Source organism: Bradyrhizobium sp. SEMIA, from assembly GCF_014844175.1.
In the GTDB taxonomy this organism is placed as follows: Bacteria; Pseudomonadota; Alphaproteobacteria; order Rhizobiales; family Xanthobacteraceae; genus Bradyrhizobium; species Bradyrhizobium arachidis.
In genome coordinates this window covers 5,226,119-5,679,330 of record NZ_CP046601.1, presented here as the reverse complement: position 1 = coordinate 5,679,330, position 453,212 = coordinate 5,226,119, and the positions used below count along the sequence as shown (strand labels likewise).

Here is a 453,212-nt window from a genome sequence, read left to right as displayed (position 1 = left end):
CCGCTGCACGACCGCCAGCATCGCGGCGAGATAGCCGTATGGGCCAAGGCCGCAAATGACCGCCGTGGAGGCACTCGAGGTGATCGAATGGCGGTGCAGCTCGTCGCGCGCATGGATGTTCGAGATGTGAACCTCGATCTTGACGCCCTCGAAGATCTTCAGCGCATCGATCAGCGCGATCGACGTGAAGGAATAGCCCGCCGGGTTCATGATGATCGCATCCGCCTTGCCATGGGCGGACTGGATCAGGCCGACGAGCTCGCCTTCCATGTTGGACTGGTGGAACGAGATCGACACGCCGAGCTGGCCGGCCAGCGCCTGGCAGCTGTCCTCGATCTCCTTCAGCGTCGTCGAGCCGTAGATATGGGGCTCGCGGATGCCGAGGAAATTGAGATTCGGTCCATTGAGGATCATGATCCGTGCGGCCATCTTCCTTGCCTCCTTTGCCAACGCTGCCCGATTAGCCGCCGAACCATTTCGCCGGAACCGTCACCAGTCCCGGGAACAGCACCATCGCGAACAGGACGATCAGCTGCGCGATCATGAACGGCCAGACGCCCTTGATGATGTCCTCCATGCTGATCCTGGAGACGCCGCAGACGACGTTGAGCACGATGCCGACCGGCGGCGTGATCAGGCCGATGGAATTGTTGATGATGAACAGCACGCCGAAATAGACGGGGTCGATATGCGCCGCCTTGATGATCGGCATCAGGATCGGCGTCAGGATCAGGATCGTCGGCGTCATGTCGAGCGCGGTGCCTACGATCACCACGACCACCATGATCGCCAGCATCAGGATCGTGTTGTTGCCCATGAACGGCTTCAGAAGATCGACGACCTGGGCGGAGATCTCGGACACCGTGATGAGCCAGGACGACACCAAAGCCGCGGCGACCAGGAACATGACGACACTCGTGGTCACGGCTGACGAGACCAGGACCGCGTAGACCTCCGACCATTTCAGCTCGCGATAGACGCAGGTCGCGACGAACAGCGAATAGACCGCGACGACAACGCCGGCCTCGGTCGGCGTGAAGATGCCGAAGCGCAGGCCGACGATGATGATGCCGGGCAGCATCAGCGCCCAGAAGCCGTCGATGATGGCGTGCAGGATCTCGCGCAGCGAGGCCCGCGGCGGCGGTGACAGGTTCTCCTTGCGCACGACCCAGTACCAGGCGGCGCAGAGGCCCAATCCCAGCAGCAGCCCGGGCACGATGCCGGCGAGAAACAGCTTTGAGATCGAGACGTTGGCGGCAACGCCGAAGATCACGAAGCCGATGCTGGGCGGAATGACCGGGCCGATGACGCCGCCGGCGGCCACGAGACCGGCCGCGTAGGTCTTCTTGTGTCCTGCCGCCACCATCATCGGCACCAGCAGCGCCGCGAGCGCAGCAGCGTCGGCGGCGGCGGACCCCGAGAGCGACGACAGGATGCAGGCCGCCAGAATCGTAACGTAGCCGAGGCCGCCCCTGAAGTGCCCGACCGCAACGAGGGCGACATTGACGATGCGCTTGGCCAGCCCGCCCTTGTTCATGATCTCGCCGGCGAGCATGAAGAACGGGATCGCCATCAGCGGAAAGCTGTCCGCGCCGTTGATGACGTTCTGCGCCACGATCTGGGAATCGAACATGTCGATCGTGCTCATCAGCGCGACGCCGCAGATGAGGAGCGCAAACGCGATCGGCATCCCCAGCGCCATGGCGCCGAGCAGCGAGATGGTGAAGATGGCGATCGTCATGGCATGATCCCAGTGACGCGAACGGGATGAGCGAATGCGAGGGCAATGGATGACATCACTGCTCCTCCGATTCCCGGACGGCCACCATGTCCTCCTCGCTCGCCTGCCCGCTGATCACCCGGTAGAGGTCGTAGAGAAGGATCACCGCGGCCGACACGCCGAAGATCACGCCGACGGCGTAGAAGATCGCCATCGACAGGCCGGTGGCCGGCGCGCGGTCGTCGATGTTGATGAGGGTCTGGCGCCAGCTGCCGGAGAGCAGCAGCCAGTCGGCAAACAGCATCAGGCCATAATTGATGACGAAGCAGATCCGCTTGCCCGCGGCCGGCAGCATCCGGACCAGGGTGTCGACGCCGAGATGGGCGTGCTCGCGCAGTGCGACGATGGCGCCGAGGAAGGTCAGCCACACCAGCAGCCAGCGCGACAGCTCCTCGGAGAGGGTGATGCCGGAGTTGAAGCCGTAACGCAGCACCACATTGCCGAACACCAGCACCACCATGACCGCAAGACACGCCGCAATGACGGCCTTGAGGAACGAGCAATAGAGGTCGAGAAAGCGCGCCATGCGTGACGTCCAGGCAAATGGGAGATGTGAGCCGCCCGACGGCCGGCTCCGCCGCCTTCCGCGATGGAGCGACCTGTTACTTCACGTCCTTGCGGATGCGCTCGACTTCGTCGTTGAAGAGCTTCACCGTCTCGGCGCGAAGATTGGCGGAAATCTTGTCCACGACCGGCTGTACCGTCTTGCGCATGCGGTCGGTCTCCTCTGGGGCGATCGCGTTGTACTGCATGCCCTTGGCCTGCAATTCCGCCAGCGCCTTTTCGGTCTGCAGCCGCGTCTGCTCCTTCTGGTAGCCGCGGCTTTCCTCATAGGCCTCGCGCATCAGGCGCTGCTCGGTCGGCGACAGCTTGTCCCAGAACGCCTTGCTCACCAGGATGATGTTGAGGGTGAAGGTGTGGTTGGTGGCGGAAACGTATTTCTGCACTTCGTAGAACTTGTTGGAGAGGATGACCGTGTACGGATTCTCCTGGCCGTCGACGGTGCGGGTCTCCAGCGCCGAATACAATTCGCCGAAGGCCATCGGAACCGGATTGGCCTTAAAGGCGCTGAAGCTTTCGAGATAGACCGGGTTCGGAATCACGCGAAGCTTGAGGCCGCTGAAGTCCTCGACCTTGGTGATGGGTCGCGTGCTGTTGGTGACGTTGCGAAAGCCCAGGCCCCAATAGCCGAGACCGATCAGATTCTTGGACGGCAAGGTCTCGAGCATCGCCTTGCCGAATTTGCCGGTCGCGAGCGCGTCGGCCTGCTCGGTGGTGTTGAACAGGAACGGGAAATCGATCAGGCCGAACTCCGGAACGACGGTCGCAAGCGACGTCGTCGAGGCCGACAGCATCTCCTGGGTGCCGCCGCGCAGCGCGGATTGTTGCTGCAACTCGTTGCCGAGCTGTGAGGCCGCGAACTCGCGGACCTTCATCTTGCCCCCGCTCTTGGCCAGCAGGATCTCGGCAAACTTCTGCACGCCGAAGCTGACGGGGTGATCGGTGTTGTTGAGGTGCCCCCACCGGATCGTCCGCTCCTGGATGTCATCGGCGGCGGATGCGCCGACCGTCAGCGCCACGCAGATCGCCGTCGCAGACAGCGCCCGTACCAACAAGCTCATCGTGTCCTCCCTGTTCTCTCGGGCACGACCGGCGGCTTACGCGCTTATTTCCCGCACCCTCAGCTCATTTACACATCATACATATATTTCGATGTCAAAGGAGATTATACATTTCATATGATATTCCTGTAGACGTCAGACATCGAACTTCTGCTATAGTGCTGGGAACATTGATGGTTCGGTGCCTTGCGGGAGGGCGAACGAGCCGGACAAGCGGGATCAGACGGCATGACGGCACTCGAGGAACGGGCCTTGTCGGCGGGCGACAGCGGCTATCAGCGCATCCGGTCCGACATCATTTTCGGCGTGCTTACGCCATCCGGGCGCCTCAAGCTCGATGCCATGAAGGAGGATTACGGCGTCAGCATCTCGACCCTGCGCGAGATCCTCAATCGCCTGACATCGGAAGGTTTCGTGGTCGCCGAAGGCCAGCGCGGCTTCGAGGTGGCGCCGGTCTCGATCCAGAATCTGCGCGAGCTCGCCGAGCTGCGCATCCTCCTGGAGCATCATGCGATGGCCGAGTCGTTTCGGGCCGGCGACGTCGAGTGGGAAGCCCGCGTGGTGTCAGCACATCACAAGCTGGCGGCCACCGAGCGCACTGTCCTCAAGGAGGGCGACGATCCCGAGCTGCGCAAGCGCTATGACGGCGAATTTCACCAGGCGCTGATCTCGGCTTGCGGGTCGCGCGAACTGATGCATACCCATTCGATCGTGTTCGACAAATACTTTCGCTATGCGCTGCGCTATCGCGGCACCGAGACCATCAACCAGCACAAGGCCTTGCTGGATTGCGCCCTGAAGCGGGACATCAAGCGCGCCCGCACCGTTCTCAGCGAGCACATCAACGGCTGCGTCGCGCATGCGCTGTCCTCCTGGAAGGGCAGCTGACGGCGCTTCCGGCATGACCGTGACTTCCATTTCCCCTGCCAGGGTCGAGACCGCGGTCGCCAGCGCGGATATTCTCGGCGAGACGCCGCTGTGGTGCGACCGGACCGGCAAGCTGTGGTGGGTCGATATCGACGGCCGCCTGCATCAATCCTTCGATCCGGCGACGGGCGCGCATCAGGTTTCCTCCTACGATTGCCAATTCCTCGGCAGTCAGGCCCTGACGGCGGACGGCTCGCATCTGCTCGCGCAAGATCTGACCCTCCACCGCCGCTCGGCCGATGCTGAGGGGCCGGTCATCAAGGTCGAAAGCGGCCTCGACAACCGCCTCAACGACGGCCGCGTGGACGCGCGCGGCCGGCTGTGGATCGGCACCATGGACAATCAGCTGCATCGTCCGAACGGCTCGCTGTATCGCGTGACCGCGGACGGTGAGGTCACGCGCATCTTCGGCGACGTCATCGTGACCAACGGGATCGCGTTCTCGCCGGACAATCGCACGCTCTATTTCACGGACACGCGGCGATATTGCACCTGGATGTTCGACTTCGATCTCGACGACGGCGTCGTCCGCAACCGGCGCCTGTTCGCGGACTACAGCGCCTCGCAGGAAAGACCTGATGGCGCCTGCGTCGATGTCGCGGGCGGGCTCTGGACGGCCTTCTTCTCGGGCGGCCGCCTGGTGCGCTATCGGCCGGACGGGCAGATCGACACCGTCGTCCCGTTGCCGGTGACCAATCCGACCTGCCTGTGCTTTGGAGGCAGCGATCTCAAAACGCTGTTCGTGACGACGGCCAGGAAGTTCTTGGATCGGCAGCAGCTGCGCGTCGAGCCACAGGCCGGGCACGTGCTTGCCATTCATGGCCTCGCGCAGGGGCTGCCCGAGCATCGGTTCGGATAGTTCGGGCCCTACTCCGCCGGCGCGAGCTGCTCCCGGCTCTGGCGTATCGCTGCCGTCTCCCGCACGCGAATGCGGGCGCGGCGCTTGCGCCACCAGATCACGACGCCGGTGACCGAGAGCGCGGCCACGACCAAGCCCATGATCGAGATCAGGATGCGGCCGAACAGTCCGACGATGCGGCCCGAATGCAGCGGAAACTGCGCCTGCACGAAGACGTCGGCGGCGGTGCCGACCCAGGGCAGCCGCTCGCCGATCGGACGGCCGTCCTCGCTGTCGTAATAGAGCTGCGCCGGGCCGACGCCGCCGGCGCCGTGATCGTCGCCGGGATGGAAGAAGGCGGCGGCATAGACGCCGTGGGCGGGGCCGTAGCTTAGCGAGCCGACCGGGACGGTCCAGCCGCGCGCCTTGCCGTCGGCGGCCGCGCGCGCGGCGATCTGGGCGAACGTCATCTTGGGCTCGATGGGATCGTCGAGACCGCGGTACGGCCGCTGCTCATAGGGCGTCGGCGTATAGTTCGACACCATCTTCATCAGCGGCGAGAACACCTCGAAATAAAGGTTCAGCGAGAACGCCGTGAAGGCGATGATGAACAGCACGCCCCAGGTCCACAGGCTGAAGGCGCGGTGGATGTCGAAATTGATCCGGTAGGCGCTGCCTGATGTCTTGATCATCCAGGCCGGCGCCCAGCGCGCCCAGAAGCCGCGTTCGAGCTGACGCGCTACCTGCGGCGCCCGCGCGGCCTTGGCGCGTCGCCGCGAGGGCAGCGTCAGATAGAAGCCGACGAAACAGTCGATGGTCCAGATGATGGCGATCACGCCGAGCACGCGCATGCCCCAGCGATCGCTGCCCCAGAATTCCGGGATGTGCATGGTGTAGTGCAGCTTGTAGAGGAACGAGACGAAGTTCTCCCGCGTCACCGGCCACACCGCGCCCCAATAGCGGCGGCCGAGCTCGACCCCCGTGTTGGGGTCGAGGAAAACCTGGTTGTAATCGAGCACGTAGCGCTTGCCGGTCGAAGGATCGATCCGCGGCATGATGAAGAACCAGAGTGAGTGCCCCTCCTCCGGCGTCATGAAGAGATAGACCACGCGCGACCGGGGATCGCGCTGCTCGATCATCCTGGCGAGCTCGATCGAGGGAATCGCCGGACCCTTGCTGGTGACGTCGAACAGATGGCTGTTGAGGACGTCGTCGATCTCGTGGTCCCAGGAGATGATCGCGCCGGTGATGCCGGAGAAGAACAGGAAGCCGGCTGTGAGCAGTCCCGCCCACCGATGCAATCGGCCGAATATCGCTCTCATCGAGGTTTCACAGTTGCCGGCTTCACCGGTACGATTTTTGATGCCTCGCCCTAACCCAAGCGTTTTCGGAGCGCGATAGGAACGATCGTAGAATCCCTCCAGACGCGTGCACGGCATGTGCGGCGAAAGCGCCCATCCGTCAGAGATGGCGGGTTTCGCTCACGGCCAGTCGGCAAAGTTCAGGGCCGGCCTTGCGCGGCCGGATCTTGCGCGCGCGGCGAGGCGTCGCCGCCAGGCGCCGGGCGCCTCGCCGGTGTGCTTGCGGAAGAAGCGGCTGAAATAGGCGGTATCCTTGAAGCCCAGCGCGAAGGCGATCTGCTTCACCGTGCCCGTGCCCGCCTCGAGCCGGGTCGCGGCCTCCCTGACCACGCGCTGCTGGATCAGCGCGCTCGGCGATCGCTGCAGTTCGCGGCTGCACAGCGCGTGCAGGCGATCCGGAGTCATGCCGAGCAGTTTGGCATAATCGGCCACGCGCAATTGCTGATGATAGCGCTCCTCGAGCAGCCTGCGAAAACGGCCGAGGATGTCGGCGCTGCTGCCCTCCTCGTCCGGGCCGCGGTCGGCCGCAAAGAGGCGCCAGAATCGCAGCACGCACAGCGTTAGCTCCGCCGACATGATCGAGGCCGCGCCGCTGCGCGCGGGTGCGGCGATCTCGGCCGCGATCGCCTCGATCGAGCGTGAGACCGTCGTGACGAGATCTGGCTCGACCGGCAACGCCATGATGCCGCCGGCGCCGTCGAGCGCGAGATAGGCCGCCTCCGCCGAGGGTGGCAGGTAACGATGCCACATGCCCGACCGCAGCCGCAGCAGGCCGGCGGCCGTGCCGGCCGATATCTCCAGATGCTCGGCACATCCCGCGGGCAGCCAGATGAGGCCCGGACCGTGCAGTTCGAGCGTCTCCCCTTCGCTCAGCACGGCAGCGCGGCCGCCGCCCTGGAGGCTGAGCAGATGGATGAAGGGCCCGGCGGCCATGGAGCCCAGCATCCAGCGGCGTGCAACGTAATGCGAGCCGATCAGCTCGGCGCTGATCGTCGCCGTCCCCGCCGCGGCCATGATGGCGGGGGCTGCGGCCGGGTCCGCGACCCCTCGACGCAGGTCATGGGGGCGACCAGAAACGTGCAATCTTTCGCCGGATTTATCCATTGAGGGAAAAAAGCCGAAGGTGCTTGCTAGGTCAAGTCCCAGCCGCGGCGGCGCACGACGCCACCGGAAAAGAGCCGGGACGCACAGGAAACGATCCAGTCACATCACTTGCGAACGATCGCTTGAGTGAAACACGAGGGAGGCTCGACATGATTTCGGCGAACCGTCGAACGTTGCTGCGCGTCACTGGCTTTGCCGCTTTGGCTACAGCGCTGGGGACCTTTGCGTCGCCAGCCGATGCGCAGGAGAAGATCCGGATCGGCTATGCCATCTCCAAGACCGGTCCCTATGCCGGCGGCGCCGGCATCACCACCCTGCCCAATTACGAGCTGTGGGTGAAGGACGTGAACGCCGCCGGCGGCATCAAGCTCGGCGACAAGAAACTGCCGATCGAGATCGTCGAATACGACGACCGCAGCAGCTCGGAGGAAGCCGTCAAGGCGATCGAGCGCCTCGCCAACCAGGACAAGGTCGATTTCATCCTGCCGCCCTGGAGCACGGGCCTCAACCTTGCGGTCGGGCCTACGCTGAACCGTCTCGGCTATCCCCACCTCGCGGTGACCTCGGTAACCGACAAGGCGCCGGACCTTGCAAAGCGCTGGTCGAACGCGACGTTCTGGCTCGGCACCTCCGCGCAGATCTCCGAAGCGCTGGCCGATCTGATGGGCAAGCTGAAGAGCGAGGGCAAGATCGGTCCGAACATCGCGATGGTCAGCATTGCCGATCAGTTCGGCATCGAGCTCTCCGCCGCGGGGCGCGAAGCCTTCAAGAAGCACGGCTTTACACTGACCTATGACAAGACCTATCCGATGGGCGCGCAGGATCTTCAGCCGCTGCTGAAGGATGCGATCGCCTCCAACCCGGATGCGTTCATCGCCTTCAGCTATCCGCCGGATACGATCGCGCTGACCGAGCAGGCGCAGCTGCTCAAGTTCAACCCAAAGATCTTCTATGTCGGCGTCGGCACCGCCTTCCCGCTCTACAAGGGCAAGTTCGGCGCGGGCAGCGACGGCGTGATGGGGATCGGCGGCTGGAACGCGGACTCGCCGCAGCTGAAGGACTATCTCGCGCGCCACAAGGCGGCGACCGGCAAGGAGCCGGATCGCTGGGCGAGCTCGATCACCTATGCAAGCCTCCAGGTGCTCCAGCAGGCCATCGAGAAGGTCGGCAAGCTCGATCGCGCCGCGGTCGCCGCCGAAATCCGTTCCGGCACGTTCGACACCATCATCGGCAAGATCAAGCTGAAGGACGGGCTGCTCCAGGAGGTCTGGAGCGTCGGCCAGTGGCAGAACGGCGAGTTCTACGCCCTCGCCCCCGCCTCGCTTCCAGGCGCCCGTGCGCCGGTCGTGCCTAAAGCGCAGTGGCAATAACGCTGGCTGGCAGGTCTCGCCTGGTGAGGCCTGCCATCCGTCCGCTCTAAGGGACTCCGTTTGATGCTGCTTGTCGACATCATCCTGCCGGGCCTCGTGCTCGGCGGCATGTACGCGCTGATCGCGCTTGGGCTGACGCTGCAATATGGCGTGGCGCGGATCATGAACCTGTCCTATGGCGAGTCGCTGGTTGCGGCCGCGTTCGGCGCGTTCTCGCTTTACAGCGGTCTCGGCCTCAGCCCGCTCGCCGCGCTGTTGCTGGCGGTCCCGGTGGCAATGCTGCTGAACTGGCTGCTCTATCGCTTCCTGCTCGAACGGCTGATGCGGCGGGGCAAGGACCGCGGCGCGCAGGAGATCGACAGCATCCTCGTCACCTTCGGCATCCTGTTCGTGATCCAGGGCGCCATGCTGGTCGCTTTCGGCGGCCAGTATTACAGCTACAGCTATCTTTCCATTCCCGTCGTCGTGCTGGGATCGACGCTCGCCGTCAATCGGCTTGTCGCGCTGCTGTTCGCAGCCCTGGTGGGGGGCGCAGTTTATCTGGCCCTGACGCGGACGCGGATCGGCACCGCCGTCCGCGCCATCGCGGTGGATGCCAATGCCGCGCGCCCTGTCGGGATCGATGTGGCCGCGCTATCGGGCCTGGCGTTTGCCTTCGGTGGTGGCCTCGTCGCCGTCGGCGGCGTGCTTGTCAGCATGTTTCTGACCTTCAATGCCGCGATGGGCGTGGTCTTCACCATGAAGGCGCTGGTCGTCGTCATCATGGGCGGCGTCGGCAATGTGATGGGCGCGCTGGTTGCGGGCCTGCTGCTCGGCGTCGTCGAGACGGCCGTAGCGCGGCTGGTCGATCCCGGCCTGACGCTGGCTGCGACCTACGCGCTATTTCTCGGCGTGCTCCTGATCAAGCCCACCGGCCTGTTCGGGAGAGCCGCGCCATGACCGCGGCCATGCGCGCATTGTTGTGGTGTGCCGGCGCTGCGCTGGCTGCGGCGATCGTCGCCTATCCGCTGTATGCCAACGGCTACCATCTCGCGCTCGGCATCAGCGTTCTCTATTTCACGATCCTGGCGACCGCCTGGGCGATGTTCTCGGGGCCGACGCGCTACATTTCGCTGGCAACGGTCGCCTTCTTCGGCCTCGGCGCCTACACCGCCGCGGCTCTTGGCGAGACCATGCCCTGGCCGGTCGTGCTGCTGGCCGCGGCCGGCGTCGGCGCACTCACCGCCGCTATCACCGGGCTTTCGACGCTGCGGCTGTCCGGCATCTATTTCGTGATCTTCTCGTTCGGGCTCGCCGAGCTGATCCGGCAGCTCGTGATCTGGTACGAAGTCAACATCCACAAATCGGTCGGCCGCTATCTCTTCAGCGCGGTGACGCAGGACATTCTCTACTGGCAGCTCCTTGCCCTTGCCGCGCTGGTCTTCCTGACTGGCTGGCTGCTCGGGCGCTCGCGCTACGGGCTCGCGCTGCGTGCCATCGGCGCCGATGAGACCGCGGCCAGCCATTCCGGCATCGATGCGACGCGGGTCAAGCTCGGCGTGTTCATTCTTAGCGCGACCTTCATGGCGGTGACGGGCGCGGTGATGGCGCCGCGCTGGACCTATATCGATCCGGCGATCGCCTTCAATCCGACGATCTCGTTCCAGGTCGTGATCATGGCCTTGCTGGGCGGCGCCGGCTCCTTGTTCGGTCCCGTGCTGGGGGTCATTCCACTTGTGCTGCTGTTCGAGGTCCTGACTGCGACGCTGCCCAACCATTTCAGCATCGTGCTCGGCATCATCTTCATCCTCATCGTCATGGTGCTGCCGAATGGCGTGATCGGACTGATCGGGACGGCGCGACGTCACATTCCCGCAGGGAGCGCCGCCACGATCCGCAAGGTGGACACGCCGCTCCTCGCCGCCGAAGGCGTCAGCAAGTTGTTCAGCGGGCTCCGCGCGGTCGATGGCGTGAGTTTTGCGGTCACGCCGGGCGAGATCCTCGGCATCATCGGCCCCAACGGCTCCGGCAAGACGACATTGCTGAACACGCTGTCCGGCGCCCTGGCGCCGTCGTCGGGCACGATCCGGCTCGGCGATACCGTCCTCAACGGCCTCCGCCCCTACCAGATCGCGCGCCTTGGCCTGGCGCGGACCTTCCAGCTGGTGCGAGTGATGCCGGATTTGACGGTCGCCGAGAATGTCGCGGCGGCGCGGCTGTTCCGGGGTGCGCCTGCCTCGATGCCTGGTTCTGCCGAGTCTGCCGGCGATTTACTCGATCTCGTTGGCCTCGGCGCCATGCAGGAGGCGCCGGCGGGCGATCTGACCTATATCGACCAGAAGCGGCTCGAGCTGGCGCGCGCGCTGGCGCTTGAGCCGCGCCTCGTGCTGCTCGACGAATGGCTGGCGGGGCTCAATCCCAGCGAGCTAGAGACCGGCATTGCGTTGATCGCGACCCTGCGCGACCGCGGCCTCACCATCATCATGGTCGAGCATGTCATGGACGCAATCCGCGCACTGTGCGGCCATTGCATCGTGATGAACGCCGGCAGCGTGATCGCCCGCGGTGCGCCGGACGAGGTATTGGCCGATCCGAAGGTCATCGCCGCCTATCTCGGAGGCGACGATGCTTGAGGTCGCCGCCCTCTCCCACTTCTACGGCAAGCACCAGGCGCTGGCTGAAATCGCGCTCGGCATCAAGCAGGGCGAGATCGTCGCGATCCTCGGCGCCAACGGCGCCGGCAAGTCGACCCTGCTCAAGAGCATCGCTGGTCTCGTCAGGCCCGCGCCGGGTGCGCGCATCACGTTCGAAGGACAAAGCATCGGCGAGCTGCCGCCCCATCTGATCGTGGAACGCGGCATCGCCCTGGTGCCGGAAGGACGGGGCGTGTTCGGCGATCTCACCGTTGCCGAGAATTTGCAGCTCGGCGCCTATCCCGCCCGGGCGCGCGCGGGCGAAGCGAACCGGCTCGCAAAAATCCTGCAACTGTTCCCGCGCCTTGCTGAGCGCATGAGTCAGGCCGTCCGCACCATGAGCGGCGGCGAGCAGCAGATGGTCGCGATTGGCCGCGCGCTGATGTCGAACCCGCTGCTGCTCCTGCTCGACGAGCCCTCGCTCGGCCTGTCGCCTCTGCTCAGCCGCGAAGTGTTTCGTGCGCTGACCCAGATCCGCAGCAGTGGCGTCGGCGTGCTGCTGGTCGAGCAAAATGCGCGCGCCAGCCTCGACATCGCCGACCGTGTCTATCTGATCGAGTCCGGCCGCAATGCCGGCAGCGGACCAGCCGATGCGATGAAGAACGACCCCGAGATCCAGCGCGCTTATCTCGGCAAGGCGCGCAAAGCCTCACCTCCACCAACGTCCCCCTCGCATTCCAAGGAGAGCCCCATGAACGCCATCGACCTTCTCATCGGCGGCAAGGACCAGTCGGCCAGCAACCAGCGCACCTTCCAGCGCCACAACCCGATCTCCGGTGAGGTGGCGACCATCGTCGCCGCGGCCTCGATCGACGATGCGATGCGCGCTGCCGACGCAGCGGCCGCCGCCTTTCCGGCCTGGTCGCAGCTCGGCCCGTCCGAGCGCCGCAAGCGGCTCAGCGCCGCCGCCGACATCCTCGCGCGCCGCGCGCCGGAGTTCACTGCGCTGATGGTCGCCGAGACCGGCGCCACGGCCGGCTGGGCTGGCTTCAACGTGCATCTTGCCGAAGGCATGCTGCGTGAAGCCGCCGCCATGACCACGCAGATTTCCGGCGAGGTCATTCCGACCGACAAGCCCGACAATCTCGCCATGGCGTTCCGCCAGCCGGTCGGTGTCGTGCTCGGCATCGCGCCGTGGAACGCGCCGGTGATCCTGGGCGTGCGCTCGGTTGCGATGCCGCTGGCCTGCGGCAACACGGTGGTGCTGAAAGCCTCCGAGATGAGCCCGGGCGTGCACCGGCTGATCGGAAGCTGCCTGACGGAAGCTGGCCTCGGCGATGGCGTCGTCAACGTCGTGACCAATGCTCCCGAGGATGCACAGGCCGTGGTCGAGGCGCTGATCGCCCATCCCGCCATTCGCCGCGTCAACTTCACCGGCTCGACCCGGGTCGGCCGCCTCATTGCGCTGGCCTGCGCAAAACACCTCAAGCGCGCGCTGCTGGAGCTCGGCGGCAAGGCGCCGCTCGTCATCCTCGACGACGCCGATCTCGACGCCGCCGTGAATGCGGCTGCCTTCGGCGCCTTCATGAACCAGGGCCAGATCTGCATGTCGACGGAGCGGATCGTGGTGGATGACAAGGTTGCCGACGCCTTCATCGAAAAGTTCGCCGCCAAGGCGAAGGGCCTTCCCTTCGGTGATCCCCGCAAGGGCAATGTCGTGCTGGGATCGCTGGTCAGCGGCGCGGCCTGCGACCGCGTCAGGGGTCTGATCGACGATGCCGTCGCCAAGGGAGCCGTGCTCGCGGCGGGCGGCCACGGCAGCGGCACCATCATGCCGGCCACGATCGTCGACCACGTCACGCCGGCGATGCGCATCTATGGCGAGGAGAGCTTTGGCCCGGTCGTAACCGTGGTTCGTGTCAGTGGTGTCGACGAGGCCGTGCGCGTCGCCAACGACACCGAATATGGACTCTCCTCCGCCGTGTTCGGCCGCGATATCGCGCGCGCCCTCGGCGTTGCCAAGCGGATCGAGGCCGGCATCTGCCACGTCAACGCGCCGACCGTGCATGACGAGCCGCAGATGCCGTTCGGCGGCACCAAGGCCTCAGGCTACGGCCGCTTCGGCGGCAAGGCCGCGATCGACGAGTTCACCGAGCTGCGCTGGATCACCGTGCAGACCGGGCCAAGGCACTATCCGTTCTGAGCGTGGGTGATCGCATCTGATCATTCACAAGAGGTCGTCATGCCCGGGACAAGCCCGGCCATGACGATGTGGAGACTGCCGTGAACCTCATATGCGACTGCGCTGCGTTCTGAGCGGGATCGGATGGGAAACGCCGCCCCCCTGCTATAGACTCGATCCCGAGTCAGCTTGGGAGGTATGGAATGGCGGAGCCCGGCTTCGGTCGGTTCATGAAGGACCACCGGGAGTTTTTCAACGCGCTGGCCGCGGATGGCTGGCGCGCCGTCCCCGGCTATGTCGGTGTCGAGGAGAAGATCCTGTCCGGCCGCTTCGATCATCCGAACAAGACGGGCGCGGTGACGCGGCTGTCGCGCTGGGCGGCGGGCGCGTCCGTGGAGCATCCGGTCTCGCACGATTGGTGTGAGGAGGTGTTTCTGGTTTCGGGCACGCTGTCGATCGGCACTGTGTCGGAGGAGACGCAGCTGCTGGAGGCCGGCACCTATGCCGTGCGGCCGGCCCATGTCGAGCATGGGCCGTTCTTTACCCGCGATGGCTGCCTGATGATCGAGTTTCTCTACTATCCGCCCGCGGTCTAGCAGTCGGCCCGATAATCGAACGCGTCAGCGATGCCGCAGCCGGCGGTTGACCCGGCGCGCGAGATAATCGCCCGCGCTCTGCACGAGCTGCACCAACGCGATCAGCACAACGACGACGGCGAGCATCATCTCCGGCATGAAGCGCTGGTAGCCGTAGCGGATGCCGAGATCGCCAAGTCCGCCGCCGCCGACCGCGCCGACCATGGCGGAGTAGCCGAGCAGGCTGACCACAGCCAGGGTCAGCGCCAGCAGCAGGCCCGGCAGCGCTTCGGGGATCAGCACCTTGAACACGATCTGCAGCGGCGATGCGCCGAACGAGGCTGCGGTCTCGATCAGGCCGCCATCGACCTCGCGGATCGCGCCTTCCACGAGGCGCGCGATGAACGGCGCCGAGGCAATCGTCAGCGGCACGATGGCCGCGGTCGAGCCGATCGAGGTGCCGGCAACGAGGCGTGTGAACGGGATGATGGCGACGACCAGGATGATGAAGGGCGTCGAGCGCGTGGCATTGACGATGATGCCCAGCACGCGGTTGACGAGCGGGGCGGCGAACAGCTCGCCTTTCCGGCTGGTCGCGAGAAACACGCCGAGCGGCAGGCCGAAGACGGTGCCGAGCAGCGCCGCGATGCCGACCATGTACAGGCTTTCGAAGGTGGCCTGGAGGATCAGGTTGAGGAGTTCAGGCGACATAGCCGAGACGCTCCGCTGCGAATTGGTGTTGAGAGAGCCAGGCGAGCGTCCGCGTCACCGCGTCCTCGCTGCCGGGAATTCCTAATGTCAGCGCGCCCACATGCTGGCCGCCGATCTCGTCGATGCGGGCCGAGAGCAGCGCGACGTCGAGACCGAGCTCGCGCAAGCCGCGCCACCAGCGTGTCGCCGGCCCCTGCCCCGCGCACCTGGACGCGGATCACAGCCTGCCCGCCGGCAGACGGCTCAGCCACGATCCGGCTCGCCAGCGAGACCGGCAGGCTGTCGCCGATCACCTCGGCCAAGAAGGACTGCGTGATCGGATGTTTGGGATGGGTGAAGATGTCGGCGACATGGCCGCGCTCGACGACATGGCCGGCATCGAGCACCACGACTTCCTTGGCGAGCTGGCGCACCACCGACATCTCGTGAGTGATGAGCACGATGGTCACGCCCAGCTCGCGGTTGATGTTCGCAAGCAGGTCGAGGATCGCGCGCGTGGTCTGCGGATCGAGCGCCGAGGTCGCCTCGTCCGACAAGAGCACGCTCGGCCGCGTCGCCAGCGCGCGGGCGATGCCGACGCGCTGCTTCTGGCCGCCGGAAAGCTCTGACGGATAGCGGTCGTGCTTGTCGGCGATGCCGACGAGGGCAAGCAATTCAGTGACGCGGGCCTTGATGTCGGCCTTGGCCCAGCCGGCGATCTCGAGCGGCAGCGCGATGTTGTCGGCCGCGGTGCGCGAGGACAGCAGGTTGAAGTGCTGGAAGATCATGCCGATCGAGCGCTGCGCCAGCCGCAGCTCGCGGCCGGCCAGCGCGGAGATATCGCGGCCGTCCACGATCACGCGGCCCGTGGTCGGCTTCTCCAGCCCGTTGATCAACCGGACCAGGCTCGACTTGCCCGCACCGGAGCGGCCGATCACGCCGGTGATGGAGCCGCGCGGGATCGCGAAATCGATGTTCTGCAGCGCGTTGACGCCGGGCTTGCCGCGATAGGCCGGATAGGTCTTCGAGATGCCTTCGAAGCGGACCATCGCGTCCGGCTCGGCGGCGGATGAAATCGCTTCAGGCGGCGCGATCGGTTGTCCGATCGCAAGCGATTGGTGGGCGTTCATGGAAGCGGCCTTCATGCACAATAATTCGCTTGCCCGCATGCCGTTCAGATGTGCGGCAAGCCGGATCTCAGCGAGCGACGAGAAATGGAACCGCGAGCGAGCGCTGGGATGGAACGCGCTGCGCCGCAGCACGCACCATCGCCCGTTCGCCTCCTGCTTGCAATGTCAGATATTTGCGGGGAATTGGAGGAAGTTTTCCAAAACCCTCCCCGGAGGAGAAAATTCATCTGCCGGGGCCGCGGCCTCCAGCCCGGCTCGTCAGACCTGCAACCACGGCAGCACGATCAGCAGGAGGCCTGCGAAATAGAGCAGCCCGAAGATCAGGCCAAAGCCCCAGAACTGGCCCTTCCCGATATAGCCGCTGCCGAAATACATCGGCGCCGGCCCGGTCGCATAAGGCGAGATCACGCCCATCAGGCCGAGCGAATACATGCAGAGCATGGCGAGCGTCACGACCGGCAGGCCGGGAATGCCGGAGCCGACCGCGAGCACCACCGGCAGCACGGCCGCCGCATGCGAGGTGATGCTCGAGAAGAAATAGTGGATCCAGAAGAACAGCGCGACCAGCAGGAGCATTGCGGTCGACGGCGAGAGCCCGGCGAGCGGTTTTGCGTATTCGGTCGCGAACCATTTTATGAAGCCGATCTCGTTGAGCCCCGAGGCGAGCGTCAAGAGCGAGGTGAAGTAGAAAAACACCTCCCAGGCGCTCTTCTCGCTGACGATGTCGGCAAACTCGATCACGCCCGTCACCAGCATCAGGGAGATCACGATGAACACGACGGTGGTGGCGTTGACGAAATTCGAGCCGATCCCGGGAACGTGGATGTCGGGGCTCGAGCCTGCGATCCACAGGAACATCGCGAGCACGATCAGCGCCAGCATGATCCATTCGTTGCGCGACATCGGGCCCATCTCGGCGATCTCCTTCGCCGCCCATTCGGAAATCTCCGGGCTGCGCTTCACTTCGGGACGGCACACCACGTAGCTGAGCAGCGGCACCACGATCATCAGCAGGAGGCCGAGCGGCGCAAAGCCCATGAACCACTGCGCCCAGCTCACCTCGACCCCGGCGGTTTTCCTGGCGATGGCGAGCGCGGCCGCATTGGGCGCGAGCGCGGTGAAGAACAGCGAGCTGGTGATCGCGGTTGCCGCGAACGCGGTCCACATCACATAGGTGCCGATCTTGCCGGCGGTCGGCCCGGGCTCGGAGCCATAGATGCGCGGGATGTTGCTGATGATGGGATAGACGATGCCGCCGCTGCGCGCGGTATTCGACGGCGTCGCCGGCGCGAGCAGGAAGTCCGACATCGCGACCGCGTAGCCGAGGCCCAGCGTGTTGCGGCCGAGCTTCTGCACCAGCACCAGCGCGATGCGCCGGCCGAGCTGGCTCTTGCGATAGCCGATCGAGAATACGAAGGCGCCGACGATCAGCCACACCGTGCTCTCGGCGAAGCCCGCCAGCATCCAGCGCAGCGACTTGCCGGGATCGGGATCGATATAGCCTGCAACGCCTGCCACCGTGAGACCGATGAAGCCGACTGCGCCGACCGGCATCGATTCCAGGATGAGCCCGGTGATCACAGCCGCGAACACGGCGAAATAATGCCACTGATTGGCGTTGAGCCCTGGCGGCACCGGCCACAGATAGATCGCCAGCCACACCGCCAGCGGCGCGACCAGCCTCCAGCGAAACCCTTTTGCCTCAGGCGCCTGCGAACCAGCGGCCATGGGCCCTCCCCTCGATTGTCGTTGCATCGTGCAGCCCGTTGGCCGGGCCTGCTTTTGTCCCAGTTCGGCGTATACGGACTGTCCGCCACGCTAGCAATGGCCTGGCTTGGTTCTACCGCCCCTTGAACCGCGGCTTGCGCCGCGTCAGGAACGCCTCGACGCCCTCCCTGTGGTCCTCGCTGAGGCTTGCCAGTGCGAACTGGTCGACGTCCATGTGGCTGGCGAGGTCGTCAAGCGCATGCGCGAGCCGGTTGACCGTCAGCTTTGTCATCGCGACCGAGAGCGGCGGCTGCGCGGCGACCTTGCGGGCGAGCTCCATGGCGGCGTCGAACGCATGGCCGGGATCGACCACCTGCTCCACCAGGCCCCATTCATAGGCCTCATCCGCGCTGATGCGCTCATCTGCCAAAATCACCGCCTGCTTGGTACGGGCCGGGCCCATGAGATGCAGCATGCGCGGGATGCTCTGCCAGCTCATGTTCATGCCGAGCCCGATCTCGGGCACGCGCAGATGTGCATCACGGCCCATGATGCGGAAGTCGAGCGCTACGGCAAGCGCCACGCCGCCGCCGACACAGAAGCCCTCGATCGCCGCGATCGTGATCTGCTCCATCTCCTGCCAGGCATGGGTCAGGCGCGGCCCGAGCTTGAGGTGCCGGCGCAGCGTGCCGAGGTCCATGTCCTTGCGTGCGCGTCCTTCGGCGTCCTTCAGGTCGAAGCCCGCACTGAAGGCGCCCGTGCTGCCGGTCAGCACCACGACGGACGTCGCAGCATCGTCCTCGAAGCTGCGTGCGGCCGCGGTGAGCTGGCGCAGCGCCTCGGGCGAGAGCGCGTTGATGCCGTCGCTACGGTCGAATCGCACGACCGCGATCCGCCCCTCGGGGCCGAGGCCTTTCTCGATTTTCACGTAATTCGTCACCGGCGCCTCCAGTCTGCTTCCGGCGATGCTAGCCTACCTCGGGCCTCACGAATATGGGACCCGGCTGCACCGCAACGCATACTCGACAGGCGGGGACCATTGCGCCTATCCTTCGTCCCATGAGCCACGATCACGACCATCATCATCACCACGATCACGATCATTCGGAGCTGTCCGAGACCGAGCTGCGCGTGCGCGCGCTCGAGACGATCCTGACCGAAAAAGGCTATGTCGAGCCGGCTGCGCTCGATGCGATCATCCAGGCCTATGAGACCAAGATTGGCCCGCATAATGGCGCGCGCGTCGTCGCCAAGGCCTGGACCGATCCGGCGTTCAAGCAGGCGCTGCTGGAGGACGGTAGCAAGGCGATCGGCACGCTCGGCCATGTCAGCCGCGTCGGCGACCATCTCGTCGTGGTCGAGAACACGCCCGTGCGCCACAACATGGTCGTGTGCACGCTGTGCTCCTGCTACCCCTGGGAAATGCTGGGGCTGCCGCCGGTCTGGTACAAGGCCGCGCCCTATCGCTCGCGCGCGGTGAAGGATCCGCGCGGCGTGCTCGCCGATTTCGGTGTCAGCCTGCCGAAGGACATCGAGCTCCGTGTCTGGGACTCCACTGCCGAGACGCGCTTCCTGGTGCTGCCGATGCGCCCCGAAGGCACCGAAGGCTGGAGCGAGGAGCAGCTCGCCGAGCTCGTCACGCGCGACTCCATGATCGGCACCGGCTTTCCGGCCAAGCCTGGAGCGCCGTCGTGAACGGCGTCCACGACATGGGCGGCATGGACGGCTTCGGCAAGGTCGAGCCCGAGCCGAACGAGCCGATGTTTCATGAGGAGTGGGAGTCGCGCGTGCTGGCCATGGTGCGCGCGATGGGCGCGGCCGGCGCCTTCAACATCGACACCTCGCGCTTCTACCGCGAGACGCTGCCGCCGCATGTGTATCTGTCGAGCTCCTACTACAAGAAATGGTTCCTCGGGCTCGAGGAGATGCTGATCGAGAAGGGCTACCTCACGCGTGAGGAAGTCGCGGCCGGCCACGCCATGCAGCCCGGAAAGGCGCTCAAGCACGGCAAGTTCGATCTCGCCAATGTCGAGCGCGTGATGGTGCGCGGCAAGTTTGCCCGCCCTGCTCCGGCGCCGGCAAGATTCAAGATCGGCGATCGCGTCCGCGCCAAGAACATCCATCCGACCACGCACACACGGCTGCCGCGCTATGTCCGCGGCCATGTCGGTGTCGTCGAGCTCAACCACGGCTGCCACGTGTTTCCGGACTCGGCGGCGATGGAGCTCGGCGAGAATCCGCAATGGCTCTACACCGTGGTGTTCGAAGGCAGCGATCTCTGGGGCGAAGATGGCGATCCGACGCTGAAGGTCTCGATCGACGCGTTCGAGCCCTATCTGGACCCGGCTTGATGAGCAGCACGGCTGCCGCGGCCGCGACGGCGGCCATCCCGAGCATTCCGCGCGATGACGACGGCCCGGTGTTCCGCGCGCCCTGGGAGGCGCATGCCTTCGCGATGGCCTTGAGCCTGCACGAGCGCGGCGTGTTCACTTGGCCCGAATGGGCGGCGGCGCTGGCCGACGAGATCAAGCGCGCACAGGCCGCCGGCGATCCTGATACGGGCGAGACGTATTATTTGCACTGGCTCGCCACACTGGAAGGCCTCGTCGCGCGGAAAGGCGTCGCCTCGATGGAGACCCTGCACCGCTACCGCGACGCTTGGGACCATGCTGCGGATCGTACGCCGCATGGCAAGCCGATCGAGCTGCGGGACGAGGATTTTGCGGGGTAGTCTAGCGCCGCGTCGTGTTGCGGACGCTGTTGCTCCAACCAATACTGTCATTCCCCGCGAAGGCGGGGAATCCAGTACGCCGCGGTCCCTCGGCCCAAACACGGCCTCTGGGATACTGGATCACCCGCTTTCGCGGGTGATGACACCGAAAATGTGGGCTCAGCGCCCCGCCACGAACTCCCGCCACCCCTTCGCCCGCAGGCTGCACGCCGGACACTCGCCACAGCCGTAGCCCCAGTCGTGCTGCGCGCCGCGTTCGCCGAGATAGCAGGTGTGGGACTGCTCGCGGATGAGGTCGACTAGCCCGTCGCCACCGAGATCATGCGCCAGCTTCCAGGTCGCGGCCTTGTCGATCCACATCAGTGGCGTGTGCAGCTCGAATTTGCGGGCCATGCCCAGAGACAGTGCGGCCTGCATGGCGCGGATGGTGTCGTCGCGGCAATCGGGATAGCCGGAATAGTCGGTCTCGCACATGCCGCCGACGATGTCCGTGATACCGCGCCGATAGGCCAGCGCTGCTGCAAAGGTCAGGAACACCAGGTTGCGGCCGGGCACGAACGTATTGGGCAGGCCGTCGGCGCCCATGGCGATCGCGACGTCGCGCGTCAGCGCCGTCTCGGACACGGCGGCCAGCGTCGGGATCGACAGCGTATGGCTCTCGCCGAGCCTTAGAGCCCAGTCCTCGCGCAGGCCCTTGATGCCGTCGAGCAGACGGTCGCGGCAGGCGAGCTCAATGGCATGGCGCTGGCCATACTCGAACCCCAGCGTCTCCACGCGCGCGAAGCGGCTCAGCGCCCAGGCGAGACAGGTGGTGGAATCCTGGCCGCCCGAAAACAGCACGAGCGCGGTTTGTGATGAAAATGCGTCACTCATGGCCCGCGCTTTAGCATTGCGGGCGCGGCCCGCCAATCGGTGGAAATCGGTCCGTTCCGCCGCGCCGCGCTGGGAACGGCGGCCCGCTTTTGGCATAAGTCTCTGGACCCAGGAGACGGCCCCGCAATGACCCCTTCCCGCGACATTTCCCGCCTGATCGAGATCATGGCGGCGCTGCGCACGCCGGTGACCGGCTGCCCCTGGGACCTCGAGCAGGACTTTTCGACGATCGCGCCCTACACGATCGAGGAGGCCTACGAGGTGGTCGATGCCATCACCCGCGGCGATCTCGACGATCTCAGAGAGGAGCTTGGCGATCTCCTGCTCCAGGTCGTGTTCCACGCCCAGATGGCGTCGGAGCAGAACGCCTTTGCGTTCGGTGATGTCGTTGAGGCCATCACGCGAAAGATGATCCGGCGCCATCCGCATGTCTTCGCCGACAAGGACGGCAATCTCGCCTCCCACCACGTCAAGGAAGTCTGGGACCGCATCAAGGCCGAGGAGAAGGCCGAGCGTGCCGCGCGCCGGCCGCCGGAGCAAATGCCCGCGCACAAATCGTTGCTGTCCGGCGTGAAGGCCGGCCAGCCGGCGCTGACGCGCGCGATGGAGCTGCAGCGCAAGGCTTCCACCGTCGGCTTCGACTGGAACGACCCGCGCGCGGTCCTGCAAAAGATCCGCGAGGAAGCCGACGAGATCGAGGCCGCGCTCGACCGCAACGACAGGCAGGAGATTGCCGAAGAGACCGGCGATTTGATGTTCGCCCTCGTCAACCTCGCCCGTCACGTCGATGCCGATCCGGAAGCCGCACTGCGCGCGACCAATGCGAAGTTCGAGCGGCGCTTTGCGTTCATCGAGCGTACGCTGGAGGCGCAGGGCCGCACGCTGGACCAGGCGTCGCTGGAAGAGATGGACGCGCTGTGGAATGCAGCGAAGGTCGTGGAGAAACCGGAGACTCGCCAGGAGGCTCGCCGCTAGCCTTACGGCATTGCCCTGATGTGGCATCGGCGGGCTGACGTGATTTCCGGATAGGTCAGCAGTTTTTCCTGAATGCGGCCGAGACGATGAAGCCATGAAACCGTCACGACCCGCAGTCTAAAGTTGAATAACGAAGCCCGCGCAGCCGAAACACAGGTGAGTGCGATGCCACTGAAGCACTATTCGGTCCTCAAGGGACGCCCGATCGCGATGCGTTTCGGCACTGGCCAATCGCCGCACTATCAAGTCCATATCGTGGCCGACAACGCGGATTTCCGCATCGCCGTCAATGTGCAGTCGGCCGACGGCAGCGAAGTCGAGTTCCTGGTGCGATCGCGCTTTGTCCATCCGATCACGGACCAGCTCGCGGCGCTGCCGCCGGGACTGCACGCGCAACCGCCGAGACCGGGCGGTCTCGCGCTCGACTTCATTCGTGGAAATCTGATGCAGCCGCAGGAGATGGTGCCGCTCCCGCTGTCCTTGCCCGGACCGGACAATGACCTCAACGAGAAACTCGACCAGTTCGTCCAGCGTGCTCTCTCGAACGAAAACGCGATGATGTACGCGTTCGGCGAGACATGGGGACCCGAGCCGAAAGCGGACAATTATTTCGGTTTCCGCCCCGGACGCGGCATTCACGATATCCATATGAATCAGGGAAATCCGAGCGGAAAATTCTCCGGCGACAACGGACCGTGGCAGGACGGAGGGCTGGTGTTCGAATTCCCGGATCAGAACCTATGGACCGCGATCTTCCTCAAATTCCAGACGCAGGCCTGGCACACCGACGACAAGACCGGTGATCCCATCGATCTCGGCGGCGGCACGCCGACACCGCGGCCGGATCCGACGATCCCTCCGACCGGGCAGATGCCCGACGGCCTCGTGCGCATCATTGCGGCACTCGTCAACGCTGTGAAGACGCCCGAGCGGGAAGTCGTGACGCTGCTCAACACGGCCGATCGCGACATCGATCTCACCGGCTGGATGCTGGCCGACAAGCAGAAGAACAAGATGGTGCTGTCAGGGACGATCGCGGCCGGCGGCACGCTGGCCGTTGTCGTTCAGAAGCCGATGGAACTGTCGAACCAAGGCGGCATCATTTCGCTGCTGGACGATCATGGGATCAAGATCCACGGCGTCGCCTATACCAGGGCGCAAGCGAAAACTCCGGGCCTGACCATTCCGTTCTAGTGTCCTGAGTCACAAGGCTTACGCAGAAAGTCCGTAGCCCGGATGGAGCGAAGCGCAATCCGGGGCGCGTCGCGTTGTGACATCCCGGATTTCGCTTCGCTCCATCCGGGCTACAAAGTGGGGCTGGATTACGCCGACAGACGCGGCACGGCGTCGAACCTGTTCACCACGATATCCCGCTTGGTCTCGTCGACCCGCACGGTCATGTCGAAGCGGCCGTCGTGCAGCTCTTTCGCCAGCACCTCGGAATTGCGATGCAGCCAGCTGATGCCGGCGCCGTCGGCGGCGTCGATGGAGAGATCGAGCGTGGTGCGCTTGGCCGCTAACCGCTCTTCGATCGCGGCGAGCAGTGCGTCGATCCCCTCGCCCGACACGGCGGAGACCAGCATCGCCGGATGATCCTCCGGCCTGCGCGCGGCGATGTTCAAGAGCTCTTCGCGCTGCTCGGGATCGTAACGATCGATCTTGTTCCAGACCTCGATGATGCGGCCAGAGTCATCGGGGTTGATGCCGAGCTGGCGCAGCACGGCGTCGACGTCGCTCTGCTGGGCCTCGGCGTCCTCATGCGAGATGTCACGGACGTGCAGGATGACGTCGGCCTCCAGCACCTCCTCCAGCGTGGCGCGGAAGGCGGCGACCAGCTGCGTCGGCAGGTTCGAGATGAAGCCGACGGTGTCGGACAGCATCGCCTTGCCGCCATGCGGCAGGTTGAGCGCGCGCAAGGTCGGGTCGAGCGTTGCGAACAGCATGTCGGCGGCCTGCACGTCGGCGCGGGTCAGGCGGTTGAACAGCGTCGACTTGCCGGCGTTGGTGTAGCCGACCAGCGCGACCACGCGGTACGGCACGCGCTGGCGGCCGGCGCGATGCAGCCGCCGCGTCGCCTGCACCTTCTTCAGCTCGCCCTCGAGCTTGGTGATGCGCTCCTGGATCAGGCGGCGGTCGGCCTCGATCTGGGTCTCGCCGGGACCGCCCATGAATCCGAAACCGCCGCGCTGGCGCTCCAGATGGGTCCAGGACCGCACCAGGCGCGAACGCTGGTAGTTGAGATGCGCCAGCTCGACCTGGAGCGAGCCCTCCTTGGTCTTGGCGCGGCGGCCGAAGATTTCGAGGATGAGGCCGGTGCGGTCGAGCACCTTGGCGTGCAATTCCTTTTCGAGATTGCGCTGCTGGATCGGCGCCAGCGCGCAATCCATCACCACGAGCTCGACGTCGAGGCTCTTGGCCAGCGCGGCGATCTCCTCGACCTTGCCCTTGCCGATATAGGTCGCGGGCCGGATCTGGCTGATCGGCGCGATGATGGCGTCGGCAATGACGAGGTCGATCGCGCGCGCGAGGCCAGCGGCTTCGTCGAGCCGGGCCTCGGCGTCACGCCGAACATGGCTCTCCGATTGCGCGTCGGCACTTCCCGCGCGCGCTCGCAAGTAGGGGCCGATGACAAGCACCCGCCCCGTCTGCTTAGCCCCAGCCGACCGCGGACGGTCGGCATCCCCGTCGAAATTCCGGGGTTCCAATCAGATCACTCTCAAGCCGGCTGATCCTCGCCGCCTTCGAACAACTGGATCGGAGCGCCCGGCATGATGGTCGAGATCGCATGCTTGTAGACGAGCTGCGAATGACCGTCGCGCCGAAGCAGCAAACAGAAATTGTCGAACCAGGTCACGATGCCCTGGAGCTTCACTCCGTTGACCAGAAAGATCGTCAGTGGCGTCTTGGTTTTGCGAACGTGATTAAGGAAGGTGTCCTGTAGGTTTTGTGCGCGGTCTGCCGCCATTGTTTTTTTCTCGCTTTGAGTTTCTTTTTATTGCGCCGGTTGCGCCCCGCTTTTCAAAATATGGGGTCTCATCCGGTTGCCGCTCCTCATGAGATCCCCCTCGGAGGAACAGCAGTTCGATTAGAGGGCAGGACGGGTTATTAGGCAAGCCGCTTCACACGGCAGACCACGTCCGTTTTCTCCGAAAAACTACGGAAATAGATGATTTTCCTCGCCAATCCCTAAAGGTGTGGCCGCAACGTCGCGGCGCCAGAGCCATTTCCGACGGTAACTGTACGGAGGCTCTGGATTCCCGCTTTTGACGCGTCCTCTGTATGCTGACCAGTATCCCGCATCGTCACCCGACCCCGAGCGCCTTCAACTTCCGGTGCAAGGCCGACCGTTCCATGCCAACGAACTCGGCCGTACGAGAAATATTTCCTGAAAAACGGCTGATCTGTGCAATCAAATAGTCGCGCTCGAACACTTCGCGCGCCTCGCGCAGCGGCAGGCCCATGATGTGCTCGCCATTGTTGCTGGTCGGCATCGCCGGCACCATCGAGCCGACGTCCTGCGGCAGCATGTCGGCGGTGATGATCACCTCCGGGCCGCCCGCTGCCAGAATCATGACCCTCTCAACGTTGTTGCGGAGCTGGCGCACATTGCCGGGCCAGACATGCGATTGCAGAACCGCCATCGCGTCCTGCCCGATCTGCCGCTTGGGCAGGCCACTGCCGGCCGAGATCTGCTCCATGAAATAGTCGATCAATTCCGGGATGTCCTCGCGCCGCTCCGACAGCGCGGGCACGCGGATCGGCACCACCGAGAGGCGATGATAGAGGTCCTCGCGGAAATGGCCGGCCGCGATCTCCTCCTCGAGATTGCGTGCAGTCGAGGAGATGATGCGCACGTCGACCTGCACCTTGGCGGTGCCGCCGACGCGCTGGAACGACTGCTCGACCAGGACGCGCAGGATCTTGTTCTGGGTCTCGCGCGGCATGTCCGCGATCTCGTCGATGAACAGCGTGCCGCCATGCGCCTCTTCCAGCGCGCCGGGCTTGCGCGGCTGCTCGCCATTGGACTGCTCGACGCCGAACAGCTCGTGCTCCATGCGCTCGGGCGTGATCGCGGCGGCGTTGATGACGACGAAGGGGCCGTCGGCGCGGCCCGAAGCCGTGTGCAGCGTGCGCGCGGTCAGCTCCTTGCCGGCACCGGCGGGGCCGACGATCAGGATGCGGCTATTGGCCTTGGCCGCGCGCTCGATGGTCTGGCGCAGCTGGTTCATGCTCGGCGAGCGGCCGACGAGCTGGCTTGCGCTCGGCGCCAGCTGCTTCAGCTCCTTGACCTCGCGCTTGAGCCGCGAGTTTTCCAACGCTCGGGTTGCGACCAGGATCAGCCGGTCGGCCTTGAACGGCTTCTCGATGAAGTCGTAGGCGCCGCGCTTGATCGCGGCGACCGCGGTCTCGATGTTGCCGTGGCCGGAAATCATCACGACCGGCAGATCGGCATTGTCCTTCTTGACCTGCTCCAGCAGCTGCAAGCCGTCGAGCTTGGAGCCCTGCAGCCAGATGTCGAGAAACACCAGATGCGGCCTGCGGTTGGCGATCTCGGCGAGTGCCGTATCGCTGTCGCGTGCAGTCCTTGTGACAAAGCCCTCGTCTTCGAGAATGCCCGCAACGAGATCCCGAATATCGGCCTCATCATCGACAATCAGAATTTCACTAGCCATGGGTCGCGCCTGTCTTCTCAGCTGCCTGTTGAGGCTTCGATTTTCGTTGAATCATTGGTCTTTTCTGCCGGCTCTTTGGTTTCGGCCGACGGTCGTTTTGTTTCTTGCGCCTGGTCCTTGACAGCGGCGCTGGCCGCGTCCTTGGCCGGCGGTGCTGCATCGGCTACCTCGGACTTCGCGGGCTGGCCGGAGATCGCAAAGCGCAGGCGCATCCAGGCGCCACGCTGGCCCTCGCGGAAGTCGGAGGCGTCCTTCAATTCGATGCGCCCGCCATGGTCCTCCAGCACGCGGCCGACGATGGCAAGGCCAAGCCCGGTGCCCTTGGCGCGCGTGGTCACGTAGGGTTCAAGCAGCCGCGAGCGCGCGACCTTGGGCAGGCCGATGCCGTTGTCGATGACGTCGATCAGCACGTCCGTGCCTTCGCGCGAGACCACGACGTCGATACGCCCCTTGCCGCCGTCCTTGCCGAGCTCCTCGGGCGGGACCTGCTCGATCGCCTCGGTGGCGTTCTTGACGATATTGGTGACCGCCTGCGAGATCAGCCGCCGGTCGAACTGGGCGCGCAGCGGGTCTTCCTTGAACTCGGCCTCGATATCGAGCTCGGGATGGGCGACCTTCATCAGGAACACGGCCTGCCGCACGGTGTCGGCGACGTCCTCGCCTTCCATCACCGGCTTCGGCATCCGCGCAAAGCGCGAGAACTCGTCGACCATGCGCCTGATGTCGTCGACCTGGCGCACGATGGTGTCGGTGCACTGGTCGAAGATCTGCTTGTCCTTGTCCTCGGTGATGGTCTTGCCGAACTTGCGGCGGATGCGCTCGGCCGACAGCTGGATCGGCGTCAGCGGGTTCTTGATCTCGTGGGCGATGCGGCGCGCCACGTCGCCCCAGGCTGAGGTGCGCTGCGCCGAGACCAGCTCGGTGATATCGTCGAGCGTGATGATGTAGCTGTCGTGCGGCTGGTTCTTCTCGGCGCTGACGCGGACCGACAGATTGCGCTCGGCGCCGTCGCGGGTGATCGTGATCTGGCCCTGCACCAGGCGCTGGGTCCCTTCCCGCGCCGTCTTCATCATCTCGTCGAGCTCGGGCAGCACGTCGGACAGCGGATGGCCGAGCGTCTCCGCTTCGGAGTGCCCGATCAGCTTTTCGGCGGAGCGGTTGAGGATGCCGACGCTACCCGAAGTATCGACGCCGATGATGCCGGCGCTCGCCGAGGACAGCACGGCCTCGATGAAGCGGCGGCGGCTGTCGATGAGATCGCTGGCGTTGACGAGCTCGTCGCGCTGGCTGCGCAATTCCTGCGTCATCTTGTTGAAGGTCTCGCCCAGCTGCGCGAGATCGCCCTCGGACTGGTGCACGGGCACCTGGACATGCAGATCGCCGGTCGAGACCGTGTGCGCCGCGTTCATCAGCCGCCGGATCGGCGAGACCAGCGAGTTGGCGAAGTTGAGGCCGATCAGCACCGAGGCCATCAAAATCGTCAGCGCGATCACTGCGAACATCAGCGCAAAGGCGACCTGGATGCCGAGCCGCCGTGACTCGATCTGGGCGTATTCGGCGACGCTGACCTCGGTCTGCTTGAGCTGGGCGACCACGTTGGGATCAAGCGGCCGCGCGACGTAGAGGAAGGTGTCGTTGAAGGCGCGCAGGCGGATCACCGCCGCGACGAAGCTCGCATCCGGTAGCACCGCGATTTCGGGCTCGGATTCGTTGACGTTGCTGAGGAAGTCCGGGGCCGGCGGCGAATAGGCCAGCCGCATGCCGGTGTCGGCGGATTCCAGGATGTTGGTGTTCTTGTCGATGATCATCGCGCCCGGCAGATTGCGGGAGCCGGCGCTCGCGGTCAGCAGCTCGCGGAACGAGCGGCGATCCTGGTCGTAGAGCGGCCTCGCATGGGCGATGTCGTTGGCCATGCCGAGAATGTCGCCGCGGATCAGTTGCGCGTGGTCCTGCATGTAGGCCCGCGCGATCGTCAGCGAATTCTGGATCACTTCCTTGGTTGGGCCCGAGAACAGCCGGTCGAGACCGCGCTCGATCGTGACGTTGGCGACGACGGCGACCAGCACCGCCGGCAGCACCGCCACGATCGAGAACAGGCTGACGATCTGGACATGAAGGCGCGCCGCCGCCCGTCCGCGGCGGCGGGCCAGGATCAGCTGCCAGAGTTCCCGAACGATGATGCCGACGAGGAGCAGGATGGTGGCGGCGTTGATCAGGTAGAACGAGCGGACCACCTCCGGCGTCGGCTCGATCTGGGTCAGGCCAGTCAGGACCAGGAACGTCAGGAGCGCCGACAGCAGCGCCATGGCCACGGCCAGCGGAGCCAGCCAGCGCCGCACCGACCAACGGCGCGGCTCTTCCGGTGGGGCCGTGTCGAAGTGTGCGGCCGAGGTATCTGCGCTGGTCATTCCGGCAATGGTGCTGAAAACGAGGGTCCGCGGCGGGCGGATACTGATGTATTCGTACCACATTGTTGCCGAATTGCGACAATTCCGCGGCGTCTGTCCCGCGGCGGACCGGCGCATCCACAGGCCTATGTCCGGCCGGCCGGAACGGATTGCCGCCCTTCCGGCTTGACCGGCATGGACAGGTTCTTTCTCGCAATGATGGTTTCGGCCGTACTGCTGCTGATCGTAGCTTCCGACCTGCTGGTCAATGGCCCGAGCAGACAGGACCAGACGGCGCAGATGGCCAACATGCAGCCGGTCGTGGCGCGCTTGATCAGATAGCGCCGACACTGCGCTCAGCGGTCGCATGACTATTCGAATGTTCCTGAGGAACATTCCAGCCCGGTCCGGACTTCTGCTCACCGCGTCAGCCACAACGGCCAACGCGATCCGGACAGGCTCAGCTCCGCTCTGGTAGGGGGCGCCGCCGCGCCAAATTACTGAAAATTTTACAAGCTATTCAATGCGTTACTTGCCGGCAAAATCGGCTGATACACAGCGTGATACACACTTTCGATCGCGCCTTTGTTCTCTCTGCGTTCGCATGCCTTAAGGGCGCCATGCCCGACGATCTCGCATTACGCAAAACGGTCATCGGAGGCGAAGGCGCCCCGGCGACTACACCGTGATTTGGGACGATCTGGCGATCGGCCGCATCCACAAAACCATCGCCGTCGGCGGACGCCTGGTCGTGGTCGTGCGCCCTGCCGAACGTACCCCAGCGAAGCGATCATCGTGGCCGCGCCATTAGCCTTGATGGGCGCGCCAAGGTGCAGTTCCGGACCGCATGGGCCGACCTGCAGTCCCAGATCAGCTATGCCCAGATCCGGGAAGCCCGCGCGATCGAGGCGGACCGCTCCCGGCCTTGGCACAAGCGCTGACGTCCCGATTTCGCAGTCCCGGCCTTCCGCGATGTGGGCGTACCCAGGGCAACCGTGATCCGGCGGGTACTGTCCTAATTAAAATGAAAGAGGCCGCCAACTGAGCGGCCTCTCGGCAAGCTGGCCGTCGCCAGCCCAAACACTGCAAAAGTTAAAGTCTCTCGACTAAAATCTCTCGCCTTGCGGCTCCATCGCTTGGGGTCCCGTTGGGGAACCCGCGCAACACCGTGTTTGGATCGATCCACATTTGCCTCGAACTCACGTTTGCCGGACGTGATAGCCGCGAGATGTGGTTATCCCTTCAAGCTTCGCTCACGACTGAACTCTGCCAAAAGGGTTATTCGGCTCAGGAAGAACCATCTTAAGCATGGCACCGCCTAATCTACCCCGGACCGATCCGGGCTGCACTGTAACGTAAGTAGGACACTTCGAAATTCAAGTTAGACACTAGGCGGACAGTACCATTCGGCGCCTGCGCCGGTCGAGGCGCGTTGGCACCGGCCTATCGCACGCCGGCAAAGCGCCTCGCGGATTTCTGTATGATTTCTGAAACTCGCGTGCGCGCTCTGTTCTCTACTCGCGCCCATCGGTAGCATTTCCGGCGCAGGTCGGCACATTCTCGCAGCTTTTACCCCGGACACGCAGGTCGAGCCCCGGGTAGCGGCAGGGAGGCCCTGACATGCCGCAGCTGCCTAAGCGGTACTATCTGGCAAGCTTGTGGGTGGAGCTCACCCGCCAATTGCACAGAACGCTCGCGCCGGACCAGCAATCCAGATTCGGTTCGCGAGCCGGCATTCTTCTGATCGACACCGCTGTCTTTGTCGCCACGATTGAGGGGCGCCCCATGACGGCGACCAGGCTATCCACCTCTATCGGGATTCCGCGCCCAACAGTCGACCGACACCTGCGCATCCTCTGCCGCAACGGCACAATCGAAAGAGCGGGCCAAGTCTACGTCACGTCGGCCAAACAATTGGATCGTATCGCCCGGCAGAACTATCGAACGCTCACTGCACGGGTGCGAACGACCAGCAAGAATCTGTCGCGCTAGATCTGGCAGTTTTGATTCAATCCGCCGTTGTTAACCTTTAACCGCCCCCCGCGTCCATTTTGGACGCCGACGCGTGCCCGCGCTGGCAAGCGCCACGTGTGCGTGCTTTCATTCTCCACATTCACGAGAACAAAAATGACATTGAAACGGGGAGGAAGACCAAGGATGGGGACTTCCAGAAATGCCACACGATCCGCGCAGCTATCCCGAAACCGAAGCCAGAATCATCGCCGAGAATGAGACCCACACACTCATCGCTCTACGCGCAGAGAAGGCTATCCTCAGACGCAATCTACCGTTGATCGCCGCGCTCGCGGTGCCACCCACTGCATCAGCATCCGCCGCGGCCGCGATCGCGATCGAGCGGCTGATCAGCTTCGTCGACGAGCTCGACGGCGATGCAGATCTCGAGGAGAGTGGCGATCTGGAAGAGGCCGGCGATGCCGAGCCTTGGCTTGGCGCCGCCAATGAGGGCGCGCAAGTTTGCTGGGCTAGAGGCCCACGCGATGATCGCGAGGACGAGCACGACGGGTGCGAGCCCGATGTCGACGACGAGCTCTCCGGCGATGAGGACGAACCCTCGCTCGGCAGCTTCGACCGCCTGACGAACCAGGATCACGGCTGGCGCCAGACGCAGGGGTGCAACTGGGTCGCCCACCAGAATTCCGACCTCGAGGCCGAGCCTCACGGCACGTGAGCTGGTTTTCGGATTCGCAAATGGCGGGCGCAGGACCTATCTGTCGATCATGTCGCCCGCGTTCGAGTTCTGCCTGCCAACGGCCGCCAAGGCCGTCCCTGATGGCCCCGACTGGTTCCATGAGATCAAGTACGACGGCTATCGCGTCCGTGTGGAGCGCAATGGCCGCACCGTCCGCCTGATCACCAGGAACGGGCATAACTGGACCGACCGCTTCCCGTGGATAGTCCAAGCCGCTCTGCGCAACCGCGAGCAGCAATTCGTCATCGATGGCGAGGCCGTGGTTCTCGGCGTCGACGGCATCTCCGACTTCGACGCGCTGCACTCGCGCCGCCACAACGAGGAGGTGCAGCTCTATGCCTTCGATCTCCTCGCGCTCGGGGGCGAGGATCTGCGCCAGCTGCCGCTGGAAATGCGCAAGACCAGCCTCGCCCGGCTCCTGCGCGGCCGTCCCGACGGCATGTTCATCGCGCCCTTCGAGAGCGGCGCGATCGGGCCTGACCTGTTTCGTGCTGCCTGCGACCTCCGCCTCGAGGGCCTCGTCTCGAAACGGCGCGATCGGCGATACAGCGGCGGCCGCTCGAAAGACTGGATCAAGGTCAAGAACCGCAAGCACCCGGCTTTCAGCCGCGTGGCAGACCAGTTCTGGTCAACGACTAGTTGAGGCTGTCACGGGGCTGCCGCAAAGTGAGGTGACTATCGCGACACATCGCAACCACCACGAGAATTCAGATGCCGCCGCTTGAGAAGCCTCGCCTCGCCGATCTTGCACCCTCTGGCCCTGAACTCACCGCGTACGATGAAGCCCACTGGGTAACGTATTTGCGATTGATGGACGCGGATGCCGAAGATGCCGACTGGCGCGAAGTTGTACGCATCGTGCTGCGCATCGATCCTGACGCCGAGCCAGATCGCTCACGGCGCGTCTTCGACAGTCATCTTGCTCGGGCGAGATGGATGTCAGATCACGGATACAAGCAGCTGCTTCGACGTGGATGGCCCTCGGGCGCGCGTTGAGTCATCTTAGGTTGACGAAAAAAGCCCGCGCCGCCGGGCATGGCGACGCGGGCTAACCTGGAGGAACTCAACGCGACGCGACTGATCAGGCGGTAGCCTTGGCTCGGACCGTCGCGCTCACGCCGACGGACGCACCCGTGAACGCGTCGGCCGCTTCATGCTGCCAGCTGAGCGAACCGTGGATGCTGACGTGGATCTCCTCGCCGTCGGCCGGATCCTTCAGCACATCGACCATCCCGCCGGCGCCAGCGATCGCGGCATCGCGGTCGGCCGCGTGGCTCGGCTGGTTGGTGACGACATTGGCAAAACTGTCGGCAATCTTCTGCTTGACATCGGCTTTGCTCGAGCCGACGACCGAAAACGAATAGCTCATTGGATCTCACCTCTAGAATTTGCCGGGAATCCGCCCGGCACGGATCGCTCTCAGCGGCGCCCGTAATCGGGCCCGATGTTTGGGACCGGCCAAGTCTTGCCGTCGATATCAGCCGTGAACTCGCCGTTGCGCAGCCAGCCGTGATAATCGCCGGCAATAATCGAAGGCTGGCACGTGATGTTTGGCCACTCCCCCGTTACCTGCCAGCCATTGCCGTTCGACGACATGCGGTCGATGCACCAGATCTCGCCGTTCGGGCACACCAGCTCGATCGGCGGTCGCTTGCCAGCCCAGTCGAGGTAGTAGTGCGGCGACAGGAAATCTCGGCCGAGATCTCGATCGAGATACCAGTCGTTGAACCAGCCCATGCCGGGCAGGAACACGCGCTTGTCATTGCGCCACATGCCATCGGCGACGGCCTTGTCGCTGAGCGCCTTGTATTCAGCGAAGGTGAGCAGGCTGGATGCGAGTCTCATATCATTCCCCTATGTTCATCCACGCCTCGACGTGCGGCGCGATGTCGGATGCTTCCGGCTTGCTCTCACCAGGACGCCACAGCAGCTTTCCGTCGCGATCACCGGCATCCCAATCCCTCGCGATCTCGTCCGCGAGATCGTCTGCGTCGAGACCGCAGAATATTCCGGAGACGAGGAAGGCGCCGCGCTCGCGCGCTGCATCGAGATAACCAAACACCCGCCTGCGGATCTTGGACGTCACTCGATCACCTCCGCCTCGACCCGCGCGACGCCGGGCCCGGCAAGGCCAAGCTGCATTGCGGGCCCGCGCGCCAGGTCGAGCACGCGACCATGGATGAAGGGGCCGCGATCGTTGACGGTGACGATGACGGACCGCCCTGCCCGGCTGACGCGCAACCTGGTGCCGAACGGCAGGCAGCGGTGCGCCGCGGTCGGCAGGCGATCATCGAACCGCGCGCCGGAGGCGGTGCGCGGGCCGCTCTCGCCGTTGGAATAGTAGGAGGCGAGGCCAGCAAAGCGGCGCTCGCAGGCGTAGGCACCAATCGAATGCCAGATCAGCAGGCCTGCGACGATCGCGGCCATCAGTAAGCATCCGGCGAGCCACCCGACCACCGCGCTCGACCGCCGTTCGCGCGCCTCGAGGACGGCCGCGTCGGCACTGTTTCGCATCTTTTCCATCTCGCTTATGAATTTGCCAGGAAACCGCCTGACGCGGGGTCTCAGTCGCAAAAGCGTTTTGCGAGACTAATCGCCATCCGACTATGGCCGCGGCCACGGGCAAGCTTCTCAGCGGCGCGTCGATCGCCGCCGGCCTCGCTGAGCAGCGCGTGGGCCCCGGCGCAGAACGCCGGCAGATCGGAACAGCGGAAGCCCTCGCCCATCGCGACATACCGAGCCCAGCCGAAACAGGCATAGGGGTCGACATCGGCCGCACGTGCCGGCAAGGCGCCGGCGAGAGCCAGCGCCACGATGGTTCGCAGCAGCATTGGGATAGCCCCTATTCCCCGGGCGGATATTGCCGGTCGATTCCGCGGCGCCCCTGCACGAAGCCATCGCCGTGACGCAGCTCGCGGATGTCCTGTTCGGCGCCGGTCAAGCGGGTATCGAGCACCTTGATCTCGCCGCGGATGTCGGCCAGCGAGATCAGGACATCGGACAGCTTCTTCAGCTCGGCCTGCATCGCCGCGATGTCGGCCTTCAGCCCCCTGGCTCCGCTCTTCAAGGCGCTGACGTCCGTCTTGAGCGTCATCAGCACCAGCACGCCGCCGCCGACGATCGACAGGATCTCGATGATGTTGCCAATTGTGATCGTGTAGTCGATCGCCGGTCCCGGCATTCCCATTCCCTTACCGCTTGAGGATCCGCGCGATCTTTTCGGCCGAGCGACCACCGAACCAAAGCGCCATCAGCCAGCCGGCCCACACCGAGAGATCGCCTTCAAGCGGATCCGTGGTGCCGAGGCCGAGCACCTTGTCCCAGACCACGCATTTGACGATGAAGATCGCGAACGACCAGCACGCGATCGCGCGCGGCGCGGCCGTCCACCAGCGCCCCTCATCCGAGATGTTTTGCTGAACCGCGAGCTCGCGCTCGCGGATCTCGACCTGGAGCTCGCGTGCGGCGAGATCCGCCGCGAGCTTCTCCGAGGTGTTGCCGGCGGCAAGCTTGGCTTTGTAGCCATCGACCACGCCCTGAACGAGCGGGCCGGTCAGCGCCGTCTTGACGGCATCGCCGATCCAGCCACCCGGGCCGGCGATCCAGGAGAGCAGGCCCATCGGTTCAAGCCTTCGGCGCCGGATCGATCGCGACAACAAACGGCGTGCCCTGCGCGTCCTTCTGCACGATCACGTGTGGAGAATTTTCGGTGATCTTGCGCAGATAATCGAACAGCCATGCGAGCAGCACCATGCCGACCGGCAGCGACCAGGACGGCAGCTTGGATGTGAGAGCGGTCCAGTCTTGACCGGTGATGTAGGGCAGCAACTGGTCATAGCAGCCCACCAGCACGCCGGCGATGGCGAGCAGTCGCGCGGTCAGTTTGGTCCGGAAGCCCGTCAGCTTTGCCTGGATCTGCTCCCAGATCGAAGCCTCGGCCTTGAAGGCGGCCGACAGGATTGGCTGCTGTTTGAGGATCGGCCGGACGATCCAGATGTAGAGCAACAGAAACGCGATAACTCCGAGCACGACTAGCCAAAGCATGATGGTCTCCTATGCTGCCTTTTTGAAGAAAGAAGCGATCCAGGCCCCGACCGAACCAGGCGCGGGGTTCGTGATCGACGGTTTTGCCGGAACGCTATCGGGATGCGCGGGAACAACCGGCTGACCGGTCTTGCGCACAAAGGGAGCGACGTTGGATGCGGACGCCTCGCCGAACTTGATCGAGGCATCGATCGCGGCCATGGCTAGCAAGAGGCCGGCGCAGCCCAGCTGCTGGTCGACGGCGTTCGGGTCATAGACGCCGTCACGGACATACTTGCCCGAGACATACTGGTCAGTGCCGGACCAGATGTAGGGTGACGGCCGCCCCTTCGAGGCGTAGCCGAGCCCGTTGTACTGCTCGAGCAACGTGAGTGTCCCGCCGATCGAGCAGTCCTTGTTGCGGGCGGCATAGGGCGGGCAATTGACCAGCGCGTCGACGGCGCAGTCTTCCCAGGACGCGAATGGGCCGCGGCCGGCGGGCACATGCACGCTCTTCCGGTCCCAAGGGTCGCCCTGTGCCAGCGAGCCGCGCCAGCTTTGCGAGCACTCCCGCTCATGGATGACAGCAATGACGAACCAAGGCACGCCGGTGCGCGCAGCCACCGTCTGATAGCGCGACTTGGCCTGCGTGCCGACCAGACGCCGGGCCACGGGCTTGAAGTCAGCGGCGCGCGTCAACTTCGCATGCGCAAAGCGGCTCGCGTTCGCCGCGCGGAGTGCGGAGAGATCGACCATGGGGATGGTTCCTTTCTCGATGATGGCGGAGGGTTAGATCGGCGCGCTGGTGCCTTTGGTCGCGACGAGGAGATCGAAGGTCGCGCGTCCGGGATCAAAAGCAGGGGAGTTGTGGAGAAGTTGAAGCTTCTACCTTAGTGTGGCGCTCGCGCATGGCACGCGCCGCAAACGGCCGTCGCCTTGGCTCTGCATACCGAAATCGTAGCCGATGCCACCGGTCGGGCCGCTCTGCTCACCGGGATATTCGAGGACGTGGCGATATTTGTGCTCATAGACGGCCTGGCTCGTCACCTCCTCGGCGATGACGAGATCGAACGCGGCACGCGAAATGCCATGCAGGTCGGGCATGTGGTTAGCCTCTTGTAAAATGGGTGGGAAACGGCGCGGCCGGCGCTGGCGGCGTGGTTGCCTGCGCAAGCGCTAGGGTGGTAAACGTCAGACGGGAACTACCGGAGCAAATGCAGTCAAACCCAGGGACCCATGCGAACGGTTTATCTTGCAGTTTTGACGCTGGTCGGAGCCTATTTGGGAACTACAGGCATAGGCGCGGCACTCTTTCCAACCGCATTCGGTCAGGCTCGGTTGCAGGAATTCATGGGCGGCGCGAGCAATCCCGTCCCGCTGTCTTGGATGACCACGCTCGGTTCGCCGCTTTACTGGTCGCTTCTCGCAAGCATGGTTGTCATCACGCCAGCCGTCGCCATAGCCTCTGCTAGAACATGGAAAGGCATATCCCCACCCAACGTCGACATTCCCGTCTGGATACCCATCGCTCTCGCATCGGCCATGGTGGCGTATTGTGCGTTCAAATTGGCTCTGGCCGGAGGTCTGACGGCCCACGAGATGTTCGACCGAACCGTCTGCTACGAAGGAAAGATTGAGCGACGCGCTGAGCTGATCAACCTACTCGGCAATCGATATTACTCTTTCGCGTACTCCAGCCTTCCGATCATCGCTTGCTACTTACTGGCGAGACTCATCCTGTTAAGAGACCGCATTGCCGGTGCGGCATTTTTCTTTCTCAGCCTCATCATCGTGTGGCTTGATCTCGCCATGATGATGAAAGCGCCGATCCTGATCTATGTGGGGTTTGTAAGCCTTACCCTGATGCTATGCGGGTTTGGCCTGATTAGAACCCTCGCCCTCGCAGCTACGACAGCCGTCGGCCTGTTCCTCGTTATGAGCAATCAACAATATTGCGATCAGGAACGGGCCCTCTGGCAAAAAAATAATAAGCGAGCGGGCCCCTTGAATGATTCGCCATCTACGACAGGCTCGGCCCCAGCGATCAAACAACCTACGCAGACCAGCACCGCACAAGGCCCGGGCTTCTTACTAAGCATACCGCTCCGGATGGCCTCTGTTTTCCCATACTATGTGCAGGAATTCTCGGACCCGACGCAGCGCTGCGGGATAGAGATTCCGAAGATCGAAGCGAAGTGCTACGCGCCAATCAAGGTTTTCAAACTGATGTACCCATCGGTGTCATTCGTCACTGGGTACGCCCCGGCCCCCGCCCAAGTCGCGGCCTTTGCAGAGAGCGGCATGATCTGGTCAACCATTGTTCTGATCATCGGCGGCGCCATCATTGGTACCGGGGCGAGCCTTCTGGCCCGTGGACGCGATCCGCTTTCATGCGCCTCGGCGGTTGCCATCTGCGTATTTTGCTACTATTTCACGCAATCGTCGCTAACAGGCTCCCTCGTGCATTCTTACGGCCTGTTCTGGCTTCTCCTGCCCATCGTGGCGATTACGGCGGCAGCTCATTTAAGGAACGAGGCGCCTAAATGGTTCTACAAAAGCTAGCGACGTTCATTTCGGTCTGCGCCATTGCAGCGATTATCCTCTTCGGAATTGAGTTTGCGCTGCACGCAACATGCGATGCACCAAACGTGTACCTTTGCTCATTTTAGACCAAGTGCGCATGATCTCTTGTCGATCCGTCGCAATCTCGGGTGGGTTCGATCATGTCGAGGTTCGGAATGTTCGTTGAGCTGATCGGATACGGAGTGGCTCGTATCGTCCTGCCATTCCTGTCGTTGGGGTCGGTTTATGTAGAGGCGTTCAGCGCAACCCCGGAGCCCTTGCGGTGGCCTGGCTACCGCCGCGATGCAACAGGCCGGATCGAATTGCGGCAAGCCGCGGGCGCATGGATCGGGCTCGGGATGTGCCTTTTGGTGCTGCTCGCAATCATAGCTATGTTTCACCGGACCTTATTCTCGTGACCATCGACTCTTATGGGAAGATGCTTGGGTTAGTGGTCCTGTCGGTCGCGTGGCACACGTGGCTTTTCGGTTGGACCACTGGCAACTTTGGTCTTTCCGGTCTCTTGGTAATAACCCTCTGGGGGATACCCGCAGTCATCGTGATTGCGCTGTACCGGCGTTTTGATAAGCCCGACGGTCACACTAGGTGACGTAAGCCGAATTGGTCCAGTTGGTTTGCGCAGTTCCTACGATGCTGCCCGCCATGATCTTCACTGAGTCTGTCGCCGATGTATTTTGAACGCCAGCCAGAACTTTTCCAGTCGTAATCACGCCAAAGGCAGCGTTATCGAGAATAATGTCGTTGATGGCGCCACCAGACCAGATGAAGTTTTGACTCTTTTGGGTGGCGGTACCTGTAATAATCAGCGAGCCCGATGCGCCCCCCGCCAGAATACAATCCGAATTTGTCACGCTGACTCCGTCGGCGCAGTTCAACAAAACCGATGCATAATGTCCGCCGAAGAAAGAGCAGTTAGAGATACTTACGTCGCGGATGCCGATCGGATTAACATCTCCGCGGGTGCCGTCCAGCAGAAGGGGATATGACCAGCCGTTCGCAGACGTGATAACCAGGGCATCAAGCGTGATGAAGCCGGTAGTAAACTGTCCGAGCACGGTGCGGGTCAGCGTCGTTGTGCCAGTCGTACCGGTGGTGACCGTTGCCGGCGAACTCGCCTTAGAGATGACAGACACGTTTCCGTTGATTGGGAACGCGATGACGCCAGCAGTAGCAATCGTTACGTTAGCATTGATCGCACTCGCAACGCCGTTCGCGATGCTCTTCGCGGTGTCTCCCCCACCCACCGTGTAGGTGACCGCCGTACCATTAACCGTAGCAGTGAGCGCGTTTCCGGCGGTGATGGTGCCGCCGACGACCAATTTTTGCACGTGACCGTCGTGAGAAGCGATGGCCGCACCGCACGAAAAATCCGTCTTCTGGCTGGTAATCTGCAAGTCGCGAACGATCAACCCGGCTCCACCACCCTGCGCCAGCAAGTGAATAAAGCCGCGGTAATCCGGAACCGAGTAATTCGTATACAGGATGGTACTGACGCGACCGGCACCGCGGATCGTGCGCCCCCATGGAATCCCAGGCGTCCAGATCGGACGAGGAACGGTTGTGAAAGTCCAATTGCTAGCACCGATGTCGAGAGTCGAACAGTTGGTGTTGGCGTCGCAGTAGTCATTCCACATGTCCAGATACGGCGTGTTGTCCGCGTTCGCGGGCCTGGCGCCGAACATTCTGAAGTTGGGAAAAGTCTCGGCGAGGATCGCGTATTTGCCATTCGCCGAGGTGTGATAGGCGCCATGCGATGGCGGCGAAGACGCGATCTTGCACCAATGCCCACCGCCGGGCTCGGATGCGTAATAGTTGGCAATATAGACGTTCGTGCCATCTGCCAGGGAAACGGTCGCCGCGGCATAGGCCGCTACGGTGGGATAAACCACCATGCCGATCGTGGCGATTGCGATATCGCGTGCGTCCTCCGCGGCGTCGCGCGCGGCCTCCGCATCATCCTTGGCCTGAACGACGTCGGCAAGCACGGCGTCGCCATCGGGTGGAATGGCCACCAGCAGTTGATAGTGGTCTGTCATCCAGAACATCAGAACGCCGTTGCCGATCAGCAGCGAGCCCGCCGCTAGGTTGGCGTTCAGCGCATTTTTGATGGCGACTGCACCCGTTCCGTTGACATTGATCGTGCTCGCGCCGGTATTGTTTGCGGTCGGCGTCAGCAGATAGAGATGACGGCCAGGCGCCATTGGGGTCGACGGCGCGGTCGCGACGATGGCGTCACCTGTGCCTCCTGTCACCGTCAGCGGAATAATCGCGTCCGGCAGGTCGCCGATGCGCGACCAAGATCCAGCGCCAGAGGCGCCCGACTTGACGTAAATTCCGTTATTGGCCGCGGTCGCATCCGCATAAACCATGGCGAGGGTGTTGGCACCATGAGCTAGGTCGGCATCAAGAGCAGCCTTGGTGGCATAGCCGAGGCCGAGTTGCGCCAACAGCGACTCCAGCATCGACCCCCATTGCCGAACGTCGCGCTTTACGGGCTCATGGGGTCCGCTCGCCGGCACGCCGTCGGTCTCATAGTCGCGCCAGATCTCTACTGAACTTTGAACGGTCATGATTTAACCATCCCTCCCGCGGCGGTCGACCCACCCGAATGTGTTGATGTTGAGTTGAATATTTGCGTTCGATATCTGACAGCGCGACCTAATCTGCGCTGACGTATTGGTCATTACGCGCACGGGAGCCGCCAGTTGCCCGATTGCTGCCCCCGAATTCGGTGTGTAGACACTCAGGGTGCAAAATGCCGCGATCGCAGGCGCATTATCGGCGATGGCGAGATCCGAGATGTAAATTGCACCCGGCCCTGGATCACCAGCCAACCCGGCGCCGGCTACGCTCAATTTGGCTTCCATCTTCACGCCTGTCGGGACAGATACCGTCCGCGTGACAGCAGCCGTCCCGGGGTTTGTTGCACTGACGTCACTAACGGGAGCATCCCAAGTGAAATCGTCCCCGTTCTGAACGAACTTTATCCACTGCGCCGACCCATTGGTTTTCATCGCGCCGATGCGACGCTTGCGATCGTAGCTGGTCGGCATCGTCGGCGCGGTTGCCGACAGAGAGATCAGAACATCCACAATCCCGGTATCCGACCGCTGAATCAGCCAGACGTGATACCAGGTGCTGTTGGCAATCGCGCCAGTATCGAGCGCACCGTTTCCGGTGCCAACCGCCCACGGCGCTGTTGTCTTGGTGTAGGCACCCGCTAGCGTCATCATGGCGGCGTTGGTGTCGCCCGCCGCCTGGCCAAGGGCAACGCTGAAGCTCGCAGAAGCGCCCGCAGTCGATAGCGTCAAGCCACTGAGATAGTTCTGCATCAGGCTTGCGACCACGTAGGCCTTGACGGCCTTCTGCGTTGCGATCCGCGCGTTGCTGTTCGCCGCCAGTGCGACGTCCGTATCGATGACGTTCGCAGCGAACGTCGCGGTGGTCAGATTGCTGATGGTATTCGACGCGGCATCGATGGTCTTGCCGATCAGGGTCTGGGTCAAGGACGCCAGCCAGGCCGCGATCGTCGACAGCAGAATGCCGTAATTGCTGCCGCCGGCCGCGCCCGCAAGCTTCTCGCTGCCATCGAGCGACGGCTTGTCTGCATCGTCCGAAATCTTGCCGGTCATGCGTCTTCCCTCAGATAGAACGAGCCATCTTCACGCACCAGGTCCGTGCTGCCGTCCTCACGGCCGAGCCCGTCAATCACGACGCCGTCGATCGCGGCGAGCGCGACGGGATCGATCTTGATCCAGTTGAAGGTGACGCGCGCGTTGAGCAGGTCGATCTGCCCCTTGTCCTGGATCTCGATGACGCAATCTTCCATGCCCTTGATGCGCGGCTCCTGCACCTTGATCCAGCGCTTACCCATGTAGCGCAGGGCATAGAGATTGCAGACGAAGGTGCCGGCGATTTCCGGATTGAGGCGAAGCAGCGCGCGCTTGCCGAGCATCGTTGCTTGGTCGGCATTCTGGACCCAGGATAGGTCGAGCGGCTTGGCGCGGACGATGCCCGCCGCGCTGATGGCGTCCTCGTCGCGGACCGCATCGACGGGATCGGAGACATAGCCGAGCGCCGGATTGGTAAAGGTGACGTCGAGTTGGTTGATCTGCGTTTCGTCCGCCTCGCCCTTGCGCCACGTCAAGTTGCGAATATGCGCCGAGGTCAGCGGCGGATCGGTCGGCTCGCGATAGACCCCGACCGTCAACGCCAGCGTGCCGTCGCCGGCCTCGACCAGCCAGCCGTCGCAGCTCGCCAGCAGCTTGCCGATCACGCTCTCCGGCGAATTGTCGAAATCATAGAAGCCGGAGGACGCATAGCGCGGCCGCCCGCCGATGTCCGCATCGCAGAGATCCGCCTCGGTCATCCACTGCGCCAGCCGCGCCGGCGGCAGCAGGATCGCGAGGTCATCCTCGCCCATGCCGCCGTCCGGCTCGGTCAGATAATCGATCAGCTGCAGCACCGGAGTGGCCTTGGCATGGGTGGTGGTGCCGTCGCGCGGGTCCCAGATCGGCGCGCATTTCGCCACGATCGACGGCAGCGGCAACCCTTGTGGATAGATCTTCGTGAACACCGAGGGGTCAGTCGCGTGACCGCAAGTCATGGCGATGCAAGCGATGCCCTTGGCTGCGTGTGCGCTTGTCCAGATCCCGGACGTGTTGCCGGCGTTGACCGCAGCGTCGCAAACGTTCTGCGTGTCGGTGCCATAGAACACCTGCACAGCGACGAACTCGTAAGCGATATCGAACGGCGGCACCACCGTGGCATACTGGCCGTGCAGTAACGAGCCGGTCGTGCTGACGGGATTATCGTGCAGATAGAGCTGCAGGGCCTGCTCGATCGGCCCGCTGTGGAACGCCAGGACGTCCTGCGAGTCCCCACCGGCGGCGAGGAACAGCAGATAATATCCGGACAGGCGATTGATGCCGTACCCCCGCCGCCGCGGCGGGATAGCCTGCTTGAGCGGCACGGCGCCATTCTCCGGCTTGGGCACCTCCGGATTGCTGAGCGCATATTGCAACCCGATCGATGCGCCGATGATCGTCGCGGTGCCGACGATGGTCGCCGCGGTCGAGATCGATACCGAAACACCCGCGACCGACAACGCGCTAGCCGTGCCGATGCCGATGAAAGAATCAGTCACGCCCGCAGCGCTCAGGATGGCAAGGCCGATGGTTTCAGCCACGAGAGAGGCTCCAGGCCGCGGCGATCGGCAGCTGCGCGCAGACGACGCCGCGCGGCCAGGACAGCAGCGCGACCAGACCAGCGCCGCGAGCGATGGCCCCGACGTGGAACGCGCGCCCATGCATCGGCGCCAGCACGACTGCGGGATCGCCCTCCACAGGGTCGGCCGTCTCGCGCAAGCCGAGGGAAGCGAAGCGGCGCCGGCAGGATGCAAGCATGCCGCCCTCGCTGCGCAGCGCCGCGCGATATTCGCGCTCGCTGACATAGGTGCCGCGCCGATCCGACATCGCATCGGGCCAGCCATTGCGCATCAGCCAGTCCGCCATCAGCGTCGCACAATCCAGCGCGCCATAAGCGCAGGTACGGCCGGCGATCTCGTCGAGATAATCGGAGAGAGCCGGCATCAGAACACGGGCCAGATTTTGTTGAACCCATGCGCGTAGTTCGGCACCAGGCTACAGCTCTTGTCGCCGGGATGGCGTGCCTGCTGGTCCTTGTCGGAAAAATAGGCATAGGACGGCCGGCGGCGGCCGGTGAAACGCGTTCCGCACGAGAGCGTGATGACGTTGACGATCTGCGAGGTCTCGTCGTCGACGGTCTGCGAGCCCGCGAGATAGTCGGCGACATAGTAGGCGCACCAGTGCACCGGGCCGAGCATCGCCCAATCCGGCCCGAACAGACCAAAGCCGACCGTGACCGGCCGCCCCTTGACGCTATCAGCATCATCGCCAGAGGCGATTTCCTGCACCGGGCCCGACACGCCCGACAGCGAAAACTCGACGCGCTCGGCGGCCCCGTTGATCAGCTGGTTGATCGCCGGCACGTCCTGCAAGACCCCCAAGCCCTGATAGAGAGCGCCAGCATCGTCGAAGACGTTGATGCCGGGCTTGATATCGCCAAAGCCCAGCCACAGCCGCACCGGCTCCGGTTCGAGGTCGAGCCGAAAGAACACGCCGATGCACGGCAGGCCCGCAGCCAGCGCGGCAAGTTCCGCATCGTTGAAATCCATCAGGGCGCCTCGACGAAATCGACGCTAGCCGCGTTGAAGGTCCACGGCTGCACGGTGAGATTCATGGACGCCGGCTGCGCAAGCCGCATCAGGCAGCGCGGCCGGTCGAATTCGAGTGGCGTCTCAGCGTCGACGGCCTCTCGCAACGGCGGATTGAAGGTGATGGTCGCCTCGGTGTCCGAAGCCATCGTCACCGTCTTGATCTCGTAGAGGCGCCAGCCCTTGGTCGAGTGCTCGATCGAGAAGGCCTCGCCGCCCATCAGATCGTCAGCAAGCGCGATGTTGATATCTAACGACGTCGCACGCAGGTCCGCGGCAGCGGCGGCCGCGATATCGATCGTCGGCTGGTAGTAGCCAACGCCATCCGAGAACAGCGCGCCGTCGCCGTGCGTGACATCGCCATACTCGTTTCGCGCGAGGCCGGACGGCCAGGGCACGAAAAGCGCATCATTGCGCGGAACGACGATCGGAGTAACGCCGCCGTTGCAGATTTGCCTGACGGCGCGCCAGAGCAGCGTCGCGTTGCGCTGCCGCTGGCGGCCGGTATCGGCAATACCCTTGCGGCCCGACAGCGACACATCCGTCATCGCGCAGGTCCAGAAGCCGCCGCCATCGGTCCGGACCAGGGAGGCGAAGCCGGCGCCGGTCTGGCCGCCCGACACGGCCACGCCAGCCAGGTTCCAGGCGTGCGATTTTTCGCGCAGCAGGGCGCGCGGGAATTCGACCGTCATCAGCCCACCCCCGACGACTGCATGCGCTGCGTCGAGACCAGCAGCTTGTCGATCTGCGCAAACTTGCGCTGCGTCGCGATCTGCGAGCGCTGCAGGTTCGCAATCGTCGCCGGGCTGACATCGCCCGCGACATAGTTGGTGATATGCAGGCTGGAGCCGCCCGTCATCTGGCGCGAGATATCACTCGGCAGGATCTGGGCGCCCTTCGGCACGTTCATCAGCTCCGGGCCGTGCTCGCCGACCCACGACAGCCCGCCAGGCGCATTGTCGGTGCCGCCGGCAAAGCCGGGAATGACGCCCTTCAGAAGCGAGGCAAAGGGCGACAACCCGCCGGATGCCGGGGCCGTGAAAAACGACGAAAAGACCGAATTGATCGCAGCCTTCTCCAAGGTCTTGATCAGGCTCGACATCACCTCATTGAGGTTCTTGCCTTCGACAACGGCATCGGCGAAGGCGGTCGAGAGCGCCGAGCCGACTTGCGACGACGCGCTGTTCAATTCCGTCAGTTTCTTGCTGGCCTCGTCATAGGCCGCGGTCGCGCGCTTGATGCCCTCGGATGAGGCGATGAACTTTTCCTTCTGCTGCTCACTTAGGCTGATCTCGGCTGCGGCCAGCGCCTGTTCGGCCGTCATCGTCTTGCGCAGCTCCTCGTAGCGCTCGATCTTCTCCTGGGTGATGTCGCTGTTGTCCTTCGCCGCCGCAGTCAATTCTTGAAACTCAGCGCGAAGCTGGGCCTGCACCGCATTGTTCTGAAACAACGCCGCGGTATCTGCCTTGATAGTTGCCGTGCGGCGCTCGACGCCCTGAACCGAGGTGTCGAACGCATCAGCCTCTTTCGGCGTGACCCGCAGCCGTACCGGCGCACCCTCACCGCGCGACGGCTTTGCAGGCGCGTCCGGGCCCTCCGGCTTATTCAGCAAGGCGCGCTCGGCCGAATCGATTTCACCCTGCAGACGATCAGCGCGTTTGCGCAGATCTGCGCGCGGCGTCAGCCCCAGGAAACCCTCCGGCACCTGCGGAACGCCGAGCAGGCCGGTGCCGTTCTTAATCGCTTCGTTGACCGCCTTCAGCTCCTCGCGCTTCTGGCTCAGCTCCCACCTGGCGATGCCGGTCCCGAGAGCGTTTGCCAACTCGACGCCCTTCGCAATCAGGTCGATGACATCGGCCCAATAGCCCTTGATGGTCAGAATGACCGAAGCCAGCTCATTCCAGGACGGCTTTAGCGACCGCGACAACCTGTCCTCGGAAAGCTTGAGCTGCTCGTCGACCTGCTTCGCACGCGACACCAGCTCATCTGGGAAAATGCCGTCCCCGGACTTTTTCAGATTGTCCATCGTAGACAGAATGCTTTCCGCGGAGGTCTTGCCCTGCCGGATGCGATCGACGAACGCGGCACCGAACATTTTCTCACCCACGTCGAGCGACGCCGCATGCTGCCCGATTTTGTCGAGCTCGATCATGGCAGTGAGCACCGCCGTAATCTTACCCTCCTGACTGTCGGCATCACGAAAAAGCACAACGCCCTGCAGCTGCGTACCCGCGGCCTTGGCAAGCTCCTGATTGTAGACGCGTAGCGCAAGCTCCACGTCGGTTATACGCTCCTTCCCTGCCTCCCATTTGCCAAGATCGATCGGCGATTTTTCCTTGGTCGCGTTGAACGCGGCGGCAAGCGCTGTATCAAGCTCTTCGGTGGTGACCTTGAGCTTACGCGCCTCCCCCTCAAACAGCTGCAGGTAGCCGGCGCTGACCTGAAAGTTCTGCGCCTTATCGGCTAGCGCGACCATCTCAGAGATCTGATTGCGGGCCGCGTTCACCGCCTCGGCCACCAAATGGAACGCCTCGTAAACCGCGATGGCGCGCAGCGCGAGCGGCGCCATCGCCTGCGCCAGACCCGCCGCCGCCGGCACCCCGACAGCCGTAAAGGCTTGGAACGAGCCCTTGAGCGCTGGCGACGCGAAGACGTTGGCGACCTTCAGCCCGGCTTCCGTGGTTTCCTTGACGGCCGTTTGCGTAAAACTCTGCAGCTGCGGCTTGATCTTATCGAACTGCTCGCCGGCAAAGCGGGTCGCATCCTGGATTGCCGGCTTAAACCCGTCGCTATTCACAAGCAGCTTCAACTGCTGCTTGGCGAACGCCTTCACCATGAAGTCGGAGACCTCGCGGGTCGCCGACTTCGCGCTCTCGATGTTCTTATTGAACTCGTCCATGTTGACGGATAAGGGGATGCGGAGTGCGGGAGGCGGCATCAGTTCAACAGTCCGTTGGTTTCGAGCAGCTCGTCGAAAATATCGTCGCTCATCGGCTCGACAGCCTCTTCACCGCCATTGGCGCGGTTGTGGCCGTCGACATAGGCGATCAATTCCCAGAGGCTCTGATCTTCGGTGACGCGCGGCGGCCAGCCGAAGGCGGCGCCGATCGCGATTATTTCGGAGCGTCGGAGGCGTCCGTCGTCGTGGAAGAGCCGGTTCCCTTGGCCTCCGCCGGCGATTCTTTTCCCACGGGGTCATCTGGCACACCGAAGATCGCCGCCTTGACGATCTCGTAAGCCAAGAGGACATGGACGCCGAGCGGCGTTTCGTCGACATGCCGCTTGACTGCGACCATCGCCTTTTCCGGCGTCATGCCACCGCCGATCAGACCGAGGCGGATCGTCTCGCGGACATCGTTGAGGTGCCACGCCCCGCCTTCCAACCGGCCCATCACCGTGGCGATGCCGCATTTGCACTTCTCCTCGAGATCGAGGATGAGCCCAACCTTGGCGATGCAAAATACATCCTCGCCATTGGCCCATATGATCGACCGCGTTCCGTTCGCGCTCACGTGATTTTTCTCCGCCTTTTTTCAAAAAAGCCCTTGATGCACTAGGTCTAATGGACCTATGTTTAGATCATAGAGAAAACGGAGTTCACCAATGTCCGACATCGCCAAGACGATCACACAACTCGAAGCCCTGATCGCCAAGAACGGCTCGACCCCGCTCCTTCAGTTCCTGCTCGAACGCGCCAAGTCCGGCGAGCTCATCAAGCCCAAGCGGATGATCTGATGACCGGTCCTGCGCTAGACGCGGATGGCGTCAAGGCTGCACGCTCGGCACTCGGACTTTCTGCCGCACAAGCCGCAACGCTCGTGGGGCTCAACGACGGAGCCGCTTGGCGCAAGTGGGAGCGCAACGGCGTTACAGGACCGGCTGCAGTGCTCATTCGAGCCTTGGTCGAGAGCGCCAACGTGCGGCGACATTTCGGCCTCAAACTCATCGCGCCACAGCATTCATGAATTGATCGCCTCCTCGACAGCATCCTCGATGGCCTGCCGGATCTCGTCCCTCATCTGCCGGTAGGTCGAGTAGAAGAAGGGTTGCGCCTCTTCCTTCGACGTCCCGAATTCGGTGGCGAGCGCATAATCATAGCCGACACCAGAGCCCGTGCGGACGTCTTTGGTGGTGTCGTCGCCGCCCGCGGTAACCTCGAGATCGAGTTCATTGCGCCGGCGGCGCACCTGCACGGAATCTCGCAGCTTGCCGGTTTGCACGGGCGCGGCGTCCTTGATGGCCGACGCAAGCCCGTCCGCCTGTTCCTTGATCGTCGCGGCCAGCTTGCGCTTGGCCTTATAGGACAGGCCCGAAAACCAGCCCTGTAACTGATCGTCGGGCGCGCCCATTACTGCAGGACCGTCTCGCCATCGCTGTCGAGGGTCGCGTCGAAGGTGGTCCGGCTACCGCGCTGACCGGTGACGTTCAGCTTGGTCAGCTTGTAGGGACCGACCCAGACGCGCGTCGTGCCAAGTTTGATCTGCACGTTCTTGCTGTCGCCGCTTTCGAACCATGCGTTCCAGATATCGAAATCCTCGTCGGCAACGACGCCGGCGCCGGAGATCGACGCCGACAGCGAGACGATGTCGCGCTCCAACCAGGACGGCGCGTCCGGATCATCGCAATCCGGCACATTGGTATCGTTGGTCGCCGCCGCGCGGTTGAAGCTGCGCGAGTTCAAGCCGCACGGCGCGGCAAAGACCTCCGGCACAGCGCCGTTGCCGAGCAGCACCAGGAACTTGGAAAACGGGAGAGTTTGGGCCTTCGCCATCGAAGCTTTCCTTTCGTCGATCAGGCAGAAAACGTTGCGGGGCGGCGACCGACTTACGACGACGCCGCGATGACCTTCAGGTTGTAATTGACGCTTCCGCCGGCGCCGTTGGCGACCTTGAGCAGGTCTCCGGTGCCCGCGGTGACGACCCAACCGGTACGGCTGACTGCGACGAACTTGTCGCCGGGCGCGAGCACGATGGTGTGGGTGGCGCCGCCGAGGGGACCGTTGAAGGTGTTGGAGGCGGCCGCGCCGATGGTCAGCGTCGACAGCGAGGCCTCCGGATTCTCAATCTCGATCGCCTTGACCTTGGCGGCGTTGATGGTTTGGCCGAAAGCGTCCGTGAGCACGCCGGCAAGGTCGAGGCTTTCGTTCGTGGAGGCCGCGAGCGTGCGCGTATCCATGAACGCAATGTCGGCGTTGCCGTAACCAACGCCGGAACCGAGATGGATCTCGGCGGAATCGGGCATGCGGTCGACGACATCGCGGCCATCGAGCGACTTGGTGTTGACGGCAGAAATCGAGGCACGCACAACGGATTTAAGGGCAGTCATGGGAAGGCTCCTGGTTTGATGGGAACGCGAGAGAACAAAATTGCACAGGGCGAGAGTGAAGCAGCGCGCCGGCTCGACCCGGACCCTACGCTGACCCGCCGGCGGCCGCCAAAAAACCCCTCGGCGCCCCTCACTCTCGGCCGATGCAATCAGAGCACGTTGGCGTCCGTCAGGATCTGGAAGGTGTAAACGCCATGCTTGGTGACCCCATCCGGATCCGGAATAGTGCGAGACGACTCGAGCAGGATGGACAGCACTGCGCCGCCTTCGATCTGCAGCTCCTCGTCGTGCAACGCAGCGATGAGGTACTTGCCGCCGGAACGCAGGGCATCGGAGCCCGTGAAACGGGTCCAGCTATTGAGGGTCAGAAACACTTCCGCGGCGTCGATCCCTTCGCCCAGTTCGGGAAGGACCTGCACTGCACCCAATGAAATATACGGGAAGGTCGGCGTGTTCTGGATCTTGTCATAGACGCGATCGGCGAAGACCGATGCGATATCGGGATCGCTGAGCAGGCGCGCCTTGACGGCATCCCAGATCGCTGAGGTCGGATCGGTTAGCATGGATTGCCTTTAGGCAACGACCTTGAGATTGAGACGGACGAGCTCGCCGCCCACGATCTTCGGATCACAAAAGGTGATCACCCGCGGCTGCTGACCACGGATGATGACATCGTCGGTATCATTCACGCGGGGAATCCGCGGATCGAGATCGAACGGCGGCGGCACCGGAATCGAGCCACCCGGCCACTGCGCCTCATTGATCTGCGTCGGCGACATGACGATCGAGAATTCCGACAGGCGAATGCCCGCCGGGTTCTGCATGGAATCGATCCCATCGACACTTGCCAGGCATTTGACCTGGACGAAAGTCTGGTTCGGTCCCTCCCCGACGCGCCGACGAAGCCAGATCCATTCGCTCTTGCCAACCTTGAGCGCCTGGTCGAGCGCGGCAATGAGGCCGGAGGGCATCAGACCTGCACGCCGTTGATGGTGAGCTGCTGGTCGGCCGCTGCCGCGGTCGTGCCCTGCTCGGAGGAAGTTCCGGGCAGTTTCGGCGTCATGATGGTCCCCTGTCCGAATTTCCAAAGATCGGGATGAAGGCTCAGGCGTTGCAGCCTGACCTTGAGGTGATTGGAGGCAACGAAGAACGTCAGGCGATCCATGTCACCTGACAGCGGCGCGGATCGAGAGCGAGGCGTTGCTGTAGCTGCCGCTGGTCAGGATCTTGACCGCGAGCTGATCGCCCAGCATGCCGTCATTGACGCCTTCAGAGGCGAGATCGGCATAGGCCGTCACTGCCTTGACGCCGCTCGCCTGGATGTTGGCAAGCTTAGTCGCCGATGACGTCGTAAAATCGAAGCGCGCGACGTGGCGCCAGGACTGGCCATCGTCGAAAGTGGTCATCACGATCGCCGACAAGGTCGCGCCACCTGAACCCTGCTTGAACGCGGCCTCGAGCGAGACAGAGGACATGCCGTCGAGACCGGTAATGGCAGAGAGGATGCCGCTCGCGGGAAAGGCGCTCGAGTCCAGGACAGCGAGATCATAGGTGCCGGCGTTGTCCATTGTCTCAGGCCCCTTCGCGCTTGTCCGAAAGCTTCTTCGCCTCGCTACGCGAAACAACCGCCAGCTCTACGGCCGGATCGACGATCAGGACGCGGGCCTGAAGATCGAGCCGGCGCTCGAGCTGCGCGCGCAGCTCAGCGGCCATGACTGACGTCAGCGGGCGCTCCGTTCGAACAACCAGCACGTCACGGCGGCCAAGCTCTAGCTTGGCCACCTGAAATTCCACGTCATCAAGCATGTTCATGATCAACCCTCAGGCGACCGCCGCGATAAAGCGGCGAAATTGGACGAGCGAGGCAAGTATCCGCGGCGGCAGCAGCTCGGGATCTCCAACCGCCCCGACCCAGTAATCGCGCCGGATCACGCCGGGGATCTCCTCGGAGCGCAATGTCGTGTCCCGGCCTTTGCTCGCCCAATACGAGGAGACCAGCGCCACGACGGCCCCTTCGATGCCATAAGGCAGATCCCGACCGGAGCTGCCGGGTAGGACGTAGCCGGCCGTCATGGTCACTATGACCGATTTGCAGAAGCGCCACACGCAGGGACACCCGTTGGAATCCAGCCGATCCAGGAGGCCTGCATCCCCATCAACCCGGTATTCCGAGGGATCCAGCGTCTCATCATCGACAACGACGCTCGCGATCGTCCTCACCTTTTTGCGTGACAGGAACAAGGTGGTCTCGGGCGGCGTTCCGAGGCCAGTACGCGAGATCGGCGCCGCCGGCAGACTTACTGTGTCGTGCCAGAACGTCTCTTTGACGTCTTCCTTCGGCACCCTGAATCCAAGGGCCGCCTCGATATCGGAGCTCGCCTCATTGATCTTGGCAAGCAGCACCTCGTCGTCATCCTTAATCTTGATGTCGAGCTCGCCCTTGACGCGGGCAAGCGTCGTCAGCGCCGAGGACGGCGCCGGCGTCAGGATCTCGACGAGAGAGCGCATGCCATAGATCTCCGGAGCGGCCGTTTAGCTGCCGAACGCCCACCAGTTGACCTTCTTGGTAAAGGTCGTGGCGGCGAGCGGCGTCGGATCCGTGCCGCCGGTGTTCTTCCAGGTCTTGACGATGATCGAGCCGGCGGCCGGCGATCCGGCCTGGTCGCCGATGGTGGCAGAGACCAACATCGGATCATCGCCGGGATCGGAATCAAACGTTGCGCCACAAGCAACCACTGTCGCGAGCCCGGTGATGACCGTATCCGCCGCGGTCGCGGTGCTGATCTGACCACCCACGAATTTGTTACCGCCCGCCGGCGACGCCATGGCCTTGGCGAGCTGCGCGGTGACATCGGTACCGGCGATCTTCAGTGCGCCACCACTCTCAATATCAAAGGCGCCGCCGTTCTTGACGAAGCCCCGCGCCCCACCCTGCTCGATGCCGACCAATACGTTCTGACTTGCCGACTGCGTCGTCATGGCCGCGACCTCCTGATTTCAGATGAAAAGGGAATGAGGCGCCGGACGCGCCGGCACCTCGGTTCGATGTGGGTGAATGCGAAGACTAAGAGGTACCCTGTACCGTCGGACGAAGGCCCGCGCGGCTCTGAAGGCAGATTGCCCCGATGTCAGCATTGCCGGTGTTATTTGCCGGTGTGATGGTCAGGCGGATGTAGCGCTTGCCGCCGATATAACCGATCGTGCGGACCTGGTTGTCGCTATCGAACTGGAAGCCGGCCGCCGTCATCGCGGCGGCCGAGGACATGCTGATCATGTCCTTCGCTGCAACCGCGCCGTTGTCCGAGAGATTGGCCTGGTCGCCCTCCTCGAGCAGAACCGCGAAGGTCGCGTCAGCATCGGCAAGGGTGCCGGTGTTGATCACGAACATCGCGGCCTCAAAACCCTGCATGTCGATGATCTGCGACACCTGGGCGGTGTTGTCGGTCACGCGGGTCGAGGAAATCGCCCGCTTGGCAACAACGGAGTGAAGAAAATCGCGCATGGCGAATTGGTCTCCGAAATGGGTTGATGGGAGCATCGCCGGATGCGCAAATTTGCGCACCCGGATTGGAGAGCGATCTCGGCTTACGTCGCCAGCAGCTTGATGGCCTCGAAGTTGGTGACGTCGCCACCGACGCGCTTGCGGCTGTAGAACTGCACGAAGGGCTTGGCCGTGTAAGGATCGCGCAAGGTCGAGATGCCGATGCGGTCGACGATGGTGTAGCCCATCTTGAAGTTGCCGAACGCCACCGGCAGCGCCGAGGCGGCGACCGCAGCCATGTCGGCCGCCTGCCGTACCTCGTGACCGAGCAGGATCGACGGCTTGCCGGCCTGCTGGTTCTGCAGCCAGATGTACTTGCCGTCGCCGTCCTTGAGCAGCATCGCCTTGCCGACGGTGGCACGCTGCATCATCCAGATCGCGCCGCCCAGATAGAACTCCTTCAGCGCCGTCATGACGTTGATGAAATCGTCCCAGGAGACCACGCCCGCGGCGCCAGCGGCGATCTGCTCGATCTTACCGGAGCCGCCGGCGGCATAGGTGCCGCTGGCATAAGTGGTGAAGCCGCGCGGCTTTTTGATGCCGTTGCCGGTGACGAAGCCCGTCGCTTCGGTCCGACCGAACTTGTCGCCGATCTTGTTGCCGAGCCAGGCTTCGACGTTCCAGGCGGAGTCCTCGAGCAGCTTCTGCGTCACCTTGGGGTTGGCGTAGAGCTCGTGGACAGGAATCCGCTGCATGCCGCCCTTGGGCGTGCCCGTCTCGGTGCGGTCTTCCTGCTCGCCGACCCAGCCGCAGGAGGCTTCGTCGTCGTCGCGCGGATATTCGATCGCATCCGAGGAGATGGTCTCGATATTGGCCACCGCGCGCATCGGCGAGGTCTCGAACTGCACACCCTGGATGATCTGGCCGATGGTCGGCGTGACCATGTAGCCGCCGTCCGGATCCGAGCCGATGCTCATGGCCTTTACTTCGGCGCCCTGCAGTCCCTTGTCGTCCTTGCGCAGGTAGACCGGGAAGGCCTTGCAATAGGACTTGATCTCCTCGAGGTCGACGGCCTCCGGATCGAAATCGGCGCGTAGCTCGCCCTTGCGGGCCTTGGCATCGCGGGCGAAGGCCTGCGCGGCCTTGGTGCCGGCGTCGCTGTCGCCCCAGCCGCCGAGTTTGGAGCGATTGAGCTTCTTCTCGATCTCGTCGGTTCGATCGGTGACGGCCTTCAGCGCCGTTTCGGTTAGCGTCTTGACCTGCTTGGTCAGAGCGTCGTTCTTTTCGAGAACACCGGCCGTGATGTTCTCGACGTCCTTCTTGAACTGGTCGGAATTGGCCAGCGATTTCGGGGCGTCGTCGACGATCTTGCGGATCTCCGCAATCGCTTTGTCGGTGGAGTCCTTCAGGCCCTTGACGTTGTCGCCAATGGACTTGATCTCGCGCTGGGCGTCCGCCAGCACGTCTTCGAGTTCGGGCATCTTAGCCTCTCTAGGATGAAGTGGGTTGCGAAATGGCCCGAAGCGCCTTGAGGCTCTCGAGCAGCTTGTTCGCGCCGTCCTCATCCCGAGGCTCCGACGCACATGACGCATCGAGCGTCCCTCATCCCAAGGGCGCCGCTCACTGCGAAACTCGTTGAAAACTGTTAGTCCTGAGATTTCAATTCGCGGCGATAGACTTCGTTTTCTGCGTAAAGTGGTCGCGATGACGCCCACTAGCGCGCTTTTCCTTGCCGACATAGATCGCGATCGCCGACCGCGGATCATAGAAGACATAGGTGTAATACAAACGCGCCTCCAAGGCTCAGAAGGTACCGTTCACCTCTCGCAAGGATCGAACGAAGCTGTCAAGCCCAGCCTCCGTCGAATCCATTGTTTTGAAGCCGCGCTGCGCGATAGCCTTGGCAGCCGCGTTGGAAAAACCGAGCACGTCTCGCAAGGCATCCTCGAATTCCCTGATCGTATTGATCGATTTCACCGCATTGGTGCGCGCCATGTCGTTCATCGGGAACGTCACCAGCGACACTTCAGGCAGGCTCTTGATGGTCTTGATGGTGCGGCGCGGCTCGTTCGGCTTGGTGCCGCGCACGTAGTCGCCGACGCTGTAGCCGATCGAGAGGCCGTCGAGCGCCTTCTCCTTCATCGCGCCATAGATGCGTTTGCCGGATTCCGTGTCGAGATTGATCAGCCGACCCTTGCATTGCAGGCCGTGCGTATCCTCGCTCATGGTGTCCCAGCAGCCGATCGGCAGATCCGCCATCGGATCGTTGCCGCCAAAAAAGCCGGCCCCCATGCTGCCGTGGTTGAGCAGCATTTTCGGCATCGTGCCTTTGGCCTGGTGGCGCTGGATCACGCCGGCAAACGCACCGGGCTGGATCAGATCGCCGCCGTCATCCTCATTGTTGAAGACGGAGCCATAGCCCTCGAAGGTGCCGGGCGACGCCTTGTCGTCGAGAAACTTGAATGCGAAGGCGACGGCCTTGCGCTGAGGGCGAGACGCGGCGGATTTGAATTCGATCATCAATTCTCTCCCGGAATGGGCCCGACGCCCAGCATGATCGGCGAATAGACGGTGTCGAGGATCCCGACAGGTACGGCCGCGCCGGTGGCCATGCGGTCGTCATCGCCGACGTCCCCTCGCGGTTAACGGGGCACTCGATCGCCTCGTCACGATGTGGCAGTCCGAGAGAGCCTCGGGGTTTGCCGATGACGCCGCGTCGCGTTTTCGATGCGGCGATGAGCATGGATGCGACCCTTCAGAGTCCTTCCCGGTCTGCCGCGCTTCCTCACTCTTGCTCGCAGCACCGCAGACGTCCGGACCAGCTCCTCGCCGCGGTTATAGCCTTGCGTCGTGGCGAGCTCGCTGTGCGTCGCCGCCGCGCGGATGAAGTCAGGCTCGGCGCCGGCGTCGAAGGCCTCGGTAATGCCGCCGTGACGGCTGTGCATATTGCAGACATTGTCGGGAATGCCTTCGCTGCGCGCGATCGCGCGCCAGCGTCGGCGGAATTCGTATGCCTGATACGGCAGATCCGTCCTCTCGTCGGTGATAATTGGCCCATCGCGCCGGCCGATCAGCCGTACCCGCCCTCGCCGCGCAACCACGCCCATCCGCCGCAGATCCTCGAGCACCATCGGCGCGAGCTTGAGGTCCACGACAACCAGCTTACCGGTCTTGGACGTCTGGTGCCGCAGGATCAGCTGATCGTCGACCTCCGACCAAAGGAGACCACGCACCCACTTCTCGTCGCCGACGACTAGGCCCACACCACCCTCTTTCAGCCCAACCGGCACATGCTCGCCAATGACGTCCTTCTGCCGCAACAGCACGTCGAATTGGAGCGCCTGCGCCAGGGCCACCGAGCCCCACCCACAAGCCCACGCGCGCTGGCGGACGGCGATGGCCTGCTCGGCCGTGATGCGCTGGGTGCCTTTCGGCGAGCCCGGGAAGCGCAGTGCCGACATGACCTGCCGGAGCCGCGCGCACTGGCGATCCTCGCGGATCGTCAAGCCGTAACCGAACAGCACGCGGATCTTCTTGATGAAGGAACGGGCCGCCGAGTACTTGGTGCCGTCCAGCCACTGCGCATGCCATTTCAGCAGCGTGCGGCCCTTGATCCTTTTCAGCTTGACGTGGCCATGGCGGCGGTCGATCTGCCGCAGCAGGTTGGTGTGGGTTTTTTGCGTCGCGTAACGAAGCTGATGCCAGCGCGACAACGGGTCTTTTTGGTAGAGCTCAATGAGCTTGCGTAATTTCACTGTTGATCCCTCCTGCGAAGAGGGAATCAGCGCGGAGTCGCGAGGTCAACGCTCGGCGTCTAGCAGGTGATTCAGAACGAAACAGGCGGCGATCAAAACCTGAAGAGATGGTAAACGTCGGCGTCGCGGACGTTCGCACCCCCTGAGGGAGAGGACCTAGGCGGTCGCCACAGCCCGCCGCGAAGCCCACCACTTCGTCAGACGCGACGTGACCGGCAGCTCCATCCACTGATAGATGATCCATGCGATTACAACAGATGCGACGGTTGCGAGCACATAGATGGCGACCGACGTGAAAACGTTCAGAGGCACCACCTTGGTCGATACTGACCACACGGCGCCTATGACAAGCGCATGGATCAAGTAGAGACTGTAGGACGCATCGCCCAGCTTAACGAGAGGCCGGATGTTGCGACCTCTCAGCGGCGCCTCCAGCGAGACGACGGCCGCGAGCACGATGGCGCTAGGCATGCCCCAGACCCAGAGCCGGTGCTGATAGAGCGCCGCGGAGTCGACCAAGTTGCTGAGACAGAGCGCCCCCAGCGACGCCAGCAAGATCGCGACAGAGATCGGCGCGGGCATGAACTTTCCGCGGACCGTTGCGAGACCGATCAACATGCCGAAAACGAACTCGATCAACATTGGATTTGCGAGGATCGAAAATGCACCCCAGTTTCTACCGAACAGGGCGCCGACCAGCACCATCGCAGTGAGGCCACCCGAGAGCAACCAGACAGGACGGCTGGTGAAGACCAACCCAGCAGCGAACAGCAGATAGAACAGCATCTCGAAAGAAAGCGTCCAGCCGACCTGCAAAATCGGGAACTGGTAGAGGCCCGGGATGAACAGCAGTGAGGTCGTCAAATGCGCGATGCTCAATTCTGTGTTCATGATCAGCGCCGGCAACAGCAGCATCAGGAAACACTTCAGCAGGGTTACGGCCCAATAGAGCGGCACGATCCTGATGATCCTTCTCGCAAGGAAGCTACCAGCAATATGCGGCTTGCCCCATGTGCCGGCCGTCACCACGACCATTACAAATCCGCTGATGGCGAAGAAGAGATCGACGCCGCTTTCGCCGGCCGTCAGTTCCAAGCGATAGCCCGTTCGCTGCGCGAACACTTGCGCGCCATGGGCGACAACAACAGCCAGAGCTGCAAACCCGCGCAGGACCTGCACTCCGAAATATACCTTTGGCGGACTACCGCGATTGTCGGGATTTGTGGAAATGAGACACCAACCGAAATATTTAGAAACACGGCGCTACCTTTAGATGCGATGTGTCTTGGGATCAAGCCTAGGGGTCTGGAATCAGCCGCAACACCGGAGCATAGAGCGTCAAATCCATTCCGATGGTCCCCGATGAGGCAAACATGTTTTGGGCCAACATCGACAAGGGGGCCGCGCCGTCAGCGGCGAACGGAGCAAAGCAGTAGGTGCGGAACACGCCATCGATCTCCCCGATGCCGTCCATCAGCTCGGTCCGGTTCTGGTCCAAGCTCAGCATGTTGCCCGACCCGAAGTTGGTTCGGATGGTTTGCAGCCCAGTGCAGCCTGCCGCGAGATTGAACGCCACCCACATGTCATATTGCTGGCCCGCGAGCACGTTGAACGGAAATGCGGTCCTGTTGTACTCGCGCACGTAGTTTCCTGCGGAAACACCGGTTCCGTTCACGAGGATGCGCTGCGCGTCAACCTGAAGATTGGTTGCGATCGACGCCAACGACTGCGAGTTATTGACCTGATAGGTGCCGTCGCGCCCGGTCGTGCCCGAGATCTGCTGCACAATCGAAGTATTAGCGCTGGCCGCTGAGAGGTACTGCCCGACCTGGATCGGCGGCCCAGAATAACCGCTGATGGTCGCGGTGGTCCCGGTAATCTGCACCGTACCGGCACCCATGGTCTTCTTGACCTTGGAGAACACACCGCCCATGCCGCTGCTGATGGCTCCTGCCTGCCATCCCGTTGCGACAGATCCGGTAGTCAGATTGTTCGCCCCGCCAGTGCCAAGCATCTGTGGGTTGTTCGAATAGGTGTTCAGCAGGTTTGATGCGTCGTTGTAGAGAGCCAAGTGATCGAGCGACGATGTGATAAGTGGCGTAAGTGCGCGCACCAAAGATTGGGTGGCAATGTAGGTAGCGCCGGGCCAGTTAGGATGGCGCTTGTCGCCGATCATCATCGCCGTAGTGTCATACCCGGCATCCACAGACGGGGCGGCGATGATATTTCCGGAACGGAAATACTGACCGACGACAGGATCGGAAGCGCCGTTCTGAATATAGCTGTTCAAGTCTCGGCGCGTTGTGTCGGTGCCGTTCGTGAATGAGTTGTCGCTGTCATCCGGGATGCACGGCATGATCACGACGTACATTGCCCCACCCAGCAAGTAAGCCAGCGCGCACGTCCGCAGGTCAATCCAGCCTTGCAGACCCTTAAAGCCGTTCGTTCCACCCATGATGACGACCAGATCCGGCCGCTTCGAAATCACGTTCGGGATATTCGCAACCATCTGCGTGGTGTTGCGACCTGCTTTCGCCTGCATGAATTGATAGGGCATATAGAACCGCCCCATCGTCTTCCACATCGCGACATTGAAAAACGAAGGGCCGGAAGCACCTTCCATGATGCTATCTCCCTCGGGCACGATCCGGGCGTTGAACGGAAGAATCCCGGGCGTTCGAACTCTCGGTCCCCCAAGGCCTCTGAGCAGCATAGTCCGGGTGGTGTTGGGGTTAGTGGACAAGGCTTCAGACCAGGAAACCGTAGAGGAAGACCTGGCGCGCGACGGCCGCGGCGACGAAAGTGCCGGCGTTGACCAGCTCGAGGAACAGGCTGTTGCCGATCACCTCGAAATCCTGCACATCGGAGAACTGCGTCTTGACGTAGCAGGTGCCGCCCGCGGCGACGGGCGTGCCTAGCGCGATCGAGCCACGATAAGCCGACAGATCCCCGCTCGCGCGGGCCCAGGCCGTGTTGTCGGCCCGCGCGCTCGGCGGCGTGACGCTGTAGGCATGCGCCGTATAGGCGCCCTCGCCCGAAATCAGCGCGCTGGCGGCGACCTTCATCACCGAGCTCATCAGGCGGATCAGCGAGCCTGGTGGAACTGTGCGGCCCTTGGCATCGGTGAAGACGAACTCCTGCGCCACGCTGATGATATTGCCGGCGGTGTAGGAGGCGGCTGCCGGCGTGAAGCTGCCGCTCGCCTTCACCATCGTGCCGTTGATGAACATGGTCTCGGGCATCGTGTAGCTCCTGCTCCCCTACTTCTGCTCGGGCGTGGCGGGCTTCGCCTGCGGCGCGATCGGCACGCCGTCCGGACCGACCGGGCCGGCATTGATCGGCGCATATGTGTGATTGCCGCCCTCGATCTCATCCATGTCGTCCCAGCCGCGGACGTCGTTGATGCGGGCCCAGCCGACATTGCCGGCGCCGCCGAGCGCGACCTTGTTGTATTCGGCGCGGTCCTTCGCGGTGGCGCGCAGGAACTCGCCGTCGATGAACTTGGTGTAGTAGCCTTCCTTGCGCTCCGCGCGCGTCAGGCACTGGCGGTCGAAGGCCTTCTCGAAACGGCGATGCCAGGGCCTGATGGTATGCACTAGGTGCATCGAGATCAGCGTCTCAGCCGCGGCCCGGGCCGCCATCTCGGCCGGATAGCCGATCGCGATCGGCAGCACGCCCATGCCGTGGCAGATCGTCTCGATCTCGAACTTGCGCAGCTCGATGTGCTGGGCGTCGACGCCCTTCATGTCGAAGGGCGTGAACTTCGCGTCATTGTCGAGGATCATGACGCGGGAGACGTTGTCGAGGCCGGTGTAGTGCTTTTTCACCCAGGCGGCGAGACGGATCAGCTCTTTCTCGTCGAGGTTCTTGGTCACCGAGACGATGCCGGAGGGACGGGCACCATGCGCATGCAGCATCGCGTGGGTCTGTTCCGCGGCGAGCGCGAGGCCGAGTGGCTCCTGCAGCAGTGCGACAGCGTCCATGCCTTTGAGGCCGTCCCATGACAGGCCGCGGATGTGCAGGATCTCGTCGGTCGTGAACTTCTCCTGCGAGCCGTCCGGCGCGGTGACGATGTAGTACGGCGTGCGGTCGGCCGTCCATTTCGGCTGGACGTGGGTCGGGATGATCGGGATCAGCTCGACCAGCTTGCCCCGGACGATGTTCTTGAACGCATAGGCGTTGTTGGTGACGGCGCAATGGACCGCCAGCGTCTCCTTGAATTGCAGTGGATCCTGCCACTCGTTCGGCTCGGAATCCAATATCTCATAGAACGGGTGGTCGACCGCGAGTTGCCGGGTCTGCCCTTCCCGCTTGAGATAGAGCTTGGTCGGGACCGTCGACACTGCTTCCGCAATGCGGCGGGTACAGGCGAGAAAGGTCGTGGCGCGCAGCGCGCTTTTCCAGCCGACGGCCGGACCCGACTTCGACTGATAACCGCCGCCGAGCAGGCCGGACCAGAGATCGTTGATCTGGCCCCAGGTGAGGCCGTCCGTCCCCTTAAACTCGCGCGCTATCGCGCCAAACAGGCTCATCAATCGCGCTCGAGCTTGCGGCCGAACAGCACCGACAGCAGCATCAGCAGCGTGCCGCCGACAAGAAAACCAGCCGGCACGAAGATCAGCCACGCGCCATAGGCGATCAGGCCGGCGCCTGCGAAGCCCGCGATATCGTTCATGACGTGCGGGACGCGGCGCAAGGCGGCCGCGAGCGCCTTACGCAGGTTTGCCGATGCCATGGACCACCTGCTTGCCACTGTCCTCGTCTCCTTCAAGTGCCAGGCCTTCCGCGGCGGCGTCGATCTTCGCCATCAGCGCGTCGAGATCATCGGTGTTCCAGCCGGATTCGCCGGTCTGAGTCTCGCCCTTGCCCGCGATGCCGAGCGCGTTGACAAAGGCCGCGATGCCGTCGATGCGTCCCGTCTTCTGCGACTTGACCGGCTTGATGTTTTCGGCCGCGTCTTGGACGATCGACACGACCTGCGCATGCCGACGAAGCAGCGGATGTCCGCCGTGATGAAAGCCGTTGCTCATCACTAGCCGCTCGAGCTCTTTCGATGGCGCCGACAGCGACACCATGCCTTGCCCGTAAAGCACGACCGGAATGCCTTCCTGCTGCAGGCGAACTGCAGTGCCGGTTGCGTTGAAACGGTCGATCGCAAGACCACCTTCATGTGCCTCGCGATTGTCGTTGCCGTAATGCGCGACGCGAAACTGCTGCGCATCGTCGAGGACCTGCTTCTCGATGAAACCATAGTCGACGACATTGCCTGGCGTCTCAAACAACGCTCTTTCCTTGATCAACCGATCATAGGGAACACGATCACGGCGGCTGTGTTCTCTGACCAGATCGGCCGGCTTCCAGAACCGCGGCAGCACGACCGGCACATCGAGGCCGGCCTGAGCCGGAAACCACCACGCGAGTGCCGACAAGTCCGTGGTCGACGACAGGTCAAGGCCGCCGTAGCAGGTCTTGCCCTTCAGTCGCTCGACAAATTCAGGGGCGTTCCAAGCAACCGGACCGATGCAATGATCCCAACCGAACCGCCGGCCCTCGTCATCGACCGAGTTGATCGGCAGCCACTTCACCGCCTGATCCGTCCATATGTTCAAGCGATATCGCTTGAAGTCGTTTTCCAAACGCGGCAACTGACGAGCGCGACGGAAGTCCGCCATAAAAGGTTCGAGCTTGACCGAGTTGCCAAAGTTCGGGTTGCCCTTCCGCCAGGTCTCTTCCTTGGTCCAGTCGTCATCCTCGCTGGGCGAGTAGATGACGACCATCGTTTCCGGGTCCTCGACATCGCCAGACTGGATCGCCTGGCATTCCCTGAAGACCTCTTCGCCGTGCGTGCCTTTCTGGCCCGCCGTCGAGATCAGGAATTCCAACGGCTGGCGCCGTGCGGCCGAACTGTCGTGGACGAACGTGTAGAGGTCGCCCGACGGCCACTCGTGAATCTCGTCGCCGACAAGGCCCGACATGTTCAGGCCGTGCTTGCCTTTCGGCTTGCCACTGAGCGGGCGGAATGATCCGTTCAGCTCCGGGCAGTAGATCACCTTGCCGAGGCATTCCAGCTTCTGCGCAAGCACCGGCGTTCGAACCGCCATGTTGCTCGCCTTGGTGAACACGATTTTGGCTTGCGCCTCTTCCGAGGCGATCGAGAACACCTGCCCGCCCATCTCGGCATCGCCGACCAGGATCAGGAGCGCGACGCCGGCGGCGAGCTCGGTCTTGCCGTTCTTGCGCGCGATCCAGACGAAGCAACGGCGGAATCGCCTGGTGCCGTCGGCGCGCTTCCAGCCGAACAGCGGCCGGATGATATCGTGTTCCTGCCACGGTTCGAGCACGAAGGGTCGGCCAGCCCACTCGCCCTCGGTGAAGACCAGGTGATTGGGGAAAAACGACGCCGCCTTGTCAGCGGCTCGCTCGTGATACCAGAACTCACCCTCGCACCATGCGCCGACGATCCAGAAACCCGCGACCGCGACGTTGCCCTGACCATCCTTCTTCGGGTGAACCCAGAACCGGAAGTCCGGATTCCATTCCGCCTTCGGGAAGGACTTGAGCGCCGCTGGTTTCTCGGGCCTGACAGCTTCGAGCTGCGCCGTCATGCGATTAGTTCAGTAGGCCAATCGGCCCCTCGCTCGGCTCAACTGGCGGCGCGGCGTCCGCGGCGGGATCGCCCTCCCGAGGCTCGGACTCCTTCGCCGTCGGCGCGGCTGCACCAAACAGATCGTGGGCGCCGGTGTTGGCGCGCGCCATCATGATGCGCTGACGCTCTGCCGGGTTGAGGCCGAAGCGATCCTCGAAGGCAAGCATCATGCGGTCGAGCCGATCGGCCATCGTGAATGCGGGATGGGCCCGCAAGACCTTCCCCGACGCGGTTTCGATCTCATAGATATCGCCGCCCTTCTTCAATCGCTTCTGAAGGTCGAGCCAGCGAGCGTAGTGCGTGCAGTAGCGCGCGAAGGCGGGCACGTCGGCATCGGTCAGAAGCTTCATGCCGCGCAGCATCGGCGCCATGCGCTGGAAGATCTTGAGGCCGTCGCCTTTCAACCACTTCGGCGCATCACTCGCGCCGGGAATCGGCGCGACAGGCTGCGCGGCGGCCAGGGTCTTGTGCTGCCGCGAACGAACCGGCGCTTTCTGATCCTTGACGCCCGCCGGCTGCGGCTTTGGTCCTCGACGGCCCATAAAAAAATCTCTCCAGAAACCCGCGAAAAATTGCGGGTTGTTGACCAACCGGTCCGGGAAGGCGAGCCCTCAGGGATTTTGGACCCCCGGGGGGTGTCGCAGCTCAGGCACCAAATCGCGCGTCAATTCGACGGCAATCGCGCTGTTGAGGTGTAGATCGGCGGCACTGACGTCGCCTTGGGCGAACATGACCTCGAGTTTCTGCTTCACGACGTCATGATGGAAGCGGCAAGCAGGTTGCCAATTCTGCTCGTCCCACATCAGTTTTTGATCCCCTTTATGGGGGATGATGTGGTCGACCACCTCGCTCGCAACCAGCCTCCCGACCGCCTTGCACCCTACGCAGAACGGATGCAGGCCCTTGTAGACATAGGCTGCCTTGTCCCACCTCGGACTATAGCCACGTTGCCTGGCACTGCCGCGCTTGGCATCGTACTCGACATTGGCTTGCCGACGGCTGCGTTGGCCTTGAGGCCTGAAGGTGGGCGGCTTGACGGGCATCCTGCCTACTGAAGAAAGATCGGGCCGCTTACGATGAAGCAAGCGGCCCAAGTCTAGGGAGGAAACGCCCAAGGAGGGCAGCGGCAACGCACAGGCGCGCAACCGCACAACCTATGCAAACACGAAAGCCCCGGGCGTTTCCGCCTCGGGGCTTCAGTGGCCTGGCATAGCTTCGCTTTTCCCGCGCGATCCCGGTTTTACCGAGCATTCTGCGCTTCATCCACCATCTCCGTTCCACACCTCCGTTGCCGGCAGGTACTAGGAGAGGCCCAAGGCTTTCCGCAATGTCTGATTCCGCTTCTCAGAGTCAAGATCTAGTAGCCGGTCTGGAAACGCAGACCACGAGTATGTTGCGACGACTTCGTCGTCCTGTTGCCGCTTGCCGCGCGTCCGCTTCTTTGCAGGCAGCCGACACTCACCATTCTCGACCGCGCGGATTTGGTCGATAAGGTCATCGCCGACAACGATCGCACGCCCTCGTGCGGCGAAATGAGCGCGCCGCTGCAGTAGGGCCGCGCGCTCACGCGACACACCAATCCCGACGGCAATTTCGTCAACAGTTCGTCCGCAAAGCTGCAACAGCGCCATATCCGGCTTGGACGCCATGATCTGCGACACGCCCGGGATTTCCGCGATGCGTGACCAATGCCGGTCGATATCCCACACGAATACGAAAATATAACCTGGGAAAATCAGCGATCGCTGCGTCACCTTACGACCACGCCTCACCTCCACAACTTCGCTCTCGGGCACGAAGATCCCGAAGCGGCGCTCGATCATCACCTTCTGCACATCGCGTTGAGCAGGTTCGTATACCTCGACCAGATGCCAGCGTGGCCTAGCTCCCTCAACGATCTCCGCATTGCGTGGGTCATAGGTCTGCACAGGCCGCAGCAGTTCAGCACGCACATCAGGCGACAGGTTTTCGAACGCTTGCGCGATCGGTTTCATTCGATAGCTCCAACATCTCGATTTTCCCTGTCGATTTGCTGGCCGTCTGACGTCCGGAAACTGTACCGATCGAGTACAGTTTCTCCGGGAGGATCATCGGGAGCTTGCCCAGAGCCCCGCTAAATCCTCCCGGCCATTCTTAAATTATTGGTGTCATGAGGTTTTTGCTTTCATTTTGGGAGGATGGGAGGATTGGGAGGATCACCACGCATACATAGAGACATCGGTGCTTGTCTTTTGGCCCGCCTCGCGCGCGCACGCCTGCACGCGTGTATGCGTGGAAACGCTCCCGATTTACCCGCATCCTCCCATCTTCAACAAATCCAACATCTTAGGGCCGAATCAAATCTTCCCGTTTCGGGAGGGTGGGAGGATCAGATTTCAACATCGCCAGCGTTTTCGTTGTCATCATCACCACCTGACACTCGAATTGGGTTGCCTTGCGCATCGACGAAGTCGTTCACGGACTTGGTCATCTTGATGTCGAGCCACCACATGACGTCGCTCTGCTTGCGCTCATAGCCGCGCTCCTCCATCGCCATGGAGAAACCTTTGTTCTTCCACGACGTCTCGCCGGATGATTTGCACCACGCTTCATAGAGCTGGTGCAGCACCGACGACTGGACGCGATGACCCGGCTCTCTGCTGGTGCAATTTTCGAGAAAGCGTCCGAGGACATCCGACGTGGCGAAGTACTTGGCCGTCGCAGTCGTCACCTCTTCCGGCTCGGTCAGGCCGTTATCGAGCCATGACCGCAGCCCATCGAGCATCCAGTTCAGAATGCCGCTTGCCTCGGCCTTGAGCTTCTCGGCAAGCTTGGTGTCGCGCTCTTCCTTTGGAATGGTGACGTTGAATGGGACGAGCAGCAATCGGCTCTTGATGCCCTCGTCAGTTCCGGACAGCACGGGCTTGTAGTTGCCCTGGATGGTAAGTTTGAACTCCGGCACGAAGGTAAACATGTCCCCCTGCAGGTGCCGCGCGTCCATTGGTTCGCCGCCGGTGACGAGCTTGATCAGTGCCTCAGCAAGTCTGGCGTTTTTCTCGGGCTCTGACGTCCGCAGCAAACGAACACCCGGCAACTTTGCAAGGTCGGGTGTCGCCTGGCCGCCATTGCGTGGTTTGCCGGCGTCGAGAAAGCTCTCGATCGGAACGCTTTGCGCGTAATCCCCGGCCACGTGCGAGACTGCATTGACCAGCACGGATTTGCCGTTGCGGCCCTTGCCATACAGGAATGCGAGCTTGTGCGCTGAGGTGTCCCCGGTGAGCGACAGCCCGAACCACTGTTGCAGGAACAGCCGCATTTCGGGCTTTGGCTGTACGCGCGCCAGGAACTTCTGGAATTCGGGTGCCGTCGCGGACGGATCGAAATCGACCGGCGATACCTTCGTTATCATGTCAGCTGGATTGTGAGGCGCAAACTGGATGTAGTCGCCGTCATCGCGCTTGCGGACGATCAACGTGCCGTTGTTGACGTTGATCTTCATCCGGTCGGCATCTAGCTGGCCGATGCCGACAGACAGGTACGGAGAGCCGCGCTTGGACAGCGCGCCGAGCTTCTGCGCCGATTCCGACGTTCGACCCCATTTCGCGATCTTTTCGGAGTAGAGCACGACGCTATCGTCGCGCTTGACCTCAACCACAAAGTCGCAGGCGCCCTCCTCCGGATCAGTGACGTCCCTGCGACCGCTATCCGCCACGCATTCGGCCTCCAGTTGGATGGCTCGAACGGTTTCGTGTTCGGCGATCATGACGCGCTCGGCGCCGCTTTCGCTCGACCAGCGCCTGTTATCCCATGCAAGCCAACCGCGCTGACGTCCCGGCGACGTCGTGGCGAGGGCAGTGTTGAAGAGCAGCTTGCCGCGCTGCCGATCGCGAAACCGTTCGGCATTGCCGAGATCCGTCAGGGGATAGAACGCTAGGCGCTGGTGCAGTGCATCAGGATCCGCGTCGGGCTCGCGCGTCCCCGCTCCCCCATCAGGCGTAGCAGCCTCCGGCCAATCTCCCATCTGGGAGGGTTCGTCTTCGTCGCCCTCTGCGGGGGGCGCGGGGGCGGCCGGCGACGACGGCAGCGAGGCGGCCGGGGAAGATGGCGGGGGCGGCTCCGGAGGCGGCGGCAGGGTCGTTCGGTCGCCCGCCTCTCGCGGGCGCCCATTGATGTGAGGTGCTCCAAGCGCCGCTGAAGCGGCGCGTCGCACCTCAGTCAGATCTCGGGGAGACTTCTTGCCAAACTTCAGGCCGGAGGCGATCGCGCTCTTGACCGCCCTCGCGCCGATATCACCGATCAGGCCAATGCTGTTGGCAGCGTCCTTGAGAGATGCCTCGACGAGTCTCGCGTCGATCGCGCCGGCGGCCGCGAGCGCGCCGAGCTGCTCGGCGACTGCCGACAGCGCCGGCAGTCGATCGGCGCCGCCGGCAGTCGATCGGCGCCCTCCGCAGCGCGGATCTGCGCCAGGCCGGCGTTCAGCTGTTCGAGTCCGAACTTGCGCTCGGCCTGCGCGAGGGTTGCGGGATCAACGTCGACGAACGCGGGGGCGTTGTCGACCAGGTCGAGGACGGCCTCGAGGGTCATGCAGCAGCGGCCTTAAGCAAATCGTTGAAATCCAGCCCCACCGGCGCGAACGCAATCCGGATTGCGCGCCCTGCCCGCGCGTATCGGCGCGCGGCACGTTCCATGGCGTTCTCGGTCAGCACCTTTTCGCTGTCGCCGTCGCCGAGCAGGATCAGCTCCTCGATAGAATCAGGGACCGACAGGCCGGGGTCATCGAGATCCGGGAAGCGATCGGGTACCTTCTGAGGCTGACCGTTGGGCCGCCTCAAGGTCGGGTGGCTGACCGTCTTGTTCGCCCGGCCGGCGAGATTGCCGAGATCGCCGGCGGCCCAGAAGGCCATATCGCCGAGCTCGCGGCCGGCCTGGTGCATCGCGGTCCAGACCGAGAGCACAGTTTCGATTCCTTCGCCGATCACCAGGCGCCGCGGCGCGGCGTGCATCACAATAGCGATATAGGCGCCCGTCTTTGAGCCACGCATCTTCTTGGAGTTGAGGACCTCGCCGGTGTCGGGATCGAGGATCTCGGCCTTCACAGGCGCCGCCGGCGTTACGTCATCCAGTGACGTCATGACGTTGAGCCAGGTCAGATGCAGCCCGCCGAACTTCCCGTCCGGCCTGATGAAAGCGCCGACCATCGCCGGGCCTTCGTGGATCTTACGCGGACCCGCCTTGCGGCCGTGATCGTCGACGGTCTCGCCGTGCCAGTACGGCATGGCCGGCGCAAACCGAAGGCCCGGGCAATGCTCCGGCAGCTGCAGGCCACGTCCCTCGAGGTACCACGCCGCCGTCGTGCCATGGATGGGCTGGGTCTGTTTCCATGTGCGGTGCAGCCGCTTGCGCTCGGCCTCGCGGTAGTCGGCCGAGGTCTTCTCACGCGCCAGGCGCTTGCGCTCGCGCTCCTCGAACAGCTCCTTGGCGCGGGCCGCGTCGATCGCCGTGCGGCCGCCGAGCTTCTCGATCGCAGCGCGGAAGTCGCAGCCCTCGACCTGCTGCACCAGACTGATTACATCGCCGCCGGTGTTGCAGTAGGCATAGCACGCCCAGCTATTGTCTTTCTCGAAGACCTCGAATCGACCCGACGTCGTCTTGCCGCCGCACATGGGGCACGGGCCGAGCAACTTCCCGCCCGATCGACGCAGCTTGGTGTAGCCCATCGCGATGTCCGCGATCGGGTTTCGGGCGCGGATGTCGTCGAGCTCGTCGTCGGTGATGCGCGCCATCAGTAGGACCTCTCCTGCACCACTTCCACGTCGGTATCGGTCGCAAGGATGGTCTGGGCACTCATCCGATCCTTCAGCCGGTCAATGATGACCTTGTCGGACAGGATGGCGTCGATCAGCCGGACGATGCCGACAAAATCGTCGCGCTTGAGCGCCTGATCGGGCATTGGCTGCTTGAGTTCGCCATCGCGCACCCGCGCATCCTGGGCGATCTCGATGGTTTCGGCCGCCAGCTGGGCGGTCTGCTGCATCCGGAAGAGCGTGGATTTTGCCGGCGGCTTCACATCGGCTCCCATTGAATCAGGACCCCGATGAAAGGCCCAAGGTGCTTGCCGTCGTGCTCCTCGAGCCAGAACGCACGCATGCCGGCCCAGTCGTCGAAGCCGTCATCGCGAGCGAACGTATCGAGTTCGGAAGGCTTGCGATATTCGATCAGGTTGCTGATGTGGTTGATCAGAACGCGTTCGCCGTGAACCCAAAGGCTGATCTTGCTAACCGCGCTGCAGCTGGCGTCGCCGATCTTGAAGCACTTCGGCGTGCGCATGCCGTTATAGTGCTGTAGCGTCTCACCAGGTCGCGCGTGCCGGCGCTTGCCGTTGGCACGGATGGTCTGGCGCTTCGGCCGGATGATCTGGCCGGGCTGGTAGCCGCCGAGCTCTCGGTGCTCATCCTGGACGGGCAGACCGAGGCCAACGCGGATCGGGGCGACGAAGCGGCCTTTGTAGGAATAGGCGACCATCAGGATCCGCCCTGAGGCAAAGTGAGCTCGCGCCAGGCAGCATCAGCGCCCTTCACGGCAGTCGTCCGGACGAGCTTTAGTATCTCGTCTACAATCACTTCTGTCTTGGCATCCTTCCCGTCTCTCTCGATCATCCCACGCATGAAGCCGGCCGCCTGTCCGATGCACACGCCTGCAGCCAGGATCGATATCCGCATCATCTCGCTGGGGTCATCGGTGAGCTGGTGGACGTCATCAAGCGCGCGGCGGACTTTGTTCGCGGCGTGCTGCGGCAGATCATTGTTCATGCTTCACCTCTGGCGTTTGCGCCGTCGATGTGAGCGACAGCCAGTCGGCGGGTAGCGGCTTCCACTCCAGCGTGGTTTTCAGGGGATGGTCGTCGTCCTCGTTTTGGCCGAAATAGATCGGCTCTAACTCGTTGTCGGACGTGTAGAACTCGCCATCGATGCGCTGAACGATAGTCGGGTGAAACGGCTTGCCCTTTGCCGGATGAAGACAGCGCGGCCTCACCAAGAAGAACTCGTAAGCCTCACTCGGCGCATTCTCAAAGTCGGTGCGCCATGCCGATCCCTCGACCAATAAGCGGGCCTGCTCCAGCTCGGCTTGGAGCCTGCGGTTGTCCTCGATCATCATGCCAAGCGTGATCGTGGTCTGATCCGAGCATCCTGCCGGGGTGAGTGAGGCTAAGAGTACAAAGCCGCAGTCCTCCGCAAACTCTTCAGCGGTGGCATACCCGTCTGGTAGAACGATCGTTGCGGTTCTGGTCAGAATTTCATTCATGACTTCGGCTCGCCGTAGAATCTCGCCATTGAGGCTTTTAGCCTCTCAGCCCGCGCCTTCCATCCGCACCACATCGCATCAACGTGAGAGTGCTTGAACTTTGGGCGGCCCCAAGCGTCCTTGTCCTCACTGCAATCCAAATGCGGGTGGGCCGCGACAAAACCAGCTCGCTCCGGGTCCACCTCCGGGTCGTTTACTTCAACGATCTTGAAGCCGAGCTTGGCGAGGTTTTCGCGGACAGCCCCGGCTTCTCCGAAGGGAGAGGCCGTATTGATCGCGAAATTGATGCGTTCTTCGGTAGTGTATTGCTTGTTCACTTTTCCCTCCGAGTTGCTGATGCGGCGAGCGCGCGGATCGCGTTGATCACGATCCATTCCGAACGTCATGACGGCGCGGCTAAGTTCCTTGGCGAATAGCCAGCCTGCGTCGCTCATTTCGGCCTCACTTCGAATTTTTGGAGGATGGCGGTGTGGAAATTCCTCGCGTCTTCATTGAGCGGTCCTCGGACCCTCCGCCGGCGCGCTGTCTTGCTCAAACCGGACATAGCGACCGATGATCTCGACCTTGACGACTGGATCCGGCCACCCTTCGGCCTTGAGCGACGTCACGCCGCTGATCATCCTCCCGTCGACGAAAACGCGCATTCTGCCTTTTGCGTCGATGCGAACCGTTGTGTTGGGCTGGGGCTTGGTCGTCATGACCTGGGGATGGTCACCTCCGACAGACGGATTAACTGTCGATGGGTGAGACAGGCTGCGCCAATGCCCGCACCAATCGTGGCGATGCACGGCGGGCCATCCCCAGATCAAGGTTTCGTCGCGCACGCGATTGCCAGCGGTAGCTTCCGGCTCAAACTTGCGGGGCAATCGCACCGGCGGATTGGCGCGACAGGTTCCATCGCTGACTTCGTAAAGCGCGCATCGACAGCAGCTTGCGTCGCTCATTTGCGCCTCACATCAAAGAATTTGAGGAAGTGCTCGGCGCGCCCGGCTGGGATTGCGAGAAGGTGCGCCAATTCCTCGATGCTCGGACTGGCAGCCGCACCCTCGACCGGGCGCGAACGCATGACCTGCAAGGCATTGGCGACGCGCTCAGATGCAATCAGGCTTTCCTTTCGCAGGGCAGCCTCGACCGCGCGCAACGTTTCTCTTAGGGGCGAGACCTGAGAAGCGCAGGCTGAAAGTTTCTCGACCTGTGCGCGGGTCTGCTGCAACTCGATCTGAAGGGCCATGTAGCTGCCGATGTAATGGGTCAGCTTCTCCTCAACGTCCTTACCGGGCACGTCGGCCAGCATGTCCCGGCATCGCTCATACTGTTGAACAGGACTGCTCATTTCGGCCTCACGTCGAATTTCTGGAGGATGGCGGTCATGACGTCGCGACCCAACCAATGCGAACGATAGACGTCCATCAGATCGTCAACGGTGACTGGGCTTGCGGTCGCTGCCGGGAGCGGCGGGTTGACCTCTGTTACGGTCAGAGTTGGCTCCATCGCCGTGCTACCTGGCTTCAGCTTCGACCAGTCAGCTGTCACCACGTATTGCGGCTGCCTGTCGCTCGCTGCCGCTGTGCGCGGGGCTGTTGCCCAGCCGTGGTGCCACATGAAAGCGCAATAGGCCGCAACGTCGCGCGGATCGCCCTTCTCGACGTGGTGAAGCAAGCCTTGTCGGCACTGCGTCTCCCAATCGTCGCGCTCCCAGCCGCTTCGGCCGTTCGCCTCGGCAAGCTTTAGCTTCGCGAGAAGGGCCTTCGCAAATCGTGCCACTAGCGCGTTCAACGGGTCATTGCAGGCCGGACAATTTGGGTCTGGCAATTCCCGCATGATGTATTGCGAGGAGCATGTGTGCCCGATGTGGTCTCGGCTTCGCGCATCTTGGGCAGGTGTTTTGTTCTGTCCACCCGGGCTGTCCGTCGATGCGAGCGCGGCCCCGATCTGCTCAGCCAAGAAATGGGCAAATGAGCCGTATTCGCAGAGCAATAGCAGCTCCCGCTTAGACTTTTCCAACAAGGGCTGCCATCTCTCGAGCTGTGCTTCTAACTGTTTGCCCCAATCGCGGAGCGGATAGATGTGGCCGCCGCCCTTACAAGTGACGGCGCCGGCTTCCATCGCGACGCGATGCCGCTTGTCTCGCTCGACTCCGACCTCGGCCAGCCTGATCGCAAGCGGGACGGTTAGATCGTCCGCCGGATCTGAGACGTTCTCATGCGCTTCACGCTCGATAACGTCTGCGGCGGCAAGCCTTGCCGGTGACTGCAAAGGCAAACCCTCGATCATGTGGCGCACCATCGCTTCAGCCTGCGTGGCGTCGAACAGGTTTGTCCCGCTCGGCATCGGATAGAGCGGTGACGCCTCGGGATGGCGGTGGCGATTTTCCAGCCGCTTGAAGGTGATGCCGCCGTCAGGGCTGAAATCCTCGGGCAGCCGCCAGCCCAAAAAGCGGTCCACCATGTGTTTAATCTGATCTTCAGACAGGCTCGCGGTCGCTGTCGAAGCGAGAGTGGCCGCCGCCTGCTTCAGGAATTTTTCAAGCTCAGACTTAGGAAACGTGGCTCTCGCCTCTGCCCCTGGAGTGCAGTCGGCCTTTTCGTCTCCGCGAAGCGTCACGATGACATTCAGACCGTCAGAGGTGCGCAGATTGATGAACGGAGGATAATATTTGTAGCCTGCACCAACTGGTGTAAGGGCTATCTGCAGCTCGGTCATTTGCATTCTCCGCTAGGTAGGTCCGTCTGCTTCCAGGTGCTGCAGCCGAACAATTGATCCGCTGTTGGCTTGCGCCCGCCCCACACGCGAAGCGGGCCGCGGCCGTCGTCACTCGGCACGATGTACCAAGTCAGCCCACCAAGACCGGCGCCAACGGCGAGGATGATCGCTATTTCAACGATGGTTCTCCGGCGCTTGGCCGGGCTGTCGTTTGGTGCGCTCATTGGTTATCTGGTCCAGGGCCAGGTCACGGCTATGACCGGGCCAAACACCAGCGAGACATGCGCTCTGTCCCATGGCGCCGGCCAGGTTTCTGTTCTCTTGAGCCAGACAAAATGCCAGTCAGCCCATGTGAGCAGGCCGACCACGGCGTAAGCGAAAGCGGCGCGTCTCATCATTTTCAAAATCGATGTCACATCACCCTCCCGCCGGCACCAGGCCGGCCGCTTGTATCCAGTCATCAATCTTGATCGCGACCAGCCGCCGCGCGGCCGAAATGTCGGCCACAGGCCACCAGGCGATGCTTGCACTCGCATCGGGCAAGGTCAGGCGGAAGCAGGCCTGGTACCGGCTGCCATCAAGTGGAATGATCTCACCCACCCTCACCTTCCCGAGCAGCACGGCCTCGCGGCCGAGCGCCAGCGGCTCGAACGACACGACGCCCTCATGTGCCTCGCTCGCCACGCTAGTCCTGCTCCGGAATGTCGCCGGTATAGATCGTCACCGGCGGATGCTGGTTGCCCAGAATGCGCAGAAGCACCGGCGCGCCGGCGACGATGGCGGCGATCTCCTCAGGGGTCGGCAGCCACGCCGTTTCCATGGCCGGCGTGTCCGGTCCATTGACGGTGCAGTTGATCGTGATGTCTCGCAGCGGCAGGCCCATATAGCCCTGCCGTTGGCCGATCACGCGCGTGGCGTCCTTGATGCGTCCGATGTGCATCACGCGGCCTTGCGCTTCTTAGCCGAGGTCTTCGCGGCCTTCTTGGCTGGTTTCTTCGCCGCCGCCCTGGCCGGCTTCTTCCCTTTCGCCGGTGCCGGCGCCGCGCTCGCCTTGAGCTTCGCAGGCGGCCCGTCATAGCCCTTTATGCGAAGCTGCGGCGGCAGCCATCCCGTCGACGGCAGGTTGGCGATTGCAAAGGTCGCGATCTCCGCACCCTTCTTGCCCTCCTGCTGGCGGGCGACGTCGGCGCCGATGGCCTCCTTGATCGCAGCAAGACACAACGCCTTCGGAATGCTGGCGAAGTAGTCCTTGGCGTCGAACGCGCCACGCAGCGCCGCGTTCATCGAGGCAGGCTTGATTGCGTCGCAGATCAGGCCGGGGTTGCCCTTCAGGAGATTGTCGTCATTGGTCGAGAACCGCTGGAAGTCCAGCGCGGCCCCGGCGACCAGCACCAGCAATTCGATGCGCTCGGCCGGCTTGAGCGCCCGTGCGAGATCGAGACAGTCGGCGAACTTCTTCGCGCCAAGCAGGTCGAGCTTGTTCGCTCCCATCCCGGTCACGTTGATCCGGATGCCGTCGCAGTTCATGTTCGAGGCCAGCTTCGCCAGAAGTACGGAAATGGCGAGATCCTGATCCTGGATCAGCGCGGTCTCAGCCGCGGATGTCAGCTGAATCGAAAGCCGCTGGATCAGCGCTTGCGATAGGTCAGGCTCAGCCGCCTTGCCCGTTTTCTTCGCGGCAGTCTTGATCTCCGGCGCTTCGCCGGACGTCGGCGGGCGTGCCGCAGCCTCCGATGCCGTCGCCGCCGGCGGCCGCTTGATGCCGTACTGGATCTCGAGCCGCCCATCATCATCAACGGAGACCATGCAGCCGAGCTTTGCCTTTTGCTTGTCAGTAAAGGCGCGCGGCATCACCGAAGCCTCAAACTGCTCGAGCTGATCGCGGGCCGCCTGCTCCGCCTCCCAATCGTAGTCCTCGGCCTGCTCCAGATCATCCGCGAGCTTGTTAAGGCGCTTGGCCTCAGCGGCCTCCTCCGGAGTGAATACCTTGGTTACGTCGACGCGTTCCGTCGGCCAGCTGCGCCAGGACTTCGGAAGATCATCCTCGACCGCTGCCCATTGCCATCCTTGCTCGACGACCAGTCGGTCGCATTCCTTTGTTAGCCGCTCGCCGACCATGGCCTTGAGCAGCACGTCGTCGGAGACGATGTGCTCCTCTCGGAAGAGATCCTCGGTCACGGCACCACCCCGCGCTCGATAGGCATCGACGCCGACGAAGTTCACCAGCGAGCCGACATCTTCATTGCCCTTGACACCGAGCTCCGCCCGAATGCTGTGACGATCAAGGTCGTTCTGCTTAGATAGCTTTTTGAAGAGTCGATCCTGGTTCTTGTGATCACCAGCCATGGTGAACGTCTGGGCCACGTCCGCCTTGATCTCGCCCTTGCGCCAGCCGTCACGGATGATCGGCGACAACCGCCCAAGCGCAAGCGCCTGGCGCACCTGCTTGTCGGTCAGCCCGTATTGCTGTGCAATCTCCTCCTCGCTCTTGCCGTGCTCCTCGAGGCGCGCGAACGCTTCGTATTGGTCGACGGGGTGGAGCTGCTCGGCGGTGATCGCGGTCGTCAGCGAATATTCGAAGGCCTTGGTCTCGTCGACCTGGTGCATAGTGCACGGGATCGGCAGCTCCGAGCCTTCCGCCTCGATCATGCGCAGCGCCGCGAGACGACGGTTGCCGTTGGCGACTGAATAGAAGCCTTCGCCGGCGTCCTTGACGACCAGGTTCTCGATCAGGCCTGACGGGTTGTCGGCGGAGCGGTTGGCGAAGATGTTGGCCGCAAGCGCGGCGATGCCGTCTTCCCGGCCGGCGACGCGGGCGTTGATCCCCTCGCCGTCTTCATGGCCGAACTTGAGCATCTTCAGCGGGACCTTGATATCCATGGCGGTGGGCTCCCTTAGGTCTTGTTGGGTGAATATTGGCGGACGAGCTCGGCAGTCTCTCGGTAGCGTTGACGCAGGATATCGACGGTCGAGCCTGGGCCCCGCGAGATAGGTGCCGCCTGCGCGATCATCGCCTCGAGGATGGCGATGTGATTGAGCAGTATCTGGCGCTCGACGTCGTTCATTGATCGCCCTCGACCAGGTAAGCCGCGGCGCGCCCCAGCGGCGACGCCGGCGTGCCGTCCGGATTGCTCTTCATGGCGTGGGCGATGACGTCGGGCGGGCAGCCGAACTGCAGCGCGAGCGACATCAGTATGGCTCCATCCTTTGCTAGCACGTCGGCCTGGGTGTTGACCTTCTGCGCGCTGATGAAGACCTCAGCGATCGGGCCGAAGCGCACCGAACCGCCGCAGCTGCCGTTGCAGAGCATTTCCCGGCCTAGCCCGACCTTGTAGCGCTGGCCTTCGTGCTCGATCGCGATGGTTTCGTGGCGCCGGCGGGTGGCGAGGCGGTGGCGTCGGGTCATTGCTGATCCTCGCTCGCAAGCTTCACCAGTGCGAAGCGGATCAACTCGCGCAAAGCCATTTCCTCATCAACGATCACCTTGACGAGGTCAGCATCATCACCGGGACCGCCGATCACGTTGACGGCTTTCATGAGAGCTGCCGCCCCGCGACAAGCCGCCGCGCGATCAAGCTTGGGCGCGAAGTCAGGTACTCGCCTCATGCCGCCACCCCCGTCCATTCGAGCTCATCCCCCCAGGAAACCCATCCCTTTCGCGGCCGCCTTGCTTGAAGCTCAAGATAATCGCCCTCGGTGAGACGCTCGATGCGGTCGAGCCATTCGTCGGGCTTGCGGGAGTGCTCCATCACGGGCGCGACGATCAACTGGCGCACGTCGGCATAGAGGCGCTTGGGGTTGCCCTTGGTGGCGAGCCAGCATTGCTCAGGGTTGGCGCGGGTCCAGTAGCCCTGCCCCATGTGCCAGCCCTCGCCCGACGCGTTCTGCTTGACCCAGGTGAAGGCCGTGGTGACGTGCTTCAGGCCCCAGTGCGCCAGCAGATCGAGCGCGTCCTGAGGGCACCAGTCGACCATCCACATATAGAAGGCGCCGTCGTCGGCGAGCAGCTGGCCGACCGGGAGGTCCTTGATCTTGTCGACCTCTTCAGTCTTGTAGTGGATGTTCGCCGACCGGCCCTCGCCGGCCGCTGAGCGCGTCAGGAATTTCCACTGCGGGTCCGAGCCGATCGAACCGAAGCGCTTGCCAGTCAGCGCCAGCGCGCCGAGATCGGCGATGCAGCCGCCCTTCTCGGTCCGCGCCGCATGCGCCGCGCGACGGCCGGCGATCTCGGCATCCTTGGCCGCAGCTTGAATCGGATCGACCAGGATGGCGCCGCCACTCTTTATCTTATCGCGGGCGGATTCGGTGAGCTGCTCGAAGACATCATCATCCAGAGCCGCCGCCTTCTGCGCCTTGGCGGACAGCTTGCGATCGACGCCGATGTCCGGCAGCGTAATACGTTCGCCGGCGCCATCCTTGCGCTTGCGTCCCTCGGCGATCTGCCCCGCCTCCTTGGCCGCGGCGAGCAGGACGCCCAGGCGCCGCTCGGCCCGCATCTGGAACACGGTCGCATCGGCGAGCAGCGCGCGGTCCTGGATCTGACGCGCGTAGAGCTTGACGTGCTCGAGCTCGTCGCGGACGGCCATCACCTGGTCCACCTTGGCGGCCTCGGCAAGGGCGACGCGGGCGCGATCGTATGCGGCGAGCATGGTCATGCCAGCTCCACCAGCTGACGGCCGACACCGCGCTGCGTCCGCACCTCGAGGCCGATCTGCTTGAGGCTCTTCAGGTCGTGAACGAGCGCGTCGAGCATCTCGACCGCATTGCCCGGTCGCGCGCTCCAGATCCGCGCGATGATGAATTCATCACCGACGCAATTCGGCATGGCCTTTGCGAGCACGCCTACCAGCGAGGCCGCGCGCGGAACCACGCGGACCTTCCGACCATTGAACGAGATCTCTTGGCTGCCGATACAAAGGGGCCCCCGCGCAGCAACGGTGGCTATTGGCGGCGCCGCTGGTACAATGGCGGACGCAGGTGACTTCGCGGCCGCCGGGGCTGGCGTAGCGGCCGCGGGCAGCTCCGGCTCGACCTTGCCGTCGAGATGGGCTGCAATGGCCTCGACCAGTGCACCCGAAACCGTGTCTGCGGACTCGATCGACTTGGCAGAGGCTGCCGTGAACTGGGCAGCAAAATCAAACGTCTGCATGGCGAAGATAAGCCGCGCGCGATCGGCGAGCCATTGCGGCTCGGCCTCGAGCACGGTGCATAGCGCCTGGACGATCGCCTTCCGGATCATGCCGGTATTGCCGCGGCGGGTCTTGGTGATGCAGCAGAGCGCCGCGACCAGGACGCCGCGGCCGAACTTCTCCAGTGCCGCTTGCAGCATGGCAACCGCCAGCGTCTCGCCCGGTTGCATCTTGTTCGCTGGGACCGGGTAACGGCAGATCTTGACGCCGGCCTCAGCGCACGCCTCGGTAAGTTCGGCAGCAGCTTTGCTGCCGGCGGCAAGGCGGGCGGCGTGCAGCTGCAGCGGTGATATCGCCGTGACGTTGGCGTTGATGGCGACGAAGGCGTCCGCCTGGTCGGCCTGGTCGACCTGGATGATCACGCAAGGCACGGCTTCGAAGCCGCTCGCGGCCGCCGCCGTCGTGCGGTGCTGGCCGTCGATAATGGCGAACAGCCCCTCGCCGATCGGCGCCACCACCACGGGCGTAAACTTCGCCCATCTGAACTGCGGCACGATAGCGACAATGTTGTCGGCGCCGCGCCGGCCGATCTCCCGCTGGTAGCGCGGGTCGATTCGCAGCTTGGCGATCTTGAGCCACTGCAGCTCGGGACGCTCGCCAGCATCCGACTTGGGACCGCGCGGAATACGCTGCAGGAACGGCTTCGGATCGATGGTGCGGAGCCTGCTCATGCCGGCACCCGCGGGAATTCGTTGTGCTCGACGCCGTCAAGGAGCCGGCCCGCGGCCTTCTTGCCGATCCGCGAAACCGTCTGGGCTTCGTCGTAGTTGCCGTCTTGGAAATCACACCACATTGGGCGGAAGACTTCGCTCCAGCGGCCATCTTCCCATTCGCGATGATCGAACCGGCTGATCTCCGGATTGTCGGCTATCGACCATCCATCGCCGGCGCCAATTTGTGGAGCCCACTCGCCCCACTGCTTGAAGAGGAACGCAACCTTGGCAGAAGCGCACTGATCGCGCAGAGCCCTCGCCCAATCGGGATGCATTGGGCGCGCCGATCGGCCGCTTTCGCCTCCAACGATCACCCAGTCCAGCTTGGCTGTGTTGGCCTGATCGCCGCGGAAGCCGGCGAGCGCGTCATGCACGATGGTTAGAGAATCTTGCGCCCAGGTACGGCCGCCCACGGAATAGAGCGTGATCGGCCCGAGCATCGGCTCAATCGAGACAAACCGCACCACCGCGGGCGTCGCGAGCAAGTCCGGAATCCGCTCATCGGCCTCAGGCTGCCGCTCTGCCGAGACACCCAGCCAGACGTTCGGGAGCGAGCCGCTAACAATGTTGATCTTACCGAACGCGAAACCCGGAAGCGCCTTCGCTATGCCGTAGGAACGATGAGCCCAATCGCCGCAGAGATACTCCCGCATCCGCTTCGCGCGCTTCGTCAGCACCTGGAACGTGTGTTGCGTCGCCAGCGCCATCACGGCGAACATCCTGTCGAGCATCTCGTCGGTGACGAAGTCCGCAAAGGCGTCCGTCATCGAGCATACAAAAATCCTGCGCGGCTTCTTCCAGCGCAGCGGCTGGGTCAGCATCTCTTCGTCGAGGAATACCTCGATGTCTTTGCGGTGGCCGGGCTTGAACGGAAGGCCAGTGCCGAGGCGTTTGTTGAAGCCCTCGGAATAGCAGTGCTCGCATCCGGTAGTGGCGTGCTCACAGTGCCAGCCGACCCTGCCGGTCTTGAGGTTGCGCGCGCGGATCGGATTCCAACTCGCATCCGTCCATTCGATCGCGGATCTGTCCGCCATCACCGCTTATCCCACTGTTGAGGCAATCCGAGGCTTTTGATCAGATTGCCGCTGTCGGCCCAGCTGGCATGGCCGAGCCATGCCGCGAGGAATTCGTGCAGCCGCTCGTCATCGCCGCGGGCTCGCAGCGCCGCGATGGTCCGCCTGGCGCGGATCACGCTGTCGCGGCGCAGTAGCTTGTGGCTGGCCCAGATGCGATAGCCGAGGAAGTTGACGCCTCGGGAGACGCTCGCGACCTGCCATTTCGAGAAGCGCAAGCCGAGCTCGCGGGCAGCGTAGGTCTCGATCTCGTCCTTGAGGGCGCGCAGATGCTCTGAGGAGCGGCCGAGCACGACGAGATCATCCATGTAGCGATACCAGAGCCGCTCGCCGAGATCCTGCTGCAGGTGACGATCGATCGTGGCACCGGCATAGACGTTGGCGAAGATCTGCGAGGTCAGACTGCCGATCGGCAGGCCAATGCCGGATCGTGGCACCATCGCCTGGATCAGCGTCAGCGTGGCCTTGCACGAGATCTTCGCCTCGATCAGCCGCCACAACACGCTGCGCTCGATCGAGGCGAAATAGCGCGAGAAGTCGGTCTTGAGGAAATAGAGGTCCCCAGCGCGGGCCTCGCGCCTGAGGTCGCTCTGCAGCTGGATCACACCGGCATGGGTGCCCTTACCCGGCCGACAGGCATAGGCTCGCGGCAGCATCGCAGAATCGAAGATCGGACCGATCACTAGGCAGAGTGCCTGCTGTGCGATCCGGTCACGGAACGGCAGCGCCTGGATCAGGCGCCGCTTGGGATCCAGGATGAAGAATTCGTGGGGCTCACCTGCCTGGTAGCGGCCGGTGGCCATATCTCTGGCGAGGTCTGCGAGATTGAGCGCTGAAAATTCCTTGAACTCGAGATAGCCCGGCGTCAGCCGCTTACCGGCTGCGGTAAGACGCAGGGCGGCTTCCATGTTGCTGAGCGAGGTGACCTTGCCGATGAGGTTGCGGTAGCGTCGCGCCATTGCGCGGCTCCCTATCATTCCAATTCCAATGGGCGGGCACGATGGAGAAGCCGGCCGCGGGTCTCGACGACACCTTATGGTGCCGCTACGCCCCGCTCTGCCGGACCGCGCAGTGTGTTTGCCGAAGCAGGAGAAGCGGGCTGACCACAGTTTTGATGTGACCGGCCGGCGAGGCCATGGCCCGCGCCGAGCGATAATCACGGATCCGTCGTCACTGCGGCCGCGAGCGCCGATGTTCTCGTTCGAGTTCTCCGCCCAGTTGTCGAGGTTTGCGTAGCGCGAGCCCGCGTTGCCCTCGTTCCACCAGGACCCGCCGAGGATCGAAGCGCGCGGCGACATCATTGCCCCGTCTCCCCCATCCGCGGGCCGAAGGTCCGCGAATTCTTGCTTGCTAACGACGCCGCCACCAGCTTCTTCTGCCATGCGTTCAGCATGCCGCCCGGCTGCGCCAGGAGGGCCAGAGCGGTGACATGCTGTTTCGGCGTCAGGATCTTGATCTCGCCGCGCGCCAGAAAGCGCAGAAAGGCACGCAGCGTTGCAAACTCAGCATCGATCGCATAGAGCCTCGAGATCTGCCGAGACTTTGCCGCATGATAGAGCCCACCGATTGGCGTGAACAATGCGGCAAGCACGGCGTCCCGGAGGACGCCATGCTTGCGCGGACTATTCTGCAGGATCGGATAGAGATAAGTCACGAAGGCCTCGTATTTTTCGACGATCGCCAGGGCTTCCGTTGCCGAACTGTCGTCCTTGACGATCATCGAAGGTGCATCACTCAAGGGCGTCGCTGCCGCTCCGCCTAGCCGAGTTGCAGGTGATCACTGCGGCCGCGAGCGCCGACGTCCTCGCGCGAGTTCTCCGCCCAGTGGTCGAGGTGTGCGAAGCGCGAGCCCGCGTCGCCCCCGCTCCACCAGGACCCGCCGAGGATCGAAGCGCGCGGCTCGTCGGGATCGCCATCGTGACCCCAGATCCACAGATTGCCGGTCGCCTGCATCAGCCCAAAACGGCTGGTGCGAGGCGCATCGAGATTGGTGCGCTCAGGGTCGCTGCCGATGGCGGTGCGCTCGGTAACGCCGATCGTCGCGGCCGCGAACTCATCGAACGACAAAAGCTGCTTGCCGTGATGCTGCGCCACCGCGCAGGCCGTGGCATAGTCGAACCGCTTGAACGCCTTCCCGGTCGCGGGGTCGAGCGGGCAATCATCGCCATCGGCGATCAACACATCGAAGGCGCTGGTGCCGTTCTCGAGATGATTGACGCCTGTCAGATAGATATCGCACCAGAACTGACGACCCGGCGCCGTTACAAGCGCCATGCCGCGCGGATCGGCGCATGCGGGCCGGAAATTGCGGTCCCATAGCGAAGACGGGTTGATCGCGGACGCGTCGTCGCCCCCACTGCGCGCAGCTGCATTGCCGCCAGGGGCGAAGTGGAAGCCGCCGAGACAGAGACCGCCGCCGCCATCGGCAAATTTCACCGCGACCAGCTCGCCATCGTTGATCTCGACCAGATAATCATTGCCCGGCTCGAGTGAGGTGATCTTCACCTCGGTATCGGCCGCGAAGCTCACACCGGCGAAGTGCGTGCCAGCCTTGACCAGAACGGTCGATAGACCTTCAACTTTCAATGCCGGCGAAGCCGGGTCGGCCTTAACGAGAAGCGGCGCTGCGCTCTCGGTCTTTACAGTCACACTCATGTGTCATGCTCCATGTTCACCGGCTCGCGGCCGGAATTTCGGAATTGATCATCACGGGCGAAGCTCTTCCGTCAGCACCAGCGCGAGGCCGGCGCGATCGAGCATGGCCTTGAAGGTGTCGACGGAGCCGGGCATGCCGAGTGCGCTATTGGCGACCTGGCGAAGCGCGGCGCCGAGGCGGCGATCGACCTCGCCGAGGATCTCTTCAGGTGGAAGATCACGCTGGCCTTTCATCAACCGACCTCCGCGATCGCCGCGTCGCGCGCGGCGTTGAGCTCGGACATCTTCTCGATCGAGCCGCCTTCGCGGTCAGGATGAAACTCCTGCGCCAGGCGCTTGTAGTTGGCCTCGATCACCGCCCTGGTCGCGTTGCCCCCGACCTGCAGGATGTCGCGCCAGTGCTTGCCTTGCGGCGCCGGCAACGCCTGAAAGCCGGAGAAGGTGGCGCGCACCAGCGCGAGCGTGCCGTGGCGAAGCTCGACGCGGCGCGCCTCGATGATGTGATGGATCGCCTGCAGGTTGGCCGCCGGCGTGTCGTAGCGATCGACGGGGATGCAGACCTGCAGGCCGTCCCAGGAGAACCAGACGGCGACACCGGGATCGGCCGGGCGTGTGCCGGTATTGATCGTCAGCGGGTTGAAGTCGATGTTGCTCGACAACACCGGGTCTTCGATCTTCTTGCCGCTGTCCTTGGCGAAGAGCTCGAGGCTCTTCTTGACGTTGCGCAAGGCTGTCTCGAAGTTGGTCTTGAACGAGCCCGGACCGCGGCCGTGCTTCCAGCGCGGGAAGCCGGATGGCCACTGCAACGGATAGGCTTGCGCCTGCGGGAGCGAGCGATCGGCCATCAGTGCGCCCTCGCCTCGCCAGGGTAAACCGACGCGCCCAGCTTGCGGAGCGCGTCAACGATTTCCTGCTCGCGAAGCTGCAGACGATCGAGGGCGACCCGGTTGCGCATCTCGTCTCGCGACAGGTCGAGGACCTCACGGTGCAGCTCGGCGTATTCGGCGCGGAGCCGGAGAACTTCGGTCATCGCCGCATCTCCTCCGACACCGCGCGTTCATTGCGGAGCGCCTGCCAGGCAGCGCGGCGGAGCAGCGGCAGCGTCGCGCCGATCAGCATCTGCCAGTAAGCTTGCGAATCCGGCTCCGCGAAGAAGGCCTCGATCGCCGTGCACATCACGACACCGGCGCGCGTGGAGCGGATGCCGTCGCAAGGCGAGTTGTCTGCATGCTTGACGGCCGCGGCGACCTCTGAGAAGCCGGCCGGCAAGTGCGTCGGCATCTGATGCAAGGGGCGCCGCATCATGTCTTCGGCGGTCGCGATCAGCACTGTCAGGTGCTCGGAGAGTGGCTTCATCTGCGATCCTTATTGAGCTGCCGGCTTTGTTGCATCACGAGTTCGACCAGGGCGGCCATGACGGCGTGCCAGCGATCTTCATGCGATGGCCAGCGCGAGACGTCGCGCACCACCCGTGCAGTGCGCATCATGGTGATGACGAGCAGTTTCACCGGGATCAGGAAAGACGTGGTCTCCGGATCTTCGATCACCATGAGATCGAGAAAGAGCCGATCTGCATTGTCCGCGAGCTGCTGCACGGAATGGCGATCGTCGAGGAACGCCGTGGCATAAGACACAGCGTGGCCCGCAATCAGGTTGGCCTGCTCGAGGCGGGTTAGGTGCTGCTGCATCACACATCCCTCTTCGGGGCGCCACCGAATACGCGCGCAATCTCTTCGGTCTGAAACTGCCGCGCCTTAACGAGATCGAGATCCCGCGGCGTCAGCGGCCCTCGGAAGGTGAGAACGACGGCCGTCCCCGACAGGGATGCAGGACGGCCGCCGCTCTCGTTCCGCCGGAGGGCGACCGGGGACCGTGTGTACGTGTCTGGGATGCCCCATGCGCGGAAGTCGCTGGCGTCGCGCTTGCGCCCGCCGCGACCATACTTGAGCGAGACGCTCTCGCCCGGAACGAGCGGCAACAAGAAGCGCTCGCGCGGAACGGTCTGGATCTCGCCGAAGGGATAGAAGAACGGATCGCCCGCCACCGCGGAAGGCGACGAACCGAACGCGGCCCCTCGGCTGACGATCCGTAGCGCGCACGCCAACAGAAGCGCGATCAGAATGAGGATGATGGGCAGCAGCGCCATCAGGATATCGATGATGGGGATCATTGCAGCCTGCCCTTGCGGATGCCGATCAATGCGATGGGCCACCCGGCGATCAGCACCAGGGTGATCAGGAGGTTGCCGATGAAATCGAGCACCTCGCCCGATCCGGTCAGCTCGGTCCCGTAGACGCGCGCGAGGCGCCCGCGGCTGTAGGCGAACATCCAGACCAGCGAGCCGATCAGGATGTGGACCAGGACCGCGGTGACCACGGCGCGCAGCATCGGTTGGTCGGCAAGCATCGGATTGCCTCCTGTTGCAAGGACGCAGAAGCTCACGCCCGGAAATGACCGAACGGGTGCAGCTGCAGGTGATGTCGGGATACGCTGGTGACGCTACTGGAAACTCGATGCGAAGGCTTCAGCTGTCGGTGACGGCGAGCCTCGCGGATTTCGGAATGAAGTCAGGTCGATCCGGGACAAACGCGTCGTCGTTGTCACTGGCATGGAGGTGAATCCGCATCGCCCAGTCATAGGCGCAGTCCATCTGATCTTGCGTCCAGGTCGCCACCATCTCCTCGGTAACGTGGACGTCGGCGACCAGAAGCAGCGAGTTGAAGCAGATCGCGGCGTTGACGACGCCGTCATTGCCGATCGGCTTGAGGAGATCTTCCCTGGTCGGATCCACGTGCGCCGGCGAAACGACTTGGAGCTCCATGCCGCCGTCGAGCACAACGATCTTGTTCTGGATCTTTAGGCTGTTCTTGAAGGTCTCCACGATCCGACGCGCGACTTCGTGGGAAAGATGCTCCCTCGTTTTCAAAATAACGATGTCAGTCGGCTCAAGCTCAAGCTTGGCAATGACCCCGACTAGGGGAAGCTCCTCGCTCATATCGTCCTCCCTGAAAAGCTCCGGGCGACGGCGGGGCACTTAGCGCGTTGACGCGCCCTTCCCGACGCAGGTTGACGCACGATGGCGAACCCACGTGTCATTGACCCGGGCTGATGGATGCCAAGGCCGTCGCCCGAACTGTGATTGGAAGCACGCAGCGATCCCACGAGAGGCAATCGTTGTCGCGTGGACAACCCCTCACCTATCCCGCGACCCAGGATCGTCGGTTCGGGACCGCTGCGCTTCCCGATAATATCAGAATTGGTTGCAGGGGTCAGATTCGAACTGACGACCTTGTGGTTATGAGCCACACGAGCTGACCGGGCTGCTCTACCCTGCATGAAACTGGTTGAGCGTCTTTCCGCCCTGTCACCGCTGTCCCGGCCTGCAAGGTTTGCGGTTGTCCCATCTACGACCCCGGGATGGAGCATGGCGCTAGTGCCTCTCGCGCTTCCGATGGCAGAATAAGAATTGGCACTGCCAAAGCTCGGTTGCCGGTCTCTCCCGGCCGTCACGTCGCGATTGCGGTATGCGCCGCCCATCTTACGGCCCGGCGAAGATGACGTTTCCGGATCCGTACCAGGAAGCTCGCCGCTCGCGTCTGGTCTCCGCTTTTCGTGCGACGATGCCTGAGAAATCAGTGCAGTCTCTCCCGCTGTCACGCCCCGTTCGCTGACGTTTGAGGATCGCCCTAAAGCCGGCCAACTCAGCTTCCCGGTCCACGCCGGTTCGCCTACTCGCAACCCCATCGACGCGGGCCCCATCATGGCATGGCCCGTGCTCGCCGCTTTGCCTTCGGTTGCTTTCGCTTGGGATAGGAAATTCAGGCCGCGGACACCCGTATCGCGGCGCAGGCCCGATGCGCGCGCATCCAGATGCGCCGCGACGACCAGATCACAATGATCCGCGCCGGCGCACCGCGCGGAAAACCGCGCGTGATCAACTTCATGAATGGAAAGTACGGCATCGATCCCTTCGCGCCGTTGCAGGGCTGGCAGGCGGCCACGATATTGCCCCGCCAGGTGCGCCCTCGCCGGCACTGCGGCCATTTGTGATCGGCTGTCGCGCACTCGATCGAGAGCGGGGATCGGCAATAATGACAGCGCCCCTTCTGCTGCTTCAAGGCCGCAAGCTTCAGGCGCTGCAACTTGGTCATTCACCACCAGACCCGTCATGCTGCGCCCCCGCTTGCGGAGCCGCAGTTCGCGGCTCACCATCGGGAAAGCCTTGAACTGGAGGCGTGGCGCGAGTTTTCCACAGCTATCCACACCGCGCGAATTCGGACTATCGGCAGTACAAAAACTTTCGCGGTAAGCGCGAGTCGAGTTTTCCACAGGGGCAAAACAGCGGGCCTCCGAAGGACCAACGGGCTTACCGGTTCCGGTGCGGGAACGTACCTTGCGGCTCATCGCACTTCCCCCACCGGTTGTAGAGGCCTGGCGTGCATCAAGGTCAACGACTCGTAAGTCAGCCAATCGATGCCACGCTCCGAAGCGGCGGCGACGATCGAGGGCCATAGATCGACTGAGATGCTCTCCCGGCGCTTCATCTCCGAAGCCGTCGACGGGCGCCTCAAACCGAACGTCCGCGCGAAGTCGGTCGGACCACCGAAAGCGGCGAACACGTCCGAGACCGTTTTCTGCGAATCATCCTGTCCCATAAGCGAGTGACCTACATGATTCGTGTTGATTTGGTCAACATGACTTGTGTCAACACATTTTGTGACTATGCGCCCATGGAGACCATGGGCGAACGGCTGCGCCAAGCGCGCAGAAAAGCTGGATTTTCAAGTGCAATGGCTGCAGCGAAGAAGTTCGGCTGGCCGTCATCGACCTATGCCGCCCACGAGAACGGGCAAAACGAATATTCTGTGGATGTCGCCGAGAAATACGCCCGTGCATTCAAGGTGACCGCCAGTTGGCTTCTGACCGAGGAGGGCGCGTCAACCCGGCGGAATATCGCAATCGTCGAAGGTCTGGTCGGGGCCGGCGGCGTGGTCGACACCAGCGCAGAGAATACCGGCCCGGACGGTCTCGAGGAAATTGAGGTCCCCTTCCCGCTTCCTGAGAACGCCGCAGCTTTCAGGGTCGCGGGCGATTCCATGTTCCCGCGCTATGACAATGGCGACATCATCATCGTGGTCAAGCGCCAGCAGCCACCGTCAGAGCTGCTGAACGTCGAATCGCTGGTCACTACGACGGAAGGCAGCCGTTTCCTCAAGCGCATTGTTCAAGGTGCGCGCAAGGGCCAGTTTGACCTGGAAAGCTTCAATGCGCCGCCGATAAGGAACGTCAAAATCCAGAGCGCCACTGAGGTGCACTCCGTCGTTCGCCGAGGCAAATGGAAGAGCCTCGACCAAGCGAGTAGGAGACGAATGCACCAGATACTACGCACCCCATGACCGAGCCTCCGCCGCTTCCAAGCTTGGCCGCCGCGCGTAAACAGCCATCTCCTATCTTGCGTGCCATCAGTATCGGCCTCTTCTGCTTCTTCGTAATCCTTATTTGTTATTCTCTTCAAGAGATTCAGTCCCAGAGGGCTGCCGCTGCTGCCGATGCGCGGTTGAGAGATGCCGCAGCGGTAGCGGCCGGCTTCGCTGATGATGCCGATTTGCGAAAGGCCAAATCCCAGAACATCACCGACCCCGCCGCATGGCGCACGAAGGTCGCCGGCGATAAGGCGAGAGCGGAGAAGCGAGCCGCGGAGCTCAAAGCCGAGCTTGCAGAGCTACAGCGGCCCGTCACGGATCGGATGGATATCACTGACCAGTCCTGGGAAAAGGGCGGCTTTAACAGCGTCGGCATAATGAACTTCACAATCAAGAACGGCAACGCCTACGCCGTGAAAGACGTGACGGTTAGCTGCCGATTCTTTGGAAAAAGCGGCACCTTGCTTAATGACAACTCGCAGACGGTCTATGACATCGTACCGGCGAACGCGACGAAGAGGTTCACAAAGGTCAACGTCGGGTTCATCAATTCCCAGGCCCAGCGAGGCGGATGCGACCTGAAAAACGCACGCCGGCTATAAACCTACACGATTCGTGTTGACATGTTTCATGTAGATTTCTAAGTTGTCTCCCGCGCCACTGCTTCACGGGAGCCCTCCATGCCGTCCGTCAGACCGAAAGTTGCCCAGGCTGTCGCGCCCGCCGTTGGCGACTACGTTGTCCGCCCCGCGTATGACGGCACTTGCGGCGCATGCGTTCAGCGCAAAACTGGCGATCGCTACGACGACGTCACGCTGCTCGGCACCCATTGCGAGACTGACGAAGGAGCGAAAGCCCTCGCGACGCTCATGAATGACGCGAAGCGTCTCGCGCAACGCTTCCATCTCATCAGCACCAGGAAACCCACGCCCGGCCACCTGCCGGAGGAGTGGGTCAAGCATCTGATCGTCACCGCCGTGGCCAGGGCAATCGACGGACCGCGGCCGCTTATCTTCGGCAGCCGGGAGGCTCGCGAATATGCCGAGCAGATGGCCGAGTGGTCGAAAGATGGAGATCGCTCATGAGCGGCGACGGCAAGTCAGCGCGCCTTTTTGGATCAGGGCGATGAGCAGGTGCGTCGTCAAAATTTTCGCCGCCATGCCCTGTGCCGCGCCCTGCAGCAACAACGGCGCCTTGTCGTCATGGTTCGTCATCGAACGTGTCTCCATCCATCAATCCACGATCGCTACGCCGAGCTGATGACGAAGCATCGCATGAAGCTGGAGGCAGCATGAACAAGCGTGAGCTCGAAGAGCACCGCAGCCGCAACTATTGGGACCAAGTCCACGCCGCCAATCTGATGTCGGCAATAAGGTGCTGCCCGGTTGGGTTGTGGCGCGATGACCTCATGGAGGCGCACCTGCATCTCGTTTTCCACTTCGCCCACGAAGAAAACAAACAGCACGACTGGTGCGCCCAACGTGGGATTCCCTCGGTCCTGGAACTACAAAAGATTGTAACCCGGAGTAGCGTCAATGCGTAAGCTTCTTGAGATCTCCAACATCGTCTACGTCGGCCGCCCTCGCGGATCCGACCGCAGGCAGGTCACGCCCTCCAGCCCCGGCGTGACCTGCCTGGTTCTCGTCCGTCATCAGCAGACGGCCAAGGCGATCCTCGTCTCCGACTGCGGCGTCTACCGCAAGGCCGTGTGGGTGCCGAAGGCGATGGTCACGATCGAGGAGCCGTCCGAGCGCGGCATCCTGGTCACGACGATGTCGAAGGCCTTTGCCGAGCAGAAGAACCTGCATCCGCGCTTCATCGATCCGGAATTGTTCAATCAGGCCACGCGCGAGGCGCTCGAACTCGCGGTCAAACGCGCGGCCAGAAAACGGAATTCCTACCGCGGGCATCGCGCGCCGCACGCCCGTCACGACACCCAGAATCTTTTCGCCTGACAAAAAGCGCGGCCGGGCGGCGGCACGTGGCGTAACGCCGCCGCCCACCCCGCAATTCCTTCAACCGCCAGAGGATTTTGACATGCATGTCGCCCGCAAGCCGGCCCGCCACGCCGAGACTGCAAAGATCGTCCACTTCGTCAGCGAGCGCGAGATCGGCGCCGTCATGGCCGCGATCGAGGATCCGTTCGGCACCAGCGCGCGATGCGCGTTCAGCCCGGACGGCCAGCACCACGCGATCGGATCCTGCGGCGACGTCGTCTGCTGCCATTGCTCGCGCATCTTCTGGAGCTAGGGCAAATGGCCGTCATCACCATTCATCCCCTGCCCGACGGCCCGCTCTGCCTCGATGCCGTTCGTGCCCAGCGCATCGCCAAAGTCGCCGAGATGGCCTCGCGCCTGGTCGAGACCGGCGCCTTCGTCGACCGCGGCGATTCCATCATGGTGCTGGTCTCGTTCGGCTACTCGCCGCTCGAGGTTCACGCGCTAGTCGCTGATGCGCGGCAGGTCGCAACCGAGCACGTGGTGGCGATGGAGATGACTGAGCTGTGACCCTCTCCCGCCCGCAACGTATTTCCCGCCCAGAGCCGCCAGGCTCGCTGCTGAAGCGCATCACCGTGGCCGCACCGCGGCGCGGCTTCGCAGAACCGAGAGGAGGTGATCCGAAGTACCTCGCTGAGGTGCGGCAGCTGCCGTGCCTTTACTGCGGGGTCGAGCCGTGCGGCGAGGCAGCTCACGTGAAATACTCATGCGCCGCTTTCGGGATGAAGAACATGCTCGGCATGCGTGTCGACGACACGCGCGCCTTGCCGCTGTGCCGCGACGATCATCAGAACGCGCGGCACGCGCAACACCGCGGCAGCGAGGAAGCCTTCTGGGCGGCGCTCGGCATTAACCCCTATAACGTGACGAGGCGACTCTACGCGCAGCGCGGCGACCTGGTCGCAATGCGGGCAGTCGTGCTGGTCGCGATCGCAGAGCGGAGCAAGCAGCAATGAGCGCCGTCAGCATCATCATGGCCGGCGCCCTGCGCCGCGACCTTCTCGCCCGTGGCGTGCAGCACATCGACCTCGGCGATTGCGAGGCCATCATAGCGCGCCTGTTCGACTGCGTCCGCGTCATCGAACACGGCGCCGCAGACGATGACGCCCCGCCAAAGCGATGCGCGACCAATGAGGTCGACCTGGACGGTAGCTGCATGGCTTGCGGAGCGGCCCAGGGTGAGGCGTGCCGGGCGCCTCGGAAAGGGGCTGACCAATGATCTCCGACGTGCTCAGCGATGCCGGCGACGAGATCCGGCGATACATGAATGAGATGCCCGAGGTCTATGTTCATCATCGACAGCGGATCAAGCGCCTGCTCGACGACATGGACACCTTGCGGATCCAGCTCGATACGCCACCGAGCGCCCATGAGGCGGTCGAGCAATGACCGAAGCCCAGCTTCTCGCCGACATCGCGTTGATCTCCGAGATCATCCTCGAGCACGGCGAGAAGTATGCGCCCTATCTGGATCGGCTCGAGGCCGAGCTCGAGGCTAGACGCCGCAATGATCCCATCAGCCGGGCCCGAGCACATCTGCGCGCGCCACACAGACGACGGCCTAGCTGGCCACCTTCCTGATCAGCACCAGGGGCGCCGGCACATCTATCCCATGGGCCAGCGCAATCTGCTCGATGAATCCGAGCTTGAGGTGCAGGCTGTGGCCGGCGCCGTATTTCGGCTTCTTGGTGTCATGACCCATCAGTTCGTCTTTCATCTCGTCGGTCGCTGACGTGCCACGCAGCCGATCCTTAAAGCTGTGCCGCAAGGAATAGAGCGTGTGCCGCTCGGTCTCGCGCAGGCCGTGATCCGCGAAGAAACTGTTGACCGCCTTGGAGAGCGTATCGCCCTTGTCGCGGTAGCGCGGGAAGCCATCCGGGAAGGCGCGCATCGCCTCGAGCGAGACGCCGACCAGCGGCAGATCGCGCCACGAGAATTCGGTCTTGAGCACGCGATCGTCGGGGCGGACCTGGATGTGCGGGATGTTGCTGTCCAGATGAATCCGCGGCGCACGCAGGTTCGCGATCTCTGATGGCCTGGCGCCGGTGTTGATCATCACCAGCACGATCGCCCGCTCCTCCGCGTTCATGGCGTCCAGCGCGCCAGGCGCCAGCAGGCGGTTGACGATCCACCATGCCGAGAACGGCGGCCGCGGCCTGGACGTCTCTTCCTCGAGCATCAGGCCTGAGAAGACCTTGTCGAGCGGCCGGCGATGCCGACGCGCCACGGCCGAGAGCATGCCGGTGATTTGCGTGAGGCCACGGTTCGCGGTACCGGACTGGACCTCGCCGTCGACCACGCGCTCCGTCCACCAGTCGACGAAAAGCAGCGCGTCCTCACGGCTGAGCTGGTCGAACGGCTTATCGCCGACGACGTCGATCAGCCTGGACATCGCCAGCGTTCGGCCGTTGCGCCACTTGCGGAGCTGCTCCGGCGACTTCTTCGCCAGGCCCGCCGCTTTGAAGATCTCGACTTCGGCGAGCACCCCCGACAAGAGGATGGTCGGCAGCGGCACGCCGCCGAGCGCGGCTGCGACAGTCACCGGATCATGGCGGCGATCGCCGACCTCGAGCGCGGCCAAGCGCCTATGGATGTCGTCGATCGACTCCCGGACTGCCTCCTCCGCGGGCTTGTAGGGCAGCGCCAGCACGCGCGCGCGCTCACGGGCCTGTTCGAACGCCAGGGCGTCGGCACGCGCTCCGTGCCCCGCTTTGGCCCGCCAGGACGCCTCCAGCTCGCTTTCGATGATCGCAGCCTTGCGGGCGGCCTTCACGCCGGCCTTGTCGTCCTTGATCCGGACGCCGGTCGATATCCGAATATTGATCCGCGGCTCGATGGCGGCCGGGATCTGCTCCGGCCGCCGCCGCACATAGATCCAGATCCCGTTACGCCTGCCCAACCGCTCCGGCATGATACGCTGCCCTGCTACACAGTCTGATACACACAGACTGCCAGAAGATCGCAGCGCGTACAGGGAAATCTGAGATTTTCCCGGAGATTTGCGCGTTTTTCTCAGGCTCAAGATGCGCCGGTAGGGGGAGCTGAGCCACCTCCGCGCAAACGCCTCTAGCGTTTGTCGCGAAGACTAGCCCCCGCTGCGGTAGACCTGGATATCGAGATCCCGGATCTTCTTGCGCAGCGTGTTGCGGTTGAGGCCGAGCAGGTCCGCGGCGCGGATCTGGTTGCCGCGGGTCGCGGCGAGCGCGGCCGTGAGCAGCGGGACCTCGATCTCCTTGAGAATGCGGTGATAGAGGCCCGGCGGCGGCATGCCGTTCGGAAAGCCCTGGAAGTGCGAGGAGAGATACGCCTCCACAGCGCCGCCGAGATTGTCGACGCCCTGCTGGACCGCCGCACCCGGACTGACCGCGGGCGGCGCCAGCTCGCCGTCGATGACGGAAGCGGTGATGACGTCCTGCGGATAGAGCGCGGCGAGGCGCCGGGCGAGGTTTTCGAGCTCGCGCACGTTGCCGGGCCAGCGGTGCTGCTTCAGCCGCTCCAGCGCCAGGGCGTCGAGCTTCTTCGGCGGCAGGCCATCTTTTTCGGCCAGCGTGAAGAAGTGCCGCACGAGGTCCGGCAGGTCCTCGATGCGCTCGCGCAAGGGCGGCAGCCGCAGCGGCACGACGTTGAGGCGGAAGAACAGATCTTCGCGGAACAGCCCCTGCTGGATCAGGACGCGCAGATCCTTGTTGGAGGCCGCGACGATCCGCACGTCGGTCTTGATCGGCGTGCGGCCGCCAACGGTGGTGTATTCGCCCTGCTGCAGCACACGCAGCAATCGGGTCTGCGCCTCCATCGGCATGTCGCCGATCTCGTCGAGGAACAGCGTGCCGCCCTCGGCCTGCTCGAAGCGGCCGGAGGCGCGGGTGTTGGCACCGGTGAAGGCGCCGCGCTCGTGGCCGAACAGCTCGGACTCGATGAGGTCGCGCGGGATCGCGGCCATGTTGACCGCGACGAACGGACCGTTGCGGCGCTTGCCGTAATCGTGCAGCGCGCGCGCCACCAGCTCCTTGCCGGTGCCGGATTCGCCGGTGATCATCACGGTGAGATCGGTTTGCATCAACCGCGCCAGCACGCGGTAGATTTCCTGCATCGCCGGGGAGCGTCCGACCAGCGGGATCGCCTCCATCTCGGCGTCCTCGTCCGGCGTCGAGACCCGCTCCTTCGGTTCGGCCAGCGCGCGGCCGACGATGGCGATGAGCTCCTTCAGGTCGAAGGGCTTTGGCAGATATTCATAGGCGCCGCGCTCGGAGGCGCGGATCGCCGTCATGAACGTGTTTTGCGCGCTCATGACGATGACCGGCAGATTGGGCCGCATCTTCTTGATTCGCGGCAACAGGTCGAAGGCGTTTTCATCCGGCATCACCACGTCGGTGATGACGAGATCGCCCTCCCCCTGGCTGACCCAGCGCCACAGCGTTGCGGCGTTGCCGGTGAGCCTGACTTCATAGCCGGCGCGGGAAAGTGCCTGATTGAGAACCGTGCGGATGGCGGTGTCGTCATCAGCAACGAGAATGCTACCTGCGGGCATCGTTAATCCTCATTTCGCCCCCTGTGACGCAGGCGACGGCTTCCCGGCAGAGTCGGCGCGACTGCTTTGATCGGCATGTTTCACCGATGTGGAATACATCGGCATCAGCACGCGGAAGGTGGTCTTGCGCGGCTGAGATTCGCATTCGATGATGCCCCCGTGATCGCCGACGATCTTGGCAACCAGAGCAAGACCGAGGCCAGAGCCGGTCTGCTTGGTGGTCACGAAGGGATCGAACAGGTTGGGCAGAAGATCGTCCGGCACGCCTGGTCCATTGTCCCTCACGCAGAATTCGAGTGGAAGGGATACCCGGGATTTTTGACCGGGGACTGACAGGCGCACGCCGGGACGGAATGCGGTGGTGAGCTGGATCTCGGCGTCGGGCACGTCGATCAGGGCTTCGGCGGCGTTCTTCACGAGATTGAGGAACACCTGGATCAGCTGGTCCTGGTTCGCCAGCACTGGTGGCAGCGAGGGATCGTAATCCTCGATGAAGCGGATGTTGCGGGCAAAGCCGGACTGCGCCAGCCGCTTCACGTGGTCGAGCACGGAATGGATGTTGACGGGGCCGCGCACCACGGGGCGCTCGTCGCCGAACACCTCCATGCGGTCGACCAGCGTCACGATGCGGTCGGCCTCGTCGCAGATCAGGCGCGTCAGCATGCGGTCTTCAGAGGACGCCTGCTGCTCCAGGAGCTGCGCCGCGCCGCGGATCCCGGAGAGCGGATTCTTGATCTCATGCGCCAGCATCGCGGCCAGTGCGATCACCGAGCGCGCGGCGCTGCGATGGGTGAGCTGGCGGTCCATCTTGTCGGCGATGGTGCGCTCCTGGAGCATCACCACGATATGGCCGGGCCGTTCCGTGAGCGGCGCGACATGCAGGTCGACCTGGCGGTCGCCGCCGCCCATGCGCGGTGTGCCAAGATCCACCTTGTATTCGTTGACCGGCGAGTTCGAGGAGCGCACCTGGTCGATCAGCGCCAGCAAGGGGCTGCCGAACGGCACCAGCTCTTTCAGCGACTGCCTCTTCAGGAACTGCGTCGAGATCTCGAAGAAGGCCTCGGTCGCGATATTGGCGCCGACGATCTTGCCGTCCGGCCCGATCAGCAGCACGGGATTGGGCAAGGCGTCGAGGATCGCGTCGCTGTCGGACGGCCGGCGATGTTCAGCGGCTGAGCTCATGCAGCAGCGCTCCATGCGAAGTCGTCGAAGGCATCTTGCAGCGACTGGTGGACGAGGCGCGGATCCTCTGAGGTGAGGATTGTCTGGCGCCAGGCCTTCAGCTTCTCCGCCGGGGCGCGGCTCGCCTGCGCCGCAACATCGAGCGCCCAGCCGAGATGTTTGCGCGCGTGCCTGAGGCCGATGCGCAGGCCGTAGAGCGCGCACACGCCTTCATAGAGTGTGCGGACATAATGCAGCTGCGTTTCGAGCGACGGCGCGGCTTCGGCTGCCCCGCCCTTCAGCCGGCGGCCGATCTGGCCCGGCAGCCAGGGCTGGCCGTTCGCGCCGCGGCCAATCATTACGGCATCGGCGCCGGAAGCATCGAGCGCCGCGAGCGCTGTCTCGTAGGTCGTGATGTCGCCATTGACGACGAGCGGAATGGAGATGGCCTCGCGCACGGCGCGGATCGCATCCCAATCAGCCTCGCCCTTGTAGAACTGGCAGCGGGTGCGGCCATGCACCGTGACGAGCTTGACGCCGGCGGCCTCCGCGCGGCGCGCCAATTCGGGCGCGTTGCGGGTGCTGTCGTCCCAGCCGAGCCGCATCTTCAGCGTCACCGGCACCTTCACCGCGGCGATGGTCGCGTCGATCAGGCTGACGGCGTGGTCGAGATCGCGCATCAGGGCCGAGCCGGACTGGCCGCCGGTCACGTGACGGGCCGGGCAGCCCATGTTGATGTCGATGATGTCGGCGCCTTCGGCTTCGGCAATGCGGGCGCCTTCCGCCATCCAGTGCGCCTTGCAGCCGGCGAGCTGGACCACATGCGGGCCGATTCCGGTCGCTTCGCAGCGCAAACGGGACATCCGGTGGCCGTTGGCCAGCTCATCGCTGGCGGTCATTTCGGAGACGACGAGACCGGCCCCCAGCTCGGCGGCGAGCTTACGGACGGGCGAGTCAGTCACCCCCGACATCGGCGCCAGGAAGACCGGGGTGGCGACATCGATATCGCCTATTTTCAACGGCTTAGAGCCTGATTCTGCCGAGCCGGTCACTGGAGTCTCGTTGACTGGGCAGGGCCTCATCGCACCTGCCAAGACCTATCTTGCGCACAATTCTTGTGCAGTCAAGCGTCATGCCTACAGTTTAGACAGTTCTGCAAATCTTTCAAGTGCAGTGCAGCAAAATGCTGTTTCCCACAATCCAGGGAAACCCCCTTTTATTGCGGGCCTGCCGTGCTAGAGGCATTCCAACAATCACCCTCCCCGACTCCATTCATTAGCAACTGAGTATTTGAGTCCTATGGCGAAACCACAGCGCACCGCAGTTGTCCTCGTCGCGGCCGGACGTGGCCTGCGCGCAGGCGCCGGCGGGCCGAAGCAGTATCGGACGATCGGCGGCGTGCCCGTGATCCATCGCGCCATGGAAGCCTTCAGCCGCCACCCTGATGTGTTTGTGGTGCAGCCGGTCGTGAACCCCGACGACAGCGCCATGTTCACGGCGGCAGTCGCAGGTCTCAAGCACGAAGCCCCGACCAATGGCGGCGCGACGCGGCAGGCCTCAGTGCTCGCAGGTCTCGAAGCGCTGGCAAAGCACGAGCCGGACATCGTCCTGATCCACGACGCCGCGCGACCCTTCGTTTCGGCAGGCGTGATCTCGCGCGCGATCGAGGCGGCGAGCCGCACCGGTGCTGCGATCCCCGTCGTTCCTGTTACCGACACCATCAAGCTCACCAGTGCGAGCGGCGATGTCGAGGACACGCCGGACCGCTCCGCCTTGCGAATCGCGCAGACGCCGCAATCCTTTCGTTTCGATGTCATCCTCGAAGCGCATCGTCGCGCGGCAAAGGACGGACGCAGCGATTTCACCGACGATGCCGCGATTGCCGAATGGGCGGGATTGACGGTTGCAACCTTTGAAGGCGATGTTGCCAATATGAAGCTCACGACCCCCGAGGATTTCGTGCGCGAGGAAGCGCGCCTGGCCAGCCTGCTCGGCGACATCAGGACCGGCACCGGCTACGACGTGCACGCCTTCGGCGAAGGCGACCATGTCATGCTCTGCGGCGTGCGCGTGCCGCACAGCAAGGGCTTCCTGGCGCATTCCGACGGCGATGTCGGCCTGCATGCACTGGTGGATGCCATCCTCGGCGCGCTCGCCGACGGCGACATCGGCTCCCACTTCCCGCCGAGCGATGCCAAGTGGAAGGGCGCCTCCTCCGACCAGTTCCTGAAATACGCCATCGAGCGCGTTACGGCGCGTGGCGGCCGCATCGCCAATCTCGAGGTCACGATGATCTGCGAGCGGCCGAAGATCGGTCCGCTTCGCGACGCGATGCGTGCGCGCATCGCGGAGATCTCAGGCGTCGACATCTCGCGCGTCGCGGTGAAGGCGACGACCAGCGAGCGGCTCGGCTTCACCGGCCGCGAGGAAGGCATCGCGGCCACCGCGAGCGCCACCATCCGCCTGCCCTGGAGCATCTAGGCCATGGCCGGCAGCGACGCACGCGCCCTCTCCCGCTCGCTGCTCGATCTGTGCCGGATGCGCAAGCTCACGATCGCAACGGCCGAGTCCTGCACCGGCGGCCTCGTCGCCGGCGCGCTGACCGACATTCCCGGCTCCTCTGACGTGATCGATCGCGGCTTCGTCACCTATTCCAACGACGCCAAGCGCGCGATGCTGGGTGTGGAAGCCGGCACGCTGACGAATTTCGGTGCTGTCAGCAAGGAGACCGCAATCGCGATGGCAGTCGGCGCGCTGGAGCGCGCCGACGTCGATCTCGCGGTCGCCATCACCGGCATTGCCGGCCCGGGCGGCGCCACGCCTGGCAAGCCGGTCGGCCTCGTGCACTTCGCCGCGGCCGCCCGCGACGGCCGCATCATCCACCGGGAGCATCGTTTCGGTGCGATCGGCCGCAGCGCGGTGCGCGCCCGCTCCGTGGTCGAGGCCCTTCGCAGACCCGCTCGCCGCGCCGCCATGCCGTGAAGCGCAGGTCGCCGCGCTCGCCAAGGGGCTGAAGCACCTCACGCCGCGGCCAGCAGCGCGCTCGCATGATCGAGCACGCGCTGCTTCACCGCATCGGCATCCGACGGCCTCACCTTCGCACTCACCGTCAATTCCACGATGGGTGCAGCTGGATCGGCGGCGATCACCTTCGACACATTGACCGACGGCGCGGCGTGATCGTCGACGCGCGGATCTTCACGCAGCTCTTTCAATATCCGGTCGGCCAGCGCATTGGCCGAGCCAGCCCTGACCGGAAACGCCACCTTGACCTCACCCGTCCCGGGATAGGCGCTGTGGTTGATGATCGCAGCGCCCCACACCTGCCCGTTCGGCAGCAGGATCTGCGTGTTGTCGGCCGCGACAAGCTCGGTGATGAACAGCGACAGCGACCTCACCTTCCCCGCCTTGCCGGCAATTTCGACGTCGTCGCCGATGTGGAACGGCCGAAACAGCAGCAGCATCACGCCGGCGGCAAGATTGGACAGCGTGCCCTGTAGTGCCAAGCCAATAGCGAGTGACGTCGCGCCCAGTACGGCGACAAGGCTCGCGGTCTGGATGCCGAACAGCTGCAGCACGGCGATGCCAACCACCGCGAGCACGCCATAACGTGCGAGGCTGCCGACGAACAAGGTCACCAGCGGATCGACCCGGTGCGTGACGCTGAGGACGCGCGTGACGAAACGCTGCATCGCGCCGGACAGATACCAGCCGAGCGCCAGCAGCAGGATCGCGTAGATCGCGTTCAGCCCATAGAGCACGAGCGACGCTTTCAGCGTGTCGAAATTGATGGTCATGGCGGCTCCAACCCGAACAATCGGGAGAGAACTCGCGGCGCTGCGAAATGATCCCGGCGGCAGTCACAAAGGTCCCGGATTCCGCGGACCCAGACATCGGGCGGCGCGCTGCGCCGACCCGTCGGCTCCATGTGGGCTACGAGGTTTCCTGCGCCGGGTGCTCGGTCCGATGAATGACGGGGAGTTTCTGCTCGATCGCCTTCGCCAGCACCGTCCCTGTGGTCCGGCCGAGCTCCTTCGCGATCACGGTGATCGGCTTGGTACCTGCCAGTGTCTTCAGCCTGCTAAGGTCTTGCTCACTCCACGATTGCTTCCAGCGTGCCATGTCCCCGGGTCCAACTACAAAAGCCCCCACGCCCGGCTCTCATTTTGGTTGAGTCCATTCCGGAATGCAGCTGAATAAGGTGTGCCGCGGACAGCAAGGGGTGTTCCGTCAGCTCGAAGCGTTCTGGCACAAACTGCACTTGTCACCTCTGGTGTGCGGAGTTTGGATTGTGGGTTGTGCGCCGGACCGGAGCGCCTCGGTACAAGCACAGGTGTTACCCGACCGGCACAACAGACCAGGGTCAATTGCCGCGCGCAAAAATCTTTCGCTTTACCGAATTTCGGAATTGTCGCGTCTTCCACCCAGCGCATCCCTGTCAGAAGGACGTATCGCGATCGTCACAGCGTGATGTCCGGTTTTCAAAAAGCACGCAAACTTTGTCGAATCCGATCAGGATCGCAAATGTGCAGGCGCGACCAAACGTCGTCACTCGTGTCCGATCTTGCGCCGGAAAATATTGGCGCAATAATGCCGCTCTACGCTGTGATCCGGAATCAACCGGACCAGCATTGTGGAGGGCGACGAAAGTGTTCGCTCGCGCCGCGGCCTCGGCCGCCGTGATCATCACCTTGGTCGCCATTGATGGTGCGGCCGCACAAACGACCAACCAGCCGCCGGATACAATGGCGGCGCGGGTGGAGGCTTGCACGCCCTGTCACGGCAACAAGGGCGAAGGCACCAGCGACGTCTATTTTCCGCGCCTTGCCGGCAAGCCGGCCGGTTATCTCTACAACCAGCTGCTCGCCTTCCGCAGCGGCCGGCGCAAATACCCGCCGATGAACTATCTCTTGGAATTCCTGCCCGATCCGTATCTGGAAGCGATGGCGGAATATTTTGCCAGCGAGCATCCGCCGCTGCCGCCGCCTGCGCCGAGCGAAGTCAGCAAGGACGTCTTGGCGCAGGGCGAGCTGCTGGCGACCAGCGGCGATGCCGGTCGTAACATACCGGCGTGCGTGAGCTGTCACGGTCCCGGCCTCACGGGCATGCAGCCCGGCATCCCCGGCCTGCTCGGCCTGCGCGCCGCCTATATCAGCGCGCAGCTCGGCGCCTGGCGCTATGGCACGCGCACAGCGAAGTCGCCCGACTGCATGCAGCTCGTCGCCGGACACTTGACGGAAGCAGATGTTACCGCCGTCGCAGCCTGGCTCGCGACGCGTCCCGCGCCCGCCAACCCGGCTCCCGTGCCGAAAGGCACCTACGCGCTGCCGTTCGGCTGCGGCAGCCAGCCCAACTGACGAGGCGGATGATGGGCTCGAAACTGTCGATCGCATTCCTCGCCCTCGCTGCGCTCACGACTGTCGCGCAGGCGCAGGACAAGAGCAGCGACATCATCGCGCGCGGCGAATATCTTGCCCGTGCCGGCGACTGCACCGCCTGCCACACTGCGCCTGAAGGACGCCTGTTCGCCGGCGGCCGCGCCATGCCGACGCCGTTCGGCACACTCTACACCTCCAACATCACGCCGGACCCCGATACCGGGATCGGCAAATGGAGCGCCGACGATTTCTACAAGACCATGCACAGTGGCCGCTTCCCGGACGGCGGGCTGATCTACCCGGCAATGCCGTTCCCCTCCTACACAAAGGTCACGCGCGCCGACAGCGACGCGATCTTCGCCTACCTGAAGTCGGTCCCGCCGGTGAACCAGAAGAACAAGCCGCACGATTTGCGTTTTCCCTACGACAACCGCCAGCTCATCCTCGGCTGGCGCACGCTGTTCTTCCGTGAGGGCGAATTCAAGCCCGACCCGACCAAATCGGCGGAATGGAATCGCGGCGCGTACCTCGTCGAAGGCCTCGGCCATTGCGGCATGTGCCATTCGCCGATCAACGCGCTCGGCGGCACCTCGCAATCGGACGCCTTCAAGGGCGGCCTGATCCCGATGCAGAACTGGTACGCGCCCTCGCTCACCTCCAACCGAGAGGCCGGCCTCGGCGACTGGAGCATCAAGGACATCACCGACCTGCTCCAGACCGGCGTCTCCGCGCGCGGCGTGGTCTACGGGCCGATGGCCGAGGTCGTGCACAACAGCCTGCAGTATCTTGACGACGCCGACACCCGGGCGATGGCGGTCTACCTCAAGGGCATCGCGGAAGGCTCCTCGTCCCCGCCGGCAAGCTCGGCGCTGCCGACGACCGAGAGCAGCCTGTTGATCAGCCTCGGCAAGACCGTCTACGACAAGAATTGCGCGAGCTGTCACGGCACGCAGGGCGAAGGCAAGCCGCCGCACTGGCCGCCACTCGCCAACAACCAATCGATCGAGATGCAGTCCGCGGTCAATCCGATCCGCATGGTGCTCAATGGCGGCTATCCGCCGGGCACCAAGGGCAACCCGATGCCCTACGGCATGCCGCCCTTCGCGGGCCTCCTCTCCGACAACGAGGTCGCCGCCGTCGTCTCCTACATCCGCACCGCCTGGGGCAATCGCGGCACGCCGGTCTCGGCACGCGAGGCCAACGAGCTGCGCTCCGCACCGCTGAACTGAGAGGCGCCAGAGATCCGTCATGATCAACTCCGATCCGCCGACCAGCCCAGCCGCCGCCGACCAGGCCGTCGAGGAGGTCGTTGCCCAGGGCCCATCAGGTGCGATCGTGCTCGCCGGCATTGCCACGGCCTGCGTGGTCGCGATGTGGCTCGCCTTCTATCTGTTCGTGTTCCTGCCGCGCGGGCCACTGCAATGAGTGCCGAGGAAACCCACGGTAACGGTAGCGCCAGCGCCGAGGTTGCGGCCCGCGTCGAGCGGCGCTGGGCCACCATTGCGGTGATCATCATCGTGGCGATGGCGCTGCTCGCGGCCTTCGCCGGCATCCATCGCGCGACCATGCCACAGCCGCGCGTCGAGACCACCGATCCCTCACGGATCCATCTGTCCGGAGAATTCGTCGAGAGCAATCTCGGCAGCGTGCTGGAAGCCAATGGCAATGTCACCGTGCGCGCGATCGGCCAGCAATATTCCTTCACGCCGGCCTGCATCGTGGTGCCCGTGGACACGCCGATCACCCTGCGCGCCACCAGCGCCGACGTCGTCCACGGCATCCTGGTCCAGGGCACCAACATCAACACCATGCTGGTGCCGGGCTACGTCTCCGAGCAGCTGATGCGTTTTACGAGGACCGGCGACTATCTGATGCCCTGCCAGGAGTTTTGCTCCTTCGGTCACGAGGGCATGTGGGGCAAGGTCAGGGTAATCGACAAGACCGAATTCGCTGATCGTGCGAAGGGTGGCGGGAGGCTGAGCTGTGTTGGCCAATAGGAAGCTCATTCTCGCCCATTTCTGGCTGGCCTTCGGCGTGTTCGGCATAGCGCTCACGCTCGGCGCCTGGCAGATGTTCATCCGCAGCCCGATCGGCACCTGGCTGTCCAATCCCGAGCTCTATTACCGCTCGCTGACCGCGCATGGCACGGTGATGGGCTATGTGTTCCCCACGCTGGTCGCGATGGGCTTTGGCTATGCCATCAGCGAATCCGCGCTGGAGCAGCGCCTTGTCGGCGTGCGCTGGGCCTGGACCGGCTTCTGGCTGATCGTCATCGGCAGCATCATGGCGGTGATCCCGATCGCAATGGGGCGCGCCTCGGTGCTCTACACGTTTTATCCACCGCTGATCGGCAACGTCTTCTACTATCTCGGCGTCGTACTGGTCGTGGTCGGCTCCTGGATCTGGGTCGCGCTGATGTCGATCAACTTGCGCGTCTGGCGCAAGGCCCATCCCGGTGCGCCGGTGCCGCTGGCGATGTTCGCAAACGTCGCAGGCTCCTATTTGTGGGCATGGACCGCGGTCGGCGCCGCGCTCGAGCTGCTGCTCCAGATCATTCCGGTCGCGGCGGGGCTGAAGAACACCATCGATGCAGGCCTTGCCCGCGTCTTCTTCTCCTGGACGCTGCACGCCATCGTCTATTTCTGGCTGGTGCCGACCTACATCGCCTATTACACCCTCGTGCCGCGCGCGATCGGCGGCCGGATCTATTCCGACACCATGGCGCGGATCTCGTTCATCCTGTTCCTGGTGGTGGCAATGCCGATCGGCATGCACCACACCTTCGCCGATCCGCAAGTCGGCGCCGGCTTCAAGTTCATCCATTCGGCCTTCACCGCGCTGGTCGCGCTGCCGACGCTGCTGACGGTGTTCACGATCTGCGCCTCGGTCGAGATCGCAGCACGCCTGCGCGGCGGCCGCGGGATGTTCGGCTGGATCAGGGCCCTGCCCTGGGACAATCCAATGCTGCTGGCACTGGCCTTCTCCTTCGTCATGCTCGGCTTCGGCGGCGCCGGCGGGCTCATCAACATGAGCTATCAGCTCGATGCCTCCATCCACAACACGCAGTGGATCACAGGCCATTTCCACCTGATCTTCGGCGGCGCCATCGTGATCATGTATTTCGCGATCGCCTATGATCTGTGGCCGCATCTGACCGGGCGCGAGCTGTTCGATGTCCGCCTGATCCGCACCCAGCTCTGGCTGTGGTTCATCGGCATGATCGTCACCACCTTCCCGTGGCACTGGGTCGGCATTTTGGGCATGCCGCGGCGCATGGCCTATTTCGACTTCGGCGATCCCGCGATTGCGCCGCAGGCGCTCTCGGTGACGTTCTCCGCGATCGGCGGCTTCATCCTGCTCACGTCAGGCATCCTGTTCCTGGTGGTCCTGGCGCGCGGCATGCGCGCACCGCAGGCCGATGCGGGTCCCTATCGCTTCGCCATTGCCGTGCACCAGCCGGCGACCGTGCCGATCGCGCTCAACACGCATGCGCTCTGGGTGGCGCTGATGATCGGCCTCACGCTCACCAATTACGGCTATCCGATCCTGACGCTGGCGCTGACCGAGGGCACGTCAGTGCCGGCCGTCTATGTGGGAGCGCAGTGATGAGCGCGCGCGACCTCTTCACCTTCAGCAACTGGCATTTCACAAGAAGCGTCGGCATCACCGCCGCAATTCTCGTCGTGACGGTGATTGTGGGCTTCATCGTGCTGCCTTTCGCGCAACCCTGGGTCCAGTTCGCCAATGTCTGGGACGCGATCTGCAGCGCCGCCGGCGTGCCGCAACGCGCGGCGAACGTCGCAGCGCCCGAGCAGACAAAGCGCCTGTCGGAGGTCGTGCTCACCTCGCACACGCTGGCGCGTCCGAGCCAGGAGGCGATCGGTCGCGGCGCGACGCTGGCGCAGCGCTGCGCGATCTGCCATGGCCCGACCGGCATCAGCCGCGCGGACTCCCCGAACCTCGCCGGCCAGTATGCCGCCGTGATCTACAAGGAGTTGCATGATTTCCGCTCGGGCGCGCGCACCAATGCAGTGATGTCGCCGTTCGCCGTCAACCTGACGGACCAGGAGATCGCCGATCTCTCCAACTATTACGCCTATCTGCCGCGGCTGCCGGCCTATCACCCGACGCCGCAACTGCCAAAGCCGAACATCGTCATCTACGGCGCGCCGATGCGCGGCATCGCGCCCTGCGGCTCGTGTCATGGCAGCCTCGACAACAAGACCGGCAGCCCGTGGCTCGAGGGCCAGTCCGAGGCCTACATGAAGGCGCAGCTGCAGGCCTTTGCCTCCGGCGAGCGCCGCAACGACATCAGCCAGCAGATGCGCAACATCGCCCGCGCGATGACGCCGCAGGAGATCGACCAGGCCGCGGCGTATTACGCCTCGCAGCCGCCGGATGTGGTGAAGGCGGTGGATTGATCAGGACGGCGCCAGCTTCGGCCGGCCGTAGATCGCATCGGCGCGCTTTTCGAACGCCATCGAAAACCGCGCAAACGCCGCGTCGAACATCGAGCCCATCAGCATCGCCAGCATGCGACTCCTGAACTCGTAGGACAGGAAGAAGCCGACGTCGCAGACGTCTTTGCCATCCTGCTGGCCCTTCGGCTCGAACGTCCAGCGGTTTTCCAGATTGCTGAACGGGCCTTGCAGATATTCGACCAGGATCTTCAGGTTCGCGCGGTCGAGCGTGACGCGGCTGGTGAAGGACTCCTTGACCAGCTTGAACGACACCGTCATGTCCGCAATCAGCACCTCGGTGCCATCGGGCTTGGCCATGCGCTGGCGCACTTTCAGCGCGCTGCACAGCGGCACGAATTCCGGGTAGCGCTCGACGTCGGCGACCAGATCGAACATCTCGGACGCGCTGTGATTGACACGGCGCTTGCTCGAAAATTTAGGCATGGCGGTTCAGCGGGCGCTAGCTGCCCGTGCGGCCTTCAGTTTCGCAAAGTCCTCGCCGGCGTGATGGGACGAGCGGGTGAGCGGGCTCGCCGACACCATCAGGAAGCCTTTGGTGTAGGCGACCTTCTCGTAGGACGCGAACTCATCCGGCGGCACGTAGCGCATCACGGCATGGTGCTTGCGGGTCGGCTGAAGATATTGCCCGATGGTCAGGAAGTCGACGTCGGCGGAACGCAGATCGTCCATCACCTGCTGCACCTCGTGGCGCTCCTCGCCAAGGCCGACCATGATGCCTGACTTGGTGAAGATGGTGGGATCGAGCTCCTTGACCCGCTGCAGCAGCCGGATCGAGTGGAAATAGCGCGCGCCCGGGCGCACCGTGAGATAGCGCGACGGCACGGTCTCGAGATTGTGGTTGAACACGTCGGGCTTCGCCGCGACGACCACCTCCAGCGCGCCCTCCTTGCGCAGGAAATCCGGCGTCAGGATCTCGATCGTGGTCGAGGGGCACGCGGCGCGAATCGCGCCGATGGTCTGGGCGAAGTGCTCGGCGCCGCCGTCCGCGAGATCATCGCGGTCGACCGAGGTGATGACGACGTGGGCGAGGCCCAGCTTGGCGACGGCCTCGGCAACGTTCTGCGGCTCGGCCGCATCCAGCGCGTTGGGCAGGCCGGTCTTGACGTTGCAGAAGGCGCAGGCCCGGGTGCAGGTGTCACCCATGATCATGAAGGTCGCGTGCTTCTTGTCCCAGCACTCGCCGATATTCGGGCAGCCCGCCTCCTCGCACACCGTGTGCAGGCCGTTGGCGCGCACGATGTTGCGGGTGTCGGCATAGCCGCGGGTGTTGGGCGCGCGCACGCGGATCCAGTCCGGCTTCGGCGGCGAAGCGGAATCAGGGCGATTCACCTTTTCGGGGTGACGTGGGCGCAACGGGTTCGAGATAGTGTCGACAATAACGACCATGGGCTGTCCGGTCTGTTCAGGTCCTACCTAGTCGGTCTGGCTGCCTGCCGCAACCCGGCTCGCCCTGCTTCAGGGAACATGGCAGATATGGGCAATATCCTGCTCTGTTCTCTGGCGATTCTCACCTCGAATGGCTCCAGTCTCGAAGACCTCTACCCCACGGCTCGGCAAAGCCCTGAAGCGGACCTTTTTCGACCGCGACGTGCGCGAGGTCGCGCCCGACCTGATCGGCGCGACCATGCTGGTCGACGGCGTCGGCGGCATCATCGTCGAGGTCGAGGCCTATCATCATACCGAGCCGGCGGCGCATTCCTACAACGGCCCAACGCCGCGGAACCAAATCATGTTCGGCCCGCCCGGCTTTGCCTATGTCTACCGCTCCTACGGCATCCATTGGTGCGTCAATTTCGTCTGCGAGGAGGAAGGCTCGGCCAGCGCCGTACTGATCCGCGCGCTGGAGCCGACCCATGGCCTCGCCGCGATGCGCCGCCGCCGCCATCTCCAGGACGTCCACGCACTGTGCTCGGGCCCCGGCAAGCTGACCGAGGCGCTCGGCATCACCATCGCGCACAACACCCTGCCGCTGGACCGCCCGCCGATCGCGCTGCATGCGCGGACGGAGGACGTGGAGGTCGCCGCCGGCATCCGGATCGGCATCACCAAGGCGGTCGAGCTGCCCTGGCGCTATGGCATCAGGGGCTCGAAGTTCTTGAGCAAGCCGTTTCCGAAGTGAAGGTCATTCTGGGATTCCGGGTTCGGCTCGTCGAGCCGCCCCGGAATGACGTACGTCTCACGTCGCCTGCTTCAGCCGCTCCAGCGCCTCGAGCAGCTTGGCCTTGCGGGCCAGCGCCGCCTCGCGCTTTTCGCGCTCCTCCTCGACGACCTCCTCGGCCGCGTTGGCGACGAACTTCTCGTTCGCCAGCTTCGACTCGGCGCGCTTGATGTCGGCGTCGGCCTTGCCGATCTCCTTGTCGAGGCGCGTGCGCTCGGCGGCGACATCGATGACGCCCTTCAGAGGCAGGGCGGCCACTTCGCCGCGAACGAGGAGCTGAACCGCGCCATCAGGCGCGCGGTCGGCGAAGGAGATGTCCGACAGGCGTGCCATGCGCTTGATGACGTCGGTCCAGCGCGGCGCGCGTTCCCTGGTCTCGGCCGAGGCGCCCGCGAGCACGAGCGCAGTCAGCGTTGCCGGCGGGATGTTCATCTCGGCACGCACCGAGCGGATCTGCGTGACGAGATCGATCACCCAGCCGATCTCCGCTTCCGCCTTGGGATCGGTGAAGTCGGCATGGTCGAAGATCGGCATGACCAGGGCCGGCGAGATCAGTGGATCGGTAGGACCTGCCGCAGCCGCAAGCATCGCGAGCTGCTCCGGTGTCGGTCCGGTCGGCTTCAGTGGCCATGCGGCCAGCGCCAGCAGGCTCTCGCGCTTGGCCGTCACCTCCCACAGTTCTTCGGTAATGAAGGGCATGAAGGGATGCAGCAGCTTCAGGATCTCGTCGCGCGCCCAGGCGACCATGGCGCGGGTCTCGTCCTTGGCGGGGCTGTCGGGGCCGAGCAACACGGGCTTGGCGAGCTCGACATACCAGTCGCAATAGACGTTCCAGACGAAGCGATAGATGCTGCCTGCGGCATCGTTGAAGCGGTAGGCTTCGATCGCCTCGGTCACCTCGCGCGTGGTGTGCGCGCTCTCATGCGCGATCCAGCGGTTCAGTGTCTCCTTGGCCTTGGCCGGCTCGAAACCTTCGGGCACGGCGCAATGGTTCATCTCCGCGAAGCGGGATGCATTCCAGAGCTTGGTCGCGAAATTTCGGTAGCCCTCGACACGGCTGGTGGCGAGCTTGATGTCGCGTCCCTGTGCCGCCATCGCGGCCAGCGTGAAGCGCAGCGCGTCGGCGCCGTATTCGTCGATCAGGTTGAGCGGGTCGATGACGTTGCCCTTCGACTTCGACATCTTGGCGCCCTTCTCGTCGCGGACGAGGGCGTGGATGTAGATCGTCGAGAACGGCACCTCCTTCATAAAGTGCAGGCCCATCATCATCATGCGGGCGACCCAGAAGAAGATGATGTCGAAGCCGGTGACGAGCGCATTGGTCGGGTAGTAGCGCTTCACCTCCGGCGCATCGTCGGGCCAGCCGAGCGTCGAGAACGGCCACAGCGCCGAGGAGAACCAGGTGTCGAGCACGTCCTCGTCGCGCGTGATGAATCCCTCGCGCTTGTTGCGATCGAGCGCCATCTCGCGGCCCTGCTCGGCCGTGATGACCTCCTGCTCGACGTAATAGCCGAGCGCGTGGCTGACTGCCTCCTCCTCGGTCTCGGCGACGAACACCTTGCCGTCGGGACCGTACCAGGCCGGGATCTGATGGCCCCACCAGAGCTGGCGCGAGATGCACCAGGGCTGGATGTTCTCCATCCACTCGAAATAGGTCTTTTCCCAGTTCTTCGGCACGAAGGTCGTCTCGCCCGAGCGGACAGCCGCCATCGCGGGCTTCGCCAACGTCTTGGCGTCGACGTACCACTGGTCGGTCAGATACGGCTCGATCACGCTGTTCGAGCGGTCGCCATGTGGCACCATGTGGGTGTGCGGTTCGATCCGCTCGACGAAGCCGAACGATTCCAGTCGCTCGACGATGCGCTTGCGCGCGGCGAAACGGTCGACCTTGTTGAACTCCTCGGCGAATTGCGTAGCGCCTTCCGGCAGGCCCTTCAGATAATCCTCATTGTCGAGGAGATCGAGGCAGCCTTCCTTGTCGAGCACGCTGATGCGGCGCAGGCCGTGGCGGTTGCCGACCTCGAAGTCGTTGAAGTCGTGCGCCGGTGTCACCTTCACCGCGCCCGAGCCCTTTTCCGGATCGGAATACTCGTCGGCGACGATCTTGATCTTGCGCCCGACCAGCGGCAGGACGACGTTCTTGCCGACCAGCTTCTGGTAGCGCTCATCCTCGGGATGCACGGCCACGCCGGTGTCGCCGAGCATGGTCTCGGGCCGCGTGGTGGCGACGACGATGAAGCTCGAGGGATCCTCCGGGCTGAACGTCTTGCCCTCGATCGGATAGCGCAGATACCAGAGGTGGCCCTTCACCTCGGTCTGCTGCACTTCGAGATCGGAGATCGCGGTCAGCAGCTTGGTGTCCCAGTTCACCAGCCGCTTGTCCTTGTAGATCAGCCCCTCGCGGTGCAATTCGACGAACACCTTGATGACGGCCTTCGACAGGCCCTCGTCCATGGTGAAGCGCTCGCGCGACCAGTCGCAGGAGGCGCCGAGCCGCTTAAGCTGGTTGATGATGGTGTCGCCGCTCTCGGCCTTCCACTGCCAGACCCGCTCCAGGAACTTCTCGCGGCCCATCTCCCGGCGGCCGGGCTGCTGGCGCTCCATCAGCTGCCGCTCGACCACCATCTGGGTGGCGATGCCGGCATGGTCGGTGCCGGGCTGCCACAGCACGTCGCGGCCGCGCATGCGCTCGAACCGGCACAGGATGTCCTGGAGCGTGTTGTTGAGGGCATGGCCCATATGCAGCGAGCCCGTCACGTTCGGTGGCGGGATCACGATGGTGAAGGGCACGGCGTCGCGGCGGTCGGGACGGCCGGCCTTGAAGGCACGGCTGTCCTCCCACACCACGGACATGCGGGCTTCGATATCGGCGGGCTGGTAATTTTTCTCGATCATGGGGCTGCTAGAAAGCCGCGCGCGGGGGCCAAGTCAACGAAAACAAGGCCAACGAAAACAAGGTCAACGAAAACAAGTCCAGGGAAGGCCGGGCGGCAACGGGGCTTCCCGCCCCCTCGGCAGGCCGAACATGGCGCACAAGCGGGGCTTTATGAGGGCTGCGGGCCGGCTGCTAGCGGCCGCCGCGCGAGACCCGCTCGATTTCGGCCTTCACGATGCGTTCCACCAGGCCCGGCAAATTGTCATCGAGCCAGGATTTCACGGGTTTCTCGGCTGCAGGTTTTGCAGGCGCGACCTTCGATGGCGGAATGTCGTTCATCGCCTGCGGCTTCGGCGGCGCGGCGGGCGCTGCGGCCTTCTCGGGCTTTGCAGCTTCTGCGGGCGGCGGCTTCGCCTCATCGTCGGCAATGATGCGCCGGATCGAGGCCAGAATCTCCTCCATCGAGGGTTCTGTGACCTTTGCAGGCTGCGTCATCTCCGACTCCACATCATCAACGCCCTCGCATGCGTTGTTTTACACCAAGCACGACAGGATTGGCCGGTTCCGGACGGACGCCCCGACATTTTCGTCGCGAGAGCCCGACTTGTCCCCAGTTCACGGCTCAACGTGCGACGGTGCGCCCCTGCCCTCGGCACTCAAGCTTTACGCACACGACATCGGTGCGGGGCGAATCGACCCGCATCTTCTTGGCAAGGCTATGTCAGGGATTTTGATGATTGCAAGCAAAGCGCCGGTCGGCCTCAACTGTTTGCGAGGCGACCGGATGCTTACGGGACTTAGCGTCCGTCAGGCGTGCGCACCCCGGCCCAGCTGTCGCGGACCTGCTGGTAGTGAACGCTCGCATCATAGACCGTGGTCGAAAGGCCGAGAACCTGCGGCGCCAGACGGCCGACGGAATTGAGCACCGAATAGGACGCCACGACGCGGTCGTGCTGAGCCGTGACGAGCGCAACGCGCGCGTTCACCAGCGCTTGTTGCGCGTTCAGCACGTCGAGCGTGGTGCGCTGTCCCGCCTTTGCTTCTTCGCGCACACCGTTCAGCGCGATCTCGGAGGCCGTGACCTGCGCCTGCGCGGACTTCACCTGCGCCTTGCCGGCTTCCAGCTGGCCCCAGGCCTGCACGACGTTGGCGCGGGTCTGATCGCGGGTGGTCTCGAGATTCAGGCGCTGCTGCGCCAGATTTTCTTTCGACTGGCGGATCAGCGAATATTCCGCGCCGCCCTGGTAGATCGGCACGGAGGCGGTCGCGATGGCGGAAGCCGTATTGGTCCGGAAGACGGTCAGGCTCTGCTGGTAGGCCGTGCTGACGGCGGCCTGGAGCGTGACCGTGGGCAGCAGCGCGCCTTCGTTGATCTTGACCTGGAGATAGTTGACGTCGATGCCGTACATCGCGGCCGTGACGTTGGGGTTCTCCACCAGGCTGAGATTGACCGCCGAGGCGATCGTCGACGGCAGGAAACGATCGACCGGGGAGCCCGGGGCAAGGTTCGTCGGTTCGTTTCCGATGATGCGGCGGAAGTTCGCGCGCGTCGTCGTGAGATTCGATTCGGCGGTCAGGGCCTGGGTCCTGCCGGCTGCCAGCTGCGCTTCGGATTGCGCGACGTCGGTGCGCGTGACCTCGCCGACGTTGAAGCGATCGCGCGTTTGCTTGAGCGTCTGTTCGAGCACGCGCACGTTGCTGCGCTGAACCTCGAGCGTTGCCGCATCACGCAGATAGTCCATGTAGGTCGTGGCGGCCTGCAGCAGGACCGACTGCTCGAGCACGCGCAATGCCTCGCGCGATCCCGAGACCTGGCTCTCCGCCGCGCGCGTCCTGTTGGCGGTCTGATTGCCGTTGTAGAGCGTCTGGTTGACGGTCAGGCTGGCGCTGTTCGGTTGAAGGGGCGGATCGCTGTGGATCCCCGGGCCCCTCTGCACTTGTTGGATATCCTGATACTGATAACCGGTGCTGAGGCTGACCCCGACCCTGGGGCGATAACCCGACAAGGCCTGCGGCACGTTTTCGTCGGTCGAGCGCACCTGGGCGCGTTGTGCGTTGAGCTGCGGATTGTTCTGATAGGCGCGCACCAAGGCGGCCTCGATCGTGTCCGCCAAGGCAGGCGCCGGCCCTGCAAGCGCCAGCAGCAGGACCGAAACCGCAGCTCCGGTGAAGAGCTTCACCCCATGCATCCCAAAAATTCCGTTCATCTTAACGCCCGACTCGTGCCCGCGAGCTGGGTGACGTCTACCGAGTGGAGTCGTTGCCCCGTCGCAACATAGGACGCGGATTTGCGCAACGGAACTACCTGAAGGCAGTTCCCGGTGGAAACTCTTCACGTGCAGCATCCCGGCCACACTTCTGATTCAGAATGGTATTTTAACGGGCTTTGGGCGGTCAGAAGACGAAGCTGGCGGCCCGTTCCAGCCCGGGAAGCACCGGGGCTGCGGCATCGAACAGCGCCCGATGGCCGAATTCGCCGTGGGTATGGGTCACGATCATGGCCCGCGGCGGCCTGGACTGGGCCGAAACGCCGAGTAGACGCCCGCCCTCCTTCAGCTGCCCGAGCAGCCCTTCCGGGATCACTTCGGTGGCGCCATTGAGGATGATGACGTCATAGGGAGCGGCAGACGCATCACCTTCGGTGCAGGCCGCAGCCTTGCAGGTGACATTGGCCATGCCGGCCAGGGCGTCCTTGGCCTTCGCGGCCAGGGCCGAATCGCATTCCGTCGCAGTGACCTGGCGGGCAAGCTTTGCGGCCAGCGCGGCGAGGTATCCCGTGGCGCAGCCGACGACCAGCACGTTGTCGTCCTCGCCGATCTCGGCGGCCTGGAGCAGCTTGCCGGTCAGCGCCGGCTTGATCAGGAAGCGCTTGGCGCCACCCTCGCTCACGTCGAGATCGAGGTCGAGATAGGCCAACGCCTGCCGCACCGCCGGCACGAACGCCTCGCGCGGAACCGTGAGCATGGCGTCGAGGACGCGGCGATCGGTGACGTCATTGGTGCGCACCTGGCCATCGACCATTTTGAGGCGCGCGGTCGAGAAACCGGACATTTGCGGACCCTGCAATGCGGACGATGCCGCGGACGGAAGTTGGCGGCATCTTTGGAACAGGCTCCGCGAAAACGCAACACGTCCGTGCGCCCGGGCAAAGCCGGAGCTGCGCCGGTCACGGCTTGAGCAGACGCTGGACTATTCGATCGTGACCGCGAGCCGGCCGATAAGGGCTGCGACCTCGTCGAGCCGGGTCGAATCGGGCGTCTCGACTGCACGCGCCAGGCGGGCGAGGCATTCATCGTCGCTGAGCTCTGGAAGGTCGGCCGGCAGAATCGAGGGGGCCATGTGGGCACGGTCGATCTGGATGTCGGGCATGGGAATCAGCTCCGTAAGAGTCCGGCCCACGGAAACTCGATTCGAATTAAGTCGATTTGGCGCCGCCCCCGTGGCGCGACGGCGAGCGCTCACACAAAAGCTTGAGCGATTCTACGCTGGATCGAGGCGATCGCTGCTGGACAGCACTTGAGCAATGTTGCTCACCGCATCAGGATGCGGATGTAAATCATTGCAAATGCGATGAAATTTGGCTCCCCGGGCTGGATTCGAACCAGCGACCATCCGATTAACAGTCGGATGCTCTACCGCTGAGCTACCGAGGAAAAGGGCGAACCAGTCGTTCGCGCGGGGTGCGTATAACAAAGCCGCTTGCGCTTGCAAAGGACGAATTCGTCATCATCCGCAACGCGCCTGAGGAAGGGCCGCCGGGCGGCCCCTCCTCCGCGGCATGTCAGGTTACTCGGCGACGAACGAGGTCGTCTTGGTGCCGGGGTCGTAGCGCAGCCGCAGCGCGGTGAACTTGCAGAGGTTGACGTTCTTCCACAGCACCGACTCGTCATAATTCTGCCAGTCGACGCGGATGTTCCAGACACATCCCTCATCATCGTCGTCGAACTCGACATAGGTGCTCGCCTGGTTCTGCAAAACCTTGTCGAGCTCGTTGTCCCATTCGTCGAGGCCATCGTCCGGCGCATTGAAGCCCAGGAATTTGATGGCATAGCCGGTCTCGTTGACGACAGTGACGTTGCGGGCGTCGGCCGCGAAGGCCGTCGTGGTGGCAAGCATAAGGCCGGCGGCGATCAGTCCAGACAGAAAATACTTCATATGAAATCCCCCGATCGAAAAAGGCTCCAGTGCCTACGTCGATCGGCGCAGGCGCCACGGCAACCAATGGCGTTGCCTCAAGAAATCGTCCGGAGTGCGATCGAAAGGTTCAACACGCGATCGATCCGCACTCCGGCACGTTGCGCGACGCGAGACGCGCAAGGGGGTTCATATCTTTTGGAATTCTCCGCAGCAATGAATGGGCATTCATAGATCGGCGTTGTTTGTTTGCTCCGGTGCAGGCGCCGGCACCGCGGCGCCGTTGCTCTTTCCGGTGACCGCGCCGACCAGCGCTTTCACGGGATCGTCGCCCGGCGCAAAGCCGCTCTGGCGCAGGATCTCGTCGATCATCGGACGCAGCGCGTGCACCTTGAGCAGCTCGCCGGCAAGCCCCTCGCCGAAGCCGACGCTGCCGCCGCCTACGCCGCTGCCATTGCCGCCGAAGGCACCGCCGGTATGCAGGATGCGGACGTCCTTGAGGTTGGCGATCGGCTTCACCATCTCGGCCAGCGCCGACGGCATGGTCTCGATCCGCTTCTTGGCGATCTCGAAATCGATGACATTGCTGCCGAGCTTGTTCTGCGCCTCGTTCTTCATGGTGATGACGGCGGCCTCGGCCTCGCCGATGTTGCGGACGCCGACCGCCTTGATCTTGTTGGACTCGGCTTCCGCCGTCGCCAGCGTCTTGACGGCCTCGGCACGGTCGAGCGAGGCCTTCTTCTCGGCTTCAGCCGCGACGATCAGTTCGGTCGACTTGCGCTCGGCCTCGGTGCGGGCGGCCAGCACCTGCGTCAGACGGGCGCGATCGGCGACCTCGACGGCGCGCGCGGTCACGACTTTTTCCTCAGCCGAGACGGCCAACGCTTCGGCCGCCTTGGCTTCTGCCACGGCTTCCGAGGTCTGCTTGCTCTTGGACGCGATCTGGATCTCGTTCTCCTGCGTTGCGATCTGGATCTCGCGCTGGGCATCGGTTTTGCGCTTGTTGATGGCGAGATCGGACTCGATCACGGCGGTTTCCTTGACCTGCTTGGCGCCCGCCTCCTTCTCGGCAACCGCCCGGTCGGTATCGATGCGGGCATTCTCCTCGGTCAGGCGCGCGGTCTGAGTTGCGGTCGCGACCTCGGCGCGGGTGCTCGCGGTCTTGTTGGCGATGTCGCGCTCCTGCGACAGCTCGGCCTCCTTCTTGGTCCGCTCGATGCCGAGCGTCTGCTGCCGCGCCTCGAGATCCTTCTGTGCGATCGCCACCTCGTTGTCGCGGACGATGGCGTTACGGTCGCGGCGGCGGGTCTCGGTGATGGTCTTGAGCTGGGTCAGGCCTTCGGCGTCGAAGAAGTTTTCCGGGTTGAAGAACTTGACGTCGGTCTGGTCGAGCTTGGTGAGTGAGACCGACTCCAACTCGAGGCCGTTCGATTTCACGTCGGACTCCACGGTCGCCTGCACGTGCTTGACGAAATCCGAGCGCTTTTCCTGGAGCTCAAGGATGGTCATGGTCGCTGCCACCGACCTCAGACCGTCGACGAATTTTGCCTCGACCTGGTTGCGCAGCGCCTCGGCGTCGTTGGTCAGTGCGCCCAACGTCTGGCTCGCGAGCGCAATGCTCTCGTCGTCGGGACGGACGCGGACGTAGAATTCGGCGACGATGTCGACGCGCAGGCGGTCCTTGGTGATCAGGGACTCCCGCTCCTTGCGTTCGACGGTGAGCCGCAGCGTCTTGAGGTTGACGCTGGCATAGGAGTGGAAGATCGGCAGGATCATGGCGCCGCCGTCGAGCACGACCTTCTTGCCGCCGAGGCCGGTGCGCACGAACGCCTCGTCGCGGGTGGCGCGTTTGTAGAGGATGGTGAAGACGATCCCGAGGACGACGATCAGCGCGACGCCGATCATGGCCGGGACTGCGATGTCGAACATGACTTGCTCCAATAAATGACTTGCTGGGTGCTTAGAGATGGCTTGTTAGAGTCGGCTTGGACGGCTTGAGTTCATCCTCGGCCCTGACCGCCACGAAGCGGGTGTCGTCGCGATCGACCAGCAGGACCATGGTTCCCTGCGGCAATGGTCCCGACGCGGGCGCCGCAACCGCCCAGACGAAATGCCTGTTGCCGTGGATGTCGGCGACGCTGACGCGGCCGGGCGGTCCCTGGTCGAGCGGACCGATGACGACCTCGCCGACGCGGCCGACGAGATCGCCGAGGCCGACGGCATAGCTTTCATCCTTGGGAATGAGGCGCGCGATGGCACCGCTGGCGGCGCGGACCAGCGGCACCGACACCACAACGGCCCCGGCTGACGCGACCGTCGCCGGCAAGGGACCGGCGACCATCCGCGCGATGTCCTGGATCAGGAATCCAGTGATGGAGAAGGCGCCGAGGGCCAGCAGCAGGAAGATCAGCAGCGGCACGCCACCGACATTGACCCAGGAGATGGCGTTGATGACGCCATTATCGCTGGGGTGACTGAAATCGATGCTGGTGCCGAGCATCTCGCTCAGCGAGGCTCCGACCAGCATCGAGACCACTTCGATCGAGCCGACGATGAGGATCATGGCCGCCGCAACCGCGAACGGCCTGACCTCCGGCGCCATGACGTGTTCGAGCAGTGCGCTCATGACACGGCACTCAGGAGCGCGACTTCAGCCGCGCCAGCCTCGCTGCAATTTCCTTGTCGCGATGGAGCGCACTGAGCTCGTCGATGTCGCTCGAATAGGGGATGCTGGCGGGCACGCCGGTGGCCCGCGCCACCGCCCTGCCCGCGCGCAGCGCCTTCGCCGCCGCGGAAGCGCCACCGGATTTGCGCGGCGACGCCGAAGCCTGGTGGCTGGCGTGAGCCTCGCTCTTTTCGAGATCGACGCGGCGCTGCTCGGCATCTTGCAGCGCCGACAGCACTGCGCGGAGCGAGGTGACACATTGCTCGATCTTCTCGTTGTTCTCGTCGATGGCGCGGGAGAGCACCTCGAACTGCGCCTCCAGATCCATCTGCCGCGCGATGCCGGCACGGGCGAGATCGTCGCGATTATCGGCGATCGCGCCCTCGATCTTGGCGGCGAGATCGGTCATCTCGCGCTCGATCTCGGTGCGGCGCGCGTTGAGGCGATATTCCTCGGCGCGTGCGGAGGCGAGCGCATCGCGCGCCTCGCTCTCGGCGCGCTCGATCTCGCGGATGGCCTGTCCGACCACCTTGATCTTGTTCTTGCCTTCCGCCTGCTCGATCGCGTCGTAAGCGATCCCGGCGATCAAGCGCCCGACCCGGGACAGGAAGTTGTCGGGGGCGGCAGCGATGGTATCCATAGCGTTCTCCTCCTCTGGCAGACTGTTCGGCGTGACGCCGTAGTGAACTTCGAAACCGTCGTCGGTGCGGATCAGGTGCGCGGGCACGCTCTGCCCCCAACCCTCGGCATAGCCGGCATAGTCGAAGGGCACGCTGAAGCGTCCCTGCACGGTCGCAATCGAGATGGTCGCCGGGCCCTTGATCTTGGCGAGCTTGTCGTCGAGCGGCAGGCGGCGGCCGGCCGCGGCGCGATAATCGGCGCGGTCGCGCAGGCCGAGCGTCACCAGCCGCGAGGGCAGCGCGGTCTCTTTGCGGATCGGCTCATAGGCATGGGCGTGCAGCAGCACGACGTTGGAGCCGACATTATGGGTCCGGGCGACCTCGTCCAGGATCTCCATCATGCGGTCGTAGGCCTGGAATGTCGCCTCCATGGCGGCCCTGGCGGCCGGGTCAGGGGCAAGCCTGTAACGAAGCGCAGACGGCGCGTTTCGGGGCGACGGGCTCATGGAAAGCACTAAAGCACCATTTTGGTGCTTTAGGAAGAGGAAGGTCAATCACGTTCCGCTGATCCTGATGCACTCTACCGTTAGTCGCGGTGGCTAGGGCCGACGTTCAAGGCCGCTCTCTGTTTGCAAAGGTCCCGTGTCCCGGCTTAGCGCAGCAACGCTTGTTGCGTTGCTGCGCTAAGCCGGGACCCACGCCGCGGCCACCGCTCTGAGACGTGTGGACTCCGGTAAGTCTGTCGATCGGGGTGGGCTTGGGGCACCTGGCAAGCGAGTTACCCTCGGTGGTGGTGGCTGGAAAAGGCCGTGCGGCTTTCCAATGAGTATGGCCGCACGGCCTGGAAGCGGTGATCAGAAGATCTTGGCCGCGCTCTGTAGCGTGACCCAGACGCCCCAGACTAGCGGGATGCCGACAAAAGCCCAGAACAGGACCGCCTTCAGGTCTAGTCCGCCAAGCCCGATTCCAAACGAGCCGGAAGGTCCCGATGCGCTCGCGCTTGCTGCGGCCGCCTGCACGTTTGCGACGCCCGTCTCGCGCATGTGCCACTTTGGGTTGACCGGCCTGATCAGGTAATTGCAGATCAAACCTGCGAACAGCATCGCACACAGAATATACATCGTGGTGTTGTAGAGCTGGTCGGACTTGACGCCAGCCGCCAGCTGGAATTCGCGGATATAGTTCACCACGACCGGGCCGATAATTCCCGCCGTCGACCATGCAGTCAGCAGACGGCCGTGGATTGCACCGACGTATTGGGTACCAAACATGTCGGCAAGATAGGCCGGAACGGTCGCAAATCCACCGCCATACATCGACAGGATGATGCCGAAGCCGAGGACGAACAGCAGCTTCGAACCCATCGCCGCGAACGTCGGCGCCAGCGCATAGAGAACGATACCGAGGATGAAGAACGTGTAATAGGTGTTCTTGCGGCCGATCTTGTCGGACAGGGACGCCCAGAAGAAGCGACCGCCGATGTTGAAGAGCGACAGCAGACCAGTGAAGCCGGCCGCGATACCCGCGATCGTCGCTTTCTGGGCGACGGTCAGTTGATTGAAGCCGACATCCGGCAATCCAATCAGCTTGCCCGCGAAGATTTCCTGGAGCATTGGCGAAGCCATCCCGATCACGCCAATACCCGCCGAAACGTTCAGGCAGAGCACCCACCAGATCAGCCAGAACTGGGGAGTCTTGTGCGCGTCCTTGAGGTGTACGTTATACTTCGAGATCATCGTGTTGGTCTCGGCCGGCGGCGCCCACCCCTCCGGACGCCAACCCGCCGGCGGCAAACGATAGCGAAAGGCGCCGATCAACATGAACACGAAATAGATGACGCCCATCGCAACGAAGGTCTCCCACACGCCGACCGAGGTCGGCGACCTGAAATAGTTCATCAGAAGGCTTGCCAGCGGCGCGCCGATCATGGCGCCACCACCGAAGCCCATGATCGCCATGCCGGTCGCCATGCCGCGTCGATCGGGAAACCATTTCACCAGCGTCGACACCGGCGAGATATAGCCGATGCCGAGACCAATGCCGCCGATGACACCCGAGCCCAGCCACAACAGCCAAAGCTGGTGCGTGTAGACGCCGATCGCCCCAAGGAAGAGGCCGCCGCACCAGCACAAGGCGGAGACGAGCCCGGCCTTGCGCGGCCCAACCCGCTCCAACCAGCCACCCCACACCGCTGCGGCGATGCCGAGAAGCACGAAGAACAGCGTGTACATCCAGCCGAGGCTCGCAACCCTCCAGTCACAGGTCGTTGTGAACAATTCCTGGACGAGCGTCATGTCGGGACAGGCCTTCGGTGCCGTCAGTCCAAGCGCGCGCGACAGCGGCAGCCAGAACACGCTGAAGCCGTAAGCCATGCCGATGCAAAGGTGAACACACAGCGCGGCTGGCGGGACCAGCCACCGATTGAAGCCCGCTCTCGCAATCGTGCGCTCCCTGTCGAGAATGCCGCCTCCGGAGCGAGGCATGGCTCCAGCGCTACTGATCGTCGTCATCGAGATTATTCCCCTGTAATTTCCAAATACCGGGCGGGTCTGCCGCCCACGATCCCTGCATTCAACTCGCAGTGCGAGCTTGATTGCAGCCGGCACACCATCGAGACGCGTAGGATCGTTAAGCGCATTCGACAGACCGCAACGGATATGCCCGGATGTGCAGGCTGCGGGTGCTTGGTCCTTCGAGTTCGCAGCGGGCGCCGCGAGGCACGACAGAACTCCGCAATTGCTTGCGGAGAAACCGATCGGCACTGGAATTCAATGTGTGTCGATACGATGGCGAATTTCGTTGAGGGCGGACAGGATCGAGGAGGAAATGAGACTCCCCTTCTGGTGTCATCGCCCCCGCGCGGCGCAAACCGGAGGAATCAGTCTGCTTTGTCCCGAGTCGCTCAAGTTGCGATCGGACACCGGTGCGAGGGTCGATGAGAAATCAATGCCACCGGCGAACGCAAGCGAGGTTGGTCTGATCGACGATCATGACTGGTGAGTGCTCGCCGTCGAACTGATCTCGTGGTTGAAGAGGGAATATGCCGAAGCCGTCGATTTGTCTCTGTGAGGCGGAGCATCGGACGGGTTGCAGCTGCATCCGGTGCTCCGATACTCACTCAAGCTCGAGGGACTTGTAGCGGCCGTTTTCGTCAATCGCCGTTCCCCAGATCTTGTGCGACGCCTGGTGTTCGGCACGGCTGAAATTGAGAGAAGTGCCGAGGCCCAGATCGAGATTGTGCGTATTCTCAAGAACGTCGATCAGTCTTTCAGTATCGAGCTGCGCGCCTGTCCGTTTGAGTGCCTGGATCAAGACGTTGGCGGCGATATAACCTTCAAGCGACACGTAGTCCGGCGCCTCTCCCGGAAAATATTTGGCGAGCGCATTTTTGTATTCGAGGACAGCGCTGGAATAGCCGCCAACCGCAGGCACCACCTGTGTCACGATGACGCCATTGGCGAAGCGCGGCCCAAGCAGCATCAATTCATCGGCAAGTGCGGTGCTGCCCACGAACGAGACGTTGGTGTAAATCATTGCAGGAAAAGCATCGCGCGTCTTCTCGATGAACTTGGCGGCGGCCCGGTAGGTTGCAACCATGACCACGGCTTTGATCGTGCCCTTTTGCGCCTTCAGCTGATTGACCGCGTCGTCGACGTCCACCGTATTCCGCTTGTAGTTGAGCCGGAGAATGGAGCTGTCGTTCAGGCCGAGCGAACGAAACGCCTTTGAGACGCCCGTAAATCCGGCATCACCATAGGAATCTTGCTGGGCGAATACGGCGATTTGTCGGGGCTGCAGCCGGCGCAGCTTTATCAAGTAGCGGACGGCGGCGTCGGTCTCCTCCGCGTAGCCCGCGCGATAGTTAAACACATACCGATCGGGAGGGTCGTTGCGCAGAACATTCGCCCCCGTGAACGCGCCGAAGAACAATGCCCGCCGCTCGAGCGCGTAGGGTACTGCGACGGCAGCGGTTGGCGTTCCCACATTTCCTATGAAGCCGAAGATCTGATCCTTTTCGTAGAGTTGCTTCATGGCATCCACAGTCCGCGTCGGCTCGTAGCCATCATCCGCCGAGACCAGCCGGAGCGACCGGCCCTCCACGCCGCCGGCATCGTTGGCCTGATTGAAAGCGGTATCGATCCCGAGTTTCATCTGCCGCCCGAGTTCCTTCGCCGGACCGGAGAACGGTGCCACCATCCCGAACCGGATTTCGTTCGCGGTCACTCCGCGCGCGGAGGAGGCGAGAGCCGCTCGCGGCAACGACGCCGTGGGCGCCGTCGCGGCAGTGACTGGCGCCGTCCCGATCGCGTCGATCAGTGATGCCGACTTCCCGGCAAGCGACTGTTCGAGATCGGCAAGCTGACGTTCCGCCGTTCTGCAATTGGTCCGGCCTGCGGTCAGAGCATTGCGGCCATCCGCGACATTGCGATCGAACAGCTGCGAGAGACCGTCGCGGTCGGTCTCGTTGGACGCGTTTGCCTTGATCACCGCCTGGAATTTGTCGACGATGAACTGGATCCGAGGGCGCGCGACGTCCGGGCACGCCAGCGCCGAACCAACGATCGGCCCCACGCGGCCCGCCAAGTCGCGCACGACATTCAAATTGTCGCCAGGCGCGGCGCCCGCGGCGGTCGTGAACAAAGCGCCAAGTGCAACCGCTATCCAGCGCAATCGCGAGTTCTGCACGATCGTCAAGCCATATCCGATATCGCGCATCGTCGCTGTCTCCGTATATGCCATTTCAATCATTGCGACGTCTCGGCGGAACCGGTCTTTTGGCGCCATTCCATGAATTGCTGAAGTAGCTGTTCGGACTGCTCGGGCGTAACGGTTTGGCCGGCGCTTTGCTGTGGCCGCGCGGTTTTCATCGACTGCACGGCCGCGGCGAAGGACGCGGCGATGGCGGACTCCTGTTGAGCCTCAACCTTCAGGGCAAAGAACAGCGCCGCGACCGCCGAGACGCCAACGGTCGCCACCACGAACAACGTCTTGCGCCCATTCCGAACGCGCCGCGGCGTCGAAGGCTTCTCCATGACCTCAGGCTCGAGTGGCCGACGCAACGATTGGTAGACTGCATTCTCGAGCGCCTCGACTGAAGCGCGCCGCTCAGCGGGGGCCTCGTCTGGTTCGAAGTGCAGGTCGTCAAGAGCGGATAGTGGCGACCGTGGCATCTCGCGAATTCGGCGGGGCGCATAGTAAAGTGGATCATGGGGGGTAGTTCGGTCTTGCTCACTCAAGGGACTCATACGCTAATCCTGTGATGCTCTGTTGTTGTGAATTGGCGCTTTTGCTGCCCTCGGAAAAGCTGAAAGCAAAGAGGGCGGCACACAGAAAATCTCTGTCGTCCCGGTCGAACCGCAACCATCGATTGGCAGAGAACTCAAGATGTCGGATGCCGATCCAACATCGCGGGATGCGATACGCATCTGACCGCGAGAATAACCCCGAACCTTCACCGCCCCGCCGGTCTCCGTTGCCTCACTTTCGACATCTATCCGCTTGCCGGCGCAAATGGTGTGGAACCTCACTCCGACGTGATGCAGCTAGCGCGCGATTAAGTTCGAAACGAGGCCGCAAGTTGGCTGCAATGGTCCTTGGAACTTTTGACGGACGCATCGGCATCTCCGAAATCCTGGTTTCCGCTCCCCACTCGTGATTCAATCGAAGTGACCCAGATCGGTCCCATATGATCGCCGGAGAGGTCTGGAGCTGTCGAGCGCACCACTCGTGGATGCGCCGCGTCCGGGGCACGAGACGGAGGTCGTGAGGCTCCCTCTACATCATCATTGCGACGAAGCTCTTGCGACGAAGCAATCCAGAGTCATTCCGCGGAAAGATTCTGGATTGCTTCGCTTCGCTCGCAATGACGGCTGGACGCCTCACCTCTCGCCCTAACTTGCATCTCAACACGCAGACATAGATCCGCACCCTCGCGGCTTGGTTCGCCCGAGCGTTGCTTCATCTCGACACCCTCTTCTGTCAGAGGGCGAAGGGAAGACCGGGTGCCGGCTGGCACCCACGGTCCATTGTGCGAAGGATGCGCTACGAAATTTGCACAGCGGCATACAGGTGACGCCGGAAACAACCCGGCCTTCCCTGCGCAGTGGCTTTACGGCTTATGCCGAGCTCTCCCCGGGGAGCGATGCACTATTGCCCCCGTCGCCTTGCAGATGGCTGATGTGCCCACCCGGTCGGGCAGCACACATCACCGCAAGACTTGGCGCACAGACCCCGGGCGCCAGGACGACACGGTTTTACCGTACGCTGACCGCACCGGTCGTATGCGCGAGATCGTCGCTCACGGTTTCCCGCCCTGCGATCCTCATCGCGCCGACGCGGCCTGCGTCCACCGCCATTCATCCCGCGTTTCGTGACGATCGCGATACGCCCCTCTGACAGGGATGAGGTGAAACAGGACTACGACAAAGCCGAATTTCGGTAAAGTAGAATCTTTTTGCGTGAACTGATTGACCCGCAAATTGGGTGTTTTGCCCATCGGGTGCCGCAAGGGCTTGTAGTCTTGTAGCCCGGATGAGCGAAGCGACATCCGGGATTCGTGCGAGCGGCGGTCCCGGGGATCGCTTCGCTCACTGGGCTACGAAAGCCGAGCTCACGGCCGACGGCACACCAGGTCGATCTCGATCAGCGCGTCATAGGCAAGTCCGGTGACGCCGACGCAGGTGCGGGCCGGCAGCCGATCTGACGGAAAGAACGTGCGGTAGGTCTCGTTCATCGCGGCGTAGTCCTCCTTGAAGCGCGTCAGATAGATGCGCGTCATCACGACGTGCTCGAGGCCGAGATCGAGGCCGGCGAGAACCACCTTCAGGTTCTCCATCACCGCACGGGTCTGGGCGACGATGCCGTCGGGCAGCATGCCCGGCGTCTGCGGCGTGTCCGGCATCTGGCCGGTGACGAAGACAAAGCCATCGGTCTCCACCGCGTGGCTGAACGGCGCGACCGGCTTCGGTCCGCCGCTGATCATGTGGAATTTCACCTGAGATGTCCTTGTTAAGTCGCGTCCTGAAACAGGCGCTTGCTGAGGATGGCGTGCACGCCCCAATTACCGTCGACGACTTGCGTGACGCCGAAATCGACGGCCGCCGACATCAGCGCGATCGCCTCGTCCTCGCTGAGGCCTTTGACGTTCATCAGGAAGCGCCGCATCTTGCGGAAGGCATCCTTCATGGCGAGGTCGAGAGAGGATTTTGCGTAAACCTCGCTCTGGCCCTGCGCGCCGAACTCGGCGAGGTAGTTGGGGTGGCTGAAGCCGGTCAGCACCCAGTCGGTCGCGGTCTCGATCAGGGGATAAGAGAGATCGGCATAGGGCTGACCGGCGAGATCGGCCTTCTTGTGCAGGATCACCTCGAATGTGCCGGTCATCGAGCATTCGATCGCGGTGCCGCTCAATTCGCCGTCGCCTTGAGCTGCGTGGGGATCGCCGACGGACAGCAGCGCGCCGGGCACGGAGACCGGAAGATAGACGGTCGCCCCCTTCCCCAGCCGCCAATTGTCGAGATTGCCGCCGAAATAGGACGGCGGCACTGAATCGACGAAATCGACCTCGCGCGGCGCCACCGCGATGACGCCGAAATGCGGCCGCAGCGGAATGCGGATGCCGTCGAGCACGGCATGTCGGCGCTTGATCGTGCCCGATACGACGGGGACGCCGGGATAGTCGTAGGTGGTGTGGACGACGCCAAACGGATCGGTCTGCGGCTCCCAGCGGTAAGAATAGAGCGCGCGAGCGTGCGGAGCTTTCTCGTCGTCGAAAATCTCGTAGATCGTGACGGCCTCGCGCGGCTTGGGGCCCCCGAGAAACTCGTTGTAGTGATAGCCCCACCATGCCGCGACGGAGGAGCCGAACACACGGCCGGCGTAGTCGGGATTGTTGCTCGCGCGCGGTACGATGTCCAGGATACGGACCTCCAGCACATCGCCGGGCTGGGCATCCTTCACCGCAACGGGCCCGGTGCAGATGTGCACGCCAAACCCCTCGCCGGCACCGCGGCCGAACACGCTGGCATCCATTGGCCCGGCGCCGCGGCGATCGACGTTCTTCCTGTCGCGCGTCCAGCCGAACACGCTTTCGGCGCCGGCATCGCCCGCGATCATCATGTCGGGAGCATCAGAGGCGTGCTGCGTCAGCGTCTCGATGGTGATGCTATCGCCGGAAGCAATCTCGATCTGCGGCGGCAGCGAGCGGCTGAAATAGCCCCAATGAACGCGGCTGGCCTCGACCGGGAGGTGGTGGTGCCTGCGCTCGGCCGTCGTCCGTTCTTCGGCGCCGGGACGCGCAATGCTGCTTCGGGCCTCCACGCTCTGATGCGCGCGCAATTGTGCCAGCGCCTCCTGCGGCCAGCCGCGCTGTCCCGCTGCGCCATGCTGTGAGGTCGCCCGCTCCGCCTCCTGCTGGCGGAACTCGCGCGGCGGAAGGCCGAAGCGATGGCGAAAGGCGCGGCTGAAATGCGCGGAATCGCCAAAGCCGTATGCGTAGGCGATCTCCGAGATCGAGCGATGTGCCTCGGTCGGGTTGGACAGGTCAGCCCAGGCCCGCTGAAGCCTGCGCTCGCGGACATAGTGGGTAAAGTTATCGCCGACTGTCTCGAACAGTTTTTGCAAGTACCGCTCGGAAATGCCCTCGGCCTGCGCCACGCGCGCCGGCACCAGATCTGGATCGTCGAGCCGGCGCTCGATGGTCTGGCAGATCCGGTGCAGCAGCGCAGCCTGGGTCGCGCTCGATCCGGCGTCCGAGGTCGAGGCCGCAAGTTGATGCGCGAGTGTCAGCAGGAGGTCGACGAGAGACTGCGCGACCGAATTCCATTCGGCATCGCTCAATGTGTCGAGCGTGCGCGCGGTGGCGTCCAACAGGCGTGAGAACACATCGGCAAAGCCGCTGGGCGGGACGACGCGGGGCTCGCCGAGCCGCGGCTTGCCCGAGAGCCGTCCGTGCAGTGCTTTTGAGGTCACCGACAGCACGACTGCGCGCATGTCACGCTGGAACACGATACTCCAGTCGCCGTTGCGCGGCAGCAGCAGGAGATGGCCGACGGGAACGATGCGATGGCCGCCAGCGCTCTTCAGCACCATGCCGTCCTCGACCGGCATCAGCGCGATCGGAAGGTCGTCATGCGCTTGCGCGAGCGGCGCGACGCTCTGCGCGCCCGCGGCCATGCGCGTCAGCGCAACACCCGCGGCGTGGCGATGCGATGCCGTCGCGTGCCCGTCGAAGAAGCTGTGGCCGCCCGCCGGTTGCAGCCCGACCGCGGCCAGCACGTCCCGCCAGGCTTCGGGGCGGTCGTCTTGCGCGTAGGACTCGCTCGTGAACGGACGGAAGCTCATCGGATCGACCCAGATTGCGGTCGATCGAAGCAACCTCCGTGCCAGCCGCACGCGATCATCCGTCGCCGCGACGGGCCACAGGCGGGGCTTGTCCTTCACGCGTTCATCCCAAAAACGGAATGTCTGTCAATGCATTAGTCGCATCGGAAAATGCTCTTGCGGATCGTGCCGTGGACGCCCCAATTGGCGTCGACGACCTGGGTGACGCCGAAATCGGCGCCGACCGACAGCAGCGAGATCGCCTCGTCCTCGCTCAGGCGATGCACCGTCATCAGGAATCTCCGGAGTTTGCGGAACGCATCGCGCATCGCACGGTCGAGGCTCGAATGATTGGCAATCTCGGTTTGCGCATCGGCGCCGAGCGCGGCGAGATAGTTCGGATAGGTGAAGCCGTAGAACGACCAGGCATGGTCGGTCTCGAGCATGGGATGGTCGAGGCCTTCGAGATGGGTGCCGGCCAGATCAGCTTTCTTGTGCAGGATGAACTCGAAATCGCCGGTGAGTGAGGTCTCGATCGCGGTGCCGCCGAGCTCGCTGTCACCTTGGGCCGCATGGGGATCGCCGACCGAGAAATAGGCGCCGGGGACTGCGACCGGATAGAACATCCGCGCGCCCTTGCCGATGCGCCAGTCATCGATGTTGCCGCCGGTGTAGCTCGGCGGGATCGAGCTGACGAAATCGGCTTCCGACGGCGCGAGGCCCATGGTGCCGAAATGCAGTCGCGCAGGCACCTTCACGCTGGAGAGGATGTTCTCGCGCTTTTTGATGGTGCCGTGGTCAACGCGCACGCCGGGATAGTCGATGGTCGGGTGCACGATGCCGTCGGGGTCCGTCTGCGGCGTCCAGACGTAGTTGTAGACGGCCTTTGCGTGGGGCTCGCCCGAGGTGTCGAGCTCGAAGATGGTCACGACCTCGCGCGGCTTCGGCTCTTCGATCAGGTCGTGATAGTGAAAGCCCCAGTTCGCCGCGACATTGGAGCCGAAGCAGCGGCCGGCGTGGCAGGCGCTGCAGCTCGGCCGCGGCCGGACATCGAGGATCCGCACCTCCAGAATGTCGCCGGGCTCGGCCCCTTCGATCGCGACCGGGCCGGTGAGCAGATGCACGCCGATCCCCTCGCCCGCGCCGCGGATGAACGGGCCCTCGACCGGGCCCGAGCCGCGGCGCGCGACTGCCTTGTGCTCACGCGTCCAGTGGAACACGCTCTCGGCGCCGGGATCGCCCTGGATCATGCGTTCATAATCGTCGTTGGCATGATGCGTCAGCGTCTCGATAGTGGCGCGGTCTCCCGAGCGTAGCGTCAGAGCCGGCGCGACCTTCTTGGAGAAATAGCCCCAGTGAACGGTCTTGGGCGAAACCGGCAGCGTCACATGCTTCATGAGGTGGCCTCTTCGGGGGTCTTGAACGTGATGGAGAGAGCGCTCATCGCACCGCCTCTGGAGTCTTGTCGGTTTCCATCACGCTGAGGAAACGCGCGGTCAGCGGATTGCGGGGATTGGAGAGCACCTCGTGCGCCGGTCCCTCCTCGATGATCGCGCCGCCGCTCAAGAACGCGACACGGTCGGCGACCTCGTCGGCAAAGCGGATCTGGTGTGTCGAGATGATCATGGTGAGGCCGTCATCGATGGCCAGGCGGCGGATCACCTCCAGCACCTCGTTGACGAGTTCGGGATCGAGCGCCGAGGTCGGCTCGTCCAGCAGCAGCACGCTCGGGTTCGGTGCCAGCGCGCGGGCAATGGCGACGCGTTGCTGCTGGCCGCCGGACAGATGTCGCGGCAACGCATCGGCGCGATGCGAGAGCCCGACCCGGTCGAGCAGCTCGGCGGCGCGGCGTTCGGCATCAATGCGGGTCATGCCGTGGACCCAGCGCAAGGGACCGGCGATGTTCTCCTTGGCCGAGAGATGGGCGAACAGATTGAACTGCTGGAACACCATGCCGACGCCGACGCTGGCGCGCTCATTGGCAATGGCGCGCGGCGACAGCGGCTTGCCATCTTCGCCAAAGCCGAGGCGGCGGCCGCCGACGCGGATGGTGCCAGCGTCCCAGTTCTCGAGATGGTTGATACAGCGGAGCAGCGTGCTCTTGCCGGAGCCGCTGGGGCCGAGCAGCGCCACCACCTCGCCCACGCGTATGGTGAGATCGAGGCCGTCGAGCACCTTTTGCGGGCCGTAGCTCTTGGCGAGGCCCTTGGCTTCGACCGCGATATTGTTGCGCGCAATCGTCGCGGCGCGGCGGGCGCGTTCCTCGCGGGTCAGGGCCAGCGGCGGGGTGTCGGTCAGCTCAGCCGGTGCGGGCTCGGGATCGGCGCCAGCCGCATCGGCAAGGTCGAGCTTGGTGGCAAGTTCAACGCGGCGCCAGGGGAGATAGTCGGCGAGCTTCCGCTCGCGGCGCGTGGTGCGATCGAGGTCGAGCAGCCATTCGGCGAAGAGCTGGATGCCGCTGATGGTGGCGGTCAGCACGAGATACAGCAGTCCCGAGGCGAAGAAGATCGAGAAGAAGTCGAAGGTCGAGGACGCCAGCTGGGTCGATCGCAGGGTCAGCTCCTGCACCGCGACGACGGAAGCGAGCGAGGAGTTTTTCAGCGCGCTGACTGCCTCGTTGCCGAAGGCCGGGATCATGGTGCGGATCGCCTGTGGAGCGATCACCCGGCGCATCAGGATGGATGGCGTCATGCCGAGGGCCTGGCCGGCCGTCAGCTGTCCGCGATCGACGCCGAGTACGCCGGCACGCAGCATTTCCGCGATGAACGGCGCCTCGTTGCAGGCGAGCGCCAGGCCCGCGGCCAGCACCGCCGGCAGCTTGATGCCGATATGCGGCAGCGCGTCGTAGGCGAACACCATCTGGAGGATCAGGGGCGTGCCGCGGAAGATCACGGTGTAGCCCCGGGCGATCGCCGCCAGAGGCCAGAAGCGCGAGAGCTGCATGCCGGCGAGGATCAATCCGAGGATCAATCCGCCGCCGAGCCCGAGGGCAGTCACCTCGAGGGTGAGCTCGATGCCCTCGAGCAGATACGGCATGCTCAGGTAATGGAGGAACAGCGACATCAGTCAGCCGTCAGAATGTCCGGCTCCTTGAAGTTGTTCACGTCTAACCCATGCTTCTTCAGAAGCTCCATATGCGTGCCGGCCTTCTGCACCTCGATCAGCGCGGCCAGCACGGCGTCGCGGAATTTCGGCTTGTCCTTGGGAACGGCGATGCCGACCGAATACGGGATCGTCACCGCGATCGCCTTCTCCAGCTTGTCCGGATAGGCCTTCACTGCGCTGTCGACGGTGTTGACGTCGTTGATGTAGGTGTCGGCGCGGCCGGCGAGGATCGCCTGGATGCAGTTGGCGTTGTTGTCGTAGAGCTGGATGGTCGGCTCGGGCTTGCCGGCCTTCTTGCACTCCGGGATCAGCGCCTGGATCAGGGGCACCTCGACATAGCCGGTGTTCTCGGCGGCCGCCGTGCCGCACATCGACATGTTGATGCCGTTGATGCCCTTCGGATTGCCCTTGGCGACCAGCACGCCGTCGAACACCTTCGAATAGGTGATGAAGTCGGCGGCCTTGGCGCGCTCCTTGGTCGCGTAGATGTCGGAGATCACGATGTCGGCCTGGCCGGCGGCGAGCGTGGTCAGGAGCGCTGCGAAGGTCACCGGCTTGTAGGTCAGCTTGAAGCCGAGGCACTCGCCGATGGCCTCGCCGAGATCGATGTCGAAGCCGATATACTTGCTGGGATCCTTGGGATCGATCGTCTCATAGCCCGGCGTGTGCGGGTTGATGGCGTTGACGAGCGTCTTGCCCTTCCAGTCCGGATATTTCTCCTGGAGCGCGGCGCAGGCGGCCGGTGCGGCGGCGTGCGCGCTCAGCGGTGCTGCGGCGACCAGGCCGACAGCGATGGCGGCGCCGAGCATGAGCTTGCGCCAGCGCAATGTTGTGCGCGCCATCCCCTGCCGCGCCTGGGGCCCAACCGATTTCTCCATCTCGCCAGTTCCTCCGAAATGTCATGGCGCCTGCCATGGTCCAGTGTTCAGGAAGGAAGCGTGCGGGAGTGGGCCGCGAAAAGCTTGTCCGCGGGCGTACAAAAAATTGGACGGACGAGGCCCGCGATTTGGGCAAGGGGCTGCACAAAAACTGTTCGTGCGCGATGCACGCTACAGCACTCAATTCCGAATTCGGGCGAACCAAATTATCCTGAATGGCGCATCAATTAGCGCGACCCGAGAATCAGATGATGAAGTTAGTTGACAGAGATATGACGACAGACGACGGGAATGCGGCGCGCGGCCGACACATCTGCGTCCGGTATCCACAGCACTTCACAGGCTGTCCGCAGCATATCCACAGGCTGATCATGCCGGATTCGCGAGCCCGCGCAGGCCACTTGCTGCGCACAAAACCACAGGTCAGCTATGTCAGCCGCCGGCCTGATCGAACACGGTGCGGCAAGCCTCGCTCAAGCTTGACCGGTTACGGCGCAGGCAGGCCGTGATCGCGCGGACATTGGGGATTTCGCCGGCGCAGAGCCGGTAGACGTCGGGGGTGCAGGCCCGGCGCTGCTCGGGCGTCCCCTGCGCCTGGGCGGCGGAGGCAAACAGCGCCAGGAATAGTCCGACCGTCGAGGCGCGACGCGCCCGGCTCTTCACACCCGCAAACCGCAAGAACCTCGCCTTCATGACCAGTCTCCCGCTCTGCCCGACCGGCCACCATTGGCCGGTGTGTGAAGGCGTAGGAGAAATAAACCGCCGAGAATGTGATCTCTTTCACACTGGCGTTGCGCCCGGGCTGCCTAGATTTGCGCGGGGATTTTTCAGGAATCGCTAACCAATCGGGCCGCGATCGTCGGATCGTTAGAATTCGAACGATCGGCTCAATTTGGAAACAAACCGGCTTTGCGACATTCGCGCTCCGAATTGCCGGAGGGTGTGATGAGCGAAGCCGAATTCAACTTGCTGCTGGATGCCGTCCGGGACGCCATGGTCCATCAGGATTTTGAGCCCGCGGCGGAGGAGGAATTCGTGCCCCGCTCGTGGAGCTTCAACGCGACGCCCAAGGCTGCGAATGACAATGAGGGCGCCTGGCCCCTGCTGCCGTTTCCGGACGGCTGGTACGCGGCCGGCTGAGGCCACTTTCATGATGAGCCGATGCGCCCGCGAGTCGCGGGCGTTTTGCTTTTTGGCCAAGCGCCGAGCCCGGCGCGGCCGCGATCAGGTCTTGACGCGCTCCTCGCCGTCCTGCGGCACCCTGTCGGGGATGGCCGGCGGAAAGATGCTGTCATAGATCGCGCGGGCCTCGCGAATGAGACGGGCCCGCTCCAGCTCGGATTTCGGGACAAATCGGACGATGTCGCCCACGGCTGCTCCAGCGCTCGGGTGATGGGGAATGCATCGCTTCGCAGATGCGAAGTCTATGCCATCGGGCCTGAATCGCCGGGTTCCGCCAAGCCCCGGGCAAATCCGGTGGCGCCGCCCTGTCTCTCCTCGGCCAGCCCCAGGCAAAACTGCTCGAACTCCCGAAGCTCGTCGATAATGCGCTGATCCTGCCTCGTGGGCGCCGATCAGACTCCGACGCCCTACGCTCTCGCCAAGGCTGCCGAGCCCCCTGGTTCAGCTTCTTCGGTTTGCTGTCGGCGATCAGCTTCGGGAGGTACTGAAGAGCCTCGCTGTCGCGCCCACGGAAATATTCAATCGCGCGATTCGGCAGCACTCCTCGCGGAAGTGCCTCCTGAAATTCGGCAATAGGGCTTCAGGGTAGGCTTTCGCCGCAACCCTCCGACCGTCCTCGTAGACGTGGGCGTAAGTTGGCGTCGGTGTCTATACCGTGCCTATCCCTCAACCATTTGCAGTACATTCGGCCGTGCGAGATGTCGGGCACCATGTGCTCCGGCAGCGTGTAGCAGCGTATCACAATTGTCGGCCTGATAGTTCTCGTACCCACTGCGGGTCTCGCCATCACTTATGCGCCAGAGCCTTTCAGAACCAAAGTTCACGACTCGCTTGTAAACACGTCATTGGTTGGCGCTGCGTTCGTCGCACTCGAACGCGTGAAAAACGTAGCCCGCAAGTGGTGAGACTGGCGGCCCGCCAGCGTGAACCGGCGGCCTCGTGCCAGTCTCCCTCAGGGAAGCGGCGGCGCAGCACGTGCTTGATCGATCTCGGGCTGATCTGCGGCGCATTGACGGCTGCGATCTCTGGGTGTTCATCTATCCTTTGACGTTGTGGTCCTGCGGAGTGGCAGCCATGGCACAGAACATCGTAGCCGGATGCGTCGCAGTAGCTTTGATTATCTTGGCGTTGATTGGCTACGCCCAAAAGCACCATCAATGTTGGAACGGGCACGTGGTCAAAAATTGGCGGCAAGGGCACGTGCTTATAACCCGTGAGCGCTGCGGATACCCTAGCCCTTCAATCTAACGGACCAAGGCGAACCGCGTCGTCAAATGAAAGCGCGGAACCGAAGCCCCGCGCCCTTGTCGTTTTATCGTCTGAGCCGGCGGGCATGCGCCGCCAGCCGCTGGCGGTCGCGCTTCCCAGTCCGCGGCGATGGTCGATGCCGCTCTGAAGGCAGCCGCGCGGACGCCGGAACCGAATGGTAGCAATCCGGTAGCAGTCCGCATCAGCGGAACGGACAGGGAATTATTTTTGCAAGTAATTTCAGAAGCTTGTGATGGAGGCCACGACCAGAATTGAACTGGTGTACACGGTTTTGCAGACCGTTGCGTAACCACTCCGCCACGTGGCCCCATAAGGGCGGACCAATATAGGGGATCAATGGCTTAGGCAACCCCGACCGGGTGCCTACGTCCTGGCGCCGCCGAGATAGCGGCCGAGAATTTCCTCAGTCGTGCCGCAAGCCGCGATCCGACCCTCCTCCAGCAGAATCGCGCGATTGCAGGTCGCCTTGATGAGATCGACGTCGTGTGAGGCCAGCACCAGGATGCCGGCGCGCGCGACGATCTCGTCGAGCCGCTGCCGCGCTTTCTTCCGGAACTGCTGGTCGCCGACGCCGATCCATTCGTCGAGCAGCACGATCTCGCCCTCGACCGCGGTTGCGACCGCGAAGGTCAGGCGCAGCATCATGCCGCTGGAATAGGTGCGCAGCGGCAGGTCGAGCCGGTCGCCGAGCTCGGTGAACTCGGCGATCTCCGCGCGGCGAGCGTCGATCTCGGCGCGGCGGGCCCCGATCACGAGCCCGCGCCGCATGATGTTCTCGTAGCCGGTGGCCTCCTCGTCGAAGCCGGCCGACAGGTCGAACAGCGACAGGCACCGGCCGTTGACGTCCACACTGCCCGCGGTCGGATGGTAGATGCCGGCGAGGACCCGCAGCAGCGTGGTCTTGCCGGCGCCATTGGCGCCGACGATGGCGAGACGATCGCCGGCGCGGATGTCGAGATTGACGCCGCTCAAGGCCGAGACGATGTGCGGGACCGCCGCATTCCGCCGCAGCGTCACGGCGCTGACGAAGCGGCTGCGCAGCGAGCGGTCGCGGAACGACAGCACCGGAAACGTCACCGAGACGTCGCGCAGGGAAATGTGGGCGGCAGTCGTCATGCGCGCCTCACAGCCAATACGCCACGCGATGACGGTATCGGGCGTAGCAGGACAGGCCGATGATTGCGACGACGCCGGCATAGAGCGCCCCGAGCAACCATTGCTCGGGATCGGTCGGCTGCGACAATAGCGGCCTGCGCACGAGATCGAGCAGCGTCGCGAAAGGATTGACGCGGACCAGCCAATGGAACGTCGTGCCGCGCACGGTCTCCTCGGTCCAGATGATCGGCGTGAGAAAGAAGACGAACTGCAATCCGCTCACGATGGCCGAGCCGATGTCGCGAAAGCGCGCGCAGAGCATGCCGAGCGCGACCGAGCCGCCGAGCAGCACGATGAGCAGGATCGCAAATCCGAGCACGACGAGCAGCATGCTCCAATGCAGCGGCCACGGCATCACCAGATAGAGCAGGACGACGATCACCAGATGATGGGCGAAGATGAGGACGTTGCGCGCGATCATCTGGAGCACATGCACGATCAGCGGCGCCGGCACCGCCTTGATCAGATGACCGGAGGCGACGAAGATGTTGGAACCCTCCTGCAGCGTGGTCGCGATCAGCGTCCACACGATCAGGCCAACGGCGAAGGGTGGCAGGAAAGCGGTGATATCCTGCTTGAACAGCGCCGCGTAAACCGTCCCGACGCTTGCGATCGTGGCGGCAAGCGTCAGCGTGATCCAGAGCGGGCCGATGACGGTGCGCCGGTAGCGCAGCGAAATGTCCATCAGCGCGAGCGTGCCCCAGCGATCGGGCCGCGCCGCCTGTGCCAGGATCTCCTTCGCTACGCGCTGAATTCGACGGCCCCTTCCGCTTCCGACTTTCCGATGCTGCAAACAGGATAGCAGAGCGCGGCCTGTCTGGCCGATGCTCTCTATCCGCCCGCCTGGCGCGGTGCAATCAATCGTACGGAGGATGTGGGCTGGAGTCAGGCTCGTTTGCGACGCCTGAAGTCGCGCCGGCGGCCCTTCGGCGCAGGTTTCGGCGCCAGTTCGGGCATCTCGGCCTGGACCTCGCGGTAGCGCGTTAACAGCCGTTCAAAACTCGCGTGCAGGATCTCGGCGATATCGGGGCGCCGCTCGAGGCCGGCCAGGATCGTCGCCGCGGCCTCGATGGTCGACAGGCCATCGCTGCGCGGCTCCTTGCGCAGGCGCCCGTAGCGCGAGGGATGCGCGGGGTTGAGGATGACGCGCTGGCATTTCAGCATCCAGGGATTGCGCCACCACAGCGCCTTGGCCTGGCTCCAGGTGCCGTCGAGCAGCACCACGCCTTCGAGCTTGCCGAGGATGGCGCGCTGGTTCTCGGCGATCTCGCCCTTGCGGTTGAGCGCGACAATCTCGCCCTCAGCCTCGAGATCGGCGGCGCGGGCCGAGCCGAGATAGAGCACGGCCCAGCGCGCGGCGTTCTCGACCGGCCGGCCAAGCGCCTTGGACAGGCTCGGCCATGACAGGCCGACGCGCACGGTGGCATCGGCAAAATGCTTCGCCAGCAAGCGCGCGGTGCCGAGCGCCCTGTCCTGCTCCTGCGGATGTTGGAGGATCAGCAGCGAGAGACGGTTCTCAATCGGCGTGACGCTGTCGCAGATGCACAGCGGCATTGGCTTCTGGCAATGCGGGCATTCGGGGATCGGCTCGGCCGGGGCTGGGTCTGTAAGGTTCGACATGACCGCCGCTATACGCTCAGCGCGGCACTTCAACAACCTATTCCGCCGGCGCAGGCAGCGGGCGTGGCTCGGAGCGGCGCCGCAGGCGGTCGATCAAGAGATAGATCACCGGCGTGGTGTACAGCGTCAGGATCTGCGAGACGAACAGGCCGCCGATGATGGTGATGCCGAGCGGACGGCGCAGCTCCGTGCCGGGACCGGTCGCGACAACAAGCGGAATGCCGGCAAACAGCGCCGCCATGGTCGTCATCAGGATCGGACGGAAGCGCGCCTGGCAGGCCTCGAAGATCGCTTCCGCCGAGGACAGGCCGCGCTGGCGCTCGGCATCCAGCGCGAAGTCGACCATCATGATGCCGTTCTTCTTGACGATGCCGATCAAGAGGATGATGCCGACGAAGGCGATCACCGTCAGCGGCGTGTTGGTGATCTGCAAGGCCAGCAGCGCGCCGAGGCCGGCCGACGGCAGCGTCGAGATGATCGTCAGCGGATGGGCGAGACTCTCGTAGAGCACCCCCAGCACGATATACATCGCGACCAGCGCGCCGAGGATCAGGAGCGGCTGGCGGCCGCTGGTCCTGGCGAAGTCGCCCGCATTGCCGTCAAAGCTGCCGCGGATGCCCTCCGGCATATGCAGCTCCTCGACGGCGCGCTGGATGTTCTGCGTCGCGGCCTGGAGCGGCACGTTGGGCAAGAGGTTGAACGACACCGTCGTCGAGGGGAACGACTGCGAATGGTAGACCGCGAGCGCGGCGAGCCCGCGCGTTGCATGCACCACGGCCGAGAGCGGCACCTGCGCGTCATTGGCGCCGGCGACGTAGATGCGGTCGAGGTTGGACGGGTCGACCTGGAATTTCGGATCGATCTCCAGCACCACCATGTATTGATTGCGCTGGGTGTAGATGATCGAGATTTGTCGCTGCGAAAACGCGTTGTTCAGGGCGTTGTCGATGTCCTGGACGCGGACGCCGAGCGCCGAGGCCTTTTGCCGGTCGATCGACAAGGTCAATTGAAGCCCGCCTGGATCGCGGTCGCTGGAGATGTCGGTGATGCCCTCGACGCTCTCCATGCGCTTGGCGACGATCGGCGCCCATTTTTGCAGCAGGCCGAGATCGGTGCTGCTCAGCGTGTACTGGTAGTCGGAATCGCTCTGCCGCCCGCCGGCGCGTACGTCCTGGGCGGCGAACATGAAGAGGCGGATGCCGGGCACGGGAAACAGAGCGCGCCTGAGGCGATCGATCACGACCTCGGTCGAGACGTGGTTGCGTTCCTCCGGCGGCTTCAGGCTGATGAACATGGTGCCGCGGTTCGAGGTCGCGGCGCCCGGGCCCCCTCCGCTGCCAACGGTCGAACCGATGCCGGCGACGGCCGGATCCTGCATCACGATGTCGGCGAGCCGCTGCTGCAGGCTGAGCATGGATTGGAACGAGATGTCGGCGGAGGCGCGCGTCGCGCCGATGACGAAGCCGGAATCATCGGTCGGGAAATAGCCCTTGGGCACCTTGATGTAGAGCGTCACTGTCAGCGCGATGGTGGCGAAGAACACCAGCAGCGTCAGCAGCGGAAACTCCAGCACGGTGCGCAAGGTGCGGGCGTAGAAGGCGACGATGCGCGACAGCGAGCCCTCGATCAGTCGGTCGAACAGCGTCGCGGTGCCGGAGGTGGTCTGCCGGATATAGTGGGCGCAGATCATCGGCGTCACCGTCAGCGACACCAGCGTCGAAACCAGGATCGCGAAGGTCAGAGTCAGCGAGAATTCGCGCAGGAGACGGCCGACGATGCCGTCCATGAAGATCAGCGGCGTGAACGCCGCGATCAGCGACAGGCTGATCGAAACGACCGTGAATCCGATCTGCTTTGCGCCCTCCAGCGCCGCCTGCATCGGCCGCATGCCGTGCTCGAGGTTGCGGAACATATTCTCGATCATGACGATGGCGTCGTCGACGACGAAGCCGACCGAGATCGCCAGCGCCATCAGCGACAGATTGTCGATCGAGAAGCCCGCCACCCACATGCCGGCGCAGGTGCCGGCCAGCGCCAGCGGCACCGAGATGCCGGCGGCGATCGTCGGCGTCAGCCGGCGCAGGAACACGAACACCACGACCATCACGAGGATGGCGGTCGCGAGCAGCGTCCACTGCATGTCGAGCACGCTGGCGCGGATCGTGCTGGTACGGTCGACCAGGGTGGAGATGTCGACGCCGGCCGGGATCCATTGCTTCAGCTCGGGGATCAGCGCCTTCACCCGGTCGACGGTGTCGATGACGTTGGCATCGCCCTGCTTGGTGATCTGGATCAGGACCGCCGGCTGCTTGTTGAACCAGGCGATGGAGCGGGCGTTGCGGACGGAATCCTCGATGTCGGCGACGTCGGAGAGCCGGACGAAATTGCCGTTGGAGCTCTTGATGACGATGTCGCGGAACTCCTTCGCAGTGCGCATCTGCTTGTTCAGCGACAGCGTCTCGCTCTGACGCTCGCCGTTGAAGATGCCGACCGGGCCGAGCGGATTGGCGTTGATGATCGCAGTGCGGACGTCGTCGGTGGCGATGCCGGCGTTCGACAGCGCGACGGGATTGAGCTGCACCCGGACCGCCGGCTGGTCGGCGCCCGACACGGTCACATCGCCGACGCCGGGCACCTGCGAGATGCGCTGCGCCAGCACCGTGTCGGCGACGTCGTAGATGGCGCTCGCCGACAGCGTCTTCGAGGTCAGCGCCAGCACGAACACGGGCGCGCCGGCCGTGTTGGCTTTCCGGAAGCGCGGCAGCGTCGGCAGGTCGCTCGGCAGGTCGACCAGCGCGGCGTTGATCGCCGCCTGCACGTCGCGGGCGGCCTTGTCGATGTTGCGGCCGATGTCGAACTGGAGCTGGATGTTGGTGGTGCCGAGCGACGAGGTCGAGGTGATCTGGTTGATGCCGGCGATCTCGCCCAGCCGCCGTTCGAGCGGCGAGGCCACCGTCGCCGCCATCACCGACGGATCGGCGCCGGGACGGCTGGCCGAGACGAAGATGGCGGGGAAATCGACGTTCGGGACCGAAGCGACCGGCAGGAACTCGTAGGCGACGACACCCAGCAGGAACAACCCGATCGAGAGCAGCGTGGTCGCGACCGGTCGGCGGATGAAGGGCTCCGAGATCGATGCCATCACTGCATCCCCTCGGTCGCGCCTGCGACCGGCGGGCCACCGGATTCGGCCGGCGGCAGCGCCTGCTCGAGGCGGCGGTTGATGCGGTCGAGCGCGAGGTAGATCACCGGCGTGGTGTAGAGCGTCAGCAGCTGGCTCAGCAGCAGGCCGCCGATGATGGAGATGCCGAGCGGGAAGCGCAGCTCGGCGCCGGTGCCGCTCTCGATCGCGAGTGGCAGCGCGCCGAACAATGCCGCCAGTGTCGTCATCATGATCGGCCGGAAGCGCAACAGGCAGGCCTGCACGATCGCTTCATTGGGCGACATCCCCTGCCCGCGCTCGGCCTCGAGCGCGAAGTCGATCATCATGATCGCGTTCTTCTTGACGATGCCCATCAACAGGATGATGCCGATCAGGCCGATCACCGAGAGGTCCTGTCCGCACAAGACCAGCGCCAGGATCGCGCCGACGCCGGCCGAGGGCAACGTCGACAGGATCGTTATCGGGTGGATGTAGCTCTCATAGAGCACGCCCAGCACGATGTAGATCGTGATGACGGCGGCGAGCAGCAGCCAGGGTTGTCCCGCGAGCGCCTTGGCGAATTCGGCGGCATCGCCGGCATAGACGCCGACGATGCTGTTGGGCATGCCGATCCGGGTCTCGATCGTCTTCACGGCTTCGACGGCATCGCCGAGCGCAGCGCCCGGGGCGAGGTTGAAGCTGAGCGACACCGCCGGGAATTGAGCCTGGTGCGAGATCGCGAGTGGCGCCGTGGTGCGCTTCAATGTCGCCACTGCCGACAGCGGCACCTGGGCGTTGGGCGCGCCGACGACGGAGCTCGCCGCACCCGGCAGATACAGCTTCGACAGGATCGAGGGATCGCGCTGGTACATCGGCAGTGCCTCCAGCACCACGCGGTACTGGTTGGCCTGGCCGTAGATGGTCGAGATCTGCCTTTGTGCAAAGGCATCATTGAGCGTGTCGGTGATCGCTTGCAGGCTCACCCCAAGCTGGCCGGCACGGGTGCGGTCGACATCGAGCTGCGCCCGCAGCCCGCCCTCCTGCGCCTCCGACGAGACGTCGCGGAACAAGGGATCGCGCCGCATCTCCGTAACCAGCTTGCGCGCCCATTCCGACACCAGCGCCGCATCGGTCCCGGTCAGCGTGTACTGGTATTGCGATCGGCTCGACTGGGTCGAGATCTGCACGTCCTGCACCGGCTGGAAATAGACCGTCATGCCGGGAATGCCCGCCACCCGCTGCTTCAGCCGGTTCACGACCTCGCTGACATCGTCGCGCCGCTCGCCGCGCGGCTTCAATGTCATAACGAGCCGTCCGACATTGGTGGTCGGGTTGACCGAGCCCGCGCCGATCACCGAGACCACGCCGACCACATCAGGGTCGGCCTTGATGGCATCGGCGGCCTCGGCCTGCCGCTTCTGCATCTCGCCGAACGACACGTCCGGCCCCGCCTCCGTTACTGCCGTGATCGAGGCGGTGTCCTGGAGCGGCAAAAAGCCTTTCGGCGCGACGACATAGAGGACCAGGGTTGCGACCAGCGTCGCGAAGGTCACGACCAGCGTGGCGCGTTGGCGCTCCAGCACCCAGAGCAGCGTGCGGTGATAGAACTCGACCGTGCGGTCGATGAAGCGGCTGATCGCGGCGAGGCCCGGCACCGCGAGCTCCTCATGCGCATGCCGCAGCAGCCGCGAGCACATCATCGGCGTCAGCGTCAGCGAGACCACGGCCGAGGTCACGACCGCGATGGTCAGCGTCAGCGCGAACTCGCGGAACATGCGTCCCACCAGGCCCGACATGAACAGCAGCGGGATGAACACCGCGATCAGCGACACCGTCAGCGAAATCACGGTGAAGCCGATCTCGCTGGCGCCCTTCAGCGAGGCCTCCATCGCACTCTCGCCGTTCTCCATGTGGCGGACGATGTTCTCGATCATGACGATGGCGTCGTCGACGACGAAGCCGGTGCCGATGGTCAGCGCCATCAGCGACAGATTGTCGAGACTGAAACCGGCAAAATACATGATGCCGAAGCTGGTGATCAGTGACAGCGGCAGCGCGACGCCGGCGATCAGCGTCGCCCGCAACGAACGCAGGAACAGCAGCACCACCAGCGTCACCAGCACGACGCTGAGGATCAGCGTGAACTGCACGTCGCGCACCGAGGCGCGGATGGTGACGGTGCGGTCGGAGACGATGGTGAGGTTTACGCCGGCCGGGATCGCGCGCTGCACCTTGGGGATCTCGGCGCGGATCTGGCTGACGACGTCGATGACGTTGGCGCCGGGCTGGCGCTGGATGTCGATGATGACGGCCGGGGAGCCCTGGTACCAGCCGCCGGTGCGGTCGTTCTCGAGCCCATCGACGATCTGGGCGACGTCGGCGATCGTGACCGGCGAGCCGTTGCGGTAGGCGATGATGACAGGCTTGTAGGCATCGGCCGCGGCGATCTGGTCGTTGGCGGCGATGATGTAGGATTGCTGCGCGCCGTCGAGCGAGCCCTTCGGCCCCGAGACGTTGGCGTTCGCGATCGCAGTCCGGAGGTCTTCCATGGCGATGCCATAGGCGGCAAGCCGCGCCAGATCAGCCTGGATGCGCACGGCCGGCTTCAGCCCGCCGAGCACGGAGACGCGCCCGACGCCGGAGATCTGGCTCAGCCGCTGCGCCAGCAGCGTGTCGGCGATGTCGCTCATCGCCCGCAGCGAGATGGTGTCCGAGCGCAGCGCCAGGGTCATCACCGGCGCATCCGCCGGGTTCACCTTGGCGTAGGTCGGCGGATAAGGCAGCGTCTTCGGCAGCACGCCGGCGGCCGCGTTGATCGCGGCTTGCACGTCCTGGGTGGCGCCGTCGATGTCGCGGTTGAGATCGAACTGGAGCGAGATCTGGCTGACGCCGAACGAGCTCGTCGAGTTCATCGCCGACAGCGACGGGATCTGGCCGAGCTGCCGCTCCAGCGGCGCGGTGATCAGCGAGGCGATCACGTCGGGGCTCGCGCCCGGCAGCTGCGTCGTCACCTGCACGGTCGGGAAGTCGACCTGCGGCAACGCCGAGACCGGCAACGCGAAATAGCCGAGTGCGCCGCCGATCAGGAGCGCGATGCCGAGCAGCGAGGTCGCGATCGGGCGGCGGATGAAGGGTTCGGAGACACCCATGGTTTATGCCTGCCGCTTCACGCGGCTGTTGTCGGGATCATGGCTGCTTAGCTCCAGCTCCCGATGAGCCCCCCGGCCCCGGCGCAGGTCCGGTCTGACCCTTCTGATCGCCTTCGCTGCTCTTGCGCTTGGCGCGGAACTCGCTGTCCTTGGCCTGTCCGTCCTTTTGACCTTCGTTCTGGCCGTTCTTGGCGCCATCCTTCTTCTGCGCCTCGCCCTGCGGCCCGCGCGAGCGCTTGCGCGGGGCGAGATCGGCTGAAGGGGTCTGGTCGTCGCGGCCGACGATGACCTTGGAGCCGTCGGACAGATTGGCGAAGCCCGTTGTGACGACCTTGTCGGTCGGCGACAGGCCGCTGGCAATCACGGCGTCATGCTCGTTCTGCTGCGTCACCGTCACCGGCTTGGCCGAGACCACATTGTCCTCGCCGATGACGTAGCTGAAGGTGCCGATCGGGCCGCGCTGCACCGCCGAGGTCGGCACCACCAGCGCCTGCATCAAGGTCTCGACCTTGAGGCGGACATTGACGAACTGGCCCGGCCAGAGCTGGTAATTGGCGTTGGGGAACTCGGCCTTGAGCCTGAGCGTGCCGGTGGTCTGGTCGACCTGGTTGTCGATGCCGGTGAGCTTGCCGGTGTCGATCACGGTGACGCCGTCATTGCCGAACACGTCGACGACGAGCGTGCCCTTTGCGGCGGCCGCATTGACGCGCATGATCTGCTGCTGCGGCAGGCTGAACCACACCGCGATCGGCTGCAACTGCGTGATCACCACGAGGCCCGTGGTGTCGGCGGCGTGGATGATGTTGCCCTGGTCGACCTGGCGCAGGCCGGCGCGGCCCGAGAGCGGCGCCACGATCTTGGTGTAGCTCAGAGTCGCCGCCGCGTTGTCGATCGCGGCCTGGTCGGCCTTGACCAGCGCCTCGGTCTGCGCGACCAGCGCGCGCTGCGTATCGGCCTGCTGCTTGGAGCCGGCATTGGAGGCGGCAAGCTGCTCGTAGCGCGTCAGGTCGATGCGCTGGTTGGCGAGCTGGGCCTGGTCCTGCGCCTTCTTGGCGACGGCCTGGTCGTAGGTCGCCTGATAGAGCGCCGGATCGATCTCGCCGAGCACGTCACCCTTCTTGACGTCCTGGCCTTCGGTGAAGTTGACCGCGATCAGCTTGCCGTCGACCTGCGAGCGCACGGTCACGGTGTTGAGGGCACGGATCGCGCCGACGCCGTCGAGATAGACGGGCACGTCCTGGATGCGCGGGGTCGCCGCCAGCACCGGTACCGGCAAATCGGGCCGCTGGTTACGGTTGTTGGCCTGCTGCTGCTGGTGCGTGACGATCCAGCCGACATAACCGAGGCCGCCGAGGATCGCGAGCGTGATCAGGGTCATGACGAAGCCGCGGCCGCGCGACCTCTTCGCCGTGCCCTCCTTCGCGCCTTGCTTGCTATCCGGCTTAAAGAGCATTGACCGGTTTCTCCATGCGCGGCTCCCAGCCGCCGCCGAGCGCCTGATACAGGCTGACGATGGCAAGAAGCCGTGCGAGCTGGGCCTGCCACAACGCATCTTCCGCCTGAAATAGTGTCTGCTGGACATTCAGCACGGTGACGATGTCGGCAGTGCCGGCGCGCAATTGCTGCTCGGCGAGATCGAAGGCGCGCTTCGAGGAGGCAACGACATCGCGCTGCAATTGCAACTTGATCGTGGTCTGCTTGATCGAATACAGCGCGTTATCGACGTCGGTGAAGGCCTGGACGATGGTCTTGCGGTAGGTCTGGAGCAGCTCGTCCTGCCGCGCCTTGGCGAACTCGAAATTGCCGAGGATCTTGCCGCCGTCGAAGATCGGCTGCGTCGCGCTGCCGACGAGCTGGAAGAAGGCCGCATGCGGCTGGAACAGCGAGGCCAGCGCCGAGCTCTGATAGCCGCCATTGCCGGTCAATTGGATGGTTGGAAAGAATTGTGCGCGGGCATTGCCGATATTGGCGGTCGCTGAAGCGAGCTGCGCCTCCTGCCGGCGGATGTCGGGCCGCTGCGTCAGGATCTCCGATGGCAGGCCGGGCGTGACGCGCGGGATCGCGATGCTGTTCAGCGAGCCGCCGGCGATGCGCACACTCTCCGGCGGCCGCGACACCAGCACGGCGAGCGCATTTCGGTTCTGGTCCAGCGTCTGCCGCAGCGGCGGCACCAGCGCCTTCTGGTTGGCGAGAACGCTCTCCTGCTGGGCGACATCGAGGTCGGTCCCGGTGCCGGCCTTGCGGCGCTCGCGGATGGCATCGAGGATGCGCTGCGCGCTGGCGATGTTGCTCTGGGCGGTGCGTAGTCGGTCCTGCGAGGCCAGCACCTGGAAATAGGCGTTGGCGACGCTCGCCAGCGTCGTCAGCGCGACCGTGTCGCGATCGAAGCGGTTGGCGTTCGCAGTCTCTTCCGCCGTCTGCAGCGCATCGCGGTTCTGGCCCCAGAAATCGAGCTGATAGCTGGCGCTGAGCGAGGCCTGGTAGTTGACGACCTCGCGGCCGCCGATGGAGAGGCCCGAGGCGCTCGAGCCCGAGGTGCGCGAATAGGCCTCCTGCCCGGTGCCGGACAGGCTCGGCAGCAGCGCCGCACCCGCCTGCCGCGCCTGCGCATCCGCCTGGACGATGCGGGCGACGGCGGCGGCGATGTCGAGGTTGACGGTCTGCGCCTCCTCCATCAGTTGCGTGAGCTCGGCGGAGCGAAAGCCGCGCCACCAATCCAGTGACGGCGGCACATCGCCCTTGCCCGCATATTTGTACTGCGTGGGCACGTCGAGCGCGGGATCCGGGAGGTCCTGGGTCAGCACGCAAGCGCCGGAACCGGCGGCGAGGCACAGTACCGCAAGCCAGCGTGCGGCGTGCCGCATCCGGGATGCAGAGTCCGGGGACCGCCGCACGGCGATCGCAGAAACATCCTGTGTCACATCCACCCCCCGCCGGGCAGACCGAGCCGCCACCGCCGAGCCGGATTAACCGATTCGCGGCGGAACAGTCGGGGGGCGTTGGATAACTCGCTCACAGGTGATGCTTTCTCGGAACCGTGGAATTCATACTAGCCGGGTGCGGAACAGCGGGACAGTCCCGCAGGTGCGAGATGGTCGGCCAAGCCCATCGATACCGGAGCTACGAAAATGCGAGATACGCCTGTCTGGCAGAGACTTTTTGCATTTTCGAGCCACCGCAAAGCGTGCTCAAGCTTACTAAGATTTCATGTGATATTGGCGCCACACCTGCGCGGAAGCCGTTCGATCCGGCTGCACCAGCAGCAATCTGCAACATGCTGCTTTGGCTCCGTCTCAAGCGGGCATAGGCGGTTCTCGCAAGGCCATCGATGACCGCGACTGAACGCGCCGCTGCCCGCACATGCAGGTCCTCCGTCCGCCGCGCGCCATTCACTTTCCTAGGCCGCTCGTGACTTGCGTTATTTTCCATGGCCAGGCGGTGATCGAAGATATCATTTCGCCGATCTCCGGCATTGCTTTCGCGAATTTCGCCGCAGCGCAAAAGCCTTCCCCTTTGGCCTCCCAAGCACTAGGTTCTGGCCAACCAGATCAACCCCTTGCCAGTGATTTCCCCCGATATGACCACTCGAAACGACGTTGTCGAAGCCATCGGCAACACCCCGCTGATCAAGCTCAAGCGCGCCTCGGAATTGACCGGCTGCACCATCCTCGGCAAGGCCGAGTTCATGAATCCCGGGCAGTCGGTGAAGGATCGCGCCGGCAAATGGATGATTCTGGAGGCCGAGAGGCGCGGCGAGCTCAAACCGGGCGGTCTCGTGGTGGAAGCGACCGCCGGCAACACCGGCATCGGCCTCGCGGTCGTGGCCAGCGCGCGCGGCTACCGCACGCTGATCGTGATCCCGGAGACGCAGAGCCAGGAGAAGAAGGATTTTCTGAAGCTCTGCGGCGCCGAGCTGATCGAGGTGCCGGCCCTGCCCTACGCCAATCCCAACAACTACCAGCATGTCGGCCGCAGGCTGGCCGACGAGCTGCGCAAGACCGAACCCAATGGCGTGCTGTTCGCCGACCAGTGGAACAATCTCGACAATGCCAAGGCGCATTACGAGTCCACCGGACCGGAGATCTGGGAGCAGACGAGCGGCAAGGTCGACGGCTTCGTCTGCTCGGTCGGCAGCGGCGGCACGCTCGCCGGCGTCAGCCGCTATCTGAAGGAGAAGAACAAGGATATCCGCATCGCCTGCGCCGATCCGCACGGCGCCGGCATGTACGAATACTTCAGGACCGGCGATGCCAAAGCGACGCCCGGCGGCTCGATCACCGAGGGCATCGGCCTCAACCGCGCGACCGCGATCGTCGAGACGGCGAAGGTCGATGACGCCTATCTCATTCCCGATACCGAGGCCGTCACCGTCATCTACGAGCTGCTCCAGCACGAGGGCCTCTGCCTCGGCGGCTCGACCGGCATCAACATCGCCGGCGCGGTGCGGCTCGCAAAACAGCTCGGACCCGGCAAGACCATCGTGACCGTGCTGTGCGATTCCGGCAGCCGCTATCAGTCCAAGCTGTTCAACGCGGACTTCATGCGCGCCAAGAACCTGCCCGTGCCGGAGTGGCTCGAGAAGCGCAGCAACATCAAGCCGCCGTTCGTTTAGGCCGAACCGGTTGCAGCCGCGTGTGCTAAGTGTAGCGGTCGCTGCCCGGCCAGAACAACAGCGCCAGCGTCAGCACGAGATAGACGATGCTGCCGACCACCGTGCCGGTATGCTCCTGGCCCATCGCAAGGTGCGGAAACTTCATCGCGACGACGTAGTCAACGATCATCAGCGCGATCCAGGCCGGGACCACGCAGACCGGATCCCAGCCGATATCGCGGAAGCGCATCGAGTACAGCGTGATGGTTGCCAGCGCGAAGAACACCATCGCCGCGATCATTCCCGAGCTCTTCAGGAGATCGTCGGGGCGAACATTGGCCGGGTTGACGTTGCGCAGCGCCGACGTCGCGACCGCAAAGCAGATCGCGGTCATCACGACCGCGAGCGCGAGCGTGGCGAGGAAGAACTTTAGGCGTCCCAGGCGGGTATTGAAGCCAAATACGAGGTCGAGCACAGGCGCCCCCTTTTTGCGCCATAGGCGCAGAAAGAGCTTTCGAACGGGTGAAGCGGCGGGGGCACAACCCTGGATATGGTTGCGAAGAGATTACGGACCGCAGATCAAGTTGAGCTGCTGTAGGGTGGGCAAAGCGTAGCGTGCCCACCCTACGGCAGCACGGTTTGGATCACCGCAAAATCTGGCTCAAAAACAGCTTCGTCCGCGCATGCTGCGGGGCCGCAAAAAACTCGTTCGGCGTGTTGGCCTCGATGATCTGGCCGGCGTCCATGAACACGACGCGGTTGGCGACCTCGCGGGCAAAGCCCATCTCGTGGGTGACGACCAGCATGGTCATGCCCTCCTCGGCGAGATCGACCATGGTGTCGAGCACCTCCTTGACCATCTCGGGATCGAGCGCCGATGTCGGCTCGTCGAACAGCATCACTTTCGGATTCATGGTCAGCGCGCGGGCGATGGCGACGCGCTGCTGCTGGCCGCCGGACATCTGGCCCGGAAACTTGTTGGCCTGGTGCGGGATCTTGACCCGCTCCAGGAATTTCATCGCGGTCGCCTCGGCGTCCCTCTTGGGAATGTTGCGCACCCAGATCGGCGCCAACGTGCAGTTATCCAGAACCGTCAGATGCGGGAACAGATTGAAGCTCTGGAACACCATGCCGACCTCGCGGCGCACCGCGTCGATATGCTTGAGGTTCGGCCCGAGCTCGATGCCGTCGACGACAATCTCGCCTTCCTGGAACTCCTCCAGCGCGTTGATGCAGCGGATCAGCGTCGACTTGCCCGAGCCCGAGGGGCCGCAAATCACGATGCGCTCGCCCTTTTTGACCTCGAGGTCGATATCGCGCAGCACGTGGAAGTCGCCGTACCATTTGTTCAGGCCGGAAATCTTGACGATGGGCTCGGACATGGTGACCTCGATCAGTTGCGACGGTGGGCGTTGAGACGGTGCTCGACGAAGAGCGAGTAGCGCGACATTCCAAAGCAGAACAGGAAATAGATGATACCGGCAAAGGCAAAGCCGGTGAACAAGGTCGACGGCGTCGACCACTTCGGGTCCGCGAACGAGGCGCGCAGCGACCCCAGCAAATCGAACAGCGCGACGATGGAGACCAGCGAGGTATCCTTGAACAGCGAGATGAAGCTGTTGACGAGGTTCGGGATGACGTGGCGCAGCGCCTGCGGCAGCACGATCAGCGACGTCGTCTTCCACCAGGACAGCCCGAGCGCCGCCGCCGCCTCGCCCTGCCCGCGCGGGATCGCAGCGAGGCCCCCGCGGACGTTCTCGGCCTGATAGGCGCCCGTGAACAGCGCGATCCCGATCAGCGCGCGGACGAGGCCGTCGACCGTGAAATTGCCCGGCAGGAACAGCGGCAGCATGTAGGTTGCGAAGAACAGCACCGTGATCAGCGGCACGCCGCGCCAGAATTCGATGAAGGCGATCGAGAATATCCGGATCAGCGGAATGCTGGAGCGGCGGCCGAGCGCCAGCGCAATGCCGATCGGCAATGACGTGACGATGCCGGCGACGGAGACCACCAGCGTCACGAGAAGACCGCCCCAGAGTCGCGTCTGCACGACCGCCAGTCCGCCGTGATCAAGCCCCATCAGCTTGATCACGATGGCGATGGCGATGAAAGTCGCGATGCTCCATGCCAGGGGACGCCATCCCGTGCGCCCGCCACCGCCGAGGACAAAGGCGATCAGCGCGACGACGGCCGTGGTGATCGCAAAGTCGGTCCAGACCGATTGGCCCGAGCCCTCGAGCTGGTCACGCAGCCAGGTCAGGGGAAAGATCAGCCAGAAGATTGCCTTGCCGACCAGCAGGATGAGGTTGCCGACGACCCACAGCAGCGGGGCGACCGCCGAGGTCTTGCTGAGACTGAGCAGGACCTGCCCCGCGCCGATGATGCTGTCGTCGAACAATTGCAGCAGGCCCGCCGTCCAGCTCACGCCGAAGCCCGAGATGCCGCCGCCATGCAGCAGGAAGAACGCGACGACGGGAAAGGCGAAGAAGAACAGGCTGGCGTTCACCCCCTTCGCCGGCAGGCGCGGAACGAGCATTGGCACCAGTAGGACCGCCGCCAGGGCGAATGTGAGGTTGACGCGCCAGCGCTCGGCCTCGGGATAGAAGCCATAGATTAATTGCGGCAGCTTGGCCTGGATGTAGGGCCAGCAGGCGCCGACCGCGAACCCCGCGTTCTCGGTCAGGCACGCCGCACGGTCACTGCCGGTCCAGACCGCGTCGACGACCAGGAATCGGACGGACGGAACGATGGTGAACCAGAGCAGCAAGGCGCTGACGATGGTGATCAGGATGTTGGTCGGCGAGTTCAAAAGGCGCGTGCGCACGAGGCCAATGAAGCCCGTCGTCTTCACCGGCGCAGGACGCTCGGTGAGCAGATCCTGCCGGACATAAGCGGATGAGGTGATGTCGGTCATGCGCCGAGGCTCCGGCTGACGCGCCAACCGTAGACGCTCATGATCGCGCTGGTGAGCAGCGAGATCAGAAGATAGACGCCCATCGTCATGGCGATGATCTCGATCGCCTGCCCGGTCTGGCTCAGCGACGTGCCGGCCCATACCGAGACGAGATCAGGATAGCCGATCGCCACCGCAAGCGAGGAATTTTTGGTGAGATTGAGATACTGGTTGGTCAGGGGCGGCACGATGACGCGCATCGCCTGCGGCACGACGATCAGCCGCAGCGTGGCGCCGCGGCTGAGGCCGAGCGAGGACCCCGCCTCCATCTGCCCCTTGTGCACGGACAGGATGCCGGCACGCACGATCTCGGCAATGAAGGCGGCGGTATAGGTCGACAGCGCCAGCGTCAGTGCCACGAACTCCGGAATGATGCGCGAGCCGCCGGCGAAATTGAAGCCCTTGAGCTGCGGCAGCTCGACGGTGAAAGGCAAACCGAACACCAGTATGGTGGCGAGCGGCAGGCCGAACAGCAGGACCAGCACAGAGGGCCAGATGCGGATGACCTGCCCGCGCTGAAACAGCGCGCGCCGCGCGTGGATGCGCAAGGCCAGCGACGCCACGATGCCGAGGGCCAATACCACCAGGAACGGGACCAGGCCGCTTCCGCCGATCGGTGATGGAATGACGAGGCCACGATTGCTGATGAAGGCGATGCCGAGCAGCGAAATGCTTTGCCTGGGATTGGGCAGCGCGGCGAGCACCGCCAGGTACCAGAACAGGATCTGGAACAGCAGCGGCAGGTTCCGGATGATCTCGACGTAGATCTCGCCGACGCGCGACAAGAGCCAGTTCGGCGACAGCCGGCACAGTGCGACGATGAAGCCGATCACGGTGGAGAAGAAAATGCCGACCACCGAGACCACGAGCGTGTTCAGGAGCCCGACCACGAACACGCGCAGGAACGTGTCCGAGCCGGTGTAGGAGATCAGGGTCTGGTTGACGTCGAAGCCGGCATTGTTGCGTAGGAAGCCGAAGCCGGCGGCGATGTGCTGGTTCTCGAGGTTGGCGCGGGTGTTGGAGACGATCTCGTAGCCGATCCAGCCCAGGATCGCCGCGAAGGCAAACTGGACGGCGACGCCGTTCCAGCCTGCCTTGCCGCCCAGAATGCGCCTGATCTTCAGCGCGATCTGGGCCGGCGGTTTTCGAGCCTCGGTGCTCATCGCCGCGGATCAGGCGGGATCAGCGGATCGGCGGCGCGTACTGGAGACCCCCCTTGTTCCAGAGATTGTTGAGACCGCGATTGATGGCGAGCGGCGAGCCCGAGCCGACATTGCGGTCGAACACCTCGCCGTAATTGCCGACCGCCTTCACGATCCGGACCACCCAGTCCTTGGTGAGGCCGAGCTGTTCGCCGAAATTGCCGTCGGTGCCGAGCACGCGCTTCAGCTCCGGATTTTCCATCTTGGCCTTCTCGTCGACGTTCTTCGAGGTGATGCCGAGCTCTTCGGCGGTGACCATCGCGAACAGCGTCCACTTCACGATGTCAAACCACTGGTCGTCGCCGTGGCGCACCATCGGGCCGAGCGGCTCCTTCGAGATGATCTCGGGGAGCACCATGTGGTCGTTGGGATTGGCGAGCTTGAGGCGGTTGGCGTAGAGGCCCGACTGGTCGGTGGTGAAGACGTCGCAGCGGCCGGCCTCATAGGCCTTGACCGTCTCGTCATTGGTGCCGAACGCGATCACCTCGTACTTCATGTTGTTGGCCTTGAAGTAGTCGGCCAAATTCTGTTCGGTGGTGGTGCCGGTCTGCACGCAGACCGAGGCGCTGTTCAGTTCCAACGCGGAATTCACTTTGAGCGACTTCTTCACCATGAAGCCCTGCCCGTCATAATAGGTCACGCCGGTGAAGTTGGCGCCGAGCGAGGTGTCGCGCGAGATGGTCCAGGTGGTGTTGCGCGAGAGCACGTCGATCTCGCCGGATTGCAGTGCCGTGAAGCGATCCTTGGCGGACAGCGGCACGTACTTGACCTTGGTCGGATCGTTGAAGATGGCGGCGGCGACGGCGCGGCAGAGGTCGACGTCGAGCCCGGTCCAGTTGCCCTTGTCGTCGGGCGAGGAGAAGCCCGGCAGGCCCTGGCTGACGCCGCAGGACAGCGCGCCCCGATCCTTGACGGTCTTGAGCGTTTGCGCACCGGCAGTCTGGGCAGTCAGGCCGGCGGCGAGAGCGAGAGTGAGAGCCAGGGTTACGCGTTTCATGGGCTAAAGGCCTTTCAAGGTCGTCTCAATGAACGTTGTCTCAGGATCGTCTCTGCCAGGACTAGGCGTCGCAGCACTAGCCTTGCAAGAGTCATGCTGGAAAACCTTGCCGAACACCCGCCGATCCCGAGAGGCCATAACCTAATCCCCGCCGCAGGCGCCCGCCTTTGTGGCTGTGGCGCAAGGTCCGGTCAGACGATGGATCGAAGGTCGCGGCTGCCCCTCAACATGCGGCGACTGAATAGCACCTGCGCATAGGAGAGCGGCTGGCGGGCCGGGTCAAGGGGTTGACGGGACTCTTCTGTGTTCTGTTATTAACGACAGCGGCCTTTCGGCCAGCCTGCGGGCGCGACGCGCGCCAGCGGAAACGCTTTTTTGAAAGCAGACGCATGGATTCCTCGCATCCCCTTCGGCAGCAGGCCGAGACCCGCCTGGTGACCTCCGGCCGCGACACCAAGGCGCAGAAGGGCTTCGTCAATCCGCCGGTGTTCCACGGCTCGACCGTGCTGTATCCGACCGCCGAGGACCTGCACGCCCATCGCGGCGAGTTCACCTATGGCCGCCACGGCTCCCCCACCACCAAGGCGTTCCAGGAGACGCTGATGGCGCTGGAGGGGCCGCAATGTGCCGGCGTCGGCATCGTGCCGTCAGGACTGTCGGCAATCTCCACCACCCTGCTCTCGGTGCTGAAGGCCGGCGACCACATCCTGGTCTGCGACAACGTCTATCGACCCTCGCGCAATTTCTGCAACGGCATGCTCACCCGCTATGGTATCGAGACCACCTATTTCGATCCGCTGATCGGCGCCGGCATCGAAAAGCTGTTCAAGCCGAACACGCGCGCGGTGCTGGTCGAGGCGCCTGGTTCGCAATCGTTCGAGATGCCGGACATCCGCGCCATTGCCGAGGTCGCGCATGCCAAGGGCGCGCTTGTCATCGACGACAACACCTGGGCGACGCCGCTCTATCACCGCTCGCTCGAACAGGGCGTCGACATCAGCATGCAGGCGGCCACCAAATATATCGGCGGTCATTCCGACATCATGTTCGGCACCATCTCGGCCAATGCCAAGGCCTGGCCGATAGTAGCGGAAGGAATCCGCCTGCTCGGCGTTTGCGCTGGTCCCGATGACGTCTTCCTCGCGCTGCGCGGCCTGCGCACGCTGTCGGTGCGACTGGCGCAGCATCATCGTTCAGGCCTCGAGATGGCGCGCTGGCTCGCTGATCGGCCTGAAGTCGCGCGCGTGCTACATCCGGGGCTGGAGACCGATCCCGGTCACGCGATCTGGAAGCGCGACTTCACCGGCGCCTCGGGCCTGTTCAGCATCGTCTTGAAGCCGGCGCCGCAGAAGGCCGTCGACACCATGCTCAACACGCTCAAGCTGTTCGGCATGGGTTTTTCGTGGGGCGGCTTCGAGAGCCTCGCGATTCCGTTCGACTGCAACGACTATCGCACCGCGACCAAGTGGGCGCCGGGCGGCCCGACTCTCCGTCTGCATATCGGGCTCGAAAGCACCGACGACCTCAAGGCCGATCTCGATCGCGGCTTTGCTGCCCTCAAAGCGGCAATGTGAGTCTGAGCAAAAGGCAGCGCGCCGCGGACGCGCCAAGGCGCGCCGCGACGGGAACGAGCAACCCACGCAGGCGTTAACGCCGATGCGCCAACAAATGGTTTGAACCTCAAGCATTTGGCGCTAGCCTCACCAATCGACTCTCAATCCGGACACGGAGAATGGGAACGTTGGTTCTGCTCGATCTGATGGGCGGCGTTGCGCTGCTGCTGTGGGGCCTGCACATGGTCCACAGCGGGATTTTGCGTGCGTTCGGCCCGGACCTGCGGCGGCTGCTCGGCAAGGCGCTTGGCAACCGCTTCAAGGCGTTTGCGGCCGGCCTCGGCCTCACCGCGCTGCTCCAGAGCAGCACGGCGACTGCGCTGATCACCAGTTCATTCGCCGCCGAAGGCCTCGTCAGCCTCGCGGCCGCACTCGCCATCATGCTCGGGGCCAATGTCGGCACGACGCTGATCGTGCAGGTGCTCTCGTTCAATATCGCGGCGGTCGCACCGGTGTTGTTCGTGCTGGGGCTCGTCGCCTTCCGGTCGGGCCCGCGCTCGCGGATCAAGGACATCGGCCGCGTCTGCATCGGCCTCGGCTTGATGCTGCTGTCGCTGCATATCCTGCTCGATACGCTGGCGCCGGCGGAGAACGCGCCCGGCATGCGCATCATGATGTCGGCCATCACGGGCGATCCCGTCCTCTGCATCGTCATCGCCGCACTCATCACCTGGGCGGTGCATTCGAGCGTCGCCAGCGTGCTCTTGATCATGTCGCTCGCCTATTCGCAGTTCATCACGCCTGACGCGGCGCTCGCGCTGGTGCTCGGGGCCAATCTCGGCAGTGCCATCAATCCCGTGTTCGAAGGGGCAAGGCGCGACGATCCCGCGAGCTACCGCCTGCCGGTTGGCAATCTCGTCAATCGCATCGTCGGAATCGCGCTCGTCCTGCCGTTCCTGAACGTGATCGCCGGCTACATGCATGCCTGGCAGCCCGATCTCGCCAAAATGACGGCAGCGTTCCATATCGCCTTCAACGCGGGTACGGCCGTCATCTTCATCGAGCTGCTCGACACCATGTCGCGCGCCCTGACCCGGCTCTTGCCCGATCGCATCCAGGAGGCCGACCCGGCCCGCCCGCGCTATCTGGACGAGAGCGCGCTGGAGACGCCGTCACTGGCGCTCGCCGACGCCGCCCGCGAAACCCTGCGCATGGGCGACCTTGTCGAGGTCATGCTGCGCAAGGTGATGACGGCGATGATGACGGGCGACCGGGCGCTGGTCGACCAGGTGACAAAGACCGACAATGCCGTCGACGGCCTCGACGAGGCGATCAAGCTCTACGTGACGAAACTGACGCGGGGCAGCCTCGACGAGAGCGAGGGGCGGCGCGCGATGGAGATCATCTCCTTCGCCATCAACCTCGAGCATATCGGCGACATCATCGACAAGAATTTGAGCGAGCTTGCCACCAAGAAGATCAAGCGGCGCCTGCAATTCTCGGCCGAGGGCGCCGAGGAGCTCGCCGCCTTCCACAAGCGCACGATGGACTCGCTGCGGATCGCCTTCGGCGTGTTCATGTCGGGCGACGCCAACGAGGCGCGCAAGCTGCTGGTGGAGAAGACCACGCTCAGGAACACCGAGCTCGCCGCCGTCGAGCGCCATCTCGACCGCCTGCGCGAAGGCCGCCCCGAGACCATCGAGACCACCTCGCTGCATCTGGACGTTCTGCGCGATCTGCGCCGCATCCATTCACATATCTGCTCGGTCGCCTATCCAGTGCTGGAGGCGGCCGGCGAGCCCTATCGCCGGACCGGGACCGAGACGGCCGCCCTGCCCGCCTCAGGCGCGGCTTCGGCGTTGCCGCGCTAGGACCTTGGACCAGACACCGGGATCAGCGGTCCAGCGTCTTGGACGCGCGACCGCGGTTCTTGATGATCAGCATGATGTTGCGGACATAGATGATGGTCGCCAGCGCCTGCCCGAGGATGATCACCGGCTCCCGCTTCACGACGCCATAGACCAGCGTCATCAAGCCGCCGCCCATGGAGCAGAACCAGAATGCCATCGGCACCACGCTGTTGCCGGCGCGCTCGCTCGCGATCCACTGCACCAGGAAGCGCGCGGTGAAGAACAGCTGCGCGACGAGGCCGAACGCCAGCCAGAAGTCGAACTTGGCGACGAAGACGTCGTAGAGATAATTGCTCAGCGCCTGACCGTATTGAATGATCATGCGTTCACCTCAGTCACATCTGGTGTCGGCTTCTTGCGGCGGATCAGCCACCACACGCCGGCGAGATCCATGATGCCGATCCACAGCCGGTCGAAGAAACCATAGTTTGACACGCCGGAATGGCGCGGCCGGTCGATCACGTCGACATAGGCAATATCAAAGCCCTCGCGGCGGACCAGCGCCGGCAGGAAGCGATGCAGCCCGTCGAAATAGGGCATCATCAGGAAGATATCGCGCCGGAACGCCTTCAGGCCGCAGCCGGTATCGCGCGTGCCGTCCTTGAGGATCGAATTGCGGACGCCATTGGCGACGCGCGACTGGAGTTTCTTGAAACCGGTGTCCTTGCGGCCGACGCGTTGTCCCGCGGCGAGCCCGACCTTGCTGTCCTTCTCGACCGCGGCGATCAGGTCCGGCAGGAACGCCGGGTTGTTCTGGCCGTCGCCGTCGAGCGTCGCCACGATCTGCCCGCGCGCCGCGCGCACGCCGCTGCGCACCGCCGCCGACTGGCAGCCCGACCTGGCGTGGCGGAGCTGCCGCAGATTGTCCCGCTGCTTCATCATCGCCATCAGGCGCTCGCCGGTGGCGTCCGTCGAGCCGTCGTTGACGTAGATGATCTCGTAGGCCCAGCGGCCATCGAGCGCCGCACCGATCTCGGCGATCAGCGGCGCGATGTTGTCGGCTTCGTTGCGCACGGGAACGACGATGGAAACCGAAGGCTGGGACGTCGACAAAGGAGGCTCGTGGTTGGAATGGGCCTGCCCTCAAGGAACCGGCGGTCCCAGGAAGCAGCCGCTTTTATGGGGCGGATGCCCCGCGGGCAACCCTTTTGAGACGGCCCGAATCTGCCCCCGGAAGAGGCACAATGGTGCCGTCGGCCCGGATGGCAAAGGCGAGCCTGCGGGCCGCGAACCAGTAGCGGACCGCCATGGCGCCGACCATGCCCAGCAGGGCGCCCGCCGTGACGTCGCTCGGGTGGTGCGCGAGCAGCACGAGACGCGTCAGCAGGATCACGATTGCGTAAGTGAACATGAACACGCGCAACCGCGGCAACAGCGCCGAGACCGCGAACGCCAGCGCAAATGCCGTGATCGCATGCCCGGACGGCAGGCTGGCATGAGCCCCCGTTCCCTCGAACGGGACGAAATTGAACGGATTGGCCGCGCCACCGACGAACGGGCGCCCCCGGCCGATGATGTATTTCAGAATCTCGCCGGCGAACACGGACAGAGCTACAGACAGAAACAGGTACTGGAGCCGCGTGCCAAAGCCGAGCAGCAGCGCGCGGCGTGTGCCGTGAAGCCCGGCCGCAACGAGCGCCACGACCACCAGCGCAGCCCCGAGCACCGAGAGCACATACTCGTCCTTGCCGAAATCGGTCAGGATGCTGATCGGCCACAGGCTTGGCGTGCCGCGCGCCGGCATCAGCAGGATCTCGGTCCGGTCGAACGCGACCATCAGCACGACGATCAAGGCCGCGCCCACTGCGCTCAGCCACAGCGAATGTCGCGCCAGCTTGCGCGCGGCAGCAGCGCGGCGCGAATGCGAGGGTGTTCGCACGAGCTGCGCCAGCGCGCGCCCGGACACGGCGAGCAATTGCGCCGGATAGCCCGCACGCGGCGCGATGTCGGTCGTACCGGGCATCCTACTCGGTGCCTTCCGAGCGGAAGATCGAGATCGAGATCGGCCGCCCTTGCGAGAAATTATAGCCGTCGATGCGTGCACCGACCTTGTAGCGCAGCCCGATCGCCTCGGCGCGCTGCACGAAGCTGCGCTCCGAGCGCTGTTCGATCAGCGCGAAGCGGCAGCTTCCCTGCCGCAGGAAATCCGCCGCGCCAGAACCGTCGGTGAGCAGCGTCTGCGTACCCGTGAGGAACACGAGGCTCGGCTCGTGATAGCCGGCCGCTGCCGCCTTCGGCCCGACGCAGCTGACGTTGCGCAGCGCGCGCGCCACCTCGATGCTCGGGAACAGCGGCGTCAGCGACGGCAGCACGATGCCCCAGACCACGACCGCCAGCATCAGGGCGGCGACCAGTGCATTCAGCACCGAACGTTCGGCGCGGTTGCTGTCGAACAGCCACCAGGCGAACAGGCCGAAGATCAGCGAGGCCGCGATGAACGGCCAGGCGACGAAGGCCGGCTGCCGCGTCAGCATGACCGCGCCGACCACCGCGATGATCGAGGCCGCCGCAGGGATCGCGAACCACCAGGCCGAGCCGCGCGCGAGCCACGAGCGCGACAGCACGTTCCGCTCCAGCGCGCCGACGGTGAGGATCGCGATCGCCGGATAGAGCGGCAGCACGTAATGCGGCAGCTTGGTCAGCACCGCCTCGAACACGATCCAGGACGGGATCAGCCTCGAAGAATTGCACGCAGCAACCGGCTGGCCGCTGCGCCGCTTCAATCCGGCCTTGCCTATATGATCTCCCAGATCAACGAGCGGCGCGTGTTGGGGGGGAGGGGACCAACGATTACCCGGCCCGGGGCTTCTTCCTGATCCGACGGAGTCCGCAAAGAAGGCATCGCCCGCGCGCCAGAAGATCGCGATGAACCAGGGCAGCACCAGCACCAGCAACCACATCAGTCCCCAGACCGGACGCAGCTTCCACAGCCAGGAGGCATCGCGGTCCAAAATCGCCAGGGCGACGATGGTCAGGCCGGCGAACATCAGGATCAGCGGACCCTTGATCAGGATGCCAACCGCGAGCGCGGTCCAGAAGATTGCGGGCCAGCTCCACGGCGGACGGGTCTCGTCCTCGGCGCGCTGCCAGGACAGATAGCGCGCGACATCGCGCCCATCGCGGCGGTCACGCAGAACAGCAGCATCGCGTCGGTCTTTGCGAGCCGCGCCTCGACCCCGAGCAGCACGGAGGCGCACATCAACAGCGCAGCCAGCACCGCAGCGCGCCGCGTCACGAAGCCGAGCGCGGCCCAATAGGTCATGAGCACCGCGCCGATCGCGCCCAGCAGCGAAGGAATGCGGTAGACCCAGATCCGCAACTCGGCCTTCGGCAGCTTGAGCGCCGTGGCAGCTTCAACCGCCGCCGATTGCAACCAATAGATGCCGACCGGCTTCTTGTAGCGGACGTCCTCCTGGAAGCGGATGTCGACATAGTCGCTGCTCTCGACCATCTGCTTGGTCGCTTGCGCAAAGCGCGCCTCGTCGCGATCGACCGGCGGGATGGTGAAGAAGCCAGGCAGGAACAACAGCAGCGCGCACAGCACCAGGAAGCCGGCCGCGCGAGCATGGCTGGACGTAACGACGTCGAGCAGCGACACCAGCCGGCTGCCCGGATTTACGGGCGTTTTCGGCTCGCGGGGCGCTCCAAAACGGGGAGTTGGGTAGGTCTCGGCCATTGGTTCCGCTTACGCTGAAACCGCCATCGCCACAACCGCTTAAGCCAGGGTCATTGAATTCGAATGACAACTGTGTCCGCGGCGCCCGTGGCATCGATCACGGTGAGGCGTGCAAAGCCCGGACCGGGCGGATCGATCAGGCGCTGTCGGCGGCCGTCGATCTCGCCGCGCGAGGTTCCGTTAACCATGACGGTCATGGGCAGGACACCGCCGGCGACCTTGACAGGCATGGCGGCGGCTTCCGCACCACCGGAGCGATCGACGTCGATCCGCGAGCCGTTCAGTGGAAACTGGATGTGCAGCGCCTGCTCACCGCCGGTGCGAACGAGTTCCCCAATCGGGCGGAACCGCCTCAGCGGCAGCGGCAGCTTGGCGTTGCTGGCGACCAAAGTTCCCTTGGGCGGTTTGGGCAGCGGTGTGAGCGTCTTGCCGGTGCGGGCGAAAGCGTCGAACAGGATTGGAGCTGCGGCGACGCGCCCGATCAGGCCGGGAACCGGAGCGCCGTCGGGCCGGCCGACCCAGACGCCGATGGTCATGCGGCCGTCGAAGCCGACCGACCAGGCGTCGCGATAGCCGTAGGACGTGCCGGTCTTGAAGGCGATGCGGTTGTGGGCGGCATTCTCGGGCGGCGGCGTGCCGAGCAGCACGTTGCCGACCTGCCAGGCCGCGGCCTGGTCCAACAGCCGCATCGGCTCGCGGTCATCCTTTGCCGCGACGACTTCGCGCAGCGGCCTGGTGGTGCCGAGCCGGGCGAAACCCGCGTAGAGCTGGGCGAGATCCTGGAGCGTCACGCCAACGCCGCCGAGGCCCATTGCGAGACCCGGCGCCTCGTCCTTGGGCAGGACGAGATTGCCGCCGGCCTGGCGCAGCCGCGAGGCCAGCCGGCTCGCGCCGACGCGGTCGAGCAGCACGATCGCCGGAACGTTCAGCGACAATTGCAGCGCCTTCTTCACCGGCACCGTGCCCTGGAACGTCATGTCGAAATTTTCCGGCGCATAGGAGCCGAAGCGAACCGGACGATCGTCGATCAGGCTGTCGGGATGGACAAAGCCGTCCTCGAAGGCGAGGCCATAGATGAAGGGTTTCAGCGTCGAGCCGGGCGAGCGGACGGCGCGGGTCATGTCGACCTGCCCTGCCCGGCTCTCGTCGAAATAATCCGCCGAGCCGACGCGCGCGAGCACGTCGCCGCTCTCATTGTCGACCACGATGATACCGACCGAGATGTTCGGCCCCAGCGCAATGGCGCGGTCGCGCGCCAGCGGCTCCAACACCCTCTGCAAGGTCGCATCCAGCGTCAGCTTGATGACCGGCGTATCCTTGACGGTCGCGAGCGCGGAGTCGGAAGCATGCGGCGCCAGGATCGGCATCGGCTTGCGCAGTTTTGGTACGGGCGCGGCGTTGGCCTGCGCCGCATCGTCGGAGCTGACGACATGCTCAGCGACCATGCGATCGAGCACCCGATCGCGCGCCCTGCGCGCCGCCTCGGGATAGCGGTCGAGCCGGCGCGTCTCCGGCGATTGCGGCAGGGCGACCAGCAGCGCAGCTTCAGAGAGCGAGAGCCGCTTCGGCTCCTTGCCGAGATAGGCGATCGAGGCGGCGCGGATGCCTTCGAGATTGCCGCCGTAAGGCGCAAGCGCGAGATAGAGGTTGAGGATCTCGGCCTTGCTCATGCTGCGCTCGATCTCGATCGCGCGCACGATCTGGCGCAGCTTGGCATAGAGCGAGCGCTGCCGCCGCGGCTCCATCAGCCGCGCCAGCTGCATCGAGATGGTCGAGCCGCCGGACACGATGTGGCCGCGCGTTCCCAGTTGCAACGCGGCGCGTCCGAGCGCGAGCGGATCGAGGCCGTTATGGGCGTAGAAGCGCTGGTCCTCATAGGCGAACAGCAGTTTCAGATAGGTCGGATCGACGTTGGCCTTCGCATCGACCGGCAACCGCCAGCGGCCGTCCGACATGGCGTAGGCGCGGAGGAGCTTGCCATTGCGGTCGACGACGGTGGTCGAGACCTGGCGCGCCTCGTCGAGCGGAAGCGGTCCGAGCGAGTAGACCCATGCGACGAAGCCGGTGATGCCGAGGATGAAAGTGAGTGCGAGGGCAGAGAGGACACGATGGCCCCTGCCCCTTGCTCCGTCATGGCCGGGCTTGTCCCGGCCATCCACGTTGGCCCCGGCACCAAAGTCCGTGGATGCCCGGGTCAAGCCCGGGCATGACGACGGAGTTTGTAGCCCGTTCGGAGCGTCAGTCATCCCAAGCACTCACTTCGCCGCCCGCACCTCGACCGTTCCCGTGCCCGTCCGGCCATAGCGCGAGGGATTGTACATGTCCTCGACATAGGCCTGCGGCAGCACGTATTTGCCGGGCGAGACGGCGCGCAGGACATAGGCGACGGTGAACACCGCCTTGGAATCCGAGGCGCGGTCCACGGCCGCGGTGAAGCGGTCGTCGCGGAACTCGGTGTCTTCAGGCTCCTCGCCGTCCTCGATCCAGTCCAGCGTGCCGCTGTCGCCCGACGAGAGCAGCTTCGGATTGTCGATCTCCAGACCCGCCGGCAGATAGTCGGACACCATGATGTGGCCGTACTCGGGCTTCGCCTCCGTGATCTTCAACACCACGGCGAAGCGATCGTTCTGCTTGACCTTGCTGATATCGGCGGGCTTGCCGTCGAGCGTGAAGTAGTTCCGCTCGATCTTGAACCCGGCCGAGGCGGCCGGCTCCGGCGTCACCGGCGAGCCCGACACCGAGACCACCGCCTGCACCGGTGCGTCGCCGGTGTTGGTGATCTTCAGCGGCTTGCCGCTCAGCGTGTCCGCCTTGTAGCTACGGTACAGCGCAGTCTTGACCGGCTGGCCGTCGACCTCGATCGACAGGTTCTCCTTGGCGAGCGCCCTCGCCGCCAGCACCAGCCACGCATTCTCCTGCGTGGAGGTGTAGGGCGTGAGCCCGCGCGCGGTCTCGACCCGCGACACCGCCTGCGTCAGCGTCGCCTTCGGCGCATTGCCCTCGCTCGCGAGCGAGACCAGAGCTGCGGCATCGCGAAGCTGCGAGCCGTAGTCGGTGCGGCCGAACTCAAGCACCGGCTTCGGTGCCAATGAGTCCAGAGCCGCGCCATAAACCCGCTCCGCGCGGTTGCGGTCGCCGACCAGCGCGAGCGCCGCAGCGAGCTGCGACTTCGCAATGGGCGTTGCGAGGTTGGAGAGCTTGGTGTCGGCGAGATAGCGGAGATCGCCGATCGGCGCTGCGCCATTGCGGGCGAGCACGTAGAGCCCGTAGGCGAGATCGCGGCCACCGTCCTTCTCCGGCTCGTTGCCGTTGACGACCGAGTTGCGGATGCGGTCGAGCGCGTTCTTGAACGGCACGTCCGGCACCGCAAAGCCCTTCTCGCGGGCGCGGGTCAGGAAGTCCGTCACGTACGCATCGAGCCAGGCATCGTCGCCACCAGCCAACCACAGGCCAAATGAGCCGTTGGAGCCCTGGCGGGCCAAAAGCCGCTCGATCGCATCGCGGATGCGCTGATCGACCTCGGTGTCCATGGCGAGGTGCGCACCGGTCGCGAGCTCGTTGACGTAAAGCAGCGGCATGGCCCGGCTCGTGATCTGCTCCGAGCAGCCATAGGGATAGCGGTCGAGCGCTTTGAGGATCGTCGCCGCATCGAGCGCGGTCGACAGGCTGGCCGAGACCGAGACGCTGCCGGTGCCCGGCACGAGGTCGGAGAACATGTCCGAGGTCAGCGTCAGGCTCTCGCCCTTGGCGAGGGTGCGGATCGAGCGCCGCGCCAGCACCTGCGTCGCCGCCTTGACGTCGAACGCATAGTGGCGCGCCAGCGCAAGGCCATTCGGTCCCTTGATGTCGACGTCGAGCGTCGCCTGCCCCGCCGCGGTCGCATCGAGCGCGAGCGAGAACGCGTTGCGCTGCTTGGCGGCGAGCTTGACCGTGGTGGCAGGATTGCCGGTCATCTTCACCGGGCCGCCCGTCTTCACGTTGATGACGTAGTCGCCGGCCTGGCCCTCGACATTGTCGATCTCGAGATTGACCGTGCCATGGTCGCCATTGAGCAGGAACCGCGGCAGCGTCGTGGTCAGCACCACAGGGTCGCGGATCACGACGTCCGTATTGGCGCGTCCGAGTTTGGTCGCGGTCCACGCCACCGCCATGACGCGCGCGGTGCCGGCGAACTCGGGAATGTCGAAGCTCACCTCGGCCGTGCCGTCGGCACCAACAGTCACGATGCCCGAATAGAGCGCCAGCGGCTTCTGCGCGGGCGGCGAGCCCTGGAGCTCGGCCCCGGCATCGCCGCCGGATTTGATCTGGCCGCGCGTGCCCGACATGCCGTCGATGAGCTGGCCGTAGAGATCGCGGATCTCCGCACTCAGGCGGCGCTGGCCGAGATAGTAATCGTCCGGCGCAGGCGGCTTGTAATTGGTGAGGTTGAGGATGCCGACGTCGACCGCGGCGATCACCACCTTGGCGTCCTCGCCCGGATTGAGTCCGTCGAGCTTGACCGGAATCTTCAGCGCCGCGTTCGGGCGGATCAGCGCCGGCGGCGTCAGCTTCACCTGGAGGGTGCGGGTCTGCTTGTCGATGCCGAACCATTTCAGGCCGATTGCGCGGCCCGGCATGCGCTGGGCGGCGGCATCGAGTGGACGGCGGAGCGTTGCCACCACATAGGCGCCGGTGCCCCAGTCCTTGCCGACCGGGAGCTTCACCTGCGCGGTGCCTTCCCTGACGTCGATGGTCTGCGTCGTGAGCAGGCGGTCGCCGAGGACGTTGACGGTGAGCTTGCCCGCGGAGCGGACATTGACCGATACCGTCATGGTGTCGCCGGAGGCGTATTGCGGCTTGTCGATCGAGGTCTCCAGCAGGTCAGGCGTGTCGGCGCTGCCGTCGGAATACCAGCCGACGTCGAACTGCACCGAGGTCACCGGGCCGTCGGCGTCGTTCGACTTCACATCCAGCCGGTAGCGGCCCGGCTGCGGGCTGAGCGAGATCCGTGCCGGCTTGTCGGCGGCAACAGTGACGTCACCGTCGGCGACGCGCGAGGTCGACTTGACCGGCTCGTACTCCCAGTAATTGTTCTGGCGATACCATTGGTAGCGCGACTCCATCTTCAGGAGCTCGTAGCGCAATCCGTCGCGGCGAAGCTTCTCGCCCTCGGGCGAGACGAAGACGACGTCGAACTCGGCCTTGTCGCCCTCGGCGACGTTCTTGTCGCCGAACAGCGGCTTGATGCCGATCTGCGCCGCAACGGGCGCGACCGGCAACACCAGCTTGCGCTCGACGGCGCGGCCGCCGGTCTCGACCATGCGGACGAAGATCTGCGCCTCCTGCGGCCGCGTCGATGCCGGCTGCTTGTCCAGCGTCACCGGGAAGGTGGCAACGCCATTGGCATCGGCCTCGGGCAAGTTCTCCAGCGGCGTGCGCTCGTTCGAGGTGGTCTCCTCGTCGGCAACGCCGAACTGATAGCCGGCAAAGCCCGGACGCTCGCTTGCGGGCGCGATCAGCATGTCGCCCTCGAGCGCAAGGCCGGAGGCCGGCGCGCCATAGAGGAAATGGCCGTCCGCCTTAAGCTCCACAGGAGCGTTAGCTTTGATCAGCTTGTCTTTGGCAGACAAGTCGAATTCGATCCGATCTGGGACATAATCCTCGACCATGAAGGTGGTCTCGCCGACCGAGTTGCCCTTCGGATCGGTGAAGGCGCGCACCCGCCAGGTCCCGGTCGGGACGGCCGAATTGAGCGGCACGGACAACGTGCGGCCGCCGGCACCCTGGTCGGCCAGCACGGCGCGGCGGAATTCGACGCCGTCGGGGCGCTCGATCACCAGGGTCAGCGGCCCGCCGGTCACGGCATTGCCCTGCCCGTCGCGGAGCAGCGCTGTCAGGAACACGGTCTCGCTGGAGCGGTAGACGCCGCGCTCGGCATAGACGAAGGCGTCGGCGCCCGCGGGCACGGCGCGGCCCGCGACACCGCGATCGGACAGGTCGAAGGCGGAGGTCTTCAGGCTCAGGAAGGCATAGTCCGCCTTCTCGCCCGTGACGGTCAGCAACGCCGGCGACAGGCCGCCCTCGCCGCGCGCAAGGCCAGCCTCGAACAGCACGTGACCGGAATCGTCGGTCTTGCGGGTCGCCAGGATCTCGTTGTTGCGGGCAACCAGCCGCACCTCGGCCTTGCCGACCGGATCGGTCGAGGCCAGCGAGTTCACAAAGACATGGATGCCGTCATTGCCGGAGTAAGCGGACACGCCGAGATCGGAGACGATGAACCATTGCGTGGCGAGCTGGTACTCGTCATTCGAGCCCGGGCCCTTGGCGGCAGCCGTCATCACATAGACGCCCGGCTGCAGCTCGCCGAGTGCCTGATCGACCGGGAATGCCGTGGTGACGTCCTGATTCAAGGTCATCGCGGTCGCGAGCTCGCCGGACCAGACCTTGACGCCGCGCTCGTCGCCAAGATCGCCGAGCTGATATTTGGTCAGCGTCTTCTGGAAATCGCTGTCCACCACCGTGTTGATCAGGTTGCGGTCGCCGATCCGGAACACGTTGATGCTGACCGCGGGTGTGTTGACGCTGACCACGGGAATGCCGCGCTGGCCGGTCCTGGGCAGCACATAAGCGCGGCTGGTGAAGCGCGCGAAGGGCTTGCGGTCACGCACATAGATGTTGAACTCGGCCGATTTCGGCAGGCCTTCCTTGACCGTGGACGGCAGGCCGGCGCGCAGATTGATGTTGTAGCGCTCGCCGTGCTTGAGGCCGTCGACGCAGAGCTGCTTGCCCTCGGCCGACAGCGCCGGTTTATCCTGGCCTGCGAGCGCCAGGAACGGCGCGAAATCGGTGCGCTTGGCGAGTTCCTCCGAGAATTGGAAGCAGGCGCGCGGGCTCGCTGAATCCGAGTCCACGGTATAGTCGAGCAGCCGAAAGCCGTGCTCGTCGCGCATCTTCTCATACTGACCGCGGACATCGGCGACCTCGCGCGCCTCGAGCGACAGCCGCAGCGCATCCAGCGCCGGCCGCCAGAGCTTGCGTTCGGCGAGCGACTTGCCGAGCACGGCGAGCGCATCAGCCTCCTCGCCCGGATTACCGGCGCGCTGGTAGGCGATGTAAGCGGCGGTCGAGGCGCGCTCCAAAAGGAACGTCTGCTCGCTCGAGTTCTTGGGCCAGATCTGGAAGATCACCTTGGCGAGCCGCAGCCAGTTGCCGGCATCGTCAGGCGTGATCGCCGCGATCTGGCCGAGCACCGACAGTCCGGTGCGGTAGTCATTGCGGCGGAAGGCAGCGTCGGCGTCCGTCTTGAGCGTCGCATTGGTCTTGGCGACCGGCCCCGCCTCGCTCTTGATCTGGGCCTCCAGCTTGATGGCGGAATCGGCGAGATCGTCGCGCTTGAACGCCTTGTCGGCGGCTTGCGCAGCCGAAAGGCCGAGCGCCAGCGTGGCGCAGAGTGTGACGGCGCGGACAAGACCGATCATGATGGACTCCCGGAAAGCGCGGACGAGCGCCGCGGCGGCAAATGAAATGCGCGGAAAGGTGACGGACTCAAGGCGATGGAACCGAAGGTGCAAATCGTCGCATTCGCCATGACAAGGCAAGCCCAGAGGAGACCGGCCGCGATATCGCCGCGCACGCCGTCCTGATGGCGCAGCAATACCTAGCCAGTCGACCGGCGGCCGCGTCCCGGAAGCTCCTCAGCGCTTCCCGGCGATGTGAACCATCGTCCGTTGCGCTGCCGCTCAACCCGGCACCCTGACACCCCGCCGTTCCGCTTTGTCGCGGCTCGGAGGAAATCGGTTCGGTTCAGACTTGGCGAAACACCAGATTTTTCATATTGGCATGCTAGATGAACGGCCGGCCCCCGAACCGGGGGGTGGCTCAAGACGGTCCCGTAGCTCAACTGGATAGAGTAGCGGATTTCTACTCCGCGGGTTGCAGGTTCGAGTCCTGCCGGGATCGCCAGTCAAACCGCTTGGCAATCAAAGACATTCAGCCGGTCAAGCCCTAAGGCGGATCACCGCCTGCCTAGCGCGAGTGGGGATCAAAGACCCCAAATGGGGCCAGGCGGGGCAGAAAATCCCCGGAGAAATCCCCGGAGCATTTTCGCACACCGGAAGGGCGCCGGCGCGCGCATTCCGCCGCCCGCGCTCTACTTGCGCAGCCTGCCCATACCAGCCGCGAGGAACACGTCGATCAGCACGGCCGCGCCCAGCAGCAGAAACATCTGGATCGGAAACATGTATTGCATGTGGAAATAGATCAGCACGCCCTGCGCCACGAAGCCGGCGGCCATCGACGCGCTGGCGGCCATCACGGCGTCGAAATTCTCGATCCCAGCGTCCGAGCGACGATACCACCTGACGAGAGCGCCGGAGATCGCGAGGACCAGCAACACGGGCCACAGCGTTGGTGCGAACGGCAGCCCAGACATTTCGGCGTGGAGGATCAGGACGAGCTTGGCCCAATAGATCGAGGCGACCTCGGCCGGATGCTGGCGGACGAGATCGAGATAGCGTTCTCGCAGAATCTCGTAAAAGCGCGGACTGAGATACGGAACGGCCGGATCAACGGCCTTGACGGCGTCGATCGCGCTGTAGTCACTCCATTCGATCCCGAACGGGTTAGGTACCCCGCCGAGCCCCATATAGAGGTTCGCCCAGGTCCCGTGACTTTCCAGCTTCTCGGGCGGCGGCAGCTGATAGACGGCGTCTCGCGCGCGCAGAAGCGCATACGGCGTCGCCGCCGTGGCGACAATTGCAAGCGCCAGCACGACAGGAGCCAGCTTGCGCTCGCGGATGACGAGCAAGATCGTTACGATCAAAGCGGTCAGCACGCCCATCATGCCGATCGCCTCACGGAGCAGTAGCGCCACGGCCAGACCCACAAACCCGGCCGCGATCCACGCAGCCCGAAATCGCGGCCTGCCAAGGATCGCAATCGGCAGAATGACCGCGAAGCACGCCGCCGCGAACTGGGCCGGATGCGGCGTCAGGGCGTGAAACTGGCGGGCCATGAACGCGCCGACGGTCAGCGCCGAGAGCGAGGCAACCGGAAGATTGCAGGCCATCAGGAGCAACGCCACGGCGATGAGCGCCGTGTAGTTCAAGGCAGTGTTGAGGTGCGAGATCTGCTCCGGCCGGACCGCAGCCCCGCTCGCGACGGAATAGACCTCGAGCGCCAGGGCGTGGCCGAGATCGTCACCACCGAAACCGTCGGCGATCGGCACGACATCCTCGCCGTGGCACAGCACGAGAAACTTGTGCGTCGCCCTGGCGCAGTCCGCGCTGGCGAGCCAGACCTTCGCAGTGGTCCAGCTGTGCGGAAGGCCATCGGCTTTCTGAAATGAGCGATACGCCTGCGGCGCGGTCGCGAGCGCCAGACAGACAAGGAGCAACGCGGTACGCACGAACGGCGCACTAAAACCCCTGACCGACTCCATTCCCATTCCGCGGCGCCTCAAATCTCCGGCTTGCGGTTGCGCCGGCGCCCTTCGCCTATCCCCGCGATGCCACCAACTACGACCAGCCCCGCGACGATCGCCGCCACCGCGGCGACATTCGCAACATCGGCCTCGCCGAAGCGATAGAACCGATTGACCGCATCACCCGCCTCGTCAAGCCTCATTTGAGCTTTCCGACGCAAAAGTCCAGAACTAAAGCGAGATTGCAAGACCCTTTCGACATGCACATCGAGCGGACCAGGCCGGAGGACGCGCGCGAGACCGCCGCCACCTCGACCTTATCGCTCCAGTAAGCCGTTGATAGGCGATCTGGCTCGCCACCTCGTCGGCGATGTCGCGATCGAACGCGGCCCGCGAAACCCATATTGGTCGAGCACCTGCGGCAGCCCCTGGTTGAATCAGCGGGAAACGGCGCCGATCGCACATGCCGCGCGATTGCCTCGCCAAGAGAGGTGATGCTAAACCCTCCTGCGCATTTGCACGGGAACTGCTGGAGGATCTGCGGTGCCGAAAATCGATAACCGCTTGATTGGTGTCGTTATCCTGGCGCTGATGATTCTTGCGATCGCCAATATCGCAACTCAACCCTAAAATGCACGCCACTGCGGCGCGCGATGAGTTCCGACCAAGATGCAATGGCGATGAAGGATGCGCTCAGAACCAGAGGCGCAGCACCAGATCAAACATGGGCTGAGGTGGTAGAACTGCGCCGCCAAGGAGACGCTAAATGTTGAACAGCTTAGGAGATGCGCGCCCGGACAAGGCGGGCATCCGGGCTGCTTATGTCGGCAGGCCGAAGGAGCCCTGGGTAAGCGCATTGCGGACTTACATCGCGCTGCTGGTTTTCCTTGGAAGCTACCTTGTTCTCACCGTCGTCGGGAACCTGCTCTATTTCACCAATGTGGGTGAAGTGATGGGAAAAACCGCCATTGTGGGCTTCGATATCCGCAATTTCTCCAGAGCGGGCTCGCCAGGTTATTGGGCGCTGCTGTTCTTGCCATTCGTAGTAGCGCCGCCCATCGTCATTTTCGTTCGAAGGCTGGCCGCCAAGATGGGAGGGTACGTCGCTGCGTTGCCGAGCCTCTCCAGGCCGGCCTACTGTTTATTGCTGGGATTGCTTTATGCGTATGCCCTCTTTTCCCTGTGGAATGCTGACGCAGCACGCCTGTTGCTACGCCCGGCAGACTACATCAGCGCGTTGGATAGTCGCTTCCAGCTCATGGAAGCGCTTGGGTTTTGGCCTCAAGTGACGATCAAGTCCCTGCTCTTCACTCTGTCGATCTACGGCATGGTCGAGGCAACGAGCCGAAACGACTACTTCTGGAGCATATTGACCGCATTCAATCTGATCGCGATGTCGATCATCCTCATTCTACTGAACATGAAATGGCCTCTCGTATTGTTCTATGCCGCGAATCTTGCAACGATCATGCTCTTCGCCAAACGCAAAATAGTGCCGGGACTGCTTTTTACCAGCTTAGCTCTAGTTAGCTACTTCTCAGTCTCTCTTCTGCTTCTGCGCGCGAGTTCCACGCCTGTCGTCGTGACTCGCATCGAGAGCGCTCCGGTGTCTCCCACTTCAGAGCAGCTCAATCGAACTTTGGCAGAAGCGAAAATATGGCGAGAACAATTTGGCACCAGCGCCGAAACGGCGGAAGTCAGCCGGGAATCGTTTTCGAACGTGCTAACCCTGTCAGCCGGCGCCATCGTCAACCGCATGGCCCAACCGTTCCCATACTACTATGAAATATTCTCGAAATCCGAAGGAAAATGCGGATCCTTGGGAACGAGAATTCTTCGTCAACGCTCACCATGCCAGCCAAGCAATCTCGTCTATGCGGCGATGTTCGATGACAGATTTTCCGGCGTAGGAACCGCGCCTCAAGGTCCCCATGTAACGGGCTTTGCCCTCCAGGGATGGCTCGGCGCCATCATCGAGCTCGTTTGCACATCGATCGTTTTAGGGCTCTTTGCGGCAGCCTCCGGCGATGAGGGAACGATGCAAGCGACGATCACCGTAATGGGGGCCGTCACTGGCTACTTCTTTTCTCAACTGCCATTTGAGGGGCCATTAATTTACGATCACGGCGCGTTCTGGTGGATGATCCCACTTCTGTTGTATGCAGAATGGAAAAGGGTCCCGCTGGGGTGAACATACCGCCACTCCAGCCAACCGCTCCCTGAGATCAGTGCCAAAAGCAAAGCAAGGCGGTCATACCTCGCCAAGCTCGGCCTGATGCGCCCGCCACCACCCCGCAATCGCCGCCGCCAGATCGTTCCACGGCTCGGTCGGCAGATCAGGCACCGCCACCCGCACGCTGTACTCGTCCGTGGTCGCATTGTGAAACCACTCGGTCGCGGCGAAATCGAAGCCGAAGCTGCCGGCGTGACGGATGGGAAACCCGGCCCGGCTGAGATTATGGCTCATGGCCTCGGCGGCTTGCCGCGCGCCCGCCTCATCGAGAGGACACCTTGAGCGGAGCGTGACATAGAGCCCGTGAGTGAAGTGAAGCTCGGCCGCGAGCGAGGCGAGCTCGCGCGCGAAATGCCGGGCCGCATGACGACCGTTGCGCAGGATGGCCGCGACGCGTCGCTTCGTCAGGCCCCAATAGGCCGGGCTGCCGACAAACGGAGGAAAATGCGCCGGCAGCGCCGCGCCGCCGAGAAGCCGCACGGCATCGCGCATCTCCGCCGCGAGGCGTTCGGCCAACGAACGCTCCGCGCCCTCCTCGCTCCAGCGGACGAACACCGCAGAGCCCAGCCGTCCGTATTCCGCGCCGAGCGAATCCAGCTTGGTGTGGCTTCGCACCATCACGACCGGGATTTGATATCGCCGCGCCCAGCGCAGGACGCGCCGGATGCGGCCCGACCGGCCGGCAAAGCACGTCGTGTCGAAGATCAAAAGATCGAACGGCGAACCGTCGCAGCGCAGCGTCGCTTCGAAGGCGCCGGCGGGGACGCAGGAATCGAGCAGCAGAATTCGCGGCGCGCCGCCCGCGACAGGCACGCCCGCCAGCGGCGGCTTCACCGTGACAAGCCGCAAATGCGGGACAAAGCGCTCGATCAGCTCCAGCGTCTCGCCGTAGGAGCCCGGCAGCACCACGATGTCGCCCGTGGTGACGAGCCTTGCCGAGGCGAGCAGCAGCGCCGCGATCGCGGACATGCCGGACGCGGTGTAGATGGCCTCGCTGGTGCAGCCGCGCGCGTCGTCATAGAACGAGGGGCCGCTCACCTTCAGATCCGCGCGCTGGTAGTCGTAGCTGAATGCGAACGGGCCGCTGGTCGGACGGGCGGTCGCCGACCAGGATGTCTCGGTCGCCTTCCAGTCCGCCAGCTCATGCTCGGCGCGCAGTGCGGCGGTCAGCTGGAATTTCGCCGCGATGACCTCGTCCACTGAGCGCGGACAGGGCACGTGCCGCGGGCTTCTCAGGCAGCCGTTCAGGAGCCTGATCTCCTCATGCTTGCGCCCCAGATAGGCCTCGATGGTCTCCATGCAACGCTTGATACGATCCCTGATACGACAACTTAGCAAACTTCGATCGTAATCAACGTCCGGCGCGGACCTGAGGTCCAATACGCCGCCCTTGCAACGAAGACGCATCTGCGTCGTTGAGAGTGCAAAGAGAGTCAAGCCCGTTCGGGGGCTTCTTGTCTGTTCACGGTCCGACTCCGCTTCGTTCGCGCAGTACGAATCGCGATCGCGAAAATCAGCTCTCCGCAGATCTTAACATCTGATTGCCGCGATCGCTCATGCGGATCCGCTCACCAGCACGGGCCGCAACCGGTAGGCATCGATCGCGGCGTTCGACAGCAGCAGTCTGCGCCGCTCGCCACGCAGCATCATGCGGTCGATCTTGTTCAGGATGAAGCGGGCTGAATCCTTGTGCTCGCCGGTGAGCAGACCGGACTGGTCGAGATATCTCCAGGCAATCTCGAAGCACTGTGCACGCAATTGAAGGTCGGTCATGGCCGCTCAACGTCGACGCGGAACGAATGTTCCTATGCGGGTCGAGCGGGCCGCTTGCGCCGGAGCCGGCGCAATAGCGATGCGCTTATTGGCAAGGGATCGCGGAACGAGACAGCGACCGCGGCGTTGACTGCAACGAAATCGAGTGGTGCCGACCTGCCTGCCCCGGTCGGCTTTGAAGGACCCCGTGCTTGTCCCCCGAGCACGGGGTTTTTCTCATGCAAACCCACAAAGCAAAAGCGCGAGGCGAGCAATGCTCGGCCTCGCGCCTTCAGCCCCTAGCGAGCGCCCCCGCTTACCAGGTGTAACGAATGCGGCCCGTGCCGGCGTAGGTCTGCGACCGGTCGCTGAATTCGCCGTCGAACTTCACCAGGAACGAGACGCCGCTCGCCGTGCGCCATTCGGCGCCGGCCGTGGTAAGCGCCAGATCGCGCGCCGGCGTCGTGCCGAACACGGTGAACGGCGCAGCGCCGATGCCGCCGAGCGCGGCGAAGCTGAGCGTCGCCGAGGGATTGCTGATCTCGTCATGGGCGTAGGCGAACTTGCCGAACAGGTTAAGCTGGCCGCCATTGTCCACCGGCATGATCTTGTCGGTGCGCAGGCCCACCTCGCCGCGATAGGCGGTGGCCGTGCGGCCGACCACGGTGAGTGCGCCTGCAGCGGCGCCCAGCGCCGTCGCCTCGGTATAGCCCGGCGTACGGAACCACTGCCCCTGGATGGCGCCATAGGGCGTCCAGTTCACGCTCCAGTACTGGCCGACCTTGTAGCCGCCCTCGATACGTCCGCCCCAACCCTGGGCCTCGAAATCGGCCTTGTAGAGGTCGATGCCCGGCGTGGTGGACCGGCTCGTACCCATCCAGTAGTTGGTGTAGGTGCCGGCTGCAGCGATGTAGCCCGGCCCGAAACCGTACTTGCCGTAGACACCGGCCATGAACGTGTCGCTGGTGCCACCGCCGTTGCCGGCGCCGGCAACCGTCGGCGTCACCGACCAGTTGATGTTGCCGCCGGCAAGCGAGAAGCCGATCAGCGAGTCCGCGGTGAAGCGATAGTCAGCGCCAGCGGCGACGCCGCCGACGCGGGTATAGAGATCGGACGTGCCAGCCGCGACATTGCCGCTGGTGTTGTTAGCGCCGCCAAAGGCCGCGCCCCAGACGTCCCAGTGCGGGGCATAGGCAACCACGGGCGGCGGTGCCTTCAAATAGGCACCGAAGGCCGAGCGCACGGCAGCCGGCACCGGCTTTTCGCCGGCATAGCTCAGCGTGCCCGTCGTCGAGACCTTGTTGGTCGCGAACGGATCGGTCAGCAACGAGAGGTAGGAGCTGCCGAGCTGGAATGCGCCGGACTGCGCCTGGGCCAGGTTCTCACCGGTGTTGCCACCGGACAGGAAGGCCTGCATCGCCAGATCTTCGCCGATGGAGCTCCACGACGTGGCGCTCAACATCCCGAAATTCGTGCCGTTGTTCTGATACACGAACTGGCCGTTGGGAATCGCCGTGTTGTTGGTCAGCGCACCCCACCGGTAGGCAGAGTTCGGCTGCCCCGTGATCGTCGACGTGGTCAGGAACAGAACGTATTGCTGTCCGGGCGTGAGCGAGACGCCGCCTGTGTTGATCGACACGGTCTGATACGCGGAGCCGCTCGGCGCGGTCATGATACCGGAGCTGAAGAGCGCCGAGCCAGTGATGTGCTGGGTGGTCGGATCGAACGCGTAAACGAAGGCCTGGTACTGCGGCGCGGTACCGAACGGCAGCGACAGCTGGAAGTTGAAGCCCGACAGGCGGGTCTGGCCACTCGTCGGCGTGAAGGTCTGTCCGTAGGTCGCCGTGTTAGGCACGCCCCAGCTCGAGATGAACGAGGTGCCGTTCCATTGCGGCATGGTGTCGATGTTTTGCGCCTGTGCAGACGTGCCCAGAGCAAGAAAGGCCGCGCTGCCGAGCCACAGCGCCTTGCGAGTCACCAAGGACTTCATTGCCCACCCCCAAATCAAATCCAGAAAAAACGAATGAATAGCCGTCAATATCGTGCCGCCAAGCAATACGTCGAACGCAGGAGGACGGGCAATTGCTGTTCGGGTTCTCAGCAACGATTAGCAATCAAACGTGACCCAAAAACAACATAATTGGATAGAGGGACACATCGCGACGTTGAGATGATTGGGTTTTTCGTCCCATTGAATTGCGGCGATGCTGCGTCGCGTGCCGACAATATCTGTCGTCCACAGCCGCGCGGGAATACCTGCTGCAAGGACGGCGCCGTCCAGCTCAATCGCGCTTGTCTGAATCGAAGTCCGGCGGCGTCGATCGACCCGCGTAACGGAATCAATCCGTCTCTTCTTCGCGCCGCTCGCGGGCGAGCTGGTGCCACGCCAAAGCGAGCTGGATCAGGCGCTGCCGGTCGTCGCCTTCGGAGGCGGCAGCCTGCTTCATCGCGGCCTCGGCTTCGTGCTGTGGATCGTACTTGGTACACATGCGCTCCACCCTAACCGACCGATCTGGACATGCGGATGGCAATTTCGTCCGTATCATTGCGGGTTGACGCTGGCGTCGCTCAGACTGCTCCGCCGCGGTTGCTCCGACTCTCAGGCCGATGACGAAGCCGTGAGGCCAGGCATCATTCGGACTGATCTGTGAATTGCGTCACAGCCACCATCCGGCATCTCCGCTAAACAGCGCTTCGACGCTTCCAGAAGCGTAACGAGGGCATGGGTGTGTTTCCCATCATGACACAAGAAACAGCATCCGAAGCTGACGTCCCGGCGCCGCGGCAACGCTCCGACCTGCTCGGCATCGCCTATCTCGGGACCATCGGCATCGTCATGCTGGCCTGGATCTGCGGCCTGGTCTGGGCCGCCATCGCGTTCTTCAGCTGGCTGGTGTCTTGATCCCGCGCGCGATGACGGGCTCTAAAGCGCGATGAGATCATCGCACTTTAGGTTGTTGTTTGAGCATGATCTTTTCGGAAAACCGCTGCACACTTTTCCGGATCATGCTGATGCGCGAAATTTCGTAACGGCCCGAGAAGATTTCCGCGTAGCCGCTACGAGAAATCTTGCCGCAACGAACCATTGCAATCCTCCCAAGACTTCCGACCGCGACCATCGGGCCGAGCGATGGACATTTATTGATCGAGATCAACGAAACGGCGCGCGTGCGCCGTTGCGGCGGCGCGTCATTCGATCAGCTCGGCATCCAGCAGCAGCCGGTTCGGAACGGTCAGCCCGAGGGCATGGGTGGTCTTCATGTTGATGACGAGCTCGAACCTGGTGGCGAACTGCACCGGCAATGTGCGGATCTCCGCGCCGCGCAGGACGCGGTCGACATAACCTGCCCCATCGCGAAACTGCTGGGTGAGATCAGCGCCGTAGGACATCAGCCCGCCGTTCACCGCGTAGAAGCGGACGGCGAAGATCGCGGGCACGCGGCGCTGCGCCAAGAGAGCAATCGCCATCTGGCTCTGCGGTCCGAAGAAGCCGCCGTCCGGCAGCACGACGAGGCCGCCGCCGCTGCGCGCCGCAGCCTTGATCACGGCTGCGATCTCAGGCCCGCTGCGAACGCTGGCGCCGGTGACCTGAAGGCCGAGACGGCTTTCCATTTGATGCGCAGCCTGAAGATAGAACGGCGCGTAAGGAGAGGAGTCCGGATTGAACAGCAGCGCGGCGCTGGTCATGCCGGGTGCCATGTCCTTGAGCAGGCTCAGCCACTTCCCGCTCATCGAATGCTCATAGAGCGAAAAGCCGGTGAGATTGTCCGTCGGCCGCGCCAGATTGACGACGAGGCCTGTCCCGACGGGATCGGACAGGCCGACGAAGATGATCGGAATGTTCTGCGTGGCGTCGCGCAGCGCGCGCGTCGTTCCGGTGCTGGTCGACAGCAGCACGTCCGGCGCGCCGGCGATCAGCTCGCGCGCCTCCACCTGCTGCCGTGCCGGGCTCGGGCCCGGCCAGCGCACCTCGAGCCGGTAGTTCTGGTTGGCGATCCAGCCGCGGTCGGCAAGGCCCTGCTGAAAGGCATCGACCCGCATCTGCGCGCCGGTATCGCCCGGGACATTGCCGGTCAGGACAGCGACGGACGGCAGCCGGTCCTGCGCCCTCGCCAGCACCGGAAACGCAGCCGCCGCGCCGATCAGCGACATGAACTCACGGCGTCTCATCGCCACCCACCACCCCGATCCCTGCCCGCCCCCGCCCCGGTCATGGCGCAGCGGCGAAAGGAAACGGCCTCGCCAGGCCCCAAGGCTTGATCGAGATCAAGATACCGGCCGTCAGTCGAGCAGCGGCAGGCGGATCGTGAACTGCGCGCCGCCCCATGGCTGGTTCTCGACGCGGATCGTGCCGTGATGGGCCTCGACGATGGTCTTGACGATCGCAAGCCCCATCCCCATGCCTTCCGGCTTGGTCGTGAAGAACGGGTTGAAGACACTGCCGAGATCGGCGGACGCGATCCCCGGACCGGTATCGGCAACCCTGATCTCGGCGTAGCTGCCGGCGCGCACCGTCGTCACGCGGACCTCGCGCTTCTTCATGCCGGCATCGGACATCGCATCCATCGCATTGATGATCAGGTTGAGAACGACCTGCTGGAGCTGCACCGGGTCGCCCCTGACGTGCAAAAGCGTCAGAGCAGGCGTGTAGGTCAGCACGATCCGGCGTCCATCGGCGACGGCCGTCACCAGGCCGATCGCCTCGCGCACCGTGTCGTTGAGTTCGATCTCGCCGACCTCGAACGGCGTCTTCCTCAGCACCCTGCGCAGCCTGCGGATCACCTCGCTCGCCCGCTGATCGTCGCGCCTGATGTCGGCGAGGATCTGCCGGATCTCGTCCATGTCTGGCGACGGGTTCTTGAGCATGAGCTCCGCCGTCTCGGCATTGGTCAGGATCGAGCCGAGCGGCTGGTTCAATTCGTGGGCAATCGACGTCGTCAGCTCGCCGACGGCTGAATAGCGGTTGGCGTGCGCGAGCTCGGCGAGGCGCTGGCGCGATTCCACTTCGGCGAACCGGCGGCGGCGACGCTCGTGCAGAAGGCCGCTGATCAGACCCGCCTGGACCAGGAAGACGGCCGTGATCAGCAACATCTGCCAGCGATAGCGCTCCCAGATGTTCGGCTCGCGAAACAGGATCTCGCTGCCGGGAGGCAGACGGCTCTCGCTGATGCCCCAGCGCTGCAATTCCCGCCAATCATATCGCGGCGGCGCAAAGCCGATCGGCTCGTATTTGACGTTTCCGGGTTTCTCGCCGCCGAGAATCCGGATCGCGGCGCTCACGGTTCTGGAGCTCGTTTCCGCGACCGAATGCATCGGTCCCCCGACGGTGCTGCCGCCGAAGAATGGGTCCTGGTAGGAAAAGATCGGCGCATTCGTGACGGCATGCAGGCTGCGCAGGGCGATGTCGCTCTCGTGGACGATCCCGGCCGCGTCGACCGACATCAGCCCCCAGAACAACGCGGTGTGCGGCGGCAGCTTCGCTGCGCGCTTCAGGATCTCCTCGAACGGCAGGTCCGAATACCAGACGAGCTCGACCCGCTCGCCCAGGGGTTTCAGCTCCCGCTTCACCTCCTCGACCCAGAACTTCTCGAGCGGCGAGGCGCCGATCACGATCGCGATCGTCCTGGTGTCCGGCAAGAGCTGCAAGATGTTGTCGAATGCGGCCATGAAATCGTTGCGGACCGCGATGACGACGTCGTTGTCGGTGAGATCGGCGCGATTCACCAGCCGCTGCTCGACCGTGGACAGAATAAGCGGCGTGTCGGGAAACAGCCGCGCGCGGTATCGCTGCGCGAACCGGGCGGCAGGCGCGCCGATGCTCAAGACGATGTCGGGCATGGCGCCCTGGTAGAGCGAATGCAGATATTCGACGAAGGGCGCCTCGGGACCGGGATTGTTGAAGCGCGCCGTGAGCAGCGCGTGCTCCTGGATGTCGAGCGGCCACGGCGACTGTTGCTCGAGCTCGGCCTTGATGCTGCGCGCGAACTCGCTCCACGGCCGGAATTCGCGGCCGAAGGAATGCAGCAGCAGCACGCGCTTGAGCTCGCCGCGCAGGCTCCGCTCGGCCGCAGCGGCCGGCGCGAGCGACATGCACGCGGCAACGAGCAGGGCAAGACAAAGGAGTGCAGCCGCTGCGTGCCGTGGCCTGACCGCGTCAGTGGACATGCGCCCGCTCATGCTCCAATCCCCGCAGCGCCCGAACGGCTGCTTGCCGGGCAATCCTAGCGGCAATTGCGGGACACGGACAGGGCACCGGCGCAAGCGGTCGCCCCCATCCACGCCCTTGTGACGAACGTTATCGCTATTTCGTCGTGCAGCGGTGATAGCGAATTTCGATGTCATCCATGCCCGGGAACAGCCGAATGAGGCTGTTGGCATCCAACTCCCTGAGACTGAATTGGACGTTCGACAGCATGATGTCGGTCGCGCATGCCGCGACCATGTTGACGTATGGCCCGTTGTCCTTCCTGGCCTTGATCCGGCAGCGCGCAAATTTGCCGACGATCTGGTCGCCGTTGATGATGAATCCGCCGCCATAGACATCCGACATGTCGGTGAATCCGATCTGGGTGCCGTTACGCGCGAACACCTTTGTGCAATTGTCGGCATCGCTGACCCATGCGCCGTTGAGGTCGAGTGCATCGGCGCGGCCTGACGTCTCAAGCAGCGAAGCCAGCAGGATTGCACCGAACGCAATCATTTTGCGCAAGTTCATTTCGAGATTCCCTCCCGCGAGCTCAATGCCCACTCAACACCAGCGTCTGGATCGGCAGCAGCAAGGCCTGGATGCGCAGCAGCAGCGCGTGGACGAGGCCGGTGGCGTCGACGACGTGGAGCGCGAACTTCCGGCCGCTCGGCGTGTCCTTGGCGGAGATTTCCTCGTGATTGCTGGTATAGGCATTGACGATGCAGCTCGAGCCGGGCGTGACGCCCTCCAGCCCGCCCTTGTAGAGCGGCTCCAGGAATACGAGGATCGTACCAGGCTTCACCGCGTTCTGGGCCTCGAGCAGTTGCTGTCCGCCCTGGAACTGACCGGCGGCGATGTAGTCCTGCACCGTTGTGATCACCATCGGGATGATAACCCACGGCTTGGAGATGCAGGTCGCCTCCGCGACCATACCCGGCTTCATCACCTGGGCCTCAATCTGACCGAAGCCGGCCTGCAGGATGTTTCTACCGGCACCATCCGGAATGAGCACCCCTGCCGGGCGCAACAGCTGATTGACGACATCACCGGTGCGCAGCAGGAATTGCTCGACCCGCCCGTCAACGCCAGCGCGAATGATCGTCTGATCCAGAAGCACCTCCGCCTCAGCCAGCGCGGCCTCGGCGCTGGCCTTCTCGGCGGGCAACAGCGTCGAGACGCGCAAGACCGCCGATTCCTTGACTGCATTTGCGGCGTCCACGCCGGATTGCCGCTGGTCTACCAGCACCTGCAGCTTATCGATGTCACGCTGCGGCACGATGCCGGGATTGCGACGCTGCAGCTCGCTCTTGACGTCCAGCTCATCCTTGGCCTGCTGCAGGTTGGCTTTGGCTTCGCCGATCTGCGCCTCGGCCTTCACGACGTCGGCCTTCGCTGACACTGTCGATGCATCGACCTCGGCAATCTTTCGCTTGGCGGTCTCGACGGCCGCCTGCTGCTTGGCACCGTCCAACTTGAACAGCACGTCCCCCTTCTTCACCGCTTGGGTGAAGCCGACGTTCACCTCAGCCACGCGGCCGGCGACGCCGACCGGCATGACCGGCACGGTGCGGAAATAAAGCGTCGCGCTCGATGTGGAGGGATGGAAATAGAAGATCATGGTGATCAGCGACACCGTCAGCATCAGGCATCCCGTGATGCCCCAGCGCAGCTCGTACCAGACCGAGAAGAAGGTAATCTCCTTGCCGAAGCGCTTGCCCTGGACGTAACGGCGGTAGAGGTAATCCGGCAGGATCGTCACCAGGGAGCAGATCATGAGCTCAAGCATGGCTGCGCTCCTTCCTGGCGACGTCCGGCTTGTCCGCCGGAGCAGGCGCAGGACCGGCCTCCATCAGCGCTTCGTCCTGGCCCGGCGTCGCGTCGGCGATCTTCTCGACGGAATCGGCGATGCTGCGCAGCGGCGTTCCGAAATCGGGGATATCGATCAGCGCAAGCAAGAGGCCTGCAACCCAGAAGATATGCATGTGCGTGAACAGCGAGATCAGGCCGAGCACCGCCACCAATTCGAACTGCAATTTCTGCGACTTGTGCGCCATTCGCTCCGGCAGGCTGTGCAGCTTCCAATAGAGCGTGCCGACCCAGAGTACGGTGCCGATCAGGAATACGCCCATCACCACCATCAGGGTGTCGGTCCCGCTCCCCGGCGCGAGATAGAACGGTAGATGGTGCGGGGCCATCGGATGAAGCTGGTCGCTCAAGCGTCTCTCCCAGTCAGCGAACGTGCACTTGCGGCACTGTGTTCAGGCAGCTTCCCAATTTGCTTGATTTGAATCAAGGGAATGCCGGCTACCGGACCTAGCGTCCGCGACATGCCGATTGCACACCGAAAGGGAGCCGCAGCCATGCCCGGCCTCGACGATCTCATTCCAAACGCCACGCAAATCCGCAAGGAAGCCGCTCTCAAGGAAGCCCAGAAGGCGGAAGAATATGTCCGCCTCGCCGCCGCAGCGGAGGCCGAGAAGCTTGCCCTGATCGAGCGCCTGAGCAAGCCGTCCGGCAAGACCGAGGAGGAGAAAATCAAGCTCGCCTCGACCATCATCCAGCGTGCGGTGCGAAACGGTCTCTCCGAGGTCTTGGTGTATCGCTTCCCCAATACGCTCTGCACCGACAAGGGGCGCGCCATCAATCAGATGGAAAAAGGTTGGGAGAACACGCTGACCGGCATCCCCAAGGAGATCTTCCAGCTCTGGACCGACTATCTGAAGCCGCGCGGCTATCGCATCGCCTATCAGATCATCGATTTTCCGGGCGGCATGCCCGGCGACATCGGCGTGACGATTTCATGGGGCGACGAGTAGCGCTCGCAACAGCGAAAGGACAGGCATGGCCATGGACGCCCGCGCCGAGAACAAGCACGCCCCCGCCGAGAAGATGAAGCGGAAGGACTATGAGAAGGAGCTCGAAAAGCTCCAGGTCGAGCTGTGTCACCTCCAGGAATGGGTCAAGGCTGAGAAACTGAAGGTGATCATCATCTTCGAGGGGCGCGATGCCGCCGGCAAGGGCGGCACCATCAAGGCCTTGACGGAAAAGGTCAGCCCGCGCGTGTTCCGTGTCTGCGCCCTGCCCGCGCCCTCTGACCGGCAGAAATCCCAGCTCTTCCTGCAGCGCTATATCGAGCAGTTCCCCGCCGGCGGCGAGATCGTGATCTTCGACCGCAGCTGGTACAACCGCGCCGGCGTCGAATATGTCATGGGCTTCTGCTCTCCGACCGAGCACAAGCGCTTCCTGGAACTGTGTCCGCTGGTCGAGAAGTTCGCCGTGGACGCCGGCATCGTCCTGATCAAGCTCTGGCTCGAGGTCGGGATGGAGGAGCAGGAACGCCGCTTCACGGCGCGGATCGAGGATCCGCTGCGGCAATGGAAGCTGAGCCCGATGGACACCGAGTCGTTCGGGCGCTGGTACGATTATTCCCGCGCACGCGACATGATGTTCGAGGCGACCGATACCAAGCATGCGCCGTGGCGGCTGATCCGCTCCGATGACAAGCGGCGCGCGCGGCTGAACGTCATCTCGCACATCCTGAGAACGATCCCATACAAGAAGGTCAAGCGCGAGAAGATCAAGCTGCCGCCGCGGTCGCACAAGGGACGCTACAACGACCAGGCGAGCCTGCGCGGACTGAAGTTCGTCGAGGAACGATACTGAAACGTATGGATTGAAATGGGAAACGGGCTGCGGTGACGCAGCCCGTTTGCCTTGGCGCCCTCCTCCCGGAGCTACTTCAGCTTGATCGTGACGCCGCCGACCGCCGCCGACACTTCCGCCCCGACCCGGGGACCGCTGAGCTGCAGGATCACGCCATTGGCGTTCTGCAACTGCACGGCACCTCCGCCCGCTGCGACGGCACCGCCGGCGCCGCCCACTGCATAAGAGCCTTCGATCGACGCCGGCCCCCTCAAATTGAGCGCGCGGCCGACGAACTTCGTGGTCGACGCCCCGACCGTGAAGCCGACGCTCATGCCGGAGACGGTGAAGGGATATTTCTTGCCCCTCAGAACCAGAACGCCCTCCCCGCCGCCGACGCCGACGATGAATCCGCCCTTGGTGAAGACAACGGCAACCTGGCCGGTCTCCGCACTCGCCGGCGGACTGAAGCCGGCAACACCCACCAGCGAGGCAACCAGGACGGCACCGAAGGTCAATTTTCTCATGACGTTTTCTTTCCCCTATTGAGCCAGGATCATCGCGAAGTAACCGAACACCGTGAGCAGGATGCCCGAGACGGCATAGCCGACCGGGAAGCCGATCCACGGCACGGAGCTCTGGATTTCGACCGCGGCCTCGCGGCATGGGCCGGAATGCGAGCGCGCGCCCGCAACGCCGCCCATCAGCACGGCCGGGTTGATCTTGAAGACGTGGTAGCCGATCGCCCAGACGATGAAGGGCGGGATGGTGCAGGCAATGAAGCCGACGAGGAAGATCTTCAGCGCCACCGCACCGGTGAGCTGCGCCAGCAGACCCGCCCCGGCGTTGACGCCGACGATGGCGACGAAGACGACGAGGCCGAGATCCTCCAGCACGTTGCGGGCCGCGTTCGGCGTATTGCCGAAGAAGCGCAGCCGCGACACCACCGAGGACACGATCACACCGGACAGCAACAGGCCGCCGGCATTGCCGAGACCGATCTTGGCACCGAACGCCGGGAACTCGATCATGCCGATGAGGAACCCGACGATCATGCCGACGGCGAGCGTGAGCAGATCGGTCGAGGTGTTGGCCCGCGCGATGCGGCCCCACATCTCGCCGAGCTCGTTGACGGCGGACTTCAGGCCGACCACGGAGACGATGTCCATGCGCTCCAGCTTGGTCTTGAGACCGGCCGGAATCTGCACGCCGCCACGCTCGACCTTGGTGACCTGCAACTGGCCGGCGATTGCGGTGTCGCGGAAGGACTCGAAGGTGCGTCCCACCATCTCCTTGTTGGTGACGAGAATCTCCGCCTGGTCCATGGGAATGCCCAGCGTCTTGGCATCGGCGACCTCCGGGCCGATCAGGCCCATCTTCTCGGTGAGGTGCTCGGTCGCGCCGCCGAGCGCGACAACGTCGCCCTTTTGCAGCACGAACTCGGGATCGGCTCCTTGCGGCACGCCGTTGCGCCCCACATTGACGATCCGGTATTCCGGATTGATCGCGCGGAACTTGGCGATGGTCATGCCGACCGTCGCCGGGTTTTCCAGCCGGTAGGCTCGCAGGCCGAACTGGCGATAGCCGGTCAGGCCGCCGCCTTCGAGATCCTTGACGCCGAATTCCGTCTCATACTGCTTGGCGGCGGCCTTGGCATCGACGCCCCACCAGCGCGGCAGATATTTGCAGATCAGGATGATGCCGACGGTGCCCCAGATGTAGGTGATGCCGTAGGACAGCGCGATCATGCCGGAGGCTTCCTCGGGCTTCATCCCGGCAGGCAGCTTGACGACGCCGGAGGTGACCGCCTGCTCGGCCGAACCGATCGCCGCCGACATCGTCTGCGATCCCGCCAGCATGCCGCCGGCCGCGCCGGGCGGCAGTGAGAACATCTTGGCGCCGATGACGACAAGCGAGAGGCCGATCACGCTCGACACGACGGCCAGGAGACAGAATTTGAGTCCGTCGCCCCTGAGGCTGTTGATGAAGGACGGGCCAACGCGCAGGCCGACGCCGTACATAAAGAGATAGTAGAACAGGCTCTTGGCGAAATTGTTCAGCTCGAGCTTGACGCCATAGGTGGAGGCCCACACCGACAGGCCGGCGCCGACCACGATGGCGCCGGCGACCATACCGAGGCCGTAACCCTTGATGCTGGCCCGGCCGATATAGACGGCGAGACCGACGACGAAGAACAGCAGCAGATACGGGTTCTGCTGGAGGAACGTGAAAAACGCGTGCATGGTCGTCCCCTCCAAGTCCTATGAGGCGGCCTTGAGCTTGGGCTGCGCACCAGGCTTCGGCCGGCCGAGCTTCGCCAAGGCTTCCGTGCGCACGAGCTTCAGCCCTTCCTTGGCGTCGTAGCCGTGGATCTCCTTCACATCGAGCTTGCGCATGAAGTCGATGGTCTCCTGGGTGATGACCTGACCGGGCACCATGATCGGGAAGCCCGGCGGATACGGGATCACGAAGTTCGCCGAGACGAGTTCGGGGCCCGCCTTCAGGCGCCGATCGATCTCGGGATCGTTGAGGCGGATGTGCTCACAGCCAGCGACGTCATAGGCGGCATAGAAGCCGGTGCGGATATCGCCTTCGTTGGTCTTGCTGCCGGCATCGCCGCGGAAGCTCGGATGGAAGTGCGAGAAGTTCGGCAGGTCGGGCACATCGGTCATCAGGCTCTTGACCCGCGCCTCGAAGGTCTTCTTCGCGTTGGCGCCGCCCTGCGCGAGGGCGCGATCGACCTCGCCCGCGATCTCGGCGAGGACGCGCACGAGATGCGCGACGTCGCTGCGGGTATTGTTGATGTTGGACTGGAGCAGAACCGAGTTGCGCGAGGTCTTGTTGACCTGGATGTTGTACTCGTTGGCCAGGATGCCCTTGAACTGGGTACCGTCATAGCCGGCCATGCCGCACACCAGCGTCATGCGGGTCGGATCGAGACAGAACTCGTCCTCGTCGAGGCTCTTGAGCGTATTGACCCAGTTCACGCCGGCCGCGAGATAATCGGTGAAGCCGCTCTGGCGATACTGCGCCGGCACCATGGCGTCGGCGCTGAGCACGCGGAAATATTTCGAGATCAGCGGATTGTTGTTGACCGCCTGGCGGATGGCGAAGGCGATCTCCATCGCATTGGCGACGAGGCCATAGCCTTCCAGCTCCATCTGCCGCCTGGAGATATCGAGGCTGGCGATCAGCTGCTGGTTCGGACTGGTCGAGGCGTGGGTGAACACGGCTTCCTTGAACTGCTGCTCGACGGTGTGGAATTCGACGTCCTTGACCGAAAGCATGGAGCCCTGCCGGATCGCCGACATCGACTTGTGGGTCGAGTTGGTCTGGTAGACGCGCAGGCGAATCTGCCTGGGATCGGGAATGAGCCGGGCCTTGAGCAGCACCTCGTCCGACGGGTTCTTGCCGAGCTCGGCCTGCTGCTTCTCATAGGCGGCGACCGATTTGGGGTCGCGCATCCAGGCCTCGATCTCGTTGGCGGCGCCAAGGCCGGTGCGGCGGCGCAGGAACGGCGAGAACCGCGCGAAGCCGAACCAGGCCTCGTCCCACAGGAAGATCAGGTCGGGCTTGATGGCGAGGCATTCCTCCATCACCCGGCGGGTGTTGTAGATGTGGCCGTCGAAGGTGCAGTTGGTGAGATCGAGCATCTTGACGCGGTCGAGCCGACCGTCGGCCTTGGCAGCGAGCAGCGCCTGCTTGATCGTCTTCAGCGGCACCGCGCCATACATCGAATATTCCGTCATCGGGAAGGCTTCGACATAGAGCGGCTGGGCGCCGGCCAGCACCATGCCGTAATGATGCGACTTGTGGCAGTTGCGGTCAACGATTGCGATGTCGCCTGGCGCCAGCAGCGCCTGCACCGCCATCTTGTTCGAGGTCGAGGTGCCGTTGGTGACGAAGAAGACGCGATCGGCGCCGAGCGCCCTCGCCGCCTTCTCCTGCGCCTTCTTGATGTTGCCGGTCGGCTCCAGCATGCTGTCGAGGCCGCCGGTGGTGGCGCTGCTCTCGGCCAGGAACAGGTTCGGGCCGTAGAACTCGCCCATGTCGCGGATCCAGTCCGACTTGAAGATGGATTTGCCGCGGGCGATCGGGAGCGCGTGGAACGTCCCGATCGGGCGCTGCGCGTACTTCTTCAGATTGTCGAAGAACGGCGTGTCGTAGCGATCCTGGATACCTTCGAGGATCGACAGATGCAGCTCCAGCAATTCCTCGACCGAATAGAAGATGCGGCGGACGACGTTGGCTTCCGGATTGCCCGCAAGCTCTTCGACGTCGCGGTTCGAAATCATGTAAAGGTCGAGCTCGGGCCTGACGCGCTTGATGATCTGGGCGAGCCGCAGCGCGGAAGCATCGGATTCATCATTGATTCCGGCCGCAGCCGTGATCGAACGCAGCACCGGCGCATCGTGCCGCGAGCGCAGGCCAAAGCCCTCGTTGATGATGACCGCGGCGATGTTGGGGTTGAGCATGGTCGCGCAGAAGGCATCTTCCAGGCTGCCGACGATCACTGGCTCATAGACGAACGCATCGACCGGCCGCCGCAGCTTGCGCCATTCGGCCGCCAGTGCCGGCCATTGGCTGGACGACACGCCTGTCACGATCAGGGTCTCGAAATAGGGCCGGCGCGCGGTGTGCGCGCCGAAGGTCGGCGGCACCAGCTCGGCGACGTCGCCATTGCCATCGTCCTTCGCGCTCCAGTCGCCGGCATGCTGGCGGAAGGATCGCGTCGACAGCGCCTGCGCGATGCGGGTCGCCAGCGCGAACGAGGTCGGCCCGTCGCCGGCGGCCGCGGCTTCCCGCAGCGCGGCCATCAGTTGCAGACCGGGATAGCCATGATACTCCTCGGTGACGGAGAGCTCGGCCAGCGCTGCGTCGAAGGCCGCGCGATTGCCCACCCGAGCCCAGGTCTTCGCGGCCTCGACCAGGTCACGCCAGTCGTCTGCCCGCGCGCCGGGTCCGGAAAAGAACTGGTCAATGCGCTTCTGCGCGGCCTTGGGCTCTCTGGACATAGGTCTCTCCCAATTCCTGGGGCGAAGGTGATGCGGGATCGTGAGTGCGGCGCCGCTTGCTCCATTGATCCAAGTCAACGGTCCCGTGCATTCTGACGGGCGGTGCCTTCCGTTCGCATCGCAATAGGACGGCGTCAGCCCGTGCGTTGCGCACTCGCCGCCTGATCACTGCCGAGCAGACTGTCGAGCGACCGCAGCCATTGGTCACTGTCGGTCTTCTGCGCCAGCCCCTCGGCCCGCAGGAGATCGCGGAGCTGCGCATGCGCGCCGACGATGCAGAGAGTCACCTTGCGCGACGCAAGCTCGTCATGGAGCTCGTGCAGCATCCGCGCTCCCGCCAGGTCGATGTAGGGCGAGGCCGAGAGGTCGCAGGCCACGAGGTGGATGCCCGGCGAGCTCCGGAGCGCGGCCAAGACCGTGTCCAGGATTGTCTCTGCATTGATGTAGAGCAGCGACGCCTCGGGACGGAACGCGATGATGCCGACCAGCGGCTCGACGTCCTCATGCCTTGCGCTGTCCGAATAACGCCCGCTGCCGGGCAAGCGGCCGAGAAACGCGACGTTCGGCCGCGAGGCTCGCGCCAGCAGCAGGAAGATCGACGCGATCGCGGCCAGCAGGACGCCCTGGAGGATACCGAGCAGGAGCACGGCGACCAGGGCAATCGCCGCCGCGTAGAAATCGATCCGGCTGACCTTCCACATGCGCAGCAGCGCACGAACATCGACCAGCCTGTAGACGGCGGCGAAGACGATGGCCGCCAGCACCGCCTTGGGCAGATTGGTCAACAGTCCCGTGAAGAACAGCAGGCACAGCCCGAGCGCCACCGAGCAGATCACCAGCGCCAGCGGCGTGCGTGCGCCGGCATTGTCGTTGACCGCCGATTGCGACAGACCGCCGGCGACGGGATAGGCATGGCCGAACGCGGCGGCGAGGTTCGCCGCGCCCAGGCCGAGAAATTCCTGGCGGACGTCGAGCGGATAGCCGTGCTTGGCCGCGAAGCTGCGGGCCGCCGATACGCCTTCGATATAGGCCAGCAGCACGCAACCTGCCGCGAGCGGAAACAGATCGTCGAACTCAAGCAGGCCGAATGTCGGAACGCCAAGCGCCGGCAGCCCCTCCGGTATCTTCCCGGTAACGGGCACACCGAGACCGGGGAGGCCGAGCACCGTTGCCACAATGATCGCGAGCGCAACGATGGTGATCCCGACCGGCTTGCCCGGCAAGCGCCGTTCACCGAGGAGCAGCAGCAACAGCGCGACGGCGCCGATGCCGAGCACGAGCGGATGGATGGCGCCGAGCTGCCCGGCCAGCTTGATGGCGCGATCGAAGAAATTGTGGCCGCCGCCGGGAACGCCGAGCAGGCTCGGCAGCTGGCTCATGATGATGGTGAGCCCGGCCCCCGCCTTGAAGCCGACCAGGATGCTGTCGCTGACGAGACGGACCAGCACGCTGAGCTTGAACAGCCAGGCGATGAAGCACAGCACCGCCACGGCAAAGGCCGCAAGGCTTGCGATCTGCGCATAGCGCACCGCATCGCCTCCGGCGAGCGCGCCGACGCTCGCGGCAATCATCAGCGAGATCGCCGAGGTTGGGCCGATCGCGAGCTGGCGCGACGCCCCGAGCAGGGCATAGCCAATACCGCCGAGCAGGTAGCCGTAGACGCCGACTTGCGGCGGCAGCCCGGCGAGCGCCGCATAAGCGAGCGAGACCGGAATGGCGTAGGCGGCAAGCGTGATGCCGGCGACGGCGTCGGACGGCAGCCATTCGCGCCGATAGGTTGCAAGCCATTCGGCCGGCGGAAAGAACCGCGTCCAGGTCGGATTGGACGGTGTGCTCATCGCCCCTCCTCCTCACGTGGCGTTGCCTCGCAACGCAGCAGGACAATCAGTAGCGCGACCACCGGAATACCCAGCGCGAGCTTGGGACGTGTCTCGGTGGCAAAGGCCCCGGCCGCCGCGCCGCAGCCGAACACCGCACACAGCGCGAAGAAAATCGCCGACTTGCGCAGCGTCCCGAGCGGCGCTCCGCCGTAGACGACCGCGAAGATGTTTTCGACGACCTGACGCATGTTGCCGGTGATCATCACCGTGCTGCAAACGTTGCCCTCGACCTTGACGAACATCGCCGCCTGTATCGCCGCGACCATGGAGATGCCGAGCGTTCCGGCGAGATCCGGTAGCCGGTTGTGCAGGATTCCGATCGTGATCAAGAACAGGATCTCGATCAGGATACTCAGTGCGCCGGCCCGATTCCCGGCAATACGGCGCAGCCAGGCGGCGATCACGATGCCGACGGTGAAGGCCATGATCGGCGCCGCGAAATGCAGGGCCTGCGCCCAATTGCCGGCCATCGCATAGACCCAGAGGAGGATCACATTGGCGGTCTGCGCATTCGCCATCACGCCGTGGATGATCCAGGTATAGGCGTCGATATAGCCGCCGGCGAAGGCGAGCAGCATGACGATCTCGACCGTTTCATCGCGGCGCACCGCGCCGGCAGCGACGTCCAGAGTGCTCATGTCGGCAATGAGGGCTGGCGCAAACACTTCATCACGTCATAGGCCCCGCCTCGTCCCCGCCCGGGCTTGATCTGGATCAAGCAATCCCGCCGGGCGGCCAATCAAATCGCGGCAACGCGCCGGGGATATGCGACCATGGATACCGTCAGGTGGATCATCACCACCGCACCGGAGATCTTCCTGTTGCTGGCCATTGCGATCGGCACCATCCTCGGCCGCATCAGGATTCGCGGCTTCTCGATCGGCACCACCGCCTGCATCCTGATCGTCGCCGTCCTGATCGGACAGCTCGGCAGCTTCGCGTTTCCGCCGATCCTTCGGGCGATCCTGTTCAGCCTCTTCGTCTTCACCATCGGCTACCGGTCGGGACCGGAATTCTTCGCTTCGCTGAGCGTGCGGACCCTGGCGCAGGTCGTGCTGGCGCTGGTGATCGGCGCGACGGGTCTCGTGCTCGTGCTGATCTTCGCCTATGCGTTCAAGCTCGATAGCGGAACGGCCGCAGGCCTCACCGCCGGCGCGCTGACGCAATCATCAGTGATCGGCACCGCCTCGGGCGCGCTGGCGCAGCTCGGCCTGCCCGCCGATGTGTTGAAGCAGCAGGAAGCCCATATCGCGGCGGGCTATGCCGTGACCTATGTGCTCGGCTACATCCTGACGCTGCTGTTCGTTCCGTTCGTCGCGCCGCGGCTGATGCGGATCGATCTCAAGGCGGAGGCGAAGAAGCTCGAGGCGCAGCTTGCCGGCGGCGCGCCGGCGAAGACGGACAACCTCTCCTATCGCAAATTCCAGGCCCGCGCCTATCGCGTCTCGGCCGCCACGGGCCGCACCGTCGAGGCCATCGAGACGGAGATCGGCCGCCGCACCATCGTCGAGCGGATCGTCCGCCGCGGCGCCGACATCGCGCCCCACCGCGACACCGTGCTCGAAGCGAACGACGACGTCGTCCTGACCGGCCCGACTGCGGCCATCGTCGCGGCGGAGCCCGTGATCGGCGAGGAGATCGACGCCGACGAGCTGCTGAAGAGCTTGCCGGGTAACGTCATCGAGGTAATCGTGGAGAACCGCAAGCTGCACGGCCGCTCGATCCGCGAAGTCGCCGAGATCGTCGGCGACAGCGCACGCGGCGTGTTCCTGCGCGCCCTCACGCGGATGGGCCGGGAGGTGCCGCTCGGGCCCGACACGCGCGTCTATGTCGGCGATGTCATGACGCTGGTCGGCAGCACCGGCAATATCGCGCGGGCCGCAGTGCAGGTCGGCCACGCGCTCAACGCCGGCGACCGGACCGACATCGCCTTCCTTGCCACCGGCATCGCCGATCGCGGGTCTCGTCTTCGGCTGGCTGCGCTCGCGCAAGCCGACCCTGGGCGCGATGCCGCCGGCGGCGCAGCAGACCTTGAGCGACATCGGCCTTGGCGGCTTCATCGCCGCGGTCGGGCTCGGCAACGGTCTTGCCGCCTGGTCGGCGATCCAGGCCCACGGCCTGCTGCTGGTCGGCATGGGCATCGTCGTCACGCTGATCCCGATGACGGTCGGAACGCTGGTCGCTTACTACGTTCTGCGCATGAACCCGGTCGTGACTTGCGGGGCGCTCGCCGGCGCCATGACAGTCGATGCTGCCGTCACCGGCGCCTGCGATGTCGCCGAGAGTCAGACGCCGGTGCTCGGCGTCGCCGTGCCCTATGCGATCGGCAACGTCGTGCTGACGGTGCTCGGCCCGATCGTGGTGGCCGCGACGTTTTCAGGATGAAGGAGGGCGCGATGCATCGCTTGCCTGCAATTCTGCGCTCGTTCGCGATCACCCTCCTCGTCCTTCTCCTCGCCGCATTGCCCGCGCGCGCCGACGACGAGATCCGCCTCCAGGAGGAGATCTGGGCGCTCCCGCTGCCGCTGCCGATGTTCGCCTACCTGGTGCGCCCGGTCGGCGACGGCCCGTTCCCGCTCGTGATCATGAATCACGGCGTGTCGCTCATTCCGAGGGATCGCAGCTTTTTTCCGCTGGTGGAATTCCGCGATGCCGCCAAATGGTTCGCAAAGCGCGGCTATCTCGTGGTGGCGCCGGTCGGCAGCGGTTATGGCGCGCAGGCGATCGACGTTCCCGATCGCGCGCTGTTCGGCCCGTTCTTCTCCAAGATCGGCAAATGCACCAATCCCAATTTCCATGATGCCGGCCTTGCGGTCGCGCAGGTCGATCTCTGGATCATCGACTTCCTGGCTGCCGAGAAGCGGATCATCCCGAAGGACGTGATCGTGGTCGGCCAGTCCGCCGGCGGCTGGGCCGCTATGGCGCTGTCGAGCGTGAACCCGCCGCAGGTGAAGGCGGTCATCATCTTCGCCGCCGGGCGCGGCGGCCGGGTCGGCGGCAAGCCCAACAACAATTGCGCGCCCGACAGGCTGGTCGAGGCGACCGCGGATTTCGGCCGCACCTCGCGCGTGCCGATGCTGTGGATCTACATCGAGAACGACACGTTCTTCGGGCCCGAGCTGTCGAAGCGCATGTACGCCGCCTTCACCGCCAGCGGCGGGCGCGCCGAATATCATCTGATGCCGCCGTTCGGCAATGAAGGCCATTTCTTCATCGGCTCTCCGGATGCGATCCCGCTCTGGTCGCCGCTGGTGACGAAGTTCCTCGATGCGCAGAAATGAGCTCACATTTCGGAGACGCGACCATGCCCCGCCCTATTGATTGTCTCTCCGGTCTCTTGACGTTTGCGGTCATCGCCACCGCGACAAGCTCCGGCATCGCCGCACAGAAGACGGCGCAGGCCGACAAGCCCGCCGAGTTTGCAACGCGCGGCCAGCGCGAAGCCAAGGACATCACCTATGGCGACTGGCAAAAACTCTGCTTCAAGGCCGGCGGGGCGCCGACGCTGTGCCGGACCTCGATCACGGGCAAATTCCCGACCGGTCAGACCGCGGTGCGCGTCGACCTGATCGAGCGCGAGGATGCTCCCATCGCCCGGCTGCAATTGTTCGTGCCCGTCGGCATGTACCTGCAACAGCCGCCCAAATTGACGATCGACCAGGGCACGCCGTTCCGCGTGCCCTACACCTGGTGTGCCACCAATCTCTGCATCGCGGCCGACGTGGCGTCGCCTAACACCGTCAAGGACTTGGCATCGGGCAAGGCGCTGACGCTCGAGCTGGTCGATTCGAATCTCCTGGCCCTCACGACCTCGGTGCCGCTGGAGCAGTTCGCGTCCGTCCGCAGCGGCGCGCCGGCGAAGACGCTGGAACAGTATGTCGACGAGTGAGCGCTCGAGGCCCTAAGCCGTAGCCGCGCGCGTTACCGACTCGATCAGGGATTCGGCGGAAAACGGCTTGGTCAGATAGGCGACGCAGCCCGATGCGATCGCCGCGGTGCGGTTCGCCGGACTGTCGTTTCCGGTGATGTAGATGACCGGCGCGGTCACACCCCTCTCCGTCAGCCGCAGGCGCAGCTCGATGCCGGATTTCCCGTCTAGGTTGATGTCGAGCACGATGCAAATCGCCCGCTCCAATCCGCCGTAGTCGAGCAAGGCGCCCGCGGACTCGAACAGCGTGGCGACGAAACCGTGCGCGCGGAGCAGCCTCGACATGCTCGTCCGGACGGACGGATCGTCATCGACGATGAAGACGGACTGGTGCGTCGGCACGGCGACCTCTCAGGCGGCATCAACGGTGATGGCCCTGTGGCTGAAGGCGATATGACCCGGCCTTCCCCTCGCATCGGGCAAAAAGCTGCAGGTTCCGCACCTGCATCGCAGCACCGTGCCGACGGGTTTTCAATTGTCCCTTCGGGAAGTCACACCAGGGAAACTGTGCAGTCCGTGGCGACAAATCAGTTAATCGCCATTCGCATCGAGCATTCCGAGCCGCTCCGCGATCGAAACGAGTTCCGCAAGCGAATGGACCTGCATCTTCTCCATCACCTGATGGCGATGCGCCTTCACGGTGCGTTCGGTGGTCCCGAGCGCGTGCGCGATCTGCTTGTTGATCCGGCCGCGCACGATGAGATCGAACACCTGCCGCTCGCGCTGCGTCAGCGTCGCCAGGTGGACACGAAATGTCTCCAGCCTGCCGCGATGCGCACGCGCGACGCTCTGGCGCGCCAGCGCGCGCTCGATAGCGTCGATCAACTGCTCCGAGGAGATCGGCTTGGTCAGGAAGTCTTCCGCGCCCGCCTTGATCGCCCGCACGGTGGTCGGCGTGTCGGCGAAGCCGGTCAGGAAGATGATCGGCAGCGTCGAGCCCGATGCGACCAATTGAGTCTGCAGGTCGGGGCCGCTCAATCCCGGTATCCGCACGTCGAGCAGGATGCAGCTCGCCTGCTCGTCGTCCGGCCCGGCATCCAGCAGTTCCTTCGCCGACGCATAGGTCGCGACCTCATAGCCCGCCAGCTTCAGCCGACGCTCGATCGCCGTCCGAAAGGATTCATCGTCGTCGACCACGTGAACGAGGCCTGGCACCTACCACCTCTTGCATTGAAGACCGCTGATGGTCTTCTCACTCTACAAATCAGTCTTCATCCGTTTGAGGATTGAAATGTCTGCTTCGCGATGAGTCAAATTTGAAGGACGCAATGCTTTCTCATCCTGTGCACCCGGGCAATCATGTTGTCCCTTGGTACAATGGACCTAGGGACAATGGATTGAAATACCGCCTTGGTCGAAAATCAACTTCAGCGGGAGTGGGATAGCGCGGCGCATTCCGGCTGCGAAAATAGTTAGCCTCACAGACCAATTCGGCGACAAGCTGAGGAGTTGGCCTATGTTTGTTCGCATCACCACGGATTCCGCACCGCGCCCCAATTCCCTCCGCGACCTCGGCATGACCAGCGATTCAAATGCACTGGTCAATTTAAGCGAATTTTCCTACAGAAAAGGTAGCGAAATCTACGGCGAGAAAGAGCCCGCCGAATACGTCTACCAGGTCAAGTCGGGTGCGGTGCGAAGTTACAAGCTGTTGTCGGACGGTCGCAGGCAGATCGGCGCGTTCCACCTCATCGGCGACATCTTCGGGCTGGAAAACGGCGGCGAGCACCGCTTTACCACCGAAGCGATCGTCGACACCACGGTGCGGCTGGTCCGGCGGCAAAGCCTGGAGATGGTGGCTGAAAGCGACGCCATGGTCGCCCGGAACCTGCTCAGCATGACCACGACCAACCTCCAGCACGCCGAGGATCACATGCTGCTGCTCGGCCGCAAGACGTCGCTGGAGCGGGTGGCCGCATTCCTGCTGGAGATGGACAAGCGCCTCTCCGCATCCGACGTCATGGCGCTGCCGATGTCGCGGCGCGATATCGCCGATTATCTCGGCCTGACGCTGGAAACCGTGTCCCGCGCCTTGTCGCGGCTGCACGAGATCGGCGTCCTCGGCTTCATCGGCAACACCCAGCGCCAGATCGTGCTGCTGGACCGGCACCTGCTCGCGCGCCTCGACCTGCAGTCCTGAACTGGACCGCGGCGCCGGCCGCATCAGTTCCGCGGTGAATCTGCGCCGGACGTTTCGGTCAGACCGAGATGCTCGAGCGTCTTGAGCAAGACCTCGAACAGGATGGCCGCGGACCAGCCGAACAGCAGCACACCGTTCATGGCCGTCAACGGTCCGATGAGCCGCCATTCCTGCACCGGCGTGATGTCGCCATAACCGAGCGTGGTGTAGTTGACGAACGCGAAATAGAGCAGATCGCTGCCGGCCGCGGCGGCGTGGACGATGCCGTAGGTCGCGGCCCACACCAGGACTTCCAGCGTGTGCGCGATCTCCAGGACCACGGCGGTCGCCATCATCACACCCATCAGACGCAATCGCGGTCGTTCGGTATGAGGCAGCAACGCGCGGCGGGCGATCGCGACCGCGGCGACCGTGACCAGCGCATGAAGTCCGATATTGATGACGCTGACCAGGGTGCCGACCAGGATCTGCAGCATCATTGCGATCGACCAGTCCTCAACTCGCGGCCCGCCTGCGAAGCCATCTCCGCCGCGTCAACCATAGCCCTGTCGATCTCGACCGGCGCGGTGCGCTCGACGCGGATCCAGGCCGCCGCGAGCTCCCAGGCCACCGACAGGATGATCGGACCGATGAAGAGGCCGAGGATCCCGTGGCTCAGCGTTCCCCCGATCACGCCGATCAGGATGACGAGCGTCGGCGTGGTCAGCCCCCGCCCCATCACCAGCGGTTTCAGGATGTTGTCGAGCAGACCGACGACGACGAGATAGAGCGTCAGAAGCAGGGCCGTGGTCACGTCCTTGTCCGTCCAGATCCAGATGACGACGGGGAAGAGCACGAGGAAGGCGCCGATCTGCACGATCGACAGCAGGAGGACGATCACCGCGAGCAGGCCCGCGATCGAAAGGCCTGCAAGCTTGAAGCCGATCCCGGCGAAGAACGCCTGCACGATGGCCACGCCAATCACGCCCTGCGCTACCGCGCGGATGGTCGCGCCTGCGAGTTCCAGAAAATGCTCGCTCTGCTCCGGCACGACGCGGACGAGGAAGCCCCTGATGGCGGCAACGAGCTGCGGCCCGAACGGAAGCAGCAGTCCGGCGACGAACACCGAGAGCAGGAACTCGAGCATGCCAATGCCGGTATTGCCGGCAAACGACAGCATCATTCCCGCAAGCGGCTTCAGATATGGCGCCACCTCACGCAGCACCGTGCGGATGTTGGTGGAGGCCAGATTCCAGAACTCATAGAGCTGCGGGCCGACCAGCGGCCAGCCCTTGATCTGCTCGGGCGCGGCGTGAAGCCTGAGTTCGCCGCTGCCGATCTGCCCTGCGATATCCTTGATTGCTTCGACGGCACCGAATCCGAGCCAGGCCGCCGGACCGATCACGATGCCGAGCGTCACGAGCGTCAGCAAAGCGGCCGCGGTGCGGGGCCGGCCACCGAGGCATCTGGCGAGCCAGCTGAACGCCGGATAGAACGCCACCGCGAGCACCGCGCTCCAGGTCAGGATCGGCACGAACGGCTTGATGATGAGGAAGGTCCAGATAATCAGGAGAGCCAGCAATCCGAGCCGGATCACAAGCTGGATCACGTCCGGAAATACAAGCTGGCGCGGTTTCTTCAAGGTCGAAGCCTGTCGCTCGGGGCGGGCACACGCGTGCAAACAGTAGTGCCCTGCCCGCCGCGGCAAGCTTGATCCAGATCAAGGTGATATCCCGCCGTTCGTTCAGGAGCTGCCCGTCAGGCCTGCCCGCGTCAACGCGGCGGCGGAGTCAAGGCACGCAGGATGTCCGGCCTCCAGGCCTGACGGACACTGTCGAAGGCTGCGAAGTCGTGGTCGAACTGCCAATAGGCCCAGGCCCAGCCGAGCTTCTCGGCGCTCCTCGCCATGAACGACAGGTATCTCACGCGGCTGTCGGACGGCGCCCGCTCGTACACGCCGAACTCGCCGAGATAGACCGGGCGTTTCTCCTTCTCCGCCCAAAGCTTCATCTTGTTGAAATCGGCGGCAGCCTTGGCTTCGTCGTCCGGGCTGCCCCAATCGAGCGGCCCGATCCGCGAAAACGTCCGGGACCACGGCGCGCCCTGATGGGTGAACCGTATCGGCGCGTAGTAGTGAAACGTGACGATGATATTCCCGTCGTCGGCCGGCAGCGCCAGCTCGTCGACTGGAATCTCGTCGACGTTGAGAACGGCGGCAACCACTTGCCGCTCGGGATTGGTGCGGCGGATGATGCCGAGGCATTCGTTGAGGAGCGTGTTCCAGCTCGCCGACGTCATTTGCCCACCGGGCTCGTTCAAGACCTCGAACACGAGTCCTGGATATTTTCCGGCATAGCGCTCGGCGATCTGCCGCCAGAACGCCCTGAGCTTCTCGGCGCATCCGGAAACGTCGCTCTGGCAAACGTGGGTATCGTGCTCGTCGAGGACGGGGATGAGGCCCCTCGCGAAAACCTCTTCGATCACGGCATCGAGCCGCCGCAGGACGATCTCGTCCAGCACGTTGCCGGGACCCATGAACTTGAAACCGAAGAAATTGATTCTGACGTGCGAGAAGCCGGCCTTCTTGATCGCCGTCAAATTGTCCAGGCGGAACGGCGCGTTCTGACCGCCTTCCCAGATTCCATCGTAGCCGAGAATGTTGATGCCACGGCCCAGTCGCGGCATATCGCCGGCAGCGGCGGGCCCGACCGCACAGGCCTGGCACAGCAGCGAGGCGAGGCAAAACGCTCTTGCTGCAAGAGACGAAATTCTCGGCCAGCGAGCCCGGATGGCGGTCATCTTGCTTCCCTTGGGTGAGGACTTAAAAGTCCGTCTGCGGCACCGGCCTGCATGTGGCGAAAAAGAACGCCAGGAGGAGCACCGACGTGAACATCGTCGAACGAAGGAACATCGTCTCGGTGAAATTGGACTGAAAGCTGAGGACGACAAATCCGATGATCAGGGCGCAGTGCGACCGGTCGATCGATTGCGTGGAAATCAGATGGAGTATCTTGTTCGAGAACAGGAAGACGCTCGCGGCAAAGAGCGCATATCCCAGAAATCCCGTTTCGAGCAGTATTGCGATGTAGCCGCTGTGATAATTGTCCAGGACCCAGCCGTGGTTCTGCTCGAAATAGTCGTAGACCGACGGGATGGTCCAGAAGCCGTTGATGCCGAATCCGAGCAGCGGCGCATTGTCGAGGTGGCTGATGGCATACTGCCAGATGAAGGTCCGCTCGGTGAAATCGATGCTCGCATCGCCGATACGGATGGCGTCGTAGCCCGTGACATAGAAGTAGAGGATCAGGAGAGCAGCCATCATGCACATGACGACCGGCAGCACCGCATAGATCCTCATGCAGCGGACCGACCACATCGAGGTCAGGAGCAATGCGCAGGCGGCGAGAGCAACGGCACCGGCGCCCCGCGATTCCGACGCGAGCACGCAGGTTGACGCGAGCAGGAACACGACGAGGAACGAGATCCAGCCCTGCCCCGTCATCTTCCGATAGCAGGAAAAGAACATCAGGTAGGCGCCGACGAAGCCGAGTGTCTGCTTGGATTCATAGACGCCCTGCCATTGGCCCTCGTGCATCCAGGTGTGATCGATCCCGATATCGGGCACCGCAATCGCGAAGAAGGCGGACGCGGCGACCGATATGAAGAGCCCGAGCACCGTGGCCCCCACAATCTCGTCGATGTCGATACGCGTGATCAGACAGAACGCACCGAATGTCGTCATCGCCATCGCCGCACTCTTCATGAATGCCGCGGCGTTCAGGCTGGACCACGACACGGAGACGACGGCGAGGGTGTAGAATGCGACCAGAACGATCAAATCGGGATTGAGCTGCAACCGCAGACGCGGGCGCACGAAGGCACTCGCGTAGATGAGCACGGCCCACATCAGGATCGCCACCGCCTGCTGCAGATTGCTCAGCTGCTCCGGCAGCAGCGCGGTGTTGAAATTGCCCATCGATGCGATCACGTTGACGGTGATCGAACTGAGGATGGCGATCCTCGCGAGCTTCTCGACGCTGGCGCTGCGCGTCTTCCAGAACGCGCTATCGAGTGTCTCGGAATCCACCTCGGTCTGCAGGCTGGCCATGAGACGACTTTCCTAAAGCGCGGTTAACAATCCGCTAGCGCGCCGCGATCTCCGCATCCGCTCGGCCCGGCGACTTAAGGGTTTGGTAACGATACCAACCCTGCCCGCCGCATTAATGCAAATTACAGGCCTCCAGTGTCTCGCCCGTAACGACCTTGCTATAAAGCGCAGGTCCGGCTCGATCGACAGCCCCGATTTACCTGGTTTTTCCCGGTTGCGCATGAACAGGCCCAGCACCAACTTCGATATCGCCATCGAGCCGGCGTTCGACTTCCTGTCGCCGGAATACGCAGAGCTGTTCGACGGCTCGGCCGCCACCGCGTTCCAGCATCCGCTCTGGCTGCATAGCCTCTACACCGGGCTTGCGCCGCATGCGGGCGCAACCCCTCTGATCGTCGTGGCGCGCCATCGCGCAACGGGCGCGCTTGCGATGGTGCTGCCCATGCTGCGGGTCCGGCGTGGACCGATCCGGACCGTCGAGTTCGCCGATCTCCGCGTCTCCGACTATCTCGCGCCGGTTTGCAGCCCCGAGGTATTTTCGCAGTTGCTTGCGGACGAGAGTGCATGTGCCGAGATCAGGTACCTCGTCCGTCCGTTCGATCTGCTCCGGATGACCAAAATTCCCGACGGACGGCTTCCGATCGAAAATCTTCTGGCTGCGCCTCGCCGCGTGTCGATGGAGACCAATGCCTACGCGGCCGTTCTCGTCGCGCCGTTCGAACAATGGCGGGCCAGCGCGCTGGATCGCTCCTATCAAAAGGAGCTCGCAAAGAAATCTCGCCAGCTCCAGAAGAAGGGCGCCCTGAGCTTCGCATGCTGCAACGACAGCGCCTCCGTCGGCGAGGCACTGGACGTGATGCGAAAGTTTCGCGGTCCGCGCTTTCAGTCGCAGGGCGACGGAGACCTGCTCCAGCGCCCCGAATATTACGCCTTCTATTCCGACGTGGCGCTTCGCGGTCTCGGCTCCTTTGTTCGGCTTTATGCCATGAAGATGGATGGCGAGGTGATCGCCGCCGTGCTCGGATTGCACCACCAGGACAGCTTCATGGTCATCATGAGCGCGTTCGACATCGCCGGATACAAGAGCCAGTCCCTGGGCGCGCTGATGTTCGAGCAGGTGGCACGGGATTGCATCGAGCGCGGCGATCAGATGCTCGACTTCACCATCGGTGACGAGCCGTACAAGAAATTGTTCGGCGGGCAGCCCTCGCCGATGTGGACGGTCACGCAGGCCGGCAGCACCGCGGGCGCCATATCCCTGTTCGCGCTGAAGCAGGCCCCCTGGCTCAAGCTGGCCGCCAAGCGGATGTCGGAGTTCAGGCTCTTGCCGACCCGTACCTCGACGCCCACGCGCTGACACGAGCGGGCGCCGAGCACCGCAGCACTCAGGCGCGCAGCGCGCTTCGGACCTGCGCGAGCCAGCCCGGGCGCATTTGATCGACCCGATGGGTGAGGCTGCGCCGCAGGAAATGCAGCCGCCGCCGCACGTCCCAGCCGATATCGTTGCGGGACGTCAGCGCCTGGCGGAAGTGTGCCATCTTCAGCGATTGCTGGTCCGCCGCAATCTTGTCGCGATCGGAATAGAACTCCGATATCTTCGCCTTGCCCATGCCCTCGGTCATGAGCCAGCGCGGCGCGTATTCGGTGCAAAGACGCTCGACGTCGACCAGCAGGCGGGCAACGCCGGTGCCGGCCGCAGGACAGTTGGTCTGGAACGCATCGCCGATGAGCACGACGCCGTCCTGGAGGTGTCCTTCGACGACGGACAGGTCCATCACCCAATTCTGGACGCGGTCCGTCACGTGGAAATCGCCGAGATAGGGCCGCAATCCCGGCAACAGGCGCAGCAGCGTCGCTTCGGTGTCGCGGCGCAGATCGCGCATGACAGGATCGGCCGGGTCGCGGAACATGAAGAGATTGGCCCGCATGCCGGCCTGCACCGGAAACAGGCTGAGATAATCGACGCCGTCGGCGGTGCGCTCGCCGTAACAGGTCAGCGCGTTGAAATCGAACGGCGCGCCATCGCGCCGGGCAATCGTGAAGCCGAACGAGACCGAGTGGCCCGCGGCCAGCACGCGCCGCTTGATGCCGAGCTTGTAGCCGAGAGCACCAGCCATGCCCGTCGCCAGAACGACGAGGCGTGCCTTCAGGCGCCGACCGGAGGCGAGCTCGAGCTGCTGGACGTCGTCGCTGCAGCTGATAGCGGTGACCTCGTCGACGATCAGGCTGGACGCATCGGGGATCTGGCCGCGCGCCATCGCGACGAGATCCGCATACGGAAGCCCGTAAGCCTGGCCGACGCTGACATCAACCAGCTTGCCTTCCCTGATGTTGAGCACGCGGTCATATGGACACGCGACGCTCTCGAGGCCGCGGATGAAGCCCAGCTTCCGGAACATCTCCAGCTGCGGGCCGCCGATCTTCTCGACGCGGAATTCGTCGGGATAGACCGCGCGCTTGTCGATGAGGGTGACGCGATGCCCTGCCCGCGCGAGCACCGCCGCGGCGAGCGATCCCGCAAGGCCGCCGCCGACGATCGCGACGTCGACCATCGTCGCAGCCCCGGTTGCTGCGACCGGCTCGGTCACGCTTTGATCCGCCGTCATGGTTCAGGCTCCCACGGTTAACGGTGGTCCCATTTGCAGTTCTCTCGTGCAATTCTCTCGCCTGATGTCGCATCGCGGGATCAAACGCGATCATTTCTGCCGATCGAGGTTAATGAACTGGCGGACTGATCCAGCTCCATGACATCGCGGCACGCGCTTTGCTCGGGATGTCAGGCAAATCCCGGACTCGGCCTGAACGGCGGCCCTTTCCGGCAACCATTTCCGCATTCAAACGGCCGATCTTGTCGTCATGGCCGCCGATGCGGCGCTATGCCGCCATTTCGGTCGGGTCAGGGCTTTGCGCTAACGGGACAGTCGGGACGGCTGTGTTTCACGGTGACGCAGCCGGCGTCATCGCGACATCGTCATGGGCGGCAATATCCTGAAGGTCTCCCATTAACACTCGCGGTTTTTCGGCATGCTAGGCTATCTCCGATATCGAACCACGTCTCTTCAGGGGAGAGTTGCTCCTCAACTTCCATGATCAAATCCATCGTCCAGTTCATGCGGCGCGACGTGACGCGTGGTGTTGCCGGGACCATCCTGCTCAAGGTTGGTAGCGGCGCGCTGGCGTTTGCGTTGTTCTCGCTGGCGGCGCGGACGATGTCGCCCGACGGGTTCGGCATCTTCGCGACCTGGCTGTCGGTGGCGCAGATGGCATCGGTGGTGGGACTGGTCGGCCAGGAGTCGCTGCTTGTGCGATTCCTCAACGAGTATCGGGTGGCAAATCAGCCCGACCTCACCAAGGGCGTGCTGCTATCGAGCCTGAGGATCTCCTCCGCCGCGATGCTGATCGCGATCGGCGCAATCGCGATCGTGGCGAGCCTGCGCGGCGATTGGTGGCTGCTGATCCTCGCAGTGTCGGCCTACACGGCCGTGAATGCGGGATTGATGCTCGGCAGCCAGATCGCGCGGTCCCTGGTCAGCATCCTCATGGGAGAAGGCAACCGCGAGTTCTTCTGGCGGGTCAGCGTCGTCCTGTTTCTGATCGCCGTCCTGACCGGTCATCGTCAGCTCGATCCCGCCGAATTGATCGTCGTGATGACGATCGCGATGTCGATCGGCCTCGGCGCGCAGGTCGTCGCGATCGCGCGCGCACTGCCGGATTTCCGCGGCACCGCGGCGCGCTCCGAGACGTCGCGCTGGAGATCGAGCGCGCTTCATTTCTGGGTCGCGTCCATCCTCGAAGCCGCCAACCAGTATTTCGACGTCATCCTGGTCTACTGGATGCTGGATCCGGCGACCGCCGGCATCTACTTTGCCGCCTCGCGCCTCGCCAACATCTTCGCCATGCTCTCGGCCGCGCTGTACAGCTTCGGTGCGCGCCGTCTGCCCTCACTGTACTTCAGCAAGAACCACCAGGAGTTCGAGCGGACCTTGCAGCTGATGGCGGAAGTGACCGCGCTCTGCGTGATCAGCGGACTGCTGTTGATCTGGATCGGCGGCCCCTATCTGCTCAACCTGTTCGGACCTCATTTCGCCGCACAGCACTGGGTCCTGATCGTGCTTGCGATCGGAACGGCGTTCCAGGCGGCGGGCGGTCCATCCGCCGCGATCTTGCAACTGACCGGCTATGAGCGCGAGTATGTCCCTGTCGTCGCCGCGAACGTGGCGCTGCGGCTGGTCGGATTTCTCATTCTCATTCCCTGGTTCGGCGTGCTTGGCGCTGCGATCTCGGCGACCGTGTCGCTGGCGCTCGCGACCATCGCCCTCAACATCCTCTGCCGCCGGCGGACCGGGGTCGATCCTTCAATTCTCGGATTGCTGCGCTTCTCTGCATCGAAGCGGGGTAATTACGCAGTCCGCGGAATGGACTCCGCCGAATAGGCGCAGGTTCAGCCGGCCAGACCCAGCACTTCGCCCCGGCGCTGCGCCGACGGATCGGCGGGCACGTGATTGACGACGATGCCAGTGGGCACCCCGCCGAACCGGGAGAGCGCAGCCGTCGCCCTGCGCATGGCCGCTGAATCGACCGCGTCTTCGCGCGCGACCAGGATGACGAGATCGGCATGCGCGGCCAGCGCCGCCGCCTCCGGCTGCAACGCCAGCGACGTCGCGTGAACGACGATCAGATCGAACTCGGAGCGAATATCGTCCGCGGACGTCGCATTGGGCTGCTTGCCCGCGCCGAGAAGCTCGTCGACGCTGCGGACATCCGCCGTGGTGGTCATGCCGTCGGCCGGCGCTTTGGCGTTGGCAGGACGCGCACCGCCGAGATCCGGCTCGACCCGGATCAGGACGCCCAGCTTCCCGCGGCTCACCGCCCACCGGTTCAGCGAGCGCGCGACGGTGTTGCCGCCGGCGCGCTTGCCGACCGACATCACGAGAGCGACCTTACCCCGTGGTCCCGGTGACTTTTCCAGCCGCTCGAGCAGCGGCCGGAGATAGGGACCGAGGTCGAGCTCGGCGGTTGCGGACAGCGGACCTTGCCAGACGTTTCGGGGCCCTTCGCCCGACATCAGCTCGGGAACGCGGGCCCACACCGGCGGTCGTGCCCATGCGCCCGGCTGGCGCTCAGCCGGTTCGACCTCGCGCGCGCGAACGTCCGGAACGGGTTTGTCCGAGCCGCGTGCCGTTGCGGCAACGACGGCCGTCGATGTCAGCAGCGAGCCGATCGCGAGTGCGGCCAGCAGCAAGGGCAGCGGCGGAAGCGTCGAGCGCAGTGGCGGAACGGCGGACGACGCGATCTTGGTCTGCGAGCTCTGCAACAGGCGCTGCTCGTTCGTGGTCTTGGAGCGCGAGAGGAACTGCTCGTAGATGTTCCTGTTGGCTTCGGCGTCGCGCTGCAGCTCCTGGAGCTTCACCAGCGCCTGACCATCGACCAGCAGCTGCGATTCAGCGGCCTTCATCTGGCTTTCCAGGGCCTTCTGCTGATCGCGCTGCGCTTCATATTCCGACTTTGCGGTGTCGATGCCCTTGGCCCGCTCCACCTCGATCTGCCTGTTGAGATCGTTCAGCTGACTGTAGGACATCACGAGGTCGGGATGGCGATCACCGAACACGGCCCGCTTCTGCGCAATCTGATCGTTGAGCGCCGAGCGCTGGGCCCGTAGCGCACTCAGCAGATCCTGCTTCACGGGGCTTTCGACATTGCCCTTGAGGTCGCGCTGTGCCTGCTCAAAGCGGGCCTTGGCCTCTTCCGTCCGCGCGCGCGCGGCGGCAACCTGCTGCGACAGCTCGGTCACGCGCAGCTGCTGCGTCGTCGAGTCCTTGCCGGCGTTGACGATCCTGTGCTCGAGCTTGAAGGCGGCAACCGCGTCCTCCGATGTCTTCAACCGGTCGTTCAGCGTCTTGAGCCGGCTGCTCAGCCAGTCGGCCGCCTCGTCGGTCGCCTCGGTGCGGATGCTTTTTTGGCTCGCGACGAATGCCTCGGCGATGGCATTGGCGTAATAGGCCGCGCGGTCCGGCCGGTTCGAGGTGAAGCGGAAGGCGATGACATAGGTCAGCCCGCGGCGGGAAATATCGAGACGGTTGCGGAAGCGCTCGAGCAGGCGCGCGGGGTCGGTGTGTCCCCCGGAAATGTCCTCGTCGTCGCGAATCTTCAGCTGCTCGAGCAGCGGCTTGAGAAAGCCATCGGACTTGGCGACTTCGACCAGGCTTTGCAGCGCGGCGCTGTCCTGTCCGATGCCCGGCAGGACGTCCTGCTCCGTGGTCACGCGCTGCTCGCGGGGATCGACGACGACTAGCGCGGTCGCGGCATATCGCACCGGAATCACGAGCAGGACGACGACGCCGAGCGCGAAGATCGCGAGCGCGAGCGTCAGGATGCGGCGACCGTTGTCCCGGATGAAGGACAGCGCGCCGGCGGTCGTGAGCATACCGCGCGCGGCGGCTCCGCGCCCCTCACCGTTCGATGAATTCCGGCCCTGCCACGACGCGGCGGTCGATCCGGAACTGGTCGGGTCTGCGCGGCGACCGAACGTCATGGAATTTACTCGGATTCAACTGGCAAACACTGGTTCAGTGGCCTGCCCCCAACGTAAATATCTATGGTTAATCCGCGGTTACCCGGCCCCGCGCGAGCATGACCAATTGGTTAACACGCTCGCGCCATTCCACCCGGCAGGAAGCGGAATTCTCCTGTGAATGATGTGCTTCCGGCAGCGCGCGCATTAACTCCGTTTGTTGCTAGTCGGTGTCTGGCCGATGCCCGCATGGTAGGTACGGAGTTAAGAAGGTGAAGATTTCATTAGCGGGTCGGGATCCGTGCTCCATTACCAGCCAGGCACAGAACTGGGCGAGGCACCGAGGCTGCCGTCGACCGCGGCAGCGCTGGCGATGCCGGACGGTGGCGGAGCAAAGCCGCGTGTACTTCTCGTGCAGACGCAGGCCGAGAACGCGGGTGCGCAGGAGATCTCGAGGCTGCTCGGTGCCGGGCTGACCGCGCGTGGCTACCGCGTCACCAATCTGTTCTTCTTCCGCAAGTCGGATTCGTTCGACGAGCCGCCCGATACGCTCTATTGCGCCTCGCGCCGCCCCGGCAATCCGCTGGCGCTGCTGCGCATGCTGTGGACGTTCGGCCGCCATATCAGGACCGTCCGGCCCGATGCCGTCCTGACCTTCCAGCATTTCGGCAACGTCATCGGCGCGGGCGTGACGCGCCTCGTCAGCCGCGCACCGGTCGTCGCCAATCAGGTCTCATCCGCGCTGTCGATGAGCTGGCCGGTCCGCACCGCCGACATCGCCATGGGCAGCCTCGGCTTCTTCGACTGCATCACGCTCAACTCGAAGGACATGGAGCGCGAATATTCGCGCTACCCTGCCGCCTACCGCTCCCGCATGGTGCATGTTCCGCACGGCTTCGACGACAAGGCGCTCACTTTGTCGAAGCAGGCTGCGCGGCAGAAATTCGATCTGCCGCCGGACCGCATCCTGCTCGGCTGCGCCGCGCGGCTGCACCCGCACAAGCGGCTCGATGCGGCGATCCGCCTCCTGCCCGATCAGCCATCCTGGCACCTTGCCCTCGCCGGCCAGGGCGCCGACGAGGCGCGGCTGAGGCAGCTCGCGGATGAGCTGAAAGTATCGGACAGATTGCATCTGCTCGGCGAAATCCCCCCGCGCCGGATGGCAGAGTTCCTCGCCTGTCTCGACGTCTTCGTATTTCCGACCCAGGCCGAGACCTTCGGCCTTGCCGCGGTCGAGGCCGCGAACGCCGGTGTTCCCTCCGTCGTAACCGATCTTCCCGTGCTGCGTGAGGTGCTCTGCTTCGAAGGCAAGCCGACGGCCCTGTTCGTCGACGCCGCCGATCATGCGCAGCTGTCGGCCGCCGTCTCCCAACTTCTGAATGACCAGGCATTGAGTGACGAGCTGCGACAAAACGGCAGGGGCCTGAAGTCGCGCTATTCGGTCGATGCGATGGTGGAGGAATACGTTCGAATTCTCGGCCAGGTCATCTGACCGGGCATTGGAAGAGATGGGCTCGACATGATCATCGAGTTTCGCTGTGAACGTGACCATGCGCGGCAGTGGATGGATCGCGAGACGCTGTCGATCGACGGCCGCAGCGTTCCGGTCCGGATCGCATGGACCGCAACGGCACAGTCGCGGCCCGCAGGCCTTGATGCGCTGTTTGAGCTCGAGCGCATGGTGCTGCACAAGGGCAAGCTCGGCGGCGCCAGCAGGTTGAAGATCACTCCGGAACGAACGCAGGCCGGCACCGGCACGGCCGACGTGATCGTCGATTTCACGGGCGCGGCGCGGGATCCGAGCTGTACGGCAAGGCTGTATCTCCGCCCCCTGTTCAATGGCACCGCCGGCGAGAACGCCGCACTCGCCGCCATCCTCGCCGGCGATCTGCCTGTCATCGAGATTGTCAACGAGGTCGACGGCGCCGTGCTCGATCGCGGCCATCCGTCCGCGGAGATCGCGGCCGGCCTGAGCGGCGGGCTCGAAACGGTCATGGCGCGAACGCTGACCATGGTGGCGGCGATCCTGTCGGGACGGCCGCGCATCGTGCCGCAGCTGGCGCGTCCCGCCCCTGATGGCAACGGCCGGCAGCCGGTGGCCTATGTGTTGCGCGGCCTTGCGGTATCGATCGCCAAGGAGATCTATCGCCTGTGCTGCTATGCGCCGCATTGGCATGTCGGATGGCGCTTCAATGACGGCGCTGGCGTCTGGCAGACTGGAGATCTCTCCGGGCCGCGCTGGAACGTGCTCGGCGATCCCGGAAACCATTTCTACGCCGATCCCTTCCCGATCACCTGGCGCGGACGAACCTTCGTCTTCTTCGAGGACCTCGATCACCGCGTCGGAAAAGGCATCATCTCGGCGATCGAGTTCGGCGACAGCGGACCGATCGGCGAGGTCGTGCCGGTGCTGGAGGAGCCCTGGCACCTCTCCTATCCGTTCCTGATCGAGGACGATGGCGAGCTGTGGATGATCCCGGAGAGCTCGCTTCACGGCGACGTCGCGCTCTACAAATGCGTCCGGTTTCCGGACAAATGGGAGCGACACGCGACGCTGCTGTCGGGCCTCGAGCTCGCGGACGCGACGATCACGCGGCACAACGGCCTGAATTATCTGTTCGGCGCCTGGCGCGACGGAAGCGGCGGCTATTCGGACTCGCTGGCGATCTATTACGCCGACCACCTGCACGGACCCTGGCGGCCCCATGCCAGCAACCCGGTCCTGATCGATCGCGCAAGCACGCGACCGGCGGGCAATTTCGTCACCATCGATGGCAAGTTGTGGCGGCCGGTGCAGGACTGCGCCCATGGATATGGCGCAGCGCTGGCCCTCGCGGAGATCGTCGAACTGTCGCCGACATCCTACAAGCAGGTTGTCCGCCACGCTCTCAAGCCGGGCCCGGCCTGGCCCGGCAGGAAACTGCACACGCTGAACCGCTGCGGCCGGCTCGAGGTGATCGACGGATCGCGCGTTCAACCCAAGACCCGCGCCCTCGCCAGCAAATTTCCATCGGCCGTCGCGCCTGCGCGAACCAGTCCTTCGACCGCCTGCTGAACCGCCGCCAGCCCGTTGCCGGCGGCGGCGCAGCCTGATGCCTTCAGCAGCCACGGCAGATGATCAGCTTCCTGTCGACCTCCGTGTCGAGGCGTCGCAGCTCGGCCTCGGCCGCCGACGGTCCCGCGCTCGGCGGAATGTCACGCAGGCGCGGCTGCCGGTGGCCTATCGGCACCCGCAATCGCTCGGCCGATGCGACATCGTCGACGGAAGCGATCCTGCGGATAACAGTGCCTGACGTGCCTTCGGCATCTGCGCCTTCGAGCGAGGAGCCGAACAGAAGCAAGGCGGCAACGACGGTCAGACCACATCGGTTGGACATCATCATTCTCCTATCGCGGTCGGATTGGGGCGCCCCGGGAAACGGGCAACCTGACGCCAGGGATAGGACGAACGAGCTACATGACGGCTTCCCGCCTGCGATATCGCGTTACCGGTGCAACTCGCCTGCGGAGGCAATCCGCTTGGCTCGCTTGCCGGCGGCCGATGCCGCGAGGCATCGCGACAATGCCGCGGCGAGCTCGGCCGACATCAGCGGATGATGGACGAGCTCGGTCACGCCCGCGGTCGCCAGCAAGGGCGCCGCGAAATGATGCACCGAGGGGCTTGCGAGAATGATCGGCAGGGACGGCGCCGCATCATGGAGCAGATAGGCAAGATCGAGCGAAGAGCCTCCCGGCACGTGGCACACCAGCGCCACGTCGAAACGCGTACGCGCGGCGCGGCAGGCCGCCTCGGCGTCGTCCAGCCGCGAGAATCCAACCGGCTCGTAGCCGAGCGCGGCGAGAATTTCCTCATTGCGCAGCAGCCGCTTGCGGTCCGCTTCGAGCACCAGAACGGTTTCCCCGGCGCCACGAAGCGCGAGCGACGGCGCGTGCTGCAGCGAGATCGGCTCATCCGGGGATCCGCACGGCAGCCAGATGTCGAAGCGCGTTCCGGCGCCAAGCGTGCTCTGCACGACCACGGCGCCGCCGTGCTGCTCGACGATCTCCCGGACCGTCGCAAGCCCGAGACCGTTACCTTCCGAGCGCGTCGTGAAGAATGGCTCGAACACCTGCTCCAGCGTCGCCTCGTCCATCCCCGGCCCCGGATCGGAGACCGAGATCACGGCGAAGCGGCCACGCCGCAATTCGGTTCGCCCGATCGACAAGGGATGCATGATGTCGCGTTCGGCGATCTGCAGATCAATGACGCCGGGTTCTTCCATCGCCTGTGCGGCGTTGTTGCAGAGATTGAGGATGACCTGCTGCAATTGCGCGGGCTCACCCGAGACGGTGATGCCTTCGGCACGCTGGCTGACTACGAGCTTCACATGCGCAGGCAACGATGCGGCGAGCAGCGCCTCGGTCTCCGCCACCAGCGTGCTGATGCAGATGCGCTCCTGTCGTCCCTGGCTGCGGCGGCCGAAGCTCAGGATCTGGCCAACGAGCTCGCGCGCCCGTTCGCCGGCGCGCCGAATCTCGGCGAGGCTCGCCGCGGAGCGGCTTCCCGACTTGATGCCGGTGTCGGCGATCTCGACATAGCCGAGGATCGCCCCGACGATATTGTTGAAGTTGTGGGCGATACCGCTGGCGAAGGTGCCGATCGTCTCCATCCTCCGCGCCTGTTGCAGGCTCGCCTGCAGCCTCTCCTTCTCCTGCTCGAGAATCACGCGGCCCACGGCGTTGCGGATCGCGTCGAACGCGGTGCGGAAGAGCGCAAATTCGGCCCATTTGCTCAGCGCCGGCGCCTGCACCGCATCGAAGCCAAGAATGGCCACGTGTTCATGCCCCGATTGGGTCTTGATGCACAGCCAGCCGCGAATTCCGGCTTCGCCAAGCAGGTTCGCCAGATCGTCGGGATGCGATGGCCGGACCTTGGGAATGTAGACGATTGCTTCCTCGCGATCATCGAACCGCTTGGCAAGGTCGAGGGCCCGGCTCGGCCAGGTCGCATCGAAGCGAACACCTTCGCGGGCCCACCGGTAGATGTTGTCCGTCGTGGCCGCCGACCATGCGAAATAAGCCCTGTCCGCACCGATGAAGCCTGCAAGCTCCTCGAGCGCGCTCTCCACATGGCTGCGCAGCGCATCACGATGCGACTCGATGAAGCGCATCGAGATATTGGCGATCACGTGCTCGAAGGCGGCACGACGGCGCAGGGCCTTGGCCCGGGCCCGCAACAGCAGGCCGAAATATACGAGCGCGCCCAGCAGCAGCAGCGACGTGACATATTGCAGCAAGCGGTTCTTGCGCGCCGCCGCCCGGGCGGACATCTGGCGCTTGACGATCAGCGCATGAACGGCATCCTGTTCGCGGTTGCTGGCCTCGGCGACCAACGCCTTCAGGATGGCATCGACGTCCGGAAGCACGTCGTGCAGAAGCTGGCCGTGCGCGACGGCCGCGTGCAGCAACTCGTTGTCCTCGGACGCAATCTGCAAGCGCGCGAGATGGTCGAGCCGGGACTGCAACTCGGCCGCGGTCACGTCAGACGTATCGAGCGTCAGCTGCAGCATCGCAGCGGACAGCGCCGAGACGTCCGCCACCAGCGGCCGGTCGTCCGACGACGACAGGCGGGCGCTGAACAGGCTGAAATAAGTGAAGGAGTTGCGAAGCAGCGCGTTCTTGCTCTTGAACTGCTCGATCAATTCCTCTTGCCGCGTAGCGCGTGCAGACAGCACGTCGATCGCGGCGAGCTGCTCCTTGTCCGTGCCGGCAGCCTCGCGAAGCCGTACCAGCGCGGCGTCGTAGGCGTCCACCATCGCGACAAGGCCGTCGTAACTGCGTGACAGGCCGGCCCGTGACGTCAGCACTTCGCGGCTGATACCGCGCTCGAACCGGGTGAAGTCGGAAAGCGCCTGCGTTTGCCGATCATAGCGGTCCGAATTCAGGTTGAGGCCGTTGAGCAGAAGCCAGGTCAACAGCGCGAGCAGGAACGCCACGCCGACCATTGCGGGGGCGATCTTCATGGGTCGCCTCCGACCTGCGCACCGCGATATTGTCCGGTCAGAGTGTGGAGAAAGGCGACGATCGCCTTCACTTGAGGATCAGTCAGGGTTGCGTTCAATTGGGCCTGTCCCATCCTGCGAACCGCGTCGTCGAGCGTCGGTGCGCTGCCGTCGTGAAAGTAAGGCGGGGTCGTCGCGACATTGCGCAGGCTCGGCACGCGCAGGATGGCTGGATCCGGCGAGGCCAACGGATGAAATATGCCGTGACGCTGAAACAGATTTCCGCCGATATTGACGCCCTGATGGCACGAGACGCAGCCCAAGGATTTGAACTCGCGGTATCCTTCCAATTCCTCGGAGCTCAACGCGGAGCTATCGCCTTCGAGCCAGCGATCGAACCTGCTGCCGGGCGTCACCAGCGTCTTTTCAAAATTCACAATGGCATCAACGATGTTGTCGCCGTCCGGACCGATACCATAGGCGGCAAAGAAGCCGGCGCGCATCGCGGGATCCAGGTCGAGCTTCTGCGCGATCGTGTCGAGATCGCTGCCCATGATCCGCGGATTGACGAGCGAGGCCGCGACGTCTGCGCCGACGTTGCGATATTTTCCTTCCCAGCTGAAACGAAAATTGTGCGTCGCGTTGAAGACGGTCAACGTGTTGAGCGGCAGCTTCGCACCGCTCAGATCGACATCGTGCGGCTTCGTACTGGCGCCGTTGGTGTTGATGTTGTGGCACGACAGGCAGCTTCTCGAATTGTCGCGCGACAGGCGCTTGTCGCTGAACAAGCGCTCACCGAGCCTGACCTTGCGCGGATCGAGCGTCGGAGCCGGCGGCATCGGCGTAATCGGCTCGTCCATGCCGCGCCCGGCGGGCGCTACCGATGGCGCCACCTGCGGCGGCGCCGGAGAAGGCTGAAGGCCGCTGAGGACCAGCACACAAATCGCGACGAGAGCTCGCCGCCGGATCAATTTACGCAACAATCGATTCTGGGCAAATCCGAACACTGCCCGTCAGGTAGGTGTTGTCATACATTTCAGCAATCCATGGTTCCCGCCGAATCCGCCTGCAACCTTCAAGTCTTCTTGATCGATGCAGTCGTCTCTCGCCGCCGCATCGACGAACTGTCTCGTCCAGCCGAACGGTATCCGTCCGGCCTCAAGGCCGCGCGCGATGAGGGCCAGGACGACCACGTGGTAGTAGTCCAATCCCGCGATCGCGCAGAAAATCGCATCAGCAATCACGGCAGTACCTCACCATTCGCTCGATGTCCGCCCGGCCCTGGATACCGATATCCCGCAAGGTCCGGTCGTCGTATTCCGCCAGCGCCCTGACGGCCCGTCTGATCTCGTGTTCCCTGCGCCAGTACGTCCACAAGGCCACGACCTGCTCGCCGAACCGGGCCAGCCAGTCTCCGTGCTCGCGCGGGCATTGCTCGCTCCACGCAGCAGGCAAAGGCGCAATGAAGTTAGAACTATTCAAATGTTGAGAGACGAGCAGCTCGTGCGCCACAGCGGGATGGCGATTGCCAGCGCGCTGAGCCTGGTGCGCATTTGCAGAAACCGACTCCTCATCGACCGAGAAAGCCGCGCTCGGATGCAGCGCCGCGCCGTAGACGGCAAAGCCTTCCATGCAGAACGCTATCGCCGTCGACAGCCAGGTGGTCGCCTGACGATCCATCTCCACGAAGGGCGCCGCAGCCGACGGCGCCCTGTAGTTCGACATATCTGGCACCTTGGCGCGAACGTGCTTGCTGCCCCGATCATCCGACAGATCAAGCTGCGCAATGCCGCCGATCTGCCGATGGGGCGATTGAACGATCCGGTTCACGTTTGAAGAGAGCTGCTGGTCCGGCATGGGAAGATTCTCCTGCGCGATGTTTGCAGGAGTAACCTTGAAGCTGCCCTGTTACGTCACCGTCACCGTCACGGGGAAAAGAGTTACAGACGCAGCCTGGCGCCGCCGTTCGCGCCGCGATTAGAACGGTTCTACCGGAAGCGTGAAGACGTAACCAACACCGCGCTCGGTCTGGATGATGCGCGGCGCGCTCGGATCGGTCTCGAGCTTGCGCCGCAGCCGCAGCACCTGAACATCGATGCTCCGATCAAAGATGTCCTCGTGGATGCGGGTCGCCTGGAGCAGATGCTCGCGGGTCAGCGGGCGCTGCGGCGCTTCGAGAAAGGCCAGCAGCAGCGCGTATTCGCCCTTGCTCAGGGGAACCTGCTCATTGTTTGCGTCCAGCAGCCTGCGGCCACGGCGTTCGAGCTTCCAGCCGTTGAAGCGATAGCCGCCGCGTTCCGGATCGCGGGCGCGCGCGACCCGTCCCATCTCCTGACGGCGCAACACGGCGCGGACCCGTGCCAGCAGCTCCCTCAGGCTGAATGGCTTGATGATGTAGTCGTCGGCGCCGAGCTCGAGACCGACGATACGGTCGATTTCGTCTGGACGGTGGCCGGTCGTGATAATGACCGGCACGTCGGACTGCGCACGGATTTCCCTGAGCATGTCGAGGCCGTCGTCCTGCCCCAGCCGCAGATCGAGAATGATGAGGCTGGGCTGCGCTCCTTCCAGATGTCGATGCAGCTCGGCCCGGGTGGATGCGGCCCTGCTCGGGACGTTGTGCTCTTCCAGATATTTGATCACCATCTGCCGTAGGGTAGGGTCGTCATCGACGACGATGATATGGCCGACGTCTGCCAACATATTCGATCTCTCAAACTTGCCCCAGGAGCCTGTCTCAGGCCAATCCCGCTTGCCGCGCAATGTCAGGGTCTGGACAGGCAATGGACTGCTCCGGCTAAAGCGGAAAATAAGGCACGCGATCTGCCGGCGGCTATTTCTACCGTTCGAAACGAACGATCATTTGCCGACGGCGTATCTAGATATGTACCAGCGACGAACAATAACGTTCGCAAACCTTACCGCGAACTAGGTCATTTTTCCGTCGCATTCCGCGGAATCTCCTAGACGTGAAGACTTGTGATCCCAGCCCTTTACTACTTTAGCGAACGCGTCGCCTCCACGACGCGATGCGAATTTTCCAGATCGCACGCCGAATTACAGCTTCGTTTCAGAGCAGCCGGTGACGGTTACATTTGTAACATGGCACGGCTCTCCGAGCCGCCCGCATCGCTACAAAGCCACGCTCCGTTGCTGCCGTAACCATTTCCCGTCCGCCACGAAGTTTTCCGGTAACGGCGATCCCGACATCTCTCCTCTGCTCATCGAGCGGCACCAGACTGCCGTTCGACAATCAGAGGATCGACCACATGAAAGTTCTCTTCGCTTCGACGCCTGCGACCGGCCATCTCAATCCGATGCTGGCGATCGCCAACATCCTCATCGCCGACGGCCACGAGATCGCGTTCCTGACAGGGACGGTGTTTCGCGCCCGCGTCGAGGCCAGCGGCGCGAGATTCTTTGGCCTTCCCAAGGGCGCCGACTTCGATTTGCGCGACATTCTCTCGGTAGTCCCGGAGTTGAAGACCATCGCGCCGGGGCCGGAATGGCTGCGCCTCGCCTGCGAACGCATCTTCGTCGACGCCATCCCGGCGCAGAACCAGGGTCTCTACGAGTCGCTGGAGCACTTCCAGGCCGACATCATCGTCGGCGACGACATGTTCTTCGGCGTGCTGCCGATGCTGCTCGGCTCGCGGGAGGCGCGGCCGCCGATCGTGCTGTGCGGGACGTCGTTCCTGCACTGGGCGCGCGACGACGGCGCGCCAAATTTTCTCGGCTTGCCGCCTGCGACGACCGAGGAGCAGCGCCGGCAATACGCCGTCATTGGCGACGAGTACGACGCCAATGTCGATTTGCCCGTGCTGCGCAGCCTGAACAGGGTGTTGAAGCCCTTCGGCGTCCGGCCGGTGACGCGGCCGCTCTTCCATTCCGTCATCGAGCTCGCCGATGCCTATATGCAGTTGTCAGTGCCGAGCTTCGAGTTTCCGCGCAGGTTTCCCTCCACGGTCCATTTCGTCGGCACGCCGCCGATCATCCGCGACCAGGTCCCCTTGCCGCCATGGGCGGACGAGCTCGACGGTTCGCGCAAGGTGGTGCTGGTGACCCAGGGCACGGTGGCCAATCATAATTTCGGCCTGCTGATCGTCCCGACGTTGAAAGCGCTGGCGAACGAGCCCGACGTGCTGATGGTCGTGACCGCTGGCGGCCGCCCGGTTGACGCCATCCCCGGCCCCATCCCGTCCAATGCACGGATCGCCAGCTATCTGCCGTTCGAATGGCTGCTGCCGCGCGTCGACGTGCTCGTCACCAACGGCGGCTATGGCAGCGTCAACCAGGCCATGAGCTTCGGCATTCCGCTGGTCACGGCGGGCATGACGGAGGACAAGGCCGACGTCAATGCGCGGGTGGCGTGGTCCGGCGTCGGCATCAACCTCGCCACCAACGAGCCGACGTCCGAAGCGCTGCGCGAGGCGGTACGCACGGTGCTCGATCGTCCCGCCTATCGCATGCGTGCCTCGCGCATGGCCGACGAGTTCACCAGCATCGGCACCCGGTCGGCCGTGCTGCGGATCATCAAGCGCATCGCCGCCGATGACGACGACGAGACGCGGCAGGCCGGCGCGATCGAGACAGGCCGGAGGTCCGCGCATCGCCAGGTGAGCTGACGCGCGCTGACGTCACCTGACCTCCCGACCTCCGCCTGCGGGAAGGAGGGGATCGTCCCCTCCCCTCCTTCCCACACTCCATCGCATGCGAACGGCCATGAAGATCCAGCCCGCCTCCGCCGCCTTTACGGTTCTGCTCGGCTTCCTCGCGGCCGTGCCCTATTCCGGCATCGATATCAACCTTCCAGCGCTCGCCGCGACCGGTGCAGCGCTGGGCGCGAGCCCGTCGCATGTCGGCCTGACGATGAGTGCCTTCATGCTGAGCCTTGCGATCGCACCGCTCCTCTACGGACCAATCTCCGACCGGGTCGGACGCAAGCCCGTCGTCCTGTTCGGCCTCGCGCTGTTCGTGCTCGCAAGCCTCGCCTCCGCGGCGGCGCAGTCGCTGCCGATGCTGCTGATCTGCCGCGCGGTTCAGGGGGTGGGCGCGGCGAGCACGGCCACGACCTTCGCGATCATCCGCGATCTGTTCGACGAAGCGTCCGGACGCGCGAAGATCGCCAGCGTCATGATCGCCATCAATGTGGTCACCGTGATCGCACCGAGCGCGGGTGCCGCGCTGCTCGCGGTCGGCGGATGGCGTCTGATCTATGCATGTCAGGCTGCGGCTGGCGTCGTGCTGATATTCGCCGTGCTGTGGGGACTGGGCGAAAGCGCCAGGAAGAGCGCCAGGACCGGTGCCGACCGCCGCCTCGCGGCGTCGGCGGTCGTCAATGACTATCTGCGGATCGTCACGCATCCGGTTTCGATCGTCTTCATTCTGGTCGGCGCGGCCGCCGGCTCCACCGTATTTGCCTATGTCACGGGCTCTTCGCTTTACTTCATCGGCGTGGTCGGCTTGCAGCCGAGGCAGTACGGCATGATCTTCAGTGCCTGCTCGGCAGCGGTGATGTGCGGCGCGTTCCTCGACAGTCAGCTCGGCCGACGTGGCGTCGCGCCGGCGAACGTGCTGACGGTCGGTCTCGTGCTGCTGTCTGCTGCCGCGAGCACGATGCTCGTGACGACGCTCGCCGGCTGGAGCCCGCCTGCCTTCGTCGCCGCGCTGCTGATCGCGGTGGCGCTGGCCTTCGGGCTCAGCATGCCGAACCTCATGAATGCGACGATGCAGCCGTTGCCCGATATCGCCGGCGCGGTCAGTGCTGCGGCCGGCTGCGTTCAACTGACATCCGGCGCGATCGCCAGCGGCATGGTCGCGCTGCTCTTCGACGGGCGCACGGCGCTCTCGATGGCAGCCGTCATGGCCGCCACTTCGCTGCTCGCGCTGGCGCTCTACTTGCGATTTGCCGTCGCCTCGTCGCGGCGGTCCAGCGGCAGAAAAGCATCCGCTAGCGCGGATGGCTGAACAGGTCCGCGGTCGCGTCGTCGACCGCGATCTCGACCAGCGCGGGGCCGTTCGAGGCCAGCGCTTCGCTGAAAGCATGGTCGACATCGGCGGCATCGGTTGGCGTCTTCGCAGATTGAATCCGGGTCAGCTCGCCAGTCACGCAGCGTCGCTCGCCTACCCGAGCGCCCGATATTGGCATGCCGCCACGCGGCGCCGGATGTCCTGGCTTTCACCGAATCTGCTTCCGAACCGACCGATCGAGATCGTGCAAGGCTAACACAACGGTGAGCCCGCGGGCGGTGTCGATCAAAACACCGCCTGTCTTCTCTTGCTCGGCCTTCCCGGGAGGAACGTCGCTTTACTGCGAGCGATCCGAGGTCCAGCCCTTGTACTCCGCGACGTTGTCCCTGGTCACGAGCTTGGACGGCAGGAGCTCGACGGTGGAGGCCGGCTTCTGGCCGTTGAGAATGCCGACGCCGACCTGCACGGCCCGCCGCGCCATGAAGAACGGGTCCTGCGAAGCCGAGGCCTGGACCTGCGGCGACTGCGGATCCTTCAGCGCGGCCTCGATGTCGGGCGCGCCGTCGACCGCAGTGATGATGATGCCGCTGCGGTTCTGCTGCCGGGCCGCAAGATCGGTGCCGATCGCCTGCGGATCGTTGATGGCGAAGATGGCGTCGATCTTGGGGAAGCGCGTCAGATAGCCCTGCGCCACGTTGAGACCGCCTTCGCGCGAGCCCTTGCCGTCCTGGTCGCTGGATAGCACCTTGATGCCGGGATTCTTCGACAGGACGTTCTTGCAGCCGACGACGCGGTCAATCACGGCGGAGACCTGCGGCCCGTTCTCGATGACGACGTCGCCTTTGCCGCCCAGCTTGTCGACGATGTACTGGCAGGAAATCTCGCCAGCCTGCACGTTGTTGGTCGTCACGGTGGCATCGGCGCCTTCGGCCGCGGTGTCGACCGCGACGACGACGATGCCCGCCGCCTGCGCCTTCTTGATCGCCGGGCCGATCGCCTTGGGATCGCCCGGGTTGAGCAGGATCAGGTCGACGCCGGCGGCAATGAAATTGTCGATCTGGGTGACCTGCTTGCCGAGATCGTATTCGAAGCCGACTGTCGTGATCCTCACATTGGGATTGGTCTTCTTCGCCTCGAACTCGGCGCCCTTCGACAGCGCGACGAAGAACGGGTTGCCCATCGAACCGAGCGAGACGCCGATCGACTTGAGCTCCTTGGCGAAGGACGGCGCGGTGCTTAGAGCGAGCGCCATGGCAGCGCCGGCGAGCATGATCGTCTTCAACATTGGCTTCCTCCCTGGTCTGTCTTCATCCCCGGCACGGCAGACCAGTTGCCGCAACGGAATATCGCATCACGTTCTGGCCGACCCTTGCAGGCGGTAGCGGTCGAGCGCCACGGCACCGATGATGACGAGGCCCTTGATCACATATTGCCAGATGTCGGAGACACCGATCAGGATCAGGCCGTTCGACAGCACCGCGATGATCAGCGCGCCGACCAGCGTGCCCCAGATCGAGCCGATGCCGCCGACGAACGAGGTGCCGCCAAGGATCACAGCGGTGATCGCGTCGAGCTCGTAGGACTGGCCGAGTTGCAGACCGTTGGCCGCATAGAGGCGCGCCGCCTGCATGGCGCCGCCGAGCCCCGCGAACAGTCCCGAGATGCCGTAAACGAAAATCAGCACGGCCCAGACCTTGATGCCGGCAAGCCGCGCCGCGCTTTCATTGCCGCCCACCGCATAGATGTGCACGCCGAGCACGGTCCGGCGCAATACCAGCCAGGAGACGAGGATGACGAGCAAGGCGATCACCGACAGCCACGGGATCGACGCGACGCCGGGAACCAGCGTCAGCGAGCCGTTGCCGATGAACGCATAGGGAATGGAGGGATTGAACACGGTGGTGTCGGCGCCGAGTAGTCGCGCCAGACCGCGCACGGCGGTGAGCGAGCCGAGCGTGACGATGAACGGCGGCAGGCGCAGGAGCGCAATCAGCGCGCCGTTGACAAGGCCGAAGCCAAGGCCGGTGACGAGCGCAGCCGGCAGCCACAGCATGCCGAGCTCCGGCAGCTTGGAGAGCGTCAACCCCGCCATCGCGGAGGCCGCCAGGATCGAGCCGACCGACAGGTCGATGCCGCCGGTGAGGATCACGAAGGTCATGCCTGCGGCGAGCACGGTGTTCACCGCAGCCTGCTGCAGCACGATGCCGAGATTCTGTCCGGTGAAGAAGCGGCCCTCGGACAGCATGTGAAAGCCGATGCAGAGAACCAGCAGCACCGGCAGCATGCCGAGCGCGCTGATCAGCATCCTCACCCGCTGACGCCTTGTCTCTGCTGCGGCACCGTTGGTCGTCGTCGGGGCGGCACTGGCCTTCGAAGCACCGTTGTCAGGCATCGAGATGCTCCATCCCCGTGGCCAGCGCCATGATGTCTTCCTGCGCCAGCGGCGAATGCGGGCCGCGCGTGACTTCGCCGGCGATGTGCCCGGCACGCATCACGACGACGCGGTCGCAGATGCCGATGATCTCGGGCAGATCGGACGAGATGACGAGGATCGCGGTGCCGGCCTTGGCCAGATTGTCGATGATCGAATAGATCTCCGACTTGGCGCCGACGTCGACGCCGCGCGTCGGCTCATCGAGGATCAGGACCTTCGGCGCAATGGCGAGAAGCCGCGATAGCAGCACCTTCTGCTGGTTGCCACCGGACAGGCCACCTGCGGCGACGCCGACATTGGCGGCGCGGATGCTGAGCCCTGCGAAGGCCCGCTCGGCGCGCTCGCGCGCCTTGTCGCGATCCAGGACGCAGCCGAGCTTGGCATCGCGCCCGAGCACGGCGAGATTGATATTGTCAAGGCACGACATGTCGAGAAACAGGCCGAGCGCCTTCCTGTCTTCCGTCAGGTAAGCGACGCCCGCCTCGAGCGCCTCGCCCGGCGTGCGGATGTCGACCGGGCGTCCCTCGAGCTCGAGGCGGCCCGCAGTCCTGGGCGCCGCGCCGATGATGAGATGCGCAAGTTCGGTGCGGCCGGCGCCGATCAGGCCGGCGAGCCCCACCACCTCGCCTGCATGCACGGTGAGCGAGCAGCCCTTGACGCGGCGTCCGTCAGCCATGTCGATCGCCGCGAGCACCGGATGTCCGCGTCCCGCTTCGGCATCGTGCTCCTTCTTGTAGAATGAGGAGACATCGCGCCCGACCATCATCCGGACGATGGTGTCGGCGCGGATGTCCTGCTTGTCGAGCGAGCCGACCAGCCGGCCGTCGCGCAGCACGGTGACGCGGTCGCCGAGCGCGTAGACCTCGTCCATGCGATGCGAGATGTAGATGATGGCGAGCCCTTCGGAGCGTAGCTGGCGGATCAGCGCGAACAGCCGCTCGCTTTCGGCGGCCGACAACGAGGTGGTTGGCTCATCCATGATCAGGATCTTTGATCTGGCGTGCAGCGCCCGGGCGATCTCGACCAATTGCCGCTGGCCCATCGACAGGTGCGCCACCAGTGTCGATGGCAGGAAGTCCGCGCCCAGCCGCTTCAGGATCGGCCCGACGCCCTCACGCATCTCGCCGCGGGCCAGCAAGCCTGCATGCGATAGCTCCCGCCCCAGATAGATATTCTCGGCAACGCTGAGATTGGGAGCCAGTGACAGTTCCTGATAGATGATGGAGATACCCGCCGCACGGCCGCCGAGCGGACCTTCGATCCGAGCGGTGCGTCCTTCGATGCGGATTTCGCCGCCGGGATCAGGCCGGTATGCGCCGGACAGGATCTTCATCAGCGTCGACTTGCCGGCGCCGTTCTCTCCCATCAAAGCATGGATTTCGCCGGCATAGACGGTGAGATCGACGGCACGCAGCGCCTTGATGCCGAAGAAGGATTTCGAGACCCCGCGCATCTCGAGGATCGGATCGTCCATCGTGCCTCCCGACGCACAATGCGTTTCCTACCCGCGTCTCAATTGGTTTCTCAGCGCGGTTCACGTATTAAACAAAAGGCCGCGGCGCAGGGCAATACCGAACACACGGGAAGGCAACATCGAAGCGGCGCTAGTGGCGCGGCCGATACAGTTCGCGCCAGGCGGGAAGCCGCTCGGCATAGGCATCGACCAGCTTTGCGTCGGGTTCAAAGGTCTCGACGCGCTGCGGTCGCGTGCATACGGCGGCGACCGCCTCACCGGTGACAGCAAGCCGCCCCAATCTCGCCGCACCGAACGCCGCGCCGGTTTCACCTCCGGCAAAACGATGGACCGGAACATTCAGCACGTTCGCCAGCACCGAGAGCCAGAACGGGGATCGCGAACCACCGCCAATGACATCGGCCTCCGCAATCGCGATGCCGGCTTCGGCCAGCACGTCGCGGCAATCGGCGAGCGCGAAGGCAACGCCTTCGAGCACGGCCTGCACGATCGCCCCGCGATCGGTGCCATGGCTCAAGCCATCGAGCATGCCGCGCACGAAGGGATCGTCGTGCGGCGTCCGCTCGCCGGCGAGATAAGGCAGGAAGCTCACCGGCGACGGCGCCCGCGGGTGCGATCCGAGCGGCGCCAGCAACTCGGCCTCGCTGGCGCCGAACAGGCGCGCGGCCAGGCCAGGCAGGAGGCGGCCGAGAGAATCGCACCGGCCTGAATCCACATGCCCGGGGAACGGCGTGACAGAATGTATGCACCGCGCGATCCGGGTTGGCGGCGATCGCGCTGGTCGGCGCCAGCAGGGCCCCCGAAGTTCCCAACGACACGAAGGCGGTTCCCGGCCGGATCGCGCCGATGCCGACGGCGCCCGCCGGATTGTCGCCGGCACCGCCCGCGATCACCGGCTGCCTGCGCATGCCCCAACGTTGCGCGAGCTCGCTGCGCAGCGTCGATGCAGGCGCGCATCCCTCGACCAGGCGCGGCATGTGACTACGTGACAGGCCCGTGGCGGCCAGTGCGGCGTCCGACCAGTCCCGGCGCGCGGCGTCGAGCCACAACGATCCCGATGCGTCCGAGACGTCCTCGACGGCCTCGCCTGACAGCACCAGGCGCAAATAGGCCTTTGGCATCAGAACGAGCTTGGTCGCCGCGAATGTTTCAGGCTCGTGCGTCGCAATCCACAGCAGCTTCGGTGCGGTGAAGCCCGGCATCGCCTTGTTGCCCGTCGTCACACGCAAGGCGGGCCAGCGTCGTTCCAGAATGCGACACTCCGCGGCCGCGCGTCCGTCGTTCCAGAGGATGCAGGGCCGCAGCGGCTTTCCGCCCGCATCGAGCAGCGTGGCGCCATGCATCTGGCCTGATAGTCCGATGCCTTCGACCGCCGCGAGCGCGCCGGCATGGCTCGCCTTCAGGGCGTCCAGCGTGGCGAAGGTCGCATCGATCCACTGCGCGGGGTCCTGCTCACAATAGCCTGGCTGCGGCGAGGCCGTCGCAAGCGGCCGGCTCTCGCTTGCGATCACGCGCTGGGCATCGTCGACGAGAACGGTCTTGACCGCGGAGGTCCCGAGATCGATGCCGAGATACATGGATGCTCTCCGCTCACTTGGTCGCGTCGATCCAGATCCCGGGCTCCGAATGCTCGCGGATGTGGCTGACGAGGAAGTCGGAAAAGACCCTGATCTTGGCCGGCAGCCTGACGCGGTTCTGATAGGCGATGTTCATGGTGAGCAGCGGCAGCTCCCAGCCCCTCAGGACGGGCACCAGCCGGCCGGCCGCGATGTCGCTCTGCACGATGTAGAGCGGCTGGATCAGGATGCCGAGCCCCGCGCGCGCCGCGCCGCAGATGATCTGGCCATCATTGCTGTCGAGCGTCGGCGCGATCCGCACCGTCTGCGTCGTGTTGCCCTTGCTCAGCCGCAGCGAATAAGGATCGTTGGCGAGGTTGTAGATCAGCATGTTGTGGCGGGCGAGATCGGCCGGATGCTCCGGCCGGCCGTGCTTCTCCAGATATGAGGGAGCCGCCGCCAGCACGCGGTGCATCTGGCCGATGCGGCGGACGACGATGTTGGAATCCGGCTCATGCTCCCTTGTGCGGATCGCCACATCGATGCCCGCCTCGATGAAATCCAGATAGCGGTTTGCGCTGATGATCTGCACGCTGAGATCGGGATAGAGCGCGCGGAAGGCCGGCAGCATCGGCGCGAGATAGATCATCGCGAAGGACAGCGAAGACGTCACGCGCAGCATGCCCTTCGGCGACAGCGCGCGGTCGGAAACGGCGTCCTCGGCTTCGGCGAGCTCGTTGAGCAGCGTGCTGCAGCGCTGCAGCAGCTCCTGCCCTGCTTCGGTGAGCCATTGCCGGCGGGTGTTGCGCTCGATCAGGCGGACCGCAAGCCGCTCCTCCAGCGCACTGAGATGACGGCTGGCGGCCGCGTTCGACATCCGCAGTATTTCGGCGGCCTTGGACAGGCTGCCGAGCTCGGCGGTTTTGGAGAAGACTTCGAGTTGGAGCAGCCGGTCCATTTTTGCGGAAAGAGGAAAAGAGACTTACGAAGATTGGCCTTTATTTCCGCTTTCTGCAAGGCAAAATGACTCCAACAACACACAATGGCAGGCGAGGAAATCAGGAAATGTCGGGCCCGATCAGGCACATCGTGATGTGGCGGCTGCGCGGGGAGACCCCCGAAGAGCGGTCCGCGGCCCGGCTGAAGGTCAAGACCCTGTTCGAGGGCCTCAAGGGCCGGATCGACGGCCTCACCCACATCGAGGTCGGCATGGACGTCAGCGCGGTCGACTACGCCTGCGACGTGGTGCTGTTCTCGGAGTTCACCAACCAGGCGGCGCTCAGCGCCTATGCCAACCACCCGGAGCACCTGCGCGTCCGCGAGGCACTGGGCGACTTGCGGATCGGACGCTTCCAGGTCGATTATCCCATCAAAGAGACCGGCGCATGATCGGTTCGTTCACCTTTGAAAACCTGCCCTGCCGCGTCGTGTTCGGCAGTGGAACTTTGGCCTCGGCGAAGACCGAGGTCGAACGGCTCGGCGGCAAGCGCGCGCTGGTGCTGACGACGCCGCAGCAGGAGGCGCAGGGCAAGAATCTTGGTGCCGCGCTCGGCCCGCTCTATGCCGGCATCTTTCCCGGCGCGACCATGCACACGCCGGTCGAGGTCACGGAACGGGCGCTCGCGGCGATGAAGGCGTGCGAGGCCGATTGCGTCGTCTCGCTCGGCGGCGGCTCGACCACCGGCCTCGGCAAGGCCCTCGCGCTGCGCACCGGCGTCAACCAGCTCTGCATTCCCACCACCTATGCCGGCTCGGAGATGACGCCGATCGTCGGCCAGACCGAGAACGGTCTGAAGACCACGGTGCGCGATGCGGCGATACTGCCGGAGACCGTGATCTACGACGTCGATCTGACCCTGACGCTGCCGGTTGGTCTCGCAGCGACCTCAGGCATTAACGCCATTGCTCATGCGGTGGAAGCGCTTTACGCCCGCGACACCAACCCAGTGACGTCGCTGATGGCGGAGGAAGGCATCCGTGCGCTGGCGCGCGCCCTGCCCGCTATTAGCGTCAAGAGCGATGATCGCGAGGCCCGCACCGAAGCGCTCTATGGCGCCTGGCTGTGCGGCGTCTGCCTCGGCACAGTCGGCATGGCGCTGCATCACAAGCTCTGCCATACGCTGGGCGGCACGTTCGACCTACCGCATGCGGAGACCCACACCATCGTGCTGCCGCATGCGCTCGCCTACAACGCGCCTGCCGTGCCAGACGCAATGGCGCGCATCTCCCGCGCGATTGGTGCTGCCGACGCGTCGCAAGGACTCTACGACCTTGCCAAGCGGCTGGGTGCAAAGCTGGCGCTGCGCGATGTCGGCATGCCCGAGAGCGGCATCGACAAGGCGGCGGATCTTGCCGTCACCAACGCCTACTGGAACCCGCGCCCGCTGGAGCGCAATGCCATCCGCGACCTGATCGCGCGCGCCTGGGCCGGCGATCCGCCTGCTACCATCAAAGCGGCGGCGTGAGGCGATGCGGCGCACCCTGATCAGATCGGCCACCGTCATCAGCATGGATGAGGCGATCGGCGACCTCGGCACTGGCGACGTGCTGGTCGAGGGCAGCCGGATCGTCGACGTGCGGCCATCGATCGACGTCGCGGCCGACACGGAGATTGTCGACGGCAAAGGCCGCATCGTCATTCCCGGCCTGATCAACGCGCATATGCACACCTGGCAGACCGGCTTGCGCGGCTTTGCCGCGAACTGGACGCTGCTGGAATATTTCCGCCGCATGCATGCGGGCCTTGCGACCGTGTTCCGGCCCGAGGACATCCATATCGCGACGCTCGTCGGCGCGCTGAACCAGATCAACCACGGCGTCACCACGCTGGTCGACTGGTGTCACAACAACCCGACGCCTGATCATACCGACGCGGCCGTGCGCGGCCTGATCGAGAGCGGCATCCGCGCCGCCTTCTTCCATGGCTCGCCGAAGCCGGAGCCGAAACCGGGCGAGCCGCATTTCTCGGAAGTGCCGCATCCGCGCCGCGAGGTCGAGCGGCTGCTGGCGGGTCCCCTCGCCGACCGCGACGGTCTCGTCACGCTCGGGCTTGCGATCCTGGGCCCGCATTATTCGACACTCGACGTCGCCATGCACGATTTCCGTCTGGCGCGGGAACTGAAGCTGATCGCATCAATGCATCAGGGCGGCGGTCCGGCCAAGACGCCCGGCGGTTGGGAGAACCTGATCGAGGCCGGCCTCGTTGGCCCCGGGATCAACATCGTCCATGGCAACGATCTGCCTGATGAGTTGCTCGATCGGATGATCGATCTCGGTGTGTCCTTCTCCGTCACGCCGGAGAACGAGATGATCCAGGGCCACGGCTTTCCGATCACCGGACGCCTGCTCAAGCGCGGCGCGCGTCCGACCATCGGCATTGACCTCGAATCCGTGCTGGCCGGCGATCTCTTCTCCGCCGCGCGCGTTGCACTCTCCATGCAGCGAGCGCTCGACAATGCGGAGTCGCGCAAAGCGAGCGGCACCATTCCGGCGACGACCACAATTCCCGTGCGCGAGGCGCTGCGCTGGATCACAACGGAAGGCGCGCGCATGCTCGGCCGCGAGCACCAGATCGGCTCGCTGACGCCGGGCAAGCTCGCCGACCTCGCCATCATCGACGCCACAGATCTCAATCTCCATCCGGTGCACGATCCCGTCGCCACCGTCGTGATGCAGACGAGCCTTGCCAATATCGAGGCCGTCATGATCGGCGGTGCCTGGAAGAAGCGGAGCGGCAAGCTGCTGGCCGAGGGGCTGGAGACGAAGAAGGAGCTGCTGGCGCAATCCGGCCGGCGGCTGGTGCAGGACATCGAAAGACAAGGACGCGCCGCCTGAAGGCGCCAACGGACAACGACAATGACAGACGCTGCGAAGAATGTTGCTTTCATCGGGATCGGTAAGATGGGTCTGCCGATGTCGGTGCTCGTCGCCAAGGCAGGCTATGCGGTCACCGCGTTCGATCAGAGCGCGGCCCGGATCAGTGAGGCGCGTACGCAAGGCATATCTATCGCCGCCTCGCCCGCCGAGGCGGTGAACGGCAAGGCGGCGGTCGTGACCTCCCTGCCCGATGACGCCGCCCTGCGTGGCGCGCTGCTAGGCCCGAGCGGCCTCATTGCCGCGATGGCTGCAGACTCTGTTCTGATCGAAACCAGCACCGTCAGCGTCGAGGCTTCCAGCGAGGTTGCTGCCGCCGCGCAGGCGCGCGGCATTGCGTATCTGCGCTCGCCGGTCTCCGGCAATGCCAGCATCGTGCACACGGGCGCGCTGACCTGCTTCGTCTCGGGGCCGAAGGACGCGTTCGAGAACACAAAGCCGCTGTTCGCTGCCTTCACCCGTGCCCAGACCTATCTCGGGCCGGCCGAGGAAGCGCGCTACGCAAAGCTCTCGGTCAATCTGATGATCGCGGTGTCCGCGGCGATGATGGCGGAGAGCCTGGCGCTGGCGCGCAAGGGCGGCATCGCCTGGCAGGACATCCTGAAGGTGCTCGACGACAGCGCGGTGGCGTCGCCCATGGTGAAGTACAAGACCGCGCCGCTGCGGACGCGGGATTTCGAGTCCACTTTCTCCTGCAAGCAGATGGCCAAGGACCTCGATTTGATCCTTGGTGCCGGTCACGCCGTCGGCGTGCCGCTGCAGCTCGCAGCGCAAGTGCGCGAGACCTATGGCTCGCTGGTCGCACAGGGCGATGGCGACACCGATTTCATCGCGACCGTCAAGCATCTCGAGCGGCTGTCCGGCCTCGGCGAACCGAAACTCTGATCGCGGAGATACGTATGCGTAACTTCAACGAAAACACGATCACGGACGCGGTGCTGGAGCGGATCGCGGACGCAACCGAGCCACGGATCAAGCAAATCAGCGAAGCGCTGGTGCGGCACCTGCACGCCTTCGTCCGCGAGGTGCGGCCGACCCAGAAGGAATGGGAGTACGGCATCGACTTCCTGACCCGCACCGGCCACATGTGCGACGACAAGCGCCAGGAGTTCATCCTGCTCTCGGACACGCTCGGCGTCTCCATGCTGGTCGACGCCATCAATCATCCGGTACCGGAAGGCGCAACCGAGACGACGGTACTCGGCCCGTTCTTCGTCCAGGCCGCGCCGGAGAAGGACAGCGGCGCCGATATCTCCGGTCCGATGGAAGGCGATCCGATGCTGGTCACCGGCTCGGTCTCGACCGTCGACGGCAAGCCGCTAGCCGGCGCCGTTGTCGACGTCTGGCACTCCGACGATGACGGCTATTACGACGTGCAGCAGCTCGACGACATCGGCGATCTCGCGATGCGCGCGCGCTTCCACACCGACGCCAATGGCCGCTTCCATTTCTGGTCGATCAAGCCGGCGGCCTATCCGATCCCGCATGACGGCCCGGTCGGGGAGATGCTGGAGGCGCAGGGCCGCCATCCCTGGCGCCCCGCCCATGTGCATTTCATGATCTCGGCGCCCGGCTTCGAGCAGCTCGTCACGCACGTGTTCGTTGCCGGCGATCAGTATCTCGACTCCGACGTGGTGTTCGGCGTCAAGGACAGCCTGATCCGCGAATTCACGAGGCATCCCGCCGGCCGTGCGCCGGATGGTCGCATGGTGGACAGCGAGTATTTTCATCTCAACTATGATTTCGGCTTGAAGCAGGTTGCGAGCAGCGCAAGAGCCGCCTAAGCCGATCGACGACGCAGCGGACCGACAAGAGTCCGGCAACAGGGAGCAGACGGGAGTTTTGGGATGGGACCTCGTGTCAGCACGAGCATATTGGCCGATCGCCTCACCGGCATGATCGGCCCGCGGGCGAGCGTTGCGCGCGGCGTGCTCGATCAGCATGGGCAGAGCGAGTCGCATTATCGCAACTTGCCGCCCGACATCGTGGTGTTCCCCGAGACGACGCAGGAGGTCGCGGAGATTGTGAAGCTGTGCGCAAGCGCGGGCATGCCGATCGTCCCGTTCGGCGCCGGCACCTCGCTGGAAGGCAATGCGGCCGCAGTCGCCGGCGGCGTCTGCTTCGACTTCGCTCGCATGAACAAGGTGCTCAGCGTGCACGACAGCGACATGGATGTCGTGGTGCAGCCCGGCATCACCCGCAAGCAGCTCAATGCGGAGCTGCGCAATACCGGACTTTTCTTTCCAATCGATCCCGGCGCCGATGCCTCGATCGGCGGCATGACCTCGACGCGCGCCTCCGGCACCATGGCGGTGCGCTACGGCACCATGAAGGACAATGTCATGGCGCTCGAGGTGGTGCTGGCCGACGGCCGCGTGATCCGGACCGCGAAGCGCGCAGGGAAGTCGGCAGCGGGCTATGATCTGACACGCATGTTCGTCGGCGCCGAGGGCACGCTCGGCGTCATCACCGAGATCACCTTGAAGGTGCAACCCGTACCGCAGGCGATCTCGGCCGCGGTCTGCAGCTTCGACACGCTGCACGATGCCGTCGACACCGCGATCTCCGTGATCCAGTCCGCGATCCCCGTGGCGCGCATCGAGCTGCTCGACGACGTCATGATGCGCGGCATCAACGCCTACGCCAAGCTGGGTTATCGCGAGGCCCCCACCCTGTTCTTCGAATTCCACGGCTCCGAAAGCTCCGTTGCCGAGCAGGCCGAAGCTGCGCAGGCGATTGCCGCCGACCAAGGTGGCCACGGCTTTGCCTGGGCGAAGGCGCCGGAAGACCGCAGCCGACTCTGGCATGCCCGCGACAACACGCTCTATGCCGGCCTTGGCCTGCGGCCCGGCGCACGCGCCGTGATTACCGATGTCTGCGTGCCGATCTCGCGTCTGGCGGAATGCCTGACCGAGACGCGGCGCGACGCGGACGAACACGGCTTCACCGCGCCGATCGTCGGCCACGTCGGCGACGGCAATTTCCACATGCTGATCCTGATCGATCCGGTAAAGCCGGATGAAGCCGAAGGCGCCAAAGCGCTGCAGGCCCGCATGGTCGCCCGCGCCATCGCCATGGACGGCACCTGTACCGGCGAGCACGGCATCGGGCTCGGCAAGATCGATTATCTCATTGACGAGCTCGGCGACGCCGTCGACGTGATGCGGCAGGTCAAGAGCGCGCTCGATCCGAATGGATTGATGAACCCGGGTAAGATTTTCGCAGGCGGAGCCAAGGCATGAGCGACGCGCTTCCGATCGAGGTCACCTCGCCAACGCCATTGCTGGAGCTGCGCGGCATCAGCAAGGAGTTTCCCGGCGTCAAGGCGCTGGATGACGTGTCCTTTGCCGTCTACCCCGGCGAAGTGCATATGCTGCTCGGCGAGAACGGCGCCGGCAAGTCCAGCCTGATGAAGGTGCTGTGCGGCGCCTATCGCGCCGACGCCGGCGAGTTCTACCACAAGGGCGAGAAGGTCGCGATCGCCTCGACGGCGGATGCGCAGAAGCTCGGCATTGCCGTGATCTTCCAGGAATTCTCGCTGGTCCCCTATCTCGACATCGCCCAGAACATCTTCCTGGGACGCGAGCCGACGGGCCGCATCCCCGGCACCATCGACCGCCGCAGGATCCTGGCCGATGCCAAGCGCGTGCTCGACACGATCGGCTTCGATATCGATCCCGCCACCACCGTCGACAAACTGGGCGTCGCACAGCAGCAGATGGTCGAGATCGCGAAGGCGATCAGCCAGAACGCCCGCATCCTCGTGATGGACGAGCCGACCGCGGCGCTGTCCGACCGCGAGACCGAGTTATTGTTTGCGCTGATCGCGCGGCTGAAGGCCGACGGCGTCTCCATCGTCTATATTTCCCACCGCATGGCCGAGGTGTTCGCGCTCGGCGACCGCATCACGGTGCTGCGCGACGGCCGCCGCATCGACGGCGTCAAGCCCGCCGATGTCACCCCGGACCAGCTCGTGCGCATGATGGTCGGCCGTAACGTCGACATGACCTATCCGCGCAACTTTGCCGACAAGCCAGGCGAACTGCTGCTCGAGGTCAAGGGCCTCTCCGCGGCGACCGGCATCTCCGACATCAACATCGAGGTGCGCCGGGGTGAGATCGTCGGCCTGTGCGGGCTGGTCGGCTCCGGCCGCAGCGAGGTCGCGCGCGCGATCTTCGGCGCTGATCCCGTGACGTCAGGCGAGATCATCTTCGACGGCAAGAGCATCTCCGGCGAGCCCGATCTCGCCGCCCGCCGCGGCATCGCGCTGATCCCGGAGAGCCGCAAGAGCGAAGGGCTCGCGCTACTTCGCTCGGTCGGCGACAATCTCGTCGTGTCGGCGCTGAAAAAGCTGTTCCCGAGCGGCCTGTTCGACCAGCGCAGTGCGCAGCGCACGTCCGACGGTCTAATCCGGCAGCTGCGCATTGCCACGCCCAGCGCGCGGCAGACCGTGGGCCTGCTCTCCGGCGGCAACCAGCAGAAGGTCGTGATCGGCAAGTGGCTGGCGGCCGGCTCGAAGCTCTTCATCTTCGACGAGCCGACGCGGGGCATCGACATCGGCGCCAAGTCCGAGATCTTCGCTTTGATCGACCGGCTGGTGGCCGAAGGCGCAGCGGCCCTGATGATCTCGTCCGAGCAGGTCGAGATTTGCCATGTCTGCGACCGCGCCTATGTGATGCGCGAGGGGCGCATCGCCGGGCATCTGACCCGCAACGAACTGACCGAGGAGAACATCGTGCGACTGGGGATGCATCATGCGTGAAGCCGCGGTCGTATCACAACCCAATCCACTGCAGCGCATTCCCGGCGTTGCCATCGTGCTGGTGCTGCTGATCGCGCTGTTCAGCGCCATCGCGCCCGGCTTCCTGTCGGCCGCCAACCTCTCCAACGTGCTGGTGCAGTCGACCATCCTGACCATGCTCGCGCTGCCGATGACCTTGATCATCATGACCGAGGGCCTGGACCTGTCGATGGGCGCGGTGCTGACGCTGACCTCGCTTTGCGTTGCGATCGTGTCGCTCGCGACCAAATCGATGCTGCTCGGCCTCGGCGCCGGCCTGCTGGTCGGCGCGGCTTTCGGCATCGCCAATGGCTGGCTGGTCGCGATCCTCGGTATCCCGCCCTTCGTCGCGACCCTCGGCACGCTCGGCATGGCGCAGGGCCTGTCGCTGATCGTCAGCGACGGCCAGAGCGTGGTCGGCATCCCCCACAGCGTGCGCGACATCTATTCGGCGACGCTGCTCGGCGTGCCCGTGCCGATCGTGATGGCGCTGGTGACCTATGCGGTGTTCCACGGCCTGCTCTATCACACCCGCTTCGGCACCTACATCTTCGCGCTCGGCGGCAATCGCGAGGCGCTGCGCTATGCCGGTCTCTCGCCGAACAAGCTGCTGATCGCGGTGTACGCGATCGGCGGCGCCATGGCCGGCATCGCGGGCTTGCTGATGACGGCGCGGATGAATTCCGGCCACCCGACCGCCGGCCTCGGCCTCGAATTCGATGCCATCGCCGCCGTCGCGGTCGGCGGCACCTCGTTCGAGCGCGGCAATGGCTGGCTGCTCGGCACATTGCTCGGCGTTCTCTCCGTGGGCGTGCTGCGCAACGGGCTGAACCTGATCTCGCTGCCGTCCTCGGTGCAGGTCGCAAGCGTCGGTGTCCTCGTCATCGTTGCCCTGTTCCTCGACGGCCTCAGGAGCCGCGCATGACCGATATCAGCAAAGAGGCGATCGCGCCGCCCCGCTCGTTCCTGTCGCAGGACGCGATCCAGCTGTTCTACCGCCTGCTCGCGGCGCTTCTGATTTGCGCGGTGCTCGCCGTGCTCAGCGATTCCTTCCTGAGCCTCGGCAACATCCTCAATGTGCTGCGGCAAGCGAGCCTGACCTTCTTCATCGCCTCCGGCCTGACGCTGGTGGTGTTGACCGCCGGCCTCGATCTCTCCGTCGGCGCCAATGTCGCGCTGTCGGCCTGCATCGCCGGGACCGTGATCCACAAGACCGGCTCGCCGGCGCTCGGCATCCTCACCGGCCTCGCCTGCGGCGGCATCGTCGGTCTCCTCAACGGCATCATGGTCACGGCACTCCGCATCCCCTCCTTTATCGCCACCTATGGCATGCTCTGGGTGCTGAACGGCCTCACCTACTGGTACATGGCGGGCGAGACCCTGCACGGCTTCCCCGCAGGCTTCCGCCAGATCGGCAGCGGCTATCTGTTCGGTCTGCCCATTCCGGTCTACCTGCTGCTGGTGTTCCTCGGGATCGGGACGCTGTTTGCGCAGCGGACGATCTGGGGCCAGGAGATCTATGCGATCGGCGCCAATCCGGTCGCCGCCCGTCTCTCCGGCATTCCCGTCGCGCGGCGCCTGCTGCTGGTCTACGCGGTCTCAGGCACCATGGCCGGGCTCGCCTCGATCATCTTCCTGTCGCGGCTCAATTCGGCCGAGGCCGACATCGGCGAAAGCCTGACGCTGCCCGCGATCGCGGCCGTTCTGATCGGCGGCACCTCCCTGTTCGGCGGCGTCGGCACCGTGTTCGGCACCTTCATCGGCGCGCTGATCCTGACGCTGGTGCTGAACGGCATGAACTTGCTCTCGGTCAGCGCCAACTGGCAGCCGCTGGTGACAGGCATCATCGTCATTCTCGCGGTCTGGCTCGACATGAAGACCCGCCGCCGCGCGCAATGAGCACTTAGAAATCCAACAAGCAAAATGAGGGATGGAGGCACTATGAAACTGACACTGGGCTACTCGACGTGTTCCTTTGCGCTGCCGCTGCTGATGGCGGCCGCGTTCACGACTGGGGCGCGCGCCGACGGCGAGACCATCGCCGTCTTCACCAAGAACCAGACCAACCCGTTCTTCCAGACAGTGCGGGTCGGCGCCGACAACATGGCGAAGTCGCTGAACGCGAAGACGCTGCAATACATCCCGACCAAGCCCGACTCGATCCCCGAGCAGCTCAGCCAGATCGAGGACGTCGTGGTGAAGAAGCCGAGCGCGATCGTGTTCACGCCGGTCGACTACAAGGCGATGGTGCCGGGCGTCGAGAAGATCAACGAAGCCAAGATCCCGGTCGTCAACATCACCGATCGCTCGGCGGGCGGCAAGTTCCTCTCCTTCGTCGGCGCCGACGATTACAGCCTTGGGCTGGAGACCGCGCGCTTCCTGCTGAAGACGCTGGGCGGCAAGGGCAACATCGTCATCATCGAGGGCGTCAAGGGCTCGCTGACCAATGTCGACCGCGTCCGCGGCTTCAACGACGCGATCAAGGAGAACCCCGGCGCCAAGCTCTTGGCCTCGCAGCCCGGCAACTATCAGCGGCTCCAGGCGCTTCAGGTCATGGAGAATTTGATGCAGTCGAATTCGCAGATCGACGGCGTGCTGGCTGCCAACGACGCCATGGCGGTCGGCGCGATCGAGGCGCTCGACGGTGCCAACCGCAAGGCGCAGGTGATCGGCATCAACGGCACCAAGGAGGCGATCGACGCGATCAAGTCAGGCAAGCTGCTCGCCAGCGGCGACTACAACGGGTTCGCGCAAGGCTGTCTCGGCACCATGATGGCGATCCGCTCCTTGCGCAACCAGCCCGTCATCAGCGAGATCGTGCTGAAGCCGACCGTCATCACCAAGGACAATTACCAGCCGTTCGACGTGCCGCTCGAGCAGCGCACCTGCCCGACCTTCGAGGACGCCGGCAAGCTCGGCGCCAAATAGACCAACCAATCACCGCAAATACGGACGGCCGCACTCGCGGCCGTCCCAAGAACTGAGCCAAGAAACGGAGACATCATGCTGTTCGCTATTCACGCCGTCGACCGCGCCGGCGCGCTGCCGACGCGGCTCGCCAATTACGACGCCCACAAGGCTTTCCTGAGCGACACCTCGCGCTTCGGCGTTAGGATCGTGATGTCGGGGCCGCTGGTGTCCGACGACGGCCAGACCATGATCGGCAGCCTGTTCCTGATCGATGCGCCGGGCCGCAGCGAGGTCGAAGCCTTCAACCGCGCCGATCCCTTTGCCGCAGCGGGCATCTGGGAGAAGGTCACGATCACCGGCTTCCTGCGCCGGCAGGGCTAAAGCCCCTCCACTTCCTCCGCAAGGTGACATGCCGCCCACTGCGCTGGTCCGATCGCGCGCAGCGTCGGCTCCTCGGTGCGGCAGCGGTCGAAAACGAGCGGGCAGCGGGTGTGGAAACGGCATCCCTTCGGCGGATTGATCGGGCTCGGCACGTCGCCGCCGAGGATGATGGGATTGCGCTTCGCGCCGGGCTCGGGCAGCGGCACCGCCGAGAGCAACGCCCTCGTATAGGGATGCTTTGGCGCGGCAAAGATCTCGCGGCGCGGCGCCACCTCGACGATCTTGCCGAGATACATCACCGCGACGCGGTGGGTCATGTGCTCGACGATGGCGAGGTCATGGCTGATGAACAGCAGTGCCAGGCCGAATTTCTGCTGAAGGTCCTGCAAGAGATTGACGATCTGCGCCTTGACCGAGACGTCGAGCGCGGAGACCGCCTCGTCGCAGACGATCAGCTCGGGCTCGGCCGCGAGCGCCCGGGCAATGCCGATGCGCTGGCGCTGGCCGCCCGAGAATTCGTGCGGCCGGCGGTTCAGCGCCTCCCGCGGCAGGCGCACCGTGTCCATCAGCGCGGTGACGCGGACTTCGAGATCCTCCGCGGATTTGGCCAGACCAAAATTACGGATCGGCTCGGCGAGAATGTCGCGCACGCGCATGCGCGGGTTGAGGCTCGAGAACGGATCCTGGAACACCACCTGCACGCGGCGGCGCATCTGGCGCATCGTGCTCGGATGGGCGTCGTCGATGCGCTGGCCGTCGAGGATCACCTGCCCTGCGGTGATGTCGAACAGCCGCAGGATGGCGCGGCCGACCGTCGACTTGCCGCAGCCGGACTCGCCGACCAGCGACAGCGTCTCGCCGCGCGCGATCTCGAACGACACGCCGTCGACCGCATAGACGAATTCGGTTTGTCGCCCGAAGAGGCCCTTGTTGATCGGGAAATGCTTCTTGAGGTCGTTGACCTGGAGCAGCGGAACACTCATGCCGCGACCGCCCCCTTGGCGGCGTAGTGGCAGGCGGCAATGTGGCGCGGGCCTTTCTCTTCCAGGCCCGGCGCATATTGCCGGCAGAGATCGGTTGCGAGCGCGCAGCGGCCGGCGAAGACGCAGCCGATGATCGGCTTGCGCAGATCAGGCACCTGTCCGGGAATCTCGGCAAGCCGCGTCGCGGTGCCCGCGAGCGAGGAGCCGAGCTTCGGCACCGCACCTAACAGGCCCTGCGTATAGGGATGCCGCGGCGAGCGGAACAGCTCCGCGACCGGCGCCTCCTCGACCTTGCGGCCGGCATACATGACCATGACGCGCTCGGCGATCTCGGCGACGACGCCGAGATCGTGGGTGATGAGGATGATGGCCGCGCCGACCCGGCGCTTCAGGTCCAGCATCAGCTTGAGGATCTGCGCCTGGATCGTCACGTCGAGCGCGGTGGTCGGCTCGTCGGCGATCAGGAGCTTTGGATTGCAGGCGAGCGCGATCGCGATCATCACGCGCTGGCGCATGCCTCCGGAGAGCTGATGCGGATATTCGCGCACGCGCCGCTTCGGCTCGGGGATGCCGACCAGCGTCAGCATCTCGATCGCGTGCGCTTCCGCGGCCTGCTTGTCCAGGCCCTGATGGATCATCAGCGTCTCGCGGATCTGGCGGCCGACGGTCAGCACCGGATTGAGGCTCGTCATCGGCTCCTGGAAGATCATCGAGATGTCGTTGCCGCGGATCGCGCGCATCTCGCGATCGGAGAGCGCGAGAAGATCCTTGCCGGCGAAGCGGATGGCGCCCGCGATCCTGCCGGGCGGCTCCGGGATCAGGCGCATCAGCGACATCGAGGTCACCGACTTGCCGCAGCCGGACTCGCCGACGATCGCCAGCGTCTCGCCCTCGTTGACGTGGAAGGACACCCCGTCCACCGCGCGGTTGATGCCGCTCGGGGTGCGGAAGTGGGTTTGCAGATTCTCGACCTCTAACAACGCCATCGCGGTCAGCCTCGGGACATCTAAAGACGCTTGGCCATGCGCGGATCGAGCGCATCGCGAAGGCCGTCGCCGAGCAAATTCACGGCGAGCACGGTGATCGACAGGAAAGCCGCCGGGAAGAACACGATGTAAGGCTTGACCTGCCACAGCGCGCGACCTTCCGCCATGATGTTGCCCCAGGACGGAATGGTGGGCGGCGTGCCCGCGCCGATGAAGGACAGGATCGCCTCGGTGATCATGGCGCTGGCGCAAATGTAGGTCGCCTGCACCAGCATCGGCGCGACCGTGTTGGGCAGGATGTGGCGCAGGATGATCATCGGCGTGCGCGTGCCGCAGGCGACGGCCGCGTCCACGTAGGGCTGCTCGCGCAGCGACAGCACCACACTACGAACAAGACGAGAAACTCGCGGAATCTCGGCGATGGTGATCGCGAGGATGACGTTGCCGACGCTGCCGCGCGTCAGCGCCATCAGCGCGATCGCGAGCAGGATCGGCGGGATCGACATCAACCCGTCCATGAAGCGCATCAAAATGCCGTCGGCCCAGCGGATGAAGCCCGAGACCATGCCGATGGCAAGACCTGCCGCGGACGCGAAGATCGCGACCGACAGGCCGACCGTCAGCGAGACCCGCGCACCGAACAGCACGCGCGAGTAGATGTCGCGACCGAGCACGTCGGTGCCGAACCAGAAATCGGCCGAAGGCGCCCGCGTGCGCTTGGCCGGCGCCAGCGCAGTCGGATCGACCGTCCAGAGATAGGGAGCGAACACCGCGATCAGGACGAGCAGCAGCAGCAGCGCGCCGCCGATGGCAACGGTGGGATGGCCGCGCAACAGGCCGATGAAACCGCGCCGGATCGTGACCGGGCGCAGGATCTCCGGCAGTTGCGGCGCGAGGACGAGGCCGGCCGGAAGCGATTGCGGATTGACGGTGGTATCGGTCAATAGCGGATCCTCGGGTCAACGAGCGTATAAATGACGTCGATCATCAGGTTGACGAGGACGTAGACGAAGCTGAACAGCAGCACGATGCCCTGGATCACCGGATAGTCGCGGCGCAGGATCGCGTCGATCGTGAGCCGGCCGAGGCCGGGAATCGCGAACACGCTTTCGGTGACGACCGCGCCGCCGATCAGCAGCGCGATGCCGATCCCGATCACGGTCACGATCGGCACCGCCGCGTTCTTCAGCGCATGAATGAACAGGATGCCGCCCTGCCCGAGGCCCTTGGCCTTGGCGGTGCGGATATAGTCCTGCTGCAACACTTCGAGCATCGCGGCGCGGGTGATGCGCGCGACCAGCGCGATGTAGACGCAGCCGAGCGCGACCGCCGGCAGGATCAGGTTCTCCAGCCAGGGCCAGAAGCCCTGGTTGAGCGGCGTATAGCCCTGCACCGGAAGCCATTCCAGTTCGAGCGCGAAGATGTAGGCGAGCATGTAGCCGACCACGAACACCGGCAGCGAGAAGCCGAACACGGCAAAGCCCATGATCGCGCGGTCGATCAGGCTGCCGGCCTTCCACGCCGCCACCACGCCGAGCGGCACCGCCACCACGATGGTGAGCAACAGCGTGACGATCATCAGCGACAGCGTCGGCCCGAGACGCTGCCCGATCATCGCCGAGACCGGCAGATTGGTGAAGATCGAGGTGCCGAGATCGCCGTGCAGGATGCGCCAGACCCAGCTTCCGAACTGGATCAGGAACGGCCGGTCGAGGCCGAGGCTCTGGCGGATGCGCTCCACATCCTCCGGGCTTGCCTGGTCGCCCGCGATCACCACGGCGGGATCACCCGGCGCGATGTAAAGCAGGCTGAACACGAACAGCGCGACGATCGCCATTACCGGCAAGGTCGCGACGATGCGACGGAGGATGTAAGAGAGCATCTGGCCTCAGCGCGCGATCATGCGGACTTCGACACGCCCCAGAAGAACGGCAGCGGCCCCTTGGTGATGCCGGAGACGTTCTTGCGCCAGGCCGTGTAGGTCAAGAAGAAGCCGGTCGGCGCGTAGACGACATCCTCGAGCGCCGCCTTGTTGACCTGCCCGATCGCGGCCTTCTCCTCCTCGAGATTCTTGGCGTCGAACCAGGCCGTGATCTCCTTCTCGGTCTTCGGGCTGTTGGGCCAACCGAACCAGGCCTTGTCGCCGTTGGCGCGGATGGCGGTGTAGGCGGCGGGCGTGATGCAATCGGCGCCAGCATGCCAGCTGTGGAACATGTTCCAGCCGCCCTGTCCCGGCGGCGTCTTCGCCGCACGGCGAGAGCCGACCGTGCCCCAGTCGGTGGCAACGAAGTCGACATTCATGCCGAGCTTCTTGAGCAGGTCGGCGGTGACGTCGCCTTGCGCCTTCGTGATCGGCTGGTCCTGCGCCACGAGGCAGGTCACCGGCTGGCCGGAATAGCCGCTCTCGGCGAGCAGCTTCTTGGCGGCGTCGAAATCGCGCTTGCCCTTGAGGATCTCACCGCCCAGCTCGCTGTAGACCGGCGTGTCAGGCGTGAAGAAGCCAGGCAGCGGCTTCCACAGCGCGGTGTCGTCGCCGACGATGGCGCGCATATAGTCTTCCTGGCTCAGCGCCATCAGCACCGCACGCCGCGCCCGCACGTCGTTGAACGGCGCGAACAGATGGTTCATGCGGAACGAGCCGATATTGCCGAGGGGATCGCCGATATCGACGCTGATGTTCTTGTTCTTCTTCAGGACCGGCACGAGATCCGCGATCGGGTTCTCCCACCAGTCGACCTCGCCGTTCTGCAATGCCGCGGCGGCGGTTGCCGGATCAGGCATCACGATCCATTCGACGCGATCAACCAAGATGTTCTTGCCGCCGGCGAGCCAGGACGCCTTCTCCTGCCTCGGCACGTAATCGGTGAACTTCTCAAACACCGACTTGGCGCCGGGCACCCACTCGCTCTTGGCGAACTTCATCGGCCCGGAGCCGACATACTCGGTGATCTGCTTGAACGGATCGGTCTTGGCGATGCGCTCCGGCATGATGAAGGAGCACGGCGCGTTGTTCTTGGCGAGCGCGTAGAGCATTTTCGGGAAGGGCTGCTTCAAGACCCATTTGAAGGTGCGGTCGTCGACAGCCGTCAGCTCCTGCTGGATCGCGATGATCATCAGGCCCATCGGATCGCGCGCCGCCCAGCGTGACAGGCTGGCGACGACGTCCTTGGCCAGCACCGGCTCGCCATCATGGAATTTGAGGCCCGGGCGCAGCTTGAAGGTCCAGATCTTGCCGTCGTCGGTGGTTTCCTCGGACTCGATCATCTGGCGCTGCGGCTGCAGCTGCGCGTCGATGCCGTAGAGCGTATCCCAAACCAGCGCGGCGGCGTTGCGCACGACATATTGCGTGCCCCAGATCGGGTCGAAATTGGCGAGATTGGCCTGGGGCACGAAGCGCAGGGTGCGCGCCGCGGCGCCCTGGGCGATTGCCGGGGCCGAAAGGCCCGTCAATGCCAGACCGCCCGCGCCAGCCAGTCCCTTCAATACGGTCCTGCGATCCATGAAGTCCTCCCAGTAATGCCGTGATGCCAGCTTTTCTTTGGCCAAGGGCAAGTGAAACCGAGCCCATTTGCAAGCAAATGGTATGCCACTATCCGGGCCTTCGCCAGCGGGATCTCATCGACTTCTTAGCCGGTCATGGCACAGCAGCACGGACGCGGCCTGAGCTACGTGATCGCCATTTTGCGGGAAGACCGGGGCGTCACTTCTCAGGTGGCGGCACTGCGCCGGTCCGGCTGGTGATCAGACCGTAATGCTCGATGCGGCGGTGTTGTGCGAAATTGAAGATCGTGGTCTTGCCAAAAGTCGTGGCATCGAGATCGCAACGATGGACAAGGAGCTCGTCGCCTTCGGTCTCAGCCTCGGCAACGATCTCGCCGTTGGGATCGACGATGAGACTGCCGCCAAACAAGGCGTGACCGTCCTCGACGCCGGCCTTGGCCACCGCGACCACCCAGCTCGCATTCTGGTAGGCGCCGGCCTGCACGGAGAGGCGGTTATGAAACATGCGCTTCTCGATGCCCTCCTCGCGGCTCTCCGCGTTCTCCGACGGCGTGTTGTAGCCGATCAGCACCATCTCGACGCCCTGCAAGCCCATGACGCGATAGGTCTCGGGCCAGCGGCGGTCGTTGCAGATGGCCATGCCAATGATGCCGCCCAGCTCGCGCCAGACGTTGAAACCGAGATCGCCCGGCTCGAAATAGCGCTTCTCCAGATGCTGGTGCGACCGATTGGCGTCGTATTCCGCATGGCCCGGCAAATGGACCTTGCGATATTTGCCGACGATCTTGCCAGACTTGTCGGTCAGGATCGCCGTGTTGAAGTGATGGCCGTCGGGCGTCAGCTCGGCATAGCCGAAATTCATCGCGATCCGATGCTGCGCCGCACGCTCGAACAGCGGCCTCGTCGCAGCGTTCGGCATTTGGCGTTCGAACCAGCTGTCGAACTCGGCCCGGTCCTCGACGTACCAGCGCGGGAAGAACGTCGTCAGCGCCAACTCAGGATAGACGATCAGGTCGGCGCCTCTGGCGCTGGCCTCATCCATCAGCGCAATCATGCGCTTGACCACGACCTCGCGGCTGTCGGCTTTCTGGATCGGGCCCATCTGGGCGGCGGCAACGTTGACGATACGCATCGGCGATTTCCGGATTTCTTGACGAGGCTGGGGATCGCAGGCTCAGGAGCCCACCGGCGCGCGCAGCATAACGCAGCCTCGCGCCGTTTTTCCACCCAAGCAGATTTCATGCCGTTCGCCCTAATCGGCATCCTTCGCTTCACACCTCGTGCCGGTGTTGTTCCGGGAGGCCTCCGTGACCGCAAAAAAGAGAAAGGCGCGTCACGGCCTGGCGTGACGCGCCTTGTGATGGGACGTTGCGCGGGTTTTACGCGCTCGCCTGCGTGACGAACTTGGTGTTGAGGTAACCCTCGATCGCCTCGAGCCCGCCTTCGGAGCCGTAGCCGGAATCCTTGATGCCGCCGAACGGCACTTCCGGCAGCGCGAGGCCGTGATGGTTGATCGAGACCATGCCGCTCTCGATGTCAGAGCCGATCGCCTGCATCGTCTTAGTCGAGGTGGTGTAGGCGTAGGCCGCAAGGCCGTAAGGCAGACGGTTGGCTTCGGCAACCACTTCGTCATAGCTGCGGAACGACGTGATCGGCGCCAGCGGGCCGAACGGCTCCTCGTTCATGATGCGGGCATCGCGCGGCACGTCGGTGATCACGGTCGGCTCGAAGAAGAAGCCTTCATTGCCGATGCGCTTGCCGCCGGCCTGCACCTTGGCGCCGCGCTGGACGGCGTCGGAGACCAGACCTTCCATGGCGTCGACGCGGCGCGGGTTCGCCAGCGGGCCCATGCGGGTGTCCTTGTCGAGGCCATTGCCGACCTTGAGGCTCTTGGCGGCTGCGACGAACTTGTCGACGAAGGGCTTATAGACGCTTTCGTGCACCAGGAAGCGCGTCGGCGAGACGCAGACCTGGCCGGCATTGCGGAACTTGTTAGCCGACAAAATCTTCGCGGCGTTGTCGAGATCGGCATCCGCGAACACGATCGCCGGCGCATGGCCGCCGAGCTCCATGGTGACGCGCTTCATGTGCAGGCCGGCGAGCGCGGCCAGATGCTTGCCGACCGCGGTCGAGCCGGTGAAGCTGATCTTGCGGATGATCGGATGCGGGATGAGATATTCCGACACTTCTGACGGAACGCCGAACACCAGCTGGACGACGCCGGGCGGAATGCCGGCATCCGCATAGGCGCGCACCAGCTCCATGCAGCTCGCGGGTGTCTCTTCCGGGCCCTTCACGATGATCGAGCAGCCCGCAGCGAGCGCAGCGGAGATCTTGCGCACGGCCTGGTTGATCGGGAAATTCCAGGGCGTGAACGCCGCAACCGGGCCGACCGGCTCCTTGGTCACGAGCTGGGAGACGTTGCCCATCCGCGGCGGCACGATGCGGCCATAGGCGCGGCGGGCCTCCTCTGAGAACCAGTCGATGAGGTCGCCGGCCAGCATGGTCTCGCCCTGCGCTTCCACCACCGGCTTGCCCTGCTCCATGGTCATCACGGGGGCGATCTCGGCGGCGCGGGAGCGGATGATGTCGGCCGCTTTCCGCATCAGCTTGTAGCGATCGAACGGCGAGGTCTTGCGCCAGACCTCGAAGCCGGCCCTGGCGGCCTCCAGCGCGCGGTCGAGGTCCGCCTTCGAGGCGTGCGGGGTCTTGCCGATCGGCTGGCCGGTGGCGGGATTGAGGATGTCCTCCGACTTGCCGGACGTGCCGTCGGTCCACTCGCCGGCGATGAACATTTGAACTTTCGGATACATCCTCGTTGCCTCCATGATTTCGCGCATCGGCGGGCTTGGCGCCCGCCGTTTCAAGCCGGCGCAGAGCTACACTGAAAGGGGCCAAACGAAAAGGGATCAATGATGCCGCAGCAACGCATCGCTGATCTTCTCGGCGGCCATGATTACGGGGATGTTGGTATTGGCCGTCGGCAGCCGCGGCATGATCGAGGCGTCTGCGACATAGACGTTCTCGCTGCCGATCACCCTGCCCCCGGGATCGACCACCGCCATCCTGTCGGCGGGATCGCCCATGCGGCAGGTCCCTACGGGATGCCAGACGCCGAACACGCTCTGCCGCACGAAGGCTTCGAGCGCGCGCTCGTCCGCGAGCGTCGCCTGGAAGGCGGTGCCGTTGAGCAGCACCAGCCGGATCAGGAGTTGCCGAAGACCCGCGGGCACGTCGAGCATCGGACCGAGGATGGAGGCGACGATGCGATTGGCGGTGCCGTAACGGCTGAGGCGCTTGATGCGCGGGGAATAGGAGGCGGGAAAGAAATCGCCGGCCTCAGGATTGAGCTGCGGATGCACCACGAGCCTTGCCAGCAGCCGGACGGCTGAGACGAGCCGCTCAACATCACGCTCGTCGGACAGCAGATTGAAATCGACGACCGGATAGGCCTTCGGATCCTGGCTCGCCAGCGTGAGCGAGCCGCTCGAATACGGCCGGTTGCACCAGAGGAAATAGAGCCCGAGCCGCGTGCCCAGCGCGTGCCAGCCGCCGCGGGCCGAGGCCGTGATGTACATGTCGGAGGGATCGCAGCCCGGCTGTCCCGACGAGAACCGCATGGCCGTGAAATTGGGGCGGCGCCGGGCCAGCGGCAACCGCAACCGCCGCGGCAAATATTGGCAGAAGGTCAGCGCGGGATGATCGCGCAGATTGCCGCCGACGCCGGGAAGGTCGATGGCGACGGGAATGCCGAGCGCCTGCAGCGCAGGCCCCGGGCCGATGCCCGCCCGCATCAGGATCGCGGGCGATTGCAGCGCGCCGGCGGTGAGGATCACGCGGCCGGCGCCGACGGTGAGCTTCTGCCCACCACGCGCGACCACCACACTCCTCGCGCGGCGGCCATCGAGCTGGAGCTGCTCGACCTCGCTGCCGGCCCAAATGGTCAGGTTCGGCCGCGCCCGCGTTGCCGCATCGAGATAGCCGGCGGCCGTGGAGACGCGGCGGTCGTTGCGGTTCGAGAACGCCGGCGGGAAAATGCCGTCCTCGAACTCGGCGTTCTGGTCCTTGCGAAACGGCAGGCCGGTCGCCGACAGCGCCTCGCCCGCCGCGCGGCCAAAACGCCGGCATGGCCTCGCGCGCGATGCGGCGGATCGGAATCGGGCCGCCTCTGCCATGCAGCGCGCCGCCGAAATCCAGATCGGTCTCGAGCTTGAGGAAATATGGCAGCACGTCCGTCCAGCCCCAGCCGCGTGCACCGAGCTCGTGCCATTCGTCGTAATCGCGCGGCAGGCCGCGATTGGCGGACTGCACGTTGATGCTGGAGCCGCCGCCCATCACCCGCCCCTGCTCATAGGCACGGACGACCGGCTTGCCCTCGGCGTTACGGCCCGCGGCCGCCGACAGGCCGGGCCAGATGTACTTGTCGCCGAAGAACAGCGGCATCGGATAGCTGTCGAGGATCTCTGCAGGCGTCGCCTCGGGCGGCGTGTCCATTCCGGCTTCGATCAGCAGCACGTGGCGGCGTGCGTCGGCGGAAAGCCGATTGGCGAGCACGCAGCCCGCCGACCCGCCGCCGACGATCACGTCGTCGAAATGCAGTCCATCCATTCCCGTCTCTTCGCGCAATTCGATGGATCGGCGCGACCGCTTGCGCAGCCGCGCCGATTTGGCTCAGCGGAAGTTGCCTTTGGTCTCGGGGATCACGACGGCTCCGATCAGATAGACCACGAACACGCCGACCGCGAAATAAGCCAGCGACATCGGGATCTGCGCCGGGCTGGCGCTCACCAGCGAGACGAAGGTCGGCATCATGCCGCCGAGCGCAAAGCCGATGTTCCAGGACAGGCCCGTGCCGCTCGCGCGCAGCGCGGTCGGGAAGCGCTCGTTCAGGAAAATCAGCACCGGCGCGTAGCCGGCATTGCCGATGAAGGCGATCGCGAGCGCAAGAAGCGTGATCTGCGTCGTGTCCTTGGTGGCGGCGAGATTGAGATAGCACAGCGGCAGCAGCACGGCCGCCAGCGCGCCGATCAGCAGGAACGTCTTCTTGCGGCCGATCCAGTCGCTGAGCGCGCCGACCAGCACCGCGGAGAAGAACGCCGACACGCTCGCGCCCATCAGGATCAGCGACGAGGTCTGGTTCGGGACCGCGTTGATCACCTTCAGGAAGCTCGGCAGGTAGCCGGAGGTCAGGTAGTAACCGGCGCCACCGCCGAAGGTGATGAGCAAATTGACCAGCAGCACGCCGCGATATTCGCCGGAGAACACGTCCTTCACCGGCGCCTTCGAGACCTTCGCCTGCTTGTTGCCCTGCTGGCGCTTGAGCTCCTTGAAGTATGGGGATTCCTCGAGGTTGCGGAAGATGAACCAGCCGAGCAGCGAGCTGAGCAGCCCCGAGAAGAACATGAAGCGCCAGCCCCACACCGCGAAGGCATCGCCGGGGAAGACCGAGGACGTGATCAGGAAGATGAAGGACGCGAGCAGCGCGCCGATGCCGGCACCGCCGCCGCCGACCAGGCCCGACATTGCGCCGCGCCATTGCGGCGGCACGGACTCGGTGCCGATCGTGTGGGTCGAGGCCACGACACCGCCGACGAACACGCCCTGCACCAGGCGCAGGATCAGGAACACGATCGGCGCGATCACACCGACCTGCGCGATGGTCGGCAGCAGGCCGAACGCCGCGGTGCTGACGCCGACGCCGATGATGGCGATCAGCATGGCCTGCTTGCGGCCGTGCACGTCGGCATAATGACCGAACACTGCCGAGCCGAGCGGCCGCATCAGCAGCGTGACGGCGAACGAGCCATAGACCGCGGCCAGCGACAGCGCCGCATTGCTCGACGGAAAGAACAGCGCGCCGACGACCGGCGCCACGTAGAGCAGAATGAACAAATCGAACAGATCCAGCGCCCATCCGAGCACCGATGCGATGATCGCGTTGACCATCTGCTTGTTGTCTGCGGACGCCTGTGCACCCGCGACCGGCATATCCATCTCAGCCATGTTGTTTTACCTCCCCCGTTTGAATGGCGCCGCGGTCCGCGCCATTGCGAACCGCGGCAGTTCGTTGGATCGCGTGTCAGCGGCCGACGAATTTCGGCGGACGCTTGGCGTTGAAGGCCTCGACGCCTTCCTTGAAGTCTTCGGACTGACGTAGGCGGCTGTAGCAGTGGCCCTCGAGCTCGATGGCAATGGCGAGCGTCGAGTCCTCGGTGTCGTTGAGGAGCTTCTTGGCCGTGCGCTGCGCCAGCGGGGAGAAGGTGCGGAGCTCGTCGACCAGCTTGTCGGTCGCCTTCTCCAGCTCGGCATCCGGCACGCATTCGGTGGCGATACCCCACTCATAGGCCTGTTTGGCCGAGATGCGCTTGGAGCGCATCACGATGTCCTTGGTGCGCGTGATGCCGACCATCTTCTGCAGGCGTGCCGAGCCGCCCGAGCCCGGGATCTGGCCGAGCTTCTGCTCCGGCAGCGCGTATTGCGTGGTCTCGGAGGCGATACGGAAATCGCAGGCCAGCGACAGCTCGAAGCCGACACCGAAGCAATAGCCGCGATTGGCGACGATCACAGGCTTGGCGCAGCGCGCCGGAGCAGCGATGTTCCAGGCGAGCTTGGAGACGTGCTCGGGGCTCGCCTCCATGAAGCCGCCGATATTGCCGCCGCTGGAGAAATGCTCGCCCTCTCCGCGCACCACGATCACGCGCACGCGCGGATCCTCGTCCAGCGTCTCGAAGGTCAGCCGCAGCTGGTCGCGCTGCGGCATCGCCACGACGTTATAGGGTGGCCTCCCCAAGATGATGTCGGCGCGCTCATGCGCCTCATCGATCTCGACCTTGAACCCGTCGAGTTTTGCCAGCCGCGGATCGGCGAATGTATAGGGTGACGGCATCTGTGCTTCCTTCTGTTGATGGGTGATGATCAGGCGGCGTCCGATGGCGGCAGGCGCTCGGCCTCGTATTCTCCGGCGACGAGCAATCGCCGCAGCAGCTTGCCGACCGGCGATTTCGGGATCGCGTCGACGAAGACGTAGCGGCGCGGCCGCTTGAAATTGGCAAGGCCCGAGGTGCGGCAGAACTGCTCCAGCTCGACTTCCGAGACTGCGCGGTTGCGCTTGACGAAGGCGGCGACGACCTTGCCCCATTTCTCGTCGGCGACGCCGACGACCGCGACCTCGTCGACGGCGGGATGCAGGGACAGGCAGCTCTCGATCTCGACCGGCGAGACGTTCTCGCCGCCGGTGATGATCATGTCGTCGACGCGCCCGGTGACGAACAGGTCACCATCGGGATCGACGAAGCCGGTGTCGCCGGTAAAGTACCAGCCCTCACGCAGCGACTTGGCGTCCGCCTCGGGACGCCGCCAATAGCCCTCGAAGGCCTCGTCGCCTCTGAGCGTCGCGATGATCTCGCCCTCCTCGCCGACTGCCGCGAGATCTGCGACCGACTTCGTACCGATACGCACGACCTTGACGTGCTGGTTCAGCCCGGCCTTGCCGGCCGAGCCGGGCTTTGCCGCTGCATCCTGATCGATCGTAAAGGTGTAGATCTCGGAGCTGCCGTAGTGATTGACGAACAATTCCGGCCTGAATGCCTCGTTCAGCTTCTTGAGCAATCCATCGGTCATCGACGCGCCGGCAAAACCGAGCTTGCGCACGCTGGAGACGTCGGTCCTGGCAAACGCCTCGTGATGGACGAGGTCGTGATAGAGCGTCGGCACCAGATAGAGATTGGTGATCGCTTCCTGCTCGATCAGCGCCAGCGCCTGGCGGCTGTCATAGCGCGGCAGGCAGATGAAGCTGCCGCCGATCAGCGACATCGCCAGCAGCGAGCGAACGCCCATGGTGTGATAGAGCGGCATTACGCCGAGGGTGCGCTCGCCGCGGCCGTAGAGATTTTGCGCGACATGCGCGATCGCCGCCGCCCGCTCGGCACGATGCCGCCGCGGCACGCCCTTCGGCCGCGACGTCGTGCCTGACGTATAGAGCATGATCGACCACGCATCGGCACCGACGCGCGGCTCGGCGTCGGGTGCGCGGTCCTTGATCAGATCAGCAAAGCTCGTCGCATCGCCCGTGCCGGGATCGACCGACACGCGTAGCAGCTTGCCTGCCAGCGCCGAGCCCTGGACGGCTTCGGCAGAGATATCCTGATAGAAGACAGCGCAGGCTTCGGCGTTCTCGATGCAGTAATCGAGCTCGTCGGCCTTGGCGCGCCAGTTGATCGGCGTGATGACGAGGCCTGCGAACTGGCAGGCCCAGTGCAGCGTCGCCGCTTCCCAGTGGTTCTGCAGCAGCGTGACGACGTGATCGCCGGGCTTGAGGCCGAGGCGGTCGAACGACGCCACCAGCGCGGAGATCTTGTCGTACCATTGTCGATAGGTCAGGCGGAGATCGCCGTCGACCAATGCAATGGAATTGGGATCGCGCGCGGCGCTGGCCATGAAGCTGCTGGCGAGATCAAGCATCGGACGTCTCTTTGTTGGATGAAGCAAGCTGGGCGGCGGCTTCCAACGCCGCCTGGATGATCGGGGTGTAGCCGGTGCAGCGGCAGATATGCCCGCTGAGGAGATCGCGGATCTCCGCCTCCGTCGGCGCCGGGTTCTTGGCCAGATAATGGTCGAGCGACATCAGGATGCCGGCGGTGCAGAAGCCGCACTGGAGCGCGTGGTTGCGGCGGAACGCCTGTTGCAGCACGCCGAGCCGGTCGGCCGACGGCGCAAGCCCTTCGACCGTTTTGAGCTCGCAGCCATCGACCTGCGCGGCCAGCGTCAGGCAAGACCGCGTCAGCATGCCGTCGACGACGACAGTGCAGGCGCCGCAGACGCCGTGTTCGCAGCCGACATGCGTCCCGGTCGCACCCAGTTGGTGGCGCAGGAAATCGGAGAGCAGCATGCGCGGCTCGGCTTCCGCCTCGACGGGTCTGCCATTCAGCGTGAGGCGAATGGAATGGCGCTGATCTGCCTTGAGACGCGTCATTGCAGCACCTCGCCGATCAAATCGCGGCCGATCATGCGCACGAGGTCGCGGCGATAGCGCGCGGTGGCGTGGACGTCGTCGCGCGCGCCAAGCTCGTAAGCGAAGGCATTGAGGGCATCGTCGAGCGCACTGCCCTCTAGGTGAGGCCAGTCGCGCGCGGTCGGTACGTCGGCGACGCCGCCAACGGCGAGCCGTACGCCGGTCGGAGTCTTCATCGCGGCGCAGGCGACGATGGCGAAATCGCCGTGCCGGCGCGCGACCTCGCGGAAGGCGACGCGCGCTCCCTTGACGACCGGCAGCGAGATGCCCTCGATCAGCTCGTCATCGGCGCGCGCGGTCAGCATCATGCCGGCGAAAAAGTCCTTGGCCGCGACGCGGCGCCGGCGCCTGGCGCTGCGGAGCAGCATCTTCGGCCGCCAAGTGCGATCCGCCGCCAAGTGCGACCATTGCCAGCGGCATCTCGGCGCTGGGATCGGCGTGCGCGAGCGACCCGCAGACGGTGCCGCGGCTGCGGGTCTGCATGTGCCCGACCCAAGGCAGCGCCAGCGCCACCAGCGGCAGTGCCTCGGCGAGCTCTGGCCAGGCCAGGAGATCGGCCTGGCGTACGCCAGCGCCGATCACGACGGCATCGCCCCTCCGCTCGATCCGGCGCAGCTCATCGATGCGCATGATGTCGATCAGCAGCTTCGGCTTGGCGAGGCGCATGTTGAGCATCGCCATCAGCGATTGCCCACCGGCGAGCACGCGGGCATCACCACCTTGCTGTGCGAGGCCTTCAACGACATCGCCAACGTTCTCGGCACGGAGATAATCGAATGCGGGCGGCTTCATCGGCGCCCCCCGAACAGGCTGGCGATTTTCGCCAGTAGCGCGAACAGCGAGAAGCCGCCGCCCTCTGCACCGCCACCGCCAGCCTTGCGGGCGAGCGCGGTGAAGAACTGGCCGATGATCACGCGCGTCGCGCCATCCAGCAGCCGACCACCAATGCTCGCGACCTTGCCGCCGATGGCAGCGTCGTAGCTGTAGGTGAGCTTGGTTCCGCCATTGCCGTCGGGCGCAAGCGTGATCCGTCCCTCGGCATGGCCGAAGCCAAGCGCGCCGGTGGCGCCGCCGCGCAAGGTGACGGCATGCGGCGGATCGAGGTCGAACAGCTCGACGTCGGCGCGATAGCGTCCGGTGACGGGGCCAATGCCGAGCGTGACGTCAGCGCGGAAATGCGTGTCGGTGACCTTGTCGACGCGCTGGCAGCCGGGAATGACCGATTGCAGCGTGGCGGGATCGAGCAGCATCGCCCAGACCTGCTCCGGCGCGCCCTTCACCGAGGCCTGCCCCTCGCCGCGCAGCCGCCGATCGCCTTCGCGCGCAGGCGGGGCCGTCGCCCCACCTGCGGGAGGCGGAGCGGAGGCTCGGTCGCCGCGCACGAGGCTCCGCAAGCCGCGCGGGCACCAGCGGGCAAAGGTGATATTCGGCAACGCCGAGCGCATCCGCAACCGCATTGGCGATGCACACCGGCGTCGACATGCAATTGCCTTCGCCCACGCCCTTTGCGCCGAGCGGCGTGAACGGCGACGGCGTCTCCATGTGGAAGATCTCGGGCTCCGGCACCTCTGTCGTGGTCGGCAGCAGGTAGTCGGCCAGCGTGCCCGTCAGAAAGCTGCCGTCCTCGGCGTAGGCGTATTCCTCGTAGAGGGCAGCCCCGAGCGCCTGGGTGAAGCCGCCGCGGATCTGGCCGTTGACCATGCCGGGATGCAGGATGGTACCGCAATCGTGCATGGTGACGTAGCGGTCGATCCGCGTCTCCAGCGTGACGCGGTCGATCTCGACGCCGCAGAAGTCGAAGATGAAGCCGTGGCAGAGCGAAGAGTTGATGCGGTCGTCCTCATCGGGCGGCGTCAGCTCCGGCGGGGTCCAGAACACGGTCTCGCGAATGGTCTGGCCGGCATCGTCAGGCAGCGAGCCCGGCGACCAATGGCTGAGCGCGGCGACACGCGAGAACGCAATGCGGTTCTCAGGATTGTTCCTTGACGCAACAAAACCCTTTGCGAAGACGATATCCGCGGCCTCGACGTTCAACTGGCTGGCTGCGATGCGGGCAAGACGGCCGGCGACCCGCTCGGCCGCGATCTTGGCGGTGCCCGCCACCGCTGCCGCAAAGCGGCTTGCGTAATTGCCCGAGGCGATCGACCAGGCGTCCTTGGCCGTGTCGATCTCGGTGTTGACGCGGATGTCCTTTGGTTCGAGCCCGAACACATCGGCGACCACTTGCGACAGCACGGTGCGATGACCCTGCCCCTGCGGCACCGAAGCGACGTGGACGGTGACGCTGCCGACCGGATCGAGCCCGACCGTTGCGGTCGCCTGCGCGCCGTTCTTCGGCCCGGCCTTGCGGCGCTCGGCCGCCGTCAGCACGGTGGTGATATAGCCCATGTTGGAGACGCTGGGCTCGACTACCGCGGTGAAGCCGATGCCGTAGAGCCGCCCCTGCGCGCGGGCTTCGTCGCGCTTTGCCTTCAGCTCCGCGAGCCTGCCGTGCTCGACCGCGCGCACAATGGCTTCCTGGTAGTTGCCGGAATCGAGCAACGCGCCGGTCGCAGTGCGATAAGGGAAAGCGCCCGCGTCGATCAGGTTGCGCTTGATCACATCGAGCGGATCGAGACCGAGGCCGATCGCGATCCTCTGAACCAATCGCTCCAGCGCGAAATAGACCTGCGGGCCGCCAAAGCCGCGATTGAGGCCGGTCGGCGTCTTGTTGGTGACGACGACGCGGTTGCGGATCTTGACATGGTGGATGTCGTAGGCGCCGGTCAGATTGCCATGCATGCGATAAAGCGTCGCCGGCTCGGGCGCGCGTAAGTGAGCGCCGCAATCCTCGACCTGGTCCCAGTCGAGCGCGAGAATCTTGCCGTCGGCGGCGACCGCCGCTGCCAGTGTCGTCGCGCGATTGGTCGCCGACACCGACGCGGTGAGATGCTCGAGCCGGTCCTCAATCCACTTCACCGGCCGGCCCGTAACGCGTGCGGCCGCCGCAATCAGCACGATGTAGGGAAATACGCCCTGCTTGACGCCAAAGCTGCCGCCGGAATCCGGCGGCGTGCGCAGCCGCAGCCGGTTGCCCGGCACCTTGAGCGCACGCGCGATCACGGTGTGGATGCTGAACGGGCCCTGGAAATTGGCGAGCACTTCGTACGCATCCTCACCGGCATCGTGCGAGGCAACGACGCCATAGGTCTCGATCGGCGTGCAGGAGTTGCGGGGATACTTGATATCGATGGAGAAGCGATGCGGCGCTTCCGCAAAGGCTTTTTCAGGATCGCCGTAGCGAAACGCTCGCTCGCTGGCGAGATTGCCGGGGAAGCCGTCATGCAGCACGGGCGCACCCGGCGCGATCGCGCCGAGCGGATCGATGACGGCACCACGCGGGCGGTATTCGACGTTGATGAGTTCGGCGGCATCCTCGGCCCGCGCGCGGTCGGTTGCGACGATCACAGCGACCGGCTCGCCGACATAGCGCACCCGATCCATCGCGATCGGCCAGCACTCGACCGGCGCCTTCACGCCGACAACGAGACTGGTCGTGACGGCCTTGACGTCGTTGCCGGTCAGAACCGCCGCAACGCCCGGCAGACGCTTTGCAGCTTCAGTATCGATGGAGAGAATATCGGCATGCGCATGCGGCGAGCGCAGGATGGTTGCGTGCAGCGTGCCGGGCTGAACGCCGAGATCGTCGATGAAGCGGCCACGGCCAGAGAGCAGCGCAGCGTCCTCGATGCGTTCGATCGAGCGCCCGACCCACGGCTCATCGCCACGTTCCTGATTTGCGGATTTGACCGCCTGCAGCATATCCCGGCATACCTCCCGACGCGTTCTTTGACGCGACGGTGACGTTTGTCAGGACGGGGGTGCAGGGCCCATACCGCCCGCTCTCACGACTTACCAAATCGTCTCATTCGAGAGCGTGCAGCGCAATATCAGCCCGCAAAATCAACCCGCAAGACGCGAGACGTTGCGAAACTCGCGCGGGCTGACACCGGCATGATCGCGGAAGAAGCGCGTGAAATGCGCCGGCTCCGGAAAACCAAAACGCTCACTGAGCTCGCCGAGCGGGGTGTCCTCGCGCATGACAGCATCGAGCGCACGCTCCATGCGGACGACATTGAGATAGATCTTTGGCGAGACGCCGAGCGAGGTCTCGAATAGGCGGAAGAACTGCGCACGCGACAGGCCGGCACCCTTCACGAACTGGTCGACGCTGCCATAGGAATCCTGAGTGCGCATCGCGTCCATCGCGCGGCGGATGCGCCAGTCGCAGCTCACCGCGCTCATGCCGCGGATCGAGGTCGGAAAGCTGCGCCAGGGCGTGAAGCGCTCGATCACGGCGATCATCAAATCGGACAGCGTCTGCTCGTGGGTCCGCACCGCATCCGGATTCGCCATCATTTCAGCCGCCAAAAGCAGCGTGAGCTGGCGGATGCGCGGCGACACCTCGCCCGACGGCCGCTCGAAAAAGCCCGGCGCGCCGCTGGCGGCCCACCCCGGTCGGAACTCCTTCAGCCATTCCGGCTCAATATAGAGCGCCATGATGAGCGTGCGCGGACGGTTGACGTCGTGCACGTAAGCATGCGGCTTCCAGCCATCGACGAGCACGGCGGCGGTGTCCGTCAACGGCGTGACCTGATCGCCGACCATGAAATGCGTGTCGGCGCCCTCGACCTTGAGCAGGACGTGGCAATGATGATGGGCGTGGCGGACCAGCGACCGGTCCATGTCGAGCAGAGCGACCCTACCGAAAGCGCCATGAGCGATGCGCAGGGCCGTCGACATCAGTTCCTTCCTCCCAGCATTGCGCTGCAATACGATTGGCTTGTTGGCGCGGCACTATAGGCAGCACCCGCTTCATATTCCAACGGCGCAAACCGACGCAAGCCGGTCATACCAGCGCCTCCGCAAGGAGACGCGCGATGGCGGCGCTGGGGTCGGCCTGCAAGGCGGTGGCGAGATCGACATCCTCCTCGCCCTTGACGCGAATGCGCTTGAAGGCGAGCTCGGGCGCGCTGACCGGCGCGGTCGCGTCCAGCCCCATCTTGGCGCTGATGCCGTTATCGGTGGTCGGATCGAGCTTCGAGCCAAGCGCGCCTGACACGACCATGAGGTCACGGTCTGCCTGGAAGCGCGTCGCCACCGCCCATTCGATCTCCTCGGACGAGGAGATGTCGACATCCTTGTCCACCACGACCACCTGCTTGATGTCGTAATGCGCGCCGAAGGCGCACATCATGATGTTCTTGGGCTCGCCGTCATTGGCCTTGTCGATCTTGATGGCAAGGTGATAGCGGCAGGTCCCGCCGCGCGTGAGGCGGACGTCGAGCACATTGGGGAAGCTGCGGCGCAGGTGCTGGAGCAGCGTCGCCTCGCGCGGCACGCCGCCGAGGATGAGGTGCTCGAAGCCGCCGCCGACGATGGTGTGGAAGATCGGCGCCTTGCGATGGGTGATCGCGTCGACCTCGATCACCTCGCGATTGGCGCGCGGACCGTAATATTGAGGGAATTCCCCGAACGGGCCTTCCGGCTCCCGCACGCCCTGAAGAATGCGTCCCTCGATCACGATCTCCGCATGGGCGGGCACGCGGACCGAATTGGTGCGGCACTTCACGACATCCACGGGCGAGCCGAGCAGCGCACCGGCAATGGCCATCTCGTCCTCGTCGAGCGCGGCGATCGCCTGCGAGGCGAGCATCAGCGCGGGGTGCGCGCCGATGACGATGGCAATCTCCAGTGCCTGCCCCAGCTCTTCGGCGAGGCGATAATAGGAGAACGTGTGCCGCGGCAACAGCAGCACGCCGATACGGTTCTTGCCGGAGATCTGGCAACGGTGGATCGAGACGTTCTGAACGCCGGTCTTCGGGTTGCGGGCGATCAGCAGGCCGGCGGTGATGTAGGGGCCGCTGTCGCGCTCATTGTGCTTGGGCACTGGGAGCTGGCGGAGCAGATCGACGTCTTCGTGCACAACCTCCTGCACCGGGCCGCTCGTGACCTCATGCGTCGGCAGCGGATGGCTTGCGGCGGCGAGAAACCGCGGCAGTAACTGATCCTCGGTGACGCCGATGGACTCGGCGACCCAGTCGCGGCCCGCAAAGAGATTGGCGACGACGGGAATCTCGTGCCCGTCGGGACGCGGAAACAGCACGGCGCTGTCGCGCTCCAGCCGCTTGGCGATGGCGGCGAGCTCATCGGCGAGGCCGATGCCCTCGCGAGCGATCGCGAGCTTGCCACGCTCGGCGAGATAGGCGAGCCAGGCGCGCAGATCGGCTGGCGCCTTCGCAGCTGTTCTGGCCGGAGTTTCCATTTGCATGTATCGGGTCTTTCCTTGAGGCCTTCGGGTCAGGGCACGATCTTGCGCAGCGTCGGCGAGCGGCGCTTGAGCGCCTCGTCCTCGCCCCAGCGGCGCACCACGCCGATGTCGATGTCGTAGAGGTCGAGGACGCGACCGGCGGTGTGCTCGACCATGTCTTCGAGATTCTCGGGTTTGGCGTAGAAGGCCGGCACGGGCGGCGCGATGATCGCGCCCATTTCCGACAGCGCAGTCATTGTCCTGAGATGGCCGGTGTGCAGCGGCGTCTCGCGCACCATCAGCACCAGGCGCCGGCGCTCCTTCAGCACGACGTCGGCGGCGCGGGTGAGCAGCGTCGTGGTCACGCCGGAGGCGATCTCGGACATCGAGCGCATCGAGCACGGCGCCACGATCATGCCGGCGGTGCGGAACGAGCCGCTGGAGATGGCGGACGCCATGTCGTCGATCGCATGGCAGACATTGGCGAGCGCCCTCACCTCGGCGATCTTCAGGTCGGTCTCGTAGGCAAAGGTCAGCTCGGCGGTCTTCGACATCACCAGATGCGTCTCGACGCCGGCATTGCGCAGCAGCTGCAACAGGCGCACGCCATAGGTGACGCCGGAGGCGCCGGAAATGCCGATGATCATCCGCTTGGGTGTGGCGTCCTGCATATGACTGGTTTCGCTCCCTGGGACCCGCCGCGAGACTAGGCAATCCCATCCATCACCACAAATAATGATTGATTATATCATTCATCGTCTGAGATGATGGTCCGGAGGCAGATCGGCGAACAAAGGACTGACCCCGTGGAACTCAGGCAGATGCAATATTTCCTGTGCCTTGCCGAGGAAAAGAACGTCACCCGGGCCGCGCGCCAGCTCAACATCGTTCAGCCGGCGCTGAGCATGCAGATCGCCAAGCTGGAGGCCGAGCTCGGCCAAAAGCTGTTCGACCGCAGCGTCCAGGGCATGACGCTGACCAGCGCCGGCGAGGCCTTGGTGCGGCTGACGGCGCCGATCGTGCGCGATGCCGAACATGCCCGCCAGGAGATGGCACAGCTCGGCGGACGCATCTCGGGCCGTGTTTCCGTCGGCCTCATCACCTCGGTCGCGCAAAGCACCATGGCGAGCGCGTCGGCAGCTGTCGCAAGCCGCTATCCCGAGATCACGCTGTCGGTCTGCGAGGGCTACACCGAGACGCTGATCGACTGGGTCAACACCGGCCAGCTCGATTTCGCGCTGATCAACGTGCCGCGCCGGAAGACGCCGCTGGCCGCGCATCACGTCATGGACGAGGAGATGGTGTTCGCCTGCCGCAAGGACAGCCCGATCCAGCCGCCGGCAAGACTGCGCTTCGATCACATCGCCAATTTCGATCTCGTGCTGCCTTCCAAGCGCCACGGCCTGCGGCTGATCCTGGACGAGCATGCCGCCGCAATCGGCATCGACCTGCGGCCGCGGCTCGAGCTCGATACCCTGCCCGCGCTCTGCGACGTGATCGCAACCACCGATTTCGCGACGGTGCTGCCGACCATCGCGCTCCGGCAATCGCTGGCGGGCGGGACCATCCGCGCGCACCGCTTCGACGCGCAGCGGATCGTGCGCTCGATTGCCTGGGTGCATCACCCGCGACGCGCGGTGTCGGTCGCCGCCAAGGCCGTGCTCGATGTCATCAGCCACGATCTCGCGGAGGCCGCCGCCGTGGCGCGCGAGTTCGTGGAGCCTTCCTCCAGTGGCACAGGCTCGTCCTCCTCCCGCAAGGATCGCAGGAAGCCGCGGAGGCGAGCAGGTTAGAACTGATCGAGATTCGGACCGGCTGCGTTGAAAGATTCGACGGCGGCCCGATATTGTTTGACGCACGCCACCGCGTCCGGACCACTCACCGCCCGCCATGCCCTTCTTCCGGCTCAACGACGACCAATTCCTCCCCGATGATCTCGGGGACTTCGACCCCGAAGCCGTGCCGCGCGCCATCGCCGCCTTCGGTGGCCGCATGGTCACCAAGGGCATGGAGCTCGCGATGCACACGCATCGCAAGGACGAGCTTGTCCTCACCTTGCGCGGCATCGTCAGGCTGGAGGCCGGACATGGCGTCTGGATCGTACCGCCGCGTTGCGCGGTATGGATTCCCGGCGATGTCCCGCACAGCGTGAGCGTCGCCGGCGATGTCGAGATGCATTGCCTCTTCATCGAACTGGATGCGGCGCCGACACTGCCGCGGCAATGCTGCGCGCTGTCGATCTCCCCGTTGCTGGCAAGCCTGCTGGTCCATGCCACCCACATGCCTGTCATGTACGACGTCGACGGCGCCGACGGTCGGATCGCCACGGTGCTGCTCGACCAGCTCGCTGCCGCTCCGATCGAGGAGCTGCGCTTCCCGATGCCTGCGGATGCCAGGCTGCGCCGGATCGCGAGCGCGATGATGGAAGACCCTTCCGACCGCGCGACGATCGACGATTGGGGGCGGCGCATTGCCGTCGCGCCACGCACCCTCACCCGCATCCTGCAACGCGAGACCGGGATGAGCTTTGGCCGCTGGCGCCAGCAGCTCCACATCCTCATCGCGCTTCAGCGCCTCGACCAGGGCGCCTCGGTGCAAACCGTCGCGCTCGATCTCGGCTATGAGGGCGCGAGCGCCTTCGTCACCATGTTCCGCAAGGCGCTGGGCAAGCCGCCGGCGCGATATCTCGCCGAACGGCGCATCAGCGCACACTGACCGGAAATCGCAATCGATTGTCCCGTTCGCGGAATGCGCACCAAAGGACGATTTCGTATCCAGGCTCCAACGCGCCGATGGGCGCATTGCAAGGGAGCTGGATACATGGATTCGATCAGCAGCGGCCTCGTCGCCGACGTCCTCCATCGTCTTCATCAGGAAGCGGAGATCGCCGACGCGCCGCTGATGCAGGCCTTCGTGAATGAGGGCACGAGTCGCGAAGAGATGATCAGCCAGGCGATCGCGGCCGAGAGCCGCGATCTCAATGAGGTCTACCAGCGATTTGCGAACAATTTTCTGAGCGTCTCGCCGCGGTTCGGACGCTTCCTCTACATGTGCGTCCGCGCCAGCAAGGCCAAGCGCATCGTCGAGTTCGGCTCCTCGATGGGGATTTCGACGATCTACATGGCCGCGGGCTTGCGCGACATTGGCGGCGGCCGCCTGATCGGGACCGATCTCGAGCCCGGCAAGATCGAGCGCGCACGAGCGAACGTCGCGGCGACGGGGCTGGCGGACTTAGTCTCGTTTCGGGTTGGCGACGCGCGGGAAACCCTGAAGGCCGATCTCGGCGGCGAGATCGACATGGTGATGCTCGACGGCGCCTTCACGCTCTATCTTCCCATTCTCAAGCTGCTGGAGCCGCATCTGAAACCCGGCGCGCTCATCGTCGGCGAGAACGCGTTCGAGGAAGCCTCCGGCTATATCGACTACGTCCGCGATCCCGAAAATGGCTACCTCTCGCTGTCGCTGCCGTTCGATCCCGGCCGCGGCAACGAACTCACGATCAAGACCAGATGATCCGGGAGCCAGGCCTTGAACGAGCCCGGTCAGCAGCCGCAAATCTCATCGCAGGCGTCACAAGGAAGGGTCACGCAGATGCTGTTGCGATGGCTGATGCGGTCCGCGCGCATCGCCGCAATCGAGACGCTCTCGCCGCACTTTCGGCTCATCGAGATCGAAGGCGAAGCCCTCAAGGACGTCGCCTGGAATGCGGGCCAGAAGATCCAGGTTGCGATGCGCGCGGGCTTGAGCGCGCGCACCTATACGCCGATGTCATGGGAGGCAAGCAGCGGGAGAACTCGCCTTCTCGCCTTCATCCATGGCGTTGGCCCCGGCAGCCGATGGGTGAGCGGTTTGCGCGAAGGCGACACCTGCCAGTTGTTCGGCCCGCGCCGCTCGCTCGATCTCACCGGCCTCGAGGCGCCCATCGTCCTGTTCGGCGATGAGACCTCGTTCGGTCTTGCAGCGGCATTGCGCGACAATCTGCAAGCCGGCGGTGCGCTCCACATGTTCGAAACCACCGATGTCGCGGAGTCGCGGCGGGTGCTGGAGGCCATCAGCCTCGGTGAAGCACGATTGATCGCCCGCAGCGCGGACGATGCACATCTCGCAGCCGTCGAGGCGGAAATGCTGCGCCTTGCTGCAAACGGCGCCAGGTTCATCCTGACGGGCAAGGCATCATCGATCCAGCGCATCAGCCGCGCGCTGAAAGCGGCAGGCGTCGCATCGTCGCGGATCAAGGCAAAAGCCTATTGGGCGCCGGGCAAAACCGGACTGGATTGAGCCTCCTCTCACTCGGACAAGATGTCGCGCCCGCTGCAGAATGAGACGGGTTGGTAAGTTTTGAGACGAGCCGGCATGACGGTCGCATTCGCGAGCTAACTACGATCCAGGCGCAGAAAATCGCGGCCTGGCGTTCATCCCCGACGAATCCTTCCGGGCGATCCCAGGGCTCGCAGAACAAGACAGTCGGGAGATTGAGTCCGAGATGGCATGGTTCGGTCGCAGCAAGATCACGAACACAGCTCAGCAGCGGAGCGAGGGATTTCATCCTGACCGGAGATCACTGCTCTCGTTCGGCGCAGGCGCAGCTCTCGCCGCGGCCGGACTGCGTCCCGCACAAGCGCAAGACTACCCCGCGCGGCCGATCCAGGTGCTCGTGCCCTTTGCCGGCGGCAGCGCCAGCGATGTCATCACGCGCATCCTGCTCAACCGCATGTCCACCTCGCTCGGACAAGCCTTTGTGGTCGACAACCGCCCCGGCGCCGGCGGCAATATCGGCACCGCGGCCGCGGCACATGCGGCCGCTGATGGCTACACGCTGCTGATGAGCACCTCCGGCCCGCTGGCTGCGAACAAGTCGCTCTACAAGGAGCTTCCTTACGACCCGCAGAAGGATCTCGCCCCGATCGGTCTGTTCGCGACGATGCCGAATGTCATCGTGATCAATTCGAGGCTGCCGCCGAAATCGCTGCGTGAACTGATCGACTACGCCAAGGCGCATCCGCGCGAGCTGAACTACGGGACGGTCGGTGTCGGCTCGTCGCAGCATCTGTCGGCGGCCTATTTCGAGCAGCTCACCGGCACCGAGATCACCCACGTTCCCTACCGCAACATCGCCGCGTACACGCCGGACTTCATCGCAGGGCAAGTCCCGCTCGGCTTCCAGCTCCTGCCCAACGTCCTCGGCCTGATCAAGAGCGGCGATGCGCGCCCGCTCGCGGTTGCCAGCGACAAGCGCATGACCGCGCTGCCGGATGTGCCGACCGCGGCCGAGGCTGGCCTGAAGGATTACGAGAGCGCCGCCTGGCTCGCGCTGCTCGCGCCGGCGAATACCGACAAGGCCATCGTCGGCAAGCTCTATAAAGCGATGGTCGAAGCCGTGAACGATCCGAAGGTGCGCGCCCTCTTCGTCGAGCAGGGCGCCGAGCCGCTGGTGATGGACCCCCAAGGCCTGACCAATTTCATGACCGCCGAGACCACGAAATGGGCCGGCATCATCAAGAAGATCGGCATCGAGCCGATGTGAGGGTCAGACCAGGCTCATCCGCGTTCAAGCCGTGAAGGTCGACCGCAGACGGCGCCAGCCGATGACGATGCCGGTCACGGAGAATACGAGCCCGAGCGCGCAGAGCCCGACAATCAGGATGTCGCGCAGACGCGGATGCGCCATCAGGACCGGAAAATCGAGCGTGTGCAGCGCGCTGTAGAACCAGCGATAGGCCCGCCGCGAGGCATCCAGCCTTTGCAGCACGCTGCCGTCGGCGCCGTCGATATCGAACCAGACCTCGCCGCATCGGGCGCGGTAGACGGGCGCTCCGGGAACGACGGACTGCGCGGGATAGTCGTCAGGCTCAGCGAGAACGGACGGCATGCCGCAGTTCGCGGCAAGGCGCGCTGTCAATTCCTGAATGTCGCGGACACTCAAGACACCTGCTTGTTCAGCACGAGACGTATCCCCTGCCCTGACCAACGTCTGGGACCCCAGAGCAGGCCGGTCGCGCCGATAGAGATTGCCGCCGAACGCGAACCATTCGACTTCGCGGACCGGTGACGCTGACCGCAGCTGGTCGCGCGATGAAGCCGTCCAGTCCGGCGCGGCAGCCGCCACACGCGCTTCGGCCGGCGTCAACTGCCCGCGCGAGAACAGCCGGCCGTGATCCATGGACAGCCAGCCGCTGAAAATCCAGGTCAGCACGAACAGCGTTGCTGCGAGGCCGATGAGGTGATGCAGGGCGTGCCAGCCCCGATACGGCGTCGAGATCGCCCGTCCTCGCATCCTGATCCGCACGATCCCGAGCACCGCACCGAGCAAGGCCGCGATCGAGGCCAGCAGCGACAGCGTCCAGACCACGCGGTCCCACAGCGCCCAATTGCGCCTCAGCACCGTCGGATAAATCCAGTGCAAGACGCTGCCGACCCAATTCCAGCCACGCTCGCTTCGGGTCGTGTCGAGGACGACTTCGCCGGTGCGTGACGAGATATAGATCTCCGTCCCGGCGGCATCGCCGAGGGCCATGCGAAACAAGGGCCGATGGCGGTCAAAGCCGTTTGGAACGCTCCATTGGTCATAGTCCGCGCGTGCGAGGATCGCGGCCGGCGCGGGATCAAGCCCTCGCCGCACGGCGTGCGCCCGCGCAATGGCCAGTGCAATGTCGGCCGACGTCACACTTGCGTCCCGTCCATCGGAGGCGTGGACCGCGCCGAGCTGCGATCGCCCTGACACGATGTAGACCGGCCCATCGCCCCGCTGGATCAGCCGCGCGCGCGTCGCATCCGGTAGCTTGCTTGCCGTCACCGCTTCGGCGACCGTGATCCTCACCTCCGCACGATCGACCGGTGCCAATCCGGCAAACCGCTCCGCTTCCGTCAGTGACGGAAACGGAACGAAGTGCATCACGATCCCGCTCGCGAACCACATCGCGAACAGCAGGCAGGACGCGACCCCGAGCCAGCGATGCAGCAGGACGATCGCGCTCATCATGTGGTCAGCGCCCTACCATTTGAACGCGGCCGAGAGCTCATAGGTGCGCGGCGCGCCCAGGAGGATCTGGTCGGGATAGAACGGATCGCCCCAGATCGCATAGCGCTTGTCGGCGATGTTGCGTACGCGGAAGGTCAGGCGGGCCTGGTCGACCGCATTGAACACCGTCTTCGGGATGTCGACGAAGGCGTAGACGTCGGCGACGGTATAGGCCTTCATCGTCACGACATTGGCGTCGGTGTTGTAGCGGTCGCCGACGTGACGGCCGGTGATGCCGAGCTCCACTGGCCAGGGCGTGAAGAACCGGTACGACGCGCCGGCATTGGCGACGATGCGCGGCACGTTCGGCGGCGTGTTGCCGGAGAACGACCCCCCGGCAAAATTGTAGTCGGCATAGCGCGCATCGACATAGGCAATATTGCCCCACAGACGCAGCGGCTCGATCGGGCGCACCGCGGCTGCAAGCTCGACGCCCTTCGATTCCTGCCGTCCCGCAATGTTGAGCGTCTGGCCGCCGGCTGCCGCATAGACGTTCTTGCGCAGGATGTCGTAGGCCGAGAATGACCACTCCGCCCTGTTGTCCCAGAACAGGTGCTTGACGCCGGTCTCGTAGGTGCGCGCGGTCGTCAGATCCAGATTCTGGGTCGGACCAAGCAGGAAGATGTTGTTGGCGGAGACATCGGCGCCGGTGGCGTACTGGCTGAAGAAGGTCAGGCCGGGTACGGCCTCCCATGTGTAGCCGATGCGGCCTGTCGTCGGGACCCAGTCCTTGGTGAACGGGAAACCTGCCTTCACCAGGCCGTTGACGTCGGTCGAGTTGCGATCGAGTCCAATGTGCTCGACGCGGAGGCCGCCGACCAGCGCAAAGCTGCGCGTCAGCTTCAGCCGGTCCTCGAATGACAGCGCCTCGTTGTCGATGCGCGCGGTCTGCTGCTGGATCGTGAGCAGGCCGTAATAGCCGCGGGCGGGATCGACCAGCGAAACCGAGTCGCCCGGAAAGTTCGCAGCACCAGGCCTGACAAAATCCAGATAGCTTGACGACAGTGTCGTGACCAGGCGGTTATCGAAGCCAGCGATGTTCGTGTCCCAGATCAGATCGGTGATGTTGCCGACCAAACGCTGGCTGTGCGCGACGTAAAAGCGCTCGCGATTGACGAGGTTCGAGACGGAGTTGAATGCCTCGACCTCATTGTTGAACCAGGTGCGCTCGGCGCCGTAGCCATAGGCCTGGCTCCTCAGTGTCAGGTCGGGCGCGAGCTTCAGCTCGAAACCTCCGCGCAGCCACACTTCCTGGGCGACGTTGCGATTGTCGAGGACGTTGTAGTTGGTGTTGAAGGTGCGGTCGTCGATGGTGACCGCGCCGAGATTGGTTCCGTTGTAGTTGGAGACGTAATTGCCCGAGACGATGCCGCTCGTTGCGTGCGAGCCGCTGAAGGCGATCGGCACCAGCGGCGCGCCCCAATAGGCCTTGCCGCGGTCTTCGCGATACTCGATCGCGCCCCAGACCTTGAGGCTGTCGGAGATGCGATAGTTGAGCTGGCCCGACACATCGAACGTTTTGGTGTTGGTATCGTCGGCAAAGCCGTTGAGCGAAGAGCGGCTGATATCGAAGCGGTAGTCGAGCCCCTGCACGTTGGTGCTGCCGCCCGAGCCGTAGTGGACGCCGAACGAGTTGAGCGAATCCCAAAAGAAGTCAGCCTCATTCCGGATCGGCCCGGTGTGCGGCAGCTTCGTGACCAGGTTGATTGCGCCACCTGCGGCACCTTCGCCGGACATCAGCGAGGCCGGCCCTTTCAAAAATTCCACGGCTGCGAGATTGGCCGTATCAGTGATCCGCGAGGTCATGTTCTGCGGACCGATCTTGATGCCGTTGTAGAGCATGTTGATCTGGCTGTTGGTGAAGCCACGCATGGAGAACGCCGCGGGCTCGGCCGGATTGTCGCCGGAGGTGACACCGACGGCGCCCTGGGCCACCTCCGACACGGTGCGATAGCCCTGCTCCTGCATTGTTTTCGCCGAGATGACCTCGACGGTCGCGGGCGTCTCCTGCACGGTCAGGCCGAGTCGCGAAGCGCTCTCGGCCACCACATTGGTGTTGAGTGGCGTCTGCGCTGCTGCGGCCGGCGCTGAACAGCCCTCAGCCGCTCAGGATCTTTCTCGGTTTGTTGCGTGAGCCGGGGCCTGCTTGCGGGATTGGGCGGGGGAGACTTCAACGGGCGGCAGGGGTTCGCGGGCCTGCTGCGCCAGCGCGGCAGGCACATCCGCGGCCGCAAGCGACGTGAGCGCGGCGGAGGCGAGCAGGAAACGACGCGGTCGTACAATATGGATGGAAGACACGGTCCTGGACCTCGGTGTGACGTCAGTGGCACGTCACCGCGAACCAAGGTCCCATCATCAGGCTTTCAGCCGTACGATGAAGCCGAATGTCTGTACTCCCCGACCGACATCTTCGCGTGTGACCACGGCTGACGGCAGGTCTCCTGGCTCGCGGGTCGTGACCACTTCGTCGCCTTCCCGGGACCGAGGACCCAGTGGCTTCTGACGAAGGATTCACCGCTTACAGTTGCGGGGGCAGCTACGGCATTGGGGACAAGGTCCCCGCACCGCATTCCCTTTTCATCCCCTCTCGGGGAAACCGTCAGAGGCATCTAGGATTACGACCAAGACAGAGTCAATGTGCAAGCTGCGGCGTTATTGCCACAGCGCCCAATTTCCTTGGAGATGAGCATGGAAGGCGAGACCTTCCTCTGGCTGATACGGCATGCGCCCGTCGACGGCGTCAAAGGCACGATCCATGCGGCCGACGCGCCGGCCGATCTCCGCGATCGCGCGCAACTCGAGGCGCTGCGGCAGCGCCTGCCGCGGGATGCTGCGAGCTATGCCAGCCCGGCGCGGCGCACGGTCGAGACCGCGCGGGCGCTGGGGCTGGAGCCGACGCTGGTGAGCGAATTCACCGAGCAGGATTTTGGCGACTGGACCGGCCATCGGCATGACGAGCTCGCAGCGACCGGCGGCGAGGCCTATGCGAAGTTCTGGAGCGATCCAGCGCGTGGAAAGCCGCCGGGCGGCGAGAGCTTTGAGGATCAGGTCGCGCGCGTCCGGCTCGGCCTGTCACGGATTGGCTCGGGCCCAGCCGCGCTCGTCGTCCATTCCGGCACCATCCGCGCCGCGCTCTGCATCGCGCTCGCCCTCACGCCTCAGGCAGCCTTGCGCTTCGTCATCGATCCGCTGTCGCTGACCCGGATCGACCGGCTCACGACCGGCTGGCGCGTCGTCTCCGTCAACCAGCGGATCAGCTAAAGCATGATCCGGAAAAGTGCGCAGCGGTTTTCCGAAAAGATCATGCTGAAACAACAACCTAAAGCGCGATGATCTCATCGCGCTTTAGGCCGATCCGGCACATTGGCCTGCGCGAACGTCGCCATGCCGTTGTGGAGCGCGCAGGCCGACCGCACCAGTGGCAGCGCGATGGCGGCGCCTGATCCCTCGCCGAGCCGGAGATCGAGGCTGATCAGCGGCTGCACGTTCAATGCACGCAGCACCAGCCGATGCCCCTGCTCCGCCGACTGATGCGACGGCAACAGGAACGGCTGGCATGACGGGTTGAGCCGCGCTGCCGCAAGTGCGGCGACTGATACGATGAAGCCGTCGATCAATACGGGAATGCGGCGCTGCGCAGCCGCGATGATCGCGCCTGAGATCGCCGCGATCTCGAGGCCGCCGACGGCGCACAGGATTTTTTCGGGCGCTGCGCCCGCAACGCCATGGCGTGCGATCGCGGCGTCAATCACGCGCGCCTTGTGCGCGCGGCCGGCGGCATCGATACCGGTGCCGCTGCCCGCGATCTCGTCGGCGCCGACGCCGAGCAGGCTCGCGGCGATCGCCGCGGACGCAGTGGTGTTGCCGATGCCCATCTCGCCGAAGATCAGGAGATCGGGGTTGGTGGCCTCCGCGCGTGCCACCGCGCGCTGGCCGGTTTCGAATGCGAAGGCCAGCTCGGCAGGCGTGAGCGCAGCCTCGGTGCTGAAATCGCGCGTGCCGCTGCGCGGCTTGTCGGTGACGACGCCCGCCATCTCCTCCTGCGCCAGCGTGCCCGCGTCGACCACTTCCAGGGTCGAACCCAGTTCACGCGCCAGCACCGAGATCGCCGCGCCGCCGGAGGCAAAATTCGCCATCATCGCGATGGTCACGGCTTGCGGATAGGCCGACACGCCCTGCGCGACGATGCCGTGATCGCCGGCAAAAACGATGACGGGCACGCGGGCGGCGCGCGGCTGCTCAGTCGCTTGCAGGCCCGCAAGCTCGATCGCGAGCTGCTCGAGCCGACCGAGCGCGCCGGTCGGTTTCGTCAGTTGCGCCTGACGCGCAATCGCCGCTTCGCGATGGGCCGCGGAGATCTCGGGGCACTTTTGGTAGACACATTCGGGTAACATGCTGCCTCGCTTAACGCCCGCGCTTGAGAATGTAGCTGTCCATGATCCAGCCATGCCGCTCGCGCGCTTCCTGCCGCGCGGCGACGATGCGCGGACCAACCTCGGCCAGCGCGCCTGAGTGGATGATCTGATCTTGCATGCCGAGATAGGCGCCCCAATAGATGTGAAGCCCCGCCGGATCGAGCGACTGGAACGCGGTGCCGCCGTCGAGCATCACCACCACGGTATCGACGCCTTGTGGCCAGCCGCCTTCGCGCAGGCGGCGTCCCGTGGTCACAAGGAAAGGCTCGCCGATCTCGTTGAGCGGCAATGCATGCGCCGCGCACAGCGCCTGGATCGAGGTGATGCCCGGTACGACCTCGATCTTGGGCAAGGGCTTGAGCCGGCGCGCGATGCGCAGCGAGGAATCGTAGAGCGAGGGATCGCCCCAGATCAGCAGCGCAATCTTGCCCTCACCGCCAAGATGATCTGCGATCGTCTGCGACCACGTCGCGGCGACCGCATCATGCCAATCGTGCACGCCCTTGCGGTAATCGGCTTCATCCGCATCGCGCACGGGAAGATCGAACTCGGCAATGCGCGTCCTGTCGCTCGTGAGCACATCGGCGCAGATCGTGCGCCTGAGATCGGCGAGATCGGACTTTGCGGTGCCCTTGCGCGGGATCAGGATGAGATCGGCGGCGTTGATGGCAGTGATCGCAGCGCGCGTGAGCTGATCGGGATCGCCGCAACCGATGCCTATCAGGGAGAGCGTGAGCATCGCGAGCGCGAGGGGCGGCCATGACGGCCGCCCCTTGATCTCTTAGGCCGCGTTGTGCAGGCGCGGAGTGACGAGGCCGGGCGCGGTGACACCGCGCAGCGACTTCGCCAGCGCCAGCACGGCGAGATCGGCGAGCGGCTCGATCACGATGACGAGCGCATAGGAGGCCGCGAAGGTCGCGATGTTGGCGAGGTTGCTCATCGCAAAGCCGGAGCCATAGAGCGCCCAGAACGCCACCCAGGCGATCACGCCGGCCTGGTAGGTCGTCGAGAGCGCCAGCGCCTGGCGATACCTGAGGTCGACATAGGCGGTGTTGCGCGAGATGATCCGTGCGGCGATCGCCTGGATCCCGAACAGCGGCACCAGCAGCGTGGTGACGTTCATGCCGTATTGCGGCAGGTCGGCGGGCTCGAAGAACACGCCCTGGAGCAAGAGGCCGAACGCAAGGCCAAGAGCCGCCGGCGCCGCACCGAACAGCAGGAACAAGGTCGAGCCAAGGATGAAGTGCACCTCGGAGACGCCGACCGGGAAGTGCGGCAGGATCTCGAAGAAGGTGAAGACGAGCGCGGTGGTCGCGAGGGTGCGCACGGCGAGCGAGCCGATGCCCTGCTCGCGCACGGTCTCGACCGCGAGCTTCAAGGCAACGCCGCCTGCGGCGATGCCGGTTGCGTAACTCAATACAAGCTTGGCGCCCGTCACGACGCCGGGTTCGATATGCATGGTTCAGTTCCTTCCTGCCGTCACACCCGACGGCCTTGGCCTCAAAACATGCACGGCCTGTCTCCTGGCTCGCGGTTCACTGGGGTTCTCCGGCCTTCCCGGACCTTGCGGCCCAGTGGCTGATCGGAGCCCCTCACCGCTTACAGTCGCGGGGGCGGCTGGGGTTTTGGGCGCCGCAACTGGGTCCGCCCATCCCCATTCCCGATTATGCTCCGGCGCTTTGCGCCGCGTTGAGCACCATGCCTCTCCTGTGTGCCCCTTTCGCCAGCCGGGCGTCAAGGGCGGAAGGGCGCCGGGCCATCATGACGGATAATCCCCCGCCAGCGCGCCGAACAGGATGACGGCGGCGGTCGACGCCGCCCCGCCCCGCGCAAGCTGCTCGGCAAGCTCGGCAATCGTGGTGCGGACCAGCCGCTCGTCGGCGCGCCCGAGGGATTCGGCGAACAGCGCGGGGGTATTAGGGGCGAGGCCCTGCGCGATCAATTTTGCGGCAAGATCCGGAAAGGTGCGGCGGCCCATATAGACCACGGTCGTCGCTTCGGGGTCGGCCAGCGCCGCCCAGTTCAGGTTCTGCGGCAGCTCGCCGGTGACGTCGGCCCCGGTGACGAACTGCACCCGGCGCGAGGTATGGCGCCGGGTCAGGGGAATGCCGGCTTGCGCGGCGGCGACGCAGGCCGAGGTGACGCCGGGAACGATCTCATAACCGATACCGGCCTCACGCAGCGTCTCGAGCTCCTCCTCCAGCCGGCCGAAGATCCCGGCATCGCCGGACTTCAGCCGCACCACGCGCGCGCCGGTTGCGGCGTAGTCGACCAGCAAGCGGTTGACGTGGTGCTGCCTGGTCGAGGGCCGCCCTGCCCGTTTCCCCACCGCAACGAGATTGGCGCCGGGCCGCGCCAGGTCGAGGATCGCGCCGGAGGCAAGATCGTCATAGAGCACGACGTCGGCCTCGCGCAGCCGCGCGGCGCCCTTCACGGTCAGGAGCTCGGGATCGCCCGGGCCGGCGGAGACGAAGGAGACAAAACCGCTCACCGGTCCTCCGCGATCAGATGAAAGAACGTGCCGGTCGCCTGTCCCCGCCGCGAGCCGGTCTCGGCAATGACTGCGCCGGTCGCATCATGCACGACCGCCAAAGGCGTGTCAGGCTGCGCAAGGATGGTCGAATAGTGGAATTCGTGGCCGCGAAGCCGGGCGCCCGCCTGATGTCCCGGCATCGGTGCTGCGAGCGCGGCGAGACGATAGCCGAGATGCATGCGGCGCTTGGCAAAGCTCGTCTCGAGGCCAAGCAGGCCCGTCATCTCGTGGCGGACGCCTTCGGCGTCGGTCAAAGCGGTGCCCAGCACCATATAGCCCCCGCATTCGCCGTGCACCGGCCGCGTCTCGGCGAAGGCGCGCAGGCCGCTGCGAAAGCGTGCATTGGCGGCGATCTTGCCGGCATGGAGCTCGGGATAGCCGCCGGGCAGCCAGCAGACGTCCGCACTGGCATCGGGACCTTCATCGGCAAGCGGCGAAAATGTCGAGATCTCCGCGCCCGCCGCGCGCCAGGCTTCCAGCATGTGCGGATAGACGAACGAGAACGCCGCATCGCGCGCCAGTGCAATGCGCTGCCCGGGCGGCGTCACATTGAGGCCGTTCGACGCAGCTTGCGGCGACCAGCTCGCTGCCGCTCGCAGCACCGCATCGAGATCGACATGCTCGGCGACGAAGCGCGCGGCCTCGTCGATCAGCTTGCCGATCTCGGCCTGCTCCTCAGCCTGCACCAGGCCGAGATGCCGCTTCGGCAGCGAGATCTCGGCATGGCGCGGCAGCGCGCCGAATACGGCGATGTCCGCGTCGTTGAGCGCGCGCCGCACGAGGTCCTCGTGGCGCGGGCTGGCGACACGATTGAGCACGACACCGGCAAGGCGCACGCCGGCGCGGTAGTCGCGAAGACCGGCTGCGATCGCAGCCGCGGTCTGCGCCTGCCCGGAGGGATCGATCACCAGCACCACGGGCCAGCCCAGCATCTCCGCGATATCGGCAGTCGCGCCAGTGCCGGAGACCCCGCGCGCGGCGACGCCGTCGAACAGGCCCATCGAGCCCTCCGCGAGCACGACATCCGCGTCCGCGCCGCGGCTGACGAGATGGGCGATCGCCGCGCGGTCCATCGCCCAGCTGTCGACATTGACCGAGGCGCGACCCGTCGCGGCGGCATGAAAGGCGGGATCGATGTAGTCGGGCCCGCTCTTGAAGCACTGCACGTTCAATCCGCGCTGGCGCCAGGCGCGCGCGAGCGCCAGCGTCAGCGTGGTCTTGCCGACACCGGAGGCCGGCGCAGAGATGACGAGGCCTGCGGCCATCACGACGCCTCCGGAAAGCGCGGCTCGGCGCCGACGGGACGATAGCGGCGATCGTAATCGACGGCGTAAAGACGGCTCTCGTCGAAATCCGCAGCGCCGAGCGTCTTGCCGACGAGGATCAGCGCCGTGCGCTCCATCTCGCCACCGACGGCGGCATCGAGGGTTGCGAGCGTCGCACGCACGATGCGTTGATCCGGCCAGCTTGCGCGCCAGACGATCGCGACCGGGCAATCTCCGCCGTAGTGCGGCGAGAGCTCGGCGACGACCTTGTCGAGCAGATGGATCGACAGATGGATCGCAAGCACAGCACCGGTCGCCGCGAATGCGGCAAGGTTCTCGCCTTCGGGCATCGCGCTGGCGCGGCCCGGCGTGCGCGTCAGCACCACTTCTGCGCAAGGCCGGGCAGCGTCAGCTCGGCTTCCAGCGCGGCGGCGGCGGCCGAGAACGACGGCACACCCGGCGTGACCGTGTAGGGAATGCCGAGTGTGCGCAGGCGGCGGAGCTGCTCGCCCATCGCCGACCAGATCGACAGATCGCCGGAATGCAGCCGTGCGACGTCCTTGCCCTCGGCATCCGCGGCGGCGATCTCCGCGATGATCTCGTCGAGCGACAGTGGCGCGGTGTTGACGATGCGTGCACCGGACGGGCAATGCGCCAAAACGCCTTCCGGCACCAGCGAGCCGGCATAGAGGCAGACCGGACAGGCCGCGATCAAATCGCGGCCGCGCAACGTCAGCAAGTCAGGCGCCCCGGGCCCTGCGCCGATGAAATGCACGGTCATGCGCCATCTCCTTCGGCGATCGCGGCCGTCGCAGTGCGATCCTGCGAGACCACGCGCGTCGCAATCAGACGCGCGCGAGGGCCCGCGGCCGCAAGCGCTGCCGCCTCGGCGACCGAGCCGGTTCCGAATTTTTCCGCGACGAGTTTTGACTGCGTCGGCGTGTCGACATTCGCGAGCACATCCGACGGAACGGCCTTGATCGGCACGCCGCATTCGCGCGCGAGCTGCTTTAGCGCCTCCGCATCGGCCTTGTCGCTGACGGTCGCGACCGCCGCAAGACCTTCAGTGCCGCCAGCGGCCAGCAACGCCTCGCGCAGCGAAGCCAGCGTGACATCCTTTTTGAATCCGAGTCCGGCGACTTTCATCGCACCGCACTCCACTGCACAACCGCCCGGGCTGCCTCCCACGAGCGATAGCGGCCGAGCGGAGCGGCATGCGCTATCTCGACCCGCATCAGCTCGCCGCCATGGCGCTGATGCAGCTCGCCGAGCAGCGCTTCCGTCTCCAGCGTGACCGAATGTGCGACGAGCCGCGCGCCTGGCAAGAGACGGGACCAGACGGCATCGAACATCGCGGGATCGAGACCGCCGCCGATGAAGACGGCATCCGGCGGGTCTTGGCCAGCAAGAGCTTCAGGTGCCCTTCCCGTGACGACGGTGATCCGATGCGCCAATCCGAACGCCGCCGCATTGGTGCGAATGTTCGCGGCGCGATCCTCGCGCGCCTCGATCGCAATCGCCGTCCCGCCGCACAGCGCCCACTCCACCGAGATCGAGCCCGAGCCGGCGCCGATGTCCCACAGCCGCTCGCCCGGACGCGACGCCAGCGCCGAGAGCGCGAGCGCGCGCACCGGCCGCTTGGTGATCTGTCCGTCATGGACGAAGAGATCGTCTGAGAGGCCGGAGCTGCGGGGAATGCCTTGCCCGCCCCTCGCCTCAACAGCGACTGCGACCAAGTTGCCAGCGACATCGCCCGCAAAGCTGTCGGCGCGATGTTCAGCAATGCTTTCGCGCGGCCCACCGAGCGCGGCGAGCATCCAGAAGCCCGACGCGCCCCATCCGCGCTCGCTGAGCCATTTCGCGAGATCACCCGCCGCCCTCCTGTCGCGCACGAGGCAAATGATGCGCGCACCATTCGCTAGATGCGGAATGAGACGTTCGAACGGCGCTGCGTGGAGGCCGAGACAGGCAACGGCCTCGAGACGCCAGCCCAGCCGCGCAGCGGCGAGCGAGAAGGTCGACGGCGCCGAATGCGCGATCCACTCGTTGGCATCGAGCTTTTCGGCAAGACTTGCGCCGGCGCCATGCCAGAACGGATCGCCGGAGGCGAGCACCACCGTCGGCCGGCTGCGGCAGTTCAGCACGACATCCGCATCGAACGGCACCGGCCAGGGCGGCCGCGGTGACCAACGTCTGCAAGCGCGAGATGACGCTCGCCGCCAAAAACAGTTTCCGCCTTGGCAAGCGCCTTTCGGCTTGCCTCGGGCAGCCCGGCAAGGCCATCTTCACCGATACCGATGATGGTCAGCCAGGGATCAGCCAAGGAATCAACCATGATGCGCGCCCTCATTCTGGGCGGAACTGCCGATGCGAGCCTGCTCGCCGCGACGATCGCGCGCGCGCAGATCGATGCCGTCTATTCCTATGGCGGCCGCACCCGTGCGCCCGCCGATCAGCCGCTGCGACCCGCATCGGCGGTTTCGGCGGCGTGAGCGGGCTTGCGGACTATATCCGCGATGAAGGCATCACGCATATGATCGACGCGACGCATCCCTTCGCCGCCGAGATGAGCCGCAACGCGGTTGCGGCGTGCGCCGAGACCGGCACGCCGCTGATTGCCCTCGAACGCATGCCATGGGACAGGACGCAAGGCGACAACTGGATCGAGGTCGCGGACGTCAACGCGGCGGTCGCCGCGCTGCCCGACACGCCGGCAAACGTGTTCCTCGCCATCGGCCGCCAGCACATCGCGCCGTTCGCGAGCAAGCCGCAGCATGCCTACACGCTGCGTTTCGTCGATCCGCCCGAAGCGCCCCTGCCCTTCGCCGCGGATGTCATCGTGTCGCGCGGACCGTTCACGCTCGAGGGCGAGCTCGAGATGCTGCGCGCCCGCGGCATCGCCTGGATCGTCGCCCGCAACTCCGGCGGCGACGGCGCGCGCGCCAAGATCGACGCGGCCCGAGGGCTCGGCCTGCCCGTGATCATGATCTCCCGACCGCGGCTGCCCGAGCGGCTGCGGGTCGAGAGCGTCACTGACGTGATGCAGTGGCTCGGTCATTCGACCCGCCTCGGTGCATAGACCCAGCGGCCGACGCGGCGCGTCTGCGAATTGCCGATGATGACAAGCGTACGCATGTCGGCCATCTCAGGCGTCGCTTCGTTCAGCGCGACGGTCTCGATCTTCTCGTCAGCCGAGCTGATCGCACGCGCGAAGATGACTAAGCGGTCGCTACAACCAGCTTCCTTCAACACCGCAAGCGCACGGCCAAATCCCTCCGGTCGGCTCACTGAACGCGGATTGTACATCGCAATCGAAAAGTCGGCCTCGGCGGCGAGCCGCAGGCGTTTCTCGATCACCGCCCAGGGCTTGAGATTGTCGGAGAGATTGATCGCGCAGAAATCATGGCCGAGCGGCGCGCCGGCGCGCGCGGCCGCCGCCAGCATCGCGGTGATGCCGGGCAACACGCGGATCGGCAGTTTTTGATATTGCGGCGCCTGCTCCAGCGCCTCGAACACCGCTGAGGCCATCGCAAAAACGCCGGGATCGCCAGAGGATACGACGACGACCTGCCCGCCTTCAGCCGCGAGCCGCAGGGCTTCGCGCGCGCGCTGCAGCTCTTCGCGATTATCCGACGGATGCAGGGTCAGCCCCGGCCGCGGCGGCACGCGCGAGACATAAGGCGCATAGCCAAGAATATCGGTCGCCGCTGCGAGCGCCGCGGAGACCTCGGGCGTCACCAGAGCATCGCTGCCCGGCCCGAGGCCTGCGATGGTCAGTGTGCCCGTCATTCGGCGGCGTCCAGATGCCGGCCCTTGCCATGCACGAGCACGATCGCAAAGTAAGGACAATCGGCGGCATCGATCTCCGAGAGCCGCGCCACGCGCTCACCGGGCATGGTGCCGCGCTCGACCAGCCAGGCATCATCGAGCCGCCCAGCGGTTGCGAGCGCGCGGCGCACCTTTGCGATGTTGCGCCCGGTCTTCATGATCACGAGCGCATCGGAATCGCGCATGCGGCGTTCGAGCTCGTCCTCGGGAAGCGTCCCCATGAGCACCGTCGTCACGTCGTCGCCGAGCGCGATCGACTGCCCGACGCCATTCCAGCAGCCGACCATGCCGGGAATGCCGGCGATCACCTCGATCTCGACGCGGCCCTGCAGGCGCGTGTGCAGATGCATGAAGGAGCCGTAGAAGTAGGGATCGCCCTCGCAGAGCACGACGACATCGACCGCGCGGGCAAGCCGCGCCAGGCGCTCGGCCCATTCGTCGTAGAAGCCGGCGAGAAGTTGCACGTACTCCGGACTGTCGAACGCAATTTCTGTCGTGACCGGATATTCCATGGGATATTCGGTGACCTCGGCCGCCAGCATGCCCTCGACGATGCGGCGCGCCTGGCCGGGCCTGCCCTTCTTGCGGAAATAGGCGACGTGCTTTGCGCCGCGCACCATGCGATCGGCGCGCACGCTCATCAGGTCTGGATCGCCGGGGCCGAGACCGCAGCAGATGATGCGACCCATGGCTATTCGCTCCGGCTCGCCAGCGCGTTCACGGCGGCCACCGTGATCGCGGAGCCGCCGAGGCGGCCCTCGACCGTCAATGCCGGCACCGGCGGATCGGCCATCAGCGCCGCCTTGGATTCGGCGGCGCCGACGAAGCCGACGGGGCAACCGATGATCGCCGCCGGCCGCGGACAGTTTTGGTCCTCCAGCATGTTGAGGAGGTGAAACAGCGCGGTCGGTGCGTTGCCGATCGCGACGATTGAGCCACCCAAATGCGGCCGCCACAACTCCAGCGCCGCAGCCGAGCGCGTGTTGCGCATGGACTGCGCCAGCGCCGGAACGGCCTCGTCGCCGAGCGTGCAGATCACGGCATTGGCCGCAGGAAGTCTGGCACGCGTGATTCCTTCCGAGACCATGCGCGCATCGCACAGGATCGGGGCGCCCTTCTGCAAGGCGGCGCGCGCAGCGGTTGCCATACCGGGCGTGAAACGGATATGTGCTTCCAGCCCGACCATGCCGGCGGCGTGGATCATCCGCACCACGACCTGCTCTTCATCGGGCGTGAACCGCGCAAGATCGGCCTCGGCGCGGATGGTCGCAAAGGATTGCCGGTAGATCGCCGCGCCGTCGGTTTCATAGGTGTGCGGCATCAGTGTCCTCCGACCAGGATGGAGGGATCGCTGACGATGTCGGCACAGTTCAGGCCGCGCAGGACCGGCTCGTCCCGGGTCGAGCCGTTCCGCACGAGATCGAAACCGGCGCTGGTCGCAACCAGCGTCACCGCCGAGGCTCCGGAGCGAGCGCAGCCCTTGGCGCATCCGGAGACGTGGAGCTTCGTGTCGAGGGCAATGCGCGGCGCCAGCGCGGCCGCCAGCGCGCGCGTGTCGGCATGCGCCTCGCGGCAGCGCGGCGCACCGCTACAGGCGATCACGCGCAGCGCCGGATCGTGAGGCTCCGTGATGAGACCCGCGCCGTTCGGCATCTCGCGTTTGCCCTCGCTCAAAACCATCCGCCACGGTGTCATGCGCAGCGCGTGACCGCAGCCGGAAAACTGATGCAGCGTCGTGTGCAGCATCTGCCCGAACGCGACGCCGACGAGCGCTCCTTGCGGATAATGCCCGGGCCGCGATGCCGGCATCACGGGCGCAGGCTCGGTCTCGCCGCGCAAGGCCGCGGGCAATGCCCGCCCGCCCTTCGTGCCACCGGAGGCGACGAACCAGCCTGCGAGCGCGAGCGCCGTGCTCACGGCCTCTCCGCGCGCGACCGAGTGGCCGAACCTTGCGCCATCAGCCCGCACCAGCAGACGGCCGCCGCGATCGCGTTCGATCCGCACGTCGGCGGAATCGCCGGCGAGCACGCGCGACTTGCCGTCGTCGATGGCGAAGCCGAATTTGGTGGGAAGGTCGAGCGCGCTGTCGGCGAGCGCTTCTTCAAGCTCCGCAGCGAGCGCCTGCGTCTCGTCACCGACAGTCCAGAACGGCGTCACCAGGATGTTGCGGCGAGCTTCGATGTCGGTATCTGGATCGAGCAATTGCAGCTGCGCAAGGCCGTCGATCAGCGGCCGATGGGTCTCCTCGCTCACGCCCCTGATCTGGAGGTTGGCGCGGCTGGTCACATCGATGAGGCCGTTGCCGTGGCGCTCGGCGAGCTCGGCGAGCCCGGCGATCTGGTTTGCCTCAAGCCGTCCGCCGAACGGACGCACGCGGACCACCAGCCCGTCGCCCGATTGCATCGGGCGCAGCGCGCCGGGACACCAGCCCTTGACCATCGACGCGCTCATGATGCCTCCTTCAGCGCAGCCGCGATCGAATTGCGGCGCGTTCGCCAGAGGGAGGCCTCATGCAGGCGCGCGAAGCAGGTCTCCATCGCGGCCAGCGCCGCCGGATTCTCGTGCGCCATGAAGGCGCGGATGTCGGCATCGCCGAGCGTCGCGTCGTAATACAGATCGAACAGATGCGGCGGCACGGCCCCGGCCAGATGCGCGAATGCAGCCATGTGCTCGAGTGTCGCCGTGATCTCGGCGGCCCCGCGAAAACCGTGACGCATCATGCCGGCGATCCAGGCCGGATTGGCCGCGCGTGCGCGAACCACGCGCGAGATCTCCTCCGTCAGCGTGCGCGCATGCGGCTGCTCGGGGCGCGTCGTGTCGAGATGATAGAGCGATGGCCCGGCCGCGCCGAGATGGGCCGCGGCCGCCGCAACGCCGGCTTCGTGCGCGGCATAGTCGGCAGCGAGCAGCAGATCGGTCTCCGGCAAATCCTGGACGTGGACGAAGGCATCGGCCGATGCGAGCCGCTGCTCGATGCCGGCGCGATCGGGCTTGATCGCGCCATCGGCGGAGAAGGCCCAGGACGAGGCTGACAGCCAGGCTTCGCCGGCGGCGTCGCGCGTATCTGCCGTAAAGGCATCGGGGATCGCTGAGAGGCCGACGCCGTATTGTCCGGGCCGCGGCGCGAACACGCGCGAGGCGCGGTGGCGGTACGGATTCTCGTCGCCCTCCTCCTCGCGCGTTGCGAGCGCCTCGGATGCTGCCTCGAACAATTGCGCAAGGCCGGAGAAGACATCGCGGAACAGCCCCGACACACGCAGCGTGACGTCGATGCGGGGCCGTCCAAGCTCGGCCGGCGCGATGATGTCGTAGCCGGTGACGCGGCCGGAGGCGTGATCCCAGCGCGGTGCGAGGCCGGCCAGATGCAGCGCCATCGCGAACTCTTCGCCGGCAGTGCGCATCGTCGCCGAGCCCCAGAGGTCGACCACGAGGCCCTTCGGCCAGTCGCCGTGATCCTGCAAATGGCGACGAAGCAGCTCTTCGGCGAGCTTGACCCCCTGCGCATGTGCCGACGGCGTCGGCACGGCGCGCGGATCGACGGCAAAGAGATTGCGTCCCGTCGGCACGCAGCGCATCCCGCTCCGCCTCGCCGCAGGCGCCGCGGCCGAACACGTGCAGGCCGTCGCCGAACTGGCTTTCCTTGAGATCGCAGACGAAGCGGTCGATGCGCGGAATGGCTTCGGCCGGCGCGGCCGACGCATCGAGACCGAGATCGTCTTCGAGGCCCGCTGCACGGGCCTCGTCGCGGATCGCCGCGATCAGGCGCTGGCGGCGCGCGGGATCGAGACCATCGGCGGTCGAATATTCGTCGAGCAGGCGTTCGAGCCGGCGCAAACCCTCCGGCACCGTGGATTGCTCGAGCGGCGGCGGCAGATGGCCGATGGTGACGGCACCGATCCGCCGCTTGGCCTGCGCAGCCTCGCCGGGATCGTTGACGATGAAGGGATAGATGACGGGGAGATCGCCGATCAGCGCTTCCGGCCAGCACCCCGACGACAGCGCCACGGATTTCCCCGGCAACCATTCCAGCGTCCCGTGCGCCCCCATGTGCACGACGGCATCAATGCCCTGCTCGCGGAGCCAGAGATAGAACGCGACATAGCCGTGGCGCGGCGTGCGGGCGAGATCGTGATAGTCGGAATCGCGCGTGATGGCGTCGCCACGCTCCGGCTGAACGGCGATGATTGACTGGCCGCAAGCGGTGGCCGCGAAGCGGAACGCACCGCTGCCGCAGCTTGGATCGGTCTCCAGCCCGCCCCAGGCTTGCGCGAGATCATCCCGCAGGGATTGCGGGAGGTGTAAGAGTGACGCGCGGTAATCGGCGACGCTCCAGCTCAGATGCTGCTTCAGCAGCGTCTCGCCGAGCGCATGGACCGGCGCGACATCGAAGCCGGCCTTTGCAAGGTCAGACACCAATGCCTCGACCGAAGCCAGCGCATCGAGCCCAACCGCATGCGCGATCTGGTGCGGCCGGCCCGGATAGTTCGAAAGCACGATCGCGACGCGCTTCCCGGCAGCCGGCTTTTCCGCAAGGCGCCACCAGGCTGCAACGCGCGCGGCGACGGCCGTCACGCGCTCCTCATCCGGCCGATGCGCCAGATGCGAAAATTGCAAATCGGGATCGCGCTCCGCCGCCGACTTGAAGCTCACGACGCCCGCGAACACGCGGCCGTCGACCTCGGGCAGCACCACGTGCATCGCGAGATCGCCGGGCGACAGACCGCGCAACGATTCCGCCCAGTCCTCGCGCCGTGCCGACGAGAGCGCGACCTGGAAGACGGGACATGACGCAGCATCGAACGGCGTCGTGCCATCTTCGCCCAGCGCAGAAAACGCCGTCGCATTGACGATCGCGGCCGGAGGGTTCTTCGCAAGATAGTCCCGCAGCCAGCCCGCGACGCCCGGGCCCTTTAGGGAGGTGACGAACACGCCATACGCCGCAAAACCCTTCTCGCGCAGCGCAGCGATCAGGGCATCGACCGGGCCGGTGTCAGCGGCAGTGAGATAAGAGCGATAGAAGGTCACCAGCGCGAGCGGCCTGCCTTCACCCGGCGCCGGCGCGGCGATGACACCACGCGCGGGATCATAAAAGCCCATCTCGGGCACGGTCATCTCGCCGACGACCGGACCGGCATAAAGGCCCGAAGCCAGCGCAAGCTGAGCAATCGCGGCCTGAGCGGCAACGGGGCCACCGGTGTCGCAAAGCACCTTGAGCCGCCGCAGCGTCGAGACCGGCAGGGTCGAGTAAGCATCGAGCCGCGTGTCGTCGCGGCCGTCGGCCGGCAGCACGGCCAGCACGATGTTACGATCTTTGGCGAGCTGCTGGAGCGCCGCAAGGCCATAGGGCCAATAAGATTCTCCGCCGATCAGACGCACCAGGATGCCGCGCGCCTGCGACAGCGTGCGCTCGATATAGGTGTCGACCGAGAGCGGATGACGCAGCTCCGCGAGATTGGCGAGCCGCAGCGACGGCAGGCTGCTACGGCCGCGCCGCCAGCCCGCCGCGAATGCGGCAAGGTCGGAATCCGAGTACGAGAGCACCACGAGATCGGCCGGGTCCTGGCCGATGTCTCTTGGCGTCGCGGTCTCCTCGAGACCCCGGCTCTCGCGGAAGACGACGTGCATCAGACTCCCAATCCCGCCTTGATCGCGGCCTCATCGATATCGCCATGCTCGCCGATCACGACGAGCTTCGACTGCCTGAGACCCGCGCCCCAGGGCTTGTCGAACTGGTGGCGCACGCGCTCGCCGACGGCCTGAAGCAGCAGGCGCATCGGCTTGCCCGCGACCGCGATGTAGCCCTTGGCACGCAGCACGTTCTGCTCGCGCGCCAGCCTCTGCACCGACGCAACCAGCGTATCGACATCCGCAACCTCCGGAAGATCGATCACGACGGAGGCGAAATCATCGTGCTCGTGCTCCTCCTCGCCATCGTGATGCGACGGGCGCGCGGCAAGATCGTTCTCGGCGGCGGCGCCGAGCCCGAGAATGACGCGCGCGTCGATCGCACCGTCGGTGACGGGCAGCATCGGCACGCGGCGCGGCATCTCGGCGGCGATCGCGGCCTTGGCGGCTTCAATGCCGGCGCTGCCGGCGAGATCGGCCTTGGTCAGCAGCACGATATCTGCGCAGGCGATCTGGTCCTCGAACACCTCCGAGAGCGGCGTCTCGTGATCGAGATTTTCGTCCGCGGCGCGCTGCGCTTCGACAGCCGCCGGGTCCGGCGCGAAGCGACCGGCGGCAACCGCCTCGGCATCGGCGAGCGCGATCACGCCGTCGACGGTGATGCGCGAGCGGATCTCCGGCCAGTCGAATGCTTTCAGCAGCGGTTTTGGCAGCGCCAGGCCCGAGGTCTCGATCAGGATGTGATCGGGCCGCACCGGGCGCGCCAGCAACTGCTCCATGGTCGGAATGAAATCGTCGGCAACGGTGCAGCAGATGCAGCCATTGGCGAGCTCGACGATATTCTCCTCCGGGCAGTTGGCATCGGCGCAGGATTTCAGGATCTCGCCGTCGACGCCCTCGCTGCCGAACTCGTTGACCAGCACGGCGAGCTTCTTGCCATTGGCATTGCTGAGCAGATGCTGGATCAGCGTCGTCTTGCCGGAGCCGAGAAAGCCCGTGACCACCGTGACAGGGACTTTTGCGAGCGAGTTCATTCGGCGGCCTCCGGCAACACGGCAATGGGGGGAATGCGGGCAAGCGACTGCTTGCGGAAGATTTCGGGCCGGCTGCGCCACGGCACGAGGCCGTCGGGCGCGGCCGCATAGGCCGCGGCGCCCGCGACCACGTCCTGCGCGTTCGCATCCGACAGGCGGCCATAGACATAGGACCAGCGGCCGGGCGCGCTGAGCGCGACCGAGCAGCCCTGGCTGCATGCAGACAGGCATTCGACGGGAACCACGTTGACGCCCTCGGGCACGCCGGCCTCGAGGATCGCGCCATGCAGGCGCTTGCCGGGTGTGGTCTCGCCTTCGCCAAGCGTCTGGCCAGCGCGGCAGGTGATGCAGACGTGAAGTGTGACGGTCATCGCCTCTTCCAGAATAAACAGCGGGAGGCGAAGAGGCACACGGACCATTCTCGTGAAGGCCCGTTTCCCCGTCGCGGAACACCCCGTCCGCCGGTCCAAAACTCGTCCGCGCTGGCAGGTCTCCCGGCTTGCGGAGCAGGGTTTTGGCCCTTCGATCCCCGCCTTCCCGATCCCCTAGGGGATCAGTGGCTTCGGGCATCTCTCCGGTCACGGTCGCGGGGGCGGCTGCATTTTGGACCCAAATCTTGCCGATTCGGACCCTATCGCATTCCCTCTTCGCCTGTCATAGGACAGGAACCAGTGCCGGGCCACCATTTGCCCCCGGCCGCCTCTTGTCAAGCCGAAGGACCGGGACCGATGACGCCAGAACCGGATACCCAAACCACTGAGGAAACCGACGCCCGCCACGCCCAGAAAATGGCGAAGAAGAAGGCCGCCCGCGACAAGATCATGGCGACCAAGAGCGGCGAAAAGGGCCTGATCATCGTCCACACCGGCGCCGGCAAGGGCAAGTCGTCCTCGGCCTTCGGCATGATCGTCCGCTGCGTCGCCCATGGCTTCCCCTGCGCTGTCGTGCAGTTCATCAAGGGTGCCTGGGATACTGGCGAGCGGCGTCTGCTCACGGGCCATTTCGGCGAGCTCTGCCAGTTCCATGCCATGGGCGAAGGCTTCACCTGGGAAACGCAGGACCGCGCCCGCGACATTGCCGCCGCCCGCGCCGGCTGGGAGAAGGCCAAGGAGCTGATCCTCGATTCGAACCTGCGCATGGTCGTGCTCGACGAGATCAACATCGCGCTGCGCTACGACTATCTCGACATCGCCGAGGTCGTCGACTTCCTGACCTCGAAGCCGCCGATGACGCACGTCGTGCTCACCGGGCGCAACGCGAAGGACGAGCTGATCGAGATCGCCGATCTCGTCACCGAGATGACGCTGGTCAAGCATCCCTTCCGCTCCGGCATCAAGGCGCAAGCCGGCGTCGAGTTCTGAGCGCGATGGCACGCGCACTGATGATCCAGGGGGCCGGCTCGGACGTGGGCAAGTCGCTCATCGTGGCCGGCCTCGCGCGCGCCTTCACACGGCGGGCCTTGCGCGTACTTCCCTTCAAGCCGCAGAACATGTCGAACAATGCGGCCGTCACCGTCGATGGCGGCGAGATCGGGCGTGCGCAGGCGCTTCAAGCGCTCGCGGCGGGCGTCGAGCCGCACACCGACATGAACCCGGTGCTGCTGAAGCCCGAGACCGATGTCGGCGCGCAAATCGTCGTGCATGGAAAACGCATCGCCACCGCGCGGGCGCGCGAATACGCCGCGATGAAGCCCTCGCTGATGGGCGCGGTGCTGGAGAGCTTTGAGCGGTTGAAGGCGCGCGCTGATCTGGTGCTGGTCGAAGGCGCGGGCAGTCCGGCCGAGGTGAATCTGCGCAAGGCCGACATCGCCAATATGGGCTTTGCGCGCAAGGCCGACGTGCCGGTCGTGCTCGTTGGCGACATCGATCGCGGCGGCGTCATCGCCCAGCTCGTCGGCATCAGGACGGTGATCGACCCCGACGATGCCGCGATGATCCAGGGCTTTGTCATCAACAAGTTCCGCGGCGATCCCACGCTGTTTGACGACGGCTACAGGCTGATCGAAGAGAAGACTGCGTGGCGCGGCCCGGCGTGCTGCCCTGGTTCGCCGCGCGGCGACTGCCGGCCGAGGACGCGCTGGGCCTCAGTGATGCGCGCAAGCCCGGCCAATGCAAGATCGCGTGCCTCGCGCTGTCGCGCATCGCCAATTTCGACGATCTCGATCCACTCAAGCTCGAGCCAGGCGTCGATCTCCTGATGGTGCGCCCCGGCGAAGCGATCCCCGGCGACGTCAGACTGGTCATCATCCCCGGCTCAAAGTCCACCCGTGGCGATCTCGCGTTCCTGCGCGCGCAGGGCTGGGACATCGATCTGCTCGCGCATCACCGCCGTGGCGGCCACGTGCTCGGCCTATGCGGCGGCTATCAGATGCTCGGACGCAGCGTTGCCGACCCCGATGGCATTGAAGGCCCGGCAGGTGATACGCCGGGGCTCGGGCTTCTCGATGTTGAGACGGTGATGAGCCCGCAGAAGACGTTGACGCGCGTCGCAGCCGTCCACGCCACGACCGACCAGTTGATCGAAGCCTACGAAATCCACATCGGCCGCACCGACGGGCCCGATCGTGCCCGACCGTTCGCAAAGCTGAACGGCGAGCCGGAAGGCGCGATCTCCAGGGATGGCCGCGTGCAGGGCAGCTATCTGCACGGCCTGTTCACGTCGGATGATTTCCGCAAGGCGTTTTTGGCGAAGCTCGACATCCCCGCGGGCAACGAGCCCTATCATGCCCGGGTCGAAAGCGCGCTTGACGCCCTCGCCGATCACATCGAAAAACATCTCGATGTCGAGGGCCTGCTCGCGCTAGCGCGCTAGGGCATCGGCGAGGCGCGTCCATTCGGCCTCAACGCCGGGAAGCCCGAGCCGCAGCCATGCCGGTTTTTGCGCGAACACGCGCGACCAGATCTGGCGACGTGCAAGCTTCTCCTGCGCGGCGAGCGCGTCTGACGTCTCGTAGAGACGAAACAACGATGCACCGCCGATGAGCCGCCAGCCCTGTCCTAGCGCTATCTCGTCGAGGCGAACACAATCACGCCCAAGCCGCGCCGATGTCGCCTCCGCCCAGGCATCGTCGCGCAATGCGCGGCCGCCAATCGCAATCGCTGCGCCAGAGATAGGCCAAGGCCCGACATCGCCGCCAGCTTTGCAATGTCAGCGGCGTTGCCGATCGTGAAGCCGAGCCGCAGGCCGGCAAGGCCGTAGAACTTCCCGAAGGAACGCAGGATCAGCAGCCCAGGGCGATCCGCTTCCGGCGCCAGCGACAGATGCGGAACGGCGTCGACAAAGCTCTCATCCACGATGAGACGGCCGACGCGCGGCAGCAACGCCAGCAGATCCTTTGGTGCGAAGGTCCGGCCATCGGGATTGTTGGGATTGACCACGATGGCGAGGTCCGCGCCGGCCAGCGCATCGAGCTCGCCGACTTCATGGACGTCCCAACCCGCAGCCGACAGCACTCCCGCATATTCATTGTACGTAGGCGCGAGGATGCGGGCGCAGCCGGGCGCGCCAAGTTGCGGCAGCAGTTGGATGGCGGCTTGCGCTCCGCCCACCGCGACGAGCGGTGCACTCGTACGGTAGGCGTGCCGCGCCGCCTGATGCAATGCCTCGATCTCGGCCCGCGACGGCAGCGCGCTCCACGCGCGCGCGCTCACCTCGCCCACCGGATAAGGCAGCCGGTTGATCCCGGTCGACAGATCGATCCAGTCCTCCGCGCGGCCGCCAAACCGCTGCTGGGCCAGATCGAGATTTCCACCGTGCTCGCGCATGCTCTGTTCTTTCACGCGAAGGCGAGGATCGCAAGCAGACCGGCGAGGAGCAGCATGGCGCGGCGGTAGACATTCAGTCCCTCGCCGATGTCGGCGGGATGCGGATCGCGCGCGCCTTCGTTCAGCCAGGGCTCGTTCGTGACGCTGCCATGATAGATGCGGGGACCGCTGAGCCGCACGCCGAGCGCACCGGCCATCGCCGCTTCCGGCCAGCCGGCGTTGGGAGAACGGTGACGGCGCGCATCGCGCGTCATGCACGCCAGCGCCAGGGATCGGCGCGGTGCCAGCAGCACGAACAAGAAGCCGGTCAGGCGTGCCGGAATGAAGTTCGCGACATCGTCGATGCGCGCCGCGGCCCAGCCGAAAGCCTCGTGCCGTTCGCTGCGATGACCGATCATGGAGTCCAGGGTATTGATCGCCTTGTAACCCAAGATGCCGGGCAGGCCGAACAGCGCGCCCCAGAACACCGGCGCGACGATGCCGTCGGACGCATTTTCCGCAAGACTCTCGATCGCCGCGCGCGCGATGCCGGCTTCATCGAGGGCGGCGGGATCGCGGCCGACGATGCGCGAGACCGCGTCGCGCGCAGCCGCGATGTCACCGGCCCGTAGCGGCTGCGCGACGGCGGCGACGTGATCATGCAACGAACGCAAAGCGACCAGCGGCCAGGCGAGGACGCCGACCAGCACGATCTGGATCCAGCCCCAGGGAAGCATTGACTGTAGCAAGGACTGAAGCACCCAGCCGACCGCGACGGAGAGCGCGATCACCACGAGCGCGCCGGCAATACCTGCAGCGCGGCGGAGCGCCGGCGGATCGGAATCGCGATTCCAGGCGGCGTCGATGGCGCCGATCAGCCGGCCCAGCCAGGTCACGGGATGGCCGATCCGGGCGAACAGCCATGACGGCCAGCCCGAGAGGGCATCCACCGCCATCGCCACCACCATCGCACCTGCAAAGCCCACGCCCACCTCCTGTCCCGCCCCTGTTGCGCAAAGCGAGGGGCGAGCGCAAGCCCTGCCCGCCTGATTTCGGCTTTGTCTTTGGCCGCGTTTGGTGGTTAGTCAGGCCCACAGGAGACCTTCATGGCCGTCATCTTGATCACGGGCGGAGCGCGATCGGGCAAGAGCAAGCGTGCGGAAATGCGCACGCGCGCCTTCCCCGGGCAGCCCGTTTATGTCGCGACGGCCGAGGCCCTCGATGCGGAAATGGAGACGCGTATCGCCAAGCATCGCGCGCGGCGCGGAACTGACTGGCTCGAACGCGAGGTGCCGCTCGATCTCGTGCCCGCACTGGTCGCAACCGATGGCGACGGCGCACGACTGGTGGATTGCCTGACGCTGTGGCTCTCCAACCTGATGCATGCAGAGCGCGACTGGGAGCGTGAAGTGAGAGAGCTCGCCAGCGCCCTGCCCCGCCTGAAAAGCCCCGCCGTCTTCGTCACCAACGAGGTCGGCCTCGGCATCGTGCCCGACAATGCGCTGGCGCGCAGCTATCGCGACGCCGCCGGGATCATGAACCAGACCATCGCCGCCGTCGCCGACGAGGTCGAGTTCGTGGTCGCCGGCCTGCCGATGAAACTGAAATGATGCCGCGCGCCGAATTTTTGAAAGACATCATCGCCGATCTCAGGATGGCGGCGTCGTTCGTCACGATCCTCCCCGTGGCATCGTCAAAGCCTGCAGCCGACGGCGCCGTCGCGCGCGCGACCTGGGCGCTCCCCGTCGCCGGACTGCTGGTCGGCCTTGCCGGCGCGTTGGTCTACAAAATCGCCATCCGCGTCGGACTGACGCCGAACCTCGCCGCGCTGCTCGCGCTGGCTGCGACCACCCTGATCACCGGTGCGCTGCACGAGGACGGACTTGCCGATACCGCTGACGGGCTCGGTGGCGGCCGCACCCGCGAGCGCAAGCTCGAGATCATGCGCGACAGCCGGATCGGCACCTATGGTGTCTGCGCGCTCATCCTGTCGTTCGGCCTGCGCTGGAGCGCGCTCGCGGCGTTGTCGGCCAGCGCGGGGAGTACCGCCGGGACGGAGCGTCGCCATCGCCTTTGCGGTTGGAACGCTCGCACTCGCCCTGGCGTTGGGGCCGGGCAAGGCGCTGGTCGGCCTGATCCTGCTCTCGCTCGCCGGGCTGCTGCTGGCGCGGCTTGCAATCCGCCAGATCGGCGGGCAGACCGGCGACATTCTCGGCGCATTCGAGCAGATCGGCGAGATCCTGATCCTGCTGGTCGCCGCGGCCTTTCAGATCGGACGCTGAGCCGATGGTCGAGTTCGATGACACCTTCCGCCGGCAATTGCACGAGCTGTTCGTGTGGCGCCGCGATGTGCGCCGCTTTCGCACCGATCCGCTGCCGGACGGCGCCATCGACCGCCTGATCGAGACCGCCTGCCTCTCGCCTTCGGTCGGGCTCAGCCAGCCCTGGCGCTTCGTCATCGTCGACGATGCCGCTCGCCGCCGCGCCGTGATCGACGACTTCAAATCATGCAACGCCGATGCGCTCGGTGCCTATGCCGGCGAACGCGCCGCGCGCTACGCCACGCTCAAACTGTCGGGGCTCGAGCAGGCGCCGGGCCACCTCGCCGTGTTCGCCGACAAGGCCAGCGACATCGGCCACGGCCTCGGCCGCGCCACCATGCCCGAGACGACGGAATATTCCGTCGTCGCCGCGATCACCGCGATGTGGCTCGCCGCGCGCGCGGAAGGTATCGGCCTTGGCTGGGTGTCGATCCTGAATCCTGCACGAATTCACACCATTCTCGACGTGCCTGATACCTGGAAGTTCATCGCCTATCTCTGCGTCGGCTATCCCGAGGCTGAATGCGACCGGCCGGAGCTGGAGCGGGCGAAATGGGAGCACCGGCGGGGAGCGGGCGAATTCACGCTGCGGCGTTGAAGGCTGGTTCTTGCAGAACCCGAAACAGACGACTCCCTGGCCGCGTAGGCTTACGGTATCGGGCTGCCAAAGGCTGCGAATGAGCGTTCATAAGCGTAGTTTTTCATCAATTGTGGTTGCTAGCCTTTCGGGATATGCACAGCGTCAGGAACAATTTTTGCGAAACATTTCATGATTGAGCGGCCCGCTCCTGCCCGCGCTGCGCCGGCGGTCGCCCGCCGCGATTTCCTTCGCCTCGCCGGCGCAACTGCCGCGGGCTTCTTCGCGCTCGGCGCAATGCCGGATCGCATGCGCATCGTCGCCTCGCTGACTGCATTGTCACTCGACGACGAGCTGACGAGACGCAGCATGACCGAAGCTGCGACCACCCGGCTTGGCGGCCTCATTGCAGGCCTGCGGCAACGCGGCTGGGTCGAAGGGGTCAATTTCCGCCTGGAGCTGCGCTCGAGCTTCGGCGGAGCCGACAAGTTGAAGAGCGCCATCCAGGAGATCATCGATCTCAAGCCCGACGTCATCCTGACCGGCTCGACGGGTGAGACCGCGGCCGTCCTCGCGGCCACCAGGACGATCCCGATCGTGTTCGCGACCTCCAACGATCCCGTCGGCAACGGCTTCGTCGAGAGCCTCGCCCATCCCGGCGGCAACGTCACCGGCTTCACCAGCAGCACGCCCGAGATGGGCGGCAAATGGCTTCAGCTCATCAAGGAGGCCGTGCCCGACATCGCGCGTGTCGGCGTGCTGTACAATCCGGCGACGACGCCGCGCGCCGGGCGCTACTATCTCGACTCGCTCGAGGCGGAGGCCGTGACATGCGGGGTCGGCGTGGTCCTCGTCCCCGTCGGCAAGGCCGCGGAGATCGAGGGCGCGATCGGCCGCTTTTCCGAGCCGCCCAAGGCCGCGATGATCTCGCTCGTCGACAGCTTCCTGGTGGTGAACCGCCAGGCGATCGTCGCAGCAACGGCAAAATATCGCGTCCCGATGATCTATCCGTTTCACTACTTCATGGACGCGGGCGGACTGATGAGCTACGGCCCGACGCTCGAGGTGCGCTCGGCCGACTATGTCGATCTCATCCTGCGCGGCACCAAGGCAGGCGACCTGCCGGTGCAATCGCCGCGCAAATACGAGCTCCTGATCAACCGCAGCGTTGCCAACGCGCTCGGATTGAGGATTCCATTCACGCTGCTGGCGCGCGCGACGAGATCCGCGAGTGAACGAAGAGGTCGACCAGGGACATTTGCGGACGCCACCCGGCCGGCTGTTCCGCAAATATCTCGTCTCGATCGTCGCCCTCGCCTTCGCCGCGCTCGCCATCAACACCGGCTTCGACGTCTGGTTCTCCTATCGCGAGCAGAAGCAGCTTCTCGCCGCGATCCAGCGCGAGCAGGCCGCAAGCGCGGCGATCCAGATCGGCCAGTTCATCGGCCAGATCGAGAACCAGATCAGATGGCTCTCGCGCCTGCCGCCGGAGCTGTCGACCAACGAAGACGATCGCCTCAACGCCATCCGCCTGCTGCGCCTCTCGCCCGCGATCGCGGAGATCACCGAGCTCGACGCGCAGGGCCGCGAGCAGGTGCGCGTGTCGCGCCGCATCGCCGACAGGATCGGCAGCAAGGCCGATCTCTCGACGTCGCCGGCCTTCCGCGGCGCCAATGAAAGCCGGGCCTATTACGGGCCCGTCTACTTCTTCGGCGACACCGAGCCGTTCATGACGATTGCGACGCGCGGCACCGGCCGCTCCCCCAATGTGGTCGTCGCCGAGGTCAATCTGCGCTTCATCTGGGACCTGGTCGCCGGGATCAGGGTCGGCAACACCGGCAAGGCCTATGTGGTCGACCGCGAGGGCGTCTTGATCGCGCATCCCGATCTGTGGCCGGCGCTGCAACGCAGCGATCTCTCCGGGCATGCGGACGTGCGCACCGCGCTCGACGGCGTCGGGCCGCCCTCGGGTGGCCTGGTCAAGGAGGACCTGTCGGGCCAGCGCGTGCTGTCGACCTATGCGACGGTTCCCTCGCTCGGATGGCTGGTGTTCGTCGAGCTGCCGCTCAGCGAGGCCTATGCGCCGATCTATGCATCGATCGGCCGGTCGACCTTTCTCCTTGTCATTCTGCTCGCCGGTGCGGTGCTGGTCTCACTCTTCCTCAGCCGGCGCATGACCGTGCCGATCCAGATCCTGACGCAGGGCGCACGCCGGATCGGCAGCGGCGATCTCGGCCTGCGGCTTGCGATCAAGACCGGCGACGAGCTGGAAGCGCTCGGCGACCAGTTCAACCGCATGGCCGCGCATTTGCGCGAATCCTATGCGACGCTGGAGCGCAAGGTGATCGAGCGCACCTCCGAGCTGGAGAAGGCGCGCGATCAGGCCCTTGCCGAGCACGATGCCGCCGAGCGCGCGCGCAGCGCGGCGGTGGCGGCCAACGAGACCAAGTCGCGCTTCCTCGCCGTCGTCAGCCACGAGCTGCGCACGCCGCTCAATGGCGTCATGGGCGTGCTGCAACTGCTCGACGACGCAGCCTCAGCGAAGCGCAGCGCCGCCAGCTCGCGACCGCGGCCGCATCGGGCGAAACGCTGATCGCGCTGGTCGATGCCATCCTGGAATATGCGCGTCTGGAGGCCAGCACCGAGGCGTTGGAGACGCGCGACTTCCGGCTCGACCAGCTCGTCGAGACCGCCGCCGATCTGATGCGCCCGCAGGCCTTCGGCAAGGGCCTCGCCTTCGATCTCGCCTGTGAGGCAACGGCCGATATCTCGGTGCACGGCGATCCCGTCCGGCTCAACCGCATCCTGCTCAACCTGATCGGCAACGCGATCAAGTTCACCCCGCACGGCGGGATCGCCGTGAGGGCAGAAGCCGAGCAGCACGACAATCATGTGCTGCTGCGCGTCACGGTCCGCGATACCGGCATCGGCATCGCCCCTGACATGCACGAGCGGATCTTCGAGGACTTCGTGCAGGCCGACGACAGCATCGCGCGCAGGTTCGGCGGCACCGGCCTCGGCCTTGCGATCGCCCGGCGCCTCACACGCCTGATGCGCGGCGAGCTGACGGTGACGAGCACGCCGGGCGAAGGCAGCACGTTCACGCTCGAAGTGCCGCTCGGCCGCGCCGCGAGCGGCGTCGCGCAAGGTGCAATTCCGCCGCCGTCGCGGCAGCTCAGCGTGCTGCTGGTGGACGACGATCCCGTCAATCGCGAGGTCGGCGAAGCCATCCTGAAACGGCTCGGCCACCGCCCCACCCTCGCCGGCAACGGCGCCTCGGCCATCGCCCTCGCGCGCGATCAGGCCTTCGACGTGATTCTGATGGACCTGCACATGCCCGACATGGATGGCGTGGAAGCGGCATCAAAGATCGGCAAGCTGGCCTTGCCGAAGATGCCGCGCATCATCGCCGTGACCGCCGACGTCTCGCGCAGCGCCCGCGAACGGCTTGCAGGCGCAGGCATCGCCAAGATCGTCAGCAAGCCGATCCTGATCAATGCGCTACGCGAAGCGATCGAGGACGATCTCGAGGCTGAGCCGGCAGACGTGCAGCTCACCGCGGGCGCATTGATCGACCGGCACTTTCTCGACGACCAGAAAGAGCTGCTGGGCGCGGCGCAAATCGCAAAGCTCCACCGTCTGCTGGAAGAGACCAGCGAAAAGCTGATCGATGACATCGCCAAGGCCGCGACAACTGGCGACCGCATGCAGCTCGCGCGATCCACGCACCAGCTCGGCAGCGCCGCCGGCGCGCTCGGCCTCGTCCGCCTGTTCGAGCGCTGCCGTGAGGTCGAGCTGGCGGCCCCCTCGATGTCCCCGGCCGAGTGCCAGAGCGCCGCCCGCGATCTCGCCGCGCTTCGGAAAGCCTCGATGAGCGCGCTGGATGAGTTGCTCACATCTGCCGATCAGCGCGCCGTGGACTAGAGAGGCTCGAACGGCACGAGTCCGGATTTGTTCGCCGTTTCCACCTGTGATCCATGTCGGACATCAAGACCTCGTCCCGCCCGAACCAATTTGGTGCGGTGCCGCCTGAGCTGGGCTAGAGACACTATGCACGCGGCGCGGTAACATAGCGCCAGGCAGTCCTCAGGGGCGGCAGATGCGAGGCACAATCGGACGTCGGGAATTGATCGCCTGGCTTGCCGGCGCGGCCGTCGCCTGGCCCGCGAGTGCGCCCGCCCAGCGGCAGCACTTGCGAACGATCGGCGTCTTGCGCATCGGAAACCGCGGGCAAGGCACGCATTTCGAGGACGCATTTCGTCGCGGCCTGACGCAAATGGGTTTCGTCGAAAATCTAAACGTCGCGATAGAATGGCGGTGGTCGGAAGGCCACTATGACCGCTCGCCGGCTATCTTGGCCGAGCTGGTTAGTCGGCAAGTCGACGCAATCGCTGTATTGGGAGCCACAGCGACGGCGCTTGCTGCAAAAGAAGCGACGCGAACGATTCCGATAGTTTTCATGATAGGCGCCGACCCCGTTGAGCTCGGACTTGTCGCAAGTTTCGCGCACCCGGGAGGAAATATTACAGGAGTTTCTCTACTTCAGACCCCAGTGGTCGCGAAGCGCGTCGACGTACTGCGCCAATTGATACCTAACGATAGGACGATCGCGCTTCTGACAAACCCAGCAAATCCATTTAGCCAAGTAGAGCGCAGGGAAATCGAAGCTGCGGCGCGGACCCTGGGTCTGGAATTGCATGTTGCCAACGCCACAAATCAAGAGGAAATCGATGCGGTGGTTCCTGATTTGATCACCCGTGGCGCTCGCGCCGTTGTTATTGGAACCGATGGGGTCTTCCTTTACCAAAGCAACCAAATCGCTGCTCTGGCCGCGCGGTACATCATCCCCAGCATAGCTCAATGGCGCGAGTATCCGGAAGCCGGCGGCTTGATGAGCTACGGGAGCAATGTCGCCGACGCCTATCGTCTCGTGGGACTATATGTCGGCCGCATACTCAAGGGCGAAAAACCGGCCGATGTGCCGGTGGAACAGGCCACCAAATTTGAGTTCGTCATCAACATGAAGACGGCAAAGGCGCTCGATCTCAACATTCCGGACAAGCTGCTCGCGCTCGCCGACGAGGTGATCGACTAGTCAGGTGAATCTAAAGTTCACCACATAAAGTCTGCTGGGCTTTGTGGCAGAAGCGTTTGACGGAAGCCAAAATCTGGTCAGCGGACTTGGGTCTGTGTCGCCGAAAGATCGCACGAACACGGTGCTGATCACTCACCAACCGAACATCGTCGCAGCGCTTGGAAGGGACTGGTTTGACGTGAAGGAAGGCGAGACCTCGATCTTCCGACCAGTTGACGGTGGCTATAGACTTGTCGCTCGTGTGCAAATGGACGAGTGGCCGCGCATTACGGCGATGGCATCCAAATAACCTCGATCAATCGGGCCGATCGCAGTCATCCCAAGGAGCTGCTTATTTGCGCGACCGCCGTTCCAGGCGGTCGTTGCAATTTTACGAGCCGCTGCGACCGTCTTGGCGCAATTGATTCGCCAGATGATCTAAACGGGGCGCGTTGGTTTGACTGGAATCCCACCCGGCAGAACGGCAAGGGGCAAGGATCAGTCCGCTAGCGCGCATCCTGCCCGATGCGGGCTATCCCATCCAATGCGGGGTCGGCAGATTCTTCTTGCGCAGAAATTCCGGGTTGAACAGCTTGGATTGATAGCGCTGACCGCCATCCGCGAGGATCGTCACGATGGTCTTGCCGGGACCGAGGTCGCGCGCAAGCCGCATGGCTCCGACGATGTTGATGGCGCTCGATCCACCGAGCACCAGCCCTTCATGCTCGATCAGATCGAACAGAACGGGCAACGCTTCCTCGTCCGTGATCTGATACGCCGCATCGATTGGCGTGCCCTCCAGGTTCCTGGTCACACGCCCTTGCCCTATCCCTTCGGTGATGGAGTCGCCTTCGCTCGTCAGCTCGCCCTTGGTGAACCAGTTATAGAGCGCAGCGCCCATGGGGTCGCTGAGCGCAATCCTGACGGCTGGGTTGCGCTCCTTGAGGGCGCGCGCGACCCCACCCAAGGTCCCGCCGCTGCCGACGGCACAGGTAAAGCCATCGATCTTTCCGCCCGTCTGCTGCCAAATCTCCGGCCCGGTCGTGCGGTAGTGGCCCTCGCGATTGGCAGTGTTGTCGAACTGGTTGGCCCAGAATGCACCGAGCTCTTCGGCGAGCTGACCTGAATAGCGAGCGTAATGACCGGGATTTGAATAGGGAACGGCGGGGACCAGTCGCAGGTCCGCACCACACAACCGCAACATATCCTTCTTCTCCTGACTTTGCGTGTCAGGCATCACGATCACGCTGCGATAGCCGCGTGCATTTGCCACGAGCGCAATGCCGATGCCGACATTTCCCGCCGTCCCTTCGACGATGACGCCGCCCGGCTTGAGCCTGCCACTTCGCTCGGCATCGTTGACCATGGCGAGGGCCGCGCGATCCTTGATCGACCCACCAGGATTGAGAAATTCGGCCTTGCCGTAGATCTCGCAGCCCGTGGCCTCCGATGCCCTTCGCAGCCTGATCAATGGCGTATTGCCGATGGAGTCCAAAAATCCCATTCGGATACCGTTCATCGCCCCCTCACCTTCGCGCTCCCCAACCTTAGGCTGCCGAGCGGACAATTTCGTTCTCTAATTCAGGCGATACGGGCAACGACTTTGGCGTTCAGCCGACCTGATCGGCAATTCCATTCCTGCACTGTGTTCATTTCGGCATGTGGCCCTTAGCTGTCTTTCATCTTGAGCCTGGCTTTCCGGCGACGAGCAGATTGGGGGCGGACAAATGACCCGCGGCGGACATCACGGTTGACCTCCTCTTCGCTGCGACCTTGTTTCGCGGGTCACGGGCGGCACAAGCGAGTATGCTGCCGTTGCAAAGGCGTAACGCACCTTCAAGAGGAGCGTCGCATGATCGATAGACGAGGCCTCGTTGTAAGCGGGATTGTCACGGTGTTTGCGCCGCGATCGGTTAGGGCGCAGAGATCAGGAAAGGTATGGCGAGTCGTTTTCTTTTCAGTTGCAGCTGGTCCGAACCCTCTTGCTGAGTCCTTCAGGCAAGGATTGAAGGAGTTAGGTTATAGTGAGGGGCGCGACATTTCTATCCAGTACCGCTGGATGGCCGGGCGTGAGAGCCAATACGACGACGTGGCGCGCGAGTTGGCCCAGAGTGAGCCGGACGTTATTGTCACGGCTGGCCATCCGCCAGCTGTTGCTATCAAGAAAGCTACAGCACAGATACCAATCGTCGCGCTTGCCGTCGTTAATCCCGTAGGAGGTGGCCTAGCTGCCAGCATCTCTCATCCCGGTGGCAACTTGACTGGCTTTTCTTTGGAGGTCACGCCGGAAACAAACGCAAAAATGCTCGAGCTTTTGCACGAAGCAGCCCCTAAACTCACTCGAATTGGCGCGCTTTGGAATTCTGGCAACCCTGGTAGCCGTTTCTACCTTGATGCGGTAAAGCAGGCCGCACAATCGCAAAACCTTACTCTCACCGCTTACGATGTGCGCGGAGCGGAGGAGATCGACACTGTGTTCCGTTCAGCTCGCGGAAACGTTGAGGGGCTCATTGTCTTTCCAGAAGGGCTCCTATGGACGTATCGGCGTAATATCGTTGATGCTGCGCGGGAGGCACAACTAGCTGCGATTTTTGGTTATCGCGATGCGGCCGAAATGGGAGCACTGATGAGCTACGGCCCCGACCTCGTCGATCTGTTCAAGAGAGGCGCAGCATACGTCGATAAGATCATCAAAGGCGTCAAACCTGCCGAGCTTCCGATTCAACAACCGGCAAAGTTCGAGTTGGTGATCAATGTCAAGACGGCTAATGCCTTGAGCATCGTGATACCACCAACGTTGCTCGCCCGCGCGGATCAGGTGATTGAATAAACGGATCATCGTGCCGACGCGCTAGTCTGCTTGTGGCCGTGAGCCGAACCGCGCTTCAGCTCTCAGCATGACGGCTGACGAAGGGAGCGGCGCAGGATGGCGCAACAAAATAGCTTCAGTGCATGAAATGACGCCGTTCGCAAGGATCGCAATAATGCACCAGCTTTCACCACGGCAGGCAAGCGCTTAGGGACGCCAAACAGCGGAGGACTATCAGAGATAAACGGTTCGTCGGGTAGTTATGCTTTTCTCAGTTCTCAGTCGCATGGCGACAGGTTCCGCATAGCAAGCGTCGTCTGACGCCATTCGGCTCCACCATTAGTCTGAACATTGCTAACGAAGACACTCAAATCGGCAAAAGCGTCCCAGTGCATTAAAGATTTGCGACTCGCGCTGTGTACCGACGTTAACTTCCGCTTCTGGCCCCATTGCGAACGTTACGGCGCCAGCTGCCGATCGGCGGCTACGGACATGCGGCCCACGTCTCTGATGTCCGCATCCACCGGCGAAGTTTACGCCGATGATGGGACCGCTGGTCTGGTCAGCATCCGCGGCATTCCCTAGACTGTCGATATTCGGTGGATCACAGCGCGAGCAATTCAGATGACGATGGAGCAGAGGGGCGCGGCAGGCGAGGGATTTGCGACGATTTCGACTGATGGCCGCGTCCTGGATTGCTGGTTTCTTCAGCTGCGCTTGAGTGCGGAGACAGGCCAAGCGGCGACGGCGCGGTTGACGGAGCAGGAGATCAGGGGGGCGTTGGGCGAGCCGGCGGGTGGATATGCGCGGCACGACGATATTCGCAACGTCGACATCGTTCCGATCCGTACCGAAATCGCGTCCCTGGCATCCGCGCCCGTCGACGTGCACGACGCGTATCTTCGGCTCCACCTGCTTAGCCATCGGCTGGTCGAACCCAATCGCCTGAATCTTGACGGGATTTTCGGCCTGCTCCCGAACGTTGCCTGGACCACTCTCGGTCCGTGCGAATGCACTCGTGTGCCGGAAGCGCGAATGGAGGCACGAAAGCGTGGCCTAAATTTCGAGGTGACTGGCGTCGATAAATTTCCGCGCATGACCGATTATGTGACGCACGCGGACGTGAGAATTGCAGATGCGGATCGCGTGAGGCTGGGAGCCTATCTGGCACCGGGCACGACCGTCATGCATGAAGGCTTTTGCAATTTCAATGCAGGCACGCTTGGTCATTGCATGGTCGAAGGCCGGATCAGTGCCGGTGTGGTTGTGGGGACCGGCAGCGACATTGGTGGCGGAGCGTCGATCATGGGGACGCTGTCAGGAGGAGGAAAAGAGAGGATTACAGTTGGCGAGCGCTGCCTGATCGGAGCCAATGCCGGCATTGGCATTTCACTGGGCGATGATTGTGTGGTCGAAGCAGGCTGTTATGTCACGGCGGGCGCCCGCATCCTTTTGGAAGAAGGTCGCGTGGTGAAAGCCAGAGAGCTCTCGGGCCAGAAGGGCCTTCTGTTTCGTCGGAACTCCCAGAGCGGCGCTCTTGAGGCAACCAGACGCACACCCAATTGGGACGGCCTCAACTCGCAGCTTCACGGCTAGGTGGATCACGCGAAGAATTCGTCGGCGACCATTGTGGCGGGATTAGCCCGCCTCAACCTTCCAAACGGCGCTCTTGACCCCAACCGGCCCTCCGAATTTCCCTCGGGAAATTCACCGCGAACTCTAAGGGTATGATCGGATCATCATTCGGCACGCTGAAGTTATTATGGACCTTGGTCCCGGTGCCTCTCCAACCCGAGTGAAGCACAGGTGAGCGCTCATACAACGAGCAGTACAGGAGGACTGAGATGGGCCGTATTCTGTTTGCTGCGGTGTCCGCCATTCTGATCCTGGTCACGGTCGGATCACTCTCGCCCGCGGTCGCGGCCGCAGATCGCTACTGCCTGCAAGGCCGCCGCTGGGGCCATCCCGGCAACTGCCAGTTCGCGACCCTCCAGCAGTGCAGGGCGGCTGCCTCCGGCACCCATGCGTCCTGCGGGGTCAATCCGCGCTATGCATTCGGACGCTCGCAGCAGGGCAGACAGTGATTGAACGCCGCGGGCGCACCGGGCGAGGCTCTCGCTTGAGTTCGGCTCCCGGCCCTTGGTGGACTTGCGTCAGTTTCGGCTGAGGTACTTCCCTTGGCTCCAAGCTCGCGGAAGCCAGGGGGCTGAAATCGTGAAGGGAGCCACAGCCATGAAGCCATCATCTCGGCTGATTGCAGCGTTGGCTGTAGCTGCCATCGCTCCCGCCCATGCCGCCAAGCTGCCCCAAATCGACGACATCATCACGCTGCGGTCCCAAACGCTCGCCTGCTTCGACCTGGAGAACACCAAGGAGCTGGAACGCACGCGCACCACGGATGGCCTCTCGGCGGCACTGCAATTTGTCGACCGCCATCCCCTACCGGACAACCCCGCCGCGGGAAGCGGCATGTTCACCAACGTCTGCACCCGCTTCGGACCAGGCGGCACGATGTACCGGGTCAAGAAGGTTCACGACTGGACAAGCGGCGGACTGACCCTGTTTTGTATTGATCCAGCGACAAAATGGGATCTCAGCCCGCCAGGTGAACAGAAGGAACCGAGGGCCGAGGCGGCCGATCATTGTTGGTGGGTGCGGCTTGATGATTGAGAAAATCGTCGACCTGGACGCGTCCATCTGCCTGAACTTCAAGGAAATCAACTGGAGGGATGAGAATGTCGGTCCCCTGCAAGCTCGAACGCAGCCTCCTCAGCCACGAGGAATATGAGACGATCCGCCTCACGCACCATCCCGCCATCTATCACGTCGACATCGCTGAGCTCGAGGCCATGCGACCTCGCTTGCGCAAGATGCGCGACAAGGAGCGAACGCTCGGCCGACAAAGGCAGCGAGAGGGGCGCGGAAAGGCCGAGGCTCGCGGAGCCAGCTTTCCAGGAACCGCCGAGCATGCATCAGAACGCAAGCAAGTCTTCGCCGCCGCGCTGAAGCGGTTGAACAACGAGCTCAGGCGTCTTCACAACCTGGCAGCTCGGACCGCGCATGTCGAAGCGGCGCGAAAGGCTCTCGCGCTGCATCGCGCCGCGAATTTCACGACCTATCCCCCAGCCGGAGCCAACGCGAACGAAGGCATGGTGCCGAAGGCAAGCACACGCCGAAGAAAGATCATTGCAGGCGCAAAGATCGGACGGGTGTCGCAGGCGACGAAAGTCGCGCAGGCGGTGCGCGACGCGAGAGCTGGATGAGCGGCGGAAACCTTCGGCCTGCCCACCGAAATTGGCCCTTAGCAGACCAATCGCGGCATGGTGCGCCACCGGAGCGGACTTGCCGTAGCTGTGCTCACACCCTAGACTTGTGCGGTCGCGAGCCGCTCCGCCCGCTCAAAGCAATGGGAGCCCGCTATGTGGCGAGCCATTTTGTCTGGGACGATCCTTGGTACCGCTTTATTCCTAATCGGCGGTCAGATCACAGTCGGACAACAGGCACCAACGATCAAACGGACCGACCTTCTCAAGACTGCCCTTCCGGAAATGGAGGGTAAAGACATGAGTGTGTGGGTTGCTGACATCCCGCCGAACTCCGCTACCGGCCGACATTCGCACCCGACGCCGAGATTCGTGTACGTGCTCGACGGTGCAGTTGTCTACGAGGTTGATGGAAAGCCGCCGCAAACCTTCAAGGCAGGTGAGGCATACGCGGAGATGCCGGGCGAGGTCCACAACTTTAGAAACGCGAGTTCGGCACAGCCAGCGAGAGCTCTCGGTTTCCAATACGCAACCAAGGGCCAGCCGCTCCAAACCAATGCCCCTTGAACCAGTCTGAGAAGTTTTGGACTTGCACAGCACGTAGGATGGGTTGAGCCCTTGCGAAACCCATCGCTCTTGTTTCCGTCATGACCGCGTACCAATCCGGTGAAGCATGGAGCGCGTGCGCAATTAGGGGCCCTCTTCGTCTCACGGTCACGTCGATCTCACTCGCTACCCGATGGACTGGCGGGCGATCAGTCCAAGCCCGGTCTTCGATATTGTGCGAGGCGTTGGATTGACGATGGGTTTCGCAAAGGCTCAACCCATCCTACGGGCTATGTCACATTCTTCCGCGATGCGCGGTGAAGCTCCCGGTCAAGCGGATCATTGTTGGGCCGGCCGACGGCGCGGACGAACGTAGCCGCGCATTGAGCCGCCGCTTGCAATAACGCGATGACACGGGATCGATGGGTCGTCATTCGTGCGCATGATGGCACCAACCGCGCGTGCAGCTTTCGGATTGCCGGCTTTGGCAGCGACAGCCTTGTACGTCATGGTCTTCCCCTTGGGGATCTTGCGCACGATGTCGCGGACCTTGTCCGAAAACGTTTTCATAGGCCGAGTGTAGCACCTTTCTCAGCTATTGGCCCATCAGCGAAGTTGCGCCTCATCTGGCGGAGGCCCGCTCCTTGCGGCTAAGCGGACTGGATTTGCTCGCTCTGAGTTCCTCGCATTTTGATCCGAAACCGACATGTGACGTGCGCCCGAATTCCGAAGCGGACAATCTGCCCTCAATGTGCAGCCAGCTTTCTGTATGCCGCGATGGCGCGCTTGAGATCGTCATATTCCTGGCAAGGAAGAAGGAGGCAGAGATTTTCCAATGCAGCCAGATGTTGCTCAGCTTTGGTGGGCTCGCCGAGCACCAGATAAGCCTCGCCAAGATGCTCGTGCGCGCTGCGGTGACGCGGATCTAGCGTTAGCGACTGCTGATAGTGTCCAACAGCCGGCCCGAGTTGGCGCAAGCGTCGATAGGAATAACCAAGATAGTTCTGGATATCGGCATTGAGCGGGTCACGCAGGGCGGCGCGCGTGAACGATCCAATGGCCCCATTCCAGTCCGCAGCGGCAAGCGCTCTCTTGCCCGCCTTGAAATCGGGATCGAGCTCCACCCACTCAGCATCCGCCGCCACGGGTACCATGGTGGTGCAGATCGGCCAGGCTTCGGGCGTGACTGCGGTCGTCCCTTTGCCGGTGGACCCGCTGAACAGCGGTATACTCCCCCATTCCGTCCGGTCATTCCCGTAGACGGCAAAATAAGCGACAAGCCCACCGAGCACCGTCGCCGCAGCAATTGCCGGGATCAACGTTGTCATTCCTACATTGACGGCGCTCTTGGGCATGGATCGGACCGCCGAAGCATCATTGTCGTGAAGTACCCACGGTGTCGTTCCGCAATTGTGCTTTGGCTTCACGGATTTCCTGCCGCTCCGTATCGGCGTTCCCGGCGAGCTCTATCAGCTTGCTATAATACTCGGTTGACTTCTGACGGTCGCCGGAGCGGTCGGCAGCACGCGCGGCGCCCCAGAACGCGCGGAAGCGATTGGGAGTTTGCTTGAGTGCGGTCTCATACTCGTTCAGTGCGGCTGTGGGCTGTCCGACCTCCAGGAGCAATTCCGCCAACAGTTCGCGCAGCGGAAAGAGGCGATTCTCCATGGCCACGTGTTTGACACTGCTGTCTTCGCTGTCGGCGGCTGCCCGCATTAACTTGAGGGCCCGATCGTGGTCGCCTTCCTTCAGTGCGATCCACGCGGAGACCGCAAGCATTTGCTCTTCGGTGCGTTCGGCCCAGTAGGATTGGTCAGCGCCCTGCAGCGTCGTGCGCAACACTTTCATCTCCTCGATCTCTTTATTGGCGCCGGCGATATCGCCGACACGCGCCATGCCGAGACCGCGCGTGAAGCGGATCAACGAATCCGCCATGGGATATTTGGTCGGCGTCATCGCCAGGGCGGCAGCGCCGGCCCAGTCGGCACGCTCCAAGACATAGCGCGCCGGCATGGCGGCCTTGGCGGTGAAATTGACGAAGTTGATCGGCCGGTCGCCGCGATCGGCGGTGGCCAGCGACTTTTTGATCATCGCGTCGGCTTTGGCGTCTTGCGCGAGCTGCAGATGCGCATACACCGTGAAGTCCGATGCGTGATAGTAGTCGGGCTGAATCTCAAGCGCCAAGGCGTTTGAGGCGATGGATTCCTCCCAGAGCCCGACCATGGAATAGATGTGAGACGGCATGTGCCGCGCATGCGGCACCGCCGGCGCGATGCCGGCGTAGCGACGGGCTGATGCAATCCCCTTTTCGGCAAGCGGAGCAAAATCGTAGGCGTGAATGAGGTAATGCGTCACACCCGGATGTTGAGGGTTCTCCTCGAACAGGCTTTCCAGAAGTGCCGCGGATTTCAGCTGGTTAGTGTATGAGAGGTCGTTCTTCTTCGCGGAGGCTTGTAGCGTGAGCGCGTAGTACGCCTTCGCCTCATAGTCGTCAGGATAGGTTTGCACCATGCGCTCCATCGCAGCATTGTAGGCCGTCAGACGGGCATCAACGGGAACCTTATTGTAGTCGCGGAAATAGGCGCTCAGCGCCTCGATCCAGTCCCGCTCACGTGGCGTCTTCGCCCCGACCGACCGTGCCTTTTCAAGTGCATCCCAGGCTGCTTGTGCCTCGACATTTGATGGCGTGGTCGCAAGCGTGTTGCCAAGGAGGTCCATCGCCACACCCCAATATGCCATGGCGCAGCCGGGATCTTGTTGCAGTATCGCTTCGAATTTCCGGCGGGCGATCAGGAACCAATATGAATGCAGCATGGCGACGCCGCGGTCGAACTCGGCTTGAACACCGGGATCGCAGGAGGTGGGGAACGTCACCTTACCGAGCTGTTGGTCTTGCTGACCAATTGCACCGCTCGTGATGGCAGCACCTAGCAGGGCTAGCGCAAAAGATATCTTTATCGAGTGAGTTCTCATCTAACTCTCCTCTCCAGAATGCACGCGGTGACGCGCGTGACCTGCCGCGTGCAAAGTTGCGACAAAGACCAGGCCCAGGGAGGCGTATTGCTGAATTGGTTGAACTCGATCGGAGCTTACTACACGCGCCACCCTCTTAATAGGACAGCGAAATTTCCGTTATTGGCCCAGAGGCGAAGTCGCCGCACGCCCCGTTTTTCGTCGCTGCTCGAGGTGAAGCGGACATCCGGAAGCCCAGCGTTTGATATGGGTCCACATGGCCGCCTCAGCGCGTCCGCGCGCCCGCCTCCTCCCGGCCAAAACGCTCCACCAGAAAATCGATGAACAGCCGCACTTTCACCGACAAATGCCGCGTCGGCGGATAGACCGCGTAGAGCGCGAGCGGCGGCGCTGAATAGTCGTCCAGCACGGTGCGCAGCTCGCCCTTCTTCAACGCATCGGCGGCGCTGAATTCCGGCGCAGCGCGAGCCTCCTGCCCTTGATCGCGACATCACGCACCGGCTCGGCAGCGCCGCCGGCGCGCTCGGCCTCGTCCGCCTGTTCGAGTCGCTGTTGCGCGGTCGAGCTGGCGGCCGGCTCGATGTCGCCGCCGGAATGCCAGAGCGCGGCGCGCGAGCTCGCTGCGCTTCAGAAGGCCTCGATGAGCGCGCTGGACAGGTTGCTTCAGTCCGAAGAGCAGCGTACGGACACTCCCTGAACTTCAGGACGATAGGAGTCGCCGGGTGCGCGCAAAATGTCTCGCCATTCTTCTCATGCTGCTTGCATCTGCCGCGCGCGCCGAAACGGAGTCCTTCCCGTCCAGCTTCAAGACCAAGACCATCCCGGCCAACGGCACGCAGATTCATGTGCGCGTCGGCGGCCAGGGTCCCGCTGTGATCCTGATCCATGGCTTCGGCGACACCGGCGACATGTGGGCGAGGCTTGGCGTTGACCTTGCGCGCGATCACACCGTCGTGGTGCCCGATCTGCGCGGCATGGGCCTCTCGGACAAACCCGACAAGGGCTACGACAAATGGAGCCAGGCGGCCGACATGCGGGCTGTTCTCCAGGCGCTCGGCATCGAAAAGGCTGCGGTCGTCGGGCATGATATCGGGACCATGGTGGCCTATGCCTACGCGGCCCGGTATCGCGACCTGACCGAGAGGCTGGTCGTCATGGATGCGCCGGTGCCCGGCGTGCCGCCGTGGGACGAGGTCGTGCGCAGCCCGCTGCTGTGGCACTTCGATTTCGGCGGCCCCGACATGGAGCGGCTGGTCAAGGGCCGCGAGCGCATCTATCTCGACCGCTTCTGGAATGAATTCGCGGGCACGCCCTCGAAGATCACCGAGGCCACGCGCCGCCATTACGCAGAGCTCTATGCGCGGCCGGGCGCGATGCACGCGGCCTTCGCGCAGTTCAGGGCGATCCGCACCGACGCCGAAGACAACAAGAAGGCGATCACGACCAAGCTGGCGATGCCGGTGCTCGCCATCGGCGGCGAGAAATCGTTCGGCAAGATGGAAGCCGTCGTGATGCGGAACGCGGCGACCGATGTCACGGAGGTCGTCATTCCGGACGCCGGACACTGGCTGATGGAGGAGGATCCGGCAGCGACCATCAAGGCGGTGCGCGAGTTCCTCGACGGGAAGAAATAGATCGGCGCGACAAGCCGATTATTTTAATCGGCTCGTCGCGTCCTCCTCCCGCCCAAACCGCTCCACCAGAAAATCGATGAACAGCCGCACCTTCACCGACAAATGCCGCGTCGGCGGATAGACCGCGTAGAGCGCGAGCGGCGGCGCGGAATAGTCGTCCAGCACCGTCCGCAGCTGGCCCTTCTTCAACGCGTCGGCGGCGATGAATTCGGGAAGCAGCGCGAGCCCTCTGCCCTTGATCGCGACGTCGCGCAGCACCTCGGCGTTGTTGACGCAGAGCGACCAGGCCGGCTGGATCCAGTGGTCGCCATCGCCGCCAGTGAGCTTCCACTGGTTGCCCGTGAGCAGGAAGCCGTAAGTGAGCGACGCGTGCTCGCGCAGATCCTGCGGATGCCTGGGCGTGCCGTGCCGCGCGAGATAATCCGGCGAGGCGCAGATCATCCGCGCCACCGGCGTGATTTTTCGCGCGATCAGGCTGGAGGATTCCAGCTCCGCGATCCGCAGCGTCACGTCAAAGCCGTCCTGCACCGGATCGAGCAGATCGTCGCTGAGCACGATCTGGAGCTGAAGCTCGGGATAGTGCGTCATGAAATCGGCGAGCACGGGACCCAGCCGCATGGTGCCGAACGACATCGGCGCGTTGACGCGCAACAGGCCCCGCGGCGCCGACTGGGCTTGCGTCACCGCCTGATCGGCGGCCTCGATCTCCGAGAGGATCACGACCGCCCGCTCGAAATAGCGCTGGCCGTTCTCGGTCGGGCTCGCATGCCGCGTGGTCCGGTTCAGCAGCTGGACGCCGAGGCTCTCCTCGAGGTCGGCGATGTATTTGCTGATCGCCGAGCGCGACAGCCTGAGCTGCCGGCCCGCTTCGGCAAAGCTGCCGCTCTCGACCACTTTCACGAACGCCCGCAGGCTGGCGACCTTATCCAAGCGCTGGCCCCGGCGATTGTTTCCAAATCGTAGACATAGCCGTCATATTTGCATGGATTGTCTCCAATCCAAAGCGGAACGATATTTCCAACGAGAGCAAGAAAGCTCCCCGCATCTGGAGGACCACAATGTCTGGACTGCACCATGTCACCGCGATCGCCGGCGATCCCATCCGCAATTTCGGCTTTTACACCCGGGATCTCGGCCTGCGCTTCGTCAAGAAGACGGTGAATTTCGACGATCCCGGCACCTATCACTTCTATTATGGCGACGAGACCGGCCGCCCCGGCACCATCCTCACCTTCTTCCCCTGGGCCGGCGTTCCCGCCGGGCGTCGCGGCGTCGGCGAGACCCATCAGACCGCCTTCCGCGTGCCGCAGCGCTCGCTCGGCTACTGGACCCAACGCTTCATCGAGAAGGGCATTGCCTACGAGGCGCTCGAGAAGCGCTTTGGCGAGTCCGTGCTGCCCTTCACCGATCCTGACGGCATGGCGCTCGCACTCGTCGGCATCCCCGGCGCCGAGAACGAGCCCGGCTGGAGCAATGGCGACGTGCCGGCCGAGCACGCGATCCGCGGCTTCCACGGCGTGACCCTGCTGCTCGACAGCGCGGCAAAGACGGCTGCCGTCCTCACCGACGTGTTCGGCTTCAAGGAGACCGGTCGCGAAGGCTCGGTGATCCGTTTCAAGGCGCCTGGTGATGTCGAGGGCAACGTCGTCGACATCTACGAGGCCAAGGGTTTTCTGCGCGGGCATCAGGGCGGCGGCTCGGTGCACCACATCGCCTTCCGCGCGGCTGACGATGCCGAGCAGGGCAAGATGGCGGAAAAGCTCGTGAGCAATCACGGCCTGCACCCGACCGAGCAGCGGGACCGCAACTACTTCCGCTCGATCTACTTCCGCGAGCCTGGCGGCGTGCTGTTCGAGATCGCGACCGATATCCCCGGCTTCGCCGTCGACGAGCCCGTCGCGACGCTGGGACGCGACCTGAAGCTGCCAGCTTTCCTGGAGCAGCACCGCAAGCAGATCGAGGGCGTGCTGCCGCGCCTGGAGGAGAGCGTGTCGTGACCGAGTTCATCCATCGTTTCGAGCCCGCGACCACCGCGGGCTCCCCTCCACTGCTGCTGCTGCACGGCACCGGCGGCGACGAGAACGACCTGCTCGGGCTCGGCAAGATGATTTCGCCCGGCTCCGCTCTGCTCTCGCCGCGCGGCCGCGCGCTCGAGCACGGCATGCCACGCTTCTTCCGCCGTCTTGCCGAAGGCGTGTTCGACGAGGAGGACGTGCGGCGTCGTGCGCTCGAGCTCGGCGAGTTCGTCGCGGATGCGCGGAAGCAATACGGCATCGCCGCGCCGATTGCGGTCGGCTTCTCCAACGGCGCCAACATCGCAGCCGCGCTGTTGCTGCTGAAGCCGGGGGCGCTTGCAGGCGCGATCCTGCTGCGGGCCATGGTGCCGCTGTCGGATCCGCCCAAAACCGATCCGCTAAAGGCTGAACTCGACGGCAAGCCGGTGCTGCTGCTCTCAGGGCAAAACGACCCGATCGTGCCGGCGAGCAATTCGGGACAACTTGCAGCGCTGCTGCTGGACGCAGGGGCGCGTGTCGACCACAGGGTGCTGCCGGCGGGCCATCAATTGTCGCAGGCCGACGTGACGCTGGCCCGCAACTGGATCGGCAGCGTCGAGGCCAAAGCGGCGTGAGCTAACGAGCAGCGGCGCATCGTTCAAGCGGTGCGCCGCTGCCGTCATTCGAGCCCGTCGCGGATGCAATTCGATCACCTCGTTGCTTACATTCCTCCGATCGTAAGCTATCCTGCTCGTCAGGTGTTCAGGCGAGGGAGAACGGATTGCGTTATCTCTTTGAAGACTGCACATTTGACACCGGCCGGCGCGAATTGCGCCGGGGGACGGAGCTGGTATCGGTTACGCCGCAGCTCTTCGACCTGCTCGAGTTCTTGATCTGCAATCGTGATCGCGTCGTCAGCAAGGACGAGCTCGTCGCGACCGTTTGGAACGGGCGCATCGTTTCGGATGCCGCGCTGACTACTCGGCTTAATGCCGCGCGGAGCGCCATCGGCGACTCGGGGCAGAAGCAAAGCCTGATCAAGACGCTGCCGCGCAAGGGCTTTCGCTTCGTTGGCGCTGTGCGGGAAATGTCCGAAATCGAATTGACTGGTTCGGCACCCCGGACATCGCCGGCCCACCTTTCCATTGTCGTGCTGCCTTTCGCCAATCTCAGTGCTGACCCGGAACAGGACTACCTGGTCGACGGCATCACCGAGAGCCTGACCACGGACCTGTCACGCATCAGGCGGTCGTTCGTCATCGGCAGACACACCGCATTCACCTACAAGGGCAAGGTGCTCGATCTCAGACAGATCGGCCGTGAGTTGAATGTCCGTTATGTGGTCGAAGGCTCGGTCCAGCGCGCCGGAAACCGGCTTCGGGTGAACGTCAAACTCGTGAATGCTGAAGATAGCTCGCAACTATGGTCCGACCGTTTCGACAAGGCCGTCGCCGACCTGTTCGATCTGCAAGACGAGATTGTATCGCGGCTCGCCAATACGCTGAACGCGCAACTCATTGAAGCCGAGGCACGCAGGGCCGAAAGTGTCCCGCATCCGGATTCAATGGACTTTTATCTTCAAGGTCGCTTTTGGTGGAACAAGGGGCTTACGTCCGAAAATCTGCGTCCGGCCCGCCACTTTTTTGAACGGGCGCTGTCGGTCGACCCCGGAAACGTCGATGCGATGGTGTGGATGGCGACGGTCGACACTCTAACTGCCTGCGCCATGTTGACCGATGACAGCCATTCCCTCCTTGTTGCGGCAGAAACGACCTTGCTAAAGGCATTGTCTGTTGCGCCAAATCATTCCTGGGCCCACGTCACTTTGGGGGCCGTTCTCGTCTATACGAACCGCATCGCCGAAGGCGTGGCCGAGTGCGAGCGGGCGTTGGCGCTGGACCGCAATTTGGCTGTCGCGCACCCAGTCATAGGTATCGCCAAACTGTTCACTGGTTGTGGCAAGGAGACCGAGGGCCATGTCAACCAGGCCTTACGCCTGTCTCCTCACGATATCTTCGCTTTTGCCTGGATGGGCGACATCGCCTTCGCCAAAATGCAGCTTGAGGCGGATGCCGAAGCCGTCACCTGGTTCCATCGCAGCATTGAAACCAATCGAAATTATGCCTTCGCACGCTTTGGCCTGGGTTCTGCGCTCGCACATCTTGGCAGATTGCCCGAGGCCCAGGCTGCCGTGAGAGCCGGACTTGCACTCAATCCCACCTTCACCATTCGTCGTTTCAAGAGCTTTTCAGTCAGCGACAATCCGGCCTTCCTGGCGGGCGCCAAGCGCATCCTGAAAGGGCTACATCTAGCCGGTGTGCCCGAAGGGTGAAGTCGGCGTGACTGCCTGCGCAAGCTGACGAAGCAGCGGAGCATCGTTCCGAAACGGTGCGCCGCTTCCATCACTCGAACCAGCCGCGCCGCTTGAACCAGAACAGCGGCAGCAAGGCGCTGGCGATGACCGCGAGCCAGGCCAACGGATAACCAAACGTCCAGTCGAGCTCCGGCATGTGCTTGAAGTTCATGCCCCAGATGCCGACCAGGATGGTCGGCGGCACGCCGACGACCGAGACGATCGTCAGGATCTTGAACAGCTCGTTCTGCTGGATGTTGATGAAGCCGAGCACCGCATCGAGCAGAAGCTGGATCTTGTCGGTCAAGCGCGTCTCGTAGTCGCTGAGCGAGGCGACGTCCTTCGACACGGCCTGGAGGCGCTTCTTCGATGCAGCGGTGATCCAGTCGCTCCCGACATCGTGGGCAAACGAGGCGACGCGGCCGACGCCGAGCAGGACGTCCCGCACCTTGGCGAGACGATCGGCGAGATCGCCGATGTTCTCCAGCGCTTCGCGCATCCTGCGGCTGGAGCGCACCGGGCGCTTGGTGCGGACGAGCCCTCCCTTGAAGACACCGTGGGATAGCTTGTCGACCTTGGCGCCGAGATGCTCCAGAACATCGGCGCCGCGGTCGATCATGGCTTCGAGCAGGCTGGTGAACACACACATGCCATTCTCCAGGCTGTCGTCGGAGCCGATCCGCTTGCCGACGTCGTCGAAGGTCGGCAGTTGCGCGAAACGCACCGTCACCAGCACGTGCGGGCCGATGAGAAATCCTACCGGCGTGATCTCGGCCTCGTTTTCCTCGTTGTGCCGGACCGCAGGCGAGCTGAGATAGAGCGTGCCGTGGTCGAGGATCAGGCGGCTCGACGCCTCGATCTCGCTGAGCGAATCCTCGGACGGAATCCGTATCTTCAGCAAGCGTTCGACGAACTGCTTCTCCTCCGCGGTTGCGTTCAGGAGGTCAGCCCAGATGATCTCCGAGGGCATTTCCGTGTGGATGCTTTGCCAGTCGTCGGACGGCCACCTGTATAGTTTGAGCAATGAGCGACCTCCGCAAACCCTCGCGCTGGACCGCACGGCAGGCGACCATCCTGCGCCGGGCTAACGCATGAGGGTTTCAATCGTTCAAGTTGGGGAGATCAACAGAGGCGGCGCTCACCCGTGAAAGCGGTGCGGCCTTCTTCGATGATGCCATCATGCCAGTGTTTTGCCCGACGGGTCAACCGGCATCGAGAATTTGCGCATGCCATCGAGCGGCGCGCGCAAGCCATTGAAATGACTACCCGGGCTACTGTGCATGGGGTTGTTTTGCAGGTTTTTGTTTGGACGGGCCAAGAAAATGGCCTCTCCCCGATGGGAAGAGGCCGATGTTGAAACGACAGGTTCGACCTGGTCGCGCGGTCCCCTACTCCCAGGACCACGTCGAGAAGTCGTTCTCGTATTGCGGGACTTCCTTCCAGACGCCCTTCAGCTTCTTGTTCGTGATGGTGATCAGCTGCGGCTGGTAGAGGAAGCCGGCGACCGCGTCGGTGGCCAGCATGCGCTGGGCCTCGCCGAGCAGCTTTGCGCGGGCTGCTTCGTCCGGCGTCGACACGATCTGCTTGTAGAGCGCGTTGAAGGTCTCGTTGTTGTAGCCGAGATAGTAGTCCGGCTCGGTGATCTTGACGAGATCGAACGGCTCGACATGGCTGACGATGGTGAGATCGTAATTATGCGGACCGTTGGCCGCGAACACCTGCGACAGCCACTGCGCCCATTCGACGTTCTCGATCTTGGCGATGATGCCGACCTTGGCGAGCTGGGCCGCGAGGATCTCGCCGCCCTGGCGCGCATAGGGCGGCGGCGGCAGCTTGAGTGACAGCTCGAGCGGCGTGGTGACGCCGGCTTCAGCGAGCAGCTTCTTGGCCTTCTCCGGGTCGTAGGGATTGATGCCGGTGGTGTCGACATAGCCGAGCGCACCCGGCACGTAGAAGCTGCCGATCGGCGTGCCGAAACCATCGACGGCGCCGTCGATCATCGCCTTGCGGTCGATCGCGGCCAGGATGGCGCGACGGACGCGGACGTCATCCAGCGGCTTCTTCTTTTCGTTGATGCCGACGATGGTCTTGGCCCTGGAGCCGCCGATCATGACGTTAAAGCGCGGATCGGCCTTGAACTGCGCGATGGTGCGCTGGGCCGACACACGCGGGAACGCATCGACGTCTCCCGACAGCAGCGCCGCGGCCTGCGCTGCGGGATCGGAGATGAAGCGGATCGTCACCTTCGAGAGCTTGACCGCGGAGGCGTTGCGATAGTCGGCCCATTTGTTCAGCGTGATCGAGGAGCCCTTGGCCCAGGCCCCCAACTGATAAGGCCCGGTGCCGACCGGCTGCGTGACATTGGTGGCTGCGCTCTTCGGCTCGACGATCGAGCCGCTCGCCTGCCCGAGGAGGAACGGCAGGTTCGGCTCGCCGTATTTCAGGGTGATCACCACCGTGTCGGCGTCGGGCGCCTCGACCTTCTCGAAAGCCTGGAACAGGCTCTTGTCCTTGTTGGTGCTGGTGGCGGCCGCGTTGCGCTCGAACGAGAACTTTACCGCGGCAGAATCGAACGCCTCGCCGTTGTGGAATTTGACGCCCTTGCGCAGCTTGAACGTATAGGTCTTGAGGTCCGGTGATGCGGTCCAGCTCTCCGCCAGCAGGGGCGCGACGGAGCCGTCCTCGTTGATCTTGGTCAGGGTCTCGTAGATGTTGTAGAGCGTGACCTCGGCGATCGCGGCAGCCGCCGCGTTGGTGGGATCGAGCCCCGGCGGCTCCAGCGTCATCGCCATGACGACGCTGTCCTTCTTGCCCTGCGCCAGCACCGGCAGCGGCGCCGCGGCGAGCGCTGCGGCAATAGCGACGATCGATAGCTTCCTGAACATCTCGTAACTCCCCGGCCTGCTTTCTTTGAGCCTACGCCAATCCTGCGGCGGACACTAACCTTCCATGGCCGCCTGCGGCAACGCCATCACCGCCTCCGCCTTGTGGCAGGCGGCAAGGTGCCCCTCGCCCACCTTGCGTAGCAAGGGCGGAACCTCGCGGCAATGCTGGTCGGCAAGCGGACAGCGCGCGACACTATGGGCACCCCGTTGCGGCTGCCGATTGCGAGGCGCCGGCCGCCCCCGGCACGCGCCCGCGGCACGGCATCCAGCAGCGCCCGCGTATAGGGATGGGCGCAGCGCTCGAACAGATCCTCGGGACGTCCCTGCTCGACGATCCGGCCGAGATACATCACCGCGACCTCGTCGCAGAGATAATCGACGACGGCGAGGTCGTGGCTGATCAGGATGTAGCTGAGGCCGAACTGCTCCTGCAGGTCCTGCATCAGGTTGAGCACCTGCGCCTGCACGGAGACGTCGAGCGCGGAGACCGGCTCGTCGGCGACGATCAGCTTCGGCTGGGTGATCAGCGCGCGCGCGATCGCGATGCGCTGGCGCTGACCGCCGGAGAACTCATGCGGATATTTGTCCATGTCGGCATCTCGCAAGCCGACCTGCCGCAGCACCGTCGAAACGCGCGCGCGAAAGGTGCTGCGGTCGGCGCCTTCCAGCACGGTGAGCGGCTCGGCGACGATGCGGGCGATAGTCTGGCGCGGATCGAGCGAGCCGTACGGATCCTGGAACACCATCTGGAAGTCGCGGCGCGCGCGGCGCAGCTCGTCCGCTGGGACGCGGTTGAGGTCGCGGCCGAGCAGCGTGACCGCTCCCGATGTCGGCCGCTCCAGCGCCATCACGACGCGCGCGAAGGTGGACTTGCCGGAGCCGGACTCGCCGACGATGCCGAGGCTCTTGCCGGCCGCGACCGTCACGCTGACGCCGTTGAGCGCGCGCACCTGGCCGGGCGGGCGGAACAGACTCTCGCGCGGCAGCGTGTAGCGTTGCTCGAGATCCCTGACGTCGAGAAGCGGCGCGGTGCTCATGCCGACAGCGCTCCGACATTTGCAGCCATCGAGACGTCGGTCCTGATACAACGAACGCCATGTCCGGGTCCGACATCCGCCATCGGCGGCAGCGCAGCACGGCAGGCATCGATCACGAGCGGACATCGATCGGCAAAGGTGCACCCGGCCGGAAGGTCCGCGAGCTCCGGCACGGTACCAGAGATCGTCGTCAGCCGCGTGCCCTTGCGCGCGCCGAGCTTCGGGCGGGCGCGGAACAGGCCCTGCGTGTAGGGATGTCCCATGCGGCGGAACACCTCGTCGGTCGGGCCGCTCTCGACCACGGTACCGCCATACATCACCATCATGCGCTGCACGTTCTCGGCGATGACGCCGAGATCGTGCGAGATCAGGATCATCGACATGCCGCGCTCCTCGACGAGATCGGCGATGAGGTCGAGGATCTGGCCCTGGATGGTGACGTCGAGCGCGGTGGTCGGCTCGTCCGCGATCAAGAGATCAGGCTCGCAGGCGAGCGCCATGGCAATGGTGACGCGCTGACGCTGCCCGCCGGAGAACTGGTGCGGATAGGCATCAACGCGCCTGGCCGGATCGGGCAGTCCGACACGATCGAGCAAGGCGATCGCTTCGCGCCGCGCCTGCGCCGCCGAGTATTTCTTGTGACGCCGCAGCGGCTCGGCAACCTGGTGCCCGATCGTGTGCATCGGGTTGAGCGCGGTCATCGGCTCCTGAAAAATCATGCTGATGCGGTTGCCGCGCAGACGGCAATAGGCTGCATCCGATAGTCCCGCGAGCTCGCTGCCGTCCAGCCTGATGCTGCCGGTGACGAGCGCACTCTCGGGCAAGAGGCCCATCAGCGACAGCGCGGTGACCGACTTGCCGCAGCCGGATTCGCCGACAAGCCCCAGCGTCTCGCCGCGCTTCAGGGTGAAGCTGACGCCGCGCACGGCCTGCGCCGGGCCGCGGCTGGTGTTGAGGCGGACGCCGAGATTGGCGACCTCGATCAGCGGCATGTTTGCGCCCTCGCCCATCGTCACCGCTCCCGCGCCAGCCGGGGATCGAGCAGATCGCGCAATCCATCGCCGAGCAGATTGAGGCCGAGCACGGCAATCGCGATCGCCGCGCCCGGATAGACCGCGAGCATCGGCGATTGGAACAGCAGCGTCTGCGCATCGTTCAGCATGCGGCCCCAGGACGGCTGCGGCGGCTGCGTGCCGAGACCGAGATAGGAGAGCGCAGCCTCGGCAAGAATGGCGAGCGCGAACTGGATGGTCACCTGCACGATCAGGATCGACAGGATGTTCGGCAGTACGTGCTCGATGGTGATGCGGAATTTACCCTTCCCCGCTGCGCGCGCCGCCAGCACGAATTCGCGCGCCCAGATCGCGTTGGCCGAACCACGCGTCAGCCGGGTCAGCGTCGGGATCTGGAAGATGCCGATCGCGACGATCGAGGTCACCATGCCCGGCCCCACGACCGCGGCGAGCATGATCGCGGACAGCACGGCCGGAAAGGCGAAGGTGAAGTCGGAGAAGCGCATGATGATCTCTTCGGTCCAGCCGCGTTTGGCCGACGCAATCAGGCCGAGGCAGACGCCGAAGGTGAGACCGATGCTGACGGCGATGATGCCGACCAGAATGGTCGAGCGCGCGCCAGCGAGCAGCAGCGAGACGATGTCGCGGCCGAAGGAATCAGTGCCGAGCCAATGCGCCGCCGACGGCGGCCGCAGTTTCGAGGCGATATCGATCTCGTAGGGCGACCACGGCGTCCACACCAGCGAGAGCAGCGCCGAGACAAGCACCAGCAGGCTGAGCGCCCCGCCCAGCACAAAGCTGCGATGGCGCAACGCGCGGCCCCAGAACGTGCGGGCCGGCAAGCGGCGCGTGGCGAACGGCGCGTCAAGCGGAGTGGTCAAGGGCGCGCTCACAGGTCATGGACCTTGATGCGGGGATCGATGAACGCATAGAGCACGTCGACCACGAAATTCACGACGACGACCATGGCCGCCAGCAGCATCACGCAATTGCGCACCACGATCAGGTCGCGGTTGGCGATCGACTGGAAGATCAGCCGGCCGAGGCCCGGCAGATAGAACACGTTCTCGATCACGATGGTGCCGGCGAGCAGGTTGGCGAATTGCAGGCCCATCACCGTCATCACGGGAATCATGGCGTTGCGCAGCACGTGGCGCCACAGCACCTCGCGTTTGCCGAGCCCCTTCGCGCGCGCCGTGCGCACGAAATCCTCACGCAGCACTTCGAGCACGGCCGAGCGCGTCACGCGCGCAAGGATCGCGGCCTGCACCACCGCGAGCGAGATCGCCGGCAGCAGCAGCGACTTGATGCCCGGCCAGATGCCGTCCTCCCAGCCGGCAAAGCCGCCCGCCGAAAGCCATTGCAGCCGCACCGAGAACAACAACACCAGCAGGATCGCGAACCAGAAATTCGGCAGCGCGATGCCCACTTGCGTCAGCGACATCACGCCGACGTCGCCGAGCTTGTTGTGGTTGGCGGCGGTGTAGATGCCGGCCGAGAGCGCCAGCGTCACCGTGATCAGCATCGACATGATCGCGAGCGGAATGGTCAGCACCAGCCGCTCCGCGATCAGGCTCGCGACCGGGGTGCCGTAGACATAGGAGTTGCCGAGGTCGCCGACGAAGAGGCCCTTGATCCATTGCAGATAGCGGACCGCCAGCGGCTGGTCGAGCCCGAGCTTGACGGTGAGCGCGCGCACCGCATCGGCCGAAGCGTCGGCACCCATCAGCATCTGCGCGGCATTGCCCGGCAGGGCGTCCAGCACCAGGAAAATGATCACGGATGCGCCGACCAGCGTCGCCAGCAAGGTCAGGACACGTCGAAGGACAAATACGCTCATGCGCGTTCAGGTTCGGGGCTCATCCGAGGCACGATCAACATGTCCGGACGGCCAACGCAAGTCCTTTGCGGCATGGTCCTCACCTCAGCCAGGCCGGCGGGACAGAAGGTCGGTTGAGGCCTCGAACAGCGCGCTGACGCGCAGCAATTCTGCGTCAGTGCGGAAGCGGCCGACGAGCTGGAGCCCGATCGGCAGGCCATCACGGCCGAAGCCGCAGGGCAGACTGATCGCGGGATGGCCGGTCATGTTGAACGGCATGGTCCAGGGGAACCAGTGCGGGCGGACGCTGTCGAAGAGCTTGCCATCGATCTCAATGGTGCCGAACAGGTCCTGCTCGATCGGCAGCGCGGTGCGCGTCAGCGTCGGCATCGCCAGAACATGCCCGCGCGCAAGCAGCGATTGCACGCGGCGGAACAGCGCGGTGCGCGCGAACATTGCCTCCTGATAGTCGACGCCGCTGACATGGGTCGCGAGCGCGACCTGCTTGACGAAGGCCTCGCTCAGCGTATCGCCATGCTCGGCCACGAGCTTGGCAAAGCGCGTGCGCCAGACCGTGTGGTTGATCGCGCGCCAGATCGGCTCGATGTCAAACCCCTCGCCCGAGAATTCCTCGAGCTCGGCGCCAAGGCTCGCCAGCCGATCGAGGCTCGCCTTGAAGCTGGCCGCGACATCGGCGGAAACCGGGCGGCCCGGCGGCGTCAGGCAGTACAGGATCTTTTGCCCGCGCAGGTCGCCGCGCGGGGCAGCCGTGCGGACGAAATCGGGCACGGGCACGCCGATCGACCAGGGATCGCAGGCATCCTCGCCCGCCATCGCCTGCATCATCAGCGCGGTGTCCGCGACTGTGCGCGTCGTCGGCGTGACATAGGTCTGGTTGCCGAAGGCGTCGAGCGCCTGGCTGTGCGCGATCACGCCGTTGCTCTGCTTCAGGCCCACCACGCCGTTGCAGGCGGCCGGAATGCGGGTCGAGCCACCGCCGTCGGTCGCGATCGCCAGCGGCGCGATGCCGCTTGCCACCGCCACCGCCGCGCCGCCGCTGGAGCCGCCGGAGGAACGCTCCGCGCTCCACGCATTGCGGGTGCGGCCGAACAGCGGCGAGTCGGTCAGGCACTTGCTGCCGAATTCCGGCGTCGTGGTCTTGCCGATCAGGATCGCGCCTTCCGCGCGGAGCTTTGCCACCGCGACGGCATCTTCGGTGGGCACATTATCCTTGTAGGGCACGGCGCCGAAGGTCGTCTTCACGCCCTTGGTGTTGACGATGTCCTTGACGGTAACGGGAAGCCCATGCAGCAGGCCGAGCGGCTCGCCGGCCATCATCTTGCGCTCGGCGGCGCGAGCCTGCGCCATCGCCTCGTCGCCACACAACGTGATGAAGCAGTTCAACTCGCTCTGCAGCGCCTCGGCGCGCGCGAGCACAGCGCCGACGACCTCGACCGGCGAAAGCTTCCTGGCGGCGATGAGGCCGCGCAGCTCGGTTGCGGACAGGAGACAGGGATCGTCGTTCATCGTCACATCACGCTCCGAAAGCCCGCCACCGTTGGCAGGCATTGACAGCGAGAATGACAGTTTTGTTAACTCGCCGTCCAATACGTTTTTTGACGCCAACCCATACGCTTTCGGTATGCCAATGGATCTCCGCCGGCTTCGTTATTTCGTCGCGGTCGCCGAGGCGCGCAGTGTCGGCAAGGCCGCCGAGCGGCTGCGGATGGCGCAGCGCCGCTCTCGGTGCAGATCCGCAAGCTCGAGGCCGAGGTCGGCGCGCCGCTGTTCCGCCGTGGCACGCGCGGCATGGACCTGACCGAGGCCGGGGCGGCTGTCGGTCGGCTACATGTTCGTGCTCGCCAACGCGATGCTGCCGCGGCTCATTCCCGAGCTGCGCCGCTCGATTCCCGGCGTCGACCTCGACTTTGCCGAGCTCAGCGCCTCGACCCGCGAGGCGCGGCTGCTCGACCGCAGCGTCACGGTCGCGCTGTGCATGCCCGCCATCAACCATCCCGAGATCCAGGTGGCGCGGATCGGCGCGCAGCCCTTCATGCTGGTCATGCCGACCGCCTCGCCGCTCGCCCGCCTGAGCTCGGTGCCGATGGCGAGATTGCAGGGCCGTCCGCTGATCGCGCTGCCGCATCCCGACCATGGCCCCGCCTCCTCGGCCGTCGTTGCCTTGCTGCGCCGGCACCAGGTGGTGATGCCGATCGCGAGCCGGGTGGAGACGGTGCATTCGGCGATGAGCCTCGTCCTCGCCGGCGAAGGCTTCGCGATCCTACCGGCCTGCGCGCAGCTCGGCGCGCCACGCGGCATCGTGTTCCGGCCGCTGCGGGACGCCAGCGATTCCATCGACATTGCGGTCTGCTGGCGGCGCGACGCTCACAGCCCGCTGATCCGCACCTTTCTCAAATGCGCCGAGAAAGTCGTCGCAAGGCTGTGATGTGGGCTAGACGCTCCACGTCACCTCGTGACTCCACGGCGGATCGGCACCCGGACGGGTGCAGGTGAGACCAGCGCAATTGGCGGCAAAGGACAGTGCGCGGCGGAGTTCGTCGGCAGTGATGTCCTTCAGCCTCTCGCGGGCGATGCGGTCCTGCTTGTGCAGGGCGAACAGCAGTGCCGCCTGAAAACTGTCGCCGGCGCCGATGGTGTCGGCGACCTCGACCTTGGGCGCTGCGACCTCGATCTGCCCTGCCCCCGCGTGCCACGCGACAGCGCCATTGTTGCCGCGGGTAATGACGACGAGGCGCGTTCCCTGCCCGAGCAGCATCTCTGCGCGCTGCTGATAAGGCTCCTGGCCGAAGAGATAGGCGAAGTCGACATCCGACATCTTGATGAGATCGGCGCCGGCGGCGAATTCCGCCATCCGCGCGACATAGGCCGGCTTGTCCTTGACGAGATTGGGCCGGCAGTTCGGATCGAAGGAGACGGTAGAGGAGGCCCGTGCGTCCGCAATCAAAGCCTTGGTCTCGGCCGCGCCCTGGTCGTTGACCAGCGTGGTCGAGCCGACATGGACGGCCTCGATGGTTGCGAAAGGGATCCTGCCGCGCCGGAAAGTCCAGTTTCGCGTCGCGGTCCCAGCATCGTAGAAGGCGTAATGCGATTCGCCGGCGACGATGCGGACGAAGGCGAGCGTGGTCTGGTGATCGCTGCGGGTGGCGAGATCGAGCTGGACGTTGGACGCCGCGGCGTGATCTGCGATCATCTGCCCGAACAGGTCGGTCGAGATGCCACCGACAAAACCGGTCGGTGCGCCCAGCCGCGCCATGCCGATCGCGACGTTGAGACAGGAGCCGCCGACGGCGGGCATCACCGCTTCGCGCCCGGCAGCGTTTCGCGTCGGGACGAAATCGATCAGCGCATCGCCGCAAGAAATCAACATCCGTTTCAACCTTTGGCGATGTCGCGCATCGCGGCACGGCTGCTGCGATCGACCTCGCGCAGCAGCTTGTAGACCTCGCGCTTGCGGGCGTGGAAAGCGGCCATGTCGGGCGTCGTCGGCTCGCTCTTGCCTCCCAGCACCGACATCTTTGCCATGGTCTCGCCGATCGAGGCATAAGCGCCGCCGGCGACCGCACCTAACATCGCCGCGCCCAGCAGCACCGGCTCTTTGGTCTGCGGCAGCGCGACGGTGAGACCCGTGGTGTCGGCCATGATCTGCCGCACCAAAGGACTACGGCTGGCGCCGCCGCCCATGATCATGAGACTGGAATGAACGCCGTGCGCGGCAAAGGCCTCGATCACCTCGGCGAGGCCGTAGGCGAGCCCGCAGAGGCCGGCGACGAACAGCCGCTCCATCGAGCCGATATCAGTGTCGAGATCGAGGCCGGCGATCACCGCGCGCGTATCCGGGTCAGCGTAGGGCGAGCGGTTGCCGATGAATTCAGGCAGCACATGGACATCGCGGGCGAACAGAGCGGCACGGCTGGCACTGCCCGCGCGCGCAATGATCCTGCGTTCGAGGAAGTCGATGAGCTCGAGACCCTCGCCGCGCGCCGCCGCGTTCGCTTCGGCGTGGCCGGGATGGGACTTGAGGAGATGGTCGATCGCAGCGCCCGCGGCCGACTGGCCACCCTCGTTGAGCCAGAAGTCCGGCACCATGCCGGAATAATATGGACCCCACACGCCGGGCACGAAGCACGGCTCCTTGGTCGTCGCCATGATGCAGGCCGACGTTCCCATGATGTAGGCGAGGCGATCGGTGACATCCGCCGTTCCGCCGGAGCCGTCGCGGCCGCCGATCGCGCCGATACCGCCGGCATGCGCGTCGATCAGAGAGGCGCCGACCGGCGTGCCCGGCGACAGGCCGAGTTCGGCCGCAGCGCCCCGGATGAGCCCTTCGCCGAGGCGAGTGCCGGGCGCGACGATCTCGGTGCCGATGCGGGCGTATTTTTCGGTGACGAAATCCGCAAGTCCAATGCGCTTGAAGAACGACGCGCTCCAGCCGCCGCCGTCATGGGCGAGATAGTTCCACTTGCAGGTGACGGTGCAGGTCGAGCGTTTTGGCGAGCCGGTGGCGCGCCAGGTCAGATAGTCCGCCAGATCGAAGAAATAGCCGGCCCCATCAAAACTCGCGCGCAAATGCCGCTTCAGCCAGAGCAGTTTCGGCATCTCCATCTCGGGCGAGATCGAGCCGCCGACATAGCGCAGCACGGCGTCCTCGGTCTCATTGATCAGCCGCGCCTCGGCAACGGCGCGATGGTCCATCCAGACGATGACGTTGCGCTGCGCCTCACCGGAGGCGCTGACTGTGAGCGGCTCGCCTTGCTTATCGAGGACCACGAGGGAACAGGTGGCATCAAAGCCGATGCCGCCGACGCTGTCGGGCGCAATCGCGGCTTCCGCCATCGCCGCCCGCACCGATTTGACGCAGGCCTCCCAGATGTCCTGGGAGGACTGCTCGACGATGTCGCCGGCCTCGTGCCAGATCCGGATCGGATGCCGCGCGGTCGCAAGCAGCGTGCCGGCCTCGTCAAACACCCCTGCCCGCGTGCTCGTGGTCCCCACATCGACGCCGATATACGCTCGCGGCATGCTCGCTCCCGGAAGCTCTCGTCAGTTTTGACGGTGAGCCTACCAGCAAGTGTAGCCGCCATCCACAAGCACGATGCTGCCGGTCATCAGGCTGGCGGCCTCCGAAGAAAGGAACAAGACGACGGAGGCGATCTCCTCGACCTGCCCCATCCGCGCCATCGGGGTTCCACCGATCCAGGCGTCGTACATTTTTGGATTGCTCTTCACGAAGGCGTTGAGTGGGGTCTCGATATAGGTTGGCGCCACCGCGTTGACGCGGATGCCGCGCGCGCCCCATTCGGCGGCGAGCGATTTGGTCAGATGGTGCACGCCGGCCTTGGAGGCGTTGTAGAAGCACTGCTCCTGCGGCTTGTTGACGATGAAGCCGGACATCGAGCCGACATTGACGATGGCGCCGCTCTTGGCTTTCAGCATGTGCTTGCCGAACTCGCGGCAGCACCAGAAAGTGCCGTTGAGATTGACGTCGATGACATTGAGCCAATGCTCGTCGGTGACGGTCTCGGCCGGGGTCTCGCTGCGCGCGATGCCGGCATTGTTGACGAGGATGTCGACCTTGCCGTGGCGGGCGACGAGGTCGCTTGCGACCTCCGCCACCCGCTTGGTGTCTGTGACGTCCATGATCGCGGTCTCGACGTCGAAACCCTTGGCCTTGAGAGCGGCTTTTGCGTCATCGGCGACCTTGCTGTCGCGGTCGCCGATGATCACCTTGGCGCCGGCTTCAGCCAGCGCCTCGGCGCAGCCAAGGCCGATGCCCTGCCCGCCGCCGGTGATGAACGCGGTCTTGCCGTTCAGCTTGAATTTTTCCAGGTACATGGTGGTCTTCCGTTTCTTGTTAGCCGCGAAGTGCGTTGCCGCTCTGGTCGAAGCGGTGGATGCGCGCGGGGTCCGGCACCAGCGACACGCGGTCGCCGGCATGCAGACTTAGTTCGCCGATGTAGCGTGCCGTCAGCATGCCGAGCGGGCCCGCATCGACATAGAGGAAGGTGTCGCTGCCGAGATGCTCGGCAACCGAGATCGTTCCCTGCCAGCCGCCTCCGCCATCGCGCTCGATCTTCAGATGCTCCGGCCGCACGCCGATCGTTGCCGCGCCCTTCTGCAACGCAGGCTCACCGGTGACGAAGTTCATCTTGGGTGAGCCGATGAAGCCCGCGACGAAGAGATTTGCGGGACGCTCGTAGAGCTCTAGCGGCGAGCCGTATTGCTCGATCTTGCCGGCGTTGAGCACGACGATCTTGTCGGCCATGGTCATGGCCTCGACCTGGTCGTGGGTGACGTAGATGGCGGTGGTGCCGAGCTGTTTCTGGAGCCGCGTCACCTCGATGCGCATCTGCACGCGCAGCGCGGCGTCGAGATTGGAGAGCGGCTCGTCGAACAGGAATCCCTTGGGTTCTCGGACAATAGCACGGCCGATCGCAACGCGCTGGCGCTGGCCGCCGGAAAGCTCGCGCGGCTTGCGGTCGAGATAGGGCGTCAGGTTGAGCGTCGCGGCGGCCGCCTCGACCTTGCGGTTGATCTCGTCCTTGGGCAATCCCGCCATCTTCAGGCCGAAGCCGATATTGCCGCGCACGCTCATATGCGGATATAGCGCGTAGGACTGGAACACCATCGACAGCCCGCGCTTCGCGGGCGGCGTGTCCACCACATTCTTCCCATCGATCAGGATGCTGCCGCCGGTGACATCCTCGAGCCCGGCGATCAGGCGCAGCAGCGTGGTCTTGCCGCAGCCGGAAGGACCGACGAACACCACGAAGGAGCCGTCGGTGATGTCAAGGTCGGCGCCCTTGATGATGTGCACGGGGCCGAAGGATTTCTGCACGCCCTGAAGTGTGATCTGACCCATCGCAGCCCCTCACTTCACCGCGCCGAAGGTGAGCCCGCGCACGAGCTGCTTCTGGCTGAACCAACCGAGGACGAGAATGGGCGCGATCGCCAGCGTCGAGGCCGCCGACAGCTTTGCCCAGAACAGCCCTTCCGGGCTGGAATAGGACGCAATGAACGTGGTGAGCGGCGCGGCGTTCGACGTCGAAAGGTTCAGCGTCCAGAACGCCTCGTTCCAGGCCAGGATCAGATTGAGCAGCAAGGTCGACGCGAGACCCGGGATCGCCATGGGCGTCAGCACGTAGACCAGCTCGCGGCCGATCGTGGCGCCGTCCATGCGCGCGGCCTCCAGGATGTCGCGCGGGATCTCCTTGAAATAGGTGAACAGCATCCAGATCACGATCGGCAAGTTGCCGAGACAGAGGATGAAGATAAGGCCGGCGCGGGAATCGAGCAGGCCGAAATTCTTGTAGATCAGGTAGATCGGGACGAGCACGCCGACCGGCGGCATCATCTTGGTCGAGAGCATCCAGAGCAGGGTGTCCTTGGTCCGCTTGGTCGGCGAAAACGCCATCGACCAGGCCGCGGGAATGGCGATCAAGAGCGCGATCAAGGTCGAGCCGCCGGCGATGATGATCGAGTTCATTGCGTGGTGGAAATAATCGCTGCGCTCCTGCACCGTCGCGTAGTTCTCGGTGGTCCAGTGGAAGAACAGGAAGGACGGCGGAATCGCGAAGGCCTCGAGCTCGGTCTTGAAGCTCGCCAGCACCATCCACAGGATCGGAAAGAAGATCAGGAAGCCGAAGAACCACGCCCCGATCGTCGAGACCACCACCCGCTGCGTCGTTGCCATCCGCGCCATGTCAGGCCTCCAGATTGCGGCCGACGATGCGGACCAGGAAGAATGCGACGATGTTGGCAATCACCACCGCGACGAGGCCGCCCGCCGAGGCGCTGCCGACGTCGAACTGGATCAGCGCCTGCGAATAGATCAGGAAGGCGATGTTGGTGGTCTGCAGGCCCGGCCCGCCGCCCGTGGTGACGAAGATCTCGGCGAACACGGTGAGCAGGAAGATGGTCTCGATCAGGATCACCACGGTGATGGGCCGCGCGAGATGCGGCAGCGTAATGTAGATGAAAGTCGAGACGGCGCTGGCGCCGTCCATCTCGGCCGCTTCCTTCTGCTCCTCGTCGAGCGATTGCAATGCGGTCAGCAGGATCAGCGTCGCGAAGGGCAGCCATTGCCAGGCGACGATCAGGATCACCGAGAACAGCGGCACATCGTTGAACCAGTCGATCGGCGTCAAATGGACCAGCGAGGCGAGCCAGGCGAACAGCCCGGACACCGGGTGCATCAAGAGGTTTTTCCAGACCAGCGCGCTCACCGTCGGCATCACGAAGAACGGCGCGATCACCATCAGCCGCACGAAGTTGCGCCCCACCACGGGCTGGTCGAGCAGCAGCGCGAGCGGAATGCCGAGCAAAATGGTCAGCGCCAGGACGGAGCCGACCAGCACCAGCGTGTTCTGGAGCGAGGCGAGGAAGGCAGGATCGGTGAGGAAGTAGCGGAAGTTTTCCAGCCCGACGAACGATTCCGAGCCGGGATCGAGCAGGCTGTAATGCAGGGTCGAGAAGTAGATCGTCAGCGCAAGCGGAACGATCATCCAGATGAACAGCAGTCCGACGGCCGGGGTCAGGAGCGACCGCGCAAGGAATTGCGTCTGCCGGGTTGCCATTCCTGAGGTCTCCGCTTGCGGGAAGAAGGCGGCCATCCAACCGGGGCTGGACTGATGGATGGCCGCGAGTTTGAGCTCAGGAGGACGAGCTCGGGTTCACTTGATGTAGCCGGCGCGCTTCATCTCGCGCTCGGTGGAGGACTGTGCGGCCGAGAGCGCTGCATCGACGCTGGTCGATCCCGCGAGCGCCGCGGAGAACTGCTGGCCGACCTGCGTGCCGATACCCTGGAACTCGGGAATCGCGGCGTATTGCACGCCGACATAAGGCACCGGCTTCACCGTCGGCTTGTTCGGATCGGCCGCGTCGATCGAGGCCAGCGTCAGTTTGGCGAACGGCGCAACCTTCAGATACTCATCGTTCTGGTAGAGCGAGGTGCGCGTGCCCGGCGGCACGTTGGCCCAGCCCTCCTTCGATGCGACGAGCTTGGTGTAGTCCTTGCTGGTCGCCCAGGCGATGAACTTCTCGGCCGCGTCCGTCTTCTTCGAGCCGGCGGGGATCGCCAGGTTCCAGGCCCACAGCCAGTTGGCGTTCTTGCCGAGCCCGGTGTTGGGCGCGAGCGCGAAGCCAACCTTGTCGGCGACTTTGGATTCCTTCGGATTGGTGACGAAGGACGCCGCAACCGTCGCGTCGATCCACATCGCGCACTTGCCGGCGTTGAACAGCGCAAGGTTCTCGTTGAAGCCGTTGGAGCTTGCACCGGGAGGGCCGGCCTCCTTCATCAGATTGACGTAGGTCGTGAGCGTCGTTTTCCATTCCGGCGTGTTGAACTGCGGTTCCCACTTCTCGTCGAACCAACGTGCGCCGTAAGAATTGGCCATGGCCGAGAGGAACGCCATGTTCTCGCCCCAGCCGGCCTTGCCGCGGAGGCAGATGCCGTAGGTGCCGGCGCTCTTGTCGGTGAGCTTCTTGGCGGCGTCGATCACGAAGTCCCAGGTCGGCTTCTCCGGCATCTTCAGGCCGGCCTTCTCGAACAGGTCGGTGCGGTACATCACCATCGAGCTCTCGCCATAGAACGGCGCGGCGTAGAGCTTGCCGTCGACGGAGACGGCATCCTTGATCTTGGGCAGGAGGTCGGCGACGTCGTAATCCGCCCCGAGATTGGCGAGCGGCACCAGCCAGCCCTTCTTGGCCCAGATCGGCACCTCATAGGTGCCGATCGTCAGCACGTCGAACTGGCCACCCTTGGTGGCGATGTCGGTGGTGACGCGCTGGCGCAGCACGTTCTCTTCCAGCGTCACCCATTTCACGGTGATGTCCGGATTCTTCTTGGTGAACTCGCTGGTCAGCCCCTGCATGCGGATCATGTCGCCGTTGTTGACGGTGGCGATCGTCAGGGTGGTTTCGGCCATCGCGGGGACGGCCAGCAGGACGGACGCGCCGCAGACGGCGCCGAGGAATTGCTTCACGGTGACCTCCCTCAAACTCGCGTTTTGAGCATATGCCCACGCGTTGGGCGTATGTTCAATCGGGAGGCGGCGGTTGTCAAGCAGGCGCGCGGGATTCGCGCAACTTATGAGTGCTGCGGTGCGGGAGGAGCAGACCTTCTCACACCGTCATGCCCCGCGCAGGCGGGGCATCCAGTACTCCGTGTCGTCTGTTGGTTTGCCCCAAGCGAGGCCGCGGCGTACTGGATCGTCCGCCTGCGCGGACGATGACAGCGTCGTGGGTGGTGAGACTGTTCGCCTCGCTAACGCTGGAAAACGCGCCCCGCCCTACCGCTCCAGGATCGCCCTTGCGGTCGCCTCGTCCGTGATCAGGCCGTTGATCAGCCGCCCGTTCAGCGCCGCCGCGATCGCGGGGACCTTGGCGGCGCCGACCGCGGCGCCGATGGTCGTGGTCTTGGCCGGCACTTCCGGCGGGATGCTGGTGAGGCGCTTGTTGGCGCCGGCCTTGAGCAGGCGGCCCTTGGCATCATAGGCCCAGCCAGTGATCTCGCCGATGGCGCCCAGCCGCATCATCTCGAACAATTCGTCGCGGGTGACGAAGCCGTCGATATGGACCTGCGCCTTCTGGTCCATCTGGCCGATGCCGACCAGGCGCAAATCCGCCTTGGCCGCGACCGCCTTCACCTTCGCAATCGGCTCGATCCGCACCATCCTGTTGCGCTCGTCCTCGGACGACATCAGGAACGGCAGCGGCATCGGATAATGCCGCGCGCCGGTGCGATCGGCGAGCCGGCCGACGGTGTCGTAGAAGCTCGCCGAGCCGTCGGCGGAGATGTTGCCGACCAGCGAGACGATCTGATGGTTAGGCCGGTCGATCGGCGTGACGCGCTCGACCGCGGCGCGCACCGCCCTCCCGGTGCCAAGCGCGACGATCACGGGCGTCTCCGAACGAAGGGTCGAATCCAGAAGATTGGCGCAGCGCTCGGCGATGCCGGCGGTGGCCTGCGGCGCCGCAGGATCGGCGGGCACCACCTCGCAATGGACGAGATCAAACCGCTCCTTCAACCGTGCCGCCAATTCCATGCACGCGGCGATGGGATGTTCGAGCCGGAACGTGATCAGCCGCTCGGCAAGACATAGCGAGACCAGCCGCTGCGCCGAGGCGCGTGAGACCTGGAGCATTTTTGCGATCTCGTCCTGGGTGTGGCCCGCAATGAAGTAGAGCCAGCCCGCCCGCGCGGCATCATCAAGTCTCGACCTATCGTTCTCGCCAGCCAAGGCGTCACGCCTCCTTCCAGAAATCGCTCATCTGCGCGAAGACCCGATCGGCTCCGGCGGCGGACAATATAGCGCGGCCGTCGCGCCCCCGATAATGGCTGCCGCCGACAAATCCCCAGACCGTCATGCCGGCTGCCTTGCCCGCCTGAACGCCGCTGACGCTGTCCTCGATCACCAGCGTGCGCGCAGGCTCCGCGCCCATCTTCTCCGCCGCGTGGAGAAAGAGATCGGGCGCCGGCTTGCCACGCTCGACCATTTGCGCGGTGTAGATCCGCGCTTCGAAATGCGGCGCAAGGCCCGTCACCCTCAGCGACAGCGCGACGCGGTCGAGATCACTCGAGGAGGCCACGCAATGCGGCACGCGCAGGCCGGACAGGACGGTATCGACATCCTGAACCGGACGGAGCGCCGTCTCGAAGGCGGTCAGCACGCGCGACTTCAGCCGCAGCGGAAAGTCGACCGGCACCATCTGGCCGAGCTCGCGATAATGTTGGGTGACCGCACTGGTGCTTCGCCCGAGAAACAGCTCGAGCGCCTGCGCAAGCGTCAGCGATATCCCGGATAGGGACAGCTCGTCGGACAGGCACTGGCAACTCAACAGCTCGCTGTCGACGAGCACGCCGTCGCAGTCGAAGATGATCAGGTCAGGCCTTGGCCGGCTTTGGTCCATCCGGCCATTCGATCATATACCCAATTGATGAGCAATAGTTCACCTTGGAACATGGCGCCGCGGGCTCCCAGGTCGTTCAATGGGCCACCTGCCGGTAGATCGCCGGCAGCGCCGCGGGCAGCCGGCGGATGTTGCCGACGATGGCGTAGCCACTGCGGCCGAACAGCGTCGGAAAATAGGATTGCGCAGCAGCATCGACCGTCACGCCGAACACCGCGATGCCGAGCCGGCGCGCCTCCTGCACGGATTTGCGGGTGTCCTCGACCGCAAAGCGTCCCTCGTAATGATCGACATCGTTCGGCTTGCCGTCGGTGAGGACGAGCAGCAGCTTCTTTCGCTGCGGCTGGCGTGCAAGCTCAGCTGAGGCGTGGCGCACCGCCGTGCCGATCCGGGTATAATAGCCGGGTCTGAGCGCGCCGATGCGGCGCTCGACCGCGCCGCTCATCGGCTCGCCGAACGCCTTGACGGTCTCGAGCCGCACCCAGGAGCGCCGGCGCGACGTGAAAGTCAGGATGCTGTGGTGATCGCCGCAGGCCGACAGGCCATGAGCTAGCACGAGTAGCGCTTCCTTCTCGACGTCGAGCACCCGATAGCCATCGACCCAGGCGTCGGTCGAGAGCGAGACGTCGACCAGCAGCGTGACGGCAAGATCATGCCCTTGCGGCCGCATCGCCATGTGGACACGATCAAGACCGGCGCCATTGCCGCCGGCGCGCAGATCGCAGCGCGCGCGCACGAGCGCGTCGAGATCAAGATCATGGCCGTCAGCCTGGGCACGCATCAATTCGTGGCGCGGCCGCACGATCTCGAAGCGACGGCGGACCTGGCGGATGTGCCGGCGCATGGTCTCGTCGGGCGCCCAGCTCTCGCCGGTTTCGGAAGCCGGTGCGGCGAGCACGCGGCAATGATCGGGCAGATAGGAGCTGCTGCGATAATCCCATTCGGGATAGGATAGCTCCGCGTTCAAGCACGAGGTATCGAGCGCTTCCGGCGGCAAATCCAGATCAAATTTGAGCCGGCTCGCCGGCTTGCCGCTGCGGCGGCTGAGCGTGATCTCGTCGAGATCGTCGGCGGCCTTCTGCGCATCCTCGTCCTCGCTGTCGTCGGCGGGACGGTCGACATTGACCATCTCGGCCATGGCGAGGATCTTTTCGAAACGGTTGAGCACGAAGGGATCGCGGCGATTGGCGCCGTCCTCGCGCTCGCGGATGGCGAACCGCTTGCGATTGTCCGACGGTGCGGGCGAAGCAGCCGGCGCGCACTCGTCCATGCCCGCATGCGCCGGCGAAAGCGCGCGCGTCCAGCAATCTCCCCAGAGCGGGCATGGCAGGATCGAGCGATAGCCCGGCGGCGCCTTGTCCGGCAGCGGTCCCGTCCCCATCATCGCCGGCCACAGCTTGCCCTCAGGCGGCACATCAGCGCCAAGCAGAGCGAGCACGATCTGCTCCATGTCCTGCTCGATCCGCGGCAATCGGCGGTGCGGCCGCGCCATGGCCGTGGCCGCAGCCAGCCGACCGTAATCTTCGGCAAGGCCCGGACATTCTGTCAGCACGAGCACCGCGATCTCGCTGGTCCGGCGCAGCATCAGCAGGTCGCGTCGCAGCGGATCGGCCTCCTTGATCGCGTCAGGAGGCGCAAACGCAAACCATGCGGCGAGCCAGCGGTACAGCGCGGCGTTCAGCTCACGGTCGGCGAAAATCGCGATGCTGTCAGGCAGGAAAATTGTTGCTGCATCGCGCCCCGGCTGCTCCAGCCGCTCGTCGCCGAGCCCGATGCGCTGTCGCCAGCCGAGACGGTGCCCCGCCCTACGGGCACTCGCGCTGGCGATCTGCACGCCGGTCTCGCCGCCGAGCGCGCGAAACATGATCGCGATCCGGCTGCGGACTTCCGCGAGCCACACGGCGTGTTCGGCATAAACAGGATAGCTCGCGGTGCCGCCGACCAGGCGATGCCAGGCCCGGCCGACCGTTTCTTCAAGCTCGAGGAAATCGAGCATCACATCACCTTCAGGAGATCACGGCGCGCGCGACGTCGAGCAGCGCGGCCTTGACGTCGGCGTCGTCGGTCAGTGGTTCGATCATGGCTGCCGACACGGCATCGGCAATCGAGGCGCCAGCTGCGATCAGCGTGGCGCAATAGACGAGGAGGCGGGTCGAGACCCCCTCCTCGAGGTCATGGCCCTTCAACGCGCGCAGCCGGCCGGCCAGCGCGACCAGCGGCCGCACGTAATCGGGCGCGAGCCCGCTCTCGGCCGCGACCACCGCGATCTCCTGCTCCGGGGGAAGGAAGCCGAACTCGATGGCGACAAAGCGCTGACGGGTCGACGGCTTCAGCGCCTTGAGCAGCGTCTGGTAGCCGGGATTGTAGGAGACCACGAGCATGAAGCTGCTTGGCGCAACAAGCTCCTCGCCGGTGCGCTCCAACGGCAGGATGCGGCGGTCGTCGGTCAGCGGATGCAGGACGACAGTGACGTCCTTGCGCGCCTCCACGACTTCGTCGAGATAGCAGATGCCGCCGTCGCGCACCGCGCGCGTCAGCGGACCGTCGGTCCATACGGTGTCGCCGCCCTTCAGCAAGTAACGGCCGGTCAGATCTGCTGCCGTGAGATCGTCGTGACAGGCAACCGTGTGGAGCGGCAGCCCCAGCCGCGTCGCCATATGCGCGACGAAACGGGTCTTGCCGCAGCCGGTCGGCCCCTTCAGCAACACAGGCAGCCGATGCCGCCAGGCGTGCTCGAACAGCGCGCATTCGTTGCCGCTTGCGACATAGGCCGGGAGCTCAGGTGCGGGAGCCGCCAGAGCGTGAAGTGCTGCTTTCATGTTCCTTCTCCGGAAAATCGGTTTGACGAGGCGGCCGCGACGTTGCGCGGCCGCCTTCGCGTTCACTCGGCCGGCTGCAAGGCAGCCGGGATCGTCGCCGGCTTCTCGCGGCCCGGCACCAGCACGGCCCAGACGAACATCAGCGCAGAGATCGCGACGAACACGCCGGAGCCCAGCCGCACCCAGTAGAAGAAGGCGAGCTGGTCCTGCACGTCCATGTAGCTCTGGCCCAGCACGCGCTGGAGATGGACCTGGATCACGCCGGCAAAGGTCAGCGCGAAGGTCATGGTCATCATGGCCGTGCACATGATCCAGAAGCTCGCCATCGAGAGCCACTGGTTATAGGGCGCGCGTCCTTGATCTGCGGGATCGCGTAGGCCATCACCGACAGGTTCAGCATCACGTAGGCGCCGAAGAAAGCGAGATGGCCGTGCGCGGCGGTGACCTGCGTGCCGTGCGTATAATAGTTCACCGAGGACAGCGTGTGCAGGAAGCCCCAGACGCCCGCCCCTAAGAACGCCATCACCGAGCAGCCGACCGACCACAACAGCGCGGCGCGGTTCGGATGCTTGCGGCCGGCCTTCCAGGTCATCTGCACGGTGAAGATCACCATGGTGAAGAAGGGCGCGACCTCGAGCGTGGAGAACAGCGAGCCGATCCACTGCCAGTAGCCGGGCGCGCCGATCCAATAGAAGTGGTGGCCGGTGCCGAGGATGCCGGAGAACAGCGCCAGCCCAATGATGACGTAAAGCCACTTCTCCACGACCTCGCGGTCGATGCCGTTGAGCTTGATCATCAGGAAAGCGAGCACGGAGGCCATGATCAGCTCCCAGACGCCCTCGACCCAGAGATGGACGACGTACCACCAGTACATCTTGTCGACGGCGAGATTGGCCGGGTTGTAGAAGGCGAACAGGAAGAAGATCGCAACGCCCCAGAGGCCGAACAAAAGGATGTTGGTGACCGTGGTCTTGCGGCCCTTCAGCGCCGTCATGGTGACGTTGAACAGGAACATCAGGCAGACGACGACGATGCCGACCTTGATGATGAAGGGCTGTTCGAGGAATTCGCGGCCCTCATGGTAATGGAAGAGGTAGCCGACCACGGCCACGCCCGCGGCGCCGAAGAACATCCAGAACTGGATCTTTGCCAGCAGCGGGCTGTAGAGTTCAGTCTCGGTTTCCTCGGGCAGCAGGAAGTAGGTCGCGCCCATGAAGCCGATCAGCGACCACACGATCAGTGCGTTGGTGTGGATCATCCGGACGATGTTGAACGGCAGGATGACCGACAGGGTGTTGGGCAGGACATAGATGGTCCCGGCAAGCAGGCCGAACAGGACCTGGGCCAGGAACAGGGTCAGCGCGCCGTAGAAATACAGCATCGCGACTTTCTGGGTTTGGTACTTCATCTCGGGTTCTCTCTGTCTTGAAAGAGGAAAGCGGCGAGCTCAGCCCGCCTTGTTCGGCGGCCATTCCTGGCGCTTGATCTTGCTGGTCCATTGCAGGAAGTCGGCGAGGTCGTTGAGCTCCTGGTCGGTGAGGTTGAACTGCGGCATCTGCCGCCGCCCCTCCGCGCCCGAGGGCTGCGACTGCATCCAGGCCTTCAGCGTCTCGCGCGCCGCGGCCGGATCCTCATTGCCGCCCCAGCGGTCCCAGACGTTGCCGACTTCCGGCGCGAAATAGGCGCCCTCGCCGAGCAGCGTGTGGCAGTTGATGCAGGAGTTCTTCTCCCAGACATGCTTGCCGCGCGCGACCGACCACGTCAGCGTCGTCGCGTCCGTCGAGGTCGTTGCCATGTAGTAATGGCTGTGCGCCGTCAGCCCTAAGAAGATGGCGAAGAAAAAGGCCGAGCCGCCGTAGAAGACGTTTCGAGCCGCCGACTTGGTCAGGCGTTCAGCCATTGCCAATCCTTTCCGTTGTGAGTCCAGTCGTGAGGAAGCGGTGATGCTGTATTTTGCCTGTTAGTGCGGATGGGTCTTTGTCGGGGAGCAATGAACGCTCGCGTCGACCGCGTCAGATCAGGGCGACGACGGCGGAGGCGAGCCAGGCGAACAGCAGCACGATGACGATCCAGGCGCCGACGAGACCACGCCACAGCGCGGGCACGACGCGCAGATCCATGAAGTCGAGCGCGATCCGGCGGCCCTTGATGGCGGCCAGCGACAGCAGCGCAGCATTGCCGAGCACCTGCCACGGCATCAATGGCGGCAGCAGGATGGTCGCGAGCGCGAGGCCGATCAGCACGAACCAGGTGATGTCGAGGCGATCCGGCATCGTCACCGCGCCAGATAGAGAATCGGGAACATGACGATCCAGACCAGATCGACCATGTGCCAGAAGGCGGCACCCGTCTCGACGCCCACGGTCTCGGCGCGGCGGCAGACCACCGCGAGGATGATGATGCCGAGAGCGACATGTAGGAGATGGAAGCCGGTCAGCAGGAAATAGAGCGTGAAGAACGGGCTGGTCTCCAAGCCAATGCCGCGGCCGATCTCCTCGGCATATTCGGCAAGCTTGATCGCGATGAAGAAGCCGCCGAGCGCCATCGCGATAAGGAGCCAGCGGCGTGATATCCGCTTCTCGCTCGCTCGCGCCGATTTCGTCGCCCGGGCCGCAGCCCAGCCGCTGGTCACCAGCACGATTGTATTGAGGCCCGCGAGATTCGAATCCAGCGCCGCCTGCCCCGCCGCAAACACCGTCGGGTGGATCGCACGGGCGACCACGAAGGCACCGAGAAACAGGCCGAAGGCGACGAGCTCGCTGAAGATCAGCACCCAGATCATGGGATCGCCGGGGAGATCTTCCAGGATTCCCCAACCGGTTCCCTCTCGTTCGCAGTCGGCCGCAGACATCGTCTTTCCGGATCAGGACACCGGCCAGCCTTAGCTCAACCGTCCTGTTCGGAATTTGTCGCAGAACAAACTCGGAGATCGCCAGAGCACTTGTTTGCGCCGACGCAACGTCCGGCCTGCTGGAGCTCGTTACAAACCGGCTCATGTTCCCAGGGAATAGCGAGCGCTGAGATGAGCGATGCACAGATCGGGCTGATGACCGCGACACCCATCATCATCGCCTTCGCCATCGCGCTCCGGCGCATGGGCGTGCTGTCGACGGTCGCGACGGTTTCGGCGGTGAGCCTTTCCGTCGCAATCGCGACGGTGCTGTTCACGACGCAATAATCCGGACACCGCGGATCGGGGGCGCGATCAGCTCGCGACGGATCGCCGGTCGGGCGCCGTTCTCGGCAGGACCAGCTGAAACCGCGTGCCCTCACCGGGCTTGCTTTCGAGCCGGAGCTGTCCGCCCAATCGATCCACGACGATGCTGTGCACGATGTGCAGGCCAAGGCGCTCGCGCCGTCATGCCGGCGCGTGGTGAAGAAGGGATCGAAGGCCCGCCGCTCCACGTCGGGCGCCATGCCGCAACCGTCGTCGGCAAACAACAGCTCGATATGCCTGTGGCCTACCGCGCGGAGCGAGACGTCGATCTTTCCTGCTCCGCCACCGGAGAAGGCATGCGTCATCGCGTTGACGGCGAGGTTGGTGAGTACCTGACCGAACGGACCGGGATAGCTGTCCATGGCCAGATCGGGCTCGCAGCGCAGACCGAGCGCGATGTCGCGCGTGCGCAGCTGCCGCTCGAACTGGGAGAGAACCTGGCCGGTCAGCTCGCCCGCATCGAAGCTGCGCCGGTGTGACAGGGTCTGATCGGCCGCCACCTGCTTGAAGGACTGCACCCGTTCGGCGGCGCGGCCGAGATTGGTGACCAGCTGCGCCGAGGCATCGCCCACCAGCTCCAGAAAGCCCGTCAATGTCGAACGCTTGAGACTGCCCCGCGCGACCTCCGCGGCGAACTGCTCGGCCTTGCGCTGCAGCGTCGAGGCGACCGTCAGGCTGCTGCCGAGCGGTGTGTTGATCTCGTGCGCGACACCGGCGACCATGCGCCCGAGCGCCGCCAGCTTTTCCGCCTCGATCAGAGTGTCCTGGATATCGCGCAAATGACGAAGCGCGGTCTCCGCGGCATCCCTGGCACTGCGGATCTCCCGCTCGGCGCGCTTGCGCTCGGTAATCTCCTCCGCCGCCACGTTGACCGCGACGATTTCGCCATCCGGCATGCGCAGTGGATGCCAATAGGTGACCCAGGAGCGCTCCTCGGCCTGGTCGGCCCGTTGCCCCGCCACCTCGATGCCGATCACGGGCTCGCCGGTCTGCATGATCGAACGGACGATCTGCTCGACGGACTCCGCCAGAGCCGGCACGCAATCCCTGACCGTATGCCCGAGATGGCCCTCGACCGATATGCCGCAGATTTCGGTCAGGCGCTGGTTGATCAGCAGGTAGCGGCAGTCCGGTGACAGACAGGCGAGCCCGATCGGGGCAGTGTCGTAGATCAGTTGCAACGCCGGCAACGTCGAGACCAGCATCACCTCCGAAGCCGGCGATGACCTCATTCTACGCGTCACTCAGGTTCCCCGTAATCCCTTACGCCAACCGCATGAAATTCGCACGAAACTGGCTGCCGATTGATCTAGATCAAGAAGGCGCGCCGGCGCCTCTCGTTTCGAGGCTTTGGCGTGAATCGCCTCGTTCAAAACAGAACAAAGGCGCCGATCAACAAACCTGCAGCAAAGGAGCAGAGCCCGAGAGTGCAGACAGAAACGATGCGCAAGAGGATGCGAAGCCGCCCCTCAAATTCATCGTCTGACATCTCGTGGATATGAGCCGCCACCGGTGCTGCCCTGCCCGTGCCCTGCTCGGCACCCCCGGATTTAGACCCCAAATCATGGTCATCGCGAGGCATCGGTTCCGCTCGCGATGCCGTGATCGAAATTGACGAAAATTGCAATCGCCTGGCGGGGGCAGCGCCAGAGCCTCCCCCGCGACGTGATTTTGCGCCTACCGCCGCTGATTATACACGTCGATACATACTGCCCCGAGCAGCACCAGACCCTTGATAACCTGCTGATAATCAATACCGATGCCGAGGATGGACATGCCGTTGTTCATCACGCCCATGATCATGGCGCCGACCACGGCCCCGCCGACGCGCCCGACACCGCCATAGGCCGAGGCGCCGCCGATGAAGCAGGCGGCAATGACGTCGAGCTCGAAGCCGAGGCCCGCCTTCGGCGTCGCCGTGTTCAGCCGCGCGGCGAAGACGAGGCCGGCGAGCGCGGCCAGCACGCCCATGTTGACGAAGGTGAGGAAGGTCAGCCGCTCGGTCTTAATGCCGGACAGGCTGGCCGCCTTGGCATTGCCGCCGACCGCATAGATCTGGCGGCCGATCACGGTGCGGCGGGTGACGAAGCCGTAGAGCGCGATCAACGCGCTCATGATCACCAGCACGTTGGGCAGGCCGCGATAGGTCGCGATCAGATAAGTGAAATAGAGCACGGCGCAGGACAGCACAATGCTCTTGCCGAGGAAGAACGCGTAGGGTTCAACCTCGATACCGTGCGACACTTCCCGCGCCCGGCTCTTGGCGCTGGCGTAGACCAGCCCGAGCGCGAGCACCGCGCCGATCAGCATGGAGGTCGGATGCAGCGTGCCGGCTTCGGGCAGCAGCTCCGGAATGAAGCCCGACGACAATTTCTGGAAGGTCGACGGGAACGGCCCGAGCGACTGGCCCTGCAACACGGCGAGCGCGAGGCCCTTGAACACGAGCATGCCCGCCAGCGTCACGATGAAGGACGGGATCTTGAAATAGGCCACCCAATAGCCCTGCGCCGCGCCGATGGCTGCGCCGACCAGCAGGCAGGCAATGAACGCGAGCGTGTAGTCGACCTTGTAGGTCACCATCAGAAGCGCGGCGACTGCACCGACGAAGCCCGCGACTGAACCGACCGAGAGGTCGATATGTCCGGTCACGATCACCAGCAGCATGCCGAGCGCCATGATGACGATGTAGCTGTTCTGGAGCACCAGGTTGGTGAGGTTGAGCGGCTGCAGCAGCGTGCCGCCGGTCATGATTTGGAAGAACAGCATGATCGCGATCAGCGACATCAGCATGCCGTAATTGCGCAGATTGTTCTTGATAAAGCTGCCGTGCCGCCGCTCCTCGGGCAGCGAAACCGTCTTGTCGGTCATGGCTGCTCACCTCCCATCTCCGCGGCCTCGACCGCGCCGTTTCCGTTGCTTCGTTCGTTGCGCATGATGGCGCGCATGATCTTTTCCTGCGTCGCATCCGCGCCCTTGAACTCGCCGACGAAGGCGCCGTCGTTCATGACGCAGATGCGGTCGCAGATGCCGAGCAGCTCGGGCATCTCCGAGGAGATCACCACAACGCCGCGGCCGGCCTCTGCCAGCTCATTGATGATACAGTAAATCTCGTATTTGGCACCGACGTCGATGCCCCTTGTCGGCTCATCCAGGATCAGGACCTTGGGGTCGGTCATCAGCCATTTCGACAGCACCACCTTCTGCTGGTTCCCGCCGGAGAGCTGGCCGGTCTCCTGGTAGACATCGGAGCAGCGGATGCGCATGCGGTTGCGGTAATCGCTGGCGACCTTCAGCTCGGCGATATCGTCGATCACCCTCCCCGGCGCGACCTGGTCGAGGCTCGCGAGCGTAATATTCTTGCGGACGTCGTCGGCGAGGATCAGACCGAGTTGCTTGCGATCCTCGGTGACATAGGCAAGGCCGGCATCGATCGCCGCGGCGACGCTCGGCAACGCGATCTCCCGGTCCTCAAGGGCGATGCGGCCGCTGATATTGGTGCCCCAGGAGCGGCCGAACAGGCTCATGGCGAATTCGGTGCGGCCCGCCCCCATCAGCCCGGCAATTCCGACGACCTCGCCGCGTTTGACCCCGAAATTGACGTTCTTGATCACTTGCCGCTCGGGATGGATGGGGTGATAGACCGACCAATTCTCGACGGTCAGCACGGGCTCGCCGATCCTCGCGCTACGCTCCGGGAAACGGTGAGCCATATCGCGGTTGACCATGCTGCGGATGATGCGGTCTTCCTGGATCGGTTCGGCCCGGCAATCGATGCTGTCGACGGTGCGGCCGTCGCGCAGCACGGTGATGTGGTCAGCGACCTTGGCGACCTCGTTGAGCTTGTGCGAGATCAGGATCGAGCCGATGCCCTGCTGGCGGAACGCCATCAGGCGCTCGAGCAGCGCGGCGCTGTCGGCCTCGTTGAGGCTCGCGGTCGGCTCGTCCAGGATCAGCATGCGGACGCGCTTGGAGAGCGCCTTGGCGATCTCGACGAGCTGCTGCTTGCCGACGCCAAGATCGGTGATCAGCGTATCCGGCGACTCCTTCAGGCCGACCTGCGCCAGCAGCTCGCGCGTGCGCCGGTAGACCTCGTCGCGATCGATCACACCGAACTTCGACGGCGGATGCGAGAGGAAAATGTTTTCCGCGATCGACATCAGCGGGATCAGCGCCAGCTCCTGGTGGATGATGATGATGCCGAGCGCCTCGGAATCATTGATGTCGCGGAAACGGCGCTCCTCGCCCTCGAAGACGATGGTGCCCTCGTAGCTGCCAGCGGGATAGACGCCGCTCAGCACCTTCATCAGCGTGGATTTTCCGGCCCCGTTCTCGCCGACGAGGGCGTGGATCTGGCCGGCCTCGACCGAGAAGTTGACGTCGCGCAGCGCCTGCACACCGGCAAAGCTCTTGCTGACGTTGCGCATCTCCAGCATGGCGGTCATGGCGTTGGTGTCCTTTAATCACCGTCGTTCCGGGGCGCCCGTAGGGCGAACCCGGAACCTCGAGATTCTCAGGTGCGCAATTACGCACCATAGTTCGATGCTTCGCATCGCCCTGGAATGACGGAGTACTAAATCTTACTGGAACTGCGACTTCTTGTAGTAGCCGCTGTCGACCAGCACCTTCTCCCAATTGTCCTTGTACACCACGACCGGCTTGAGCAGATAGGACGGCACGGTCTTGACGCCGTTCTCGTAGGTCTTGGTGTCGTTGACGGTGACCTGCTTGCCGGCGAGCGCTGCGTCGACCATGTCGGCGGTCACCTTGGCGAGGTCACGGGTGTCCTTGAAGATGGTCGAATACTGGTCGCCGCGCAGCATGGCCTTGATCGAGGGCACCTCGGCGTCCTGGCCCGAGATAATCGGCATCGGCTGGTCGGCGCTGCCGTAGCCGACGCCCTTCAGCGAGGAGATGATGCCGATCGAGAGGCCGTCATAGGGCGACAGCACCGCGTTGACCTTCTTGTTGCCGTAGTAGGCGCTGAGCAGATTGTCCATGCGGGCCTGGGCGGTGGCGCCGTCCCAGCGCAGGGTCGCGACCTTGTCCATGCCCATCTGGCCGGAGACGACGACGAGCTTGCCGCTGTCGATGTAGGGCTTCAGCACGCTCATGGCGCCGTTGTAGAAGAAGTAAGCGTTGTTGTCGTCGGGCGAGCCGCCGAACAGCTCGATGTTGAACGGACCTTTGCCGTCCTTGAGGCCAAGCCCCTGCACGATCGACTCCGCCTGGAGCACGCCGACCTGGAAATTGTCGAAGGTCGCGTAATAGTCGACGTTCGGCGTGCCACGGATCAAGCGGTCATAGGCGATCACGGTGATGCCCTTTGCTTTCGCCTGCTTGAGCACGTCGGACAAAGTGGTGCCGTCGATCGCGGCGATCACCAGCGCCTTGGCGCCCTTGGTCACCATATTCTCGACCTGCGAGAGCTGGTTCGGAATGTCGTCCTCGGCATATTGCAGGTCGGTGTTGTAGCCGCGCTCCTTCAGCACCTTGACCATGTTGTTGCCGTCGTCGATCCAGCGCGCGGAGGATTTGGTCGGCATCGCGATGCCGACGGTTGCCTTCTCCTGTGCGGACGCGGTGACGCCAGCTGCCAGCGTTGCAGCGCCGGCCAGCGCCAGTGCGAGAAATGTCGTCTTCAATTTCAGCATGTTTCACTCCCTTTGGGTGTCAGACTGTTTCTTCGTTTCGTCGAGAACTTGGTTGGATTGACTCTGGTCTCCTATGCGAGCTTGACGTCGGGCTCCGCGCGACCGCGCGCAGATGCCTCCAATAGAAAGGTGCAGCCGGCTTGCGGATCGGCGGCGCGCACCGCCGCATCCATGTCCTGCCAGGCAGAAGTGACGAGAAGGCGCGACAGATCCGGGCCGACGAAGGCCGGGCAGCTCGACTGTTTTGCCGGCACACTGAGCGAGCGCAGGCGTTCGCCCTGCGGCGAATAGACATCGATGCGGCCCGCGCCCCAGCAGGCGTTCCAGATATTCCCGTCGGCATCGCACACCGAGCCGTCGAGGCCGCCGACGCCGGTGTGGCGCAGCAACACCTCCGGCTCGCCGCGCGGCAGGCCGGTGGCTGGATTGAGCGGCACCGAATAGAGCACCGCGCGCGCAGTGTCGGTGAAGTAGCCGGTCGCGCCATCAGGCGAGAAGCAGATCGAGTTCGGAATGCTGATACCGGGATACAGCGTCGAGATCTTGCCGCGGTGGAACGCATAGATCGCTCCCGCCCCGGCTTCCGCCTTGCGGCCCATGGTGCCGATCCAGAACGTGCCGGACTGATGCACGCGGGCATCGTTGGAGCGGGTGGCGGGATTGTCGGCTTCGAGCGGACAGAGCAATGTCATCGCACCATCGGCGAGCCGGCGGATGTAGAGGCCATCTTCCGCGACGATCAACTGGCGCTCGGCATCGATCCGCCCGAGCGCGCTCGCCATCCGGCCGAGCGCGTGGATGCGGATGGTACGGCCAGCGAGATGCGCCTCGAACAGACGTCCCTCGCGGATGTCGAACCACCACGCGGTATCGGTGGTGACATCATAGGTCGGCCCTTCGCCGAGATGACACTGCTCGGCTGATAGAACCGAGGTCGGCACCTGTTCGATCATGGCGTCCTCACTGCGAAGCGATAGACGGTGTGATGCCGATAGACTTGGCCGGGATCGAGGCGCGGGCTCGGAAAGTCCGGCCGGTTCGGCGAATTGGGCCACATATGCGGTTCGAGACATATGGCATCCGACTGCCGAATGAGCTTGCCGCCCTTGCCCGAGATCGTACCGTCGAGATAGTTGCCGGAATAGACTTGCAAGCCGGGCTGATCGGTGAAGAGCTCCATGACGCGCCCCGAGCGCGGCGCCTCCAGCCGCGCTGCGAGCGCCAGCTTGCCGTCACGTCCAAGGCAATAGGTGTGGTCGTAGCCCTTGCCGTTGCGCAATTGCTCGTGGCCCTCGCGAATGCGCGCACCGACGGCCTGCGCCTCGCGGAAGTCGAACGGCGTGCCGGCAACGCTGCGCGGCGGCTCCGGTAGCGGAATGGCGGTGGGATCGATCGCAAGGAAATGCTCGGCCGCGACCGTCAGCTTGTGATCGAGAATCGGCGTGCCCGAGGTCGCGCCTTCCAGGTTGAAGAAGCTGTGGTTGGTGAGGTTGACGATGGTCGGACGGTCCGTCCGTGCTTCCATCATCAGCGACAGCTCGGCCGGGCCGGTGACGCGATAGGTCAGGCGCACATCGAGCTTGCCGGGATAGTTTTCCTCGCCGTGCGGGCTCGTGTAAGTGAGCGTCACCGCGGGCTCGGCGCCGTCTTCGATCCCGGCAATGTCCCAGAGCTTGCGATCAAAACCATCCAGCCCGCCGTGCAGGGCATTCGGGCCGTTATTGACGGGGAGTTGGAAGATCTCGCCATCGAGCGAAAACTGTCCCTTGGCGATGCGGTTGGCGTAGCGGCCAACTGTGGCGCCGAAGAACTTCCGCTCGGCGAGATAGCCGGCGAAGGCATCATGGCCGAGCACGACGTCGTCGCAGCCGCCCGTGGCGTCCGGCGCGATCAGCGCCTGAATCACCGCGCCATGGGTGATGATACGGGCCTCAAACCCGCCCTCGCCGCGCAGCACGATACGCTCGACCTTGCGGCCGTCAGGCAGCGTTCCAAAGACGTCTCTTGTTGTTCTTGCACCAGTCATGTTCAGTCCACAAAAGGTTCGACCAGGGTGCGCTTGCCGAGAAGGAAGGCATCGGCGACGAGACGGAGCGGCGCTAGGTCGACGTCGCTCATCCCGGTCGCGGTGAGCGCGACAAAACGCCGGTACAGCTCGCGATATTCCTCATCAGGCGCATCGGCAACAACCTTGCCGTCGACCGCCATGATCCTGGCGCCGCGGGACAGCTTCATTTGCCCTCCGTCGGTGTCGACGAGGATATCCCAGCTCTGCGGCCCGGTCTGGCGGAAATCGAACTCGGCGGTAACAGGCAGGCCGCCGATATCTGTCAGCGTCAGATTGGCGGCGATCGGCGCCTGGCAATTGGCTGGAAATGCGAGCTCGGCCGCGGTGACGAAGACCGGTTGCGGCAGGATCCGGGTCAGGATCGAGAGCGCGTTGATGCCGGGATCGAACACGCCAAGCCCGCCCGGCTCCCAGATCCAGGTCTGCCCGGGATGCCAGACGCGGACGTCTTCCTTCCAGTTGATGTGCACCGATTTGAGCCGCCTCGTGGCGAGCCATTGGCGCGCCGGCTCGACCGCGGGCGCGTAGCGTGAATGCCAGGTCGCAAACAGTGTCCGCTTTGCCTCCGCCGCCATCGCAATGAGCGGGTCTAGCTCGGCGACGCCGATGCCGGGCGGTTTCTCCAGCATCACATGCTTGCCGGCCGCGAGCGCGGTCGCGGCCTGGGCGCGGCGCACCTGCGGCGGCGTGCAGAGCGAGACCGCGTCGATCGGCGGTCCCTCCTCCAGCAACTCCTCGATGGTCGCAAAATGCGGCAGCCCGGGCAGCGAAGCGTTGCGGCTGGCGACGGCCGCGAGCGTCGCGCCTTGCACGACGGCGATCGCACCGACATGCTGGTCGCGTGCGATCTTGCCGAAGCCGACGATGGCGATGCGAAGTTCGCTCACGCTTATTCTCCAATATCTGCGGACGGTAGCGAGTCCGCCGGGGCGGTCTCGATCACCGTGCCCTCGTGGCGGCGCATGCCGTTGTGAATGACATAGACCATGGCCTCCGAGGCTGCATCGGCATCGCCGGCGGCGATCGCATCGACGATCTTCTGATGCCAGAGCAGCACGGTGTCGCGGTCCTCCGGCTCGACCGGCGCGCTGAGCAGGAACGAGGCGCGTAGCGCGGCCTCGATCACGTGGCCGATCGAGCGCATGAACAGGTTGCCGGACGCACGCGCCACGGCGACGTGAAGCGCGAGGTCGGCATCGGCGAAGCCAACGGAGTCGGACGCCTCGTGCCGCATGCGTTCCATGCTGCGACGAAGCCCGGCGATGTCCTCTTCAGATCGCTGGGAGGCTGCGAGCATGGCGGCGCGCGGCTCGACCGCCAGACGAATCTCGGCGAGGTCGTTGAGGAAGCGCTTGTCGATACCGGCGTCGAGATGCCAGGCCAGCACGTCGCGTCGAACATGTTCCAGGCGGCGCGCTCGCGCACGACGGTGCCGACCCGCGCCTTGGTAGAGAGCAGCCCCTTGGCGACCAGCGTCTTCACGCTCTCGCGCAGCACCGGCCGCGACACGCCGAACATGGTGATCATCTCGGCGTCACCAGGCAGGCGCGTTCCCTCCGCATAGCGGCCGGCGATGATGTCGACGCCGATCGAGCGGGCCACTTCCGCATGGTTGGAATGGGCTCGTTTGGTTGGAATGACCACGATGCGCGCGGTCATGGGGCGCCTCTCTCCTGGATACTGGCGAGCGCCGATTTTGGTAACATGGCACCCACGCATGCCCCATTCGGGGCGATTAGGGGCACTAGATCATGGAAGAGAGGGGCTGACTAGTCATATTATCTGACTATTCATTCGAAATCGCTGGGAACATTGTGGAGAGTCTTACGACACCTTCAGAGCGATTTTGTTCCGGCGATGCAACGCTGAGACGAAGGAAAATTTGTGGAGTGGTTTGCGTGCCCAGCAACGCGTCAGGCCCGGGCCTGTCCCGGGCAGCCACGTTCTTCGTGCCGCACGCAAGACGTGGATGGCCGGGACAAGCCCGGCCATGACGAAGCCGCAAGCAGACGCAAGGAGAAGAACTAGATCAGCTTCCGCTGCGCGAGGTTCTTCATCAGCGCGCCGATGCCGAACGTCCAGGGCTCGCACTCGTCGCTGGTGCGCATGCGATTGACGAGCTTGCCGAGCTGGGGCGCAGAGATCGTGACGATATCATCGCGCTTGTGAGTGAACCCCTGCCCCGGCGCCTCGCGATCCTTCACGGGTGCGAACATCGTGCCGAGGAAAAGCACAAAGCCGTCGGGATATTGATGCACCTTGCCGATGGTCTGCCCGACGAGATCAGTCGGATCGCGGCTGATCATGCTGATCGAGGAATGGCCGTCGAGAACGAAGCCGTCCGCGCCCTCGACGTTCAGGCTGATATTGAGCTTGCGCGCGTCGTCGAGCGTAAAACTGTCGTCGAACAGGCGGAGCAGCGGACCGATCGCGCAGGAGGCGTTGTTGTCCTTGGCCTTCGAGAGCAACAGAGCCGAGCGGCCTTCGAAGTCGCGCAGGTTTACATCATTGCCGAGCGCGCCGCCGACGATCTTGCCGCGGCTGGAGACGAATAGCACCAGCTCGGGCTCGGGGTTGTTCCAGGTCGATTTCGGATGCAGCCCGGCATCCATGCCGGTGCCAACTGAGGACAGGGTCGGAGCCTTGGTAAAGACCTCGGCATCGGGGCCGATGCCAACTTCGAGATACTGGCTCCAGGCGTTCTGATCGATCAGCACCTGCTTCAGATGCATCGCCTGGTCGGAGCCCGGCTTGAGCTTCGACAGATCGTCGCCGATCAGCCGCGTCACCTCTTTGCGGATCGCTTCGGCCGAGGCCGGATTGCCCTTGGCACGCTCCTCGATCACGCGCTCCAGCATCGAGATGGCAAAGGTGACGCCGGCGGCCTTCAGGGTCTGGAGATCGACCGGCGCGAGCAGCCACGGTTTCTTGGGATCACGACCATCGGGCGGGGTGTTGGCCACGATGGCTTCGAGATCGCCGATGCGCTCGCCCTTGACCGCGGCCAGCGCCTTGGCCGGGCTGTCCTCCTCGCAGAGCGCGCTGATGGTTGGAAACTTGGCGGTGACGTCGAACACGCCATCCCCGCGCACGGCGACCACGGCGGGGCCGTTCACCTGCGGCAGCCAGACGCGACCGGCGAGCGTGCCGCGTGTTTCGTCCTCGGGGAGAAGGTCCTTTACCGTCAAAGTCGTCATGGCCGCGCCCTCGCTCTTGTCGGATCGGCCGTGTGATTTGCCGGCCAATCGCATTGGCGAAAACCAATAGCGGTCTGGCAGGGGATGTCCACGGCCAATCGCTGGAGGATTCGATTAAGCCCTCCCCGCTTGCGGAGACGACGGTCTCGTAGGGTGGGCAAAGCGTAAGCGTGCCACCATCCCTGGTCACACGCAGATGGTGGGCACGGCGCTATCGCGCCTTGCCGACCCTACGGCAGTCTTGCCCTCATCACTTGAACCAATGCACCAGTGCGATGCTGATGCCGAGCAGCAGCATCAGCGACAGAGTCACGGCGGCAGTCACCCGGCCGCCAACATTGGCGAGCACGCGCACGTCGACGCCGAGGCCGAGTGCGGCCATCGACACCACGGTGAGAAAGCCAGTGATCTTCGTCACCGGTCCCACCACCGTGGCCGGCACGATCTCGAGGGAGCGCAGGGTCGCAAGCGCAAGGAAGCCGAGGATAAACCAGGGGACCAGGCGGAAGAAGCCGACATTGGCCTTCTTGGCGCCGGCCTGCCAGCGCGAGGCGACCAGCGACAGGCCCACGACGACCGGCCCAAGCATCAGCACGCGCATCAGCTTCACCAGCGTGCCGATCTGCGTCGAGATGAGACCGGCCGGCACCGTCGCCGCAAGCACCTGTGGCACTGCGTAGACGGTGAGACCTGCGAGGATGCCGTATTGCGTGGCGGACAATTGCAGCAGCGGGATCAGCAGCGGCAGGCCCAGCACCATCATCACGCCGAGGATCGCGGTGAAGGAAATCGACGATGCGATCTCGTCATTGTTGGCGCCGATGATCGGCGCCACCGCCGCGATCGCGGAATTGCCGCAGATCGAATTGCCGCAGGCGATCAGGATCGACAGCCGCGTCGAAAGGCCGAGCATCCGGCTGAGGCCGAAGGAGACGCAGAGCGCGACCACGACGACGGCCGCGATCGATGCCAGCAGAGCGATGCCGGAGGCTGCAATGGCGGCAAAGCTGATGGAGGCACCCAGCAGCATGACCGCGACCTCGAGCAGCTGCTTGGCGCTGAAGGCGATGCCGGCCTGCCAGCGCGGCGCGGGTTTCCAGAAGCTGCGCAGCGCCATGCCGAGCAGGATCGCCATCACCAGCGCCTCGACATAGGGATGCTCGAACACGCCGAGCTCAGCCCGCTCCAGCAGGGCCGAGACACCGGCGACGGCGACGCAGAGGAGAATGCCGGGAATCAGCGCGAGAACCCGGCTCGCGGTGGTGGCCGGCTTGGAATCGGCCGGGCTGGATGCTTGATTCTGCGTCACAAATCTCTCCCAAGGAGAAGGATTTATACGCAGCGCAGTCCGATTGGGGAATAAGTTTTCGGCATATCAGGGCCGAGGGAAGTTCTGTGCTCGGCCCGGGAATAGCGAGGGGTCAGAAGATCAGGCTTTTGGCGAGCGAAGCGACGCGGCTGAAGCCATCATAGACGCCCGGCTCGAAGAAAGCGGCACGGGCGAGCACGATGCCGGCGACCAGCGACCAGAACAGGCCGGTGCCGACCCGCAGCAGCATTTTTGAAGCGCGCGACCGCGGCTGGGTGTCCGTTGCGGACACCAGTTGCTCGCCGAAGGGCTCAAATCCGGTACGTTCCATGGCCGTCAAATCCATCAATCTCTGGCGGAAATGTCGTCGTTTCGGCCCAAAACAGCAATGGAAGCGATTGGCGTTTTTGTCCTCCGGAGGGGAAACTCCTTCCTCCCGACGGTGCCGGGGCAATAGTTTTCTTCTTCCGGCCTATTTGGACACCGGCACCCGGCTTAGAGGGCCAGATAGCGGCGACGGATCGCGTCGTTGGCCTTCAGCTCGTCGATCCCGGCGGCATAGACGATCTGGCCCTTGTCGATGACCGTGGCGTGGCTCGCCAGCCCCAGGCAGAAATGCATGTTCTGCTCGGCGATCAGCACGGTCGAGCCGAGCTGGCGAAGCTGACGCAGCAGCTCGCCGATCCGCTGCACGATGATCGGTGCGAGCCCCTCGCTCGGCTCGTCCAGCAGCAGCAGCGCCGGATTGCCCATCAGCGTGCGCGCGATCGCGAGCATCTGCTGCTCGCCGCCGGACAGGCGTCCGGCGATGCGATGGCGCAGCGGCTCCAGGAGCGGGAAGACTTCATAGATGCGCTTGATTGGCCATTCGTCCTGGCCTTCCGGCCCCTTCTTGCGACCGATGACGAGATTGTCCTCGACCGTGTGCTCCGGAAAGATCTGGCGGTCCTCCGGCACGAAGCCGAGGCCGGCGCGCGCGATATGGTGCGGCTTCTGGCCGGAGATCACCGCGCCGCGCAGGCTTACTTTGCCCCGCCGCGGCGGTGCCAGGCCCATGATCGCCTTCATAGTTGTCGACTTGCCGGCGCCATTGCGCCCGAGCAGCGCCATGGTCTCGCCCTGCCGCACGGAGAGGCCGACGCCGAACAGGATCTGGCTGGTGCCGTAATAGACGTCGAGATCGGCGACTTCGATGACAGGGGTGCTCATGCGGCGGCTCCCGCATGCTCGGTGCCGAGGTAGGCGTCGATCACGGCGCTGTTGTTGCGGATCTCGTCCGGCGTGCCAGTTGCAAGGATACGGCCGTAGCAGAGCACGACGATCTTGGGCGCGATCTTGAACACGATGTCCATGTCGTGCTCGATGAAGACGACGGTGATCTTCTGTGTCTCCCAGAGCTCGCGCACCTTGTCGATCATGCGCCAGCGTTCCTCCGGACCCATGCCGGCGGTCGGCTCGTCCAGCAGCAGCACTTTGGGTTCGAGCACCAACGCCAGAGCGATGTCGAGCAGTTTTTGGTCACCATGCGACAGCGTCGCGGCGGTGCGATTGCGCTTGCCGGCAAGGCCGAGCAGCTCCATCACGTGTTCGGCGCGGTCGCGTGTCTCCGGCAAGGGAAAACGCTTGTGCAGCACTGCGGAGGTGCGCTGATCGGCGCTGACGGCGGCGAACATGGTCTCCTGCACTGTCAGCGATTTGAAGATGCTGGCGACTTGGAAGGCTCGGCCGATGCCGTGACGCACGATCTCCGGCGGCGAACGACCGGCGAGATCGACGCCGTCGAGCAGCACCTGGCCGGAATCCGGCTTCAACGCGCCGGTGATCAGGTTGAAGAAGGTGCTCTTGCCGGCGCCGTTCGGGCCGATCACGGCGGTGAGCGAACCATCGGGAAAGTCGAGCGAGACGTCGTTGGTCGCCTTCACGCCGCCAAAGGACTTTGCGAGGTTGCGGATCTCGAGCATCGCTAGCGCCCCTCGCCCGCGTCACGCCGGTGTGCGAACCATTCGGCGACGAAATCGAGCAGGCCTTTGCGCAGGCCCAGCGCGAAGAACAGGATGACCACGCCGAGCACGATGCCATGGTATTCGGTGAAGCGCGTGACGGTGTCGTTGAGCAAGAGCAGCAGCACGGTGCCGACCATCGGCCCCAAGAAGGTCGAGACGCCGCCGAGCATGTTGATGAAGATGCCCTCGCCCGAGATGGTCCAATAGGCGAATTCCGGATAGGCGCCGGAGACGAACAGCGCCATCACCATGCCGCCCATCGACGCGAATAGCGCCGCCAGCACGAAGACAGTGAGCTTTGCGCGCCAGACGTCGATGCCGAGGAAGCTCGCGCGCGCGGCGTTGTCGCGGATCATGCGCAGCGTGTAACCGAACGGCGATTGCGCGATCTGACGCATCGCGAGCAGGCCGAGGATCAGCAGCGCGCAGCTCGCGATATAGAGATGGACGTGGTTGGCAAGATCAATGCCGAGAAAGACCGGGCGTGGGATGCCGCCGCGCAGGCCCTGATCGCCGCCGGTGAAGGAGGCCCAGGACAGGATGGTGGAATGGATCAGCATCTGGAAGGCGAGCGTGACGAAGGCGAAGTAGATCTCCTTCAGACGCACGCAGATCGCGCCGATGATGGCGGCGATCACGGCCGTGATCGCCAGCGTCGCGACGAAGGCGACCGGAATCGGCACACCGAGCTTCTGCATGATCAGCCCGAAGCTGTAGGCCCCTAAGCCAAAAAACATACCGTGGCCGAACGAGGTCAGGCCGGTGTAGCCCACCAGGAGATTGAGCGAGGTCGCGAACAGGCCGTAGGCCGAGCAGCGAATGACGAAATCGAGCAGCGCCTTGCTACCGGTGAACAGCGGCAGGCTCGCCAGCACGGCGAAGGCGATCAGCGCGATCAGCACGTCGCGATAACGATGAAGTGCCGTACCGTTTCGCACCGGCGCCAGCGTCTGCGCGCGTCCGGCCTCGAGCTCGGTCATGCCGCCTCCTTGCCGAACAAGCCGGTGGGCTTGGAAACCAGCACGATCACCATGAAGAGATACATCAGGCCTTCCGTGAACAGGGGAAAGCCGAGCGAGCCGAACGAGCGGATCAGGCCGAGCAGCAGCGCGCCGATCAGCGCCCCCAGGATCGAGCCCATGCCGCCGATCACGGTGACGATGAAGGATTCGATCAGCACCGAAAATCCCATCCCCGGCGTCAGCGACCGCACGGGCGCCGCGAGCGCGCCGGCCAGCCCCGCCAGCATGCCGCCGAGCGCGAACACCCCGCCATAGATCAGGCCGGTGTTGATGCCGAGCGCGGAGACCGTGCCGGGATTATGCGCGGCGGCGCGGATCACCTTGCCGATGCGGCTGCGCGAGAGCCCGATACCGAGCACGATGGCCGCGAGCAGCGCGACGCCGATCAGAAGCAGGTAATAAGGCGGCACCACGCCGCCGGCGATGAACAGCGGCATCACCTGGAACGCGGACGGCATGCCCATCGACTTGAATTCAGGCCCCCAGATGATGCGCACGACGTCGTCGAAGATCAGCACGAAGGCATAGCAGACGAGGAGCTGCATCAGGACGTCGGCGCCGTAGACGCGGCTCATGAAGACGCGCTCGAAGATCAGGCCGAGGATGGCGGTGCCGGCCGCGCCGGCCAGCATCGCCAGCGCAAAGCTGCCGGTGAGCTGATAGGCCGTCATCGCGAAGTAAGCGCCGAACATGTAGAAGGCGCCGTGACTGAAATTGACCACCTTGAGCACGCCGAAGATCAAGGTTAGCCCGACCGCCACCAGGAACAGCAGCATGCCGATGATGAGGCCGCTGGTGGTTTGCGTCACCAGGCAGGCGGAGCTGGCGAGGCAGCCGGCAAGCGCGTCGAGATCCACGGAAGCACCTTCTTTACGGCGCGCCGGACACGGCGCGGAATACGAAACCAGGGCGGAGACGGTCGCCCGTCTCCGCCCTGCGCGTGATCAGGTGTAACCCTTGCTCTTCTTCCACTCGGCTTCGAGCTCGAAGATGGTCTTCCAGTCGCCGGCCTTGACCTCGGGCACGTAGGGCTCCTGCGGGATCGTGGTGCCCCAGCCGATGGCGTAGCCGACCAGCGTGTGGTCGTCGCCGCGCATCGTCACGGTGCCGTCGGCGCCGAACGGGCACTTGATGGTCAGACCCTTCAGCACCTCCGCGATCTTCTTGCCGTCCGTGGAGTCCGCCTTCTTCGCGGCTTCGCTGAGGAACATCACCGCGGTCGCATTCTGCCACGACCAGTTGGTGGGATATTCGTTGTACTTGGCCTTGTAGGCATCGCCCCAGGCCGCGTTCTCCGGCGTGGTCGGGAAGGTCTTGATGTAGCGGTTGCCGGAGTGGATGCCCTTCGGCAGGTTCTTTACCACGGTGAGCGCGGTGTAGTCGGCCATGTTGACCGCGAACACCTCCATCTGGCTGAACATCGCATAGATGTTGGCCTGGTCGATGTAGGAAGTGAGATCGCCACCCCACAGGCAGGAATACAGCGCCTGCGGCTTGGCCTGCAGGATCTTCGTCACCACTTCGGTGTAGTCGGGCTGGAACAGCTTTGGCCAGGACTCGCTGATGACTTCGACATCAGGCGCGAACCGCTTCAGGTACAGCGTGAACTCGCCGGTGGTGTCGCGGCCATAGGCGTAGTCGGGCGAGCAGGTCGCCCATTTCTTCAGGCCCTTGGCCTTGGCGATCGAAGCGGCGTAGCTGCCGCCGACGATGGAATCGTGGATGCCCTGGCGGACGCAGCGGAATGCGTTCGGGATATGCTGCTTCGGATCGGCGGTGAGCGAGGAGGCTTCCGAGCAGGTGTGGATGCAGAGCACGCCGAGATCACGCGCGACCTCGTGAACCGCAAACGATCCGGAGGACGCTTCGCCGTCGAGCAACAGCTCGCAGCCGTCGGTATTGACGAGCTCGCGCGCGACACGGGCCGCTTCCTGCGGCTGGCCTTTGGAGTCGCGGACCACCATCTCGATCTGCCGCCCGGCAAGGCCGCCGGCGGCGTTGACCTTCTCGACCTCGAGCATCACCGCATTGCGCGACGACGTGCCGAGCTGCGCGACACGGCCCGACAGAATTGTCGGCATGCCGATCTTGATGGTCTTGGCCTGGGCGCGCGCCACCCACGGCGCGGCAACACTCATCGCACCGGCGCCCATCAGCGCCAGTGTTGAACGGCGGCTGATGCCCGGCGTGCGGGTTCTCGTCATTTTCCCCTCCCTCTTTCGGGTCGGCGTTCCAGTCCCTTGTCGAAGATCGTCTCGTCTCCGTGTTCCCAACAATTTCAGAGGCAGGGGGTGACGTCAAGACAAACATGAACTATGAGTCAGAATTCAGAATAGGAGGAAACGAGGCCGCCAATCGGCCCGAAACCGCAGAATGATCAACCTTTCGAGCTTCATCGCCTTTCATGCCCGGCGAACGCCGGACCGGCCCGCGCTGAAATATCGCGGCGGGGTGATCTCCTACGCGGCGTTCGATGCGCGCATCCGGCAAACGGCCGGCTGGCTCGCGTCACAGGGCATCGGCGCTGGCGATGTCGTGGCGGTGCTGATGAAGAACAGCGCCGCGTTCCTGGAGCTGGTCTTCGCGACCAGCCATCTCGGCGCGGTGTTCCTGCCGATCAATTTTCGCCTCTCGCGCGACGAGGTCGGCTACATCGCCGGCAATGCCGGCGCGCGGCTGCTGATCGTCGATGAGGAATTGGCTGCGAACGCAGCGGGCGCGAAGACTGTCGTGCTGAGCGAGGCCGCGCAGCAAAGCGTCACGCATCTCGCAGGCGACGCGGCACCCGCGTCCATGAACATCCGCGCGCCGTCCGACCTGATGCGCCTGATGTACACCTCGGGCACGACCGACCGCCCCAAGGGCGTGATGCTCTCGTACGATAATTTCTACTGGAAGTCGGCCGACCAGACGATCCCGCTCGGCCTGAGTGCCGAGACGCGCCTCCTCGTCGTCGGCCCGCTCTATCACGTCGGCGCGCTCGACCTGCCCGGCATCGCCGTGCTCTGGCATGGCGGCTTCATCCGCATCGAGCGAAACTTTGAACCTGAGACGGCGCTCAGCGCCATCGCCGAGGACAAGCTCAACGCCGCCTGGTTCGCGCCTGTCATGACCACGGCGATGCTCACCTGCCCGGCCCGTGACCGCTACGACGTCTCCAGCCTGACATGGGCGATCGGCGGCGGCGAGAAGACACCGGAAGTCCGCATCCGCGCCTTCTCAGAATTCTTCCGCAATGCGCGCTATATCGACGCCTATGGCCTCACCGAGACCGTCGGCGGCGACACCTTCATGGAAGCGGGCCGCGAGATCGAGAAGATCGGCTCGACCGGGCGCGCCATCGCCCATGTCGGGATCGAGATCCGCGACGAGGACGGCAAGGCGCTGCCGCCGAACGTCAATGGCGAGATCTGCCTGCGCGGCCCCAAGATCACGCGCGGCTATTGGAAGGATCCGGAGAAGACGGCTTCCGCCTTTTTCGGCGACTGGTTCCGCAGCGGCGATGTCGGCTATCTCGACGACGAGGGCTTTCTCTACCTGACCGACCGCAAGAAGGACATGATCATCTCAGGCGGCGAGAACATCGCCTCCTCCGAGGTCGAACGCGTCATCTACGATCTGCCTGAAGTGCGCGAGGTCGCCGTAATCGGCCTGCGCGATTCGCGCTGGGGCGAGCGGCCGATCGCCATCGTCGTGCTGGCGGAAGGCGCGAGCCTCGAGCTCCCTGCCCTCACCGAACATTGCCGCGCGCGACTGGCGAGCTTCAAGGTGCCGAAACAGCTGATCATCCGTGACAGCCTCCCCCGCAATCCCAGTGGCAAGATCCTCAAGCGCGTGCTGCGCGCCGAGCTGGAGACGTCTGAATGAATCAAGTGAACGCCAAGGTGACCAAGCTCAACCGCGTCGAGCGCAACGCCTGGACCAAGCAGAAGATCTTTGACGCCGCGACCAAGGTCGTCGGCAAATATGGCTATGCCGAAGCCTCCGTCGCCCGCATCACCGAAGAGGCCGGCGTCGCGCAAGGCACCTTCTACAATCATTTCGAGAACCGACAGGAGCTGCTCGACCAGCTGCTGCCGAAGATCGGCCTCGACATGGTCGAGTTCATCCGCGCCCGCACCGGCACGGCGGATGCGGCAAGGCAGGAAATTTCGCGCTTCTCCGCCTTCTTCGACTTCATCCGCGAGGTGCCGGAATTCCTGCGCATCCTCAACGAGGCCGAGTTCTTCGCGCCCAGCGGCTACCAGAAGCACCTGGACAATATCTCGGTCGCCTATGTCCGCATCTTGCGCCGCGCGCGAGCGGCAGGCGCGATTCACGATTACAGCGACGAGGAATTCGAGGCCATCGTTCACATGCTGATGGGCTCGCGTGGCTATCTCAGCCGCCGCTATTCCTATTCGGACGGCGGCGTCACCGCCGTGCCCGACCACGTCATCTCCGCCTATCGCAAGCTGATGACGCGCGGCCTCTTCACTGCCTCCGGGGACACGCCATGAACATCGCATCTCCACACAAGCCGCTCGACCTCGCCTCAGCAATTGCTGAGGCCGACATCCGCTGCCTGTTGATGGTGCTGGTGCACATGACGGGCGACGAGAAATGGCTCGAGCCGCCGTACCTGCCCAAGCGCGACATCCGCCTCATCCCCGACCCCGAGGCCGGCGTGCCCCGCGAGATCCAGGACGAGATCCGCGCCGCGGTCGTCAACCTCTTTGCCTATGGTACGCCGGAGCCTGTCATCACCGATCCCGGCGAGGAGCTGTTGCTCAGGATGATGCGCGCCTGTCTCGGCGAGAACGTCGCGCCGGAATATGCGCCGCTGATGCGCGAGGAAATGGGTTTTGTGCCGCGCGAGGCGCGCTGGACCAAGAGGCCCGCCAACGAGAAGCTTGCGGAGCAGCATGTGCTGATCGTCGGCGCCGGCGTCTGCGCCATCGCGCTCGGCGTGGCGCTTGGCCATCTCGGCATCCCCTATACCATCGTCGAGAAGAACGACGAGCTCGGCGGCACCTGGTGGATCAACCGCTATCCCGGCTGCGGCGTCGACACGCCGAACCATTCCTATTCCTACTCGTTCGGCTCGGGCAATGCGTGGACACGCTATTTCTGCCAGCGCGAGGAACTGCTCGATTATCTGCTCAAGGTCGCCGATGAATACGGCATCCGCAAGCATTTGCGGGTCAACACCGAGCTGACGGCGTCGCGCTGGGACGAGGGCAAGAAGCGCTGGATATCCACGCTGAAGACGAAAGACGGCGAAGAGACCTTCGAATCCACCGCGCTGGTCAGCGCCATCGGGCAGCTCAACGATCCCTCCCGTGCGCACTTCAACGGCGAAGAACTTTTCAAGGGCACGATCCTGCATTCGGCGCTCTGGTCCGGCGACATCAACCTCGACGGCAAGCATGTCGCCGTGATCGGCACCGGCGCAACCTCGATGCAGCTGGTGCCGTCGATAGCCGGCCGCGTCGCGTCAGTTACGGTCTATCAACGCAGCGCGCAATGGGCGCGGCCGGTGAAGGGTTATTCCGACCCGATCACCGAGGGCGCGCGCTGGCTGCTGGCGCATCTGCCGTTCTATGTGCAGTGGTATCGCTTCAACATGTTCTGGCGCTATGGCGACGGCCTGCTGCCGTTCCTGCGCAAGGACCCCGCCTGGCCGCACCCCGAGCGCGCCGTCAACAAGGGCAATGACCGGCATCGCCAAGAGCTGACCGACTTCATCCTGTCCGAATTGCAGGGACGGCCCGATCTAATCGAGAAATGCGTTCCGACCTATCCGCCCTACGGCAAACGCATCCTGCTCGACAACAACTGGTTCAAGACCTTGAGGCGGGACAATGTCGAGCTTGTCACCGACACGATCGACCGTTTCGACGAAACCGGCATCATCGCCGCCGACGGCGAGCACCGCCCCGCCGACATCATCGTCGTCGCTACCGGCTTCAAGGTGACGGAGATGGCCGCGCGTCTCAACATCAGCGGCCGCGGCGGCAAGGATTTGCGGCAGGCCTGGGCCAACGACAATCCGACCGCGTTCCTCGGCCTCACCGTGCCTGATTTTCCCAATTTCTTCTGCATGCTCGGCCCGAACTCCGGACCGGCCCATGGCGGCAGCGTCATCTTCCAGTCGGAATGCCAGAGCCGCTACATCTCCGCCTGTCTCGCCGAGATGATCGAGCGCGATATCGCCGTCATCGACGTTCGCCCCGACGTGCTCGACGATTACGTCCGCAAGGTCGACGTCGAGCACGAGGCCATGATCTGGACCCATCCGGGCATGAGCACCTATTATCGCAATGCGAGCGGCCGCGTGTTTTCAGCCATGCCCTGGCGGTTCGTGGACTATTGGCGCATGACGCACGATCCGGATCTGGGGCAATATAGGCTGACGAAGGCGTAGACTGGAGGGAGCGCCCAATGCCCAAACCGATCGTCCGCATCTACACTGACTACAAGAGTCCCTACGCATTCGTGGCGAACAAGCGGCTGTTCGAGCTCGAAGAGACGCACGGCGTGGAGCTCGAATGGCGGCCCTACACGCTGCGCATCGCCGAGTTCATGGGCAAGGTCGAGGAGCGCACGCCGCATTTCTGGCGCAAGGTGCGCTACCTCTATATGGACGCGCGGCGCTATGCCAATGCGCAAGGGCTCGTCATGAAGGGCCCGCGGCGGATCTACGACGCCTTCTATTCGAGTGTCGGCATGCTGTTCGCGCAACGGCACGGCTTCTTCCGCACCTACCACGACACGGTGTTCCGCAAATTCTGGAGCCATGAGCTGGAGATCGACGATCTCGCGGCAATCACCGAAATCATCACCTCGTGCGGTGGCTCGCCCAGCGAGTTCGAAGCCTACGTCAACGGCCCTGCCCGCGCCGAGCACGACCGCATCATCGACGAGGCCGAGGCACTTGGTGTGTTCGGCGTGCCGACCATGGTGTTCAACGGCGAGCTGTTCTGGGGCGGCGACCGCATCAACATGCTGATCGAACGCATCGAGAAGCCCGAGACGATCGCGGCCGCGCTCGGCAGCCGCCACCGCAAGCCGGATTGACAGCCGCTCTAAGCCGCCAGCCCGCTCTCCACGGGCGCAAACTCCAGCCCGAGGCTTTCCGCCACCGCCTTGTTGGTGATGCGGCCGCGATGCACGTTCAGTCCGTTCCGCAAGTGAGGATTCTCCAGCACCGCGGCAAAGCCCTTGCTCGCGAGCATCAGGCCGAACGGCAGCGTCGCGTTATTCAGCGCTTGGCTGGATGTCACCGGCACCGCGCCCGGCATGTTGGCGACGCAATAGTGCACGACGCCGTCGACCTCATAGGTCGGATCGGTGTGCGTGGTCGGATGCGAGGTCTCGAAGCAGCCGCCTTGGTCGATCGCGACGTCGACCAGCACCGCCCCCGGCTTCATGGATTTCAGCATCGCGCGCGTGACCAGCTTTGGCGCGCTGGCGCCCGGCACCAGCACCGCGCCGATCACGACGTCGGCGGCGAACACCTCGTCCTCGACCGCCTCGATCGTGGAGAAGCGGGTGCGGACCCGCCCGAGAAAGACGTCATCCAGCTGGCGCAGGCGAGGAATAGAGCGATCGATCACCGTGACTTCGGCGCCAAGACCCGCAGCCATGCGCGCGGCCTGCGTTCCGACCACACCGCCGCCGAGCAAGACGAGGCGCGCCGGCTGCACACCGGGCACACCGCCCAGCACCGCTTGAGCGCGCGCCGGCGGCCTCGATCGCGAGGCGGCCGGCGACTTCACTCATCGGCGCCAGCAGCGGGAGGTGACCGGCCGCGTCGGTGACGGTTTCATAGGCGATCGCAGTACAGCCGGACGCAAGCAAACCCTTGGCCTGTTCGGGATCCGGCGCAAGATGCAGGTAAGTGAACAGGATCTGGCTTTCACGGAGCTGGACCCACTCGCTCTTCTGCGGCTCCTTCACCTTCACGATCATGTCCGATGCGGCGAAGATGTCGCGTGCGCTCGCGGCGATGGTGGCCCCCGCCCGCTGATACACCTCGTCGGACGCGCCGATGCCGCTGCCGGCGCCGGTCTCGACCGTGACCTGATGCCCGGCCGCGACATATTCACGGACCGCGCCCGGGGTGAGCCCGACGCGATATTCCTGCACCTTGATCTCCTTGGGCACACCGACACGCATCTTGAGCTCCTCGCCAACACATTGATTCCGTTGTTGATCGTAGCGACGGGGGCGGTTTGGTTTCGTGCAAATATCCGCTAGTTTGGCTGCTTGCGCGCCGGTTTCCGGCGCGCAAGCGCCCTTTCACGCCGGAAACAAAACCTTGGCCCTCGACCGGAAAGATCTCGCCATCCTCGCGGAACTCACCACCAATGCGCGGGCCAGCCACACTGAGCTCGCCAACAAGGTTGGGCTATCCAGCACCGCGCTGGCGCGGCGGCAGAAGGCGCTGGAGGACGACGGCTACATCCAGGCCTATCAGGCCGCGCTCGATCTCAACCAGTTCGGCCTCACCACCACCGTGCTGGTCCGCATCGCGCTGGAGAGCCAGAGCGACGAGGCGCTGAAGGCGTTCGAGGCCGAGGTGGTGAAATGCCCCTCTGTCGTGCGCTGCTTCCTGATGTCGGGCACCGACGACTACATCCTGATCGTGCTCGCCCGCGACATCCAGGATTTCGAACGCATCCATCGCACCGAGCTATCGCGGCTGCCGCGCGTCGCGCGGGTGCAATCGAGCTTTGCCTTGCGGGAAATCGTCAACCGCGCCGTGCCGACGGTGGTGTTCGGCGAGGCGAAGCGGTAGCTCTTTTCCCGGTTCTTACGCTCTCTGTCATAGAACTGTCATCGAATGTGCTGAGACCTGTCCGTCTCGCACATTCGGGACACGCCATGGACTATTTCAAGCGCTTCAACTTCCTGTTCGCAGCACCGGCATTCGACGCCGACGACCTCGAGGGTCTCCGCTTCAACCAGATCATCGAGGAGATCCAGCGCTCCGGCTTCGAGGTGGTCCGGGCCCGCAAGCTGGAAGACGCCGAGATCGCGGTGCAGACCGATGCCGCAATCGGCTGCATGGTGGTGGACTGGGGCAAGAAAGGCCTGGAAGGCAGGACCTCGGCGCTGATCAACCTGATGCGGCGCCGCGGCCTCGACTTCCCGATCATCTTGCTTATCCGGCGCAAGCGCTTCGAGGACCTGCCGGTCGAGGTGCTCGACTTCATCGACGGCTACGTCTTCCTGTCCGAGGAGACGCCCACCTTCATCGCCAAGAACCTGATCAGCCGGCTCAAGCAATATGCCGAGACGCTGAAGACGCCGTTCTTCGGCGCCCTCGTCGACTATGCCGAGGAAGGCAACCAGCTCTGGACCTGCCCGGGCCACAATGGCGGCGTGTTCTACAACCGCAGCCCGATCGGCCGGGTCTTCGTCGAGCATCTCGGCGAATCCGTGTTCCGCGACGACCTCGACAATTCCGTGCTCGACCTCGGTGACCTCCTCACCCATGAGGGGCCGGCGCTGAAGGCGCAGAAGGAAGCGGCCCAGATCTTCGGCGCGGAAAAGACCTATTTCGTGCTCAACGGCACCTCGACCTCGAACAAGGTCGCGCTCGGCGCCCTCGTCACCGACGGCGACCTCGTGCTGTTCGACCGCAACAACCACAAGGCCGCCCATCACGGCGCGCTGATGATCAATGGCGGCATCCCGGTCTATGTCCCGACCGTCCGCAACGCCTGGGGTCTGATCGGCCCGATGCGCTGGGACATGCTCGACGAGAAGGCGTTGCGCGAGGCGATCCGCAACCATCCGTTGGTGACCGATCGCGACGCCTGGCGCAAGGAACGGCCGTTCCGCGTCGCCGTGGTCGAGCAGTGCACCTATGATGGCTCGATCCATAGCGCCGAGATGATCCTGAAGCGCATCGGCCATCTCTGCGAGTACATCCTGTTCGACGAGGCCTGGGCCGGCTTCATGAAATTCCACCCGCTCTATGCCGGCCGTTTCGCCATGGGGCTGGCGAACCTTCCCCCAGAGCGCCCGGCATCATCGCGACGCAGTCGACCCACAAGCAGCTCGCGAGCTTCTCGCAGGCCTCGCAGATCCACATCAAGGACCGCCACATCCGCGGCCAGAAGCGTCGTGTCGAGCACCGCCGCTTCAACGAAAGTTTCATGCAGCACGCCTCGACCTCACCCTTCTATCCCCTGTTCGCCTCGCTCGACGTCGGCGCGCAAATGATGAAGGGCCGCTCCGGAGAGGTGCTTTGGGACGACACGATCCGTCTCGGCATCGAGCTGCGCAAGAAGGTCCGCGCGATGCGCCGGGAGTTCGAGGAGAAGGAGCAGAATCCGGATCGGCGCTGGTTCTTCGAGCCCTTCGTCCCGGATCGCGTCGCCATCCCCGACGTCAGCCGCCCCGGCGCCGCGCATAACGTCGCCTGGGAGTCGCTCTCCACCGACGAGCTCGCCACCAATCCCGCGCTCTGGCAGCTCTCGCCCGATACAAACTGGCACGGCTTCCCCAATCTCGCTGAAGGCTTCGCCATCACCGATCCGAACAAGCTGACACTGCTCACGCCCGGCTTCGACCGCGCGACCGGCACCTATGCCGAGCACGGCATCCCCGCTCCGGTCGTCGCGCAATATCTGCGCGAGAATCGCATCGTCCCCGAGAAGAACGACCTCAACTCCCTGCTTTTCCTGCTCACCCCCGGCGTCGAGGCGAGCAAGGCCGGCACTCTGATCTCCGGCCTCGTCGCCTTCAAGAAGCTGCATGACGACAATGCGCTGCTGGCCGACGTCATCCCCGAGTTCTACCAGCGGCGGCAGGCGCGCTATGCCGGCGTGCGACTGCGCGATCTCTGCGGCGAGATGCATCGCTTTTTCCGCGCCGCCGACGTCAGCGCACTCCAGGCCCGGCAATTCATGCCCGAACACATGCCCGAGATCGCGATGTCGCCCCGCGATGCCGCACGCTATCTGTTCAAGAACGATGTCGACTATCTGCCGATCGAGGCGATCGCGGGCCGCATCGCCACGACGCCCTTCGTGGTCTACCCGCCCGGCATTGCCACCATCGTGCCCGGCGAGCGGCTGACGGAACGGGCCAAGCCCATGGTGGATTATCTCAAGATGTTCGAGACCTGCTTCAACACGTTCCCGGGCTTCGATGTGGAAATCCAGGGCGTCTACAAGGAGACCGATGCGCAGGGACGCATCGGGCTCTATACTTACGTCGTTGCCGAGTAGGTGCCGATGAACGAAACAGCTGTGCGCGCGAGTGACGAGCCTGTCCTGGTCAGGCCGTCACGCGAGAGCGATGTCGAGGCGATGCTGGCGATCTACCGCCATCACGTCCGCAACGGCGTGCCGCGCGACGTCGAGGGAACCGGCGCGCCCGAGCCGGACGATTTGCGCGACCGTCGCAAGAATTTGAAGCAGACCCGCCTGCCGCACCTGGTCGCGACCTTTCGCGGCGAGGTCGTCGGCTATGCCTATGCGGTGCTGTTCCGCAAGCGGCCGGCCTATCGCTACACCGCCAAGCACTCGATCTACGTCCACCACGAGCATCTCGGCCGCGGCGTCGGACGGCTCTTGCTCGGCGAATTGATCGACGCCTGCGCTGCGGCCGGCTTCCGCCAGATGATCGGCTATATCGATGCCGACAACGCGCCCTCGCTGGCGCTGCACGAGAAGTTCGGCTTCGCGCGCGCCGGCCTGCTCGGCGGCGTCGCCTATCGCCACGGCCGCTGGTCCGACACCGTCATGGTACAGCGCTCGCTCGGCGCGGGCGCAACCTCCCCGCCGGCGCTCACGGCGCCCGGACGCTAGATAGGCCTGCGCGGCCTTTACGACGGAAGGTCAGCCGATTTCACCTGAATCCGGTCGGCATGCAGAGACCAGTGATGCAAGGCCTGGTCCTTGCAGAATTTTGCTTTCGCCCGCTCTTTGGCTTCGTTCTCATCGCAGGCGTCGACCTCGAGGGTGCCCTGGCAAACCTCGATCTCCCGCCCGTGGCCGAACACGTCCTTCATGAATCTGACGACATAAGTGGACATGGGACCTCCCTGCTGCCCCGGCGGCACTGTAATCCCATTTAGGCCGGATGGGGAAAGGAGATTTTGACGCGGATCAAGGTTGGCGACGGTTCCCGCCGCCAAAGCTAGGCCTTGAGACGATCCGTCAGCGATCACGTCTTGATGTCGAGAAGCGTGTCTTCTGTCTCGGCGTAGGCTTGAATGACCTTCGCATTGGCAATGAAGCTGTATTTTGCGGTCGCCAGCTCAACAAATTCACTCGCGAGATCGACGTTCGGCGCGGCGACCAGGCCATCCTGGTTTGCGAAGGGAGCGCTCGGGTCGGATTGCGCGGTATAGCTCGGCGAAACCGCCGACACGGTCGCGATCGTACCGCCGGGCGCCGAGCCGCTCGATTGGGAGACCTGATCGACGCGCAGCGGCACATAAGCGGCGGGATACGTCGGAGCAATGCCCGAGCTGGCCGATGTGCTCGATCCGCCTGACACGGGGAGCGGCCCGGTCGTGTTGATGTTGGCGATATTGCTGGCGGCGACGTTCACGCGCAGGCTCGCCGCAGAAAGTCCGGAGGTCGCAATCGAGAGTATGCTCATGCATCCTGATCTACAGGACAAGTCATACGCGTTCATTCACGGCATCAGTAAAATCTGCCGCTTTCTGTTTTGAGCCTGGTAACCAACGATCGGAGCACGAACAGACTTCGCACGTCCGCTACTGCGGCGTCACGCCAAAAGCCTGCTTGAAGCGCTCGGCATAGCGCGGCCAGACCTCGGGATTGATGATGCGCGGCGGGCGCTTGCCGTCGAGCGTGTCCAGCACCTGCTCGGCGGCAATGCGGCCCATGTTCTGACGCGCCTCGATCGTCACGCCCGCGGTGTGCGGACTTGCCAGCACATTATCCAATTGGAGTAGCGGATGCTCCGGCGGCGGCGGCTCCTTGGACCAGACGTCGAGACCCGCGCCAGCAATGCGCTTGTCGCGCAAGGCCTGGAGCAGCGCATCCTCATCGTGGATGAAGCCGCGTGCCGTGGTGATGAAATAGGCGTGCGGCTGCATCAGCGCGAACTCGCGCGTGCTGATCATGTTGCGGCTGCGCTTGTCCAGCGGGCAGGAGATCGAGACGAAATCGGCGCGGCGCAAGAGCTCGTCGAGCTCCACCTTCTCGCCGCCCCGCTCGGCCATCACCTCGGCCGTGAGGTACGGATCGTAGGCCAGCACCTTCATGCCGAACAGGCCCTTGCACAGCGCGGCGATGCGGCGGCCGACATTGCCGAGGCCGATGATGCCGACGGTCTTGTGCTCGATCTCGTTGCCGACGAGCTCGTTGCGGTTGACGTTGGACTCCCTGCGGAGCCTGCGGTCGGACTGGATGATGCGCTTCGACAAGGTCAGCATCATCGCCAGCGCGTGCTCGGCGACGGAATGGGCGTTGCCGCCGGACTGGTTGACGACCAGGACCCCCACATCCGTGCAGGCCTCGACGTCGACAGGGTCGAAGCCCGCGCCATTGCTGGAGACCAGCAGGAGGTTTGGCGTGCGCTTCAGGAGGGCGGCGTCGACATGGAAGTGCGGCGCCAGTTCGTCGCGGGCCGCGCCGATCTGGTAGACATGGGCCGCGCTCAGGATAGGCGCGTAGAAATCCTCGGGGCTCTCGTTCTCGATGCGATCGAGCCGGACATCGGGGCGCGCCTTCAGGATGTCGATATAGATCGGATTGGCCAGATATTTGACGTAGAAGACGCGCTTGCTGTTGACGGACATCAGGACCCTTCCGGCTCTCTCATGGAGACCCGCAAGGCCTGCGCAATCCGCGCCCCGTCCATGCGTCCCTCCCGTTTCTCATTGTTGCCGCTTATGCCATGGCGGTGCCGGCCGCGGCAGGCCGTCTGGCGCAGATCACGGTGCCGGCCCGGGCATGTTGACAATCCCGCTGCCTGCGTCAAGTTCGGCAGACCGCCGCGACGGCCAGAACCAAGAAGCATGCGCGGCTCGAGGGAGAACGCAATGGCGATTGCGGAACAGCAGGCTCAGGCGGCACAGGGGTCCGGCGACAAGAGCTGGCATGGCATCGTCCTGCAGACCCTGAAGCGGAACGAGATCAGCCTCATCCCTTACGTGCCCGACCGCGTGCTGACGCCGCTGATCAAGAATTTGCATGCCGATCCCTTCTTCACCACCTTCGCCACCGCCCGCGAGGAAGAGGCCGTCGGCATTGTCTCCGGCGCCTGGATGGGTGGACGACGCGGCGCGGTGCTGATGCAGACCTCCGGCTTTGCAACGCTCGCCAACGTGCTCGCCTCGCTCGCGGTGCCCTACCAGATCCCGCTGATCATGTTCGTGTCCGAGCGCGGCACGCTCGGCGAGTTCAATTACGGACAGTCGCTGGTCTGCCGCACCATGCGCCCGGTGCTGGACTCGCTCGCGCTGGAGCACCACACCATCACCCGGCTCGACGAGCTCGAATTCATCGCCGACCGCTCGATCAAGCAGGCCGTGACCACGCAGCGCCGGTGGCGCTGATCCTCAACCCGCTGCTCACCGGCGGCAAGACCTTCGACAAGTGAGCGCTGCCATGACCACGCGCAACACCAAAGTGATGAACCGCTTCGACGTCACCTCGCGCCTGATCGCGAAGCTCAAGCACGAGGAAGCCGTGATCGGCGGCATCGGCAATACCAATTTCGATCTCTGGGCCGCCGGCCACCGCCCGCAGAATTTTTACATGCTCGGTAGCATGGGCCTCGCCTTTCCGATCGCGCTTGGCGTCGCGCTGGCGCAGCCCGACCGCCGCGTTTTCGCGCTCGAAGGCGACGGCTCGCTGCTGATGCAACTCGGCGCGCTCTCGACCATTGCAGCATTGAAGCCGAAGAACCTGATCATGATCGTGATGGACAACGGCATCTACCAGATCACCGGCGCGCAACCGACGCCGGCTGCGAGTGTGGCCGACATCGTCGGCATCGCCACCGCTTCAGGGCTCGCCAACAGCGCCTGGGCCGCGGACGAGGAGGATTTCGAGCGTCTGGTCGACGAGGCGATGTCACGCTCCGAGCCCAGCCTGATCGCGGTGCGCATCGACGACAAGCCCGGGGTCGGCACCACCCGGCGTGACCCCGTGCAAATACGGGAGCGTTTCATGCACGGCCTCGGCGTGCGCGAGCCACTTTAAGGTTTCGTCATTAACTACACGGCGATCTGATCCATATCCGGTACAGGCCGTTGCAAATCCGTGCTATCGGCGCCGGATGTCCATTCTTGTTCGCCTGTTTGCCTGGCTTCTAGCGGCCGCCGTCACTTTTGCGACCTTGGGACCGCCGACCCTGCGGCCGCATTCCGATCTCGGGCAGGATGGCGAGCATGCCCTCGCCTTCCTCCTGGTCGGGCTGGCCTTTGGCCTCGCTTATAGGAATCGCCGCCTGGCAGTCACCGCTATCGCGGTGGCCCTGATCGGCATGCTCGAGCTGATGCAATTGTGGGCACCGGGACGGCATGCGCGGCTGGAGGATTTTCTGGTCGATGCCGGCACGGCCTGCATCGGCTTTGCGCTCGCCACCGCAGCCGATTGGGCGCTCGCGCGCCTTCGCGCAAATGCGACCCTGACAAGCCAGGGCCCCGCGGAGTGATGCTCTGCAGGGCCCGGCTCTCCAAAGTCTACGCTTCGATCAGTCGATGATCTTCACCACGCGGCGCGTGCGCGGCTCGACGATCACGCGGCGATCGTTCACGACCGCATAGCGGTACTCGGTGTAGTTCGGCACCGGTCGCAGCACCACGGTCGGGGGCAGCGGCTCGCCGACCACGACGCGCTCTTGGACCACGACGGAGTCACTGCGCGGGATTCCGCCCAGCACTGCATTCGGAATCTCGAGGCCCGCGCCGACGGCCGCCCCGACGGTGCCGCCGACCGCGCGCCGTCCCTGGCGCCCTGTTCGGTCGTCGACTGGCAAAGGCTGCGCTCGACGCCAGCAGCGACGCGGCAGCCAACGAAATCGCAAGACGGGACTTCATATTCACACTCTCCAGTGTTGTTGTGCGCTTTCAACCCGCGGGACCGGAGCATTGTTCCGGTTCCGCCGGGTCGAAAGATGCATCACATCCGGAGAGTGTTACCGCGTAACGGTTCAGCTGGCTGCGATCTCATGGCCCGCCATCAGTTCCAGCGCCCGCACCATGGCGGAATGATCCCAGGCCTTGCCGCCATGCGCAGTGCAGGACGAAAACAATTGCTGCGCTACCGCCGTGCTCGGCAGCGACAGGCCGAGCGAGCGGGCGCCTTCGAGCGCGAGGTTGAGATCCTTCTGATGCAGTTCGATGCGGAAGCCGGGCTCGAAATTGCGCTTCACCATGCGCTCGCCATGCACTTCAAGAATCCGCGACGAGGCAAAACCGCCCATCAGCGCCTTGCGCACCAGTGCCGGATCGGCGCCGGCTTTCGATGCGAACAGCAGCGCCTCGCTCACAGCCTCGATCGTCAGCGCGACGATGATCTGGTTGGCGACCTTGGTGGTCTGGCCATCGCCATTGGCACCGACATGGGTAACGTTCTTGCCCATCTTGTCGAAGACCGGTTTCATCGTGCCAAAGGCGCGCTCCGGCCCGCCGACCATGATGGTGAGGCTCGCAGCTTTCGCGCCGACCTCGCCGCCCGACACCGGCGCGTCGAGATAGTCCGCGCCAAGCGCCTCGATCTTCTTCGCGAACTCCTTGGTGGCCAGCGGCGAGATCGAGCTCATATCGACCACGATCTTGCCCTTGGAGATGCCGGCCGCGACGCCGTCCTTACCGAACAGCACAGCCTCCACATGCGGCGTATCCGGCACCATGATGATGACCGCATCGGCTTCCTCCGCGACCTGCTTTGCTGATTTGCAGGCGACGCCGCCCGCAGAAATCAGCTCAGGCGCGACCGGCGCGACGTCGTGCAGCAGAACGCGATGACCCGCGGCCAGGAGGTGGCCGGCCATCGGCCGTCCCATGGTGCCAAGTCCGATGAAGCCGATGTCGATCATGTCCGGGTTTCCTCAGGTCTCAAATGTTTGCGCGGCGTGCCAGGACAGGCCTTCCAGCGTCGTGGTGCGCGGCTTGTACTCGCAGCCGATCCAGCCGCGATAACCGATCGCGTCGAGATGGCGGAACAGGAAGGGATAGTTGATCTCGCCGGTGCCGGGCTCATGGCGGCCAGGATTATCGGCGAGCTGGATGTGTGCGATCTGCGGCAGATATTCCTGCATAGTGCGGGCGAGATCGCCCTCCATGATCTGCATGTGATAGATATCGTACTGGATGAACAGATTGTTCGACCGTACCTCGGAGATCAGCTGCACCGCCTGCTCGGTCCCGTTGAGGAAGAAGCCGGGAATGTCGAGCGTGTTGATCGGCTCGACCAGCAGCTTGATGTTCTCCCGCGCCAGCGTCGAGGCGGCGAAGCGCAGGTTCCCGACCAGCGTCTCCTGAAGCTCGCTCCGATCGGCATCCGCAGGCGCAATGCCGACGAGGCAGTTGAGCTGGTCGCAATCGAGCGCCTTTGCATAGTCGATGGCGCGGAATACGCCGTCGCGGAATTCGCTGACGCGATCAGGCAGGATCGCGATGCCGCGCTCTCCACCGGCCCAATTGCCTGCGGGCAGATTGTGCAGGACCTGCGTCAGGCCATGGGCCTCGAGCTGCTCGCGCAGCTGCGCCTTGTCGAAATCATAGGGGAAGAGATACTCGACCCCGGAAAATCCGGCCGCCTTCGCCGCAGCGAAGCGGTCGAGGAACGGCATCTCGTTGAAGAGCATGGTGAGGTTGGCGGCAAATTTCGGCATCGCTGTCCCCTATTCTGCCGGCTGCAGCACGGCGGGCTGCTTGGTCCCGACCTCGTCGAGCGGCAGGTCCAGCACCTCCTCGAACTCGACGATATTGTCGATCTCGGTGCCCATCGCGATGTTGGTGACGCGTTCGAGGATGAACTCCACCACCACCGGCACGCGATGCTTGGCCATCAATTCGCGCGCGGTCGCGAATGCAGCCTGTGTGTCCTTCGGGTCCGTGACGCGGATCGCCTTGCAGCCGAGGCCTTCGGCGACCGCGACATGATCGACGCCGTAGACGCCGATCTCGGGCGCGTTGATGTTCTCGAAGGAGAGCTGAACGTGGTAGTCCATGTCGAAACCGCGCTGGGCCTGGCGGATCAGGCCGAGATAGGAATTGTTCACGACGACGTGGATGTAGGGCAGGTTGAACTGCGCCCCGACCGCGAGCTCCTCGATTAGGAACTGGAAGTCGTAGTCGCCGGACAGCGCCACGATCTCCCGATCCGGACAGGCGGCACGCACGCCGAGCGCGGCGGGCAGCGTCCAGCCGAGCGGACCCGCCTGCCCCGCATTGATCCAATTGCGCGGCTTGTAGACGCCGAGGAACTGCGCACCGGCGATCTGCGACAGGCCGATCACCGTGACATAGGTGGTGTCGCGGCTGAACGCCTTGTTCATCTCCTCATAGACGCGCTGCGGCTTGATCGGAACGTTGTCGAAATGGCTCTTGCGCAGCATGGTCTTCTTGCGATCGCGGCAGGCCGCGGGCCACGCCTGGCGCTCGCGGAGCCTGCCTGACCGGCGCCACTCCCTGGCGACGGCGACGAAAAGTTCGAGCGCGGCCTTGGCATCCGAGACGATACCGAGATCGGGATTGAACACGCGCCCGATCTGGGTCGGCTCGATGTCGACATGCACGAATTTGCGGCCCTTGGTGTAAGTCTCGACCGAGCCGGTATGACGGTTGGCCCAGCGGTTGCCGATGCCGAGCACGAAGTCGGATTCGAGCAGCGTGGCATTGCCGTAGCGGTGGCTGGTCTGAAGGCCGACCATGCCGGCCATCAGCACATGGTCGTCGGGGATCGCGCCCCACCCCATCAGCGTCGGCACGACGGGGACGTTGGCGATCTCGGCGAATTCGACCAGCAGGTCCGACGCATCGGCATTGATGATGCCGCCGCCCGCGACGATCAGCGGCCGTTCGGCGGCATTGAGCATCTCCAGCGCCTTTTCGACCTGCTTGCGGGTCGCGGCGGGCTTGTAGACCGGCAGCGGCTCATAGGTCTCGTCGTCGAACTCGATCTCGGCGAGTTGCACGTCGAGCGGCATGTCGATCAGCACCGGTCCGGGCCGGCCAGACCGCATCACGTGAAACGCCTGGCTGAACACGCGCGGCACCAGCGCCGGCTCGCGCACAGTCACCGCCCATTTCGTCACGGGCTTTGCGATCGATTCGATGTCGACGGCCTGGAAGTCTTCCTTGTACAGCCGCGCTCGCGGCGCCTGTCCGGTGATGCAGAGGATCGGGATGGAATCGGCGATCGCCGAATAGAGCCCGGTGATCATGTCGGTGCCGGCCGGCCCCGAGGTGCCGATGCAGACGCCGATATTGCCGGCCTTCGCCCGCGTATAGCCCTCGGCCATGTGCGAGGCGCCCTCGACATGGCGCGCCAGGATGTGGCGGATCGAGCCGCGCTTCTTCAGCGCCGAGTAAAGCGGATTGATCGCCGCCCCGGGAACGCCGAAGGCCGTCGAGATGCCTTCCTTCTCCAGGATACGCACGGCTGCATCGACAGCTCGCATCTTCGCCATATCGGACCTCGCTTGGTTTAAGTCAGCGAGCGAGATCATCAGATGCGGAGAAGCCGATCTCAACGAGATCGATTTTATTTTCCACGATGCGGCAGCGTTGAGAAAAATGCGGCTGCCTCAAGCGCTTAGATCGAGAAATGCATGAAAGAAATCACTCGAACAGCGGCGCCAGCTCCATCTGAGGTACCAGCACCAGGCCCTTGTCGGTGATACGAATTTCCGGAATGACCGATAGCGGAATCAAATTGAACCCCATGTAGGGGATAGTGCAGCCGGCCTCGGCCCATTCCTTCTTCAGCACCTTCACCTCTTCAGCGACTTCCGTCACACGCTTGTCGGAGAGCAGGCCGGCGATCGGCAGCGGCACCAGCGCCCTCACCTCGCCGTTGGCGACGACGCAAACGCCGCCCTGCTTTTCCTTGATCGCCGATATCGCCACCTGCATGTCGGTCTCGTTGGTTCCGGCGACGATGATGTTGTGGCTGTCATGGCCGACGCTGGAGGCGACCGCGCCCCGCTTCAGGCCAAAGTCCTTGAGGAGGCCATGAGCGACGTTGCCAGGCGATTTGCCATGGCGCTCGACCACTGCGACGAAGCAGAGACCGTAGCGCGCGAACAGCGACGGCCAGTCCTTTACCGGCTCGATCGCAACCTTCTCATGGATCAGCGTGATGCCGGGCAGCGCGGTCTTGATTGCGTTAACGGTGCAGGCCTTCGCCGGCAGTTCCGGCGTCAGCTTCATCTTCGCCGGCAGTTTGACGGTCGCATAAGCCGCTTTGGGATATTCGTAGCGCTGCGACAGCGCCTGATCGAGCAGCTTGGTAATCCTGCCGTGCTCGACCATCAGCTCGCCGCCATACCAGGTGCATTGTGGCCTGAGCTGATCGTCCATCAGCACGAGATCGGCGCGGCGGCCGCCGCCAAGCCCGCCGATATCGCCCTCCATGCCGAAACGCGTCGCGCCGTGCAGCGAGCCCATCGACCAGGCCTGCTCCGCGACATCCCGGCTTTCACGGCTTCGCGCACCACCCAATCGAGTCCGAACAGCAGCAAATCGTCGGCGTCGCGGTCGTCGGTGCAGACCGCCGCGCGCTTGTGCGAGGCCCCGAGCTCGGTGATGGTGCGGATCGCCTGCGGCAGCGAATGCCATGGCGTGGTCGGTGGGCCCCCGCGCAGGAACACCCAGACGCCGGCGTCGAGCAGATCGTCGGCGATGTCGCGGTCGATCGCTTCATGGGTGTCAGTGACGCCCGATGCCGCATAGGCCGCGACGAATTCGCGGCCATAGACATGGCCGGACACCGGCCGTCCCCGCTTCAGGGCAGCGGCGAGGATCGCATGGCTGCGCTCGTCACCCATCGTGACAGGCACGAAGTCCATCTTCTCGCCGAGCGCGACCGCCTCGGGCCAGCGATCGAACAGGCCTGCGATCTTGTCCGGCGTGAGGTCGCCACCGGCGGTCTCAAGCTCGGCCGAGGTCGCCGGCACCGTGCTCGGCACCGTCAGGAAGATCGACAGCGGCGCCTCGCGGGCGTCCTCCAGCATCGCCTCGACGCCGGCGACGTCCATGACGTTGCCGATCTCGTGGCTGTCGCAGAAGATCGTGGTGGTGCCGTTGAGCAGCGCGGCCTCGGCATAGGCGCAGGCCGTCACCATCGAGGATTCGATGTGGATGTGCGGATCGACCAGTCCTGGCGCGATGATGCCGCCGGCCGCGTCGTAAGTCGCGACCCCGCTCCAGACCTTCTTTGCCGCTCCGGCCGGCTTCACCGCCGCGATGCGGCGCCGGTGATCCAGACCTCGCGGCCTGGATGGATACGCTCTGAATAGGTCGAGAGCACCCGCGCACCCGTGACGACGAGGTCCGGCGCGAGGCGCCCCGAGGCAACATCCGCGAGGCGCCGCGTCATGCTGTGCAGCGGCGCGACGGAAAAACGGGTCAGTTTGGTCATCGGAGGCTCTCGCGTGACATGGACAGCCCAGTAATGGTTGCCTCCGACGGCGGCAGGGGCAACTCAAATAAAACGGCACTCGTGCTTACGCATTGGGCAACGTCGCCGGCGGCCGTTTCAGGCCATGGCGAGCTTGGGCCCTCGCGATCAGCTCTTGGCTTCCTCAGCTTTTCGCCGGGAACGTCGTTTCGGCGCCGGCGCAGCCACCGTCACAGGCTTGACACGTATGCGCACCGATCCCTTTGACTGGTCGAGGTCGAAGGCGTTGGTCTTGCGCACGAGGTCGATCAACTTTCGGGACCCGTAGGTTCGCGGATCGAAATCGGGCGCCAGGTTGGTCACCTGCTTTCCAACGACGCCAAGCTCGACCCAGCCGTCTTCGCTTTCCGCCTGGGTGATGACGTTCTTGATGATTGATGTTGCGGCTTCCGGCGGCTGCAGCGAACGTGGCGTGGACGCGGCATCTCGATTGTTCACCACGCCGCCGCGCAAATTCTCGGTGTAGACGAACTTTCGGCAGGCCTGCCGAAAGCTCTCCGGCGTCTTCTGCTCGCCGAACCCAAACACGTCGATGCCGTGCTCGCGGATTCGCGCGGCAAGCCGGGTGAAGTCGCTGTCCGACGACACCAGGCAGAAGCCGTCGAAGCGGCCGCTGTGCAGCAGATCCATCGCGTCGATCACGAGCGTGATGTCGGACGCGTTCTTGCCGGTCGTGTAGGCGAATTGCTGCTGCGGGATGATGGCGTGCTTCGCCAGAATGTCGGCCCAGCCCTTCGACCGCGCGTTGGAGAAATCGCCGTAGATGCGACGGACGCTGGCCTCGCCGATCTTGGCGATCTCCTCGAACAATCCATCCGCGATCTTGGCCGACGTATTGTCGGCATCGATCAGGACAGCGAGACGAGGCGAGCGAATTTCCGACGGCATGACGTTCCCCACGGGATGGATGGGAGACTAGCAGATATTCGCGCGACGGATCGCTAATCCTCGTTCGCCTTGAACCGCCCGAGTCCCTTCAGCACGAAGGGCGCCAGGAGCGCGATCAACGCGATGCCAAGCAGCGTTGCCGAGATCGGGCTCTGGACCAGCGTCATGGGATCGCCGAGGCTGATCGCGAGCGCGCGGCGGAGCTGGCTTTCTGCGATCGGGCCGAGGATCAGGCCGACGACGACCGGCGCGATCGGGAAATCGAACCGCCGCATCAGGAAGCCGAGCACACCAAAGCCGGCCAGCATCGACAATTCCACCACGGAGGGCTTTGCAGCGATGGTTCCCATGGTCGCAAAGACGAGAATGCCGGCATAAAGCCAGGGCTGGGGGATCGCGAGCAGCCGCACCCAGAGGCCGACCAGCGGCAGGTTGAGCACCAGCAGCATCATGTTGGCGATGAACAGGCTGGCGATCAGGCCCCAGACCAGGTCAGGCCGCTCGGCGAACAGCAGCGGCCCCGGGTTGAGGCCGTATTGCTGAAAGCCCGCCAGCATCATCGCAGCGGTCGCCGAGGTCGGCAGGCCCAGCGTCAAGAGCGGCACCAAGGTGCCCGCGGCGGAAGCGTTGTTGGCCGCCTCAGGTCCTGCGACACCCTCGATCGCGCCCTTGCCGAACTCTTCGGGATGATTCGTCAGCCGCTTCTCGGTCGAATAGGACAGGAAGGTCGGGATCTCGGCGCCGCCCGCGGGCAACGCGCCGATCGGGAAGCCGAACATGGTGCCGCGCAGCCACGGCTTCCACGACCGCTTCCAGTCCTCTTTGGTCATCCACAGCGAGCCGCGCACCGGCTCGAGCTTCTCCTCGGTGTGGTGACGGCGCGATGCGACGTAGAGCGCCTCGCCCACTGCGAACAGGCCGACCGCGAGCGTCGTCACCTCGACGCCGTCGAGCAATTCAGGGACGCCGAATGCGAGGCGCGCCTGACCGGTCAGCTTGTCGATGCCGACGAGGCCGAGCGTCAGGCCGATGAACAGGCTGGTCAGGCCGCGGACCGGGGAATCGCCAAAGGTCGCCGAGACCGTGACGAAGGCGACGCACATCAGCGCGAAGTAATCCTCGGGGCCGAAGCGCACGGCGAAATCGACCAGCCACGGCGCGAGGAACGCCAGGCCAATGGTGGCGATGGTGCCGGCGACGAAGGAGCCGATCGCGGAGGTCGCCAGCGCCGGCCCGCCGCGGCCGGCCTTGGCCATCTTGTTGCCTTCGAGCGCGGTCGCCATCGAGGCGCTTTCGCCCGGCGTGTTGATCAGGATCGCGGTGGTCGAGCCGCCATACATGCCGCCGTAATAGATGCCGGCGAACATGATCAGCGAGCCGCCGGGGTCAAGCTTGTAGGTGACGGGCAGGAGCAGCGCGACCGTCAGCGCCGGGCCGATGCCGGGCAGGACGCCCACGGCGGTGCCCAGAAACACGCCGATCAGCGCATAGAGCAAATTCATCGGCTGGACAGCGACGGCCATGCCGTGGGCCAGCGCCGCAAAAGTGTCCATCACAGCAATCGCTCCAGCGGGCCGGTCGGAAGGCTCAGCGTCAACAGGCGATCGAACGCGAGGTAGATGAGGGTCGACATCACGAGGGCGATGATGCTGTCGACCAGGATAGCGCGGCGCCCAAACGCGGCCGACGTCGTCACGAACAGCGCTGACGTCGCGAGGATAAAGCCGCCGCCGAAGCCGATGATGGCGATCAGCAGCGCAAGGCCAATGAGGATCAAGACGACGGGCACCGGATCGGCGCTCTCGCGCTCCGGCAGATTGCCACGCAGCGCGTCGACGAAATTACCGATCGCCAGCAGCGCAAGACCGCTGGCGACCACGACCGGCATCGCCTCCGGCCCCATGCCGTACATCGCGGCCGATTGCAGGCCGCGCGCGTCCCAGACCAGCACCGCGGCGAGACCTGCGAGCAGCGCGGCGATGACGATGCCGGCGCGATCGACGCGCCGCGGCTGGACGGGATCGCTTGAGCTCATGACTTGACGAGACCAACCGACTTCAGCACGTCGGTGACACGCACGATTTCCTTCTTCAGGAAGTCAGAGAAGGCATCACCGCCGAGATAGGCATCCTCCCAGCCCTTCTGCTTGAGGATCTCCTTCCAGGCGTCCGACTTGACCATCTTCTCGACCGCGTCGCTGAGCGTCTTCTTCTGCTCCGGCGTGATGCCGGGAGGCGCGACGACCGAGCGCCAGTTGGCGATCACGAGGTCGATGCCCTGCTCCTTGAAGGTCGGAATATCGCTGCCCGGGATGCGCTTCTCCGAGGTCACCCCGATTGCGCGCAGCTTGCCGGACTTGATCTGTCCTTCATACTCACTCAGCCCCGAAATGCCTGCGGTGACCTTGCCGCCGAGGATCGCGGCGAGCGACTCGCCGCCACCGGAGAACGGGATGTAGTTGATCTTCTTGGCGTCCGCGCCGACGGCGCTTGCGAACAACGCGGCCATCACATGGTCGACGCCGCCGGCCGAGCCGCCGGCGAAGGTGACCTTGGCGATATCGGCCTTCACTGCGGCGGCGAGATCCTGCGCATTCTTGATCGGCGAATTCGCGGGTACCACGATCACCTGGATTTCCTCGGTCAGGCGCGCGATCGGCGTCACCTGATCGAGGGTGACCGGCGACTTGTTCATGGCGAGCGCACCGACCATGACGAAGCCGTTGATCATCAGCTGGTTGCCGTCGCCCTTGGCGCCGTTGACGAACTGCGCAATACCGACGCTGCCGCCGGCACCGGGAACGTTGGTGACCTGCACGCTGCGCGCCACGCCGGAGGCGACCAGCGCCTGCTGCATCGAGCGCGCGGTCTGGTCCCATCCCCCGCCTGGGGCCGCCGGCGCATCAGCTTGAGCTCGAGCTGCTGGGGAAAAGCCGGGCTTGCTGCCGCAAGGGTCAGCGCGATGGCTGCGCCGACAAGGCGCGCAGGGAATTGAAACATCGGGGCAGTCTCCAGGGCTTATGCGGACGTGTTGATCGTGTGCCGCATTGTGTCGTTTGGTCGCATATCAGCCAAAACGACCTATGCTGTCCAGCCGACAGCACCCTGGTTCCTCGCTAGGCGGAGGCGGGCATCACCCCGCCGAGCGCGATGGTCAACTCGCCGGCGACTTCGCGCACGATCTGGCCGATTTCCGGCAATCTGTCGTCGGTCAGGCGGCTGGTCATGCCCGAGACCGAAATCGCCGCGAGCGGCTCGGCGCAGTCGTTATAGACCACTGCGGCAATACAGCGCAGGCCCATGCAGGCCTCCTCATCGTCGATCGCAAAGCCCTGCTTGCGGATCTTTTCGAGCTCCTTGAACAGGTCGCTTGGCCGCACGATCGACTTCTCGGTCAGGCGGGGCATGCCGTGATGGCGGATGACCGCGCCGACATCCTCGTCGGAATAGGTCGCAAGCACCGCCTTGCCAACGCCTGACGTCACCATGGCGACACGGCCGCCGACCTGGGTCAGCGACCGCATGATCTCGCGGCTCTCCATGCGGGTCAGCACGATGATGAACTCATCGTCCACCACGGCAAGATTGGCGGTCTCACGGGTGAGATCGCGCAGCTTCCGCAAGTAAGGAATCGCCTGCGTGGAGAAATTGCGCCGCCGCGCAAAGCTTGCGCCGACGGTGAAGCTGCGGACGCCGACATGCCATTTGGATTCGGCGCGGTCGAACTGCACGAAGCGGCGGCTTTCCAGCGTCGCCAGCAGGCGATGCACGGTCGAGGCGGACAGGCCGGTCCGCACGGCGAGATCGCTGAGGCGATAGCCTTCGTCGTCTTCAGCGAGAGTTTCGAGAATCGACAGCGCGCGGTCGACCGACTGCACGCCGCCGTCACGGCCCTCATGGTCGGCCTCAGCGGCCGGCCTGGGCTCGAGCGATTTGCGCCGGATCACGTTCTTGCTCATCGCGACCTGCCGCTTTGGAGGTTCGTCATTCCGGGATGGTCCGAAGGACCAGACCGGGAATCTCGAGGTTCTCAGGTGCGCAATTGCGCACCATAGTTCGATGCTCCGCATCGCCCCGGAACGACGTACCTGAAGAAATGCCGCTCCGGATCAAGCCGAAGCGGCGTCTTCGTCTCAGAGCAGCCCTGCCCCGCGCGCCCACTTGTACTTGGCGCCGAGCACCTCGACCGGAAGCTCGGTCGAATAGGCGTAGGCCGGGATGCCGTGCTGGTAGAGATATTCGGCGGCTTCCTCGACCTCGACGTCGCCGGCGAGCGAGGCGACCATCGGCTTCACAAAGCCCTTGGCCTCCATCTCCTTCTTCACCTCGACCATGTTGCGGGCGAATACCATCGGCGGGGTGACGATAGTGTGCCAGTAGCCGAGGATCAGCGCGTGGATGCGCTCATCCGACAGGCCGAGCTTCACGGTGTTGACGTAGGTGATCGGCGGCTCGCCACCGGTGATATCCACAGGATTTCCGGCCGCACCGAACGGCGGGATGAACTTGCGGAAGGCCGCGTCGAGATCCGGCGGCATCGACATCAGCGACAGACCGTTGTCGACGCAGGAGTCCGACAGCAGCACGCCCGAGCCGCCGGCACCGGTGATGATCAACACGTTCTCGCCCTTCGGCGTCGGCAGCACCGGCACGCCACGGGCGAATTCGAGCAGCTGACGCAAGCTGCGGGCGCGGATCACGCCGGACTGCTTGAACACATCCTCATAGATGCGGTCGTTACCGGCGAGCGCGCCGGTGTGCGACGAGGCCGCCTTCGCACCGGCCGAGGTGCGGCCGGCCTTGAGCACGACGACCGGCTTCTTCTTGGAGACGCGCTTGGCGGCTTCCGCGAAGGCGCGGCCGTCCTTGAGGTCTTCGCAATGCTGCGCGATCAGGTTGGTGTTCGGGTCCTGCTCGAAGAAGGCGAGCAGATCGTCCTCGTCGATGTCGGACTTGTTGCCAAGACCGACGATCGCAGAGACGCCCATCTTGGCCGAGCGCGAGAAGCCGATGATGGCCATGCCGATGCCGCCCGATTGCGACGACAGCGCCGCGTGGCCCTTGACGTCGTAAGCCGTGCAGAAGGTCGCGCAGAGATTGGCGGGCGTATAATAGAAGCCGTAGATGTTCGGCCCCATCAGGCGGATGTCGTACTTCTTGCCGACCTCGACAATCTCAGCCTGCAGCTCCGGCGCGCCGGCTTCGGCGAAGCCCGACGGAATCAGCACCGCGCCCGGGATTTTCTTCTCCCCGCATTCGGTCAGCGCAGCGGCCACGAACTTGGCGGGGATCGCGAACACCGCGACGTCGATCACGCCGGGCACGTCCTTGACGCTCTTATAGGCCTTGTAGCCGAGGATCTCGGCGGCCTTGGGATGGATCGGGTAGATCTCGCCCTTGTACCCGCCGTTGATGAGGTTCTTCATCACGGAGTTGCCGATCTTGCCGTCCTCGGCGGAGGCGCCGACCACGGCGACCGCCTTCGGCTGCATGATACGGTTCATGGCCACGACGATCTCTTCGGTCGGGCGCGGCTTCGGCTTGGGCACATAGGCGAAGTCGACGACGATGCGGACGTCGGCTGCGGTCGCGCCCTTCGGCGTTGCGAACACCGGGTTGAGGTCGAGCTCGACGATTTCAGGGAAATCGGTGACGAGCTGCGAGACCTTGACGATGACGTCGGCAAGCGCCGTGCGGTTCACCGGCTCGCCGCCGCGAACGCCCTTGAGGATCTCATGCGCCTGGATGCCGTCGAGCATCGAGAGCGCGTCTTCCTTGGTCGCCGGCGCGAGGCGGAAGGTGATGTCCTTCAAGACTTCGACCAGTACGCCACCCAGGCCGAAGGCCACCAGCTTGCCGAACGAGGCGTCGGTGATGGAACCGACGATGACCTCGGTGCCGCCGGCCAGCATCTGCTGCACCTGGACGCCTTCGATCTTGGCATCGGACTTATATTTCTTGGCGTTACCGAGGATGGTCTCGTAGGCCTTCTCGGCCTCCTCGGCCGTCTTGAGGCCGACGATGACGCCGCCGGCTTCGGTCTTGTGGAGAATGTCCGGCGAGACGATCTTCATCACCACCGGGAAGCCCATCGCGGAGGCCATCTTGCCGGCCTCGCCCGCCGACTTGGCCACGCCCTCCTTCGGCACCGGAATGCCGTAGGCGTCGCAGACCAGCTTGCCTTCCGGGGCCGTCAGGCTGGTGCGGTTGTCCGCCTTGACCTGGTCAAGCACCTTGCGGACGGCATCTTTGGAATTGGACATATGGCTTCTCCCTTGACCTAAGTTCGTTCTTTGCAAAGCGCGCGCGTGTTGCGGCTGCCCGTGATGCTTGCCATTCGCCGCGCTCTGTTCCATGCGGCGGAACGGAGTGGCATAAGGCCGACATTACTCCGCCGCCCTGGATCAAAAATGGCTGGCGATGGCATTTGGTATGCCAGAAGCCAACTTGTCAAGTCGCCGCGCGACTTAGAACGCCGCAAAAAATAGGCAGCTTGACATTCTGGCATGTGGTATGCCAAAAACTTTCCCGTTAATAATCCTGTAAAAGACGACTCCCACTGGAGGAGATTCGTCGTGTCACTGCGGAAATCAACCAAGGCGTTGCCGAACATGGCCGAGGCAGATATCGCAATCGTTCGTATTGCCCCGGAGAGCAGCTTCAAGAACAAGGCGTATGACGCCTTGAAGGAAGCCATCCTCAAGATGGACATCTACTCGACGCCCGAGCCGGTGATGCTCGACGAGCGCGCGTTGTCCGAGCGTCTGGGTGTCAGCCGCACGCCGATCCGCGAAGCCATCGCGATGCTGGAGCAGGACGGTTTCGTGAAGACCGTGCCGCGCCGCGGCATCATGGTGGTGCGCAGGACCAAGAGCGAGATCGTCGACATGATCCGCGCCTGGGCGGCGCTGGAGAGCATGGCCGCGCGCCTCATCACCACCACCGCGCGCAAGAAGGACATCTCGGCGCTGCGCGACTTCTTCAAGGACTTCGGCAAGGACCGCCTGCCCGAGGATCACGTCGAGGAATATTCGCGCGCCAACATCGCCTTCCACCAGGCGCTGATCTCGCTGTCGGAATCGCCTGTTCTGGTCGATCTCACCAACGACCTCTTGCTGCACGTGCGCGGCTATCGCCAGCTCACGATCGGGCGCAAGGACCGCACCGCGACCTCGCTGCCCGAGCATCTCGCCATGATCGAAGCACTCGAGGCGCGCGACACCGAGCTCGCCGAGAAGCGCGCCCGCGACCACACCCTTGGCCTTGCCGCTTACGTCGAAGCGCACGGCCAGGAACTGTTCACGTAACTGTTCACCTAGCAACCTTCACCAGAAGGGCGAAAAACTCGCCCCACTACTTGAGACCAGGGAGACAAGGCCCATGCTGAATACCGCGACCAAGTCCGAGGCACCGGGCACCGAGCAGGAACTGACGGATGGCTTCCATCTCGTCATCGACGCGCTCAAGCTGAACGGCATCAACACCATCTATAATGTGCCGGGCATTCCGATCACGGATTTGGGCCGCATGGCGCAGGCCGCGGGTATTCGCGTGATCTCCTTCCGTCACGAGCAGAACGCCGGCTACGCCGCAGGCATCGCCGGCTATCTCACCAAGAAGCCCGGCGTGTGCCTCACGGTCTCGGCGCCCGGCTTCCTCAACGGTCTCACCGCGCTCGCGCACGCCACCACCAACTGCTATCCGATGATCCTCGTGTCCGGCTCGTCCGAGCGCGAGATCGTCGACCTCCAGCAGGGCGACTACGAAGAAATGGACCAGCTCGCGATCGCAAAGCCGCTGTGCAAGGCGGCCTATCGCGTGCTGCACGCCCAGGACATCGGCATCGGTTTCGCCCGCGCGATCCGCGCCGCGGTCTCGGGCCGTCCGGGCGGCGTCTATCTCGACCTGCCGGCAAAGCTGTTCGGCCAGGTCATGAACGCCGATGCCGGCCAGAAGTCGCTGGTCAAGGTGATCGACGCTGCGCCCGCGCAGATCCCCTCGCCCGCTTCGGTCAAGCGCGCGCTCGACGTGCTCAAGAGCGCGAAGCGCCCGCTCATCATCCTCGGCAAGGGCGCGGCGTACGCGCAGGCCGACGAGGAGATCAAGAGCTTCGTCGAGAAGAGCGGCGTGCCGTTCCTGCCCATGAGCATGGCCAAGGGCCTCCTCCCCGACACGCATCCGCAGTGCGCTGGTGCGGCCCGCTCGACCGTGCTGAAGGACTCCGATGTCGTCATGCTGATCGGCGCGCGGCTGAACTGGCTGCTCTCGCACGGCAAGGGCAAGAGCTGGGGCGAGACGCCGAAGAAGTTCATCCAGGTCGACATCGAGCCGCGCGAGATGGACTCCAACGTCGAGATCGTCGCGCCCGTGGTCGCGACATCGGCTCGGTCGTCTCCGCCTTCAACCAGGCGATCGCGACGGGCTGGACCGCCCCGCCCGCCGACTGGACCAAGGCGATCACGTCCAAGCGCGACGAGAACGTCGCCAAGATGGCGCCGAAGCTCATGAACAACAAATCGCCGATGGATTATCACGGCGCGCTCGGCGTCTTGAAGAACGTGATCAAGGATCACCCCGAGGCGATCCTCGTCAACGAAGGCGCCAACACGCTCGATCTCGCCCGCGGCGTCATCGACATGTACAAGCCCCGCAAGCGTCTCGACGTCGGCACCTGGGGCGTGATGGGCATCGGCATGGGCCAGGCGATCGCCGCTGCGCTCGAGACCGGCCATCCCGTGCTCGCGGTGGAAGGCGACTCGGCGTTCGGCTTCTCCGGCATGGAGGTCGAGACCATCTGCCGCTACAACCTGCCGATCTGCGTCGTCATCTTCAACAATGACGGCATCTATCGCGGCACCGACGTCAACGGCGCCAACGACGATCCCGCGACGACCGTGTTCGTCAAGGGCGCGCGCTACGACAAGATGATGGAAGCCTTCGGCGGCGTCGGCGTGAATGCGACCTCGCCGGATGAACTGAAGCGCGCCGTCAACGAGGCGATGGCCTCGGGCAAGCCGACGCTCATCAACGCGGTGATCGATCCGGCCGCGGGCTCGGAGAGCGGCCGCATCGGCAACCTCAATCCGCAGAGCGTTCTGCAGAAGAAGAAGTAAGTCCACCCCTCAACCCTTATTCCCTGCGGTTTGCGGGGGCAGACAGAGTACGGAGCAACACGATGACCAAAGCGCTCACGGGCGTTCGCATTCTCGACTTCACCCACGTCCAGTCCGGACCGACCTGCACGCAGCTGCTCGCCTGGTTCGGCGCCGACGTGATCAAGGTGGAACGCCCGGGCGTGGGTGACATCACCCGCGGCCAGCTGCAGGACATCCCGAACGTGGACAGCCTGTATTTCACCATGCTCAACCACAACAAGCGCTCGATCACGCTCGACACCAAGAACCCCAAGGGCAAGGAAGTCCTGACCGAGCTGATCAAGAAGTGCGACGTGCTGGTCGAGAATTTCGGCCCCGGCGTGCTCGACCGCATGGGCTTCCCCTGGGAGAAGATCCAGGCGATCAACCCGAAGATGATCGTCGCCTCGATCAAGGGCTTTGGCCCTGGCCCGTACGAAGACTGCAAGGTCTATGAGAACGTCGCGCAGTGCACCGGCGGCGCCGCCTCCACCACCGGCTTCCGCGACGGCCTGCCGCTCGTCACCGGCGCGCAGATCGGCGATTCCGGCACCGGCCTGCACCTGGCGCTCGGCATCGTCACCGCGCTCTATCAGCGCACGCATTCGGGCAAGGGCCAGCGCGTCACCGCCGCGATGCAGGACGGCGTGCTCAACCTCGCCCGCGTCAAGTTGCGCGACCAGCAGCGCCTCGCCCACGGCCCGCTCAAGGAGTACAGCCAGTTCGGCGAAGGCATTCCGTTCGGCGATGCCGTGCCGCGCGCCGGCAACGACTCCGGCGGCGGCCAGCCCGGCCGCATCCTGAAGTGCAAGGGTTTTGAGACCGATCCCAACGCCTACATCTACTTCATCACCCAGGCCCCGGTCTGGGAGAAGATCTGCGACGTGATCGGCGAGCCCACCTGGAAGACCGACCCGAACTACGCCAAGCCGGCGGCCCGCCTGCCGCGCCTCAACGAGATCTTCGCCCGCATCGAGCAGTGGACGATGACCAAGACCAAGTTCGAGGCGATGGAGATCCTCAACAAGGACGACATCCCCTGCGGCCCGATCCTGTCGATGAAGGAGATCGCCGAGGACCAGTCGCTGCGCGCCACCGGCACCGTGGTCGAGGTCGATCACCCCACCCGCGGCAAGTACATCTCGGTCGGCAACCCGATCAAGCTGTCGGACAGCGCGAGCGAGGTCACCCGCTCCCCGCTGCTCGGCGAGCACACCGACGAGATCCTGCGCAGCGTGCTCGGCTTCTCGGACCACCAGGTCGCCGATATCCACAAGTCCGGCGCGCTCGATCCGCCGCAGAAGCAGGCCGCTGAGTAAGCGAGCCACTTCAATCAAGACGAAAGGGCCGCCCTCGGGCGGCCCTTTTTGCATGGGCAAGGTCGTGCGGTCGCAGGCCCGACTCAAAAGTTGAAAACAACCCCATGCACAGTAGCCAACCTCTCGGCCCCGAACGTAATTTCTGATTATACGAATTATTGCTTGACGCGTCGGGCAAAACAGGGGTAATATGGCATCATCCGAAAGAGTAAAACTCGGGTCGAGGCGCCGCCGGTTTCGCATAAGAAAGCTGGAAGCTGCCGGGCAAACTCGGCCTGCATGGTTCACTCGCAATGCGAAGCATCGTCTGGAGACGCACGCTTTGGCGGGCTCCTCACCATGAGGGGTCTAAAATCTCGCCGCGAAATGCGACCTCATCCTGAGGGCCGCCATAGGCGGGCGTCTCGAAGGATGCGCCGCAGAGAAGCTTGTAGGCCATGAACCCATAAATTAACCGGGCGGACGACTCGCCGGAGTCCGCTATGCACCGATAGCGCCTAGGGTTTGCAGCTCAGCTAACTGACGCGATGGGCCAATTCCGGACTCATGCGCCGCAGCAAACAGCGGTTTTCGGGCTCCATCCTCTATCAGGCCGATGCCGGCGTGGCCGCCTTGGACCGCGCGAGGTGGTCCGGAAAAGCCTTTGAACCTGTTCAATGGCCATTCCAGGCCCACCATGGCCGTCATGCCGGCAACGATGACTAGGATCTGGGTGTCGATACCGCCTTCAACCTGAACAGGAACCAATGCGCGGCGAATGAGAGGAATACCCCGAGGCGGAACATCGGCAACGAATTCTGCCCGATCAGAATGAGCGGGCGCAGCAGGCTTGAGTGCCGCGCCGGCCAGTCGCGCGGGATATAGTGCTGGCCTTGGAAGGCAGGCCCATTCACAAGCTAAGGTGGACCAATGCCGCTACCATCAACATGAGCGATCTCGAACCAAAACGCATCTCGTCCAGCCGAGATAATGCTCGGCTGGGACTGATGCCGACGCTCTTGCTAAGCATGGGATTGCTTGTGTTGGTTTCAGTCAGTTCAATTCTGGCTTTGAATTGGATCACCGGCCGCAGTGTCGTAGATGAATTCGCCACCCGGCTCATCGCGCGCGGGCTTACTATACAGGAGATGGCGCTGCGGCGACACCTGGACGCGGTGGTTGATCAGGCAACCTTCATTGCGGCGGCAATCGGCGACGGTCGCTATCTATTCTCCGACCCCGCTCTCGGAGATTTCGTGAGCGGCGCGATCGCGGCGGCCCCCCAGATCGGCGGGCTCATCCTTGCCGACTCTAACGGCAACGCGTTGCGCGTCGTGCGTGGCAAAACCAATACAGAGTTTCGACTGGACCGTCTGGACATCACCTCGGACCGTCAACTCGCCGAGGTCGCCGACGAGATTCGTACCCGCAAAGACTCGTATTGGGGACCGCCGGTATTTCGCGCGCCGACACAGACGACTTCCCTGAACTATCGCGTTCCCATTTGGAAGAGAGATCTATATGTGGGGTTTCTCGCCATCGCGGTCTCTACCCGAGCCCTGTCAAAGCTTGCAACGGAGCTGAGCGATCCGCCGCGTTCAGTAGCCTTCATGCTATATGGGCAGGATCGCGTTCTCGCACACCGGTTTGCGATCGATGGAAGCCGGCAGCAATCAGAAAGTACTCCGTTGCTCATGCTTCGGACATTTGGCGACCGGGTAATCGCAAATTTTTCCAGTTTACCGCCGCTCGACGAAGCCGGAATAACGCCGCCTGTAGGCGATTTGGCACGTCAGCATACGGTCGACGGCGAGCGCTATTTCGTCTTTGCGCGCGAGATCTCCGGATACAGCGACCTGCCGATCACCATCGGCGTCTACGTTCTGGCGCGCGCGGTCGACGCTCCCCTTCGACTCTTCTATTGGGCGTCGATCATCGCTCTTGCCATGCTCGGGGTATCACTGATCGCTACCGCGCTGATGGCTGGGGCGATTACCGGCCCAATCCGACGAGCCGCGAGGGGCGCCGCAGCGATTGGTACCTTTGATTTCGACAAGGTTGGGCCACTGGCGTACAGCCGGATTCGCGAGATCAACGGACTCGCGCAGTCATTCAACGCGATGCTTGATGGCCTGCGGGCTTTCGGCCGCTACGTCCCGCGCACGCTGGTCACGCGCCTTATCAAGGAAGGACGGGTCGGCGCCGGCACAGAGGAACGAAAGCTCGCCATCATGTTCACCGACATCGTCGGTTTTACGACTGCATGCGAAAACATGACTGCTGGTGAGGTCGCCGATTTCATCAATCAACACCTCGCTCTTGTCTCCGCCTGTATCGAACAGGAAGACGGGACCATCGACAAGTTTATCGGCGATGCCGTCATGGCCTTCTGGGGTGCGCCCGGCCGCGTGGACAATCCGGCCGCGTCGGCGTGTCGGGCGGCCACGGCGATACAGCAGGCTATTGCGGCGGACAATGAGCGACGGGTCGCCACAGGGTTTGAGCCGGTTCGCATCCGGATCGGCGTTCATATCGGAACCGTCATCGTTGGTGACATCGGCGCGCCCAACCGGATCAACTACACGATCGTCGGCGACGCCGTGAACGCAACGCAACGGTTGGAAAGCCTCGGAAAGGTCATTGATCCCGATGCCGAGTCGATCACCCTGATTAGCCGCGAGATCTTTGAGATGCTCCCGGACGGCTTTCACTGCATCAGCCGGGGAATGCATCTCGTCAAAGGCAAGCACGAGAGCCTCGACGTATATCAACTCGTCGACAGGCCGAAAGATGTCGCGCGCAGTACGGTACGACCCAGTCCGTTAGTGCTTGTTGTCCGTTTGGGCTCACTCGCGTCGCTTTGACAGTGCGCCAACCACTTCCGCTCTTCCCCGACGAGCAGTCATCGAGAGGTCCGTCGGCGTGTCTCAAAGGGGCCATGAGCCGACATGATACAGCCTATACCAGGCGAGAGCCATTCTTGATCTAGATCAAAGGCGCCAGGAATTTCGAGATAAGTCTTGTGACAAGGTCAGGCGTTCCTCAGGAGGCACTGATGGAAATCTTGCTCACATTGACCTACGTGGCGATCTGCATTGCCATCTTCAAGATTTTCAGAATCCCAGTCAATCAATGGACCCTTGCGACAGCGGCTCTCGGTGGCATCTTCGGCCTTGCGCTCCTGTTCATAACAATGGCCTACAACCAACCGTTTTCGACCAACGCGCGCATTTACTTCACCACTGTGGCCATAATACCTTCCATTAAAGGTAGGGTGATCGAGGTACCGGTTCAGGGCCATACCAACCAGCACCTCGAAGCTGGAGACGTTCTCTTCAAGATAGATCCCAAGCCTTACGAGTATGTCGTCGCGGAAAAGCGGGCGGGGCTAGCGGACGCAGAGGCCAATGTCGCCCAGCTCAAGGCGTCCGTCGATCAGGCCGCAGCGGCGACCGCAAAGGCGAAGACCAACCAGGAGCTTGCCCAGATCAATTACGACCGGCAGAAGGAGCTGTTCGAGAAGAACGTGGTCGCGCAGGCGACGTTGGACACCGCCACGCGTAATCTGGATGCGTCAAAACAGGCGACGGCCGAGACTATTGCTGCAGAAGATCGTACCCGGCAAGCGTATGGCGCGACCGTGGACGGTGAACACTCGGCCATTGTGCGTTTACGCAACGAGCTTGCCGATGCTCAATACGATCTAGACCAGACCGTTGTTCGAGCCCCTACAGGCGGCTTTGTCGCCGAGCTGGCACTGCGGCCGGGCGTCTATGTGGTCCCGGCCCCCTTCCGTCCAGCCATGGTTTTCGTCAATGACAGCCCAACGGACCGGGCTTTGGTAGCGGCGTTCCAGCAAAACGCCCTGCAGCGTGTTAATATTGGCAATGAGGCCGAAGTTCTGTTCAAAGCCGTACCGGGTCGTGTCTTCAAGGCCAAGGTCAGCCTCGTGATTGATGTGGTTGCTGCTGGCCAGCTTCAAACCTCGGGTACGCTATATAGTGTCGAGGGGCTGCCCGAAGGCCGGGCTCTTGTTCGGCTTGACCTCGTCGATGACATATCCGGTTACAAGGTGCCGCTCGGCTCGGCAGGCGAGGCCGCCATCTATACCGAACATTTTCACGAGTTGTCACTGTTGCGGAAGATACTTCTGCGTATGCGCAGCTGGCAGAATTATGTCTTCCCCGAAGCGTTATAGGATTATCGGCGGCCTCACGTTAAGCAGATGATCCGAGCGGCGTATGTCTCTTCTGGGTCATTCGCGCCTGGTTCAGCCAACGGCAATTCCGGGCAGAGTCCGCTATGCCGCCGAAAGCGGAAGTAAATTCAGAACATTAGCGGCAAGGCTATAAGTCATGACGGTTGATGGCGGCGCCCAGGACGTGATTCAAGCTCCTTTGCCGCCCATCAGTTCGGCGTCGGCCTGATGGCCTTTGCCGCTGGCGTCAGCAGAGATGTGCTGGGGACTTATGTGCCGGCGTTTCTTCTTGCCGGAATCCTCTGCCTGTTGGCTGCCGCGGCCTTTGCACTGGTGAAACGCCCCGCAGTGACGGCTCCCGCATGACGGGTCGCTCGCAGAGGAAGGCCACCGGTTTCGGTGGCCTTCCAGAGCGATCCCCTCACAGCGCCTCCAGCCCGAGCCTGCCAAACAACTTCCGATCGGCTTCGTTCTGCGGATTGCCTGCCGTCAGCAGCGTGTCGCCGACGAAGATCGAGTTTGCGCCGGCAAAGAAGCACAGCGCCTGCATCTCATCGGTCATGGCCGACCGGCCGGCCGAGAGTCGCACGAAGGAGGCCGGCATCATGATGCGCGCCAGCGCGACGATGCGCACGAACTCGATCGGTCCGATCGGCGTCGCTTTCGCCATCGGCGTTCCCGGGATCGGGATCAGCATGTTGATCGGTACGCTCTCCGGCGCTTCCGGGAGGTTGGCGAGCGTGACCAGCATGTCGACGCGATCCTGTTCGTTCTCACCCATGCCGAGGATGCCGCCGCAGCACACTTTCATGCCGGCCTCGCGGACATGCTCCAAGGTATCGAGACGATCGGCGAATGTGCGGGTGGAGATGACGCTCGGATAATAGCGCTCCGAGGTATCGATATTGTGATTGTAGTAATCGAGCCCGGCCGCGCTCAGCCGGTCGGCCTGAGCGCGGTCGAGCATTCCGAGCGTCATGCAGGTCTCGAGCCCGAGCTGCTTCACGGCGCCGACGACCTCGACGATCGCATCCATGTCGCGCGGCTTGGGGTTACGCCAGGCCGCCCCCATGCAATACCGCGTCGCGCCGCTCGCCTTGGCCTTGCGGGCCTCGGCCACGATCTTCTCGACCTCCATCAGCTTGGAGGCCGCTACGCTTGTGGCGTGATGCGACGACTGGCTGCAATAGCCGCAGTCCTCCGGGCAACCCCCGGTCTTGATGTTCAAGAGCCGGCTGAGCTGCACGCGATTTGGGTCAAAATGACTGCGATGCACGGATTGCGCACGAAACAGAAGATCGTTGAAGGGAAGCCGGTAGACCGTCCAGGCATCCGCGCTGGTCCATCTTTGCATCGCTTCTGGAGCTCCTTGGGATTCTTCTTGCCGGGAGATTTTCTTGATCTCCCCTTCGTTCGCGCCGAGCATTCGCACATCTCCTGACAATGCGGCGGGACCACCGTGAACTTCGTGCCAGCCGCAGGGTCGATTTCAAGTGCAGTGGAACTGTCAGCGGAATCGGACCGGAGTGTGGCGACTTGATTTTGGGTGGTGACAGGACCCACGGTGTCAGCGCGCTTTCGCGGGTCTCAACAATGGATCGGATCCGTAGATCGAGGCGCGCGAGGCACTCATTCGCGTCGCCCCGCGCAGCGCGACGCTGACGCAGTTCGCGGCGGAATGAAGCTGGCGGTCGCGTCCCGCAGCAGATAGGCCCGCTGAGCAACCGGGGGTGGCGATCGATGCCGAATTGAGGCCGGCTCCAAGGAACCGACGAGGTCCCGTCCCGTTATTCCCTGCACGCCCGTGGAATCGCAGGCGGCCATCCGACGACAAAGTCGATCGCTACCAGCCCGCGGGCTGGAAACGCCAGGTCCGGCGCTTCGAGATCGCGCCTGTCCACCCAATCGAGGTCAAGATGATGAGAGATCATCCCGCGTCCCGGGCTCTGCGGGAGGCCCATAAAGCGTTCAAGCCGGTCGAAACGAAGAAGCCGATGACCGACTATGCGAAGGCGCAACAATCCCTTCACGAAAATCGCGAGCGCCTGAAAGCAGAACGACTGGCCCGAGAGGCCAAGCAGGGAAACCGCCCCAGATAAGGGAATGCCGGTGCCGCATTATTACTTCGACGTCAGAGACGGCAACGCACTCTCTGTGGACGAAGAGGGACTGACCCTGGCGAACCAGAGGGCCGCCGAGATCGAGGCCGCGCTGTCGCTTGCCGATACCGCAAAGGACCTTCCACCGTCCGCGACCGGATGCGGTCTGGCTATCGAGGTATGCCGACGGTCCGATCTTTCGCGCGGCATTCTCGTCGCCTAAAGCGCGATGAGATCTGGATGAATCGTCATCGCGCCTGAGGTCGTCGTTTGAGCATGATCTTTTTCGGAAAACCGCTGCGCACTTGCCCGGATCATGCTTTAGAGCATCGAGAGAACGACGACACCGTCTTCGAGCTCGCCTGACTCGAGGCGCGCCCGTGCGATGCGCTCAAACTCCGTCCGGTACTTCTGAAGATAGCTAAAGGCCTGCTTCTGCGTCTGAAATGTCGTCGCGAGACGGCACATCTGTCGGCCGGCGCCGAGTGCGAGAAAGAAGGTGATTGTGCTGCCGCCATCCGGCTTGGTCCTAGGCACGGATCGCACTCATTGGCATGTCGAGCCCTCTCATCGCGCGGTTGAAATCGGCTATCGCGACAGCTTTCTCTTGCGCTTCTTCAGTGCAGGTGCCGACGACGAGGATGCACGCAGATCTCCGTCGGCCGCGTCCCTGGCCTCGCGCAGCTCGCGAAGCCGCGCCATGTTGTTGCGGACATCGACCGCCCGCCTTTCGGCATCCGCCATCGCCCGCGCGCCCTCTTCGGCGGCCAGGCGGCGACGCTCGGTCCGCGCGATGGACTCTGTTGACGGTTCGGCCGATTTCTTCGCGCTCATCTCTTCGCGCTCATCTCTTGGCGCTCATCTCTTGGCGCTCGTCTTTCACCCTCTTCGGTAACGGGCAAAACCCGCTCGATCCGGGATCGAGCGGGCCGCGTGCCGTTTCAGTACATCCGTGAAACGGCGTAGGAAAACTCAAGCCAGCGAGAGATTCTCAGCGCTGACCTTGCCTCGCATCTTGTCGGTCTTGGTCTCGAAGTTGACCTTTTGGCCCTCGGCGAGCCCCGCAAGACCCGCCCGTTCGACTGCGCTGACATGAACGAACACATCGTTGCCGCCGTCGTCGGGCTGAATGAATCCAAAGCCCTTCTGGCCGTTGAACCACTTCACAGTACCTGTCGTCATTTCTCTCTCCAAAGCGCATAGGCGCGCATTCCACGTGACGCTCACGCAGAACCGATTCAATTCGTCGATGTCTCTGGAAAAAGGAGCCCGCGGGCGCATTCAACAAGGCACAGCGGCTGAACGAACAAAGGGACGGTATACCTCGCCATTAGCATTAGCAAGGCTTCGGGCAGATTTAATCGCGGCCGTGGGCTTCCGCGGAACCTTTGCCCGCCTGGAGACTCAGACCTGAAGACATCTCGTGTGAGCGGCGAGATCTTCGCGAGATCCAATCATCCCTGCGCACGCGGCTGTCGCGCAGTCGTGGTTGACCAAGGCAGCCTCAATACAGGAGCCGCCGATGCAGGTTTTCGTCCGCGACAACAATGTCGATCAAGCACTGCGCGTATTGAAGAAGAAGATGCAGCGTGAAGGCGTCTTCAAGGAGATGCGCCGCGCACGATTCTACGAGAAGCCGTCGGCCGCGACGGCGCGACGAAAATCCGACGCCGTGCGGCGCCTGCGAAAGCAGGCGCGGAAGCAGGCCATTCGCGACGGATTGATCGTGGTCAAGCCCAAAAAGCCGGTCGCAGCCGGCAACAAACGGGGCGCCGCCCTATCGAGCGTGCCAGCGGGGCGGACTATGGAAGCAGCCCTGAGGTAGTTTGCGAGCAACCCAGGCTTGGCAGATTCCGCGCGAACAAAGTGTCTTTGTGGACATACATGCTGCTGATCTATGGTATGGTTCGTGATCACCGCCCGGCCCGTGGCTTCTATCGGTGATGAGAACGCCAATTGCGCTCCCGCCCTGTCAGAACAAGGGAGCTTCGGCATGAAACGCAGTCACTGCGAACAAACTCGATCGCTCAGAGAGCGGCTCGTCGACGAAATCAATTGTCTGCGCGAAGAGGCGCGCCTGCTTCCTCCAAGCCATCGCCGCGAGATGTTACTTCGCAGGGCGCAACAGGACGAAACAGCCATGCAGATCGATGCATGGCTCAGCTCTCCCGGTCTGAGAGCGCCGACATGACGCTGCAATATCGCGCTTATCTCGTCGGGGCGAACGGCATCTTCCAATCCGCCGAGGCCTTCGAGGCATCCTCCGATGCAGCCGCGCTCGTCCATGCGCAGCAGTTCGCGTTGCGCGGCAATGTCGAGGTGTGGCAACTCGACCGGAAGATCGCGCTGCTGAGGACGTCACTCGTCGAAGGCGCAGGCAGGGTCTCCATCGAGCCTGCTTCACGTCGCATCGATCTCAGCTGAGGTCTGCAAAATGAGGAGCCGCGCTCCTCAAGCCGCATCGCGCAAGCAGACCCGGTGACGCTCGCTCCGCTCAGGAGGGGCTGTTCGCCTCCCTTGATCGTGCGTATCCATCTTGCAACCGCAATTCCCACGCAGATTGTGTCCTTAAATCGCCGAAGGATACCCAATGTTTGGGGACGCTTTCGATAGATCGCAGAACGCTGCCGAAGTCACGATCATCGGAGCGGGTCCTGTAGGTCTCGCAATCGCGCTCGAGCTCGATCGGCTGGGAATTTCCAGTCAGGTCCTCGAAGCTGGAGGTCTGAGGCGACGCCGATCCGTGGACGGTCTGTTCACCGCGCAACTCCGCACGCCGGCAACCCACGGCCCGCTCGAGGCCGTATCGGCAAAAATGTTCGGGGGAACATCCAATCTTTGGGCCGGAGCTTGCGTGGCCTACGATCCGATCGACTTCAAGGAGCGGAAATTTGTAAGCGACGGAGTGTGGCCGATCACATACGAGGATGTATCGCCGTTCCTTGAACCGGCCAGTCGCTTTCTTGACGCAGGCCCTGCGGAGTTCATTGCGGCCAACGTAGCTCATGAATCTGGCGATGAGTTTTCGTGCACGAGTCTTGCGCGCTTCGCGTGCGAGAGGCGTAGCCAGGTCCGGCACGGTGGTGCCGCCGTTCGATCCGCCCGGATCAGAGTGTGCCTGAACACGGTGGTGACCGAGGTTTTCCTCTCCGGCGACGGTGTCGTCACTGGACTTGCCGTGGCGTCGTCGGACGGATCGAAACTGTCCCGATTACCCGTTCGAATGCTCGTTGTTGCGGCGGGAGGGATCGAGACGACAAGGTTGGCCTTGAATATGCAGCGCGATCGCCCCAGGCTGTTCGGCGGCGAAGCTGGCCCCCTTGGGCGATACTACATGAGCCATTTGATGGGCTCGATAGCGGACGTCAGATTTCTCAAGCCGCAACACGTAGACCTGTTCGATTTCCGGAAAGATGCGAACGGAACCTATACCCGCCGCCGATTCCAGCCGAGCGAGGCGACGCAGAAAAAATGGGCGCTGTCGAACACGGTTCTATGGCCGGAAGGCGCGATTGCAGACGCGAGGCATCAACGAGCGCTGCTCTCGCTGGTGTTCTTGTTATCCGGCGCGAACGGCCTCGGGCGAGCAATCTTGCCGGAAGTCATTCGGCGCCGATACAGCGAAAATAGTCTCGGAAGCACTGCCGGGGCACATCTGCGAAACCTCGCGCCAGCAGGCTTCAAGAGCATTCTGGCTGACGCGAACTCGCTTTTGGAGCGGTGGTACGCAGACCCTCGGCCTCCAGGTTTCCTGATACGCAACCAAGGCTCGCAGTACAGGCTCGCCTATCATGCCGAGCATCTGCCCAATCGGGAGAGCCGGGTAACCTTGACAGGCGAGGTCGATCGGTTGGGCATGAACCGGATTGCGATCGACTTGCGCTTTACGGAAGCGGACGCAGCATCCCTGGAGAGAACACACCAGCGAATGTCGGAATGGCTGAAGCGGGGAAGTCTCGCCCGGATGGTGCTGCGGTGTAACCCATCCGATCAACAAAAGACCATTCTGCGGCAGGCCAAGGATGGCACGCATCAACTCGGCATGACCCGCATGGCCTCATCGGCAAAGGACGGAGTTGTGGACAGGGACCTTCGCGCTTTTGGCATCGCGAACCTGTACCTGTGCAGCACGTCGGTGTTGCCAACGTCCAGTCAAGCCAATCCAACGCTGATCGTCGTGGCGCTCGCTCTACGATTGTCGCATCACATGGCCCACGCGTTCAAGGCCGAGGAGCGTCCCGCAAGCTTGGGCATGCACTCCCTAAGAGCCGCTCGTTCGCTTCCCTCAGGGAAGTAGATGGACCTCGAGGATCATTTTGAATGAGAGCGCGAGACATAGCCAAAGCAGCAGGCTCGGCCCCGCGGCAATCAGCAGGCCGCGGAAAAATCTTGCACCATCGTCCTCGTCGACGTGGTTCGGGCGCACGTGACGGATCGGCGATTGATGGCGGCGGCGGATCGGCTCAATTTGCCCCATCCGCAATGCTATCCGGGAACAGGAGCGCTCTGACAAGTGCTTCAAGGGTGTGCTTGTCGGGCCTCTTTCGAGGTAATCCCCTCCCTCACGGATACCGGCTGGCAACCCTCCGGGAGTTCGGCGACATCCTCAGTCTGCTCGGCAGCCTCGCGGATTCACGCTCGCGCGCCGTCCGCATCGGCTGACTATGTCGGCTGTTCGTCTCTCGTGAGCGCATCAAGTCGGTCCAATTGACCTGCCAAACCAGTAAAGCTTCTTGCGATGTTCTTCATGATGAAAGCGCGGTCTTTGGAAATGCCGGATGTTTGAGAGAGTGTCCTGTATCGATGCGCCATTTCCAAGCATTGCGCGGCGGTAATCATTTGGCCTCCAAGGCTCTGTTTCGACCCAGGCGTAAATGAAAACAAACGCTCAACCAGCGGTTTTGTTCCTAGATGCATCTTGCGCGCGGGTCAAGCGCAGCGCGCAGATCATCGCCGTCGCGCGAACGGTCCTTGTGATCCGCTCTTCTGCCGTGCGCCGGCACGGCGACCTAGGCTGCAGTTGCCCTGCTCTCACGAAGCAATGAGACCTCGTCTGCAACAGGTCACACGCGGGCTTCCCGGCACCGCCCGTCACGAGATCGCTAGCGGCCGGAACGCCGACGTTCAGCACTTGGGAGGCAAGACGGCGAAGGCCTAACAGCACATCGGTCCGGTGGGAATTTCATCCAATCCATCGTACAATGCGTCCAAAGTGGATCGCGGGCCATGGCGCAGGAGCGGCTAGGGCGGATCGAGCGCAGGTTGGCGGCTATATTGGCTGCCGACGTGGCCGGCTATTCGAGGCTCATGCATCATGACGAAGAGGCGACGCACACCAAACTGACCGCGCTCCTAGCGGAGGCGGTTGATCCAGCAATCACCGAGCACAGCGGCCGGATCGTCAAGAATACTGGCGACGGGTTCTTGGCAGAATTTCCGAGCGCCGTCGCAGCGGTTCGAGCTGCGGTGCAGTTCCAGAGCCGCGTCAAGGAGCTGACCGCTCATGACGTTGAAGAACGGCGCATTGCCTTCCGGGTTGGGATCAACATTAGCGACGTAATTGTCGAGCCGCATGACATCTTTGGAGATGGGGTCAACATCGCAGCACGGCTCGAGAGCTTGGCGCAACCCGGCGGCATCTGTATTTCGTCTTCTGCGTATGATCATGTCCGCGGCAAGGCCGGGGTCGAGTTCATCGATCTCGGCGAGCGAACTCTCAAGAATATTGACCGCGCCGTGCGGTCCTACGCTTTAATCTGGGACGATCTGAGCACGTCGCCACGGACGCAACGGGCACCCCCGCCATCATCCTCTCCACCTCGCCTCTCTATCGTTGTGCTGCCTTTTGCCAATCTCGGTGGCGGTCCGGAGCAAGCGTATTTCGCGGACGGCGTCACAGAGGCCCTGACCACCGACATGTCGCGCATATCCGGTGCATTTGTAATCGGCCGGCACACAGCATTCACGTACAAAGGTGCAACGATCGACTTGAAGAGGATTGGGCGCGAATTGAACGTGCGCTACGTGCTTGAAGGATCTGTCCAGCGAAGCGGCAATCGGCTTCGGGTGAACGCTCAGCTCGTCGATAGCGAAAGTGGCAGTCACCTTTGGGCCGAACGGTTCGACAAACCTCTCGCTGATCTTTTCGACATGCAAGACGAGATCGTCGCTCGGCTGGCCAGTGCGCTGAATGCCGAGCTCATTGCAGCAGAGGCGCGGCGAGCCCAGCGCTCCGTAGATCCAGACGCGATGGATCTTTATTTCCAGGGCGTCGCTATCGCGAACAGAGGCACTACGCCAGAGCACCTGACGCAGGCGCGCGGCTTTTTCGAGGGAGCCTTGGTGTTAGACCCGGGCTGCATCGACGCGCTGGTCGGCCGCGCAGGTCTGGATGAAGCAGCAGTCGCCGCATTGCTAACCGACGAACCAGCTCCGCGCCTTGCGAGGGCTGAGGCGACCATAAATGAGGTTTTGTCGCTGGCTCCTCAGCATGCGTTGGCGCACTTACGACTGGGCGTCGTCCAGGTTCTTACGAACCGCGTGCCTGAGGGTATTGCTGAATGCGAACGAGCCCTCGCGCTGGATCGCAATTTGGCCCATGCTCACGCCTGGATCGGTCTCGCCAAGGTGTACATCGGCCGTGCGGGAGAGACCGAAGCCGATGTGCAGGAGGCTCTTCGTTTGTCTCCTCGCGATACCCGTTCTTATATTTGGCTGATGATCGTCGGAATGGCCAAGTTTCACCTTGGCGCGTACGGAGAGGCGGTCGTTTGCCTACGCCGCAGCATTGAGGCCAATCGAAATCATCCGCTCGCGCATTTTTGGCTGGCCGCTGCGTTGGCACAACTCGGCGCGATCGAAGAGGCTAAGCGCGCGGCCCGGGCGGCACTTGCCCTCAATCCAAGTTTCTCCATCCGCCGTGTGCGCTCCCACCTGCCAAGCGACAACCCGACCTACCTCGCCGGACGCGAGCACCTGTATGAGGGGCTGGGCTTGGCTGGAGTGCCGGAGCAGTGACGTCGCGTTTGGGTCGTTCGCGCTTGGCCACGTCACCTACCTTTCGAAGTGTCTGGAGCTCCCTCATCGTGATGCGCGCAAGTCGCCGCTCCTATCGCCGGCGTGCGATCCATGCTCCGACCAGGAAAGCAGCAAGCAGCGACCGCAAAGGCGCCCTCATCGTTACCTCTCGCAACTGCTCGGCCCATCGCATCGCAGGATCCGAGGAAGGCGAGTGGACCGGCCGACGGCTCTCCCCTGCTTTCTCTGTTGGCCTGTTCAATCCTGAGGTTCGCCCTATGCCCTCTTCATTCGCCAATCCCGAGGCCTCCGTCATCGCCGAGGCTTCCTTCATGTCCATGCAGATTCTCCTCTCGAACAACCAGCCAGGCTTCACACTCCCTCGGTCACTTGATCCAGCGGAACCGATCGGCTGGAGCAGCTATGGCGGCAGCATCCTTGCGACCTATATGATCGTGGAAGATCCCGCCGCACCGCTCCCTTGAAGAAACACTTGCTCATCTTTCTGTTCCTCCTGTTTGCGCCTCTCGCTGCGTCAGCGGCGCGATATTTCTTCTTGGGCGATGGCCGCGGGAATTGGCAGTTGGCCGACCGGTCGAGCGCCGGTCTTCTCCCCGCCGCGGCGGATCGTCCCGAAGCCACGATACGGGTCTTCGCGGCAAGAACCGTCAGATGGCGCAGCATCTTTGCCGTTCACACCTGGATCGTCGTGAAGGAGAAGCATGCGGCGACCTACACCCGATATGACTACACGGCCTGGGGCGAGCCGATCCGCACCAACGGCTTCGCTCCGGATGGGCGGTGGTTCGGCGCTTTGCCCGAAACCATCGTCGCCGTGGATGGAGAGCGCGCGGAAGCGCTGATCCCCAAGATACGGGATGTGATCGAAAACTACAGGTTCCGTTCCTACGGGGATTATAGCGCCTGGCCTGGCCCCAACTCGAACACCTTCGTGCAGGCCGCACTCGACTCCGTCCCCGAGCTCCGCGCAGTCCTGCCGCCGACTGCGATCGGCAAGGACTTCCCCTACACCGGCAAATGGCTCGGTGTCACCGCGTCAGGCACCGGCATCTATGCTTCGCTTGCTGGATACATCGGCTTCTCGATCGGCTGGGTCGAGGGTGTGGAGATCAATTTCTTTGGCGCCGTGCTCGGTTTCGACATCCGGCGTCCGGCACTCAAGCTACCTGGCCTTGGCCGATTTGGGATGGCCTCCGGCCTGTAAGATCCACGATCCCGGCTTTCGGGCCGCTAATTCAGTTCGCGCTGACTTACGTCGGCCGCCGCGGTAGCTCGACCCACGCTCCGGCGCGGAATCCCGCCAAGCCAATTTGATTCAATTGAGCGCGTTGTCGTCAGATGGGCGTTTCCCGTCGCAAAAACTATCGAAGCGGATTCAGTCGCCCTTAATGACTGACGCTCGAAGGTGCGCCCATTAAAACGGGAGCATCAGCATGCGTCTCGCGTTCTTTGGATTGGTTGCCGCAGGCATTGCCGGCTTTGCCGCCTACGATCAGTACGACAAGAAGACGAATTTTCAGCGCGTCAACGCGCATGTCAGCACCGTGACCGAGCAGTGCTACCTGGAGAAGGTCGAGCGCGGCATTCTCTCCAAGACCACGTCGACCTCCGACATGCTGCGCTGTGAGCTCGCCGAGCTGCTGACGCGCGAGCACCCGAAATGGCAGGGCTACGAGATCAAGCACAAGATCGAGATCCAGTTTGCCTTCATCTCTCCGGTCGACGGCGCGACGCATACGTCGAGCCTCAGGATGTCCGCCTTCCCCGATGGCCGGGCACTGCGCATGGGGGATGTCTTCCAGGTCCTCGCATCCAAGACCAAGGCGGACAAGACCCGCCAGGTGTGAGCTCAGCTCCCCTCGCCCGCATCGCTCTCCTCGCCCGCGACATATTCGAGGATGTCGCCGGGCTGACAGTCGAGCTCGCGGCAGATCGCGGCCAGGGTCGAGAAACGCATCGCCCTCGCCTTGCCGGTCTTCAGGATCGACAGGTTCTGGATGGAGATGCCGATGGCATCGGCGAGATCCCCGAGGCGGCGCTTCCGCTTCGCAAGCATGACATCGAGGTTCACGACGATCGGCACAAGCATTCACCTCAGATCGTCAGTTCGTTTTCGGACTGCAGCAGGATGGCGTGCTCGATGACGAATTTCAGCGCCATCAGGAACACCCCGCCCGCGATCGTGCCGATGTCGACATTGTAGGACGGCAGGAAGAACTTGACGTCGCCGATCTCGTGCAAGGCATAAGCCACCGTATTGCCAGTGATCAGGTCGATGAACGGCCAGATCACCAGAATGATCCCCATCCACCACACACCCTGGAGCGTCTCGGACACGAAGATCCGGCCGCGCGCGAATCGATGCACCATGCGGTGAAGGATGCCGGTGAACACGGCAAAGAACGACAGCTGAAACAAAAATAACGTCCAGAACAGCATCTGCCCCTTGCGCGACATGTCGAGCGGGTTGGTGACGATGCCCGCGCATTTCGCCTGCTCGGGACTGAGGCTGGCCGCAATCGACGCGGAGGCGGTCGTGTTGTGGCGATAGGCAAGCCATATCACCACCGGGAATGCCGCCCAGATCATCCAGAACGCAAGATCGAGGCGTCGAAACCAGCGCTGCCGGGCCTCGCGCACCGACGTCCTCACCGCATCCATCTCCAGCCACTCCGCAATGCAAGGGTCATCTATGGGGACCAGTATGCCCGTTCCATCAGCTTGACTCAACCTTAAGCGCGATATATTGATTGTTTATCATGAAATAATTCATGATAATTAATCCGATATGGAGCCCCCATGCGTTCCACCCTCGTCCGGCACGTGCTCGCAGCCATGTTGTCCATCTCGCCGCTCGGAAATGCCGAAGCCGCAGCGGCGGGCGATCCCGGCGGCGTCTGGCTGACCCAGTCGGGCGATGCGAAGATCAAGGTGAGCCGCTGCGGCAATGCGCTGTGCGGCCGCGTCGTCTGGCTGAAGGAGCCGATCGACAAGAAGACGGGCAAGCCGCAGCTCGACGACCACAATTCCGATCCGGCGCTGCGCGGCCGGAAGATCGTCGGCATCTCCCTGTTCATCGACATGCAGGCCGCCGGCGCCAACAAATGGTCGGGCCGGATCTACAATGCCGACGACGGCAAGACCTATGCGAGCACGGTGACCTTGCTGCCGTCGGGCAATCTCAACGTCCAGGGCTGCATGGGAACGTTGTGCGCGGGTGAAGATTGGACACGGTGAGCGGCCGATCGGCGAGCGCAACGTCAAAGCCGCCGGTTCCGGCGGCTCTTTTGTCTGCGATCTCTTTTATCTGCGGTGACGTGTCGGATCGGCAGCCCCTCGTTCGTCATCTAGACATCAACGGGCCTTAAAGCGCGAACGTCGGCCCATCACTGCACGAGGAATGACGAACATGCCCAGCACTGTACGACTGCACCGCGTTCTCGCCACCAGCCCCGAGAAGATCTATCGCGCCTTCCTCGAGGCCGATGCGATGGCGAAATGGCTGCCGCCGAACGGCTTCACCTGCACCGTGCATCATTTCGAGCCCAGGGTCGGCGGCACGTTCAAGATGTCGTTCCGGAATTTCACCACGGGCAACAGCCATTCGTTCGGCGGCGAATATCTCGAGCTCGTGCCCGGCGAGCGCCTGCGCTACACCGACAAGTTCGATGATCCCAATCTGCCGGGTGAGATCCAGGTGACCGTGATCCTGAAGAAGGTGTCGGTCGGCACCGAGGTCGACATCACGCAGGCCGGCATCCCCGACGTCATTCCGGCGGAGGCCTGCTATCTCGGCTGGCAGGAGTCGCTGCGCAATCTGGCGCGGCTGGTCGAGCCGGAGATCAATCAGTAGCAGCGACATCAGTATCGTAGGGTGGCAAAGCGCAGCGTGCCCACCAATCTCTTTCAACCTCGGAAAGATCGTGGGCACGGCGCTCCGCGCCTTTGCCCACCCTACGGCACCGGTTGATCGTAACTGGGCTACGCGCCCTTCTGCTTGAGCCCGCCATCCGCGGTCCAGCGGTCCGGGTCGGGACTGTGCCCGATCAACGCGAGGCCATAGGCGATCGACTCGAACTGGTCGCCCGACATCAGCCGCTCGTTACCGAAGCGGTCGGCGAACAGCTTTCGCACCGCGGGCACGAACGAGGTGCCGCCGGTCAAGAACACCTTCTCCACCTCGCGCGCGGTGATGCCGGCCTCAGTCAGCACCTTGTCGACGGTGGCCCCTAACCGGGCGATGTCGTCGGCAATCCAGGATTCAAAGTTCTTCCGCGCGATGGTCGAACCGATGTCGACGCCGCCGCCCTTGAAACGGAAGTCCACCTCGTCCTGCGCCGACAGCGCGACCTTGGCATCGGACACCGCGCGGTACAGCGAGAAGCCGAGATCGAGATCGACGATGGTGATGAAATCCTCGAGCAGCTTCGGCTTCAGCGCGGTGCGCGCGAGCTCGCGGAGCTCCCGGAGATCGCCATTGCTCTTCATCATCGCGAGCTGATGCCAGCGCGCAAGGTTGGTGTAGTGGCCGCTCGGGACCGGCAGCACCTTGTCGAACGAGCGGAAGCTCGAGCCCTTGCCGAGCCGCGGCGAGACGACGTGGTCGACGATGCGATAGTCGAAGGTGTCGCCGGCAATGCCGATGCCGGCATGTCCCAGCGGCTCGGCGCGAAGCGTGCCGCCGGCGCGCGAGAAGCGCATCACCGAGAAGTCGCTGGTGCCGCCGCCAAAATCCGCAACCAGCACGGTCGCATCGCGCTCCAGCCGGCGGGCGAAGGAGAACGCCGCGCCCACGGGCTCATAGACATAGCGCGCGTGGCCGGCGCCGAGACGCTCGAACGCGGCGCGATAGCGCTGCATCGCCAGCGCCTCGTCGGGATTGCCGCCGGCAAAGTGCACCGGGCGGCCGACGGTGATGTTCGATGTCTCGAAGCCGAACTTTTCGCCGCCATGGCGCGCCAGGGTGCGCAGGAACGCCGCCAGGATGTCCTCAAACTTGAAGCGTTGCCGGAACACCTGCGTGGTCTGGAAGCTCGAGCTCGCCGCAAAGGTCTTGAAGGACTGGAGGAAGCGGTAGACGTGGCGGCCTTCCAGGAAGGTCTCGATCGCCCACGGGCCGCCCTCGGCCTGGGCGCCGGCGCCCGGCCGGTCCTCCCAGAAGCACAGGGCCGAGACGTAGACGCTGTGGCGCTGGCCGCCATGGTCGAAGCGGATGGCCTCGACCCGGCGGTCGTCCGCCGCAAGCGCGACGACCGTGTTGCTGGTCCCAAAATCGATGCCGATCGAGACGGCGGCCGAGGCGCTCGACATGAACCACTCTGACAGTTGATTGGAAAAGGGGGCAGAGCACTAACGGCTTTGACCTGCCCTGCCAAGGCCCGGACCTAGGGTGATCCCGGTCAAATCCGCGCCAATGCGTCGTTTTGGCCGCCGTTTTGCAATTTTAAGCCCGAACCGGGCGCTTTAACGCATCATTATGCTGCAATGCGAGAGACTGCATGCTGCCATGCAAACAAGCGCATAGACACTGGCATCTGGTATACATAGATTGCCTTTCGAAATGAGACAGCAACACTGACTGTCTCGAGAAAGGAATTTCCGATGTCCAAGACCGCCTCCGTCGCTCTCGCGCCCTCCTCCTCGCTGTTCGCCCGTCTGATGGCTGCGATCGACCGCCTCCTGATGGCGAGCGCCGAGATCTCGAATCACAACGGCGACCTGCCGCGTTTCGGCCTGTAAGCCGGGCACTTTCCCGCGCTGCCATCCGGCGCGACGGTTTCAGACCGATCCACATGCTACTTTTGATGAATGGCCCCGCAGGACGGGGCCATTTCTACTTGTGCTGTCCCGAGTCACAGCCGCGACCAGACAAGGTGCTGCGGCATTTGCGCACGGTGGCCGGACCAGCGCTTGAACCTTGGCATAATGAATACAAGAATGCCGCTCCAGCGCTCGCAGAAAAATTAGAGGCGCCACGGGAGGCTTTATGACGGACATGGTGCAGGCAACGGCCCCTACAGCCGCGCGCGTCAGCGACACGTATCGCTGGGCGCAATTGGCGATCGGTGTAGCGGCCATGGTGATGATCGCCAATTATCAGTACGGCTGGACGTTCTTCGTCCCAGACATCCAGAAGAAGTTCGGCTGGGATCGCGCGTCGATCCAATGGGCCTTTACGCTCTTTGTGTTGTTCGAGACCTGGCTCGTACCGATCGAAGGCTGGTTCGTCGACAAATACGGTCCGCGCATCGTCGTCCTCGTCGGCGGCGTGCTCTGCGCCATCGGCTGGGCCATCAATGCGCAGGCGACCTCGCTAAACGGCTACTATCTCGGCATGATCATCGCGGGCATCGGCGCCGGCGGCGTCTACGGCACCTGCGTCGGCAACGCGCTGAAGTGGTTTCCGGACAAGCGCGGTCTTGCTGCCGGCATCACGGCCGCGGGCTTTGGTGCAGGCTCCGCCCTCACCGTCGCGCCGATCCAGGCCATGATCAAGGACAGTGGATTCCAGACCACCTTCCTCTATTTCGGCCTCGGACAAGGCATCATCATCTGCATCCTCGCCTTCTTCCTGCTCGCGCCGAAGCCGGGCCAGGTGCCGAGCGTGGTGGCGAATGCCAATATCATCCAGACTCGGCGCAACTATCAGCCGACCGAAGTGCTGCGCCAGCCGATCTTCTGGCTGATGTACTTCATGTTCGTGATCGTCGGCGCGGGTGGACTGATGGTCACCGCGAACCTGAAGCCGATCGCGGTTGACTGGAAGGTCGACAGCGTGCCGGTGACGCTGATGGCGGTGACGATGACCGCGGTGACCTTCGCAGCGACCATCGACCGCGTGCTCAACGGCCTGACGCGTCCGTTCTTCGGCTGGATCTCCGACATGATCGGCCGCGAGAACACGATGTTCATCGCCTTCGGCATGGAAGGCTTCGGCATCTGGATGCTCTACCTCTGGGGCCACGATCCGGTCTGGTTCGTGCTGCTCTCGGGCTTCGTGTTCTTCGCCTGGGGCGAGATCTACTCGCTGTTCCCCTCGACCTGCACCGACACGTTCGGCGCCAAGTTCGCGACCACCAATGCGGGCCTGCTCTACACCGCGAAGGGCACCGCCGCGCTGCTGGTTCCGGTCGCGAACCTGATGCAGCAGAACTCGGGCAATTGGGACAACGTGTTCATCATCGCGGCCGGCGCCAACATCTTGGCCTCGCTGCTGGCGATCGCGGTGCTGAAACCCTGGCGCAAGGTCGTGGTCGCGAAATCGACCCTCTGACACGCTTCACACAGCAACTCCTGACAACAACGCCCGGCCTCGCGGCCGGGCGTTTTCGTTTGTCCGAAGCCGTTTCGATTCCGGTAATCCGAACGGAACCGTGCATTTTTTGGCGCGAGATGCGAGATAGGACTTGCAATCTGGAATATGGTATACCAAGCTGCCCGCCGCGCTTGCGACGATAAGCCACAACATTTGCGACACCGGGTCATCTTGCAATCCCTGGTCGCAATCAATCAGGCGCGTTGGGAGGTTCTTGATGATTTCCAGCACGGACGGCGCCGTCACAGCTGCGCCTCTTCGCACCGGTTTCCGTTGGCTCCAGCTCGTGATGGGCATCGTCTGCATGGCGATGATCGCCAACCTGCAATATGGCTGGACGCTGTTCGTCGATCCGATCGATGCGACCCACCATTGGGGACGCGCCGCGATCCAGCTCGCTTTCACCATCTTCGTCGTCACCGAGACCTGGCTGGTGCCGATCGAGGCCTGGTTCGTCGACAAGTACGGCCCGCGCATCGTCATCATGTTCGGCGGCGTGATGATCGCGCTGTCCTGGGTGCTCAACTCCTACGCCGATAGCCTTCCCCTGCTCTACACCGCGGCCGTGATCGGCGGCATGGGCGCGGGCGCGGTATACGGCACCTGCGTCGGCAATGCGCTGAAATGGTTCCCCGATCGTCGCGGCCTCGCCGCCGGCGCAACGGCTGCCGGCTTCGGCGCGGGCGCAGCCCTCACCATCGTACCGATCGCGACCATGATCGCATCGAGCGGCTATCAGCACGCCTTCCTCGTCTTCGGCATCGGCCAGGGCGTGATCGTGTTCGTACTCGCCTTCTTCATCCAGCCGCCGCGGATCTCGATCCCGCCGAAGAAGAAGCAGCTCAATCTGCCGCAGACCAAGATCGACTTCACCCCGCCGCAAGTGCTGCGCACCCCTATTTTCTGGGTGATGTATCTCGTCTTCGTGATGGTCGCCTCCGGCGGCCTGATGACCGCGGCGCAGATCGCGCCGATCGCGCACGACTTCAAGATCGCCGACACGCCGGTCACTCTCGCCGGCTTCCAGATGGCGGCCCTGACCTTCGCGATCTCGCTCGACCGCATCTTCGACGGCTTTGGCCGTCCGTTCTTCGGCTTCGTGTCCGACACGATCGGCCGCGAGCACACCATGTTCATCGCCTTCGGCACGGCGGCGCTCATGCTGTTGACGCTGTCGGCCTATGGTCACATCCCGATCGTGTTCGTGCTCGCGACTGCGGTCTACTTCGGCGTCTTCGGCGAGATCTACTCGCTGTTTCCCGCCACCTGCGGCGATACCTTCGGCTCGAAATTCGCAACCACCAACAACGGCATGCTCTACACTGCGAAGGGCACCGCCTCCCTGCTCGTCCCGCTCGCCAGCGTGATCTCGACCGCCTATGGCTGGAAGGCCGTGTTCGTGGTCGCGGTGGCGCTGAACGCGACGGCGGCGCTGATGGCGCTGTTCGTGATCAAGCCGCTGCGCCGCTCCTTCATCCTCGGCAAGGAAGCCGAGAGCGCGAGCACCGCAACCGGCGCAGCCAAGACCGAGACGGCGTAGCGACCACACGCCTGTCACGTCGGTCAAAAAAGGGGCGCAGCGATGCGCCCCTTTTTCTTTTGGGCGCGCGACAAACGTCAGCATTGCTGCCGCAAGATTTTTCGGATCAGCCAAATCGAGTGCTTGACGATTGGCATTATGTATACCACACTTCCCTCATCATTCACCCAGGGAGGTCGCCATGCTGGTCGGAGACATTCTGCGCAAGAAGACGCCGCGCGTTGTAACGGTGCGAATGAACGAAACGGTGGGTATCGCCGCCAAGCTGATGCGCGCCAACAACATCAGCGCGCTGGTAGTCAAGGACGTGGTGCGCTCTGAAGGCAACACCGCGGTCGGCATGTTCACCGAGCGCGACGTGGTGCGTGCGGTTGCCGAGCACGGCGCCAATGCCATCAACGTCAAGGTCTCGCAGCTCGTGTCGGTGCAGCAGCTCGTCTCCTGCACCTCCTCGGACACGATCGAGCACGTGCGGCACCTGATGAACCGTCATCACATCCGCCATCTGCCCGTGATCGACGATTACAGCCTCGTCTCCGTCATCAGCATGCGCGACATCGCCGCTGCCGTCGACGAGGCGCTCAACGGCACGCCGCAAGCGGCCGCCTAAAGCATGATCCGGACCCGGAGGGCCGCGTCAGCGCAAAGTGCGTAGCGGTTTTCCGACAAGATCATGCTCAAGCAATAGCCTGAAGCGCATCGCGCTTTAGGGCACACACTTCCCCTGCGACTACCGGCCCCGGCTCGGATCCTTCTGAGCCGGACCGGATCTTTCGTCCCCAAATTCCGGTCACTGCTCGCGAGGATTTCATGAAGATCTGCATCTACGGCGCCGGCGCGATCGGCGGATATCTCGGGGTTCAGCTCGCGCGCGCTGGCGCGGACGTCAGTCTCGTCGCCCGCGGCGCGCACCTTGCGGCGATGCGCGAGCGCGGCCTGACGCTGCTCGCGGGCGAGGAGACGCACACCGTGCATCCGCGCTGCACCGACGATCCCGCCGAGCTCGGCGTGCAGGACTACATCATCATCACGCTGAAGGCGCATTCGATCACCGGCGTGATCGAGAAGATGCAGCCGCTGCTCGGGCCGCACACCCGCATCGTCACCGCCGTCAACGGCATCCCCTATTGGTATTTCTACAAGCATGGCGGCCAATACGAGAATTCGACGCTGGAGAGCATCGATCCCGGCGGACGGCAGTGGCGCGAGATCGGCGCCGAGCGCGCCATCGGCTGCATCGTCTATCCCGCCACCGAAATCGAAGCGCCTGGTGTGATCCGCCACGTCTACGGCAACAATTTCCCGCTCGGCGAGCCCTCCGGCGAGATCACCTCCGACGTGCAGCGCCTCGCCGATCTCTTCGTCGCGGCCGGCCTCAAGGCGCCGGTGCTCGATCGCATCCGCGACGAGATCTGGCTCAAGCTCTGGGGTAACGTCTGCTTCAATCCGATCAGCGCGCTGACCCACGCAACCCTCGACGTGATCTGCACCGATCCGTCCACGCGTGCGCTGTCGCGCGCGATCATGGTGGAGACGCAAGGCATCGCCGAGACCTTCGGCGTCAAATTCCGCGTCGACGTCGAGCGCCGCATCGAGGGCGCCCGCAAGGTCGGTGCGCACAAGACCTCGATGCTCCAGGATCTCGAGCGTGGCCGCCCGATGGAGATCGACCCGCTCGTCACCGTGGTGCAGGAGATGGGCCGCCTCACCGGCATCGCCACGCCCGCACTCGACTCAGTGCTGGCGATGGTGACCCAGCGCGCCCGCATCGCCGGCCTCTATGACGGCGTCGCGGCACCCGGCGATCCCCGCGCACTGGCGGTGGCGTGATGGCGGGCGAGATGAAACACTGGCTACGCTTCCGTCATAGCGGCGCGACCGGTTTCGGCACGCTGACTGCATCAGGCATCAGCGTCCATGAGGGCGAGATGTTCGGCCGCCATGCCGCCACCGGCAAGACGCTGGCCCTGTCGGAGGTCGAGTTGCTCGCGCCCTGCGCGCCAAGCAAGATCGTGGCGCTCTGGAATAATTTCCACGCGCTCGCAGCCAAGCTGAACCAGCCCGAGCCGCCGGAGCCGCTCTATCTGCTCAAGGCCACCACCACCATCGCCGCGCCCGGCGCGGTGGTCCGCCGCCCCTCTTATTATGACGGCAAGACCACCTATGAGGGCGAGCTCGGCATCGTCATCGGCAAGACCTGCGCCCGCGTCTCGCCCGCGGAAGCGGACGGCTTCATCTTCGGCTACACCTGCGTCAACGACATCACCGCCAACGATATCCTGACCCGCGATCCCACCTTTCCCCAGTGGGCCCGCGCCAAGGGGATCGACGATTACGGCCCGTTCGGCCCCGTGATCGCGACTGGCCTCGATCCAGCCAAGCTCGTTGTGCGCACCATCCTCAACGGCGCCGAGCGGCAGAACTATCCGATCTCGGACATGATCTTCTCGGCGCAGGAGCTGGTCAGCTGGATTTCGCACGACATGACGCTGCTCCCCGGCGACCTCATCGCGGTCGGGACATCGGTTGGCGTCGGCGTGATGAAGGAGCCGGTGAACATGGTGACCGTCGCGATCGACGGCATCGGCGAGCTCACCAACGAATTCCGGCTGTAGCGGCTCCTTCATTCCCGGGCGCAACTCCATCGTGACCTCGGAATGAAGGCTCGCCGGCCATTTCGCCGCAGCGCGGCAAAATTGATCCTGCGCAAATCGCGCCGTCGCGGTCGCCATTATCCTTCCCGGCAACAGATCGATGTCTGATGCAAGGGAGGACGCCATGACGAATGCCACTAATGCACTTTTGTGGACGGCTCTCTACTTTGCCCTCGCGTTCGCTGCGATCTTCGTGGTCTGGTTCGCCGACAAGATGCGTTCGAACTTCCTCGGGAAGTGATAGCGAGCAGGACGCCGTAGTCCGGACTGACATCCGGGACAGACGTTGGCGTGGTCCCGCATGGCGCTACCTGCATGCGGTCTACGAATCCCACCCTCTCCGTCATTCCGGGGCGCGACGAAGTCGCGAGCCCGGAATGACCGCTGAGGATAGTTGGCAGCCACGGCCCCAACCAATCGGGAAAACCCGGCACCTCGCCAAGCCGCTCCATCGGTCGGCCGACGCAACCGGCGGTGGATTCGTGCGACTGGACACATCCGGCAACAGCCGCACCCCTTGATCTCGGTTCCGCTCTCCAATAGCAACTATGGCAACATTGTGCCGGCGTGAGGAATTCACGATGTGGCTGTTTTTCCTGGGTGCCTGGTTCGTCCTGCTGGCCGCCATCGCGTTTTTGGTCCAGCAGGCGTTCGGTTACGATATCAGCCACCTGTCCGCCTGGTTCGCGGGCCTGCCCATGCCGCAACGTATCGCGACGGGCACGATCCTGACCGCCGCCCTGGCGCTGATCGGCGCAAGCGCTGGCGCTTGTCGCGCCAGGACCGGCGCCTCGACACCCTGCGCGACCGCCTCAGGAAGACCCGTGAGGACGTCGTCGTCGCCCATGCCCTGCAAAACCACCTCGACGCCACCGTCCAGCACCTGATCGAGAGCGACCCCAGGGAGGCGGTCTCCGCCCTCGACGGCAAGCTGGGCGAGACCGAGCAGCGCGCGCTGCTGCAGCAGGGCCGCAACGAATCCACCGATATGCATGACCAGCTCGCCGAGATTCGCCGCCGCCAGCAGGCGCTGCGCGAGATGGTCGGCAAGGTCGCCGATCAGCGCCGCGCGGTCGAGCCCGTCTTCACCGAGATCCGCGACCGCCAGAACCAGCTCGAACGCTCCCTGCACGACCTCGAGACCGACGACCGCAAGAACAACCTCGGCGACCGGCTCAAGGAGATCGCGCGCGACGTATCGGCGCTGCTGACGCGGGTGAACACGGTCCAGCACATTTTCGCAACCCTGGACCGGTACAAGGAAGATCTGGCGAAATCCCATGCCGAGCTGGTGCCGCCGCGCTCGAACGACGCCGGTATCAATGCGCTGATCGGCGAGCTCGCCCTCAGCCATGACCGCCTGGCCAAAAGCATCGACGAGCTAGAGACCAGCGGCGAGGCGCCGCTCGCCAGCCGGGTCGAGACGCTGTCGAAGAACAAGATCGAGATCGAGCAGCGCCTCGCCCGCATCGACGACAGTTTCAACATCCTCAAGGCCGTCCGGCTCGACTTCGAGGAGCTCGGTCAACGCCGAGCCCAGCTCGAGCGCTCGCTCGCCGAGGTCGAAACCGACCGCGACGGCAAGTCGCTTGCCGACCGTCAGAACGCGCTGAACGACTTCGTGCTCCAGTCGCGCCAGCGCCTCGGCGCGTTGCAGGAGACGCTGGCGACGCTGAACGCCTTCAAGACCGAGCTGTCGAAGTCGCAGGCTGACCTCGTCCCGCTGAAGGCCCCGGTGTTCGGCATCGAGGCGATGATCGCCGAGGTCAGCACCACGCGCGACCTGCTCGCCAGAACCGTCGGCGAGATCGAGGCGAATGCCGGCGTGACCCTGGCCTCGCGTGTGGACGCGCTGACCAAGAGCAAGCGCGAAGTCGAAGACCGCCTCGCACGCATCTTCGACAATTTCAACACGCTCGATGCCTTGCGCAAGGACATCGGCGGCATCTTCTCGACGATCAGGAACAGCCTGAACCGAATCGGGTGATTGCCGCGCAGGACCGGCATCGCACCAACCAGAAACATCCGGACACATCATCACATCTGCGTTCGCCCGATAGATGCCGCCAACATGTCCCGTGCACGCCGCAACTTGGACGCATTCGGCCGCCCTTTTGTGAGGCGTGTCTGGGGGCACGGCATGGCCGTGTTTGGACCAACCTTCTAGGGGTATCACTGTGAAGAAGATCGTATTTGTTCTGGGTGCAACGCTTGCTCTGGTGACGGCTGCGAACGCTGCGGACCTGCCGCGCCGCCAGCCCGTGCCGGTCTATCCGGCGGAGCAGGCCCCGATCGGCAAGATGCCGATCGGCAAGAGCCCGGTCGGCAAGGCCCCGATCGGCAAGGCGCCCGGCCCGGTCGCAGCGCGCTACTGACGCATTAGCGGAATCTGCGCAAGCGGCCGGCAGTCGAGGGGGCACAGCGTGACGAACAAAGCTGATCGAACGGGATCCTGCATCATCGCGGGGGCCGCGCTCGCGGCCATGATCGCGTGCACGACGCCCTCGGCTTCGGCCCACGAAGCGAACAAGCGCATGGCGGACGCCAATGCGCTTGCCACGACCGACACCGCCTCGCGACCGGCACCGCAATCGCGGCGCCCCGGTCGCGCGCGCGGAGAAAGGTCCCTATTACGTCGACTTCCGTGCCCGCACGGCCGCGAGCTGGGGCCATGCCTTCGTCTGGTACGGCAAGACCAGCGAGCGCGCCGTCGAGGTTGCTGGGCTCACGCCCGCCGGCGACACCTGGGCCTATGTGCTCGGTCACCTCACCTGGGTGCCATCAGAGACCGGCGCGAGCTACGGCGATCTCGATCCGGAATATCTGACCGCGAGCTATCGCGTCTATCTCAACGAGGCCGACGCCAAGCGCGTGTTCGCCTACATCAAGAAATTGCAGACGAGCTCGCCGGTCTGGAATGCCGAGACCACCAACTGCACCGGCTTCATCGGCGACATCGCCGAGTTCATGGGCCTGCAAGTCCCCAACCGCTGGCAGCGCCCAGAAAACTTCGTCAACCGCCTCAAGGAAATGAACGGCGGCCGGCAGATGGTGCGGCTGTCGGCGGAGTAGCAGCAGCCTCGGTATCCGTGCCCCGGACGCAGAATGTGGGTCCCGGCTCTGCGCCGCAACGCCAAGAGGCGTTGCAGCGCGTCCGGGACACGAGATCATCCAAATTATCCGCCCCGCGGAATCTTCCTCATCCCCTGCATGAGCGCCCCGCCCTAACCGCACGCCCGCGCAATAGACTTTTCCCACCCCCGGCGGCATCCTCCGGCCATCAACCGATAACAGAGCCCGCGGGCCACCCAGGGGGGAACACATCATGCTGCAGACACGCTTCACTGAACTCGTCGGGGTCGAGCACCCGATCGTCCAGGGCGGCATGCAGTGGGTCGGGCGGGCCGAGCTGGTCGCGGCCGTCGCCAATGCCGGCGCACTCGGCTTCATCACGGCGCTGACCCAGCCGACGCCGGAGGATCTCACAAAGGAGATCGCGCGCTGCCGTGACCTCACCGACAAGCCCTTTGGCGTCAACCTCACCATCCTGCCCGCGATCAAGCCGCCGCCTTACGCGGAATACCGCGCCGCCATCATCGAGAGCGGCATCACGGTGGTCGAGACCGCCGGCAACAAGCCGCAGGAGCATGTCGACGAGTTCAAAAAGCACGGCGTCAAGGTCGTGCACAAATGCACCAGCGTCCGCCACGCCCTGTCGGCCGAGCGGATGGGCGTCGATGCCATCTCGATCGACGGCTTCGAATGCGCCGGCCATCCCGGCGAAGACGACACCCCCGGCCTGATCCTGATCCCGGCCGCCGCCAACAAGGTCAAGATCCCGATGATCGCCTCCGGCGGGTTTGCCGATGCCCGCGGCCTCGTCGCCGCGCTGGCGCTGGGCGCCGACGGCATCAACATGGGCACCCGCTTCATGGCAACCAAGGAGAGCCCGATCCACCAGCTCATCAAGGAAAAGATCGTCGCCAATGACGAGCGCGAGACCGAGCTGATCTTCCGCACCATGCGCAACACCTCCCGCGTCGCCAAGAACGAGATATCGACCAGGGTCGTCGCCATGGAGAAGGAAGGCGCCAGGTTCGAGGACATCCGCGAGCTCGTTGCGGGGGCCCGCGGCAAGATGGTCTACGCGACCGGCAATTCCGACGAAGGCATCTGGTCGGCCGGCCAGGTTCAGGGCCTGATCCAGGACATCCCGAGCTGCGCCGAGCTGATCTCCCGCATCGTGCGCGAAGCGGAAGCGATCATCAGGAACAGGCTTGAAGGCATGATCGTTCATCCGAGCGCGCAAGCGGCGGAATAATCACTGTAAGAAGCGAGAGCAATTGATGAAGGCTTACGTCTACGGCCCTGATGGCGCTCAGATTTCTGACGTTCCTCAACCTAAGCCGAAAGGCACGCAGGTGCTGGTTCGCGTGCGTGCCTGTGGGCTCAATCGCGCCGACACCGGCATGCGCAAGGGCCACGCCCATGGCGCGGCCGGCGGTGTCGGCACCGTGCTCGGGATGGAATGGGCCGGTGAGGTCGCCGAGCTCGGACCGGACGCCAAGGGCGTCAAGGTCGGCGATCGCATCATGGGATCGGGCGGCGCGGCGTTTGCCGAGTACACGCTCGCCGACCACGGCCGGCTGTTCCGTGCCCCCTCGAACATGAATTTCGAGGAGGCCGCCACCCTGCCCGTCGCGCTCGCGACCATGCACAATGCCGTCGTCACCGTCGGCGGCGTGCAGCCGGGACAGGCCGTGCTGATCCAGGGCGCGAGCTCCGGCGTCGGCCTGATGGCGATGCAGATCGCCAAGCTGAAGGGCGCCAAGCTCGTGATCGGCTCCTCGACCGATGCCTACCGCCGCGGCCGGCTGAAGGAATACGGCGCCGACCTCGCGGTCGATTCCTCGGACCCCAAATGGGCCGAGGAGGTGCTGAAGGCGACGAACGGCGAAGGCGTCGACCTCATCGTCGACCAGGTCTCCGGCAAGGTTGCCAACCAGAACCTCGCCGCAACCAGGGTCCTGGGCCGCATCGTCAATGTCGGCCGGCTCGGCGGCACCCATGCCGACTTCAACTTCGACCTCCATGCCGCCCGCCGCATCAGCTACATCGGCGTCACCTTCCGCACCCGCACCATCGAGGAGGTGCGCGAGATCTTCGAGGAGGTCCGCAAGGACATCTGGGGCGCGGTGGAATCGCGCAAGCTGCAGCTCCCGATCGACAAGGTCTATGGGTTCGACGACATCGACAAGGCGTTCGAGCACATGGAGGCGAACAAGCATCTGGGGAAGATCGTGGTGACGGTGCCGTAACGCCCCGGAGCCATCCAAAGACACCGGTCTCGTAGGGTGGGCAGCAAAGCGAAGCGTGCCCACGATCTGTATCCATCACGGAGGAATCGTGGGCACGGCGCTATCGCGCCTTTGCCCACTCTACGAGTTTGGAGTGCGCCGCTCTCTCCGCTCGTCATGGCCGGGCTTGACCCGGCCATCCACGTCTTGGCGGCTTGGCACGAAGAACGTGGATGCCCGGGACGAGCCCGGGCATGACGGGGCAAGTGGCATCAGCCACCATCCAATTCGGAAGCATTCGCAATAGCTTCGCTCCTGCAACTCACTTGCGACTATAGCTGTGGATCGTCGCTTGATGTTCGACCTCACCCTGCTACATCCCCGCCATGACATCCCAGCACAACAAGACCTCGGTCGCGGCCATCTCGATCTTCGCCAGCGGCGGCATGGCAGCGGCCAAGTTCGTCGTCGGCATCGCGATCGGCTCGCTCGCGCTGATCTCCGAGGCCCTGCACTCCTCGATCGACCTCGTCGCAACCATCATCACCTGGGCGGTGGTGCGGGTGTCCGACAAGCCGGCCGACGAGGAGCACCATTACGGCCACGGCAAGCTGGAGAGCATCTCCGCGCTCGGCGTCACCGCCCTGCTCTACGTGCTCGCCGGCGGCATCCTGGTCGAGGCCTATGGCCGCTTGCGCGAGGGAACCGCGCCGCCGACGATTTCGGCCGTGCCGTTCGTGGTGCTGGTGATCGACATCGTCGTGAACCTCTGGCGCGCGCGTGCCCTGCACCGGGCCGCGCGGGAGACCAGGAGCCAGGCGCTCGCCGCCGACGCGCTGCATTTCGCTTCCGACGTGATGGGCTCGTTCGCCGTGATCGTGGGCCTGATCCTCGCCGCCCTCGGCTTCTGGTGGGGCGACGCCGCGGCCGCCGCCGCGGTTGCAGTCATGATCGCCCTGCTCTCGCGTCCTGGCTGACATCGGTGATGGAGCGCGGCAAGCGGAAGGGGCGGCTTCGGAGAGCACCGCCGCGATCCGCGGCGTCCCCGGCGTGATCGACGTCGAGCGGTTGCGCGTGCGCATGGTCGGCGCGACCACCTTCATCGACACCATCGCCAAGGTGCCGCGGACCTATCCGATCGACCGTGTCGAGGAGATCAAGCGCGAGGCGCAGGCCGCCGTCGGCAAGGCGTTCGGCGATGCCGACCTCACCTTCACCCCGGTCCCGGTCGCGCGCGACAACGAGACCGTGCGCGACCGCATCATGGTGATCGCCCACAATTCCGGCCTCGCCATCCACCACGTCACAGTGCACGATCTCGGCGCCAAGCTGATCGTCAGCATCGACCTCGAGGTCGACGCCGAGATGCAGCTCGAGGCCGCCCATGACATCGCCAACACGCTGGAGCGCAGCATCCAGGAGGAGTTCGGCGAGGACGTCGAGGTCGACGTTCATATCGAGCCGCTGGAGCCGGAACTGCCGTTCGGCGTCGATGCCGCGCCGGAGCGGGTGCAGACCATCGCCACTGCACTGGCCGAGTTCGCCGGCGAAGGCGAGATCCACGACATCCATAATGTGCGCGTCCGCAACACCGATGCCGGCGAGATCGTCAACTTCCACTGCCGCGCCGCTCCGTCGATGAGCGTGATCAAGGTGCACGAGCATGTCGACGCGATCGAGCGCGCGCTGCGCCGCGCGTTCCCGAGCGTGAAGCGCGTCATCAGTCACGCCGAACCGCCGCGCGCGTGACATGGAATGCGTGCGGAGTCGCACGTTCTCGTTTCGGACTCCTCGCGCCCGTGAGTTTGCGAACATACGATGCGCGAACTGCGCGTTGGATAAGAATAATTTCGCGTTAACGATTCGTTGACTCTCGACAGCCCGGCAAAACTGGATTCAAATCGATGTGATTCGGAAGCGACGTGGGGCCGCTTCCGAGCAGTTTTCAGGGGGCCGAAGGCATGTCGCGTGCAGACGCCGCGAACGCGTGCGTCCAATCCGATTCGATCAAGGGATTGGCACAATCGATCGCGAAACCTGCCTACCACCGGCTGCTGATCGCGGAGCCGGCATTGCGCCGCGCCGTGCCGACGCTCATCATCGCCTTCCTGATCACCATCTGCCTCGGCGCGTTCGTGCAGGTCGTCGACCAGACGCGGCAGAAGCGGCAGGTCGTCCGGCACGACATCTCCGCGCTTGCCGACCTGCTCGCCGAACGCATCGATCGCCTCACCTCGTCGCGGATGGAGCGGCTGAAGAATATCGAGAACCTGCCGACGCTGCTGCCCGACCTCATCCCGTCCTGGGGCCTGGCCGCGGGCCGCCACGTCATCGTCACCTCGGCCGGCATCGACCGCCGCATCCTCGCCCGCATTCCGATCGACAGCGATCCCGCCGGCAATGACCGCCTGCTCGATGCGATCACCACCGCGCAGCTGCTCGCAGCTCCGCCGCGCGACAACAACGTCTCCGACATGACGCTGCCGAGCGGCAACGCCGCGATGGCGATCTCGCGCCAGATCAAGTCGCTGCCCGGCCTCGTCACCGTGATCCAGGAGCGCAACGAGCCGATCTGGGGCTCTGACGCCGCGCTCTCGGTGACGCTGTCGGCGACAACAGGCTTCGTCGTCCTGATCCTCGGCTTCGCCTTCCACTGGCAGTCCACCCGCGCCCGCGAGGGCGACCTCATCAACGACGCGGTGCGCGGCCGCATCGACACCGCGCTCAACCGTGGCCGCTGCGGCCTGTGGGACTGGGACCTGTCGCGCGGCCGGATCTTCTGGTCGCAGTCGATGTTCTCGATGCTCGGCCTCGACGGCCGCAACGAGCTCCTCACCTTCGGCGAGGTCAACGCGCTGGTGAAGTCCGACGACATCGATCTGTTCGAGATCGCCGACCAGCTCATCTCCGAGAAGATCGACCACATCGACCAGACCTTCCGCATGCAGCATGTTGACGGCCACTGGATCTGGCTCCGCGTCCGCTGCGAGAAGACGCGCGGGGCAACTGATTCCAGCGTGCACCTGATCGGCATCGCGGTCGACATCACCGAGCAGAAGAGCCTCGCCGAGAAGACCGTGGAAGCCGACCTGCGCCTGCGCGACGCGATCGAGACGATCCCGGAAGCCTTCGTGCTGTGGGACGCCAGCGACCGCCTCGTGCTCTGCAATTCGCACTTCCAGCGCCTGCACAAGCTGCCCGACACCGCCGTCATTCCCGGCACCTCCTACGAGACCGTGCTCGAGGTCGGCCGCATGCCGGAGGTGCGCACCCGCCACAACGAGACCGGTGCCCAAGGCCCGGGCGCCCGCACCTTCGAGGCGCAGCTCGACGACGGCAGCTGGCTGCACATCAGCGAGCGCCGCACCAAGGACGGCGGCTACGTCTCGGTCGGCACCGACATCACCCGCATCAAGGAGCACGAGCAGAAGCTGGTCGACAACGACCTGCGCCTGCGCGCCACCGTCATCGACCTGAAGCGCTCGCAGGCAGCGCTGGAGCGCCAGGCGGTCGAGCTCGCGGACCTTGCCGAGAAGTACCAGCGCGAGAAGACCCGCGCCGAGGAAGCCAACCAGACCAAGTCGAAATTCCTCGCCAATATGAGCCACGAGCTGCGCACACCGCTGAACGCCATCATTGGCTTCTCCGAGATCATGGGCTCGGGCATGTTCGGCGAGCTCGGCAGCGAGAAGTACCAGGAATACTGCCAGGACATCCTGAACAGCGGCCACTACCTGCTCGAGGTCATCAACGACATCCTCGACATGTCCAAGATCGAGGCCGGGCGCATGAAGCTCGACATGGAAGAGCTGGACTTGGCGCAGACGCTGGCGGAATCCCTGCGCGTCGTCACCGGGCGGGCCCAGGACAAGCACCTGACGCTGGACGCCGACATCGCGAAGTCCATCTCGGTCGTCGCCGACCGCCGCGCCACCAAGCAGATCATCGTCAACCTCTTGTCCAACGCGGTGAAGTTCACGCCCGACGGCGGCCGCGTCGTGGTCCGCAGCCGCGAGCTCGACGACAGGATCGTGCTGATGATCGCCGACACCGGCATCGGGATCGCGCCGCATTCGCTGGCGCGGCTCGGCCGCCCGTTCGAGCAGGTCGAGAGCCAGCTCAGCAAGACCTATCACGGCTCGGGCCTTGGCCTTGCCATCGCCCGCTCGCTGGCGCAGCTCCACGGCGGCTCGATGCGGCTGCGCTCGAAGATTGACGTCGGCACCGTCGTCCGCGTCACCCTGCCGCGCAACGCCGTCAAGGCGGCGACCGGGATATCGGCGGCGGCTTAGCGCACGGCGGGAAGCTCGCCCGAGGCCATCCTTCGAGACGCCCGCCTCCGGCGGGCCCTCAGGATGAGGGCGGAGTACGCGGCAGCCGTTTCAACGAGCACCGATACAACGCTTGCTCCGGCCCCGCCGCTCTGGCTCCTACAGCTGCAGCGACGGCGCCACTTCGCGCGCGACATTGACCAGCGCCGCGATCAGCGGCGTCATGGGATCGCGCTGCGGGATCACCATGCCGATGCTGTAATTGACCTCGGGGTCGATGATCGGGATCGAACGCACGGTGTCGGAGAGGCCGAGTGTCTCGGCGAGCTTGGCCGGCATCACGCTTGCCCAGCGCCCTGTCTTCACATGCGTGAACAACACGAGCAGCGAGTTCGAGGTCAAGGTCGGCGTCGCCTCCGCGCCGACCGAGCGCAGCGCACGATCGATGATGCGGCGGTTCTGCATGTCGGGCGTCAGCAGGCACAGCGGCACCTGCCCGACCTCGGTCCAGGTCACCGTCTCGCGGTCGCCGAACATTCCGTCCGGCGCGGTCAAGAGACGATAGCTCTCGTTGTAGAGCGGAATGGTGCGCACCTTGCCGATCGGCTCGTTCTCGATATAGGTCAGCCCCGCATCGACCTCGAGATTTTCGAGCAGCCCCAGTACCTCCGATGACGTCGTGGACTGGATGCGGAAGCGCACCTCGGGATGCCGCGCGCGGAACGGCGTCGTCAGCGCGGCGACCATGCCGAGCACGGTCGGGATCGCGGCAATGCGGATCTCGCCGGAGAGCTGGTGCTTCAACCCGTTGATCTCGTCGCGCATGGCGCGGGCATCGCCCACGATCCGCCGCGCCCAGTCGAGCGCCCGCTCGCCTTCGGGCGTGAACCCCTGGAAGCGTGAGCCGCGCTGGACCAGCATCACGCCGAGGATCTCCTCGAGCTGCTTCAGCCCGGTCGACATCGTCGGCTGGGTCACGCCGCAAGCCTCTGCCGCGCGTCCAAAATGCCGTTCCTTCGCCAGCGCCAGCAGCAGTTCAAGCTTGTCGATCAACCGGACGTCCCCTCGAATTCTGTCGTGGCATGCAAGCTAGCATGCCGGGCCTGCACCAACACGCAAAAACCGGCAGCCGATACAAGCTTCATTACCAATTCGTATCGACCGATTGCGGTTGCAAATCGATCTGAATTCGCAATCGCAGCATGAGACAGCTTTATTGATCTTCGAATGATTCCAAATACTTTGTGGGGAAATAACGCTGAGGTTGAGAACGAAGAATGACAGCGGTTTACGAGCCTTGGGACGAGACGCGCGGCGCCGAGATCATCGCTGAACATGCGAAGCAGGAGGGCGCAACGCTCGTCATCCTGCATGCGCTTCAGGAGGCGTTCGGCTACGTGCCGGAGGCGGCGATTCCCATGGTCGCGCAGGCGCTGAATCTGTCGCGCGCCGAGGTGCACGGCGTTTTCACCTTCTATCATGATTTCCGCCACAAGCCAGCCGGCCGCCACGTGCTGAAGCTGTGCCGCGCAGAGGCCTGCCAGGCCGCGGGCGGCGATGCGCTGGCCGCGCGCGCCGAATCGAAGCTTGGCGTGTCGCTCGGCAATACGACGGCTGATGATCGCGTCACGCTCGAGCCGATCTACTGCCTCGGCCTGTGTGCGACCGCGCCGTCGGCGATGCTCGACGGCCGCCTCATCGGCCGGCTCGACGAGAAGCGGCTGGATGCCCTGGTTGCGGAGGCACAGCGATGAGCATGCGTCTCTTCGTCTCACGCGATGCAGGTGCGGTCGCCGTCGGCGCCGACGAGGTTGCGCTGGCGCTGGAACAGGCCGCGGCCAAGCGCGGCGTCGCCGTTGAGATCGTCAGGACCGGCTCGCGCGGCATGTACTGGCTGGAGCCGCTGGTCGAGGTCGCAACGCCGCAAGGCCGGATCGCCTTCGGCCCTGTGACCGAAGCCGACGTGCGCTCCCTGCTCGACGCGCTCGCCAACAACACACCGCATCTGTTGCGGCTCGGCGCGACCGACGAGATTCCCTGGCTGAAGCGCCAGACCCGCCTCACCTTCGCCCGCTGCGGCGTGATCGATCCGCGCTCGCTCGACGACTACCGCGCCCATGGCGGCTACAAGGGGTTTGAGCGCGCGCTCTCGCTCGGCCCTGATGCGATCCTGAACGAGGTCACCGCATCCGGCCTTCGCGGCCGCGGCGGCGCGGGCTTTCCGACCGGCATCAAGTGGAAGACCGTCGCGCAGGCGAAGGCCGACCGCAAGTTCATCGTCTGCAACGCCGACGAAGGCGACAGCGGCACCTTCGCCGACCGCATGATCATGGAAGGCGATCCCTTCCTGGTCATCGAAGGCATGACGACTGCCGGCATCACCGTCGGCGCGACCAAGGGCTACATCTACATCCGCAGCGAATATCCGCATGCGGTCGAGGCGATGAACGCCGCCATCGTGGCGGCCAAACGCGGCGGCTATCTCGGCGACAAGATCGGCGGCTCCGCCTACAGCTTCGATCTCGAAGTGCGCGTCGGCGCCGGCGCCTATGTCTGCGGCGAGGAGACCTCGCTGCTGGAGAGCCTGGAAGGCCGTCGCGGCATCGTGCGCGCCAAGCCGCCGCTGCCGGCGCATCACGGCCTGTTCGGCAAGCCGACCGTCATCAACAACGTGCTGTCGTTCGCGGCGATTCCCTTCATCCTCGCGGAAGGCGCCAAGGCCTATGCCGATTTCGGCATGGGCCGCTCGCGCGGCACGATGCCGATTCAGCTCGCCGGCAACATCCGCTACGGCGGCCTCTACGAGACCGCCTTCGGCGTCACGCTCGGCGAGCTCGTCGACGAGATCGGCGGCGGCACGGCCACCGGCCGTCCGGTCCGCGCGGTTCAGGTCGGCGGCCCGCTCGGGGCCTATTTCCCACGCGCGCTGTTCGACACGCCGTTCGACTACGAAGCGTTCGCGGCGCGCGACGGCCTGATCGGCCATGGCGGCATCGTCGTGTTCGACGACAGCGTCGACATGCGCAGGCAGGCGCGCTTCGCCATGGAGTTCTGCGCCGTCGAATCCTGCGGCAAGTGCACGCCGTGCCGGATCGGCTCGACCCGCGGCGTCGAGACCATCGAGAAGATCATCAACGGCGAGCGCGTCCATGAAAATCTCGCGCTCGTCGAGGACCTCTGCAACACCATGAAATTCGGCTCGCTCTGCGCACTCGGCGGCTTCACGCCCTACCCCGTGCTCAGTGCATTGAAGCACTTCCGGGAGGACTTCGCACCCATCCCGACCACGCTTCAGGCCGCGGAATAGGAGAACGACAATGTCTCTGATCGAGGAAATCGACTACGGCACGCCGCGCTCCAAATCGGAAACGATGGTCACGCTGACCATCGACGGCAATCAGGTCACGGTGCCCGAGGGCACCTCGATCATGCGGGCCGCGATGGACGCCGGCCACCAGATCCCGAAGCTCTGCGCCACCGACATGGTCGACGCCTACGGCTCCTGCCGGCTCTGCCTCGTCGAGATCGAGGGCCGCGCCGGCACGCCTGCATCCTGCACGACGCCGGTCATGAACGGCCTCGTCATTCACACCCAGACCGAGCGGTTGAAGAAGCTGCGCAAGGGCGTGATGGAGCTCTACATCTCCGACCATCCGCTCGACTGCCTCACCTGCGGCGCCAACGGCGATTGCGAATTGCAGGACATGGCCGGCGCCGTCGGCCTGCGCGACGTGCGCTACGGCTATGAGGGCGAGAACCACGTTTTCGCCAAGACGAACGGCTGCAGCAACGACCACTGGATGCCGAAGGACGAGTCCAACCCGTACTTCACCTACGATCCCTCCAAGTGCATCGTCTGCTCGCGCTGCGTCCGCGCCTGCGAGGAGGTGCAAGGCACTTTCGCGCTGACCATCTCCGGCCGCGGCTTCGACAGCCGCGTCTCGCCGGGCATGAGCGAGAGCTTCCTCGGCTCCGAATGCGTCTCCTGCGGTGCCTGCGTGCAGGCCTGCCCGACCGCGACCCTGACCGAAAAATCCGTGATCGAGATCGGCCAGCCCGAGCATTCGGTCGTCACCACCTGCGCCTATTGCGGCGTCGGCTGCGCCTTCAAGGCCGAGATGCGCGGCGAGGAAGTGGTGCGCATGGTGCCGTACAAGGACGGCAAGGCCAATCGTGGCCATTCCTGCGTCAAGGGTCGCTTCGCCTGGGGCTACACCAACCACAAGGAACGCATCCTCAAGCCGATGATCCGCGAGCGGATCGAGGATCCCTGGAAGGAAGTCTCCTGGGACGAAGCGTTCTCCTTTGCCGCCGCGAGGATGCGCGGCATTCAGAAGAAGTACGGCCGCGACGCCATCGGCGGCATCACCTCCTCCCGCTGCACCAACGAGGAAACCTATCTGGTGCAGAAGCTGATCCGCGGCGGCTTCGGCAACAACAATGTCGACACCTGCGCCCGCGTGTGCCACTCGCCAACCGGCTATGGCCTGTCGCAGACGTTCGGCACGTCGGCCGGCACGCAGGATTTCGACTCGGTCGAGGAGACCGATGTCGCCGTCATCATCGGCGCCAATCCCGCCTCGGCTCACCCGGTGTTCGCATCGCGCCTGAAGAAGCGGTTGCGCCAGGGCGCCAAGCTGATCGTGATCGATCCGCGCCGTACCGAGATGGTGGAATCGCCCCATGTGAAGGCGCTGCATCTGCCCTTGATGCCCGGTACCAACGTTGCCGTCGTGACCGCGCTTGCGCATGTCATCGTCACCGAAGGCCTCGTCAACGAAGCCTTCGTGCGCGAGCGCTGCGACTGGGCCGAGTTCGAGGAATGGGCGGCCTTCGTCGCGCAGCCGAACCACAGCCCGGAATCCACCGCGATCCTCACCGGCGTCGATCCGAAGGTGCTGCGCGAAGCCGCCCGCGTCTACGCCACCGGTGGCAACGGCGCGATCTATTACGGCCTCGGCGTCACCGAGCACAGCCAGGGCTCGACCACCGTGATCGCGATCGCCAATCTCGCGATGGCTACCGGTAATATCGGCCGTCCCGGCGTCGGCGTGAACCCGCTGCGCGGCCAGAACAACGTGCAGGGCTCGTGCGACATGGGCTCGTTCCCGCACGAGCTGCCGGGCTATCGCCACATCTCGGGCGATGCCGTGCGCGACCAGTTCGAGGCGCTGTGGAACGTCAAGCTCAACCCGGAGCCGGGCCTGCGCATTCCCAACATGTTCGATGCCGCGATCGAAGGCACGTTCATGGGCATCTATGTGCAGGGCGAGGACATTCTGCAGTCCGATCCCAACACTTCGCATGTGGTGGCGGCGCTGTCGGCGATGGAATGCGTCATCGTCCACGATCTCTTCCTGAACGAGACCGCGAACTACGCCCACGTCTTCCTGCCCGGCTCGAGCTTCCTCGAGAAGGACGGCACCTTCACCAATGCCGAGCGGCGTATCCAGCGCGTGCGCAAGGTGATGACGCCGAAGAACGGCATGGCCGACTGGGAGGTCACCATCGCGCTCGCCAAGGCGATGGGCTTCGAGATGAACTACAGCCATCCCTCGGAGATCATGGACGAGATCGCGGCGCTGACGCCGACCTTCACCGGCGTCTCCTACGCCAAGCTCGACGAGCTCGGCTCGGTGCAGTGGCCCTGCAACGAGAAGGCGCCGGAGGGTACGCCGGTGATGCATATCGGCGGCTTCGTCCGCGGCAAGGGCAAGTTCATCGTCACCGAATATGTCGCGACCGACGAGCGCACCGGCCCCCGCTTCCCGCTGCTGCTCACCACGGGCCGCATCCTCAGCCAGTACAATGTCGGCGCGCAGACGCGGCGCACCGAGAACGTGGTCTGGCATGCCGAGGACCGTCTGGAGATCCATCCGCACGATGCCGAGCAGCGCGGCGTGCGCGACGGCGACTGGGTTCGCCTGACGAGCCGCGCCGGCGAGACCACGCTGCGCGCGGAGATCACCGACCGCGTCTCCCCGGGCGTCGTCTACACCACCTTCCACCACCCGGATACGCAGGCCAACGTGATCACGACCGACTATTCGGACTGGGCCACTAACTGCCCCGAATACAAGGTCACGGCCGTGCAGATCTCGCCGTCGAACGGCCCGTCCGACTGGCAGAAGGCCTATGACGAGCAGGCGCGGCATTCCCGCCGCATCGTGCCGGCAGAGGCCGCGGAGTAACGGCATGCACGTGCCTGTCCAGGCCATCGACCGCGACATCTGGCGTGACGGCGTCACGTCGGATGGGACGCGGCTGATCCCGGAGGAGACGCCGCTGGCGCTGACCTATAATGGCGGCACTTACGCCGTCATGATGGGGACGCCGCAGAACCTCGAGGATTTCGCCGTCGGCTTCAGCCTGGACGAAGGCATCATCAAGTCGGTCGACGACATCAAGTCGCTCGACGTGGTTCGCCTCGACGACGGCATCGAGCTGCGCATGTGGCTGGCCTCGGACGACGCCGCGCGCATCAGCGAGCGCCGCCGCCACATCGCCGGCCCCACCGGCTGCGGCATCTGTGGCATCGACTCCATCGCGGAGGCCGTGCGGCCCGCGGCCGTCGTGCCGCAAGGGACCATCTTCACGCCGCAGCAGATCATGACCGCGATGCAGGCGATCGCGCCCCTGCAATCGATCAACATGCAGACCCGCGCGGTCCATGCCGCAGCGTTCTGGTCGCCGGCAAACGGCATTGTGGCCCTGCGTGAAGACGTCGGCCGCCACAATGCGCTGGACAAGCTCGCGGGATCGCTGGCGCGGAGCCGGACCGACGCCAGCGTCGGCATGGTGCTGCTGACGAGCCGTGTCTCGGTCGAGATGGTGCAGAAGACGGCCGCCATCGGCGCGCCTGTCATGGTCGCGGTCTCCGCCCCCACTGCGCTTGCGGTGCGCACCGCGGAGGCTGCCGGCATCACGCTGATTGCGATTGCCCGCAGCGACGGGTTTGAAGTGTTCACGCACCAGGGCCGCATCGCGGCTCTTGGTGCCCAGGAGATTATCGATGTCGTCGCCTGACCGCCTCGTCTACATGGCCAACCAGATCGGCACGTTCTTCCGCAGCCAGGGCCACGACAAGGCCGTGCCGGGGATCGCCGAGCACATCAAGAAGTTCTGGGATCCCCGGATGAAGCGCGCGATCTTCGCCCATCTCGATGCCGGCGGCGCTGGGCTCGAGCCGAACGTGCTCGAAGCCCTGACGTCGCTGAAGCAGGCTATTTCCCTTCCAGAAGCGCGCTGAACACGCGCCGCACCTCGCTCTGCGTCTCCTTCACGCGGGCCTCCAGCGCGGAGAAATCCGGCGCATCGCCGGCGCGCGCCATCACGCGCTGAAGATCGGTGCCGGCGGTCTCAGGCTTGAAGCGGTCACTGACGCAGAGCCGTAGGATCTGCGTCAGATCGTGATAGAGCCGCGCCGCGGCACGCAGGATCTCGGTCTCCGACTGTGAGAGCACGCCGAGCCGGCATGCGTTGTCCAGCACCTGCAAGGTGCTGACGTCGAGGATCTCGGGCTTGTCGTAGGCGTGCACGAGCTGGAGATATTGCGCGATGAAGTCGATATCGACCATGCCGCCGGCGGCATATTTGAGATCCCAATGGTCGCTCTCGCCCTTCTCCTGCGCGATCGCGTGGCGCATGTCGGCGACGTCGTTGGCGGTGATGGCGGGATCGCGGCGGCGGGTCAGGACATCGCGGATCACGCGCTCGATCCGCCCCTGGAATTCGCTCGAAGCCGACACCACGCGCGCGCGCGTCAGCGCCATGTGCTCCCAGGTCCAGGCCTCGTTGGCCTGGTAGTCGGCGAAGGAGACGAGGCTCGAGGCCACCGGGCCGGCGCGCCCCGAGGGGCGCAGCCGCATGTCGATCTCGTAGAGCACGCCGTAATTGGTGCGGGTCGTGAAGGCGCTGATCAGGCGCTGGGTGAAGCGGGCGAAATAATGCGCGCCCTGGAGCGATTTCGGCCCATCCGAGTCCGGCTCGTCGGCGTCGAAATCGTAGAGCAGGATCAGGTCGAGATCGGACGAGGCCGTCATCTCGCGGCTGCCGAGCCGGCCCATCGCGATGATCGCGGTCTCCTGATCCTTGATGCGGCCGTGCTGGGCGGCGAAGCGGTCGGCGACGAGACCGTGCACGGTGTGGACGATGCCTTCGGCAACGTCGGCAAAGGCCGTGCTTGCCTGCTGCGCCGTGACGGTGCCGGACAGGATGCGCGTGCCGATCAGGAACAGGCTCTCCTGCCCGAACAGGCGCAGGCGATCGAGGAATTCCTCGTATGAGCCGGCGTCCTGCACGGTCGCCGCCAGCCGTCCCGACAATTCCTGCTTGTCCGGCATGGCGCCGAAGAAACGCGGATCGATCAGCCCGTCCATGAGCTGCGGCTGCCGCGCCAGCATCTCGCCGAGCCGGGGCGCTGCGCCCAGCACCAAGGCCACCAGCGCCACGAGATCGCGGTTCTGGCCGAGCAGCGTGATCAGCCGGCCGCCGCGCTGGAGCGCCTGGAGGAATTGGTCGAACGCCACGACGGCGCGATCCGGCTCCTCGGCATGGGCGAGCCCCTCGATCAGGGCCGGCACGAACTCGACGAAGGCGCCTCGCGTCTGATCATTGCGGAACACGCGATAATCGCCGGTGATCCAGTCGCGCACGGTCTGCGCGAGGGCGGCAGGCTTCTTGAAGCCGAGCGAGGACAGATATTGCAGTAGGCGCGGATCGTCGGGACCCGTGCTGTAGTCGAGCGCCGGCAGCTTAGCCGTGCCGGTCGGGTCGTCGCCCTCGAACAGTTTTTCGTAATGCCCCTGCACGATCTCGAGCTGGCGCAACAGGTCGCGCGCGAAGGCTTCGCGATCCGCATAGCCAAAGAAGCGCGCAAAACGCTCGACCGCCTCCTTGTCCTCAGGCAACGCATGAGTCTGCTCGTCGGCGATCATCTGGAGACGATGCTCGACCCGGCGCAGGAATTCGTACGCCGTGGTCAGCTCGTCGCGCGCAGCGGACGTGATCCAGTTGCTTGAGGCGAGAATGTCGAGCGCCTTGAGCGTCGGCCGCACCCGCAATTCGGGATGGCGGCCGCCCGCGATCAGCTGCTGCGTCTGCGCGAAGAACTCGATCTCGCGGATGCCGCCGCGGCCGACCTTGACGTTGTGCCCCTCGACCGCGATCTCGCTCTGGCCGCGATAGGTCTGCATCTGCCGCTTCATGTCGTGCACGTCGGCAAGTGCGGCGAAGTCGAGATGTTTGCGCCAGACGAACGGCGCGATCTCGGCGAGCAACGCCTCGCCCGCCCGGGGATCGCCGGCACAGGCGCGCGCCTTGATCATCGCGGCGCGCTCCCAGGTCCGCCCTTCCCGCTCGTAGTAGTTCAGCGCGGCGTCGCGCGAGATCGCCACTTGCGTCGAGGACGGATCCGGGCGCAGGCGCAGATCGACGCGGAAGACGTAACCGTCATAGGTGCGCTGCTGGAGGATGCGCGCCATGCCTTGCGTCACACGGACGAAGAACGGCTGCGGCTCGATGTCGGGCGCCAGCGTCGTGGCTTCGGGATCGAAGAACACGATAAGATCGATGTCGCTGGAATAGTTCAGCTCACCCGCCCCCATCTTGCCCATCGCGAGCACGATCAGGCCGCTGCCCTCTTCAGGGGCTTCCGGATTGGGCGGTGAGAGCTTGCCACGTGCGGCTTCCTGCCGCAGCAGATACTGGAGCGCCGCCTGCACCGAGGACACCGCGACGTCGGTCAGCGCCACCGTCACCTGCATCACCGGCCAGACCCCGCCGATGTCGCACAGCGCGGTCAGCAGAGCCGCTTCCGCCTTCATGCGGCGGAGCAGGCGCATCACCTCGGTTTCGTCGCCCGCCGCGAGCACTGCGCCCCTCGCCTCCGCGATCAACGCGGGAAGATGCGCATCCGGATCGCATTCGAGCAGGCGGATCAGGCGCAGTGCATCGGCGCGCACCAGATCGAACAGATAGGGCGAGAATTCCGCAATGCCGGCCAGGATATCCCGCGCGAAGGGATGGCTCAGCAAGCCCTCGATACGGGCGGATTGTGCCGGCTCAAGTTCCGCCAGCCAGCTCTCAAGACGTCGTTCGTCGGTTGCGGAAGCGGCAATATGGGGAGCCTCCGCGAAGCGGGTCGCGAGGCTCACACCAGTCTTGTCCGCGTTTCCCGGCGCGGAGTGGTTCATGCCACCTTCTGTGGCACATCCGGCAGCGGAGGAGCAACCCTGTCGCCCGCGCCCGCACGCGCCGGCAGCACCAGCGTGGCGACGAGGCCGGGATTGGCATCGCCTAGCCGCAATTCGCCGCCATGAAGCGTCGCAACCGCGGCGGCCAGGCTGAGGCCGAGGCCGGAGCCCGGCAGCGTGCGGCTGGCTTCGAGCCGCACGAATCGCTCGACGACATGCTTGCGATCGGCTTCGGGGATGCCGGGGCCGCGATCAGTGACGCTGAGCAGCACGTGGTCGCCCTCGCGCTTCGCCTCGATCGTGATCTGCCTTGCGTCCATGCTGACCACGGTTCCCGCCACCTGCGCGGCCGGCTTGCCATATTTGATCGCGTTCTCGACCAGATTGGCGAGCGCCTGGCTGATCAGCTCGCGGTTGGCGTGAACCGGCGTCGGCTCGGCCTTGACCTTCAGGGTCATGCCGTCGTCCTCGGCGAGCGGCTCGTACAGCTCGTGGATGCCGCCGGCCACATCGGCCGCGTCGAAATCATCCATGTTGCCGCGCGCCTGGCCTGACTCGGCGCGCGCGATCATCAGCAGCGCGTTGAAGGTGCGAATCAGTCCGTCGGATTCCTCGATGGTCCGTTCCAGCGCGGCGCGGTAATCGGCCTCGCAGCCCGATTTCGCCAGCGCCTCCTCGGCGCGATTGCGCATGCGCGTCAGCGGCGTCTTGAGGTCGTGGGCGATGTTGTCGGAGACTTCCTTCAGCCCCGCCATCAGCGCCTCGATCCGCTCCAGCATCGCGTTGAGGTTTTCGGCGAGGCGATCGAGCTCGTCGCCGCTGCGCCCGACCGGCAGGCGGCCGCTGAGATCGCCGGTCATGATGCGCTGGGCCGTGCCGGTCATGGCGTCGATGCGGGTGAGCACGCGGCGCGCGACGAAAATGCCGCCGCCAAGGCCGAGCACCACCACGATCAGGACCGACCATTGCGCCGCCTTGGCGACGATGCCGAACAGCCGTCGCCGCTCGGCAAGATCGCGGCCGATCAGAAGCCGGAAGCCGTTTTCGAGCTCGGTGACGCGCACCAGCGCGCGGTGGTCGCAGTCATCGGCATCCTCGATGCGGCGGTACGCCGTCTCGGACCAGCCACGCGTCGCCAACACGCCCGGCGCCAGCGAGCCGACATTGCCGGCGATCGCCTGCCCGGTCGGCGTGGTCACGAGGTAGAGGTTGGCGCCGGGCCGCAGCGCCCGGTATTCGATCGTGCGCACAACGCCCAACATGCCGCGGCGGCCGTAGATCTCGTCGATCTCGGCGGTCTCGGCATTGACCGTCTGCGTGATCTCCTCGGTGATCAGCCGCCGCGTATTCCACGCGAAATAGCCGAGCAGCGAGGCCGCGAACATCGCGAACAGCAGCAGATAGACCAGCGTCAGCCGGAACGCCGTGGTGCGGACGAGTTTACCGAATGCCGTCACGGATCATGTATCCGGCGCCGCGGATCGTGTGCAGCAGCGGCCGCTCAAAACCCTTGTCGATCTTGGAGCGCAACCGCGAGATGTGCACGTCGATCACGTTGGTCTGCGGATCGAAATGATAGTCCCAGACGTTCTCCAGCAGCATGGTGCGCGTCACCACCTGGCCGGCGTGCTTCATAAGGTATTCGAGCAGGCGGAATTCGCGCGGCTGGAGCGTCAGCTCATCCTTGCCGCGGGCGACGCGGTGGGAGAGCCGGTCGAGCTCGAGATCGCCGACGCGATAGAGCGTGTCCTCGGCCGGTCCGCCGCGGCGGCGCGACAGCACCTCGACCCGGGCCAGCAGCTCGGCGAAGGAATACGGCTTTGGCAGGTAGTCGTCGCCGCCTGCGCGCAGGCCCTTGATGCGGTCGTCGACCTGCCCGAGCGCGGAGAGAATCAGCACCGGCGTGGTGTTGTCCTTGTCGCGCAGCGCGCCGATCAGCGACAGGCCGTCGCGCTTGGGCAGCATGCGGTCGACCACCAGCACGTCGTAGTCGCCGTTCTCGGCCATGGCGAGGCCTTCCTCGCCGTCGGCGGCGTGATCGGCAATGTGACCGACTTCGCGAAACGCCTTCACGAGGTAGTCGGCGGATTCGCGGTCGTCTTCGATGATGAGGAGGCGCATCGTGCGTTCGGCGGCGGTCAAGGAGGTCAACCTTTTCTAAACATGGCGCGAGCGGCAATCGCATGCAAGCCGAGGGAAGCGGTCTCGGATCGAGAAAAAGGCGGGCGGTGAAGCTGGGGGGACTTCACCGCCTAGCCTTCCGACGGAGGGGGGGCGTAATTCCACCGGAAGGTAGGCTGGGGAAGCAATCGTTGCGCTGCTCCCCCGAGGAGCGTCGGCGGCGGGGGCGACTGATGCCGGCGACACCCCTCATCTCGTAAGCCTCCTGCCCTCAGCCCTTGGCGAGGGGGATCGCGACGAAGCGCGACTGGCCGCCGCTCTTCACGCGCATCAGGACGCTGTTCTTGTTGTCGGACCGCGCCGCATTGATGGCGTCGCGGACTTCGCCGGCAGTGGCCACGCTCTTGCCGCCGACTTCGAGAATCACGTCGCCTTCCTTGAAGCCGCGTTCGGCCGCGGCGCTCTTCGGATCGACCTCGGTGACGACAACGCCTTCCTTGCCGGCGCCGGCCACGGAATCGGCAGGCGCAACCGTCATGCCGAGCTTGGGCACGTCGGTGCCCTTGGTCGCACCCTTGCCGCTGTCCTTGTCGGTGTCGGCCTTGGCCTCGACCGTGTTCGGCAGCTGGCCGAGGGTGAGGTTGATGACCTTGTCCTGACCCTTGTGCAGCACGTTGAGCTTCACGGTCGCGCCGGGCGCCATGCCGCCGATGGTGCGGGCGAGCTCACGGGCGTCCTTGACGGACTCGCCGTTGACCGCGGTAATGACGTCGCCGGATTCGATGCCGGCCTTCGCCGCCGGACCGTTCGCCTGCGGCTCGGCCACCAGCGCGCCTTCGGCCTTCTTCATGCCGAGGCTGTCGGCGATGTCCGAGGTCACCGGTTGGATCTGCACGCCGATCCAGCCGCGGCTGACCGAGCCCTTGTCCTTGAGCTGGGCCACCACGCTCTTCACGGTGTTGGCGGGAATCGAGAACGCGATGCCGACGCTGCCGCCGGAGGGCGAATAGATCGCGGTGTTGACGCCCATCACCTCGCCGTTGGTGTCGAACGCCGGACCACCGGAATTGCCCTTGTTCACGGGCGCGTCGATCTGGATGAAATCGTCATAGGGACCGTTGCCGATGTCGCGGCCGCTGGCCGAGACGATGCCGGCGGTCACGGTGCCGCCGAGGCCGAAGGGATTGCCGACCGCGAGCACCCAGTCGCCGATCCGCGGCTTGCTGTCGGCAAGCTTGGCGAACGGGAAGTTGGAGCCGCCCTCGACCTTGATCAGAGCGAGGTCGGTGCGCTGGTCAGTGCCGATCACCTTGGCGGTGTAGGTCTTGCCGTCGTCGGTGGTGACCTCGACCTTGTCGGCGCCGTCGACGACGTGGTTATTGGTCACGGCAAAGCCGTCAGCCGAGATGAAGAAGCCCGAGCCCTGGCCCTGCACGACGCGGCCTCGGCCGCCACCCTTCAGGCCGGGAATGCCGTCCGGACCGCCGAAGCGGCGGAAGAAGCGCTCCATCGGCGAGCCCGGCTGGAACGGCGACTGTGCGTCGTCGCCATCATCGTTGCTGGCGGTCTTCTCCTTGATGTTGACCTTCACGGAGATCACCGACGGCTTCACGCGCTCGACGATGTCAGCGAAGCCGACCGGACGCTCGACCTTGCGAACCTCGTTGTTGACCTGCGCATGCGCCGGGCTGGAGAACAGGTCGGCGGGCGACATCGACGGGCTGAAGCCGTAAACGGCAGCGCCGAGGCCGGCGACGACCGAGGCCATCAGCGCGATCTTGCGCGCGGAAAACACCGACCGGCGTGGCTGCCGGTAGGACGGAAGGTTCGAGAGGTCGATAGGGTCGGTCATGCAGAGATCTCCAAGGCCTTGAAATCCATCTGGTGCCGGATACGGCACCTTTACGGACCTGAAGATGGGGTCTTCCGCCTTACCGTGCGCTGGCGGCGGGGTTAAACTTTTGTAATGCAGGGGCGAGGCCGATGCGGCAGTTTATCGCAGGCCAAAAGTCGTGGTTTTTTAGGAACTTAACCGCACTTGCCTGATGGGCCGAAAGCGCAGCTTTTTCAGCGTTTTCAGCTCGCCCGAACGCTGAGAATGAACTCGTCCACCTCGCGTTTCAAGGTCTCGGCCTGACGCGACAGATCGACGGCGGAATCCCGGGCCTCGGCGGCCATGCGGCCGGTCTCGGCAGAGGTCGCGGTGATCTGGGCGATGTGATTGGAGACATCGAGGGTTCCGTGCGCGGCGTCCTGTGCGCTGCGGGTGATGTCCTGCGTGGCGTTGCGCTGCTGGGCGGTATCGACCTCGATGCCGGACATGATCGAGGAGATCTCCGACAGCGTCTTCGAGATGCCATCGATCGCGCCCCGCGTCTCTGCGGTGATGCCCTGGATGCTGGCGATATGCGAGGTGATCTCCTCGGTCGCCTTGCTGGTCTGGTGCGCGAGGCTCTTCACCTCGGACGCGACCACTGCAAAGCCCTTGCCGGCTTCGCCAGCCCGCGCCGCCTCGATGGTGGCATTGAGCGCGAGGAGATTGGTTTGCGCGGCGATCGCCTGCACCAGCTGCACGACCTCGCCGATCTTGTCGGCGGCATCCGAGAGCGTGTGGATGGTGTCGCGGCTCTTCTCGGCCTGGGACGCTGCGCCCTCGGCGCGCTGGGTCGCATCGGTGACGCGGCGGCTGATCGTGCCGATCGAATTCGTCATCTCCTCGGCCGAGCCCGCAACCGTCTGCACGCTGGCGTTGGCCTGGCTTGCCGCGCTCGCGACCGCATTGGCCTTGGTGCTGGTGTCATTGGCGGTGCGGGACAATGTCTCCGCGTTGCTCTTCAGGTGCACTGCGGATGACGCCACGCTGTCGACAACGCTGGCGACGAGGTCGTTGAAGTGCTTGACGCGTTCGTCGAGGAATGTCGAGCGCTCGGCCTGATGCTGCGCTTCGTGTAATTGCTGCTCGGTGAGGCGGCGACGCTCGAGGCCGTTGGTCTTGAACACCTCCAGCGCGCCGGCGAGCAGGCCGATCTCATTGGTGCCGCCGAGCCCGGGAACAGGCGTCTCGAACTTCTGGTCGGCGACCTCGCGCATCGCATGCACGATCGCCGCCAGCGGATTGAGGATGCCGTTGCGCACGGCGAACCAGGTGGTGAGGCAGATCGCGGCAGCGATCACCGCGATCACGCCGCAGGCGACCATGAAATACGAGAACGCTGTCTGCGCCTGCTGATAGATCTGCATCGCGTGGTCGCGCGCGGGGCCGCTGAGCGCGGCGAAGTCCGACGACAGGCTGGTGATCTCGTTGTTGAGATAGAGCACCGCGACGAAGCCGGTGCCGCCGCCGATGCCCAGCAGGAACAATAATGCAGCGACCATGGCGCCGACCAGGAAACGGATCGTCAGATTGCTGTTGGTGAACATCGCTGCGGACTCGAGGCTGGAATCAAAGCTCGCGACAAGCTTCCAGACAAAGGTCAACAGGGCATGAAATGAGCTACGTGATGCCGCCTACGTATCATTACGTAGCTAGGACGATTTTGGCTCGTCCGACATCAAGGCCGCAAGCCGCGCCTCTTCCTCAGGCGTGAGCGGCGGAGCTGGTAGATCTGCACCGCTTTTCGCGCGCCGGCGGATCTGCAGCCACAGCGCGAGGCCGCCGCCGATCAGCAGCAGCGGCGCGAGCAGCCAGAGCAGCATGGTCTGCCGCTCGAAGCGCGGCTTGAGCAGCACGAACTCGCCGTAGCGCGCCACCAGGAAATCGAGCACCTGCGAATTGCTGTCGCCGGCCGCGATGCGTTCGCGCACCAGGAGGCGCAGATCGCGCGCCAGCGGCGCATCGGAATCATCGATCGACTGGTTCTGGCAGACCATGCAGCGCAGCTCGCGCGACAAGTCGCGCGCGCGGGCCTCCTTCGCGGGGTCCGACATGATCTCGTCGGGCTGCACGGCGTGCGCCGCCGGCACAGCCAGCAGCATCAAGGCGACGAACGCAGCCATCATCCGGCGCATCACAATCACTCCGCCGGCTGGAGGCGCTGCTTGGCCCGCGCCGGCTTCGGCGCGCCGACCCGCAGGCGGCGGTCGGACAGCGACAGCATGCCGCCGAACGCCATCAGCACCGGTCCCCACCAGATCAGGAGCACCAGCGGCTTGTGATAGATGCGCACAGCGATCGCGCCGTCGGCGGTGGCGTCGCCGAGCGAGACGTAGAGCTGGCTTGCGCCGCGCGTCAGCAGCGCCGCCTCGGTCGTCGAGGAGCCGCGCGTGGTAAAGCTGCGCTTGGACGGCGCCATGACGCTGATCGTCTCGCCATCGTGGCTCACATTGAACTCGGCGATCATCTCGCGATAGTTCGGCCCCTGGCGCGAAAACAGGCCGTCGAGCTTGAGATCATAGCCGGCGACATGGGCGACGTCGTTCTGCTTCATCGTCGCGATGTATTCGCTGTTCCAGGTGGTCTCGCAGACGATCCCGATCAGCGCGACACCGAGGCCGGCATGCGCGAACGCCGTGCCCCAGGCGAGCGTGGCAGCCCGCGGGCCCGGTGCAGCGACGTTGCGAACGGCAGCCGCACGAGGCCGGTCCGCTCGACGAGGTCTGTGATGGCGCCGGCGATGACGAAGATGCCGAGACCGATCGCAAGCGGCGCCAGCGTCGCGCCGCCGCTCGCCCAGCCCCAGGCGATGGCCACCGCAACGAGCCCGGCCACACCGGCCGCAAGCAGACGCTGCATGACGCCGAGCAGGTCGCCCCGTTTCCACGCCAGCATCGGTCCGAACGGCACGGCGAGCAGCAGCAGCGCGAACAGCGGCACGAAGGTGAGATTGTAGAAGGGCGCGCCGACCGACATCTTGAAATCGGCCAGCACTTCCATCGCCAGCGGATAGAGCGTGCCGAACAGCACGACGGCGCAGGCCACGGTGAGCAGCAGATTGTTCAGCACCAGCGCGCCCTCGCGCGAGATCGGTGCGAACAGTCCGCCCTGCTTCAGCGAGGTCGCGCGGCCCGCGAACAGCGACAGGCTGCCGCCGATGAACAGGCAGAGGATCAAGAGTATGAATACGCCGCGAGTCGGATCGGTGGCGAAGGCGTGCACCGAGGTGATGACGCCCGAGCGGACCAGGAAGGTGCCAAGCAGCGACAGCGAGAAGGTCAGGATCGAAAGCAGGATGGTCCAGACCTTCAGCGCGTTGCGCTTCTCCATCACCAGCGCCGAGTGCAGCAGTGCGGTGCCGGCGAGCCACGGCATCAGCGAGGCGTTCTCGACGGGATCCCAGAACCACCAGCCGCCCCAGCCGAGCTCGTAATAGGCCCAGTAGGAGCCCATCGCGATGCCGAGGGTCAGGAAGATCCAGGCGACCAGCGTCCACGGCCGCACCCAGCGCGCCCAGGCCGCGTCGATCCGGCCCTCCAGCAGCGCGGCGATCGCGAAGGAGAACGAGATCGAGAAGCCGACATAGCCGAGATACAGCATCGGCGGATGAACGGCGAGACCGATGTCCTGCAGCACCGGATTGAGATCACGTCCCTCGATCGGCGGATTGACGATGCGCAGGAACGGGTTCGAGGTCATCAGAATGAAGAGATAGAAGGCGCTGGCGATCCAGGCCTGCACGGCCAGCACATGCGCGCGCAAGGACAGCGGCAGGTTGTTGCCGAAGGCTGCGACCAATCCGCCGAACAGCGCCAGGATCGAGACCCACAGCAGCATCGAGCCTTCATGGTTTCCCCACACGCCGGTGATCTTGTAGAGCAGCGGCTTCATCGAGTGGGAATTCTCGTAGACGTTGGCGACGGAGAAATCCGAGGTCACGTGCAGCATCACGAGCGCGATGAACGAGCGCCGACGAACAGCAGCTGCGCGAGCGCGGTGGAGCGCGCCACGTTCATCAGCGCGGCATCGCGCAGGCGCGCGCCGATCAGCGGCACGATGGACTGGATCAGCGCGAGGCCAAGCGCCAGCACCAGCGCGTAATGTCCTGACTCCGCGATCACCGCACCGCTCCCTGCGGGTTGCCCTGCGCCGTCGTGGCCGCAGGCTTGCCGCCACCGGACGCTTGCGCGCCGTAATCATCCTTCCAGTGGCCCTGCTTCTTCAGGGCATCGGCGACGTCCTTGGGCATGTAGGTCTCGTCATGCTTGGCGAGCACGGTGTCGGCCTTGAACACGCCGTTGGCGTCGAGTGCTCCTTCGGCGACGACGCCCTGCCCTTCGCGGAACAGATCGGGCAGGATGCCCTTGTAGGCGACCGGCAGCTTGGCGCTGCCGTCGGCGACCTCGAAGGTCACCGCGAGATTGTCGCCGCGCTGGAGCGAGCCGGGCTGCACCAGGCCGCCGAGGCGGAACCGCTTGCCCGGCGCGACATGCTTCTCGGCGACCATGGTCGGGGTCGAGAAGAACACGATGGAGTCGCGCAGCGCGTTGAGCACCAGCGCGGCCGCGAGCGCGAGCACGGCGAGCGAACCGCCGATGATGGTCATGCGTCGCTGCTTGCGGGTCATGGCGTGTCCGTTCTCCCGTCTCGTCCCACTATCGTCATCCGTCGAGCCCGAGCGTCTTGAGGCCCTCGTTGAGCTGGCGCAGCCGCTCGGCGTCGTTGGCGACGGCCTGGCGTGCGTCGGTCGAGGCGCCCTTCGCCTTGTCGCGGTCACCCATCACGAGATAGGCGCGCACCAGGCGCAGCCAGCCTTCGACGTCGTCGCCGTTCTGCTTGAGGCGCGTGGCGAGACGCTCGACCATGCCGCGGATCATCGCGTTGCGATCACCCTCGTTCATGTCCTTCGACGCTGCGATCGTCTCGTCCGGCAGCGCCGGCATCGTCACGCCACCGCCGCCGACCCGCGCCAGCGAGGATTGCACCAGGGGACGCCACGGCGCATCCGCCGGCGCTTTCGCCAGCAGCGCGCGCCAGATGTTGGCGGCATCGTCCTTGCGGCCGTCCTGCTCGGCGGCAAGGCCGAGGAAATAGTTCGCCTTGGGATCGTCGGCGTTCAGCGCATGCGCGCGCTCGAATTCGCCCTTGGCCTCGGCGGTCACCACGCCGCTCGCGGCCGCCGCGATGGCCTCGCCGAGATCGGACCGCCGCTCCGCGCTCTCGCCATTGTAGGTGATCGAGTTGCGATAGGCGCGCACCGCATCGTCGAAGCGGCCGAGCCGCTCCAGCACCGGCGCGAGCACGTTCCAGCCGCGGCCGTCGGTCGGATTCTTTTCCAGATGTTGCTCGACCTGCACGACGAGATTCTCGAGCGACTGCGCCATGCCCGTGCCCGCCCCGCGCTCCCGCTGTGCCAGCGGAAAGTCGCGCAGCAACGGCGAGCCCAGCGGCATGTAGACGCCGATCGCAACCAGCGGCAGGCCGGCCAGCGCCACCACGGCGGCGCGCGGCGCCATTTCAGGTTCGATTTCGGCTCCAATGCGGGCTCGCTGACAGCCGCCGCAAGCAGCCGGCGGCTGATCTCGACGCGCGCGGCCTCGGCTTCGGGCGCGGCGATCAGCCCCGCGGCGAGATCGCGCTCGATCTCGGCGAGCTGATCCTTGTAGACCGCGACCTCGCTGCCCTGGTTTTGGCTATTCTGATCCTGCGCGCGTCCGCTACGGCCGAGCGGCAGGAGCACGGCGAAGATCGCCGCGACCGTCATCAGCGCGAACACGAACCATAGCGTCATCAAGCAAGCTTCCGGCAGCGCGCCACCCGCGCCCATAGTTGGCTTTACACCACGGCCGGACGATGCGGCAATTGACAATTGTCAATTTGGCGCGACCGCACATAGTCGCGAAACGGTGAAAATCCAACGGCTTAGCCGATCTCGAAGTCCGCGCTCTGCGCAGCGTGCTCGCCATGCCCGTTGAAGGCCCTCAGGAAGTACGTTCCCGGCTCGATGGCGTCAGGCAATCTGATGCGCAACGCCCCGACGGGAACGGGCGATGCAACCCTGGTGACCGTCTCAGGCAGCTGCCGGCCGCTTGCCTTCTCGACCAGCACCACCTGCGCGCCGACCATCAACCGCTGATATTTGGCAACAATGACGCGGTTCTCAATCTCGATGGAGCTGATAATGGGTTTCATGCGCCCACAGATAGAAATTTCAAAACTTGCACGGCGACCGTAGGGCTCGCCACCGGTAGCGTCAACCACAAATTGTGATCACGAAATATGCGCTTGGATCAGCTTGCGCGCGACGATTTGCGCTCGCCAGTAGCTGCGTTCTCCGCGGCGCGGCTCATCAGCGAGGCGTAGTCGTCGCCGAACAGCACCTGGCAGAAGCGAATCGCGGCCTGCACCTGCTGCTGCCGGTAGGTACGGACCTTGTGATCGGCAGCGCGCAGCGATTGCACCAGCTGCTCGGTCGAGCGCTCGACATATTGCTGGAGGTCGGAATAGGTGCGCAGCGTCACCTCGTTGATCGCAAGCTCGCTGGCGTAGTTGCGGCAGGTCGCGACGAAATCGATCAGCGCCGCCGTTTCCTCGACTTCGGTGCTGTCGATCCGCGCGCCCGGCGGGATGTCCTTCTCGGGCCGCTGGCGCAGGATGCGGCGGACCCGGCCGGGAACGCTGTCGATCTCCGATTGCAGCGCATTGGAGATGTCGGCCCGGATCGAAGTCAGCTGCTTGCCCCAGACCGAATCGTTGCGCAGGTCGAGCTCGGTGCGCAGACCGCGCACACCATCATGCAGCGCCTTGAGATTGTCGGCGACGTTGTCGAAATGGCCGCGCTTGATGTCCATGCGCAGGATCGCGGCGACGCAGGACAGATCGTGCAGGGCCATCGTGACCGCGACACCATAGGGCGTCGCCGCAACGCGGATCTCGTCGTCGGACGCGGCCATCTTGATGGCGAGGCGGATGATCTGCCAGGGCGCGGTCATCCGCTGCGCCACCATCGACAGGGCGAAGGGCAGCATCTGCGGCGTCTGGAGCACGGGAATGTTGAGCGCCGCCGTCACCGAGGCGATCTGGGGCTCGCCGAAGGCGCGCAGGAAGCGCGGCAGCTTCTCGTTCAAGGTGGCGATGGCTTCCCGGACCTGGAGCACCGCTCCGATCGAATAGAGGTCCTCGATCACATTGGGCGGGCCGACGCGGGCGAGCGCGCGCGATTTGTCGCCGCCGCCCGGCCCCGTCAGCTCGAAGATGGCATCGGCAGCCACGGCCTGGAGCTTGTGCGCGAGCGCCTCGACCTGCCGCCCGCCTCCGCCGGCATGCGCGCCAGCGCCGCCTCGAATTCATTGACTTTGTCCGGCGCGCCGTCGCGGCCGAGCCATTGCCAGATCGGGTGCAGCGAGGAGCGGCGGATCTGGCCGACCCGGATCGGGGCGCCCGCCTCGACCAAGAACGGTTCCAGCGCCTGGAACAGCAGCCGGGACAAATCGTCGGTGCGCGGCGGCTGGGCTTCGTCGGCTTCGCTCTTGCGCACGATCTTGCGCAGCTGCTCGAGCACGAGGGTCGCCACGGCCGTGTCCTGGCCGCGCTCGAGCGCGCGCTCGAACTCCCGCATCAGCAGCGCCTGCGACTGCGGCGGGAGCTGCGCGAGATATTCCCTCAGCCGCTCGATCGATGTCTGGCTCATGCGCCCGGTAATGCACGGTAAGATGGCGGACGTGGGATGCGTCCGGGCGCGATCATAGGAGGCTGCGCCTTAAGAAGCGGTTGAGGACGTTGGTGCGAATGCTCCCTTTGGCTCTGCGGATTGGCCGTCCTCAAGCCGAAAAATCCCGTAGAAACAAGGGATTATATTCCTGGGAGCACCAGCTCGGCGCGCAGGCCCCCGATCGGCGCGCCGCTGAGGGACAGGCTGCCGCCATAGAGCGCGGCAAGGTCGGTCACGATGGACAGGCCAAGTCCCGAGCCGGGTTTGGACTCGTCCAGCCGCTGGCCGCGCCGGGAGACCTGGGCGCGCTCGGCCTCCGACAGGCCGCGGCCGTCGTCGTCGACGAGGATCCGCAGCCGCGGGCCGGTGTCCGCCTGACGCGCCGTCTCGACCAGGACCTCGATGAAGACCCGGGAGGCCGCCCATTTGCAGGCATTGTCGACGAGATTGCCGACCATCTCCTCCAGATCCTGCCGCTCGCCGCGAAACTTTGCCGATGGATCGGCCTTGGCCTCGACCATGATGCCGCGGTTGCGGTGGATCTTCTCCATGGTCCGCCGTAGCGCCTCGATGGCAGGTGCAACCTCCGTCACGGTCGCGACCACCGAGACCCGCGCCGCAATGCGGGCGCGCTCCAGATGATGGGCGACCTGGTCGCGCATCACGTCGGCCTGCTCCATCACCTTGGCCGCGAACGGCTCGGCGGCGTGGGCGCCGGCCTCGTTGACGATGACCGAGAGCGGCGTCTTGATCGCGTGGGCGAGATTGCCGACATGGGTGCGCGCGCGCTCGACGATCTCGCGATTGGCTTCGATCAGCGCGTTGGTCTCGCGCGCCAGCGGCGCGATCTCGACCGGGAATTCGCCCTCGAGCCGCTCAGCCCGCCCGGAGCGGATGTCGGCGATCGATTCCGAGATGCGCTTGAGCGGCGCGAGGCCAAAGCGGACCTGGAATACCGTGGTCAGCAGCAGCACGATGCCGAGCGCGGTGAAGGTGCCGCCGAGATAGTAGTCGAAGCTGCGTGTCTCGTCGAAAATCTCGGTGTCGTCGCCGGCGACGCTGACCAGGAATTTGCCGTCGGCACCGAGATCGACCGGCCGCTCCACCATGCGCAGGTTCTGCCCCTCGGGCCCGTCGACGTAGGCGAGGCGAATGCCGGCGGCGGTGAGCTCGGCGCCCTGCTCCTCCAGCTTCGGCAGCTTCTTGTCCCACAGCGAGCGCGAGGAGCGCACCTCCGGCTTCTCGGTATCGGTGCGCGTGATCTGCCAGTACCAGCCGGACAGCGGCAGCTCGAACAGCGGCTCGCCGAGCGACTGGAACTGGCGGTCCGGCGGCTCGTCGGGGGTCGCGACCTCGGCGATGAGGGTGCGCAGATAGAGATTGAGCCGGCGGTCGAAGGCGCGCTCGGTGGCGTTCTTGTAGACCGACGACAGCACGACGCCGGTGATGGCCAGGATCACCACGAGCCACGCCGTCGCCGACAGGAACAGCCGGTTGGCAAGTGAGCTAGCGGCCATCGGAACGGTCCCGGCAGGCGCAGGATGTCAGGGCGTCGAACGTCATAACCGGACCAAGGCCCCTGTTCGGGCTGTCGTCAAGCCCGAGGGGGCTTCAGGCGGCCGGCGGGGTCAGGAGATAGCCGAGCCCGCGGACGGTCTGGATGATGTCGACGTCGAGCTTCTTGCGGATGCGGCCGACGAAGACCTCGATGGTGTTGGAGTCACGGTCGAAATCCTGGTCGTAGAGATGCTCGACCAGCTCGGTGCGGGAGACGACGCGCCCGGAATGGTGCATCAGATAGGCCAGAAGCCGATATTCGTGCGAGGTCATCTTGACGGGATTGCCCGACACGCTGACCCGGCCGGTCCTGGTGTCGAGCGTGACGGGGCCGCAAGACAGCTCGCTCTGGGCATGGCCGGTGGAGCGGCGCAGCAGGGCGCGGATACGCGCCAGCACCTCCTCGAGATGGAACGGCTTGGCGACATAGTCGTCGGCGCCGGCATCGAAGCCCTGGACCTTGTCGCTCCAGCGGTCGCGCGCGGTGAGGATCAGCACCGGCATGGTGCGGCCGTTGCGGCGCCATGCCTCCAGCACCGAGATGCCGTCCTTCTTCGGCAGACCGATGTCGAGCACAACGGCGTCGTAGGGCTCGTTGTCGCCGAGATAATGCCCCTCCTCCCCGTCGAAGGCGCGATCGACGACGTAGCCGGCGTCGGTCAGCGCCTTGGTGAGCTGGCGATTGAGATCGGGGTCGTCCTCAACAACGAGCAGGCGCACGTTTCTCTCCAGAGATAGGCCGCATCAACTGCGCCAGAGATGAGCAATTCCGGCGTGAACTGAATATGAACGCGGGGAACTGCCTGCGTTACTTTTTAGTCATATACTAACAACGCGCCGACGCGACTGCGCCCGCCGGGCCACCGGATGAGCCGGGGCATGGCGAGCGCAATGTGCCGCTTTGCGCGGCGAGTCGGAAGGGTCTGAACGCCTCGACGTCGGCCGTCAGGTCCGGAAGAACACGAACCAGACGACGGCGAGGATCAGGATTGCCAGTCCGGTCGAGATGGCGAGCAGCGCGGCCACCGAAGGTCCGGGCTCGCCCTGGCGGGCCTCGGTCGGAGTTTCGACGATCCGGTTCTGCTCTCGCGTGGTTGCCATGATGCCCTCAATCTCTGGATGTCGCCTCCGATGGTCGGCGACCATGTCGCCGCCCTGGAGCCAACGCTCGATCCGAAATGATGTTCCGGCTTTTGCCGCGGACTGAGGCAGCAACCGCACGCCCAATGGCCAGTTAACGCAGTTGCAAGATTCCGCATCGCGCCTTGCTATGATTCGGTGTTCCCCGATGGTATTCTTGTCTGCTGTCCCCGTTGCGTTTGGAGTAGCCCATGGCCCCCCGCGCCAATTGGAAGGGTTTTCTGCGTCTGTCGCTCGTGACCTGCCCGGTCGCGCTGTATCCGGCCACTTCGGATACCGAGAAGGTCTCGTTCAACCAGATCAACCGCAAGACCGGCCACCGGATCAAGTATCTGAAGGTCGACGCCGAGACCGGTGACGAGGTGATCTCCGAGGACATCGTCAAGGGCTACAAGGTCGACACCGACACCTACATCGAGGTCACCAAGGACGAGCTCGACGACATCGCGCTCGATTCCACGCACACGATCGACATCGACGAGTTCGTGCCGAAGGCCGACATCGACAACCGCTACCTGATCCGCCCCTATTATCTCGTGCCCGACGGCAAGGTCGGCCACGACGCCTATGCGGTGATCCGCGAGACCATCCGCAGCATGGACAAGGTCGCGATCGGCCGCGTGGTGCTGACCAACCGCGAGCACATCATCGCGCTGGAGCCGCTCGAGAGCGGCCTGATGGGCACGCTGCTGCGCTATCCCTACGAGGTCCGCAGCGAGACCGAATATTTCGACGACATCCAGGACGTGAAGCTGACCAAGGACATGCTCGACCTTGCCAAGCACATCGTGGAGAAGAAGTCCGGCGCGTTCGAGCCCGAGCTGTTCGAGGACCATTACGAGACCGCGCTGATCGACCTGATCAACAAGAAGCGCAGCGGCATGCCCATCACCGCGAAGGCAACGCCAAAGACCGGCGGCAACGTCATCAGCCTGATGGACGCGCTGAAGAAGAGCATCGCGAACGAGAAGGATGCAGCTCCCGCGGCGAAGGTCGCCAAGGAGGCGGTCAAGGGCAAGAAGCCGAAGAAGCGCGTCGAGGGCCAGCGCGAGATGCTGCTGCCGATATCAGGCAAGGGCGGCAAGGACGCTGCTGCGAAGACGGCGAAGGAGCCCGCGAGGAAGGCCGACAAGCCGGTGCGCGCGCCGGCGCGGGCGAAGAAGGCCGGCTAGCGGCATCACACCGTCGCATCGCGCCGTGATCTCTCCCCTCGCCGATCGGCCGGCCTGACATGCCCTGGTCGGCGGCGTTCGACGAACCCATTGCCTTGCGCGGCGGGCGTAAGCTGCTGACGCTGCAGGAGGCGGCCGATCACATCATGCGGCTGCCCGAGGACGCGCAGCATGCCCCCCACTGGCAGACCGCGATCGAGACGCTGATCCATGCGGCCGAGACCGGCGGCGGCTGGATGATGTTCGCCCGCATCGCGATGTTGCGGGCGCTGAACGCGGACGCCGGCCGCAGCTAAAGCGCGATGAGATTGGGATGAATCGTCATCGCGCTTTAGGTTGTTGTTTGAGCATGATCTTTTCGGAAAACCGCTTCGCACTTTTCCGGATCATGCTTTATGCGCTGTGTCGCGTGCAGGATTCTGCGCACGCGTCGCTCGCCGCCTGGCCGGCGAACAGCCTCAACAATCCGTTAAGCCCGTATCGTGGTTTTCGCCTGCTCTCGGAGGACACCACGTAATCCTACGGAAGACAAAATTAACCTTCGATTCCCGCTGCGCAGAGCATGGTTGCGCCGTCGATTGAATCCGGGGGTTGCACCCGTGCCGCAGCAGGACGCCAGAAAGAACTACATCGGCCTCGTCAACGACACGGCCGAGGACGAGCGCCTCGCCGGCAGCTCCGCGCAGTCGCAGCCGCGCGTCATGAGCTATCTGGTCGGGCGCCTTGCCGCTGTGCTGAAACGCTCCGGCAACGCCGCGCCGGGGCGCTCGATCACGTCCTGAGCGGAGACAGCGTCAAATCCAGCCAAATCCGGTGATGAAACCTTAAGTCAACGAATGGCATCGTATATGGCCGCAGGCAGGAAGCATCCCGCCTGGCCTTTTGCGCGCGCACGCGCCCCCGAAAGTTAGTGAATCAATTTACCATTCCGAAAACGGCGCCAGCCTACGTTGGACGGATGAACAGGAGTTGACGATGACTTTGCTCAGGTCATTTCTTGCCGATGAAAATGGTGCCACCGCCATCGAGTATTGCCTGATCGCCGCCGGCATCGCGCTCGCGATCGTCACCATCGTCAACAACACCGGCAGCGCGCTCCTCAACAACAAGTTCAACTCGGTCAGCTCGGCGATGAAGTAACGGCCGCTGTGGCCTGACGCGACGCCTCCCTGCACGCTCGCCGGAGCCCGCCCGGGTAGGGCGAAGCAAACTCCCCATTTCCGTCACCTTTGGCAGCCATTTGGGTGCTGATATTCTTCAGCACGACATGGCCGAACAGTCATGCTGTCGATCATTGAACCAAGGTTGTTTGAGGATGCCGATGAGACGCACGATGGTTCTGGCTGTCTGCCTCGCGTTTGTCGGCGCCTGGTCGCAGGATAGCGCGAGAGGACAGACCGCGCCGCCGGTTTCGCTTGCTCCGCCCCAAGCGTCGCAGCCGCAAGCATCGCCGCCAGCGAGCGCCAGGAACTCCCGGCCCAAGCGCGATCCAGCCTTGGTGACCGCGCCCGGCGCAGCACCTTCGGCGCCCGTGATCGGCGGGTTTCCGGCATCGCCCAATCCCGCCGCCGACTACGACGGTTTCAGCGTCGGCACCGAGGACAACGACACCCCGCGGCAGGCGGCGCCGCCGGCCCGGTCACGCGGGGCAAAGAATGGCTCCACGGACCCGGACTCGTTCGATCCGGAAGATGAGGCGTTGAGACGAAAGCTGACGATCTGCAAGAACTGCAAATAGGAGGTTTGTCCACTGGCCAGCCCGAACTTCGGCCGTGGCAGTTCACAAGCTCCTAGCCCGGATGGAGCGCAGCGAAATCCGGGGAGCTGTTCGCGGGTGCAGTTGCTGACGCCGTTCACCGGCCACCGACCTCAACCGCTTCCAAGACCACGGCCGTCCGATCAGCCAGCTCGGGAATTTTGGCCAGGTAGGCCTGGTAATGCGGCGTGGTTCGGTGAGCTTCTACGGCCGCAACGTCCCGATACAGCTCGTCGAGAACGTAGCGATCTTCATTCGATATGTCGCGCCAGACTTCCCAGCGCAGGTTACCGGGTTCGGCCCTGGAATGCGGTGCCATGCCGACAAGCAGTGCCCTGAGTTCAGCGGACTTGCCTGGGCGAGCAACCAGGATTGCGGTAATCTTGGATGGCGATTGCGTCATTCGACAGCTCCCGATGCGAGGGCAAGCGCAGCTTCAGAGATGCCGAGCCCCCTCGCGAATTGCGTCCACTCCGAAATTTCAGATGTTCGCGTCACCGGTCCTGTCGCTTGAGGGCGGACAGCAACTCTTTTCCCAGCGGTCCGGCCGAAGCGGGGTTCTGCCCCGTGATGAGCCGGCCGTCGACGACGACGTGAGGCTGCCAGTTGGCCGCAGACGAGTACTCGGCGCCCTCTGCCCTCAACGCGTCCTCGAGCTCGTAAGGCACATCCTCGCGGGCGTAGTCGTACTCTTCCTTCTTTGAGAAGGACGTTAGCTTCTTGCCGCGCACGAAAGGGGTACCGTCACCAAGGTCAACACCAAGCAGCGCGCACGGCCCGTGACAAACAGCGCTGACGAGCTTGCCGGTGCTCCAGGCGCGCACGATGGCATTCTGGACCGCTGCGTTGCGCTGGATGTCCACCATGGGCCCGAGACCTCCGGGCACCAGGATGGCGTCGTAGTCGGCGGCATCCACCTCGGACAACTTTCGACTGTGATTTAGGCGACGAAAGGCTTTGCTCGCGAGGAAATCCTTCTGGGCGGGATCTTTCTCGTCGTACGCATCGTAAGGCGTCCATCCCCCGGCCGGGGACGCGAACTCCACCGCGACGCCAGCCTTGTCGAGCACCTCGAAAGGATGGGCGACCTCGGCGAAAAAGAAGCCGACCTTGCGATTATGCGGACCGAGCACGGCTGCGTTGGTGACGATGAAGAGGACATGTTGGGTCATGGGTTACTCCTTTGCATTCAGGTGGCCAGAGCACCACTGCTGGCCGACCAACAACTTTGCCGTCGAGATTGCGGTCCCCACCATTGGGATCGCGTTGACGCGACGCAGAGAACGCCTCACTCCGGACAGGGCTGCCCCGCGGCCCCCCACAGGGCCATGTCCTTGACGTGATCCTCGAAGGTGCCCGGTGGCGTGGAGCGGCCTGCGCCGGGCGACCAGCCGCGGGGGATGAAGCCGTTCAACGACGCATCGTGGCGCAGATGATCGAGGAGACCGGCGGCATCGCGCCCGCCATTGCGCTTGGGATCCTTCAGCTGCGCGCAGATCTCGGCGCCGCTCTTGCCGAACCAGATGAAAGCCACCGGCGCGAGCTGCCAGTCGATGCCCGCGCGCGGCGGCGACGGTGCCGGCTCGTTCGCCTGGGCCGAGGTCATGTGACAGGTCGAGCACGGGATCGCCTCCGCGCCGATCCGGCTCTCGCCGCCATGGATGTTCATGCCATGCACGCGTGGTTTTGTTTCCCCTGCCGGCGTCCAGATCGGGATCGCCTTGGCATCGACATGGCAATTGGCGCAGCGCGGATGCGTCACCACCGCTTCAATCCGCTTCCAGGCCAAAAGCCCTTCGGCGCGGCTGACGCTGCCCGCCGGCAGCACGTCCTTCGCGCCTTCCTTGGCACCTTCGTCCTTGGCCGCGACAATTCCGGTGAGAGCCGCGATCGTGGACGCGGCGATGACGAGCGCAATCAGAGACCTCTTCATCGCTGATCCTCACACGAAATCGATGAACTTGTTGAAGGGCATTTCGCGGATCCGCAGTCCGGTCGCCGCGAAGATCGCATTGGCGAGCGCGGGCGCGGCGGGAGGAACCGGCGGCTCGCCGACGCCTCGCACTTTCGGATCGTTCTCGAGCCCGCGCACCTCGATGACCGGACATTGGTAGATCCGCATCGCTTCGTGATGATTGTAATTGGTCTGCTGCACCGCGCCCTTGGCATAGGTGAGCTCGCAATTGATGGCGTGGCCAAGGCCCCAGACGACGCCGCCCTGCACCTGGTTCTCGAAATTGACGGGATCGACGACCTTGCCGACGTCAACCGCGACCCAGACCTTGTCGATCCTGATGCCGCGGTCCGTCTTCGTCACCTCGACCACTTCGGCCACCGGCGTTCCGAAGGATTCCACGAAGGCGACGCCGCGGCCTCGGCCGTTGCCGAGCGGTCCCTTCCAGTCCGACATCTCCGCGACCGTCTCCAGGACCTTGCGATAGTGCGGCACGGTGCACATCGCGATGCGCCCCCTCATGGGATCAAGGCCCGCGGCATGGATCAGCTCGTCGATGAAGCTTTCGGTGAAGAAGCCCGATGTCGAGGCGCCGACCGACCGCCACGTCGTGCTCGGCGAAAGTCCCTGCGCCTCAAAGCTCGTGGCGCGGAAATTGGGGATGTCGTAATAGACGTTCCACAGGCCGGCGGCCAATTGCCCGTCGGGATCCTTCGAGGGTGTGCCCGAACGTTCGAGCAGCCCCTTGAGCGGGGTCGTCGAGGCCAGTTGCAGGTCGGCCGCGACGATCTTGCCCTTGTCGATGCTGCCACGGTGCCGGGCGATCGCAATCTGCCGCGGAATGTCCTGGAGAAAGTCCTCCTCGCGCGAGAACACCAGCTTGATCGGCATTCCCTTCATCTGATTGGCGATCTCGGCGAGAACGCGGACGTTCTCGTACTCGAGACGGTGGCCAAAGCTTCCGCCAGTCCACTGATTGTGGAAGGTGACCTGCTCGGGCTTGAGGCCGATCGCCGTCGCCGCGACATATTGCACGAAGCGAGGGCTCTGGTGGCCGACCCAGATCTCCATGCCCTTGTCGGTGACGAGGCCGATCCCGTTCAGCGGTTCGAGCGGCTGATGCGCCACGTAAGGAGCGCGATACTCGGCCTCGACGCGCGTGCCCGTCTTCAGGCCACCTTCGATGTCGCCGATCTTCTTCCACTCCTTGCCCAGGAATTCCGGCTTGAACGAGGATTCCAGGACCTTCCAATGGTCGGCCTGCTCGGCGGGATAGACCGAGGGCGCCCACTCGCAAGCGATGGCGTCGACCGCCTTCATGGCGTACCAGCTGTTCGTCGCGATCACCGCAACGCCATTCTTGATCTCGAGGATCTGCTTCACCCCCGGCATCGCGCGCGCCTTGCTCGCGTCGTAGGATTTCAGCGGCTGCCCCTTGTTGGGGTTCAGCTTGACGGAGGCATAGAGCATGCCGTCCATCTTCATATCGATGCCGAACTTCAGCTCGCCCATCACTTTCGAGCGGACGTCGAGCCGCATCATCGGCTTGCCGAGCATGCGCCATTTTGACGGGTCGCGCGGCTGTGCATCTAGCACCGGCGGAATTTTTGAAGCGTCCGCGGCGAGATCGACATAGGCGATCTTGGTTCCGTTGGGCAGGATCACATGGCCGGATTGGGTGCGAAGGTCGGCCACGGCGACACCCGAACGCTTGGCCGCAGCGGCCTTGAGCGTCTCGCGCGCGACCGCACCGGCAACGCGCAGCTTTTGATAGGTGTCCGGAATCGTGCTCGATCCACCCGTCATTTGCAGGCCGGCTTGTCTCAACCATTCGAGCGTCTTGGCACGCGCTTCCTCGGCGGCCGGACTCTGGTCCGCTGCGACGAACGGCGCGAACTCGTCGGCGAAGCCGGTGTTGAAATAGGCGGGACTGGGACCAGCGAAGCGAATCTCGAACTGGCCGGGATCGAGGTCCATCTCTTCGGCGATCATGATCGGCTGCACCGAGCCGACGCCCTGGCCGATATCGGCGTGCTGCGCGATCAGCGTGATCTTGTCCGGGGTGATCTCGACCCAGGGGTTGAAGGTCACCGAGTTCGGGGCGAGGCCCGCAGCCAGCGGATTGCCATCGGCGCTCGGCGCGGCCGCCTCAGCGTGACTATAGGCACCGAAAGCAATGCCGCCGGCGACGGCAGCGGAGCCGAAAACGAAAGCCCGACGCGATAGGGTCTGCATGTGGCCCATCTCACTTCTCCGCCATCTTCTTCGCCGCAGCCGCATGGATCGCCGCGCGGATGCGCGGATAGGTGCCGCAGCGGCAGAGATTGCCGGACATTACCTGATTGATCTCCTCGTCCGTCGGCTGGGAGATCAGATCAAGGAGGGAGATGGCCTGCATGATCTGGCCGGTCTGGCAGTAGCCGCATTGCGGGACTTGATGCTCGATCCAGGCCTGCAGGACCGGATGCTGCTCCCTCTTCTCCAGCCCTTCGAGCGTGACGACCGACTTGCCCGCGACCTCGCCGATATGCGCCTGGCAGGACCGGACCGCCATTCCGTCGATCTGCACGGTGCAAGCACCGCATTGCGCGACCCCGCAACCGTATTTGGGACTGGTGATGCCGAGCTCGTCGCGCAGCACCCAGAGCAGAGGCATCTCGGCAACGACGTCCACCTGGCGCTTGATCCCGTTCACCGTGAGCTCGATCATGTCGGTCTATCTCCTCGCGGATCATCTGGTCGGCACAACAGCACTGCCTCATGGACTCCGAGGCGTATTTCCGATTCCTGCGAGATCATGCGCAATCCCTGCGGAATGCCGCATCGGAACGATCTACCTTCACGTCGGCTTGGCCGCAGCACAATTCGCGATACTGCCCCGGCGTGAGACTTGCGGCCTTGCGGAACACGCGCGTGAAATTGGCTTGCGAGCCGAAGCCGAACGCCAGCGCGATTTCGACCAAGGACAAACGGTCGCGTGCGAGCTCGTGCCGGGCAGCCTGGACGCGGCGATCGGTCACATAGCGGTGCGGTGACAATCCGGTCGCCTCGCGAAACAGCCGGGAGAAATGATAGGGGCTGAGGCAGGCCTGGGCCGCCAGATCCTCGAGCCTGATATCGCTGCCGAGAGAAGCCTCGATATAGTCCAGCACGCGCTGGAGGCGCCGCGGGTCGAGCGACGGCGATTTGTCCGGCGCGCGCCAGCGGTCGATCGTATAATTCGCGAGAAGATGTGCCGCGAGCGCAACCTGGATTCCCTTCACAAACAGCGCGTCGGTCGGCTGGCGCGCGCGATGGAGCAGATCGCGCAGCGGCGAGCAGATGTGGAAGAGCACCTGGTCCGCCAGACCGTGGGCGTAGGCGATCTCGACTTTCGCCGGATCGATATCGAAGTCCGCAAGCGCACTCTGGTCCAGCAGCGCCGGCGGAAGATAGAGATGAAGGCATTCCATTCGGTCCGACAGTTCGAGATGGCTCTCCTGCGTCCCCACGGGAACGAGGTAGCTCATGCCCGGCCGCGCGAGACTCTTCTGGACTTCGCCGTTGCCGGCCCGGCACACCATGCCGCCGCCTGACAGCACCATGACGATTTCGGTGCAGATGGGGATGGGCGTTGCCTGGCGCCCCGCCTCGAACCTGCGATGCTCGATGCTCAGCCCCGGCCAATCGCCCGCCGCTGCGAGCTTCTCGCTGTTCTTGTATTTCTCATCTCCATGCGTCACGAGCGCCATCACGACCTCCGCAAGTTGCGGCGAATTCCGGCCCCGTATCGCGAACGCGCGATCATTCCATCCGGTGATGAGTTGCAGCCCCGGCCGCTGCCACGCCGATCTCCGAATTTCTCACAAGCGGCGATGACGAAGTCCAGAGGCGGCTCGGTTAAAAGAGGTAAAAGGCAGGCAAGGCAAAGGCTTGGCGCGTGTCGCAGTTGGCGTCGAACGCTGATCTCTTCGCGAATGAGCAAGAAGCGTCGGTCATCGCGCAGGAATCGGAAATACCGCAGTGCTCGCGAGCGCTAGTGAAGCGCGCATCAACGGCAATGCCGCCGTATTGAGGATCGGAGCCTGGTATGAAGACTCTTATCTCCGCACTTGCCGCAATGTCGATCGCAGTGGCCGCTCCCGCGGTCGCGGCCGAGAGAACCGTTTCCATCGTCCTCGTCCACGGCGCCTTCGTCGATGGCTCGGGCTGGAAGGACACCTACGATATCCTCTCGAATGCGGGCTATGAGGTGCTCGTCGTCCAGCAGCCGACGATCTCGCTGCGAGACGATGTCGCGGAGACCGAACGCGTGATCGCCAAGGCGCGGCATCCGGTCATTCTGGTCGGACATTCCTATGGCGGAATGGTCATCACGGAAGCCGGCGACAATCCGAAGGTTCGCAGCCTCGTCTATCTCGCGGCATTTGCGCCCGACGCCGGGGAGTCGGTCAGCACGCTGGCGGAAGCGCCGGTGCCCGCCGGCGAGCACAAGGCTCCGCTGGTCGCCGAGGGCAACTATCTTCTCGTCGACCGCGACAAATTCCCCACCTCTTTCGCGGCCGATGTCGACGCGGCGACGACCCGCTTCATGGGTGCCGCACAACTGCCGTGGGGATTGCAGGCGGTGCAGACCAAGGTCGACCGCGTGGCCTGGAAGACGAAGCCGACCTATTACATGGTGACCAGCGAGGATCACATGATCCCTCCGACGGCACAGCGCACCATGGCCAAGCGCTCCGGCGCGAAGGTGACGGAGATGAAAAGCAGCCACGCGGTGATGCTGTCGCATCCGCGCGAGGTCGCGGCGTTCATCAGAAGTGCGGACACATCCGCGGCCGACTGAGTCGGCCGGCCCGCGCACGGATCGTTTCGGCTGTCACAGAAGGACTCGCAACATGGCTCTCAAGGATATTCTGCCGGGGAAGCTGGGTTTCGGTGCGGCGCCGCTCGGCAACATGTTCCGCGACATCCCGGAGCAGGAAGCCCTGGCGACGGTGAACGCAGCCTGGGACGACGGCATCCGCTATTTCGACACCGCGCCTTTCTATGGCGCGGGTCTTGCCGAGATCCGCATGGGCGCTGCGCTCGCAGGCCGGCCGCGAGGCGACTATGTCGTCAGCACCAAGGTCGGGAGATTGATCCTGGACGAGATCGAGGATGTCAGCGCCCGCGACCTCGGCGAGAAGGGCGGCGTCTTCAAATATGGCCGCCCGAACAAGATCGTGAACGACTATTCCCGGGACGCAACGCTGCGCTCGATCGAGGACAGCCTGAAGCGGCTCGCTACATCCCGCATCGACATCGCCTTCGTGCACGACGTCGCGCAGGATTTTTACGGCGACGAATGGCTTTCGGTCTTCGAGACCGCGCGCAAGGGCGCGTTCAAGGCGCTCGACCGGCTGCGCGACGAGGGCGTGATCAAGGCGTGGGGCCTCGGTGTCAACCGGGTCGAGCCGATCGAGCTGCTGCTCGCGCTCGAAGAGCCGCGCCCCGACGGCTTCCTGCTC

At 64.4% G+C, this 453,212-nt stretch carries 412 protein-coding genes, 4 tRNA genes, 38 pseudogenes and 3 riboswitches (2 of these 457 running past the window's edge); of the genes and pseudogenes, 151 read left to right on the top strand and 303 right to left on the bottom strand.

Annotation, left to right across the window (positions count from 1 at the left end; genetic code table 11):
• The 4 genes from FOM02_RS27715 to FOM02_RS27700 all read right to left on the bottom strand — a co-directional run.
• On the bottom strand, positions 1-429 hold the 5' portion of the coding sequence (locus tag FOM02_RS27715) for a type II 3-dehydroquinate dehydratase (RefSeq protein ID WP_027558070.1). 66 nt of this gene lie to the left of the window's left edge; the window shows 429 of its 495 coding nt (coding positions 1-429); the start codon lies at positions 427-429; the stop codon falls past the left edge of the window.
• Positions 430-460: 31 nt separating this feature from the next.
• Positions 461-1,741, bottom strand: a complete 1,281-nt coding sequence (locus tag FOM02_RS27710; protein ID WP_027558069.1) for a TRAP transporter large permease — start codon at positions 1,739-1,741, stop codon at positions 461-463.
• 55 nt (positions 1,742-1,796) lie between these two features.
• On the bottom strand, positions 1,797-2,306 hold the full coding sequence (locus tag FOM02_RS27705; RefSeq protein ID WP_027558068.1) for a TRAP transporter small permease: 510 nt from the start codon (positions 2,304-2,306) through the stop codon (positions 1,797-1,799).
• 76 nt (positions 2,307-2,382) lie between these two features.
• On the bottom strand, positions 2,383-3,402 hold the full coding sequence (locus FOM02_RS27700) for a TRAP transporter substrate-binding protein (protein ID WP_027558067.1): 1,020 nt from the start codon (positions 3,400-3,402) through the stop codon (positions 2,383-2,385).
• Positions 3,403-3,630: 228 nt separating this feature from the next.
• On the opposite strand from FOM02_RS27700, the gene FOM02_RS27695 reads away from it, so the two are divergent.
• Entirely contained in the window at positions 3,631-4,290 is a 660-nt protein-coding gene (locus FOM02_RS27695) for a GntR family transcriptional regulator (RefSeq protein WP_027558066.1), read from the top strand.
• A 13-nt stretch (positions 4,291-4,303) separates the two neighbouring features.
• Positions 4,304-5,188, top strand: a complete 885-nt coding sequence (locus FOM02_RS27690; protein ID WP_027558065.1) for an SMP-30/gluconolactonase/LRE family protein — start codon at positions 4,304-4,306, stop codon at positions 5,186-5,188.
• A gap of 8 nt (positions 5,189-5,196) precedes the next feature.
• On the opposite strand, the gene fsrB is transcribed toward FOM02_RS27690, so the two are convergent.
• Together fsrB and FOM02_RS27680 are read right to left on the bottom strand one after the other, a co-directional pair.
• On the bottom strand, positions 5,197-6,489 hold the full coding sequence (gene fsrB / locus FOM02_RS27685) for a siderophore utilization protein FsrB (protein ID WP_027558064.1): 1,293 nt from the start codon (positions 6,487-6,489) through the stop codon (positions 5,197-5,199).
• Between the two features lie 159 nt (positions 6,490-6,648).
• A complete protein-coding gene (locus FOM02_RS27680; RefSeq protein WP_231164022.1) occupies positions 6,649-7,542 on the bottom strand; it encodes a helix-turn-helix domain-containing protein in 894 nt (297 codons plus the stop codon).
• A 239-nt stretch (positions 7,543-7,781) separates the two neighbouring features.
• Here FOM02_RS27680 and FOM02_RS27675 point away from each other — a divergent pair, with 239 nt between their 5' ends.
• From FOM02_RS27675 to FOM02_RS27650, 6 genes and pseudogenes are all read left to right on the top strand, one after another.
• The gene (locus FOM02_RS27675) at positions 7,782-9,002 is read left to right on the top strand and encodes an amino acid ABC transporter substrate-binding protein (protein ID WP_027558062.1); all 1,221 of its coding nucleotides are present in this window, start codon (positions 7,782-7,784) and stop codon (positions 9,000-9,002) included.
• Positions 9,003-9,065: 63 nt separating this feature from the next.
• Positions 9,066-9,941, top strand: coding sequence for a branched-chain amino acid ABC transporter permease (locus tag FOM02_RS27670; protein WP_027558061.1), 876 nt, complete (start codon positions 9,066-9,068; stop codon positions 9,939-9,941).
• The gene (locus FOM02_RS27665) at positions 9,938-11,614 is read left to right on the top strand and encodes an ABC transporter permease subunit (protein ID WP_027558060.1); all 1,677 of its coding nucleotides are present in this window, start codon (positions 9,938-9,940) and stop codon (positions 11,612-11,614) included. The genes FOM02_RS27670 and FOM02_RS27665 overlap by 4 nt, the downstream gene beginning before the upstream one ends.
• Positions 11,607-12,083: pseudogene (locus FOM02_RS27660) on the top strand (ABC transporter ATP-binding protein); the annotation flags it as partial. The gene FOM02_RS27665 and the pseudogene FOM02_RS27660, both read left to right, overlap by 8 nt.
• Positions 12,084-12,365: 282 nt before the next feature.
• The gene (locus FOM02_RS27655) at positions 12,366-13,817 is read left to right on the top strand and encodes an aldehyde dehydrogenase (protein WP_027558059.1); all 1,452 of its coding nucleotides are present in this window, start codon (positions 12,366-12,368) and stop codon (positions 13,815-13,817) included.
• Between the two features lie 182 nt (positions 13,818-13,999).
• Positions 14,000-14,392 (top strand): cupin domain-containing protein, encoded by a 393-nt coding sequence (locus tag FOM02_RS27650; RefSeq protein ID WP_027558058.1) that lies wholly within the window; start codon positions 14,000-14,002, stop codon positions 14,390-14,392.
• A 24-nt stretch (positions 14,393-14,416) separates the two neighbouring features.
• Here FOM02_RS27650 and FOM02_RS27645 read toward each other — a convergent pair whose 3' ends face one another.
• The 4 genes and pseudogenes from FOM02_RS27645 to FOM02_RS27630 all read right to left on the bottom strand — a co-directional run bounded on the left by FOM02_RS27645 (position 14,417) and on the right by FOM02_RS27630 (position 18,838).
• Positions 14,417-15,082: a methionine ABC transporter permease gene (locus FOM02_RS27645; RefSeq protein WP_027558057.1), complete on the bottom strand. Its 666-nt coding sequence runs from the start codon at positions 15,080-15,082 to the stop codon at positions 14,417-14,419.
• Positions 15,072-16,206, bottom strand: a pseudogene (locus tag FOM02_RS27640) (methionine ABC transporter ATP-binding protein). The gene FOM02_RS27645 and the pseudogene FOM02_RS27640 overlap by 11 nt, the downstream one beginning before the upstream one ends.
• 243 nt (positions 16,207-16,449) lie before the next feature.
• The gene (locus FOM02_RS27635) at positions 16,450-17,919 is read right to left on the bottom strand and encodes a DASS family sodium-coupled anion symporter (protein WP_265440256.1); all 1,470 of its coding nucleotides are present in this window, start codon (positions 17,917-17,919) and stop codon (positions 16,450-16,452) included.
• A gap of 112 nt (positions 17,920-18,031) precedes the next feature.
• Positions 18,032-18,838, bottom strand: coding sequence for an enoyl-CoA hydratase/isomerase family protein (locus FOM02_RS27630; protein WP_027558054.1), 807 nt, complete (start codon positions 18,836-18,838; stop codon positions 18,032-18,034).
• Positions 18,839-18,957: 119 nt separating this feature from the next.
• Here FOM02_RS27630 and nthA point away from each other — a divergent pair, with 119 nt between their 5' ends.
• From nthA to FOM02_RS27615, 3 genes are read left to right on the top strand one after another with little or no spacing between them, the layout of a single operon-like run.
• A complete protein-coding gene (gene nthA, locus FOM02_RS27625) occupies positions 18,958-19,593 on the top strand; it encodes a nitrile hydratase subunit alpha (RefSeq protein WP_027558053.1) in 636 nt (211 codons plus the stop codon).
• Positions 19,590-20,249 (top strand): nitrile hydratase subunit beta, encoded by a 660-nt coding sequence (gene nthB, locus FOM02_RS27620; protein ID WP_027558052.1) that lies wholly within the window; start codon positions 19,590-19,592, stop codon positions 20,247-20,249. The genes nthA and nthB overlap by 4 nt, the downstream gene beginning before the upstream one ends.
• Complete coding sequence (locus FOM02_RS27615; RefSeq protein WP_027558051.1) at positions 20,249-20,629, top strand: nitrile hydratase accessory protein; 381 nt, start codon at positions 20,249-20,251, stop codon at positions 20,627-20,629. Before nthB ends, FOM02_RS27615 begins: the two co-directional genes overlap by 1 nt.
• Before the next feature lie 159 nt (positions 20,630-20,788).
• Here FOM02_RS27615 and queC read toward each other — a convergent pair whose 3' ends face one another.
• Positions 20,789-21,502 carry a 7-cyano-7-deazaguanine synthase QueC gene (gene queC, locus FOM02_RS27610; RefSeq protein ID WP_027558050.1) on the bottom strand — a complete coding sequence of 238 codons (714 nt, stop codon included), beginning with the start codon at positions 21,500-21,502 and terminating at the stop codon, positions 20,789-20,791.
• Positions 21,503-21,628: 126 nt separating this feature from the next.
• On the opposite strand from queC, the gene mazG reads away from it, so the two are divergent.
• Both mazG and FOM02_RS27600 read left to right on the top strand, forming a co-directional pair.
• On the top strand, positions 21,629-22,477 hold the full coding sequence (mazG, locus tag FOM02_RS27605; RefSeq protein ID WP_027558049.1) for a nucleoside triphosphate pyrophosphohydrolase: 849 nt from the start codon (positions 21,629-21,631) through the stop codon (positions 22,475-22,477).
• A 165-nt stretch (positions 22,478-22,642) separates the two neighbouring features.
• On the top strand, positions 22,643-23,671 hold the full coding sequence (locus tag FOM02_RS27600; protein WP_027558048.1) for a DUF2278 family protein: 1,029 nt from the start codon (positions 22,643-22,645) through the stop codon (positions 23,669-23,671).
• A 128-nt stretch (positions 23,672-23,799) separates the two neighbouring features.
• Here the strand turns inward: FOM02_RS27600 and hflX are convergent, their stop codons facing one another.
• The 4 genes from hflX to FOM02_RS27580 all read right to left on the bottom strand — a co-directional run bounded on the left by hflX (position 23,800) and on the right by FOM02_RS27580 (position 29,558).
• On the bottom strand, positions 23,800-25,182 hold the full coding sequence (gene hflX, locus FOM02_RS27595) for a GTPase HflX (RefSeq protein WP_027558047.1): 1,383 nt from the start codon (positions 25,180-25,182) through the stop codon (positions 23,800-23,802).
• An 11-nt stretch (positions 25,183-25,193) separates the two neighbouring features.
• The gene (hfq, locus tag FOM02_RS27590) at positions 25,194-25,442 is read right to left on the bottom strand and encodes an RNA chaperone Hfq (RefSeq protein WP_007591126.1); all 249 of its coding nucleotides are present in this window, start codon (positions 25,440-25,442) and stop codon (positions 25,194-25,196) included.
• A gap of 337 nt (positions 25,443-25,779) precedes the next feature.
• The gene (locus FOM02_RS27585) at positions 25,780-27,150 is read right to left on the bottom strand and encodes a sigma-54-dependent transcriptional regulator (protein ID WP_027558046.1); all 1,371 of its coding nucleotides are present in this window, start codon (positions 27,148-27,150) and stop codon (positions 25,780-25,782) included.
• Between the two features lie 17 nt (positions 27,151-27,167).
• Positions 27,168-29,558 (bottom strand): sensor histidine kinase, encoded by a 2,391-nt coding sequence (locus tag FOM02_RS27580; protein ID WP_027558045.1) that lies wholly within the window; start codon positions 29,556-29,558, stop codon positions 27,168-27,170.
• A 165-nt stretch (positions 29,559-29,723) separates the two neighbouring features.
• Here FOM02_RS27580 and FOM02_RS27575 point away from each other — a divergent pair, with 165 nt between their 5' ends.
• The 5 genes from FOM02_RS27575 to FOM02_RS27555 all read left to right on the top strand — a co-directional run bounded on the left by FOM02_RS27575 (position 29,724) and on the right by FOM02_RS27555 (position 33,243).
• Entirely contained in the window at positions 29,724-29,879 is a 156-nt protein-coding gene (locus tag FOM02_RS27575; protein WP_156950860.1) for a hypothetical protein, read from the top strand.
• A 1,278-nt stretch (positions 29,880-31,157) separates the two neighbouring features.
• A complete protein-coding gene (locus FOM02_RS27570) occupies positions 31,158-31,529 on the top strand; it encodes a helix-turn-helix domain-containing protein (protein WP_265440251.1) in 372 nt (123 codons plus the stop codon).
• Positions 31,530-31,710: 181 nt separating this feature from the next.
• Complete coding sequence (locus FOM02_RS27565; RefSeq protein WP_265440249.1) at positions 31,711-32,226, top strand: hypothetical protein; 516 nt, start codon at positions 31,711-31,713, stop codon at positions 32,224-32,226.
• A 49-nt stretch (positions 32,227-32,275) separates the two neighbouring features.
• Positions 32,276-32,890, top strand: coding sequence for an RNA ligase family protein (locus FOM02_RS27560; protein WP_265440248.1), 615 nt, complete (start codon positions 32,276-32,278; stop codon positions 32,888-32,890).
• Between the two features lie 62 nt (positions 32,891-32,952).
• A complete protein-coding gene (locus FOM02_RS27555) occupies positions 32,953-33,243 on the top strand; it encodes a DNA -binding domain-containing protein (protein WP_265442207.1) in 291 nt (96 codons plus the stop codon).
• 85 nt (positions 33,244-33,328) lie between these two features.
• Here the strand turns inward: FOM02_RS27555 and FOM02_RS27550 are convergent, their stop codons facing one another.
• The 10 genes from FOM02_RS27550 to FOM02_RS27505 form a co-directional block, all read right to left on the bottom strand.
• Positions 33,329-33,616, bottom strand: a complete 288-nt coding sequence (locus FOM02_RS27550) for a hypothetical protein (RefSeq protein WP_265440247.1) — start codon at positions 33,614-33,616, stop codon at positions 33,329-33,331.
• Between the two features lie 50 nt (positions 33,617-33,666).
• A complete protein-coding gene (locus FOM02_RS27545; RefSeq protein WP_265440246.1) occupies positions 33,667-34,092 on the bottom strand; it encodes a hypothetical protein in 426 nt (141 codons plus the stop codon).
• 1 nt (position 34,093) lies between these two features.
• Complete coding sequence (locus tag FOM02_RS27540) at positions 34,094-34,333, bottom strand: hypothetical protein (protein ID WP_265440245.1); 240 nt, start codon at positions 34,331-34,333, stop codon at positions 34,094-34,096.
• Positions 34,330-34,761 (bottom strand): septal ring lytic transglycosylase RlpA family protein, encoded by a 432-nt coding sequence (locus FOM02_RS27535; RefSeq protein ID WP_265440244.1) that lies wholly within the window; start codon positions 34,759-34,761, stop codon positions 34,330-34,332. The genes FOM02_RS27540 and FOM02_RS27535 overlap by 4 nt, the downstream gene beginning before the upstream one ends.
• A 50-nt stretch (positions 34,762-34,811) precedes the next feature.
• The gene (locus tag FOM02_RS27530) at positions 34,812-35,078 is read right to left on the bottom strand and encodes a hypothetical protein (RefSeq protein ID WP_265440243.1); all 267 of its coding nucleotides are present in this window, start codon (positions 35,076-35,078) and stop codon (positions 34,812-34,814) included.
• 11 nt (positions 35,079-35,089) lie between these two features.
• The gene (locus FOM02_RS27525) at positions 35,090-35,428 is read right to left on the bottom strand and encodes a hypothetical protein (RefSeq protein WP_265440241.1); all 339 of its coding nucleotides are present in this window, start codon (positions 35,426-35,428) and stop codon (positions 35,090-35,092) included.
• 10 nt (positions 35,429-35,438) lie between these two features.
• Positions 35,439-35,867 carry a hypothetical protein gene (locus tag FOM02_RS27520; protein WP_265440240.1) on the bottom strand — a complete coding sequence of 143 codons (429 nt, stop codon included), beginning with the start codon at positions 35,865-35,867 and terminating at the stop codon, positions 35,439-35,441.
• A gap of 4 nt (positions 35,868-35,871) precedes the next feature.
• A complete protein-coding gene (locus tag FOM02_RS27515; protein WP_265440239.1) occupies positions 35,872-36,291 on the bottom strand; it encodes a hypothetical protein in 420 nt (139 codons plus the stop codon).
• Between the two features lie 9 nt (positions 36,292-36,300).
• Positions 36,301-37,026, bottom strand: coding sequence for a hypothetical protein (locus FOM02_RS27510; RefSeq protein ID WP_265440238.1), 726 nt, complete (start codon positions 37,024-37,026; stop codon positions 36,301-36,303).
• Positions 37,027-37,155: 129 nt separating this feature from the next.
• Positions 37,156-37,374, bottom strand: a complete 219-nt coding sequence (locus FOM02_RS27505; protein ID WP_265440237.1) for a hypothetical protein — start codon at positions 37,372-37,374, stop codon at positions 37,156-37,158.
• Positions 37,375-37,506: 132 nt separating this feature from the next.
• Here FOM02_RS27505 and FOM02_RS27500 point away from each other — a divergent pair, with 132 nt between their 5' ends.
• A complete protein-coding gene (locus FOM02_RS27500) occupies positions 37,507-38,832 on the top strand; it encodes a hypothetical protein (RefSeq protein WP_265440236.1) in 1,326 nt (441 codons plus the stop codon).
• Between the two features lie 176 nt (positions 38,833-39,008).
• A complete protein-coding gene (locus FOM02_RS27495) occupies positions 39,009-39,251 on the top strand; it encodes a hypothetical protein (RefSeq protein ID WP_265440235.1) in 243 nt (80 codons plus the stop codon).
• A gap of 183 nt (positions 39,252-39,434) precedes the next feature.
• Here the strand turns inward: FOM02_RS27495 and FOM02_RS27490 are convergent, their stop codons facing one another.
• The 8 genes from FOM02_RS27490 to FOM02_RS27455 all read right to left on the bottom strand — a co-directional run bounded on the left by FOM02_RS27490 (position 39,435) and on the right by FOM02_RS27455 (position 48,600).
• Positions 39,435-41,423 carry a hypothetical protein gene (locus tag FOM02_RS27490; RefSeq protein WP_265440234.1) on the bottom strand — a complete coding sequence of 663 codons (1,989 nt, stop codon included), beginning with the start codon at positions 41,421-41,423 and terminating at the stop codon, positions 39,435-39,437.
• Positions 41,424-41,426: 3 nt separating this feature from the next.
• Positions 41,427-42,485: a hypothetical protein gene (locus tag FOM02_RS27485; RefSeq protein WP_265440232.1), complete on the bottom strand. Its 1,059-nt coding sequence runs from the start codon at positions 42,483-42,485 to the stop codon at positions 41,427-41,429.
• Positions 42,482-44,041: a hypothetical protein gene (locus FOM02_RS27480; protein WP_265440231.1), complete on the bottom strand. Its 1,560-nt coding sequence runs from the start codon at positions 44,039-44,041 to the stop codon at positions 42,482-42,484. Before FOM02_RS27480 ends, FOM02_RS27485 begins: the two co-directional genes overlap by 4 nt.
• A complete protein-coding gene (locus FOM02_RS27475) occupies positions 44,034-44,444 on the bottom strand; it encodes a DUF6950 family protein (protein WP_265440230.1) in 411 nt (136 codons plus the stop codon). The genes FOM02_RS27480 and FOM02_RS27475 overlap by 8 nt, the downstream gene beginning before the upstream one ends.
• Positions 44,444-45,049, bottom strand: a complete 606-nt coding sequence (locus tag FOM02_RS27470; protein WP_265440229.1) for a hypothetical protein — start codon at positions 45,047-45,049, stop codon at positions 44,444-44,446. Before FOM02_RS27470 ends, FOM02_RS27475 begins: the two co-directional genes overlap by 1 nt.
• Positions 45,049-45,780, bottom strand: coding sequence for a hypothetical protein (locus FOM02_RS27465; RefSeq protein ID WP_265440227.1), 732 nt, complete (start codon positions 45,778-45,780; stop codon positions 45,049-45,051). Before FOM02_RS27465 ends, FOM02_RS27470 begins: the two co-directional genes overlap by 1 nt.
• Positions 45,780-48,026 (bottom strand): hypothetical protein, encoded by a 2,247-nt coding sequence (locus tag FOM02_RS27460; RefSeq protein ID WP_265440225.1) that lies wholly within the window; start codon positions 48,024-48,026, stop codon positions 45,780-45,782. Before FOM02_RS27460 ends, FOM02_RS27465 begins: the two co-directional genes overlap by 1 nt.
• 175 nt (positions 48,027-48,201) lie before the next feature.
• The gene (locus FOM02_RS27455; protein ID WP_265440224.1) at positions 48,202-48,600 is read right to left on the bottom strand and encodes a gene transfer agent family protein; all 399 of its coding nucleotides are present in this window, start codon (positions 48,598-48,600) and stop codon (positions 48,202-48,204) included.
• A 91-nt stretch (positions 48,601-48,691) separates the two neighbouring features.
• On the opposite strand from FOM02_RS27455, the gene FOM02_RS27450 reads away from it, so the two are divergent.
• Positions 48,692-48,823 carry a hypothetical protein gene (locus FOM02_RS27450; protein WP_265440223.1) on the top strand — a complete coding sequence of 44 codons (132 nt, stop codon included), beginning with the start codon at positions 48,692-48,694 and terminating at the stop codon, positions 48,821-48,823.
• A gap of 224 nt (positions 48,824-49,047) precedes the next feature.
• Here FOM02_RS27450 and FOM02_RS27445 read toward each other — a convergent pair whose 3' ends face one another.
• The 56 genes from FOM02_RS27445 to FOM02_RS47200 all read right to left on the bottom strand — a co-directional run bounded on the left by FOM02_RS27445 (position 49,048) and on the right by FOM02_RS47200 (position 88,060).
• Entirely contained in the window at positions 49,048-49,437 is a 390-nt protein-coding gene (locus tag FOM02_RS27445; protein ID WP_265440222.1) for an HK97-gp10 family putative phage morphogenesis protein, read from the bottom strand.
• Positions 49,437-49,859, bottom strand: a complete 423-nt coding sequence (locus FOM02_RS27440; protein WP_265440221.1) for a phage tail tube protein — start codon at positions 49,857-49,859, stop codon at positions 49,437-49,439. The genes FOM02_RS27445 and FOM02_RS27440 overlap by 1 nt, the downstream gene beginning before the upstream one ends.
• A gap of 53 nt (positions 49,860-49,912) precedes the next feature.
• The gene (locus tag FOM02_RS27435) at positions 49,913-50,413 is read right to left on the bottom strand and encodes a hypothetical protein (RefSeq protein ID WP_265440220.1); all 501 of its coding nucleotides are present in this window, start codon (positions 50,411-50,413) and stop codon (positions 49,913-49,915) included.
• Positions 50,414-50,562: 149 nt separating this feature from the next.
• Positions 50,563-50,976 (bottom strand): DUF3168 domain-containing protein, encoded by a 414-nt coding sequence (locus FOM02_RS27430; protein WP_265440219.1) that lies wholly within the window; start codon positions 50,974-50,976, stop codon positions 50,563-50,565.
• Between the two features lie 9 nt (positions 50,977-50,985).
• Positions 50,986-51,384, bottom strand: a complete 399-nt coding sequence (locus FOM02_RS27425; protein ID WP_265440218.1) for a hypothetical protein — start codon at positions 51,382-51,384, stop codon at positions 50,986-50,988.
• On the bottom strand, positions 51,384-51,578 hold the full coding sequence (locus FOM02_RS27420) for a hypothetical protein (RefSeq protein WP_265440217.1): 195 nt from the start codon (positions 51,576-51,578) through the stop codon (positions 51,384-51,386). Before FOM02_RS27420 ends, FOM02_RS27425 begins: the two co-directional genes overlap by 1 nt.
• A gap of 1 nt (position 51,579) precedes the next feature.
• Positions 51,580-51,981: a hypothetical protein gene (locus tag FOM02_RS27415; protein WP_265440216.1), complete on the bottom strand. Its 402-nt coding sequence runs from the start codon at positions 51,979-51,981 to the stop codon at positions 51,580-51,582.
• Between the two features lie 4 nt (positions 51,982-51,985).
• Positions 51,986-52,225: a hypothetical protein gene (locus FOM02_RS27410; RefSeq protein WP_265440215.1), complete on the bottom strand. Its 240-nt coding sequence runs from the start codon at positions 52,223-52,225 to the stop codon at positions 51,986-51,988.
• Between the two features lie 9 nt (positions 52,226-52,234).
• On the bottom strand, positions 52,235-52,921 hold the full coding sequence (locus FOM02_RS27405; protein ID WP_265440214.1) for a hypothetical protein: 687 nt from the start codon (positions 52,919-52,921) through the stop codon (positions 52,235-52,237).
• A 24-nt stretch (positions 52,922-52,945) separates the two neighbouring features.
• On the bottom strand, positions 52,946-53,392 hold the full coding sequence (locus tag FOM02_RS27400; RefSeq protein ID WP_265440213.1) for a hypothetical protein: 447 nt from the start codon (positions 53,390-53,392) through the stop codon (positions 52,946-52,948).
• Between the two features lie 85 nt (positions 53,393-53,477).
• Complete coding sequence (locus tag FOM02_RS27395) at positions 53,478-53,915, bottom strand: hypothetical protein (protein ID WP_265440212.1); 438 nt, start codon at positions 53,913-53,915, stop codon at positions 53,478-53,480.
• A gap of 83 nt (positions 53,916-53,998) precedes the next feature.
• Complete coding sequence (locus tag FOM02_RS27390; RefSeq protein WP_265440211.1) at positions 53,999-55,375, bottom strand: phage major capsid protein; 1,377 nt, start codon at positions 55,373-55,375, stop codon at positions 53,999-54,001.
• A 322-nt stretch (positions 55,376-55,697) separates the two neighbouring features.
• On the bottom strand, positions 55,698-56,414 hold the full coding sequence (locus FOM02_RS27385) for an HK97 family phage prohead protease (RefSeq protein ID WP_265440210.1): 717 nt from the start codon (positions 56,412-56,414) through the stop codon (positions 55,698-55,700).
• 146 nt (positions 56,415-56,560) lie between these two features.
• Entirely contained in the window at positions 56,561-57,649 is a 1,089-nt protein-coding gene (locus FOM02_RS27380) for a hypothetical protein (RefSeq protein WP_265440209.1), read from the bottom strand.
• 156 nt (positions 57,650-57,805) lie between these two features.
• Positions 57,806-58,828 carry an acyltransferase family protein gene (locus tag FOM02_RS27375; RefSeq protein WP_265440208.1) on the bottom strand — a complete coding sequence of 341 codons (1,023 nt, stop codon included), beginning with the start codon at positions 58,826-58,828 and terminating at the stop codon, positions 57,806-57,808.
• 118 nt (positions 58,829-58,946) lie between these two features.
• On the bottom strand, positions 58,947-60,272 hold the full coding sequence (locus tag FOM02_RS27370; protein ID WP_265440207.1) for a hypothetical protein: 1,326 nt from the start codon (positions 60,270-60,272) through the stop codon (positions 58,947-58,949).
• 124 nt (positions 60,273-60,396) lie between these two features.
• The gene (locus FOM02_RS27365; protein ID WP_265440206.1) at positions 60,397-60,891 is read right to left on the bottom strand and encodes a hypothetical protein; all 495 of its coding nucleotides are present in this window, start codon (positions 60,889-60,891) and stop codon (positions 60,397-60,399) included.
• Between the two features lie 18 nt (positions 60,892-60,909).
• Positions 60,910-62,181 carry a phage portal protein gene (locus FOM02_RS27360; RefSeq protein WP_265440205.1) on the bottom strand — a complete coding sequence of 424 codons (1,272 nt, stop codon included), beginning with the start codon at positions 62,179-62,181 and terminating at the stop codon, positions 60,910-60,912.
• Positions 62,181-62,384: a hypothetical protein gene (locus FOM02_RS27355; RefSeq protein WP_265440204.1), complete on the bottom strand. Its 204-nt coding sequence runs from the start codon at positions 62,382-62,384 to the stop codon at positions 62,181-62,183. The genes FOM02_RS27360 and FOM02_RS27355 overlap by 1 nt, the downstream gene beginning before the upstream one ends.
• Entirely contained in the window at positions 62,362-64,254 is a 1,893-nt protein-coding gene (locus FOM02_RS27350) for a terminase large subunit (protein WP_265440203.1), read from the bottom strand. Before FOM02_RS27350 ends, FOM02_RS27355 begins: the two co-directional genes overlap by 23 nt.
• A gap of 4 nt (positions 64,255-64,258) precedes the next feature.
• Positions 64,259-64,885, bottom strand: a complete 627-nt coding sequence (locus tag FOM02_RS27345; protein WP_265440202.1) for a phage terminase small subunit P27 family — start codon at positions 64,883-64,885, stop codon at positions 64,259-64,261.
• Between the two features lie 21 nt (positions 64,886-64,906).
• The gene (locus FOM02_RS27340; protein WP_265440201.1) at positions 64,907-65,338 is read right to left on the bottom strand and encodes an HNH endonuclease; all 432 of its coding nucleotides are present in this window, start codon (positions 65,336-65,338) and stop codon (positions 64,907-64,909) included.
• A 258-nt stretch (positions 65,339-65,596) separates the two neighbouring features.
• Complete coding sequence (locus FOM02_RS27335; RefSeq protein WP_265440200.1) at positions 65,597-66,289, bottom strand: transcription termination/antitermination NusG family protein; 693 nt, start codon at positions 66,287-66,289, stop codon at positions 65,597-65,599.
• Positions 66,290-66,663: 374 nt separating this feature from the next.
• Complete coding sequence (locus FOM02_RS27330; RefSeq protein ID WP_265440199.1) at positions 66,664-68,295, bottom strand: DNA primase family protein; 1,632 nt, start codon at positions 68,293-68,295, stop codon at positions 66,664-66,666.
• 275 nt (positions 68,296-68,570) lie between these two features.
• Positions 68,571-68,858, bottom strand: coding sequence for a hypothetical protein (locus FOM02_RS27325; RefSeq protein ID WP_265440198.1), 288 nt, complete (start codon positions 68,856-68,858; stop codon positions 68,571-68,573).
• A complete protein-coding gene (locus FOM02_RS27320) occupies positions 68,855-70,057 on the bottom strand; it encodes a CHC2 zinc finger domain-containing protein (protein ID WP_265440197.1) in 1,203 nt (400 codons plus the stop codon). Before FOM02_RS27320 ends, FOM02_RS27325 begins: the two co-directional genes overlap by 4 nt.
• Positions 70,057-70,341: a hypothetical protein gene (locus tag FOM02_RS27315; protein WP_265440196.1), complete on the bottom strand. Its 285-nt coding sequence runs from the start codon at positions 70,339-70,341 to the stop codon at positions 70,057-70,059. The genes FOM02_RS27320 and FOM02_RS27315 overlap by 1 nt, the downstream gene beginning before the upstream one ends.
• The gene (locus FOM02_RS27310; protein WP_265440194.1) at positions 70,338-70,796 is read right to left on the bottom strand and encodes a hypothetical protein; all 459 of its coding nucleotides are present in this window, start codon (positions 70,794-70,796) and stop codon (positions 70,338-70,340) included. Before FOM02_RS27310 ends, FOM02_RS27315 begins: the two co-directional genes overlap by 4 nt.
• Positions 70,796-71,083: a hypothetical protein gene (locus FOM02_RS27305; protein WP_265440192.1), complete on the bottom strand. Its 288-nt coding sequence runs from the start codon at positions 71,081-71,083 to the stop codon at positions 70,796-70,798. The genes FOM02_RS27310 and FOM02_RS27305 overlap by 1 nt, the downstream gene beginning before the upstream one ends.
• On the bottom strand, positions 71,073-71,576 hold the full coding sequence (locus tag FOM02_RS27300; RefSeq protein WP_265440190.1) for a hypothetical protein: 504 nt from the start codon (positions 71,574-71,576) through the stop codon (positions 71,073-71,075). Before FOM02_RS27300 ends, FOM02_RS27305 begins: the two co-directional genes overlap by 11 nt.
• Entirely contained in the window at positions 71,573-72,010 is a 438-nt protein-coding gene (locus FOM02_RS27295; RefSeq protein ID WP_265440188.1) for a hypothetical protein, read from the bottom strand. The genes FOM02_RS27300 and FOM02_RS27295 overlap by 4 nt, the downstream gene beginning before the upstream one ends.
• A 54-nt stretch (positions 72,011-72,064) precedes the next feature.
• Positions 72,065-72,520 carry a hypothetical protein gene (locus tag FOM02_RS27290; protein ID WP_265440187.1) on the bottom strand — a complete coding sequence of 152 codons (456 nt, stop codon included), beginning with the start codon at positions 72,518-72,520 and terminating at the stop codon, positions 72,065-72,067.
• Entirely contained in the window at positions 72,517-72,870 is a 354-nt protein-coding gene (locus FOM02_RS27285; RefSeq protein ID WP_265440186.1) for a hypothetical protein, read from the bottom strand. The genes FOM02_RS27290 and FOM02_RS27285 overlap by 4 nt, the downstream gene beginning before the upstream one ends.
• Before the next feature lie 35 nt (positions 72,871-72,905).
• Positions 72,906-74,279, bottom strand: coding sequence for a hypothetical protein (locus FOM02_RS27280; RefSeq protein ID WP_265440185.1), 1,374 nt, complete (start codon positions 74,277-74,279; stop codon positions 72,906-72,908).
• A gap of 417 nt (positions 74,280-74,696) precedes the next feature.
• Complete coding sequence (locus FOM02_RS27275; RefSeq protein WP_265440184.1) at positions 74,697-74,963, bottom strand: hypothetical protein; 267 nt, start codon at positions 74,961-74,963, stop codon at positions 74,697-74,699.
• Between the two features lies 1 nt (position 74,964).
• Positions 74,965-75,219, bottom strand: a complete 255-nt coding sequence (locus tag FOM02_RS27270; protein ID WP_265440183.1) for a hypothetical protein — start codon at positions 75,217-75,219, stop codon at positions 74,965-74,967.
• Positions 75,219-77,159, bottom strand: a complete 1,941-nt coding sequence (locus FOM02_RS27265) for a ParB/RepB/Spo0J family partition protein (protein ID WP_265440182.1) — start codon at positions 77,157-77,159, stop codon at positions 75,219-75,221. The genes FOM02_RS27270 and FOM02_RS27265 overlap by 1 nt, the downstream gene beginning before the upstream one ends.
• Positions 77,160-77,173: 14 nt before the next feature.
• Positions 77,174-77,344, bottom strand: a complete 171-nt coding sequence (locus tag FOM02_RS27260) for a hypothetical protein (protein WP_265440181.1) — start codon at positions 77,342-77,344, stop codon at positions 77,174-77,176.
• A complete protein-coding gene (locus FOM02_RS27255; RefSeq protein WP_265440180.1) occupies positions 77,341-77,685 on the bottom strand; it encodes a hypothetical protein in 345 nt (114 codons plus the stop codon). Before FOM02_RS27255 ends, FOM02_RS27260 begins: the two co-directional genes overlap by 4 nt.
• Positions 77,682-77,816 carry a hypothetical protein gene (locus FOM02_RS27250; RefSeq protein ID WP_265440179.1) on the bottom strand — a complete coding sequence of 45 codons (135 nt, stop codon included), beginning with the start codon at positions 77,814-77,816 and terminating at the stop codon, positions 77,682-77,684. The genes FOM02_RS27255 and FOM02_RS27250 overlap by 4 nt, the downstream gene beginning before the upstream one ends.
• Before the next feature lie 65 nt (positions 77,817-77,881).
• On the bottom strand, positions 77,882-78,934 hold the full coding sequence (locus FOM02_RS27245; RefSeq protein ID WP_265440178.1) for an MT-A70 family methyltransferase: 1,053 nt from the start codon (positions 78,932-78,934) through the stop codon (positions 77,882-77,884).
• Complete coding sequence (locus tag FOM02_RS27240; RefSeq protein WP_265440177.1) at positions 78,931-80,139, bottom strand: ParB N-terminal domain-containing protein; 1,209 nt, start codon at positions 80,137-80,139, stop codon at positions 78,931-78,933. The genes FOM02_RS27245 and FOM02_RS27240 overlap by 4 nt, the downstream gene beginning before the upstream one ends.
• Positions 80,136-81,215, bottom strand: a complete 1,080-nt coding sequence (locus FOM02_RS27235) for a DUF5131 family protein (RefSeq protein ID WP_265442206.1) — start codon at positions 81,213-81,215, stop codon at positions 80,136-80,138. Before FOM02_RS27235 ends, FOM02_RS27240 begins: the two co-directional genes overlap by 4 nt.
• A complete protein-coding gene (locus FOM02_RS27230) occupies positions 81,215-82,213 on the bottom strand; it encodes a reverse transcriptase/maturase family protein (protein ID WP_265440176.1) in 999 nt (332 codons plus the stop codon). The genes FOM02_RS27235 and FOM02_RS27230 overlap by 1 nt, the downstream gene beginning before the upstream one ends.
• Positions 82,214-82,551: 338 nt before the next feature.
• On the bottom strand, positions 82,552-82,974 hold the full coding sequence (gene avd / locus FOM02_RS27225) for a diversity-generating retroelement protein Avd (RefSeq protein ID WP_265440174.1): 423 nt from the start codon (positions 82,972-82,974) through the stop codon (positions 82,552-82,554).
• A 38-nt stretch (positions 82,975-83,012) separates the two neighbouring features.
• Positions 83,013-83,909 carry a hypothetical protein gene (locus FOM02_RS27220; protein ID WP_265440173.1) on the bottom strand — a complete coding sequence of 299 codons (897 nt, stop codon included), beginning with the start codon at positions 83,907-83,909 and terminating at the stop codon, positions 83,013-83,015.
• Between the two features lie 51 nt (positions 83,910-83,960).
• The gene (locus FOM02_RS27215) at positions 83,961-84,143 is read right to left on the bottom strand and encodes a hypothetical protein (RefSeq protein WP_265440171.1); all 183 of its coding nucleotides are present in this window, start codon (positions 84,141-84,143) and stop codon (positions 83,961-83,963) included.
• Positions 84,143-84,754 (bottom strand): J domain-containing protein, encoded by a 612-nt coding sequence (locus tag FOM02_RS27210; RefSeq protein WP_265440170.1) that lies wholly within the window; start codon positions 84,752-84,754, stop codon positions 84,143-84,145. The genes FOM02_RS27215 and FOM02_RS27210 overlap by 1 nt, the downstream gene beginning before the upstream one ends.
• Positions 84,754-84,939 carry a hypothetical protein gene (locus tag FOM02_RS27205; RefSeq protein ID WP_265440169.1) on the bottom strand — a complete coding sequence of 62 codons (186 nt, stop codon included), beginning with the start codon at positions 84,937-84,939 and terminating at the stop codon, positions 84,754-84,756. The genes FOM02_RS27210 and FOM02_RS27205 overlap by 1 nt, the downstream gene beginning before the upstream one ends.
• Positions 84,936-85,265 carry a hypothetical protein gene (locus FOM02_RS27200; RefSeq protein ID WP_265440168.1) on the bottom strand — a complete coding sequence of 110 codons (330 nt, stop codon included), beginning with the start codon at positions 85,263-85,265 and terminating at the stop codon, positions 84,936-84,938. The genes FOM02_RS27205 and FOM02_RS27200 overlap by 4 nt, the downstream gene beginning before the upstream one ends.
• The gene (locus FOM02_RS27195; protein WP_265440167.1) at positions 85,262-85,600 is read right to left on the bottom strand and encodes a hypothetical protein; all 339 of its coding nucleotides are present in this window, start codon (positions 85,598-85,600) and stop codon (positions 85,262-85,264) included. The genes FOM02_RS27200 and FOM02_RS27195 overlap by 4 nt, the downstream gene beginning before the upstream one ends.
• Positions 85,597-86,079, bottom strand: coding sequence for a hypothetical protein (locus FOM02_RS27190; RefSeq protein WP_265440165.1), 483 nt, complete (start codon positions 86,077-86,079; stop codon positions 85,597-85,599). The genes FOM02_RS27195 and FOM02_RS27190 overlap by 4 nt, the downstream gene beginning before the upstream one ends.
• Positions 86,076-86,315: a hypothetical protein gene (locus FOM02_RS27185; RefSeq protein WP_265440164.1), complete on the bottom strand. Its 240-nt coding sequence runs from the start codon at positions 86,313-86,315 to the stop codon at positions 86,076-86,078. Before FOM02_RS27185 ends, FOM02_RS27190 begins: the two co-directional genes overlap by 4 nt.
• A 118-nt stretch (positions 86,316-86,433) precedes the next feature.
• Positions 86,434-86,904, bottom strand: coding sequence for a hypothetical protein (locus FOM02_RS27180; RefSeq protein WP_265440163.1), 471 nt, complete (start codon positions 86,902-86,904; stop codon positions 86,434-86,436).
• 262 nt (positions 86,905-87,166) lie between these two features.
• Positions 87,167-87,244, bottom strand: a tRNA-Met gene (locus tag FOM02_RS27175).
• Between the two features lie 483 nt (positions 87,245-87,727).
• A complete protein-coding gene (locus tag FOM02_RS47200) occupies positions 87,728-88,060 on the bottom strand; it encodes an HNH endonuclease (RefSeq protein WP_416207712.1) in 333 nt (110 codons plus the stop codon).
• Positions 88,061-88,579: 519 nt separating this feature from the next.
• Here FOM02_RS47200 and FOM02_RS27165 point away from each other — a divergent pair.
• The 3 genes from FOM02_RS27165 to FOM02_RS27155 all read left to right on the top strand — a co-directional run bounded on the left by FOM02_RS27165 (position 88,580) and on the right by FOM02_RS27155 (position 90,417).
• Positions 88,580-89,305, top strand: coding sequence for an XRE family transcriptional regulator (locus FOM02_RS27165; RefSeq protein ID WP_265440161.1), 726 nt, complete (start codon positions 88,580-88,582; stop codon positions 89,303-89,305).
• Positions 89,302-89,934, top strand: a complete 633-nt coding sequence (locus tag FOM02_RS27160; RefSeq protein ID WP_265440160.1) for a hypothetical protein — start codon at positions 89,302-89,304, stop codon at positions 89,932-89,934. Before FOM02_RS27165 ends, FOM02_RS27160 begins: the two co-directional genes overlap by 4 nt.
• 78 nt (positions 89,935-90,012) lie before the next feature.
• A complete protein-coding gene (locus FOM02_RS27155) occupies positions 90,013-90,417 on the top strand; it encodes a hypothetical protein (protein ID WP_265440159.1) in 405 nt (134 codons plus the stop codon).
• On the opposite strand, the gene FOM02_RS27150 is transcribed toward FOM02_RS27155, so the two are convergent.
• The gene (locus FOM02_RS27150) at positions 90,412-90,546 is read right to left on the bottom strand and encodes a hypothetical protein (RefSeq protein ID WP_265440158.1); all 135 of its coding nucleotides are present in this window, start codon (positions 90,544-90,546) and stop codon (positions 90,412-90,414) included. The genes FOM02_RS27155 and FOM02_RS27150 overlap by 6 nt on opposite strands.
• A gap of 77 nt (positions 90,547-90,623) precedes the next feature.
• Here FOM02_RS27150 and FOM02_RS27145 point away from each other — a divergent pair, with 77 nt between their 5' ends.
• From FOM02_RS27145 to FOM02_RS27110, 8 genes are all read left to right on the top strand, one after another.
• Positions 90,624-90,875: a hypothetical protein gene (locus FOM02_RS27145; protein WP_265440157.1), complete on the top strand. Its 252-nt coding sequence runs from the start codon at positions 90,624-90,626 to the stop codon at positions 90,873-90,875.
• On the top strand, positions 90,868-91,287 hold the full coding sequence (locus tag FOM02_RS27140) for a hypothetical protein (protein WP_265440155.1): 420 nt from the start codon (positions 90,868-90,870) through the stop codon (positions 91,285-91,287). Before FOM02_RS27145 ends, FOM02_RS27140 begins: the two co-directional genes overlap by 8 nt.
• A gap of 82 nt (positions 91,288-91,369) precedes the next feature.
• A complete protein-coding gene (locus FOM02_RS27135) occupies positions 91,370-91,582 on the top strand; it encodes a hypothetical protein (protein WP_265440154.1) in 213 nt (70 codons plus the stop codon).
• Positions 91,583-91,587: 5 nt separating this feature from the next.
• Positions 91,588-91,839, top strand: a complete 252-nt coding sequence (locus tag FOM02_RS27130; protein WP_265440153.1) for a hypothetical protein — start codon at positions 91,588-91,590, stop codon at positions 91,837-91,839.
• Positions 91,836-92,285, top strand: a complete 450-nt coding sequence (locus tag FOM02_RS27125) for a hypothetical protein (protein WP_265440152.1) — start codon at positions 91,836-91,838, stop codon at positions 92,283-92,285. The genes FOM02_RS27130 and FOM02_RS27125 overlap by 4 nt, the downstream gene beginning before the upstream one ends.
• A complete protein-coding gene (locus tag FOM02_RS27120; RefSeq protein WP_265440151.1) occupies positions 92,282-92,548 on the top strand; it encodes a hypothetical protein in 267 nt (88 codons plus the stop codon). The genes FOM02_RS27125 and FOM02_RS27120 overlap by 4 nt, the downstream gene beginning before the upstream one ends.
• The gene (locus tag FOM02_RS27115) at positions 92,545-92,718 is read left to right on the top strand and encodes a hypothetical protein (RefSeq protein WP_265440150.1); all 174 of its coding nucleotides are present in this window, start codon (positions 92,545-92,547) and stop codon (positions 92,716-92,718) included. Before FOM02_RS27120 ends, FOM02_RS27115 begins: the two co-directional genes overlap by 4 nt.
• The gene (locus FOM02_RS27110) at positions 92,715-92,909 is read left to right on the top strand and encodes a hypothetical protein (protein ID WP_265440149.1); all 195 of its coding nucleotides are present in this window, start codon (positions 92,715-92,717) and stop codon (positions 92,907-92,909) included. Before FOM02_RS27115 ends, FOM02_RS27110 begins: the two co-directional genes overlap by 4 nt.
• On the opposite strand, the gene FOM02_RS27105 is transcribed toward FOM02_RS27110, so the two are convergent.
• The 4 genes from FOM02_RS27105 to dusB all read right to left on the bottom strand — a co-directional run bounded on the left by FOM02_RS27105 (position 92,890) and on the right by dusB (position 98,036).
• Positions 92,890-94,239 carry a molecular chaperone gene (locus tag FOM02_RS27105; protein ID WP_265440147.1) on the bottom strand — a complete coding sequence of 450 codons (1,350 nt, stop codon included), beginning with the start codon at positions 94,237-94,239 and terminating at the stop codon, positions 92,890-92,892. The two genes, FOM02_RS27110 and FOM02_RS27105, sit on opposite strands and share 20 nt — an antisense overlap.
• 174 nt (positions 94,240-94,413) lie before the next feature.
• Positions 94,414-95,856 carry a nitrogen regulation protein NR(I) gene (ntrC, locus tag FOM02_RS27100; RefSeq protein WP_027558044.1) on the bottom strand — a complete coding sequence of 481 codons (1,443 nt, stop codon included), beginning with the start codon at positions 95,854-95,856 and terminating at the stop codon, positions 94,414-94,416.
• A 9-nt stretch (positions 95,857-95,865) separates the two neighbouring features.
• Positions 95,866-97,038, bottom strand: a complete 1,173-nt coding sequence (locus FOM02_RS27095) for a two-component system sensor histidine kinase NtrB (protein WP_027558043.1) — start codon at positions 97,036-97,038, stop codon at positions 95,866-95,868.
• Positions 97,035-98,036 (bottom strand): tRNA dihydrouridine synthase DusB, encoded by a 1,002-nt coding sequence (dusB, locus tag FOM02_RS27090; protein ID WP_181411719.1) that lies wholly within the window; start codon positions 98,034-98,036, stop codon positions 97,035-97,037. The genes FOM02_RS27095 and dusB overlap by 4 nt, the downstream gene beginning before the upstream one ends.
• A gap of 280 nt (positions 98,037-98,316) precedes the next feature.
• Here dusB and FOM02_RS27085 point away from each other — a divergent pair, with 280 nt between their 5' ends.
• Positions 98,317-99,498 (top strand): bifunctional 2-C-methyl-D-erythritol 4-phosphate cytidylyltransferase/2-C-methyl-D-erythritol 2,4-cyclodiphosphate synthase, encoded by a 1,182-nt coding sequence (locus FOM02_RS27085; RefSeq protein WP_027558041.1) that lies wholly within the window; start codon positions 98,317-98,319, stop codon positions 99,496-99,498.
• Between the two features lie 3 nt (positions 99,499-99,501).
• Positions 99,502-100,031 (top strand): annotated as a pseudogene (locus FOM02_RS27080) (CinA family protein).
• A 6-nt stretch (positions 100,032-100,037) separates the two neighbouring features.
• On the opposite strand, the gene FOM02_RS27075 reads toward FOM02_RS27080, so the two are convergent.
• Positions 100,038-100,814: a mechanosensitive ion channel family protein gene (locus FOM02_RS27075; protein WP_027558039.1), complete on the bottom strand. Its 777-nt coding sequence runs from the start codon at positions 100,812-100,814 to the stop codon at positions 100,038-100,040.
• Between the two features lie 136 nt (positions 100,815-100,950).
• Complete coding sequence (locus tag FOM02_RS27070; protein WP_027558038.1) at positions 100,951-101,139, bottom strand: hypothetical protein; 189 nt, start codon at positions 101,137-101,139, stop codon at positions 100,951-100,953.
• Positions 101,140-101,666: 527 nt separating this feature from the next.
• On the opposite strand from FOM02_RS27070, the gene FOM02_RS27065 reads away from it, so the two are divergent.
• Genes FOM02_RS27065 through FOM02_RS27040 form a run of 6 tightly spaced genes read left to right on the top strand, consistent with a single transcriptional unit; the run spans position 101,667 to position 106,816 of the window.
• A complete protein-coding gene (locus tag FOM02_RS27065) occupies positions 101,667-102,374 on the top strand; it encodes a c-type cytochrome (RefSeq protein ID WP_027558037.1) in 708 nt (235 codons plus the stop codon).
• Between the two features lie 11 nt (positions 102,375-102,385).
• Positions 102,386-103,624, top strand: a complete 1,239-nt coding sequence (locus FOM02_RS27060; RefSeq protein ID WP_084334183.1) for a cytochrome c — start codon at positions 102,386-102,388, stop codon at positions 103,622-103,624.
• 19 nt (positions 103,625-103,643) lie between these two features.
• On the top strand, positions 103,644-103,820 hold the full coding sequence (locus FOM02_RS27055; RefSeq protein ID WP_018641890.1) for a hypothetical protein: 177 nt from the start codon (positions 103,644-103,646) through the stop codon (positions 103,818-103,820).
• A complete protein-coding gene (locus FOM02_RS27050; protein WP_027558035.1) occupies positions 103,817-104,392 on the top strand; it encodes a cytochrome c oxidase subunit II in 576 nt (191 codons plus the stop codon). The genes FOM02_RS27055 and FOM02_RS27050 overlap by 4 nt, the downstream gene beginning before the upstream one ends.
• The gene (locus FOM02_RS27045; RefSeq protein ID WP_027558034.1) at positions 104,379-106,001 is read left to right on the top strand and encodes a b(o/a)3-type cytochrome-c oxidase subunit 1; all 1,623 of its coding nucleotides are present in this window, start codon (positions 104,379-104,381) and stop codon (positions 105,999-106,001) included. The genes FOM02_RS27050 and FOM02_RS27045 overlap by 14 nt, the downstream gene beginning before the upstream one ends.
• The gene (locus FOM02_RS27040; RefSeq protein WP_027558033.1) at positions 106,001-106,816 is read left to right on the top strand and encodes a c-type cytochrome; all 816 of its coding nucleotides are present in this window, start codon (positions 106,001-106,003) and stop codon (positions 106,814-106,816) included. Before FOM02_RS27045 ends, FOM02_RS27040 begins: the two co-directional genes overlap by 1 nt.
• Here the strand turns inward: FOM02_RS27040 and FOM02_RS27035 are convergent, their stop codons facing one another.
• Together FOM02_RS27035 and lipA are read right to left on the bottom strand one after the other, a co-directional pair.
• Entirely contained in the window at positions 106,817-107,299 is a 483-nt protein-coding gene (locus FOM02_RS27035; RefSeq protein WP_027558032.1) for a type II toxin-antitoxin system RatA family toxin, read from the bottom strand.
• A gap of 6 nt (positions 107,300-107,305) precedes the next feature.
• Positions 107,306-108,262: a lipoyl synthase gene (lipA, locus tag FOM02_RS27030; protein ID WP_027558031.1), complete on the bottom strand. Its 957-nt coding sequence runs from the start codon at positions 108,260-108,262 to the stop codon at positions 107,306-107,308.
• Between the two features lie 130 nt (positions 108,263-108,392).
• Between lipA and FOM02_RS27025 the strand changes: the two genes are divergently transcribed.
• The gene (locus FOM02_RS27025) at positions 108,393-108,995 is read left to right on the top strand and encodes a DNA-3-methyladenine glycosylase (protein WP_027558030.1); all 603 of its coding nucleotides are present in this window, start codon (positions 108,393-108,395) and stop codon (positions 108,993-108,995) included.
• A 57-nt stretch (positions 108,996-109,052) separates the two neighbouring features.
• Here FOM02_RS27025 and FOM02_RS27020 read toward each other — a convergent pair whose 3' ends face one another.
• From FOM02_RS27020 to FOM02_RS26930, 19 genes and pseudogenes are all read right to left on the bottom strand, one after another.
• A complete protein-coding gene (locus FOM02_RS27020; protein WP_027558029.1) occupies positions 109,053-111,929 on the bottom strand; it encodes a valine--tRNA ligase in 2,877 nt (958 codons plus the stop codon).
• A gap of 196 nt (positions 111,930-112,125) precedes the next feature.
• Positions 112,126-112,404, bottom strand: a pseudogene (locus tag FOM02_RS27015) (DUF2497 domain-containing protein); the annotation flags it as partial.
• Positions 112,405-112,706: 302 nt separating this feature from the next.
• On the bottom strand, positions 112,707-114,098 hold the full coding sequence (locus FOM02_RS27010; RefSeq protein WP_027558027.1) for a TolC family outer membrane protein: 1,392 nt from the start codon (positions 114,096-114,098) through the stop codon (positions 112,707-112,709).
• Between the two features lie 205 nt (positions 114,099-114,303).
• Positions 114,304-114,960, bottom strand: coding sequence for a protein-L-isoaspartate O-methyltransferase family protein (locus FOM02_RS27005; protein ID WP_027558026.1), 657 nt, complete (start codon positions 114,958-114,960; stop codon positions 114,304-114,306).
• Positions 114,961-115,098: 138 nt separating this feature from the next.
• The gene (locus tag FOM02_RS27000) at positions 115,099-115,278 is read right to left on the bottom strand and encodes a hypothetical protein (RefSeq protein ID WP_027558025.1); all 180 of its coding nucleotides are present in this window, start codon (positions 115,276-115,278) and stop codon (positions 115,099-115,101) included.
• A gap of 209 nt (positions 115,279-115,487) precedes the next feature.
• A tRNA-Asn gene (locus FOM02_RS26995) sits at positions 115,488-115,562 on the bottom strand.
• A 133-nt stretch (positions 115,563-115,695) separates the two neighbouring features.
• The gene (locus FOM02_RS26990) at positions 115,696-116,064 is read right to left on the bottom strand and encodes a hypothetical protein (RefSeq protein ID WP_027558024.1); all 369 of its coding nucleotides are present in this window, start codon (positions 116,062-116,064) and stop codon (positions 115,696-115,698) included.
• A gap of 207 nt (positions 116,065-116,271) precedes the next feature.
• Positions 116,272-117,972, bottom strand: a complete 1,701-nt coding sequence (locus FOM02_RS26985; protein WP_027558023.1) for a flotillin family protein — start codon at positions 117,970-117,972, stop codon at positions 116,272-116,274.
• A 31-nt stretch (positions 117,973-118,003) separates the two neighbouring features.
• A complete protein-coding gene (locus FOM02_RS26980) occupies positions 118,004-118,669 on the bottom strand; it encodes an OB-fold-containig protein (protein ID WP_027558022.1) in 666 nt (221 codons plus the stop codon).
• Between the two features lie 10 nt (positions 118,670-118,679).
• The gene (locus FOM02_RS26975; RefSeq protein ID WP_027558021.1) at positions 118,680-119,843 is read right to left on the bottom strand and encodes a PspA/IM30 family protein; all 1,164 of its coding nucleotides are present in this window, start codon (positions 119,841-119,843) and stop codon (positions 118,680-118,682) included.
• Between the two features lie 339 nt (positions 119,844-120,182).
• The gene (locus FOM02_RS26970) at positions 120,183-121,838 is read right to left on the bottom strand and encodes an OFA family MFS transporter (RefSeq protein WP_027558020.1); all 1,656 of its coding nucleotides are present in this window, start codon (positions 121,836-121,838) and stop codon (positions 120,183-120,185) included.
• A gap of 604 nt (positions 121,839-122,442) precedes the next feature.
• On the bottom strand, positions 122,443-124,044 hold the full coding sequence (locus FOM02_RS26965) for an ABC transporter substrate-binding protein (protein ID WP_231164021.1): 1,602 nt from the start codon (positions 124,042-124,044) through the stop codon (positions 122,443-122,445).
• 29 nt (positions 124,045-124,073) lie between these two features.
• Positions 124,074-124,361, bottom strand: coding sequence for a hypothetical protein (locus tag FOM02_RS26960; protein ID WP_141263135.1), 288 nt, complete (start codon positions 124,359-124,361; stop codon positions 124,074-124,076).
• A 1,577-nt stretch (positions 124,362-125,938) separates the two neighbouring features.
• Positions 125,939-126,322: a RidA family protein gene (locus tag FOM02_RS26955; RefSeq protein ID WP_027558018.1), complete on the bottom strand. Its 384-nt coding sequence runs from the start codon at positions 126,320-126,322 to the stop codon at positions 125,939-125,941.
• Between the two features lie 14 nt (positions 126,323-126,336).
• Positions 126,337-128,667 (bottom strand): acetamidase/formamidase family protein, encoded by a 2,331-nt coding sequence (locus FOM02_RS26950; RefSeq protein ID WP_027558017.1) that lies wholly within the window; start codon positions 128,665-128,667, stop codon positions 126,337-126,339.
• Positions 128,668-128,801: 134 nt separating this feature from the next.
• Complete coding sequence (locus FOM02_RS26945) at positions 128,802-130,043, bottom strand: acetamidase/formamidase family protein (RefSeq protein WP_027558016.1); 1,242 nt, start codon at positions 130,041-130,043, stop codon at positions 128,802-128,804.
• Between the two features lie 43 nt (positions 130,044-130,086).
• Complete coding sequence (locus FOM02_RS26940; RefSeq protein ID WP_027558015.1) at positions 130,087-131,709, bottom strand: amino acid ABC transporter permease/ATP-binding protein; 1,623 nt, start codon at positions 131,707-131,709, stop codon at positions 130,087-130,089.
• Positions 131,709-132,593 carry an ABC transporter substrate-binding protein gene (locus tag FOM02_RS26935; protein WP_051378463.1) on the bottom strand — a complete coding sequence of 295 codons (885 nt, stop codon included), beginning with the start codon at positions 132,591-132,593 and terminating at the stop codon, positions 131,709-131,711. The genes FOM02_RS26940 and FOM02_RS26935 overlap by 1 nt, the downstream gene beginning before the upstream one ends.
• A gap of 468 nt (positions 132,594-133,061) precedes the next feature.
• Entirely contained in the window at positions 133,062-133,322 is a 261-nt protein-coding gene (locus FOM02_RS26930; protein WP_027558013.1) for a hypothetical protein, read from the bottom strand.
• 252 nt (positions 133,323-133,574) lie between these two features.
• On the opposite strand from FOM02_RS26930, the gene FOM02_RS26925 reads away from it, so the two are divergent.
• Positions 133,575-133,769 (top strand): hypothetical protein, encoded by a 195-nt coding sequence (locus FOM02_RS26925; protein WP_027558012.1) that lies wholly within the window; start codon positions 133,575-133,577, stop codon positions 133,767-133,769.
• 84 nt (positions 133,770-133,853) lie between these two features.
• Here the strand turns inward: FOM02_RS26925 and FOM02_RS26920 are convergent, their stop codons facing one another.
• From FOM02_RS26920 to FOM02_RS26880, 9 genes are all read right to left on the bottom strand, one after another.
• Positions 133,854-134,000 (bottom strand): hypothetical protein, encoded by a 147-nt coding sequence (locus FOM02_RS26920; protein ID WP_167336504.1) that lies wholly within the window; start codon positions 133,998-134,000, stop codon positions 133,854-133,856.
• Between the two features lie 1,313 nt (positions 134,001-135,313).
• A tRNA-Cys gene (locus FOM02_RS26915) sits at positions 135,314-135,387 on the bottom strand.
• Between the two features lie 56 nt (positions 135,388-135,443).
• A complete protein-coding gene (locus tag FOM02_RS26910; RefSeq protein WP_027558011.1) occupies positions 135,444-136,196 on the bottom strand; it encodes an ABC transporter ATP-binding protein in 753 nt (250 codons plus the stop codon).
• A 7-nt stretch (positions 136,197-136,203) separates the two neighbouring features.
• Positions 136,204-136,920 (bottom strand): ABC transporter permease, encoded by a 717-nt coding sequence (locus FOM02_RS26905; protein ID WP_027558010.1) that lies wholly within the window; start codon positions 136,918-136,920, stop codon positions 136,204-136,206.
• A gap of 200 nt (positions 136,921-137,120) precedes the next feature.
• Positions 137,121-137,855 (bottom strand): tRNA-uridine aminocarboxypropyltransferase, encoded by a 735-nt coding sequence (locus FOM02_RS26900; protein WP_027558009.1) that lies wholly within the window; start codon positions 137,853-137,855, stop codon positions 137,121-137,123.
• A gap of 37 nt (positions 137,856-137,892) precedes the next feature.
• Positions 137,893-140,997 (bottom strand): efflux RND transporter permease subunit, encoded by a 3,105-nt coding sequence (locus FOM02_RS26895; protein WP_027558008.1) that lies wholly within the window; start codon positions 140,995-140,997, stop codon positions 137,893-137,895.
• Entirely contained in the window at positions 140,997-144,146 is a 3,150-nt protein-coding gene (locus FOM02_RS26890; protein ID WP_027558007.1) for an efflux RND transporter permease subunit, read from the bottom strand. The genes FOM02_RS26895 and FOM02_RS26890 overlap by 1 nt, the downstream gene beginning before the upstream one ends.
• 37 nt (positions 144,147-144,183) lie before the next feature.
• Positions 144,184-145,599, bottom strand: a complete 1,416-nt coding sequence (locus FOM02_RS26885) for an efflux RND transporter periplasmic adaptor subunit (RefSeq protein WP_027558006.1) — start codon at positions 145,597-145,599, stop codon at positions 144,184-144,186.
• The gene (locus tag FOM02_RS26880) at positions 145,589-147,073 is read right to left on the bottom strand and encodes an efflux transporter outer membrane subunit (protein WP_027558005.1); all 1,485 of its coding nucleotides are present in this window, start codon (positions 147,071-147,073) and stop codon (positions 145,589-145,591) included. Before FOM02_RS26880 ends, FOM02_RS26885 begins: the two co-directional genes overlap by 11 nt.
• Before the next feature lie 650 nt (positions 147,074-147,723).
• Between FOM02_RS26880 and FOM02_RS26875 the strand changes: the two genes are divergently transcribed.
• Positions 147,724-148,758 (top strand): cysteine synthase A, encoded by a 1,035-nt coding sequence (locus FOM02_RS26875; RefSeq protein ID WP_027558004.1) that lies wholly within the window; start codon positions 147,724-147,726, stop codon positions 148,756-148,758.
• Between the two features lie 25 nt (positions 148,759-148,783).
• Here FOM02_RS26875 and FOM02_RS26870 read toward each other — a convergent pair whose 3' ends face one another.
• The 5 genes from FOM02_RS26870 to FOM02_RS26850 all read right to left on the bottom strand — a co-directional run bounded on the left by FOM02_RS26870 (position 148,784) and on the right by FOM02_RS26850 (position 153,889).
• The gene (locus FOM02_RS26870; protein WP_051377898.1) at positions 148,784-149,212 is read right to left on the bottom strand and encodes a DUF805 domain-containing protein; all 429 of its coding nucleotides are present in this window, start codon (positions 149,210-149,212) and stop codon (positions 148,784-148,786) included.
• Between the two features lie 169 nt (positions 149,213-149,381).
• A complete protein-coding gene (locus FOM02_RS26865) occupies positions 149,382-150,119 on the bottom strand; it encodes an amino acid ABC transporter ATP-binding protein (RefSeq protein ID WP_027558003.1) in 738 nt (245 codons plus the stop codon).
• Between the two features lie 11 nt (positions 150,120-150,130).
• Positions 150,131-151,651 (bottom strand): amino acid ABC transporter permease, encoded by a 1,521-nt coding sequence (locus tag FOM02_RS26860; RefSeq protein WP_027558002.1) that lies wholly within the window; start codon positions 151,649-151,651, stop codon positions 150,131-150,133.
• Positions 151,648-152,853 carry an amino acid ABC transporter permease gene (locus tag FOM02_RS26855; protein ID WP_027558001.1) on the bottom strand — a complete coding sequence of 402 codons (1,206 nt, stop codon included), beginning with the start codon at positions 152,851-152,853 and terminating at the stop codon, positions 151,648-151,650. The genes FOM02_RS26860 and FOM02_RS26855 overlap by 4 nt, the downstream gene beginning before the upstream one ends.
• Positions 152,854-152,872: 19 nt before the next feature.
• On the bottom strand, positions 152,873-153,889 hold the full coding sequence (locus FOM02_RS26850) for an amino acid ABC transporter substrate-binding protein (protein ID WP_027558000.1): 1,017 nt from the start codon (positions 153,887-153,889) through the stop codon (positions 152,873-152,875).
• A 389-nt stretch (positions 153,890-154,278) separates the two neighbouring features.
• On the opposite strand from FOM02_RS26850, the gene metC reads away from it, so the two are divergent.
• Both metC and FOM02_RS26840 read left to right on the top strand, forming a co-directional pair.
• On the top strand, positions 154,279-155,463 hold the full coding sequence (gene metC / locus FOM02_RS26845) for a cystathionine beta-lyase (RefSeq protein ID WP_027557999.1): 1,185 nt from the start codon (positions 154,279-154,281) through the stop codon (positions 155,461-155,463).
• Positions 155,464-155,621: 158 nt separating this feature from the next.
• Positions 155,622-157,313, top strand: coding sequence for a Na/Pi cotransporter family protein (locus tag FOM02_RS26840; protein WP_027557998.1), 1,692 nt, complete (start codon positions 155,622-155,624; stop codon positions 157,311-157,313).
• 22 nt (positions 157,314-157,335) lie between these two features.
• Here the strand turns inward: FOM02_RS26840 and FOM02_RS26835 are convergent, their stop codons facing one another.
• From FOM02_RS26835 to FOM02_RS26810, 7 genes and pseudogenes are all read right to left on the bottom strand, one after another.
• On the bottom strand, positions 157,336-157,674 hold the full coding sequence (locus FOM02_RS26835) for a lipid-A-disaccharide synthase N-terminal domain-containing protein (RefSeq protein WP_027557997.1): 339 nt from the start codon (positions 157,672-157,674) through the stop codon (positions 157,336-157,338).
• Positions 157,671-158,405 (bottom strand): glycosyltransferase family 2 protein, encoded by a 735-nt coding sequence (locus FOM02_RS26830; protein WP_265440133.1) that lies wholly within the window; start codon positions 158,403-158,405, stop codon positions 157,671-157,673. Before FOM02_RS26830 ends, FOM02_RS26835 begins: the two co-directional genes overlap by 4 nt.
• A gap of 64 nt (positions 158,406-158,469) precedes the next feature.
• Positions 158,470-159,315 carry a phosphatase PAP2 family protein gene (locus FOM02_RS26825; protein WP_027557995.1) on the bottom strand — a complete coding sequence of 282 codons (846 nt, stop codon included), beginning with the start codon at positions 159,313-159,315 and terminating at the stop codon, positions 158,470-158,472.
• Between the two features lies 1 nt (position 159,316).
• A pseudogene (locus tag FOM02_RS47195) lies at positions 159,317-160,027 on the bottom strand (glycosyl transferase); the annotation flags it as partial.
• A 137-nt stretch (positions 160,028-160,164) separates the two neighbouring features.
• Positions 160,165-161,028: pseudogene (locus FOM02_RS47190) on the bottom strand (ArnT family glycosyltransferase); the annotation flags it as partial.
• A gap of 50 nt (positions 161,029-161,078) precedes the next feature.
• Positions 161,079-163,187 (bottom strand): penicillin-binding protein 1C, encoded by a 2,109-nt coding sequence (gene pbpC / locus FOM02_RS26815; protein ID WP_027557993.1) that lies wholly within the window; start codon positions 163,185-163,187, stop codon positions 161,079-161,081.
• Between the two features lie 96 nt (positions 163,188-163,283).
• On the bottom strand, positions 163,284-168,485 hold the full coding sequence (locus FOM02_RS26810) for an alpha-2-macroglobulin family protein (RefSeq protein ID WP_265440131.1): 5,202 nt from the start codon (positions 168,483-168,485) through the stop codon (positions 163,284-163,286).
• Positions 168,486-168,892: 407 nt separating this feature from the next.
• On the opposite strand from FOM02_RS26810, the gene FOM02_RS26805 reads away from it, so the two are divergent.
• Positions 168,893-168,969, top strand: a tRNA-Arg gene (locus FOM02_RS26805).
• A 187-nt stretch (positions 168,970-169,156) separates the two neighbouring features.
• Here FOM02_RS26805 and FOM02_RS26800 read toward each other — a convergent pair.
• Positions 169,157-170,446 carry a hypothetical protein gene (locus tag FOM02_RS26800; RefSeq protein WP_027557991.1) on the bottom strand — a complete coding sequence of 430 codons (1,290 nt, stop codon included), beginning with the start codon at positions 170,444-170,446 and terminating at the stop codon, positions 169,157-169,159.
• A 17-nt stretch (positions 170,447-170,463) separates the two neighbouring features.
• Positions 170,464-170,631 (bottom strand): hypothetical protein, encoded by a 168-nt coding sequence (locus tag FOM02_RS26795; protein WP_156950861.1) that lies wholly within the window; start codon positions 170,629-170,631, stop codon positions 170,464-170,466.
• Positions 170,632-171,194: 563 nt separating this feature from the next.
• Here FOM02_RS26795 and FOM02_RS26790 point away from each other — a divergent pair.
• The gene (locus FOM02_RS26790) at positions 171,195-172,619 is read left to right on the top strand and encodes a hypothetical protein (protein WP_027557990.1); all 1,425 of its coding nucleotides are present in this window, start codon (positions 171,195-171,197) and stop codon (positions 172,617-172,619) included.
• Between the two features lie 60 nt (positions 172,620-172,679).
• Here FOM02_RS26790 and FOM02_RS26785 read toward each other — a convergent pair whose 3' ends face one another.
• From FOM02_RS26785 to FOM02_RS26770, 4 genes are all read right to left on the bottom strand, one after another.
• On the bottom strand, positions 172,680-173,960 hold the full coding sequence (locus FOM02_RS26785) for a hypothetical protein (protein WP_028146294.1): 1,281 nt from the start codon (positions 173,958-173,960) through the stop codon (positions 172,680-172,682).
• Positions 173,961-174,215: 255 nt separating this feature from the next.
• Positions 174,216-174,434, bottom strand: coding sequence for a hypothetical protein (locus FOM02_RS26780; protein ID WP_027557988.1), 219 nt, complete (start codon positions 174,432-174,434; stop codon positions 174,216-174,218).
• Between the two features lie 295 nt (positions 174,435-174,729).
• Positions 174,730-176,403 (bottom strand): autotransporter outer membrane beta-barrel domain-containing protein, encoded by a 1,674-nt coding sequence (locus FOM02_RS26775; protein WP_027557987.1) that lies wholly within the window; start codon positions 176,401-176,403, stop codon positions 174,730-174,732.
• Between the two features lie 349 nt (positions 176,404-176,752).
• Complete coding sequence (locus FOM02_RS26770) at positions 176,753-176,902, bottom strand: hypothetical protein (RefSeq protein ID WP_167336505.1); 150 nt, start codon at positions 176,900-176,902, stop codon at positions 176,753-176,755.
• Positions 176,903-177,153: 251 nt separating this feature from the next.
• On the opposite strand from FOM02_RS26770, the gene FOM02_RS26765 reads away from it, so the two are divergent.
• Positions 177,154-177,315, top strand: coding sequence for a hypothetical protein (locus tag FOM02_RS26765; protein ID WP_027557986.1), 162 nt, complete (start codon positions 177,154-177,156; stop codon positions 177,313-177,315).
• 37 nt (positions 177,316-177,352) lie between these two features.
• On the opposite strand, the gene FOM02_RS26760 is transcribed toward FOM02_RS26765, so the two are convergent.
• The 6 genes from FOM02_RS26760 to FOM02_RS26735 all read right to left on the bottom strand — a co-directional run bounded on the left by FOM02_RS26760 (position 177,353) and on the right by FOM02_RS26735 (position 182,795).
• Entirely contained in the window at positions 177,353-177,499 is a 147-nt protein-coding gene (locus tag FOM02_RS26760) for a hypothetical protein (RefSeq protein ID WP_265440130.1), read from the bottom strand.
• Positions 177,500-177,602: 103 nt separating this feature from the next.
• Positions 177,603-178,583 (bottom strand): ABC transporter substrate-binding protein, encoded by a 981-nt coding sequence (locus FOM02_RS26755; protein ID WP_265440129.1) that lies wholly within the window; start codon positions 178,581-178,583, stop codon positions 177,603-177,605.
• A 111-nt stretch (positions 178,584-178,694) separates the two neighbouring features.
• The gene (locus FOM02_RS26750) at positions 178,695-180,578 is read right to left on the bottom strand and encodes a sensor histidine kinase (RefSeq protein WP_231164320.1); all 1,884 of its coding nucleotides are present in this window, start codon (positions 180,576-180,578) and stop codon (positions 178,695-178,697) included.
• 136 nt (positions 180,579-180,714) lie between these two features.
• Positions 180,715-181,128 carry a hypothetical protein gene (locus tag FOM02_RS26745; protein ID WP_027559040.1) on the bottom strand — a complete coding sequence of 138 codons (414 nt, stop codon included), beginning with the start codon at positions 181,126-181,128 and terminating at the stop codon, positions 180,715-180,717.
• A 22-nt stretch (positions 181,129-181,150) separates the two neighbouring features.
• Positions 181,151-182,386 (bottom strand): HlyD family secretion protein, encoded by a 1,236-nt coding sequence (locus FOM02_RS26740; RefSeq protein ID WP_027559039.1) that lies wholly within the window; start codon positions 182,384-182,386, stop codon positions 181,151-181,153.
• Positions 182,379-182,795 carry a hypothetical protein gene (locus tag FOM02_RS26735; protein WP_035729965.1) on the bottom strand — a complete coding sequence of 139 codons (417 nt, stop codon included), beginning with the start codon at positions 182,793-182,795 and terminating at the stop codon, positions 182,379-182,381. The genes FOM02_RS26740 and FOM02_RS26735 overlap by 8 nt, the downstream gene beginning before the upstream one ends.
• A 165-nt stretch (positions 182,796-182,960) precedes the next feature.
• Between FOM02_RS26735 and FOM02_RS26730 the strand changes: the two genes are divergently transcribed.
• Positions 182,961-183,416, top strand: a complete 456-nt coding sequence (locus FOM02_RS26730) for a hypothetical protein (RefSeq protein ID WP_027559037.1) — start codon at positions 182,961-182,963, stop codon at positions 183,414-183,416.
• 25 nt (positions 183,417-183,441) lie between these two features.
• On the top strand, positions 183,442-184,263 hold the full coding sequence (gene ppk2 / locus FOM02_RS26725) for a polyphosphate kinase 2 (RefSeq protein WP_231164319.1): 822 nt from the start codon (positions 183,442-183,444) through the stop codon (positions 184,261-184,263).
• Positions 184,264-184,334: 71 nt separating this feature from the next.
• On the opposite strand, the gene FOM02_RS26720 is transcribed toward ppk2, so the two are convergent.
• The 5 genes from FOM02_RS26720 to FOM02_RS26700 form a co-directional block, all read right to left on the bottom strand.
• Positions 184,335-184,769 carry a hypothetical protein gene (locus FOM02_RS26720; RefSeq protein ID WP_027559035.1) on the bottom strand — a complete coding sequence of 145 codons (435 nt, stop codon included), beginning with the start codon at positions 184,767-184,769 and terminating at the stop codon, positions 184,335-184,337.
• Between the two features lie 15 nt (positions 184,770-184,784).
• On the bottom strand, positions 184,785-186,485 hold the full coding sequence (locus FOM02_RS26715; RefSeq protein WP_027559034.1) for an aspartate:alanine exchanger family transporter: 1,701 nt from the start codon (positions 186,483-186,485) through the stop codon (positions 184,785-184,787).
• Between the two features lie 18 nt (positions 186,486-186,503).
• Positions 186,504-189,257, bottom strand: coding sequence for a decarboxylase (locus FOM02_RS26710; protein WP_027559033.1), 2,754 nt, complete (start codon positions 189,255-189,257; stop codon positions 186,504-186,506).
• Between the two features lie 134 nt (positions 189,258-189,391).
• On the bottom strand, positions 189,392-191,095 hold the full coding sequence (locus FOM02_RS26705; protein WP_027559032.1) for a SulP family inorganic anion transporter: 1,704 nt from the start codon (positions 191,093-191,095) through the stop codon (positions 189,392-189,394).
• On the bottom strand, positions 191,092-191,775 hold the full coding sequence (locus FOM02_RS26700) for a YoaK family protein (RefSeq protein ID WP_027559031.1): 684 nt from the start codon (positions 191,773-191,775) through the stop codon (positions 191,092-191,094). Before FOM02_RS26700 ends, FOM02_RS26705 begins: the two co-directional genes overlap by 4 nt.
• Positions 191,776-191,910: 135 nt before the next feature.
• On the opposite strand from FOM02_RS26700, the pseudogene FOM02_RS26695 reads away from it, so the two are divergent.
• From FOM02_RS26695 to FOM02_RS26685, 3 genes and pseudogenes are all read left to right on the top strand, one after another.
• Positions 191,911-193,522 (top strand): annotated as a pseudogene (locus FOM02_RS26695) (aspartate:alanine exchanger family transporter).
• A gap of 11 nt (positions 193,523-193,533) precedes the next feature.
• Positions 193,534-194,418 (top strand): alpha/beta hydrolase family protein, encoded by an 885-nt coding sequence (locus FOM02_RS26690; RefSeq protein ID WP_027559029.1) that lies wholly within the window; start codon positions 193,534-193,536, stop codon positions 194,416-194,418.
• Between the two features lie 23 nt (positions 194,419-194,441).
• Entirely contained in the window at positions 194,442-195,026 is a 585-nt protein-coding gene (locus FOM02_RS26685) for an invasion associated locus B family protein (RefSeq protein WP_027559028.1), read from the top strand.
• A gap of 12 nt (positions 195,027-195,038) precedes the next feature.
• Here the strand turns inward: FOM02_RS26685 and FOM02_RS26680 are convergent, their stop codons facing one another.
• Entirely contained in the window at positions 195,039-195,407 is a 369-nt protein-coding gene (locus FOM02_RS26680) for a response regulator transcription factor (protein WP_027559027.1), read from the bottom strand.
• Positions 195,408-195,596: 189 nt separating this feature from the next.
• A complete protein-coding gene (locus FOM02_RS26675; protein ID WP_027559026.1) occupies positions 195,597-196,220 on the bottom strand; it encodes a response regulator transcription factor in 624 nt (207 codons plus the stop codon).
• A 301-nt stretch (positions 196,221-196,521) separates the two neighbouring features.
• Between FOM02_RS26675 and FOM02_RS26670 the strand changes: the two genes are divergently transcribed.
• The gene (locus FOM02_RS26670; protein ID WP_027559025.1) at positions 196,522-197,205 is read left to right on the top strand and encodes a helix-turn-helix domain-containing protein; all 684 of its coding nucleotides are present in this window, start codon (positions 196,522-196,524) and stop codon (positions 197,203-197,205) included.
• Positions 197,206-197,228: 23 nt separating this feature from the next.
• Here FOM02_RS26670 and FOM02_RS26665 read toward each other — a convergent pair whose 3' ends face one another.
• From FOM02_RS26665 to FOM02_RS26650, 4 genes are all read right to left on the bottom strand, one after another.
• Positions 197,229-197,684 carry a potassium channel family protein gene (locus tag FOM02_RS26665; RefSeq protein WP_028146339.1) on the bottom strand — a complete coding sequence of 152 codons (456 nt, stop codon included), beginning with the start codon at positions 197,682-197,684 and terminating at the stop codon, positions 197,229-197,231.
• On the bottom strand, positions 197,681-198,826 hold the full coding sequence (locus FOM02_RS26660) for an AI-2E family transporter (protein WP_084334270.1): 1,146 nt from the start codon (positions 198,824-198,826) through the stop codon (positions 197,681-197,683). The genes FOM02_RS26665 and FOM02_RS26660 overlap by 4 nt, the downstream gene beginning before the upstream one ends.
• A 131-nt stretch (positions 198,827-198,957) precedes the next feature.
• On the bottom strand, positions 198,958-199,983 hold the full coding sequence (locus FOM02_RS26655; RefSeq protein WP_027559024.1) for a glycoside hydrolase family 5 protein: 1,026 nt from the start codon (positions 199,981-199,983) through the stop codon (positions 198,958-198,960).
• Positions 199,984-200,005: 22 nt separating this feature from the next.
• Positions 200,006-201,292 (bottom strand): O-antigen ligase family protein, encoded by a 1,287-nt coding sequence (locus FOM02_RS26650; protein ID WP_027559023.1) that lies wholly within the window; start codon positions 201,290-201,292, stop codon positions 200,006-200,008.
• A gap of 220 nt (positions 201,293-201,512) precedes the next feature.
• Between FOM02_RS26650 and FOM02_RS26645 the strand changes: the two genes are divergently transcribed.
• A complete protein-coding gene (locus tag FOM02_RS26645; RefSeq protein ID WP_027559022.1) occupies positions 201,513-202,649 on the top strand; it encodes a GNAT family N-acetyltransferase in 1,137 nt (378 codons plus the stop codon).
• 28 nt (positions 202,650-202,677) lie between these two features.
• On the opposite strand, the gene FOM02_RS26640 is transcribed toward FOM02_RS26645, so the two are convergent.
• Positions 202,678-203,898, bottom strand: coding sequence for an FAD-dependent oxidoreductase (locus FOM02_RS26640; protein WP_027559021.1), 1,221 nt, complete (start codon positions 203,896-203,898; stop codon positions 202,678-202,680).
• 480 nt (positions 203,899-204,378) lie between these two features.
• On the opposite strand from FOM02_RS26640, the gene FOM02_RS26635 reads away from it, so the two are divergent.
• Positions 204,379-205,725 carry a lipopolysaccharide biosynthesis protein gene (locus FOM02_RS26635; RefSeq protein WP_027559020.1) on the top strand — a complete coding sequence of 449 codons (1,347 nt, stop codon included), beginning with the start codon at positions 204,379-204,381 and terminating at the stop codon, positions 205,723-205,725.
• An 8-nt stretch (positions 205,726-205,733) separates the two neighbouring features.
• Here FOM02_RS26635 and FOM02_RS26630 read toward each other — a convergent pair whose 3' ends face one another.
• On the bottom strand, positions 205,734-207,824 hold the full coding sequence (locus tag FOM02_RS26630) for a GumC family protein (RefSeq protein ID WP_027559019.1): 2,091 nt from the start codon (positions 207,822-207,824) through the stop codon (positions 205,734-205,736).
• 280 nt (positions 207,825-208,104) lie between these two features.
• Here FOM02_RS26630 and FOM02_RS26625 point away from each other — a divergent pair, with 280 nt between their 5' ends.
• Together FOM02_RS26625 and FOM02_RS26620 are read left to right on the top strand one after the other, a co-directional pair.
• A complete protein-coding gene (locus FOM02_RS26625) occupies positions 208,105-209,295 on the top strand; it encodes a glycosyltransferase family 4 protein (protein WP_027559018.1) in 1,191 nt (396 codons plus the stop codon).
• Positions 209,296-209,322: 27 nt separating this feature from the next.
• On the top strand, positions 209,323-210,858 hold the full coding sequence (locus FOM02_RS26620; protein WP_027559017.1) for a hypothetical protein: 1,536 nt from the start codon (positions 209,323-209,325) through the stop codon (positions 210,856-210,858).
• Between the two features lie 43 nt (positions 210,859-210,901).
• On the opposite strand, the gene FOM02_RS26615 is transcribed toward FOM02_RS26620, so the two are convergent.
• The 6 genes from FOM02_RS26615 to FOM02_RS26590 form a co-directional block, all read right to left on the bottom strand.
• A complete protein-coding gene (locus tag FOM02_RS26615; RefSeq protein ID WP_141262976.1) occupies positions 210,902-211,180 on the bottom strand; it encodes a hypothetical protein in 279 nt (92 codons plus the stop codon).
• A 108-nt stretch (positions 211,181-211,288) separates the two neighbouring features.
• Entirely contained in the window at positions 211,289-213,805 is a 2,517-nt protein-coding gene (locus FOM02_RS26610; protein ID WP_027559016.1) for a two-component system VirA-like sensor kinase, read from the bottom strand.
• Entirely contained in the window at positions 213,802-214,644 is an 843-nt protein-coding gene (locus FOM02_RS26605) for a cytochrome-c peroxidase (RefSeq protein ID WP_231164318.1), read from the bottom strand. Before FOM02_RS26605 ends, FOM02_RS26610 begins: the two co-directional genes overlap by 4 nt.
• 153 nt (positions 214,645-214,797) lie before the next feature.
• Positions 214,798-215,028, bottom strand: a complete 231-nt coding sequence (locus FOM02_RS26600) for a hypothetical protein (protein WP_027559014.1) — start codon at positions 215,026-215,028, stop codon at positions 214,798-214,800.
• Positions 215,018-215,641, bottom strand: coding sequence for a DUF1127 domain-containing protein (locus FOM02_RS26595; protein WP_027559013.1), 624 nt, complete (start codon positions 215,639-215,641; stop codon positions 215,018-215,020). The genes FOM02_RS26600 and FOM02_RS26595 overlap by 11 nt, the downstream gene beginning before the upstream one ends.
• Before the next feature lie 120 nt (positions 215,642-215,761).
• Positions 215,762-216,487, bottom strand: coding sequence for a response regulator (locus FOM02_RS26590; protein ID WP_027559012.1), 726 nt, complete (start codon positions 216,485-216,487; stop codon positions 215,762-215,764).
• Positions 216,488-217,053: 566 nt separating this feature from the next.
• Between FOM02_RS26590 and FOM02_RS26585 the strand changes: the two genes are divergently transcribed.
• Complete coding sequence (locus FOM02_RS26585; RefSeq protein ID WP_027559011.1) at positions 217,054-218,409, top strand: glycosyltransferase; 1,356 nt, start codon at positions 217,054-217,056, stop codon at positions 218,407-218,409.
• Between the two features lie 97 nt (positions 218,410-218,506).
• The gene (locus FOM02_RS26580) at positions 218,507-219,751 is read left to right on the top strand and encodes an MFS transporter (RefSeq protein ID WP_051377981.1); all 1,245 of its coding nucleotides are present in this window, start codon (positions 218,507-218,509) and stop codon (positions 219,749-219,751) included.
• Here FOM02_RS26580 and FOM02_RS26575 read toward each other — a convergent pair.
• From FOM02_RS26575 to FOM02_RS26550, 6 genes and pseudogenes are all read right to left on the bottom strand, one after another.
• Positions 219,735-219,893 (bottom strand): hypothetical protein, encoded by a 159-nt coding sequence (locus FOM02_RS26575; protein ID WP_156950870.1) that lies wholly within the window; start codon positions 219,891-219,893, stop codon positions 219,735-219,737. The two genes, FOM02_RS26580 and FOM02_RS26575, sit on opposite strands and share 17 nt — an antisense overlap.
• Before the next feature lie 198 nt (positions 219,894-220,091).
• Entirely contained in the window at positions 220,092-221,039 is a 948-nt protein-coding gene (locus FOM02_RS26570; protein ID WP_027559010.1) for an ABC transporter substrate-binding protein, read from the bottom strand.
• Between the two features lie 66 nt (positions 221,040-221,105).
• The gene (locus tag FOM02_RS26565; RefSeq protein WP_027559009.1) at positions 221,106-222,146 is read right to left on the bottom strand and encodes an ABC transporter permease subunit; all 1,041 of its coding nucleotides are present in this window, start codon (positions 222,144-222,146) and stop codon (positions 221,106-221,108) included.
• Positions 222,139-223,662, bottom strand: a complete 1,524-nt coding sequence (locus tag FOM02_RS26560) for a sugar ABC transporter ATP-binding protein (RefSeq protein WP_027559008.1) — start codon at positions 223,660-223,662, stop codon at positions 222,139-222,141. The genes FOM02_RS26565 and FOM02_RS26560 overlap by 8 nt, the downstream gene beginning before the upstream one ends.
• Positions 223,663-223,792: 130 nt before the next feature.
• Positions 223,793-225,239, bottom strand: a pseudogene (xylB, locus tag FOM02_RS26555) (xylulokinase).
• A 13-nt stretch (positions 225,240-225,252) separates the two neighbouring features.
• Positions 225,253-226,176 (bottom strand): LysR family transcriptional regulator, encoded by a 924-nt coding sequence (locus tag FOM02_RS26550; RefSeq protein WP_027559006.1) that lies wholly within the window; start codon positions 226,174-226,176, stop codon positions 225,253-225,255.
• A gap of 107 nt (positions 226,177-226,283) precedes the next feature.
• Between FOM02_RS26550 and FOM02_RS26545 the strand changes: the two genes are divergently transcribed.
• The 11 genes from FOM02_RS26545 (at position 226,284) to FOM02_RS26495 (ending at position 237,162) form a co-directional block, all read left to right on the top strand.
• Complete coding sequence (locus tag FOM02_RS26545; RefSeq protein WP_027559005.1) at positions 226,284-226,607, top strand: Dabb family protein; 324 nt, start codon at positions 226,284-226,286, stop codon at positions 226,605-226,607.
• Positions 226,604-227,683, top strand: a complete 1,080-nt coding sequence (locus FOM02_RS26540; RefSeq protein ID WP_027559004.1) for a maleylacetate reductase — start codon at positions 226,604-226,606, stop codon at positions 227,681-227,683. The genes FOM02_RS26545 and FOM02_RS26540 overlap by 4 nt, the downstream gene beginning before the upstream one ends.
• A 4-nt stretch (positions 227,684-227,687) precedes the next feature.
• Positions 227,688-229,052, top strand: a complete 1,365-nt coding sequence (locus tag FOM02_RS26535) for an amidohydrolase family protein (protein ID WP_027559003.1) — start codon at positions 227,688-227,690, stop codon at positions 229,050-229,052.
• Between the two features lie 21 nt (positions 229,053-229,073).
• A complete protein-coding gene (locus FOM02_RS26530; RefSeq protein WP_027559002.1) occupies positions 229,074-229,976 on the top strand; it encodes an NAD(P)-dependent oxidoreductase in 903 nt (300 codons plus the stop codon).
• 14 nt (positions 229,977-229,990) lie between these two features.
• The gene (locus FOM02_RS26525) at positions 229,991-230,875 is read left to right on the top strand and encodes an intradiol ring-cleavage dioxygenase (protein WP_027559001.1); all 885 of its coding nucleotides are present in this window, start codon (positions 229,991-229,993) and stop codon (positions 230,873-230,875) included.
• Between the two features lie 63 nt (positions 230,876-230,938).
• Positions 230,939-232,333 (top strand): FAD-linked oxidase C-terminal domain-containing protein, encoded by a 1,395-nt coding sequence (locus tag FOM02_RS26520; protein ID WP_265440123.1) that lies wholly within the window; start codon positions 230,939-230,941, stop codon positions 232,331-232,333.
• Positions 232,330-233,853: a sugar ABC transporter ATP-binding protein gene (locus FOM02_RS26515; protein WP_027558999.1), complete on the top strand. Its 1,524-nt coding sequence runs from the start codon at positions 232,330-232,332 to the stop codon at positions 233,851-233,853. The genes FOM02_RS26520 and FOM02_RS26515 overlap by 4 nt, the downstream gene beginning before the upstream one ends.
• Positions 233,846-234,796: an ABC transporter permease gene (locus FOM02_RS26510; protein WP_027558998.1), complete on the top strand. Its 951-nt coding sequence runs from the start codon at positions 233,846-233,848 to the stop codon at positions 234,794-234,796. The genes FOM02_RS26515 and FOM02_RS26510 overlap by 8 nt, the downstream gene beginning before the upstream one ends.
• Positions 234,793-235,770 carry an ABC transporter permease gene (locus FOM02_RS26505; protein ID WP_027558997.1) on the top strand — a complete coding sequence of 326 codons (978 nt, stop codon included), beginning with the start codon at positions 234,793-234,795 and terminating at the stop codon, positions 235,768-235,770. The genes FOM02_RS26510 and FOM02_RS26505 overlap by 4 nt, the downstream gene beginning before the upstream one ends.
• Positions 235,771-235,812: 42 nt before the next feature.
• Positions 235,813-236,799 carry a sugar ABC transporter substrate-binding protein gene (locus tag FOM02_RS26500; protein WP_027558996.1) on the top strand — a complete coding sequence of 329 codons (987 nt, stop codon included), beginning with the start codon at positions 235,813-235,815 and terminating at the stop codon, positions 236,797-236,799.
• A 75-nt stretch (positions 236,800-236,874) separates the two neighbouring features.
• Positions 236,875-237,162 carry a YciI family protein gene (locus FOM02_RS26495; protein WP_027558995.1) on the top strand — a complete coding sequence of 96 codons (288 nt, stop codon included), beginning with the start codon at positions 236,875-236,877 and terminating at the stop codon, positions 237,160-237,162.
• Here FOM02_RS26495 and FOM02_RS26490 read toward each other — a convergent pair.
• From FOM02_RS26490 to FOM02_RS26405, 18 genes and pseudogenes are all read right to left on the bottom strand, one after another.
• Positions 237,159-238,145, bottom strand: coding sequence for an ABC transporter ATP-binding protein (locus tag FOM02_RS26490; RefSeq protein WP_027558994.1), 987 nt, complete (start codon positions 238,143-238,145; stop codon positions 237,159-237,161). The genes FOM02_RS26495 and FOM02_RS26490 overlap by 4 nt on opposite strands.
• Entirely contained in the window at positions 238,142-239,131 is a 990-nt protein-coding gene (locus FOM02_RS26485; protein ID WP_027558993.1) for an ABC transporter ATP-binding protein, read from the bottom strand. The genes FOM02_RS26490 and FOM02_RS26485 overlap by 4 nt, the downstream gene beginning before the upstream one ends.
• A gap of 20 nt (positions 239,132-239,151) precedes the next feature.
• Positions 239,152-240,075 (bottom strand): ABC transporter permease, encoded by a 924-nt coding sequence (locus FOM02_RS26480; RefSeq protein ID WP_027558992.1) that lies wholly within the window; start codon positions 240,073-240,075, stop codon positions 239,152-239,154.
• Positions 240,072-241,013: an ABC transporter permease gene (locus FOM02_RS26475; RefSeq protein WP_027558991.1), complete on the bottom strand. Its 942-nt coding sequence runs from the start codon at positions 241,011-241,013 to the stop codon at positions 240,072-240,074. Before FOM02_RS26475 ends, FOM02_RS26480 begins: the two co-directional genes overlap by 4 nt.
• A gap of 17 nt (positions 241,014-241,030) precedes the next feature.
• Positions 241,031-242,632 (bottom strand): ABC transporter substrate-binding protein, encoded by a 1,602-nt coding sequence (locus tag FOM02_RS26470; protein ID WP_027558990.1) that lies wholly within the window; start codon positions 242,630-242,632, stop codon positions 241,031-241,033.
• Positions 242,633-242,831: 199 nt separating this feature from the next.
• Positions 242,832-243,764: an N-carbamoyl-D-amino-acid hydrolase gene (locus FOM02_RS26465; RefSeq protein WP_027558989.1), complete on the bottom strand. Its 933-nt coding sequence runs from the start codon at positions 243,762-243,764 to the stop codon at positions 242,832-242,834.
• 247 nt (positions 243,765-244,011) lie between these two features.
• Complete coding sequence (locus FOM02_RS26460) at positions 244,012-245,460, bottom strand: NAD-dependent succinate-semialdehyde dehydrogenase (RefSeq protein ID WP_027558988.1); 1,449 nt, start codon at positions 245,458-245,460, stop codon at positions 244,012-244,014.
• An 81-nt stretch (positions 245,461-245,541) separates the two neighbouring features.
• Positions 245,542-246,807, bottom strand: coding sequence for a GMC family oxidoreductase (locus tag FOM02_RS26455; protein WP_265440122.1), 1,266 nt, complete (start codon positions 246,805-246,807; stop codon positions 245,542-245,544).
• 19 nt (positions 246,808-246,826) lie between these two features.
• Positions 246,827-247,240: pseudogene (locus FOM02_RS26450) on the bottom strand (GMC family oxidoreductase N-terminal domain-containing protein); the annotation flags it as partial.
• Positions 247,241-247,303: 63 nt separating this feature from the next.
• Positions 247,304-248,635: an MFS transporter gene (locus tag FOM02_RS26445; protein ID WP_027558986.1), complete on the bottom strand. Its 1,332-nt coding sequence runs from the start codon at positions 248,633-248,635 to the stop codon at positions 247,304-247,306.
• Positions 248,636-248,711: 76 nt separating this feature from the next.
• Positions 248,712-249,518, bottom strand: a complete 807-nt coding sequence (locus FOM02_RS26440) for an enoyl-CoA hydratase/isomerase family protein (RefSeq protein WP_027558985.1) — start codon at positions 249,516-249,518, stop codon at positions 248,712-248,714.
• Between the two features lie 29 nt (positions 249,519-249,547).
• Complete coding sequence (locus FOM02_RS26435) at positions 249,548-251,092, bottom strand: AMP-binding protein (protein WP_027558984.1); 1,545 nt, start codon at positions 251,090-251,092, stop codon at positions 249,548-249,550.
• On the bottom strand, positions 251,085-251,603 hold the full coding sequence (locus FOM02_RS26430) for a (2Fe-2S)-binding protein (protein WP_027558983.1): 519 nt from the start codon (positions 251,601-251,603) through the stop codon (positions 251,085-251,087). Before FOM02_RS26430 ends, FOM02_RS26435 begins: the two co-directional genes overlap by 8 nt.
• A pseudogene (locus FOM02_RS26425) lies at positions 251,600-252,434 on the bottom strand (FAD binding domain-containing protein). Before FOM02_RS26425 ends, FOM02_RS26430 begins: the two are co-directional and overlap by 4 nt.
• Positions 252,431-255,443, bottom strand: a pseudogene (locus FOM02_RS26420) (xanthine dehydrogenase family protein molybdopterin-binding subunit). Before FOM02_RS26420 ends, FOM02_RS26425 begins: the two co-directional pseudogenes overlap by 4 nt.
• 141 nt (positions 255,444-255,584) lie before the next feature.
• Positions 255,585-256,424 carry a helix-turn-helix transcriptional regulator gene (locus FOM02_RS26415; protein WP_027558980.1) on the bottom strand — a complete coding sequence of 280 codons (840 nt, stop codon included), beginning with the start codon at positions 256,422-256,424 and terminating at the stop codon, positions 255,585-255,587.
• Positions 256,425-256,530: 106 nt separating this feature from the next.
• On the bottom strand, positions 256,531-257,952 hold the full coding sequence (locus FOM02_RS26410; protein ID WP_027558979.1) for a UbiD family decarboxylase: 1,422 nt from the start codon (positions 257,950-257,952) through the stop codon (positions 256,531-256,533).
• Between the two features lie 29 nt (positions 257,953-257,981).
• Positions 257,982-258,602, bottom strand: coding sequence for a UbiX family flavin prenyltransferase (locus FOM02_RS26405; RefSeq protein WP_027558978.1), 621 nt, complete (start codon positions 258,600-258,602; stop codon positions 257,982-257,984).
• A 150-nt stretch (positions 258,603-258,752) separates the two neighbouring features.
• Here FOM02_RS26405 and FOM02_RS26400 point away from each other — a divergent pair, with 150 nt between their 5' ends.
• From FOM02_RS26400 to FOM02_RS26380, 5 genes are all read left to right on the top strand, one after another.
• The gene (locus FOM02_RS26400) at positions 258,753-259,724 is read left to right on the top strand and encodes a LysR family transcriptional regulator (RefSeq protein WP_027558977.1); all 972 of its coding nucleotides are present in this window, start codon (positions 258,753-258,755) and stop codon (positions 259,722-259,724) included.
• A gap of 97 nt (positions 259,725-259,821) precedes the next feature.
• Positions 259,822-260,646 carry an AraC family transcriptional regulator gene (locus tag FOM02_RS26395; RefSeq protein ID WP_027558976.1) on the top strand — a complete coding sequence of 275 codons (825 nt, stop codon included), beginning with the start codon at positions 259,822-259,824 and terminating at the stop codon, positions 260,644-260,646.
• Between the two features lie 105 nt (positions 260,647-260,751).
• Entirely contained in the window at positions 260,752-261,444 is a 693-nt protein-coding gene (locus FOM02_RS26390; RefSeq protein WP_027558975.1) for an O-methyltransferase, read from the top strand.
• A 78-nt stretch (positions 261,445-261,522) separates the two neighbouring features.
• Entirely contained in the window at positions 261,523-262,209 is a 687-nt protein-coding gene (locus FOM02_RS26385; RefSeq protein WP_092217047.1) for a siderophore-interacting protein, read from the top strand.
• A gap of 205 nt (positions 262,210-262,414) precedes the next feature.
• Positions 262,415-263,455: a Bug family tripartite tricarboxylate transporter substrate binding protein gene (locus tag FOM02_RS26380; protein ID WP_027558973.1), complete on the top strand. Its 1,041-nt coding sequence runs from the start codon at positions 262,415-262,417 to the stop codon at positions 263,453-263,455.
• A 24-nt stretch (positions 263,456-263,479) separates the two neighbouring features.
• Here FOM02_RS26380 and FOM02_RS26375 read toward each other — a convergent pair whose 3' ends face one another.
• Together FOM02_RS26375 and FOM02_RS26370 are read right to left on the bottom strand one after the other, a co-directional pair.
• Positions 263,480-264,910 (bottom strand): PepSY-associated TM helix domain-containing protein, encoded by a 1,431-nt coding sequence (locus tag FOM02_RS26375; protein WP_027558972.1) that lies wholly within the window; start codon positions 264,908-264,910, stop codon positions 263,480-263,482.
• A 12-nt stretch (positions 264,911-264,922) separates the two neighbouring features.
• Positions 264,923-267,247: pseudogene (locus FOM02_RS26370) on the bottom strand (TonB-dependent receptor).
• A gap of 115 nt (positions 267,248-267,362) precedes the next feature.
• Positions 267,363-267,565: riboswitch (cobalamin riboswitch) on the bottom strand.
• Between the two features lie 72 nt (positions 267,566-267,637).
• Here FOM02_RS26370 and FOM02_RS26365 point away from each other — a divergent pair.
• A complete protein-coding gene (locus FOM02_RS26365) occupies positions 267,638-268,210 on the top strand; it encodes a histidine phosphatase family protein (RefSeq protein WP_027558970.1) in 573 nt (190 codons plus the stop codon).
• A 74-nt stretch (positions 268,211-268,284) separates the two neighbouring features.
• Here the strand turns inward: FOM02_RS26365 and cobT are convergent, their stop codons facing one another.
• The 8 genes and pseudogenes from cobT to cbiE all read right to left on the bottom strand — a co-directional run bounded on the left by cobT (position 268,285) and on the right by cbiE (position 275,485).
• Positions 268,285-269,343: a nicotinate-nucleotide--dimethylbenzimidazole phosphoribosyltransferase gene (gene cobT / locus FOM02_RS26360; RefSeq protein ID WP_027558969.1), complete on the bottom strand. Its 1,059-nt coding sequence runs from the start codon at positions 269,341-269,343 to the stop codon at positions 268,285-268,287.
• Positions 269,344-269,353: 10 nt separating this feature from the next.
• Positions 269,354-270,103 (bottom strand): precorrin-6A synthase (deacetylating), encoded by a 750-nt coding sequence (gene cobF, locus FOM02_RS26355; RefSeq protein WP_027558968.1) that lies wholly within the window; start codon positions 270,101-270,103, stop codon positions 269,354-269,356.
• Positions 270,104-270,145: 42 nt separating this feature from the next.
• Complete coding sequence (locus tag FOM02_RS26350; RefSeq protein ID WP_027558967.1) at positions 270,146-270,823, bottom strand: energy-coupling factor ABC transporter permease; 678 nt, start codon at positions 270,821-270,823, stop codon at positions 270,146-270,148.
• 36 nt (positions 270,824-270,859) lie between these two features.
• Positions 270,860-271,080, bottom strand: a riboswitch (cobalamin riboswitch).
• Positions 271,081-271,123: 43 nt separating this feature from the next.
• The gene (cobA, locus tag FOM02_RS26345; protein WP_027558966.1) at positions 271,124-271,855 is read right to left on the bottom strand and encodes a uroporphyrinogen-III C-methyltransferase; all 732 of its coding nucleotides are present in this window, start codon (positions 271,853-271,855) and stop codon (positions 271,124-271,126) included.
• Positions 271,852-273,162 carry a cobyrinate a,c-diamide synthase gene (locus tag FOM02_RS26340; RefSeq protein WP_027558965.1) on the bottom strand — a complete coding sequence of 437 codons (1,311 nt, stop codon included), beginning with the start codon at positions 273,160-273,162 and terminating at the stop codon, positions 271,852-271,854. Before FOM02_RS26340 ends, cobA begins: the two co-directional genes overlap by 4 nt.
• Positions 273,162-273,943: pseudogene (gene cobM, locus FOM02_RS26335) on the bottom strand (precorrin-4 C(11)-methyltransferase). Before cobM ends, FOM02_RS26340 begins: the two are co-directional and overlap by 1 nt.
• Entirely contained in the window at positions 273,940-274,308 is a 369-nt protein-coding gene (locus FOM02_RS26330; RefSeq protein WP_027558963.1) for a cobalamin biosynthesis protein, read from the bottom strand. The pseudogene cobM and the gene FOM02_RS26330 overlap by 4 nt, the downstream one beginning before the upstream one ends.
• Positions 274,305-275,485 (bottom strand): annotated as a pseudogene (gene cbiE / locus FOM02_RS26325) (precorrin-6y C5,15-methyltransferase (decarboxylating) subunit CbiE). Before cbiE ends, FOM02_RS26330 begins: the two are co-directional and overlap by 4 nt.
• A 10-nt stretch (positions 275,486-275,495) precedes the next feature.
• Between cbiE and FOM02_RS26320 the strand changes: the two are divergent.
• A pseudogene (locus FOM02_RS26320) lies at positions 275,496-276,241 on the top strand (cobalt-precorrin-6A reductase).
• Here FOM02_RS26320 and cobJ read toward each other — a convergent pair.
• From cobJ to FOM02_RS26280, 7 genes and pseudogenes are all read right to left on the bottom strand, one after another.
• Complete coding sequence (gene cobJ / locus FOM02_RS26315; protein WP_027558960.1) at positions 276,217-276,951, bottom strand: precorrin-3B C(17)-methyltransferase; 735 nt, start codon at positions 276,949-276,951, stop codon at positions 276,217-276,219. The pseudogene FOM02_RS26320 and the gene cobJ overlap by 25 nt on opposite strands.
• Entirely contained in the window at positions 276,948-277,679 is a 732-nt protein-coding gene (locus tag FOM02_RS26310) for a precorrin-2 C(20)-methyltransferase (protein ID WP_027558959.1), read from the bottom strand. Before FOM02_RS26310 ends, cobJ begins: the two co-directional genes overlap by 4 nt.
• A 2-nt stretch (positions 277,680-277,681) precedes the next feature.
• Entirely contained in the window at positions 277,682-278,311 is a 630-nt protein-coding gene (locus FOM02_RS26305; RefSeq protein ID WP_027558958.1) for a precorrin-8X methylmutase, read from the bottom strand.
• The gene (cobG, locus tag FOM02_RS26300; RefSeq protein ID WP_265440116.1) at positions 278,311-279,441 is read right to left on the bottom strand and encodes a precorrin-3B synthase; all 1,131 of its coding nucleotides are present in this window, start codon (positions 279,439-279,441) and stop codon (positions 278,311-278,313) included. The genes FOM02_RS26305 and cobG overlap by 1 nt, the downstream gene beginning before the upstream one ends.
• A pseudogene (locus tag FOM02_RS46910) lies at positions 279,438-282,615 on the bottom strand (cobaltochelatase subunit CobN). The gene cobG and the pseudogene FOM02_RS46910 overlap by 4 nt, the downstream one beginning before the upstream one ends.
• Positions 282,615-283,649: a cobalamin biosynthesis protein CobW gene (gene cobW / locus FOM02_RS26285; protein ID WP_027558955.1), complete on the bottom strand. Its 1,035-nt coding sequence runs from the start codon at positions 283,647-283,649 to the stop codon at positions 282,615-282,617. The pseudogene FOM02_RS46910 and the gene cobW overlap by 1 nt, the downstream one beginning before the upstream one ends.
• The gene (locus FOM02_RS26280; protein WP_027558954.1) at positions 283,646-284,020 is read right to left on the bottom strand and encodes a DUF1636 family protein; all 375 of its coding nucleotides are present in this window, start codon (positions 284,018-284,020) and stop codon (positions 283,646-283,648) included. Before FOM02_RS26280 ends, cobW begins: the two co-directional genes overlap by 4 nt.
• Positions 284,021-284,115: 95 nt before the next feature.
• A riboswitch (cobalamin riboswitch) is annotated at positions 284,116-284,337 on the bottom strand.
• Between the two features lie 40 nt (positions 284,338-284,377).
• Here FOM02_RS26280 and cobO point away from each other — a divergent pair.
• Together cobO and FOM02_RS26270 are read left to right on the top strand one after the other, a co-directional pair.
• A complete protein-coding gene (gene cobO / locus FOM02_RS26275; RefSeq protein ID WP_027558953.1) occupies positions 284,378-285,010 on the top strand; it encodes a cob(I)yrinic acid a,c-diamide adenosyltransferase in 633 nt (210 codons plus the stop codon).
• A 5-nt stretch (positions 285,011-285,015) separates the two neighbouring features.
• Positions 285,016-286,460 (top strand): annotated as a pseudogene (locus tag FOM02_RS26270) (cobyric acid synthase).
• Here FOM02_RS26270 and cobD read toward each other — a convergent pair.
• A pseudogene (gene cobD, locus FOM02_RS26260) lies at positions 286,449-287,413 on the bottom strand (threonine-phosphate decarboxylase CobD). The pseudogenes FOM02_RS26270 and cobD sit on opposite strands and share 12 nt — an antisense overlap.
• Before the next feature lie 11 nt (positions 287,414-287,424).
• Positions 287,425-288,378 (bottom strand): adenosylcobinamide-phosphate synthase CbiB, encoded by a 954-nt coding sequence (gene cbiB, locus FOM02_RS26255; protein WP_027558950.1) that lies wholly within the window; start codon positions 288,376-288,378, stop codon positions 287,425-287,427.
• 120 nt (positions 288,379-288,498) lie between these two features.
• Between cbiB and cobU the strand changes: the two genes are divergently transcribed.
• From cobU to FOM02_RS26215, 6 genes and pseudogenes are all read left to right on the top strand, one after another.
• Complete coding sequence (gene cobU, locus FOM02_RS26250) at positions 288,499-289,002, top strand: bifunctional adenosylcobinamide kinase/adenosylcobinamide-phosphate guanylyltransferase (protein ID WP_027558949.1); 504 nt, start codon at positions 288,499-288,501, stop codon at positions 289,000-289,002.
• Positions 288,999-289,674: pseudogene (locus FOM02_RS47185) on the top strand (adenosylcobinamide-GDP ribazoletransferase). The gene cobU and the pseudogene FOM02_RS47185 overlap by 4 nt, the downstream one beginning before the upstream one ends.
• Positions 289,675-289,678: 4 nt before the next feature.
• Positions 289,679-290,311, top strand: coding sequence for a 5,6-dimethylbenzimidazole synthase (bluB, locus tag FOM02_RS26235; protein WP_027558947.1), 633 nt, complete (start codon positions 289,679-289,681; stop codon positions 290,309-290,311).
• A gap of 171 nt (positions 290,312-290,482) precedes the next feature.
• Positions 290,483-291,454: pseudogene (locus FOM02_RS26230) on the top strand (ABC transporter substrate-binding protein); the annotation flags it as partial.
• A 67-nt stretch (positions 291,455-291,521) separates the two neighbouring features.
• A pseudogene (locus FOM02_RS46905) lies at positions 291,522-294,214 on the top strand (ATP-binding protein).
• 202 nt (positions 294,215-294,416) lie between these two features.
• Positions 294,417-295,385 (top strand): ABC transporter substrate-binding protein, encoded by a 969-nt coding sequence (locus FOM02_RS26215; protein ID WP_159073923.1) that lies wholly within the window; start codon positions 294,417-294,419, stop codon positions 295,383-295,385.
• Between the two features lie 511 nt (positions 295,386-295,896).
• Here the strand turns inward: FOM02_RS26215 and FOM02_RS26210 are convergent.
• Positions 295,897-296,868 carry a cysteine synthase A gene (locus tag FOM02_RS26210; protein ID WP_181411692.1) on the bottom strand — a complete coding sequence of 324 codons (972 nt, stop codon included), beginning with the start codon at positions 296,866-296,868 and terminating at the stop codon, positions 295,897-295,899.
• Between the two features lie 348 nt (positions 296,869-297,216).
• Between FOM02_RS26210 and FOM02_RS26205 the strand changes: the two genes are divergently transcribed.
• The 6 genes from FOM02_RS26205 (at position 297,217) to FOM02_RS26180 (ending at position 302,003) form a co-directional block, all read left to right on the top strand.
• Positions 297,217-298,194: an ABC transporter substrate-binding protein gene (locus FOM02_RS26205; protein ID WP_084334266.1), complete on the top strand. Its 978-nt coding sequence runs from the start codon at positions 297,217-297,219 to the stop codon at positions 298,192-298,194.
• 603 nt (positions 298,195-298,797) lie between these two features.
• Entirely contained in the window at positions 298,798-299,769 is a 972-nt protein-coding gene (dapD, locus tag FOM02_RS26200) for a 2,3,4,5-tetrahydropyridine-2,6-dicarboxylate N-succinyltransferase (RefSeq protein WP_027558939.1), read from the top strand.
• Positions 299,770-300,017: 248 nt separating this feature from the next.
• On the top strand, positions 300,018-300,257 hold the full coding sequence (locus tag FOM02_RS26195) for a DUF3551 domain-containing protein (RefSeq protein WP_027558938.1): 240 nt from the start codon (positions 300,018-300,020) through the stop codon (positions 300,255-300,257).
• A gap of 148 nt (positions 300,258-300,405) precedes the next feature.
• On the top strand, positions 300,406-300,843 hold the full coding sequence (locus tag FOM02_RS26190; RefSeq protein ID WP_141262973.1) for a hypothetical protein: 438 nt from the start codon (positions 300,406-300,408) through the stop codon (positions 300,841-300,843).
• A gap of 191 nt (positions 300,844-301,034) precedes the next feature.
• A complete protein-coding gene (locus tag FOM02_RS26185; RefSeq protein WP_231164316.1) occupies positions 301,035-301,436 on the top strand; it encodes a hypothetical protein in 402 nt (133 codons plus the stop codon).
• Between the two features lie 156 nt (positions 301,437-301,592).
• The gene (locus tag FOM02_RS26180; protein ID WP_051377983.1) at positions 301,593-302,003 is read left to right on the top strand and encodes a cupin domain-containing protein; all 411 of its coding nucleotides are present in this window, start codon (positions 301,593-301,595) and stop codon (positions 302,001-302,003) included.
• Positions 302,004-302,321: 318 nt separating this feature from the next.
• On the opposite strand, the gene FOM02_RS26175 is transcribed toward FOM02_RS26180, so the two are convergent.
• From FOM02_RS26175 to FOM02_RS26160, 4 genes and pseudogenes are all read right to left on the bottom strand, one after another.
• Positions 302,322-302,552: an MGMT family protein gene (locus tag FOM02_RS26175; RefSeq protein ID WP_035729978.1), complete on the bottom strand. Its 231-nt coding sequence runs from the start codon at positions 302,550-302,552 to the stop codon at positions 302,322-302,324.
• Between the two features lie 176 nt (positions 302,553-302,728).
• Positions 302,729-303,337, bottom strand: coding sequence for a tetratricopeptide repeat protein (locus FOM02_RS26170; RefSeq protein WP_051377985.1), 609 nt, complete (start codon positions 303,335-303,337; stop codon positions 302,729-302,731).
• 19 nt (positions 303,338-303,356) lie between these two features.
• Positions 303,357-304,955, bottom strand: coding sequence for a hypothetical protein (locus tag FOM02_RS26165; protein WP_265440106.1), 1,599 nt, complete (start codon positions 304,953-304,955; stop codon positions 303,357-303,359).
• Between the two features lie 265 nt (positions 304,956-305,220).
• Positions 305,221-305,462: pseudogene (locus FOM02_RS26160) on the bottom strand (LysR substrate-binding domain-containing protein); the annotation flags it as partial.
• On the opposite strand from FOM02_RS26160, the gene FOM02_RS26155 reads away from it, so the two are divergent.
• Both FOM02_RS26155 and FOM02_RS26150 read left to right on the top strand, forming a co-directional pair.
• A complete protein-coding gene (locus FOM02_RS26155; protein ID WP_265442294.1) occupies positions 305,434-305,652 on the top strand; it encodes a hypothetical protein in 219 nt (72 codons plus the stop codon). The pseudogene FOM02_RS26160 and the gene FOM02_RS26155 overlap by 29 nt on opposite strands.
• Before the next feature lie 55 nt (positions 305,653-305,707).
• The gene (locus tag FOM02_RS26150; RefSeq protein WP_027558934.1) at positions 305,708-306,589 is read left to right on the top strand and encodes an alpha/beta fold hydrolase; all 882 of its coding nucleotides are present in this window, start codon (positions 305,708-305,710) and stop codon (positions 306,587-306,589) included.
• Positions 306,590-306,607: 18 nt separating this feature from the next.
• Here FOM02_RS26150 and FOM02_RS26145 read toward each other — a convergent pair whose 3' ends face one another.
• Positions 306,608-307,519 (bottom strand): LysR family transcriptional regulator, encoded by a 912-nt coding sequence (locus FOM02_RS26145; RefSeq protein ID WP_027558933.1) that lies wholly within the window; start codon positions 307,517-307,519, stop codon positions 306,608-306,610.
• A 128-nt stretch (positions 307,520-307,647) separates the two neighbouring features.
• On the opposite strand from FOM02_RS26145, the gene FOM02_RS26140 reads away from it, so the two are divergent.
• The 3 genes from FOM02_RS26140 to FOM02_RS26130 all read left to right on the top strand — a co-directional run bounded on the left by FOM02_RS26140 (position 307,648) and on the right by FOM02_RS26130 (position 310,915).
• Positions 307,648-308,586: a ring-cleaving dioxygenase gene (locus FOM02_RS26140; RefSeq protein WP_027558932.1), complete on the top strand. Its 939-nt coding sequence runs from the start codon at positions 307,648-307,650 to the stop codon at positions 308,584-308,586.
• The gene (locus tag FOM02_RS26135) at positions 308,583-309,218 is read left to right on the top strand and encodes an alpha/beta hydrolase (protein WP_027558931.1); all 636 of its coding nucleotides are present in this window, start codon (positions 308,583-308,585) and stop codon (positions 309,216-309,218) included. Before FOM02_RS26140 ends, FOM02_RS26135 begins: the two co-directional genes overlap by 4 nt.
• A 146-nt stretch (positions 309,219-309,364) precedes the next feature.
• The gene (locus FOM02_RS26130) at positions 309,365-310,915 is read left to right on the top strand and encodes a winged helix-turn-helix domain-containing protein (protein ID WP_027558930.1); all 1,551 of its coding nucleotides are present in this window, start codon (positions 309,365-309,367) and stop codon (positions 310,913-310,915) included.
• A 70-nt stretch (positions 310,916-310,985) separates the two neighbouring features.
• On the opposite strand, the gene FOM02_RS26125 is transcribed toward FOM02_RS26130, so the two are convergent.
• From FOM02_RS26125 to FOM02_RS26095, 7 genes are all read right to left on the bottom strand, one after another.
• The gene (locus FOM02_RS26125; RefSeq protein ID WP_027558929.1) at positions 310,986-311,960 is read right to left on the bottom strand and encodes a magnesium transporter CorA family protein; all 975 of its coding nucleotides are present in this window, start codon (positions 311,958-311,960) and stop codon (positions 310,986-310,988) included.
• Positions 311,961-312,324: 364 nt separating this feature from the next.
• Positions 312,325-313,821, bottom strand: a complete 1,497-nt coding sequence (locus FOM02_RS26120; RefSeq protein WP_027558928.1) for an ABC transporter substrate-binding protein — start codon at positions 313,819-313,821, stop codon at positions 312,325-312,327.
• Between the two features lie 86 nt (positions 313,822-313,907).
• Positions 313,908-314,858 (bottom strand): ATP-binding cassette domain-containing protein, encoded by a 951-nt coding sequence (locus FOM02_RS26115; RefSeq protein ID WP_322596906.1) that lies wholly within the window; start codon positions 314,856-314,858, stop codon positions 313,908-313,910.
• Complete coding sequence (locus tag FOM02_RS26110) at positions 314,855-315,868, bottom strand: ABC transporter ATP-binding protein (protein ID WP_027558926.1); 1,014 nt, start codon at positions 315,866-315,868, stop codon at positions 314,855-314,857. The genes FOM02_RS26115 and FOM02_RS26110 overlap by 4 nt, the downstream gene beginning before the upstream one ends.
• Before the next feature lie 2 nt (positions 315,869-315,870).
• On the bottom strand, positions 315,871-316,764 hold the full coding sequence (locus FOM02_RS26105; RefSeq protein ID WP_027558925.1) for an ABC transporter permease: 894 nt from the start codon (positions 316,762-316,764) through the stop codon (positions 315,871-315,873).
• Positions 316,761-317,711: an ABC transporter permease gene (locus FOM02_RS26100; protein WP_027558924.1), complete on the bottom strand. Its 951-nt coding sequence runs from the start codon at positions 317,709-317,711 to the stop codon at positions 316,761-316,763. The genes FOM02_RS26105 and FOM02_RS26100 overlap by 4 nt, the downstream gene beginning before the upstream one ends.
• 84 nt (positions 317,712-317,795) lie before the next feature.
• Positions 317,796-319,217 carry an amidase gene (locus FOM02_RS26095; RefSeq protein ID WP_265442205.1) on the bottom strand — a complete coding sequence of 474 codons (1,422 nt, stop codon included), beginning with the start codon at positions 319,215-319,217 and terminating at the stop codon, positions 317,796-317,798.
• 121 nt (positions 319,218-319,338) lie between these two features.
• On the opposite strand from FOM02_RS26095, the pseudogene FOM02_RS26090 reads away from it, so the two are divergent.
• Positions 319,339-320,136, top strand: a pseudogene (locus FOM02_RS26090) (LysR family transcriptional regulator).
• Positions 320,137-320,142: 6 nt separating this feature from the next.
• Here the strand turns inward: FOM02_RS26090 and FOM02_RS26085 are convergent.
• The 33 genes and pseudogenes from FOM02_RS26085 to FOM02_RS25930 all read right to left on the bottom strand — a co-directional run bounded on the left by FOM02_RS26085 (position 320,143) and on the right by FOM02_RS25930 (position 353,108).
• Positions 320,143-321,078 carry a carbohydrate kinase family protein gene (locus FOM02_RS26085; RefSeq protein WP_027558921.1) on the bottom strand — a complete coding sequence of 312 codons (936 nt, stop codon included), beginning with the start codon at positions 321,076-321,078 and terminating at the stop codon, positions 320,143-320,145.
• A gap of 5 nt (positions 321,079-321,083) precedes the next feature.
• Positions 321,084-322,730, bottom strand: a complete 1,647-nt coding sequence (locus FOM02_RS26080) for an FGGY-family carbohydrate kinase (RefSeq protein WP_027558920.1) — start codon at positions 322,728-322,730, stop codon at positions 321,084-321,086.
• A 39-nt stretch (positions 322,731-322,769) separates the two neighbouring features.
• The gene (locus tag FOM02_RS26075) at positions 322,770-323,543 is read right to left on the bottom strand and encodes an SDR family NAD(P)-dependent oxidoreductase (protein WP_027558919.1); all 774 of its coding nucleotides are present in this window, start codon (positions 323,541-323,543) and stop codon (positions 322,770-322,772) included.
• 19 nt (positions 323,544-323,562) lie between these two features.
• Positions 323,563-324,570 (bottom strand): ABC transporter ATP-binding protein, encoded by a 1,008-nt coding sequence (locus tag FOM02_RS26070; RefSeq protein ID WP_027558918.1) that lies wholly within the window; start codon positions 324,568-324,570, stop codon positions 323,563-323,565.
• A 9-nt stretch (positions 324,571-324,579) separates the two neighbouring features.
• Positions 324,580-325,410 carry a carbohydrate ABC transporter permease gene (locus FOM02_RS26065; RefSeq protein WP_027558917.1) on the bottom strand — a complete coding sequence of 277 codons (831 nt, stop codon included), beginning with the start codon at positions 325,408-325,410 and terminating at the stop codon, positions 324,580-324,582.
• A 1-nt stretch (position 325,411) separates the two neighbouring features.
• On the bottom strand, positions 325,412-326,284 hold the full coding sequence (locus FOM02_RS26060; RefSeq protein ID WP_028146344.1) for a carbohydrate ABC transporter permease: 873 nt from the start codon (positions 326,282-326,284) through the stop codon (positions 325,412-325,414).
• Positions 326,285-326,380: 96 nt separating this feature from the next.
• On the bottom strand, positions 326,381-327,691 hold the full coding sequence (locus FOM02_RS26055) for an ABC transporter substrate-binding protein (protein ID WP_027558916.1): 1,311 nt from the start codon (positions 327,689-327,691) through the stop codon (positions 326,381-326,383).
• 306 nt (positions 327,692-327,997) lie between these two features.
• Complete coding sequence (locus FOM02_RS26050; protein ID WP_027558915.1) at positions 327,998-328,948, bottom strand: sugar-binding transcriptional regulator; 951 nt, start codon at positions 328,946-328,948, stop codon at positions 327,998-328,000.
• Positions 328,949-328,952: 4 nt separating this feature from the next.
• Positions 328,953-329,618 (bottom strand): HAD family hydrolase, encoded by a 666-nt coding sequence (locus tag FOM02_RS26045; protein ID WP_027558914.1) that lies wholly within the window; start codon positions 329,616-329,618, stop codon positions 328,953-328,955.
• 76 nt (positions 329,619-329,694) lie between these two features.
• On the bottom strand, positions 329,695-331,614 hold the full coding sequence (locus FOM02_RS26040; RefSeq protein WP_265440103.1) for a nitric oxide reductase activation protein NorD: 1,920 nt from the start codon (positions 331,612-331,614) through the stop codon (positions 329,695-329,697).
• A 10-nt stretch (positions 331,615-331,624) separates the two neighbouring features.
• Positions 331,625-332,437: a CbbQ/NirQ/NorQ/GpvN family protein gene (locus FOM02_RS26035; protein ID WP_027558912.1), complete on the bottom strand. Its 813-nt coding sequence runs from the start codon at positions 332,435-332,437 to the stop codon at positions 331,625-331,627.
• A gap of 62 nt (positions 332,438-332,499) precedes the next feature.
• Positions 332,500-333,845 (bottom strand): annotated as a pseudogene (locus tag FOM02_RS26030) (cbb3-type cytochrome c oxidase subunit I).
• A 39-nt stretch (positions 333,846-333,884) separates the two neighbouring features.
• Positions 333,885-334,337 carry a c-type cytochrome gene (locus FOM02_RS26025; RefSeq protein ID WP_027558910.1) on the bottom strand — a complete coding sequence of 151 codons (453 nt, stop codon included), beginning with the start codon at positions 334,335-334,337 and terminating at the stop codon, positions 333,885-333,887.
• 112 nt (positions 334,338-334,449) lie between these two features.
• A complete protein-coding gene (locus tag FOM02_RS26020) occupies positions 334,450-334,710 on the bottom strand; it encodes a cytochrome C oxidase subunit IV family protein (protein WP_027558909.1) in 261 nt (86 codons plus the stop codon).
• Positions 334,711-334,712: 2 nt separating this feature from the next.
• The gene (locus FOM02_RS26015) at positions 334,713-335,288 is read right to left on the bottom strand and encodes a cytochrome c oxidase subunit 3 family protein (RefSeq protein ID WP_027558908.1); all 576 of its coding nucleotides are present in this window, start codon (positions 335,286-335,288) and stop codon (positions 334,713-334,715) included.
• Between the two features lie 354 nt (positions 335,289-335,642).
• On the bottom strand, positions 335,643-335,753 hold the full coding sequence (locus tag FOM02_RS46900; RefSeq protein ID WP_322596993.1) for an ATP-binding protein: 111 nt from the start codon (positions 335,751-335,753) through the stop codon (positions 335,643-335,645).
• A gap of 104 nt (positions 335,754-335,857) precedes the next feature.
• A pseudogene (locus FOM02_RS26010) lies at positions 335,858-336,859 on the bottom strand (sensor histidine kinase); the annotation flags it as partial.
• Positions 336,860-337,023: 164 nt separating this feature from the next.
• Complete coding sequence (locus tag FOM02_RS26005; protein WP_027558906.1) at positions 337,024-337,236, bottom strand: hypothetical protein; 213 nt, start codon at positions 337,234-337,236, stop codon at positions 337,024-337,026.
• Positions 337,237-337,331: 95 nt separating this feature from the next.
• On the bottom strand, positions 337,332-338,522 hold the full coding sequence (gene mmsB / locus FOM02_RS26000; RefSeq protein WP_027558905.1) for a multiple monosaccharide ABC transporter permease: 1,191 nt from the start codon (positions 338,520-338,522) through the stop codon (positions 337,332-337,334).
• Positions 338,519-340,096 (bottom strand): multiple monosaccharide ABC transporter ATP-binding protein, encoded by a 1,578-nt coding sequence (mmsA, locus tag FOM02_RS25995; protein ID WP_028146346.1) that lies wholly within the window; start codon positions 340,094-340,096, stop codon positions 338,519-338,521. The genes mmsB and mmsA overlap by 4 nt, the downstream gene beginning before the upstream one ends.
• Positions 340,097-340,231: 135 nt before the next feature.
• Positions 340,232-341,305: a multiple monosaccharide ABC transporter substrate-binding protein gene (chvE, locus tag FOM02_RS25990; protein ID WP_027558903.1), complete on the bottom strand. Its 1,074-nt coding sequence runs from the start codon at positions 341,303-341,305 to the stop codon at positions 340,232-340,234.
• 71 nt (positions 341,306-341,376) lie between these two features.
• Positions 341,377-342,258, bottom strand: coding sequence for an SMP-30/gluconolactonase/LRE family protein (locus tag FOM02_RS25985; protein WP_108914352.1), 882 nt, complete (start codon positions 342,256-342,258; stop codon positions 341,377-341,379).
• Positions 342,255-343,331 (bottom strand): aldose epimerase family protein, encoded by a 1,077-nt coding sequence (locus FOM02_RS25980; protein ID WP_027558901.1) that lies wholly within the window; start codon positions 343,329-343,331, stop codon positions 342,255-342,257. Before FOM02_RS25980 ends, FOM02_RS25985 begins: the two co-directional genes overlap by 4 nt.
• A 2-nt stretch (positions 343,332-343,333) precedes the next feature.
• A complete protein-coding gene (locus tag FOM02_RS25975) occupies positions 343,334-344,260 on the bottom strand; it encodes a Gfo/Idh/MocA family protein (RefSeq protein ID WP_027558900.1) in 927 nt (308 codons plus the stop codon).
• Positions 344,261-344,262: 2 nt separating this feature from the next.
• Positions 344,263-345,032 (bottom strand): annotated as a pseudogene (locus FOM02_RS25970) (FadR/GntR family transcriptional regulator).
• A 365-nt stretch (positions 345,033-345,397) separates the two neighbouring features.
• Complete coding sequence (locus FOM02_RS25965; protein WP_027558898.1) at positions 345,398-346,570, bottom strand: fumarylacetoacetate hydrolase family protein; 1,173 nt, start codon at positions 346,568-346,570, stop codon at positions 345,398-345,400.
• 250 nt (positions 346,571-346,820) lie between these two features.
• Entirely contained in the window at positions 346,821-347,879 is a 1,059-nt protein-coding gene (locus FOM02_RS25960; RefSeq protein ID WP_027558897.1) for a YeiH family protein, read from the bottom strand.
• A 112-nt stretch (positions 347,880-347,991) separates the two neighbouring features.
• A complete protein-coding gene (locus tag FOM02_RS25955; protein WP_027558896.1) occupies positions 347,992-348,210 on the bottom strand; it encodes a hypothetical protein in 219 nt (72 codons plus the stop codon).
• A gap of 164 nt (positions 348,211-348,374) precedes the next feature.
• A complete protein-coding gene (locus FOM02_RS25950; protein ID WP_027558895.1) occupies positions 348,375-349,088 on the bottom strand; it encodes an ABC transporter ATP-binding protein in 714 nt (237 codons plus the stop codon).
• On the bottom strand, positions 349,085-349,840 hold the full coding sequence (locus FOM02_RS25945; protein WP_027558894.1) for an ABC transporter ATP-binding protein: 756 nt from the start codon (positions 349,838-349,840) through the stop codon (positions 349,085-349,087). Before FOM02_RS25945 ends, FOM02_RS25950 begins: the two co-directional genes overlap by 4 nt.
• A 2-nt stretch (positions 349,841-349,842) precedes the next feature.
• Positions 349,843-350,862 (bottom strand): branched-chain amino acid ABC transporter permease, encoded by a 1,020-nt coding sequence (locus FOM02_RS25940; protein WP_027558893.1) that lies wholly within the window; start codon positions 350,860-350,862, stop codon positions 349,843-349,845.
• Positions 350,859-351,761, bottom strand: coding sequence for a branched-chain amino acid ABC transporter permease (locus FOM02_RS25935; RefSeq protein ID WP_265440102.1), 903 nt, complete (start codon positions 351,759-351,761; stop codon positions 350,859-350,861). Before FOM02_RS25935 ends, FOM02_RS25940 begins: the two co-directional genes overlap by 4 nt.
• An 87-nt stretch (positions 351,762-351,848) precedes the next feature.
• Entirely contained in the window at positions 351,849-353,108 is a 1,260-nt protein-coding gene (locus FOM02_RS25930; RefSeq protein ID WP_027558891.1) for an ABC transporter substrate-binding protein, read from the bottom strand.
• A 169-nt stretch (positions 353,109-353,277) separates the two neighbouring features.
• On the opposite strand from FOM02_RS25930, the gene FOM02_RS25925 reads away from it, so the two are divergent.
• From FOM02_RS25925 to FOM02_RS25910, 4 genes are read left to right on the top strand one after another with little or no spacing between them, the layout of a single operon-like run.
• A complete protein-coding gene (locus FOM02_RS25925; protein ID WP_027558890.1) occupies positions 353,278-354,771 on the top strand; it encodes an AMP-binding protein in 1,494 nt (497 codons plus the stop codon).
• Positions 354,768-355,403 (top strand): TetR/AcrR family transcriptional regulator, encoded by a 636-nt coding sequence (locus FOM02_RS25920; protein ID WP_027558889.1) that lies wholly within the window; start codon positions 354,768-354,770, stop codon positions 355,401-355,403. Before FOM02_RS25925 ends, FOM02_RS25920 begins: the two co-directional genes overlap by 4 nt.
• On the top strand, positions 355,400-357,310 hold the full coding sequence (locus FOM02_RS25915; RefSeq protein WP_027558888.1) for a flavin-containing monooxygenase: 1,911 nt from the start codon (positions 355,400-355,402) through the stop codon (positions 357,308-357,310). The genes FOM02_RS25920 and FOM02_RS25915 overlap by 4 nt, the downstream gene beginning before the upstream one ends.
• 17 nt (positions 357,311-357,327) lie before the next feature.
• Positions 357,328-357,963 carry a 2-hydroxychromene-2-carboxylate isomerase gene (locus FOM02_RS25910; RefSeq protein ID WP_027558887.1) on the top strand — a complete coding sequence of 212 codons (636 nt, stop codon included), beginning with the start codon at positions 357,328-357,330 and terminating at the stop codon, positions 357,961-357,963.
• Between the two features lie 8 nt (positions 357,964-357,971).
• Here the strand turns inward: FOM02_RS25910 and ald are convergent.
• Positions 357,972-359,064, bottom strand: a pseudogene (ald, locus tag FOM02_RS25905) (alanine dehydrogenase).
• Between the two features lie 142 nt (positions 359,065-359,206).
• Between ald and FOM02_RS25900 the strand changes: the two are divergent.
• From FOM02_RS25900 to FOM02_RS25890, 3 genes and pseudogenes are all read left to right on the top strand, one after another.
• Positions 359,207-359,686 (top strand): Lrp/AsnC family transcriptional regulator, encoded by a 480-nt coding sequence (locus FOM02_RS25900; RefSeq protein WP_027558885.1) that lies wholly within the window; start codon positions 359,207-359,209, stop codon positions 359,684-359,686.
• 86 nt (positions 359,687-359,772) lie between these two features.
• A pseudogene (locus tag FOM02_RS25895) lies at positions 359,773-362,129 on the top strand (Orn/Lys/Arg decarboxylase N-terminal domain-containing protein).
• Between the two features lie 6 nt (positions 362,130-362,135).
• Positions 362,136-362,711, top strand: coding sequence for a GNAT family N-acetyltransferase (locus tag FOM02_RS25890; protein ID WP_027558883.1), 576 nt, complete (start codon positions 362,136-362,138; stop codon positions 362,709-362,711).
• Positions 362,712-362,728: 17 nt separating this feature from the next.
• On the opposite strand, the gene FOM02_RS25885 is transcribed toward FOM02_RS25890, so the two are convergent.
• The 3 genes from FOM02_RS25885 to FOM02_RS25875 form a co-directional block, all read right to left on the bottom strand.
• Positions 362,729-362,938, bottom strand: a complete 210-nt coding sequence (locus tag FOM02_RS25885) for a hypothetical protein (RefSeq protein ID WP_027558882.1) — start codon at positions 362,936-362,938, stop codon at positions 362,729-362,731.
• Between the two features lie 131 nt (positions 362,939-363,069).
• A complete protein-coding gene (locus tag FOM02_RS25880) occupies positions 363,070-363,510 on the bottom strand; it encodes a flagellar basal body rod protein FlgC (RefSeq protein WP_027558881.1) in 441 nt (146 codons plus the stop codon).
• A gap of 118 nt (positions 363,511-363,628) precedes the next feature.
• Positions 363,629-364,678, bottom strand: a complete 1,050-nt coding sequence (locus FOM02_RS25875; RefSeq protein WP_027558880.1) for a hydroxyacid dehydrogenase — start codon at positions 364,676-364,678, stop codon at positions 363,629-363,631.
• Positions 364,679-364,921: 243 nt separating this feature from the next.
• On the opposite strand from FOM02_RS25875, the pseudogene FOM02_RS25870 reads away from it, so the two are divergent.
• The 3 genes and pseudogenes from FOM02_RS25870 to FOM02_RS25860 all read left to right on the top strand — a co-directional run bounded on the left by FOM02_RS25870 (position 364,922) and on the right by FOM02_RS25860 (position 366,540).
• Positions 364,922-365,481: pseudogene (locus FOM02_RS25870) on the top strand (decarboxylase).
• An 8-nt stretch (positions 365,482-365,489) separates the two neighbouring features.
• Positions 365,490-366,086, top strand: a complete 597-nt coding sequence (locus FOM02_RS25865) for a thiamine pyrophosphate-dependent enzyme (protein ID WP_027558878.1) — start codon at positions 365,490-365,492, stop codon at positions 366,084-366,086.
• A 76-nt stretch (positions 366,087-366,162) separates the two neighbouring features.
• Positions 366,163-366,540, top strand: coding sequence for a VanZ family protein (locus FOM02_RS25860; protein ID WP_027558877.1), 378 nt, complete (start codon positions 366,163-366,165; stop codon positions 366,538-366,540).
• Between the two features lie 39 nt (positions 366,541-366,579).
• Here the strand turns inward: FOM02_RS25860 and FOM02_RS25855 are convergent.
• From FOM02_RS25855 to FOM02_RS25805, 11 genes and pseudogenes are all read right to left on the bottom strand, one after another.
• A pseudogene (locus FOM02_RS25855) lies at positions 366,580-366,925 on the bottom strand (DUF1236 domain-containing protein).
• Between the two features lie 113 nt (positions 366,926-367,038).
• On the bottom strand, positions 367,039-367,926 hold the full coding sequence (locus FOM02_RS25850) for a 2-hydroxy-3-oxopropionate reductase (protein ID WP_027558875.1): 888 nt from the start codon (positions 367,924-367,926) through the stop codon (positions 367,039-367,041).
• A gap of 12 nt (positions 367,927-367,938) precedes the next feature.
• A complete protein-coding gene (hyi, locus tag FOM02_RS25845) occupies positions 367,939-368,724 on the bottom strand; it encodes a hydroxypyruvate isomerase (RefSeq protein ID WP_027558874.1) in 786 nt (261 codons plus the stop codon).
• Between the two features lie 9 nt (positions 368,725-368,733).
• On the bottom strand, positions 368,734-370,524 hold the full coding sequence (gcl, locus tag FOM02_RS25840) for a glyoxylate carboligase (protein ID WP_027558873.1): 1,791 nt from the start codon (positions 370,522-370,524) through the stop codon (positions 368,734-368,736).
• Between the two features lie 151 nt (positions 370,525-370,675).
• Positions 370,676-372,476 (bottom strand): annotated as a pseudogene (locus FOM02_RS25835) (adenine deaminase C-terminal domain-containing protein).
• A 147-nt stretch (positions 372,477-372,623) separates the two neighbouring features.
• The gene (locus tag FOM02_RS25830) at positions 372,624-373,403 is read right to left on the bottom strand and encodes an NYN domain-containing protein (RefSeq protein ID WP_027558871.1); all 780 of its coding nucleotides are present in this window, start codon (positions 373,401-373,403) and stop codon (positions 372,624-372,626) included.
• Positions 373,404-373,456: 53 nt separating this feature from the next.
• Positions 373,457-374,956: a tripartite tricarboxylate transporter permease gene (locus FOM02_RS25825; RefSeq protein ID WP_027558870.1), complete on the bottom strand. Its 1,500-nt coding sequence runs from the start codon at positions 374,954-374,956 to the stop codon at positions 373,457-373,459.
• Complete coding sequence (locus FOM02_RS25820; RefSeq protein ID WP_027558869.1) at positions 374,956-375,438, bottom strand: tripartite tricarboxylate transporter TctB family protein; 483 nt, start codon at positions 375,436-375,438, stop codon at positions 374,956-374,958. Before FOM02_RS25820 ends, FOM02_RS25825 begins: the two co-directional genes overlap by 1 nt.
• Positions 375,435-376,402: pseudogene (locus FOM02_RS25815) on the bottom strand (Bug family tripartite tricarboxylate transporter substrate binding protein). Before FOM02_RS25815 ends, FOM02_RS25820 begins: the two are co-directional and overlap by 4 nt.
• Positions 376,403-376,518: 116 nt before the next feature.
• Positions 376,519-377,361: an IclR family transcriptional regulator gene (locus FOM02_RS25810; RefSeq protein ID WP_027558867.1), complete on the bottom strand. Its 843-nt coding sequence runs from the start codon at positions 377,359-377,361 to the stop codon at positions 376,519-376,521.
• A gap of 174 nt (positions 377,362-377,535) precedes the next feature.
• Positions 377,536-379,665 (bottom strand): acetate--CoA ligase family protein, encoded by a 2,130-nt coding sequence (locus FOM02_RS25805; protein WP_027558866.1) that lies wholly within the window; start codon positions 379,663-379,665, stop codon positions 377,536-377,538.
• Between the two features lie 348 nt (positions 379,666-380,013).
• Here FOM02_RS25805 and FOM02_RS25800 point away from each other — a divergent pair, with 348 nt between their 5' ends.
• The 3 genes and pseudogenes from FOM02_RS25800 (at position 380,014) to frc (ending at position 383,855) form a co-directional block, all read left to right on the top strand.
• On the top strand, positions 380,014-380,709 hold the full coding sequence (locus tag FOM02_RS25800; RefSeq protein WP_167336571.1) for a GntR family transcriptional regulator: 696 nt from the start codon (positions 380,014-380,016) through the stop codon (positions 380,707-380,709).
• Positions 380,710-380,782: 73 nt separating this feature from the next.
• Positions 380,783-382,515: pseudogene (gene oxc, locus FOM02_RS25795) on the top strand (oxalyl-CoA decarboxylase).
• 62 nt (positions 382,516-382,577) lie between these two features.
• Positions 382,578-383,855, top strand: coding sequence for a formyl-CoA transferase (gene frc, locus FOM02_RS25790; RefSeq protein ID WP_027558863.1), 1,278 nt, complete (start codon positions 382,578-382,580; stop codon positions 383,853-383,855).
• 701 nt (positions 383,856-384,556) lie between these two features.
• Here frc and opgC read toward each other — a convergent pair.
• Positions 384,557-384,748, bottom strand: a complete 192-nt coding sequence (gene opgC / locus FOM02_RS25785) for an OpgC domain-containing protein (protein WP_027558862.1) — start codon at positions 384,746-384,748, stop codon at positions 384,557-384,559.
• A 33-nt stretch (positions 384,749-384,781) separates the two neighbouring features.
• Between opgC and FOM02_RS25780 the strand changes: the two genes are divergently transcribed.
• Entirely contained in the window at positions 384,782-386,698 is a 1,917-nt protein-coding gene (locus tag FOM02_RS25780) for an adenylate/guanylate cyclase domain-containing protein (RefSeq protein WP_084334260.1), read from the top strand.
• A 191-nt stretch (positions 386,699-386,889) separates the two neighbouring features.
• A complete protein-coding gene (locus tag FOM02_RS25775; protein ID WP_027558860.1) occupies positions 386,890-388,032 on the top strand; it encodes an HlyD family secretion protein in 1,143 nt (380 codons plus the stop codon).
• A gap of 421 nt (positions 388,033-388,453) precedes the next feature.
• Here FOM02_RS25775 and bioB read toward each other — a convergent pair whose 3' ends face one another.
• Entirely contained in the window at positions 388,454-389,386 is a 933-nt protein-coding gene (bioB, locus tag FOM02_RS25770; protein WP_051378499.1) for a biotin synthase BioB, read from the bottom strand.
• 562 nt (positions 389,387-389,948) lie between these two features.
• Between bioB and FOM02_RS25765 the strand changes: the two genes are divergently transcribed.
• Together FOM02_RS25765 and FOM02_RS25760 are read left to right on the top strand one after the other, a co-directional pair.
• The gene (locus tag FOM02_RS25765; protein ID WP_027558858.1) at positions 389,949-390,131 is read left to right on the top strand and encodes a hypothetical protein; all 183 of its coding nucleotides are present in this window, start codon (positions 389,949-389,951) and stop codon (positions 390,129-390,131) included.
• A 4-nt stretch (positions 390,132-390,135) separates the two neighbouring features.
• Complete coding sequence (locus tag FOM02_RS25760) at positions 390,136-390,354, top strand: DUF6894 family protein (RefSeq protein ID WP_265440094.1); 219 nt, start codon at positions 390,136-390,138, stop codon at positions 390,352-390,354.
• 98 nt (positions 390,355-390,452) lie between these two features.
• Here the strand turns inward: FOM02_RS25760 and FOM02_RS25755 are convergent, their stop codons facing one another.
• From FOM02_RS25755 to FOM02_RS25745, 3 genes are all read right to left on the bottom strand, one after another.
• Complete coding sequence (locus FOM02_RS25755) at positions 390,453-390,677, bottom strand: hypothetical protein (protein ID WP_027558856.1); 225 nt, start codon at positions 390,675-390,677, stop codon at positions 390,453-390,455.
• 42 nt (positions 390,678-390,719) lie between these two features.
• Positions 390,720-390,965: a hypothetical protein gene (locus FOM02_RS25750; RefSeq protein WP_027558855.1), complete on the bottom strand. Its 246-nt coding sequence runs from the start codon at positions 390,963-390,965 to the stop codon at positions 390,720-390,722.
• Positions 390,966-391,103: 138 nt separating this feature from the next.
• On the bottom strand, positions 391,104-391,313 hold the full coding sequence (locus tag FOM02_RS25745) for a cold-shock protein (RefSeq protein WP_027558854.1): 210 nt from the start codon (positions 391,311-391,313) through the stop codon (positions 391,104-391,106).
• Positions 391,314-391,653: 340 nt separating this feature from the next.
• Between FOM02_RS25745 and rpsU the strand changes: the two genes are divergently transcribed.
• From rpsU to FOM02_RS25705, 7 genes are all read left to right on the top strand, one after another.
• Positions 391,654-391,956, top strand: a complete 303-nt coding sequence (rpsU, locus tag FOM02_RS25740; protein WP_027558853.1) for a 30S ribosomal protein S21 — start codon at positions 391,654-391,656, stop codon at positions 391,954-391,956.
• A 329-nt stretch (positions 391,957-392,285) separates the two neighbouring features.
• On the top strand, positions 392,286-392,555 hold the full coding sequence (locus FOM02_RS25730) for a hypothetical protein (RefSeq protein WP_035729980.1): 270 nt from the start codon (positions 392,286-392,288) through the stop codon (positions 392,553-392,555).
• Positions 392,556-392,721: 166 nt separating this feature from the next.
• The gene (locus FOM02_RS25725; protein WP_027558852.1) at positions 392,722-394,428 is read left to right on the top strand and encodes a GMC oxidoreductase; all 1,707 of its coding nucleotides are present in this window, start codon (positions 392,722-392,724) and stop codon (positions 394,426-394,428) included.
• A gap of 929 nt (positions 394,429-395,357) precedes the next feature.
• Positions 395,358-397,148 (top strand): adenylate/guanylate cyclase domain-containing protein, encoded by a 1,791-nt coding sequence (locus FOM02_RS25720; protein ID WP_027558850.1) that lies wholly within the window; start codon positions 395,358-395,360, stop codon positions 397,146-397,148.
• 68 nt (positions 397,149-397,216) lie between these two features.
• A complete protein-coding gene (locus FOM02_RS25715; RefSeq protein ID WP_156950871.1) occupies positions 397,217-397,633 on the top strand; it encodes a hypothetical protein in 417 nt (138 codons plus the stop codon).
• A gap of 8 nt (positions 397,634-397,641) precedes the next feature.
• Entirely contained in the window at positions 397,642-398,373 is a 732-nt protein-coding gene (locus tag FOM02_RS25710) for a DUF3750 domain-containing protein (protein WP_027558848.1), read from the top strand.
• A 229-nt stretch (positions 398,374-398,602) separates the two neighbouring features.
• Positions 398,603-399,016, top strand: coding sequence for a hypothetical protein (locus FOM02_RS25705; RefSeq protein WP_027558847.1), 414 nt, complete (start codon positions 398,603-398,605; stop codon positions 399,014-399,016).
• A gap of 2 nt (positions 399,017-399,018) precedes the next feature.
• Here FOM02_RS25705 and FOM02_RS25700 read toward each other — a convergent pair whose 3' ends face one another.
• Together FOM02_RS25700 and FOM02_RS25695 are read right to left on the bottom strand one after the other, a co-directional pair.
• Positions 399,019-399,258, bottom strand: coding sequence for a helix-turn-helix domain-containing protein (locus FOM02_RS25700; protein ID WP_084334250.1), 240 nt, complete (start codon positions 399,256-399,258; stop codon positions 399,019-399,021).
• A gap of 5 nt (positions 399,259-399,263) precedes the next feature.
• Entirely contained in the window at positions 399,264-399,830 is a 567-nt protein-coding gene (locus tag FOM02_RS25695; protein WP_027558845.1) for a DUF2975 domain-containing protein, read from the bottom strand.
• A gap of 138 nt (positions 399,831-399,968) precedes the next feature.
• Here FOM02_RS25695 and FOM02_RS25690 point away from each other — a divergent pair, with 138 nt between their 5' ends.
• On the top strand, positions 399,969-400,406 hold the full coding sequence (locus FOM02_RS25690) for a DUF2147 domain-containing protein (protein ID WP_027558844.1): 438 nt from the start codon (positions 399,969-399,971) through the stop codon (positions 400,404-400,406).
• A gap of 172 nt (positions 400,407-400,578) precedes the next feature.
• Entirely contained in the window at positions 400,579-401,022 is a 444-nt protein-coding gene (locus FOM02_RS25685) for an SRPBCC family protein (RefSeq protein ID WP_027558843.1), read from the top strand.
• Positions 401,023-401,150: 128 nt separating this feature from the next.
• Here FOM02_RS25685 and FOM02_RS25680 read toward each other — a convergent pair whose 3' ends face one another.
• Positions 401,151-402,479, bottom strand: coding sequence for an Hsp70 family protein (locus tag FOM02_RS25680; RefSeq protein WP_027558842.1), 1,329 nt, complete (start codon positions 402,477-402,479; stop codon positions 401,151-401,153).
• 291 nt (positions 402,480-402,770) lie between these two features.
• Between FOM02_RS25680 and FOM02_RS25675 the strand changes: the two genes are divergently transcribed.
• Positions 402,771-402,908, top strand: coding sequence for a hypothetical protein (locus tag FOM02_RS25675; RefSeq protein WP_167336519.1), 138 nt, complete (start codon positions 402,771-402,773; stop codon positions 402,906-402,908).
• Positions 402,909-403,155: 247 nt separating this feature from the next.
• Positions 403,156-404,442: an oxalate/formate MFS antiporter gene (oxlT, locus tag FOM02_RS25670; RefSeq protein WP_027558841.1), complete on the top strand. Its 1,287-nt coding sequence runs from the start codon at positions 403,156-403,158 to the stop codon at positions 404,440-404,442.
• Positions 404,443-404,448: 6 nt separating this feature from the next.
• On the opposite strand, the gene FOM02_RS25665 is transcribed toward oxlT (FOM02_RS25670), so the two are convergent.
• Positions 404,449-404,715, bottom strand: a complete 267-nt coding sequence (locus tag FOM02_RS25665) for a hypothetical protein (RefSeq protein ID WP_265440090.1) — start codon at positions 404,713-404,715, stop codon at positions 404,449-404,451.
• On the opposite strand from FOM02_RS25665, the gene oxlT (FOM02_RS25660) reads away from it, so the two are divergent.
• The 12 genes and pseudogenes from oxlT (FOM02_RS25660) to FOM02_RS25605 all read left to right on the top strand — a co-directional run bounded on the left by oxlT (FOM02_RS25660) (position 404,702) and on the right by FOM02_RS25605 (position 418,267).
• The gene (gene oxlT, locus FOM02_RS25660; RefSeq protein WP_027558840.1) at positions 404,702-406,024 is read left to right on the top strand and encodes an oxalate/formate MFS antiporter; all 1,323 of its coding nucleotides are present in this window, start codon (positions 404,702-404,704) and stop codon (positions 406,022-406,024) included. The two genes, FOM02_RS25665 and oxlT (FOM02_RS25660), sit on opposite strands and share 14 nt — an antisense overlap.
• A 181-nt stretch (positions 406,025-406,205) precedes the next feature.
• Positions 406,206-406,634 (top strand): CBS domain-containing protein, encoded by a 429-nt coding sequence (locus tag FOM02_RS25655; RefSeq protein WP_027558839.1) that lies wholly within the window; start codon positions 406,206-406,208, stop codon positions 406,632-406,634.
• A gap of 200 nt (positions 406,635-406,834) precedes the next feature.
• The gene (locus FOM02_RS25650; protein ID WP_027558838.1) at positions 406,835-407,854 is read left to right on the top strand and encodes a 2-dehydropantoate 2-reductase; all 1,020 of its coding nucleotides are present in this window, start codon (positions 406,835-406,837) and stop codon (positions 407,852-407,854) included.
• A gap of 11 nt (positions 407,855-407,865) precedes the next feature.
• On the top strand, positions 407,866-408,639 hold the full coding sequence (locus FOM02_RS25645; protein ID WP_035731435.1) for a fumarylacetoacetate hydrolase family protein: 774 nt from the start codon (positions 407,866-407,868) through the stop codon (positions 408,637-408,639).
• Positions 408,640-409,259: 620 nt separating this feature from the next.
• Entirely contained in the window at positions 409,260-409,565 is a 306-nt protein-coding gene (locus FOM02_RS25640; RefSeq protein WP_265440089.1) for a hypothetical protein, read from the top strand.
• Positions 409,448-410,665, top strand: coding sequence for a hypothetical protein (locus FOM02_RS25635; RefSeq protein WP_265440088.1), 1,218 nt, complete (start codon positions 409,448-409,450; stop codon positions 410,663-410,665). The genes FOM02_RS25640 and FOM02_RS25635 overlap by 118 nt, the downstream gene beginning before the upstream one ends.
• Positions 410,666-410,849: 184 nt before the next feature.
• Entirely contained in the window at positions 410,850-411,053 is a 204-nt protein-coding gene (locus tag FOM02_RS25630; RefSeq protein WP_018647766.1) for a hypothetical protein, read from the top strand.
• Between the two features lie 48 nt (positions 411,054-411,101).
• Positions 411,102-411,750: pseudogene (locus FOM02_RS25625) on the top strand (hypothetical protein).
• A 253-nt stretch (positions 411,751-412,003) separates the two neighbouring features.
• A complete protein-coding gene (locus FOM02_RS25620) occupies positions 412,004-412,999 on the top strand; it encodes an NAD(P)H-dependent flavin oxidoreductase (protein WP_027558834.1) in 996 nt (331 codons plus the stop codon).
• A 25-nt stretch (positions 413,000-413,024) separates the two neighbouring features.
• A complete protein-coding gene (locus FOM02_RS25615) occupies positions 413,025-413,996 on the top strand; it encodes a zinc-binding dehydrogenase (protein WP_027558833.1) in 972 nt (323 codons plus the stop codon).
• Between the two features lie 365 nt (positions 413,997-414,361).
• Positions 414,362-415,724, top strand: a pseudogene (locus FOM02_RS25610) (cation-efflux pump).
• A 212-nt stretch (positions 415,725-415,936) separates the two neighbouring features.
• Positions 415,937-418,267 carry a PAS domain-containing sensor histidine kinase gene (locus tag FOM02_RS25605; RefSeq protein ID WP_027558831.1) on the top strand — a complete coding sequence of 777 codons (2,331 nt, stop codon included), beginning with the start codon at positions 415,937-415,939 and terminating at the stop codon, positions 418,265-418,267.
• A 138-nt stretch (positions 418,268-418,405) separates the two neighbouring features.
• Here FOM02_RS25605 and FOM02_RS25600 read toward each other — a convergent pair whose 3' ends face one another.
• The gene (locus FOM02_RS25600; RefSeq protein WP_027558830.1) at positions 418,406-419,299 is read right to left on the bottom strand and encodes a LysR family transcriptional regulator; all 894 of its coding nucleotides are present in this window, start codon (positions 419,297-419,299) and stop codon (positions 418,406-418,408) included.
• Between the two features lie 224 nt (positions 419,300-419,523).
• Here FOM02_RS25600 and FOM02_RS25595 point away from each other — a divergent pair, with 224 nt between their 5' ends.
• The 5 genes from FOM02_RS25595 to FOM02_RS25575 are packed head-to-tail and all read left to right on the top strand — an operon-like array spanning position 419,524 to position 425,495.
• Complete coding sequence (locus FOM02_RS25595) at positions 419,524-420,000, top strand: formate dehydrogenase subunit gamma (protein WP_027558829.1); 477 nt, start codon at positions 419,524-419,526, stop codon at positions 419,998-420,000.
• Positions 419,997-421,553: a formate dehydrogenase beta subunit gene (locus tag FOM02_RS25590; RefSeq protein WP_265440086.1), complete on the top strand. Its 1,557-nt coding sequence runs from the start codon at positions 419,997-419,999 to the stop codon at positions 421,551-421,553. The genes FOM02_RS25595 and FOM02_RS25590 overlap by 4 nt, the downstream gene beginning before the upstream one ends.
• 10 nt (positions 421,554-421,563) lie before the next feature.
• Positions 421,564-424,437: a formate dehydrogenase subunit alpha gene (gene fdhF, locus FOM02_RS25585; protein WP_027558827.1), complete on the top strand. Its 2,874-nt coding sequence runs from the start codon at positions 421,564-421,566 to the stop codon at positions 424,435-424,437.
• A gap of 4 nt (positions 424,438-424,441) precedes the next feature.
• A complete protein-coding gene (gene fdhD / locus FOM02_RS25580; protein ID WP_027558826.1) occupies positions 424,442-425,272 on the top strand; it encodes a formate dehydrogenase accessory sulfurtransferase FdhD in 831 nt (276 codons plus the stop codon).
• Positions 425,259-425,495 carry a formate dehydrogenase subunit delta gene (locus tag FOM02_RS25575; RefSeq protein WP_027558825.1) on the top strand — a complete coding sequence of 79 codons (237 nt, stop codon included), beginning with the start codon at positions 425,259-425,261 and terminating at the stop codon, positions 425,493-425,495. The genes fdhD and FOM02_RS25575 overlap by 14 nt, the downstream gene beginning before the upstream one ends.
• Here FOM02_RS25575 and FOM02_RS25570 read toward each other — a convergent pair.
• The 14 genes and pseudogenes from FOM02_RS25570 to FOM02_RS25500 all read right to left on the bottom strand — a co-directional run bounded on the left by FOM02_RS25570 (position 425,470) and on the right by FOM02_RS25500 (position 442,802).
• Positions 425,470-428,439: a bifunctional [glutamine synthetase] adenylyltransferase/[glutamine synthetase]-adenylyl-L-tyrosine phosphorylase gene (locus tag FOM02_RS25570; RefSeq protein ID WP_027558824.1), complete on the bottom strand. Its 2,970-nt coding sequence runs from the start codon at positions 428,437-428,439 to the stop codon at positions 425,470-425,472. The two genes, FOM02_RS25575 and FOM02_RS25570, sit on opposite strands and share 26 nt — an antisense overlap.
• Positions 428,436-429,896 (bottom strand): sensor histidine kinase, encoded by a 1,461-nt coding sequence (locus FOM02_RS25565; RefSeq protein ID WP_265440085.1) that lies wholly within the window; start codon positions 429,894-429,896, stop codon positions 428,436-428,438. The genes FOM02_RS25570 and FOM02_RS25565 overlap by 4 nt, the downstream gene beginning before the upstream one ends.
• Positions 429,880-430,560, bottom strand: a complete 681-nt coding sequence (locus FOM02_RS25560) for a response regulator transcription factor (RefSeq protein ID WP_035731438.1) — start codon at positions 430,558-430,560, stop codon at positions 429,880-429,882. The genes FOM02_RS25565 and FOM02_RS25560 overlap by 17 nt, the downstream gene beginning before the upstream one ends.
• 271 nt (positions 430,561-430,831) lie before the next feature.
• Positions 430,832-432,412: a Do family serine endopeptidase gene (locus FOM02_RS25555; RefSeq protein ID WP_027558821.1), complete on the bottom strand. Its 1,581-nt coding sequence runs from the start codon at positions 432,410-432,412 to the stop codon at positions 430,832-430,834.
• Between the two features lie 224 nt (positions 432,413-432,636).
• Entirely contained in the window at positions 432,637-433,980 is a 1,344-nt protein-coding gene (locus tag FOM02_RS25550) for a methyl-accepting chemotaxis protein (protein ID WP_027558820.1), read from the bottom strand.
• A gap of 105 nt (positions 433,981-434,085) precedes the next feature.
• The gene (locus FOM02_RS25545) at positions 434,086-434,568 is read right to left on the bottom strand and encodes a cytochrome c-type biogenesis protein (RefSeq protein WP_027558819.1); all 483 of its coding nucleotides are present in this window, start codon (positions 434,566-434,568) and stop codon (positions 434,086-434,088) included.
• 5 nt (positions 434,569-434,573) lie between these two features.
• Positions 434,574-436,554, bottom strand: a pseudogene (locus FOM02_RS25540) (heme lyase CcmF/NrfE family subunit).
• Positions 436,551-437,060 (bottom strand): cytochrome c maturation protein CcmE, encoded by a 510-nt coding sequence (gene ccmE / locus FOM02_RS25535; RefSeq protein WP_027558817.1) that lies wholly within the window; start codon positions 437,058-437,060, stop codon positions 436,551-436,553. Before ccmE ends, FOM02_RS25540 begins: the two are co-directional and overlap by 4 nt.
• A gap of 34 nt (positions 437,061-437,094) precedes the next feature.
• Positions 437,095-438,224, bottom strand: a pseudogene (gene ccmI, locus FOM02_RS25530) (c-type cytochrome biogenesis protein CcmI).
• Between the two features lie 131 nt (positions 438,225-438,355).
• Positions 438,356-438,694, bottom strand: a complete 339-nt coding sequence (locus tag FOM02_RS25525) for a hypothetical protein (protein ID WP_416207711.1) — start codon at positions 438,692-438,694, stop codon at positions 438,356-438,358.
• A 29-nt stretch (positions 438,695-438,723) separates the two neighbouring features.
• Positions 438,724-440,123: pseudogene (locus tag FOM02_RS25520) on the bottom strand (hypothetical protein).
• A 161-nt stretch (positions 440,124-440,284) separates the two neighbouring features.
• Positions 440,285-441,661: a sensor histidine kinase gene (locus FOM02_RS25510; protein WP_027558813.1), complete on the bottom strand. Its 1,377-nt coding sequence runs from the start codon at positions 441,659-441,661 to the stop codon at positions 440,285-440,287.
• A gap of 94 nt (positions 441,662-441,755) precedes the next feature.
• On the bottom strand, positions 441,756-442,421 hold the full coding sequence (locus FOM02_RS25505; RefSeq protein ID WP_018315821.1) for a response regulator transcription factor: 666 nt from the start codon (positions 442,419-442,421) through the stop codon (positions 441,756-441,758).
• A 225-nt stretch (positions 442,422-442,646) separates the two neighbouring features.
• Positions 442,647-442,802 (bottom strand): hypothetical protein, encoded by a 156-nt coding sequence (locus FOM02_RS25500; RefSeq protein WP_162832009.1) that lies wholly within the window; start codon positions 442,800-442,802, stop codon positions 442,647-442,649.
• A 230-nt stretch (positions 442,803-443,032) separates the two neighbouring features.
• Here FOM02_RS25500 and FOM02_RS25495 point away from each other — a divergent pair, with 230 nt between their 5' ends.
• The 6 genes from FOM02_RS25495 to FOM02_RS46895 all read left to right on the top strand — a co-directional run bounded on the left by FOM02_RS25495 (position 443,033) and on the right by FOM02_RS46895 (position 445,751).
• Complete coding sequence (locus tag FOM02_RS25495; protein ID WP_027558812.1) at positions 443,033-444,013, top strand: Ku protein; 981 nt, start codon at positions 443,033-443,035, stop codon at positions 444,011-444,013.
• 59 nt (positions 444,014-444,072) lie between these two features.
• Positions 444,073-444,309, top strand: coding sequence for a hypothetical protein (locus FOM02_RS25490; RefSeq protein ID WP_027558811.1), 237 nt, complete (start codon positions 444,073-444,075; stop codon positions 444,307-444,309).
• Between the two features lie 17 nt (positions 444,310-444,326).
• Positions 444,327-444,530: a hypothetical protein gene (locus FOM02_RS25485; protein ID WP_084334246.1), complete on the top strand. Its 204-nt coding sequence runs from the start codon at positions 444,327-444,329 to the stop codon at positions 444,528-444,530.
• Between the two features lie 82 nt (positions 444,531-444,612).
• A complete protein-coding gene (locus tag FOM02_RS25480) occupies positions 444,613-444,795 on the top strand; it encodes a hypothetical protein (RefSeq protein ID WP_027558810.1) in 183 nt (60 codons plus the stop codon).
• Between the two features lie 193 nt (positions 444,796-444,988).
• On the top strand, positions 444,989-445,153 hold the full coding sequence (locus tag FOM02_RS25475; RefSeq protein WP_027558809.1) for a Flp family type IVb pilin: 165 nt from the start codon (positions 444,989-444,991) through the stop codon (positions 445,151-445,153).
• 358 nt (positions 445,154-445,511) lie between these two features.
• Entirely contained in the window at positions 445,512-445,751 is a 240-nt protein-coding gene (locus tag FOM02_RS46895) for a hypothetical protein (RefSeq protein ID WP_416207790.1), read from the top strand.
• Positions 445,752-445,866: 115 nt separating this feature from the next.
• Here the strand turns inward: FOM02_RS46895 and FOM02_RS25465 are convergent, their stop codons facing one another.
• The 6 genes from FOM02_RS25465 to FOM02_RS25440 all read right to left on the bottom strand — a co-directional run bounded on the left by FOM02_RS25465 (position 445,867) and on the right by FOM02_RS25440 (position 451,454).
• Positions 445,867-446,172: a putative quinol monooxygenase gene (locus tag FOM02_RS25465; protein ID WP_027558807.1), complete on the bottom strand. Its 306-nt coding sequence runs from the start codon at positions 446,170-446,172 to the stop codon at positions 445,867-445,869.
• A 91-nt stretch (positions 446,173-446,263) separates the two neighbouring features.
• Positions 446,264-446,941 (bottom strand): type 1 glutamine amidotransferase domain-containing protein, encoded by a 678-nt coding sequence (locus FOM02_RS25460; RefSeq protein ID WP_027558806.1) that lies wholly within the window; start codon positions 446,939-446,941, stop codon positions 446,264-446,266.
• A gap of 116 nt (positions 446,942-447,057) precedes the next feature.
• On the bottom strand, positions 447,058-447,702 hold the full coding sequence (locus tag FOM02_RS25455) for a hypothetical protein (RefSeq protein WP_027558805.1): 645 nt from the start codon (positions 447,700-447,702) through the stop codon (positions 447,058-447,060).
• Between the two features lie 9 nt (positions 447,703-447,711).
• Complete coding sequence (locus FOM02_RS25450; RefSeq protein ID WP_027558804.1) at positions 447,712-449,967, bottom strand: xanthine dehydrogenase family protein molybdopterin-binding subunit; 2,256 nt, start codon at positions 449,965-449,967, stop codon at positions 447,712-447,714.
• Position 449,968: 1 nt separating this feature from the next.
• Complete coding sequence (locus FOM02_RS25445; protein WP_167336520.1) at positions 449,969-450,433, bottom strand: (2Fe-2S)-binding protein; 465 nt, start codon at positions 450,431-450,433, stop codon at positions 449,969-449,971.
• A gap of 85 nt (positions 450,434-450,518) precedes the next feature.
• On the bottom strand, positions 450,519-451,454 hold the full coding sequence (locus FOM02_RS25440) for a helix-turn-helix domain-containing protein (protein WP_027558802.1): 936 nt from the start codon (positions 451,452-451,454) through the stop codon (positions 450,519-450,521).
• A 338-nt stretch (positions 451,455-451,792) separates the two neighbouring features.
• Between FOM02_RS25440 and FOM02_RS25435 the strand changes: the two genes are divergently transcribed.
• Together FOM02_RS25435 and FOM02_RS25430 are read left to right on the top strand one after the other, a co-directional pair.
• On the top strand, positions 451,793-452,548 hold the full coding sequence (locus FOM02_RS25435; protein ID WP_231164314.1) for an alpha/beta fold hydrolase: 756 nt from the start codon (positions 451,793-451,795) through the stop codon (positions 452,546-452,548).
• 52 nt (positions 452,549-452,600) lie between these two features.
• Positions 452,601-453,212, top strand: the 5' portion of a protein-coding gene (locus tag FOM02_RS25430; RefSeq protein WP_265440072.1) for an aldo/keto reductase. The gene runs 402 nt beyond the window's last position; the window shows 612 of its 1,014 coding nt (coding positions 1-612); the start codon lies at positions 452,601-452,603; its stop codon lies beyond the right edge, outside the window.

What these genes read in the sequence shown, in the direction of transcription:
- FOM02_RS27710 (WP_027558069.1), bottom strand. Translation starts at nt 1,741, where the DNA reads ATGACGATCGCCATCTTCACCATCTCGCTGCTCGGCGCCATGGCGCTG.
- FOM02_RS27705 (WP_027558068.1), bottom strand. Translation starts at nt 2,306, where the DNA reads ATGGCGCGCTTTCTCGACCTCTATTGCTCGTTCCTCAAGGCCGTCATT.
- FOM02_RS27700 (WP_027558067.1), bottom strand. Translation starts at nt 3,402, where the DNA reads ATGAGCTTGTTGGTACGGGCGCTGTCTGCGACGGCGATCTGCGTGGCG.
- FOM02_RS27695 (WP_027558066.1), top strand. Translation starts at nt 3,631, where the DNA reads ATGACGGCACTCGAGGAACGGGCCTTGTCGGCGGGCGACAGCGGCTAT.
- FOM02_RS27690 (WP_027558065.1), top strand. Translation starts at nt 4,304, where the DNA reads ATGACCGTGACTTCCATTTCCCCTGCCAGGGTCGAGACCGCGGTCGCC.
- fsrB (WP_027558064.1), bottom strand. Translation starts at nt 6,489, where the DNA reads ATGAGAGCGATATTCGGCCGATTGCATCGGTGGGCGGGACTGCTCACA.
- FOM02_RS27680 (WP_231164022.1), bottom strand. Translation starts at nt 7,542, where the DNA reads ATGGCCGCGGCGGGGACGGCGACGATCAGCGCCGAGCTGATCGGCTCG.
- FOM02_RS27675 (WP_027558062.1), top strand. Translation starts at nt 7,782, where the DNA reads ATGATTTCGGCGAACCGTCGAACGTTGCTGCGCGTCACTGGCTTTGCC.
- FOM02_RS27670 (WP_027558061.1), top strand. Translation starts at nt 9,066, where the DNA reads ATGCTGCTTGTCGACATCATCCTGCCGGGCCTCGTGCTCGGCGGCATG.
- FOM02_RS27665 (WP_027558060.1), top strand. Translation starts at nt 9,938, where the DNA reads ATGACCGCGGCCATGCGCGCATTGTTGTGGTGTGCCGGCGCTGCGCTG.
- FOM02_RS27655 (WP_027558059.1), top strand. Translation starts at nt 12,366, where the DNA reads ATGAACGCCATCGACCTTCTCATCGGCGGCAAGGACCAGTCGGCCAGC.
- FOM02_RS27650 (WP_027558058.1), top strand. Translation starts at nt 14,000, where the DNA reads ATGGCGGAGCCCGGCTTCGGTCGGTTCATGAAGGACCACCGGGAGTTT.
- FOM02_RS27645 (WP_027558057.1), bottom strand. Translation starts at nt 15,082, where the DNA reads ATGTCGCCTGAACTCCTCAACCTGATCCTCCAGGCCACCTTCGAAAGC.
- FOM02_RS27635 (WP_265440256.1), bottom strand. Translation starts at nt 17,919, where the DNA reads ATGGCCGCTGGTTCGCAGGCGCCTGAGGCAAAAGGGTTTCGCTGGAGG.
- nthA (WP_027558053.1), top strand. Translation starts at nt 18,958, where the DNA reads ATGAGCCACGATCACGACCATCATCATCACCACGATCACGATCATTCG.
- FOM02_RS27615 (WP_027558051.1), top strand. Translation starts at nt 20,249, where the DNA reads ATGAGCAGCACGGCTGCCGCGGCCGCGACGGCGGCCATCCCGAGCATT.
- queC (WP_027558050.1), bottom strand. Translation starts at nt 21,502, where the DNA reads ATGAGTGACGCATTTTCATCACAAACCGCGCTCGTGCTGTTTTCGGGC.
- mazG (WP_027558049.1), top strand. Translation starts at nt 21,629, where the DNA reads ATGACCCCTTCCCGCGACATTTCCCGCCTGATCGAGATCATGGCGGCG.
- FOM02_RS27600 (WP_027558048.1), top strand. Translation starts at nt 22,643, where the DNA reads ATGCCACTGAAGCACTATTCGGTCCTCAAGGGACGCCCGATCGCGATG.
- hfq (WP_007591126.1), bottom strand. Translation starts at nt 25,442, where the DNA reads ATGGCGGCAGACCGCGCACAAAACCTACAGGACACCTTCCTTAATCAC.
- FOM02_RS27585 (WP_027558046.1), bottom strand. Translation starts at nt 27,150, where the DNA reads ATGGCTAGTGAAATTCTGATTGTCGATGATGAGGCCGATATTCGGGAT.
- FOM02_RS27580 (WP_027558045.1), bottom strand. Translation starts at nt 29,558, where the DNA reads ATGACCAGCGCAGATACCTCGGCCGCACACTTCGACACGGCCCCACCG.
- FOM02_RS27570 (WP_265440251.1), top strand. Translation starts at nt 31,158, where the DNA reads ATGCCGCAGCTGCCTAAGCGGTACTATCTGGCAAGCTTGTGGGTGGAG.
- FOM02_RS27565 (WP_265440249.1), top strand. Translation starts at nt 31,711, where the DNA reads ATGCCACACGATCCGCGCAGCTATCCCGAAACCGAAGCCAGAATCATC.
- FOM02_RS27560 (WP_265440248.1), top strand. Translation starts at nt 32,276, where the DNA reads ATGTCGCCCGCGTTCGAGTTCTGCCTGCCAACGGCCGCCAAGGCCGTC.
- FOM02_RS27550 (WP_265440247.1), bottom strand. Translation starts at nt 33,616, where the DNA reads ATGAGCTATTCGTTTTCGGTCGTCGGCTCGAGCAAAGCCGATGTCAAG.
- FOM02_RS27545 (WP_265440246.1), bottom strand. Translation starts at nt 34,092, where the DNA reads ATGAGACTCGCATCCAGCCTGCTCACCTTCGCTGAATACAAGGCGCTC.
- FOM02_RS27535 (WP_265440244.1), bottom strand. Translation starts at nt 34,761, where the DNA reads ATGCGAAACAGTGCCGACGCGGCCGTCCTCGAGGCGCGCGAACGGCGG.
- FOM02_RS27530 (WP_265440243.1), bottom strand. Translation starts at nt 35,078, where the DNA reads ATGCTGCTGCGAACCATCGTGGCGCTGGCTCTCGCCGGCGCCTTGCCG.
- FOM02_RS27525 (WP_265440241.1), bottom strand. Translation starts at nt 35,428, where the DNA reads ATGCCGGGACCGGCGATCGACTACACGATCACAATTGGCAACATCATC.
- FOM02_RS27520 (WP_265440240.1), bottom strand. Translation starts at nt 35,867, where the DNA reads ATGGGCCTGCTCTCCTGGATCGCCGGCCCGGGTGGCTGGATCGGCGAT.
- FOM02_RS27515 (WP_265440239.1), bottom strand. Translation starts at nt 36,291, where the DNA reads ATGCTTTGGCTAGTCGTGCTCGGAGTTATCGCGTTTCTGTTGCTCTAC.
- FOM02_RS27510 (WP_265440238.1), bottom strand. Translation starts at nt 37,026, where the DNA reads ATGGTCGATCTCTCCGCACTCCGCGCGGCGAACGCGAGCCGCTTTGCG.
- FOM02_RS27505 (WP_265440237.1), bottom strand. Translation starts at nt 37,374, where the DNA reads ATGCCCGACCTGCATGGCATTTCGCGTGCCGCGTTCGATCTCGTCATC.
- FOM02_RS27500 (WP_265440236.1), top strand. Translation starts at nt 37,507, where the DNA reads ATGCGAACGGTTTATCTTGCAGTTTTGACGCTGGTCGGAGCCTATTTG.
- FOM02_RS27495 (WP_265440235.1), top strand. Translation starts at nt 39,009, where the DNA reads ATGTTCGTTGAGCTGATCGGATACGGAGTGGCTCGTATCGTCCTGCCA.
- FOM02_RS27490 (WP_265440234.1), bottom strand. Translation starts at nt 41,423, where the DNA reads ATGACCGTTCAAAGTTCAGTAGAGATCTGGCGCGACTATGAGACCGAC.
- FOM02_RS27485 (WP_265440232.1), bottom strand. Translation starts at nt 42,485, where the DNA reads ATGACCGGCAAGATTTCGGACGATGCAGACAAGCCGTCGCTCGATGGC.
- FOM02_RS27475 (WP_265440230.1), bottom strand. Translation starts at nt 44,444, where the DNA reads ATGCCGGCTCTCTCCGATTATCTCGACGAGATCGCCGGCCGTACCTGC.
- FOM02_RS27470 (WP_265440229.1), bottom strand. Translation starts at nt 45,049, where the DNA reads ATGGATTTCAACGATGCGGAACTTGCCGCGCTGGCTGCGGGCCTGCCG.
- FOM02_RS27465 (WP_265440227.1), bottom strand. Translation starts at nt 45,780, where the DNA reads ATGACGGTCGAATTCCCGCGCGCCCTGCTGCGCGAAAAATCGCACGCC.
- FOM02_RS27460 (WP_265440225.1), bottom strand. Translation starts at nt 48,026, where the DNA reads ATGCCGCCTCCCGCACTCCGCATCCCCTTATCCGTCAACATGGACGAG.
- FOM02_RS27450 (WP_265440223.1), top strand. Translation starts at nt 48,692, where the DNA reads ATGTCCGACATCGCCAAGACGATCACACAACTCGAAGCCCTGATCGCC.
- FOM02_RS27445 (WP_265440222.1), bottom strand. Translation starts at nt 49,437, where the DNA reads ATGGGCGCGCCCGACGATCAGTTACAGGGCTGGTTTTCGGGCCTGTCC.
- FOM02_RS27440 (WP_265440221.1), bottom strand. Translation starts at nt 49,859, where the DNA reads ATGGCGAAGGCCCAAACTCTCCCGTTTTCCAAGTTCCTGGTGCTGCTC.
- FOM02_RS27435 (WP_265440220.1), bottom strand. Translation starts at nt 50,413, where the DNA reads ATGACTGCCCTTAAATCCGTTGTGCGTGCCTCGATTTCTGCCGTCAAC.
- FOM02_RS27430 (WP_265440219.1), bottom strand. Translation starts at nt 50,976, where the DNA reads ATGCTAACCGATCCGACCTCAGCGATCTGGGATGCCGTCAAGGCGCGC.
- FOM02_RS27425 (WP_265440218.1), bottom strand. Translation starts at nt 51,384, where the DNA reads ATGCCCTCCGGCCTCATTGCCGCGCTCGACCAGGCGCTCAAGGTTGGC.
- FOM02_RS27420 (WP_265440217.1), bottom strand. Translation starts at nt 51,578, where the DNA reads ATGGATCGCCTGACGTTCTTCGTTGCCTCCAATCACCTCAAGGTCAGG.
- FOM02_RS27415 (WP_265440216.1), bottom strand. Translation starts at nt 51,981, where the DNA reads ATGGACAACGCCGGCACCTATGATCTCGCTGTCCTGGACTCGAGCGCC.
- FOM02_RS27410 (WP_265440215.1), bottom strand. Translation starts at nt 52,225, where the DNA reads ATGAACATGCTTGATGACGTGGAATTTCAGGTGGCCAAGCTAGAGCTT.
- FOM02_RS27405 (WP_265440214.1), bottom strand. Translation starts at nt 52,921, where the DNA reads ATGCGCTCTCTCGTCGAGATCCTGACGCCGGCGCCGTCCTCGGCGCTG.
- FOM02_RS27400 (WP_265440213.1), bottom strand. Translation starts at nt 53,392, where the DNA reads ATGACGACGCAGTCGGCAAGTCAGAACGTATTGGTCGGCATCGAGCAG.
- FOM02_RS27395 (WP_265440212.1), bottom strand. Translation starts at nt 53,915, where the DNA reads ATGCGCGATTTTCTTCACTCCGTTGTTGCCAAGCGGGCGATTTCCTCG.
- FOM02_RS27390 (WP_265440211.1), bottom strand. Translation starts at nt 55,375, where the DNA reads ATGCCCGAACTCGAAGACGTGCTGGCGGACGCCCAGCGCGAGATCAAG.
- FOM02_RS27385 (WP_265440210.1), bottom strand. Translation starts at nt 56,414, where the DNA reads ATGATCGAATTCAAATCCGCCGCGTCTCGCCCTCAGCGCAAGGCCGTC.
- FOM02_RS27370 (WP_265440207.1), bottom strand. Translation starts at nt 60,272, where the DNA reads ATGGAAGGTGCTTCCGGCCCTTCGTTTTTCAATGTCGCGATGTGGAAG.
- FOM02_RS27365 (WP_265440206.1), bottom strand. Translation starts at nt 60,891, where the DNA reads ATGCCCGAGACCATGTTCATCAACGGCACGATGGTGAAGGCGAGCGGC.
- FOM02_RS27360 (WP_265440205.1), bottom strand. Translation starts at nt 62,181, where the DNA reads ATGAGCCTGTTTGGCGCGATAGCGCGCGAGTTTAAGGGGACGGACGGC.
- FOM02_RS27355 (WP_265440204.1), bottom strand. Translation starts at nt 62,384, where the DNA reads ATGGCATCGGCAAACCTGCGTAAGGCGCTCGCGGCCGCCTTGCGCCGC.
- FOM02_RS27350 (WP_265440203.1), bottom strand. Translation starts at nt 64,254, where the DNA reads ATGACGGCGCAGCTCGAAGCTGTCAGGCCCGAGAAACCAGCGGCGCTC.
- FOM02_RS27340 (WP_265440201.1), bottom strand. Translation starts at nt 65,338, where the DNA reads ATGCCCGTCAAGCCGCCCACCTTCAGGCCTCAAGGCCAACGCAGCCGT.
- FOM02_RS27335 (WP_265440200.1), bottom strand. Translation starts at nt 66,289, where the DNA reads ATGAAACCGATCGCGCAAGCGTTCGAAAACCTGTCGCCTGATGTGCGT.
- FOM02_RS27330 (WP_265440199.1), bottom strand. Translation starts at nt 68,295, where the DNA reads ATGGGAGATTGGCCGGAGGCTGCTACGCCTGATGGGGGAGCGGGGACG.
- FOM02_RS27325 (WP_265440198.1), bottom strand. Translation starts at nt 68,858, where the DNA reads ATGACCCTCGAGGCCGTCCTCGACCTGGTCGACAACGCCCCCGCGTTC.
- FOM02_RS27320 (WP_265440197.1), bottom strand. Translation starts at nt 70,057, where the DNA reads ATGGCGCGCATCACCGACGACGAGCTCGACGACATCCGCGCCCGAAAC.
- FOM02_RS27310 (WP_265440194.1), bottom strand. Translation starts at nt 70,796, where the DNA reads ATGGTCGCCTATTCCTACAAAGGCCGCTTCGTCGCCCCGATCCGCGTT.
- FOM02_RS27305 (WP_265440192.1), bottom strand. Translation starts at nt 71,083, where the DNA reads ATGAACAATGATCTGCCGCAGCACGCCGCGAACAAAGTCCGCCGCGCG.
- FOM02_RS27300 (WP_265440190.1), bottom strand. Translation starts at nt 71,576, where the DNA reads ATGAATGAAATTCTGACCAGAACCGCAACGATCGTTCTACCAGACGGG.
- FOM02_RS27295 (WP_265440188.1), bottom strand. Translation starts at nt 72,010, where the DNA reads ATGAGCGACGCAGGCTGGCTATTCGCCAAGGAACTTAGCCGCGCCGTC.
- FOM02_RS27290 (WP_265440187.1), bottom strand. Translation starts at nt 72,520, where the DNA reads ATGAGCGACGCAAGCTGCTGTCGATGCGCGCTTTACGAAGTCAGCGAT.
- FOM02_RS27285 (WP_265440186.1), bottom strand. Translation starts at nt 72,870, where the DNA reads ATGCTGGCCGACGTGCCCGGTAAGGACGTTGAGGAGAAGCTGACCCAT.
- FOM02_RS27280 (WP_265440185.1), bottom strand. Translation starts at nt 74,279, where the DNA reads ATGACCGAGCTGCAGATAGCCCTTACACCAGTTGGTGCAGGCTACAAA.
- FOM02_RS27270 (WP_265440183.1), bottom strand. Translation starts at nt 75,219, where the DNA reads ATGCACATCGGACGCATCAAGGACGCCACGCGCGTGATCGGCCAACGG.
- FOM02_RS27265 (WP_265440182.1), bottom strand. Translation starts at nt 77,159, where the DNA reads ATGGATATCAAGGTCCCGCTGAAGATGCTCAAGTTCGGCCATGAAGAC.
- FOM02_RS27260 (WP_265440181.1), bottom strand. Translation starts at nt 77,344, where the DNA reads ATGAACGACGTCGAGCGCCAGATACTGCTCAATCACATCGCCATCCTC.
- FOM02_RS27255 (WP_265440180.1), bottom strand. Translation starts at nt 77,685, where the DNA reads ATGACCCGACGCCACCGCCTCGCCACCCGCCGGCGCCACGAAACCATC.
- FOM02_RS27250 (WP_265440179.1), bottom strand. Translation starts at nt 77,816, where the DNA reads ATGAAAGCCGTCAACGTGATCGGCGGTCCCGGTGATGATGCTGACCTC.
- FOM02_RS27245 (WP_265440178.1), bottom strand. Translation starts at nt 78,934, where the DNA reads ATGACCATGCTCGCCGCATACGATCGCGCCCGCGTCGCCCTTGCCGAG.
- FOM02_RS27240 (WP_265440177.1), bottom strand. Translation starts at nt 80,139, where the DNA reads ATGAGCAGGCTCCGCACCATCGATCCGAAGCCGTTCCTGCAGCGTATT.
- FOM02_RS27235 (WP_265442206.1), bottom strand. Translation starts at nt 81,215, where the DNA reads ATGGCGGACAGATCCGCGATCGAATGGACGGATGCGAGTTGGAATCCG.
- FOM02_RS27230 (WP_265440176.1), bottom strand. Translation starts at nt 82,213, where the DNA reads ATGGCGCGACGCTACCGCAACCTCATCGGCAAGGTCACCTCGCTCAGC.
- avd (WP_265440174.1), bottom strand. Translation starts at nt 82,974, where the DNA reads ATGATCGTCAAGGACGACAGTTCGGCAACGGAAGCCCTGGCGATCGTC.
- FOM02_RS27220 (WP_265440173.1), bottom strand. Translation starts at nt 83,909, where the DNA reads ATGAGTGTGACTGTAAAGACCGAGAGCGCAGCGCCGCTTCTCGTTAAG.
- FOM02_RS27215 (WP_265440171.1), bottom strand. Translation starts at nt 84,143, where the DNA reads ATGAAAGGCCAGCGTGATCTTCCACCTGAAGAGATCCTCGGCGAGGTC.
- FOM02_RS27210 (WP_265440170.1), bottom strand. Translation starts at nt 84,754, where the DNA reads ATGGCCGATCGCTCGCTCCCGCAGGCGCAAGCCTATCCGTTGCAGTGG.
- FOM02_RS27205 (WP_265440169.1), bottom strand. Translation starts at nt 84,939, where the DNA reads ATGACCGAAGTTCTCCGGCTCCGCGCCGAATACGCCGAGCTGCACCGT.
- FOM02_RS27200 (WP_265440168.1), bottom strand. Translation starts at nt 85,265, where the DNA reads ATGAAGCCACTCTCCGAGCACCTGACAGTGCTGATCGCGACCGCCGAA.
- FOM02_RS27190 (WP_265440165.1), bottom strand. Translation starts at nt 86,079, where the DNA reads ATGATCCCCATCATCGATATCCTGATGGCGCTGCTGCCCATCATCCTC.
- FOM02_RS27185 (WP_265440164.1), bottom strand. Translation starts at nt 86,315, where the DNA reads ATGCTTGCCGACCAACCGATGCTGCGCGCCGTGGTCACCGCGGTCCTG.
- FOM02_RS27180 (WP_265440163.1), bottom strand. Translation starts at nt 86,904, where the DNA reads ATGAGCGAGGAGCTTCCCCTAGTCGGGGTCATTGCCAAGCTTGAGCTT.
- FOM02_RS47200 (WP_416207712.1), bottom strand. Translation starts at nt 88,060, where the DNA reads ATGACCAAGTTGCAGCGCCTGAAGCTTGCGGCCTTGAAGCAGCAGAAG.
- FOM02_RS27165 (WP_265440161.1), top strand. Translation starts at nt 88,580, where the DNA reads ATGATTCGTGTTGATTTGGTCAACATGACTTGTGTCAACACATTTTGT.
- FOM02_RS27160 (WP_265440160.1), top strand. Translation starts at nt 89,302, where the DNA reads ATGACCGAGCCTCCGCCGCTTCCAAGCTTGGCCGCCGCGCGTAAACAG.
- FOM02_RS27155 (WP_265440159.1), top strand. Translation starts at nt 90,013, where the DNA reads ATGCCGTCCGTCAGACCGAAAGTTGCCCAGGCTGTCGCGCCCGCCGTT.
- FOM02_RS27150 (WP_265440158.1), bottom strand. Translation starts at nt 90,546, where the DNA reads ATGACGAACCATGACGACAAGGCGCCGTTGTTGCTGCAGGGCGCGGCA.
- FOM02_RS27145 (WP_265440157.1), top strand. Translation starts at nt 90,624, where the DNA reads ATGAACAAGCGTGAGCTCGAAGAGCACCGCAGCCGCAACTATTGGGAC.
- FOM02_RS27140 (WP_265440155.1), top strand. Translation starts at nt 90,868, where the DNA reads ATGCGTAAGCTTCTTGAGATCTCCAACATCGTCTACGTCGGCCGCCCT.
- FOM02_RS27135 (WP_265440154.1), top strand. Translation starts at nt 91,370, where the DNA reads ATGCATGTCGCCCGCAAGCCGGCCCGCCACGCCGAGACTGCAAAGATC.
- FOM02_RS27130 (WP_265440153.1), top strand. Translation starts at nt 91,588, where the DNA reads ATGGCCGTCATCACCATTCATCCCCTGCCCGACGGCCCGCTCTGCCTC.
- FOM02_RS27120 (WP_265440151.1), top strand. Translation starts at nt 92,282, where the DNA reads ATGAGCGCCGTCAGCATCATCATGGCCGGCGCCCTGCGCCGCGACCTT.
- FOM02_RS27115 (WP_265440150.1), top strand. Translation starts at nt 92,545, where the DNA reads ATGATCTCCGACGTGCTCAGCGATGCCGGCGACGAGATCCGGCGATAC.
- FOM02_RS27110 (WP_265440149.1), top strand. Translation starts at nt 92,715, where the DNA reads ATGACCGAAGCCCAGCTTCTCGCCGACATCGCGTTGATCTCCGAGATC.
- FOM02_RS27105 (WP_265440147.1), bottom strand. Translation starts at nt 94,239, where the DNA reads ATGCCGGAGCGGTTGGGCAGGCGTAACGGGATCTGGATCTATGTGCGG.
- ntrC (WP_027558044.1), bottom strand. Translation starts at nt 95,856, where the DNA reads ATGCCCGCAGGTAGCATTCTCGTTGCTGATGACGACACCGCCATCCGC.
- FOM02_RS27095 (WP_027558043.1), bottom strand. Translation starts at nt 97,038, where the DNA reads ATGAGCTCAGCCGCTGAACATCGCCGGCCGTCCGACAGCGACGCGATC.
- FOM02_RS27085 (WP_027558041.1), top strand. Translation starts at nt 98,317, where the DNA reads ATGGCGAAACCACAGCGCACCGCAGTTGTCCTCGTCGCGGCCGGACGT.
- FOM02_RS27075 (WP_027558039.1), bottom strand. Translation starts at nt 100,814, where the DNA reads ATGACCATCAATTTCGACACGCTGAAAGCGTCGCTCGTGCTCTATGGG.
- FOM02_RS27070 (WP_027558038.1), bottom strand. Translation starts at nt 101,139, where the DNA reads ATGGCACGCTGGAAGCAATCGTGGAGTGAGCAAGACCTTAGCAGGCTG.
- FOM02_RS27060 (WP_084334183.1), top strand. Translation starts at nt 102,386, where the DNA reads ATGGGCTCGAAACTGTCGATCGCATTCCTCGCCCTCGCTGCGCTCACG.
- FOM02_RS27055 (WP_018641890.1), top strand. Translation starts at nt 103,644, where the DNA reads ATGATCAACTCCGATCCGCCGACCAGCCCAGCCGCCGCCGACCAGGCC.
- FOM02_RS27050 (WP_027558035.1), top strand. Translation starts at nt 103,817, where the DNA reads ATGAGTGCCGAGGAAACCCACGGTAACGGTAGCGCCAGCGCCGAGGTT.
- FOM02_RS27040 (WP_027558033.1), top strand. Translation starts at nt 106,001, where the DNA reads ATGAGCGCGCGCGACCTCTTCACCTTCAGCAACTGGCATTTCACAAGA.
- FOM02_RS27035 (WP_027558032.1), bottom strand. Translation starts at nt 107,299, where the DNA reads ATGCCTAAATTTTCGAGCAAGCGCCGTGTCAATCACAGCGCGTCCGAG.
- lipA (WP_027558031.1), bottom strand. Translation starts at nt 108,262, where the DNA reads ATGGTCGTTATTGTCGACACTATCTCGAACCCGTTGCGCCCACGTCAC.
- FOM02_RS27025 (WP_027558030.1), top strand. Translation starts at nt 108,393, where the DNA reads ATGGCTCCAGTCTCGAAGACCTCTACCCCACGGCTCGGCAAAGCCCTG.
- FOM02_RS27020 (WP_027558029.1), bottom strand. Translation starts at nt 111,929, where the DNA reads ATGATCGAGAAAAATTACCAGCCCGCCGATATCGAAGCCCGCATGTCC.
- FOM02_RS27010 (WP_027558027.1), bottom strand. Translation starts at nt 114,098, where the DNA reads ATGCATGGGGTGAAGCTCTTCACCGGAGCTGCGGTTTCGGTCCTGCTG.
- FOM02_RS27005 (WP_027558026.1), bottom strand. Translation starts at nt 114,960, where the DNA reads ATGTCCGGTTTCTCGACCGCGCGCCTCAAAATGGTCGATGGCCAGGTG.
- FOM02_RS27000 (WP_027558025.1), bottom strand. Translation starts at nt 115,278, where the DNA reads ATGCCCGACATCCAGATCGACCGTGCCCACATGGCCCCCTCGATTCTG.
- FOM02_RS26990 (WP_027558024.1), bottom strand. Translation starts at nt 116,064, where the DNA reads ATGAAGTATTTTCTGTCTGGACTGATCGCCGCCGGCCTTATGCTTGCC.
- FOM02_RS26985 (WP_027558023.1), bottom strand. Translation starts at nt 117,972, where the DNA reads ATGTTCGACATCGCAGTCCCGGCCATGATCGGCGTCGCGCTGATCGTC.
- FOM02_RS26980 (WP_027558022.1), bottom strand. Translation starts at nt 118,669, where the DNA reads ATGAGCGCACTGCTCGAACACGTCATGGCGCCGGAGGTCAGGCCGTTC.
- FOM02_RS26970 (WP_027558020.1), bottom strand. Translation starts at nt 121,838, where the DNA reads ATGACGACGATCAGTAGCGCTGGAGCCATGCCTCGCTCCGGAGGCGGC.
- FOM02_RS26965 (WP_231164021.1), bottom strand. Translation starts at nt 124,044, where the DNA reads ATGCGCGATATCGGATATGGCTTGACGATCGTGCAGAACTCGCGATTG.
- FOM02_RS26960 (WP_141263135.1), bottom strand. Translation starts at nt 124,361, where the DNA reads ATGGAGAAGCCTTCGACGCCGCGGCGCGTTCGGAATGGGCGCAAGACG.
- FOM02_RS26950 (WP_027558017.1), bottom strand. Translation starts at nt 128,667, where the DNA reads ATGAGCTTCCGTCCGTTCACGAGCGAGTCCTACGCGCAAGACGACCGC.
- FOM02_RS26945 (WP_027558016.1), bottom strand. Translation starts at nt 130,043, where the DNA reads ATGAAGCATGTGACGCTGCCGGTTTCGCCCAAGACCGTTCACTGGGGC.
- FOM02_RS26940 (WP_027558015.1), bottom strand. Translation starts at nt 131,709, where the DNA reads ATGTCGCTGTTCCTCCATTACCTGAGCATGCCGTATCTGCTCGAGGGC.
- FOM02_RS26935 (WP_051378463.1), bottom strand. Translation starts at nt 132,593, where the DNA reads ATGGCGCGCACAACATTGCGCTGGCGCAAGCTCATGCTCGGCGCCGCC.
- FOM02_RS26930 (WP_027558013.1), bottom strand. Translation starts at nt 133,322, where the DNA reads ATGAAGGCGAGGTTCTTGCGGTTTGCGGGTGTGAAGAGCCGGGCGCGT.
- FOM02_RS26925 (WP_027558012.1), top strand. Translation starts at nt 133,575, where the DNA reads ATGAGCGAAGCCGAATTCAACTTGCTGCTGGATGCCGTCCGGGACGCC.
- FOM02_RS26910 (WP_027558011.1), bottom strand. Translation starts at nt 136,196, where the DNA reads ATGACGACTGCCGCCCACATTTCCCTGCGCGACGTCTCGGTGACGTTT.
- FOM02_RS26905 (WP_027558010.1), bottom strand. Translation starts at nt 136,920, where the DNA reads ATGGACATTTCGCTGCGCTACCGGCGCACCGTCATCGGCCCGCTCTGG.
- FOM02_RS26900 (WP_027558009.1), bottom strand. Translation starts at nt 137,855, where the DNA reads ATGTCGAACCTTACAGACCCAGCCCCGGCCGAGCCGATCCCCGAATGC.
- FOM02_RS26895 (WP_027558008.1), bottom strand. Translation starts at nt 140,997, where the DNA reads ATGGCATCGATCTCGGAGCCCTTCATCCGCCGACCGGTCGCGACCACG.
- FOM02_RS26890 (WP_027558007.1), bottom strand. Translation starts at nt 144,146, where the DNA reads ATGGGTGTCTCCGAACCCTTCATCCGCCGCCCGATCGCGACCTCGCTG.
- FOM02_RS26885 (WP_027558006.1), bottom strand. Translation starts at nt 145,599, where the DNA reads ATGCTCTTTAAGCCGGATAGCAAGCAAGGCGCGAAGGAGGGCACGGCG.
- FOM02_RS26875 (WP_027558004.1), top strand. Translation starts at nt 147,724, where the DNA reads ATGACCACTCGAAACGACGTTGTCGAAGCCATCGGCAACACCCCGCTG.
- FOM02_RS26865 (WP_027558003.1), bottom strand. Translation starts at nt 150,119, where the DNA reads ATGTCCGAGCCCATCGTCAAGATTTCCGGCCTGAACAAATGGTACGGC.
- FOM02_RS26860 (WP_027558002.1), bottom strand. Translation starts at nt 151,651, where the DNA reads ATGACCGACATCACCTCATCCGCTTATGTCCGGCAGGATCTGCTCACC.
- FOM02_RS26855 (WP_027558001.1), bottom strand. Translation starts at nt 152,853, where the DNA reads ATGAGCACCGAGGCTCGAAAACCGCCGGCCCAGATCGCGCTGAAGATC.
- FOM02_RS26850 (WP_027558000.1), bottom strand. Translation starts at nt 153,889, where the DNA reads ATGAAACGCGTAACCCTGGCTCTCACTCTCGCTCTCGCCGCCGGCCTG.
- metC (WP_027557999.1), top strand. Translation starts at nt 154,279, where the DNA reads ATGGATTCCTCGCATCCCCTTCGGCAGCAGGCCGAGACCCGCCTGGTG.
- FOM02_RS26840 (WP_027557998.1), top strand. Translation starts at nt 155,622, where the DNA reads ATGGGAACGTTGGTTCTGCTCGATCTGATGGGCGGCGTTGCGCTGCTG.
- FOM02_RS26835 (WP_027557997.1), bottom strand. Translation starts at nt 157,674, where the DNA reads ATGATCATTCAATACGGTCAGGCGCTGAGCAATTATCTCTACGACGTC.
- FOM02_RS26825 (WP_027557995.1), bottom strand. Translation starts at nt 159,315, where the DNA reads ATGCCCGGTACGACCGACATCGCGCCGCGTGCGGGCTATCCGGCGCAA.
- FOM02_RS26810 (WP_265440131.1), bottom strand. Translation starts at nt 168,485, where the DNA reads ATGATCGGTCTTGTCCGCGCCGTCACACTCTGCGCCACGCTGGCGCTC.
- FOM02_RS26800 (WP_027557991.1), bottom strand. Translation starts at nt 170,446, where the DNA reads ATGGAGTCGGTCAGGGGTTTTAGTGCGCCGTTCGTGCGTACCGCGTTG.
- FOM02_RS26795 (WP_156950861.1), bottom strand. Translation starts at nt 170,631, where the DNA reads ATGAGGCTTGACGAGGCGGGTGATGCGGTCAATCGGTTCTATCGCTTC.
- FOM02_RS26790 (WP_027557990.1), top strand. Translation starts at nt 171,195, where the DNA reads ATGTTGAACAGCTTAGGAGATGCGCGCCCGGACAAGGCGGGCATCCGG.
- FOM02_RS26785 (WP_028146294.1), bottom strand. Translation starts at nt 173,960, where the DNA reads ATGGAGACCATCGAGGCCTATCTGGGGCGCAAGCATGAGGAGATCAGG.
- FOM02_RS26780 (WP_027557988.1), bottom strand. Translation starts at nt 174,434, where the DNA reads ATGACCGACCTTCAATTGCGTGCACAGTGCTTCGAGATTGCCTGGAGA.
- FOM02_RS26775 (WP_027557987.1), bottom strand. Translation starts at nt 176,403, where the DNA reads ATGAAGTCCTTGGTGACTCGCAAGGCGCTGTGGCTCGGCAGCGCGGCC.
- FOM02_RS26770 (WP_167336505.1), bottom strand. Translation starts at nt 176,902, where the DNA reads ATGTGTACCAAGTACGATCCACAGCACGAAGCCGAGGCCGCGATGAAG.
- FOM02_RS26765 (WP_027557986.1), top strand. Translation starts at nt 177,154, where the DNA reads ATGACACAAGAAACAGCATCCGAAGCTGACGTCCCGGCGCCGCGGCAA.
- FOM02_RS26760 (WP_265440130.1), bottom strand. Translation starts at nt 177,499, where the DNA reads ATGGTTCGTTGCGGCAAGATTTCTCGTAGCGGCTACGCGGAAATCTTC.
- FOM02_RS26755 (WP_265440129.1), bottom strand. Translation starts at nt 178,583, where the DNA reads ATGAGACGCCGTGAGTTCATGTCGCTGATCGGCGCGGCGGCTGCGTTT.
- FOM02_RS26750 (WP_231164320.1), bottom strand. Translation starts at nt 180,578, where the DNA reads ATGTCCACTGACGCGGTCAGGCCACGGCACGCAGCGGCTGCACTCCTT.
- FOM02_RS26745 (WP_027559040.1), bottom strand. Translation starts at nt 181,128, where the DNA reads ATGAACTTGCGCAAAATGATTGCGTTCGGTGCAATCCTGCTGGCTTCG.
- FOM02_RS26740 (WP_027559039.1), bottom strand. Translation starts at nt 182,386, where the DNA reads ATGCTTGAGCTCATGATCTGCTCCCTGGTGACGATCCTGCCGGATTAC.
- FOM02_RS26735 (WP_035729965.1), bottom strand. Translation starts at nt 182,795, where the DNA reads ATGGCCCCGCACCATCTACCGTTCTATCTCGCGCCGGGGAGCGGGACC.
- FOM02_RS26730 (WP_027559037.1), top strand. Translation starts at nt 182,961, where the DNA reads ATGCCCGGCCTCGACGATCTCATTCCAAACGCCACGCAAATCCGCAAG.
- ppk2 (WP_231164319.1), top strand. Translation starts at nt 183,442, where the DNA reads ATGGCCATGGACGCCCGCGCCGAGAACAAGCACGCCCCCGCCGAGAAG.
- FOM02_RS26720 (WP_027559035.1), bottom strand. Translation starts at nt 184,769, where the DNA reads ATGAGAAAATTGACCTTCGGTGCCGTCCTGGTTGCCTCGCTGGTGGGT.
- FOM02_RS26715 (WP_027559034.1), bottom strand. Translation starts at nt 186,485, where the DNA reads ATGCACGCGTTTTTCACGTTCCTCCAGCAGAACCCGTATCTGCTGCTG.
- FOM02_RS26710 (WP_027559033.1), bottom strand. Translation starts at nt 189,257, where the DNA reads ATGTCCAGAGAGCCCAAGGCCGCGCAGAAGCGCATTGACCAGTTCTTT.
- FOM02_RS26705 (WP_027559032.1), bottom strand. Translation starts at nt 191,095, where the DNA reads ATGAGCACACCGTCCAATCCGACCTGGACGCGGTTCTTTCCGCCGGCC.
- FOM02_RS26700 (WP_027559031.1), bottom strand. Translation starts at nt 191,775, where the DNA reads ATGAGCACTCTGGACGTCGCTGCCGGCGCGGTGCGCCGCGATGAAACG.
- FOM02_RS26690 (WP_027559029.1), top strand. Translation starts at nt 193,534, where the DNA reads ATGCATCGCTTGCCTGCAATTCTGCGCTCGTTCGCGATCACCCTCCTC.
- FOM02_RS26685 (WP_027559028.1), top strand. Translation starts at nt 194,442, where the DNA reads ATGCCCCGCCCTATTGATTGTCTCTCCGGTCTCTTGACGTTTGCGGTC.
- FOM02_RS26670 (WP_027559025.1), top strand. Translation starts at nt 196,522, where the DNA reads ATGTTTGTTCGCATCACCACGGATTCCGCACCGCGCCCCAATTCCCTC.
- FOM02_RS26665 (WP_028146339.1), bottom strand. Translation starts at nt 197,684, where the DNA reads ATGATGCTGCAGATCCTGGTCGGCACCCTGGTCAGCGTCATCAATATC.
- FOM02_RS26655 (WP_027559024.1), bottom strand. Translation starts at nt 199,983, where the DNA reads ATGACCGCCATCCGGGCTCGCTGGCCGAGAATTTCGTCTCTTGCAGCA.
- FOM02_RS26650 (WP_027559023.1), bottom strand. Translation starts at nt 201,292, where the DNA reads ATGGCCAGCCTGCAGACCGAGGTGGATTCCGAGACACTCGATAGCGCG.
- FOM02_RS26645 (WP_027559022.1), top strand. Translation starts at nt 201,513, where the DNA reads ATGAACAGGCCCAGCACCAACTTCGATATCGCCATCGAGCCGGCGTTC.
- FOM02_RS26640 (WP_027559021.1), bottom strand. Translation starts at nt 203,898, where the DNA reads ATGACGGCGGATCAAAGCGTGACCGAGCCGGTCGCAGCAACCGGGGCT.
- FOM02_RS26635 (WP_027559020.1), top strand. Translation starts at nt 204,379, where the DNA reads ATGATCAAATCCATCGTCCAGTTCATGCGGCGCGACGTGACGCGTGGT.
- FOM02_RS26630 (WP_027559019.1), bottom strand. Translation starts at nt 207,824, where the DNA reads ATGACGTTCGGTCGCCGCGCAGACCCGACCAGTTCCGGATCGACCGCC.
- FOM02_RS26620 (WP_027559017.1), top strand. Translation starts at nt 209,323, where the DNA reads ATGATCATCGAGTTTCGCTGTGAACGTGACCATGCGCGGCAGTGGATG.
- FOM02_RS26615 (WP_141262976.1), bottom strand. Translation starts at nt 211,180, where the DNA reads ATGTCCAACCGATGTGGTCTGACCGTCGTTGCCGCCTTGCTTCTGTTC.
- FOM02_RS26610 (WP_027559016.1), bottom strand. Translation starts at nt 213,805, where the DNA reads ATGAAGATCGCCCCCGCAATGGTCGGCGTGGCGTTCCTGCTCGCGCTG.
- FOM02_RS26605 (WP_231164318.1), bottom strand. Translation starts at nt 214,644, where the DNA reads ATGGACGAGCCGATTACGCCGATGCCGCCGGCTCCGACGCTCGATCCG.
- FOM02_RS26595 (WP_027559013.1), bottom strand. Translation starts at nt 215,641, where the DNA reads ATGCCGGACCAGCAGCTCTCTTCAAACGTGAACCGGATCGTTCAATCG.
- FOM02_RS26590 (WP_027559012.1), bottom strand. Translation starts at nt 216,487, where the DNA reads ATGTTGGCAGACGTCGGCCATATCATCGTCGTCGATGACGACCCTACC.
- FOM02_RS26585 (WP_027559011.1), top strand. Translation starts at nt 217,054, where the DNA reads ATGAAAGTTCTCTTCGCTTCGACGCCTGCGACCGGCCATCTCAATCCG.
- FOM02_RS26580 (WP_051377981.1), top strand. Translation starts at nt 218,507, where the DNA reads ATGAAGATCCAGCCCGCCTCCGCCGCCTTTACGGTTCTGCTCGGCTTC.
- FOM02_RS26570 (WP_027559010.1), bottom strand. Translation starts at nt 221,039, where the DNA reads ATGTTGAAGACGATCATGCTCGCCGGCGCTGCCATGGCGCTCGCTCTA.
- FOM02_RS26565 (WP_027559009.1), bottom strand. Translation starts at nt 222,146, where the DNA reads ATGCCTGACAACGGTGCTTCGAAGGCCAGTGCCGCCCCGACGACGACC.
- FOM02_RS26560 (WP_027559008.1), bottom strand. Translation starts at nt 223,662, where the DNA reads ATGGACGATCCGATCCTCGAGATGCGCGGGGTCTCGAAATCCTTCTTC.
- FOM02_RS26550 (WP_027559006.1), bottom strand. Translation starts at nt 226,176, where the DNA reads ATGGACCGGCTGCTCCAACTCGAAGTCTTCTCCAAAACCGCCGAGCTC.
- FOM02_RS26545 (WP_027559005.1), top strand. Translation starts at nt 226,284, where the DNA reads ATGTCGGGCCCGATCAGGCACATCGTGATGTGGCGGCTGCGCGGGGAG.
- FOM02_RS26540 (WP_027559004.1), top strand. Translation starts at nt 226,604, where the DNA reads ATGATCGGTTCGTTCACCTTTGAAAACCTGCCCTGCCGCGTCGTGTTC.
- FOM02_RS26535 (WP_027559003.1), top strand. Translation starts at nt 227,688, where the DNA reads ATGCGGCGCACCCTGATCAGATCGGCCACCGTCATCAGCATGGATGAG.
- FOM02_RS26530 (WP_027559002.1), top strand. Translation starts at nt 229,074, where the DNA reads ATGACAGACGCTGCGAAGAATGTTGCTTTCATCGGGATCGGTAAGATG.
- FOM02_RS26525 (WP_027559001.1), top strand. Translation starts at nt 229,991, where the DNA reads ATGCGTAACTTCAACGAAAACACGATCACGGACGCGGTGCTGGAGCGG.
- FOM02_RS26520 (WP_265440123.1), top strand. Translation starts at nt 230,939, where the DNA reads ATGGGACCTCGTGTCAGCACGAGCATATTGGCCGATCGCCTCACCGGC.
- FOM02_RS26515 (WP_027558999.1), top strand. Translation starts at nt 232,330, where the DNA reads ATGAGCGACGCGCTTCCGATCGAGGTCACCTCGCCAACGCCATTGCTG.
- FOM02_RS26510 (WP_027558998.1), top strand. Translation starts at nt 233,846, where the DNA reads ATGCGTGAAGCCGCGGTCGTATCACAACCCAATCCACTGCAGCGCATT.
- FOM02_RS26505 (WP_027558997.1), top strand. Translation starts at nt 234,793, where the DNA reads ATGACCGATATCAGCAAAGAGGCGATCGCGCCGCCCCGCTCGTTCCTG.
- FOM02_RS26500 (WP_027558996.1), top strand. Translation starts at nt 235,813, where the DNA reads ATGAAACTGACACTGGGCTACTCGACGTGTTCCTTTGCGCTGCCGCTG.
- FOM02_RS26495 (WP_027558995.1), top strand. Translation starts at nt 236,875, where the DNA reads ATGCTGTTCGCTATTCACGCCGTCGACCGCGCCGGCGCGCTGCCGACG.
- FOM02_RS26490 (WP_027558994.1), bottom strand. Translation starts at nt 238,145, where the DNA reads ATGAGTGTTCCGCTGCTCCAGGTCAACGACCTCAAGAAGCATTTCCCG.
- FOM02_RS26485 (WP_027558993.1), bottom strand. Translation starts at nt 239,131, where the DNA reads ATGGCGTTGTTAGAGGTCGAGAATCTGCAAACCCACTTCCGCACCCCG.
- FOM02_RS26475 (WP_027558991.1), bottom strand. Translation starts at nt 241,013, where the DNA reads ATGCTCTCTTACATCCTCCGTCGCATCGTCGCGACCTTGCCGGTAATG.
- FOM02_RS26470 (WP_027558990.1), bottom strand. Translation starts at nt 242,632, where the DNA reads ATGGATCGCAGGACCGTATTGAAGGGACTGGCTGGCGCGGGCGGTCTG.
- FOM02_RS26465 (WP_027558989.1), bottom strand. Translation starts at nt 243,764, where the DNA reads ATGCGTATCGTCAACGTTGCCGCCGCCCAGATGGGCCCGATCCAGAAA.
- FOM02_RS26460 (WP_027558988.1), bottom strand. Translation starts at nt 245,460, where the DNA reads ATGGAGGCAACGAGGATGTATCCGAAAGTTCAAATGTTCATCGCCGGC.
- FOM02_RS26455 (WP_265440122.1), bottom strand. Translation starts at nt 246,807, where the DNA reads ATGGCAGAGGCGGCCCGATTCCGATCCGCCGCATCGCGCGCGAGGCCA.
- FOM02_RS26445 (WP_027558986.1), bottom strand. Translation starts at nt 248,635, where the DNA reads ATGGCTGAGATGGATATGCCGGTCGCGGGTGCACAGGCGTCCGCAGAC.
- FOM02_RS26440 (WP_027558985.1), bottom strand. Translation starts at nt 249,518, where the DNA reads ATGCCGTCACCCTATACATTCGCCGATCCGCGGCTGGCAAAACTCGAC.
- FOM02_RS26435 (WP_027558984.1), bottom strand. Translation starts at nt 251,092, where the DNA reads ATGCTTGATCTCGCCAGCAGCTTCATGGCCAGCGCCGCGCGCGATCCC.
- FOM02_RS26430 (WP_027558983.1), bottom strand. Translation starts at nt 251,603, where the DNA reads ATGACGCGTCTCAAGGCAGATCAGCGCCATTCCATTCGCCTCACGCTG.
- FOM02_RS26415 (WP_027558980.1), bottom strand. Translation starts at nt 256,424, where the DNA reads ATGTCGACGGCCCTGCGCATCGCTCATGGCGCTTTCGGTAGGGTCGCT.
- FOM02_RS26410 (WP_027558979.1), bottom strand. Translation starts at nt 257,952, where the DNA reads ATGCAAATGGAAACTCCGGCCAGAACAGCTGCGAAGGCGCCAGCCGAT.
- FOM02_RS26405 (WP_027558978.1), bottom strand. Translation starts at nt 258,602, where the DNA reads ATGCAGGACGCCACACCCAAGCGGATGATCATCGGCATTTCCGGCGCC.
- FOM02_RS26400 (WP_027558977.1), top strand. Translation starts at nt 258,753, where the DNA reads ATGCAATATTTCCTGTGCCTTGCCGAGGAAAAGAACGTCACCCGGGCC.
- FOM02_RS26395 (WP_027558976.1), top strand. Translation starts at nt 259,822, where the DNA reads ATGCCCTTCTTCCGGCTCAACGACGACCAATTCCTCCCCGATGATCTC.
- FOM02_RS26390 (WP_027558975.1), top strand. Translation starts at nt 260,752, where the DNA reads ATGGATTCGATCAGCAGCGGCCTCGTCGCCGACGTCCTCCATCGTCTT.
- FOM02_RS26385 (WP_092217047.1), top strand. Translation starts at nt 261,523, where the DNA reads ATGCTGTTGCGATGGCTGATGCGGTCCGCGCGCATCGCCGCAATCGAG.
- FOM02_RS26380 (WP_027558973.1), top strand. Translation starts at nt 262,415, where the DNA reads ATGGCATGGTTCGGTCGCAGCAAGATCACGAACACAGCTCAGCAGCGG.
- FOM02_RS26375 (WP_027558972.1), bottom strand. Translation starts at nt 264,910, where the DNA reads ATGATGAGCGCGATCGTCCTGCTGCATCGCTGGCTCGGGGTCGCGTCC.
- FOM02_RS26365 (WP_027558970.1), top strand. Translation starts at nt 267,638, where the DNA reads ATGGAAGGCGAGACCTTCCTCTGGCTGATACGGCATGCGCCCGTCGAC.
- cobT (WP_027558969.1), bottom strand. Translation starts at nt 269,343, where the DNA reads ATGTTACCCGAATGTGTCTACCAAAAGTGCCCCGAGATCTCCGCGGCC.
- cobF (WP_027558968.1), bottom strand. Translation starts at nt 270,103, where the DNA reads ATGCTCACGCTCTCCCTGATAGGCATCGGTTGCGGCGATCCCGATCAG.
- FOM02_RS26350 (WP_027558967.1), bottom strand. Translation starts at nt 270,823, where the DNA reads ATGCATATCGAACCCGGCGTCGTGACGGGCGCCAAGCTTGTATTGAGT.
- FOM02_RS26340 (WP_027558965.1), bottom strand. Translation starts at nt 273,162, where the DNA reads ATGGCCGCAGGCCTCGTCATCTCTGCGCCGGCCTCCGGTGTCGGCAAG.
- FOM02_RS26330 (WP_027558963.1), bottom strand. Translation starts at nt 274,308, where the DNA reads ATGAAAGTCGCCGGACTCGGATTCAAAAAGGATGTCACGCTGGCTTCG.
- cobJ (WP_027558960.1), bottom strand. Translation starts at nt 276,951, where the DNA reads ATGACGGGCACACTGACCATCGCAGGCCTCGGGCCGGGCAGCGATGCT.
- FOM02_RS26310 (WP_027558959.1), bottom strand. Translation starts at nt 277,679, where the DNA reads ATGGGTCGCATCATCTGCTGCGGTCTCGGCCCCGGCGATCCAGACCTG.
- FOM02_RS26305 (WP_027558958.1), bottom strand. Translation starts at nt 278,311, where the DNA reads ATGCCGCACACCTATGAAACCGACGGCGCGGCGATCTACCGGCAATCC.
- cobG (WP_265440116.1), bottom strand. Translation starts at nt 279,441, where the DNA reads ATGAGCGCGTCGATGGTCAAGGGCTGGTGTCCCGGCGCGCTGCGCCCG.
- cobW (WP_027558955.1), bottom strand. Translation starts at nt 283,649, where the DNA reads ATGAACTCGCTCGCAAAAGTCCCTGTCACGGTGGTCACGGGCTTTCTC.
- FOM02_RS26280 (WP_027558954.1), bottom strand. Translation starts at nt 284,020, where the DNA reads ATGACCGTCACACTTCACGTCTGCATCACCTGCCGCGCTGGCCAGACG.
- cobO (WP_027558953.1), top strand. Translation starts at nt 284,378, where the DNA reads ATGACGCCAGAACCGGATACCCAAACCACTGAGGAAACCGACGCCCGC.
- cobU (WP_027558949.1), top strand. Translation starts at nt 288,499, where the DNA reads ATGGCCGTCATCTTGATCACGGGCGGAGCGCGATCGGGCAAGAGCAAG.
- bluB (WP_027558947.1), top strand. Translation starts at nt 289,679, where the DNA reads ATGGTCGAGTTCGATGACACCTTCCGCCGGCAATTGCACGAGCTGTTC.
- FOM02_RS26210 (WP_181411692.1), bottom strand. Translation starts at nt 296,868, where the DNA reads ATGGGATTTTTGGACTCCATCGGCAATACGCCATTGATCAGGCTGCGA.
- FOM02_RS26205 (WP_084334266.1), top strand. Translation starts at nt 297,217, where the DNA reads ATGATCGATAGACGAGGCCTCGTTGTAAGCGGGATTGTCACGGTGTTT.
- dapD (WP_027558939.1), top strand. Translation starts at nt 298,798, where the DNA reads ATGACGATGGAGCAGAGGGGCGCGGCAGGCGAGGGATTTGCGACGATT.
- FOM02_RS26195 (WP_027558938.1), top strand. Translation starts at nt 300,018, where the DNA reads ATGGGCCGTATTCTGTTTGCTGCGGTGTCCGCCATTCTGATCCTGGTC.
- FOM02_RS26190 (WP_141262973.1), top strand. Translation starts at nt 300,406, where the DNA reads ATGAAGCCATCATCTCGGCTGATTGCAGCGTTGGCTGTAGCTGCCATC.
- FOM02_RS26180 (WP_051377983.1), top strand. Translation starts at nt 301,593, where the DNA reads ATGTGGCGAGCCATTTTGTCTGGGACGATCCTTGGTACCGCTTTATTC.
- FOM02_RS26175 (WP_035729978.1), bottom strand. Translation starts at nt 302,552, where the DNA reads ATGAAAACGTTTTCGGACAAGGTCCGCGACATCGTGCGCAAGATCCCC.
- FOM02_RS26170 (WP_051377985.1), bottom strand. Translation starts at nt 303,337, where the DNA reads ATGCCCAAGAGCGCCGTCAATGTAGGAATGACAACGTTGATCCCGGCA.
- FOM02_RS26165 (WP_265440106.1), bottom strand. Translation starts at nt 304,955, where the DNA reads ATGAGAACTCACTCGATAAAGATATCTTTTGCGCTAGCCCTGCTAGGT.
- FOM02_RS26150 (WP_027558934.1), top strand. Translation starts at nt 305,708, where the DNA reads ATGCTGCTTGCATCTGCCGCGCGCGCCGAAACGGAGTCCTTCCCGTCC.
- FOM02_RS26140 (WP_027558932.1), top strand. Translation starts at nt 307,648, where the DNA reads ATGTCTGGACTGCACCATGTCACCGCGATCGCCGGCGATCCCATCCGC.
- FOM02_RS26120 (WP_027558928.1), bottom strand. Translation starts at nt 313,821, where the DNA reads ATGTTCAGGAAGCTATCGATCGTCGCTATTGCCGCAGCGCTCGCCGCG.
- FOM02_RS26115 (WP_322596906.1), bottom strand. Translation starts at nt 314,858, where the DNA reads ATGAGCACCGCGCCGCTTCTCGACGTCAGGGATCTCGAGCAACGCTAC.
- FOM02_RS26110 (WP_027558926.1), bottom strand. Translation starts at nt 315,868, where the DNA reads ATGGGCGAGGGCGCAAACATGCCGCTGATCGAGGTCGCCAATCTCGGC.
- FOM02_RS26100 (WP_027558924.1), bottom strand. Translation starts at nt 317,711, where the DNA reads ATGAGCGTATTTGTCCTTCGACGTGTCCTGACCTTGCTGGCGACGCTG.
- FOM02_RS26095 (WP_265442205.1), bottom strand. Translation starts at nt 319,217, where the DNA reads ATGAACGACGATCCCTGTCTCCTGTCCGCAACCGAGCTGCGCGGCCTC.
- FOM02_RS26085 (WP_027558921.1), bottom strand. Translation starts at nt 321,078, where the DNA reads ATGTTGATTTCTTGCGGCGATGCGCTGATCGATTTCGTCCCGACGCGA.
- FOM02_RS26080 (WP_027558920.1), bottom strand. Translation starts at nt 322,730, where the DNA reads ATGCCGCGAGCGTATATCGGCGTCGATGTGGGGACCACGAGCACGCGG.
- FOM02_RS26075 (WP_027558919.1), bottom strand. Translation starts at nt 323,543, where the DNA reads ATGTACCTGGAAAAATTCAAGCTGAACGGCAAGACCGCGTTCATCACC.
- FOM02_RS26070 (WP_027558918.1), bottom strand. Translation starts at nt 324,570, where the DNA reads ATGGGTCAGATCACACTTCAGGGCGTGCAGAAATCCTTCGGCCCCGTG.
- FOM02_RS26065 (WP_027558917.1), bottom strand. Translation starts at nt 325,410, where the DNA reads ATGGCGCGGATGGCAACGACGCAGCGGGTGGTGGTCTCGACGATCGGG.
- FOM02_RS26060 (WP_028146344.1), bottom strand. Translation starts at nt 326,284, where the DNA reads ATGGCAACCCGGCAGACGCAATTCCTTGCGCGGTCGCTCCTGACCCCG.
- FOM02_RS26045 (WP_027558914.1), bottom strand. Translation starts at nt 329,618, where the DNA reads ATGGACCAAAGCCGGCCAAGGCCTGACCTGATCATCTTCGACTGCGAC.
- FOM02_RS26040 (WP_265440103.1), bottom strand. Translation starts at nt 331,614, where the DNA reads ATGCTCGATTTCCTCGAGCTTGAAGAAACGGTCGGCCGGGCCTGGCAT.
- FOM02_RS26035 (WP_027558912.1), bottom strand. Translation starts at nt 332,437, where the DNA reads ATGAAAGCAGCACTTCACGCTCTGGCGGCTCCCGCACCTGAGCTCCCG.
- FOM02_RS26025 (WP_027558910.1), bottom strand. Translation starts at nt 334,337, where the DNA reads ATGGCTGAACGCCTGACCAAGTCGGCGGCTCGAAACGTCTTCTACGGC.
- FOM02_RS26020 (WP_027558909.1), bottom strand. Translation starts at nt 334,710, where the DNA reads ATGCCGGATCGCCTCGACATCACCTGGTTCGTGCTGATCGGCCTCGCG.
- FOM02_RS26015 (WP_027558908.1), bottom strand. Translation starts at nt 335,288, where the DNA reads ATGTCTGCGGCCGACTGCGAACGAGAGGGAACCGGTTGGGGAATCCTG.
- FOM02_RS26005 (WP_027558906.1), bottom strand. Translation starts at nt 337,236, where the DNA reads ATGCCTCGCGATGACCATGATTTGGGGTCTAAATCCGGGGGTGCCGAG.
- mmsB (WP_027558905.1), bottom strand. Translation starts at nt 338,522, where the DNA reads ATGACCGACAAGACGGTTTCGCTGCCCGAGGAGCGGCGGCACGGCAGC.
- mmsA (WP_028146346.1), bottom strand. Translation starts at nt 340,096, where the DNA reads ATGACCGCCATGCTGGAGATGCGCAACGTCAGCAAGAGCTTTGCCGGT.
- chvE (WP_027558903.1), bottom strand. Translation starts at nt 341,305, where the DNA reads ATGCTGAAATTGAAGACGACATTTCTCGCACTGGCGCTGGCCGGCGCT.
- FOM02_RS25985 (WP_108914352.1), bottom strand. Translation starts at nt 342,258, where the DNA reads ATGATCGAACAGGTGCCGACCTCGGTTCTATCAGCCGAGCAGTGTCAT.
- FOM02_RS25980 (WP_027558901.1), bottom strand. Translation starts at nt 343,331, where the DNA reads ATGACTGGTGCAAGAACAACAAGAGACGTCTTTGGAACGCTGCCTGAC.
- FOM02_RS25965 (WP_027558898.1), bottom strand. Translation starts at nt 346,570, where the DNA reads ATGACGACTTTGACGGTAAAGGACCTTCTCCCCGAGGACGAAACACGC.
- FOM02_RS25955 (WP_027558896.1), bottom strand. Translation starts at nt 348,210, where the DNA reads ATGGAACGTACCGGATTTGAGCCCTTCGGCGAGCAACTGGTGTCCGCA.
- FOM02_RS25950 (WP_027558895.1), bottom strand. Translation starts at nt 349,088, where the DNA reads ATGAGCACCCCTGTCATCGAAGTCGCCGATCTCGACGTCTATTACGGC.
- FOM02_RS25945 (WP_027558894.1), bottom strand. Translation starts at nt 349,840, where the DNA reads ATGCTCGAGATCCGCAACCTCGCAAAGTCCTTTGGCGGCGTGAAGGCG.
- FOM02_RS25940 (WP_027558893.1), bottom strand. Translation starts at nt 350,862, where the DNA reads ATGACCGAGCTCGAGGCCGGACGCGCGCAGACGCTGGCGCCGGTGCGA.
- FOM02_RS25930 (WP_027558891.1), bottom strand. Translation starts at nt 353,108, where the DNA reads ATGACGAGAACCCGCACGCCGGGCATCAGCCGCCGTTCAACACTGGCG.
- FOM02_RS25925 (WP_027558890.1), top strand. Translation starts at nt 353,278, where the DNA reads ATGATCAACCTTTCGAGCTTCATCGCCTTTCATGCCCGGCGAACGCCG.
- FOM02_RS25920 (WP_027558889.1), top strand. Translation starts at nt 354,768, where the DNA reads ATGAATCAAGTGAACGCCAAGGTGACCAAGCTCAACCGCGTCGAGCGC.
- FOM02_RS25915 (WP_027558888.1), top strand. Translation starts at nt 355,400, where the DNA reads ATGAACATCGCATCTCCACACAAGCCGCTCGACCTCGCCTCAGCAATT.
- FOM02_RS25910 (WP_027558887.1), top strand. Translation starts at nt 357,328, where the DNA reads ATGCCCAAACCGATCGTCCGCATCTACACTGACTACAAGAGTCCCTAC.
- FOM02_RS25890 (WP_027558883.1), top strand. Translation starts at nt 362,136, where the DNA reads ATGAACGAAACAGCTGTGCGCGCGAGTGACGAGCCTGTCCTGGTCAGG.
- FOM02_RS25885 (WP_027558882.1), bottom strand. Translation starts at nt 362,938, where the DNA reads ATGTCCACTTATGTCGTCAGATTCATGAAGGACGTGTTCGGCCACGGG.
- FOM02_RS25880 (WP_027558881.1), bottom strand. Translation starts at nt 363,510, where the DNA reads ATGAGCATACTCTCGATTGCGACCTCCGGACTTTCTGCGGCGAGCCTG.
- FOM02_RS25875 (WP_027558880.1), bottom strand. Translation starts at nt 364,678, where the DNA reads ATGTCCGTCAACAGCAAGCGCGTCTTCTACGTCAAATATCTGGCCAAT.
- FOM02_RS25865 (WP_027558878.1), top strand. Translation starts at nt 365,490, where the DNA reads ATGACCACGCGCAACACCAAAGTGATGAACCGCTTCGACGTCACCTCG.
- FOM02_RS25860 (WP_027558877.1), top strand. Translation starts at nt 366,163, where the DNA reads ATGTCCATTCTTGTTCGCCTGTTTGCCTGGCTTCTAGCGGCCGCCGTC.
- FOM02_RS25850 (WP_027558875.1), bottom strand. Translation starts at nt 367,926, where the DNA reads ATGATCGACATCGGCTTCATCGGACTTGGCACCATGGGACGGCCGATG.
- hyi (WP_027558874.1), bottom strand. Translation starts at nt 368,724, where the DNA reads ATGCCGAAATTTGCCGCCAACCTCACCATGCTCTTCAACGAGATGCCG.
- gcl (WP_027558873.1), bottom strand. Translation starts at nt 370,524, where the DNA reads ATGGCGAAGATGCGAGCTGTCGATGCAGCCGTGCGTATCCTGGAGAAG.
- FOM02_RS25830 (WP_027558871.1), bottom strand. Translation starts at nt 373,403, where the DNA reads ATGCCGTCGGAAATTCGCTCGCCTCGTCTCGCTGTCCTGATCGATGCC.
- FOM02_RS25825 (WP_027558870.1), bottom strand. Translation starts at nt 374,956, where the DNA reads ATGGACACTTTTGCGGCGCTGGCCCACGGCATGGCCGTCGCTGTCCAG.
- FOM02_RS25820 (WP_027558869.1), bottom strand. Translation starts at nt 375,438, where the DNA reads ATGAGCTCAAGCGATCCCGTCCAGCCGCGGCGCGTCGATCGCGCCGGC.
- FOM02_RS25810 (WP_027558867.1), bottom strand. Translation starts at nt 377,361, where the DNA reads ATGAGCAAGAACGTGATCCGGCGCAAATCGCTCGAGCCCAGGCCGGCC.
- FOM02_RS25805 (WP_027558866.1), bottom strand. Translation starts at nt 379,665, where the DNA reads ATGTCCAATTCCAAAGATGCCGTCCGCAAGGTGCTTGACCAGGTCAAG.
- FOM02_RS25800 (WP_167336571.1), top strand. Translation starts at nt 380,014, where the DNA reads ATGGCCGAGGCAGATATCGCAATCGTTCGTATTGCCCCGGAGAGCAGC.
- frc (WP_027558863.1), top strand. Translation starts at nt 382,578, where the DNA reads ATGACCAAAGCGCTCACGGGCGTTCGCATTCTCGACTTCACCCACGTC.
- FOM02_RS25780 (WP_084334260.1), top strand. Translation starts at nt 384,782, where the DNA reads ATGAGCGATCTCGAACCAAAACGCATCTCGTCCAGCCGAGATAATGCT.
- FOM02_RS25775 (WP_027558860.1), top strand. Translation starts at nt 386,890, where the DNA reads ATGGAAATCTTGCTCACATTGACCTACGTGGCGATCTGCATTGCCATC.
- bioB (WP_051378499.1), bottom strand. Translation starts at nt 389,386, where the DNA reads ATGCAAAGATGGACCAGCGCGGATGCCTGGACGGTCTACCGGCTTCCC.
- FOM02_RS25765 (WP_027558858.1), top strand. Translation starts at nt 389,949, where the DNA reads ATGATGAGAGATCATCCCGCGTCCCGGGCTCTGCGGGAGGCCCATAAA.
- FOM02_RS25760 (WP_265440094.1), top strand. Translation starts at nt 390,136, where the DNA reads ATGCCGGTGCCGCATTATTACTTCGACGTCAGAGACGGCAACGCACTC.
- FOM02_RS25750 (WP_027558855.1), bottom strand. Translation starts at nt 390,965, where the DNA reads ATGAGCGCGAAGAAATCGGCCGAACCGTCAACAGAGTCCATCGCGCGG.
- FOM02_RS25745 (WP_027558854.1), bottom strand. Translation starts at nt 391,313, where the DNA reads ATGACGACAGGTACTGTGAAGTGGTTCAACGGCCAGAAGGGCTTTGGA.
- rpsU (WP_027558853.1), top strand. Translation starts at nt 391,654, where the DNA reads ATGCAGGTTTTCGTCCGCGACAACAATGTCGATCAAGCACTGCGCGTA.
- FOM02_RS25730 (WP_035729980.1), top strand. Translation starts at nt 392,286, where the DNA reads ATGGCTCAGCTCTCCCGGTCTGAGAGCGCCGACATGACGCTGCAATAT.
- FOM02_RS25725 (WP_027558852.1), top strand. Translation starts at nt 392,722, where the DNA reads ATGTTTGGGGACGCTTTCGATAGATCGCAGAACGCTGCCGAAGTCACG.
- FOM02_RS25720 (WP_027558850.1), top strand. Translation starts at nt 395,358, where the DNA reads ATGGCGCAGGAGCGGCTAGGGCGGATCGAGCGCAGGTTGGCGGCTATA.
- FOM02_RS25705 (WP_027558847.1), top strand. Translation starts at nt 398,603, where the DNA reads ATGCGTCTCGCGTTCTTTGGATTGGTTGCCGCAGGCATTGCCGGCTTT.
- FOM02_RS25700 (WP_084334250.1), bottom strand. Translation starts at nt 399,258, where the DNA reads ATGCTTGTGCCGATCGTCGTGAACCTCGATGTCATGCTTGCGAAGCGG.
- FOM02_RS25695 (WP_027558845.1), bottom strand. Translation starts at nt 399,830, where the DNA reads ATGGATGCGGTGAGGACGTCGGTGCGCGAGGCCCGGCAGCGCTGGTTT.
- FOM02_RS25690 (WP_027558844.1), top strand. Translation starts at nt 399,969, where the DNA reads ATGCGTTCCACCCTCGTCCGGCACGTGCTCGCAGCCATGTTGTCCATC.
- FOM02_RS25685 (WP_027558843.1), top strand. Translation starts at nt 400,579, where the DNA reads ATGCCCAGCACTGTACGACTGCACCGCGTTCTCGCCACCAGCCCCGAG.
- FOM02_RS25680 (WP_027558842.1), bottom strand. Translation starts at nt 402,479, where the DNA reads ATGTCGAGCGCCTCGGCCGCCGTCTCGATCGGCATCGATTTTGGGACC.
- FOM02_RS25675 (WP_167336519.1), top strand. Translation starts at nt 402,771, where the DNA reads ATGTCCAAGACCGCCTCCGTCGCTCTCGCGCCCTCCTCCTCGCTGTTC.
- oxlT (WP_027558841.1), top strand. Translation starts at nt 403,156, where the DNA reads ATGACGGACATGGTGCAGGCAACGGCCCCTACAGCCGCGCGCGTCAGC.
- oxlT (WP_027558840.1), top strand. Translation starts at nt 404,702, where the DNA reads ATGATTTCCAGCACGGACGGCGCCGTCACAGCTGCGCCTCTTCGCACC.
- FOM02_RS25655 (WP_027558839.1), top strand. Translation starts at nt 406,206, where the DNA reads ATGCTGGTCGGAGACATTCTGCGCAAGAAGACGCCGCGCGTTGTAACG.
- FOM02_RS25650 (WP_027558838.1), top strand. Translation starts at nt 406,835, where the DNA reads ATGAAGATCTGCATCTACGGCGCCGGCGCGATCGGCGGATATCTCGGG.
- FOM02_RS25645 (WP_035731435.1), top strand. Translation starts at nt 407,866, where the DNA reads ATGAAACACTGGCTACGCTTCCGTCATAGCGGCGCGACCGGTTTCGGC.
- FOM02_RS25640 (WP_265440089.1), top strand. Translation starts at nt 409,260, where the DNA reads ATGTGGCTGTTTTTCCTGGGTGCCTGGTTCGTCCTGCTGGCCGCCATC.
- FOM02_RS25620 (WP_027558834.1), top strand. Translation starts at nt 412,004, where the DNA reads ATGCTGCAGACACGCTTCACTGAACTCGTCGGGGTCGAGCACCCGATC.
- FOM02_RS25615 (WP_027558833.1), top strand. Translation starts at nt 413,025, where the DNA reads ATGAAGGCTTACGTCTACGGCCCTGATGGCGCTCAGATTTCTGACGTT.
- FOM02_RS25605 (WP_027558831.1), top strand. Translation starts at nt 415,937, where the DNA reads ATGTCGCGTGCAGACGCCGCGAACGCGTGCGTCCAATCCGATTCGATC.
- FOM02_RS25595 (WP_027558829.1), top strand. Translation starts at nt 419,524, where the DNA reads ATGACAGCGGTTTACGAGCCTTGGGACGAGACGCGCGGCGCCGAGATC.
- FOM02_RS25590 (WP_265440086.1), top strand. Translation starts at nt 419,997, where the DNA reads ATGAGCATGCGTCTCTTCGTCTCACGCGATGCAGGTGCGGTCGCCGTC.
- fdhF (WP_027558827.1), top strand. Translation starts at nt 421,564, where the DNA reads ATGTCTCTGATCGAGGAAATCGACTACGGCACGCCGCGCTCCAAATCG.
- fdhD (WP_027558826.1), top strand. Translation starts at nt 424,442, where the DNA reads ATGCACGTGCCTGTCCAGGCCATCGACCGCGACATCTGGCGTGACGGC.
- FOM02_RS25575 (WP_027558825.1), top strand. Translation starts at nt 425,259, where the DNA reads ATGTCGTCGCCTGACCGCCTCGTCTACATGGCCAACCAGATCGGCACG.
- FOM02_RS25570 (WP_027558824.1), bottom strand. Translation starts at nt 428,439, where the DNA reads ATGAACCACTCCGCGCCGGGAAACGCGGACAAGACTGGTGTGAGCCTC.
- FOM02_RS25560 (WP_035731438.1), bottom strand. Translation starts at nt 430,560, where the DNA reads ATGCGCCTCCTCATCATCGAAGACGACCGCGAATCCGCCGACTACCTC.
- FOM02_RS25555 (WP_027558821.1), bottom strand. Translation starts at nt 432,412, where the DNA reads ATGACCGACCCTATCGACCTCTCGAACCTTCCGTCCTACCGGCAGCCA.
- FOM02_RS25550 (WP_027558820.1), bottom strand. Translation starts at nt 433,980, where the DNA reads ATGTTCACCAACAGCAATCTGACGATCCGTTTCCTGGTCGGCGCCATG.
- FOM02_RS25545 (WP_027558819.1), bottom strand. Translation starts at nt 434,568, where the DNA reads ATGCGCCGGATGATGGCTGCGTTCGTCGCCTTGATGCTGCTGGCTGTG.
- ccmE (WP_027558817.1), bottom strand. Translation starts at nt 437,060, where the DNA reads ATGACCCGCAAGCAGCGACGCATGACCATCATCGGCGGTTCGCTCGCC.
- FOM02_RS25510 (WP_027558813.1), bottom strand. Translation starts at nt 441,661, where the DNA reads ATGGCCGCTAGCTCACTTGCCAACCGGCTGTTCCTGTCGGCGACGGCG.
- FOM02_RS25500 (WP_162832009.1), bottom strand. Translation starts at nt 442,802, where the DNA reads ATGGCAACCACGCGAGAGCAGAACCGGATCGTCGAAACTCCGACCGAG.
- FOM02_RS25495 (WP_027558812.1), top strand. Translation starts at nt 443,033, where the DNA reads ATGGCCCCCCGCGCCAATTGGAAGGGTTTTCTGCGTCTGTCGCTCGTG.
- FOM02_RS25490 (WP_027558811.1), top strand. Translation starts at nt 444,073, where the DNA reads ATGCCCTGGTCGGCGGCGTTCGACGAACCCATTGCCTTGCGCGGCGGG.
- FOM02_RS25485 (WP_084334246.1), top strand. Translation starts at nt 444,327, where the DNA reads ATGAATCGTCATCGCGCTTTAGGTTGTTGTTTGAGCATGATCTTTTCG.
- FOM02_RS25475 (WP_027558809.1), top strand. Translation starts at nt 444,989, where the DNA reads ATGACTTTGCTCAGGTCATTTCTTGCCGATGAAAATGGTGCCACCGCC.
- FOM02_RS25465 (WP_027558807.1), bottom strand. Translation starts at nt 446,172, where the DNA reads ATGACGCAATCGCCATCCAAGATTACCGCAATCCTGGTTGCTCGCCCA.
- FOM02_RS25460 (WP_027558806.1), bottom strand. Translation starts at nt 446,941, where the DNA reads ATGACCCAACATGTCCTCTTCATCGTCACCAACGCAGCCGTGCTCGGT.
- FOM02_RS25455 (WP_027558805.1), bottom strand. Translation starts at nt 447,702, where the DNA reads ATGAAGAGGTCTCTGATTGCGCTCGTCATCGCCGCGTCCACGATCGCG.
- FOM02_RS25450 (WP_027558804.1), bottom strand. Translation starts at nt 449,967, where the DNA reads ATGGGCCACATGCAGACCCTATCGCGTCGGGCTTTCGTTTTCGGCTCC.
- FOM02_RS25445 (WP_167336520.1), bottom strand. Translation starts at nt 450,433, where the DNA reads ATGATCGAGCTCACGGTGAACGGGATCAAGCGCCAGGTGGACGTCGTT.
- FOM02_RS25440 (WP_027558802.1), bottom strand. Translation starts at nt 451,454, where the DNA reads ATGGCGCTCGTGACGCATGGAGATGAGAAATACAAGAACAGCGAGAAG.
- FOM02_RS25435 (WP_231164314.1), top strand. Translation starts at nt 451,793, where the DNA reads ATGAAGACTCTTATCTCCGCACTTGCCGCAATGTCGATCGCAGTGGCC.